Raw genomic sequence first — 461,373 nt, 5'->3', positions numbered from 1 at the left:
CCTACTGCTCCGTATTGTCATCCCCGCCGGCTATATGCCGGCGCCGAGCAATGCGGGGCGCACGGTCTCGATCACGTTCTGTAGCGGCAACGGCACCCTGCTGCTGCTGAAGTCTGTTTCCGCGCAGACCAGCCGCTCAGACTCACACGAAGCCGCGTCCGACGTCTGCTCGTTCGCACTCTATGCGGCGCCGGCACTGATCGGGCATTTTCAGCCGGGACAGCCAAGCGCTTCGACAGCCTACGCCACACTGCGATTCCACGAATCAGCAGTCCCGCGTCCTCTGGATCCACGCGGCCCCCCGCTAGGCGCCAGAGCGCCTCCCTTCGCCTGACAAATCCCCTTCCGATTCTCGTCGGCGCCCCGATCGCGCATGAACAGCCCTGCACTGCACCCGCAGTAGCGGGTGCCATCGCGTCCCCAAACCTGCTTGCCGCCACATGTGAACCACGACCTCGCGCGCGGCCAGCAGCCGGAGACATGGCTGCCGAATCGTCTCACCCCGTCTCAAAGAATTCCCACCATGCCTTGCCCTCATTACGCCATGCGGCTTAGCGCTTCCGTGCTGACGGCCACGCTCGCGGCAGCCAGTTTGCCCGCGCAGTCACAAGAAGCCGCGCCTACCGTGACGCTTAGTCCGGTACAAGTCACTGCTCGGTCAGCCAGTCTGTCGGCTTCCAACGCGTTGTCTGCGACCAAGACCGATACGCCACTGATGGAAATTCCACAGTCCGTGCAGATCATTACCAGCACCTTGATCGAGGAACAGCAAGCCCGGACTCTGAGCGATGTGCTGGTCAATGTGTCCGGCGTGCGGGCCACCAAGCCGGAAGAACTGCTGTTTGCCCAACCCATCGTGCGCGGCTTTCCCGCGGAGATTTACCTGAATGGCATGCCCGCATTCGGTGGCACGGCCGCCTCTTTCGATCCCAACAGCCTGGTAAGCGTGGATCGTATTGAAGTGATCAAAGGGCCCACCTCCACGCTGTACGGCGGTGGCCTGGGCGCGCCGCTGGGCGGGTTGATCAACGTCGTGTCCAAGCGCCCGGAATTCGAGTTTGGCGGCACGCTTGGAATGCGTGTGGGCAGTGACTCGACGTCCAACCCGTATGCCGACCTGAACGTTCCGCTAAGTGATCGCGTCGCCGCGCGCATCGCTGCCGAATACCAGGAGAACGGTAGCTGGATCGAGCACGTCGAGGGCCGTCGTTGGTCGGTTCAGCCTAGCCTGCTGTTCAAGATTTCTCCGCAGAGCGAGCTGCTGTTGCGAGGCCAGTACGACAAGCGCAGTCTGCGCGAGTATTCCGGCCTGCCGGCGGAACCCGCCTTGGCGGGCGTCCTGGACAGGAACGCCTATCCGGGCGCAACCATCGGGCAACCCCGAACGACCATCGAGAATCAGATAACGGGGCTCGAGTTCACGCATCGCTTTGCTGGGGGCACGAAGTTGAACGTCAGCGGCCAGTATGTGGACAGCCGCGTCCGGGACTACGGCAGCTTTATCTATCCCGAACTCTCGCCGTCCGATCCCGCGTCGCCCACCGTCTACCCCATTTTCAAACTGTATATCCCCACTCGGGTCAGGGAAACCACGTTCGACACGAACGTCTCGAATACGTACCAAGCGTTTGGCGGACGTCACACGCTCATGGCTGGGTTCAGCTATGACCTGACCCGGTTCTACTCCGCGATGTCCAACGCCGAGCCCATTGGCGAGCTGGACCTGGCCAATCCGGCGTACGGTCTGGACTACGGGGCCGTGCCGGATATCACGTTCAGCCAAACCAACCGTTACGAGACCACGGCCGTCTTCCTGCAGGATCAGGCCACCTATGGGCGATTCCATTTTCTAGGCTCGCTCAGGCTTAACCAGCTCAACCTGCGCCAGCAAGAGCAGAACGTGCGCGAAACCTATCACCGCGCCACCACCCGGCTGGGCCTGACGTACGACCTCACGGACAGCGTGTCGGTCTATGCCGCCTACGCGACGGGCTTTCGCGGCGCCTTCAACTTCACGGGCCTGGAGCCCCCCAAGCCGGAAACGTCGCGCAACTACGAAGCAGGGTTAAAGCTCGCCCTACGCGATCTTGGCCTGTCAGGCACCGTTGCCCTTTTCGAGCAGACCCGTCACAACGTCACGACAGCTGATCCCGACCCCGCCAACTTCGGGATGTCGATCCAGACGGGCGAGCAACGCGCCCGCGGACTGGAAGCCGACCTGGTCTGGGAGCTGACGCCGGCCTTCTCCTTGCTTGCCAATTATGCCTACACCCAGGCGGAAGTGACGCGCGATACGTCTATCGACGTCGGGTCGCGGTTGCCGCGGGTGCCGCGTCACAGCGGCCGCCTTGCCGGTCGCTACCGGGTGTTGGATGGCGTGGCGAAAGGATTGTCGTTTGGGCTGGGCGTCACAGCCGTCAGTGCGCGCGAGCTGACGCTACCCAATACCGTGTCCGTGCCGGGGTATGCACTTCTGGACGCGCAGGCTGCTTATGAGTTCGGCCCGTACACGGTGGCGCTGTCCGCGTTCAACCTCACGAACCGCAAGGTGTTCGATACCTACCAGTACTTGAGCTCTCCCGTCGTGATGCCTGTGCAACCCCGATCCGCATACCTGTCGCTGACCGCCCGATTCTAGGAGAAACGCCATGATCGACATTGAACGCCGCAACCTCACCCTTTCCGCGCTGATCGCGCCGCTCCTCGCGGCAATGCCTGCCCGCGCGGCCGCCCCATCGTCCGGCACAACGCACGGGGAGCAGACGTGGGGCATGGACGACGTGCCATGGCTGGGCGACGAGCAGATCGCCATGCTGGTTTATCCCGGCATGACCGTGATGGACCTTGTCGGCCCCCATTGCATGTTCGGCGCCCTGATGGGCGCAACCCTCCACATCGTGTCCAAAACCCTGGAACCTGTCACCAGCGATGCTGGCCTGACCATCGTGCCAACGGCGACGTTTGATACCTGCCCGCGCGACGTGACCGTCCTGTTCGCGCCGGGCGGCACAGACGGCACCTTGGCGGCCGCCACGGATCGGCAGACGCTCGCGTTTATGGCAGACCGCGGCGCGCGGGCAAAGTACATCACCAGCGTGTGCTCGGGGTCCCTCGTGCTGGGCGCTGCCGGTTTGCTGGACGGGTACAAGGCCACCTCCCACTGGTCGTGCCGCGACGCGCTCGCCGGGTTTGGGGCGATCCCGACGGACGCCCGGGTCGTGCGCGACCGCAACCGGATCACCGGCGCGGGCGTAACGGCGGGCCTGGACTTCGGGCTGGCCATGGTCGCAGAACTGCGGAACCGAACCTACGCGGAATGCACGCAATTGATGAGCGAATACGACCCGGACCCGCCCTTCAATGCGGGCTCCATGAAGACCGCGCCACCCGCCGTCAAAGCTGCGATGCTCGATATGGCGTCGGATTTCTCCAAGCGGGCCGAGGCGCTTGCCAATGCGGCCAAGCGTGCCCCAGCGAAGCCTTGATCGTTGAAAGGTGACGCTCGACGGAACTGTGGTGCCTATTCAGATTGCAAGCGACATGCTTTAGAATGCCGCCATGGCTGCAAACGCCCCGTCGGGCTCAACCTTCGCGCTGACTTTCAGGCACGCCCGTGGCGTGCTTTGGGTGTTGTTGCTGGCGCTCATGCTCCGCGGCTTTGTACCGGCCGGCTATATGCCCGACGCCAACGCCTTGGAAAAGGGGCGAGTCGAGCTGACGTTCTGTACGGCAGCTGGTACCGTCTCCACGGTTTTTCTATCGCTCACAGACGATCAAACCAATACGTCGCACCAAGGCGAAAAAGCCGATTCAGGCTTGGATTGCCCATACGGCCTTCTCACGCATGTCGCATCGGCCCCGCCAGCGACTGACTTGTCTGCCTCTCTGACGGTTCCATCCGTGCGGGCGATCTTCTTTGAAGTTTCGCGCGCGCTTCCGCCATTGCCTGCTCAGGGCCCGCCCCTGGGGTCCAGAGCACCGCCCTCCCTACTCGGCTGATCGCTGCCCGTGTGACGCGTCTGATTCGACGCGCTTGCCCTGAGGCATGTCGACACCGAGGTCTTTCCTGCCACGCATTGCCCGTCCCCGCTCGGATCACGCTGCGCTGATCCGGGACGTTGCCTAGCTGGCACGCGCCCTCCTCTTTCGACTTCCGCAAACCTTGCGATCGCTTTGCCCATCCGGGCAGGCGTGTCGCGAGTGTCTGCGCGCCGCTGGCATTTCGCACCGCTGAACGCTTGTCTATCCGTATTCGGTGATGTCGCCGAATCCGCAAGCCGTTCCACGCCGCGCATCGTCGCCACCCCCGTTCGTACCGTTTCAACATAACAACAACCGCCTACGTCCCGATTGGCGGATAACAAGCTGCACCCAGGAGAAGCCGTGAACCGCATTATTGCCGCCCCGCCACCCTGCCTCAATGCACATGGAACAAGACTCAAGACAGGCCTCGCCGCTGTGATTGCCGCGCTGGCGCCGATTTACGCTGGCGCGCAGACTCAGTCCTCCACGCTGCCCAGCATTCAAGTCGAAGGCGAGCGTTCCCCCAGTCTTACCGTGCCCAATACCGCCCAGGCGCAGGAGAAAATCCAACAGATTCCGGGTGGTGTCGAGGTGGTGGGCGATAAGGAATGGCGCGACACCCAGGCCTCCACCATCAAAGACATTCTGGACTACACGCCCGGCGTGTTCGCGCAGCCCAAGTGGGGCGCTGACACCCGCTTGTCGATTCGCGGGTCAGGCCTGTCCCGCTACTACCACTTGCGCGGGATCAATCTCTATCAAGACGGCGTACCGCTGACCAATGCCGACGGCAGCAGCGATTTCCAGTGGATCGACCCCACGGCCTACCGGTACACCGAGGTCTACAAGGGCGCCAACGCGCTTCGCTTCGGATCGAGCACCCTGGGCGGCGCCATCAACTTTGTTTCCCCAACTGGCCGTGACTCAAGTGCGTTTCAGGGACGTGTCGATACGGGCAGCTTTGGCTGGTGGCGGGCGCAGGCGGCCACGGGCTTCGCTGACGATCACCTTGACGGGTACATCACCGGCTCCTGGCAACGCCAGGACGGCTACCGTGAACAGAGCAGTGGCGATGCTCAACACGTCAGCGGCAACTTGGGATGGCGTCTTTCGGACACTGCCGAAACGCGGTTCTTCGTGTCCGCCATGCGTGTACGTCAAGAAATTCCGGGATCTGTGACGCGCGATCAGGCGCTGAACGACCCCCGCAAAGCGGCCGCCTCCAACGTCGAGAACGACTGGCAGCGCAATGTGGACGGCGCCCGTCTGACCAACCGAACCGTTGTCGTGCGCGGCGACAATCAGTACGAGTTCGGCGCGTGGTACTCGCAGACCCACCTGAAGCATCCGATCTACCAGTATCTGGACAATGTCTACGACGACTACGGCGCTTACACCCGCGTCACCAACACCTCCCAGCTTGCCGGACACGACAACCGCTTCACCGTAGGGGTGACCTGGTCTGCCGGCACCGTGGACGCGGACAACTACGTCAACACCGGCGGCCACAAGGGCGACAAATTGTCCGCCACGAGAGACCGCTCGGACAACCTGGCAATCTATGGCGAAAACGCATTCGACATCGTACCCGGCATTTCCTTGATCGCCGGCGCCCAGTATCTGTACGCCAACCGTGACCGGCGCGACCGGTACAACGGTGGCGGCCCCACGATCCGCACGGGCGAGAAAAGCTATGACTTCTTCAATCCCAAGCTGGGGGTGTTGTGGCAAGTGGACCCCCAATCCCAGGTGTACGCCAACGTATCGCGCAGCGCTGAAGCGCCGACCTTTGGCGACATGAACTTCTCAACCGCCAATGATCTGGCGCGGCTAAAACCCCAACGCGCCACCACGCTGGAAATCGGTACCCGTGGACAACAGCGCGACATCGGCTGGGATGTCTCGCTGTATCGCGCGTGGGTCAAGGATGAGTTCCAGTGCGTCAGCACGATGTGGGACATCTGCGGCCAAACCACCAACCTGGACAAGACGATTCACCAAGGCCTGGAGGCTGGCCTGAATTGGACGTTCCTGCGCGGCTTGCTGGCAAGCGGTGCGCAGACTGACAGCCTGATCCTGAATGCCGCCTACACCTTCAGCGACTTCAGGTTTGATAGCGACAAGGACTGGGGCAACAACCATATTCCTGGGGTGCCGCGCCATTATCTCCGTGCGGAAGTGCTCTACAAGCATCCCTCTGGCTTCTATATCGGCCCGAATGTCGAGTGGGTGCCGCAGGCGTACTTCGTAGACAACGCCAACACGCTGAAGACGGCGTCCTACGCCTTGCTGGGCGCACGTCTGGGCTGGGAAAACAGCCGCTACAGCTTCTATCTGGAGGGCCGTAATCTGACCAATCGCAAATACATCGCCAGCGCAAGCACCACCGATCGCGCCACCGCCGACTCTGCGCTGTTCGAACCTGGCACAGGCCGCGGCGTCTACGCTGGCGTCCAGATGCACTATTAAGTGGACCCGACGCAACCGTGAACGACTCCGAGACAATCACCGGTCCCGCCGACGACATCCCTCGGTCCGACTGGCGTTCGCCGCTGATGCTGGGCGCGGTGCTTGCCAACTTGCCCAGGCAGCTGTTGGTCGCAATGTTAAGTGACAGCGTCACAACGCAGCCTTCAACGGAGCCGGCTCCCAATATTCCCACAACGCAAACCGAGATAGAAAAATGAAACCTGTGAGCAAGAAAAACTGCATGCTGTTGGCAACGCTCGCCCTCTGCACTGGTATGGCAAACGCGGAGCCTGCCGTAGCTATTGACGATGCGTGGGTTCGCGCAACGGTTCCCGCACAGCAGGCAACCGGCGCATTCATGCGCCTGACCTCGCCTGCGAATGCCAAGCTGGTTGGCGCCAAGTCACCCGCCGCCAAGGTGGTCGAAGTCCACGAGATGGCGATGCAGAATGACGTCATGAAGATGCGCCAGATTCCGGCGCTCGACCTCCCCGCAGGCACCCCGGTTGAGTTGAAGCCTGGCGGCTATCACATCATGTTGATGGGGCTGACGCACCAGCTCAATGCAGGCGACAAAGTGCCCGTCACCTTGATGTTCGAAGATGCGGCAAAGAAGCAAAGTGATGTCACGGTTCAGGCTGAAGTGCGGGCATTGAACACGCCAGCGGCCCCCGCCGGAGGTCACGGCGGCATGAAGCACCAGCACTAAGCCTGTTCCAGGGCTTGCCTGTCACCATGATGGCCACCAATTCCGGGCACAGAATCTATTGCCAAGGGTTTTCCACGGCGCGCGCCTTTGCGTTGCTGTGGTTCACCCTTGCGGCGGTTTTGTTCGGATCGCTGGCGCCGTCATGGGCGCAGGTCATTGTCCGCGCAAGCGCGGGAACGTCACTTTCCTACATTGAAGTCTGTACTTCCTCGGGGCTTCGACGTATTGCCGTTGATGGCGGCGGGCAGGAAACCGACCAACCGACGCCCGCACCCGCCGATGCCATCGACGCGGTGCATTGCGCCTTCTGCCTGACGCAACATCAGTTGCCCAGCCTAGTCCCCCAAATCCATCGTTTTGATGGCATTCGGGCCGGCCTCGCAATGGCTCCAACAGCTGACAGAGGGCCGACGCCGACCACCGCCCCTCGCTGGCGGCCCCCTCCCCGCGCACCGCCTGCCTACGCCTGAACCCGCTTCGCTCATAGATCGCATGTTGTCCGCCGCGACGCCACCTTGTTGGCGACTGCGTCTGGCATTCGGCAGTTGAACGACTCAATTCAGGAATTCGCATGGCCGGTCTCAATACCCTTATGAAGGTGCTTACGCACCTGAACTTCGGCGCTTTGATTGCCTTGGCGCTTTGGCTCGTCGCGTTGCATGCGGGGGGAACTCTATGAAGCACTTCTATTCTCCGCGCGGCGCCAAGCGTGGCCTGATGCTGGCTACGGCCGGCGCGCTCCTGTGGGCGGTATGGGCTGCATCGTATTTGCACGCCTCGAGTCCCTTGCCGCAGATGGCGCCGTCCGCCGTACATGCCGCACACGAGTGCGAGTGCGGACGCACAGACAGCATCTGAGCCGCCAAGCGTAGCCAACCCGAATGTGCGCGCCATCCGAACGGATCGCGCGGCTGCTCACGTGAATAAGAAATGTCTTTTGGAGATTTGTATGGACATGCTCGGCATGTACCCCACGTTTTACGTGCCCCAGATCGGATCGGCCTGGGTCATGGGAATTATCGGCGTCATCCATGTCGTGGCTTCACACACCTCGGTAGGCGCCGCATTTCTTTTTGCATTGCTCGAAACGAAGTCCTATCGCGAGAACAAACCCGAGCTGATGGATTTCATTAAGCGCTACGGCATGTTCCTGCTGGTGTTCTCCTACATCATCGGGTCGGTGACAGGCGTTGGCATCTGGTACGCCATCACCATTGCCAGTCCGCGTGGAACCGCCGGCCTCATCCACAACTTCGTGTGGGTCTGGGCAACTGAGTGGATCTACTTCACGGTGGAGGTCATCGGTGTCTATGCGTTGGTCTACCTGATCGGCAAAGTCGACCGTCTCACACATCTGAAATTGACCTGGGCGTTTGCGTTGGCATCCTGGGCAACGATGCTGCTGATTGTGGGCATTCTGTCGTTCATGATGTGGCCCGGCAGCGATGCCTGGTATCAGTCAGGCTCAACCAACGACGCCTTCTATAACATCAATTTCTTCGCGCACCTGGGCGTGCGCACGGGCTCCATGCTGGTCATGGCGACCATCGTCGGTCTGATGGTCACCAGCGGAATGAAGGACAAGGATGCCGCCACACGCAAGGACGTGGTGCGCACGCTGACCCCGGTGGGTCTGATTGGCGGCGCATTCGCCGTCATCATGTTTTTCTACTACTTGCAGACCCTGCCTTACAACGCCCGCGTCATGCTCGACACGCATCTGCTGCCGCGTTATGCCATGGGCATGATCGTCGTCGTCGCCACAACGGTGGCGTATCTGGCGTTTGCCTGGGTGAGGCCTCTGAAGGTGACGGCACTGGTCTCCATCCCCTTGTTCCTGTTTATCTCCATCGTGGGTGTTTGGCCGGAAGAGCGAATGCGCGAAAGCATGCGCAAGCCATATGTAGCGGGGCAGTACATCTACGGAAATCAGGTCATCGCGCGCGACGTGCCAGGTAAAGGCATCCGCGCCGAGGTCGATCACATTGGCGAACGTGGCCTTTTGCAGGTGCACCCCTTCATTCCAGATCGCCTTAGGACCATCACGGACGAGAACCGGCTGGAAGTCGGCAAGCTGCTGGCCACGATCTCATGTGCCAACTGCCATGCGCTGGAGCCCGGGGCGCCGCTGCGCAACATCCCCGACAAATTCCACGGCGCCACCGACAAAGACCTCATCGCGGCATTTATCAACGGTCCGTTGAAACAGGGAGCGATTCCCTACATGCCCCGCATCTCGCTTCCCGCGCAGGAAGCAGACGCCTTGGCAGCTTATCTGGCGGACGCCAACCGGCGCCACAGCGAAGCCAACAGCCAAGCCTTGATCAAGGAGTAAGCCCATCATGGATATGGGAACCATCATGAATACGATGCGGGACCCGGCCGGCATTCCGTCGCATCCCGTTCTGTTTCAGGTGCTGATGATATTCACCTGGATTCTGCACATCGCTTTTGTGCACCTGACGCTGGGCGCGGCCGCCCTGGCTATCTACGGATTCTATCGGCGCGGACGCAATCCGTACTGGGAACGGCTCTCAATGGCCATGACCAAGACTGCCAAGGTCGGCGTATCGCTGCTGATCGTGCTGGGTGTGGCGCCGCTGCTGTTTACCCAGGTCATCTATGACCCTCAGTGGTATACGGCAAGCGTGCTGTCCGCGCGCTGGCTGATTGCGTTCATATTTACACTGATCATCGGCTACAGCTCGTGGTTCGTCTTCTATTACGGCAACCATGAAGGAGCGCGCCAACGTTTAGGCCTGTTCGCGCTGGTGGGGCTGGCGCTGTTCTTGCTCGACGGACTGATCATGCACGTGCTGGCCTACCAATCGCTGCTTCCCGAGCAGTGGATGAGCTGGTACGCACCCGGCGGCGTGGTCGATACCCGTGGCGCCGGACTGCACGCCATTCAATGGCCGCGCTATCTGTTCATCATCAGTTTGTCTCTGCCGGCAGTGGGCCTGTATCTGCTGGCCTATGCGGATTACTTTGTCGGCCGGGCAGATCGTGACGCCGACTATCTGTCATTCACACGACAACTCGGCAAGCGACTCGCCCTGTACGGGCTTGGGATATCAATCCTGATCTTCCTGGTATGGCAATCCGTGCTGCCCAGCACCACCGGGTTGCGCCTGCATCCGGTGGGCTGGCTGATGGCCCTATCGCTGGTGGCGATTGCCTGGCTGGTGAAACGTTATGCGCAACGTGGCTACGGCTACGCGCTACTAGGCGCGGGGCTGCTTCCCATATGCGTCCTGGCGATCTGGCGCGAAGTCATCCGAATGCAATACCTGCGGCCGTTCGGATACGACATCACGAACTACCCGACCCACTACGACTGGCCCTCCACCACTTTGTTCTTCCTCACGCTGCTTGGGGTCGGCGGCCTCGTCGGCGGCTTTTTCATCACGCTCATCTATCGCGCTGGCCGGGTGCAGGGGATGTATACCGCCACTCCTGCTGTCGCCCGCTTGGGCACCGCCGCAGTCGTGGTACTGGGCGTTTGGCTTGCCGTCTTCTTCGCCTATGGCATCGCCATCTGGATGCGCCATGCCTTCGCAATCTGAACAGGAGAGAACCATGACACCTTTCTTCAAACACCTGCAATGGCTGGGCTGCGCCGCCGGCTTGCTGCTGCTGCCCGCCCTGACATCGGCAGCCGATATCGCCGCGGGCAAGCGGCGGGCAGAGGTCTGCTTTGCCTGCCATAGCATCAACGGCGTATCCAAAATCCCTGGCACCCCTCACCTGGCGGGACAGCAACGGGATTATCTGGAGAAAGCGTTGCGAGCCTATCGCGACGGCACTACGCGCCAGGACCCCACCATGACGGCCATGGCCAAGCCATTGACCGATGCAGACATCGTCAACATCGCGGCCTATTTCAATCTGGCGATTGAGAATGCCCGCGGAGAAATGCTGTCAGAGGTCATGGCGGTGAACGAGCGGATCAAACCCGTCGCTACCGTGGAAATTGCGCCTGCAGCGAAGGCAGAACCTCGCGCGCCACGGACAGGGGACGCCGTCTACACCGCCAGCTGCAGCGCTTGCCATGGCACCGGTGCCGCCGGTGCGCCCAAACTCGGCGATAAAGCTGCATGGCAACTGCGGCTGTCTCAAGGGCAAGCCACGCTCTATGAACACGCCATCCGAGGCCTGCGAGCAATGCCCGCGCGAGGCGCGTGTACGGATTGCTCCGACGACGAGTTGAAAGCTGCGGTGGATTACCTCGTGGACAAGAGCAAGTAACGCGGATCAAAGCGTGTACGGCGGCGCAGCCACTGCGCGCCGCCATTTCAAAATCTCTAGCGAACCCAGCCCATCATGACGATGACCTTCTTCTCCCCCATCGAACCCGCCGCTTCTCTACCCTATCGGCCCAATTCGGGCTGCTCCAACTGCCGGCTTCGGGGCGCTTGCTTGCCCCGTCGGCTAAGCGACCCCGAAGTCGTGAGCCTGAACGGTTGCATCGACACACGCGTCCGGCTCGAAAAACATGAGGTGCTGTTCACTCAGCATGACACTCACGACGCCATCTTCGCCGTGCGTTCTGGCTCACTGAAAACACAATGGGCGGCCCCCAACCGGGCGGCTCAAGTCACGGGCATTCACATCCCCGGTGACCTGCTCGGCTTCTCCGGCCTGTTCGAAAGCCGCCATGGCATGACGGCTACGGCACTGGAATCCACCGAGGTATGCGTGATACGCCTGAATGCCCTCGACGCCTTGACGTCTCAATTTCCGCAGATTCAGTCGCACCTCCGCGGATTCATGAGTAGCGAAATGGTACGGCTTCAGAAGCTGCTGGCGCAGACCAGACTGCGTTCCGAGCAGCGGATTGCCATATTTTTCCTGGACATGGCCAAACGTTATGCCGCGCTTGGCTACTCGGCAGAGCGATTCGCCTTGCGTATGACCTTCAGCGATATCGCGAGCTTGCTCGGCATGACGCTGGCTACCGTCAGTCGGCTGATCACGGCGCTCAGGCGCGATGACGTGATCGCCATTGAAGCCAAGCAAATCGAGATCCTGGACAACGCTGCGCTAGAAGCGATTGCGAGCGGAATGGACGAACCCGCCTGCTTGGTCAGCTAGGGTTTTCCTCCTTGAGTTTGCTTCCCGATGCGCCGAACGGCTGTTTTCTGGTTTCGCGCGTCCGCGCCACCCACTGCGTCAATTGGTCATCCGCTCCCCTTAGGGCGCGGATGTATGCTGAGAATGATTGCTATTTTTTTATTGGTCATGGTTATGTCCACCTTGCGCTTATCCGATCTTGCGCTGCACGATCGCGCCCTTGTTGACCACGTAGTCCAACAATTTCCGTCTGACCCGATCGCAGACCGTTTGCGTTCCTTGGGCTTCGTGAATGGAGAGCCTGTGCGTTTGACGGCTCGCGGACCATTAGGCGGGTCGCCCTTGCTCGTGGCCATCGGCTCGACCCGTTTCGCGCTTCGGATACAAGAAGCCGACCGCGTGATCGTCAAACGCGAGGTGGTGAATGGCTGATTCAGCACTGCGCCTGGCTTTGGTCGGCAACCCGAACTCCGGAAAAACCGCCCTGTTCAATCGGCTGACCGGGGGCCGCCAAAAGGTCGCCAACTACGCAGGCGTTACCGTCGACCGTAAAGAGGGGCAGTTCACCACGGCATCCGGCCGACGTGCACGCATTCTGGATTTGCCCGGTACCTATAGCCTGAACTCCGCCAGTGCCGACGAAAAGATCACGTTGGACGTGCTGAACGGCCGCTATCCGCGCGAAGTTCCGCCCGACGTCGTAGTGCTGGTCATGGATGCCACAAATCTGCGCTTGCACTTGCGGCTGCTGCTGGAGCTGCGCCGTATGAACCTGCCGATGATCGTGGCGTTGAATATGGCCGATGAAGCCCGCAGACGGGGCATTGTCATCGACACGCAAACGCTAGCCGAGCGGCTGGGGGTGCCAGTCGTGGAAACCGTTGCCGTGCAGCGGCACGGCGCGCAAACATTGCTGGATCAACTGGACCAGCCGATTGCCAAACAGCAGCCCCTGCCCCGCGCCGCCGACTCGCAAGCCGAGCTGCGGGAGATCCTGGCAGACACCGTGTGCATGCCGGACACCACCACCGCGTTGGATGACCGGCTGGACCGCTGGGCGCTGCATCCGCTGTTCGGACCTCTGATTCTTACCCTCGTCATGTTCCTGGCTTTCCAGGCCGTCTATGCCATCGGCAAGCCGTTAACCGACGTCATTGTGGACGGCATCGGTGCATTGGGAGGCTGGCTCACCACTGGCTTGAGCGACGGTCCGTTCAAAGGCTTGCTGCTGGAAGGTCTGTTTGGAGGCTTGGGCACCGTCCTGGGATTTTTACCGCAAATCCTCGTACTTTTCCTGTTCATTTTGATATTGGAAGAATCCGGATACTTGCCACGCGCGGCATTTCTGCTGGATCGCAGCATGGTGGCGGTGGGCCTGACGGGGCGCGCCTTCATCCCCCTGTTGTCCAGCTTCGCCTGCGCCATCCCCAGCATCATTGGCACTCGCAGCATTCCCAATCGGCGCGATCGCCTGATCACAATCCTGGTGGCACCGCTCATGACCTGTTCGGCGCGCCTGCCCGTGTACGCGCTGCTGATCGGCGCCTTCGTGCCAGACCAACCGGTGTTCGGCATCTTCAACCTGCAAGGCGCGGTGCTATTCGCGCTATACGCAGGCGGCATTCTCGCTGCGCTGGGCGTCGCCTACCTTGCCAAGCGCTTGCGCCCCGACAGCAAGGAAGCCTCCTTGCTGATGGAGCTCCCCGCCTACCGCCTGCCGAAGTGGCGCGACATCAGTATCGGGCTGTGGGAGCGCGCGTGGATATTCCTGAAGAAACTGACCGGCGTCATGCTCGCCTTGACGGTGCTGATGTGGTTTATCGCTAGCTACCCGGGGGTCCCGGCCGGCGCGACCGGTCCCGCTATCGAATACAGTTTTGCCAGCATGTTGGGCCAGTGGATGCAGCCGATCTTCGCGCCGCTGGGCTTCAACTGGCAGATCACGCTGGCGTTGATCCCCGCCTTTGCGGCAAGAGAATCGGCAGTGGCGACGCTGGCAACGATCTACAGCGTGGCCGAAGGCCAGGACGCGGTTTTGGGCAGCATGCTGGCCGGTAACTTTCCGGTTGCCAGCGCATTGGCGTTAATGGTGTGGTTTGCGTTCGCCCCGCAGTGTATGTCGACGCTAGCCGTCATCAAACGTGAAACCGGTTCATGGCGGCATGTCGCCCTGTCTTTCAGCTACATGTTCGTGCTTGCGTACGCCGCGTCGTTCGTGACCTACCGCATTGCGGAGAGGCTGCTGTGATGCCCACAGACGCGACGGCTCCTGCCTGGCAGTATGCCGCCATGATCATCGTTGTGGCTTGCAGCGCGATCGCGCTGCTTTGCCACTTGTTGCCATCGGTGGCATCCCGGCTACGGACTGCGGGCGGCAATGCCTTGCTGCATCAGCGGCTACCCGCGTCGATCAGGAAGATTGGCAAGCGGCTCAAGGCGACGGCGCAGTCCGCGTCATGCAATCAGGGCTGCGGGCCTTGTGCAGGATGTGGAACACCTCCGCTTCCATCTGGTATTACGGCGGCGACAACAAGCCCAGAAAACCGACCAGCAACAATACGGCGCCTCCCACCCATAGTTCAAGAACCGTATTGCGGCGAATCCGGCAAAGCGCGAGTTCGCGCCGGCCCCGAAGGCAGTGAATCCATCGATAGCGATTGATGACCGCCAATGCCACCATGGCCAGCGCAAGGGCCACCTTGATCATCAGCAATTGCAAATAGGTGGATTTGATATCCAGCCCTGCGGGCGAGAGAATCATCCAGGCATTGAGCGCTCCGCTCAACAGCAAGACGGCGACGGCCATATGCCCAGCCGTTGAGAATCGCATCAGCGCGCGTGTGGCCTCTTTCCTGCGAGCAGGTTCTTGCCAGAGTCTCAGAAACCCGAGAAAAACAGGCAACGACCCCAACCAGAATCCTGCGGCAAGACCATGCAGCACGTCGTTTGCCGCATGGGCAACCTCGATCCAGCCGCTTTGCATCGCGGCATGCCCGGTAAGCCCCAGCGGCACCAGCGCGATACCGGTCACAACAGCGCGCAAGCGCGCATTGTCAGACCGGCCAGGCAGAAATACGATCAGCACCAACAACACCGCCAGCGCGCGCAGGCACCATGCTTGCCCGTATCGCGTTTGGGACGCCACGGTGGACAGCATGCCCGCGTCCACCATGGCACGCCAGTCGTCCGCAATGCTGGCGGATTGCAGTGGCAACAGGCAAAACACAGCCAACGCCCCAACGATTGCTACGCAGCGCAGAAGCCTGCGCAGGGCCGACTCCACAGACAAGCTCAAACTGTGCGATCCGCTCAGCGCCAACATTGCGCTGACGCCAAAGAGCAGAACGGACGTCAAGTAGCCCAGAAACCGGCAAAGCGCGAAGGCTGTGAGCATTCTGACTTACGGCTTGATGGTGAAGGACCAGGTCCCCTGCGTCTTGTGCCCATCCTGGGACAGGGCCTGCCACTTCACCGTGTAGGCGCCAGCGGGCAGATCTTTGCCAATGGGCAAGACCAACGTTTTATTGTCGTTGGGCGCCAGCGCCGATTTTCCAGTTGGCACGACCTTGCCGGCAGCATCGACAAGCGTCATAGAAGAAAATGCGCCTTCCAGACCTTCCGTCAACGTGAGCGTGACGCTTGCCGGCGCCGATCTGACGACAGCGTCCTTGGCCGGCGTGGACGTCCCGCCATGGGCATGCGCCCACACCATTTGCGGCGCCACTGCGAGCACAACGGCGGCAATCATCGATTTCTTGAACATCGTTCTCTCCCTAGTCATTAATCAGTGCGCCCCGTGGGCGGCATCCACCACGATGTTCTGGCCAAATAGCGCAAACTTGGCCCGATGCGCAGTTGGCAACTTTGCCTCCGCGTCGGAGGCCGCAGCAGCAAGCTTGCCTGCCGCCTCGGGACTCATGCCGGCCATGGCGAGGGCGTCGGCGTCTTTAAGTCCGTCACCGCCACACACATGGACTCGCCATTGCCCATGCACTTTGCGCAGCAGCGCGCGGCCGCCCCGCTCCTGTTGCACCCATCCGGCCAGAGCATAGTCTCCCTCAATGACAACCGGCTCAACCAGAAGGGGCGCTTCCGGCTTGTCCCAGATGTCGCGCATCGCCCGGGCGGCCTGATCGGCATCGGTGGAAGCCGCCGAAGCCGTCACGCAAGCCAATGCCGCGAACAATGAAATAAACCAAGCCAATAGGGTTTTACGATCTGCGTACACCACGTACTCCTTCAAATGACATGGCGGCGCCCGGTGAGCGCCGCCTTCACACATCGATCAATATTTGAAGCTGACCCGGGCCCAGACGGTGCGGCCTGGTTCGTTGACAGCCGTATTGGCGGAATATCCAAAGCCCGCGTCGCCCGCCAGGTTTAGGTGTTCGCTGTAGGTCTTGTTGAACAGGTTATCCACGCCTACCGACAGTTGAACCTGCTTGTTGACCGCATAGCCGCCGTTAATGGAAAAGACACCAAAGCCCGCGCTCGGCCCGAAGTCCTTGCCCACAACGTTGCCTTCATTCAAGGCATAGCGCTTTTGCGCCGCGACGACGCGCCACAACGCACCGCCGGACCACGTGCCGTCGTCGTAGGCCGCACTGAGCTTGACTTCCAGCGGCGGAATCTGCGGCATCGCCCGGCCATCGCTGCGGTTCTGGCCCCACGCATACGCCAGGGTGGCGCCCAGCTTCCAACTGGGCGCCACCTTGTACGATGCGCCCAACTCGCCGCCGGCGATTCTGGCATTGACGTTGGTGGCCTGCGAGGTTGAGCCCATCATCCCGCCAGACGTGTAGTTAAACAGGATGTAGTCATTGACGTAACCGGCATAGCCCGAGAACCAGGCATCCAAGGTCTCTGTCTTGTACTGCGCGCCAAAGTCCAACTGTGTGGTCTTCTCGGGTTTGACGCCCTTGAATGCGTTGACCGAACCCGTGGGGCCGCTTCCCGGCGAGAAGAGCTCCCAGTAATCCGGGAAGCGCTCCACATGGCCCAGGCCGATGTAGACCGTGGCGGGTACGGAAGCCAGATCTTTTTCGAAGCGCAGAAAGCCGCTGGGCAGCGTGTCATTGCGGCGCTCATTGTCGGTGGGGTTGGGCATGGGCATCATCATCGCGCCATCGTCCAGCCGGAAGTCCTTGGCCGAGGCCCAATCCACGCGCGCGCCACCGATGACGCGGCTGTCTTGCGCGGCGCGCCAGGTCAGCTCGCCAAACAGCCCGGTATTGGAGAAGTCGGCATCCTTGACCCAGGTCTGGCTGCGATAAGACACAGTATCCGTGCCACTGCGAGACCGGTGGCGGCTTTGCTGGAAGTCCAGGCCAGTCACCAAGCTGACGTCAGGCGACAGATCCCACGTGCTGGCGAAACGGCCGCCCCAGGTGGCGCGGTCAACGTCGGCTGCCATGGCCATGGGCATTGAACTCATCGGGTCCGGCGAGCGCAGCTTGAAGTTGTCCATGACGTGGTCGGCGTAGTTGTAGTAAAGCTGCGCTTCGACCTTGTTCAACACTGTGCCGATGTTTCGCTTTTCAAAGCGCAGGCCAAAGCTCTCGCGCTTGAATTGCGAACCATCCATGCTGCGGCCGGCGTAGCGGGCCTCGCCGTCGCCCGTACCCGCCGTCAGCTCGTACAGCGTATCGGCGTCCGGCGTGAAACCTAACGTCACGTCCGCATTCCATTTATCCCAACGCGAAGGCACCGTGTTGCCGTCGCCGTCTTTGTAGTCCTGAGAGTGGGAATGATTGGCCGTGATGCGCGTGTAGACCTTCTCATTGCCCACGGTCAGGTCCGCGTTCTGGTCGTTGCGGCCAAACGATCCGCCCACCAGACTGCCGTCGAATCGAACCCCTGGCTCCGTGAATCGGGGCGTGTCGCGGTCGAACTTGACGGTGCCTGCCGACGCTCCGGGTCCCCAAAGCACGGTCTGCGGGCCTTTGACGACGGTCAACTCATCGAAGTTCTCTGGCGAAATGTAGGAACTGGGCGCATCCATCCGCGCAGGGCAAGCGCCAGGCATGGAGGTGCCGTTGGTCAAAATGTTCAATCGCGAGCCGAACATGCCGCGCAAGACGGGGTCTCCGTTGGTGCCTCCATTGCGAATCGCCGAAAAGCCGGGAATGGTCTTCAGGTAGTCCGTACCATCGCTCGCTGGCAAAGGCTGCCGTGGAATCTTGGGGTCAGTTGTAAAGGTCAACGGCGCGCTGGGCGCGACACCGGTGATCACCACCGAATCAGTCATTGCAATACCGCTTGCGTCGGTGGCTTGCGACCAGGCTGGAAACGACGCAGCCATCGCGGCCGCCAAGCAGGTCAACTGCAGAAACTTATCTTTCTTGTACATGTCGGGGTTCAATCTTTAATTGGATGCATGCGTACGCAACCCAGGCCGCTCCAGCCTGTGAGAGGCGAGCGTTCCCGAAGTTACCCGCGTAGGAATACGTGTGATTGCCAACACCCCAACGCGCGACGTCGCCAAAAAGGCGCGGCGCGCAACACTAAATATCGGTACATGCGGTATAGACGGAGCGAACCGACTGATACACGTTTACGGGCAACACCCGTGCGTATCGATAGTGCTCGAGGGAAGTATCAGGCGGCCAGAGGCGGTGCGCGCGTTCGCTGCTGCGATCGAGCAAGCGCGCTGGAGAAAGGCGTGTCAACTACCGGAGGCGGTGCAACATATGTTGCCGCGGGAACGAACCACGCCAAGAAAAATAGCTCGGGAAGGACCAGACCGCTCAAGAATGCGCAGCCAGCAGTACAACAGTGTGGCAAAGCACCACTATGCTGTTGGTGGCGGCCTTGCGCTTTGCTTTCAGCTCCCACGGTCACAACGCGTGGACCGCTAGCGGTGCAAATGATTGTCGTCGTCGTGCCCGCGCCGGAAGCCAGGCCTGCCGCCGCCACAGCGGTGGATGCGATCAACGCCTGAAAGACGAATAGAGTCATCGCGACTAGCGCGACCCACCGTCTGCTGGCGTTAGCACATACGTACATTTGTGTCCTCTTAACGCCGCAAATACTATCACGTCGAACGGATCAGGTTTCTTCATCGACCTCGCCATTAATCTAACGACGATAGCCGATCATCAAAGATGGCGCCGGCCTACTCGCCGCAGCGAATGGATATCTGACCATGTGCGCCAACACGCTGATCTCGACGCTGTCCAACTTTGTGGTGATTGCCGTGTACTACCTGATCCGCATGGTCTGGTAGAACGCGTTTGCGAACACCTCGCTAAGCCACTGTGTAAAGACGCGCACCCGTACAGGCACCTGCCGGTTCTGCGGGTAGAGCACCGACACCGGCATGGGGGCGGGCGACATGGCGGGCAACACGACGCGCAGATGCCCGACCATCAGTTCCGGCTCGACGCTGTAGCGTGGCACCTGCACCAGGCCCAGGCCAGCCAGCGCAGCACTGGTAGAGAGTTCGGCACCTGTAACGCTGACGATGGCCGCAGGCCGAGCCGTGACGTTGCGCCCGTCCACCATGAAGTCCAGCGCCATCGCGCGACCTGTGGTCCTGGATATATGGTCCACAGCCCGGTGTCCAGCCAGATCGTCCAGACTGGCCGGCTCGCCAAAGCGTGCGAGCCATGCGGGGCTGGCCACGGTCACCTGCGGCATTAGGGCAATCCGCCGACAGGCCAATGATGAATCGTGCAAAGCGCCAGCGCGTAGCACGCAGTCCACCCCTTCTCGGACCAAATCGACCAGCCGATCGTCTTCGCCCAGGTGCACGACGATGTCGCGTTAGCTTTTCAGAAAGCCGGGCAGGCCGGGCATCACGAGAACCTTGGCCAGCGTGCCGTGCCCATTCACCCGCAGCAGACCCTTGGGAGCGGAATTCAGGAACGCCCCTTCGGCCTCTTCTAAGTCCGCCAAGAGACGGACACAACGCTGTAAGTAGACCTGGCCATCAGGCGTGAGACGCACTCGCCGCGTCGTGCGTTCCAGCAACCGCGCGCCCAGCCGCGTTTCCATACGCTTGATCAGGTTCGTGACCGTGGTTGGCGGCATGAGCAGGTCTCTGGCCGCCTGCGAAAAATTGCACAGATCGGCAACACGGACAAAGGCCTGCATTTCCTGAAAGCGGTCCATTCGGTGTTCGACAGCATTAATAAAAGTGAAGGACCGCAAAACCGAATGACGCCACCCGGCATCATTCAATCTATGAATTTCGATTCAAATATTGACCGAACTTTAATCAACTTTCTGGTTGTTGGATCAGTATTTTCCGTACGGCAGCATTCGAAGCAGAATGCCATCTCGACGGATGGCGTGATGGTAAATCGCCGCAAAGATGTGGAGAGCCACTACAGACCAGCCCACCCATTTCCCTAAAAAATGGTGCACAAGATCTAATGGAGCTTCGAATTCCTTCCAATCCACACCCCAGGTCCGACTGATGAACTCGAAGCCAGAGCTACTGTTGAACCCCGGGATGGAAAACAATCCGAAATCAGTGTCAGCCCCCGTACCGAGATAACCGGTCAACGGCATAGCGATCAAAAGTCCGTAAAGGAGAATATGTGCCACCTGAGCAAGGCGATGCTCCCAAATAGCGCCAGGCGGGTCGACTGGTGTGACATTGAAGCATCTCCAAAGCAATCTAGGCATAACCAACGCGCCCACTATAATCCCAAGTGCCCAGTGGGCATTCAGGAACGGAAGAGACTCAGGCTTTGAGTCGTCCATAAACCAGATAACATAGTAGACAAGAACATAAGCGCCGATAAACGCAGCCGCTGTAGTCCAGTGCATTAATTTCGAAACCGCACCATAGGCGTTCGGGGTATTGGTTAATCTCATTTATTAGATTATCAGTTAATTAAATATAGCTCCGAAAATCACCGACGAGATGCAGCACGGTCCATTCGGCCGTCACATCATTGCAGAATTTCGCCCTATTTAAAATTTCAGCTAAGAACCGTCTGCACATTTGATCCAGCCAAGGCATCAGCTATAAAATCTTGCGAAGCCAACCGCAAGAAAAATAGCAATCAATTCAGCCATGCGCGTTCTTTATAGCTAGCAAGCGCTAACTCTTGGCATTTCGCGAAATACGGCCTGCCCAAGTTCATAACCTCTTCGGTCAAATCTTCGCCGGCCAGAGTTGCAGAACCCACACCAAATACAGGCTTCGGATGATACTCAACGTTCAGCTCCATCAACTTCGCCAGATGGACGCCGCGCAGTCTAGATAGCAGTGTCAGACTTGCTTCAAAACCGCCGGTTGCGGGGCCGGCAGTTAACAACCGACCGTCCTCGACAACCGTACCGCCTCTAACTGCGTCACAACCGAATTCGGACAGACGGTCAATACACTGCAGATTGGTCGTCGCGCGCTTCCCCACCAGCAGACCTGCGGCACCGAAAAGCAGCACACCGGCACATATGCCTATTAAATAGGGATCGTTCGATGCTTGTTGGCGAACAAACTGAAGAGTTTCAGGATTAGAGTAGACCTCCAGGCCCATGGCACCTGCAGCCAAAACGTCGAGGGGCGGACAATCTGCGTAGCTGGTAGTGGCAGCCACCGGCATCCCGCCCCACGCTGTCACAACCTCTCGCGACTTACCCACATGTATCAAATTGACGTTCTCGCAAAAGCCAAATATTGATTGAACTCCCACAATGTCCATCAGCACGACACCCGGCTCAACATGTATACCGACATTGATAACTCGATTAGACTTCTGCATGGCTTTCAGTAGTTTCTATGAACACCGAGAAAGGCTATCACTTCGATCGGAACCGGGTGTGCCAATTTTTTGATCAAAACTGCCATATTCAATGCGCAAAATCTCCAGCAGGACTCACTCGTATGAAAATCAAAAAGTTGATTCATCTCCTGGCCTACGACAAGATGAGCATGCTGGATTTTTCCGGCCCACTCGACGTATTTTTGACTGCAAACAACCTTAGCGGCAAAGAGGCTGAGCCGTACGACGTCGAGGTGCTATCGGTCAGCGGTAAAGTCAACGTGACACCAGGCTTTATGCTGGAAACTCGATTGTTAGGGCGTACAACAACTGGACCTCACACGATCATCATTCCAGGCGGCCCCGATACCAACATTCTCACAAGTCAGCCTGAACTCATTGAACTTATCAAACTGCAAGGCAACAAGGCATGCAGGATGGCCGCGATTTGCAGCGGGGCGTTCGCTCTCGCCGCTGCCGGCTTTCTTGAGGGCCGGCGGGCGACAACCCATTGGTCTTTTCTAGACGAAATGCAAGTTCGCTTCCCAAACGTGAAATTGCAACGCGGACCTATATTTGTTCGAGATGAGACCGTTTGGACGTCGGCGGGCTTAACTGCCGGGATTGACTTGGCGCTGGCCCTGGTGGAACAAGACTTGGGCGAAACCGTAGCCTTGAAAATTGCTCGCAACCTCGTCTTATCTGTCAAGAGGCCTGCCAATCAGTATCAAACCAGCGAGATGTTAAGCCTGCAGTCCCGAAGCGGAAAATTTTCAGACTTGCATGCTTGGATAATCGAGAACTTATCTGAAGATTTGTCAGTAAATGCTCTTTCATCACGAATGAATATGAGCACCAGGACGTTCATACGCCACTACGCTGCGGAACTACATTTAACTCCTGCGAAGGGGGTAGAATTGTTGAGACTATCTTCTGCACGTCACTACCTGGAACATAGCTCCTTTTCCGTATCTAGAATTTCACGCATCTGCGGCTACTCTAGCGAAGCCATATTCATTCGACGGTTCTCAATCGCCTTCGGCATGTCTCCGGGACGATGGCGATCCGGCACAAAAAAAAGCAACTAACCCCCTAAAAATCCATCCATTTTCCATAATTTTTAAATAATTAAAAAACAACACTACGACCGCATTAACACTGGCACCAAAGGGTTTGACTGCCAAATCCAACGCTTTCAATCGGGTCCTAATTTGGTTTCGATGCTATCTAGAAAAATTCTGAGAACTTGACGTGGAACAGCTTTCGACCACGCTAATTAATAGTCGCCGTGATACGCTGCCGACGCCTCGAGAGATAGCCGAATCGATTCCAACATGTGAAGGAATCCACTTGATTTGAGCTTGCGGTCGTTGTCATGTCTGATTTATACCCGCAATATTCAACGCTCTTCCAATGCCGGTATGACGAATCTCGTCTTGGACCCAATCTACCCTTCCATTACTCCGTCTTTCGAGCCATTGACTCGCGCAGTGTCGAGCAAATACCGACGGAGGATCTTCGCATCCACTCACACATCAGGGCGACTAGGCTGATCCCCTTGAGCCTCCGTCCTCCCTGCAACAACGACCGCGCCCGCCCCTAGGAACCAAGCGCTAGTGTCCTGAATTAGAAGTTCATTGCACTAATTGAATTCCGTGCTATCAGTCATGTACTGTTCAAACACGACGAGGTGGCGATGAGAGGCAGACCCAAAAGCGAACTGGTGCTCAGCAATGCGGAGCGCGAACAACTCACAGCACTGACCCTACGGCGCAAGACCGCACAGGCCCTGGCGTTGCGAGCACGCATCGTGCTGGGCTGCGCCGATGGGATGGAGAACAAGGCGGTTGCCGCCCGCCTGCGCGTCACCCCCCAAACGGGGTCCAAGTGGCGGGCGCGCTTCGTCCAACTGTGCTTGGATGGCTTGCTCGATGCACCCCGCCCGGGCGCCCCGCGCAGCACCGATGATGCGCGTGCCGATGCGGTGATCGCGCGCACGCTGGAGTCGATCCCCGAAGGGGCCACCCACTGGAGCACGCGGCTCATGGCGCGTGAGACGGACTTGTCGCAAACGGCCGTCACGCGCATCTGGCAAGCCTTTGGGTTGCAGCCACATCGCCAGGAGACGTTCAAGCTCTCCAGCGATCCGTTGTTTGTGGAGAAGGTGCGCGACATCGTGGGCCTGTACCTGAATCTACCGCTCAAGGCCATGGAGGCCAACCTGCCCAGCGGGCTGGATGTCCATCTGGTGATGGACAACTATGGCACCCACAAGGCGGCCACGATCAGGGACTGGCTTGCGCGTCATCCACGGTTCCACGCGCACTTCACGCCCACCCCGGCGTCCTGGCTCAATCAGGTGGAGCGCTGGTTCGCCACCCTGACTACACAGTACATCCGTCGCGGCACCCACCGAGCGACCCGCCAGCTCGAACAGGCCATCAAGCACTACCTGAACATCGACAACGCCAATCCCAAGCTCTTCCACTGGGCCAAGCCTGCGGACGACATCCTGGCCAGTATCGAGAGATTTTGCTTGCGAACTTCTAACTCAGGACACAAGATCCTGCTGAACGCTAGCCTCAGCCACACCGTTTCCTAAGGAAGGCACCGTGGACGTCAAACACTTGCAGTACTTCCTGGCAGTGGCCCAGTTCGGCACCCTGGGGCGTGCCGCGAAGCAATTGAGCGTCAGTCAACCCGCCATCTCCAAAAGCATTGGGCGACTGGAAACAACGCTGCAGGCGCGCCTGTTCGATCGCACGCCGAAGGGGATGGTGCTGACGGAGTTCGGACTGGCCCTTGTCGAACGCGCACAATTCATTTCCAACGAATCGCGTCTGATCCGCGAGAGCTTCGATACGCTCAGGGGTTCCGGCAAAGGCACACTAAGCGTCGGTTGCGGCAGCAGCCATGGCTCGACCATCGTCCCCGCCGCGGTGCTGGCGCTGCGAGCCAGCCGGCCGAACGCCACCTTCTCCATCACCGTGGGGTCATCCGAAACCTTGTTGAACGCGCTCAAGCAAGGAACCGTCGACGTCTTGGTCGGCGCATTGTTTGCCAACGCATGGGACCGCGAGCTTGCCTCCGAGTTGATTGCCTACGACCGCGTCGTTGTCGTTGCGCGGCCGGCCCATCTGCTGTTGGCCAATCGTCCTCTCGCCCTGGAGTCCATTGCGCGGGCCAGTTGGGTTCTCGGCAATACGGGCGACAGCCTGCGCGATCAACTCAACAACCTGTTCTTAAAAGCGGGCGTGATGCCACCCGAGCCTGTCTATCTGACCACGTCGGTGCCGACCATCAAGTCGCTGCTGATGTCTACGGACCTGCTCGCCTTCTTGCCCGAGACCCTTGTGACACAGGAACTGGCCAACGGGTCCTTGAAAAAGCTCGAGCACGATGACTTGGTCTGGCGTCGACCGGTGCAGGTGCTGTATCCGCTTCGCCGCCCGCTTTCAAGATTGGGGTCAGCGCTGGTGCAGCAACTGCGCCTTGCCGTGCAGAACAGTCCCGGATACGCGCCGGTCTGAAGCCCTGCTGGCGTCAATCGACACGGATATTTGCGGCCTTGACCAGTTGCCCCCACCGCACATGCTCCGCCGCCACGTGCTTTGCGAACGCATCGGGTGGCAGATAGGCCGATCGAGCCCCCAAAGCGTTCAATCGATCTTCAAATTCCTGACTGACCACAATCTCGCGGACCGCATTTGCAACAGCGTCGACAATGGGCCTTGGGGTATTGCTCGGCGCGAAGATACCAAACCAGGCCTCGATCGAAAAGTCTGAGAATCCTGCTTCTGCCATGGTCGGCGTGTCAGGCAACGCCGCGATTCGTTGAGTACCCGTCACCGCCAGTGGCCGGGCGCGACCGCCCTTGATCTGACCCAAAACGCCCATGGATGTACCAAACATAAACTTCACTTGGTTGGCCACGAATCCATGCTGGGACGCGCCGCCGCCCTGATACGGAATCGAGATGAAGGGCAACTGCGACTGAAGTGCGAACATCGACAGCGACAAATGGGGGGTCGTGCCGATGCCGGGGTGTCCTGCCGGGGTCGAGGGGTGTGTCTTGAGCCACGACAAAAAATCCGCGACGCTCGTCACCCCGTCGGCAGGCTGCACCAGCAGGATGTCGGGCGAGGTTGCAATCATCGTCACCGGAATGAGTGCGCGGGCGTCCAACCGTACTTTCGCCACCAGATGCGGATTCACGGTATTGGCAATGCTTCCAAGCAATAGGGTGTACCCATCGGGTTCCGCTCGCGCGACGAATTCGGATCCTATGTCGCCCCCCGCGCCTGGGCGATTGACCACGAACACCGTGCTTTTCCAGGCCTGGGAAAGTCGAAGCGCGACGTAGCGGGCCAGTACGTCTGGAGCGCTGCCCGGCGTTGAAGGGGCCACCAACGTAATCGCCCTGGACGGAAAACTCGGCGCCTGCGCAGCATGCGAAGTCGAACACCAGGCAATGGAAAGTAATGCAGTAATCATTCGGCGCCGAATCATGACTTGGTCTCCTTGCGTGTCGTTCAGATTGGCCCGCGGGTCATCGCTGTCAAAGCGTCGTTGACATCAAAAATGATGGCGCGCAGGTCCTGCACACCAAAATCGGCCAGACGCTTGCTGTGCTTCAGCAGATACTTTTCGGCAAATGCATGACTTTCGAAAAGATAGAGTCCACCAGCGACCCTCTGGTCTTGGCATTCGGTCCAGATCTTCCACCGCAACCCGGGTTCTGACGCAATGTCCGCCGCAAGGTCGTGCGATATTCCCTCGAGTCCTTGGCCCCACGGCCCAGAAAAAGGGAAATCGACTTGCAGAAGGGCGAATGTCATGAGTTATCTCCAGTGGGTTAAAAAGGGTTTTCAAGAGGGGCGAGAAAGATCAAGCAGGGAATGCTCGGCGCTCCAACCCGCCGGCGCGGTATTGGCCGCTCGCTGGAAACTGGCGCGCAACCATGTCGATTTCTGAATGGCCTTGAACAGTCCCGAGCGCAGTGCTGGCGGCCACCGGGTTACAGCGGAATACCGCAGTGCCCAATTTTGCGTATGCTCGGTCAAGGGCCGCTCGGCGCTCTCCCAGGTCTGTAGTCCCTCATCGAGATCGCGTGCTTCCGATACGTGCTTGGCCAAGGCCAATGCGTTCATCATCGCAATGCCTCCACCCTGTCCAAGGTTGGGCGGCATCGCATGTGCGGCATCGCCCACCAAGGCAATCTTTCCGGCATGCCAAGTGTGCAGCCGGATCACTTCAAACGGCACGAAACGAATCTTGGGCCAATCAGCAGTTCGATCCAGATGTTCGAACAACGATCCGAGATAAGGAAACGCTGCCGACCAGCTTGCTATGTCGACAGGCGACGACCGCCCTGTGACGTCGGAAGTCAGACACGTCAGCGCGGTGTAAAGCAAGCCACCATTACAACGTCCACAGAGCACTCTGCGCGAGCCGGACCAGTATTCACTGGACGCATTGTTCGGCGTCTGGATTGCTTCCGTAGTAGCGAGCAGATCGGGCCCGAGGATACGCATTGCGCCATCCGGCAGTTGCCGGCGTTCCTTGACGAGGCGCAACCCGTCGCGGATATTCGAGTTGTAGCCGTCGGCAGCCACGACGAGGTTTCCTTTCGTTGTTGCACCGTTTGCAAAGTGGCAGTGGCCATCAGGACTTGCGGACACCACGTCGGATCCATAGTCGATGTCTACACCAAGGGCTCTGGCGCGCGCTTCCATGATGGAAATCAACGACTGCCTGGGAACGCGGTAGGTTGCCCTGAGCGGGAAGATACCCGCCGGTATCCCTTGGGAACCATAACGACGCTGCTCGAGCACTCTCGTCGAGCAGGCGATGACCTCCGACGAGATTCCCAAGGCGTCGAGAACCCGCAGTCCATTCAAGTGCACCGATATGGCAAAACCTTCGGTTCGCAAGGACTGGTGCCGCTCATGCACTCGCACCGACCACCCGCGGGACGCCAGCGCGATGGCGGCCGTCAATCCGCCAAAGCCGCCGCCCGCGATTTCCGCATGTCCCTTCGTCATGACAAATGCCTCCCGTTAAAGCCTTAAGTGCGACTCGACATCGACGAGCCACATCGCTGGACGCAGTCTAGGCAGGCCGTCACGCGCGTTGCAAGGTTTGGGGGATGCCATCTGGTTAGGGGTAGAAAGACGAAACACCAGTGAAAGGGACGCGCCCTCCGGCCAGGACTGCAACGACGCCCCCTAACGAATGGTTATGGGTCCGTTCTCGGACGCCCTGCCAGTGCGATGGTCCGTCGAAAAACTCATCATTCTTAGCCGCCAGAACTGGACGAAACCGCGCCACCTTTGGATAGACGGTCAAGCGCCTTGTGCCCAGACTACGTCGATACATTCCAGGAGCCATGATGGCGAACACGACACTAGTTCTAAATACCGAGCAAGCCATGGGCCTCGTGTCCATGGCGGAAGCCGTCGATCTGATCAAGGGCGCTTTCGCCAATCTGGGCGCCGGCGCCGCCCAAGTCATGCCGCGTCGACGTCTGCATACACCGCTGGATGGCCCGGGCGAACAAATCTGGTCGTGGCTCAACGTCATCACCGGGGTATTGCCCTGCAATGAGACGGTTGCGGTGCGACTGGACGTTGCGCACATTGCCAAACCTGAAATCGACGGGCAACGTCGCATGGAATTTCGCGGCGATTACTCAGGCTTCGTGCTTGTCTGGGACATGATCAGCCGCGAACTGATCGGAATCGTGCATGACCACGCCGTGTCGGCGTTGCGCGTCGGTGCAACGACCGGCGTGGCAGCAAAGTTTCTCGCCAGGGATGACGCTCATACCATCGGTATCCTCGGTTCCGGTAATCAGGCTGCGGCGCAGATCGAAGCCATCTGTGCAGTGCGACCCAGTATCCGTTCGTTGCGGGTGTATTCGCCCACGCCTGCCAATCGCGAAGCGTTCGCTCAGAAAATGAGCAAGAAGCATGGCATTGAAGCACGCGCGGTCGACACCGCAGAGGAGGCGATCCGTGGCGCATGCGTCGCGATTGCCGCTTCGAACGCTGACGGCCCGATTCTTTTCGGTGATTGGCTGAGCCCGGGGTGTCACGTGGTCGGCATGCTCTCGCCAGAGCGCAAGGACCCACGCCGCGAACTCGACGATGAATGCGCCCGAATCGCCGACATCATCGTGGTCAACTCCAAAGAACAGGTCAATCTCGATGATCAGACTGAACTGACCGAACCCTTGCGCAAGCGCTGGATCACCGAGTCTCACATCCAGGAACTCGGAGGCCTATGCGCGGGCCGCATTCCGGCGCGCACCTCGCCCCGGCAGATTACGTATCACAACAACAATTGCGGGATGGGAATCCAGTTCGCAGCGATCTGCCGTCGCGTGATTGAGATTGGAAGAGAGCGGGGATTGGGGACCGAATTGCCGGTCGACCTATTCATGACCCGCCGTGGAGACGACGCATCTGCGCCATGAAGTAAAAGCGCATGCCTGGGGTCGCCCGCCTTCCCCACGGCACGCGCTGATTGTTTGCACGCCTCCACCCACTCGCGACTCGTCGCCCCTTGCCAAGGAACCAATCATGCAGCCGATTCGTTATCTTGCTCTTGCCGTAGCCGCCACCTTTGCAACTCTGTCCTCGACCGGGGCGCAGGCCCAGAGCTATCCGAACAGGACCGTAACGCTGGTCGCACCGTCAACGCCCGGCAGCACGCCAGACGTACTTGCCCGACTGGTTGCTCAGCGCCTGACTCAGACGTGGGGCCAGTCGGTGGTCGTCATCAACAAGTCAGGCGCGGGGGGGGACATCGGCTCAGATAGCGTCGTACGGGCCGAGTCCGATGGATACACCGTTCTTTTGGGCACCATCGCGCTGACGGTCAATCCGCACTTCCAGAAAAAGCGCCAATTCGAACTGTCGCAACTTACGCCGGTTTCGCTTATTGCGAGTGCGCCAGATTTTCTGGTTGTTCATCCCAGTTTCAAAGTCAAGACCGTCAAAGATCTGGTGGCTTATTTAAGAGACGTTCCGAGTACCCCAGCGGCCCATGCCGGCCTCGGAACCACCCCGCAACTGTCGCTTGCCATGTTCGCGCTGGACACGAAAGCGCAGTTCGTGACGGTTCCTTATCAAGGCGGGGGCGCCGCGCAATTGGGCATTCTGTCCAACCAGATTCCGTTCATGTTCAGCACATCCGTAGGCGTGTTGCCACATGTCCGCAGCGGCAAACTGAACGCCATCGCAGTCACCAGCAAGCAACGATTGGCCGCCGCCCCGGATGTGCCCACCATGGCGGAATCGGGAGTCCCGGGCTTTGACTTATCTGCCTGGTTCGGCCTGTTCGTGCCTGCAAAGACACCTCAGCCTATCGTCGACAAGATCGCGCAAACGGCAAAGTCAATCGTAGAGTCGGCGGAGTTCTCTGAAAAGCTGAAGGAAATGGGTGCGGAGCCATCTTACATGTCGCCTCCGCAGTTCAAGGAATATGTCGCGGCAGAAAACACGAAGTGGGGCCGGCTGGTCGAAGCGGCTCAACTGCGGACCGACTGAGCCGCGTGCTGGTTTCGCACACCGGCTCGTGCGTCCCCGGTCTGGTCTGTAATAGACCAGGCCGTGACACCACCGTCGACGAGCTGATCACCGAGCACTTCGTGCTCGTGCACATGCCGTTGTCAGGAACTGCACGCCTGAAACACCCTAAGGGCGAACGAACACTCGGAGCGGAACTTGCTGGCATCACCTCCCCAGGCTCGCCCTTCCGCGTCGTATGGAATGACGACTGCGAGCAACTGATCGTGCGGGTCGCCCGCGACCGCGTTGAACACGTAGGGCGTGGCATCGTCGGTGCGTCGTATCACGTGCCGATTGTCTTCAATCCTGAATGGACCTTCGAACGCCCGGCGGTCAGGCATGGCGGCACCTGGTCGACTACGCAAAGGGGGACATTGCAACGCGCCCCGCTGTAAAGACTCAGCTCGGAAAACACACGCTCGAGGACCTCTTGATCGCTCACCTTCTGATGCATCAACGTCACAACTACACCGATGCACTGATGAGCGCATTAGCGTCAGAAAACACCACGCCCCAGCCGAAAGTGTTGTAAGGCTTGTTTCGCTCGACGAAGACGACTTCGTTGCGAACATCCTGGAGCTTCATCAATAAGCCGAAGTACAGCCCAGCGGGTCCACCACCTATGCATACGATTTTCATGACTGTTCCCTTAGGATTCCGCGCAGGAATCATGTTGTTGTGCTGGGCACTGCGAATGGCGTCATCGCCGCGATTGCAGCGTTAAGGTCTTCAGGGATCTGCACGGCCTGGTGCGTTTCGAGCGGGGTGGTGACGATGGTTTACTTGACCGTCATTCGAAGGACAACGTCATGCCCAACACACCGGAGTTCAAGATTTAACGAGCGATTGCCGAGGTGTTCGACGACGAGTTCCAGATCGACGTCATCGCCGAAACAGCTGATCGCAGTGAAAGAGACGCCCAGACGCACCGTTGGCATGCCAATCCGTCGGCCGGAGATCAGACCGTGATATCCCTCGGGCAACAATGAGTCGACCCAGCGTTCAGTCAAGTCGTTGAAAAGGACGAAGTACTGCGGATAAAAAACAATGCTGGCCGGATCACATTCCGAGAAATGAATTTTGTGCGGGCGTGTGAAGATGGGCTTGCTCATGGCGAGCTGCCCTCAGGAAGTCGTGAAATCAGGATGACCGGAATTACGCAAGCGCGTGCCTTGCCAGCGCCTTGTCCAGCGCCTTGCCGTGCTCGTCTGCAAGCGCCGCGTCACGTAGTTCACGCAAGGTAGCCGGCGCCATGCGCGCGCCTTCGGCCTTGACGGCATTGATCACCCTGCGATAGTTGGCCAAGCCGCGTGCATGGGTGTCGCTGTACCCCTTGACAAGGCGCTGGCACTGCGCCAACTCGAGCGCCAGCAGCGGGTTGTGGGTTGCCGCGTTCTGAATTTCGGCAAGCCACTCATTGATGCGCTCGTCTTCCAGCTTGAAGCGTAAGGTGCTGCGGCGCATGCCGCGCATCCGGGATACCGACCAGAGCAGAAGAAAGCCGCGCAGTGAGCTGGTGGTAATGACCCGCCCGGACATCGTGAACCGGCGGATCAGACGATGCACGGCATGCGGCTTCATCAGCCACCTGCCGATCGGTGCAGGTAAGGTTTCGCAGATTTCTTCGATCCGGGGATGCATGAATTCCTTGATCGCCAGTTGCTGCTTGTCCGTGGCACGCACCTCGTCGCGGACGCGCTCGAAGCGACTCCTCCGGGTCTTGAGATCGGCGACCCGGATGCTGTCCTCGTAGGACATCCATAGCGCCAGGTATCGGGCGGTTTCGCGGAGCAAGGCCAACTCGGTATTGCCCACGCGATCGGTAAGTGCCTGCAGTCTGTCCAGGTAGAGATGCGCATAATTGACGTCCTGGTAATCGATCATGCGGCGAACGCCTTCGATGACCATGCCCTGAACGTCACCCGGATGCTCCCGCCGCACGCGCTCGAGCAGATGCTTGAGCTTCGGCTCCTGTACGGCCCATCGCACTGGTCGCGTATCCGGCGTCGTCTCCGCGGCCTCGTCTGACGCCTGCGTCGTTGCGTACGAAGCTCCAAAGGCGCGCAGACTCGGTTTCACACCAACGCCGCCACGCTCGATCGTCGCTTCGAACGCTGCGCGCCCGAAAGGCAACACACCCGTGCCCGCCAACGCACCGAACAGCACTGCGCTGGTCACACTTCCATTCGCTTCGGCGGCGAGCGCCATGTCGAACTTCACGTACCGTTTCGCCGCCTTTCCCGCATGGGCGATGAGTTCACTGCTGTCCACTCGCCCGTCTCCCATGGCCGATTTTTCAGCTATCGAATAGACACGATGGGTCGATGAGATGAGCGTGGTGCGTTCAGGTGTCACAAAGCCGCGTTGCACTGCACGGCCCGCTTCCATGAGTTCGGACGCAAGCACGATGTCAACGTCGCCGGGCGTAGGCATCAAGGCCAGGACGGGTCTTTTGGCCGCCTGCGTAGCAAACGCTTCCGGAAAGAGTTCAACGTAGTAGATCGTGGCCCCGGTGCGCTGTGCCACGCCCGGCACCGACGTCGTCTGAGCGATGTAGCCATTATGTTCGCCCAGGCCGACGATCCAGTCCGCCAGCACGCCGCCGCCTTCGCCGCCCATGGCGAGGATGGCGATCTTTATCGTCCGCGAAGGACCTGCGTTAGAGAAACTCAAGGTCTCACCTTTTCCAGTTCAGGGTTCAGAACGCCAGGCGGTCACGACGCGCTGCGTCGCGGCGCTGCAAGAAGCCGATGACTGAACGCCGCAATTCCTGACGAATTCTGTCGAGTCGGTTGGGGTTCGAGGTGATGTCGGCGCGATAGAAGGACGGGCACAGGACGGCTGCATGGGAGACCTCGCCGCACAGGCCGCAACCGACGCAACTGTCGAGCACGGCCGCGACGGGATCGAGGCGCAGCGGGTCCGGATTGGGTTTGATGGTGAGGGAGGGGCAACCCGACAGCCGGATGCAGGAGTGGTCGCCGGTGCAGGTGTCGGAATCGATCCCGAACCGCTCACGCACCACACGCTTCCCATCCGAAAGCGCTTTCCTCACCTTCTGTTTTTCGCGACGCTGCTTGTTCAGCATGCACTCGCTTTGTGCAATCAGCACCTTGGGGCCCTTGGTACCGGTCGTCAGGGCCTCCTTAAGCGCGTTCTTCATCGCTTTCAGGTCGTAGGTATGCTTGATTGTCCGCACCCACTTGACGCCGACCCCCCGCACCGCATCCTCGATCGCATGCCCCGTACTCCGCATGTCGTTGAGTGCCGTCGACGAAAGGATGTCCTGGCCGCCAGTCGCAGACGTATAGCTGTTGTCGACCACGATGGTCAGGTTGTCGCTCTTGTTGAATACGCCATTGGCGATGCCGCTCGTCAAACCGTTGTGCCAGAAGCCGCCATCCCCCATGACGGAAATGGCGCGCTTGCCAGTGGGCGAGTTCAAGGCTGATGCACTGGCTCCGCCCAGGCCGTAGCCCATGGTCGTATTTCCGAGATTGAAGGGAGGCAGGATCGAAAACAAATGACAGCCGATGTCTGCACTGACGTGGTGCTCGCCGATTTCTCGCTCGACCAACTTCATCGCTGTAAAGATGGGCCGCTCCGGGCAGCCCGTGCAGAAGCCGGGGGGCCGCGCATGGACACTATCGTCGATCACGGTTTCCACGACAGCGGATGGCGCGGGTCGCTGCAGCTCGTTGACCTGCATCAGCGGGATGACCTTCCGCACCGCGGGGGCGACCGGCTCGGCTGCGATCTTGTCGTACCGTTCGAGGAAACTACGAAGGCCTTTCAGCAAGGTGACAGTGTTGTATTCGCCAGCCAGAGGCAGCATGTCCTTGCCATGCAGCGACGCTGACGTGCCAGCTTGGCGAAGAATGTTCGCGGCATTCTGCTCGACGAAGTTGGGCTGACCTTCTTCCAATATCAGTACCGCTCGCTTGTCAGAACAGAAACGTTTCCATTCGGAATCAATTAGCGGATATGCCACGTTCATAACGTACAGCGGGATGCGGGACTCGCCGAACACGTCTGCCAGACCCAGCAATTCAAGTGCACGGATGAGGGTGTTATATCCGCCGCCCTGCACCACAAGTCCGATGTCCTGCATGTCGCCGTCGAAGAACTCATTGAGCTCGCGTTTCTCGATGAATTCGACCGCCGCGGGCCAACGCCGCGCGATCTTTTCGTGTTCGTGCAAGAAATTGGCGGGTGGCAATACGATCCGCTCAACGTCGCGCACCGGTTTGTTCAACGCGTCTTCAATGGACATTGCGCTGCGGCGGTTGCGAGACGTGACGAACTGGCCGTGCACGTGGCATGACCGGATCCGGAGTTGCAGCATGACCGGTGTGTTGGACGCTTCGGACAAGTCGAACCCGTCCTTGACCGCCTGGACGATACACGGCAGATTGGGCCGAGGATCCAGCATCCACATCTGCGACTTCATCGCGAAGGCGTGGCTGCGTTCCTGCATGATCGAAGAGCCCTCGCCATAGTCCTCACCGACGATGATCAGTGCGCCGCCGGTTACTCCGCCAGACGCAAGGTTTGCCAACGCATCCGATGCAACGTTGGTGCCGACGGTCGCCTTGAAGGTCACCGCACCACGTAGCGGGTAGTTGACGGAAGCGGCCAAAGATGCAGCCGCCGTCGCTTCGCTGGCACTGTTTTCGAACCGGATACCGTGATCCGTCAGGATGTCTTTTGCGTCGGCCAGCACATCCATCAGATGAGAGATCGGAGCGCCTTGATAACCCGCAATGTAGGCAACGCCTGATTCGAGCAACGCCTTGGTGACGGCAAGGATGCCTTCGCCGCTGAAGACTTTCCCTTCACCCAGACGCAACTTTTCGACTTCTTCTACAAATGAACGCTCGGCCATGACCACCCTCTTCGAGATCGGAGAACGCATGCAAACGTGCGTCTCCTGGTTCACAAATATTAGTTTTGACCTAAATATATCCAAAGTAATATTTATAAATCTCGAGACGAATGGCAATTTACGGATAAATGGCAGGGCGGCAGCCAAAACGCTCAAGGTCACTGACGAAACGATTGGCCCTCCTACCTATCGTTGTCCCGTATGGACTATCGGCCCAGCCCAGGTATTGTTTCATTGGCAGCGGTCATGAGTAACAGTCAGCCCATAAAAATAATTTAGACATGAACTTATGACTTTGGATACAGCTAATCAAACCGAGTCGGCAGAGCAAGGCTGACGCGACACGCGAACTGGGGTTGATACATCATGGCAGCGACGAGTCTGGATCTCTCGAAAGTCTATCGTTCACCCGTCTTCCGGACCCGGTCCGCACGAGAAGCGCAGTACGAATTGAGCCGCCAGTTGATCGATCACGAACTGCGCTGGCGCCCAGGGGAAATTTCGGCTTCGCTCCATCGCCGCGAACTGAACAAAGTAAGCGTCATGGTGCTGCAATACGGTGCCGAGGTAGAGGTCACGCCGCTGCAGTTCGACGACTTCGCGTTGGTGCAGATCCCGTTGAAAGGCGCCGCCGAAATCGAGTGCGAAGGTGTCAATCTAAAGGTGTCTCCTTGGGAAATCGCGGTTATTCCGCCCCGGCGCACCGTGCGCCTCAATTGGGAGCCGGGTTGCGAGCAGCTGATACTGCGGCTTCCGGACAGCCTCCTGAACGTTGGCCAGGAACCGTCGGCGCATTCCTGTAAGACATCGCTTAGCGGCGCGCAGGAATGGCGCGGTTCAGCCTTCAAGATTCGGCCTGACATCTCGTCCCAGTGCATGGCGCTGCTTCAGCATACAATTGCGCTTATTCCGGCCGGAGACAGCAATTGTCTTCACCCTGCATGGCTTGACCAGTTCGAGCGGACGCTCGCTGGCTTTTTCTACGCACATCAGCCGTCCATGGACGTGCGTTCGATGTCCGAGGCGGAGTGCCACATACCCAAGCCGGGGCATAGCCCCGAACTCGACCGGCTAGAAGAATATGTCCGCACCCACCTCTTCGCCCCGCTCATGTTGGAAGATCTGGCGAAGGCGGCAGGTGTGCCCACACGGACATTGAATGCGCTTTGCCATCGCCATCGCGGCGTAACACCCATGACCCTTGTCAGAAACCTGCGGCTGGATGCCGTGCATCAGCGGCTGCTATCGGGCCTTCCAGTCAGCGTCACGGAAATCGCGACCTACTACGGATTCGGTCACCTGGGCCGTTTCTCCCTGTATTACCGCGAAAGGTTTGGTGAGCTTCCTCGGAATACCAGCCGGGGGCTGAAAGAGGCCAAAGCGCACAACTGACGACGAGCAAAATGCGGATGGTTCTTGGCGTTTATGGGATAGCGGCACAGTCAGGGAGCGCGCGATGATCTGATCATGAACAGATCATCCAATCAAAAGTTCGATGCCATCGTCGTGGGCAGCGGTATCAATTCGCTGGTGTGCGCAGCGATGCTTTCCCGTAGCGGGCGTCGCGTCAAGGTGCTGGAACGCGAATCGCGGTTAGGCGGATGCATACGCACCGACGAGCTGACACTTCCAGGCTTCCATCACGATACGCTGTCGACCGCCCACCCCCTGTTCGTCGTCGGTCCGGCGTACGCCGCCCTGGGAAAGGCGCTTCATGCGGCAGGGCTGGAGTACTGCAATACGGACCTTCCGACGGGCGTTGTACTTCCTGATGGGCGGCACCTTGCATTGAGGACTTCCCGATCCGACAACGTGACGGCGTTCAATGCGCTTCACGAAGGCGACGGGATGGCATATGCCGCGGGGTTGGAGCGTCTGGCGGCGCAATCACCGCTCGTGTTTGGCCTGCTCGGCAGCGAACTCTGGAAGCTGTCCACGCTTCGTACGGTGGCCAAAAGTGCGTGGCAGCTTGGCCCGAGCGCTTTCACGAGCTTTGTCGGCACATCGTTGACTCCCGCCCGTGCGTGGCTGGGAGATACGTTCGGGTCCGACCTGACTGCGGCGCTGCTGGCACCGTGGGTGCTGCATTGCGGCCTTGGTCCCGACGCTCCACTGTCAGGACTGATGCTTGAAGTCATCGCCATGACGCTCGAAGGAGTGGGTATTCCCATGGTGAAGGGTGGCAACGCCAACACCGTCAAAGCGTTCGAACGCATCATTGCGGAAGCTGGTGGCAGCCTGGAGACCTCGGCAGACGTCGTACGAGTCCTGGTGCAAGGCAGCACGGCGTGCGGTGTAGCTCTCGCGGACGGCCGCACCCTCTATGCCGAGCATGTCATCTGCAACGTCACGCCAACCCAGCTGTACGGCCGGCTGACAGCGGACACACCTTTGCCGAGGGTCGTCAAAGATCAAGCTGCGGCATGGCGCTATGGCAAAGGCAATATGCAGATCCACCTGGCGCTGTCAGAGGCGCCGCAGTGGCATGCGCCGGAAATGAGCAAGGTTGGCTACGTACATCTGACAGGCGGCGTCGACGCCCTGTCACGGGCGATCAATGAAGCCGAACGCGGCTTGCTGCCCGCGGAGCCGACCATCTGCATCGCGCAGCCGACCGTACTCGATCCGACCCGCGCGCCGGAAGGCCGCCAGATTCTCTGGATCCAGCTGCCGGAGTGCCCGCGACATCCGACCGGCGATGCTGCTGGAACCCTGCAGGTGTCGGCGTCGGATGGGTGGACGCCCGCCCTCCGCGAGGCCTATGCCGATCGCATCGTGGAGATGATAGGTAAGCACATCCCCAACCTTCAGGCCAGCATTCTCGGCCGGGCGGTGCTGGCACCACCGGATCTCGAAAAATTGAACATGAATTTGGTGGGGGGCGATCCGTATGGCGGCGATTGCAGCCTGGACCAGTCCTTCCTGTGGCGCCCGATGCGCGCCACGCGCAACCACACCACACCCATCAAACATCTTTGGCACATCGGTGCCTCGACGCACCCAGGTCCAGGACTCGGAGGAACTTCTGGGTTCCACGTTGCCACGGCACTGGGAGCGACATGACTTCGATATCGGGCGAGGAGGCCTAGTCACATGAGCGAAACTCTTGGACAGCTGATTCGCGAACTGAGCAGCGGGAACGTAAAGATCGTCGATCTGACGCATACTTTGTCGCCCGAATTCCCGACATTGCAACTGCCGGCGCAGTTCGGGCAAGTGGGGGCATTCAAGATCGAACAGGTATCCCAATACGATGACGCCGGACCTGCCTGGTACTGGAACAACTTCAGCTGCGGCGAGCACACTGGCACGCACCTTGATGCGCCTGCGCATTGGGTAAGCGGAAAAGATCACCCCCGCAACACCGTCGACACGATCGACGTGGGCCGCTTCATTGGCGCTGCCGTGGTAATCGATGCAAGCAAGGAAGTCGCCGGTAATGCGGATTGGAACCTGACTGTCGACTTCCTGCTGGGGTGGGAAGCCGATTACGGCACGATCACGGCGGACTCATGGGTGCTGTTTCGCACCGATTGGCACAAACGCCTTCCTGATGCCGCCGCGTTCATGAACATGCAGGAGGACGGCGCTCACACGCCGGGCCCGACTCAGGACGCCGTCGAGTGGCTGATCAAAGAGCGCAACGTGCGTGGCTTTGGCGTCGAAACCATCAACACCGATGCAGGGCAGGCCTATGGGTGGCCGCTTCCCTATCCTTGCCACACGCTGATGCATGGCGCCAATAAGCTTGGCCTGCAGTGCCTCACCAACCTCGGCGCATTGCCACCCACCGGCGCGATTATCATTGCTGCGCCATTGAAGATCCAGCGCGGATCGGGATCCCCCCTGCGTGTGCTGGCTCTCGTTCCATGACGTCCTTGCCGCCTGCATGCATCAGTAACATGGACGCGGGTTTTCATTCCTCCATGACAGATCGATAGAGAGTTTCCCCATGACGAACACTTCCATTGACACCATCTGGTACACCCGCTGCCCGGTACCGACGGCGTCGGCCATCGCCATCAGTAACGGTTGGCTGGACGAAGAATTCGCGACCGATTCGATCGCAGTGAGATCGCTCAGAGCCTCGGCTGACCGTTCGGTGCGTGAGTCGCACTTCAATCACAAGCAGGCAAATTCCTTCCGTCACGGGGGCAATGCCCCTCCGATCTGGTCACGCTCGCAGGGACAGGACGTCGTTGTGGTCGGACTCACCTGGCTGCCACAGTATCAGTCGATTTTGAGCCTTCCGAGTACGGGCGTCCGCTCGCTTGCCGACCTGAAGGGGAAACGTCTGGCGCTTCCCAGGCGCGTCAACGAAAAGATGGATTTCTGGCGGGTGTCGGCCCTCCAGGGCTTTCTTCAGGCCTTGGCGACGGTCGGTCTGTCCGAAAACGACGTCGAGCTGGTCGACCTTCCAATCGAAGAACCATACATCGGTGAATTGACCACATCCGATACCGGCGCCCTGTTCGATGCCAGGCAGTACGCAAGCTCTGCCAGAGCGGAAACCTTTGCACTGATTCGCGGTGAAGTCGATGCACTCTACAACTATGGATCGGCAGGCCCTGCCTTGCAGGCGTTCCTGGATGCAACCGTGGTGGCGGACTTGAACCACCACCCCGACCGCCGTGTTGCGATCAACAACGGCACGCCGAATGTCTTGACGGTCAGCGGTGAACTCGTGCGCGAACGCCCGGATCTCGTCGCTCGGTACCTGGCCCAACTGCTGCGTGCTGCTGATTGGGCACGCGAACACAAGCACGAAGCTCAGGCCATCATCGCCCGCGAAGTATCGGTGGCCGATGAATGGGTGCCTTACGCCTTCGGCGACGACGTCCATGCCTGCCTGGCACCCACGCTTGACCCAGAGCTGGTGCAAGCCCTGGAAGTGCGCAAGGACTTCATGTTGCGACATGGCTTCATCCAGAGAGATTTCTCGATCGACGATTGGATCAAGCCCGAGCCGCTGGCGGAAGCAAAACGGATGGTAGAACAGTCGCAGCGTTCGCAAGCGACTACCTAGCAGGACCCGCGCGCACGTTCGCACGATCAACACACAAGGGACACGGATGGTTGATTTCTCGGTGAATGGTCAGAAGGTTTCGGTGCAGGCTCCCGCCGACAAGCCTTTGCTATGGGTGCTCAGAGACGAACTGAAACTGACCGGCACGAAGTTCGGATGCGGGGTCGCGCAGTGCGGTGCATGCACGGTGCACATAAATGGGCAACCGACGCGGTCCTGTGTATTGCCGGTATCGACCGTGGCCGGTGCCGACATCATGACCATCGAAGGCCTGGTCAGGACGGATATCGGCAAGCGTCTGTACGAGGCCTGGATCGACCATCAAGTTCCGCAGTGCGGTTATTGCCAGTCCGGTCAGCTGATGACCGCCGCGAACGTGATCGCGGCGGCCACTGTGCCGCTGGTGCGCGCCCACGTACTCGAGAAGATGCAAGGCAACCTGTGCCGCTGCGCAACTTACAACCAGATCGCTTCGGCCGTGATAAGTGCGGGCAAGACGACGGATTCCGGAGCGATGAATGCCAAATAGCAGAATTACCCGCCGCATGTTCATCGCCGGATCTGGCGTCGCAGCCGTTGGTGTCGCATTCGGCGCGTGGAAATGGCGGGATGCCGAACAGGCGCCCGAACCGGCAAGCGCACTTGCCCCCGAGGCGGCCTCGGTGTTCAGCCCGGTCGCGTGGGTCAGCATTGCCTCGGACAACACGGTCACCATCTATTCGCCTGCTGCCGAAATGGGCCAGGGCACGATGACGTCGTTGCCCACGGTGTTGGCCGAAGAGATGGAAGTCGATTGGAGCACTGTAAGGGTTGAACAATCTCCCGTGAATCCAGGGACATTCGGCAACCCGGGTTTTGGCGGCGCGATGGTCACGGGCTCATCTCGCACGGTTCGCGGCTACTACCTGCCGCTTCGACTTGCGGGACTTCAGGCGCGAAGGGTCATGGAGCAGGCCGCCGCCGACATCTGGGGCGTGCCCCCAACGGAAGTCCGCGCCGAAAAGAGCACGCTGATCCACGAGTCCAGCAATCGCCGCATGACGTACGGCGAACTTGCAAAAGTCGCAAAGGCGCCAACGACTCTGCCCGTCGTCGACAAGAGCATGCTCAAGCCGATGTCGGCCTTCACACTCATCGGCAAGGATGTTCCACGAATCGATGTCCCGTCCAAATCCGACGGAAGTGCTATCTTCGGTATCGACGTTCGGCTGCCAGGCATGGGGTGGGCGGCCGTCAAGTACGCCGAGGTTCAGGGTGAAAAACCGTTATCGGTCGATAGTACGGAGGCTGAGGCGGTCAGTGGCGTCAAGAAAGTCATCACATTGCCGTATGGGGTGGCGGTCGTAGCCGACTCATTCGTGACGGCAAAGAAAGCGCGAGATCTGCTGGTTGTAACTTGGAGCCACGACGCACCCGGTCGTTCCTACGATAGCGACGAGGTCATGACCGAATACGTCGCGCGTGCGAAGCAAATGACAGAGGCCGGAACGACGTGGAACAAGCGCGGCGATGCGCAGGCTGCCATCAATGGCGCGGCTCGCACGTTCACCGCGACCTACCGGTCGACGCACATGGCGCAGATGACTCTCGAACCCATGAATTGCACCGCCTGGGTCCAAGGCGACAAGATCGAGATCTGGGCGCCTTCCCAGATCCCGAGTGGCGTGCTCGGGGTCGCCATCCAGTCAGGCTTCAAACCCGAGAACGTGAAGGTCAACATCACGTTGCTGGGCGGGGGGTACGGGCGTCGGGCCGAAGTGGATTTTGCCATTGATGCGGTGCTCATCGCCAAGCAGATGCCCGACACACCCATACAGGTGATCTGGACGCGCGAAGACGATTTTCAGCGCTCCAAGCCGCGGCCCATGACTGCCCAACACCTGAGCGCCGGCCTGGATGCAGACGGACGCATTGTCGGATGGAGGCATCGTGTCACGAGCGAAGGCGCAACCATCCGACTTGCACCGGCGCTGTATGACGCCACCGGAGGCAAGGATCCGACCGTCATGAAAGGCAGCGAGAATGTCTACGACATCCCGAATCAGCTGGCAGAACACCTGCCGGAAAAGCGTGGGATCGATGTTGGCTATTGGCGTGGGGTGGGCCCGAGCTATACGAAGTTCGCAGCGGAAACCCTGCTCGACGAGATCGCGGCGCATCTGAAGAAAGACCCCTTGCAATACCGACTCGACATGTTGCGCGCCTCGCCGCGCGCGCAAGCCGTTCTGCGCAGAACGGCAGAGATGGCGAACTACCCTGCCAGTCGAGGAGCGGGCCACGCACTGGGCCTCGCGTTTTCGGATGCCTATGAGAGTTTCATTGCCATGGTCGTCGACGTGTCGATTGCCGAAGGCAGGATCGTGGTACACGAGGTGTGGGCAGCAGTCGACTGTGGACACGCGATCAGTCCTGCCAACATCAAGACCCAGATCGAGGGGTCGGCGTTGTATGGACTGTCGGCTGCGCTGGGGGAAAAGCTCGACTACAAGGGCGGCCAGGCCCAGCAGCAAAATCTGCACAGCTATCCGATACTCAGAGCCAACGGCACACCTCTGGTTCATGTCGAAGTCATACCTACCGACAATCCGCCGGAGGGCATTGGTGAGGTTGGACTTCCGCCATTGGCGCCCGCGGTCGCAAACGCGCTCGCCCAATTGACCGGCCGTCGCCTCTACACGCTCCCCTTCCCTGCAACCGTATAAGTCTGGAAAAACAGGGGCGTCACGCCCCTGTAACCACAGTGAGCCGACCCTTGACAACGGACTACGTTGGCGAGTGCGCAAGCTTGTCGAACCAGCGCGGGGCTGACATTCCCTGATCGGGGCCCAGGCAGGAAAAACCGCCATCTACTGCAATGTCGGTGCCGGTAATCCACGATGCTTCAGGGCTGACCGCAAAGACCACCGCCTTTGCTATCTCTTCGCCACGGCCGACTCGACCAAGCGGATGGAGAGCCGCGCCCACGCGGTCGGCTACTTCGATAGATCCCCCGCTCACCTTGGCCAGCATGGGCGACCATGTCCACGCCGGCGACACCGACACGACCCGGATGCCCGCTGGGGCCAATTCGACTGCGAAGTTCTTGGTGATCTGAAGCAAGGCCGCCTTGGAAGCCGGATACACGGCACGCCCTGCGGCGCCGAACTTGCCGCCAGTACTCGACAGATTGACCACGGTGCTGCCTGGCGGCATGTGGGGCGCCACCTTGCCGGTCAATACTGCGGCTGACACGAGATTGACATCCAGGGTGCTGTGCCATTGGGCACGTGATGATGCCAAGCCCGCGTCTTCGTAGATCGCAGCACAATTGATCAGGATGTCGATCCGACCGCATTGCGCCACGATACGCTCGACGCATCGGTCCAGGGCATCGTCGTCGGTAATGTCCAATACCATTAAATACGCCGACGGCCCGATGGCATCGACGACGGCCTGTCCGGCCACGCTAACCCGACCGGCCACGAATACCGCAGCGGCGCCCGCGGCGGCTATTTCCCGGGCGATCTCCAAGCCGAGTCCACTCGTCGCGCCCGTAACCAGCGCGACCTTGCCGGCTAGCTTGTTGACCGTGTCTTTCATGCAAGACCTTCTTGAGTTGGGTGAGTCAAAACGCGCCATGCGCCAGACCCGAATGTCGTGACGTCGGCCATCAGCACCATGGAAGCAAGCGCGGCATCGTGTGCCGTTCGAGATGCTGCCGTGCAGGCATCGGCCATGACGGTGACGTGATAGCCGTGTTCTGCGGCGTCGCGCACCGTGCCTTCGACGACAGAGTGCGTTGCCACACCTGCCGCGACCACCTGGCCAATGCGGCACTGACGCAGCAGAATGTCCAGGTGAGTGCCACGAAATGCGCTGATGCTCTTGTGGGTAACAACGAACTCCTTGCCATTGAACAGGGGCACCAGGACATCAAAAAACTCCGCCCCCCAACGAACCATCCTGCACCGCGCCGATCTCGGCAACACGAGCAAAAATGGGCATGTTCCGCGGAAGATCCGCGTAATCGGGTCGGAAGGCAACCCGCACGTGCACAATCAACCAGCCGAGTTTCCTGGCGTCAGCCAGCAAACGACGTGCGTTGTCGATCAAGTCGGCGCGACGGCTGTCATCGTCGATGCCGACGCGGATTTTGCCGTCGGCGTGCAGCACATCGTTCTGAAAATGCAGCGCAAGAAGCGCAACCCCGACGTCACTCAAATGAACACCTCAAGGTTGGCGAACGTGGCATCGCAGTTGGTGAGATCGACGCGCTTCATGTAGATGCGCCACCCGCCTGACTCGGTTGGAACGAGTTTGTGATGCACGGTGGCAGCCAGCATCCGTTGCTCGAGCCGCCATTCCGTGAAGTTCAGGCTCGACCGCACGATCAGTCGGCCCGCGGCATCCAAACCCAGGGCGCTGACGCCGCCCACCAGATGATTGGTGCGGGTGGGCGGTTGTTGCGACCAGTTGCGGGGATTGGAGATGCGGCGCACCCGTAACTCACGAAGCATCTTGTCTTCCCAGAACAGGGAAACCTGTTCGAACGGGTCGACCTGCTTGTGAAAGCGCGGTACCCAATACCTGCCGTCTTCGTCCCACAAGTGCAACCACGACTCAAAAGCACCGTCATCCAGAAACTGGGCTTCGTCGAAAATGAATTGCGAAAGCACGTCCAGTGGTTCACCGACAAGCGATACCTTGGCATGCGGCACTATCGATACGTCGAAACTGCGATCAAGCAACACCACGATTCTTCTCCTGTTTGCCGGTGCGTCAGACGTTTACGTCGCCGACCATGAATTCGCGCCACGCGCGGAACTGATTTCGCATGGGCAGCTCGCTCGTGCCGTTTGTCGAGACCATGCCATCAGCAAGCTGTTTGTCGGTGCCAACATAGCGATGATGGCTGATCCAATCGCCACCGTTGGTGTTATTGCCTTCCTGACACCGTCGGTAGACCTCGACGTCGTCGGGCATGACATTCGATGAAGGCGAATTGATCAGATTCGCATAGGTCAGTGCCCGATCGAAGACCGACGTCGGTGCGCCCTTGAGCCTAAACGTCTGGATCTCAACCATGGTCCGATCCACTGCCATGGGTCGGATCACGCGGAACTGCTGGAACACGTTGTGAGGTGCGCCGCTGCCGTAGATCACGGTGTTGTGGCGATTCATGCAAAAAATCTCTTTCGCGCGCTCTTCGCCATAGGCGGTGACGAGCGTCTGGAAATGTTCGCGCGTGACGGGGTCCCGGGTGGCCGCTTTGGGGTCGAAGATGCCTTCCATGTATCCATGGCCGTTCTCGAATGCGCGCAGTTCCAGCTTCTCCCAGAAGTCGTAGGGCTCGCCGTTGCCATCCATGATCAACAGCTCGAAAGGCATTTCGCCGATTTCGGCTGCCTGCTCGCGTGCAGCAACAAACGACGATTCATGGGTGACGCGAGCGTGCATCGTGTCGTGCAGGTTTTCGTAGAAGACTTTCCAGTTGGAGAACTGGAGTACACGAAACACGCCCCCTGCCACTTCGACCTCGCCTACCGGCGAACGGTCGCACAGGTTGTCGATCGAGGACGCGACGCCGCCCAGAAACGTCTTGAGGTCCGGGCCCGTTTCGGATTGATTTGCAAACACGAAGCCGCGGTAGGTGTCGACACGGGCGAGCTTCTTCATCGAGAAGTCAGGGTTTTCCGGGTCGTAATTGGTGCCTTCGAGACCATTGCGCAACGGAAGCGAAAAATGGCTGCCATCCAGCTTGAACGTCCATGCATGGTAGGGACATCGGAAGAACTTTCCGGTGTTGCCACATCCTTCGCCAACCAGCTTCGCACCCTTGTGCGGACAGCGGTTGTAGACCACATTGATTGCGCCGCTCTGTGAACGAACCATGACTACATCCTGGTCCCCGATACGGGTGGCCAGATAATCACCTGCTGTGGCCACCTGACTTTCGTGACCGACGTAGACCCAGGCTTTGCCGTAGATCCGCTGCATCTCCAGCGCAAAGATGTCGGGGTCCGTGTACACACTCTTGTGCACGCTATCTTCTCTTACGAGTCCAGCCAGCGCTTCGTTGGTAAGCCTCATTGAGTTCTCCCTGAGTTAGAGGTCCAGCACCAGTTTTTCCGACATCGATCGCGAGACGCAGATACAGATACTGCCCGCCTCGCGCTCCCTGCTGCTCAGGCAGGAATCCCGATGCTCGGCCTGCCCTTCTATGACTTGAGCGGTACAGATGCCGCAGTCGCCACGACGACAATCGAACATCGTGTCGATTCCGGCAGCCTCCATGGCTTCCATGATGGATTGCCCTGCGACAACGTCGACAGTCATCCCGGTTTGCCTGAGCTCCACTACAAACGGGCGGTCGCCACCTACAGGCAAGCTTCCGGTAAATAGTTCGCAGTGCAGATGATCTTCAGACCATCCAAGCTCGCGGCCTGCGTCCAGAGTTGCAGCGATGAAGCCTTTAGGCCCGCACACATGCAGATGCCGCCCGGATTGCGAGGCGCCAATTGCCTTGCGTAAAGGAATGCCTTTGGATGGATCGCCGCCGTCGAACCAGCAATGTGCGTTCGGTAGCGCCCTCACCTCGTCGGCGTACGCGGCATCGCTTGGCTCTCGGGCGACGTAATGCAGATCGAATTGTTTTCCCTGGCGCTGCAGGTCGAGGGCCATGCACAGGATCGGTGTGATGCCTATTCCTGCCGCGATCAACAGCGGCCGGGAGTCCATTCCCCGCATGGGAAAGTCGTTTCTTGGCGAAGACGCGGCAACCGTCTGGCCGACCGACAATTCATGCACCCACCGGGATCCGCCCGTGCCCTGACCTTCGAGCTGAACCGCGATCTCGTAGGCGTTTCCAGGGGTATGAGGTCGCACCAGCGAATAGGCACGGTGCATCAGCGGACGGCTTCCCGACGCGGGTACATGAAGCTCGATATGCGAGCCAGGCGCAAACGATTCGAGCTGCGCACCATCGGTTGCGACCAGCACCAGCCGACGCACTCTTGACGTGATCGCCTCTGCCCGCTCTATGCGCAAAACGATCGTGCTCCCCACATTGCCTCCGCGTTTCATGTGACGCCAGCAGCGCTGAGCGCCAGACGGTGGTGAATTATCCCGCCGCCCTTCATCGCGCAATATCCAGTGATCGCCGGCATTTGTCCTTGCATGGCCGCCGATTGCGCCGGACAGCAAGTGACGGATAAGTTGCCGCCGACGTCTGCAAGATCTGGATAGCACTGCAGCAGTGCCTTCGCCAGAATGGGCCGTCCGTCAAATAGGTCGCAGGGATCAACTCGCATCTTCGGAACACTGACATGACAACAACGCCTTTCTGCCGCTTGACTCGTTTGCCGGCTGCCCTCCTTACTGCGGGCGTCCTGTGCGGCACATCGTTCGCAGCAACTGCCGCCACACTGAAGATCGGTTTCCTGACCACGCTGTCCGGTCCGGGCAGCGTGATCGGAAACGAAATCCGTGACGGCTTCAATCTGGGTCTGAAGCATTCCGGCGGCAAGCTGGGCGGCATGGATGTCGACATGACCATCGTCGACGATCATCAGGATCCGCGGGCGGCTCGCAAAACGGTGGATCGCCTGATCAAGCGAGACAAGGTGGACCTGATCACTGGCATGGCTTTTTCCAACGTGCTGTTGCCTGTTCTTCCGCAGATCCTGCAGAGCCGCACAATTTATATTTCGCCCAATACCGGACCCCAGGATTACGCCGGCGAAAAATGCGATCCGCATTTCTTTGCCGTCGCCTGGCAGGCCGAAGATCTGCCTGCCGCGATGGGAAAATTTGCAAGTGAAAAGGGCTACAAGACGGTTGCTGTCGTAGCGCCTGCGTATCCAGGCGGCCGCGAGTCGATCAACGGATTCAAGCGTCTGTACAACGGGAAGATCGCAGACGAGATCTACACCAAGCTCGACCAGCTCGATTACTCGGCAGAACTGGCAAGATTGCGGTCACTCAAGCCCGACGCGGTGTTCTACTTCCTGCCGGGCGGCCTGGGCATCAACTTCATCAAACAGTTCAATGCGGCGGGTCTGGAGAAACAGATGGCCATATTGACCACCGGATTCTCAGCTGACGAAGACGTCATCAAATCGGTAGGAGCACCGCTGACCGGATTGTTCAATGCGTCGCAATGGGCATTCGACCTCGATAACGAGGCCAACAAGCGATTTGTGAAGGACTTCAACATGACGTACGGCCGCATGCCGACGCTGTATGCCTCGCAATCCTACGATGTGGCCCGCCTGATTGATAGCGCGGTACGAAAGACCGGTGGCAATGTTACGGACAAGGAGGCATTTCGCGCCGCACTGAAAAGTGCCGACTTTGCCTCGGTACGCGGTCAGTTCGCATTCAACACCAACCAATTTCCAATCCAGAACATCTACATGCGCCAGGTCCAGGCCCTCCCAGGCGGCACGCTCGGCAATCGGCTGATCGGCACCGTGCTCGCCAATCACAAGGATGCGTTCGCAGCCGAATGCAAGATGAAATGAACATGATCGTTCTTGAGCAGACGCTCAACGGCATCCAGTTCGGGTTGATGCTTTTCCTGCTTGCCGCCGGTCTCACGTTGGTCTTCGGCATCATGGATCTCGTCAACCTGTCGCATGGGTCGCTGTACATGATCGGGGCGTATCTGATAGCGACATTGGCACAGGCGCTGGATTCCTTCTGGCTGGGCATGCTGCTGGGAATCGGCCTGACAGCATGTGTGGGCGTACTGCTGGAAATGACCATATTGCGGCAGCTGTACAAGCGGGATCATCTGTCCCAAGTGCTCGGTACGTTCGCCATCATTCTGATCGCGAACGAGTCGGTGCGAATTCTCTGGGGGCCGCAGCCCATTACCTTCAACCCACCTGCATCGCTCGCGGGCCCGGTCGAACTCTTTCCGGGCTTCGAATACCCCGCCTACCGTCTGGCAATCATGGCGGTGGGCGCCGTTGTTGCCGCCGCACTATACGTGCTCATTGCCAAGACGCGAATCGGCATGAAAGTCCGGGCAGGCGCGGCGGACCGGGAAATGGCCGTGGCCATGGGCGCGAAGGTGTCCTGGATGTTCAGTGGCTTGTTCGCCTGTGGTGCTGCGCTGTGTGCCCTTGCTGGCGGCATGCTCGGCCCCTTGCTCGCCGTGCAGGTCGGCATGGGCGAGAGCATTCTTATTCTGGCATTCGTGGTCGTTGTCATCGGCGGCATTGGCTCGGTGCGCGGCGCGTTCGTCGGATCGTTGCTGGTCGGCATGATCGACACCTTGGGCCGCGCGATCATTCCTTCATTATTCAGCGGTTTTGGTCCGGAGGTGGCTTCCAGCGTTGCACCTGCTCTGGCAGCCATTCTTATCTATTTGCTGATGGCAGCGATCCTGTTCTGGAAACCGAAGGGACTGTTCCCCGTTGGCGCCTAGATGTTGTGACATTACCGAGAACACCACCATGCAAGCAGCTTCAATACCAGCCGCGACACCAACGGCAACGCCCTTGCTTTCCGTGTCGGGTGCCACGTCACACTCATTGAGTGCTGCCGTTACCGCTCCCCTCCTCCTGGGTCTTCTTCTACTTCCCATCGCCGCGCATTTTTATGGGCAGGAGTATTTCCTTTCGCCGATCACGCGCGTGCTCATCTATGCCATGGCGGCATCCAGTCTGAACCTCATCCTGGGCTTTGGCGGCATGGTCAGTTTCGGTCATGCCGCATTCATGGGCGTGGGTGCATATGCCGCAGCAGCCATGATGATGAACAACGTCAGTTCGCTCTGGGTTGCGCTCCCTGTTGCAATGGGTCTGGGCGCCGCGGTGTCGTCAGTCATCGGAGTCATCAGCTTGCGGGCGCAAGGTGTCTATTTCATCATGATCACGTTGGCCTTCGCACAAATGTTGTACTACGTGGCGATCTCGCTCAAGTTCCTAGGTGGAGAGGACGGATTGCCATTAAGCTCGCGCGGGTCGATGTGGCCTGTCATGGAGCCCCTGGACGACACAGCGCTGTACTACGTTGCCGTGCTGATGCTCGCCGCAGTCGTGATCTTCGTTCAGCGGCTGGTTAACGCGAATTTTGGGCACATTCTTGAAGCAATACGCATCAATGAAACGCGCGTGGCATCCCTGGGCGTCAGCACGTTCAGGCACAAACTCATTGCGTTCGTGATCGCTGGCGCCCTGGCGGGTTTGAGCGGCGCCCTGCTTGCCCATCAGTCCGGCTTCGTCAGCCCCTCGCTCATGCACTGGACTCAGTCGGGCGTCCTGATGGTCATGGTGATCCTCGGCGGCGCAGGGCATCTTTACGGTGGCATCATCGGTGCCGTCATCTATGGTGTCCTGGAAGAAGGTCTTTCGGGATACACCGAGCACTGGCAGCTGGCAATGGGCGTTGTTCTGCTCGTGGCAGTGCTGGTGGCACCGCAGGGAATCTCCCGACGGGTTCTGAAGAGGGCGTCCAAATGAGCACGGTCCTGCGTGTCGACAATCTGGTCAAGCGCTTCGGTGGCGTGTTGGCGACCGACAAGGCCTGCCTGGACGTATTGGAAGGGGATATTCACGCGCTGATCGGCCCGAATGGTGCGGGCAAGACGACGTTGATCCACCAGTTGTCCGGCGCCCTGGTACCGACCAGTGGCAGTATTTTCTTCCGGGGCGAGGATGTGACGGGCTCGTCCATCGATCAACGGGCACGGCAGGGCTTGGTCCGGTCGTATCAGATCACCAGTATTTTCAAGCCTTTCTCTGTTCATCAGAACCTGACGATCGCGATCCAGGGTCGTACCCGCGAGACGCTTGGAATGTGGCGACGGGCATCGTCCGTCCAGGCTAGGCTCGAAGAGGCGGAACAATTGGGCATTCGGGTCGGGCTTGGCAACAAGCTGGGGCAATCCGCCGCCGTGCTCTCCCATGGGGAACAGCGGCAGCTCGAGATTGGGCTCGCACTGGCTATGCGCCCGAAAGTGATGCTGCTCGACGAGCCGATGGCGGGCATGGGTCACGAAGAATCCGGGCAACTCGTCGAACTGTTCATGGGACTCAAACGCTCCGTCACGATCCTGTTGGTCGAACACGATATGGACGCCGTCTTCAAGGTCGCGGACCGCATCTCGACGCTGGTGTTCGGTCGGGTCATTGCCACGGGCACCCCGGACGAGATACGGCGCCATCCCGAAGTGCGCAAGGCGTATCTAGGTGACGAATCCAAACAGGTGATGGCATGAGTGCTTTGCTGGAGGTGACCGGCGTCCATACGTCGTATGGACGCAGTCGAATTCTCGCCGACATCGGCCTGACCATTGCGGGGGGCCAGGTCGCAACCTTGCTCGGACGTAACGGAATGGGCAAGACCACCACGATCCGGTCGGTGCTTGGGCTGACCAAGTCGCAGGCTGGGTCGATCCGATTCCGAGGTCATGCGATCGAGCGGCTGTCGGCGGACAAGATCGCCCGCATGGGTATAGCCGTAGTGCCCGAGGGGAGACGCATCTTTGCCAATCTGTCTGTGGAAGAGAACTTGGTGGCGTTCAGTGCCAACCGGAACAGCACACGCCAGCCGTGGACACTCGACGGCATCTACGACCTGTTTCCACGATTGAAAGAGCGACGGCGGAACATGGGCAATCAGCTGTCGGGCGGTGAGCAACAGATGGTCGCGATCGGTCGTGCATTGATGACCAACCCGTATCTCTTGATTCTAGATGAGGCAACGGAAGGACTGGCGCCGCTCATCAGGGAAGAGATCTGGACCTGTCTTCGCACGCTGCGAGCAGAGGGTCAGACAATTCTCGTCGTCGACAAGTATGTGGACCGGCTCGTGACCGTCGCCGATCGCCACACCATCATCGAACGCGGAAGAGTCGTTTGGGAAGGTCCAAGTCAGGCGCTGGCCGATGACCGTACGCTATGGGAGCGTTATATCGGCGTCTGAGGTGTCCGATGCAGCTTGATCAACAGGCGCAGCGTTGCGCGAAGTTCGTCCGATTTTTCCTTTCCGAGCGGCGCAAGGACAATGTCTTCATGCGCCTTGGCTTCGGTGATGAGGCTGGCCGTCATCCGCTTTCCTCGTGGGGTCGCGGTAATCAGGGTAATGCGGCGATCCGACGCATGCGGGAGACGTTTCACGTACCCCTGCGATTCCAGACGGTCCAGCAGTCGCGTCACGGTCGACTGTTTCGTGACCGAAATCTGCGCCAGTTCGCCGATGCTCATCGGTTTTCCGCTCGACAGCGTCGACAGCACCCGCCAGTCGGAAATCGTGAACCCATTGTTCTGTACGATCACATGAAATTCGGCGGAAATCAGCTGGCTTGCCTGAGCAAGCAGCGCAGGGGTGTAGGTCTCAGCAAAATAGCACTTGTCGTCGGAATCTGAACGCTCGGTCATGACTGCCTTGTGCATGGCATCTTGCGTGCCACGATGGGAAAGCCGCTAGCTTACACGCTGGCGCGCGCTGTCTTGTTCGACTGCCGAACGCTTCATCTTGGCTACTGAATGGAATACGATCTTTTCCCAATTACAGCGCTCATTGGCGCACCGCTTCCTCCGCGAGGCCCACCTTGTGTTTGAGTCCTGCCTCACTCCTCACGCAGCCGTATGTGAATGCCGTAGTTCATTCACATACGCCTGGTCATCGATTCAGTACATCCGGCATCTGATTCGAGAACTCGATCCGTCGGGGCCGTGTCCCGTGCCGAAAAATAAGCGTATGCAAGTGGGCTATACATCAGCCGCAGTGCGTGCGCGACCCAACGATGTGGGAACTTTTCGCCCACATGTCAACTACGCTACGTCGAGGCTTGCCACCGCATTTGTCGCAGCACTTGCTGCGTTCGATGCTTACGCACAGACAACATCTTCCGCCTCCGACAACGAATCTGCCATTCAACTCCCCGATATTTCTGTGGAGACTGATATCAGCCCCCGGTCTGCAGCCCGTGAACGTGAAGCACGCACGAGAGTGTCTTTAGGCTTGCGAGCCGGCGGAACGTCACTGCTGGAACGAACGGAGTTTGCCGAGGGACGAACGTCGACATTGAGCAACGTCATGGCCTTTGCACCTGCTGTGTTTGCTCCGACCCGCCACGAGGACGAGGCACGTCTTTCCATCCGAGGATCCGGCATACAGCGCGGCTTCCTATTGCGCGGCCTTGCTCTGTATCAGGACGGGATTCCGCTCAATCATGCCGACGGGAGCGGCGACTTCCAGTCAATCGCCCCCCTCGCTGCGCAGTACGTCGACGTCTGGCGAAGTGCCAATGCGCTCGAATACGGCGCGAATACGCCGGGTGGAACGGTGAATTTCGTATCGCCAACGGGCCGTACCGCGCCGCTCATATCGACTTGCGCCGAGGCGTGATCGTTTGGCCATCGCCTTGGACACGTATCGCTTGCGGGTGCGAATGATCGCGCCATCAGGTGGAGCGCTGGCTCGCCACCCTCACTACGCAGTACATCCGTCGCGGCACCCACCGAGCGACCCGTCGCCATCAAGCACTACCTGGACATCAACAACGCCAATCCCAAGCCCTTCCACTGGGCCAAGTCTGCGGACGACATCCTTGCCAGTGTCGAGAGATTTTGCTTGCGAACTTCTAACTCAGGACACAAGTGAAAAACCTGACCCGAGCTACTCCTTCAGCAAGTCAATTAGTGCATGGCTAAGCGCACTGGGGCTCCGCTCGTAACTCACTATCCTCATTCCCGTAAGCTCCGGCCAACCGGCAGGGCCCTGTGGCAAGGCAATGAGTCCGTCTTTCAATGCTGATTCACATAGCACTGAGATACCGAGCCCCTCTTTGATGCAGGACTGGATGCCGACGACGCTGCTCAGTGTTAGCGCTTCACGCCATTGAATGGCGTTCACGTTGAGTGCAGAAGTTGCAGCAGTTCGGAACGCACAAGGAGCTGGTAGCAAGCACAAATGCACCACAGGCGGGGGGTGCGCATAATGCTGATCGGCAACCCAGAGCAGCTTCTCTTCGCGAAACAGACGCGGCGAGCCTCGCCCCTCTTGTTCCTTTACCACTACTACGTCCAGTTCACCGGCGTCGAAAGCCTCGAGTATTGCATCACTGAGTCCCACCTTGACGCTCAGTTCCACCTTGGGAAGTAGTCGGCGAACTCGAGCCAACGACTCAGGAAGTCGGTGGGGAACGAGGTACTCAACTATACCCAGCCGTAGGTACCCGGCCAAGTTGCTACGACCAAGCATGGCAAACGCTTCGTCGTTAAGACGCAATAGCCCCATGGCATAGTTGAGAAACTGCTCCCCGGCCGCTGTAAGCGTAACTTGGCGGCTGTTGCGCGAGAATAGCTCGGTGCCTAGCAGTCTTTCTAGCCGTTGCACACGCGTACTCACAGCAGATTGTGATCGGCATAAGCGCTTCGCAGCTCCGGTAAAACTCCTAGCATCTGAAACTGCCACAAAGCAGCGGATAAGGTCGATATCCAGGTCTCGCACATCAATCTTCCAATCGAATAGGTCCGATGCGAATTATGCGCTTTTCGGATTGATATGCCGAGCGTACGATTTTAGTTCGCCCCACAATGGAGAAAGCTATGCAAGCTGTCTGGTATGAGCGCACGGGTTCTGCACGAGAGGTCCTGCTACATGGGGAGCAGCCGACGCCCACGCCCGGCTGGGGCGAAGTCCTTGTGCACCTGCATGCTTCGGGCGTCAACCCTTCGGATGTCAAGGCCAGAGCGGGTGCACGTGGAGGCAAGAGCGAGCTGGCCTTTCCTCTTGTTATTCCCCATAGCGATGGAGCAGGAGTCGTGGTCGAGTGCGGTCCCGGGTGCAGCGGGGTAAGCCGAGACAGTCGCGTTTGGGTTAGCAACGGTCAATGGCGAAGACCTGGTGGCACGGCGGCGCAGTACATTGCGATTGACGAGAGTCTGGTTTTTCCCTTGCCAGATAAAACGCCCTACACAGTCGGAGCAGCGCTTGGCATTCCGGCGCTCACCGCATGCCATGTCACAACAGGCTTTGGTGATCTCGCAGGACGGACTGTCCTCATCAGCGGGGGCGCTGGAATGGTCGGACGACTCGCCGTACAGTTTGCCAAACATGCAGGCGCCTTTGTAGTGGCATCCGGGCACGGCCCAGCCGCAGAGCAAGTTATCGTTCGCGCCGGGGCGGATGCATTTGTTGACTATGCAAGTTCGACCTTCGTCCAAGATGTTCTTGATGCGTCCCGAGGCCGCAAGATCGACCATGCGGTCGAAGTCGAGTTCGGCGCCAATGTGGAGAACCTGGTCGAATTGCTCTCAGATCGAGCAACTGTCGCTGCCTATGGCTCTGCGCGAACGCCGCGACCAGAACTGCCTTTTTACAAGTTCCTTTTCAAGGGCATCGATCTTCACTTTGTATTGGTCTACCTACTGACTTCGAAGGAGAGGGCCGAGGCTGCGGAGCTCGTCAATCGGCTCATAGAGCAGGGAAAGCTCGACGTACCCGTCCATGCGGTCTATGCACTTCAAGAGTGCGCACGCGCTCACGAAATAGTAGAGAGTGGGCAACGCTCCGGGGCGGTGATCTTGGACGTCTCCAGCACCGCTTGATGCCCATCACACAGCTTTGTCGGCGTGGGGAAGTTCGGCACGGCTTCAGCCAACCCATAGTCGTCAAGAGCCATAGGAGCTATCTCCAGGGCGGCGGCATTGTGATTGCTTCGGATTGGGCCGATTGCTGCCTGTCCTCATGGCGGCTGAAGGAAGTCCGGACAATCGCGTGACCACGACGTCGCACGACGGGAACATTTATCACAACAGAGGCACTTGAGAATGCACAATCACAATGACGACGTAAAGTACATGGCGCAACTTCAGGGAGCAGCGCCCGAAATGGTGGCGGCCTTTTTCAACTTCGACAAGGCTGTCTTCAACAAGAATATCGGCAGTCTGGGCTTGGCTACCCGAGAGCTGATTGCGGTAGGCGTAGCAGTCACGACACAATGTTCATATTGCATTGCTGACCATGCACGCCGAGCGGTGGAAGCCGGCGCTTCGAAACAAGAGGTGGCTGAAGCAATCATGGTTGCTACAGCGCTTCGCGCCGGAGGGGGCATTACCCACGGCTGGCAGGCAATGAAAGGCATCGCTGAGACCTCGTGAAAAGGCACTAAGTGCAGTCACGGGTTTCCTAGTGTGAAGACCAACCCGCTAAGGCAGCATGTCGGTGACACAGCGGCCAGGGTCCCGTCAGCACAGAGCTTCAGACAAGGCCCCGCCCGTGACGCTGGGCCTTTCCGTGGGTTTCTCGGGGCGAGAGTGCCCGCAGGCTGCGGGCCGTCACTCCGTATTAGAGGATTGGTCGGTCTAGAGTACGCAGATCCCGGGCCAATCGTGACAGTAGTGATGCCGACCGTCGGCCATGAGTGGGCCGTTACTGGCGCGAGTACTGGCCAGAGAAAACAAACGTGTGGTGGGCGAGGCGCCTTGCTCGTGGCCATGCAACGCACGTATTTCTCCTTCACCCTTGCCCAAAGCAACATAGGATAAGCCGTCCGCACCGCTAATGCCCGCTATGGGTCCGGAGTGGCCGTTGTCCAATCAAGGCTCCCCGTCAACGTAGTCAATGGATATGAGCGAGGGCTTGCGGCCGCGTGCAGTCGGTGGGAACGGCCGCGAAGATGCGCGCCCGTTCACCTGCAGATGAACGCATCATGGCAGGGGCTGAGGAGATTCTTGCGGTCTCCAAGGGAATGCTCAATGGAGCTTCCGAGCCTCCGCAAGTGGTATTCAGACTCGCCGCCACCGAGCTTACCGCGATGTCTTGGCTACCATCCCTCGTGCGCCGCATTCGCATTGCCCACCTGAATCTGCGAGTGCAAATCGCAGTCAACAAAGGTGGGATATTATTAGACAGGCTCAATCGGGGGCAGTATGACTTAGCTCTATTGCCTGGACCAATGCGGGGACGGCTGTATGAAGCGCTCCCCATGAAGACGGTCGAGCGGGCCTGGATGGCAAGCCCCATGATGCCCCCGGGTAGGCCGCGCGGAGTGATCGCGCGACTGGAGGTCCGGCAAAGCGGCACTAGCGTTGCTGCAGTGCTTGGAGCCCGATGTCACTCAGGATTTTGTCGCGACACTGCAGAAGGCAATCCCGAAACAACGACCGAGTGGGGCTGAATCGCGCGGTAGGAACCGGAATCGACACCGCCAACGGCCGGAGCACAGTGTCAAACGCGGTGGCGATCGTGGAAGTGCCCTCCATCAGTTCGCCTTCGCCAGACGCCCAGCCGGTGTCGCGAATGCCCTTCAATACGGTTGGAAGCATGCCCAAGCTGGCTCGTGCAGCCATTGGGGTGATGCGCGCATCCGCGACGATGGCCCGTCTCGCTTCACTGCTTTGCAGTGGCAGCAGCGCCGTTCCCGCTGTGGCACCAATCAGCGGGACACTGATGCCTGGTCGCTGGATGACCTGCAACTCGCGTTCGGCCAGGTGGCGGTCAATTACCAGCAGGTCGCGCCCGGACGGACGCAACCTCTGAGTTTCACTTCAGATACACCATATGCAAAGGATCCAACGCTACAACATATCGGTTTTGAAGCAGTTCGTGCGTGCGTTGCCGAAAGCGCTCGGTGAGTTCACTCATGTAGCCAACCCTGATGGATCAATTCCTTCACCACACACCCAATTTGATGCCGCACCCACTGGTGCGTGGGTGCGCCATCCAGCCTGCGAGGCCACGCCATGCGGAACGTCAAGGGACGCAACGGGGCGGGCATGGGCTTAGACACCACGTCGAAATACCGCTCGTGCAGTTTCGCGGCAAATGATGGCATGGTGGTCGCATACCGGTCGCCTGTCAGTAAATACGGGCTAATCCCGAATCCCGACAGATACGCGCGAAACGGAATCCGCTGGCGGTAGCCCTTTAACGCCCGGTCCAAGTTCGTACGATGACTGTGCATTTGCGAAAACGCGAACCAGTCGCCTTCGGTCAGATCCTCCATTCGGATACGGCGCCGATTTGCCAGCGGATGGCCGCGGCCCATTACAATGCGGCGCTCGTCGCCAAACAGTCGCGTGGTAGCGAACCGTTGCGGGATGTCTTCGAACAATCCAATCGATACGTCCTGCACTTCGCGATCCAGATCCGCTGGATCGAAATCCCCATGTACCGAATGAAACCTCAGAATCAAACCCGGCGCCGTCTTGGACACGATATCGATCAACGCTGGTGCTAGCAACAACTCGAAATGGGCACCCACGCCGATATTGACCACATCGTTGATGCGCGCCGGTTCGAACGTCTGCGTACCGCTTAACGCGTGATCTAGCTGCTGCAGCGCCACGCGCACGGTCGCATGCAAGTCCAGCGCGCGTTCCGTGGGTTCCAGGCGGCCCTTGACCGGTACGAAAAGCGGATCGCCCAGCGCATGGCGCAGCTTGGCCAGGTCACGGCTGACGCCAGGCTGGGTCTTATGCAGCGCCCGGGCAGTGGCAGTGGCGCTGCGCGTGGTCATCAGACTGTCCAGGATCAACAGCAAGTTCAGGTCCAGGCGGCGCAAGGCCTGATGGTGGTCGGTGCGGGTCATAAGAATGCATGGCTAGCCATGTTCATACCAAGTTGGGTATGGCCATATTATCAAGGAATTATTTCCCCAGGGCGGGCCGCCTGCCTATATTGCCCCCAACATAAACAGATAACAGGAGACAGTCTCCCATGACTCTATGGCGAAAACTGGTATACACACTGGCGCCTTGCACCGCGTTGGCCCTGGCCCTGCAGGCTCCCGTGGCACAGGCCCAGGACAATTACCCAGACCGCCCCATCAGCCTGGTGGTTCCGTTCCCCGCAGGCGGCACGCCCGACATCCTGGCGCGTATCCTAGCCGAGGAAATGGGCGCCGATCTGGGCCAAACCGTGATCGTGGAAAACAAGGCTGGCGCTGGCGGCAACCTGGGTGCGCAATACGTAGGCCGATCCAAAGCCGACGCGCATACCTTGTTGGTGTGCGCATTCAGTTGCACCGTCGCGCAATCGCTGTACAAGCCTGCCCCGTACGACATTGTCAAGGATTTCGCCCCCGTGTCCATGCTGGCCACCGTGCCCAGCGTGCTGGTGGTCAATCCCAAGGTCCCAGCCAAGACGTTGAAGGAATTCATCGACCTGGCCAAGGCTCGCCCGGGTGAACTCAACGCTGCGTCGTCGGGCGTTGGCGGCTCGGCGCATTTGGCGCTGGAACTGCTAAAGAAAGAAGCCGGCGTGGATATTGCCCACATCCCCTATCGGGGAGCGGGCCAGGTCGCGGCGGACCTGTTGGGTGGGCAAGTCGATATGTACTTCGACAATCTGCCGGCGTCGGGGCCTCATATTCAAAGTGGTAAGCTGCGCGCGCTGGCCGTGGCCAGCACGGAACGCAGCCCGGTCATTCCCGACGTGCCTACGTTTGCCGAAAGCGGTTATCCCGACTTCATCATCACGCCGTGGTTTGGCATGCTGGCCCCGGCAGGAACGCCGCCCGACCGCGTCGCGCGCCTGAACGCCTCGATCCAGGCAGCGCTGCAAAAGCCGGAAACTGTGGCTCGCCTGCGTGAAATGGGCCTGGATCCTGCTGCCGGCAAACCCGAACAGTTCTCGCAGTTTCTACAGGAATCGGTCACACGCTGGGGCACGCTGATTCGTGAAAAAGGAATCAGCGCGGAATGACCGTGACGACGAACACGCCCGCAAAGGCGCCGCTGACTCTGCGGGGCATGGGCTCGCTGCATGTGGGCGGTGACCTGATCGCGCTGGACGGACTGCCGCTGCAGCAGCACACCCTGGCGGCAGGCGGCACGCCGGTCACGTTGGACCCCAACGGCCAATACGCTATCGGGCAAATGTACGCGCAGTATTTCCTGGCAGCCCAGCCCTGCAGCGACATTCCGGTGCTGTTTTGGCATGGAGGGGGTCTGACGGGCGCGTGCTGGGAAACGACTCCCGACCGTCGTGAAGGTTGGTCTAGCCAGTTCTTACGTCAAGGATGGGACGTATACGTCTGTGACGCTGCGGAGCGCGGCCGCGCAGGGTATGCTCCCGTGCCGCAAGTCTGGCCCGCACCGATTTCGCAAACCGCCAGCGTTGTCTTCAACCGCTTTCGTTTCGGAGCCGCGCCTTCAGCCGCGCAGATCGACGAGTTGGCGCAGTTTGCGTATCCGGGCCAACGATTTCCGATCGAGGCGTTTGCTACGTTCGTACGTCAACTAGTGCCGCGCTGGACACATACCGATGATGTGATCGCCAACGCTTATGCGGCGTTGCTGTCGCGCGTAGGGCCGTCAGCCATCGTCTGTCATTCACAAGGCGGCGTGTTCGGCTTGAGGGCCGCCATCACAAATCCCGATCGAGTAAAAGCCATCGTGGCGCTGGAACCCGCCGCCGTGCCCATGGACGCTATCCAGGTCCACGGACTTCAAGTGCCCACGCTGATCGTGCTGGGCGACCACATGAACCGCGATGCACGCTGGCCACTTATGCGCAAGGCAATCAATGCGTTCGCCGCGCAAAGCCCGCTTGTCCAGATATTGGATTTGCCCGCGATCGGAATTACCGGAAATTCCCACATGCTGATGATGGATACGAACAGCGAAATCGTAGCGCGGCATGTGCTGGACTGGTTAGCACGAAAACTGATCGCGTAACGTGGTCAGTCGCTGGCTTTTATTTGACTTCCAGAGCATCAACAACAATAACCGAGACTACGACCATGCATACCAAAGCCCCAACAAGAGAATCCCGCCGAGATTGGATCAAGCAGGCCGTTGCAACGGGTGCTGGCCTGGCGCTGCTATCCACTAGCCAGCCGGCAAGCAGCACAAGCAAAGACACCACCAACTCGACCACGCCGCCGAACTTCGAAGTGCCCGTCGGGGCCTGTGATTGCCACGTGCACGTGTTCCCCGATGAAACGCGATTCCCGTTCTACAGCAGCCGCACCTATACACCACCGCATGCATCCATAGGCCAATTACTGGATCTGCAAGACAGCCTACGCCTAGATCGGGTCGTAATCGTGACGCCTAGCGTGTATGGCAATGACAACACGGCTACGTTATATGCGATACGCATGCTGGGCAAGCAACGCGCACGGGGCGTGGGCGTCGTGGCCGATGAAGCCAACGCCGAAGAGCTGGCAGAACTGAAGCAAGCCGGCATTAGCGGCCTGCGTATCAATCTGGAAGCGGGCGGCGTCACGGATCCCGTCGTCGCCGCCAAGCGGTTGAAGCAGGCAGTCAGCCTGGTCGCCGATCAAGGCATGCATTTGCAGATCTACGCCAGCCTGTCACTGATCGCGGCCCTGGAAAAAGAGTTGGGCGCGCTACCGGTTCCCGCCGTGTTCGACCATTTTGCGGGAGCACAAGCCGAAAAAGGCGTGTCGCAGCCAGGTTTCGATGCGGTGCTGTCATTGGTACGCGCAGGAAAAGCGTATGTGAAGTTGTCGGCCGCGTATCGCAGTTCGACCCGAGCGCCTGACTATGAAGACGTCGCGCCGTTGGCAGCCGCACTGATCAAGGCGAATCCCGAACGCATGCTATGGGGAACGGACTGGCCGCATCCGGGCAAACCAGGTGTCGTGGCGGCCACCGACATTACCAAACCGTACGCGGTGGATAACGGCCGTATGTTGAACCTGCTGGGCAAGTGGGCGCCGTCGCAGGAATTACGCAAGAAGATCTTAGTGGACAACCCGAAGGAAGTGTATGGATTCGCTTGAAACGACCCTATTGGGCCCAACGTTCGCGCTGAACCTCAAGCGCCCGTGCCGTGCTGTGGTTGCCGCTCATGCTCCGCAGCATTGTCCTGGCGCCAGACCCTAGCACCTCGGAAAAAGGCCGAATCGAACTGACGTTTTGTACGACAGCCGGTACGGTCTCCACGGATTTTCTATCACTCACCAACTACCAATCCACACTCCGCACCAAGGCGAAAAATCCGCCCCAATATTGGCCTGCGCCTGCGCGTTGTTGTAGTTCGTGCTTGCAATGGTACCGTTCGGATCACGGGCACCGTCATGGGCAGATCATTGACCTCACAGGCGCTGGAACGTCAATTTCCTTCGTCGAAGTCAGTGCCTCCTCAGGGCTTCGACGTATCGCCGTCGATGGCCGCGCGCACGAAGCCGGCAAACCGCCGCCCGGACCCGCGGATGCCATCGACGTGGTGCATTGCGCCTTCTGCCTGACGCAACATCAGTTGCCCGGCCTACCCAACCCGTGCAACGAACGATAGGTCAGACCTCTTCAACGCCAAAGCGGCCGTTCTCGCACCCGAGGGCCCGAACCGCATCGGCCGCCAAAAGACGTGGCCAGGTTCTGAGGCGCACCATTGACAATGACCTGCCCAGTTACCAGCTGTCGGGCAAAGGCTGCAGCTTGTGCCGATCCGTTGGACCAGACGGCGCCAGACAAACCATACCTCGTCGAGTTGGCTAACTCCAGTGCCTGCTCGACCGTGTCATAAGGCATCTGGCCAGGACTGGCCCGATCACCTCTTCCTGAGAAACTTGCATGGCCGGTAGGACATCCGACAGCACAATACCAATCCCGGTCAAAACCAGCAGCGTGGCCGAGACCTCCTGCGCCCCCATACGGCCTATAGTCTATTGCCTTGCAGGACGGGGCAAGAACGCTGAGAACGGGAAACTCAGGTTCAGCGTTCACCCAAGATCAGCTCAATGGGCAACGGTACCCCCAGGAGGACACGGACAGTAACCGGGCAGCCGGCGAGATCTCGCCAACGGGCTCGTTAGGGCCCGATGCAGGGATTCACCGGTGACGGAATATGCCGTGTTATCGATTTCGAACGTACCCATCGCGAGTCTGAGGCAGCTTCATCCCGAGAATGGATGACGCCACTTGCGTACGCAGAATTTGCGCTGTCCCGCCTGCGATCGTGAACATTCGCGCATCTCGCACGTGTCTTTCCATCGGTAAATCGCGGCCGTAGCCAGAAGAGCCATGTAGTTGTAGGGCATCATTCGTGACGCGCTGGGCCGTCTCGGCCGCAAGGATTTTTGCCTGGGCCGCCATCGAGATATTGGGGAATCCAAATGTCTCCGGCGTCCCGCTCAACGCAGCAAAGTGCAGCATGTGCCGCGCACTGTTAAGCTGAATCGCCATATCGGCAATCATCCACTGCAAGCCTTGGAACTCCGCAATCGGACGGCCGAACTGGCTGCGCTGTTTCACGTAAGCGACCGCTTCTTCGAAAGCGCCCTGCGCGATGCCGAGCGCCACCGTTCCCGCACCGACGCGCTGCGCGTTATAGGCCTGCATTAAGGCTGCAAAACCACGTTTCAGCCCTTCCGGCGGCACAACCAGCATCGACTTGTGTACTCTTAAATCGGCGAACTTGATGTACGTTTCGGGTATTCCTCTGACGCCCATCGCATAGGATCGCTTGGCCACCTCAAGGCCGTCTTGGACCTTCGCGTCATCCTTAACATGGATAAAGGCGCCAACCCCTTGGTCGACTCCATCCTCAATGACGCGGGCGAAGATAAGATGCAAACGCGACACCCCGCCGCCCGTGATCCAGTATTTTTCGCCGTTGAGCAAATACTCATCGCCTCTGCGCACGGCATGTGTGGTCATTTCACTAGCCGCGCTTCCGGCATTCGGCTCCGAAATACAAATCGCCGGTTTGTCACCGGACAGAACGCAGCCGGCAGCCAGAGTCTTCTGCTCGTGCGACCCATATTGCATGATCGCGCCGATTGCCCCCATATTGGCTTCAACTGAGATTCTTCCCATCGTCGCACACGCCTTCGCCATTTCCTCCACGACGATGATTGTGTCTTGATGGCTGCGACCCTGGCCGCCGTATTCCTTGGGAACCGTCATTCCCATAAATCCGTGCTCGCGCAATTGGCGCACATTATCCCAAGGGTATTGCTCGGTTCGATCTGTCTCTTCGGCTGTGGGCTTGAAGACACGCTGAGCAAGATCTCGAGCCCGAGCCTGCAGATCAACCTGTTCCTTTGACAGCATTACCATCACCACTCCTTGCTACGTAAATTGACTTTTGGGAAGTCCGCCAAGCGCCTCGGCGCGCTCACCCGACCTTGATATCAGCGCTTTTCGCAATTGCGGCCCAACGCTCGACTTCGTTCCGCGTGAGCGTATCGAGTTCCGCCGGCGTACCACCGCCGACATCCGCTCCCAACTCCACCCAACGTTTGGCGAACTCCGGATTCTGAAACGCGGAATTGATCGCCTTGTTCAGCGCGTTGACCGCGTCGCGTGGCGTATTCGGGGGGGCATAGATACCGTACCAACTGGTTGCGTCGTAGTTCTCCGCGCCGCTCTCCGAGACGGTCGGGACATCAGGAAGGTTCGTCGACCGCTGCTTCGACGTAACAGCCAGCGCGCGAACGCTTCCCGCCCTCACATGCTGGATTGCAGAAGGCATTGTTTCAAACATCATGTGTACATTTCCGGCGATGATGTCGACGATCGCCGGCGCTGATCCCCTGTAAGGTACGTGCATCATCTGGGTCTTCGTCACGCTTTTGAAGTACTCGGCCATCAAATGCTGCATGGTCCCCGCTCCCGGGGTTGCATAGCTGTACTTTTGGGGGTTCTCTTTAAGCAATATCACCAGCTCCGCAACGTCTTTCGCCGGCAAGTCCTTGTTTACGATGAGCACATGGTTAACACGCCCCAGGAATCCGACCGCAGTCATTTCTCTGATGTCGTACGTAAGCTTCGGGTAAACCGATTGCGCAATGGCATGGTGCACGGCGCCAAAAAGAACGGTGTAGCCGTCCGCTCTTGATTTCGAGACGGCGTCAGCGCCGAGCGTTCCACCGGCTCCTCCCCGGTTCTCAACTATTACCGATTGCCCCAGCCCGGAACGCATAGGTTCGGCGAGCTGCCGCGATAGGATATCTACCGTGCCCCCCGGCGCATAGGGCGCAATCAGACGAATCGTCTGAGCCGGGTATTCGTTGGCTGCGAAGGCACGTCCAAATGGTGCGACTGCGGTAAGCAACAACAACTGTCTCCTGTCCATGGTCGTCTCCTAGTGGACTCGCCCTCAAAGCGGGGCGTAGTTAGTGCAGCTATTGAAAAATTCGTCCGACTGATCGCTACGGAGTCCGAGCGTTCCAGTCGGTCAGGATCTCGTCTTCGTGCTCGTTCAGGCGCGGAGGCGGGCGTCGATACGAAACCGGCGATCCCGATAATCTCAAAGGGTTTGACAGCAGATTCAGTTCGCCGCCCTGCGCCCAGTCGCATGGCATTTTCAAATGCGCACCTCGCGCCCGCACATGAGGATCGTCAAATACGTCCTTCAGGTTATTAACTGGCCCGCAAGGAACATTGACTGCCTGCAGCAAGCGCAGCCATTCCTCTCTAGACCTAGTCCCCAAGATGCTCTGCACCAGGCCGCAAATCTCGTCGCGGTTCTCTATTCGGGCAACGTTCGTGATGAACCGCGGGTCATCTGCAAGCCGCGCTTCTCCAGCCACTTCGCAGAACTTTCGAAACTGCGAGTCATTTCCCACAGCAAGAATCATTGGCGCGTCGGAGGCATCAAAGACCTGATACGGGACGATGTTTGGATGACCGTTCGCCAGCCGGCGGGGCAAGTTTCCGCTGGTCAAATAATTGGTACCTGCATTGACGAGCCATGCGATCTGACTATCTAGCAACGAAATGTCGATATGCTGCCCTTGCCCGGTCGCATCTCGATGGCGCAGGGCGGCAAGTATTCCGACCGCCGCATACATCCCGGTCATTACGTCGGCGATGCCTACCCCAACCTTCATTGGCGTACCGTTTGCCTCACCAGTAAGACTCATGATTCCGCCCATACCTTGAATCAAAAAGTCATAACCCGCCCGCGTGGCGTACGGTCCGGTCTGTCCAAATCCGGTTACTGAGCAATAGACGAGACGAGGGAACTGCTTTTGCAGTGTCTGGTAGTCCAGGCCATATTTCTTCAACCCGCCAACTTTGTAGTTCTCGACCAACACGTCTGCATTCTCAAGCAGGCGTAGCAGCAGTTCCCGGCCTTCCCCGGTAGCGATGTCGATAGCTATCGAACGCTTGTTCCTGTTTGCGCTGAGATAGTACGCGCTCTCATCCGTGTCACTCCCGTTATGGCCAACGACATAAGGGGGACCCCATTTTCGAGTGTCGTCGCCCTCATTGGGCTTTTCAACCTTGACGACATCCGCCCCCAGATCTCCAAGGAGTTGAGTCGCGCTGGGCCCCGCCAGAATGCGCGAGAGATCGAGAATGCGTACGCCATGCAGCGCACCGTAGTCCTTCGACTGCATGCCTGTCTCCATATGGTTTGAAGCAGTCTAGGATTCGTATGCCTCATCTTCAATTGAGATTTTTTTCAACATGCATCGGCATGAAATGACATTGCCAACAAGCGTGGCAAGCATTACGCTTCGGTCGTCCTGTTTCCTTACGACATAAAAAGCTGACCATGAAGAACGCCCTATTCGCCACTCACCTCCGCCTGGTTGGAATGGCTGCGCTATGGGGCGCTTCGTGGCCTTGGGGTCGGGTCGTGGCGTTATCGATGCCCCCTATCGCCGGAGCAGGCCTGAGGTTCGTGTTTGCGAGCGTTGTTCTATTGCTATGGACGCACCAGACGTCCAGCCTGCGCCAACTCCGAAAAATCAGTCAGGGCCAATGGCTCGGGCTTGCCGTCGCCGCATTGGCAGGAGTATTTGGTTATTCGCTATTCTTTATGTTTAGCCTACAACTCGTAGCTGCCGGCAAAGCAGCGATCGTCGTCACTTTGAACCCAGGAGCCACACTGCTCCTCGCAGCGATTCTGTTCAAAGAAAAACTTAACCCCACCATATTCGCCGGAATGCTCCTCTCCGCGATCGGCGCATTCATCGCAATCGGGGGGAACAATACGGGGTCAGCAGCGGCCACGCTCGGAAAAGGCGAACTGCTTCTGGGGGGTTGTGTCGCGAGCTGGGTTGCCTATACGCTGATTGGCAGGGTGGTGCTTAAAGGCATGGACTCCCTGACGACGACAACCGCAACAACAGCCATTGGCGCTGCGCTTCTGCTGCTGACAAGTTACTGCCTTGAAGGTACCGCGTCATGGAGCTCTTTGGGCGAGGCTTCCGCTAAATCATGGGTAAGCCTTTTCGCATTAGCTATTGGGGCGACTGCCATCGCCTACGCCTGGTACTTCGATGGCGTAAAAACGCTGGGCGCAGGAGCTGCTGCCGGTTACATCACCTTAGTCCCGGTTTTTGGCGTGGTGTTTTCTAGCCTCTGGCTTGGGGAACCGATAGACAAGTCGTTGTTTTTCGGCGCGGCGCTGGCCATTTCCGGTATGGCGATCATGCAGGCTGGCCGCCGGCGGCCTTCGTCGCAGGGATGACCGGCGGCAAATGACGTCACTGCAGCAGTCGTTGAATCACGGACTCGCAGACCGCGAGTTGCTCAATGGCAATGAATTCGTCGGCGGTGTGTGCCTGAGCTATGTCGCCTGGACCACATATTACGGTTGGGATTCCGGCCGACTGGTATAGCCCTCCCTCCGTCGTGAATGCCACATGCGCACCCAATTCTGCTCCAGCCCTAAAGAGTCTCTCGACGAGCTGGTCTTCGTTTTTCCTTGGCAGCAACGCCGGCACTGCGGTGCGACGGGCCAACGTGATACGGGAAGAATCAACCTTGCTTCGCATCCGTTGTTCCAGTTCGTTCGCTTTCAAATACAGCGGCGTGAGAATGTCCTCGGGCTTGGCCGACGGAAGAAATCTCAAGTCGAAATCGAACTCGGCCTTTTCGGGTATGACATTTGTGGCAGTTCCCGAGTGGACTCGACACACGGCCATGGTCGAAAACGGAACGTAGAAGTCCTCGTCTGTGGTGGACATCGCAAGCGCTGAAGCCTGCGCAGAAATCTCGGCAACAAGTTCACAAGCCACCTCGGCCGCATTTACGCCGAGTCCGCTGAGCGAGGAATGCTCCGCTCGCCCTTGCACAGTGCACCGCAAGGCATGCCTCCCTTTGTGGGCGCGAACAACTCTCATGCCCGTCGGTTCGCCGACGATACAAGCGTCGGGCTTGATGCCGAAGGTAGACAGATCTTCCAAAAGGCTTCGTACACCGATGCATCCGATTTCTTCATCAAAGGTGAACGCCACATGGATCGGACGCCCCACTGACTGGAGATCGGTACCCTCAAGCACCGCCAGGACGCATGCCAGAAATCCTTTCATGTCGCACACGCCCCGACCGTAGACCTTGTCTCGCTCGCGAGACAGTTCAAACGGGGGCCGCGACCAGTCTTGCCCGCTAACCGGCACAACGTCCGTGTGCCCCGAGAGCAAGATTCCGCCCACTTCTCCTCCAAAGCTGGCGAATAGATTCGCCCGTTCACGATCATCGCTATAGGTGTATCGAAGGGCGAATCCGAGATTCCGGAGCGCATTGTCGACCAAGGCGAGAAGTTTTAGATTAGACGCCGTCCCAGATACAGTCTCGCATGCAATCAGGCGCGCAAGCCAAGAAAGTGTGGCGAGGGAACACTCGCGGTTTGTCGAATCCATCACGCCTCCAATGAGATATTGGCAGCCTTGGCCACACCACGCCATTTGTTCAATTCTGATTCTATCTGCGTGGAAAACTGGCTCGGGGTGTTGCTCGACGGAACGGCGCCGAGTTCGCGAATCTTGGCCACGATATCCGGCCGCTTCATCGCTGCCGACACCGATGTCTGGAGGCGTTGCACAACGTCCGGGCTCATGCCAGCCGGCCCCACGAGCCCAAACCACGCCGGATCGTTCAGCGCAGATATGCCGATCTCTGAAAACGTAGGGATTTCCGGAAGCTGATCGATCCGGTTCGGCCAGGCGATTGCTAGCGCGCGAAGTCGGCCACCTTGTACATGGGGCAAGGACGCTGGCAGATTGTCACATAGCACATTGACGTGGCCGGCGATCGTATCCTGCAAGGCTGGTCCGGCGCCACGGTACGGCACATGCCGCAACCGGGTTCCTGTGGACTGAACAAACAGTTCACCCATCATGTGTCCAAGCGATCCAATTCCCGGCGAGCCGTATGTGAGGTCCTGATCCGCTTGTTTGGCCAGCTTTACGAACGCTTCAATGTTAGAGGCTGGAACTTTTGGATTGATCGAAATGATATTCGGAACTTTTGCGAGGTTCGAGATGGACGAAAAGTCGCCCAACGGGCTGTAGCTCGGCTTGGCCATGACGGCGGGTTGAATGGCATGCGTGCTTACCGTGGCCACCCCCAGTGTCAACCCATCAGAAGCAGCTCGCGAAACATAGAGCGAACCTACCACGCCTCCTGCACCAGCCTTATTCTCCACGATTACGGTATCCCCCAGAACCTCGGACATGGCTTGCGCGATAAGTCGCGGAATCAGGTCCCCGGTCCCTCCGGGAGCGAACGGTACGATGATACGGATGACTCTATTCTGAGCCTTAACCATCGGCACTCCAACCAGCGAAACTGCACAAGCACTAAGAAAACTCCGGCGCTTCATAGCTATTCCCCTTTCTGGTTTGACAGGCCGCCTTGTCTCAGGGGCCTTGCGTGTGGCGATTGGTCAGATCCGGCCGTCGTATGCCTTCCTGGAAATCTTGCAGGAAATAAGCGAGAAGACGGGCGATGCGAGCGACTCCCGAATTGCGGATGCAAGTTGCGCTCGGCTTTCCACCTCAAAGCCGAGCCCACCCATCGCTCGCGCGACCTCTGCGAAGTTGGTGCCTGGAAAGTCCACCCCGAGGTTTGGCTGCCCAGTTCCCCGCTGCTTGATTTCAATCAGTGAGAGTGACTCGTCAGCGAACACAAACACAATCACCGGCGTCTTGGCATCTCGTGCCGTGGCCAGTTCCCCTAACGTCATTTCCAGGCACGCGTCTCCAGTAAAGACCGCGACCGGACGTTCTGGCTCTGCAAGCTTGGCGCCGATACCAAGGGGTAACGAACAACCCATAGTGCATAACGCCGACGACTGCATAAGCGTCCTGGGCTCATAGCAATTCCAGACTTGCGACAGCAGGATACGGTGGGCACCACTATCGACCGACGCTACGGTTTTCTCTGGCATTTCTGCGCGGGCGACATCAATGATCGCCGCCGGCCCCCATTCCTCGTCCGCGCGATAGATGGAGGCAATGGACTTTTTAATGGCCGATACGGCTTCGCCAGACCATTCCGATCCTCCGGACAGACCTTCACGCAAGGCTGCAAGGCTATGCGTGATATTTCCGACGAAGCTGATCGCTGACTGATGCATGTAGTGCGTGTTCTGCGTGGCGGACAGTTCGATCACGCGAGCGTCGTCGGCCCAGATGTTGCGCCATCCGACTCGCATCTCGATAGGGTCATATCCGGCCAACAGGATGACGTCTGCATTCTGAATGAGCGGAAGCACAATCTTGTCAGCTTGTGGCGAAAGTCCCATTCCACCTATGACCAGGTCATTGCGCTCGTCCACGATCCCCTTCCCCTTGTAGGTCGTGACAAGAGGAATCTTCATTTCTGCCACAAGGGCTTGGATCTCGAACTCCGCGCGATGATGGAGCGCTTCGACGCCCGCGATTATCAGAGGCCGCTTAGCCTCGGCGAGCCAGGATCTTGCTTCCTTGAATTGTTCGGTGTTCGCTGGCGCCGTCGGAGCTGATGTCGCTCTGCGGGTACCCTTCGCGTGCTCGACGACTTGGACGGCTACAGAAATTGGCACGTCGATATGAACAGGGCCTGGCGGGTCATCCATTGCGATCGCCAGTGCCTTGTCAATGATCGCCTCCGCCGCGCCTGCAGATATACGCAGCGACGCCTTCGTAATCGGGCGCATCAGGGCTGAATGATCGAAGACCTGGTGCGTATACGTCGCCGCTTCGTCTTCATCAACGCATCCTGTGATGAACAACATCGGCACCCTGTCTTGCAAGGCATTTGCGACAACGTTGACTGCGTTGGCAACGCCTGGGCCGAGCGTAGCGACAAGCACGCCCGGAGCTCCGCTTCGATGGAACGCGCCCTCAGCCATGAAGCCACCGGAGTTTTCGTGCTTGACCAGCGTGAACTTCACCCCAGCATCGTCAAGACCGCGCATTACGGAAAGTACTTCCCCTCCGGGAATACCAAACGCGTGACGGCAGCCCGCCTCGTAGAGACGACGGCCAATTATTTGGGAAACGGTAGACATGACTATTCCATAGAGAACTGCATTGATCGCGGGCCACCTGGGATGGGTGGTCTTGTGCTTCTTCGGTCGCGTAGCCGCACCTAGCTCGCGAGCACTAATTCAGGTTGTTAAGCGCGTGTGTCATGCGCTGCACCGCAATGTGGAGGTTTTCGTCGGAGGTCGCGTACGACAGTCGCAAGAACCCAGGCATGCCAAAACCCGAGCCGGGAACAGCTGCAACCCCCGAATCCAGCAGATACGAAGCAAGCGCCATGTCGTCGGCAATGATCTCGCCCGACGGTTTGCGCCGACCGACAAACACCCTTACGTCCGGGAAAAGGTAGAAAGCCCCTTCCGGCTTTGGCGTGGAAAGCCCATCAATTCGCGAGAACTCGTTCAACAGGAAATCCCGTCGCCGCTCAAATACCGCGCAACGTCGTCCGACCTCGTCTTGCGGGCCAGTCAATGCGGCAACCGCAGCAGCCTGCGTGATCGAAGACGTGTGTGAATTGATCTGCATCTGAACTTTCGTCATAGCCTCAATCAACGGACGCGGACCGCATGCGTAGCCAAGACGCCAGCCGGTCATGGAGTACGCCTTAGAAACGCCGTTGACGGTCAAAATCCGGTTCGCAAGATCGGGGGCCACCTGCGCCAGGGTGCAAAAACGACGGCCGTCATACAAAATGTGCTCATAAATGTCATCGACGAGGATCAAGAATTCCTTGTTCTCATTTCGACGAATGACCTCAGCAAACTCGGCGAGTTGGTTCCAGTCGTAAGCGGTACCACTCGGATTGCTGGGCGAATTCAGTACGAACCATTTCGTCTTCGCTGTGATCGCCGCCTCCAGATCCGCTGCCTGCAATGCGTAGCCCTTGTCAGGCGATGTCATGATCGGCCGGAAGGTGCCGCCATTCATGCTCACGATGTCGCTGTAGGAGGCCCAGTACGGAACGGCCATCGCGACCTCGTCTCCGGCGCTCAACGTGGCAAGGAATGCCTGATAGATGACCTGCTTTCCACCACAGCCAACGCTGATATCGGCGATCGTGCTTTGGATGTCGTTGTCGCGGTTGAACTTGTCGACGATGGCTTCGCGGAGTTTGACGGTTCCGTTGATAGGGGTGTACCTGGTTTCTCCTTCCCGGATGGCTCGTATAGCAGCTTCCGCGACGTGCTCGGGGGTCGGGAAATCAGGTTCCCCGAGTGTCATATCGATAACACTATCCCCTTTTTTCACGGCTTGACGGGTCCGCTCTGCCATGACTTGAATGGGGGACAGACGAAGGCTTGAAATGATTCGCGCAAACATAGGTAAAGTCCAAAGTTGATGGAATTAGTCTAAAATTCACATCACTCAATTACAATTGAATTTGAATTCAACATGAAAACCGCGTTCGGCTCCGACGTACCGACCCTCCGCCAATTGGAACTCCTTCTTTCCCTGTCGGCCGCGGACGGTATCGCAAGCGCCGGGGCTAAGATCGGAATGACCCCCTCCGCTACTAGTCATGCGCTCAGATCGCTTGAATCAACACTCGGCGTGATGCTCATCGATCGCAATGCATCCAAACTGGAGCTGACTGATGCAGGAGATCAGATCCTTCCCCACGTTCGAGACCTTTTCGCCGCGCTGCAGCTAATTCAAGCGACGGCGAGCGCCAGCGTGGGTTTAAAGCGCGGCACGCTGAAGATCGGATCTTTCGGACTCAGCTCTTCGCTGAGATTGCTTCCTCCGCTATTGCAGCAATTCAGAAAGCTCTACCCCGGCATCGACCTCCGTGTGTTCGAAAAGCCCGATTCCGAGATCGAGCAGGACTTGATCGAGCGGAGGTTGGAGATTGGGGTGGTGACGCTGCCAAAGCCGGAGTTCGACACCGTGTCGATCGCAAACGACGAACTCGTCGCGGTCATCCCGGCGGACCACGAGCTAGCAGCGCTGGAAGCAATTGACGTCAAGAGACTCGCTCAATCTGCATTTATCCTCACCCATGCAGGGTCTCAGGGGCTGGTGGCAAAAATGTTCGCCAAAGCGGAGGTTCCATTGAAGGTAACGCACGAGCTGTCCCAGATGCTATCCATCCTGGATTTCGTCGCTCGCGGCGAGGGAGTTTCAGTAGTCGCGTCCTTAGCCTTGCCTGCACGCTATGAGGGGGTCTTGTACAAGGCAATCACGCCAGTGACGTCGCGCCGCGTCGGCCTTGCGTGTCTCAACGAGGGAAGACTTTCACCTGCCGCATCAGCGTTCTGGAAGCTGGCCAAGTCCCTCGCGAAAAAGAAACTCGGCTGACGCGCTCGCTGAACGACTTGACATGTCAATACGGTCTTTAAGAATTCTAGAGGCAACCGCACGCCTGGGCTCATTTAGTCGTGCAGCGAGGGAAATGCAGCTTACGCAGCCAGCGGTGAGCCAGCAGATGCTTCAACTCGAGCGGGAGTTTCGCACCACGTTGTTCGATAGATCGAACCGGAGTATCTCTCTGACCCCCGCTGGTCGAACCCTGGTGGAGGGTGCGCAACAGATACTTGCGATCTACGACAATATTCATTCCCAACTTTCGGATTCTTGCCCCTTGTCGGGGCACATCAGATTGGGTTCCATTTCAACTGTCTTTGATGGCGTACTACCAAGTGTTCTGGAGCATTTCGACAAGCACCACCCCAAGCTTCGCATTTCCTTGTTTTCCGGAGCACCAGAAGCTCTGGCCTCGCAGGTGGAGAGCGGCAATCTAGATGCCGCGATCACCACGTCGATGAGCGCAACAAGCGTGCGCCTCGTCGAACATCCTCTTTTCGACGAAATGCTGTGGATGGTTGACTGCGTGCGGGGTCAAATCGGTAAGCCTGAAGGGTCACGCCGGCACGTGATTCGCCGCACCGAACAACGGGCGCTCGCGAAAGCCATAGACAAAGAGCTTAAGCGTTTGAACATTGACTGTTCAAACATATGGGAGCTGGAACAAGAGGACACGGCCATCAGGCTGGTACAGCAAGGACTCGGAATCGCAGTGCTGCCGCTCGTGGATACTGCCCGCCTTGCCGCGACGGGCTTGAGCTGCACCGCATTTGGCAAGCCACAGCTCAAGCGTCAGATCGTTTTCATTGAACGGGCGGAGCGTAGCCCGTCACGGATTTCCTCCCTGTTGGTCAAGGAGATAAAGAGAGCACATCAACAGACGTAGCCCACCGCCATTCCCTTCGCAGCTCAAGTTCCGTTCATACGCCCATCATTGAAATTGCGCCCATGCATCACCATTAGTACCGCGTTGGTCATGGCCCCGTAGCGTTACGTACGGGCTTGCTGTAGGGAGCGCTCATGCGGGAATTACTTGACCGGGAGTTTCAGTAAAGGAACGGCGTCCCTTACCATCACCCAGAACGCGTGCGCCGCTGGCGATAGTTTCCGTTCGTTGAGACAGGCCAGACCGATCCTCCTCTTCACCGGCGGGCTGATTTTCCTATACACCAAACCCTTATAGCTTTCTGGAAGCACGAGGGAAGCGAGAACTGATATTCCTTGCCCCCTGCGCACAAACTCAAGGATCGACATAATCTGAGATAGGTCGTGTGCAATCTTCGGAATGATCCCCGATCGCTCAAACATTCGGGTAATGACCGGCTGGGACCCGGCTCTGGTCATGATCAATGGATAGTCGGCCAAGTCCTCTACGCTAATGACTTGGCAGTGATCCAATGGATGCCCTTCCGGGAGAACGACCATCAGCTCATCGACCACCAGCGGAAGGGTGTCGAGCTCCGGCTTCGGTAGCGCCACTACCCCTATTTCGATTCTGCGTTCTACCAGTGCCCGTTCCATTTCGGAATCCGGCTTCTCAGTGACGAAAACACCGACCCCGGGGTAACGCTCCTTGAACATCTCAAGCAGTGGCGGAAGGATGTTAAGGGAAGAGCTTGCCCCGAGCGATCCCAGCGTGAGCATACCGGCCCGCAGGCCCGCACTTGCACTTGCCGTAGCCCTCAGGACCTGCAAAGAAGCAAAAATATCCCGGACATGTGGGAGCACCTGCTGTCCAGCGTAAGTCATTTGAACCCCGGTCGCATTTCGGTCAACGAGCGGAGCACCAAGCGTCAACTCCAAAATTCGAAGCGCATGGCTCGTTGCCGAAGGTGTCATGCCCAGGCGAGCGCCTGCACTAGAGATACTGTCAGACGAAGCCAATGCAATGAACAACTCCAACTGCTTCAGCGACAACGATTTAGCAGCCTTGTCAGTCATCTGTCTTTCTCCTACCGCCATTGATAAAAAACTCATTTGATCGTGAATTTGTTGAAATTTAGACTGAATATGCGACTGGCATTGATCTTAACGGAGGCACACCAGACTGAAACTAAAACCCGATCTAGGCCCGCTGCCTGATTGATTCTTTAGTGGAAGAAGTGATACCTGGACCCGTTCTCAAGCAAACAACAACAGCAACGTCAGCGCCAAACTCAGAAAATCTGTCGCCTTATCAGGCGTTGTCGCCGGAAACACGGCCTTATGCACCGTAGGCCGCACCGGCAACGGCCTGCACTACCGCGGCTACGACGTCCTGGACATCGCGCATACCAGCGAGTTCGAGGAAATCGCCCACCTGCTGGTCCACGACAAGCTGCCCAACAAGGCCGAGCTGACCGCCTACAAGCAAAAGCTGAAGAGCCTGCGGGGGCTGCCCGCCCAATTGCAGGTGGCGCTGGCAGCGCTGCCGGCCTCCAGCCACCCGATGGACGTGATGCGCACCGCCGTGTCGGTGCTGGGCTGCGTGCTGCCTGAAAAAGACGACCACAACACCCCCGGCGCGCGCGACATCGCCGACCGCCTGATGGCCAACCTGGGTTCGGCCCTGCTGTACTGGTATCACTACAGCCACAACGGCCACATGATCGACGTGCAAACCGACGACGACAGCATCGGCGGCCACTTCCTGCACCTGCTGCACGGCGAAAAGCCCAGCGACGAATGGGTCAAGGCGATGCACATCTCCTTGAACCTGTACGCCGAGCACGAGTTAAACGCATCGACCTTCACCGCGCGCGTCATCGCCGGCACGGGCTCGGACATGTTCTCGTCGATTGCCGGCGCCATCGGCCCGCTGCGCGGCCCCAAGCATGGCGGCGCCAACGAAGTGGCGTTCGACGTGCAGCGCTATGACTCGCCGGACGAAGCCGAAGCCGACATCGCCGCCGCGTCGAGGCCAAGGAAGTCATCATTGGCTTTGGCCACCCGGTCTACACCGTGTCCGACCCGCGCAACAAGGTCATCAAGGACGTGGCCAAGAAACTGTCCAAAAAGGCCGGCAGCACCAAGATGTTCGACATCGCCGAACGCCTGGAAACGGTCATGTGGGACATCAAGAAGATGTTCCCCAACCTGGACTGGTTCTCGGCCGTCAGCTATCACATGATGGGCGTGCCCACCGCCATGTTCACCCCGCTGTTCGTCATCGCGCGCACGGCGGGCTGGTCGGCCCACATCATCGAACAGCGCATCGACAACAAGATCATCCGCCCCACCGCCAACTACGTGGGCCCGGGAGACCAGAAGTTCGTGCCCAACGACGGGCGGGAATGAGCCATCGGGAAGAATTGGGCAGGGGCAGTCTTCAACGCCCTCTGCTTTAACGAGGCTTTGACACGCTGTGTCGTCGCAATCCATTGAACCTACCGCGACACGGCAGTCGTCTGTGCTGCCTGACCTCTCTCTAAGCCGGCCGAAATAACTACAAAAAAAATCAATCAAAAAGATATGAAATCCTGCAAATTCGGCTGTACTCGCACGTGGCTACAACGCCGCGCTCGCCGTTGGCGATTTGATTGAGCGCCATCGCGGGTAAAAAAAGTCTCAACTGTACTTGAGATCGCGAAATTGCAAGGGTATGGATGGGCCCACATCCGTGCCTGAAAACCCAGAGGGTATGCGCATAATGTGAGGACTTCCATGCCGCTAGAAATCGAAGGTCGCAATCGCGCCCCTTTGCAACGCAGAGGCGGCGACATACACTCGAACGCCCCTTAGCACATCGTCGACCATGCCAGATCTTTACGTTCTCCTCGTTACCGTTCCGACGTTCATCGTGGCCTATGCCGTATTCGCAATGGTCGGATTCGGTACGACGCTGATCTCAGCGCCTATCGTCGCGCAGGTTGTCCCGCTGCCAACGCTTATTCCAGTTCAATCTGTCCTTGATCTTATCGCATCCAGCGGCATGGGCCTGAAGCTACGGAGGCAAGCAGCGAGATCAGAAGTGCTACATATCTTGCCGGCAATGACTTTGGGGCTAGTTGTTGGGACATACCTGCTCATCGTCGTGCCACTGGCAGCGCTGATGGCGCTTCTAGGGGCTTTTGTCGTCCTTTACGCGCTGCGAGGCATACTGTCGCGCCCCCGGGCAAGAACTACAGGCCCTCGCTGGGCTTGGTGGTACGGCTTCGCCGGGGGGACGCTCAGTGCAATGTTCGGTGCTGGAGCCTGGCTATACGCGGTTTATCTTACGCGGCGACTGGAAGATCCCGCAGCCATACGAGCGACCCAATCGTTCCTGATAGCGGTCGGCGCGTTGATCCGCGTCGTGCTATTTGCGACTACAGGCAAATATTCGAACCCCCAGGTGATCTGGCTAACGGCGTTACTGCTGCCAGCGATGGCTTTGGGCGTTTTCTTGGGCAATAGGATTGCGCACAAATTGAACAGAACCCGATTCCTTCGTGTTTTGTATCTCGTTTTGCTCGCCACCGGCACTTCACTCTTGATGCGTGCGACGACTTTGGACGCGCATTAGACAAGTGCGGCGCTCGAGCATCGTTATACGGCTGACCCATCTTTGGATGGCCCTGATAACGTACGCTGCCCAAGTCAGCGCAACGCAAAAGATAATGCACGGTCAATCGTCGACCGACCATTCCATCTCGCTTGATGCACCCTTAGCTCGCCGCAGCCCCGCCTGATCCGGGCTCGAGTACTCGGCCGAGGCTGGCCGAGTTCATAACCTGACAGAGCGTGAAGCCAAGTGCGACGTTACGAGGGTCGCCCTATGCTCATCCTAAAAGCGTCGCCACCTGACCGGAGGCCTCGATCCGGACTCCCGCGGCTTTCAGAAGATTGCCGATCATGCAAGATTTGTCCGCCGCCTCGATCAGCGACTCCACCGCGTCCAATTGCTCCTGAGTCGCGTTGGACGGCAGCTCGATTTGAACCTGGTGAGTTATTTGCATACCTTGGTTTGATGCGTCCGATAGCTCAGAGACCACGGTGAGTCCTGCCTGCTCAATTTTGCGGGCCGCAAGCATCCCTGCGATCGTCATGGCGTAGCAGGCCGCCGCTGAAGCCATAAGGAGCTCTTTCGGATGCGAGCCCGCACCGGTGCCACCATACGACTGTGGAATGGCGAGAGGCAAGTCAATCGTCGCTGAGCCGACCCGCCCCTCTCCTTGCAATAGGCCCGTCCAGGTGGTCGTTAATTTCGTTCTCGTTTCAGCCATCGCTACTCCTGATTTTGCTTTGCAAAGGATCCGTGAGTGGCTGGCGAGGTCGTGAGGATAACGCTTCCGCCGGCTCATTCACACGCCTAGTTTGCCGACCGAATGGTAAATTGACGAGCGGCGAAAGCGACAAAATTGAAGGCAGCGCCGACACATGCGACAAGTAAATCGATTAGAGGTAGGAATTGTCATTTATCCCGGCGCCCAACTGGCGTCGGTGTTGGGACTGACAGACCTATTCTGTGTTGCTAACACCGTCGCAGCTTCCTACGAAGACCAACCGAGCCTCCCACTGAGGGTCACCCACTGGAAGCAAACCGCGCGAGGAGTTGCCCCAGTACGCGTCTTTGACAATGGGGCTAGCACTATGTCGCGGTTATCGGCATTGATACTGCCGCCCTCCTTGGCCGAGCCGACGGAGGGCACATCGGATCCGTCGCTCACCGATTGGCTATGCCAACAACATGGCGCAGGCGTCGTAGTCGGCTCGGTATGTGCAGGCGCCTTTCTGTTGGCCGAGACCGGATTGATGAATGGCCGGCCCATGACCACTCATTGGACGTATGCAGATCACCTCAGAAGCCGCTTTCCTGACGTCCACGTTGATGTTGACCGACTCATTATTGATGACGGCGACGTCATAACAGCCGGCGGTCTGATGTCTTGGACTGATCTGGGGCTGCGATTGGTGGATAGGCTGCTCGGCCCAACGGTGATGCTTGCCACGGCGCGAATGATGCTAGTAGACCCCCCCGGTCGAGAACAGCGTTACTACAGTGTGTTCTCGCCAAAACTTTCCCACGGCGATGCGGCCGTGCTGAAAGTGCAGCATTGGCTGCAAGCCACTCAGGGCAAGGAAACGAGACTGCAGGTACTCGCCGCGCAGGCCAATCTTGAAGAGCGCACTTTGCTTCGACGCTTTCAAAAGGCCACCGGCATGACGACAACCGAGTATTGCCAACATTTACGGGTTGGACGGGCGAGAGAACTGCTTCAATTCGGCTCTGTCTCCATTGATCGGGTGGCCTGGGAAGTCGGATACAACGACCCTGGCGCGTTTAGGAAAGTCTTCGCGCGTATCGTCGGGCTGTCCCCGAGCGACTATCGCCGCAGATTCAGTGCCGGGAACGTACCGTGAACGGGCTGCGCATCCGGGGAGTCGCGACAGACCTTACTTGAACTTCGCTAGCGCTTTGCAGAGAAATGTCGGTATCACCACGTAAGTTGTCGGTACTGCCACTTCTCTGAAATACGCGCTTCCGGCGAATATGTTGACTCACTCTAGACCTTCAGGAGAAGTCCATGAAAAAGCGCGGTTTGATCGTCGTCGACCTTCAGAACGAATATCTCCCCACAGGGAAACTACCCCTGTCCGGCATTGAAGCGGCGTCGACCAATGCGGCACGTGTGATCGCTCACGCACGGTCACGTGGCGAGCCGATCTTTCACGTCCGACACGAATTCGCCAACAATGAAGCGCCAGTTTTTGTGCCGGGTAGCGAGGGCGTGGAAATCCAGCCTGCCGTCGCCCCGCGCGACGGCGAGCCCGTCATCGTAAAGAACTTTGTCAACTCATTCCGTCAAACCGACCTCAAGCAACAACTCGACAACAAAGGAGTCGAAGAAGTGGTCGTCGTCGGCGCTATGAGCCACATGTGCGTGGACGCGGTCGTTCGCGCTGCGGTCGATATGGGTTACCCCGTCACCGTGCTCCACGATGCCTGCGCCACGCTAGATCTGGAATTCAATGACGTGAAGGTTCCCGCAGCCCAAGTACACGCCGCAATGATGGCCGCATTCGCATTCGGCTATGGCACAGTCAAGTCGACGGACGAATACTTGGCGAATTGACGAAGCATCCGAAGAAGTGTTCCGCGCGCCTCGCTTGCTGGACGGCAGTTGGCGACGCCCGGGCCCGCTGTTGGGTCACGATGGCATGAACTTGCACGGTCCCTAGTCTCGGGAACCGTGTGACGCCAGATGATATGCGCCAATCAAGGACTCAACATGCAAATTGTCTGATATAAGAACCAACGTGGCCGTCCGAGCCTGACCGGGTAGACGGGAGGTTGTGGGCAGTCCAAAGTTAATTCCCACCAGAAGCTAGTGGGAACTAAATTGGAGTCGATACTAAAACAGCCCGGCCGAGAGCCTGGCAGCCGCAATTATCCGTTGGAGTTCAAGCGCCGGATGGCGCAGACGGTGTGTGGGCCGGAGGTGTCGGTGTCGAAGTTGGCGTCAGCCAATGGTCTGAACGCGAATCAGGTATTTCGTGGGCGCCGGCCATATCGTGAAGGTCACTTCGGTCCGGTGCAGGATAAATCTGTGGTTGCTGCGCCGGAAGCGGCCGAACAATTCCATGTCGTGGCGTTGGCGAAGCAGGAACTGCAGGCCAGTGACCGGTCCAGCATCGCCAGGAGATCCCCGAGCCTGGTGTGATGCGGTTGAGGTTGCCGCGAGGGGAGCCGACGATAGAAGGTACTCCGGATCACGAGACTCCCGCAACAGCCATGGCCGGGTCAGAGCCGTGCTGGCCGGCGGTGATGCTCAGGCGCGCGCCGTTGAACACGGTGTTCTTGCCCAGCACACGCACGTTCGTGAAGCCATCCTTGCGAACGCTCTGCGCGTCGGCTCGTTCTGCGCAAAAAGCGGCAAGTTCTTCGGCAGGCTTTGTTTGGCCGCGCCGTCCCAATGGTCCAGGTGGGTGTGGGTGACGATGATGGCATTGGCCAGCATCGGGTCGATCAGGAACGTGGTGCCTGCGTAGTCCACCTTGATGGTGGCGTTGCGGATCTGCTGGAACTTGACGGTTTGTGCCGTCGGGGCCATCACGCGGGATTCGGGCGTACCACAGGCCCCAAGGGCAAGCAGGCAGCTCAACGCGGCGGTGCCGTGCAATAGGTTCAAGACATTCATGGGGTTCCTTGGTTGAGTCAGTGGAATAGATTCGCACCGGATTGCTCGACCCCCGTTTACCTGGAGATTTCATGCCGCCCGTTCGTGTTGCCGTGCTGGCTTTCCCCAAACCGACTTCCTTCCCGATGTGCTGTATGTTGATGATGGCCATGTCATCACGTCGGCCGGCACGGTGGCTGCCATCGACTGCTGCCTGCACATCGTGCGCATGCGCCACGGTGCCGACATGGCCAATCGCGTGGCGCGCATGCTGGTGACGCCGCCCCATCGCCAAGGCGGGCAGGTGCAATACATCGAACAACCCGTGCCCGCCCTGCCCAGCGAGAACCGTTTGCCCGGCGTGCTCGAGTGGGCACGCGCGCATCTCTCCGAGCCGTTGTCGCTGGACACGCTAACCGACGTGGCGCGCATGAGCCGGCGCACCTTCACCCGGCGCTTCCGTGACGCCACGGGCACCACCGTGAACAATTGGCTGGCGGCGGAGCGCATCGGCAACGCGCAGCAACTGTTGGAGACCACCGACATGCCGATCGAGCGGCTTGCAGCGGAAGTTGGCTTTGGTACATCGCTTACATTTCGGCAGCGCTTTGCATCGCAGGTGCACACATCACCGTCGTCCTATCGGCGCCCCTTTCGCGAACACCGACGCACCGGCGGTGCCCCATCCATAGCGACAGCGCAGGACACGGCAGGACGACCTCTGCCCGATTGAACTGCCTGGTTTGAGCGGGTGGATATGCCCTCTTTGCAGGCACGGCAAGCCGATGGCGCTTAGTCAGGCGGCTATCTCAGCCAGCCACTGCTCCAACGTGCGGGGTGTCAGACCAAGCAGGCGTTGTGCACTTGTTTCCGGGGCAATTGCGTTCGCAGAAGCTTGGGCTTGCAACTGGTAACCGGCTGCGACCCCGGCAGCACCATCGGCACCGATAAACGGGGCGATCATATCGCCGAATGCTGCGGGCTCCTGGCTGCGGAACGCTACCGGGCGGCCCAGGTAACGCGTGAAGCCTTCCGCAATATCCACCCCGGTGATTGCGGGCGACTGCCCAACGCCGACCACACCGGTCACGGACGCGTCAAACAGCAGGCGCTCGACAACCTCGGCAACATCCATGTGAGAAACCCACGACACCGGGAAATCTGCCCGCAGGGGATACTGCAGAACGCCTTCAGCCTTCACCGACCCGAATATGAGCGGATTGAGCAGATTCTCAAAAAACAGGCGCGGAGCCACCACCGCCAATGAAACCCCTGCTTGCTGGACTTCGCGTACCAAGGTCGAGATTGCACTTTCTGGCGGGTTCTGCAGCGGCGAGCTCGGCTCGTCCATTACCCATCCACTGGTGGAGATCACCACGCGCTGCGGCTTTGCGCGGGCAATGGCCTGGGCGATATTGCAGGCGTAGTGGAGGCGCTCCGCTTCAGCCACTACCGGCAGATGGATGAAGACACCCTCCGCACCTTGGTAAGCCGCCACCAACGAATCCACCGAGGCATTGTCAACCGCAACGGCAGGCATGTCCTTGACGGCTGAGGTGTCACGGACAGCGGCAACAGCACGCTTGCCCGATTGAATCAGACGCGCCAGCACGGGGCCACCTTGGGCGCCAGTAGCGCCGTGAATCACAAAAGTCATGGGAGTTTCTCTCTAGGGTGTAGTGGATAGACGATCAATAGTCTATTATTTGAACTAGTTACGTCAAATGCACTAATGGAAAAATTCAGCCATGGACCAAAAAAAAATACCTTGCTGCGGAGTCGCACGGTTCCTTGCGCTTCTCGACGGTCCGTGGGCCACACTGATCGTGCGCGAGTTGCTGCACGGGCCCCACCGGTTCACGCAGCTCAAGGAGGCATTGCCCGGGATCAGCGCCCACACATTGACGCACAGGCTGAAGGGCTTCGAGCGCCATGGGTTGGTCACGCGCACCGCGTATGCCGAAACCCCGCCACGGGTTGTCTACGCACTGACACCCCTCGGCGAGGGCTTGCGCGTGGTTCTGGAAGCGATGGGACGGTGGGGAGACGCGGTGCCGAACGAAACGACTACGGTCGAAGCCAGCCAAGTGAATGCACATATTGCTGGACTTGAGCCACCTTGACCCTGCCTCGATTTCACGTAGAGCAAGAAGTTGATAACCTCAGAGGTACGGAGAATCGAGATGAGAGAAGGCAAGCTGCCCAAGAGGCAGTAGGCACAAGAGTTCAAGACTGAGGCCGTCAGGCTAGCCACGTCGGAGGGCGGACACGAGGCCGCACGTCACCTCGGCGTGCCGGTGGCGACGTTGGGCAACTAGTCCAGGCGTGGCATTGAATCGGCCGGCGCCAGCGGCGCGACAGTGCCCAGTGAGGCGCCAACGCGGCGCCCGGTGAGTGAACTGGAGGCGGAAAACAGCCGCTTGCGAAGGGAGCTGGCCGACGCGAAGCTGGATGTGGAAGTCCTTCGAAAAGCGACGGCGTACTTCGCCAAGAGGGCGCGATGAAGTACGCTTGGATCGACGAGCATCGCGACCAGTACACCCTCAGCCGGCTGTGCCGCGTGCTACGTACGTGCCCACCGGTGAGGGCTGGCTATACCTGGCGACCGTGATGGACCTGGCCGGTCGGCGCATCGTCGGCTGGTTGATGTCCGAGACCATCGACGCCACGCTGGTGTGCACCGCCTTGAAGTCGGCATGGTGGCTGCGCAAGCCGGCCAAAGGGCTGCTGGTCCACACCGACCGCGGGTCGCAGTACGCCGGAGGGCGCTACCGGGCTCTGGCCGTCGAGCTGGGCATCACGATGTCCATGAGCAGGAAGGCCAACGCCTGCGCAACGCGCCGATGGAGAGCTTCTTCAAGGCGCGGAAGGTCGAGCGCATCCATCAGCTACGCTACCGACACGCGGAGGCAGGCCAGGCTGGACATCGCCAATTGGATCGAAGGCTGGTACAACCGCCAGCGCCTGCACTCGGCCAACGGCTTCCTGCCCCCAGTGACCAGCGAGAACTCCCGCTTGGCTGCATGACTTGATGTATGTGGAAACGAGGCACGGCCACACCTGCAAGCTCAACAGCATCAACCCCGAGGCGTACCTGCGCCACGTGCTGGCCCGCATCGCCGACCATCCGGTCAACCAGATCGACAGACTGTTGCCCTGGGCCGTCGCTGAGCAACTGCGCACCGCGTAACGTCTTTACCTGAGCGCAAAGAAGCCGTCTACACGGTAAGAACCGGACGTTTACGGTGTATGGATCGCGGGCTGCGGAACGGGTGCGCTGGTCATGATAATGGTCGTGCCGGCGCTGTTCTCACAGATGTTCGGCGGCGCGCCCTCTCCCTCGATGACTGCCCGGAAGATCTCTTTGGGCGGCTTAGCGGCTGTACCGGTCTCCGTATTCTGGGGGCTGGGACTGCTGGCGATGGCCTCAGGGACGTTTGAACTTCTCGCGCTGATCTTGTCCGTGCCATTGTTCGTTGGCCTGATGGTCATGTCCAATCGCGCGTTGGTGCCTTATGGGCTGGGTTTCTGCGTGAGCTTTATCGTCCAGGTCCAGCCAAGCAACGCGATGACATTCTCCGTGGAGACAGCCATCAACACGGCGCTGGGAATCACGATAGGCTTGGCCATTATGGCAGCGGGGTTTGCTTTGCGGGCCCCCCCTCCGCTCTCGTTGTGCAAGGCCGAGTCATTGCCGCGGTCGTGAAAGATCTGCGCCGTATCAACCAATCGCCACACCCTGAGGTTGATTTCAATCGCCGCATGGGAGGCAAGCTGCTCTACCTGAGCAATTGTGCCACTCATACGGCGCAATCCCGACGGCTATTGCGCCTGAGCCTGAAAGGCCTTGACGCCGGACACGTGTACATGCGCTTGGCTCGAATGATGAGCACGACTAAGACTGCTCCATTGGCAGGAAAACTGCACGCGTGGCTTGAGGCCTGCATCCAAACGCCAGTTTATGAAGCCAGGGGCATTGCAAGTGGCCGCCTACAAGCGGCGTCCACGGAATTAATCGACGCGTTGCAAGGCGCGCATCCCAGCCAACCAGGGGCCCTGTACGCGCGCGCCCAGCTTGAGAGGATCCAGAATGAGTTTTGGCTTGAATCATAAAAGGGTGGACTGCGCGACTGGGAGAATTTCTGCCGCCTCGCGCATCTTGGCAGCTTCACCGCCGCCAGCCAGAGCGCGTCCATACCAGCGGCAACGTTCAGCCGCTCGATCTCGCGCCTTGAAGAACGATTAGGCATCAGGCTGATCGAACGAACCACGCGCCGCATTCGCCTGACGGAAGCCGGCCAGCAACTATACCCACGCGCAGCATCGCTATTTGAGGGACTGAATGACCTGAAAACCGCGGCACTGTCGGCCACAGAAGAGGTCCGTGGTCTGCTGCGCATCAGCACATTTTACGAAGCCGGCTGGCTGCATCTGTCACCCGTGCTCAACAAGCTCCTAAAATCTCATCCCGGCTTGCGCGCCGAAATCGACGATCTGCGGCGCATGCCTGATCTGCTGGCGGACGGCTATGACGTCGCTCTGATCAAAACGTCCACACAGCTTCCGGACGGTTCCGCAATCGGAAAACGCATTGTGTCTGCCACACGTACATTTTTTGCCGCAGCCGAGCTGGCGACACGTCTTGGACCGCTAGACTCGCCCGAGCAGATCCGCAACTGGCCCGTCATCGCGGACGGCGACGAACCGCATTGGGATTTATTCAGCAAGGCAAAGAGGTTTCTCGGATTCCCATCACACCTACAATCCGAACTGCGCACGCGGAGATGTGCATGCGCGCCGCTGCGGACGGCCTAGGCATCGTCCGCCTTTTCCCGAACTTCTTCAGCGAAGAGATTCATCGCCTGGGCTTGCAGCACGTCTTGCCAAGCTATCAGTCATCGCCCATTACCGTATATGCCATTACTCCTGGAGGCAGGTTGACTCCACCCAAAGTGCGTGTGTTGCTGGACGCCATCGGCACCACGCTTTAGGGTCTCGGCAACTCTGGAGGGAATTTCCTGCTGCGATATATCCACAACTCCCGTGGATTCTTTACGTGAGGCGTTGCTATCGCTATCACTTACTTCCCAGATGATGCGTTTTACCTGCAGTTTGCTCAACTGCGCCATTTCCTTTTAGGCACCCTAGTCTCACCCGCCAAAAATACTCCTCCGTGAAATCTTCTGCGACCGAGAAGGTCAAGCTGGCGCGGTCGCTATTGACGCTAACCGCGATTATGTTGGCGGTGGCAGTGTGGCTTCCGAGGTCGCTCCTGGAAATGCCAGGCGGCGTTGGCCTAGAAGAATGGGCTTTCCACGGAAACTCGTCATAGCGTGTTCCGGGACTCCGGCTAGCATCGTTCGTGTCGCTCATCGACGGGCCTGCGCCGCATGCGTTACGGCGCCAGTTTGAGCCCGCGCTCTTTCACCAATGCTTCGATGGATTGCCGCTGATCCGCGATGAAAGAAGCGAACGCCGGCCCATACTGCGTGTCCAGCCCGATCCCCAGCGCCTGAAATTGTTTCTGCACTTCGGGGGCCTGCGCCGCGCGATGAAATTCCTGCGCCAGCTTTTCCACAACAGGCTGCGGCGTGCCCTTTGGCGCGAAGACTCCATGCCATGACACGAAGCGATATCCCGATACGCCAGATTCGGACAACGTGGGCGTATCGGGGAAAGCCGGAGAGCGATCCGCCGTTACGGCGAGCAGATCCAATTTCCCGGCTTTCACCAGCGGCGTGGCCGCACCGTCGATCATCACGTCCACTTGCCCCGCCACCACATCCGTCAACGCGGGCGCACTGCCCTTGTATGGGATCTGCAGCATTTCCAAGCCCGCAATGCCGCTCAACATTTCCATCGCCAGTTGACTCGGTGTGCCGTAGCCGCCCGTAGCGTATGTCATCTTGCCGGGATGGGCCTTGGCATAGGCGATGAAATCCCTCGCCGACTTGAACTGATATTTCGAATTGGCGACTAGCAGGAGCGAAATGCTGGTCAGGCGCGACACGGGCGTGAAATCGGCTTGCGCATCATAGGCAAGGTTGGGCATCGACAGACGGTTGATGGCATGCGTGGCGATGTCGCCCAAAAGCAAAGTGTAGCCGTCGGGCTCGGCCTTCGCGGCAAACGCCGCGCCGATGGATCCGCCCGCGCCAGGCCGGTTTTCGACGACAACGGACTGGTGCAGGGCATCGCCAAGCTTGCGTGCAAAGACCCGCCCAATTACATCGGAGTTGCCGCCTGCGGGATACGGCACGATCAGACGTATTGGCTTGTCCGCCGGCCAATCTGCGGCGCGGGCGGGACTAGTTGCCATGACCAGGGTTGAACAGAGCGCTAGCGCGCCTACGGCGGTCGCCTTCAGCTTATTCATAATGCTTGTCTCCTTTGTTATTTTGCCTCTCGCGGCTGGCAAAGCCGGAACGTTTCTCGTCAGGATTTTCTTGCGTGCCACTTGCGGCGAGACCGTCTATATGAAGCACTGATCGCGCTGCGCACCCAGCACCTTTCCTCATCCCGGCGAGCCCACCGTCTGCGTCGGGTCACTAAGCGGCGGCTGCGGATAATGCAGGCCGCGCTGACCGCCGAATGCACGGTCGGCACCGCGTTCCACCGGGCCTGCCATGGTGCCCACTAGGCGTCCGTCCTGAATCCATGCCGCGTCCACGCCCCATGCGTTCTGCACGAGCACCATTTCAAGTCGCCGCCGCACATCGTCGTAGGCGGGAATGGCTGCCACGTCGCGACATTCCCGTGGATCTTCATGCAGGTCGAACAGTTGCACCACGTTGCCCGCCGGATACCAGATCAGCTTATGGCGCCCGTCGTGCGCCATGCGGGTCGCCAGCACGTTTTCCTTACATTCGCCGTACAAGAAGTCACGCCGCTGCGCGCCAACCATCGGCAGCCCCTCGACCGTCTCCGGTATGGGTAAGCCCGCGAGCGACAGTAGCGTAGGCATCACGTCTTGCAGCCCAACCAAGCGGTCATCGACGTGTCCCGCCGCCACGCGCGCGTCGCGGACGGTATCCACCAGAATCATCGGGACTTGCGCTGAACCTTCGTAGAACAGGCGTTTGGCCCACAGTCCGAATGTACCTAGCATGTCTCCATGGTCGCCGGTGACCATGATGATGGTGTCGTCCAACAGGTTCTCTTCGCGCAGCGTGCCAATCAGCACCCGAAGTTGGTGATCGATATGCGTACAGAGCGCATAGAAGGCGCGCCGTATGGCTTGCAGGTCTGCGTCGGATGCGCGGATAGGCCAGTGTTCACGAATGCTCTGAAGCGCGGGCGGCAACGCGCCCTTGTCCCATTCCGCCTGGGGTGGCAGGTCGACACGGTCGCGCTCGTACAGTTCCAGGTAGGCGGCCAGCGGCACCAGCGGTGGATGCGGATGCGTGTACGACACGTGCCAGAAACCCGGCAGGCGCGGGTTGCGCCGCTTGATCATCTTCGCAGCCTCGCGCGTGGTCCAGTTGGTGACATGCAACTTTTCGGCGAGATGCCAGGACCGATGCATGTAGTCGTTGTTGTTCATGCCGTGCAGGTATTGTTCGCCCGCCACGCCCTGCTCGGCCAGGAACAGGTCGTAGTCGTCTACGGTGCCAAGCTGCGCTCGCCCTTCCTCGGCCAGCAGGATGTCGTCGAAGCCGATGCGGTCACGCTGAGGGTACAGATGCATCTTGCCCACCGCATAGGCTTGGTAACCGCCGTTGCGAAACGACTGTGCCAGCGTGGGCATCGCGGGCATTTCCTGAGCGGGTGAGAAATTGCGGTCGCCGTGCTTGCGGGGCGAGGTGCCAGTCATGACCGTACGGCGCGCAGGGATGCAGATGGGACATTCCGAATACGCGCGCGAATATCGAGTCCCCAGGCGGGCCAGTTGGTCGAGCGTAGGCGTCTGGACAACGGGATGGCCCGCGCTGCCCAGCAAAGCGCCGGGCCATTGGTCCACCATGACGAAGAGCACGTTGGGATGAGGCATATGATTCCTGAATGCGGCAGGCTGCCGCGAATTCGGCCGGGAGGGCCGCCAGTTCCTGCGCGACGAAGCAGTGGCCTAGTCTAGGTGGCGTGACACCTGCCCGCTAGGGGTATAGCAGGAAGATCAGATATGATTTTTCAGTTATATCTTCCAGGATCCGGCGTGGCTTCTCTCTCTCTCGACCAATGGCGCCTGTTTATCCAGATCGCGGACCAAGGCAGCCTGACAAAAGTCGCCGCCCTCCGCGACAGCGCGCAGTCGGCGGTCAGCCGACAGCTATCCGCCATGGAAAAGCAATGTGGGGGCCGCCTGTTTCACCGCACCGGCCGCGGCGTGGAACTGACGGAATCCGGTCGGCAGCTGTACCCGCGTGTGCTGGCCTGGCTCGAGGAGGCCGATGCCCTCGGCCGCGACGTCGCTCGCGCGGTGGACCAGCCCGCCGGCCTGGTTCGGGTAGGCGTGCTCTCGTCCATTGAACCCGCATTCCTATCGCGCGTTTATGACCATGTCCGTCGCCTACACCCCCACATACAACTGCGCATTCGCGACGGCTTGGGCGCCGCCATCAACGAGTGGCTGGAGATCGGCGAAGTCGACATCGCCATCCTGATGCGCGGGGGCCGCGACGACCGCCGTCGTGAAAGCACTCTGTTCACCGTTCGACATTTGCTGGTGGGCCCGCCGGGCGATCTGACGACCCGCAACGCAACGGTGCCATTCGCCGGACTGCAAGGATTGCCTCTGGTATTGGCCGGCGCGCCCAGCGCGTTTCGGCGACAGTTGGATCTACTGGCCCGCCGCATGGGCGTCACGTTGAATGTAGCCCTGGAATGCGATTCGCTGCACATTCAGAAGCACATGGTGCTGCGCAGCGGGCTATACGCAGTGCTTGCCGAGCATGCGGTTACACGCGAGTGCTTAACCGGCGAATTGCAGGCCGCGCTAATCGTGAAACCTTCGCTCACTCGCAGCATTACTCTTGCCATGTCGGACGTCCGTCCAATAACTCTTGCGTGCCGCGAAGTCGCGCATATCCTTCGAGCGGGCCTGGAAGAGGTGGGCCAAACGATCCGGGTGGACCCGTTCCCAGCATCAGATATCGATCGATCCTGACTGCACCACCAGACTCTATGCGGCGGCGCTGCTGCTGTGGCCAGAGCGACATTGGGTATACCATCCACACCGCTAACGCTCGCTATGTATCGAGACAGCCTCCCTTAGCATGAAGAGCTGAGAGGGTAGACAGCTAGAGCAAGAACACTCCAGATGCCCGGGGAAAAGGCTTACGTTTCACCCGAGTCCGTCGCGACTCAATCCAAGCTGAAGCTCCGGTGGTTGACACGGCTCCGACGGCGTCGAGATCCCAGGAGCAACGGCACGGCCCCTGGGGGCGACCCCGTAATTCTCGGCAAACACAGCCGCTACCCTCTTGGGTTGCTGCATTGTTATTGCTCCGTAGTGCGCCAAACCCTACTTGTTGTCGAAGTAACTGAGCGAGGTCTCGACCATCGCGCGGACGCCGACCAGCATCGCTGATTCATCTATCACGAAGTGCGGAGAATGATTGGGCGCCCCAGCCTTGTCGACATAAGGCGAAGCATTCAAAAACCAAAAGAAGGCGGGAATCTTCTCGCCATAGGCCCCGAAATCCTCGGAACCCATTTTGGCGGGAATTCCCTTTACCTTACCGTCCGCAGCCTTCTTCAGCGCGCCGACTGCTCGGGAAGTCAATGTCGGGTTGTTGTAGGTCACAGGATACAGACGCGTGTACTGGATATCCGCCTCGACACCGTGGGAATGCGCGGTGCCCTGGACGATGCGCTCAAACGACTTTTGCAAGGTGTCCCGATTCTCTGCGTTCAAGGTCCGCACCGTCCCCGAGAAACTGGCCTCTGCGGGGATGACGTTGCGGCGCGCTCCGCCGCTCATCAGGCCGACCGTCATGGATGACCCACCCAGGGACATATTTACGTCGCGAGCAATGGCAGATTGCAGACTAACGATCATGTCAGCCGTTGCGATGATCGGGTCGCGCGCAGCCCATGGGGACGAACCATGCCCCCCCTCACCCTTGACCAGCACTGAAAACGTATCGGCGCTGGCCATCGTACCTCCCGCGCGGTACTCGAGGGATCCGGATGGATAGCCTGCCGAAATATGCTGCCCGAATATCGCCTCGACCTTGGGATTGTCCAGCACACCGCCTTCAATCATCTTGAATGCGCCACCTCCGCCCTCTTCGGCAGGTTGAAAGATGAAGACTACGGTGCCATTAAGCTGATCGCGCATACCCGACAGAATCTGCGCTGCCCCCAGGAGCATTGCGACATGCGTGTCGTGACCGCAGGCATGCATGACAGCAACTTGCTTGCCGTCCAGCGTAGAGACTACCTCCGACCGGAAGAAAATCCCCGTCTGCACCTCCATTCCAGGCATATTGCGAAGCTGTTCGGCAACATAAGCCGCCGTCTTCACTTCCTGATAGCCCAGTTCCGGATGTTGATGAATGTGCCTGCGCCACTCGACCACCCGCGGATGCACCTGCTGCGCCAGTTGCGATACGTCAGCAGCAGACACTACAGCCGGACTTCCAAGCACCGCCGCACACAGACCGAAAACCAGCCTCTTCTTCATCGGTTCACCTCGCCATCTCATGGATTTTTATGTCGCAAGACCGAGAGCTCGCGGCCCGTTAAAAGCAGTATCCCGTTGTGAATGCCGTGGCCAGCCAAGACGCCGAAATTCAATCTACGCCGTGCAACGAGCGATAGGTCAGACACTCTTCGACGCCAAAGCGGCCGTTCTCGCGCCCCAGGCCCGAATCGCGCCGGCCGCCAAAAGGCGTGGCCAGATTCTGGGGAGCACCATTGACAATGACCTGCCCAGTTACCATCTGTCGGGCAAAGGTCGCAGCTTGTTCCGCGTCCTTTGACCAGATGGCGCCAGAGAGCCCATACCGCGTCGAGTTGGCAAACTCCAGCGCCTGCTCCACCGTGTCATACGGCATCAAGGCCAGCACTGGCCCGAACACCTCTTCCTGAGCGACTTGCATGGCCGGCAGGACATCCGATAACAGGGTCACGGGGCAATACCAGCCCCGGTCAAACCCAGCAGCGCGGCCAGCTCCCCCTGCGACCCTTCGTGCGCCTTGCTGCAAGGCATGGTCGACCATGGCATTGACGCGGGAAAACTGACGCTGATTGGCGACCGGACCCAACCGGGTCGCCGGGTCCACCGGGTCGCCCAAGGGCCAGTCGTCAAGTTGCGCACTCAGGCGCTCTTCCACTTCGGCAAGACGAGTACGCGGGACAATTAGGCGGGACTGGCTGACGCACGCCTGCCCAGAGTTCGCTAGCGCCATGCGCAATGAAGTGCTTACGGCCGCCTCCAAGTCGGCATCGGGCAGCAGCACCGATGCAGATTTTCCGCCCAGTTCCAATGTGACCCGCTTGAGGTGCTGGGCTGCGTCAGCCATAACCGCCCGTCCGACGGCAGTGCTGCCGGTGAAGCTGACTTGGTCGACCCCTGGATGCGTCGTCAACGCCCGACCCACCTCGGCCCCGCCCCAGATTAGATTCACCAGACCATCTGGCAACGCTGCATCCTGGCATGCCTCGATGAACTGCCAGGCTGCGCCCGGGGCAAATTCGCTGGGCTTCAGGACGATTGCACACCCGGCAGCAATGGCTCCGGCGACCTTCGCCACGATCTGATGCAGCGGGAAATTCCACGGCGTAATGGCTGCAATGACGCCAACCGGAACGCGCTCGACCAAGCCATTGCCGATCCGCTCTTCCCACACGATGTCATCGAGCGCAGCGCGGGCAAACGCCAGGCCTTTTAAAGCCATGGGAACCTGCATGGCAGCCCCCAGCCAAACCGGGCACCCGATCTCAACCGCCAGGCCTTCTACAATGGCCTGCGAACGCGTCTGGACCGCGGCGGTCAGGCGGTCCAGAACCTCACGCCTGTCTTGCAGGCTGGACTGCGCCCACAGCGCCTGCGCTTGAACCGCGCTGCGTACGGCAGCGTTCAGATTTTCGATCGAACACTCCCGCACGCAGCCTTGCAGTGCTTCTGTTGCGGGATTCTGCACATGGGCAAAGACCGCGCCATCGCAGGGCAGAACATTTCCGCCTGAAAAGTACGATTCATAGTGCATCAAATCACCCCGTTCAACGGATTCGCCGGTGCGGCGGGCCCCGTCATCCCTTTCATAGGCTGTAGACGCAGCAAATGCCAGGGACTGGGCACAACGTCGATCTTCACTTCAATCATTACCGGCCCCCGGGTGTTAATCGACTGTTTCACCAGCGCGCCCAAAGCATCGGGCGTTTCCACCTGCTCGAACGGCACACTGAATGCCTGAGCGAGCAGGCGAAAATCCGGATTGCTCAGTTCGACCGCCACCTCTGCGCCGAACTCGCGGCGCTGAATGGCCCGCACATTGCCATAATGGCCATCGTTGAAGACGATCAACGTCACCGGCAATTCATAACGCTTTGCCGTCGCCAACTCCTGCAGATTCCATCCAAATCCGCCGTCGCCGGTAACGGACACAACTCGGCGACCGCCACCACCGACAGCGGCCCCCAGCGCCACCGGAAAGCCATAGCCCAACGTACCTTGATACCCAGGGCCGATGTAAGTATGGGGTTCATAGACTGGGAAGGCTATACGCGCCAAATAGCCGATCTGCGTCAGTTCATTAACGAAAATGGCATCGTCAGGCATGGCCTTGCGCAGGGCATTGACGTAATCTGCCTGAGGGGAAATCGAATCGATTTGAGCTTGCGCCCAGCGCTTTACAGCCAGGGCATCGGACTCCTTCAACACTGTGCGCTTGTCCAACAGCTCAGCAAGCCGTGGTAGTTCCTGGGCGGCATCGCCCACCAGCGCCACATCGGGCATGCGCGGAGGCGTCACATCGGCAGGGTCTATATTTAGATAGACAAAGCGTACGCCCGGTGCATGCGGCCAGGAAGCGGTAGGCGTCATGGCGTCTATAAAGCGGCTGCCCACCACGACAATGACATCAGCGTGCTGAAATACGGCGCGCCCGGCCAGCGAATTCATGGACAAGGGATGGCGATCCGTCAGCGCGCCGCGGCCATTGTCACTGGCAACAACCGCTGCGCCGATCTTCTCGGCCAGCAAGCGCAGACCTGCGGCGCCGGCTGAATTGTTCACACCGCCGCCCGCATAAATGACGGGAAATCTGGCGCTATTTATCAGCGCTGCAGCAGCCTGGATCAGCTTCTCGTCGACCAGAGGCACGGGTGCCGGCTCGGGACTGCGCTCGTTATCCTGCTCAACTGACGCCTGCAGATAATCATGCGGGACTTCAACACCAACCGGCCGCGGGCGGCCCACGTTCAGCTGCGCAAACGCCGCATCCATGGTTGATGCAATTCGGTCGGCGGACTCGACCATTGCGTTCCATTTCGTCAGGCCCGCGACAAAGCCGGTCTGGTCCTTGATTTCGTGCAGCAGGCCATAGCCCTTGCCCACTCCTTTGGAGTGGATCTGCGGTGTGACGAACAGAACCTTGGAGTTCGATGCGTATGCGGTAGCTAGCCCAGCCCCTGTATTCAGGGCGCCCGGCCCAGGGACCACCATTGCCGCCCCGATCTGGCCTGACGCCCGAAAATAGCCGTCGGCCATGTAGGTGGTAGTCTGCTCATGGCGCGGTACGAACAGATTGATCTCGCTGCTACGCTGACGCAAGGCATCAACCGCCCAATCCAGTTGGATTCCAGGAATGAGAAATAGGTCTTTGATACCGTGCTGGATCAAATTTTCTACCAGTGCGTGTCCGCCGGTGTTGATGGTCATTGCGGGTACTCCTCGCTTTCGTGTTCTAGAGGTCGAAGATGCGACCAGGATTGAGAATGTTCTTGGGATCAAGCGCTTGCTTGATCGCTTTCATGACTGCCAGATCTGCTGGGCTGCGCGCCCGAGCCAGCATGGCCTTTTTCTTACGGCCGACGCCGTGCTCTGCCGTCACCGTGCTGCGGTAATCGGGCAACAGGCTATACAGGGCGGCTTCAACCTGCAGTCTCACTTCGTCGGAGTGACAGGGGCCAATGCAGGCATGCATGTTGCCGTCGCCTGCGTGACCGAAAAAGTAGGCGTTTACGGGAAGGCCCTCCGCCGCCAGATTGGCGCGAGCCGTTCTCACAAAGGCGTCATAGTCACTTACCGGCATGCCCAGATCAAACCCGGCGTATGGCCGAATCCGAGCCTGTATTTCGCCCACGGACTCGCGTATTGCCCACAAGGATTTCGCATCCTTAACGGAGCTGGATAGCACCACTTCGTGCACCATCCCTTCTTCCCAGGCCTGTGACAACACGCTTTCCAGCAATGCGGTTAAAGCCAACTCGTCATCGCCTTCCAACTCGACCAGAACCGCGCGGGCCACGGAAAAACTCTCCGGCAAAGTTCGGCTGGCTGTATTCACCGCGATGGCGGCGGCGACGTATTCGGGCCACATCACCTCAAATGCGGAGAGCTTGTCACCGAAGCCTACTCGGCAATAGCGCAAGACATCAGCAATAGCCACTTCGGACGACAACGCCAGCAGCGCCGTCATGCGTACGGCCGGCGCGGGAACGAGCCGCAGCGCCAGCTTGCTGATCACCCCCAACGTACCTTCGCTGCCTAGAAGCAACTGCGTCAGGGAATAGCCGGCATTGTTCTTGACCAGCGTGTTTGCCGGACCAAGCACTGAACCGTCGGCCATGACCGCCTCCAGCCCCAGAACCAGATTGCGCGTATTGCCATACTTGATCACCCGGCATCCGCCCGCATTGGTCGCCGCGTTGCCACCCAGCTGGCATGAACCACGTGAACCCAGATCCAGCGGAAACGACCAGCCTTCGGCTTCGACTATGGCCTGAAGCTCGGCCAGGATCATCCCAGCCTCCACAACGATGACACCCGCCTTGCGGTCGAAGGTCACAACTTGATTAAAGTCCTCCATTGAAAGCACATGTTCACCGTCGCCGGGCGCAGCACCGCCGGATACGCCGGTCCGCCCCCCCTGCACCGCAACCGCGGCGCTGGTCGCATGATGCCCACGTAGCCATGCCGACACGTCATCCACCTTGCGAGGCCGGAAGACCGATGCGGGAGTGCCGTATCGTGTTCCCGTCCAGTCGTGCAGATACCGCTCTTCAATGCTCACCGGACTTCCTCTTGCAAGGCCTTCAGCAGTCGGGTGTTATTCTGCTCAGAGCCGATGGACACGCGCAACCAGGCCGGCAGTCCGTAGCCGCCGACCGGCCGGACAATGAGACCGTGCTGCTCCAACCGCTTAGCCAAAGCGCCGCCGTCGCCCACCTCGACAAGTACAAAATTTGCGTACGAAGGCAGATACCGCAGGCCCAACGCATCAAAGCCGACATAGAGTTGCTCGCGCCCTTGCGCATTAACCGCCACTGTCCGATCAAGAAAGTCCTGATCGGCCAACGCGGCGATGGCTGCGGCCTGCGCAACGGCCGTAACCGAAAAAGGCGCGCGCAGGCGTCGCAGCATGGCTGCCACCTCGGCCTGAGCCACGCCGTAGCCCACACGCAAGCCCGCAAGGCCATAGGCCTTTGAAAAAGTCCGGGTCAACACGACATTCGGATACCGGCTCACAAACTCGAGCGAGTTCGGTCCATCCTGTTCCGGCAGATACTCGACATAAGCTTCATCGAGTACCACCAGGATGTGTGACGGCACCCTTTCGAGCAACTCGGCCAATGCACGCTGAGACACGCGAGTACCAGTGGGATTGCCCGGATTGGCCACATAGATGACCGCTGTATCGGGACGAATTGCGGCCAGCAACTGTTCCGGGTGCACCGTGAAATCGGGCGAAGGCACTTCGATCCCTACAGCGCCGGCCCGGTGCACGGCATTGACGAATGCCTGAAACGAGTATTGGGTGTAAACCGCTGAGCGACCCGGGCTCAGAAATGCCGCGGCGACCATGGTGAGCAGACTTTCGGAGCCTGCACCGACAACCACTTGCTGAGCGGCCACTTCAAGCATCTGGCTCAAGGCGTCGACCAAAGCCGACGCGTCGTTATCGGGATAGAGCGACAGGTCCATCGTGACGTTGCGAGCCGCCGCCAGCGCAAACGAACTGGCGCCCAGCGGGTTTTCATTAGACGCCAGCTTGGCGATGCGCTCGACCGGCATGTCAAGGCGGCGAGCGAGGTCTTCGATCGGCAAGCCGGGGATATAAGCCTTTAGGCTGGAAATATGCGACGGGACGTTGGGAGAGTAAGTCATTGTTTGCCTATTGCTATTCAGGAGTGAAACCAGATTCCTTGATGACGGGCCCCCACATCGCCAATTCGGCATCCAGGCTGTCGCGTAAGGCCTCATGCGACATGTAAGCGGGTTGCAGCACCAATTCGTTCAAGCGCTTGATCACCTCGGGACTGCTTAGTACTTTCCGGAATGCGTCGTCATAACGGGCCACGACCTCGGGCGGAGTGCGCGCTGGCACAAAGGCGCCGAACCAGCCCATCACATCCATCCCTTTGATGCCCTGTTCTTCCAGGGTCGGAATGTCGGGGGTTAAGGAGTACCGCTCCGGACTGAAGATGCCGAGGATCCGCAGCTTGCCGGTGCGCGCTTGCTCGTAGTGGTCGACTAGAGTATCCACGCCTGCGACGACATGCCCGCCCAGCAAATTCGTGATCAGCGGCGCACCGCCGGCAAACGGAACATGGGTCCACGTAATTCCGGCGTTCTTGGCATAGAGCAGGCCTGAGAAGTGAGCGAGGCCACCAGCCCCCGACGAACCGTAATTCGCCTGTGCCGGATGGGTCTTCAACCAGGTGGCGAGCTCTGCGGGCGATGCAATTCCCGAATTGGCGGCTACGGACAAGGCAAAGGGATATGACACCAGTCGCGCCACGGGCGCGAAATCCTTGCGTATGTCAAAGTTGAGCTTTCCGGCATACACCAGCGTGGCGACGGTGGTGACCGAATTGGGAGCGATCATGAGGTAGCTGCCGTCCGCCTTGGCCGCCTTGGTATAGCCCGCAGCAATACGGCCCCCTGCGCCCGCCCGGTTGTCGACTACCACCGTGGCGCCGAGTTCTTTGGACAAGGGTTGGGCGAGCAGCCGCGCCACGGTGTCAACGCTGCCGCCCGGCGGGTAGCCGACCACGAGATTGATGGTGAATGGCAGATCGGCGGCAATGGCCGAGGCTTGTCCGACGAAAAAACTGAACGAAAAGCACAAGCCGGCTCTCAGTAGTTTGAGCATGTAAATCCCCTTGGATATTTTGTTGGTCGTGTCAGGCTATCTTGTCGATGCACCCTGTTGGTGGTCAACGCTCAACGCCACATCGCGATTACCTCCAGCAATCGGAGGGCGGTCGGAACCGGCATCACGCGGGCAGCACCGTGTCATATCTCCTAGGGATAACCCCGAAGTGCCGCTTATGCACGTTTCAGAGGCCGGACGAGGAGCTGCCGCCGCCGTATCATTGCGATACGCCATTTCGTCTGGGCAACAAAAAAAAAAGGTTCTCCATTTTGGCCATGACACTGCAACAGCTACGGGATTTCCTTGCCGTGATTGAATACGGTGGATTTCGCGCGGCCGCTCGCGCCCTCGAGGTATCTCAGGGCGGGCTTACCAAGAGCATTGCCAAGTTGGAAGACGATTACTCTGCCGTCCTAGTCCGCCGAGACGCGAAAGGCCTGCAATTGACACCCGAAGGCGAAGCATTTGCCCCAATGGCTCGGACTGTCATCGTCGAAGCGGATCGAGCGTCCAAATGGCTACGCCAAAGCAGTGAAAAACAACGCCCGGCTATCAGTGTCGGCGTGTCCATCGATCCCGCGCTACGCCTCGCCCCAACCGTCTTCGGTGATTTCCGCCGCAGCAATCCGAATGTCGCCTTGCATCTCACGCATTCGGTGACAAGCGATCTGCTGATGCACCTGCGGGATAACCGCATCGAACTGGCGCTCGTGCGGCTGTCAGGAACACCGGATCCCGCCCTGTCCGAGGACTTGCACATCGAGCCTCTTTATGAGGGCGAGCCGGTGGTGCTGGCACGTTCCGGCCATCCGTTGAACGACGTGGCCAGCGTTGCTGTTCTCAACACCTATGACTGGATCGTCGTTGGCGGCGTGCCTGACGAGAAGTCAGGCGACGCCAGCCTGGTGGAGATCTTTGACCGCTATAGCGTCGGCCGCCCGCGGGTGGCCGCCTATTCGTCATCGCTGTTCGATGCGGTATCGCTACTGTTGCACTCCGACTACCTGGCCCGCCTCCCTCTCGTGGTGCTGCACCATCCGCTGGTCAAGGGAAAGCTCAAGGCCATCAAGGTCAGCGAAGACGTTCGCCCTTACACCATCGCCCTGGTCTATAAGTCCGGCCGAAAGCTGAGCCGTGAAGCACAGCTTCTCTGCGCCATGATCTCTTCCTATGTGCGCATCGATAACGCGCGCAACGGCCTGCCGAATCCGGGTGCGTCCGTGAGTTGATTCTTCCGCTCAGCGATTGCCAACCGCAATCGCGATGCATGTCCTGCAATTGACCCTATTCGGCGTGCGGAACACCATTCCCTCGATTCGTAAATGAGTGCGAACGCGACGGCATTGTCCGTCGCGCAGGCTAGAACGATGGACTAATCCTCGCAGCCTCTCGCGTGCGGCCTTTTTGCGGGGCCTCACGACCTCAAAGAACCAAGGGAATCCGCGCCGGCTGTCCGACGACAGACGCCGGTGCATTTGCCGATTCCTGAACCAAGGGACTCTCAGAATGCATACATCCGGACAACCGGTCCATTCGTCGCAGAAGCCATGGAAGGTCATACTCTCCGCCACCATTGGCAATGCCCTCGAATGGTACGACTTCATCATCTATGGCTTTCTGGCCGCAACCCTGAGCCGCAAGTTTTTCCCACACGATGATCCCAACGCCGCGTTGCTGCTGGCAACCTTGAGCATAGGCATCGGCTTTGTTGCCCGTCCGCTCGGCGCCGTTTTGCTAGGAATGTATGCAGATCGAGCCGGCCGAAAGCCCGCCATGATGGCCGTAATCGGCCTGATGTTCATCTCTACCGCCATGATCGCAGTAGCACCAACGTACGATCAAATTGGGCTGTGGGCCACCGTGTTAATTGCACTGGCGCGCCTGATCCAGGGATTCTCGGCTGGCGGTGAGTTCGGCACCGCAACTTCCTACCTGATCGAATCAGCACCCAGCCACCAGAAAGGCCTCTACGGCAGTTGGCAGATGTTCGCACAGGCCTCTGGCGCGTTGCTGTCGACCATCGTTGGCGCCATGCTATTCGAGTTCTATAGTCAGGCTGAGGTAGATGCGTGGGCTTGGCGCTTGCCCTTTCTTCTGGGCCTGGTTATCGGACCGGTCGGCTTGTATATCCGTCGCAACCTTCACGAAGCCGAAGACTTCGTGGTGAGCAAGAAGCAACCCGTTCCTTTCAGCGTGTTGTGGAAGCAGTATCTGCCCGAACTCTTTGGCGCTACGGCCTTGAGCGCGGCCATCAACGTGATGTCGTACGTCATCATTACCTACTTGCCCTTGTATGCCCAGCAAACCCTGGGCATGTCGCAACGCGACGCCTTTCTCGCTCTCATCTTCGCGGTTGCCGTGCGCATGGCCCTTATTCCGGTCTTCGGCATGCTGTGTGACCGATGGAGCAGGCGCGGGGTGATGGCCTGGTCGCTGACGCTGTTCATTGCCACCATTTATCCTGCGTACAACACCATCCTGCAACATCCGCACTTCATGCCGCTGTTATTGGTTGAACTGTGGTTCGCGGTATTGATCGCGGCTGCCTATGCGCCCAGCCCGACCTATCTGTCGGAGATGTTTCCTGTTCAGGTCCGCGCCACCGGCCTATCCATCTCCTATAACCTGGCTGCCACCATCTTTGGCGGCTTCTCACTGTTCTTTGTCACCTACATCCAGCAACTGACCGGCAGCCGGCTGGCGCCGGCGCATTACTGCGTGGTTTTCTTCGTGCTGGGCCTCGCCGTGCTGCTGCGACCACCAGGCAGTCACAGAGCTGCCGAAACTCAGGCAGCATAGCGGCAAAAAAAGGGCGCCCCATTGAGGGCGCCTTTTATCTCACACACCTGCGATATCAGCGCTGTATGGTTCCCACCTGTTTGACCACGGCGCCCCACTTGGTCGTCTCAAGGTCGATAAATGTGGAAAAATCCGCCGCATTCAAATATGCAGGTTCAACGGCCAAGGTGCCAAACTCGCTGACCACCTTAGGACTGGCCAGAATGCTCTTTACACGCGCGGACAAAGACTCGACGATGGCAGGCGGCGTGCCCGCTGGCGCGAACAATCCCAACCATCCTCCCGCCGCGTAGCCAGCATGCCCTGATTCCGCAATGGTGGGCACATCAGGTGCGGCGGTGGCGCGTTTGGCGCTAGTCACAGCAAGCGGCGTCACTTTGCCCCCCTTGATCGCGCCAATCGCGGACGTCAGATCCACGATCGCCAGCGGAATCTGACCCGCCATTACATCGGTCAGCGCGGGTGCGCTGCCGCGGTAGGGCACCGCCACCATCGTGGCATTGATCAACGAGCCGTACAAGACACCAGCCAGATGATGCGACGTGAACTGGCCGGATGTTCCATAGTTGATGCCTTTTTCTTTCACCGAGGCGGGGCCGACATCGCCCAGCGTCTTCAACCCGGACTTCTGGCTAGCCACCAATACCAACGGGATATCCGCCAATTTTGCAATCGGGACCAATTGCTTCTTCGGATCCAGCGGTGCGGCGTCGGGGAGGTGCTGATTCACGGAGATGGCGCCTGTCGCACCAATAGCCAAGGTATAGCCGTCTGGTGCTGCATGCGCCAGCGCAATCAAGCCTGTCGTTCCTCCTGCACCAGCGCGGTTCTCGACCACCACCGGCTTACCCACCGCCTGAGAAAGTTCGCGCGCGACTACGCGGGCCACGCCATCGGCTGACGCACCCGGCGCAAAGGGTGCAATCAGGGTAATCGGTTTATCGGGGTAGGTTTGCGCGAAGGCTCCTGCTGCTGCCGCCAGACACGCGGTGCCCAGAATGATGTTGACGCAGATATTTTTTTTCACCGTGTTGTCTCCTGGTTTTTGTATGAGTTTTCACCGCACAGGTGCTGCGCAGCGAAGCTCGTATTCTTGAACCACCATCGGCATGCCGCTACCGGTCGGGAGCAATCGCGATTGAAGAATGGAATCGCGATTGATCAAGCCGGCCGGATTAAGGAGGCATTCAGCTCAGCAAGGTTGCCAACACCCAAAAGCGTCATCGTTCGACGCATCTCATCTTCAATGATGGACAGCACGTGCGCAGCGCCTTGCGGGCCTCTGGCTGCCATCCCGTACAGCGTGGCCCGACCCAGCCAAATGCTGTGGGCTCCATAGGCCAGCGCCTTGACGACATCGCTGCCGCGCCGGAAGCCGCTATCGGCCATCACCGTGAGTTTCTGCCCCACGGTCTGAGTGATCATGCCCAGCACCTGCATCGGGCTTTGCGCGCCGTCGAGCTGCCGGCCGCCGTGATTGGACACCACGATGGCGTCCAGGCCGTGTTCCAACGCCAACTGTGCGTCTTGCACGCACTGCACCCCTTTCAGGATCAAGGGGCCAGACCAGGCCTGCCGCAGCCAGCGCACATCCTTCCAATCGATGCGACGCTTCAGGTGCGTCTCCATCAAGAACGGCTCTTCACGCGAATAGGAGAAATTGGCGAGCCTGGGCTGGCCATGCCGCAGCATCTGCCAAGCCCATCCAGGATGCTGGGCAAAGTCCAGCAATTTCTCAGCGTCCAGCCGCAACGGCAGACGCGCCCCATGTCGGATGCTTGCCTCACGCTTTCCGGCGCATGGGGTATCCACGGTCAGCACCAAGGCCGAGTAGGCAGCGTCTCGCGCACGCTCCACAATGGCTGCCGTAACGTCCCTGTCGTTTAGCAGATAGAGCTGAAACCAGCGTGTTGCACCGCCATCCGTCTGGCGTGCGACCTCTTCGATTGACGTCGTTGACGCCGTAGACATGATGTAAGGAATTCCTGCCTGCGCGGCGCAACGCGCAAGACCGACATCAGCCTGCGGCCAGAACAAGCTAGCGAAACCGGTCGGCGCAATGGCCAATGGAAGCCGATAAACGGCGCCGAAGGTGTTTACCCTCAAGTCAACATCGGCCGTAGCCACCCCTTGAAGCACGCGTGGTTCAAAATAAATATCCTGCAACCGCTGTCGGTTCAGCTGGCAGGTAATCCCATCCTCGGCTCCGGGGTCCAGATAGTCGAAGGCGATCCTCGGCAAACGACGACGCGCCGCCTGCCGATAGTCCTCAACGTTGACGAATTTCTTCATGAGGGATCCTAAAGCAAAAGGCGCGTGTCCTTCAGTGGGTCAATCAAGCGTGATTCCGCTCTCACTGATCAAGGCGATCCAGCGCACTGTTCAATTTGGGGTTTGCTCGTTCAAGACTTGGTTAAAGCTGTTTTGCACAATGGCCACGGACCTCTCAAACAAACCGGAAGTTCAGCTTACCCAACGAGCCATAATCTGCCTCGAATTCGTCGCCTCGGCGCGCCGCCACGGGGCGCGTAAAGGATCCCGCCAATACGATCTGACCCGGTTGAAGGCTCTCTCCCCACGGCGATAGTTTGTTGACCAACCAAGCCACGCCGACGGCCGGATGCCCTTGTACTCCGGCCGCCAGGCCAGTTTCTTCGACAACTCCGTTCTGTCGCAGCACCGCCCCGCACCAGGGCAGATCCACGGCATCCGGATGCACCCGTTCACCGCCGATGACCACACCGGCATTGGCTGCGTTATCGCTGATAGTGTCGAAGACCTTGCGCATCACCTTCGTGTGCCGGTCAAGCTGCTCGATGCGGGCATCGATGATCTCGATGGCAGGCGTGACGTACTCGGTGCTTTCCAACACCTCCTGGACTGACACGTCTGGCCCCACCAGGGCACGTTTGAGCACAAATGCCAGTTCGACCTCGACTCGCGGCGCGATAAAGCGTTCCGTGGGTAGGTCCAGCACGCTACCCGGCTCACAGGTGTAAAGCATGTTGTCGAGCAGGGTGCCGTAGTCGGGCTCGTCGATCTGACTAGACAACTGCATGGCGCGAGAGGTAAGCCCGATCTTGTGGCCAATGACCTGTCGGCCTTGCGCGCGCTGCATGGCCACCCAGGCACGGCTGATGCGGTAGCCGTCTTCCAGGGTGATTTCGGGATAGCGTTTCGAGAAATGCTCGATCTGCTTACGGGTCTTCTCGGATTGGTCGAGTTCCGCCGCCAGAGTCTGAATCAAGGTATCGCACAGCATTACTTTTCTCCTTGCTGAAACAGCGCATGCAGATTTCCGAATTTCACGTCATATGCCTCCCGGCCGATGTCGACTTGGAAGGTCATGCCGACCCGCCTGGCTTCCAGCAATGAGCCCAACTGCGAGCGGGCCACGGCAGTAATGGCATCGCCCGCTGCCTGAATCACCGCAGCGCTGCGGCCGCCGCCTATGCGCAGGTTCAGGTACACAAACCCGTAATCGCCGGACTCGCCGCCCTCAAGGCCTGCCGCGCCATCGTCGGCAACCGCATGATGCGCCGCCGGATAGGCCAGCACACGGATGCCCCCTATCGGAAAGACGGCCTTGCCGTCTTCGTCCTTGACCTTCCGCATGGCATCGGCCAACGCTCGGCAGACCGCCGTCATGTCCACGGCCGGCTCGAGATTGCCTGAATAGAGAATCACCAGATGCGGCATCTCATTCTCCGAGCGGCGTAACGGGGAAGATGGCGTTAATCTGGCCAGTCCCCGAGCTGCCGAAATAAGGCGTAACCACCTCAACCGGCGCTTCGTATTCGGTCCAGCCCAGCGCGCCAAGCAGCATGGCGGTGTCGTGCATGCCGCCTTCACCCCAGCATTTCTCGTTGTACATGGCCAGCATTGGGCAAAAGGTCTTCCAATCCCCCTTCTCCCAGAGCTCGACCACGCGCCGGTCCACCTGCTCCAGGAACGGGTCCCAAACCTTGTGCATGTACTGAGGGGCGGTACCGTTCTCGGCAAAGTGATGGCTAAGGGAGCCGCTGGCAAGAATGGCGACAGTACCCTCGTAACGCTCTTCGATGGCCTCGCGCACCGCTCGGCCAAAGCGCACACTTGTATCCAGGTCGTGCCAGACGCACCAGCCCGAGATGCTGACGACCTTGAAATGCTGGTCGCCGTTCATATAGCGCATTGGCACCAGCGTGCCGTACTCGAGTTCGAGCGTGGTGTCGCTATGCGCGCGAGTCGCCACGCCCCTTTCATTGGCGACGTTGGCAATCAGATCGCCCAGCGCCGGATTACCGGGATACTCGTAGGGCAGATTCTTGATGAAATGCGGCAGTTCATTGCTGGTGTAGCAGCCGCTAAACTTCGGTCCGCAATTGATGTGATATTCACTATTCACCAGCCAGTGCACATCGAACACCACGATGGTGTCCACGCCCAGTTCGCGGCAACGTCGTCCGATCTCGTGGTGCCCGTCTATGGCCGCCTGACGGCAACCCTTGTTCGGGCCGTCCTGTTCGCTCAGATACATCGACGGGACATGGGTGATCTTGGCGGCAAGCGCGAGCTTTCCCATGATTAGCCTCCCCAGTGCGGAATGTGATGACTACCCATCGAAACTGCCACGTTCTTGGGTTCGCAGAAGACTTCGTAACTCCACGCGCCGCCTTCGCGGCCCGTACCCGACGCTTTGGTGCCGCCGAAAGGCTGCCGCAGGTCACGCACGTTCTGGCTGTTCACGAAGCACATGCCGGCTTCGACGGCAGCGGCAACACGATGGGCGCGCCCAACGTTCTCGGTCCAGACATAGCTGGACAGGCCGTACTGGATGTCATTAGCCAGTTCGATGGCATGCGCCTCATCCCGGAAGGGAATGACGCAGGCCACCGGCCCGAAGATCTCGTCCTGCGCAATCTTCATCCGGTTGTCCACGTCGGCAAAGACCGTCGGCCAGACAAAGTTTCCGTCGCGCACGCGCGCCGGCAAATCCGGCGCGTACGAGGGGCGGTCCAGACCGCCGCACAGCAGTGTGGCGCCTTCTTTGGAGCCCAGTTCGATGTAGCCGCGGACCTTGGCCATGTGGGCTTTGCTGATCAAGGGACCGACAATCGTCTTCTCATCGAGCGGGTCGCCAACCGTAATCCGCTTGGCGCGCTCGGTGAACTTCTGTACGAAATCGGCATATACACCTTGTTGCACAAGGATCCGGCTGCCGGCAGTGCAACGCTGGCCGTTGTTCGAAAAGATCATGAACACCGCGGCATCCAGTGCGCGATCCATGTCCGCATCGTCGAAGATCACGAAGGGACTCTTGCCGCCTAGCTCCATGCTGAACTTCTTCAAACCGGCCGCCTGCACAATACGGTTTCCGGTCGCCGTCGACCCCGTGAACGACACGGCACGGACATCCGGGTGCCCTACCAGCGGTTCACCAGCGTCTCGGCCATAGCCATGAACCAAGTTCAGCACTCCGGCGGGAATGCCTGCCTCCAAAGCCAGTTCGCCCAGACGCGCCGCCGTCAACGGCGAGAGCTCGCTCATTTTCAGCACGGCCGTATTGCCGAAGGCCAGGCAAGGCGCGGTCTTCCAGGTGGCCGTCATGAATGGGACGTTCCAAGGGCTGATCAAGGCGCAGACACCCACCGGATGGAACAAGGTGTAGTTCAGATGGGTCGGCGTCGGATAAGTATGCCCATCGACCCGAGTGCACATCTCGGCAAAGTAGCTGAAGTTGTCCGCGGCCCGCGGCACCAGTTGCTTGCCGGTCTGACCAATGGTTTGACCGCAGTCGTTAGTTTCCGTTTGTGCAAGCTCCGGGACATTTGCCGTGATCAGCTCTCCCAGCCTTCTAACCAGACGCGCGCGCTCGGTAGTAGGCGTAGCCGCCCATTTCGGAAAGGCGGCCTTGGCCGCCGCCACGGCAGCGTGCACTTCCGCCTCGCCGCCTGATGCGACCTCGGCCAGCACTTCCTGCGTCGCGGGGTTAATAGTCTCGAAGTACTGCTTGCTCTCGACGGACTTTCCGTCGATCAAATGTTGAATACGCATCATCTTTCCTTATCGCCCAAACACTGAATCACCAACAATGGTGTTGGAGAGGGAACCGATCCCCTCGATCTCGCAGACCACCACGTCGCCTTCGTTGACATTCACCACGCCATCCGGAGTGCCGGTCAGAATCACATCGCCCGGATTGAGCGTCATGAAACTGCTGAGGTACTCGATCAGCGTGGGAATGTCGTTAACCATGTTGGCTGTGCTGCCCCGCTGGGTAACCTCGCCATTGACGCGCGTGCTGAGCGCCAAGGCATGCGGATCCGCGACTTCGTCGGCGTCGACCAGCCAGGGGCCAAGCACCGTGCAAGTGTCGCGATTCTTGACACGCAGGTTCGGCCTGTACCAGTTTTCAAGGTAGTCGCGGACGGCGTAGTCATTGGCGACCGTGTAACCCGCAACATGCGCCATGGCATCGGCAGCGTGCACGTTTCTCGCCGACTTGCCGATAACGACCGCGAGCTCGCACTCGTAGTGCATATAGGTGGCGTCCGCTGGGCGGCGCGTCTGGGCCAGATGTCCGACCACAGCGCCAGGCCCCTTGAAAAACGCAAGCGGCTCGTCCTTGCTGGTGACGGTCAGTTCTTTCGCCAGCTCCTTGACGTGGTCGGCGTAGTTCAGCCCCAGCACGATCACGGTGCCGACATCGAATGGCGGTAACCAGACAACGGAGTCTTCGGCCACGACCCGGCCATCGGTCAGTAGCAGCCCACCTGCATGCGGGGTTGCCGTGTGGACGGCACCGGCATAGGCAACGCGCGCGGTTCTCATTGGGTTGTTCCCTCCAGGGTTTGCATACCGTCTGCCGCAAGAGAAAACACCTGCCCGCGGCGCACCAGCGGACCGTCGATGCGGGCCCCCATCAGGAGCACATCTCCCACCGACAAGGTCATGAAGTCCGTCACATCGGCCAGCAAACGGGCGGCCGGACGAACCAGACCTTGCATGGACACCTGCTGGGCGAGTTTGCCCTCGACCCCGACGTCGATCGTCAATGCGTCCGGATCCAGGTCGGTCGCGATCTTTCCGCCCAGCAGGCAGGAGCGGTCACGCGCAACAAACCGCACCGACGGGCGATAAAAAGTGTCGTGGGGGACAATCAGATCCGCCACCAGTAGCAGGCCGCTTACGTAATCCAAGGCCTGTCCGGCGGCTACCCGGCAGGCGGCCCGCCCAATGACCAGCCCGATGGAGGCGCCCACGCGCATTGCCTCCTCGCTCTCCGGAATCAACACGGCTTGACCATCGGGCACAAGCGTGTTGCGCGGCTTCATGTACAGCACCGGTCCTTTCGGTGGCGCTTTGTGGGGGGGCTCGTGCGCTGCGGCCCCGATCTGCTCGAGAGCGGACGGTTGATTCAGCAGCGCACCGTAAACGACGCCGGACAGCCGATATGGCTTCTCGTCGTAGACGGGGAAGAGCGGCATGGAAGCCTCCTGCAAAAGTTGAAAATCTGGACGAAATCAGTCGACCTTGGCACCCGAGGCGCTCACGACTTTCGCCCAACGCTCGCTTTCCGATTCCATATAGCTGGCAAGCTCCTGCGGAGTGCTGGTACGGACCGACATGCCGTCACCCTCGAAGCGTTTGACCACAGCCGGATCGGCAAGCACTTTTACAAGCGCGGCGTTATAGGCCTGGGTAATTTGAACGGGCGTGCCGGGCGCCGCGACCACGCTTTGCCAGGCCACCGCCTCGTAATCCGCAGTGCCCAAAACTGCGGTCTCGCGCACCGTCGGGACATCAGGCAGAGATGCGAGCCGGCGCGTTGACGTAACCGCCAGCACTCGAAGCTTTCCGGCCTTTATCTGCGGCAGCACAGGCGCCAGGTCCGCGAACATCATCGATACCTGACCGCTCAGGAGGTCGTTGAGCGCAGCAGCCGACCCCTTGTACGGCACATGAGTAAGCGATATGCCCGCCGAAGTCTTGAACAACTCACCCGCCAAGTGTTGCGGGCTACCATTGCCAGCCGATCCAAAACTCAATCCGCCCGGGTCCCGCTTAGCCAGCGCCACCAACTCCTGCAAGGTGTTCGCCTGAACTGACGGGCCGACCACTATGGCCAGCGGCACCTCAGCGACCAGCCCCACAGGCGCGAAGTCGCCGGGTCTGTAGGGAAGCGATTTATAAAGACTGCGATTGATGGCAAGCGTAGTGCTAGTTGCCATCAACAAGGTGTTGCCATCGGGTTGCGCGCGCGCAACCGTCTGGGCGCCGATGATGGTGCCTCCGCCCGCACGATTCTCGACCACGATGGATCGGTCCAGTTCTTGGGAAAGACGCTGCGCCACAATGCGCGCCAAAATGTCGGTGGCTCCTCCTGGCGCATAGGGGACGACCAGGGAAATTGGCGGCTGCGCCGCCGCCAGACCGCTTGAGGCGGTCAAGACCCCGGCCCACAACATCCGGGTCAATCTCAACAGAATGCTCATTGTTGTCTCCTTGTTTTTTCTTATGATTAAAAGGTGGGCCAGCCTAGGTGGCTGGCCCGGACTAGCTCAGTCAGGCGGCGCCACCTCGCAACTGGTCTAGCAACGTCCCGCAGTCAGCAGGCAACGTGTCCGCGCGCCAAGCCACGTGCTGGTCAGGACGGGAGATCAGCAACGCATGACGATAGGCCTGCGGCGCCACCCCGGCCGGAATATCCAGCAATGTCAGCGGCAAACCCCGCTCCGCCGCCGCATCTAGCAATGGCCGGACATCGGCGTCTGCATCCAAACGCAGCAAGCAGTAGTCTGGCCCCATGGCGTCATACAACGAGCGTCCGTCCGGCAGAACAAAGTGCGGCGTACGGCAACCCGGCACGGTCGACGGCGTGAAGCTGCCCATCGAATAGCCAGGATGCGATTCGTCGTCGTAAACGATAAGAGGCGATTTATCGTAGAAATAGCCAAAGTTCAGGCCGGCGCAGCAGTACTGCTGGACGTTCAGCTCATAAGCCCTGCGTCCGACTTCCTCGCGGACGGCGCGGCCAGCATCGTCGTGCGCTTCGATGTTCTGCGGAACGATGCGACGCTCGGTCGCCATGGCGTGAGCGTGATCCATCACAAAATGCGAAACCTGGGAAGTGATGGGATGACGCTCAGCCACATGGGCCTCGAGGATTTCCGGGGCGCCCCATCCATTAACCACGGCCGCCAGTTGCCATGCAAGATTGGCGGCATCGGCAATTCCGGCATTCATGCCATAGCCAGCGTAAGGGACCCAGAGATGCGCGGCGTCACCGCAGATGAAGATACGGCGGTCACGGAACCGGTCGGCCACCAGACGGCGCCCAAACCAGTCTTCCTTGTTGATGACTTCGTACTCGAAACTGTCATCCACGCCCAGAATCTGACGAATGCTCCGGTCTCGATTCACAGACTCGAAATCAGGTTCGTCGTCCTTCAGATAGTTGTGGATCAGCCAGAACTCTTTACCATCGATGGCGTACATGTTGCCGCTGCGAATCGGACTGAGCGTGAACGTAGCCCACGCCGGCTCGTGCTTGAACATAGACAGCAGTTTCGGGGCACGAATATACGTGGACTGCACGCGCTGAATAACGGCATCGCCCACCAGGGTCGCGCCGATAGCCGTGCGGATCTGAGAACGGCCGCCATCACAGCCCACGAGATAGTCAGCCTCGAATGTCAGCTCATCGCCCGTAACCAGGTCGCGCGCCTGAACCTGAACGCCTGAGGCATCCTGGCAGACTCCGCTGACCTCCACTCGGTTACGGATGCTCAGGCCTTGCATGGCCTCGGCATGCGCGAACAGAATGGGTTCCAAATAGATCTGGTTTATCCGATGAGGAGGCTCCATCGTCGGCCAATCAGTATCCGGCCCCGGGGCATGCCGGAGGCGGCCGGCCCGGCTCGGAATTGGAATCCTCGTAAGCTCGATGCCGGTGGCGCTGGTGCGATAGGCAACGTCATGCGGATACTCATCGGGAAGCCCTCCCGCACGCACGGCGTCGGCTACGCCTAGACGCCGGAATACCTCCATGGACCGCGCCGACACATGATTGCACTTGACGCTCGGCGCTTCACCGCGCGGACGCTTTTCAATAACCAGTACATCCACCCCGCGTGATGCCAGGTCCATGGCCACCGTCAAACCGACGGGGCCCGACCCCACAACAATCACGTCATGTTTTTGCCTGCCGCCCATAATGATTAATCCATGTGTTTTCGAACGAAGTCAGTTTATGGATGCGTGGCTAGGCATAACAAACGAGACTTTCTTATGTGTTTATAAAAAAATTTAATAAATTTGATGTGCCGGCACCAACCAAGCATTGCAGAACCGCCCCCGTCTTTAACGACGGGAGCGTGCCAAGGCTATTCAGCCAGTCCGACGACCTCTTCGCAATGCAGCAATTCTTCGTCGTCAGGGCAGTCATCAAAACGGACCTGAACCCAGATTCCGTCTCCGATGTTGCCGACAACTTCGGCCTCGCGGCCATCTTTGAGCGCCAGTCGTTGGCCAACGTTCAAGTTGATGAAATTGATCATGAGTAATTTCCAGATTCAGACGAGGCTCAAAAGAACATCGTGAGGTTCTTAGCTAGCAGTACGTTCTGCGGCAAATGAATCTCGCGGCGGACAAGCTTCCAGCCCCCATTCGCTTGGCGAAAGCGATCGTATCGGCGTCCGGTGAAGAGATACTCTTCGTACTCACATCGATTCTGGTACATGAGAAATCGGCTTCGGACATCGATCTCCAGGCCGCTTTTTTGCGTATCGTCTATAGCGGTCAGTTGCACATTGCTGACCATGCGGGACAGACGCGACAAAGGCTCCTCCGCCCAGTGAACCCCCGTCATGATCTGTTCGGCCCGCTTGCTCAGCGTCCACTTTCCTTCGTTGAACCAGCTCATGTGCTCGTCAAGGCGCGTCATCTCATTGCGTTCGTGCATTCCGAACTTGACGTTGAAGTTCATAGGCATGAAATAGACGAGATCGTCGGCCAGCGTCTCGAGCCAATCAGCGAACCGACGAGAATCGAGAAGCTCGCATTCGTCATAAAGGTGCTCTTCAATTTCTGCCTTCAAGGCGTAGTAGCGCGCATCGCGTTCAATCGTGACCGCCTTAAGCTTCTCTGCATCAACCAATTGTTCGTTCATCTCAATGTCCTCTGTTCTACGGCCGGTGTGGAACCGGTCCTCCTTGATGGGAAAAGCATCCAACATCGACGACAGTGCCCGAGATGGCCGCAGCGTCCTCGGAGAGCAGGAAGGCCACCGCTCCCGCCAGGTCCTCACCGGTCGCAGGTCGGCCGGCTACTGTTCCTGGCGCCGGACGACGCTTGAATACGGATTCATCTCCACCAAAGCGGCCTACGCTCATGCCAGACACAATCCCGCCACCGCCTGGGATGGCGACATTGACGCGGATGCGCTCATGGAAATGGTCGTAAGCCATCGCGGACGAAAGCGCCAGCAAGGCACCTTTACTGGCTGCATAGGCAGCCATATTGGGTTTTCCGTAGCCGGCACCCGAGCCGATATTCACAATGGAGCCGCCCCCTTGCTCGCGCATGGTCGGAATGACCTGACGGCTCATCAAGTAGATGCCCCCGATGTTGACCTTCTGAATCCGTTCAAACACCTCAGGTGAGGTATCCATGACGGTTCCCAACGGGCCGATTGCCGCATTGTTGACGAGACCGTCGATGCGCCCGAACCGGTCCAAAGCGCGTCGCGCCACTGCGATGGTGTCCCCTTCGCGCGAAACATCGGCCTCCATGAGTTCGACCTGGCCAGACAGGTTCTCCTCGCTCAGCGCCTGCTCCAATTCACTAAAGCCGACCGCTGTACTCGAGACCTGGGCTTGGCGCAATCCGAAGGCGAGCACCCGATGCCCACGGCGCGCCAGCGACACCGTGATGGACAGGCCGAGCCCGAACGTGCCTCCGGTAACTATGGTGACGGGGCCGCTCATACTGCGAAACTCGCTGGGCCGTTATCATGTTTGCCCAACAGCACATCCCACTCCGCACCGTTCATGTAGTCGCGCCAACGCCGGTAGAACTGCCGCGGGTTTTCCTCACTGACTTGCAGGCTGACGTTGCCCGGAACGGGGCCCTGTGTCGTCACTTTGCCCAGCGATTGTTGATAGTTATAGGGATAACGTTTGGCGATAACGCCTCGGCTTCCGGCAGTCGCGTAATTCCAGTTCTCCATATCGTCCTGCTCGGTCATCCCGGCCGGACCGGAGTAACGCATGTAATAGGTGCGAAGGAAATCTTTGACCTCTTGTGGAGCGTTCGCATCCACTAAAAAGAAGCGCCAAGCTTCGGTCGATTCCGGGCCATGCGGGTGCCAGACACAAAGGCTGCGTGGCTGCTTTCCGTGAAACGAAAGATTGGGGTATATCGTTCCGACGAACGGCACCAAACGGTTGCGCTCTTCACCGAGGCGGCGCTTGCGCTCTTCGTGGCAATGACGGAAATACTCGGCAACCACACGGTTGTTCTGAAAGGTGTCAACAAATGGTGAGTTCTCTGGAAGGATGGCACTGTGCACACCATGACCGGCGGGAAAATTGACCCACAGGTGCTGCGCATACTCCAGCTCGTTGTCGCGCCGTCCTTTCACCCCGACTTCAGCGCTCGGGCCGATACCGATGAGATCGACCGAGCGATGACTGACGTTGTGATAGGTATCGCCCAGAAAATTCTCAGCTGCAAATTTCCAATTGCAGGGGATGATCCATTTGTGGACCCCGACCAGCACTTCGGAGCCACCTTCACTACCATCGCGGTGATCCAGCGCCAAGTCAAGGTGGGTCTTGGCGTCACCGAGATACGTCAGAAAATCGGGTGCATCCTTGTCCCAAGAGGCCCACACCGTGCCTTTGTAGAGCGCCAGCTTTGGAACCTCGATCAATGACCAGTTTTCTTTCTCGAGGCAGTCTGCGTAGATCGCCTTGTACTGCGGCACGCCAAAGAGCTTGCCTTCTGTGGTGTAGCTCCAACTGTGATATGGGCAAGTGAAGAGCTGCGTATTGCCATGGTCGTACTGGCAGACCTTCATGCCTCGATGGCGGCATGAATTCAAGAAGACATGCACCTGCTTCTTCTTGTCTCGCGTAAGGATGACGGATTCGGCCCCCATGCGCGAGGTGTAGTAGTCACCCGGATTAGGAATCTGGCTTTCATGGCCAACAAAGAGCCAGGCCCGCGTAAACACCCTTTCCAGTTCTTCCTGGAAGACATCTTTGTCGGAAAAAATCTCGCGGCTGATGACGCCGCTCTTCGGGTCAACCATGCGGTTGTAGACGGAACTATTCACGTTGCTTTCCTGTTTGCTTGAAAAACGGGGATTTAGTTGAAGCGTTCACACAACATGTCGCGGCGCGACAGGCCGGCGGCTTGCGCCGCCTGGCGGCCGGCTTCAACCATGGCTGGCGGTCCACACAGGTAGACGCGAGTACGCGGATCGGCGTCCAAGGCAGCTATCAGATCCGTCGCATAGCCTTCATGGCAGTCGGAGGTCGGCTCCGCTTCCGCAGCAAGCCGGACTTCCAACTCTGGCCACGCCTCGCGCAAGGCCTCAAGTTCATCGGAGGCAAAGAGGTGGGCGCCGCTGCGCGCACCGATCAAGAGCATGGTCGGAATCGCGCGGGCAGCTTCGTTGTTGGCAAGCGCTGCAAGCATGGCCAAGAATGGCGCGAGGCCGGTTCCTCCCGCCACGAACAAACGCGGCCGGTCTTCGTCTCGCAGAAAGAAACTGCCGTGCGGTTCAGAAATTTCGACGGTGAATCCTGGCGCAGCGGTCTGCTGCAGCCAGGTCGAAAACCATCCACCGTCAACCAGGCGGATGTAAAAGCGCAGATTTTTCTCGCCCGACAGACCAGCCATTGAATAGGAGCGCCATTGCTCCTCACCTTCAGGACGGATTCGTACATATTGACCGGGCTGGAATTCAACGCCCTGCTCAAGCTCGATTTCCAGCATTACGGTTTCCCGCGCAACCTGCTCCAAGGCCTTTACCTTGCCAATCATCGGCGGCGCTTCCTCTGCCATGGCCTCGGCTGCGTCATAGCCAAATTCGACGACACAAGGTCCCGTCACGCGGCTGACGCAACAAAGGATGGCGCCTTCGGCACGGTCGCTGTCCGGCAAGACGGCGCGGTCGTACTTGCCGAGTTCCACCCGTCCCGAAACCAGGCTGGCGACACAGGTTCCGCACTGTCCATTGCTGCAGTCTGTCAATAAACCCAGGCCAGCTTCGGCAGCTGCGTCTACGACTGTCTGCCCAGTTTGCGCCAGGATGCGTCGCGAGGCGCCGTCGGAGAACAACAAAGTAAGGGGCACATTGCTCATGATTTCACTGTCCATCAATCCACTTTGATATTTGCCGCCTTGGCTACATCGGTCCATTTGGCAATGTCGTCAGCGATGCGCCGCTGGAGCGCGGTTCCATCGACATTGCCCACATCCATGCCCAACGGGCGGTACTTTTCGGCGGTATCAGGATCGGCCAGGATGTCTTTCAATGCGGCCTGCAGCGTGCTTACCACCTCATCGGGCGTATTGCGCGGAACGACCAAGCCGGTCCAGACCGGCACGTCGTAGCCGGGCACGCCCGACTCTGCGATGGTCGGCACGTCTGGCAATACCGATGACCGCTGCATTGTCGTCACGGCCAGCGGCTTGAGCTTTCCCGCATTTATCTGCGAGATCGCACCGGCCACATCGACAAAGCCGATATCCACCTCATTGCCGAGCAAAGCAGCAACGAGGGGGCCGGTGCCGCGATAACTGACCTGCACCAGAGACACGCCCGCCTGTCGGGCGTAGTACTCGGCGGCCAACTGGAAGGTGGAAGAGCCCACGCCATGGGTGAGCGCACCATCGGAATTGCGGGTCGCCGCCTTTTTCAGATCGGCAAGCTTCTCGCCCTTGAAGGATGCATTGCCCACGACGACCAGCGGAAACGAACCAAGCAATGCCACCGGTTTGAAGTCTTTTTGCGGGTCGTAGCTCAGCTTGGAATATGTCGCAGGATTGATCGTCAGTGCGCCGCTGGACGCAACGAAGACGGTGTAGCCGTCGGGCGCGGCTCGTGCGACGTAGTCGGCAGCGATGATGGAATTGGCGCCCGCGCGGTTTTCAACGACGAAGCTCTGCTTCAAGCGGGTTTGTAGCTTGGCGGCAATCAGCCTGGCCAAGATGTCGTTCGTGCCGCCGGGAGCGAACCCGACGACAACGCTGACTGGCCGGTTCGGATATTGAGCGGCCGCTTGCGACATCAAAGCCACAGCCAGGGCGCATGCCACCACCACCCTGTTCATACAGAAAATCCTCATTTCTATGTCTCCATTGGGCTTGTTTTGGTTTTGCGAACCTTGTCCGTCTAGCGGACTATAGTCTCATTATACGTACAGAGTTCAATTCGGCAATACCCCTTTCGACGTGGTCTACGCATCGGCTCGCGCCTGTCATGCTCGAGCAGCGGGGTAGACTTGCCACCTGGAAACCGGGAGAACGCATTGAAGGCCGACGAAAGCAGCAGCATCGAAAATGAAGATAAGGGCGAGAAAGGGTCAGATAGTGTCCGTGCCGTCAATCGAGCGCTGGACATCCTTATCGCCTTCAGCCGCCAGGATTCCGAACTAACGGCTACCGAGCTGTTGCAACGGGTAAAGCTCAGCCGTCCGACGCTGTACCGCTTGCTTTACACCCTGGAGACCAGAGGATTCATTACGTCATCAGGGGATCCGCAACGCTTCCGTCTGGGGCCTGCCATCGCACGGCTGTCGCATGTGTGGACCGAGTCCCTGGACATCACAGCCATTGCCGAGCCCATCATGCGGGCACTCTGGCAGGAGACTCAGGAAACCGTTGCCGTGTTTGTCGAGCGCGCGGACATGCGCTTATGCCTAGCCGAACTACCCAGCCCGCAACCGCTCAACTTCAAACGCGGAGTGGGCTATCAGGAGCGGATCGCGGTGGGCGCAACCGGCCGCGCCATCCTGGCTTTCAAAGCCGATGCTCAAGAGAGGTTGGATGATTACCTGCGCGGGCTGGACGTGGATCGCCAAGCCTTTGTGCAAAGCCTGGCGGAGACACGCAAGCAGGGATATGCCGTCAGCCGCAATGAGTTGATTGTCGGGGCGGTCGCAGTGGCTGCGCCCTTCTTTGACCGCAAAGGTGTCGCCGGTTCAATAGGCCTGTTCGGCCCCGCGACGCGATTGGACGAAAGCGCGGTCAAGGCCCTTGGCAAGCGCGTCATGCAAAGCGCCGGCGCGCTTTCCCGCGAACTCGGACTGGGCGACTCGCACTAGCCCAGTCAACCCAGCGCGCTGCGCGCCAGCATGTCCGCAAACGCCTGGGCCGACGGGGACATGAGGCGACTCTCTTTACGCACCACGGCCAACACGCGAGGCACGACAGGACGTATCAACCGGCGAGCAACGAGATCGGCGTAGTGCGTGGAATGCACAATGGAGTAGGGTACCACCGCCACGCCCAGCCCATTGGCGGCCATGGCCAATGCAGTCGTCAGCAAGGAGACCTCATAAGCAATGTTGAGCTGCACGTCCGCCGCCACAACAGCGCGATCAATCGCGCTCCGCACGCCGTAACCTGGCTGCACGACAATCAAAGGCATGCCCGACAATTGCTTCCAACTCATAGGCCGGTGCGTCGGAAAGAACAGGCCAGTTGCTACAGCACACAAGGTGTCGTCGAGGATTACCTGCTGCTCGAGACCTGGCACAGAGCCTTCGAGTGACCCGATACCGAAGTCAACATGCTCGCTCAAGACGCGGTCCGTGAATTCAGCCGGAGCGCAATCATTGATAGACACGATCACCTGCGGATGTGAATTCAAGAATTGCCGGATCGCACTGGGCAGGAGAGTTTGCGCAATGGTGGACGTGGCGGCAATGCGCACACGGCCGCGCCGCGCCTGCGCCAGATCCTGCATGCAATCGCCCAATGCCGCCAGCTCGGCAAGCGCTCGTTGGGCATACGCGATCGCCTCGACGGCTGCCGCAGTGCGACGCAACGAGCGCGTGGTTCGATCAAACAGGCGCACACCCAGCTTTTCTTCCAGATCTTTCAACAGTAGCGACACGGCCGGCTGCGTCAGGCCAAGCGCTTCGCCAGCGGCAGAAAGGCTGCCGGTTTGATACACAGCCATGAACGCCCGAAGCTGGCGAATCGAAGGCGTTTCCCGAAGCGAAATGTTGGCTTGATAAGGCATGGAAGTACTCAGATTGAACAAGACCATTTTATCGAGGACTGACCGCTCCCGAGTAACAAACGGCCGGCAGCGCCGCCGTTATCGAATACCGCCCCCGTCGTTCAGAGCACATGAGACCGAACCACGCGGCGACGAATGCCGCCGCGTATGCCTATTGCTTGCCTAACCCAGCATCCTTGATGATGCCTGCATTCCTGTCCGAATCCTCTTGGATGCTGGCCGCGAACTCGCTGGGAGACCCTCCGGTAGCCACCTAGCCCATCTCGGCCAGGCGCGCCTGGAACAGGGGATCAGCGATAACCTCGTTGACCGATTTGGACAAGGCGTCGACCGTCTCCTGGGGAACCTTTGCAGGCAGAAATAGTCCGAACGCAGAGATCAAGTCCGCGCTCGGGTAGCCCTGCTCGGCGAGCGTCGGCACACCTGCCAGACTGGGCAAGCGTCCGGGTCCTGAAACCGCCAGGGCTGTCAGCTTGCCCTCGTTGATGCTCTGCACCACGGTCGCGTTAATGTTCATGACCAGCAGCTCAAACTGCCCGCCTATTGCATCCGTCAACAGTTGGCCGCCGCCTTTATACGGCACGACGGTGATATCGATGCCGGCAGACTTGTGGAGCTCGTGAAAGATCAGTGTTCCCAGCGAGACCGAGCCCGAGTTGCCTGCACGAACCATGCCCGCCTTGGCTTTGGCCGCCGCGACCATCTCCTGAATGTTCTTTACCCTCAGCGCAGGCGTGGTCACCAGTACGGCCGGCGAATACATCACGACCATCAGAGGCGTGATGGCGTCCAGCGCAAACGGCAGCCTTTGCACATGAGGCGTGATCGAAAACGGGCTGACGGCTGCGAAGCCAATCGTGTTGCCATCGGGCTGCGCACGCGCCAGCGTCTGCATTGCAATGATGCCTTCGGCGCCGGCCCGGTTCTCCACGACGACGGACCGGCCCAGCTCTCGGCCGTATTCGCCGTACAACACGATCATCGACACAGCCGCGACCTTCAGTGCATTCAGCAGTTGGGAATCCGTGGCGGCATTCACTTTCACAACTCGAACCTGTCCACCAAGATCTGCAGCAGCCCTTTCGACTGCGGGCCTCACGTTGTGCAGAGCGAGCACCAGGGCGCTCCGATGCAAAGCAGAATCGGAACGGTGCTGGAGCGTGCCAAGCGATTAAATTCCGTGGCATCCAGCTCCTCTACTTTCCCGACCCAAGATGGCACGGTCATGTTCATCGCCTCACCTTTTCAACAGGCAGCTGGCCTCGCTGAGGCCGGCGCCTGGCTATGTGACTAACGCGTCTTATACGAATGCAGCGAGTTCCGCACGCAACGCCTGCTTGGGCATCGCCCCAAGGAGTTCTTTGGCGACATTCCCGTCCACGAATACCTTTAATGACGGGATGGACCGTACGCCATATCGCCGCGCCAGTTCGGGATGCTCGTCGATGTCGACCTTGACCACCTGCAGCTTGCCAGCGAGTTCGTCGGAAATCTCTTCCAATGAAGGGGCGATTGCTCGGCAAGGCGGGCACCAGGGCGCCCAGAAATCGACCAAGACTGGCGTCTTGCTCTGAATGACATCAACTTCGAAATCACTAGTGGTTGTGTTACGGGTAGCCATGTGGAACCTCCATAAAACGCGATTGCTTAATGCACTGATTAGTTGACTGCAGCGCGACTTCCGCTGGACTCGAACGTCGGGTAATCCGTGTAGCCCTTGGCTCCGATCACGCCGTAGAAGGTGGACCGGTCAGGCTCTGCGAGCGGCCAGCCGTTCTTCATACGCTCCACCAGATCGGGGTTAGCGATGTACGCCGTGCCGAAAGCGATCAGATCAAGCTCGCCTTTCGCAAGCTCTGCGTCGGCCAGATCCTTGGTGAAGCCGCCGGCGCCGATCAGCGTTCCCCGGTAGGCCTTGCGGAAGGCAGCACCAAAGCCGGCGGGCGTACCCGCGGCCGAAATAGTCGTCTGATAGTTCAAGTGGACGAATGCCAAAGTCCTTTCATTGAATGCCCCAGCCATGCTCGCCCACGCTTCTTCCTCGCCTTCAAAGGCCTCCATGTCATAGATTCGGCCGAACGGCGAAACGCGCACACCCACCTTCTTGCCGCCGATCGCATCCGCCAGTGCATCAAGCGTCTCCAGCAAGAAGCGTTGGCGATTGGCGATCGAGCCGCCGTATTTGTCGGTGCGGGTGTTCATTGCGCTACTCAGAAACTGATCAAACAAGAAGGCGTTGGCCGCCATCACTTCGACCCCGTCGAAACCTGCCTCCATGGCGCGGCGCGCCGAGGCAACAAAGTCCTGGATGACACGACCGACCTCAGCTGTGGAAAGCGCACGCGGCTTGCTTGGCAAGACTGGACCTTCTTTGCCCGGCTCGACCCATGCATACACCATGGTCGACGTCGCCGGCTCCTCGCCTGAAGACACCGGCGCGCCATTTCCCGGCTGAGTCGAATAGTGGGAGAGACGGCCGACGTGCCAAAGCTGGGCGAAGATCTTGCCGCCCTTCTCATGCACGGCGTCAGTCACCTTGCGCCACCCTTGCATCTGCTCGTCGGTATACAGGCTGGGCGTATACAGATAGCCGCGGCCTTCCTCTGAGACTGGCAGTCCTTCCGTGATGATCAGGCCTGCCGACGCTCGCTGCGCGTAATAGAGGGCAGTAAGGTCGTTAGGGATGTTCTCCGGCGTCCGGGTCCGTGTCATAGGAGCCATGACGACACGGTTGGCCAGTTGCAGACCCGATAGGTCGTAGGGGGTAAAAAGCTTGCTCATAATGCGTTTCTCGATTGGGATGCGCCACCGTTCGGAGCTGCGGATTGCAATGCAATGTGTAAGGCCGTCTGGCCTTATCCTTCCAGGACTTCCAATGCGGAGACCACCCGAATGGCCTTGGAAAAGTTGGCACGGTTTACCGAGGTTTTAGTCACCACCTCGTGAAGTTCCTCCAGACGCTCGCGCGTGGCGTCGGCGTGCAAGCGAACGACGTAGCTCACTTCGTCGTAGCCGGGGTTCACGTTTTCATCCAATCCAAGAAACCCACGTAGATCCAACTCGCCGTCGGTCTCAATTTCCAGGCTGTGCACAGTGATGCCCATCGCCGCGGCGTTGACCACGTAACCCACAGTCAAGCAGGCATTAAGCGCTGCCATTAGCAGCTCCTGCGGATTCGGCGCGGAGTTCTGGCCGAGCAACTCGTTCGGTTCATCAGCTGCAATTTCAAAGTTTCGTTCGTACTTCACGCCGCTGAGCGAATAGTGGTTGACCGTTGCGACTGAACGAGTCTGGCCGGCCCATTTCGTCTTGACGTTGAAGCGGGCATTGCGCTTGGAAGCATCCTCGGCTACGCCTTTTGCGAACTGCTGCAGCGCGGCGACGTCGATACCATTGGGCTTGTTGGTCATATCAGGATTCCTTTTGTGATTACGCGTGTATGCGCGCGGGGTCTCGCGGTGCCGCAAGGCTGCCGCTGGATTCGGTGGTTTGATGAAATAAAAGAAATAGGGGTTACTCAGTGGGAACAGCTATCGATGCAGCAGCTTTCACCATCTCCGGCAGCCGCCATTGCTTCGGGCGCCTCGCGTGCGACATCCAAAATCGCCCGCTCGAGTACGCCAACTTCTTGGGCGCCAGACACAAAGACGCTGCTGTTGAACAAAAACAAGGGAACACCGTTGGCAATACGGCTCGCCCCACTCTCGTCGCGTTGAATCTCGGCGGCGATACGAGCCGACGCCAGGTCAAATGTCATGTCGACAACGCCAACTTCTTTGGCCATGGAAAGCAGCACATCCCGGTCAAAGATATCGAGTCCATCCGTGGTGACAGCCTTGTACAGACGCTCCATCATTCGCTGAGCGACCAATGGCTCGTCGATGCGCTTGATCAGCGCGTGCGCTGCCGTCGTGTCTCCAAAACGCATGGTGTCGAAGTTGTAGACGAGCCCTTCCCCAAGCCCGTTAGCGCGAACGGCCGCCATCATCCGGTCCGCGGCCGCGGCACCGCCAAGCTTCTGGTGCAGGGCACTCTTGTAGTCCATCGGAAGCACGCCCCTGCCAAGACGATATGCTCGGTTGGTCACCACGACCTGGACCTGGTCGGCCAGCAACGTGACGGCCTTTTCAAAGCGCTTCTTTGCGATCCAGCACCACGGACATACAAAGTCGGACCACACTTCCACGTTCACTGTTTTCATCGATATCTCCGTCAAACCGAATAAGCACACTACCATGTAGTAGGTAGGTTTTCAGGTTAAAAAAATGTGCTGCCGCTCCCCTTTCGGAGAGCATCGCAGCGCCTCAAGCGTGTTGGGCAATTACCTGAATGACACTCGGACTCAGCGGGGCGTCTTCCCTGGTGGCCCAGTTGATGAAACAGGAACCCTCCAGAAGGCTCAAAAGTAAAAACGCCTTTGCCTTGGCTCCGCTGCCCTCGGGAATATCTTCAAGCTTGATGCCCTCGTTCAATATCCGGGTCAGCCAAGTCAACTGCATGTCAAAAAATTGATGCGTTAGCCGCTGCAGATTGGGCGGTAATGCAGACATCTCTGCCGCAAGCGCTCCACAAAGCGGTAGAAGGCCACCTTCTACACTAGACCTGAAAATCATAAAGAAGCTCTCCAGACGGCCGATGACATGACGGTGCTGCGCCTCGATCCGATCGAGTTCGATCCGCACACGGGCAATGTAAGTCTGCACAATCACTTCCCCTAAGTCTTCCTTGGTCGGGAAATGATGGTGGATGCTTGCCTTGCGGATGCCTACCGCTTCAGCAAGATCAGCGTAGCTGAACGCGGTATAGCCTCGGGTACGCATCAGGTTTTCGGCGGTTTGAAGCAGAGCCTCACGTGTGCCGGCAGCCATGTCTTTTCCTTGTTCAATGATTGCATTTATCTAATACTACCTACTAGTTGGTAGACTGTCAACACATGGTGGACGAAAAACCACGCTCCGTCCCAACGCCTGACGTGACCCGCAAATAATTCATGGCACTCAAGCACCGTAACCGCTCAAGACTAAGGGCGGGTACTCACGGCGGCCAAGATGGACTCGAAGGTGTCGTTCGTTTGGCGTATGGAAGATGCTGACGTCGGGTCGATCCACAGATAGCTGTAGTAGTACATACCTAACAACGCCTTGAGTCGAAAACGGGAATATGGAACGAAGACACCATTCTTCCCGCCCTCAATTAGGGTTTCCTTCCAAATCCCCTCGTAGCCGGCATGTAGAGCAAGAACCCCTTGGCGCCTGTCCTCAGCCAGGGAAATCGTCTCGCGAAAGCACACGGCAAGTTCGTCTCGATGCGCACCGATCACCGAGATAAGCTCGCTGCCCAATCTACGCAACCGCATAGCGGGATCAGGCTCCTCTGCTTTGGAGAGCTTCGCCAGGTGCAGCAGCTTCGTCATGTACTGGCGACAGATCTCTTCCAGCAGATCGTCTTTGCTAGTGAAGTAGTGATAGAAGGCACCCCGGCTCAGTTCAAGGGCGGCGCATAGCTCATTCATTCCGACCGCGTGAAATCCCCGTCTTGCGTACAGGGCGGCAGCGCCCTTGAGGATGCGGTCGCGATTAGCAGGATGTTCCTCAGTTTTTTTGCTGGCCACTGCCTATTCCACCCGTGTTCAACGTGATAAAGATCGGACAATTGTATCTTCCGCGGTACTAGGCTCCGTTTCCGATTCCCTGTATGCTCGTCACGAAACAGACCGACCGATCGGTCGGCCCCACCAAGCAACCATGACGGCTGAACGAAGGCACCAATGGGGAGGAAGCATGGACAGTTCTGAAGAAGAGCAAAAGGACGCACTTAATCCATTTGTTGGCGGGGTGGGTGGCCGACGGCAGTTCCTGACCCGAGGCACCGCCATAGCAACATCCTTGGCAACACTAGGGTTAGCAGACTCGGCTTTGGCACAAACGGCACCATCAATTACGGCAGCACCCGCCAACGATAACCTTCCACCCAATGTGCCGAAATGGTCCAAGTCGCTGGGCGCACCGACTGCAACGCCTTACGGCGTACCTTCAAAATTCGAGGCCAAGGCAATAAGAAACTTGTACCCAGGACTGAAAGAGCCGATGTCCGCCTACAGCACCACGCCTTTGCAGGAGCTGGACGGCATCATCACCCCTAACGGTCTGTTCTATGAGCGACATCACGCGGGCGTGCCGGAGATCGACCCGCAACAGCACCGTTTGATGATTCACGGTCTGGTTAAGAACCCCATGATCTTTGATATGGCGGAACTGCGGCAGTTTCCCAGCGAAAGCCACATCTACTTTCTGGAATGCTCCGGCAATCCCAGTTTTCTTCCGCCGTACGGAAAAACCGCGGCTGAAGTCACTGGTTTGGTCAGCTGTGCGCAATGGACGGGCGTGCGCCTGAAAACGCTACTGGATCACGCTGGGCTTGCTTCAAAGGCGAAGTGGGTTGTGGCCGAAGGCGCAGACGGGGCGGGCATGACGCGAAGCATCCCCATAGAGAAGTGCTTGGATGATGTGCTCGTGGCCTTTAGTCAAAACGGCGAACGGTTGCGGCCCGAACAGGGCTACCCGATAAGACTATTCGTGCCAGGCTTTGAGGGAAACATGAGCATCAAATGGCTCAGGCGTCTGCATGTCACTGATCAGCCAGGGCACACCAGGGAAGAAACCGCCAAGTACACGGACCTGATGGCTGATGGGCGAGCGCGAGAGTTCTCCTTCGTGATGGAGTGCAAATCCATCATCACATTCCCCTCCGGCTCGCAACGATTGACGCGCAAAGGAACGCACGAGATGCGCGGCATCGCCTGGAGCGGCCGGGGCAAGATCACGGGTGTCGATGTCTCAATCGACGGGGGCAATAACTGGTCCACTGCAATCTTGCAAGAGCCAGTCCTATCCAAGGCACTTACTTCGTTTCGGGCGCCGTTCGACTGGGATGGAAAGGAACTGATGCTGATGAGCAGGGCAATCGACGAGACTGGCTACGTCCAGCCAACGTTAACTCAACTCATCGCGGTACGAGGAAAGTTCTCCTTCTATCACAACAATGCAATACAACCCTGGCGCATTTCCGCAAGTGGGGAGGTCACAAATGGCCGCGCATAATGCAATCACAAGCACCGTCGCCTTTTGTGTGGGCGCGCTGATCGCTCCCGCTTTTGGACAGGGCAGTTTAGAGGGCCTGGGTCGACATCTCACCAAAGAAGAACTTGCAGGATGGAACATCGACATCCTGCCCGACGGCACGGGTTTGCCCCCGGGCCAAGGAACGGTTCTGCAAGGCCAAGCCGTATACCAGGCGCAATGCCTGGCGTGCCATGGAGCAAATCTGGAAGGAGGCCTTGGGCCGGCTTTAGCCGGCGGCGTCGGCAGTTTGACGACCGACAAGCCGCTTAAGACGATCGGCAGCTATTGGCCATACTCCACCACCCTGTTCGACTACATCCGCCGCGCGATGCCGTTCCAGGCGCCTCAATCGCTTTCAAATGAAGACGTATACAGCGTCACAGCATATCTATTGCACAAGAACGATATCCTGCCTGCGGCGGCAACCCTGGGCGCCGACAACCTGGCCGGGATCAAGATGCCTAACCGCGGCAATTTCTATGTCGATGACCGCCCAGACGTCAAAGTGGACAGATGCATGAAAGACTGCCTTTCCGAGTAGCACCACCACCATTACTTCACACGACGCATCATTTGCACACGACACCCCAAGTCAAGAGGATTGCCACAGTGAGTATCAACGCCGCCATGTCCGCAAGGGAATTTCAGAACGTAGTTGAGGAATACGATTTTGATGAGATCGTCGACCGCAAGAGCAGCAACTCGATGAAGTGGGGAGGGATGCAGCAGTTCTTGTCTGACGATGAAGCCAAGGCCGAGCCATTACCCATGTGGGTTGCCGATTCAGACTTCAAAGCGCCGAGGCCGGTGCTGGACGCCCTGCACCAGGCGGTTGAACATGGCGTGTTCGGCTACCCCAACGGCGCCCCAAGGTCATATCTGGAGTCAGTCATCAACTGGCAGGGCAAGCGATTTGGTTGGAATGTGGACGCGGAATGGATCGTACAGACGCCGGGCATCATCACGTCGATAAAGATCGCCATCCAGGCTTTCTCTGCGCCTGGCGATTCAGTACTTATCCAGCCGCCGGTCTACGCCCATTTTCATGACGATGTATTGCTTAACGGGCGTCTGCTCGCATATGCCCCGTTGACTCGGACAGACTCAGGATATGTGTTCGACGAGAAAGTGTTTGAAGCCGCCATCCAGGACAACACGAAAATATTCATCCTGAGCAATCCGCACAATCCCACGGGGAACGTGTGGAACGAAGCTGATCTCCGTACGATGGGAGAAATATGTTTGCGGCGCGGAGTGCTGGTGATCGCCGACGAAATTCACCAGGACTTGATCATGAATCCCACGATGTCACACACGCCGTTTGCGTCCCTGTCCCCGGACTTTGCAGAACGGAGCATTACCTGCACCGCGCCAAGCAAAACGTTCAACCTTCCTGGCCTGCAAAGCGCAAACCTGTTCATACCGAATGCCAAGCTGCGTGATGAGTTCATCAGGCAATACGATCGCAATATGTTCCCGCTGGTCAACACGCTTGGCATGGTTGCCGCGGAAGCGGCCTACACGCACGGCGAACCGTGGCTTGAACGGATGCTCGCGTACGTCCGCTGCAACCAGCAGCACTTTGCGCACCGCGTCAATAGTTCAACCGCGAAGGTCAAAGTGCTTCCCGCAGATTCGCTTTATCTTGCATGGATGGACTGCCGATCCTTGGGAATGAACGCCGAAGAACTCAAAAAGTTCATGCTGATCAAGGCCCGCCTGTGGTTAGACAAAGGCCAAAAGTTTGGTGCTGAAGGCCATGGGTACATGCGTGTCAACCTCGGATGTCCGCGTTCGACTGTGGATGAGGCGTTCAATCGTCTTGCCACCGCGTTAGACAGCCTATGAAGACTGACTACTAGCCGGCCGCGTACTTCGACGTCCTTACGATAGGGGCTGTTCGTCAAAGCGTCTGCACGAAGGTGTGAATGCACATTCGAACGTCGCAGGTCGGTCCTCGCCTAGGGGATCGTCCGCCTAGGGGCCGAACTCGGATTTTCCTCCAGCGTCTGTTTTCGGCCAGGAGCCGTCGACGACCACTGATTTCTAATTGACAGCCTCAGGCTGATTGCTGTCGGTCGGGCTTGACAAACGAATGTGCGTAGTTCGATCGCTCAAGGGGCCGCTATACCAAGGAGACCGGTCGCTCGGCCAGCATCGGCAGCCGATGCGCTACGAGCAACCGCTCAGCACAGGACATCTCGAGAGCTCTGCACTCTGCGCGGCCGGGTTGCTCCGCGATCTGATTGAAAGCTTTTCCGCGACGATATTGCAGTCCCCGAATCGACCTAAAGGCGCGCAAGGTGCGCTGCTTGTAGATGATTCGAAAAGCCGTTTTCGGCTTCGCACCGCCAGGTCGCCCACAGCTTGCAGTCGTACCCATCCGTGCCCATGTCGAGTCCAGCGCCAGCCTGTTCGGAGCAGGCATGACGTACCTGTTGTGCCCGGGAAAAAGCATCATCTCTACGACATGCTGGAAGTCGATCGCCAGAAAAGCGAACTGCACCTTCTGGACCTCGTCCGCCACGTAGATACCGAACAAGTCGCTGACCACGATGGCGTCCGGGAAGCCTAGCATGGCCCTGGCCTGAGTTTCTGTTGCCCCCCGGTGGCAGGCGATCAGGTGCAAGGGGCCTTGCGCCTTTTTGAGCAAATCGGTGCGTTCGAGGTCTCGCAAGAACGGTCGCCCGACCATCTCGCGGGCCGAGGTGACCGTGAATGCAGCCGGGATGGCGTGCACGATCACGCCGATATCCGACCTGCGGTTCCGGCAGATCGTCCTTGGTTTGCTGACCGCGTCGGGTTTGATGCTGACATCGGGCCTGTTGGCGTTCGCAAAAGCATGATCCCTCGCATGGCCCAAAGCCTTGTAAAGCCGTAATCGCTCAGAACTTCAGAACTTCACCATCTTCCGGAATCCGCACACGATCCTGGATGCCATGCTGCTCCACATGGTCCTTCAGTTGCTTGCGGCTTAGCGTCATATGGTTGATCGCGTCCATATGCGTTGCCACGATAATCGCCTTCGGCATGGCTCGATAAGCGTGCAGCACATCGTCCTTGCCCATGATGATGGAGCCCGTGTAGCCAACCACACGAGCATCGCCCGTGTTCATCACAATTACATCGGGCTTGAACTTCGCCAGGGCCTGGTCGACACCATTACGCCAGACCGTATCCCCCACGACATAAACCGTTTTCTCACCGGGTGCCTGGAAGACGATGCCCATTGCTTCGCCCAGCATCGTAGCCAATGGCTTGACAGCGTACATTTCATCCGTTCCATGCTGGCCGCCGACCTTGGTCAGTTGCACGCCCTTGAACGCGGTTCCAGCCCCCAGAATCCGGACATTGGTATAGCCCTGGCCGCGAATCAGTTTGGCGTCGGCTTCATCCTGCACGAACAAGGGAATATATTTCGGAATGAACGAATGGGCGCCGCCGTCCCAATGGTCAAGGTGGGTATGGCTCACGATCACCGCGTCCACCCCCTTCAAGACGTCTTCCGCCGACATGGGTAATTCAACGAGCGGGTTGCGCAATTCGCTGTGGAAGGTTCCTTCAAACCCGGGATACTCGCCCTTCTTTGCCAGAAAAGGATCCACCAGGAAGGTCTTTCCCGCATAGTTGATCTTTGCGGTAGCGTTGCGGATCTGTTGTATCTGCACAGTTGACTTGTCGATAGTTGTATCGGCATTTTCGGCCGCATGGGCTGTGACGTTTGCCGCGCCCAGGGCGAAAGAAAGGGCTAGCCCGATGGTCTTGAGTCGTTGCATGTGTTGCTCCGTAGCGATATGAGTCGGTAGCAACAGTGTGACTGGCGAGCTCCTTTTGCAATATTGACCCAAATGCCAATTAGCGATAATTTCGGGCCAAACCCGGGATTTATTCAGCCATGCACACAAAACTGCCAGTCGTCGCCCTGGTCGCCTATCCAAGCTTCAGCCCGTTCCACTTCTCCGTGCCGTACATGGTTTTTGGCTCGGAACTGCCTGAGGGTCGCTTGTTCGACCTGAAGATCGTGTCATCCGACGCGCAACCGCTGGCAGCCGAACGTGCGCTGAGCGTGCAGCCCGACGGTGGCCTGGATTTGATGGAAACGGCGGACATCGTGGTCGTGCCCGGCTGGCACGACCTGGACGCGCGTCCCGACAAGGCCTTGATGCACGCGCTTGTCCGCGCGCATGCACGAGGGGCGCATATCGTCGGACTTTGCTACGGGGCTTACGTGCTCGCCTATGCGGGCCTACTCGACGGCAAGGGCGCCTCGACACACTGGATGGCCGAAAAAGACTTCTGTGTGCGTTTCCCGCGCGTAAGGCTCGACATGAACGCCCTGTATGTCGACGAGGACCGATTGATCACCTCGGCCGGCACGGGCGCCGGGCTGGACTGTTGCCTGTATATCGTGCGCGCCTACTACGGGCCGAAGATCGCCAACAAGGTTGCGCGAACCATGGTCATACCGCCACATCGCGAGGGCGGGCAGGCCCAGTTCATCGAACACCCAATGGCGGAATCCACGCAGGATTCTCAAGTCAATCGGCTGCTTGATTACCTGCGGGAAAATCTGGGAGAGCAGCACAGCATCGATGAACTGGCGGCAAGAGCAGCGACGAGTCGCCGGACGTTCACCCGTCGTTTTCATAAAGCGACGGGCATGACTGTCGGTGACTGGCTCATCAACGAGCGCTTGCAACGAACGCGCGAGCTTTTGGAAACGACGTCTATGCCGATCGAGAAAGTTTCGGAATTGGCGGGTTTTCAAACTCCGTTGTCATTGCGTCAGCACTTCAAAAAGCGCTTCCAGGTAAGCCCTAGAGATTGGCGAAAGTCCTTTGGACAGAGCACGTCGATCGAATCCGGCTAACTGAGTCGCTACGCCTTCACGATCGCCTCGCTGACTGCGGTGAAAACCTCATTGATCTCACTCCCAGTCACTCAGAGACATTTCGTGGAGAAATGCCCACTCGGTCACAGGCTGAGAGGCTTGACCGTGACGAGCACAGCAATAGTCGCCAGGCCCGTGGCAACAAGAATCGGGCTGGCTTCGTGCCATGCCGAGCTAGATACAGCATCTCCGTCAGTCCGCGCCCTGATCGCAGCCCGCAATACGCCATGCAGGCCGGACAGCGCTACGACAATCGAGATCTTTCCGAGCAGCCAGCCGTGGCCCATCCGCCCGGCCATTAGGGCCAGGGACAGTCCGAGTCCCCAGCTTACAAACATGGCGGGTACGGTCACGTAGCGATCCCATCGAAGAACGGCGCGGCCGATGCTCTTCTCGTGAGGAAGAACGACACCCCCCACTCTCACCCAGCCCGATATCACGACTGCGAGGACCATGAGCCCGCCAGCGAACAATAAGACGGCGATCAGATGAAGGCTCTTGAGCGATAGATACATCATCGAAGCGACCACCAGCTGTAGATGCCACCAAACGGCAGGCAAGCCGCAAGCATGAGCTTGCCGCCCGTCCGCCAGTGGATGGTTCCCTCGCCGATCGACTGAGCCACGCTCCATCCAAAAGCGAGAAAAACGAATCCATGGATGGGGCCGAGAACAGAGACACCAAACGGATAACCTGCCAGATGTTTCAACGGCACTGCAACGAATAACAGGGCCAGGAGAGTCGCAGTCTCCGCCAGACAGAAAAGACGGAGCTGCGTAATACGGGAGCGAGAGGTAGCCCGCTGAGCATCTTGGGTACGTGAGTTCATGGTTAGATTTTTTCAAAAACTCACATTGCTGAAAATCGGCAGTAATGACAATATTCGACTGTTTCTCGCCAATTCCTATTTGATTCGTCTTCGATGAAAGCTCCCCGAACCCGCTCAGCTCCGCCCCATCGTCTAGTCTGCCTGGCGTTGCCGGGGGTGGTAGCGTTCGATCTGGCGATGGCCTGCGAGGCTTTCCGCTTTGCGAGGCAAGAAGATGGGCAACCCTGCTATCAAGTCGAAGTTTGCGCAGAACAGGATGAGCTGGACGCCGGCCCGTTTTTTTTGCGCATACATCATGATCTGACGATCTTGAAAGCTGCGGATACGATCATCGTGCCGGGCATCCATCAGCCGCAACTGCCGTTGACGTCTCGTGTAGTTCAGCTGCTTCGCAGCTCAGCCGAGAAGGGAGTGCGGATTGCGTCCATTTGCTCAGGGGCATTTGTTCTTGCCGAAGCGGGGCTGCTGGACGGTTTGCGCGCAACGACCCACTGGTTAGCGGCTACGGAACTGCAAAAAAGGTATCCCACTGTCCGGGTTGACGCCAAAGTGCTATTCGTCGACAACGGCTCGATACTGACATCTGCTGGTGCTGCCGCCGGTCTCGATCTATGCCTGCACATGATTCGCCGCGACTTCGGTGCCGCCGTCGCTTCACATGCGGCCCGACTATCCGTTGTGCCGCTTCAGCGTGAAGGCGGGCAAGCGCAGTTTATTCCTCCGACGCACCAGGCAAATGAAAGAAGCCTTCAACCTTTGCTCACATGGGCTATGTCCTGCCTGCACCGGCCGCTCTCGTTGTCTGCGCTCGCGCAACAAGCGCACACCAGCCCCCGAACGCTGCACCGCCGATTCCGCGAAGAATATGGAGAATCGCCCGCGCAATGGTTGATCCGAGCGCGCGTGCAACGCGCGCAAGAGTTATTGGAAAGAAGCAAGCTTTCAGTGGAGCAGATTGTGAGTGAAGTCGGCCTGGGGTCTGCTGCCAATTTTCGATCACAGTTCCAGCGCATCGTAGGAGTCAACCCCAGCCAGTACAGAAAGAACTTTGGAAGCGGTTAACCTAAATCTGGCTGCGCCTGGCAGAAAAAAGTCACTGGACATCATTACGGATTTGGTTTGCCGAGGGCGCTCTCGATGAGTAGCGCGTCCCGCCAAGCGGAAACTGCTTGTTATTTTCGCGACGTTTACGAGGACTGCGCGCGGCTCCACGTGCTTTGCCTGCCTCTCATGTCCAGCGGTGGGCGGGAGCTTTTAGCCGGTGGTTTTCTGAATCTTATTAATCACACGCCTGTGTACTCCACCCCTGACGTTGCAACACAACGATTCACCAATCCGATGCAAACGATCTGCTGCCTAAAGCAGTGTTGCTCCCCAACACCCTGTTTTAGCGGATCGTTGAGCAACTCGAGCATCCGTATCGTTCCGATCAAGGAAAAACGGTAGAGCCCGCAGCCGGAAGACCAGATTTGGTCCTGTTCCGCCATTCCTCGAGTCGTGCCGTTCACAGAGGTCCGACGAGCGCAGGAGGTGCCCCTGTTGTAAAATTGTAAAGCTACCCTAGATAATAGAAGGTTATCTGGGGTAAGTCGGTGTTTGCGTAACGCACACTACAGCATACATATGATTCCGTACGAGCTTTTGACCGCGCACCCAGACGCGTCCGCAAATTCGCAGGGTCGCGAATCCATGCCCGAAGTGTCAATCGCCGGGCTCGCGCCGCCCTCGAGCGCAGGCGCCTCGCGTTCGGCCTCGGTGCAAGCGCTGTTGCGCGAAGGGAGTTCTGACAACACGCTGGCATCGTACCGTTCCGCCCTGAACTACTGGGCAACCTGGTTCGAACTTCGATTTGGCAGATCGATTACGCTGCCGCTTGAGGTGGATTCAGTCATCTGCTTCATCACGGATCACGTGGAGCACGTCACCGATAATGGGTTGCGGTTCGATCTTCCCCCGGACGTCGATGCCGCCCTCGTCAGAAGTGGGGTCAAGCGCAGGCTGGGGCCATTTAAGCTCAGCACCGTGCAGCACCGCATCGCCGTCCTATCGGAGGCGCACGAGTCACAGCGTATGGCCAACCCCTGCCGCACGCGCGAAGTTCAAACGCTTTTGTCCCGAACGCGGGCTGCCTATGCCCGCCGTGGTTCCAGACCTACGCGAAAGGATGCACTGACGCGGGAGCCGTTTGAGGCGCTACTGAGCACCTGCGATGAATCACTAATAGGACTTCGAGATCGCGCCATGCTGCTCTTTGCATGGTCAAGCGGCGGACGTCGGCGATCTGAAGTGGTCGCAGCCACGGTCGAGAACACCCGTCGCACCCCGGACGGCTACGTCTACACCCTCTCCCACTCAAAGACAAACCGTGAGGGCAGCGACCACCCTGACATGTTCAAGCCGATCGTCGGGCGCGCAGCACTGGCGCTTGACGCATGGCTGATGGCGGCAGGCATCGCCGAAGGCGCTTTGTTTCGAAGAGTCCGGCGCGGCGGTGTGGTCGCAGGGCCATTGCGCGCGGACTCTCTGCGTCAGATCGTGCACGATCGGGCGCTCATCGCCCGCTTAGAGGGCGATTTCGCCGCCCACAGCCTACGGTCTGGCTTTGTGACGGAAGCCGCTCGCCAGGGGGTACCTATTCCTGAGGTGATGACCATGACCGGCCACGCCAGCTTGAGAACCGTCACCCTGTACCATCGGGTCGGTCAGGTGACTTCGCGGCGGTCAGCCCGCTTGCTGGATGAGCCGATGCCAGGTGATTCCCCGTAGTCATCTCTGCCCCTGTGCGCCCCGTCCGCTGCGCTCTTTCCAACCCGGGCTCCGGCGGCGGCTGCGGAGGCCAAGCCGCCGGCCCCCCGGGCGTCCGATCCGTGGGCGAGGCGTGAACGCCCGCCAATGTGCCTCGCGCCGCTGGGCTAGGCCCCCGCCCCGCCTTGACCGCCTTCCAAGCGCCGCCGCCAGGAAAGCCCGCCCGCCACGACACAAGCGCTGGGCATGGCGGCCGCACTGAGCGTTGACGCTCACGAGGGCGCGGCCGCCGATGCCGCTGACCTGGTGCCGCTACCCCAAGAGCTTGACGACGGCGCCGCCAGCATAGCCGCAGTGGCGACGATGCACGCCAGATTCAGTCTTTCGACTTAGCCGGAAGTCACCGTTGTACCTAAGCCAAGCTAGGTCTTCCCGAGGATTTACTCCCCATAGGCCTGAATATCATGGAGATCGGCGGCAATGTAACTTCTCATTCCTGAGCAATTCCTAGAGTGGCGCCCTTCGCAAGGCGGAGTACTCCTGCGGGCCAACTCAATAAGGACTCTAGGAAAGACATGACTGATTTTCAGCGCCTTGCTGCGGCCGGGATGCTCGCCTAGGCCGCACAAGGACGTAATGGTGCGGCTGGTGGCGCAGCACACTTGAAGGTGCCTAGCCCACATCACGCGGGTCATAGTGATCAACAAGCCCAAAGCATGTCAGTGCTGATGGACCTTAAAGCTCGGCTTGTCGGAGTCTGTGGATGCGCATCAGCATGGGAGTTCAAACTCCACAGTGATCCTACAACATAGGTTTGCCCGCAAAGTGCAGAAAACGAGCACGTCAACGGCATCGTTGCCACTCGCTTGAGACCATGCAGACCCGGACACCACTTGCAACTCCCCTTTCGCGAGTACAGCTGTCGAAGTTCATCCAACTTGAGATTCGGTTCACTGAAGTTGGCGTTTAACCTCGGCGGAGAGTGGCTCGCGCCGGCCGGCCGCTTCCGACCGAGGCCGTGTGGAAACGCTTTTCGTCCTGACAGCCACAGCGCAATCGCCTGGTCCGCATCACCTTGGGCGGTCTTCACTTCGATTTTTCGAAGCGGGGCTCACTCAAGACCGTTTGGGCGGCCCGGATAGGGCCTGAGGTGCGTTATGGGTCACCTGAAGGGCTCAGCCGCCCAGCGCCAGTATCGCTTTAATCGTTTGCTGGAAGCCTAGGATGCGCATGACCCGCTTGAGGTTATAGGCCAGTACATTCAGGCTCATTTCCGTGCCCACATTGCCCAAGCGACGAGTTAGGAAGTGTGTATAGCCCATCCAATGCTTGAACGTGCCGAACACATGTTCCACCGTGCGCCGCCGCACCTTCATCGCTTCTGGCATTCGGTCTAGACGGCGCTGCGCCGCCTCAAGCACGGCCTCATGTTCCCATCGACTGATGCGCCGATACGCGCTAGGAGTGCATCGCTCCTTCATAGCGCATTGTGGGCAGGCACTACTCCAGTAGCGCCGCAATTGAAGACCATTCTCCTCCCGTGTAAACCGGTGGATGGCGCGCTGGCCCGCAGGGCACTGGTACTCATCGTCCTTCGCGATGTATATGAAGTCCGAACGGTCGAAGCGGCCTTCGGCCTTGGCATTGGAAGTCGTCGGCTTGGGCAAGATCGCATCAATACCTGTCTCTGCACATGCCTTGATCTGAGGCGCGCTGTAGTAGCCGCGATCGGCAATCGCGCGCAGTCGCTTCTTGCCCATCGCCTCCCTCGCGGCTTGTGTCATCGATGCCAAGGAGTCCCTGTCATGTCCTCGGTTCGTCACTTCGTGCGCGACGATCAGATGGTGCTTGGCTTCGACAACGATCTGCACGTTGTAGCCGACCATCCCCGAGCCCCGGCCACTGGTAGCCATCGAGCGGGCGTCCGGGTCAGTCACCGAAAGTTGACCGTCTGGACTATCTTTGAGCCTTTCCTTGACGTCATCCAGCGCGCGCATTTGCTTGCGCAGGCGCTCGATCTTGTCGTTGAGCCGATTGGTCCTAGCCTCGATCTCGACAGGTTGCGTTCGGTCCGCAGTGTCGAGTGCCGCCAGATAGCGGCGGATGCTCTCCTCAATCTGCTGCTGACGTTTTTCTATCTTGGCGGCTGTGAAGTTCTTGTCGCGCGTGTTGACTGCCTTGAATTTGCTTCCATCAACGGCAATCAGGGCTTGGGTGAATAGTTTGAGATCTCGGCATACGGCCACAAACCGCCGGCACACATTGCGAATGCCCGTGCCATTGTCACGGCGGAAATCGGCGATGGTCTTGAAGTCTGGCGCCAGACGGCCGACGAGCCACATCAGTTCGACATTGCGTTGGCACTCTCGCTCGAGTCGACGACTGGACTGGACCCGATTTAAGTAGCCGTAGATGTAGATCTTCAGCAGCACGGCCGGGTGATACGACGGGCGGCCGGTAGCTGCTGGCGCTGCCCTCTCAAATCCCAGCGATTCCAGGTTGAGCTCGTCTGACCTGCCCCCAGACTTAGTACGGCACCGACATAGAGTCCAGGGTTAAAAACCGTTGTTGCCGATGCGCCTGAGCAAACTGCTCCGGCGTTAAGTATCCCAGCGCGCTATGCGGGCGTTCGGTGTTGTACTCGACGCGCCAGTCTTCGATCAAGGATTTGGCTTGGCGCAGCGACAGGAACCAATGCTCATTCAGGCATTCATCGCGGAATTTTCCGTTGAAGCTCTCGATGTATGCATTCTCCACGGGCTTGCCTGGTCTGATGAACGACAGCTTCACGCCGACCTGATAGGCCCAAGCGTCCAAGGCCTTGCCAGCAAACTCCGGGCCGTTGTCCACGGTGATGGATGTGGGCAGCCCACGCAGTTCCGCAAGCCGTTGCAGCACCTGCGCCACCCGCAATCCCGGCAGTGATGTATCGACCTCGATGGCAAGACACTCTCGCGTGTAATCATCGACGATGTTCAAGCACCGGAACCTGCGGCCATAGGCCAGACCGTCGGACACGAAGTCCATCGACCAGCTCTGATTCGGCGCCGTCGCAACGGGACGAACGACCCGTTCTGCGGGAGCGATGCGCTTGCGGCGACGCTTACGAACGCTCAAGCCGGCTTGGCTGTAAAGCCGCCAGACCCGCTTGTGATTCGTCTGCCAGCCTTCACGGCGCAACAGAATATGAATGCGCCGATAACCGTAGCGTCGCTTGAGCGCTGCCATCTCCTTCATGCGCTCGATCAATGCCACATCGCCCGTACGCTTACTTTCATAAGCGAATAGCGACCGGGAAATGCCTACCAGCCCGCAGGCCCGGGTAATACCCATGCCGCGCTCGGTCATCAACGTTCTGGCCGCTTCGCGTTTGGCCTGCGGGCTTGCTACTTTCGGCTCAAAAGGTCCTGAAGCGCAGCCTTGTCTAGCATCGATTCAGCCAACAGCTTCTTGAGCTTGTTGTTCTCTTGCTCCAGCTCCTTCAGTCGCTGGGCGTCCGAGACGGTCATGCCGCCGAACTTCGCCTTCCAGTTGTAGTAGTAGGTAGCCTCCGAGATCCCGTGCTTGCGGCACAGTTCGGCCACCTTGGCCCCTGCCTCCGCCTCCTTCAGCACCCCGATGATCTGTTCTTCCGTAAATCGTTTCTTCATTGCCGTTCCTTTGTGAACGGACTCTACATCGATTTCGTACTAATCACGGGGAGCAGGTCACGTCGACGAATGCGTCGACTATGCGCACCGGATTGTCGTCGGCGATGAAGTCATCCAGGCATTCCGGGATCAACGCTACCTGTTGCCGGTCCTGACCTTCGATGAAGCGGGGCATGTCGACTCCCGGGATCGAGATACCAAACTCTATCTACATCACCGTAGCGGCGTCAAAGAGTTTTCACACAGCCTCGACCCTTAGCGGAGGTTCAGTGAGGCCATACAGGTTCTGGAAAGAAGCGACTGCCATCCGATAGCTCTTGTTCTGCTGTCGACGTTCATTCAACTTGAGATTTGGTTCACTGAAGACATCAAGTTCGTATCCCTAGCGTCTGGCTGCTCGAAGAAGTCGCGTAGCGAAATGTTCAGAAGTGGAATTTCCTCTACCGTTGCGGCTGAGCGCCGAGGCAGTTCTTCAACCCACCGTACCGCTTGTGTCAACAGCGATTGCAAAAGGTCTGGTCGACGTTCTCCGTCTGCGAGTAGTTGAGAGTTAATCTCAAATTGGATGACTTCACCCGAACCGCACCCCTCGCAAAGGTTGATGGCATGGTACTCGCCTCGGAATCCCGAGACGTGATAACTAAACGCGGACCATAGGGCTTGGGAGTCCATCGCCTGGCGCCACCTGCCCCTTACCCTAAAGATAATTTTGCCGTCAATGACGTCCCACTGGTACTGGATCTTGTGCTGCCATCGAATTAAGAGTGCTACCAAGCGATGGAGATACCGAAGCTTGCGCAGCGTGCTGTCCAACGAGCCCAATGCAAGACGTCCTTGTTTGGCAAATCGCTTGTAGGTTCGCAGGTTGCGCGTCATGTTCTGCTCAGGCATTGCAACCACGCGCGGGATACCTTTGGTCAGTTCGTAGTTCCCAGGCTTTTTGCTGCTTATATAAAGCTCAAGGTGCCGGAGCGCAATAGGAAGAGCCTCCACGCGAAAAAGTTCGGTGCGTCCGTCGCCAGCGTTTTCAGCGGCGTCGAACTCGTCTAGGAAGCAGTGCAGCGCGCGCTCCAGCCGAAAGACTAACGACTCCTCTGCTTTTACGCAGTAGGACGCGTCGTAGTCTGGCTCCCCCCACCATCGTTTGAGCGTGGCCAGGCGGGTTAGGATGTCGATGGCTTTGCCTACTTTAACGACGTTTTTTGCTGGGAAAACGAGAAGGTAGAGGTAAGCAACTTGGGCGGGCAAGGTCGTACTCCGTGTACGGATTGAGTCAATATTGCACGACCTACATAGGCATGCATAGATAGTTGGAAATGTCGGTAGCAATCCAAATGTTAGGCGTTGGAGTGCCTGCAGCCGACCCTTTGCTGTCTTTAGGATCTCGACAGTAAACGTCTGCATTTATCCGAATATCAGACAAACCAGGCCATACTCGCTACGCGCGCATCGGTTCTGCGTGCCGCGAGGAATAACTTCGCACAGCCAAATTCTCTTGAGGTTTTCCCTTGGTAGTTAGCGAAGACGTCAGTCCCGCCAAGCCTACTTCGCCTATTATGCCGACCTTATATCGGAGATGGCCGTCTCAACTGCGTCGCGGCACTCCGCTTGCAGATGATCGAGGTCACTCAAAACCCGGCTGAGATACGCATCTCCACGGAGGCTTTTTGAGACACGTTTAAATATCTTCTGGACGTCTCCGCAGCGGCACGACGTAAGCGCAAGATCCCCAGGAGCCCAGACGGGTGACTCAAGAAACGCGGATACGAGCTCGTGACGAGCGGACCTGCATCTGTCCCAACCCATGAACGGCACGAATATCAGAAGGTCAGGAATGCCGTTGGCCTTCGCGCACTCCCGGTATACCGGTGGGAACGCCACAGCAACGAGCGCCGACACAGGGGCCTGCTGCGATCGCATGAGGAGCGGCAAGAGCCGTCCGGATGCAGCTAATGCCGCAGGCCACGCGTAATCGTTAGCATCTGCGAGCAGGTTTGCGGCCGCATCGATAGCAAAATTGTCCACGTCAATCACGTAACGCCCATACAATGCGTGCGCCAGATCGTCCACGGCAGCCACGATCCGTCCTCGCGGAACCGCCGGAGCCAAGTTAAGCGCGACGAGATTGCGGCTCGCTACGGTTGCCGGAACGCCATTCTCAAGTCCGCGACGAATCGCCCATCCGGCATCAAGACCATCGCCCATTGCTCCGAGCAGACGGGAGATCGTCTGCGTCTCGTCCCGCCCGAAATGCGTCGGAAGGCACCGCCAAAGAGCGTCACCGGACAAATCTCTCACCTCACTTGGATCAAGCACAGGAAGTAGGTCGAGAAGCAGATTCAGATAGGCGTCTAGAGACAAACCGCCATGGGAGAGCATGCGGCGTCTCACGCCGATTGCGTTTGCCGGCAGCGCGGCGATCACGCGGCCACGCAGGTCGACATCGGCGAAAATCGCAGCGAATTCCTCCGGCGAGGCCGACGTCAGCACCGAAACCAGCCACACACGAACGAGACCATCGGGAACTCGGCTCTCGCCAAGGAGCCACGACACATCCGCGGGCGACGCTGTCAGCGTCGCGAAGAGTGTTCGATCCCGGCCATCGTGCGGCGACAGCCCTAGCAACAACCCGCGCAACAGCCCGATGCCGTTCAGCTCATGTGCCCGACTGACGATCAGATCGACTAACCCCGGTATGGCTAAACCTGTCGCTACGTCCAGATGACGGACCTCGGCCATAAGATCGTCAGTGTCGAGCGTCCTGATCAAGGAGGCTGCGAGCGGGAGCTGTCGCTCCTTGATCAGCAGCGGCAGAAGCCGCTCCCGAACCTCGGAGAGCAGATGCGGTTGGAGATCCGGTACGATTGCCTGCGCGCGATCCAGCAGACGCGGATCTTCAGCCGTCCGCCGCGCCACATCGTCGCTCACAGCCAATATGCGGCCGAGCACATCCGGGGACGCCAACAGCAATGCGCTTGAAATCGCTTCGTCTGTCGCGCGCGCCATGCCGCTCGCAATGGCTGGAATGAGATTCGACCGGATTTCCTCAGCGACGGGCTGCGAGAGAAACGCGATGGCGCCCTGTGGCGAAGAAATTGAAAGACGCTCCGCGGCGTCATGAAGTGCCAGTTGTCCATCGTGAAGGTCGAGCCCGCGTATCTTGCGGGCTATCGCCGTGACGAATTCCCATGCCTGGTCTGGAGAAATGCCCGCGATCGCCGTCCGTAACGCTATCGCGATCGCGTCGTCAAGCACCTCCAGCGTGTCCGAATTCGAGACCCCGCGGGAATTGGCGATGTCGATCAGTCCGAGGACGGCCGCAGGCGTCGTACGGACTTTGCCAATCAGTTCGTGCCACAGGAGCGAAATTCGCAGCAAAGAGGGGTTCTTCGCGTCGCGGGATTCAGCCGACTTCGCTTCGCTATCAGACAGCAGACGAGGCAGAGGTGCCACGAAGACGCGTTCTACAATGTCACTGGTCCACCGATGCCGTGCAACGTTGTCAGCGGTTCCATCGATCCGACGCCCTGACCAGTCGGCGAACTTCGAACGGGCGTCCTTCGGCGCAAACACGAGGTCAAACTGTCGCCCCTCAATGCTGCGCGGAGAGCGGGCAAATGTCGAGAAAGCGAACTCCCGCCGGAAGGCGGCCCACACTGCCGTTATAAGCCTCGTTGCGACAAGGTCGGGCTCGGGCGCGCCAAAAACTACGACTGGTTTTGACTCCTCCAGGAAGAGCGCCTCGAGTAACTCGCCACCTCGAAATTCCGGAACCGCCGCGATCGGCCGGACCTTCTCCGAGAACGACAATCTGCAGGAAGCGGCCTCCCTGGCTTGCGGGAAACTAAACGGGTCAAGCAAATCCAGGAACGGAGTAAGACTGATCGCCGTAGCCCAGTCTGAGGTGGGAATGACGAGGCTAAGCGTCCGCACGCAGCCAGCGCGTGCTACCGTCAGATCCTGCCACGTTCGGGCGAGGATGTAGCGATCGCCGCTCGGTAGCGGGTAACCTGATAGATATGGCTTGAACCTTTCATTGGGGCGCAGTGGGCCGGCGACATCCGACAGCCTGTCAATCAGCGACTGGTCCCCCTTGGGGAGGTCGACCGAAGAAGACAGGAGCTGATGGCCCCGCAGGTAGCCATGTATTTGAGTGTCGACGACGATCACGTTATCAAAGCCCGATCGCCCAGGCGACCGGCTTCGTTAAGTCGGGATCTTTCGTCCACGTCCCAGTCTCGGTCGCGCGGATCGCTACCCATCCATGTCCGTCGATGCCCTTCTCTAAAAAGTTCTTCTTGAAACTCGGCTCGTCCAGATTACCTCCCACCACGCTGAGACCGAAGACTTGCACGTCGAGTGTCGACACATCGTCGAGTCGGCCGGCGAGCATCGGGTACTCCTCTTCGAGATAGCACATCGGCCCTCTCTCGAACACATCGGCACCGACAAGATCCCATGCAGAAACCACGACCGCCAGGCGCGGCTTTGCGCCGTCCGGGCGCCGCGCGAGTGTTAACTCGAGGAACCGGATCAACTCGCATAGCATCACCTGAGTCGGAGCGCCCTTGTCATCGGCTACCTTCAACTTGGACAGATACTTCTTGGCTGTGATCCAATCGAGGGGCTGGACGTTCTGATCCGAGCCCTCGCGCAGAAAGAGCAGCGCGCCGGACCCTGCACGCATGTCTTCAATCAGATCGGGGGATACATCAAGGTCGGTGACGGCGCGCCACCATAATTCACCCGATACGTCAGGGACCACAATCTTCGCCTGTTTCCCGTTTGAGCGGGATCCAACGGTCACCTCGAAGTCTCGCCGGTCCTCTGTTTGCTCGGACCGATGGATGAACTGCCCTTGGAAGAGGTGTTCGGCGGCCTCTAGAACGAAATCAATGTCGGTCGGCTGAACCGCCTCGACCAGTTCGCCCTTCTTCTCTCGCAGAGCAGTCCACAAACGCGCGATATAGTTCGATTTCCCGGAATCCGGGCCGCCCAAAACGACAACCGAAGCGCTCATCGATCTCTCCGATAGCCAAGATACGCCCGCGCTCCTGCCATAGGCGTAGTCGACGTCCAGAACTCGACTTTCGCAGGCGCGACGCCGATGGAAGCGTCAAGGAGCGCTTCAATCCCAAATCCCGACTTGCAGGTCTCGTCGTCATCCGCCACTGGAGCGACTTCCACGATCTCGGCCGAAAGGGCGCGCTTCCCGATCTCCGCCTCCAGGCGGTCGCGGATGCTCCGATCCAAAAGGCCCTTGTCTCCGTAAGTGACGACGACAAGCACTTTTGGCGGACACTCTTTGGTCATTTCCTCGAGCCGTCCGAGTAGCTCGCCGAGCCTTGTGATTGCGCCTTGCCTGGTTGTCAGCTCGCGGAGAGCCTTGCCATCGACGACAAGCCACATCGCCTCTGCTGACTTCATGAACTCCAGCCGGTCGCTCCGCGAAGACTTGATCAACGCCTCGGTCCATTCGCCCGGAAGATCTGGCAAGGTGATGTCGACTCGCTTGCCATCTGACTTCCGCTTTAACCGCAGATGCAGCAAGCCGGGCTGGCGATCGTCGGCCATTTCAGTGTGCAAGGTGATCTGATCGGGAGGCTGGCCGTCGTTCCAGACACGCGCCGCGCGTGCGATATCCTCGAACCCCGTTAGGCTGGCGCTATCGGCAAAGGTCCACCCTTTCAGGAGACCATTTGAAACAAGCAGGTACAGACTTACAAGGCACGCGGTCTTGCCCGAGTTTGACTCGCCCAGGATGCCGATGCCAGTCACATAGCGCGACCGCATCAGGCGGTTAACCACGTCGAGACCGAGGGTCGTGCTGGAGGGAAATGCAGGGGCGTGTTCCGTCGACTCAAGGACGGGGGCACCGATATTCTGGTTCTGCTCCTCGTCCTCATCAGCGCCGCCGACCTTCGACGCGTCCCCAAAAGAGCTAGGTGACGCGCCCACCGAAGAACCAACATTTACCCTGTTCTCGCAGGTGGCTGGGTCCCTTTCCATTGCGCACTTGCCGGTTTCATCGACTGTGCAGCCTTCGATTTTGCACGTTCCGGTCACAGTTTTGCGGCTCCCGCGCCAAAGTACCTAACCATTCCCGCCTCAAGCAGCGCGCGGGCTCCCCACTCCGAGGCTCGACGCTTGACCGCGTGTTCCGGACCGTCGGACCGCCCAGTCACCAGCGCATTCAGCAAGGGGAAAATTGTTGGCCATTCCGTCGCCAATCCATCGACGTATTGGGCGCTGATTTTCTCGCGCTCTGCTCCGATCGTGGTCAGCAACTTCTTCAAATCCAGTTCTGGATCCTTGTCGAGAGTTTTGAGCACGATGTCGCGATGTACCTCGCACGGAAGTCGGCGCAGATGGGACGCACCTTCGATCCCCGCCGCTACCAAGCGGACAGGCTCCGCCAGCGACGCCAGCTGCTTGCCTAGTAGACGACTGTGGTTGAGCTGCGCCCACCATAGAAAGTCCAACTCCTCGCGGTCGAGCGCGGCATTGCGCCTAAGGGCCGTGATCGTCGCGAGGGTGGCCTTCGCGAAATTCGACGACGCTGTGGCCATTGCCTCGGAGTCAACTTCGGTCTCGCCCTCTTCCTTCTCTGGAGCGGCGAGCGTGATCACAAGTGCTGCAAAATCATCCACCTGCGAACGGGCGCGGCTAGCATCGGCCGCAAGGGCGACATACTCTCCCGCCGCCTTGAGCACCTCCGACCGAAGCATCTCCCGCTTCGTTTCGGCGAGCGGTTGCTGATACGACAGAGCGGACCAGACCGCCGCGCACAGTATTTCGGCCGTCATCCATTCGTTCGTCGCACGTGGTTTCTCTTTCGCAATCCCGAGGAACGCCATCCCACCCACGATGCCGACTTCGAATGGCGATTCCTCATAGAGGAACGCGGAGGCGTGCGCCTGCACCGCCATCTGTACCTCTGCACCGAACGTGGCAGACGGCACCTCGCCGTGCAGAGCCTGCGCAATGCCGGCGGCGGTGGCAAGCGATTGCCCGATTTTCTTACCCTTCCTCCACTCCCCGGAAATATCTTTGATGGCCAACCGGCGAGTGTCGACATCGTCGTTCGACACCGGCGTGCCGGTGATCCGCATGTGAGCCGCCAGATTCTCCATCAAGTCTCCTTTTTCGTCCGTTCTTCCATATACTCATTCATCAACCGCTCAACGTCAGAGAGCTTTCCCTCTCTCGCCAGCCATTCCAACAGCTTTCGCTGTAGGCCGCGATTCATCCTCTCGTCGGAGTCATGCGGAACGGCGTCCAGCGTGATCAGGATGCGCAAGCGCTCGCCCTCCAGCAGATCCCTGAAGAAGCGCAGCTCGATCGGTCCGTAACCTTCTACCGTGGGTGGCATCTCGGCGACCTCCCCTTCATCGACCTCTGCAGGGACCAACTCTACCAAAGGCGGTGACGCAATGCCGGTCGCCGCACCTCCCGCTGCCGCCTTGGCCTCTTCCTCAACAACCGGTGGCCGAGGAGCGAGCTTGAAATTCGGACAGCGAACTTTGTACTGCGGCTGTGCGCCGCCGAGACGCTTGTTGTCTGCCACGAAACATGTTCCCTTCGGATCCCAAGCCCGCGGATGCATCGTGACGATTAAATCGTCGTCGTCAGGGTCCCACTCGAACTCGATCACATTGTAAGTGAAAGTGTAGACCTCGTTCGACTTGAAGGGCACGGTCGCACCTGCCGCCAGCATCATCAGGTCGGCGTCCTCGCCGACCTGCTTCACGGTGACGTTGGGATGGTGCTCGTGCCCTGTAATGAGCACCCGCGCTCGGCTGTCCATATACGTCTTTACATCGCCGCTGTCCTTATACCAGTTCAACGGATGGTGGATCAGCACGATGTTCTCGACCCCGTCGTCACGATCGATGATGAACTGTCGCTCGCCGAGTACAAGCTCGGGCTCGTCGTCTCTCTCTTTTCCGGTACAGAGAAGCGAGGAATTCATACGGATGAAGCGAATCGACCGTCCCGGCGCCAACGTGATCTGCAGATTCGTCGCGGCCTTTGCCTCGCCATTCAGCTCGCACCGATAGCCCCAGCAAAAACGCTCATAATCCTCAAACCGAGCAAACAATGCTGCGCGGTCCGTGGAATTGTTCATCACCTCCTCGTAATCCGCTGGGCCGCCGGCCCGGATCAGGTCGAGCAAGTGTTGCGCGCTTCGAGATGTCTTGTTGCGATCGAGATCGTGATTGCCAGGCACCATCTGCACCTGGTTTTGCGGGCAGCCGACTGCCGCCGCCAGCGCGTCGAGCCATTCACCCGCCACTTTGAATTGCTCTTCCACTCCCGAATATGCGATGTCGCCCGTGACCAGGATCGCTGCTGCGTTGGCCTTCAGGTGGTCCTTCACGACGCGCTTCGCGTCTACGATCAACTGCTTCTTCACATCGTTGTGGATGTGGACTCGTTGGTCCTTTTCCTGACCAAAGTGGATGTCAGAAATGTGAACGAAAATCGCTGACATGGACCCGGCGCTCACGATGATCGCAGCCTAGGAAAACAGATTGTGTTTAGCGGAATCATAGTTGTCACCTCGCGCGAAATTGAAACCGAAGATTACTGTATTTACGTATGAGAATTCCAGGCCATGTCCGATTTACGGTTTCAGGCGGTCATTCGGAATGTAATCATGAGCGCCCGCTACTGGTCGACGGCGGTCGTTCGTCAACCGTGTCTAGCTCACCGCCGTTGTCGTGTGGGCGAGGAGGACCGGGATTGAAGGCCTCGCGATGTGATGGAATCACTCAGCATCCAAGTTCAATGAACTTTCTGGGGAAGAATGCCATGTTCAATGAACCATTGTGCCCAAAGTGAACGAACAAAATTTCACTGAGTCTCTGATCGAAAAGGCGTCGAGTTTCCACCTTCAATGAACTTCGACAACAGCTACAGACGTAGCCGCGGGGGAACGCGCATTCTTATCCGGTTCGTCGCTCCGAAGCCGCATTGTGGCAAACAGACGCCGACAGGACGCCCCACCTAGCCGCTCGGGCAGTGGCTACAAGAATACAAATATAAGTCCACTTCTAGTACTCGAGACGCGCCCGCTGCACCCTCGGGGGCGAATGACAAGCCTGGCTAAATCGTGTCCTGCTGCGCTCTTTGATCGAGCCTCGTGCGTTTTTGCAACGCCTGAACTCCGCAACGGCCCCCCTTGCAAGGTGCCGCTCATAGGGGCGAACTCCGCAGCGGTAGCACAGGGAAAAACCCTAATTCTCAACCTCGTCGACAAAGCGCAATTTTCCGAACTGTACAGACGTAATCGCATGCATTGGCACCACAGTTCGGCATCCAGACCCGACTCGGAGGGCAACAATGGGAACAGGCGAACAGAGTCGTCCCGGCACTAGCCGCCGCGTCAATCTGGCGCGGGCGCACAACAAGTCTGGCAATCCTGCGGCCACACTGTGGTACGTGTACAGCGGTCACTCCGCTTCGGATTGGGTTCTCGAAGGCCAGCTCGAATGGGCAAACTATCTGTGGCTCGAGGCCACGCCTCGAGTTAGCGCGGTGAACTATGCACCGGCGCACAGCGTACCGCGATCAGTGTCAAAGCTTGTTGTGAGCACAGCACTATTCGCAGATGGAATGACCGAATGGCATGCCGTTTTCGACGATACAGCAACGGCCCACTTTACCGAAGCCGCCGAACACGACATTAGGCTCGCCTCTTTAAAGCTCGCCGCCAAAGCAGCCACTGCGGCGGGCGCGCGACTCGTTTGCAGGACGAAATCCGACATACAAGCTAGATCGCTACTACTTGGGAACTGGGCCCGCGCAATAAGTTGGATCGCGGCCTGCCGTGACCATCCCCTGGACCCTTCGATGGTTGAAGTGGCTTCAGTCATGCGCGCCTGCCGCACCGCCACACTGGAAACGCTGACCAACGAATTAGGTCATTTAGAGATTCCTAAACTCTACGCGGCCATATTCCGGCTCATTCAAATAGGCCGACTAGAGGCAGATCTAGATTTAGAGCCCTTGTCTAGACGTACCTTGCTACGTGAAAGGCAATCAGATGCCCCGCCGCACTCTCTTAACACCTAGCACCGTAGCTCAACATTTGCTGGACTTTCGTCTATGGTGCGGCGTGGACGCTGACGCCCTCCCCCCTGAATCTCGACGCCTTTACCTACTTCGAAAGGCGGGTATTGAGACATATTGCCGGACCAACAGCATCAAGCTTGCAGCGAAGGCCGCCAACACGACGCCGACGGAGATTCATCGACTCTTCGAACGCTGCTTAAGTACCTATGTAGATGGGCGTTTAGCGGGATGGAGAGCACTGATCCCTCATCTTCGCTTACGTCAATATGTTCGGAAGAACACTAAGCTCCGCTCGGACTCTGAACGGGTCGGATTCGCAGGCCTATTCAGCCTGCTGATGAGCAGCTATCCATCATTGCGAGCAAGAATCGACGACGAAATACTGCACATCCCAAACGAACACAAGCAACGGTTCCAGACCAAAATTACGATAAAAGCGCTGACAAAAATTCTAGTAGAGGAATGCAGAAAACTCGGAATTCCTGAGACGGAATACCCCTTAAATACACTGTCTTGCGGTAGAAAGGCTCTCGCAAAATATGTCAAGACGCTCATCCAGTCCAATCCCGCACGGGGAATACGCGCTCGGTATGGAGTGGCAGCCGCAAATCGTTTGAAACTTGGTACGGGCGTGGAGTCCCTCTGGGTCACCACATCAACCCAGCCATTCGACTTTGTTTCTCTCGATGCTCATCGAATCGACTGCATTGGGTGCGTACAAATTGAATCCCCGACTGGGCCCTTATATATAGCGGTGAGCAGAATATGGATCGTAGTGGTGTTCGAACAGTTTCTCCGAGCCGCCCTTGGCTACGCAGTCAGTTTTGAAGACGAAGTATCTGCGCGGACCGTGGAAAGGGCACTCAAGATGAGCGTGTCAAAATGGGAACCAGTGCGCTTGCCGGAACGAGTGCCGCCCCACACGATAGATAGTGGATTTCCGTCCGCCATATTCCCCCAACTGGTAGATACGTTTGGCTCGGTGCTATCCGTCGACAACGCTTTGGCGCACCTAAGCAAGCGAATCGCAGAAAAGGCGCGTCGCCGTCTGGGATGCCATCTCGTCTGGGCGCCTTCCGGCGGTTGGTACCAAAATGCAGAACTAGAACGCTTCTTTGGAACACTTGAGCAATTCGGATTTCAGGTCCTCCCGAGCACGACCGGCTCAAATCCTTCAGACATCAGAAAAACAGATCCCGTCCATAACGCCATTAGGGACCGAATCACGGTGGACGAACTAGAGGCCCTAACCGATGTATTCATTGCTCACTACAACATCCTGAAGCACGATGCTCTGGGTGGTCGCTCACCCCTTGATGCCCTTAAAGACTATATAGAGTCTACCGACGCGCCACTGTTCATTCGACCTCTCCCATTGCCGACCGGGCAGAGTCCGAATCTAGGAGTAAACATTGAGCCTGGGACGATACGGGGAAATATAGCGCGTGGGGTACGTCCATATGTGCAACTGGGTGGAGAAAGGTACACGAGTCCAGAGCTTGCGAACAACTTTAAAGCGATTGGAACCGATGTCCGCATTCATTACGCTGACGATGAGGATTTTCGCAACATTCAGATATTTACTTTATCCGGCCTGCCAATGGGGACACTAACGGTGCAAGGACATTGGCGAAGATTGAAGCACACTAAACGTGCGCGGGATCTAATGAATAAAGGCAAAGAAATTGGTAGAACCCAAAATTTAAGACTACAAAACCCGGCCGAACTTTTCACGCGAAATCTTGAGAGAAAAGCGTTGTTGGATGCCCGATATCGGCCAGAACAGATTTCGGAAGCAGCCACCGCATTTCATAGACTGCAGCGAGAAATTGGAGACACGGTACGTGACCTTCCCCCCGAGTCTAAACCGAATTTACTGGTGACTCAAAGTATCCATCCACAAGTTGTAGACAGATCCGGTCCAGACCTCATAAGTTCATTGCCTGACGAGCTTCGAAGGATAATACCCCGACCAAAATGGAACACAAATGGAAGAAAATGACCGTGATCGCTTTCTGAATCCAGGGCCAGACAGGGACAAGGCCTTGCTTGGTCATCCTATCCTTACAGGCAATGGACAAATCCCAACCGCGCCAATCCGAGCGGCGTATGAAGACGTAGTTGATGCCCTGGTTCAAAGAAAACCTGGCATGTGCTACCACGGCGATTTTAGAGTGGGCAAATCTTGCGCTATATCACTCTTAACCAAGATCCTTCCGCAGTCTTTTCCCAAACTGCCTATTCGAACCATAGTCGCAAAAAATCACGAAAAATCGACCGAAAAGGCTCTTTTCAGCGACCTTCTTTTCGATCTAATGCATGCTGTTCACGAGAAAGGCACGGCGCCCGAAAAGAGAATAAGACTCTTGAATCATCTCGGGGCTCTGTCCCAAGACGCTGGATCAGGACAACTCCTTCTATTTATTGATGAGGCCCAAAACTATTGGATGTCTGACCTGACCAGATTGCGTGACATAGTAAATGATATGGAGCGGAGAGACATTTACTTAACGATAGTCTTCTTCGGCGACCAACACCTCTGCAACATGAAATCAGCACTTTTAAGCGCCGGACGTCGCGACATAGTTGGCAGATTTTTTCTTCAGACAAAAGAATTCAGCGCCCTGTGTACCGCCGACGAAGCTGAAGATGTGCTGAGCGCGTACGATGATCACTCTATCGCTTCCTTTCCGATGTCCACAGACATCAGTTACTCTGAGTTTTTCCAAGCAAAAGCGTTTTCCGGGGGGTGGCGCCTAAGGGAAGAAGCTCGATACTGCTGGAACTCATTTGCAGATATCGCCCGCTGCAGGCCAGATGAGCTGAAGGTTGGCATGCAATGGCTGACCGCAGCTATCCGACATTTTCTTTTCAGATGGAACCCCAAGGAAATAACAAATGCTGCCGGACACGAGGAGCTATGGCGAGTAGCGGTCATGCACTCAGGCTTCGATGATGCATTTGGTTTGGGCAGATAGGGCTATCTTTGCCTCAAAACGAAATGGACGCTACGGCAAAACAAGTACTTTCATGGGCGCAGGGATGGCATCGTCCGTTTGAAAGTCATGTAAGCCTAGCATGGCGCTTACGAATGGAAAACGTGCTGAGCCCGGCGGAACTGAAGAATATGCTTCCTAAGGCGAAGAAGAAAAAATTTCCGACTTACGAAGGGTTCCTATTCGAGATACGTTCCATTGAGGGACTACTCGGAATCCGAGGGAAAATATATAGCCCAGTATCGGAGGGCGACATATTTCAGCGTGACAATGACGCATTCTTATGTCAAAAGCACCTTAGAGTCTGCCCAATGTGCATGGAACGAGGTTATCACTCCGTGTTGCATCAGATCATGTGTATACGGTCTTGTCCTATCCACAACCAACCTTTGACCCGATACTGCCCCTCTTGCATCAAGCCATTTACCGCTTTCGGCCTCCTCTCCACTACACTGGGAAGCCCCTGGAGTTGTAGATACTGTAAATGGCCTCATGCGGGCAACTACCCACGACCCGTGCGCCGAGATCCCAACTTTGAAGAACTACAAAGAGCGGGATCTTCAGTTGCTGAGTGGATAAGTTCTATCTCTAGAGTCATAAATGACGCAGGCTGGCATAACGACTATGGCTTGATGGAGTCATCGATTGATCGCGGACGCGCCGTCGAGCTAGCATCAATATTCGAAAAGCCGCCAGATGCGATAAAGAAACATGTTTATCACAATACAGGATTGCACATTCGGCCGATATTCGCTGCCCCCAGCGATGAAAATACGGAGGGAAAAAATACCTCGGAAGATATCAGGGCTGCGTATGAAATGGCGCACCGCCGGATCACCGCCGAGACACCAGCGTTGTGTATTAAAGGGACTAGGGCCGAGCGCAGCGAGTGGGAATGGGACATATGTAATCGTTGTTTTGCGCCAATACACTATACGTTTGCTCCGGAACGCTTGGCCTACCGATGGTGGGTCACCGCTTTTGAAGGGCCGCAATCCGATCACCTGCATGCGGCGCCGGGGACACGTGAGAATATCCAATATGTCGTGCATCCACGCGCAGAGATCGTGAAGTTATTTGCGACGTCGCGCTCTAATCTCGCGGAATATTTCTATTTTTCTTTTTACGCCTATCTGAACATCTCGATCGCTCTTCAGACTTATTTTTATATTTCCACATTCAAAGGTAAAAAAAAGAAAGGAGTGGCATTGCAGGAGATATGGCATGCGTTCGCACCCATCAGTCATATCAAACCTTCGTCCTCGACGTTCCCGTTGCAGTGCATGAGGTGCCCGGCTACGGATTCGACAGATCACCCGATCGCAATTCTTTTTTGGTTGGATATTATCCCCCGACGTGCGCTCATTGACTCGCGCAACGTGAAATCTTGAGATCATCGCCTCAATGGTGCACAAGTGACAGACGAAATAAATTCCTCATCTCTCTGTCAGGTTACGGAGATTGAAGACGCTGTACGCACTTGTGATGCTCAATTAAGGGCTCGCGATCCGAACTTTTCTGTTCCTGCACGGTTCGCCTCTGCGATGCGCTATTGGGCTGCATGGCAGTACGTTCGATTTGGAACTACTCTTCGCTCCCCCCCAACAACAGAAGTAATCCTCCAATTTATCGAGGACCACCACTCGCTTCCCTTGTCCTTGGGCTCTTTAGAAGGGACTCTGCCACCCTGGATAAATTGCCTTTTGGTTAATAATGGATTTAAAAAGCGCTCCCGACCGTTCCAGACCAGGCAAATTTCTAACTCACTATTAGCATTAAGAACTTATCTGAAATTGATGGGATGGCCAGAGATAGACCAGATCAAATTAGTTCAGTGTTTTGATGCAATAAGCGAGCGCACAACCCGCTTGAAAAGGCGCGATCGCTTGGGCTTGTCAGTGGATCCGGACGAACGACGCATACTCCTGTCATCGTGTGACGCCAGTCCAACCGGACTTCGGGACAGAGCCCTGATTCTCCTTGTAGCGGTGGAGCGAAGCTACGAAGACCAGCGAGCCTTACTAGCCACACATACGTCCGGTTTGGTTAAGGCTGATGGAACGTATTTTTGGTCATACCAAAGGAACAAAACAATGAGAGGAAGGCTGCACTATAAGCCCCCAATGCAGATCACGGGAGATGTTGCCAATGCGCTAAATGCTTGGCTGAAATGCGTAAATCTGAAAACCGGTCACGTATTTTGTCAAATTGCAGGTCATAAGATCCTACCCAAACCGCTGTCACTCCCTTCCTTTGACGAGATGTTGAGACGTAGACGTGAATTGTGCGGCCTCCCCTCGTTTCGGTGGCCGTGATACGGGGAGAATGGGTCCACATGGTCCCGTTTAGCCTGCGACGTCCTAACAGCACGCCGTTGGCCTGGACTCCAATAGAGCTTCCCTCAAATCCCCGGGCTTGGACGTACAGGGCTTTCCGACCAGACGGCGCCGAAGCAGCTCCGCAAGAACAATTTATTTTCAAATTTTGGGGACATGCTTTTTTTTTGGAAACTTTCCGTCCAGCCATTTCTTTTTCGCAGGCTTTGTGTCCTCAAGGCGGTCATAAAGTCTTCCTATTGCCCCGGCGTTTGCAGCCGATGCCTCGTCGTACCGTTGAAATTCACGTCCACTGACTAGCGAATCGCCCGGTGCTCGCCGGCCGTTTTTCAAGTACACAAGGCGATCCGCCGGCGGGAAATCTTGGGCTGGCAATCGGCGCACCGACTCAGGCGCAACAGACCTTAAATAGCACCACGCCCACCCTGCCCACCATCCAGCCCTGGCGCCGTCGCAATGCCATCACGGCTCCGGAATGTTTTCCCGGAAGATGACCTGAAGCCGCGGCAGGTAGCTGGGTTCGGGCGCGCCCTTCACGGCCGCCACCAGCAGCTTGACGATCTCGCGCGCTTCGACGCGCGGGTTCTGGTCGATCACGGCGTCCATGGTGCGATCGAGCAACAGGCGGCGCGTGGCTTCGGTGAGGTCGTGGCCCACGAAGACAATGCGATGGGCGGAGGCTGCCTTACCTGCGCGACCCTCGTTTGGCCACGCCTCGGCGGGCCGCGCCTCAGCCGGCCGCGCCTCTTTCAGCGCCCGCGCGATGCCTTGATTGCCGGCGCCGATGTTGTAAATCGCGTGCGGCGGCTCTTTGCGCAGCAGATCCTGCGTGACGGCAAAGGCGCGGTCGCGGTCGTCGCCGATCTCCAGAATGTGTGCGATGCGCAGGTGCGGAAACTCTTCGCTCAGCAGCGAGCGAAAGCCCATCTCCCGCTCTTCGTGGCCGCGATACGCCAGTGACCCCACGAACACCGCGACCTTCCGCTCTGTGTGCTGTGGCAGAAACCGGCCTATCAACAGCGCGGCCAGGCGGCCTGCGGCGCGGTTGTCGATGCCCACGTAACCCAGGCGCGCCGAGATCGGAATGTCCGACACCAGGGTGCTCACATGCACGCCGCTGTCGCGCAGCGCCATGATGGCGTCGCGCACTTGGGGATGATCCAGCCCGACCAGGCCAACGGCTTGCGTCTGGTCGCGCAGCTCGTAGAGCTTTTGCGCGAGCTTATTGGCGTCGAATCCCTCGATCAGATGCAGGCGGGCCCGCACATCGGGCCGGGTGGCGGCTTCTTCAAGCAGGTGCTGGCCTAACGCAGTCATGAAGCTGTTGGTGCCGGCGGGTAAAACGAAATCGACCCGCACATCCTGGCTGGCGGCATCGGCGCCCTGGACGAAGTAGCCAAGGCGATTGGCGATTGCCAGCACGCGGTCGCGCGTCTTGCCGCGCACTCCGTCGCGGTCGTTCAGCACCCGGTCCACGGTGGCGGTGGACATGCCGGCTTCACGGGCAATGAGGGAAATGGTGGGACGCATGCGGGGCCAGGCTCTCAAAACACCATCAGGACGATGGTGGCGAGGCCATCATAACCCATCATTTGCAATCATTCGGGATCAGAAAAGTAACGTTTACGCCCTTGGAGCGTCATCTAGCTTTACCCCTGATTGTTTTGATGTGATTATCGCGGCTCAATAACATCAAACACCGCACGGCAGGATGCCTGGCAGTCGACAGCGCATACCAAGCCGGCAGGAGGAGCACATGTCGCACCCTACCCTGGTGCCCGACCCGCCCGTTCGGGAACGGCGTTTTCGCATCGGCTGCATTGGCGCCGGCATGATCATGGCCGAATGCCATCTGGCGGCCTACCAGCAGGCCGGCTTCACGGTGGCGGCGATCGCGTCGCGTACCCAAAGCAAAGCGGCCGAGATCGCCGAACGCTACGGCATCCCGCGTGTGCATGAGAATCCCCTGGCCCTGATCGCCGATCCGCAGATCGAGATCGTGGACATCGCGTATCCGCCCGACCTGCAGCCCGCGCTGATTCGCGCCGCATTGCGCGCCCCGCACGTGCGCGGCGTGCTGGCACAGAAGCCGCTTGCCCTTTCGCTGGACGAAGCCCGCGCCTTGCGCGACGAGGCCCGGGCCGCCGGCAAGATCCTGTCGGTAAACCAGAACATGCGCTACGACCAATCAATGCGCACGCTCAAGCAGCTGCTCGACCAGGGCGTGCTGGGCACGCCGGTGTTCGCGCAGATCGACATGCACGCGATCCCGCATTGGCAGGATTTTTTGCGCGGCTATGACCGGCTGACGCTCTCGAACATGAGCGTGCATCACCTTGATGCCTTGCGTTATCTGTTTGGCGAGCCCACCGAGATCACCAGCATCACCCGCCCCGATCCGCGCACCGAGTTCGCGCATCAGGATGGGCTGGTGAGCACCACGCTGCGCTTTGGCAACGGCCTGCTCGCGCTGTCGCTTGAAGATGTGTGGTCGGGCCCGCGGGCCGAGGGATACCCCGACGACCAGCACATCCGCTGGCGCGTGGAAGGCACCGAGGGCGTCGCGCGCGGCACTATCGGCTGGCCCACCGGCGAGCCGTCGACCCTGAGCTACGCCTCGCGCGCGGCCAAGGGCCATACCGACGGGCGTTGGGTCACTCCCACGTGGGACACGATGTGGTTTCCGCATGCCTTCATCGGCGTGATGGAGCAGTTGCAGTACTCGCTGGCCAGCGGCACCGAGCCTGCGTTGAGCGTGACCGACAACGTACGCACGATGGCGCTGGTCGAGGCCGCGTACACGTCCATCGCCGAAGGCCGCACAGTACGGCTGCCGGCTGTTGAATAACCAGACAGAAAAAACAGACGGAGACAAACCATCATGATCCAGACCGGAATCTTCTCGGGCTACTTTCCCTATGAGCTGGAGCGCACCGCCAAGGTGATCCGCTCGCACGGCTTCAACACCGTGCAGCTGGACCTGCATTTCAAGGACATGGAGCTCGGCCCGGGGCAGCTGACCGCGCAGAAATGCGCACAGATCCGCGACACCTTCCGCCACTACAACCTGCCGGTGTCCTGCATCTCGGCCTATACCAATATCGTTCATCCCGATCCCGCCGAACGCCAGCGCCGCAACGGCTATCTCAAAGAGATCCTCACGCACGCGCGCCAGTTGGGTTCGCCTTACGTGATCTCGGAAACCGGCACGTTCGCCACCGACAGCGACTGGGTGCATCACCCCAAGAACAAGACCGAGGAAGGCTGGGACCAGTGCCGCGCGATGATCGCGGAGCTGTCGCAACATGCCTATGACCATGGCGCGGTCTTCCTGCTTGAGACCTACGTGAACAACGTGGTGGGTTCCGTCGAGGAAACGCTGCGCATGTTCGCCGAGGTGGATCACCCTGGCCTTGGCCTCTTGATGGACCCGACGAACTACTTCGAAGCGCACAACATCGACCAGATGGACCGCACGCTCAATCAGGTGTTCGACGCCCTCTCCGACAAAATCTGCATCGCGCATGCCAAGGACGTGAAGCGTTCGGGCGATGACAAGTCGGAAAAGCACAGCGACATTGGTGACGACGGCGCGGCCGAAAGCCATACCTTCCGTGGGGTGGGCGAGATCGAGCTGCCGGCGCCGGGCCTGGGCGCGCTCAATTACGACCTCTACCTGCAGCGCCTGGCGAAAAAGCACCCCAACATTCCCATCATCATCGAGCACTTGACCGAAGACGACGTGCCGCGCGCCAAGAACTTCCTGGACGAGCGGCTGCGCGCGAACGGCCTGTAGGCCGCCTGCCGCAACAGAGGCGCACCGCGAACCACCCTTCCCTAAGGCCCGCGGCGCGCCTGCGAACACGATTCTGAACACCGACACCGGCAAACGCGCACCCGCGCCTTTGCCAGGGAGAACTCATGCCTGACATTTACGGAACCTGGATGACGCGCCGCGACGTGGAGGCGCGCACCGGACAGCTTGCGCAGTTTGCCGGCGTACGCCTGATGACGCTGGACGACGGGCTGGAGCGCGGTATCCGCATGCTGGAGTTCCGCAGCGGCACGGGCCTGCGTTTTACGGTGCTGGTGGATCGCGCGATGGACATCGCCGATTGCGAATACCGCGGCTTCGCCATGGGATGGCAGTCGCCGTCGGGCTATCGCCATCCTGGCCTGCATGACTATGAAGGCGAAGGCGGACTGGGCTGGATGCGCTCGTTCTCGGGCCTCATGATCACCTGCGGACTGGACCACATTCTGTTCATGTACGACGCACCGGCCGACAACTATGTGTACGGCCCGCGCAAGACCGCCAAGCAGTCCATCCACGGCCGCGTGGGCACCATACCGGCGCGCCTGACCGGCTACGGCGAACGCTGGGACGGCGATCGCTGCGTGCTATGGGCGGAGGGAGTCGTAAGCCAGGGCACCGTGTTCGGCGAGCACCTGGAGCTGCACCGCCGCATCGAGATCGAGGTGGGCACCAACGACATCAAACTGTCGGATCGCGTGGTGAATCGCGGCTTCTACCGCACGCCGCACATGCTCTGCTATCACATCAACCTGGGCTATCCGGTGCTGGACGCCGACTCGCGCTATCTGGCGCCGATCCGCGATGTGGTGTGGGCCGCACACGAGCAAACCTACCGCGAACAGGGCGTGGGCTACCGCCGCATGCCGGCGCCGCAATTGGGCTTTCATGAGCAGGTGTGGCAGCACGAGATGGCCGCCGCCGCCGACGGCAGCGTCCCGGTGGCCCTGGTGAACGATAAGCTGGCCCTGGGCATGCAGGTCAGCACCTTCAAGCATCAATTCCCGTGCCAGTATCAATGGCAGAACCTGCAATCGGGCCAATATGCGATGGGCATCGAGCCCTCGACCAACCATGTGCTGGGCCAGGGCGCGGCGCGTGAGCGCAACGAGCTCATCTGGCTCGAGCATGGGGAAGAACGCCGCTACGACACCACGTTCAGCGTGCTGGGCACGTCCGCCGAAATCGCGGCATGCGAAGCACGCATCCGCGCGATCGCGGTGCAGCCCGAGGCCGATTATCCGCCGTTGTCGGGGCGTTTCGCGCCCATCGCGGGGCGCACATGAGCGCGCGCTTCTCATTGCAAGGCCGTCGCGTGCTGTTCACGGGCGCGGCGGGCGGTTTCGGGGTGGACACCACGCTGGCGCTGCTGGAAGCAGGCGCCCGCGTGATCGCGCTGGACAACCACGCCGGGCATATCGATCGCTTGCGCAGCACCGTGCCGGCGCGGTTTTCCGACCAGCTTCACATTCTGCAGGCCGATCTTGCCGACGCCAGCGCGTTGCAGTCGCACCTTCAGCAGCTGACCGCCCAGGGCCCGATTGATGTGGTCATCAACAACGCGGCGATTTACCCCTCGCGTCCGTTCGAGGAATACAGCGACGAAGAGCTGGCGCGCGTGCACCGCGTAAACGTGGAGGCGGCGATTCAGATCGTCCGCGCGGCCCTGCCCGGCATGCGCGAACAGCAATGGGGCCGCGTGATCAACATCTCGTCGATCACGCTGTCCGGCGGCTGGGAAAACCTGCTGCCCTACGTGCAATCCAAGGGTGCGATGGTGGGCGCCACGCGCGCATTTGCCCGCGAGTTCGGCAAGTGGGGGATCACGGTCAACGCCATCTCGCCGGGCGCGTTTCCCACCGACGCCGAGAAGATCCATCCCGATCCCGACGGCTACAACCGCATGGTGCTTGAACGCCAGTCGGTGAAGCGCCGCGGGCACGCAGGCGACATCGCCGCGGCCATCATTTTCCTTGCCTCGGACGAGGCGGGTTTCATTTCCGGACAGACGCTGGCAGTTGACGGCGGCTGGGTCATGCATTGAGGCGCATTGGCGCACGCAGAGGGTAGAAGCATGAGTATTCTTTCTGGCTACAAGGTTCTGGACTGCTCCATCGCCATGGCGGGGCCTTTCGCGGCGCAGCGCCTGGGCGACCTGGGCGCTGACGTGATCAAGATCGAGCCGCCCACCGGCGAATGGCAGCGGCACGCGCCCGCCGGCGGCATCACGGGCAACAAGATCAACGTGTCCTTTCTTTCGCTGAACCGCAACAAGCGCTCGCTCGCGATCGATCTGAAGAGCGCCGGCGGCAAGGAGATCATCCAGAAGCTCGCGGCGCAGGCCGATGTGTTCATCCAGAACTACCGTCCGGGTGTCGCCGGCCGTCTGGGGGTTGACTACGAGACCCTGTCGGCGCTGAACCCGCGCCTGATCTATGTATCAATGTCGGGCTTCGGCGAAGACGGCCCCTATGCCACGCGCCCCGGTCAGGACCTGCTGTTGCAGGCGATGTCGGGCGCAATGCTGTCGTCGGGCCGTGCGGGCGAAGCGCCACGCGCGGCAGGCCAGTATGTGGTCGACGCCGTCACCGCGTATTGCGCCTTCGAAGGCGTGCTGGCCGCGCTGCTGCACCGCGAGCGCACCGGTGAAGGCCAGAAGGTCGAGGTCAACATGCTGGATGCGATCACCACGATCCAGATGCAGGAGCTTTCGGTCTACACCGTGGGGCACAAGCCGCAGGTGCGCAGTGCCGAGCCACATGCCCACGTGTACATCCGCGCGCCCTACGGCACCTTCGCGACCAGCGACGGCTATCTGGCGCTTGCCATGCCCGACATGAACGTGCTGGCGCGCGTGACCGAAGAGCCGCGCCTGGCCGAGTACACCGGCGAGCGCGACGGTTGGGAAAAGCGCGACGAGATCTATGGGCTCGTGCGCGACACCCTTGCAAAGGCCTCGACGGCCGACTGGTTCGCCAAGCTCGATGCCGCCGGCATCTGGTGCAGCCCCGTCTATGGATACGCCGATCTGGTCGACGATCCGCAGATCGCGCACAACGGCACCTTCGTCGAGTATGAGCATCCGACCGAAGGCCTGATTAAGACACCGGGTTTTCCGATCCGCTTTTCCAAGACGCCGAGCCAGGTGGTGCGCGGCGCACCGCTCACCGGCCAACACACCGACGAAGTGCTGCGCGATTTTGGCTTCAGCGCCGACGAGATCGCCGCGCATGCGGCCTCGGGCGCGGTGCTGCGTGGAGCCTCGGAATGAGCGAGCGCGCCCTGCCCTACCGCGGCCTTACCTGGGACCATCCGCGCGGCTTCAATGCCCTGCACGCCGCCACCGCTCTCACGCCGCTGGTGCACTGGGACAAGCAGTCGCTCGAAGGCTTTGAATCGGCGCCCATCGCCGAACTCTGCGCCCGCTACGACCTGGTGGTGCTGGATCATCCCCATCTGGGCGAGGCCCTGGCGCACGATTGCCTGCAAGCGCTGGACACCGTGTTCGCGCCCGACGAGCTGGCGCGCATCGCGGGGGATAGCATCGGGCTGTCGTACGACAGCTATCGCATGGCCGACCGCCAATGGGCGCTGCCGCTGGACGCCGCCACGCAGGTCATGGCCACGCGGGCCGACCGGCTCGACGGCCCCGTGCCGCGCACCTGGCGCGAGGTGCTGACGCTGTCGCAACGCAGCGGCGCGGTCGCGCTCAGTTGGGGCGGCCCGCACCCGTTCCTGTCGCTGCTGTCGATCGCGGCCGCCATCGCGCCCGATACCGACCTGCGCCCGCACGGCGCTTGGCACGACGAGGCGACGCTCGCCGACGCGTGCGATGTGCTCAGCGAATTGGCGCGGCTCACGCCCGCGCAGGCCCTGGCTTACAACCCGATCGCGCTGCTCGGCCACATGAGCTCGCGCGATGACATCGCGCTCTGCCCGCTCGTCTATGGCTATGTGAACTACGCCACCTCTGCGGTCGCGAAACCGCTCACGTTCCGCGACGCGCCCGAGGCCGAAGCGGGCAGGCCCGGCTCGATTCTCGGTGGCACCGGCATTGCGATATCACGGCGCTGCATCGTGGGGCCGGAGCTGCGCGCGCATCTACTGTGGTTGCTGGCGGCCGATACCCAAAGCGGCTTCATCCCGCAGCACGAAGGGCAGCCAAGCCATCGCGGCAGCTGGGCCGATGCAAACGTGAATGCGGCGAGCGGCAACTTCTATGCCAACACGGCCCCCACGCTCGAAGCCGCCTCGATCCGGCCGCGGCACGATGGCTACATCGCCTTCCAGACCGAGGCCTCGCAGTTCCTGCGTGACGGCGTCGCCGCCCGCGCATCCTCCCACGCATTGGCGCGCGGCCTGACTCAGCGCTTCCAGGCCAGTCTGGCCGGCGCCCGCAAGCACACCGCAACATAAGGATTTCGACGTGAGCGCACTCGTTAATCTCAGTATCGATGGCCATGTCGCCATCATCGAACTTAATCGTCCCGAGAAGCTGAACGCGATGACGCCCGAGATGGCTGACCTGCTGATCGCGGCGGTGGAGCAATGCAACACCGATTCGCAGGTGCGCGCGGTGATCCTGACCGGCGCGGGCCCCAAAGCCTTCTGCGCCGGCTCGGACATTACCGAGCTTGACCGCTACGCCACGCCCTGGGATTTCCGCAATCGGCTCGACTACTGCGACTGCGTGCGCATGTTGAAGAAGCCCACGGTGGCAGCGATCAACGGCTATACCTTCGGCGGCGGTCTGGAGATGGCGCTGGCCTGCGATATCCGCATCGCCTCGGACAACGCGCGCCTGGGCGCGCCCGAGATCAAGCTGGGCTGGATCGGCGGCGGCGGCATGACGGCGCAGCTTGTCCATGCGGTCGGCCCGAGCAACGCCGCACTGATGGTGCTGACCGGCGACCCCATCCGCGCCGAGCAGGCGCTGGCCTGGGGCCTGGTGAGCGAGGTGGTTCCGCAAGAGCAGTTGCGCGACCGCGCACAAGCACTTGCCGCCACCATCGCCTCGCGCGCGCCTATCGCGGCCGAGACGGCGCGCGTCAATCTGCGCGCCGCGTTGTCGATGCCGCTTGATAAGGCCGTGGAATACGAGCGCGATCTGCAAGCAATCTGCTTCGCCACCGCCGACGCCAAGGAAGGACGGAAGGCATTTGAAGAAAAGCGCGCACCGAAGTTCGAGCGGCGCTGACGGGTGCGGTGTGGCCCGTGAAGAGGAAAGCGAGCATTCGCGTCACCGCACCGACATCCGAGGGTGGCCGCTTAGGGTCCCGCAGCGGCCATAACCCTCCCCTCCCATATCAGCTCTAAATATCGGCTACATCGCGCAGCCGTACGCCGGAGAAGTTGGCCGCAATCAATGCATCAAACATCGCGCGGTCGCAGATGGGAGGTGCTCCCATGCGATCTTGGCGGAAGATATGGGCATCTCCCACAACATCCTGTTTGAACACCAAGCTGGCTCCGCCAACGAGGCTATAAAGCTTCTCGTCCTCGCCGGTCTGATAATTGTGGTCCAGCTTGATCCTCACGCGAGAAGCGGCTTCATCCAGGGCATCGAGCGTGCGCAGCACATTGCCTAGGAAGTATTTAGGGGCGGGGCTGCCGTCAGCAAGGCTGAAGTCGCATGCCACAAATGCAAACGCCTCGGCGTCCAATTGCTCAAACAGTTGCTTCAACGGCTCCGACACAATCCATATGCCAGCGAGCTCTTCCAGATCGCGTGGCATTCCGCCCTTCTCCGGTACATGAACCAGGTGCGGACGCTGCGAATACTGATCTGGCATTCCATTAGGACGCGAGACGACATTCATCCCCGGATCGATCAGCTTCTGTTCGTTGGCGATTTCTATGCCGGGAACCCTGCCGTTTTCCAAGAAGCTGGCGTCGAGCAGGAAAAATTTGCCCTTATGAGAGGCGGCTTCGCCTGAAACTTCAATGGCGGTGGGTTCGGTCACGGTGGCTTCCATCATGGATGTGGGCGCAGAACGGGAATGCAGGTGAGCCGATGCTAACGGGGCTTTAGCGCAGCCACAAGTTCCGTCGAAATGGTGCCTGTACTGGATTCACTTGGCCGCTTCCGGCCAAGAGCAGCCGTTGGACACCTCGCCAGGCATTGTTGAAGCTCTAGATATTTGCCGTACTCGTTTGTCTATCCCAAACGAGATTTCTGATGGACCACACCGACTGGTGAAGGAGCAACTCCATTTGGCGCTTCGTCATATCCAACGCCGTCAGATCATCGATGGCACCAGTGCGAAAGTATGGTGTTTTTCCGCCACTTTCAAAGAGGACAGCAGCCTCATTCAATGAAGGCTTAGTCAGGTTGACTTCCACGGAGTGGAACTTTGCCTTAGTGCTCGGGAGTATCGTAATGTCCGAGCCACGAGATGGTCCTAGCACCGACGTGCCCATCTCGCCTCCATTTTTCTTAGCCAACATGAGGGTAACGGCACCAACAGTAATTGGCACCTGCCCGTGTTGGTTATGGCCGGAGTCCACTTGCAGAGCGAAGGATAGGCAACTTGGATCGGGGCCAATCGTCATATCTTTGTGCGCGCCCGCCACATATTTATAGCGGGAAGTTCTGGAACGGCGCTCCCAGTGCCAGCGAATCGCTGTAGTTAAACACAATCCAATCACGCCCAAAAATAGCGTGATTGTCCACTTCCCAAGCGTCTCGACTTCTGGAATCACCCAGGTCTCCGTGCCTTATTCTCGTGCCGGGATCAACTTGACATATAAGCATACTATTACTTACCTTAACTCACGGTGCCGGCGTAGGGCGAATCAGACCTGCAAAAAAATGGTGACGAAAGAGGAGCAAGGTTCGTGTTTTTGAAGAAAATTACCACGATCAAAAATGTCGGTCGTTTTAAGGCGGCGCGTATCAGCGGGGGTGAGTATGGTCGCTTTACGCTGATCTATGGTGGCAACGGGCGTGGCAAGACGACTCTGTGCGGAATCCTTCGCTCGCTCCAGAGTAACGAACCCAAACTCATCAAACGCCGAAAAACATTCTTGGCTACCTCGGAACCTGAGGTCGGGCTTCTCTTCGACGGTGGGCCGGCTCGATTTTCAGGCGGTGCCTGGACAGCCGCGCAGCCCGATATCCACATTTTCGATCAGCAGTTCGTCACCGACAATGTCCACGGAGGCGATCAGATCGATATCGAGCATCGTCGTAATTTCTATCGTATTGTAGTTGGCCCTACAGGCGTTGCCTTGGCCGAGGAGGTGGATCGGCTCGATGCCGACGCGACCGTAAAACAGTTGGAGATCACATCTGAAAAGAAGGTTCTGGAGCAACATGTCCCCCCAGGCATGAAGCTGGAAGCATTCCTGAAGCTCGCTGCGGATGCTGACATCGATGACAAAATCGATAGAGCGGAGAAAGTACTCAGGGCGATCAGCGATGGTGCAGCGATTGCGTCGCGCAAACTGTTGAGCGTCCCGTCGCTGCCTGCCTTGCCGGAGGGATTTATCGACCTACTGGTCAAAGATGTCGGCGGGATCGCCGCCGACGCGGCAACACGGGTTCAGCGACAGCTCGCGCATCATGATTTTCGCGATGGTGGTGAGGTCTGGTTATCGCAGGGTTTGCCACATATCGTCGATGAGCGTTGTCCCTTCTGCGCGATGCCGCTCAATGGCAACAATCTGATCGAAGCCTATCGCGGCTATTTCAGCGAGGCCTATGTGGCACATAAAGCCGCCATCGCCGAGATGAGCACCACGCTTAACCAGGCGCTATCCTCGACGACCGCGCTCAGGGTCCAGCAGAGCTTTGCACAGGTCTCGAGCGACGCCGAGTTTTGGAAGGCTTATGCCGATCATGGCTACAAGCCATCGGGCGCCGCTGATCGCATCAGCGACGAGGTCGAGGCCCTATTCGACGCAGCCAAGGCGATGCTGACGGCGAAGGCTGCCGCTCCATTGGAACGGGTGCAATCATCCACGACCTTCATTGAGGCACAAGCTACTTGGTTGGCGACTAGCGTCGAATTGGATGCTGAAGCGGCGATGTTCGCTGAAGCGAACCGCCGCATCCAAACAGTGAAGGATGCTAATGCTGCCGCGGACAAGGCCAGCGCCGAGAAGGCGCTTGCTACTCTTCAAGCGGTGAAGAAGAGGCACTCCGCGCCAGTGCATGGTTTGGCCTCTAACTACAGCTCGTTGCTCAATGACAAGAAAGCGCTCGTTGCAGCGAAGGATGCGAAGAAGGACGAGCTCGACACCTATGACGAGACAATTCTGAGCGCTTATGAGACCGATATAAATCGGTTTCTGGTCTCGTTCGGCGCCAGCTTTCGCCTCGCGCAATGCAGGAAGAATTATGTCGGGAGGGCGCCGCAGTCGATATATTGCCTGCGCTTTGACACCAGTGATATCGATGTGACGAAATCCAATGCCGATGATCCTGGCTTCGACACCACGATGAGCGCCGGTGACAAGAATACCTTTGCACTTGCTTTCTTCCTGTCTCAGCTTAAGCGTGATCCTGATATTGCGAACAAGATCGTCGTATTCGATGATCCATTCACTAGTCTAGACGACTTTCGCAGGGCGATGACCGCGAAGGAAATTGCACGAACAGCCGAGCCAGGCAAGGCTGCGCAGGTCATTCTGCTCAGTCATGACAAGTTTTTCCTCGACGCTGTGCGCGGCATGATTCACGGCGCGACATGCACACCGCTTCAGATCTCGGCGAGCGCGAGCGGCTCGTCGATCGAAGCGTGGGACATCGAGCGTGAGGTCAAGGAAGGCTATCTGCAAGATCACATGAGGTTGCAGGATTTCGCCGAGGGGCGCAGCGGTGATGCGCGCGATATACGGATGATGATGCGGCCATTGCTCGAAAAATATATTCGCTATCGTTTTCCAAACCAGATTCTTGAAGGGAAATGGTTGGGCGATATGCTGGCGAGCATCCGGGGTGACACGGCCCATCCGTTGGCACCACAATATAGCGAGCTAGACGATATCAACGGTTATACCGCGCCATTTCATCACGATCCCAACACTCCTTTCGTCGAGGACGAGGTGCGGACCTATGCCCGGCGGACGATTGCGATTGTGGGAGGCAGTTAAACGGCGAGAATCTCAGAAGTCGCCTGTAGAGTGATGAATCGACATAACTGAGAATGATGGCATCATCGACCTGGGGAACCTCGAGACGTTCGACGATGAATTGCACGGTGAGTTCGAGGCTCACCACGACGTCATTCACGACAACATGTGCTCATCTCGTCGAGAATGGCTCGAGCGCGACGCCTCTGACCGGATAACACCCTATTCGGAGAACCTTTATACAGAGGAGTTCATACTGATGAAGGAGTGCATTCGGCCACTCATGGAAGCGCGCACGATCCTCGCCTGGCACTACACGCGCAGGATCGATAGGGAGACTCATACTCTCCGGCAAGACGGTACGTACCCAGCGACTCTCGATAACATTCTGTCGCGCTAAAAAAACATGAACGAGCTTCTCGAGTTCTTAAACAAAAATTCCGGCGCATTGACGGTACTATTCACAGCCGTTGTTACCGTCGCTACCGCACTTTACGCAGCCTTGACTTGGATTCTCGTTAAAGAGACCAGAATGATGAGGGAAGTTCAAACTGAGCCGAAATTACAGGTCACAGTCAGCTCATTGGACGTCGCAATCCACATTGTCCGCCTACACGTTCGTAACGTCGGCCTTGGCCCTGCCTTGAATGTCACCTTCCAGCCTAAAGTTCTCGCCGGAGGTCAGTCTGCTGAGAAACTTCTTGCTGAATTTACAGATGTGAATTTTTTCAGCGTTGGGCTTAAGCATTTCGGCCCCGGACAAGAAAGAGTGTCCGCTTATACACAACTGACAGAAGATCACGACGGAAAAATGGCTTCAGTGCTAGCGATAGACGTGACATACCATAGCGCTACCGGCAAGCGCTACAGTGACTCGCTTGTGGTAGATATGTCGGAGTTGAAAGGTGGTTACCAGCTAGGCAAACCCCATGTATATGCAATTGCTCAGAGCTTGGAGAAGATGCAGAAGGATATTCACCATCTCACCACCGGATTTCATCGCATAAAGGCAAATATTTACACGAGCGAGGATCGTGCAGAGGAGCGCACGGAAGTTCAGGCGAAGCGAGAACAGTTGCAAAGGGAACGCCAGGCCCAACAAGGTGCACTTCCTTCAACCAGGCGGTAACCTTCGTGCTTCAATAAAAAATCACTGTCGGGTGATCTACGCATAGGATTTCCATGATTGACAATCATTTCATCAATATCTTCAATGCAAGATTTGACTACCTATGGAGCTTATTTAACGCCACATCACCAATCAGTCATCGTGGCGAAAAAGGGAACCTAAGAGAGACCTTCGTTCGACAGATCATTGAATCTATTTTGCCCAACCACTTCGGATTGGGCAGCGGAGTAGTCACGGACTTCAATGGGCGAGAGAGCTCGCAGGCGGACATCATCGTCTACGACAGGAGACTAATGCTCCCTATATTCCAAGACTTGGGACGAGGAATCTATCCAATCGACTCAGTAATTCGAGTATTGGAGATAAAAAGCGTTCTTGACAATGCAGCGCTGAAGGACGCAAGAGCAGCTGCTTGGAAGCTTTCCCCGCAAAATCCAAATGGTCTTAAACTGGCTCGCTCCGGGAAACTGCCAAACAGCCAAGCAAACTACCCATTATTTGGAATATTTGCATACGAAAGCAAAGTTGCAGACATAACAAAACTAATAGAAAGTTTTCAAGACAATAAACATCAACCTATGATGGCCGTTTTGGGCAGAGGTCTAGTTCTCAAAGGAACTTCCAAATTAATAAAATTAGGCAATAACGCCGAAACCGTTCGTTGTTTCATGGCCTGCTATTTACACTACATCGAAGAGGAAGCTACTTCCCGAGGTGATTTCGGATTGCTTGAATGGCTTGGAAAAAATTTCCGCTCTTAAGTCTTCTGAAAATTGAGGTGGCCGTGGGTATGTCTATCAGACCGACAGGCTGCTTTGGGTCGGGATCTGCCGGTTGCATTAAACAGCAGTCGGACAGACGCGGTCCTCACAAGGAGCTCTGCGCCTACACCGCACCTGGAGGTGGAAGACCCCTGTAGACGAAAAAGTAACAATAGGCTACTGTCTTCGATCAAATGCAGAGGCTTTCCAGGGCGTCAGATTCGTATCCAGTGACCACTGATCGAAACTGACATGTAAAGTCTTGCACCTCAGATCAGTGTTCAGCGCGGGAAGGATATGCATGATTTACCAATGCAACGGATGCAACAGAACGACTTTTGAGACGGCCTGCCTTTGGTGCAACAGCTCCGACACATCACCGTCTGCTGCAGTGTCAACTCAGCAGTTGACCCCGCTTGACCCCTCTTTCTATCCTGACTTTCAGTATCAGTCCAAAGGATTCATCAAAGATTTTCTGGGCAAGAAGAAAGAGCAGGCACAGCTGAACGATTTGCTCAATAATGTACTGAGAAAATACGCGCAGCTTAAGCAGCCCTATTTCACAAATTTCATCCATACCACCCGGGAAACCGCGTCTACGTCTAACGACGTCGGAATGCCGGGGCCTAGGCCCGAAGGCATCTACACTGAACGTGAGCTCTTCCGAGAGGTGCTTATTCGTAAGGGGTTTGATGAACTTGAAGGCTTGCCCTCACTGCTGGACAAGCTGCTTCTGACGACTTCATTTAACTCGACTTACCTTGGCTTCTCCAGGGAGCTCAGCCGCCACATAAAAGCCGACCTGACCGAGACTCTTCGATCATGGATCGACGAGGCTGGAACGACGTTCAGATCCGATCTTGCTCTGTTTTATTACTACCTCTGGGAGAATGATATTTCCTACCCGGATATTCAATTCAACGCTCAAGCGAACGCAACGGTCGATATTCCTTTGATTTCCTTGTCCGCCTTCCGATCAGGGCTGAACCATTGTGAGCGTGTCTACTTCGACATTCTCGTCGAGCGGCTGGGGAGTCAGCTTGAACACTTCAATCCGAACCGGTTCATTACGATGTATCTGGTGGATGCAATGGACGGGTTCCAGTTCGAGGCCTTCTTGGTGGAAATTTTCCAAACCATTGGTTTCGACGTGAAAGAAACGAAGAAGACCGCTGACCAGGGGGCCGATTTGTTTGTAAGTCGGTTCGGCAAGAATATGGTGATCCAAGCAAAAAATTACACTGGCTCCGTTGGCAATGCTGCCGTTCAACAAGCGATTTCGGCCAAAGCGTTCTACGGTTGCGATGAAGCCATGGTCGTGACCAATTCCTATTACACGAAATCGGCCAAGGAGCTTGCTTCCACGGCTGGTGTTCGCCTCATCGATCGTGAAGGCTTGCAGACCTATCTCGATGATTACAATCAAAAGCTGATTGAGATCTTCCAGGCTGAATCGGAAGAGGAGGATGAAGAAATGATGACGTAGTAGGCCGTAGGTGCTCAGACCGTCAGCGTGGGGGTAACTGGAAACCTGCTAGCCACAGCTATGAGTAACTATTACGGTCTGCCAACTGATTGTTGTTAAAGCACATCGTGCCGCTTCTCCGTGAACACCCCGTGAGGTCACCCCCACAGAGGCCATCCATTGCAGTGTGAAAATTAAATGATCAAAGACTGCTTTGGGTCGGAAGCCGGCAACGGAGAAGCCTGCCTGCCATCCCCGCAATTGCCTTCCGGCGAATTCCAGACGACAGCCTCCGCCCTTTTCGGGACGACACACAACAAGCGCAACTACGACGCCTGATGTGTCCGTGCAACACCTCCGACCTGGAAATGGAGGCGTTTGGCGTCGCTGCTCGGCCCAACGTTGAAAACGCGTCCCCGCGCCAGGTACCGACGTTATCAAGCATGCGCATTACGCCCAGGATCAACCCGGACCATCACTCGACGCAGCAAGTAGCGGCACCAGCACGTCGCTGATCGGCGTGGGAATCCCGTGAGCCTGCCCGCGACGTGCAATGACGCCGTTGCGGATGTCCCATTCGAGGGGCCGGCCCGCTACGCGATCCGTCAGGATGGATGTTCCCATGTCGGCGGGCGCCGCTTGAAACTTGTGCAGAATTTCCTGCGGTACGTTGTCGCCCAGTTCGGCGCCCTCGGCGCGCGCCACGGCCAGGCACTCTTGCAGATACGCCAGGGCGAGCTTGGCAATGTCGGGCCGGGCGAACATCCCTGAACGCCGATGCGTCAGCGCCATGAGCCCTGCCACCGCGTTCTGCATCAGCTTGCGCCAGGCCTCGGATTTGAAGGTTGCGGTGATGTCGACGACGCACCGGGTGTCGCGCAGCGAGTTGGCCACCACGCGGGATGCCGGTGTGTCCGGCAACGTCAGCCGCACATCGCCGCGCAAGCGTACCGAGCCATCGGGCTGCGCCTGGGCAGGAAACCACACCACAGCGGGAACGATCTTCGCGCGCGGGGCATGCGCGGCGATTTGCTCCAACTGCTCCACCCCGTTTTGCAGGACGCACACGACGGTCTCCGGCCCGCACAATGCCGCAAGCCATTCCGACGCGGATTCAACTTGTGTCGCCTTTACCGCGAGGAACACTAGCTCGACTGTGCGACGGATGTTGGCGGGATCTGTCTGCACCGGACCGGGAACGATGATGCGGCGATCGCCATCCAGAAGGGTCAGGCTATCGCGCGGCGAGCGTCCGCATAGCAATGGCGTACGGCCGGCCTCGTGCAGTGCGGCCGCAACCGTCGTTCCGATGGCGCCCGGGCCGATGATGGCGACGGTGGATTGTGTGATGGTTTCCATCCTGGTTGGCTCTTTGCGGAGCAAGCCGCAGCAAAAGTCGGTTGTTCAATTCCAGCCCAAGCCGTTTGCGGCGTTGAAGGGCGAGAGCATGTGACAACGTATTCTATTGGGCCTGCGTAAGTTGGAGCCGTTCACCCCTCAGGACTTTGATGCCAACGCCTGCGCCAACGCCGCTTTTGCGCGTTCCGCCGCCTGCGCATCGCCCTGTTCCGCCAGCACCTGCGTCAGCTGACGCACCTGGCCGGCGCTTAATCCCACGCGCATGCTGGCCCGCACATGTGCCAGCAATTGCGGCTCCGCGCCGGGCGTCGCCGCCAGCGCGCCGACGGTCGCCAGCTCCCGGCTTTGCCAATCCAGGTTGTCGCGTTCGAAGATGTCGCCGAACAGATGCGCTTGCAGGAACTGGTTGATGACGGGCGCAAAGTCGAACAACGGGCCTTGTACCGGCGCGCCGGAGATCTTCGTCTGATTGGCCTTGCCGGCCGCCAACAATGCATCGCCGGTGGCGACGGCGCGGCTGGGTTCTAAGCCGATCGGGTCTTGCATGCCGCGCTGCTTGCGGGCGTCCACGACTTTCATTAGTTCAGACAGCGCATTCAGGCTGCGCGGAAAGCCCGTGTACGCGTAAAGCTGAACCAGAATTTCCTTGGATTCGTTTATGGTCAGGCCGGCGTCAAGCCCGGCGTTCAAGGCGGCGTTAAGCCGGGGCATGTCGCTGGTGGCCATGAATGCGGCAATAGGCGGAATCGCCTGTTGCCGTGCGTTCAAGGTGTCGGAGGTGTCGGCCGTTGCATTCGTCGACGCGGCGGCACCGGCGGCCGATGCCGCGGCGGCCGATGCCGCGGCGGCCGATGCCGCGGCGGCCGACGTACCAGCCGCCGCATCCCCCGATTTCGCGAGGGATTCGGCCGGCATCATGCCCGACATCAAGAACGACGCGCACAGCGCACTGAGGGATTTCTTCATTTCGGGCTTCGCTCCGGCTTGGCGTGACTGAAGCTGAAATGGTACGGGCCTAGAGCTGTTGGATTAAGCCCCCTATTCCGCATTCACTCGTGAAATCGATTCATCAATGTCCGCCCCGCTCTGCCTGCGCCCCACGCTGCCCTAACGCCGCACCCGCAACGCTTCAATCACCAACGCCATGGCAGGCGCCATCTGGCGGCGGCTGGCGTAGTAAAGGTGATATCCCGGCAGCCGCGGCCACCAGTCCTGCAGAATCGGAATTAGGCGGCCATTTTCAAGATGCGGCGCGGCCAGATCTTCGGGCACATACGCCAGCCCCTGCCCATCCAACGCCGCTTGCAGCATCAGGAACGTGTTGTTGAAAATCGCCTGCCCTTGCACGCGAACGGCCAGCGACTTCTTGCCCTTTTCGAAGTCCCAGGCGTACAGGCCGCCATGCGTCGGCAAGCGCAGATTGATGCACGGATAGCGGGTCAGGTCGTTGGGCGTTGTGGGCAGCGGCTGCGAACCCAGGCAATCGGGTGACGCCACCACCGCCATGCGCAGATCCGGCCCGATGCGCACGGCGATCATGTCCTTGTCTACGATATCGCCCACGCGCACGCCGGCGTCGAAATTCTGTTCGACGATATTGGTCAACGCGTAATCCACGTTCAACTCCACACGCACGTCCGGGTACGCGCGCAGCAGTTCGCGCAACTTGGGCCACAGCACCGTGGCGATGGCGTGGTCGTTGGCGGTGATGCGCACGGTGCCAGCGGGTTTGTCTTGCGCCGAGCGCAACGCGGCCAGCTCGGCGTCCAGCTCGCTGAACATCGGTGACAAGGTGCTCAACAGGCGCGCGCCGGCTTCGGTTAGAGACACACTGCGAGTCGTGCGCGTCAGCAGACGCACGCCCAGACGGGCTTCCAGCGTGGTCATGGTGTGGCTCAGCGCCGACCGCGACACATTCAGCTGAGCGGCCGCGCGCGTAAAGCTGCGCGCCTGCGCCACGGCGACAAACGCGCGCAAGTCGTTGAGGTTTTCCGTGGCCATTGGTGAATTCCATGCATAGGTGTATGCGGATTTTGCCATCTTATCGCCCAATGGATGGCTCCCTATACTCATTTCAACGACGGACCTGCCCGCATAAAAGCTGCGGCCCCGGTCCCTTCCCCACCGCCTTCGATTGGACGCCCACCCATCATGAAACCCCTAGCCGCTGCCGCCGTTTCCCTATCGCTTGCCGTCTCGGCGGCGTCCGCCAAGGAAGATGGCGCTTTGATTACCGTCACCCCCATTGGCACGCAGCCGTCCGCGCAGGGCTCGGCGGACTACTTCACCGGTTCTGTCCGTGTCGATTCGTTGTTCAACCGGCCTGCGCCTGCCCGAGTCGGTGGCGGCACCGTCACGTTTGAACCCGGAGCACGTACCGCGTGGCATACGCATCCGCTGGGTCAAACCTTGATCGTGACTGCGGGCGCTGGATTAGTGCAGGAATGGGACGGCCCGGTACGCGAGATCCGCCCGGGTGATGTGGTCTGGATTCCGCCGCAGGTCAAACATTGGCATGGCGCGGCGCCGGCTACGGGCATGACGCATATCGCGATTGCCGAAGCGTTGGATGGCAAGGCGGTCGACTGGATGGAAAAAGTCAGCGACGCGCAGTACGCGGTGCGCTAAACGGAATAGCGGCGGCGCAGAGCCGCCACCCTGAATGCGCCATCCCCTATCCCCTATCCCCTATCCCCTATCCCCTATCCCCTATCCCCTATCCCCTATCCCCTAAATCCCAACTGCCGCGACAGCTCCGCCGCGCACGCCAGCAACGCGCGCGGCACGTCGCCATCCCAGTCCGGCGGCAGGCGCGCCGCTTCGCAGGTGGTGGATAGCGCCAGCACCATGTCGCCATTGGCGTCGAACACCGGCGCCGAAAACGCATTGACCGTGACCTTGTGCCGCGGCGATGGCGCGCTGCCGACCACGCGCGCCAAGCCGTGAACGCGGGCCTCTTCCACGCGTTGCGCGAAATTGCCGGTGTCGGGGTGGCCTTCTGCCGCGCGGGCATCCAGCTCGTGCGCGATCACGGATTGCACGACTTCTGGCGGCATGAACGCCGCGAACACCGCGCCGGTCGCCGATTGCGTCAGGCTGACGACGACGCCTGTCTGCAAGTACGGGCTGACGGGCGTGGGCGACGGTTCCCATCGGATGATGGTGGCGCCCTGGTTGCCCCACACCGCCAGGCCAACGGTACGTTGGCCGATCCGCTGGCAAATCTCGGGCAATGCCGCCGTGGCGTATCGCACCGCGCGCAAGGCGGATAGCCCGGAGCCCGGCTCCGCTGCGGTGCCAGACGCTTCGCCCAAGTCATGCGCAAAGGTCAGCCGATAGGCCCCATCGCCAAACGCCAATGGCCGCTGGCCAGCGCGATGCAGGTTGTGAACCTGGCCCAGGTAGATGACATGGTCGCCACCCGGGTACGCCGCAATTTTTTCGCATTCCAGATAAGCGGCGCAGTCGTCAAGAATGGGGACGCCGCCTTCGCCTGCGCGATAGCCCACGCCTTCGAATTTGTCGCCGCCGGATTTGGCGAAGCGGTTTGATACCGGCACCTGATGGTCGGCCAGAATGTTGACGACAAAGCGTGGCGCGTCACGAAACGCGGGATAGCTGCTGGATTTCAGCGACTGGCTCCACAGGATCAGCGGCGGGTCCAGCGATACCGAGCTGAAGGAGTTGGCGGTGACGCCAAAGGGGCGGCCCTCGGCGTCCAGCGTGGTCACCACCGTGACGCCGGTGGTAAAGGCGCCCAGCGTGCGGCGCAATTCGCGGGAATCAAACGTGTTCATGCCCTGCCCTCCTTGCTTTTCCGATAGTCGATCAATTGCGCGACCGAAATGATGCATAGCGCGTGATGCAGTGCGAAGCGGACGAGGTCGTCGCGCCGCGCCATACCGCCGTCGTCGCGGACAATTTCACACAGCACGCCGCAGCGGTTTCTGCCTGCCAGTTGCGCCAGGTCTACGGCGGCTTCGGTGTGGCCCGGGCGTTCCAGCACCCCGCCGCGGCGTGCGCGCAGCGGAAAGATGTGGCCGGGGCGCACGAAGTCTTCGGCGCGGGATGCCGGGTCGGCCAGCGCGCGCAAGGTGGCTGCGCGGTCGGCGGCGGAGATGCCCGTGGATATGCCGTGGCGCAAGTCCACGCTGACGGTAAATGCAGTCTGAAAGGATTCAGCGTTGTCCTGCACCATCAGCGGCAGCGCCAGGCGGTCGAGCGCGGCACCCGGCATCGCCACGCAGATCAAGCCACTGGTGTGACGCCGCATGAAAGCCAGCGCCTGCGGCGTCATGGCGTCGGCGGCCATGATCAGGTCGCCCTCGTTTTCCCGGCCCTCGTCGTCCACGACGATGACGAATTCACCGCGCGCAATGGCGGCGATGGCGCCTTCTACCGAATCCAATGCGCGCTCTGGCCGGTCGGCCGTGACGTTGCGCAGATCTGCCCGCAGAACCTCCATGGTCCCTCTCCTTCTGACTGAACAAGCGCAGTCTAGGAGCGGCTACCGGCGGCCACAATTTGCGGAAGTGAATTGTCTTATAACGATCGCGAATAAATCGCTAGCCCAGCGCTTCCAGGCGTTCGCGGAAATGCTGGCGCAGGTAGGCGCGAAAATTCTGCGCCGCCGCGCTGAGCTCGGCCTTGCTGCGCACGACGCTGCCGTAACGGCGCGAGGCGTCCAGGTCTTGCACCTGCACGGTAGTGCGCGTGCGGCGCGCGTTGTTCTGCGCCATGGAACGCGGCAGGAAGGTGATGCCGTTGCCGGCGTCGATCATGCCCAGCAGCACCGGCAGCGTCGAGATAATTTCCGGGTTGAAGGCCAGGTTGCGCCGCCCGAACTCGTCGGCCAGGGGCTTGCGCAGCGCCGCGTACCGGTCCAGGAACATCAGGGGATGGTGGCGCACCATGTCCAGCGTGACGACGCCCGCGTCGGCCAGCGGATGGTTGGCGGGTACGACCAGCAGCATGTCTTCTTCGGCCAGCAACTGAAAGCGCAGCCCGCGCGGCGTGCCGTCCAGCGCGGCCACGCCCATATCGGCCTTGCCGTCGACCACGCTGCGCACCACTTGTTCGTAAGGCAGATCGCGCAGCACGACGCGCACGTCGGGATAGCGTTCCTGATAGGCGTGGATGATCGCGGGCATGACGGTGGCGGAAATCATCGGGGTGACGGCCACCGTGACGCGGTTGCGTTCGCTTTCGGCAGCGCTTTGGAAACGCGAGAGCGCCGCGCGCAACCCGGACACCGCCTGCTCAGCCGCATCACGCAGGAACAGGCCGTCTTCGGTGGGCTCCACATGGCGGGTCGTGCGCAGCAGCAGTTTTACGCGCAGCTTGTCTTCCAGGCGCTTGACGCGGTTGGTCACCGCCGGCTGAGACAGGTGCAGCTTGCGCGCGGCGACGCTGAAACTGCCCTCTTGCACCACCCATAGAAACGTTTCGAGCTCGTCGAGTTCGATCCGGGTCAGCGAGGGGCGGTCCGACGATTTATTCATGGTGGTTATAAAAGTATCACGCTAGGGAAATTGTGTGGGTGGCGGCGCGACGTCAATACTTCCTGACAGTTTTCGAACCCTGCCGATGGATCAAACATGACACCCAAGACGCCCCGCCAGATGACTCTTGTCGCCTTCCTGCAAGCCCAAAACTGCTCGAACTATGTGGGCTCGTGGCGACATCCGTCAAGCATGAACGACTACCTGTCGCCGGAATACTACCAACGCATCGCCCGCACGCTGGAAGACGGAAAATTCGATATGGCGTTCTTCGACGACCGCCTGGCGATGCCCGATATCTACGGCGCCAGCCACCGCGAAACCGTGGCCCATGGCGTGCGCGCCATCAAGCTGGAACCCACGTCGGTGCTGATGGCGATGGCCATGGTGACGTCGCGCCTGGGTCTGGGCGCCACTTACTCCACCACCTATTACGAACCGTTCCATGTGGCGCGCCTGTTCGCCACGCTGGACCTGATGACCAAGGGCCGCGTGGCCTGGAACGTGGTCACGTCCATGAATGATTCGGAAGCGGCGAACTTCGGCCATTCCGAACACCTGGAACACGATCTGCGCTATGACCGCGCCGACGAATTCATGGAAGTGGTGATGGGCCACTGGGACACCTGGGCCGAAGGCGCCATCGTGGCCGACAAGGAAGCTGACCATTTCGCCGACCCTGACATGGTGCGCCGACTGGACCACGCAGGCCGCTTCTTTCAATCTCGCGGGCCGCTGACCGTGCCGCGTTCCGCGCAAGGGCATCCGGTGGTGCTGCAAGCCGGCCAAAGCGGACGCGGGCTGGCGTTTGCCGCCCGCTGGGCCGAAGTGGTGTTCGCCAAGTACCCCACGCTGGACAACGGCAAGAAGCAATACAAGGCCTTGAAGGATGGCGTGGAAAGCGCGGGCCGTGACCCCGGCAGCGTGAAGATCTGCCCCGAGCTGAAGATCATCGTGGCCGATACGCAGGCGCAGGCTGAAGAACAGCGGGATCTGGTGGCCAGCCTGTCGCGCCCCATCGATGGCCTGACCATGATCGGGGAAACCCTGAACATCGATTTTTCCGGCCGCCCCTACGAACAGCCGTTCACAGACGAAGAGCTGGCGGCGGTGTCGTGGCAAAGCCTGCGCGACAAGGTCGTGCAAGTCAGCGGCAAGCGCAACCCATCCGTGAAGGACTTTGTTGAAGCCTCGGGGCGCGGCACGCTGAACGATGGGCCGGTGTTCTGCGGCACCGGCAAACAAGTCGCCGACCAGATGGAGGAATGGTTCAACACCGCCTGCGACGGCTTCGTGCTGTCGGCCACATCCGTGCCCGGCACCTATGAAGACATCGTGCGCCTGGTGGTGCCCGAGCTGCAAAAGCGGGGTCTCTTCCGCAAGGAATACGGCGACGCCACGCTGCGCGGCACGCTGGGCCTGACCGTTCCCCGCGCCGGCGATTGGCGCGCTGCCCGTTGAGCGCCCGGCCATGACGACACCCCCCGTACGCATGATGTCGGCAAGCGGCATCCTGGGTTATGGCTTTCCTGAAGCCTCGCTGGCCGCGGCATTGCGGCTGAAACCTCACATGATCGGCGTGGACGGCGGCAGCAGCGACCCCGGCCCGCATTACCTGGGTTCTGGCAAGACGCTGAATTCCCGGATGGCCACGAAGCGCGACCTGTCGCTGCTACTGCGTGGCGCCATCGCCAACGGCATTCCGCTGATGGTGGGCACCTGCGGCGGCGCAGGCGGCGCACCCCATCTGGAAGCCTGCGCCGACATCATCCGCGACATTGCCGCCGAACACGGGCTGCATTTCAAGATGGCGCTAATCCATGCCGAGCAGGACAAGGGCTGGCTCATCGAGCAACTGCGCGCCGGCCGCGTCGAGCCCTTGGACAACGCCCCGGCGCTGACTGCGGGCGCCATCGACAACGCCGTGCGCATCGTGGGCATGATGGGCCCGGAGCCGTATCTGCAAGCCTTGAAGGCGGGTGCGCAGGTGATTCTGGGCGGACGCGGCACCGACCCCGCGCCCTGGGCCGCGCTTGCCATGCATCACGGCCTGCCGCCCGCGCCCGCGTGGTACGCCGGCAAGATGCTGGAGTGCGCGTGCAACGCCGCCATACCGAAGAAGCACGATTGCCTGATGGTGACGGTGGGTGAAGACTATGTTGAAGCCGAACCGCTGAACCCCGAGCTGCGTTGCACGCCGCTGTCGGTTGCGGTGCAGGCGCTGCACGAAACCGCCAGCCCCGTGTTGCGCCACGAACCCGGCGGCGTGGCGGACGCCAGCGCGTGCCGCCTGGATGCAATAAGCGACCGCCGCGTGCGTATCACCGGCATGCAATGGCATCCGGCGCCCTACACGGTGAAGCTGGAAGGCGCACGGCTGGCGGGCTATAGCGCCATCGCGTTTGCCGCCACGCGCGACCCCGGCCTGATCGGGCAGATCGACAGCTTTCTGGCGTTCGTTCGCGAATCCACCGCCACCAAGGTGCAGGCGCTGGGCATCGACCCGGCGGGCTATCAGCTGGTGCTGCGCCATTACGGGCGCGATGGCGTGATGGGGCAATGGGAGCCCGACGCCGGCACCACGCCGCAGGAGGTCGCCATCATCGCCGAGGTGGTGGCGCCCACGCAGGAAGTGGCCAACGCTGCCCTGTCACTCGCACGCGTGACGCTGCTGCATTCGGACTTTCCGGGCCGCATGTGCCGCGAGGGCAACATGGCGTTCCCGTTTTCGCCGTCGGATATCGAACGCGGTGCGATCTACGAATTCATGTTGCAGCACGTCGTCCGCGTGGACGATCCGCTGGCCATGTTCCCCATCGAATACGAAGAGGTCTAGCGCCATGATCAAGCTGAAACACATCGCTCGCGCCTGCAAGAGCAAGAACGCCGGGCCCTTCCACATCACGCTGGACATCATGTTCGACAAGCCCGCGCTGTTCGAAGCCGTGCGCGCAACCGGCGTCATCAATGCCGAACTGATCGCCGAGCTGTATCACGTGCGCCCTGAAGACGTGCTGTTCACCGAGTACGCCCCGGCGCTGGCCTGGAAAGCCACTTTGCGCCGCCGTATCCCGTCGGGTGCGGTGGGCGACACGGACGTGTATGGCGCGCAGCAACATGCGCCGTTGCTGGATATTGAAGTGCCTTTGGACATCGCAGCATAGCGAGGCCGGCCGGGGCGAGCGCGCCCCGGTTTCAACGAAGAACCAAGCAATGCCGTCAGGCAATGCCGTCAGGCAATGCACCAATAAGTGCCCCCAAGGAGACAACCATGAAAAAAAGCCTGTTGCTGTCCGCCCTGCTGCTTGCGCCCGGCCTTGTGCCTGGCGTATCGCAGGCCCAGGAAACCCTGAAAGTTGGTGCGCTGGTCACGCTGTCTGGCGCTGGCGCCGCGTGGGGCCAGGCCATGCTGTACGCGGCCGAGCTGGCCGCCGATGACGTCAACGCCAAAGGCGGGCTGGAGGTCGGGGGCAAGCGCTACAAGGTGCAGATCATTCCGTATGACGACAAGTACCAGTCCAACGACGCCGTCACGGCCGCCAACCGGCTGATCTCGGACGACAAGGTCAAGTACATCATCGGCCCCACCGGTTCCGCGCCCGCACTGGCCGTGGCGCCGCTGACCGAACGCGAGAAGGTCATCACGATGACGCTGGGCTTCACCGCCAAAGCCTTGAGCCCGGAAAAGCCGTTTTCGTTCCGCCCCAACCTGACGACCGAGGAAACGTCCTACCCGTCGATCGAATGGATGGTCAAGGAATACAAGCTGAAGAAGGTGGGCGCGCTGTTCCCCAACGATGAATCGGGCCAGCAGATTTCGCGCGACTTGGAAAAGGCCTACGAGAAAGCCGGCTCGCAGATGTCGTCCAAGGAATTCTTCGAACGCCAGCGGGTGGACATGGTGCCGCTCTTGACGCGCATGCTGGCGTCCGGCATTGACGCGATCGAGCTGGATGGCAATTCCCCAGCGACTGCCGGCCTGATCGTGCGCCAGGCGCGCGAACTGGGCTTCAAGGGCCGCATCGTGCGTAACGGCGGCCCGGCCACGCCGGAGATCGTCGCGGTAGCCGGCAAGCCGGCCACCGAAGGCATGCTGGTGGGTTCCCTGACCGATCCGGACAGCAAGGCGGTGTCGGACTACGCGCAGCGCTATCAGGACAAGTACAAGAAAAAGATGAACGGCTTCAGCCCCGCTTTCTACGACGCCACGCACATGCTGTTCGCTGCGATGCAGTCGGCAGGCACGGTGGCCGATTCGGACAAGGTGCGCACGGCGCTTGAACAGTTGAAAGACTACCCCGGCATCCAGGGCAAGTTGAACTGGGGCGGCAAGGCGCGCTACGGCATCGACCACCAGGTGGAAGCGCCCTTCTTCATCTCCGAGGTCAAGGACGGGCAGGAAGTGATCCGCGCGCGTTGCTCGGTCAAGGTTTGCGAAACCATCAACCGGTAGGCGGCCATGAGCGTATCCACCCTACTTGCCCAGGCGCTGGTCAACGGCGTCATCATCGGCCTGCTGTATCTATTGATGGCGGTGGGCTTCACGCTGGTGTTTGGCGTCATGCGCATCGTGAACTTCGCCCATGGCGAGTTCTACATGCTGGGCGCCTTCTCCGCTTATCTGCTGGTATCGCACTATCAGATGCCCTTCATCGCCGCCGTCGGCCTGGCCTTTGTCATCGCCCTGGTGCTGGGTTGGGTGATCGAAGAACTGGTGCTGAAACCGTTCCGGCACGACGAGCTGAACGGCATGATCGCCACCATTGGTCTGGCCATGATCTTGCAGGCTGGCGCCTTGATGCTGTACGGCCCCGACCCGCAATTCATGCCTTCGGTTGCCGACGGCATCCTGACGATTGGCGGCGTGGTGCTGCCCATGTCGCGGCTGTATGTGGTGGCCTTCTCGGTGGCGGTGCTGGTGGCGCTGTACGTATTCCTGGGCCATAGCCGCAACGGCCGGGCGCTGCGCGCCGTGGTGCAGGACATGGAAATCGCCACCGCCCAGGGCATCCGGGCGCGGCTGATCTATCCGCTGGGCTTCGGCATCGGGGTGGGGTTGGCCGCGATTGCCGGCGCGCTGATGGCGCCGCTGTTCTCGGTGTCGCCGTTCATCGGGGCGACGCCGCTGCTCAAGGCGTTTGTCGTCGTCATCCTGGGCGGGCTGGGCAGCATTCCTGGCGCGGCGTTGGCCAGCCTGCTGCTTGGCGTGACCGAGAGCGTGGCCAGCACCTTCATGAACAACAGCATTGCCGAGATCCTGATCCTGGTGCTGGTGATGCTTGTCCTGGTCTTGCGCCCGTCGGGGTTGCTGGGCCGGGCGGAGGCCTGACATGAACCATACCAAAGCACTGCGTTCTCTAGCGGTGACGCCGCCGCGCCGCGCGTTGCGGCCCAGCAGCATCGCCGGATTGATGGCGCTGGTCGCCCTGGCCGTCTTGCCGCTGGCCTTGAACGACGCGTTCTACCTGCATCTGGCCATCTTCATCTGCCTGAACGCCATCCAGGTCAGCGGCTTGTCGCTGCTGGCGCGCACAGGACAGGTCTCGCTGTGCCACGGCGCGTTTGCGGGCATCGGCGCGTACGCGTCGGTGGCCGTGGTGATGGGCGCGGGCCTGCCGTTTGCCGCTGGCTTGCTGGTCGCGGTGGTGGCCAGCGCGGCGTTCGCCTGGCTGCTGGGCGCGATCGTGCTGCGCCTGCGCGGCGTGTACTTCGTGCTGGTGACCTTTGCGTTCGGCGAACTGGTGCGGCTATGCCTGCTGGAAGGCGACACGGTCACGGGCGGCGCAAACGGCATCACAGGCATTCCGCCTGCGGCGTTGTTCGGCTACGTGTTTTCAACCAAGGCGTCGTTCTATTGCCTGGCCGTCGTCATCACTGCCGCCGTGTTCTTCCTGCTGCATCGGCTCTACCGCTCACCTGCCGGCCATGCCGTTGATGCGGTTGGTGAAAACGCGAACCTGGCGGAAGCCAGTGGCCTGGGTGTGCGCGGCACGCAGACGTTTGCGTTCACGCTGGGCAGCGCGCTGGCCGGGTTGGGTGGCGCGTTGACGGCGCATTACCTGGGCTATGTGTCGCCCGAGTCGTTCAACATGCACTTGTCGGTGGCGCTGATCATCATGATGGTCGTAGGCGGGCGCGCCTATCTGTTCGGCCCGCTTGTGGGCGCCCTGGTCATGACGCCGCTGCCCGAGCTGTTCCGGGGCGCGGTGGAAACGCAGAACATTTTCTATGGCGCGGCGCTGATCCTGATGTTGCGCTTTCTGCCTCAAGGCTTAAGCAGCCTGGGACGCCGCGTGGGAGACAAGCGATGAACGCGCTATTGCAGGTGGACGGGTTGTCGAAGCAATTCGGCGGATTGAAGGCGGTGTCGGGTTTGAGCTTTTCGGTGGCGCGTGACGAAGTGGTCGGCCTGATCGGCCCCAACGGCGCGGGCAAAAGCACCGCCTTCAACCTGATCACGGGCACCATCCGGCCCAGCGCGGGCAAGGTGCGGCTGGATGGCCGCGACATCACGGGCATGTCGCCCAGCCGCGTGGTGCGGCATGGGCTGGCGCGCACGTTTCAATCCGCGTCGGTCTATCCGGGCGCAACGGTGGCCGAGAACATTCATCGCGGCGCCTTGGCCACCCTGCCCGGCTCAATCTGGACGCACGGCATCAACACGGCGGCGCAACGCGAGGGTCTTGCGCGCATCCACCGTGAAGTGGACGACGTGCTGGAGCTGACCGGGCTAGGCCCTTTCCGCGATGTACAGGCGGGCGGGCTGGCCTATGGGCACCAGAAGAAACTGGGCGTGGCCATCGGCATCGCGACGCGTCCCAGCGTCTTGCTGCTGGACGAACCCGCGGCCGGCCTGAACGGCGAGGAATGCGCCGAGTTCGGCCGCTTGCTCAAACGCCTGCAACACGAACGCCACTTGTCCCTGCTGCTGGTGGAACACCATATGGCGCTGGTCATGGAGCTGTGCCAGCGCATCGTTGTGCTGGTGCAAGGTGAAAAGGTGGCCGAAGGCACGCCGGACGCCATCCGCCAAGACCCCGCCGTCATCGAAGCCTATTTGGGAGCCCCCGACTATGCCCACTCTTGAAGCGCGGCAATTGGCCGTCAGCTACGGCCCGCTGACGGCCGTGCACGACGTGTCGTTCACCGTGGAAAACGGCCAGATCCTGGCCTTGGTCGGCTCCAACGGCGCAGGAAAAAGCTCCACGCTGAAAGCGCTGATGGGCTTGAAGCCGCTGACGCGCGGCACGTTGCATTGGGACGGCCAGGCCATCACCACCCTGCCCGCCGCCGCCCGCGTGCGTAATGGCATCGCGTTGTCACCGGAAGGCCGGCGGCTGTTTCCCCGGATGTCGGTGCTGGAAAACCTGCAAGTCGGCGCCCATACCGTGGGCAGCGCCACCACGCGCCGCCGCACGATGGACCAGGTGTACACGCTGTTTCCGCGCGTGGCCGAACGGCGCGCGCAGATGGCGGGGTCGCTGTCGGGCGGCGAACAGCAGATGGTGGCGATCAGCCGCGCGCTGATGGCGCAGCCGCGCTTGCTGATGCTGGACGAACCCACGCTGGGGCTGGCGCCGAAGATCATCGCGGAAATTGCGCAGGCCATTCTGACGCTGAACCGCGAGGGCGGGCTGTCGATCATTCTGGTTGAGCAGAACGCCCGGCTGGCCCTGCGTTTGTCGCATCACGCCTGCGTGCTGGAGCAAGGCAAGGTGGTGCGCACCGGCACGGGCGAGGCCCTGCTGCAAGACGACTTCATTCAGAAATCTTACCTAGGCGCCGAGACCCGACATGACTGAACACGCCCTTCCCGAATACGAGGTGTACGCGTTGCGCTTTGCCAGCATGACGCGGCGGCAGACCGAGAACTTCATCTTTCGCGACGAGCACGATGGCGTCGTCGAGATGGACTTCTTTGTCTGGCTGATCCGCCACGGCAAGACGGCCATTCTGGTGGACACCGGCTTCGGTGAACGCAGCGCCACGGCGCGCAAGCGGCCGCTGGAATGCTGCCCCATCGACGCGCTGCGCCATCTGGACGTAGACCCGAGCGCGATCCGCGACGTGGTGCTGACGCATCTGCACTGGGACCACGCGGGCAATCTGGACAAGCTGCCCAACGCCACCTTTCACGTGCAAGACGCCGAGATGTCGTTTGCCACGGGCCGCTGCATGTGCGAGCCGGTGCTGCGCCGCGCCTTTGCCGTGGAAGATGTGTGCGACGTGGTGCGGCGCGTGTATGAAGAACGCGTGTGCTTTCATGACGGCGACGAGGCGCTTGCGCCCGGCGTGGAGCTGCTGCACGTGGGCGGCCACACCAAGGGCTTGCAAGCGGTGCGCGTGCATACGGCGCGCGGCTGGGTGGTGCTGGCCTCCGACGCCGCACACTACTACGCCAACATGACGCGCCGCATCCCCTTCCCCGTGGTGATAGACGTGGAGCAGATGCTGGCGGGCCACGCCCGCTTGCTCAAATGCGCCACCACGCCCGACCACTTCGTGCCGGGGCATGACCCGCTGGTGCTGGCGCGCTATCCTCACGTCGAAGGCGTGCCCGTGCCCATCGCCTGCCTGCACCGCGAACCGGCTCCCTTGCGTTGAACTTCCGATTCAGGAACCTCACGACCATGCACCACGCTTCTACTTTGACGCCGCCGTCGGCCAACCCTGCCCAGGCGCTGGCCCGGTTTGCGCACGCACTCACCCCCGCTGCCTTGCCCCAAGCCGTACGCGACAAGTCCACCCAACACATTCTGGACGCCATCGGCCTGGCGTTCGCGTCCAACACGTTTCCCTTTGCAGGCCCCGCGCTGGCGGGCATCCGTGCGGCTGGCGCGCCGGGAGAGGCAACGGTCGTGGGCGCCAACATGGCGTTAGCCCCGCGCGACGCTGCGCTGGCCAACGGGTACTTGATGCACGGCCTTGATTTTGACGATACGCACCCCGCCGCCATCGTCCATCCCACCGTCGCCTGCCTGCCCGCCGCATTGGCCATCGGCCAGGCTACCGACGCGCGCTGGGGCGATGTGCTGGCCGCCTACGCCGCCGGCATGGAAACCGCCATCCGGCTGGGCCGCGCGGTCAAGGGCGGCTTTCACCACGTGGGGTTTCACGCGACGGGCGTGGTGTCGCACTTCAGCTCGGCGGTGGTCGCCGGAAAGTTGCTGGGCCTGACCGTGCCGCAATTGGTGGCCGCCCAAGGCATTACCGCCAGCACCGCGTCCGGCGTGCAGGTGTTTCTGGAAACCGGCGCGTGGACGAAACGCATGCACCCGGGCTGGGGCGCCATGGCCGGCATCACCGCCGCGCACATGGCGGGCGCGGGCTTTCACGGCCCTGACCGGCCCTTTGAAGGCAAGTTCGGTTTCTTCGACGCGTACCTGCAAGCGCGCGCGGCCGAGGTCGATGCCGACTCCATCGCGCAAGATCTGGGCGAACACTGGACGTTGCTGGAGACTGCGATCAAGCCGTATCCCGTATGCCACTTCATTCACGGCGCCGCCGAAGCCGCGCTGGCGTTGCGCGCCGATGTGGGAGACGTGGGCCAGATCACACGCATTGAATGCGAATTGCCCGCGCAAACCTTGCCCATCGTGGCCGAACCCCACGCGTCAAAAATCTTGCCGCGTTCCGACTACGAAGCCAAGTTCAGCGCGCAATTCGTCGTCGCCGCCTGCCTGCTGCGGGGCCGCTTCACGCTGGCGGAACTGGACGACGCCAGCCTGGCCGACCCCGCCATTCTTGCGCTGGCGGCCAAGGTGCAATGCGCGGTGCAGGCCGACACCGCGTTCCCCAAGTATTTCTCGGGCGCGCTGCGCGTGCATCTGAAGAACGGTTCGGTGTTGCACCGCAATGTGCCCATGAATCTGGGCAGCGGCGAACGCGCGCTCAGCCTGGACGACATTGCGGCCAAGTTTCGCGCTAACGCCGCATTGCGGCTGCCGGCCGACCGCGTTGAGACCATTCTGCAAGCGCTGCTGGCGGCCGATGACGATACGCCGGTACGTGAGCTGGCCGGTCTGCTGGGCTGACGGGCGGATGGGCGGATGGGCGGATAGGGGCTATGCTGCGCCACATCCCACCGGGATGGGCTATGGCCCGTCTCGCCCCGAACCACGAGGCAAGCCGTCATGGACATGAAGCAGTTGCGTTACTTCGTCATGGTCGCCGAGGAGCTGAGTTTCAGCCGCGCCGCCGAAAAGCTCAATATGTCGCAGCCCCCGCTGTCCCTGCACATCAAGCTGCTAGAGGAAGAGCTGGGCGTGCAATTGCTGAACCGCACGCGCCGCGAGGTCAAGCTGACCGACGCCGGCGCCGTGTTCCTGCGCGAAAGCCGCTTGCTGCTGGGGCAGATGCGCACGGCGGTGGGCGCTGCGGTAAGGGCTGCGCAAAGCGATGCGGGCGTGTTGCGGCTGGGGGTGGCCACGTCTGCGCTCTTCAATGTGCTGCCGCGTTTTCTGGCGATGATCAAGGCCGCCTACCCCGGCGTGGAGGTGTCCGTTGCGGATATGCAATCGCATGATCAGGTGTCGGCCGTGACGCATGGGCAAATGGATATCGGCATCGTGCACGTGCGCCCCGACCGCAGCAAACTGATGCGCGTGCCGATTCTGCGCGAGCCGCTGGCCGTGGTGCTGCCCTTGGGACACCGCCTGGCCACGGGCGATTTCGCGTTGTCGGAACTGGCGGAAGAACCGATGGTTTCCTTGGCGCGCGAGAGCGGCCCGGCGGTGTTCGACGCCATCGTCGCATCTTGCTACGAGGCCGGCTTCAGCCCGTCGTTCAAGCACACCGCCCGCAATCCGCTGACCATTTTTCAGATGGTTCGGCTGGGGTTCGGCGTGGCGCTAGTGCCGCGCGCGTACGCGTCCAGCGCCTATCCCGGCGTGTGCTTTCGCGAACTGGCGGGCACCGCCGGCCAGGTGCGCATGGAAGCCATCTGGAGCGACAAGCATGCGTCTGACCTGACGCGGCGCATCGCTACGCAACTGCTGCCGCGTCTGGCCGAGCCCGATTAGCCGCGCCCGTCGATCAGCTTGACCGTCACCGGGTGGTAGTTCTGCGCATAACCCGCATCGCGCGCCCGGCACATCAGGTCGTGCGCGTACTGGGCGATGTGCGGTTTGAAGTCGGCGCTATCGGCCAACGCCAGCGCCAGGCTCGCGTCCTTGATGGCGTAGGTCAGCGGAAAGGTCTTCTCGGGAAACTCATCCTTGGCCATCGACTTCATGCCGTGGTTGCGCAGCACGAAGCTGTCGGCCGACCCTTGCGACAAAAGTTCGAACAGCTTTTCGCCATCCATGCCGCTGCGCCGCCCGATCGTCAGCACTTCGGCCAGCGCGTTCACCGTCATGAACACCATCATGTTGTTCAGGATTTTCAGAATCTGGCCGCTGCCCGTGTCCCCACAATGCAGCACGTCCGAGCCCATGCATTCCAGCATGGGGCGCAAACGGGCAACGTCCGCTTCGCTTCCGCCCACGCTGATCATCAAGGTGCCGGCTACCGCGGCCTGCTTCGTGCGTGCCACCGGCGCGTCCACGAAGCCGATGCCGGCCTCGCGCAGCCGCGCCGCCAAGGCGCGGGTGCGCGCCACGTCGCTCGTGCTCATGTCCACGATCATGCCCGGCCGTTTGGGCGACGCCAGAATCTCGTCCACCACCGACTCCACCTGGTCGATCGACGGCAGAGACAAGAACACAATGTCGGAGTGACCGGCCACGTCAGCCACCGACGCCGCCGCCTGCCCGCCTTGCGCAACCACGCGCGCCACGGCATCGGCCGCGCGGTCATACACGTGCACGGGCTGGCCCGACTTGCGCGCCAGATTGATGCTCATGGGTTCGCCCATCACGCCCAGGCCAATAAAGCCCAAGTTCAGTTGTTCTTTCATCACTGCTCCTGTTTCGAATTGGGTAACGCGCCGCGCAGGATCAATCTGCCTTGATGCGGGCGGCGCTGATCAAGGTTTTGTATTTGCTGAATTCGCTAGAGGCGTACTGGCCGAACTCGTCGGGCGATGAGCCCACGGGCTGGAACGAAATCGACGCCAGCTTTTCGGCAACAACGGGGTCGCGCAACGCCAGGCGAACTTCTTTCTGCACCCGGTTGACGACGCTTTGCGGCGTGCCGGCGGGCGCCCACAAGCCGTACCAGCTGGGCATGTCGAAACCGGGGAAACCGCTTTCGGCAACGGTAGGCAGGTCGGGCAGCGAGGCCAGGCGCTGGTCGCTGGTGACCGCCAACGCGCGCAGCCGGCCGCTTTGCACATGCGGGTAGGCGGACGCCATGGGTTCGATCATGGCGGATACGTGCCCGCCCATCAGATCCACCAGCGCGGGGCCGCCGCCCTTGTACGGAATCACCGGCATGTCGACTTTGGCTTCGACGTTGACCAATTCACACGCCAGATGACCCGCCGCGCCAAACGCGGCGATGGCCCACTGCACTTCGCGCGGCCGCTTGCGGGCGTCGGCGATCAGGTCGGCCACCGTGCGGTACGGGCTGTCGGCCTTCACCACCAGCAATTGCGGCAACGCGCCGATTTCGGTGATGGGCACAAAATCATTGATGGCGTCGTAAGTGGCGGTGGTCAGCAACGAGGGGTTGGCCATCTGCAACGACGCGTTCAGCAACAGCGTGTAGCCATCGGGCTTGGCTTGCTTGACGTGCTGCGCGCCGATCACGCTGCTGGCGCCGGGCCGGTTTTCGATGACGACCGGTTGGCCCAGCTGCTTTTCCAATTGCGGCGCCAGCGTGCGCGCCACGGTGTCCACCGAGCCGCCAGGCGGAAACGGCACCACCAGCCGGATGGGGCCGGCCGGGTAGCCGCCCTGCCCCGTGTTGGCCAAAGCCGGCCCCATCAGCGCCAGCGCACACACCGCCGACAACAGCGAACGGCGTGACAGCCCGACGCGAAGACCGCGCGGGTCGCGTTGTTCTTTGTTCATGTCTCGTCCTTGGTTGCGGTGCGATCAGGTCCGGATGGCGAACGGGTCGCGCACATCGTTGGAATAATCGATCATCACGTTGCGCGTGGTCAGGTATTCCTTTAAACCTGCCTCGCCGCGCTCGCGTCCAATGCCAGATTCCTTAAAGCCGCCAAATGGCGCCTGCGCGCCCAACGCGCGGTACGTGTTGACCCAGACCGTGCCGCTTTGCATGGCGCGCGACACGCGCAACGCCCGGTTCAGGTCGCGTGTCCATAGACCCGAGGCCAGGCCGTAGCGGCTGTCGTTGGCCATGCGGATGGCGTCGTCTTCGGTGTCAAACGGAATGATGGCCAGCACCGGGCCGAAGATTTCTTCCTGCGCCAGGTGGCTGGCGTTGTCGACGTCGGCAAAGATGGTCGGTTCGATGAAGTAGCCGCTTTCCAGACCGGGGCCGCGTGCGCGTCCGCCACCGCACACCAGGCGTGCGCCTGCGCTTCTTGCCGTTTCGATGGCGTCCAGGATGCGGCGGAATTGCGGCTCGTTGGCCACCGTACCCATTTCGGTTTCCGGGTTGGCCGGGTCGCCCAGCCGGATGCGGCCGGCGCGTTCGGTCAGGCGTGCAACCACTTCGTCATACACGCCGCGCTGCACCAGCAAGCGCGAACCGGCCACGCAGGTTTGGCCCGTCGCGCCGAAGATGCCGGCCAAGGCGCCGACGACGGCACGTTCCAGGTCGGCGTCGTCAAAGATGATGTTGGGGGATTTGCCGCCCAGTTCCAGCTTCACGGGAACCAGCCGGCGCCCGGCCATGGCGGCGATTTCGCGGCCCACTTGCGGGCTGCCGGTGAAGCTGACGAGCGCCACGCCCGGGTCTTCGACAAGAGCCCGGCCGGTACGTGCGCCGCCAGTCACCACATTGAAAACGCCCGGGGGAAAGCCCGCTTCCTCGACCAGCGCCGCAAATTCCAGGGTGGATGCCGATGCATGCTCAGACGGTTTGACGACCACGCAATTGCCCGCAGCCAATGCCGGCGCGAGCTTATTGGCCAGCAACGCCAACGGCGAATTCCACGCGGTGATCAAGGCCACCACGCCGTAGGGTTCCAGCGAGACATAGTCCAGCGTGTTGGGCTGGTCCAGCGGCACATGCTGGCCGAACAGCTTGTCGGCATAGCCTGCGAAGTAGCGCAGCTGGCGCCCTACCCACAGCATCTGCGGCCGGGTTTCGCGAACGATTTTGCCGTTGTCGCGGCTTTCGATCGCCGACATGCGGTCGGCCGACGCTTCGATCAGCCCCGCCAGCTTGTGCATCAATGCGGCGCGTTTCACGCCCGGCGTATCGCGCCAGACGGTCTGAAAGCAGCGGTTGGCGGCGGCCACCGCCTGGGCGACGTCTTCCGGACCGGCATCCGGAATTTCGGCCCAGACTTCGCCCGTATAGGGGTTGGTGCTTTGCAGCATCCGCCCGTCGGCGGCAGGCACGCGACGGCCGTCCACGACCAACTGATAACGCTGTATCACGCTTGTCTCCTTGATGTTTTACGTCGGCGTCTGGTGCGCCGCGTCCCCGGCTAAGGGGGCAAAAGGAGTATGGAAGGCGTGCGTGCTTCTCGTCTAATACTGTTTTAAGACTTCTGTTATTTCGAACTGGCGATTACGGCGGCGGCTCGGAGGGTGAGCGCCGCCGCGTAGGCGATAGGGCCGTTGGCGGCGGCCCGCTTTTGCTCAGTCAATACGGCCAATCGACGCGCCCGCTGCCACCGCCTGCCCCGGCGCGGCTTCGTGCTTGAGCACGCCGTCGCGATGGGCCAGCACCTGCATTTCCATCTTCATGGCTTCCATCGTGGCGATCAGCTCGCCTTGCTTGACGGTGGCGCCGTCGCCGGCTTTCCAGGCCTGGATGGTGCCGGCAATGGGGGCCGCCACGCTTTGCGCGCTGGCCGTGGCCGCCGCATTGCCAACCGCACTGTCGCCCGCTGCCGCTGCGCCTGCGGATTGCAGGCCGCGCAGCAACTCGGCCGGAAGCCCGAGCGACACGCGCTTGCCGTCAATCTCCACCGCCGTGCGGTGCAGGTTCACCGCGCCCAACGGCGCCGGACGCACGGCGGCTTCCAGGTCATTGGCAAAATCGGTTTCGATCCAGCGCGTATGCACCTTGAAACTGGCGCCGTCGCCCAGGAAGTCGTCATGCGCCAACACCGCGCGATGAAACGGCAGCACCGAGGCCACGCCGTCGATACGGAATTCCGCCAGGGCGCGGCGGGCGCGGGCAATGGCTTGTTCGCGCGTGGCGCCCGTGACGATCAGCTTGGCCATCAGCGAATCGAACGTGCCCGGAATGGTCGAGCCCGATTCCACGCCGCTGTCCACACGCACGCCCGGCCCCGACGGCGCGGCGAAGGTCGTGATACGGCCCGGCGACGGCAGGAAACCCCGGCCCACATCTTCGGCATTGATGCGGAATTCAATGGCGTGGCAACGCGGCGCGGGCTCGGCGTCGATTTGCAGCGGCAGGCCATCGGCAATGCGCAGCTGCTCCACCACCAGGTCCAGCCCGCAGGTTTCTTCGGTGACGGGGTGTTCCACTTGCAGGCGCGTGTTGACCTCCAGGAACGAAATGGCCCCCGACGCGCTCAGCAAAAATTCCACGGTGCCTGCGCCCACATACCCGGCGTGCGCGCAGATGTCGCGCGCCGATGCATGGATGCGCTGGCGTTGGTCGTCAGACAGGAACGGCGCGGGCGCTTCTTCCACCAACTTCTGGTTGCGGCGTTGCAGCGAGCAATCACGCGTGCCCAACACCACGACCTTGCCGTGCTGGTCAGCCAGCACCTGGGCTTCGACGTGGCGCGGGTGGTCCAGGAATTGTTCGACGTAGCATTCGCCACGGCCAAAGGCGGTGACGGCTTCGCGCACGGCCGACTCATAGAGTTCGGCCACGTCTTCCATGCGCCATACCACCTTCAGGCCGCGGCCACCGCCGCCAAACGCCGCCTTGATGGCAATCGGCAAGCCGTGTTCTTGCGCAAACGCCAGCACGTCTTCGGCGCCAGTGACGGGGTCGGCCGTGCCAGCCACCAGCGGCGCGCCGACTTCCAATGCGATCTTGCGGGCCTGGACTTTGTCGCCCAGGCGTTCGATGGTGTCGGGCGACGGGCCAATCCACGTCAGGCCAGCGCCGATGACGGCGCGCGCAAACACCGCGCTTTCCGACAGGAAGCCATAGCCCGGGTGCACCGCATCTGCGCCGCTGCGGCGCGCCGCGGCAAGCAGCTTGTCGATGTTGAGATACGTGTCGGCCGGACGGTCGCCGTCCAGGCCGTAAGCCTCGTCGGCCATGCGCGCATGCAGGGCGTCGAAATCGGCATCCGCGTAGACGGCGACGGACTTCACGCCGTAGTCGGCGCAGGCGCGGATGATGCGGACGGCGATCTCGCCACGGTTGGCAATCAGGACTTTCTTCATGGCTGGCATGGGTCTGGTTAATTCGTTGTGACCGGCGCGGCGGGGACATCAACCGGGACGAAGTCGGAAACGGGGTTGAAGCGCACACGCGCGCCAATGGGAATCTGCGCCGCGCGGTCCAGGTGCCAGGGGGCAACGGAACCGATCACCGGGTAGCCGCCCGTGAGCGGATGGTCGGCCAGAAACAGCACGGGTTGGCCGCTGGCCGGCACCTGGATCGAGCCTTTGCGCGTGCCCTCGCTGGGCAGTTCGGCGTGGTTGGCGCGTTGCAGCGGCGTATCGCCATTCAAGCGGATGCCGACGCGGTTGGATTGCGGGGTGACGGTCCAGGCTTGGCGCGACAGCAACGCCACGGCATCGGCATCGCACCAATCGGTGCGCGGCCCCAACACCACGTCCAGCACCACCTCGGTGTTCTGAACAGGCAAGTCTGCCGCGGGCAATTCCGGCGCGCCCACGATAGCGCCCTGCCCGGCCGGCAGAATGCCAATGCGGTCGCCAGCGGCCAAGGGCTCGGGGCCGACGCGGGCCAAGGTATCGGTAGACCGGCTGCCCAGCACGGGCTCGATATCAAAGCCGCCGCGCACCGCCAGGTAATAGCGGATGCCGGCGTCGGGCTGGCCCAGCGACAGCGTGTCGCCGTCGTTCAAGGCAATGGCTTGATGGCCTGGCACGGACCAGCTGGCGCCAGACGTGTCACGCAACGTCAGTTCGCCACGCGCACCCGTCACGGCGACCACGCACGCGCCATGCGCACGCATCTGAAAACCCCCGTAGACGATTTCAATGCAGGCATCGCCGGGCGCATTGCCCACAAGCCGGTTGGCGGCGCGCAACGCGCCGCGATCCATCGCACCCGATGCGGCCACGCCCTGGCGCGCCTGGCCGGGGCGGCCCAAGTCTTGGAACACGGCTTGCAGGCCGGATGCCACCACGTCGATTGCCGGCGATCCGCCAGCCATGCGCGGGGCGCTGGCGGACGCGGTTGCGGCCGGGGTATCGGACGCGGCGGGCAACGGGCCGGCGTCGATGAACCGGACGCGGTAACCGGGTTGCAGCAAGGCGGGCGTGTCGCGCGACAAGTCCCACATGGGGGTCGGCGTTACGCCAAGAATCTGCCAGCCGCCGGGGCTGGCTTGCGGGTACACGCCGCTGAAGGTGCCTGCCAGCGCCACGGCGCCAGCGGGAATACGGGTGCGCGGCGTCTTGCGGCGCGGCACATCCAGCGTGGGGTCGCCACCGCTTAAGTACGCGAAACCCGGCGCAAAGCCGGTGAACGCCACGCTGTAGGTGCCGCCCGTGTGCCGGCGCACGACCTCGTCGCGCGTGATGCCGAGCAGGCCGGCCACGTCGTCCAGGTCTTCGCCGTTGTAGTGCACGGGAATTTCAACGAGCTTGCCGTCGCGTGCGACGTGGCCGCTGGTGTCGCGGCTGCCGATGTCGGCAATGAGCGCGTCGCGGGTCACGGCTTCCGGGCGGAAGATGACCAGCACGGTGCGCGCAGCCGGCACCAGCTCGGTCACGCCAGGAATCGGCTGCGTCTGTAGCGCGGCGAACAGGGCCAGCGTCTGCTCAAGATCGTCAAGCTCAACGAGCAGCGCATCGGTGTTTACGGGCAAAAAGCGCACGCAGTCTCCTAGACGGAAATTTCCGGGGCAACGTCAGTGGTCAGTGGGAAATGGCGGCAGATAAGCGTTCAGGCCGCGTCAGCAAACGATTTGATCGCCACGCCAGCTTGCTCCAGGCGGCGGCGCACTTCACGCGCCATGTCCACCGCGCCGGGGCTGTCGCCGTGTACGCAGATGGAATCCGCTTGAACGCGCGTCAGGCTGCCGTCGATTGCTTCAACAACGCCCTCTTCCACCAGACGCAGCATACGCTGCGCAACCGCTTCCGGATCATGCAGCACGGCGCCCTTTTCACGGCGCGACACCAACGTGCCTTGCGGCGTATAGGCGCGGTCGGCGAAGGCTTCGGCCACCACACGCAAGCCGCGTTCGCGCGCCAGCGGGATCAGCGGCGAACCGGCCAGCGCGACCAGAATCAGCGACGGATCAATCTCCAGCATGGCCGTGATGACGTCGTTGCCCTGGCGCGCGTCGTGCGCAATGGTGTTGTACAGCGCGCCATGCGGCTTCACATAGCGCACCGGAACGCCAGCGGCGGCGGCCAGGCCTTTCAGGGCGCCGATCTGATAGATGACATCGGCGATGAGGTCGGCGCTGGCCACATCCATATTGCGGCGGCCAAAACCGGTCAGGTCCGGATAGGACACGTGCGCGCCCACGGTCACGCCATTGGCGGCGGCCGCTTTCAGTGTGGTCAGGATGCCGGCCGGGTCGCCCGCATGAAAACCGCAGGCCACGTTGGCGCTGGAAACCACCCGAAGCATTGCGGCGTCGTCGCCCATGCTCCAGGCGCCCAGGCTTTCGCCCAAGTCGCTGTTCAAATCAATCCGTGCCATGTCACTATTCTCAATTCACCGGCGGGTAGACAGCTGTAGAACCGTAGTTACAGATGTGTTCTACAAAACGGATTGAATGGTAGATCAGAATAGACACGACTGCCTATCAGTATTTGCCCCAGCACAGTACGAAAAAGGCAATATTGAGGGACAAAATGGCGGGGCTGTCGGATACACTCCGGTTTTTCCCCCGCCCATTCGTGCCCATGATTGATCCGAACGCGCACCAGACCCTGACCGATAAAGTCACCGAACAGATCCGACGCCGTTTGATCAATGGCGAGTTCGCGCCCGGACAACGCTTGTCCGAAGCGACGCTGACGCAGAGTCTGGACGTATCGCGCAATACCTTGCGTGAAGCGTTCCGCAATCTGACCAAGGAAGGCTTGCTGACGCATTCGCCTAACCGGGGCGTGGCGGTGGCGGTACCCAGCATGGCGTCCATCATCGACATCTACCGCGTGCGGCGCATGATTGAATGCCAGGCGCTGGCGCAGGCTTACCCGCACCACCCGGCGCGCCAGCGCATGCGGCAAGCCGTGGACAACGCCCTGGCCTGCCGTGAACAACAAGACTGGACGGGCCTGGGCACCGCCAACATGGCCTTTCATATGGCTATCGTGGAACTGGCCGACAGCGACCGCCTGAACGCCATGTTCTCGTTGCTGCTGGCCGAGCTGCGGCTGGTCTTCGGCTTGTTGCAAGACCCGGAATTCCTGCACGCGCCCTACGCCGAAATGAATGCGCGAATCTTGCGCTGGGTGGAAGCCGGTGAGTTCGGCGTGGCCGCCGATGCGCTCAAGGACTACCTGGCGCAGTCCGAGCGCATCGTGCTGGCCAGCTATGCGCGGCGCGTGGGCGGCGACGGCGGCTGAACGCGCCACGACCGCAGCGCATCCACCACCACAAACGCCAGCAGGCTCACGCCCATCACCGGCAGGCACCATCCCAAGGCCGCCGCCAACGCCGCCGCCGTAATGCGGCCCGGCCACGACAGGCCCGCCCAGGCTTGCGTCAGCGTTTGCGCCGTTGCACCCGCCGCCGGCCGGCGCAGCCACCACATGCGATAGCCCAGCACAATCATCACGGTCAGCGCGATGCCAATGGCGCCCATCAGCAGCTGATTCGGCCAGCCGAACAGAATGCCCATGTGCATGTCGACGCCCCAGCGGATCAGTTTGGCGATCAGCGGAAAGGTGGCGAAGTCGGCGCGGCTGGTGATGGTGTAGGTGGCCGGATCAATCGCGATGGTGTCGACCTGCGTGGGCCAGGAACGGTCAACTTCACGTACCGTCCACGCCTGATCCGCCGTGCGCGGCGGCCGGATTTCCAGCTGATTGCTGTCAATGCCGCCTTGGCGGGCCGTCTGCAAGATGCGGTCGATATCGCCCGCCGCGGCCGGCGTCGGCATGGACATCGAAGCCATTCCCGCCATGCCGCCGTGATGATGCGCGTGTTCGCCGCCCGCCTCCGCAGGCGCTGCCTGGCCCGCCGAATCCCCCGCCACCGGCAGTTTCAACGACACCGACGGCGTGATCCAGCCCAGCTGTGCGCGCAGTTGATCCACGCGTCCGCCCGCCCAGTTCGACCACGTCAAGCCAGTGGCCGACAAGAACATCAGGCCCACCGCCAGCCACAAACCCAGCAGCGTATGCCAGCGCCGCGTGCGCAAGCGCGGGCTGCGTGCCGTGTTGGCGGCAGCCGCTCGGCGGCGGCCGGCCAGCCACAGCACCAGCCCGCCCAAGGTGGCCAGCCACATCCAGGACGCGGCCAGTTCGCTGTAATTGCGGCCCAGTTCGCCCAGCATCAGGTTGCGATGCAGATAGTCCAGCGTGGTGCGAAACGGCAACGTGCCGCTGGTGCCGTAGACGATCATGTCGCCCTTGATGTCCAGCGTGGCCGGGTCGACGAACAGCGCCCGGCTTTCAGAATCGCCCAGCCCCGGCTGCGTGAACATGACCCGGGTGGTGTCGCCCGGCCCCGGCGCGGGGCGCACGGCGAACAGACGTGGCCCCTCGCCGATGCGGGCGCGCGCGGCCTCGACCTGTTTGGCCAGCGGCTGGGCCGGGCCGGTGGACGACGTGCGGAGCTGGTCTGCATAGAGCAGGCTTTCGATCTGGGGCGTCAGCACGAACAGCGTGCCAGTCACGGCGGCCACCAGGATGAAGGGGCCGACGAACAGCCCAATGTAAAAATGCAGGCGCGTGATCAGCGCCAGCACGGCGCTGCGTCCCGCCGTTTGCGCGCGCGCAGGCGCGGCGGCGGGGGAATCCAGGGTTTGGGTGGACATGGAAGCCTCGAATACAGATGTCGAATACGGATGCCGAATAGGAATTCGATCCGGGTTTCAAATACGACGGCGCAGCCCTGCCCGGGCGGCCGTCACGTGCGCGATGCGCGCACAACAGAAACGGTTATTCGAAAATCGAGGGAGGCGCCCGCTGCCCCAGCGGCGGACCTGCGGCGGGCATGGGCGGACGCGGGCTGTCCGCCAGAAACGGTTTCTGCGCCAGCCAGCGCAACAGCATGGGCGCCAGCGCCACAACCGGCGGGACGTCCAATACCTGATGGGCACTTAAGCCGAACGGGCACTCTTGCCCCGCCCCGCTCGTGTCGCCATGGCCCGCGCCAGGGTCATGGTGGCCATGATGCGGGTCCAGCTGCGGGTCTTGGTGCGGGTCTTGATGCAGGCCTAGCTGTGGGTCTTGATGTGGGACTTGATGATGGTCTTGCTGCACGGATAGCGCCTGAAGCGCCGCCAGCGTCCCGCCACCCGCCGAGCAGAATCCCAGCGCCAGCCGCCCTTGCCGCAACGCGTCCGCATCCGGCATATAACCCACCGGCACCCAGGCGCGCGCCACCAGCAACAGCAACAACAACAGCCGCCCGACATCGGCGGCTGTGGCAAAGCGGGGGTATCGACAGGAAAAACCGGGTCGCATGCGTCCTATCCGTGGCGCCAGAAATTGCCAGCGCCAAGGCGGCATTTTACTCAGGCTGTCTGGGCGCGCCACCTGTTGCATTCTGCTTGCGGTTGCCCTCTTTCGAGCATAAATTGATCGAACCCGTTTTTTTCAATGGACACATTGCGTGCCCGGGAAGAACTCGGCGTCGAAAGGTTGTTTTTTATCTTTTAAGCCCGCGAGGAGCGTTGCGATGAAAGTGAAACACCTGCTAGCCCCGACAGCCGTTGCGCTGTCCCTGCTGTTCACCACGCCTGGCGTGGCCCAACCCGCCGATCCGGCGCCCCTGATTACGGGGAAGCAATGGACGGAATCAGACGCCAGCCACAAGAAAGCCTTTCTGCTGGGCGTTGCCAACCTGCTGCAAGTCGAACGCGCGTATCAGGACAAGCGCAAGTTGAACGACACTCAGACCCTGGTTCCCCGGTTCTCGACCGGGCTGCAAAACCAGACACTGGACTCGGTGCGCGAGAGTCTGGACAGATGGTATGCCGCGAATCCCGCGAAGCTTGACCGCCCCGTGATGGAGACGCTGTGGTTTGAGGTCGTCGCACCTGGCGCGAAGCGCAAGCCTTGAAGGAGCCCATCATGAAAATGATTCGAACACTAGCCATCGGCATTGCAATTGGCACGCTTGCCGCCTGCACGAACATGACGCCCAAGCAGCAAGGGACGGTGTCGGGCACGGCCATCGGCGCGGCGGCGGGCGCGGGCATTGCCGCCATTGCGGGCGGCAGCGCCTGGACCGGCGCCGCCATCGGCGGTATTGCGGGTGGCGTCGCGGGCAATATCCGCGGGGGCAATTCGGGGTACTAACGCCACCGGTTATGGATGCCACCCCTCGCCCGGCGTTCGGATCGTTCGTGATCCGCGCCGGGCGATTTAGTTGGGCTTGACGCGCCGCCTTGCTGCGTGGGCGGTTTGCTGTCCCTGCGTATTTCTACCCTCGCCTATTTCTGCTGTTCCCGCCACGCCTGGTACTTGGCCTGGTTTTCCTGATTGGGCGGATACAGCCCCGGCAGTTTTTCTCCTGCTTCGACCTGCTGCATGATCCAGCCTTCCAGCCGTTCCTGCTCGATGGCGATTTCCACCACTTCGTCCAGCAGCGCCGCCGGAATCAGCACCCCGCCGTCGCGGTCCAGCACGATGACGTCATTGGGAAACACGGCCACGCCGCCGCAACCCACGGGTTCCTGCCACCCCACGAACGTCAAGCCGGCTACCGACGGCGGCGCCGCCGCGCCGCTGCACCAGACGGGCAGCCCGGTGCCTTCCACCCCTTCCAGATCCCGCACCACGCCGTCCGTCACCAGCGCCGCCACCCCGCGTTTTTGCATGCGGGCGCAAAGGATGTCGCCAAAAATACCCGCGTCCGTCACGCCCATGGCGTCGACCACGGCAATGCACCCTTCTGGCATGTCTTCGATGGCCGCCCGCGTGGAAATGGGCGATGCCCATGACGCGGGCGTGGCCAGGTCTTCACGGGCCGGCACGAAGCGCAGCGTGAACGCACGCCCCACTATCCGCTTGGCGCCAGGCGCCAACGGCTGCGCGCCACGCAACCACACGTTGCGCAAGCCTTTCTTGAGCAGCACGGTGGTCAGCGTGGCGGTGGTGATGCCCGACAGGGCCTGGACGACACGGGCGTCCAAGGGCTGGGGTGCAATCGTCATGATGCGAATTCTCCGAAGGTTGCCTTGAATGGTTGTTGATTGTGGCGCCAGACAAACCTCGGCACAACGTTGAATTTGCAGATTCAGAAAACGCTTTTTCTATCATTGCGGAGGGGTTCGCTCGCGGCATCGCGCCCGGCAATATTGATTAACCGGTATGCGTCTTTTTTGGGGACGCATGAGAATCACAGGAGTAGGCATAAACAATCGCCTTTCTTGTGACTTTGAACGGCCCCCAGCTCCGTAATATCGCACGACCTTAATCGCTGTTTTATTCAAATTGATAAATGCACGATTGCTTGGCCCGATTCGCGGCAACCCGGTTTCTGCACGATGAAGAATAAATAACCGGTCCGTGAAGTTATCGCTTGATTTTTTGCTTCAGATTTTTTTGCTTCAGATTCCACGGCGCGGCTCCGATCCTGATGCCAGGACGCATGCAACGTGCCGTCTTGCTCGATTTATTTCCCTTGGTCTGCGCCATGGCTTTCAACGTTGCACGCCGTGATTGCTGCCGCCCCTATAAATTGTTGAAAAGCGAAAATGCCTCCTTATCCCCTGAAACGACAGTCGACAATCCTCGCCTTGCGTGCGATCGGCCTGACTGGTGCGTATGCGCTTAGTTTGTTATCGGCATCACCAGCGATGGCCCAGTTGACCACCTGGAACGGATCGCAAAGCAGCCAATGGCAAGACGCGCTGAACTGGACGCCGAATACGCTGCCGACCCTTTCGAGCTTTCTCTATATCAATAGCGTGACACCCAATGCTCCTGTCATTGATAACGTCAGCGCACAGGCCGGCACCGTGTTTTTGGGCGCCGTTGGCGGGCCTTCGCTCACCGTGCAAAACGGCGGACAGTTAACCAGCGACTCAGCCATTATTGGCAATTCCAATAATGGTCTGGTTCCCGGCATGGAGCTGGAAAGCGGCACGGCCACGATCACCGGCATCGGTTCGAAATGGACGGCCACGTCGTTCAGCGTAGGCTTTATCGGCACCGGTACGATGACGGTGTCGTCGGGCGCGCAAGCCATTTCGTCACAAACCGCCATGCTGGGCGGCCATCTTGGCGCAGACGGCACGCTTAACATCTCGGGCGCGGGCACCAATTGGCAGTCCGGGCAGATCACGGTGGGCGCTGACGGCAAAGGCACCTTGACTATTTCCGATCAGGCAACGGCCCAAAGCGCCAGCCTGCTGGTGGGGGCAAACACCGGTTCTACCGGCACGGCGCTACTCACCGGCGCCAGTACGACGCTACAGACAACCCAGGACGTCTCGGTTGGCGCGGGCGGCAACGGTACGCTTGAAATCCGGGACGGCGCCACGGTCACCGCCGGCACCCGCACCAGCATTGGCATCAGGAATGGCGGCGTGGGAACGGTGTTGATCTCTGGCGCCGGCAGCCGCTTGTCATCGTTGAATAATTATGTCGCCGTAGGCGGCCAAGACGGGTCCAAGGGCACGCTCGCCGCCAGCAGCGGCGCGGTCGTTGACGCGTACCAAGTCATCGTCGGCTACGAAGCAGGAAGCCAAGGCACCGTGACCGCCGACGGAGCAAATACCAAGCTGAAGACATCGGGCGCGTTCCTGGTGGGCTTTCTGGGCGACGGCACCACCACCCTGACGAACGGCGCCACCATCGAGACCGCCAACCGGGTACGCATCGCCGATTCGGCAGGGTCGACCGGCATCTTGAACATCGGCGCCGCCGCGGGCGATGCCGCCACCGCGCCGGGCAACGTGCAGGCCGCGCTGGGCGTGCGCTTTGGCAATGGGGATGGCACGCTGGTGTTCAACCATACCGGCACCGACTACCAGTTCAACAGCTCCATCAATTCCATCAGTCCGGGAATGGGCGCCATAAATGTGCTGGCGGGCAAGACCACCCTGACGGGCGATTCAAGCGGCTTCAGCGGTCAGACTCACGTGCTGGGCGGCACCCTGGCCGTCAATGGCGTCTTGGGCGGTGGGCTTACCGTGGCCAGCGGCGCAACGCTGCAAGGCGGTGGCCAGGTCGGTACGACCCTGCTGCAAAGCGGCGCCATCCTTGCGCCGGGCCAAGCGGGCACCACCTTGAAAGTGGCCGGTGACCTAACGTTCTCGCCCGGCACGATTTATCAGGTGACGGCGGATTCGCAATCGTCCGCAAGCTCGCGCGTGGCCGTCACCGGCACGGCGAATCTGGCCGGGTCGGTGGTGCATGTTGGCCCGGACAGCGGCTTTCAGACGCAACGGCAATACACCATCCTGACGGCAGGCGCCGTCAACGGGCAGTTCGGCGCGGTGACCTCGGGTTACGCCTACCTGGACCCGGCCTTGCAATACGACGCCCAGAACGTGGTGCTGCAACTGGGCCGCAAGCAAGTGCCGGTGGACCCGGGGTCGCCCCAAACCCCGGACACGCCCACGCGTCCCATCGCATTCGCCGACGGTGCGCAAACGGGCAACCAACGCGCCGTCGCCAACGCGCTGGACAGCTTGCCGGCCAGCGACGCCCTGCACAATTACATCCTGACGTTGCCGGAAGGCGCGACGGCCGCGGCGTTCAACAGCCTGTCGGGTGAAGCCCACGCGAGCGTCACCTCGACGCTTACCAGTTTGAACACCACCGTGCGCACCGTGCCGTTGTCGCACCTGCGCGCCAACCTGGGCGCGGGCATGGTGCCGGGCGCCCCCACGGCGCAAGCCGGCGGCACGTTGTCGGCATCGGCACTGCCCTCTTCCGCTGCGCAGCCCGCCTGGGCCGAAGTCATTGGCAACTGGCAGACCCTGAAAGGCAACAGCGATGCCGGACAGGTACGCCAGAACACGGGCGGCGTCTTTGCAGGCGTTGACCATGCCTTGGGCGGTGGCTGGCGCCTGGGCGGCGCATTGGGATTCACCGACGGCAATGTGCGCGTGGACGACCGCTCGTCCAAGGCGGACGTTGCCGGCTATACCGCGGCGCTGTTCGGCGGCAAGGTGTTTGAAGCTGGCCCCGGCAAGCTGAACCTGATGGCGGGCGCGTCATACACCTGGCACGACATTTCTACAGAACGCTACGCCAGCGTGGCCGGCGCATCGCAAAAGTTGACGGCCGATTATGGCGCCAGCACCACGCAGCTGTTTGGCGAACTGGGATACGCGCTGCCCGTGTCTGACCGGATCAGTCTTGAGCCCTTTGCCGGCCTGGCATGGAGCGACACGCGCACCCGTGGCTTCTCGGAGTCGGGCGGGTCAGCCGCCCTGCGTGGCCAAAGCAATAGCGACACGCAGACCACCAGCACGCTGGGCTTGCGTGCGCTGACGAACTTTACCGTCGGCCGCACCGAGAGCCGTTTGCAAGCCACGCTGGGCTGGCGCCATGCCTTTGGCGATGTGCTGCCGCAAACCACCATGGCGTTCGATGGCGGCCAAGCCTTCACCGTGGCCGGCGCCCCCATCGCCCGCGATGCCGCCTTGGCGGAGCTGGGGGTGGAAGCGGCCCTTACCAAGAACGCCACCATCGGCCTGACCTACAGCGGTCAATTCGGCGGCGGCAACCGGGAAAATGCGGGTTCCCTGCATATGACCTGGAAGTATTGAGGGCGGACTCGTCGTAAAGGCGGCCCCGCTCGTCGTAAAGGCGGCCCCGCGCGGGCAGGCCTGCAAGCGGCATCACCCTCCGCGCGCCTGGGGCATATTTGCGCCCCAGGCACGCGACTTGCGGACGAGCTGAATTTTCCACGCCCGGAGAGTTCATGCCCGCCCCCACCGACGATTCCCCACGGACGTTGACGGTGCTTACCGTCAACACCCATAAAGGATTCACCAGCTTCAACCGGCGCTTCATGCTGCACGACCTGCGTGAAGCCTTGCGCACCGCAGCGCCGGATGTGGTGTTCCTGCAAGAGGTGCTGGGCGAGCACCAGACGCACGCCGAACGGCACCCCCACGCATGGCCAGCCTTGTCGCAGTACGAGTTCCTGGCGGACACCCTGTGGACGGACTTTGCCTACGGCCGCAATGCCGTGTATCCGGCCGGGCACCATGGCAACGCGATCCTGTCGCGCTACCCCATCGAGCGCTACGAAAACCATGACGTGAGCGTCGACGGCCACGAAGGCCGGGGCTTGCTGCATTGCGTCCTGCGCATACCGGAGTTCGCCACACCCGTACACGCCATCTGCGTGCATTTGGGCTTGCTGGAACGCCATCGCGGGCAGCAATTGAACGATTTGTGCGAACTGGTTGCGCGCGAAGTGCCTGACGGCGAGCCGCTATTGATTGCGGGCGACTTCAACGACTGGCGCCTGAACGCCGACCGCCTGATGCGCGGCTGCGGCACGCAGGAAGTCTTTACGACGCGGCTGGGCCGCCCCGCCCGCACCTTTCCCGCCCGCTGGCCGCTCTTGCGGCTTGACCGCATCTACGTGCGCAACGTGCGCGACTGGCGGCCGGTGCCGCTGGCCTCGCGCGTGTGGTCGCGCTTATCGGACCATGTGCCGATCTCGGCGGAGATTGCGCTATGAACGCGGTGAACCTTGGATGGCGGGAAGGCAACCGCTACACGCTGCTGGAAAACGGCGAGGCGTATTTTCCTGCCGTCAACCGCGCCATTGATGGCGCGCAGAAAGAAGTGCTGGTTGAAACCTTCATTCTGTTCGACGACAAAGTCGGCCAGGCATTGCAGCAGACGCTGATTGCGGCCGCCCAGCGCGGAGTCAGCGTAGACCTGCTGGTGGACGGCTACGGCTCGGACGAGCTGACCCCTGAATTCATCGGCGCCATGACGGACAGCGGCGTGCGCGTACACATATTTGATCCGCGCCCCCGGCTCTTGGGCGTGCGCACCAACGTGTTCCGCCGCATGCACCGCAAGATCGTGGCCGTGGATGGGGTGTGCGCCTTCGTGGGCGGCATCAACTATTCGGCGGACCACCTGCCCGACTTCGGGCCGGAGGCCAAGCAGGACTACGCCATACGAATAGAGGGGCCGCTTGCCGTTGATATTGGGGACTACGCGCGAGCTGCACTAGACCGCCCCCGCCCGCGCCGGTGGCGGCGCACCCCGAAAGACACCATGCCTGAAGGCGACGGCGGCGGCCGGCTGGTGGTGCGCGACAACATCGAGCACACCACCGACATTGAACGCTACTACCGCGCCGGCCTGCGTTCGGCCAAGCAGGATGTGCTGATCGCCAACGCCTATTTCTTTCCCGGATACCGCCTGCTGCGAGAACTGGCCAAGACCGCGCGGCGCGGCGTGCGCGTGCGGCTCTTGCTTCAGGGCGAGCCGGACATGCCGGTGGCCCGCCTGGCCGGCACCATGCTGTACGACTACCTGATGAGCGCGGGCGTGGAGATCCATGAATATTGCAAGCGCCCATTGCATGGCAAGGTCGCCGTGGTGGATGACGACTGGTCCACCGTGGGTTCCAGCAACCTGGACCCCTTGAGCCTGGCCCTGAACCTGGAAGCGAATGTGGTCGCCCGGGACGCATCGTTAAACCAGGCGCTGCGAGCCAGCCTGGAACACCTGATTGCACACGACTGCAAGCCCGTCCCCGTCAGCCCGCAACCCAAGTGGGCGCTGCGCCGCTTCTGGATCGGGGTGGTGGTGTTCCACTTTCTGCGGCGCTTTCCAGCGTGGGCGGGTTCTTTGCCGGCCCACAAGCCCCGCTTGCGCACCATCGCGCCCGGTACGCCGGGTGAAGGCGAGGCCGCATGAGGGTATTCCGCACAAACTTCATGCGATCGCTGCGCCACCGCTGGCCGCGCATCAAGAAGGTGCTGCCCTGGCTGATTCTGGCCGTGGTGGCAGGCCTGCTGTTCTACTTCGGCCGGTCGGTCGATTGGCCGCAGGTGTGGCAAGCCATGCGCCGCATTCCGGGCGACGCCATCCTGATGGCCGGGGGCTTTGTAGTGTTGGGCTACCTGAGCTATGGCGCGCTGGATCTGCTGGCCCGCCGCTACACGAAACACAAGCTGCCCTGGCCGACGGTGCTGGGGGTGGCCGTCGTCAGCTATGCACTGAACCAAAGTCTGGGCGTGCTGCTGGGCGGCCTGGGCGCACGCCTGCGCCTGTATGCCCGGCTGGGTTGCCGCAAGGCGTTGGCGACACGGGTGGCGGTGTTCTCGGCGGCATCCAACTGGATCGGCTACGCCTGGGTAGCGGGCGCGGTGTTTGTCAGCGGCGCGCTGCCTGTGCCCCAAGGGTGGGAGGTTGGCACGGGCGTGCTGCGGCTGATTGGCGCGGGGATGCTCGCGGCCGGTATCGCCTATGTGTGGACGTGTGCGCGCGCAACCACGCGATCGGCCACGTTGATGGGCCAGCACATCTCGTTGCCCGGTGGCCGCATGGCCGTCATGCAATGCGTCACGGCGGGCCTGTCGTGGCTGTTCATGGGCGCGGTGGCGTATGTGTTGCTGCAAGGCAAGGTGCCCTACCCGGTAGTGCTGGGCATTTTGCTGTGTTCGAGCTTTGCCGCGGTGCTGACTCGCGTGCCCGGTGGGCTGGGCACGACCGAAGCCATCTTCGTAGCCGTGCTGGCACCCAAGATCCCGTATTCGGAAGCCCTGGGCGCGGCGCTGGCCTACCGTGCCTGCTACGCGCTGGCCCCGCTGTGTCTGGCCTTGATTGCCTTTCCGCTGATCGAAGCCGGTATCGCGTGGCGTAAGCGGCGCCAGGCACGCCCCTTGCTGACCCCGTCCCCATGAAACCCAAACCGCCCTCCTCCGTTTCCGATCTTGTCGTCGCCTACCCGCGCCGCGCTACCGCGTCGGAGCATGAGATTGCGTCGCAAGAAGCGCTGGCCTCACGGCTGGCCGCCTTGCTGGGCCGCCGCTTCGACCCCCACTTCCGGCCCAGCCGCCACCGGGGCGAGCCCCCGCCCTACTACGTGCCTGACCGCACCATCATTGGGGTGGCGCGCGCCGGCCGGCTGGGCATTACCCGGGCGGCGGACCTGTACGGCGGCGTGGCCCCGCATTCCTTCGTGGCGGGCAAGGCCATTACCCATGGGCTGATCGGGCCGCAGGCCAAAGCGCCCAAAGCCTGGGTCGCCAGCCTGGCCGATGCGCTGCGCGACGTGGTGCTGGCGGGTTACACCGCCTTCACCCCGCAGGATGCCGAAGCCGCCGGGATGGCGCTGCTTAAGCACGGGCCGCTACGGATCAAGCCCGTTGACGCCAACGCCGGACGCGGCCAGATTGTGGCGCGTAACGCCGACGAGTTACGGGCCGGGTTGGCGGAACAATCCGCCGCCGTCATGCGCCGGTTGGGGCTGGTGCTGGAAGAAGACTTGAAAGACGTCGTCACCTACAGCGTCGGCTGGGCGCGGGTGGGGAAAATGGAAATTGCCTATGTCGGCACGCAGTCGCTGACGCCTGACAACCAGGGCGTGTCGGTCTATGGCGGGTCGGAACTGCGCTTGGCGCGTGGCGGGTTCGATGCGTTGCGGGCGTTGGACTTAAGCGAACACGAACGCCAGGCCGTCGCCATGGCCTGTCAGTACGACACGGCGGTATCCACCGCCTACCCGCAACTGTTCGCATCACGCCGCAATTACGACGTGGCGTTTGGCGTGGGCGCCGCAGGCGAGCCGCGTGCGGGGGTGCTGGAACAATCGTGGCGGGCTGGTGGCGCCAGCCTGGCCGAACTGGCCGCCATGCAGGCGTTTGCCTTGTCGCCGTCCATGGCGTCGGTACGCGCCGCCACCCGGGAACGCTATGGCGAAGACGCGCCTCGTCCCATCCCGCAGCATCTGGTCTTTCATGGTGTGGATTCCGCCGTGGGCCATATCAGCAAGTCGGGTGGCGTACTGGAGGATGCCGATGGCGGCGCATAGTGACCCCATCGCGCTGACGGTTGACGGCCAGACCCTGGACGGCACCTTTCTGACACCCGAAGACAAAGTCCCCGGAGTGCTGTTCATCCACGGTTGGGGGGGCAGCCAGGAATTTGATTTATCCCGCGCCAAGGGGATTGCCGCGTTGGGCTGCGTGTGCCTGACCTTCGACCTGCGCGGCCACGCCGCCACCCGCGAACAGCAGATGCAAGTCACCCGCGAAGACAACTTGCGCGATGTGGTGGCGGCGTATGACCGCCTGGCGTCGCATCCGTCGTTGGATTCGGGCTCCGTGGCGGTAGTGGGCAGCAGCTATGGCGGCTATCTGGCCGCGTTGCTCAGCAATGTGAGGCGGGTGCGATGGCTGGCGCTGCACGTGCCGGCGCTATATCTGGATGATGAATGGCTGCTGCCCAAGAACCAGCTGAACCGCGATACGTTGCGCGCCTACCGCAATAGCTATGTGCCGCCGGAGTCCAACCGCGCCTTGAAGGCGTGCGCAGATTTTGGCGGGGATGTGCTGATTGTCGAGGCGGAACACGACACCTTCATCCCGCACTCCACCATCATGAGCTACCGCTCGGCCTTCCGCCGTTCGCATTCGCTCACGCATCGCATTCTGGACGGCGCCGACCATGCGCTGACGGAAAAATCCGCCCAACGCGCGTACACGTCCATTCTGGTGAACTGGGTAACTGAAATGGTGACCGGCGCGCGGATGGGGAACCCGCGCCCGGTGCCTTGATGCGATGCCCGGACCTGGGTCCGGGCGTCTGGTCTTACCAATAGATGTCTTGCTTGTAGTACGTATGCAGGTCTCGCGCCCACGTCTCGTCTGCCATGCTTGGCCAATTGTCCTTGTCAAAGCCCGGCGCGTTCTTCAACGTTTCCTTATCGACGTTCAACACGAAGCACTTGCGGTCCGTGTCCAGCGTCAGCGCGGCCCAGGGAATGGCGAACAGCTTGTCGCCAATGCCCAGCACGCCGCCGCGCGATAGCACCGCATAGGCCACACGGCCGCGCGGCACGTCGATCATGATGTCCTTGATTGAGCCCAACTCTTCACCCGCCGAGTTGTAGACGTCATTGCCTTCCAGCGTATCCGCCGCCATGACCTGCGGGCCAGGGCCGCCAGGATTGCTCTTGGGGCCGCCCACGATATTGGTCTGGTTTTCCATGGTCTATCTCCTTTGCCGGGCATCCGCCCTGCGTTGTGGTGGTAGGAATCGTCTTATCCGCAAGCGCCGTGCCACACCGCGCACGGCATCTGCGTCGGCTTAACTGGCCCACCATTGCTTGATCGTGGCGCGTAGCGCGGCCGCCCCGGTGGCGGCGTCTTCCTTGCGCAGCGCGGTCATGTAGGCAGCGAACTGCTTAAGCGAAATATGCGGCGGCATGGGCGGCACCTCGGGGTCGGTGACCACTTCCAGCACGACGGGCCGGCCGGCCGTCAGCGCGCGGTCCCATGCGGGGCCTACCTCATCCGGCTCGGTGACGCGGATGCCCTCCAGGCCCAGCATGCGGCCGTAGTCCGCATAGGAAAATTCCGGCAGCCATTGCGAATCCCCGAAGCGCGGGTCGGCGCCCATGACGCGCTGTTCCCACGTCACCAGGTTCAAGTCGCCATTGTTCAGCACCAGCACCACCAGGGTCGGGTTGGCCCAATCCTTCCAGCGGTGCGCAATGGTGATCAGTTCATTGATGCCCAGCATCTGCATGGCGCCATCGCCCACCAGCGCCACCACCGGCCGCCCCGGGTGTGCAAGCTTGGCCGCCAACGCGTAAGGCACGCCGCACCCCATGCTGGCCAGCCCGCCCGACACCGAACCCATCATGCCTTGGCGCAGATGCACGTCGCGTGCATACCAATTGGCGGCGGAACCGGAATCGCAGGTGACGATGCACTGCGGCGGCAAGCGGCGCGACAATTCCAGAAACGGCCGCTGCGGGTTCACGCCCTTGGCGTCGACCATGGCGCGCGACACCACGGTTTCACGCCATCGGGCGACCTTTTTTTCGATGCCTTTTAGCCACCGGTCGGAGGGCTTGGCGTCTAGTTTCGGCAACAAGGCTTGCAAGGTCAGGCGCGCATCGCCGACCAGCCCGGCTTCTACCGGATAACGCAAGCTAAGCCTGCGGCCATCAACATCGATCTGCACCGCTCTCGCCTGGCCTTCCTTAGGTAAAAATTCCGCGTAAGGGAAAGACGTACCCACCATCAGCAAGGTGTCGCACTCGTTCATCATTTCCCAACTGGGCTGCGTGCCCAGCAGGCCGATGGCGCCCGTCACATACGGCAGCTCGTCGGGCAGCACGGCTTTGCCCAGCAAGGCCTTGGCCACGCCCGCGCCCAGCCGCTCGGCTACGGCGCGTACTTCGTCGCTGGCTTCCAATGCGCCGGCCCCCACCAGCATCGCCACGCGTTCGCCGCGGTTCAGAATCGACGCCGCGTTGTCCAGCGCCGCTTCGGGCGGCACGGCGGCATGCGAGGTCAGGCCAATACCGGTGTGCACCGTGCCATGTTCGCGCGGGGGCACTTCCACGGCATCCAGGTCTTGCACATCGTTGGGGAAAATCAGGCAGGTCACGCCCCGGCGTTCCATGGCGATGCGCATGGCGCGGTCAACCATGTGACGCGCCTGCACGGGTGAGGTCACCATGTGGACGAAGTCATGCGCCACGTCCTTGAACAGGCTGACCAGGTCCACCTCTTGCTGATAATCGCCGCCCAAGGCGCTGCGCGCCTGCTGGCCGACGATGGCCACAACGGGCTGGTGGTCAAGCTTGGCGTCGTACAGGCCATTGAGCAGATGGATGGCGCCGGGGCCGGACGTCGCCAGGCACACGCCAACCTGGCCGGTGAACTTGGCATGCGCGCAGGCCATGAACGCCGCGCCCTCTTCGTGACGCGCCTGGACAAACTCCAGCTCCTTGTTCTTGCCAAACGCGCCAATCAGCCCATTGATCCCGTCGCCGGGATAGCCGAACACGCGTTGCACGCCCCATTCGCCCAAGCGGGCCAGGACAAAGTCGGAAACGGTTTTCAAGTTGGGGCTCCTTGGGTGGTTGCGAGTGGTCCCGCACGAGATCTGGCGCGCCGCAATCCCCATGCCTGCGCGTCGCAACGCCTGCCCCCCAACGCCCAATGCTGCGCTGCTCCCAAATTTACAAACACCAGCAACAACGACGCGTAACCCGACCGGACGCCCCGCAGGGTTTCACCTGATCGGCTCAGGCACGTCACTTGCGCATAAGAAGGCTTACGGAATCGGGCCCCCTTTTTCAGCGGCCCTCCGACTTTCCCCCGGAGCAAGAAGCATGGCGACGACGATACTTATAGTGGCAGCCGAAGCGTTCCCCTTGGCGAAAACGGGCGGTCTGGGCGACGCCATCACCGGCATGGCGCGCGCCTTGATCCAACGCGGCGTACCCGCAACCATCTTGCTGCCCGCCTACCGCGGCGTGGCCAAGCAGTTGGACAGCGCGCATGAAGTCGCGCGGCTGGAAGATTTGCCTGGCGGCGATGCGCGCTTGCTGGCCGGCGTATGCCCGACTTCCGAGCTGCCTTTCCTGCTGCTGGAAAACGACGCGCTCTATGACCGCGCCGGTCTCTATGTGGATGAAGATGGCCAGGAACACCCCGACAACGGCCTGCGCTATGCCGCCCTGTCGCACGCCGCCATGCGCATCGCGCGCGGCTTGCCGGGCCTGCCGCGCCCCGATGTGGTGCACGCGCACGATTGGCATGCGGCCTTGGCGCCCATGTTGATCCGTGAGGCCGGCATTGACGACGTCAAAAGCGTGCTGACCATCCACAACCTGGCCTTCCAAGGGCAATTCCCGCTGGAAGACGCCGCCGCGTTTGGCATCCCGCCCGCGTGCCGGGGCGAACACGCCACCGTCGCCTGGAACAAGCTGAACTTCATGAAGGCGGGGATCGGGTACGCCGACCGGGTCACCACCGTCAGCCACACCTACGCCCGCGAAATCCTGACGCCCGACTTCGGCTGCGGTCTGGACGGTTTGCTGCGCGAACGCGCGCCTGACCTGATGGGCATACCGAACGGTATCGACACCGTGCTGTGGGACCCGTCGCGCGATCGGCACCTGGGGTCGCTGCAATACCACTCGGGCGACCTGGCGAACAAACGCCTGTGCAAGACGGTGCTGCAACGCGAATTTGGCTTGCTGCAAGACCCGAACGCGACGCTTGTTGTGATGGGCAGCCGGCTGACCGAACAGAAAATGGCGGACGTGGCCGCCGAGGCCTTGCCGCGTGTGCTGGAAGCGTATCCGGACATGCAGGTCGCCATTCTTGGCCAGGGCGACCGCCGGCTGGAAGGCGCGCTGAAGGCGCTGGCGGTTCAGTACCCGCAGCGCTGCGCGACCCGCATTGGCTACAACGAGGCGGGCGCGCATCGCCTGCATGCGGGCGGCGACATTCTGCTGCACGGCAGCCGCTTTGAGCCCTTTGGCCTGACGCCGCTTTACGCCATGCGCTACGGCACCGTGCCGATCGGCTCGCGCGTGGGCGGCATGGCCGACACCATCGAAGACCCGGGCGCCGACACCCCGCTGACCGCCATGGCGTTTGCCAACGGCTTGCTGTTTGACGGCGACCACGTCGACGCCATGGCCAACGCGCTGTCGCGCGCCATGCACCTGCGCAAGCATCCGATGCTGTGGCGGGCGATGCAGCGCAATGCCATGAGCACCGATTTCAGTTGGCAGCGCGCCGTGGGGGCTTACGAGGAACTGCTGGCGTCACTGGTTTCCCGCGAAGACGCCGCCCAAGAGCAAGGCGAAGCACTCAGCCAACGACACGGCCAGGCACGCGCTCAAGCGCAAGGTAAAGCAATCGATGCCGCCACGCCGGCCGCTGAACCCGCTCGCAACCGGCGAACGCGTCAGGCGCGCGGCTCAATGATGCCGGTTTAAGACAAACCCAAAGGCGAACCCAAAAGGCAAACCCCGCATGGCTACCCGCCCCACCCTTCCCACGCCCGCCCTGCTGCGCATCTGCCATGCGCAGCAGGGTTTTGCGCGCTTACCTGTTGCCGCCGCCGGCTTGGATGGCGGCGCAGGCAGCAGCACCACGCAGGAAGCCCGGCTGGCGCGCATCCAGCAGGCGGGGTTCAACGCCGTGCTGATTCCTCCCCCGTGGTTGCGAGCGGCCGATGCGCAAACGCTGGCGCCGGTTGATGCCGACTTGAGCGCAACGCAAACCCGCACGGAACCTATCGTCGCCACCTACGAGCGGCTGGCGCAGGCGGCTTCCGCCCACGGGCTGGCGCTATTCGTGCGGGTGGCGTTTGACCGGGTGTCGGTAGACGCCACCGCCTCGACCGCGCCATCTGGCTGGTATCAGGCGCGCGACGACGACCCGGCGCGTGACCCCCGCTTGCCCAGCCGCGAGTGGGGCGTGAAGACGCTGCGCACACCGCCCCCGGATGGCTTTGCAGATGCGTGGTCGCGTCGCCTGAACGCCTGGGCCGACGCGGGCGTGTCGGGCTTTTTGTTCGAAGCGCCGCACTGCCTGCCCGCCGCCACCTGGCAAGCGATGCTGACGCCGCTGCGCGAACGGGCCACGCCTGCACGCTGCCTGGCGTGGACGCCGGGCTTGACCGTCGAGCAGCTGGCCGCTTTGTACGGCGCAGGGTTTGACGCGGGCTTTTCCTCGCTGGCGTGGTGGGACTACAAGGCCGACTGGCTGGCGAACGAGGCGCGCCGGCTGAGCCAGCTTGGGCCCTTTCTGGCCAGCGCGTCGCCGTTGGAAGCCGATCATTCCGCGCCCGCCGACCGCCGCCGCGCCTGGGCCGCCGCCTTTACCGCCACAGGCTGGATGGCGAACGAGTCTGACATGGATGCGCTGGCCGACACGCCGGACGTCAACCGCTGGTTGGATGAATCCGACCCGCTCACGTCATTGCCCCGCCTGCTGGGCGGGCGCGACGGCCGCGCAACGCTGATCTTGCGCAATGCCCAGAACGGCGCAACAGACACCACCGATGCAACCGGTATTCTGGCGCTGAACCCGTCCGCCACCGCGCCCGCCCATATCGATTGGGACGCCGCCGCGCCCAGCTTGCCGCCCGGCGACATCCTGCCGCAGCGGGTGACGGACGCGCCCGCGCTCGCCAGCGCCACCTTGCCCCCGGCCGATTGCGCGCTGCTGGCGATAAGCCCCATGCCGCCTGTGCGCGAGGCATCGCGCCACCCCGGCCCCCGTACCGAGGGCGGCGCCGGCCTGCGCATCGCGATTGAGAGCGTGTCGCCCGCCGTGAATGACGGCGCGCTGCCCATCAAGTGCGTGGTGCATGAACGCATCGTCGTGCAGGCAGACCTGCTGATGGACGGCCACGACCGGATCGCAGGCGAACTGCGTTGGCGCGCGGCTGACGAATCAGGCTGGAGCCGGGTGCCGCTTGCGCTTGTCACCAATGACCGCTGGCAAGCCAGCTTTCGCCCGCGCCGCATTGGCCCGCACGAGTTCCAGGTGGCGGCATGGTTCGACGTCTGGGAAACCTATCGCCATGACATCGAAGTCAAACATCACGCCGGCGTGGACGTGCGCCTGGAGGTCGTTGAAGGCGTGTTGCTGCTGCGCGAGGCCGAGAAGCGCGCGGGCAAGGGTTCCGATGCGGGAGGCAGCGTGGCGGTCATCAAGCGTGCGTTGGCCGCGCTGCCCAAGGCCAAGCCCAATGCCAAAACCGGCGTCACGTTGGGAGACTCCCCGCCCACCGACGACCAGATCGCCCACTTGCTTAGCCCCGAACTGGCCCGCGCCATGCGCGAGCTGGACGCGCACGCCTTTGAATCCGTCACGCCCGAGCCGTTCCCCGTGTGGGTGGACCGCCCCGAAGCCTGCCACAGCGCCTGGTACGAGCTGTTTCCGCGTTCGCAAGCGCGCGAGCCCGGCCGCCACGGCACCTTTGATGACGTCATTGAACGCCTGCCCGACATCCGGGAAATGGGTTTTGACGTGTTGTACCTGCCGCCCATCCATCCCATCGGCCTGCGCAACCGCAAGGGGCCGAACAATAGTTTGATTGCAGGCCCCGACGATGTGGGCAGCCCTTATGCCATCGGTTCGGCCGATGGCGGGCACGACGCCATCGAGCCCAAGCTGGGCAGCTTGCAGGACTTTCTGCGTCTGGTGCGCGCGGCCGACGACCACGGTATGGAGATGGCGCTGGACTTTGCCATCCAGTGTTCGCCTGACCACCCCTGGCTGGCCGAGCACCCCGACTGGTTCTCGTGGCGGCCCGATGGCTCGTTGCGCTATGCCGAGAACCCGCCGAAGAAGTATCAGGACATCGTGAATGTTTCGTTCTACGGTTCGCCGCCCCGCCGCGCCCGCAAGCTTGCGCTATGGCGCGCGCTGCGCGACGTGGTGCTGTTCTGGGTGGACCAGGGCGTCCGCATTTTCCGGGTAGACAACCCGCACACCAAGCCGCTGCCCTTCTGGCAATGGCTGATCGCCGAAGTGCATGGGCAGCACCCGGATGTGCTGTTCCTGTCCGAAGCCTTCACCCGGCCCAAGATGATGTACCGGCTGGCCAAGGTGGGGTTCACGCAGTCGTACACGTACTTCACCTGGCGTAATGAGCGCGCCGAGCTGCAAGCGTATCTGGAAGAAATTTCGCAGCCGCCGCCGGCCGACTTCTTCCGTCCGCATTTCTTCGTGAACACGCCTGACATCAACCCCGTGTTCCTGCAAACGTCGGGCCGGCCGGGCTTTTTGATTCGTGCGGCGTTGGCAGCGACAGGGTCGGGGCTGTGGGGCTTATACAGCGGTTTCGAGCTCTGCGAAGCCGCGCCGGTGCCAGGCAAAGAGGAATACCTGGATTCCGAAAAGTACGAACTGCGTCCGCGCGACTGGCATCAGCCCGGCAATATCCGCGCCGAAATCACGCGCCTGAATCACATCCGCCATGCCAACCCGGCGCTGCAAACCCACCGCGGGCTGACCGCCATCGGCAGTGGCAACGACCGCGTGCTGGCCTTTGTGAAAGCCACGCCGGGGCTGGGCAATGTGGTGCTGACAGTGATCAGCCTGGACCCCTTCCACCCGCAGACCGCGCACGTGGACGCGCCCTTCTGGCTGTTTGGCGAAGGCCCCGGCGCAGCATTCGACGAAACCCGCGAAACCCACCAAACCCGCGAACCCCGCCCCGATCACCTGGAAGCCGAAGACCTGCTGACGGACACCCGCGACACCTGGCGCGATGCGACGCGCGCGGTGGCCTTGTCCCCCGATCAACCCTATCGCATCTGGCGGCTGTCGCTGCATGGCTGATGCCGCCCGGAGCCCAACCCCATGATTAGTGAAACCCAACCCCAGAAGGATGACAGCCTTTGGTACAAGGACGCCGTCATCTACCAGCTGCATGTGAAGTCGTTCTTCGACTCCAATGATGATGGCGTGGGCGACGTGCCCGGCCTGATCATGAAGCTGGACTACATCGCCAGCCTGGGCGTGAACACGATCTGGCTGCTGCCCTTCTACCCATCGCCGCGCCGCGACGATGGCTACGACATCGCGGACTATCGCGGCGTGCACCCCGACTACGGCACCGTTGCCGACGTGCGCAAGCTGATCCGCGAGGCCCATGCGCGCGGCTTGCGCGTCATTACCGAACTGGTGGTGAACCACACGTCGGACCAGCACCGCTGGTTTCAGCGGGCGCGCACCTCGCGCCCGGGGTCGGCCGCGCGTAATTTCTACGTGTGGTCCGACAACGACAAGGCCTATGCCGGCACCCGCGTCATCTTCTGCGACACGGAAAAATCCAACTGGACGTGGGACCCCGTCGCCAACGCCTATTTCTGGCATCGCTTCTATTCCCATCAGCCAGACCTGAATTACGACAACCCGCAGGTGCTGAAGGAAGTGCTGTCGGTCATGCGCCACTGGCTGGACATGGGCGTGGACGGGCTGCGGCTGGACGCCGTGCCGTATCTGGTGGAACGCGAAGGCACCAACAACGAGAACCTGCCGGAAACGCATCAAGTGTTGAAGCAGATTCGCGCGGTGATCGATGACGAATACCCCGGCCGCCTGCTGCTGGCCGAAGCCAACCAATGGCCCGAAGACGCGCAGGAGTATTTCGGGGCGGGCGACGAATGCCATATGTCGTTCCACTTTCCGCTGATGCCGCGCATGTACATGGCGATTGCGCAGGAAGACCGCTTCCCGATTACCGACATCATCCGGCAGACGCCCGACATTCCCGCCACCTGCCAATGGGCCATCTTTTTGCGCAACCACGACGAGCTGACGCTTGAAATGGTGACGAGCCGCGAACGCGATTACCTGTGGAGCGTGTACGCGGCTGACCCGCGCGCCCGCATCAACCTGGGCATCCGCCGCCGCCTGGCGCCCTTACTGGAGCGCGACCGCCGCCGCGTCGAACTGATGAACAGCCTGTTGCTGTCCATGCCCGGCACGCCGGTGCTGTACTACGGCGACGAGCTCGGCATGGGCGACAACGTGCATCTGGGCGACCGAGATGGCGTGCGCACGCCGATGCAATGGTCGCCCGACCGCAACGGCGGCTTCTCGCGCGCCGACCCCGAACGCCTGCCGCTGCCTGTGCTGATGGGGCCGCTGTATGGCTACGAGGCCGTCAACGTGGAAGCGCAGCAGCGCGACCCGCATTCGCTCTTGAACTGGACGCGCCGCATGCTGGCGCAGCGCCGCCAGACGCACGCCTTCGGGCGCGGCACTTTGCGCTTCATCCTGGCCGGCAACCGCAAGATTCTGGCGTACCTGCGCCAATGGAACGACACCACGATTCTGTGCGTGGCCAATCTGTCGAACGCCGCGCAGCCGGTTGAGCTGCAATTGCAGGCCTTCAACGGCCGCGTACCGGTGGAAATGCTGGGCGGCACGCCGTTTCCGGCCATTGGCGAATTGCCGTATCTGCTGACGCTGCCGCCGTATGGCTTTTACTGGATGGACCTGAGCGTGGACGCCGCGCCGCCGAATTGGCATGCCAGCGGCCCCGCCCAGATGCCCGAGCTGACGACGCTGGTGCTGAAGTCGCGCGGCGGCGCGTCGCTGACGGATGCGTCGCGCGCGGTGCTGGAAAACGAAGTGCTGCCCGAATACCTGGCGCGCCAGCGCTGGTTCCCGGGCAAGCATGCGCCCGCCCGCGCCCGGCTGGCGTATGCCACGCCCTTTCACACCGCCAGCGGCGAAGCCTATTGGGCCGAGATCGAACCCGAAGATGGCGTGGCCGGCCTGCGCGCCCAAGCGCCGTTCGTTCTGGTGTGGGATGAAACCGCCCAGGTGCAATACCCGATTGCGCGGGTGCGGCGCGGGCCAGAGGTCGGCATTCTGGCCGACGCCTTCCTGCAACCCGGCTTCGTGCTGGGCGTGGTCGCCGCCTTGCGCGCGGGCGGCGAGCTGGATGGCCGCGAAGGCGGCAAGCCGGGCGACAAACCCGGCGTCATCCGCTATCTGCCCGAACCGGGGCTGGCTGAACTGGATCTGGGCGACGACCCCGCTCTGCAATGGATCAGCGGCGAACAGTCCAATAGTTCCGTCATCGTCGGCGGACAAGCCATTCTGAAACTGCTGCGCAATGTGCGGCCGGGGGTGTCACCGGAAGTCGAGATGACGCGCTACCTGACCCGTGCGGGCTACGCCAACATTCCGGCGTTGCTGGGCGAAGTGCTGCGGGTGGATTCGGAAGGCGTGCCGCACACGCTGGCCGTGCTGCACGCCTTTGTGACGAACGAAGGCGACGCCTGGACGTGGACGCTGGATTACCTGAAGCGCACGCTGGGCGCGGCCTTGCTGGGTAACGCTACGCCAGACGAATTCGAAGCCAGCCTGGAAGGCTATACGGTGGTGGCGGCCACCATCGGCCGCCGTCTGGCCGAGCTGCACAACGCGCTGGCGCAACCCAGCGACGACGAGACCTTTGCCGTGCACACCGCCACGACGGAAGACGCGGACGAGCACGCCACCCGCATCGTCGCCCAGCTTGACCGCGCGGCGGATGATCTGCGCGCCGTGCTGGATACGCTGGAAGCGCCGTCGCATGCGTGCGCCGAATGGTTCTTTGACCATCGTGCGCGGCTGATCAAGCAAGTCACTGCGATGGCGCAATCGCTCGCCGGCGCGCCGCTGATCCGCGTGCATGGCGACTTCCATCTGGGCCAGGTGCTGGTGGCGCAGACGGACGCGTATCTGATTGATTTTGAAGGCGAACCGATCCAGACCATGGAATCGCGCCGGCTGCGCTTCACGCCCTACAAGGACGTGGCCGGCATGCTGCGCTCGTTTGACTATGCGGCCGCCTCCATCGCGCGTGCCGATCCGCTGGGCGGCGCACCGACCGACGCGAACGCGGGGGCAGCGGATTCGGCCGCATCACCCGGCGTGCCACTGGAATTGCGCGACGCGCTGCTGGCGCGCTTCGGACACCGGGCGGCCGAGGCCTTTTTGCAGGGCTATCAAGAAGCTGCCACCACGGCAATTGCGCTGCCGGCGGATCAGGAAAGCGCGCTGCTTAAGCTGGCGCAGCTGGAAAAGGCCGCCTACGAGGTCAGCTATGAAGCCGCCCACCGGCCGGACTGGATTTCCATTCCGCTGTGCGCCCTGACGGGGCTTGCGCGCGAGCTCATCATGCAAAACGCGGCCATCCACGACGAGGAACAATCACGATGAACCGCCAACGCACCGCCTCGCCGCCCAAGGCGCCGCCGAACGTGTCACCCAAGGCGCCGCTAATAGCACCGCCACAGGACCGCCCGGCCGGCTCTGACGGCCAGGTCGACCCGGCCACGCTGGCCGCGCTGGCCGCGGGCCTGCACGCCGATCCGTTTTCGGTACTGGGTCCGCACGATGGCGCCGTTCGCGTGCTGGCCCCGGGCGCATCCGCCGTGTCTGTCGTGTGGCCCGATGGCGCGCGTACCGCCTTGCACGAGCAAGCCCATGGTTTGTACACGGGTGCAGCACCCGGCGCGCGGCCGGGCGACCCCGCGTCGTACCAGTTGGCCATTTCATGGCCGGGCGCGGAACAGTTGACGCCCGACCCCTACGCCTTTGGCCCGTTACTGTCCGACGGCACGCTGCAAGGCTTGGCTGGCGGCGACTGGAACGCCGCACTCGATGCCTTGGGCGCGCGGCTGGGCGAGCTGAATGGCGTGCCCGGCTTGCGCTGCGCCGTGTGGGCGCCCAACGCGCGCCGTGTTGCGGTAGTGGGCGACTTCAACAGCTGGGATGGCCGCCGCCACGCCATGCGGCTGCGCCACGCGGCGGGCGTGTGGGAATTGTTCATCCCGGGCGTCACCGCGGGCGATTGCTACAAGTTCGCCATCACCGACCCCACCGGCGCGATCTTGCTCAAGGCCGACCCGATGGCGCGCCGCGCGCAGCCCGCGCCCGCCACGGCCTCAATCGTTGACGACCCTTCCCCCTATTCCTGGACGGACGATGCATGGATGCTTTCTCGCGGTGCGCGCCAAGCGCCCCAATCTCCCATTTCCATCTACGAGGTGCACGCCGGTTCGTGGATCGCGGCCGACGGCGCTCGCTGCGTCTGGGACCAACTGGCCGACAAGCTGCCCGCCTACGCGCACGCCATGGGGTTCTCGCATGTCGAATTGATGCCGATCATGGAGTATCCGTTCGGTGGTTCCTGGGGCTACCAGCCGCTTGGTCTGTTCGCACCGTCCGCCCGCTTTGGGCCGCCGGCCGCCTTCGCCCGTTTCGTGGACCGCTGCCACGCCGTGGGCGTCGGCGTCATCCTGGACTGGGTTCCCGCGCACTTCCCCGATGACGCCCACGGGCTGGCGCGCTTTGATGGCACGCCGCTGTATGAATACGCCGACCCGCGCGAAGGCTATCACCCCGACTGGCACACCATGGTCTACAACCTGGGGCGCACCGAAGTCAAAGCCTTCATGATTGCCAGCGCCATGCATTGGCTGCGCCGTTATCACATCGACGGGCTGCGCGTGGACGCGGTGGCCTCGATGCTATACCGCGACTACAGCCGCCAGCCCGGGGAATGGATACCCAACCAGCACGGCGGCCGTGAAAACCTGGAAGCGGTGGCTTTTCTGCAAGAACTGAACGCCACCGTCCGCAAGCAGGTGCCAGACGCCATCGTTGTGGCCGAAGAGTCTACCGCCTGGCCGGGCGTGACTGCGCCCGTTGAAGATGGCGGGTTGGGGTTCCACTACAAATGGAACATGGGCTGGATGCACGACACGCTGCGCTACATGCACGAAGACCCGGTGCACCGCAAGTATCACCACCACGACATCACGTTCGGCATGGCCTACGCCTATTCCGAACGCTTCATCCTGCCGCTGTCGCATGACGAAGTGGTGCACGGCAAGGGTTCGCTTGTGAACAAGATGCCGGGGGACCACGGCACGAAGCTCGCGAACCTGCGCGCGTATCTGGGCTTCATGTGGGCGCACCCCGGCAAGAAGCTGCTGTTCATGGGGGGCGAACTGGCCCAGCCCGCCGAATGGAATCACGACGCCACGCTGAATTGGAACCTGCTGGACGACCCCGGCCACCACGGCGTGCAACGCCTGGTCGCTGACCTGAACCGGCTGTACCGCGACACCCCCGCACTGCACGCGCTTGACGCCGACCCCGAGGGCTTTGCCTGGGTCGTGATGGACGATGCCGACAACAGCGTGGCCGCGTTCCTGCGGCGCAGTGGTGCGCAGATGGTGTTGGCGGTGTCGAACTTCACGCCGGTCGCCCGCCACGGCTACCGCGTCGGCGTGCCGCTGGCCGGCCGCTGGGCCGAATCCCTGAACACCGATGCCGGCTGGTATGGCGGCTCGGGCCAAGGCAACCAGGGCGCGGCCGTCTCCGCGTCCGAGTCCGCCCACGGCCACGCGCAGTCCCTGTCATTGACGCTCCCTCCGCTTGCCACCCTCTATTTCACGCATGAAGGCTGAACATGGACCCCACTCAATTGACCCGCTTGACCACCGGCCAGCCGTACCCGCTGGGCGCGGTCAGCGATGGCCTGGGCGTGAACTTCGCCGTTTTTTCGGCCAACGCTACCCGCATCGAACTGTGCGTATTCGATGCCCGCGCCCGCAAGGAACTGCGGCGCTTTGACCTGCCTGAATGTACCGACGAAATCTGGCACGGTTACCTGCCGGATGCGCAGCCCGGGCTGGTCTACGGCTACCGCGCCCACGGCCCGTACGACCCGCGCAACGGCCACCGCTTCAACCCCCACAAGCTGCTGCTGGACCCCTATGCGCGCCACCTGACCGGCCCGGTCGTCTGGAGCGACGCGCTGTTTGGCTATCGGCTGAACCATGCCCGCACCGACTTGTCGATGGACCGCCGCGATAGCGCGCCCGCCATGCCCAAGGCCATCGTGACGGAAGATGTGCCGTTCAATTGGGGCAACAGCAAGGCGCCGAATACGCCGTGGTCGGACACAACGATCTACGAAGTGCACCTGCGCGGCGCGTCGATGCAACGCGAAGACCTGCGCCAGCCGATACGCGGCACCTGCGCCGCCCTGGCCGACCCGCGCTTCATCGAACACCTGCTGCGGCTGGGCGTCACCGCGGTGGAACTGCTGCCCGTGCACGCCTTTCTGCAAGACCGCTTCCTGATCGAACGGGGCTTGCGCAACTACTGGGGCTACAACACGCTGTCGTTCTTTGCGCCCGAGCCGTCTTACCTGCAACGCGGGCCGAATGATCTGCGTCAGGCGGTGCGCCGCCTGCACGCTGCCGGCCTGGAAGTGATTCTGGACGTGGTCTACAACCACACCTGCGAAGGCAGCGAGCTGGGGCCCACGCTGTCCTGGCGCGGGCTGGACAACGCCAGCTACTACCGGCTGATGCCCGGCGAAGAACGCTATTACATCAACGACACCGGCTGCGGCAACACGGTCAACCTGTCGCACCCGCGCGTCTTGCAGATGGTGATGGATTCCTTGCGGTACTGGACGACGTCTTACGGCGTGGACGGGTTCCGCTTTGACCTGGGGGTGACGCTGGGCCGAGAAGGCACGGGCTTTGACCCGGGCTCGGGCTTCTTTGACGCCATGCTGCAAGACCCGACCCTGGCGGGCGTGAAGCTCATCTCGGAACCGTGGGACATCGGCCCCGACGGCTACCAGCTGGGCAACCATCCCCCTTCGCTTGCCGAATGGAATGACCGCTACCGCGACACCGTGCGCCGCTACTGGCGCGGCGACGAAGGCATGCGCGGCGACATGGCGGCGCGCCTGTGCGGCTCGCGCGATGTGTTCGACCGCCGCCATCGCCGGCCCTGGGCCAGCGTGAACTTCGTGGCGTCGCACGACGGCTTCACCACACAAGACGTGGTCAGTTACGACGGCAGCCATAACGAAGCCAATGGCGAAGACGGCAACGACGGCCACTCTGAAAACTACAGCCACAACTGGGGCGTGGAAGGCCCCACCGACGACCCCGCCATTCTGGAACGCCGTGGCCAGGTGCAGCGCGCGCTGCTCGGCACGCTGTTCCTGTCCGACGGCACGCCGATGATGTTGGCGGGCGACGAGTTCGGCAACAGCCAGGACGGCAACAACAACGCCTACTGCCAGGACGGCCCCTTGTCGTGGCTGGACTGGACGCAGGCGCAGAGCGACGCAGGCCGCGCACTAAGCCAGTTCGTGGCGCGCGCCGTGTCATTGCGGCGCGACCACCCGAGCTTGCGCGCGGCGCGTTTTGGCGACGCCGCGCAAGAAATCTGCCCGGGCGTCAGCGCGATTGCCTGGTTCGACACCGATGGCGGCCCCATCGACCAAGCCGCTTGGGACGACCCGCAAGGCCGCACCATGGCCTTGCGCCGCGCGGCGTTGCGTGAAGATGGCAGTGCCGACATCACGCTGCTGTTACTGAACCCGGGCGCGGAGCCCGCCACGTTCACGCTGCCGGAACCGGCGCTACCCTGGTTGCGCGAACTGGACTCGGCCACGCCCGTGCCATCGGCCCCGGTCTCCGAATCGGAAATCATCGTGCAGGCGCACAGCCTGGTGCTGCTGTCGGCCGCCTGCATGCCAGGCGTCGTTCCCGGGGCGGCATCATGACAGTCCCGCCTGAACCCTACACCCACGGCGCGCTGCCGCTGCCCGACGGACGCACGCGCTTTCGGCTCTGGGCGCCGTCGGCGGCGCCAGGCTTGGCGTTGCTGATCGACGGCCAGCCGCCCATTGCTTTGCATCCTGACAGCGATGGCTATGCCGAAGCCGATGTGGCTTGCCCGCCCGGCACGCGTTACCGGTATCGGCTGGGCGACGGGCAACTGGTGCCCGACCCGGCCTCGCGCCAGCAAGACGGCGATGTGCACGGCGCCAGCATCGTCGCCGGGCCGGACGATTATGCGTGGCAACACCCCGCCTGGTCCGGCCGCCCGTGGCGCGAATCCGTCATCTACGAAGCGCACGTGGGCTTGAGCGGCGGCTTTGACGGCCTGACCGCCCGGCTGCCGGGGCTGGCCGCGCTGGGTATTACGGTGATTGAACTGATGCCGATCGCGGATTTTCCCGGGCCGCGCAACTGGGGCTACGACGGCGTGTTGCCCTACGCGCCCGACACGGCCTATGGCCCGCCGCAAGCGCTCAAGCACCTGATCGACACGGCCCACGGGCTGGGCTTGAGCGTAATGCTGGACGTGGTCTACAACCACTTCGGCCCCGAGGGCAACTACCTGCCCCAATACGCCGCGCCTTTTTTCCGGGAGGACGTCCCCACCCCCTGGGGGCCCGCCATCGACTTCCGGCAACCTGCTGTGCGGCGCTACTTCGAAGAGAACGCGCTGTACTGGCTGATGGAATACCGCTTTGACGGGTTGCGCCTGGATGCCGTGCATGCCATTGAAGACCCCGACTGGCTGGTGGAGCTTGCGCAATTTCTACGCGGCCAGGTGCCTGCGCATCGCCATGTGCATCTGGTGCTGGAAAATGACGACAACCGCGCCAGCCTGCTGACGCAGGGGTACGACGCGCAATGGAATGACGACGCGCACCACGTGCTGCACCATTTGCTGACGGGCGAATCGCGCGGCTATTACGCCGACTACGCAGAGCGGCCCGCGCAGGCCCTGGCGCGTTGCCTGGCGGAAGGCTGGCTGTATCAAGGCCAGCCCTCGCCGTACCGGCAAGGCGCCACGCGCGGTGAACCCAGCGGACACCTGCCGCCGACGTCGTTCGTGTTATTCCTGCAAAACCATGACCAAACCGGCAACCGCGCACGCGGCGAACGGCTGACGGAACTGGCCGAAAATGCCGAACGCCTGCGCGCCGCCGTTGCGCTGCAATTGCTGTCGCCGCAGATTCCGCTGATTTTCATGGGAGAGGAGTTCGGCAGCCGCGCGCCCTTCCTGTATTTCACCAGTCACACGGACCCGGCGCTGGTGCAAGCCGTGCGCGAAGGACGCCAGCGCGAATTCGCGGCATTTCCTGAATTCAGCGGTGACGATGCGCTGAAGGTGCCAGACCCCAACTCCGAATACACCTGGGCGCAAAGCGTGCCCTGGCGCGACGGCGAGCGGCCGGACGCCCAGCCATGGCGCACCCTGTACGAAGCGCTGCTGCATCTGCGCCAGCACGCCATCGCCCCCCGCTTGACGGGCGCGCGCAGCGTGTTCGCCCGCGCGGTCGGCCGGCATGGCGTACACGCGCAATGGCGGCTGGGCGACGGCGCATTGCTCACGGTGTACGTCAACCTGGGTCCGGTGCGCGAACAGCTTGCGCAACGCGCGCTTGCCGCCGCGCACTCGCCATCGTCACTGCTGTTTGAATCCCGCGCGGGCGCGTTCGCGGCATTGGCATCGGGCAGCCTGTGTTCCGAAAGCACCGTGTGGCTGCTGGAGGAAGCATCATGAGCCCCCTGTCCGCCCTGGCCGCCGAGGCCGGTATCGCCGAAGACTGGACCGGCGCCGACCAACGCCCACGTCGTGTGTCGCCCGACACGCTGCGCGCCCTGCTCAGCGCGATGGACCTGCCAGCGGCGTCCGACGCTGACATCCGCGATAGCCGGCAGCGCCTGGCTGCCACCTTATCCCGCACGCATCTGCCCGCGATGCTGATCGCCCTGCCCGGCGAGCTTGTCTCGCTGCCGCCGGATTGCGCCGGGGCTTATCAATTGCAAGCGGCGGCGTCGGCCGCCATCGCCGGCCGCACCGCACACGGCCCGGACTTGAAGCCCACGCTGCGCGCGCCCGCCACGCCCGGGTACTACGCCTTAAGCACGCAAGGCGGCGAATGCACGCTGGCGGTTGCGCCGCCGCGCGCGCCCTCTCTGGACGACATCTGCCGCACGAAGCACCCGCGCGCCTGGGGGCTGACGGCGCAGGTCTATAGCCTGCGCCGCCCGTCCGCTGACGTGACGCAGTCCACACACGGCTTCGGCGACTTCGGCGCATTGCGCGAGCTGGCCATGGCGGCCGGGCAGGCGGGCGCCGACGCGCTGGCCATCAGCCCCGTGCATGCGATGTTCGCGGCGGACCCCGCGCAATGCAGCCCGTATTCGCCCTCCAGCCGCTTGTTTGTGAACACGCTCTTTGCGGACCCCGCGGGCGTTCTCGGCGAGGAGGCGGTGCGCGCCGCATTGGCGGGCATGGACCTCGCGCAATTGCGCATGCTGGATGCGCAACCGCTGATCAACTGGCCCGCCGCGGCCCGGCTGCGCCACGAGCTGTTGCGACGCCTGCACGCAGGCTTCGTCACCGGCGCCACCACCGGTCAACGGCAGGCTTACGAGGCATTCTGCAACGCGGCCGGGCCAGACCTGCACGACCACGCTCTGTTCGAAGCGCTGCACGGCAACCACGCGCAGGGACAAGACGCCCCGTTGGCGTGGACCCATTGGCCGGCCGACCTGCGCGACCCGCGCTCGTCCGCCGCGCAACGCTATGCCACCGACCATGCCGAGGCCGTCGACGTGCATCGGTTCAGCCAATGGCTGGCCTCCGCCAGTTTGTCGCGCGCCCAGCAAGCGGCGCGCGACGCAGGCATGCGCGTTGGTCTGGTGGCTGATCTGGCCGTGGGCGGCAGCCCCCAGGGCAGCCATGCCTGGAGCCGGCAAGCCGACCTGATGAAATGCACCAGCGTCGGCGCGCCGCCCGATCTGTACAACCCACTGGGGCAAGGCTGGGGTTTGACGGCGTTGTCACCCGCTGCCCTGCACGAATCCGGGTATGCGGCGTTTCTGGCAATGCTGCGCGCCAACCTGGCGCACGCAGGCGGGCTGCGCATCGATCACATACTGGGTTTGGCGCGCTTGTGGCTGATCCCGGATGGCGCCTCGCCCGAAGACGGCGGCTATCTGCGTTACCCCATGCCGCAATTGCTGCGGCTGATCGCGTTGGAGGCTTGGTTGCATCACGCGCTGATCATTGGTGAAAACCTGGGCACGGTTCCGGAAGGATTCGACGCGCAACTTGAAGCGCACGGCGTGCTGGGCATGGATGTGCTGTGGTTCATGCGGGCGGCTGACGGGGCAAAGGCGGCGGAGCCGGCGAAGGCGGCTGATGGCGATGACGGAAATGAGTGGGCCGACGGGCCTGATACGGCTGACGGGGATGATGCGACCTGCGGCGATCAGGGCACCCAACGTGCTTACGGGGCTGTCGGTGCAGATGGAGCTAATGGCGCTAATGGGGCTGAGCGGCCACATCTAACGGCAGAAGAGCCTGCCGCGTCGCCGCCTGCCGCCTTCCTGGCGCCCGGCGACTGGCCCGCCAACGCCGTCGCCATGACGACCACCCACGATCTGCCCACGCTGGAAGGCTGGTGGCACGCGCAGGACATTCTGTGGCGGTCGCGGCTGAGCCTGCTTGGCCCTGATCAAGAAGAAGCCGCGTTGCGCGCTGCCCGCCTGGAAGACCGCGCGACCTTGTGGCGGTCTGTGCAGTCCAGTTCACCCGCCGCTTCCACCTTGCCGCTGCCCCGCCGGGCGCCTAGCGCCGAACTGCTGGGCTTTGTCGCCGCCACGCCCTGCCCGCTGATGCTGGTGCCACTGGAAGATCTGGCAGGCCAGCTCGACCAGCCCAACTTGCCCGGCACCGTCGCGCACCATCCCAACTGGCGGCAACGCACGCCGCTGTCGGTGGCCGAGTGCCTGAACGCGCCCGCCAGCCAGGCGCGCCTGCAACCCGTGCGCGCGGTGCGGGGGCGGACATGAGCGCCCCGCGCGCCACCGCGCGCCTGCAACTGCATGCCGGCTATACGTTGGACGACGCCTGCGCGCAGGTGCCCTACTACGCGGCGCTGGGCGTCAGCCATCTTTACCTGTCGCCCATCACACAGGCCCGGATGGGTTCAACGCATGGCTACGACGTCATTGACCATCAATGCATCAATCCGGAACTGGGCGGCCAGGCCGCGCTGCGCAGGCTGACCGACGCGGCGCGACGGCACGGCTTGGGGCTGATTGCCGACATCGTGCCCAACCACATGGCCGCCCACGCCTCGAACGCGTGGTGGGCCGATGTGTTGCGGCATGGCACGCAAAGCCGCCACGCCGGCACGTTCGACATCGACTGGCAACCGGCTGACACAGCGCTGCACGGCAAAGTGCTGCTGCCGGTGCTGGGCGAGCCGTATGGCGAGGCGCTGGCCGCCGGCCACATCCGATTGATTCACGACGCCGCGGCCGCTGATGGCTATGCCATCGAAGCGGGCGGACAGCATCTGCCCCTGGCCCCCGGCACGGCTCCGGCTGGGGATGACCCCGCTTCCGTCTGCGCGGCGTTTGATCCCGGCACAGCGGACGGCGCAGCGGACGGCGCAGCGAATCGCGCGGCGAACTGCGCGGCGCGTCTGCATGATCTGCTGGAACGCCAGCATTACCGGCTCGCGTGGTGGCGCACCGCGCCCGAGCAGATCAACTGGCGGCGCTTCTTCGAAATCAGCGAACTGGTGGGCGTGCGTGTGGAAGACGACGAAGTCTTCGACGCCGTGCATGCGCTGCCGTTGCAGCTGGTTCGGGAAGGCGTGTTGGACGGGCTGCGCATCGACCACGTCGATGGCTTGGCCCGCCCGGGCGCGTACTTGCGGCGCTTGCGTGAGCAGCTTGACGACGCCCGCGCGCAGCACGCCGGGAATGCCACGGCCTATCTCGTCGTGGAAAAAATCCTGGCTGATGGAGAAGTGCTGGATGCACGCTGGCCGGTAGACGGCACCACCGGCTACGACTTCATGGACCAGACCGGCGCGCTGTTGCATGCGCCCCAGGCGCAGGCGCCGATGGAGCAATTCTGGAACACCCTTAGCGGCGACGCGCGCAGCGCGTCTGCCCAATTACTGGACGCGCGCCATCGCATGCTGGCGCGCCACTTCCCCGTGGAACGCCAGGCGTTGGTACGCGCGCTGACTCGCATCGCACGGCAAGACCTGCGCACGCGTGACTGGACGTCCACCGCCATCGACCGGGTGCTGACCGCCTTGCTGGCGGCCTTTCCCGTGTACCGCAGCTATGCCGAAGACGGCGGCCGCAGCGCCGAGGACGCACGCTGGTGCCGCATCGCGCGGGACCACGCGCGCGCGGCGCTGGTTGGATCGGAAGCCGACGCGCAGCTGCTTGATCAGATCGACGCGTGGCTGGCAGGGCCGCAGCAGGCTGATGCTGGTGCTGGGGCTGGTGCGGGTCCTGGCGCTGAAGTCGATGCTGACGCCGGTGCCGGTGCCAACGCTGGCGCTGATGCTGATGCTCGTGCTGATGCTGGTGCTGATGCTGATGCTGGTCCTGGTGCTGATGCTGGTCCTGATGCTGGTGCTGGTCCTGATGCTGGGGCTGATGCTGGTGCTGATGCTGGTTCCCGCGCCGACAATGAAGCCGGCGCGCTTCGCCGCTTCCAGCAGTTAACACCGCCGCTTGCCGCGAAGGCGCTGGAAGACACCTTGTTCTACCGGCGCGGCCCGCTGCTGTCACGCAACGAAGTCGGCTCCAGTCCCACGCAATTCGCCCTGCCGCTTGACGCCTTCCATACCCTGACTCAAGCCCGCGCCCGCACGCATCCACACGCGATGCTCGCCACCGCCACGCACGACCACAAGCGCGGCGAAGACACGCGTGCGCGCCTGGCCGTGCTGAGCGAAACGCCCGAACGCTGGCAGCGCGTGGCCGAGAACTGGATTCCGCGTCTGGGACCAAATGGATCGAAAAGGGAATCGCAAAGGGATTCAGAAACGGGATCGCCGATAGGTTCTCCCACCGCTTCACCAACGCCCGCCGACCGTTATCTATTGCTGCAAAGCCTGGTCGGCGCGTGGCCGTTGTCCTTGTCCGCGGATAACCGCGCAGACGTTGCTGCGTTTCTGGAACGCATTCTCCAGTGGCAGGAAAAGGCCTTGCGCGAGGCCAAGCTGCATACCAGCTGGACCGACCCGAACACCCGCTACGAAGCCGCAGCCCGCCACTGCGTAACCGCATTGCAAGAGACCGGCGAAGGGCAAGCGCTGCTGCGCGACATCGCCGCGTGGACGGCAGGCATCGCCCCGGCCGGGCTTGTCAACAGCATGACCCAGACCCTGTTGCGCAACACCTTGCCCGGTGTACCGGATCTATACCAAGGCACGGACTTGTGGGACTTCAGCTTGGTGGACCCCGACAATCGCCGCGCTGTCGACTACGCCGAACGCGCCGCGCTGCTGGCGGCGGCCGGTGCTCCCATCGCCACCGATGCGGCGGCGTGGCGCAGCGGCGCCATCAAGCAGCAACTGATCCAACGCTGCCTGACGCTACGCGCTGCGGACCCGGGCCTGTTCGATCACGGCGAATACGTGCCGTTGACCGCACAAGGCCCGCGCGCGGCGCATGTCATCGCCTATCTGCGTCGGCACAACGGACGCAGCGTGCTGGCCGTCGCGCCCCTTCATTGCGCGCTGGCCTTGGCGCCTTACGCGCAAGATCAGGCCGCCCAGGCTGCGCGCTTCTGGGATGGCACCCACGTGCAGTTGCCGGACGGCGTCGGCCCCCTGCGCAATGTGCTCTCCGGCCGGCCCGTCAACGTGGAAGGCGAAGGCAGAATTCCCCTGGCCGACCTCTTGCGCGACTGTCCGGTGGCTCTCTGCACCCAGACCTGACGCGCGCTTGATCGTCCAGTTGCCCTTTGCACCACGACCTGACGCGCGCTTGATCGCCCAGGTGCCCTTTGCACCACGACCTGACGCGCGCTTGATCGCCCAGGTGCCCTTTGCACCACGACCTGACGCGTGCTCGGCGGGCGGCCGGGCAAGCGTCAGTACTGGTAGCGCATCGTCAGGATGGTGCTGGTGCCCGCGCCCCATGCGCCTTGGCTGTAGAAGCCAACCTGGCTGTAGTACTTGCGGTCAAACAGGTTGTTCACGTTCAACTGCGCCGACAGGTTGCGGTTGAACTGGTAGCGCGCCATCAGGTTGGTGATGGCGTAGCTGCCTTGGCCCACGCGCTCGTCGCCGTTGGGGCCGCTGGCGATGGTGTAGACGCCGCTCTGCCAATTGACGCCGCCGCCCACCGTCAGACGATTCCAGTCGCCCGGCAGGCGGTAAGTCGTGAACAAGCGCACCAGCGACCGCGGTTGATCCGTCTGGATGGCGTTGCCTTCGCCGTCGCGCGCGGTCCAATGCGACCAGCCCGCCGCCAGATTCCAACCCGGCGTCACTTCGCCCGACACCTCAAGATCGAAGCCGCGGCTGCGCGTCCCTTGGGCGGCCCGGTATGCCTGGTTGATCGAACCCGGCACCAAGTAACCCGGGTCGGTTTGCGCGACGTTGTCCTGTTCCACCTGGAACACGGCCGCGCTGGCGTTCAAGCGCCCTTCCAGGAATTCCCCCTTCACGCCGGCTTCATAGGACTTGCCTTCCAGCGGGTCCAGCCATCCGCCATTGCGGTCCTGGTAGCTTTGCGGATTGAAGATGCCCGTGTAGCTGACGTAGGCCGTGTAGGTCTCGTTGATGTCGTACAACAGGCCGGCGTACGGCGTGAATGCGTTCTTGTCGAAGGCTTCGCGGCTGCCGCCACCAAAGCCGACAGAGTCCGTCTTCCACGTGCTGTAGCGTCCGCCCACGATCAGCTTGAGCGGATCGGCCAGGTTCATGCGCAGCGCGCCGTACCAGCCGGTTTGTTTGGTGGTGTAGCGGCTGGCGGTGACGGCGGTGTCGCTCCAGTCGGGTTCGGGATAGGAGCCGTCCCAGTTCAGGAAGTTGCCGACCGGGGCGGCGGATATCGCCGAACGGTAGTCGAAGTCGGCGTATTGGCGGGTGAAGCTCGCGCCCACCACCACTTCATGGCGGCGGCCAAACGCGGTGAAGGGGCCGGTGGCCTTGACGTCCAGGCTGTTCTGCTTGCGGTCGCCCAGATACCAGGCGGGCGATCCGCTCACGCCCAGGCCGGTCTCGCGGTCGGGCCAGCCGTACAGATACAGCAGTTTTCCGTCCATTTCGTGCTTGGAATGGGACGCCACGGCCTGCACGCGCCAGTCGTTGTCAAAGCGATGTTCCAGGCTGGCGAAGCCGCCGGATGTGGTGCTGCCCCACGAACTCCAGTCGGCGCCCGTGTTCAGTGACCGCTTCCAGTCGGTGCGCCCGCCGTCCGCGTACCACAGCGGGAAGCCGCCCCAGCTGCTGCGTTGCGGGTCGTTGTCTTGATAGTTGAAGCCCGCGCTGAAGGTCGTGCGCGACGTCAGGTCGGCATCCACGACGCCGTAGAAGATTTTTTTCGTGCTTTGGTAGCCGTCCAGATAGGAATGGTTGTCTTGGTAGGCCGACACAATGCGGCCGCGCACGCTGCCGTCCTTGCTGAGCGGCGTCGACAAGTCCAGCGTGCCGCGATAGGTGTCCCAGTTGCCCGCGCTGACGCTGACATCGGCCTTGAATTCGCGGCTGGTGGCGTGCTTGCGCACCAGGTTGATCGACGCCGACGGGTTGCCCGCGCCCGTCAACAGGCCGGTCGCGCCGCGCACGACTTCAACGCGGTCGTAGATGATGGGGTCGATGGACGACTCGCCCGCTGCGTAGCCCACATCAAAACCGGTGGGCACGCCGTCATACATATAGTTGCTGACGCTGAACCCACGCGAGCTGAACGAATAGCGCTCGCTGTCGTAGTTCTGCACCGAGATGCCCGGCGTGCTGGCCATTACATCGGCCAACGACCGCATGTCTTCGTCGTCCATGCGCTGGCGGGTCATGACCGTTACCGACTGCGGCGTCTCGCGCAGCGTCAGCGGCAAGCCGGTGCTGGCGGCGGTGGCGCGGGGGGTGTAGGAACCCGTTCCTTCGGTGGTGGTGGGGTCGGAATCCCCCACGACTTGCACGCTGGGCAGCGTGGACACGGCCGCTTCCTGCGCGGCGGCGCTGGCTGAAGCCAGCGCTAAAAGCACCAAGGCCGAGGTGCGGCTCACTTTGAAACGGGGCTTGCTGCCTGATAGAAAATGGGGCTTGCTGCCTGGTAGAAATTGGGGCTTGCTGCCTTGTGGCCTGTGGTCTTGCATGCTGGCTTCCTCTCCCACAACGGGTTGCTTTGTGGGAAAGAAGTGTAATGCGACTGCTTCTCATAACTATCTGTTGTTGCGAATTTACGACGTCAACCGCCCCGCCAATTTGTCCCTACGCGCAGCGGGTTTACCCGGCCGCGTCACAAGCCGCCCGGCATAATGTCGCTGGCTCCGGCCCCGCTGTTCTCTTCATAGCCGCTCTCCGTAGGAATCTCCGCGTGTTCCATGTCTTCACGGGACTGATCAGTCTCTACGTCATTTGGCGTTTCGTTCTGCCCCTGTCCTTATCCAGAACCAGCAAGCTCTTGCTGTCTGTCTTGCTGATGGCCGCCGCCGAGCACCACTTGGTGACGCGCAACCTGTTCGGCTCCATGGCCTCGCCCGAGATTCCCGGCACGCTGTTGATGGTGCTGGGCTGGCTGTTCGGCAGCCTGCTGCTGTTGGCGATGCTGCTGCTGGCGCGCGATGTGGCGGGCTCGGTGGTGTACCTGTTCTCACGTGTGCGCGGCAAGCGGCTGTGGGCTGCGCGCGGTTGGGGCGTCGGCGCGGCGGTCGCCTCGGTCGTGCTGTCGGCCATTGGCGTCTGGCAAGCCGTGCGCGTGCCTGATGTGAAGACGCTGGAAATTGCGTTGCCCAAGCTGCCGCCCGAACTCGACGGCTTCCGTCTGGTGCAACTGACCGACCTGCACGCCAGCCGCTTGCTGGAAGCGCCGTGGATGGAAGCCGTCGTCACGAAGACGAATGGCTTGAACCCGGATCTGATCGTGATCACGGGCGATCTGGTCGACGGCACCACCGATGCACGCGCCGCCGATGTGCTGCCGCTGCAAGCGCTGCGCGCCCGCTACGGCGTCTATGCCATTCCGGGCAACCACGAGTACTACGCCGAGTACCAGCGTTGGCTGCCCGCTTTCGAAAAGCTGGGCCTGCGCCTGCTGCTGAACGAACACGTAACGCTCACCCCCAACGGCCAGCGGCTGGTGCTGGCCGGCATCACCGACAAGATGGCGGCGGCCTATGGGCAGCTGGAACCTGATGTGGCGCGCGCGATGGACGGCGTGCCGGCCACCGACCCGGTCATCCTGCTGAGCCATCGCCCTATCGGCGCGGTGCGTAATGCGCAGGCCGGGGCCGGCCTGCAACTATCTGGCCATACGCATGGCGGCCAGATCCTGGGGCCGCACCTGCTGACGCAGCTGGCTAACGAAGGCTATGTGTCGGGCGAGTATCAGGTCGACGGCATGCGTTTGTATGTCAGCAATGGCACGGGCTTGTGGCCGGGTTTCCCGGTGCGCCTGGGCCGCCCCTCGGAAATTACGCAGATCGTGCTGCGCTCGCCGGCGAAGACCGCCGCCCAATAAGTTCCACCCCCGCGCCCGCCATGATGAGCTACCTGCTGTGGTCCCTGCCCGCCCTGACGGTGATTGCCGCCATTGCCAGCGGGCGCGTGAACACCACGATAGCCGCCGTGCTGGGCCTGTGCGCCGCCGTGCCCATTGCGCTTTTCGCCGCGCCCGCGCCATTCAGCGGCGCGCAATTGGCGGTGACGCTCGAACGCGGGCTGTGGATCGGCTGGATCATTACCCCGTACATCCTGGGCGGCTTGCTGTTCTGGCAGATGGCGTCCCACGGCCACGCGCCGGAACATTCGTCCACGCAGGCCACCGCCGGCCACGCAGAACTGAACGACCCGCTCGCCCGCCGCCGCCGCTTGTTCTTCGCCTGTTTTCTGATCGGCCCCTTTGCGGAATCCGCCACGGGGTTTGGCGTGGGCATGCTGGGCACGGTGCTGCTGATTCGTCCGCTGGGCTTGAAGCCGCGCGACATCATGGTGTTCGCCTTGCTGAGTCAGACGCTGATCCCTTGGGGTGCGATGGGCAGCGGCACCTTGCTGGCGTCCGCCTATGCGCGCGTGCCGGCTGCCCAGCTGGCGCTCTACAGCATGGTGGCCGTGGCCTTGCTGATGGTGGTGTGGATGCTGCTGTACTGGCGCACGGCGCGCCATGCGGGCTTGCGTGCGGACGCGGCCGAGCACCGGCGCGAAGCCGTGTGGATGGCGGCCAGCCTGGGCCTGCTCAGCGCCGCCACCGCCGTGCTTGGCCCCGAGACCGCGCTGCTGGCCGCCTACGGCCCCTTGATCGTGCTGCGTTTCGTGATGGACCGCCGGCCCGATCGCAATCAGTTGCTGGCCGCGGCCCGCCGTGCGCTGCCTTATATCCTGGTGATTGCCTGCCTGGTCGCTACGCGCCTCGTCCCGGCGCTGAACCACGCGCTGGGCGCGTTGGCTGACATCCGGCCCTTTGCCGACCTGCCCGCCTGGATGCCTTTCCTGCACGCGGGCAGCTGGCTGATTGCGGGCGCGCTCGCCATGGCAGTCTGGCGCCGCCAGCCGCGCGCCTTGGCGGCCCAGGCACGCGCCTCGTGGAAAACCGGCCGCCACGCCGTCATGTCCGTCTTCCTGTTTGCGATGATGGCCGAAGTGCTGGCGGGCGCCGGTATTTCACAAGCCTATGCCGATGGTCTTTTTGCAACACTGCAAGACTGGACCATCCTCATCACGCCCCTCTTGGCCGGCGCGTTTGGTATTCTGGCCAACAGCGGCAACGCGCCCAACAGCCTGTTCATGCCTTCCCAGCTATCATTAGCGCTTCACGCGGGCTTGAACGTACCGGCAGCGGCTGCGCTGTTACACGTTTCCGGTACGGCCATGGGCATTTTTTCACCTGTCAGAATGTCGATTGCGGCCGGTTTGGCCCACGGCCAAGGGCAGGAACGCAGCGTGTATGTTCTACTACTGCCGTTTGCCCTGGCCGCGTTCGGCATTCTTTTGTCCCTGGCACTGCTTGTCGTGCTGTCGGGATAGCCGCCGGAGCGCTGATGCTCACGGCCTCAACCTTTTTTTTGTGTAGCACATGGGACTAGAACAGTTAGCCGCGATCCGGGCATTGATTACCAAGCAGGCGCCCGAAGAGCCTACCCCCAAGAAAGAATCGCGTCCGCAAGGCGGCGGTAAAGGACCTCGCTCGGCAAATGCCGGCAAGGGCCCGCGCCCGCAAGGCGAGAAAGGCGCCCGTCCGCAAGGCGGCGACAAGGACCGTGGCCAGCGTCCGCAGCGTGCTGAGCGCCGCGACACGCCCGTCGACCCCGTCGTCGTCGCAATCTCGCGCCTGCAACGCCAGTTTCCCAAAGCCTTCCCCAAGAATCCCGCGCCGAAGCTTCCGCTGAAGCTGGGCGTGCTGGCAGACCTGGTGCAACATGCCCAAGCCCTGCAACTGGACGAAGCGCAGATCAAGGAAGCGGTCAAGACCTGGTGTGATGGCCGCCGCTACTGGGCTTGTATGGTCGAAGACGCGCCGCGCGTGGACCTGAACGGCGAACCCTCGGGCGCCGTCACCGCCAACGAAGCCAAGCATGCCAAGCGCATGGCGTCGCGCAGCGCGTCGAAAAACGCCGCCGCCCGCAACAAGGCCAAGAAGGCGGAAGCCGCCGCGGCAGCTGGCGCCGCTGCGCCGGCTGCGGGTGCTGACGTTGCTGTGGCTGCTGCGGCTGACGTTGCCGCACCTGCCGTGAATGCCGATGCACCCGTGGCGGCTCAAGCGCCGGTAGCGGACATGCCGGTAGCGGACGTGACGGTAGCGGACGTGCCGGTGGCCGACGTGCCGGCGGCTGATGCACCGGCTTCGGATGCCTCCGAGCAAAAGAAGGCGCAAGGCGCGGATCAAGCTTCGGCTGAAACCCCGGCTGAATCTTCCTCGGACACGCCCACCTGATTCTGCTGCGGCGCCGCGTTTCACGGCACTGTGTGGAACAACAAAAACCCGGCCTGCGAGGCTTCGCAGGCCGGGTTTTTGCTCGTGCGTTCAAGGCCGCAAGGCTTGCTCTATATAGGCCATCCCGATCGGGGAATACGGCAGCGTCAGCGCCCACTTGTGGCCCGCCGCGTCCATCTTCAGCAATGACTTTTTCAAGATATCAACGATCTTCTCCGCGTGCGCGGGATGAAAGGCCTCGTACTGATATTGCAAGAACACCAGGCACAGCGCGTTCTCCATCGTCTGCACATCCGCGTCCTGCTTGATGCCCTGCTTCATCACGATCGTTCTGACGCGGTCGATCACGTCGTCCGCGTACCCCGTGTCGCGCATGATGCCTTCGGCAATGCCCGCGTGGTGCCGGGCCAGCGCCTTACGCCACGTCAGATAAGCGACACGCCCTTCGGGATAGCTGTTGCGGGCAATTTCCCATCGTCCGATATGCTGGCACCGGGATGCCAGCACCAGCGGTTCGGACGCATCCGGCGCCAGTTTCAGCACCCACTCATGCAGCTTCTGCGCCAGAAATAATTCCTGCGGACAGGTCTCGCCCTGCCACGTAAACAGGTTCGGGTCCGCGCCGTTGTAATGGTCAAAGCGCAGCAGCGTCTGGTGCAGACGGTCATTCATGCCAGGGGTATCCAAGAGGGGTTCGGTTGGGCGGGAATCGAAACGATGATAGCGCCAAGATGGCCGCGCGTTGCACCTGCGCATCGCATTCCAACTATCCAAATGCGAAAACCATCGTTCAACCGCGCGCGGTGACTGCTTAGGATTTGGGGTTCTCCCTGACACTGGAAACCCCTATGACTCCCCGCGCTTGGATGCGGCACGCCCTGGCCGCGGCCGCCCTCTTCATCGGCTTTGCCGCGCAAGGCGCGCAGGCCGCCTTTCCTGACAAGCCCGTCCGGCTGGTGTTGCCCTTGTCACCCGGCGGCGCAATGGACGCGTTGGGCCGCGGCTTGGCGGAACAGCTGGGCGCGCAATGGAACGTGCCCGTCATCGTGGAAAACCGCGCGGGCGCCGGCGGCAACATCGCGTCCGAAATGGTGGCGCGCGCCGAGCCCGATGGCTACACGTTGCTGCTCACCGGCGACATGCTCGTGGCCAACCAGACGCTATTCAAGAACAACGTGAACTACGACGCCGTGCGCAGCTTTGCGCCGGTTGGCATCGTGGCGGTGACGCCGCCCGTGATCGTCGTGCGCGCCGATTCGCCCATCCACGACATCGCCGGCTTGCGCAAATTGGGCGCCCAGCGGCTGGTCAACGTGGGCACGCCCGGCTACGGCAACAGCAATCATCTGGCGTTGGCGCGCTTGCAAGGCCTGTATCCCGACACGCTGCTGCATGTGCCGTACAAAGGCGCAGGCCCCGCCGTCGTGGCGTTGCTGGCGGGCGAGACCGATGCCGCCATCGTCGCCGTGCCTGCCGCCGCCAACCTGATCCGCACCGGCAAGCTGCGCGGCCTGGCCGTGCTGCAAGCCGAACGCAGCCCCATCATTGGCGACGTGCCCACCGCCCGCGAAGCCGGCCTGGACCTGGACAGCGGCTCGGGCTGGTTCGGCATGCTGGCGCCCGCTGGCACCGCGCCTGACGTCGTGCAACGCATCGGCGTGTCGGTCAGTACCGCGCTGAACGAGCCGGCCTTTCGGGAGCGCTTGCGCGCACAAGGCTTCGAAGCCATCGGGGGATCGTCCGCCGACTTCGCGCACCGCATCGCCAGCGACGCCCTGAAATTTCCCGCCCTGCTCCAGCAGGCCGGTGTCTCTGTCAACTAAACCCCTGCCCTGTCATGCCTATTGCTCACGTGGCCGACGCCCGCCTTTATTACGAAACCCATGGCCACGGCCATCCGCTGCTGATGCTGGCGCCCGGCGGCCTGCTGTCGCATGTGGAACTCTGGCGCGTCACGCGCGATGGCAAGCCGCGCGACTACCCGGACCCCATCGCCGCGTTCTCGTCAAACTTCCGCTGCATCGCCATGGACCAACGCAACGCCGGCCGTTCGACCGCACCGTTGCGCGCGACTGATGGCTGGCAGACCTACGCCGAAGATCACTTGGCGCTGCTCGACCACCTGGGTATCGAACGCTTCCATGTGCTGGGTTCGTGCATCGGCGCATCCTTCGCATTGAAGCTCTGCGAACTGGCGCCTGACCGCGTCACCGCGGCCATTCTTCAACAACCCATCGGGCTATCGGCCGCCAACGCCGCCAACCGCGCCGAGTCCTTCGACAGTTGGGCCGACGGCCTGCGCCAGCGTGAGGGCGGCGTGGACGAAGCGGCGCTGGAGGCGCTGCGCGCCAACCTCTTCGATGGCGACTTCGTCTACAGCGTCACCCGCGAAGCCGTGGCCGCCACGCGCACGCCTTTATTGATTCTGGCGGGCAACGACATCCTGCATCCTGTTGAGATCGCTCGGGAAATTGCCCGGCTGGCCCCGCACGCCACGCTGGTTGAAGACTGGAAAGGCAAAGACCGCGCCGACGTCTACACCGGGTCGATCCGGCGCTTTCTGGCCGGGTTGGATGCATATGCCTAACGCGTATTTCGCCGCGTAGCGCAAACCGCGTCATACTGGCGGGTTCCGAGCACTACCCCAAGCACTACCCCAAGCACTGGAACCCCCATGAGTGACGCACCCCACACCCCCACCCTGGCGCCCGACGTGCTGGCCGCCCAAGCGCTGGCCAAGCAGCACGGCGTGGGCACGCCCAACGTGCTGACCACCCCCATTGCCGAGACCCGCGAAAAAAGCCGCGCGTATCAAGCATGGCTCAGCCAGCCCGCCCCGCCCGTCGGGCGCGTGGTGGAACACCGGCTGGATCATCTTCCCGTACCCGCCACGCTGCGCCTGTACTACCCCGATGGCGCAACGGACGCGCCGCTGCCGCTGTACCTGCATCTGCACGGCGGCGGTTTCGCCCATGGTGATCTGGACACGCTGGACCGCTGGAAACGCGAGATCGCGGCCGAAGCCGGCATCGTCACGGCGGGCCTGTCTTACGCCCTGTCGCCCGAAGCCCGCTACCCCGTTGCGCTGGAACAAGTGCTGGGCGCGCTGCGCTGGCTGCGTGACCAGGCGCCGTCGCTGGGCTTGGACGCATCCCGCCTGGCCGTGGGTGGCGAGTCCGCCGGTGGCAACCTGACGCTGGCCGCCCTGCAACGCCTGCGCGACGAAGGCGACGTCTTCATCAAGACCGGCGTGGTGATCTACGGCATGCTGTCCGCCCGCCGCGACACGCCTTCGCACGAATCCTTTGGCGACGGCCGCTTTGGCCTGTCCACGGAAAAACTCGATTGGTTCTGGCAGCAGTACGTGACGGACGCCGCGCAACTGACCGACCCCGGCGTCGCCCCGTTGCACGCCGATGTGGCCGGCCTGCCGCCCCTCATCCTGCAAGCCGCCGCGCTGGACCCGCTGCTGGATGACACGCTAGACCTGGCCAACAAACTGTTCGCAACCGGCGCTGCGCCCAACTTCATCGTGTACTCCGGCGTGCCGCACAGCTTCATCGGCATGACGCGCCTGCTGCCCCAAGCGCAAGAGGCTAGGACGGACCTGGTGCAAGCGCTGAAGCGCAATTTGGCTGCATAGGAAAGCGCTCCGTAGTTTCGTAGTCGTCTAATGGACGCCGCCTTCGTCCGTTGTGCAAGATGCCCGGTTGGATCTTGCACAACGAGAAGAGGAGCGTCAGGTGTCCCGACCTTGCGGCTACCGTTTCAGCTTCACGCCCGTCAACGGTGCGGCGTTTGATGTCATCGAGTTCACGCTGGATGAGGCGCTGTCTGAGACCTATCGGCTAAGCGTCGAGCTGTCCAGCTTCGATCCGGCGGTGGATTTTGGTTTGCTGTTGGATCAAGCCGCGTTATTCACGATCTGGCGCGGTGACGTGGCCGTGCGCCATGTGCACGGCCACGTCACCGAGTTCGAACAAGCCGGCACCGGGTTCCGCCGCACCCGCTATCGGGCGGTGCTTGAACCTTCTCTGGCCCGCGCCGCGCTTTGTTCCGACTGGCGCATCTACCAGCAGCTGTCCGTGCCGGAGATCATGGCGGATGTCATCAAACGCCAGGGCATCACGGACTATGAACAGGTCACGACGCATGAACACTTGCCGCGCGAATACTGCGTGCAGGCGGGTGATACCGATCTGGCGTTCTTGGATAGGCTTGCCGCCGAAGAAGGCTATTTCTACCGCTACGAACATACCGAGAGAAGCCATCGCCTGATTCACGGCGACCGCATCTACATCCATGGCGAGATCGCGGGCGGCCCGGTTCTCTACAACCCGATGCCGGGCGGCGATCAGCCCGAGCCCGCGCTGCATCGCTTCACCTACGCCGAACGCGTGCGCACTGCGGTGCAAACCCAGCGCGACTACACGTACACGCATCCGCGCTACAGCCAAGAACATTCGCCTGTCGCCGCGGACTTGGCGCACCAAGACCGCCGCTACGAACGCTACGACTATCCCGGCCGCTACAAGCGCGACGAAGCCGGCAAACCGTTCACCCAAACGCGTTTGCTGGGCCACCGCCGCGACGCGCGTATCGCCATCGTCGAAGGCGACGACGCGCGCCTGATCCCCGGCGTGGCCTTCGACCTGACTGGCCACCCGCGAGAAGACTGGAACCAAGGCTGGCGCCCCGTCCGCATGCAGCACCATGGTGTGCAACATGCGAGCCAGGAGGAGGATGGCTTCGGTTCGGAGCAAGGCACGCAGTATGGCTACACCGCCGAACTCGTCCCCGACAAAGTCGACTGGAAGCCCGAGCCCTGCCCTAAACCCCGCATTGACGGCCCGCAAATGGCCACCGTCGTCGGCCCGCCAAACGAAGAGATCTTTTGCGACGAGTGGGGCCGGGTCAAGGTGCAATTCCCCTGGGATCGGCGGGGTGAGAACGATGAACACAGCTCTTGCTGGATACGGGTGTCGCAGAACTGGGCGGGCGCGCAGTGGGGGCATATGGCGATTCCGCGAATCGGCCAAGAAGTGGTCGTGCAATTCCTGAATGGCGACCCCGACCAGCCGCTGATCACTTCGCGGGCATACCGTGCCACCAATCTTCCGCCGTATGAACTGCCCCGCCACAACATCCTGCACACCATCAAAAGCAAGGAACACAAGGGCAACCGCGCGAACGAACTGCGGCTGGATGACACGTCGGCGCAGATCAGCGCGGCGTTGATGAGTGAACACGGGGCGTCTGAACTGCATCTGGGATATCTGACGCACCCAAGGCCAGCGGGCGGTGAGCCTCGCGGTGAGGGGTTTGAGTTGCGCACAGATGCACATGGCGCGTTGCGTGCGGCGCAAGGGTTGCTGCTGACGACCGAGGCGCAGCTGCGTTCCAAGGGCGGTCAGCTGGATCGTTCAGAGATCGTCGGGGTACTGGAAGCCGCGCTGGAACTGGCTCGGAACTTGGGCGACTACGCAGGCAAACATGAAGGCGTGGCACACGACGTTCAGCCCCAACAGTCGCTAACCAACGCCGTGCGCGATCTAGGCCACGGCGCAAATGATCAGTCAGCCGGCGCAGGCCAAGGCGACCACGCCGCGATGGCGCTCAGCGCCCCTGGCGGCATCGCCGCCGCCACACCCGCCAGCCTGACCTTAAGCGCAGGCGAACACCTCGACAGCATCGCCCAGCGCAATCAGCAAATCAGCGCAGGCGAAAAAGTCGTCATCAACGCAGGCGGCGACATGGGGCTGTTCTCTCAAGGCGGCGCCCTGCGCCACATCGCCCACCAAGGCGAAATGCTGCTGCAAGCGCAGCACAACACCATCCGCATTCAGGCAGACCAAAGCGCAGAGCTCACGTCCAGCAAACAACACGTGCTGATCGCCGCCGACAAGCACATCACGCTGCTTTGCGGCGGGGCGTATATCAAGATGGCCGATGGGAACATTGAATTGGGCATGCCGGGCACCTTTACGGTCAAGGCGGCACAGCACAACTTTTCGGGGCCAAACAGCGCGTCGATCGAGTTCAACACATGGGATGCGATGCCGTTTGATGACCGCTTCCGAGCCACCCTGTCGGACGGCTCCCCGGCACGCGACCTGGAATACACCCTCATCCGCCGCGATGGCGGACGCGTTACCGGAAAGACCGATAGCGAGGGCTTTCTATCCCTGCAACAAGACATGCGGATGGACGGCGTCCTGATTGAATGGAGGCACGACAACACATGACCAACACCACAAGCCCACCACGCGTCGCCCCGACTCACTACGACGCCCGAGGCCAGCAGTGCTTCACCTGGACGTTGACCGACTGCAAAATCACCGACCCCGTGCAGCTTCGCATCGGCCCCGATCTGGTTCTGCCCGTGATTTTCATACCGGGGGTGATGGGAAGTAATTTGAAGTCGGTTCCGGAAAATGATGGTGAATCGTCAGAATCTGTCTGGCGCCTGGACTACGGCGTTGTGGGCCTCCCCACACAGCTGCTATCCCGCTGGGTGAATCAAAGCGCTGGGCAAAGGCAAGCTGTCCTGCATCCCGACCGCGTTGAAGTCGACAATCAGGGCGCCGTACCGCAAGTCGCCTCCGGCATGGTCCAGGAAAACCGGCAGCTCCTTCCCGCCGAACGCAAAGCCGCGCTGATGCAACGCTATCGGGAACGCGGCTGGGGCGAGGTCGGCCAAACCAGCTACGAGCGCTTTCTGCTGTGGCTGGAGCACGTGCTCAACTCCCCTACTGTGCCGCGCCATGCGAACTACACATTCGAACTTGGAGCAGATCACTGGCTGGACCCTGAGGCGACGTACCCCCGGCTGAAGCCCGGTATGGAAGTCTTCATGCCGGGATTGAACGGCCTGGACCGAGAAGGTCACGAGACGGGCGTCAAACCCTTGATGAGCGATGACTTGATCGCAGGGGCAAGATTCAATATGCCTGTGCATGCGTTTGGGTATAACTGGCTGGCGTCGAACACGGATTCCGCGAAGAAGCTCAGGAACAGGATCAATACCATCCTTGATCAGTATGGAGACCGCTGCAAACAAGTCATATTGCTTACTCACTCCATGGGCGGCTTGATCGCCAGAATGTGCGCCACGCTACCAGGCATGGAAGCCGCGATATGCGGAATCATCCACGGGGTGATGCCGACCAACGGAGCTCCTGTCGCTTACCGGCGTTGCAAAGTTGGGATGGGCGATGAAAGTTTCGGAGCATCACTTGTCATTGGTAGTCGTGGGCAGGACGTGACAGCCGTATTTGCCCAGTCGCCAGGGGCCCTTCAATTACTGCCGACTCGCAGCTATACACCAAACTGGCTCAAGTTGACGCGAACGGATGGCGGCAGCGAAATTCCTGCCGTGTCGCAATGGCCGTCGGCCACGCAATGCCCTTACGAAACGATCTACTTGGAAAGAAAGCGATGGTGGGGGCTAGTGCGCGAATCATGGCTCGCTCCCAAAGCGGGTATTGCCATCGACTGGAAGGACTTTGAGCACAACGTTGGACGCGCAAGGCGCTTCCACGACGCGCTGAATCACTACTACCATCCGAACACGTACGCGTTCTATGGCTCGGATATGAAATACCCGAGCTTTGAATCTATCCGGTGGACGATACGACCCGGACTGCAATCACCAGGGTCAACGGTCGCCGGCCGTTCGATGGAAACCCTTGCGGACATGCACGCAGAAGGCGTTCGATACGACGGCCGCACTCCAGCCTATGTCGGCGGGAAAGCCGCCATTGGCTACGATCCGCGAAATCCCTTCGCTGCTACCGCAAGACCTGTGGAAATTGAGTACAGCGATTGGGAACTCCATTGCGAAATGCAGGATGGGTCCGGCGACGGCACGGTACCCACCAGCTCAGGCCGGGCGCCGATTGCACAGGCCAGAAATGGCCAAGTCCGCGAACAACTGCAAATGCGCGGTTTCGATCACGAAGGTCCCTTCCGCGATTCATTGGTTCAACTGATCACACTGCAATGGATTCTGAAGGTCGCGGCTCAAGCAGAAAAGCCGGCATGAGGTCGATCACCATCGCCGCAGCGCTCGTCTTCTTCCTTATTTCGGGAAGCAGCAGCTCCAATTTTCAAAACAAGGAAATGACCGTGAACGAACCGAACACCATTGCCCGTACCTGGATGTTCGGCCGCCACCTGATTGACCTGCCTTCCGATTGGGTTTTCAACACCGGCAGCACCGTCACGCTGTACTACGGCCTGGACTCCGATTTCAACACCGTCGACGTCAGGGTGCTTGGCATAGAAGTTACGCCTCAACGATTTGCTGAGGCGCTGAAGGACAGGGCGTTGCAGATTCAGCAGGTCGATCATGACGCGGGTGGATCTATGTTGCTGGCCAATATTGCACTGAGTAAGACCCAGGTCCTATTGCGCTACTTCCGGACGCCGGAACAGAAGAACTATCACACTCACGAACTTCACCTGCTCGTCGACGACGTCTACGTCCTGATCAAAGCCCACTCCTATAAGAACGTCATGGCGCCGGTGGAAGCTCGAATGAAGTCGTTGGCAGAGACCATCACAACCGTCTCCGACCCCTCTCAGGCCGGCCCCGGCTTCGGCCTGGGACCCATCATCATCCGGGACTGGCATGATCAGGAATTCGGCATCGTGAAGTTCTACCCGCCCGCCTCAAACATCGCGCTTGAGGTCTGGATCAGCGCCCTTCAGCCGCAGGAAGACCTGAACATGGCCGAGCAAGAGAAGCGGTTCTTGCGCCGCTTTCATTACGCAGTCCTGCGTTCAAAGCCGTTGACGCTTGCTGGCATGCGGTCCGAGCAACGGGGCATCAGCTATCGCAACGGCGATCATCACGCTTTTCTATTTATCGCGCAGAGCTATCGCGACACGCCCAGCTTTGTGCAACCGTCGATCCATCTCCGCTTACGAGGCGGTGGCGCGGTACGGCGACCGCTTGAGCCAGGCCAGTTGCCCGACCTTGTCCGCTGGTCCCTTCCCCGCTTCGTGCCCAACAAGTACGCGGTGCCACTCTGGCAGCAGCCTCCCGCGCCGCCTCGCATAGACGCCACCCTGACCGACACCGAAGCCGGCGCCGTGTGGGATGCGATGCTGGCCTCGATCCGCCTCCGTCATAACGCCGTGGCGCCCAAACCGCCTTCGGCGCTTGACCGCCCTGGCAATCCCGAAAAGGCGGCGGCGGACAAGCGGGCGTTGGACGAATTTCTCAGCACCGACGACCAAGGCATGCCTTGGTCGCCGCCGGCTGACGACAACTGACGGGAAGGTTCAGCCCCTTCAACTACGCGCCGGCTTGTTCCCATGCGACACGCTCGGGGTATCGCGGAACAAGGACATATGCGTGTGCGTCGCCACCCACGGCTCACCCACGGCTTCGCGTGCGAACGATACCGTGGCGCGGCCGACGCGGTCGAAGGGTTTGCCGTCTGGGTGATAGCCGGTGGAATCCCACACGGCCAGGCCTACGGCGAACAGGCGGTCGGGCGAGACGAAGCTTTGCACGTCGTCCAGGCGCCAGATGAAGTCGTCGATGGTGAACCAGACGTTGCGCCACTGCGTCTTCTCGGCGTGTTCGCGGCCGCTGACGAAGTTGGTGTAGGTGCCAAACGCCACGAAGTCGTCGGCGAACAGGTGGCGGGCGGCGGCGTAGTCCACGGCCTGCACGTGGTCGGACAGTTCCTTGAACCAGGCGCGCACGGCGGCGGCGTCGGCGGCGTCAACGGGGGCTAAGGCTTGCACGGACATGACGGGTTTCTCCAAAAAGGGATGAGTTAGGGTGTAGCAGGAATGGGGTCGGCAAACCAGCACGCCACGGCATGGCCGGACGCGCGGGTTTCCAGCGGCGGCGCGGCCAGACGGCAGCGCTCGGCGGCCAAGGGGCAGCGCGGGTGGTAGCGGCAGCCGGATGGCGGCGACATCGGGCTGGGCGGCTCACCCGACGCCACGGTGTACGCGGGCCGGTTATGGCCGCGTTCGGGTTCGGGGACGGCGGCGAGCAGCCCGCGTGTGTAGGGATGCAGCGGACGCTCGTAGATGTCGTCGCGTGCGCCGGTCTCAACCACCTGCCCCGCATACATGATGGCGATGCGGTGCGACACGTGCCGCACCACCGCCAGATCATGCGCAATCAGCAGGAAGGACAGGCCCAGCTCTTGCTGCAAGTCCTGAAACAGGTTGATGATCTGCGCGCGCACCGAGACGTCCAGCGCCGACACCGGCTCGTCCGCCACGATCAGATCGGGCCGGATGGCCAAGGCGCGGGCGATGCCCACGCGTTGGCGCTGGCCGCCCGAGAACGCATGCGGATAGCGTTCCGCCGAATCCGCTGGCAGGCCGACCTGGGCGATCAGTTCACCGACGCGGCGGCGCAAGGCGTCGCGGCCGTCGCTCCAGCCATGCACAATCAACGGTTCGGCGATGGCGTCAAAGACGGTGTGCCGGGGGTTCAGGCTGGTGGACGGGTCCTGAAACACCAGCTGCATGTGGCGGCGCAAGTCACGCAGCTGCGCGCGGCCGGCATGGGTGATGTCTTCGCCTTTGAAATGCAGCGAGCCGCCGGTGAGCGGCGTGCGCCGCAAGACGGCGCGGCCCAGCGTGGTTTTACCGGAACCGGATTCGCCGACGAGGCCGAGCGTCTCGCCACGCGCCAGTTCCAGCGATACGCCATCCACGGCGCGCGCCAGCACCGGCTTGCCAAACCAGCCGGCCGAGCGCACGGGGTAATGCACGCGCAGATCGCGCGCCTGCAACAACGGAGTCGCGTCGCTCATGACACTTGGGTCCAAACCGGAGTAAAGGGGCGCACGCAGGCCGCCACCCTGCCCTGGCCGACGTCTCGCAAGGCCGGGCGCTCGGCGCAGGCGGCGTCGGCGCCGGGGCAACGCGGGGCAAAGTCGCAATGGCGGGTGCGGTGGCGCAGGTCGGGCGGGACGCCGTCGATGGCGATCATGCGGCGGCGCGTGTCGGTCAACCGGGGCGTCGCGCGCAGCAGCCCTGCGGTGTAGGGATGCGCGGGTGCGGCGTACAAGGCGTCGGCGTCCGACAGTTCCACCAGCCGGCCGGCATACATGACCGCGACGCGATCGGCCACCTTGGCGACGACGCCCAGGTCGTGCGTGACCAGCAGCATCGCCAGCCCCAGCCGCTGTTTCAGCTGGGCGAGCAGCTCCAGAATCTGCGCCTGGATGGTGACGTCCAGCGCCGTCGTGGGTTCGTCGGCGATCAGAATTTGCGGATCACAGGCCAGCGCCATGGCGATCAGAATGCGTTGACGCTGGCCGCCCGAAAACTCATGGGGCAGACGGTCCAGCCGTTCGGCGGGTTTGGGAATGCCGACCTGCGCGAGAAGTTCGATTATGCGGGCGCGTCGCTGCGTGGCGGTCAACGGCGTGTGGCGCACCAGCACCTCGTCGATCTGCGTGCCGATGGTCAACAGCGGGTTCAGCGCGCTCATCGGGTCTTGAAACACCATGGCGATGCGGTTGCCGCGCAAGTCTTCCAACACGCGCGGCGGCGCGGCCAGCAGGTCTTGCCCATCGAACCGCACCTGGCCGCCCGCCACGCGGCCGGGCAAGGTGGTCAGCCCCATCAAGGCGAGCGCACAGGCGCTTTTGCCGGAACCGCTTTCACCGACGAGCGCCAGCGTTTCACCGGCATAGAGGTCAAACGACACCCCGTCGACTGCTTTGACGGTGCCGTGACGGGTCAGAAATTCGACGCTCAGGTCGCGCACGCTCAGCAAGGGAGTCGAGCTCATCGGCGCACCTTCGCAATCAGGCGGCGGGCGAAGTCTTTCTCGCGTTCGCGCGGGTCCAGCGCCAGCCGCAGGCGGCTGGCCGCTACGTTCACGATCAACACCGTCAACGCAATGGACAGCCCCGGAAACGTGGCCAGCCACCAGGCGCTGGTCAGATAGTTACGGCCATTGGCCACGTCCAGCCCCCACGACACGGCGGGCGGTTGCACGCCCACGCCCAGAAATGACAGCGCGGCCTCCGCCAACACCACCCGCGCAAACTCCAGCACCATCAAGGTGATAAGCGGTGCGGCCAGGTTGGGCAGGATGTGGCGAAACAGGATGCGCCCGGCGCGCGCGCCCGCCATCTCGGCGCTTTCTATATAGGGAAGCTGGCGCACGGACAGCACCACGCTGCGTATCTGGCGCGCATAAACCATCCAGCCGTTCAGGGCCAGCGCCAGGATCACGGTGCCGGGTCCCGGCCCAAGAATCACCAGGATGACCAGCGACAGCAACAAGCCGGGAAACGCCACGTGCACGTCTACCCAGCGCATCAGCACCGCGTCGACCCGGCCGCCAGTAAAACCCGCTATCAGACCAACCAGCACGCCAAACGATGCCGACGCCGCCACCACGGCCGCGCCGATCAGGATGGACAGGCGCGCCCCGTGCAGGATGCGGCTGAAGACGTCGCGGCCCAGGTTGTCGGTGCCCAGCAGATTGGCCCATGAGCCGCGCGCCTCCCAAACAGGTGGGCGCAAGCGCGCCGACAGCTTGATGGCGGCGGGGTCGTAAGGCGCCAGCCAAGGCAGCACAATCGCAACGGCTGCCAGCAAGGCCAGCAGTGCCGCGGCCAGAACCCAGCCACGCTGCCGGTCCGACAGCGCGTGCCAGCCGCGCGGCGCAACGGTTGCGGGCGCAGCGTCGGCCGCACCCATCCATGCCGGAACGGTGCTCATACCGCGATCCTCCGGTCCAGCAGGCGGTACAGAATGTCCAGACAGAAATTGATGATCACGATCAGGAACGCAATGAAGAAGACAACGGCCTGCAACAGCACCAGGTCTTGGCGCTCGATGGCCTGGACGGCGGTCTGGCCCAGGCCGGGCCAGGCGAATACGGTTTCCACGACGACGGTATGACCGGCCAGCATGCCGGCGAACTCCCAGCCCAGCAGCGCCACCGTGGGCACGGCGGCATTGCGCAAGGCGTGCACGAGCACGATGCGGCTCGGGCGCAGGCCCTTGGCGCGCGCGGTGCGCACGTATAGCGAATTCAGTTCATCGATCAAGGCGGATCGCAACATCATCGCAATGCGGCCCAGCGCAGGCAGCGCCAAGGTCAACATGGGCAACACGCTGCTGCCTGGCGCCTCTGAGCCCGACGACGGCAACCAATTCAACGTCACCGCGAACAACAGGATCAGCAGCAGGCCCAGCCAGAACTGCGGCAACGACAAGCCGCCCAGGCTCAACAGCACCGACAAGCGATCCGCCCATTGCCCTGGCCGCAACGCCGCGATGATGCCCAGCGGCACGCCCGCCACGATGGCCACGCCCAATGCGCCCACGCACAGCGTCAGCGTGCCGGGCAGGCGTTCCAGCACGATGTCCATGGCGGGACGCTGCTGCCAGATGGAGTTGCCGAAGTCGAACAAAGCGATGTCGCGCAGATAGTGCAGGTATTGCGACCAGATCGGGCCGTCCATGCCGAGTGCCTGCGCCAGCACGGCGCGGTCGGCGGCGGAGGCGTCGACCGGCAGCATGGCTTGCACCGGGTCGCCCACCAGCCGCGTCACGATGAACACGATGGTGGTCACACCCAGCACAACCAGCAGCCCCTGCATCAAGCGGCCCAGCAAGAAGCGCGGCAAGCCGCGCCCGGCATGATTATTCGACGACACGAATGTCCTTCACCGGAATCAGGCCATCGACGCGCGGCGCGAAGTCGATCCGCTTGGACAGGCCGAAGATCTCTCCGCCTTCCAGCAGGAACACCAGATAGGCTTCGTCGCGGCCAATCTTCAGCGCCTTGGAGTACAGGGCCTGGCGCTTGGCCGGGTCCGCTTCCTGGCGCGCCTGATCGATCAGGCCCTTGAGTTCGGCGTTGTCATTGGCCGCGGCCACGCCGCCATCGGCGTAGTAGGCGCTAAGCGTGCGGTCGGCGTCCAGCAGCTGGTTGGAATGGCTGCTGCTGATCTGCGCTTCGGTTGGCACGCGGTTCTTGTTGATGGCGTCCAGGTATTCCGCCCAGGCCAGCACGCGGAAATTCACTTTCAGGCCGGCGGCTTCCCAATAGGCGGCAATGGTCTCGGCCAATTCCTTGTCTTTCAGCCAGCGGCCGGACGGCGCAACCAAGTCAATGGACTTGCCATACGCGCCCGCGGCCTTCAGCAGCTCGGTGGCGCGCGCCGGGTCATACGGATACGGCTGGATGCTCGCGTCATAGCCGAACCAGCCCGGGGCCAGCAACTGGCCGTGCGACACGGCCGCGTAGCCGCCGTACAAGTCCTTGGCCAAGGCTTCCTTGTCCACCGCGTAGTTCAGCGCCTGGCGCACGCGCACGTCTTTGGTCAGGCCCTTCAAGGCGTTCAGCGACACAAAGGGCAAGTCGGTGCCTTGCAGCGTCACGGCCTTGGCGACCCGCTTGGTGTCTTCGGGCAACACATTGGTGATGAAGTCGAAGTCGCCCGCCCGCAGGCCCGACAAACGCGTGCCCGGCTCCGCCACGAAGCGGTAGGTGGCGCGGTCCACGTTGCCCACGGACGACGGGTTCCAGTAATGGGGGTTTTTCGACAGGACGATACGTTGGCCCTTGGCCCATTCCGTCAACACATAGGGGCCGCTGCCCACGGGCTTCTGGCCCAGGCTGCCGTCGGCGGCCGCGGTGGGCGACACGATGGTCAGCCACGACAGCCGCGCGGGCAAGGCGGGGTCAGCACCATTGGTCAGCACGCGCACTGTCACGGCGTCGACCGCTTCGGCGCGCTTGATGCCCAGGAAGAACGGGCGCTGGCGCGAGGCGGTCTTGGGGTCGACGATGCGGTTGATGCTGGCGGCCACGGCGGCGGCGTCCAGCGCCTGGCCGTCACTGAATTTCAGGTTGGGGCGCAGCGTCACTTCCCAGCTGTCGGCGCCCGTCTGGCGCGGCAGCGCGGTGGCCAGTTGCGGCACCAGCTCACCCTTGGGCGTGCGCGTGATCAGCGTTTCGAAGATGTTGCGCGACACGGCGCGCTCGGAACCGTCTTGCGCCGTTTGCGGGTCGAGCGTGGACGGCTCGGTGCCCAGCGCCAGCGTGATATCGGCCGCGTGGGCGGCGGTGAAAACAGACGCGGACAGAGCCAGGCTCAAGCCCAGGTAGCGTGTACGGTTCATGCGCACTCCGGATCAAAGGACATGCGCAGCGGGGCACGATGTCGCAGTCGGTAAATAAGGAATCCGGAGTTTGCCGCGAGAAATCAGAACGTGCCGTTCTATTCATATGCCTGGGAAATGCTTGACGCGGTAACCGACTACCGCATCAAGTCATAAGGCGAAGCACGCGACGCGCCCGCCCTTCCCTAGCTATGCCACGGCCTGGGTGGGCATCTGTGTTGGTATCTGCCTGCTGCCCGCTTTGCCAACTACGATGCCGCCTGCACCGCCGGGCTTTCCCACGCGCGATGCGGCGTGACCGGCCCCGCGTAAGGCTCCACCTGCACCAGCGCCGTCTGCGCGCTGGGCCCTTGCGCCAGACGCGACGTGCCGATGTCCGCCGTCAAGGTATTGGGGTTGCCATGGCGGTCCAGGTCGCCTTCCGGGTCGGACCACGCGCCGGTGGACATCACCACCACGCCCGGCATCAAGCTCGCGTCCAGCTTCACGCCCGCCAGGCACGCCCCGCGCGCATTGAATACCCGGACCACGCCGCCGTCTTGAATGCCGCGCGCGGCGGCATCGTCCGGATGCATGGCGATGGGTTCGCAGCCCTGAATCTTGGCCGAGCGCGACAAGGCGGCCGGGTCCAGCTGGCTGTGCAGCCGATGCCGCGGCTGGTTCGTCAGCAAGTGCAGCGGCCATTGCCCGGCTGCTTCCGCGCCCAGCCATTCCGACGGCGCCAGCCATACGGGATGCCCCGGGCAATCGGCATAGCCAAAGCCCGCCACCACGTCCGAGGTGAGTTCGATCTTGCCCGAGGGCGTGCGCAGCCGATGCGCGTCGGGGTCGCGGCGGAAGGCTTCGAACAGCACGTACTGCGAGTCGGGCGGCGGGATTTCAGCGTGGCCGCGCGCCCAGAATTCGTCGAACGGCGGCAACACCACGCCCCGTTCGGCGCAGCCGCCCCGCATGCCTTCGTAGACGTGCCGGCACCAGCCCATTTCATCGCGCCCGGCCGTGTACGTGTCATGAAAGCCCGCGCGCCGGGCGAGCTCGGCGAAGATATCGAAGTCGTTGCGCGCTTCGCCTTGCGGCGGCACGGCCCGGTGCATGGCGAACACATAAGGGTCGCGCGCGGAACCGCCCACGTCGCAACGCTCAAGCGAGGTCGTGGCCGGCAGCACGATATCGGCGCGGCGGGCCAGCGGCGTCCACCAGGATTCGTGCACGATCACCGTTTCCGGTTTGCGCCACGCGTCGCGCAAGCGGTTTTGGTCCTGATGATGATGAAACGGGTTTCCACCCGCCCAATAGATCAGCTTGATGTCGGGATACGTGTGGCGCGCGCCATTGAATTCATATTCGGCGCCCGGCGCCAGCAGCATGTCGCTAATGCGCGCCACCGGAATGGCCAGTTGCGCGGGGTTCTTTGGCACAGGCACTTCGGGGCCAGGCACTTGCCTGCGCGGCTGGCCAATGCTGTTCAGCGACGCGTGGCCAAACGCAAAGCCGCCGCCAGGCAAGCCGATCTGACCGGCCAACGCCGCCAGACCGATCAACGCCCAATACGGCTGTTCGCCATGCTGCGCGCGCTGCAACGACCACGCCGCCGTCAACAGGCTGCGCTGCGTGGCGATGCTGCGGGCCAAGGCGACGATGGTATCCGCCGGCACGCCGCAAATCCCTGACGCCCACGCGGCGTCCTTGGCTTGCCCGTCCGCCGCGCCCGTCAGATAGCCGGCCCAGGTATCCACGCCCACGCAGTAGCGCGCCAGGAATGCGGTGTCGTGCAGCCCTTCTGCCAACAGCGTGTGCGCCATGGCCAGCATCAACGCGGTGTCGGTGTTGGGCCGGATGGGAATCCAATCGGCCGCGATGCCGTCGGGAATGTCGGCGCGCGTGGGGCTGATGACGGTGAGCCGGATGCCCACCGCCTGCGCCCGCGCCAGCCAGCCGGGCAAGTTGTGCAGGCCCGCACCGCCAGAAGTGACCTGGCTGTTCTTGATTGGCATGCCGCCAAACGCCACGATGTGGCGCGTGTGGGCCAGCACGCTTTCCCAGTCGGTCACGTCGCCGCTGACGGGGCTGGTCGTGCCAATCACGTGCGGCAGCAGGAATTGCGCCGCGCCCCAGCTGTAGTTGCCCACCTGGTCCACGCAGCCGCCGCCCTGGAACAGGAAGCGGCGGATCAGGCTGCGCGCATGGTGCACGCGCCCGGCCGATGACCAGCCGTAAGACCCGCCAAAGATGCCCGCCGGCCCGTGTTGCGCGCGCACGCGCGCCAGTTCGCCCGCGACCAGATCCAGCGCATGGTCCCAAGACACTTCAACGTATTCATCGCCTTCGCGGTCGCGGTTGCCGTCAAGCCAGCCCTTGCGCACCGACGGCCGCTGAATACGTAAAGGGGAATGCAGCATCTCGGCAATCGACCCCAGCATGGGGGATGGAGACGGGTCCGGACCAAAGGGCTCGCAGCCCACGACGCGTTGGTTTTCAACAAGCGCGGTGAAGGCGCCCCAGTGCGCCAGGGACGGGTGACGGGTGCGGCTCATGGCGCGCTCCGTTCAGAGCGTGCCGCGGTCCTGGACCAGCCTGATCCAGAACGCCGCGCCATGGCTGATGGCTTGATCATTGAAATCGTAGTTGGGCGTGTGCAAGCCGAACGACGGGCCGTTGCCGAAGAAGACGAACGCGCCGGGCTTTTCCTGGAGCATAAACGAGAAATCCTCGCCGCCCATCACCGGTTTCATATTGTCGACCACGCGGTCAACGCCAACCAAGTCACGGGCAATGCGCACCGCATGCGCCGTCTGATCCGCATGGTTCAACGTCACCGGGTAGTCGCGCAGATACGTGAGCTTGGCCGTGGCGCCGAAGGTGCCGGCGATGCCTGCGATCACTTCCTTCATGCGCGTTTGCACCGTGTCCTGAATGACCGGGTTGAAGGTGCGCACGGTACCGCGCAACTGCGCCTTCTGCGGAATCACGTTGTCGGTTTCGCCGGCATGGAACATGGTGATCGACACCACCGCGCTTTCGTGCGGATGCACATTGCGCGACACAATCGTCTGCAACGCATTCACGATCTGCGTGCCGACGATGACGGTGTCCACGCCTTCCTGCGGGCGCGACGCATGGCTGCCCCGGCCTTCGATGTCGATGGTGAAGCGGTCAGAGGCGGATGTCACCGGGCCGACGGTCGTCGAAAATTTGCCCAGCGCCAGGTTCGGCATGTTGTGCAGGCCATACACCTCGTCGACGTCAAAGCGCGTGAAGAGGCCATCGTCGATCATGGCCTTGCCGCCCGCCCCGCCCTCTTCAGCCGGTTGGAAGATGAAGACGGCGGTGCCTGCGAAGTCGCGGTCTGCCGACAAGTAGCGCGCTGCGGCCAGCAAGGTGGCGCTATGGCCGTCGTGGCCGCAGGCGTGCATGATGCCGGCGTGGCGCGACTTGTGCGCCACGTCGTTGGCTTCATGGATGGGCAAGGCGTCCATGTCCGCACGCAGGCCAATGTTGCGTCCCGGGCCCGCGCGCCGCCCGCGCAGCACCCCCACCACGCCCGTCTTGCCGATGCCCGTTTCAACGCGGTCAAAGCCGAATGCGTGCAGCTTGTCGGCGATGAAGGCGGCGGTGCCGTGCTCTTCATAACGCAGCTCGGGCGCGGCGTGGAATCGGCGGCGCCACTCGCCGGCTTCGGCGACGACCTCGTTCAAGGTGTCTTCTGCTACTGCGTTCATGCGGGTTCCTTCAAGGGCTGCGTGCGCCGTGCCGACGCTCGGCCACGGGCGAAAACAAAGACGCGGATTATGGCAAGAAAGGCCCCCGCGCCGGGCGATCGATTCGACATATCGACATAGCAAATACGGCTAAGCGCTGCGTGTTCGCTCCTGTAGCATCGCTCGTCCTGTAAAACCTCAAGCGGTTGGTCTCATGTTCTCGTTTGGCAAGTCGGCAGTTCGTGGTGCGCTCGCAGCGGCGTTCATCCTGGGTCATCCTGCGTATGCAGGCCCGCAAGACAACACCGCTGTCGTGGCGCTGACGGAAGAAATGCCGAGCTTCGACGCGTACCTGAGCACGGCGCGCGAAGGCATCGTGGCCTCGCGCCAGCTGTACGACACACTGATCGAACGCAATCTGGCAACCGGTGAGTACGAGCCGTCGCTGGCCACCGCGTGGCGCCGCATTGACGACAAGACGTGGGAATTCGACTTGCGCCAAGGCGTCACCTTCCACAACGGCGACGCCTTCACGGCGGACGACGTGGTCTTCACCTTGCAGTACTACGCCCGCCCCGAATCGGGCGCGCGGTCGGCCAACTGGCTGGACTGGATTGCCAGCGTGGAAAAGGTGGATGACCACAAGGTGCGCATTACGTCCAAGGCGCCTTTCCCCGCAGCATTGGAATTCGTGTCCGGGTCGCTGGCGATTTTCCCCAAGGCCTATTTCGAAAAGGTCGGGCAGCAGGCGTTTGGCAAGCAGCCGGTAGGCACCGGCCCCTTCAAGCTGGCCGCCGCACGCGGCAACGAATACGTGTTGGAGAAGAACAAGGCCTATTTTGGCGGCGCCAAGGGCGTGGCGAAACTGGACCGCGTGACCGTGCGCGTCATCCCCGATGAAGCCACGCGCATCGCCGAAGTGATCGGCGGCAGCGTGGACTGGACGTGGAACCTGTCCGCCGACCAGATTCCGGCGTTGCAGGCCGTGCCGACGATCCAGGCGCAATTCGGTTCCACGCTGACCATCGCCACCATCCTGCTGGATGCGCGCGGCCGCGCCAGCGGCGAGAACAGCCCGTTGAAAGACGTGCGTGTGCGCCAGGCCATCAACCACGCCATCGACCGCAAGAAAATAGTGGAAACGCTGCTGGGCGGCGAAGGCAAGCAGTTGGCCACACTGTGCCATCCGCTGCAATTCGGTTGCGACGAAGCGGCTGCCGTGGTCTATGACTACAACCCGGCCCGCGCCCGCGAACTGCTGGCGCAGGCCGGCTACCCCAAAGGCTTCAAGGTCAGTCTGTCGTCATTCCGTGACCGTCCGCGCGCCGAAGCCGTGAAGGCGTATCTGGCCGCCGTCGGCATCGACGCGAATCTGGAAATGCTGCAATCGCGCGCCAGCTTCAGCAAGTGGCGGGAAGGCAAGCTGGACCTTTGGTATGGCGACTGGGGCTCGTCGTCGATGTTCGATACGTCGGCATCGCTGTCGGCCTTTTTCAACTTCAGCCCGCAAGACGGCTTCCACGACGCCGAACTGCGCGACATTCTGCAGCGCGCCGACAACGCCATCGACGAAAAAACGCGCCGCGCGGAATATTCGCACGCCATCAAGCTGGCCGCCGAACGCGCCTACTTCGTGCCGATGCACACCATTGTGGTGGGCTACGCCACCGACAAGCGTCTGGCCTATCAGCCGTCGCCCGATGGCATCCCGCGCTTCTATCAGCTGGGCTGGGCCGCCAAGTAAACCGCCATGCTCTCTTTGCTTTTGCGGCGCGCCGGCTTAGGCCTGATGGTGGCGCTGACGGTTTCCTTGTTGTGTTTCGTGTTGTCGAACGTGGCGGTGGACCCCGCGCTGGCGCTGGCAGGCGACAGCGCCACCGAGGCCGACCTGCAAGCGCTGCGCGTGCGCTATGCGTTAGACCGGCCGCTGCCTGAACGCTACGCCGCGTATCTGGGGCGGCTGCTGGCGGGCGACCTGGGCACGTCGCAACTGACGGGCGAACCCGTGTCGCGCATGTTGGCGGATCGCGTGGGCGTCACCGCCCTGCTGGCGCTGACAGCCATTCTGGTGGCGCTGGCGGTGGCGGTGCCTGCTGGCGTGATGGCGGCCGCCAATCGCGGCGGCTGGACCGACCGCGTCGTGTCGTTCGTGACCGCCGTCGTGCAGGCCATGCCCAGTTTCTGGGCGGCGCTGCTGCTGATCATCTTCTTCGGCGTGAAGCTGCGCTGGCTGCCGATTTCGGGCAGCGGCACGCTGGCGCATTACGTCATGCCCACGGTCGCGCTCAGCCTGTACGCGCTGCCGGCGCTGACCCGCCTGACCCGCAGCGGCATGGTGCAGGCGCTGGAATCCGACTACATCCGCACCGCGCGCGCCATGGGCCTGCCCACGCGCGTCATCCTGTTCAAGAGCGCGCTGCGCAACGCGCTGTTGCCCGTCGTGTCGCTGGGCGCGGTGCAGTTCGGTTTCATGCTGGGCGGCTCCATCGTGATTGAGTCCATCTTCGCCATCCACGGCATTGGTTATCTGGCGTGGCAGTCGATGATCCGCGCCGACATGCCCGTCATCCAGGCCGTCGTCCTGATGATTTCACTGACTTATATTGTGTTGACCTTTCTGTCTGATGTACTGAACACCCTGCTAGACCCCCGGCTGAAGCGGGCGGCCTCGTGATGCCGCGCCGACTGGGGTTTTATTGCGGCGTGGCGATCATCGCCGCGCTGGCGCTGATTGCCGTGTTCGGGCCGATGCTGCTGCCAAATGATCCGTTCACGCAGTCATTGGGCCAGCGCTTGGCGCAACCGTTCTGGCACGACAAGACCTTGCCCGCGCACTGGCTGGGCACGGATCAGCTGGGCCGTGATTATCTGGCGCGGCTGGTCTATGGCGCCCGGATCTCGCTGGCGATCGGTTTTGCGGTGGTGCTGGTGTCGGGCTTCATCGGCATTACCTTGGGGCTGATTGCGGGCTATGCGGGCGGCGTGGCGGATGCCGTCATCAGCTTCATCATCAACACGCGTATCAGCATGCCCATCGTGCTGGCGGCGCTGGCCATTGTGTCGGTGACGGGCAATTCGCTCACCACCGTGATTCTGGTGCTGGGCCTGTTGCTGTGGGATCACTTTGCGGTGGTGGCGCGCAGTGCCGCCATGCAGTTACGCAACGCCGACTACGTGACGGCCGCGCGCGCCATGGGGTGCTCGCACTGGCACATTCTGGTGCGCGAAATTCTGCCGAACATCCGCGGGCCGCTGCTGGTGATCGCCACCGTTGAAATGGCGCACGCCATTCTGGTTGAGGCCGCGCTGTCCTTTCTGGGGCTGGGCGTGCCGGCCCCCTATCCGTCTTGGGGGCTGATGCTGTCCGAAGCCAAGTCATTCATGTTCTTCAGCCCCTGGCTGATCGCGCTGCCCGGCGCGGCGCTGTTACTGCTGGTGCTGGGCATCAACCTGACGGGCGACGGCCTGCGCACGCGGCGGGAATCATGATGACGGCTTCCCACACTGCGCCCGTGCTGGATGTGCGGGACCTGCGCATTTCCCTTCCCACCCGCGCGGGGCTGCTGCAAGCGGTACGCGGCATTGACCTGCGCATTGAACGCGGGGCAACGCTGGGGCTGGTTGGCGAAAGTGGCTGCGGCAAATCGCTGACGGCGTTGAGCCTATTGCAGCTGCTGCCGCGCGGCGCGCGCGTCGACGCCCAACGCATGACGTTTGATGGCGTGGACCTGCTCACCGCCCGCGACCGCCAGATGAATGCGTTGCGCGGCGACCGCATCGCCATGGTGTTCCAGGAGCCCATGACGGCGTTGAACCCCACGTTCACCATCGGCCAACAGCTGATGACCGTGTACCGCAGCCATCGCGCGGATGGCGCGGCGGCTGCGCGTACACGTGCGCTGCATCTGCTGGACCGCGTCGGCATTTCCAATGGCCCCGCGCGCCTGGACCAGTACCCGCATGAGCTGTCTGGCGGCATGCGCCAGCGTGTGCTGATCGCGATGGCCTTGATGTGCGAGCCGGAATTGATCATCGCCGACGAACCCACGACCGCGCTGGACGTCACCATTCAGAAGCAGATCCTGGAATTGCTGAAGACGCTGCAACAGGAAATGGGCCTGGCCGTCTTGCTGATTACGCACGACTTGGGCGTGGTGTCGCACTACACGGACGATGTGTCGGTGATGTACGCCGGCCAGATCGTGGAATCCGGCCCCACGGCGCAGGTGCTGTCGGCCCCTGCGCATCCGTACACGCAAGGTTTGCTGGACAGCATTCCGCAAGTGACGCGGCGGGTCTCGTCCGAACGCCTGGCCATCATTCCCGGCGTGGTGCCGGCGCTGACGCAAACGCCGGACGCCTGCGTGTTCGCGCCCCGCTGCCGTCACGCAGCTGACCTCTGCGCCGGGCCGCCGCCCATGCTGACCGCTTACGACAGCCAGCGCCTGCGCCGCTGCCATGCTCCCTTCGAGGCGCGCCCATGACCACGACCGCCCTGGTTCGGGCTGACGCCCTGACCCGCCGCTACACCCGCCGCACCGCCTTCTGGAAACCGGCCGACGTCCACACCGCGCTGGACGCCGTGTCGGTCCACATCAACGCGGGCGAAGCGGTGGGCATTGTGGGGGAATCGGGTTCTGGAAAAAGCACGCTGGCGAAACTCCTGCTGGGTCTGGACGCGCCCAGCGCGGGCGCTGTCCAGCTCGGTGGCGAACCGATTGCCGGCTTGTCGCGCCAGCAAATCGCCCGCATCGTGCAGCCAGTGTTTCAAGACCCGTACGGGTCACTGAACCCGAGCTACACAGTCGAACGCCTGCTCGCCCTGCCGCTGCGGCTGCGTGCGGGCCGGGGCGAATCCGTGAACATTGCCACCGAAACCACCCGGCTGCTGGATCAAGTGGGCCTGCCTGCCCGCACGCGCGGCGCGTATCCGCATGCACTGTCGGGCGGCCAGCGACAACGCGTGGCCATCGCCCGCGCACTGGCGTTGCGGCCGCCGCTGCTGATTTGCGATGAACCGACCTCGGCGCTGGACGTGTCGGTGCAGGCGCAGATTCTGAACCTGCTGCAAGACTTGCGGAGGGACTTGGGTTTGGCCTTGCTGTTGATCAGCCACAACCTGGGCGTCGTCGGCCATATGGTTGACCGCCTGTACGTGCTGCAACAAGGCAAAGTGGTGGAAGCCGGCACGACGGCGCAAGTCTTCGATGCGCCGCAACACCCATATACGCAGCGGCTGTTTGCATCCGTGCTTGAGGTGAAGCTACCGGGGCAACGCCGCGCAGTGTAAGTGCAGCGCGTAGCTCAGCAGGTCTGCCGCATAGCAGTCGCACGCGGCGACTTCCAGGCCCACGCGGTCCAGGATGGCGATATGCCCACGGTGGTACGCAATCAGCTTGCGTTGCTGCAAGGCCGAGGCGGCCACGGTGACGCCCACCCGGCGCACGCCCAGCATGTGCGCCAGATACTCGTGCGTCAGGTGGAAGTGGTCGGCGTGCGCGCGGTCTTGCGTCATCAGCAGCCAACGCGCCAGCCGGCCTTCGACCAGATGGGAATGCATGCACGCCGCGGCCTGGGCCAGCTGCTGCAACGTCACCCCGGTGTAGCGGTTGATCAATTCACGCAACGCGTTGCTGACCGCCATTTCGTGGCGGAAGCGGTCGGACGGCATCCGCAGCGCCACGCCGCTGCCCTGCACCACCGCGCGCAGTTGCGAGACATTGATTCCCAAGGCCACGTCGACGCTCCACATGCCCTCGTTGCCGATCAGGCCGACTTCCAGCGCCACCCCGCGCTTGGACGGCAGAATCAGCGAGATATAGCTGCCCGCCGGGAAATAGACATCCGCCATCTGCCCGCCGGGCTGCAACAGGCATTGGCCAAATTCCAGCTCAACGCGGTCGAACCGATCCAGCAAGGGCGTCCGTTCGGCCTCTGGCAATGCGTCCAGCAGCCGATTGGACACGCCTTCAGGCATGGGTGGGAGGTGCGGCACATTCTGCTCCAGGTTCCGGATTCCAGGTCAGGGGCGCATCACGTCAGCGCTTGGCCAAGCAGGCGTTCGTATTCTTGGCGGACGACGGTATAGCACTCGCACACGCGAGCCTCCAGGCCGGGCCGGTCGGTGACGGCGATGTGGCCTCGCCGGTATCGGATCAGGCCGGCTTCCTGCAAATGCCCGGCCGCTTCCGTCACGCCTTCCCGGCGCACACCCAACATGTTGGCGATGAGTTCCTGCGTCATGATGATTTCGTTTGAACGCAGCCGGTCCAGGCTCAGCAGCAACCACCGGCAAAGCTGCTGGTCCAGCGAGTGATGCCGGTTGCAGACGGCGGTCTGCGCCATTTGCGTCAACAGCGCCTGCGTGTAGCGCAACAGCAGATGCTGCATGGGGCCGCCGCGATAGAACTCGTCTTTCAGCACCTGGCCCTTCAGTTGGTAGGCCGACCCGGCGCTTTGCACGATGGCGCGGCTGGGCGTGGTTTCGCCGCCCATGAACAACGAGATACCGACAATGCCCTCGTTGCCGACCACGGCGATTTCGGTGGATGCGCCGTCTTCCATCACGCACAACAGCGACACGATGCAGTCGATGGGAAAGCAAACATGGCGCATGCGTCCGCCGGGTTCGTACAACGCCTTGCCCAGCGGCATGGCGACCCGTTCAAGCTGCGGGAACAGGCGATCCATTTCATCAGGCGGCAACGCCGCCAGCAGATGATTCTGGGTGGGATGGTGGGTGTCAGGCATGATGGCTCCCTGCAACAAGCCTCATTGCAGCGCCCCGATGCTCGGGACGCCATCCGAAGGGGCTCCGATAGGCCTTACCCGCTCGGCAGGGGTAATCGGCAAGCGCTATGTGCGCTACCGAACGGAGTCATCCCAGGGTAGCGCACTCTTGGCGCGCCATCCCTCCCCCCCTCCTCCTCATCCCTTTAGCCAAGCCGGGCATCCAGGGTTTTCTGCATCAGCGTGCGGGTGGAGCTGTCGTGGTTTTGCATGCCGGTGGTGCCCGCTTCAAGCTCCTGGACAATACGCAAGGCCAGCGTCTTGCCCAATTCCACGCCCCATTGATCGAACGAATCGATGTTCCAGATGACGCCTTGGGTAAAGGCGCTGTGCTCATACAGCGCAACCAGCGCGCCCAGCGTGCGCGGCGTCAGCCGCTTGGCCAACAGGGTGTTGCTGGGACGGTTGCCGGCCACGTGGCGGTGCCGCGCCGCCGGGGCCGCTTCACCGCCGTCGGCCACGGGTTGGCCAAACGCCAGCGCCTCGGCCTGCGCAAACATATTGGCCAGCAGCGCGTCATGCTGCCGGGGTGAGGCCGCAAGCGGCGTCAGAAATCCGATGAAGTCGCACGGCACGCACTGGCTGCCCTGATGCAGCAGCTGGTGAAATGAATGCTGGCCGTTCGTTCCGCTCGCGCCCCAATACACCGGGCTGGTGTGGCCCGCGACATCCGCCCCGTCCTGCGTGACGGATTTACCGTTGCTCTCCATCATCAATTGCTGCACGTACGACGGAAAACGACGCAGATAGTGGTCGTAAGGCAGGATGGCGACGGTTCGGGCGTCCAGGAAATTGTTGTTCCACACGCTCAGCAGCGCGTGCATGACGGGCAGGTTCCGCGCAAGCGGCGCATCGTGAAAGTGCATATCCATCTGATGACAGCCGGCCAGCATGTCATCAAAACCCTCGGGCCCGATCGCGGCCATCAGCGTAAAGCCCATGGCCGAGCACAGCGAGAAACGTCCGTTGACCCAGTCCCAGATGTCGAACACCCGAAAAGGCGCGATTCCCTCTTGAATGGCCGCGCCCGGGTTGCCGGTGACGGCCAGGAAGTGGGCCGCCACAGCGGATTCGTCGTGCATGCTTTCCCGGCACCAGGTGCGCGCGGCGGCCGCGTTGTAGCGGGTTTCGGCGGTGTGCCATGACTTTGAACACAGGACGAACAGGGTTTCGCGCGCATCCAGATCGTGCGTCGCCTGCTGGAAGTCCGCCCCGTCCATGTTGGATACGAAGCGGATATTCAGGCCGGGTTGCGCGTAGTGCTGCAACGCGGCGCAAGCCATCTCCACACCGATGGCCGACCCGCCAATCCCCACGTTGACGATGTTGCGGATGGGTTTACCCGTGCCGCCCAGGCAGGTTCCAGCGCGCACGGCGTTGGCCCACTCGGCCATCCGGTTGCGCACCCGCTGCACGGCGGGCGCAACTTCCCGGCCATCGATCTGCATGCTGGCGCCCGCGGGCAGCCGCAGCGCGGTGTGCAGTGCGGACCGGTGTTCACTGACATTGATGGCCTCGCCGTTGAACATGGCGTCAATGCGCGCCCGCACGCCGCGTTCGGTGGCCAGCTCTACCAGCCATTGCAGGGTCGCGGGGGTGACGCGTTGTTTGGAGTAATCCAGATACCATCCGGCCGCTTCCAGCGTCAGCCGCTCTCCCCGGTTGGCGTCCTCAAGGAACAAGGCGCGTAGATGCATGGCGCGCATCGCATCCGCCTCGCCCGACAGCGCCGCCCAAGGGGGACCCGCAGGGGTCGCCGGGCTCGTTGCGGCGTCGCCCTGACCCGCTGATGCTTGTCTGTCCATGGCCTGCGCACCTCCATTCCGGCCTGCCTGCGTCGCGACGTTGCGCCCGCGCCTAGCCGGGGTTTGGGTCGGTTATGTCACAAGCGGCGCACGCCGTCCGTGCGGTAGCGCACAGAGCTCGCGCGCGCGCATGGTCACTCTATGGTGGGGACGCCGCCCGCCCGGGCGGCGCGCTGCCCCGACGGAATCCCCATGGCCACGTATCGATGAAACCCATAGATTGGCCCTCGCTAGAGGCCGCCCCCGAGTGGATAGACCTGTTCGCCCGCAGCAAGCCGACGCTTAGCGCCGCCAAGAGCGAACCTCCCTTGCGCGCCGAACTGTTCAACGCCGCGCAAATGGAAGCGCACGGCCAGGCGCTGGCGCACGAGCACGTGGTAGGCGCCTTCAGCGGGCAAGACAAGTTGCTGCCTCGCCTGACCGAAAACCAGACCTTGCTGGGCGAAGCCTGCGCGCTGCTGATGGAATCCATGCAGCAAAGCCGCCAGATCACGCCCGCCGATGAATGGCTGCTGGACAACTTCTACCTGATCGAAGAGCAGATCCGGCTGGCCAAGCGCCATCTGCCCAAGGGCTACAGCCGCAGCCTGCCCAAGCTGTCAGCGGGGCCGTCACAGGGCTTGCCGCGCGCCTACGACATTGCGTTGGAAATGATTTCGCATAGCGATGCGCGGATCGATGCCGCGGGCATCAACGCATTCGTCAGCGCCTATCAGACGGTGGCGCCGCTGCAATTGGGCGAACTGTGGGCCATCCCCATCATGATGCGGCTGGCCCTGATCGAGAATCTGCGCCGCGTGGCCATCCGCCTGGCCTACGCCAATATGAACCGCGGGCTGGCCGACACCTGGGCCGACGCCATGCGCAAAGCGGCCGAAGAAGACCCTACCAGCCTGATCCTGGTCATCGCCAACATGGCGCGCTCGAATCCGCCCATCGACGGCGCCTTCGTGGCGGAACTGTCCCGGCGGCTGCAAGGGCACGGCCCCGCGCTGGCGCTGCCCTTGACGTGGTTCGAGCAGCGCCTGGCGCAGTCGAACCTGACCATCGAGTACATGGTGGTGGCCGAAAACCAGCAACAGGCGGCGGACCAGGTATCCATCAGCAACAGCATTGGCAGCCTGCGCGCGCTATCGACGACAAACTGGAACGAATTTGTTGAAGACGTGAGCCTGGTGGAACGCACGCTGCGCCAGGACCCCGCCGGCGTCTATGCCGACATGGACTTTTCCACGCGGGATCGCTACCGGCACCGCGTGGAGCGCCTGTCCCAGGCTTCCCCCCATACCGAGATCGACATCGCCGAGCTGGCCATTGCGCTGGCGTCAGCGGCGGCCAGTGACCCCAGCCCCGACGCCGATCCTCGCCGCGCGCACGTTGGCTTCTACCTGACGGATCAGGGGCAGCGCGAGCTCGTGCAACAGGCGGCCGTGAGACAGAGCCTGCGTGCGCAATTGGCGCGCCTGTCTCCCGCTTGCGCGCTGGCCGGCTACGCGGGCGCCATCGTCCTGCTCACGGCCGCCGCCAGCGCAATATTGGTGGGTATCGCACACGCGGCGGGCGTCGGCCCGTGGGCATTGGCGGCGCTTGCGGTGTTGTCGGTGGTGGCGACCAGCCATCTGGCCGTGGCCATCGTCAACTGGGCGCTGACCTGGCTCGTGCGGCCGCTGCGGCTGCCGCGCATGGACTACGCCAAACGCATTCCGGACGACGCGCGTTGCCTGGTCGCGGTGCCGTCCATGCTGATCGAACCCGATGACGGCGAACAACTGAGCGAAGCCCTGGAGATCCGCTTTCTGGCCAACCCCGGAGACAATCTCAGCTTTTGCCTGCTGACGGATTTCGCCGACGCGCAGACCGAACATCAGCCCGCCGATGCCTTGCTGCTGGAACGCGCCAAAGCGCATATCCAGGCGCTGAACCACAAGTACCGGCAGTTGGGCCGTAGCCCGTTCTTTCTGTTGCATCGGCCGCGCCGCTGGAACGAGCGGGAACAGGTCTGGATGGGCCGCGAACGCAAACGCGGCAAGCTTGCCGACCTGAACGGGCTGCTGCGCGGTCAGGGCGAGGGTGCGTTTTCCTGCCTGGTGGGCGATCTGGGTTGGCTGCCCAGCGTGAAGTACGTCATTACGCTGGACACCGATACCGATCTGCCCCGCGAGAGCGCGTGGAAGCTGGTGGGCACGATGGCGCATCCGCTGAATCAGCCCCGGTTCGATGCGGCCCGGCAACGGGTCACGCGCGGCTACGGCATCCTGCAACCGCGCGTGGCAGTCCGCCTGGCCGACCTGAGCGGCTCCGCCTATGCACGCCTGCATGGCGGGGACGCCGGCATTGATCCCTACACAAACACCGTGTCCGACGTCTATCAGGACATCTTCAAGGAAGGCTCCTTTATCGGTAAGGGCATCTATGAAGTGGACGCGTTCGAAGCGGCGCTGAAAGACCGCTTCCCCGACAACCGGGTGCTCAGCCACGACCTGCTTGAAGGTTGCTACGCGCGCTCGGGTTTGCTCAGTGATGTGCAACTGTTTGAAGGCCACCCTGCGCGCTACGCGTCAGACGTCAGCCGCCGCCACCGCTGGATACGCGGCGACTGGCAACTGCTGGGCTGGCTGTTCGGCCGCCCGCCTGCGACACCCGGCGCGCCTGCCAGCCAGCCGCTGCCGTGGCTGGCCCGCTGCAAGATCCTGGACAATCTGCGGCGCAGTCTGGTCGCCCCTTGCCTGGTGCTGCTGATGGCGCTGGGCTGGACGCTGCTGCCCTATCCGTGGTTGTGGACCACCGCCAGCCTGATGGTGCTGTTTCTGCCGGGCTTGTTCGCGTCGGCGATGGGCGCCGTGCGTAAAGAAGAAGACGTGGTGCTGGCGCAGCATCTGGCCGGCTGGGTGCCCTCGATCTTGCAGCAGCTTGCGCGCACCGCCTTTGCGCTTGCCTGCCTGGCGCACGAAGCGCTGTACAGCCTGGACGCCATCTTGCGCACCCTGTACCGGCTCACGGTATCGGGCCGGCGCCTGCTGGAATGGAAGCCGTCCAGCGTCACCAACCGCGAAGGCACCACGCGGGCCGGGCCCCTGCTGTTGTCCATCTGGGGCTCGCCGCTGCTTGCGCTGGCGATCGGCGCCTGCGTCATGCGGTGGAATCCGTCCGCCTGGCCTGCCGCGTTGCCGGTGCTGGCGCTGTGGGCGTTGATGCCGCTGATCGCCCGGCGCCTGAGCCGGCCTCCTGCCGTGGCGAAAGCGGTGTTGGCGCCCGCGCAGGAACAATTCCTGCGGCTGCTGGCGCGCAAGACCTGGTCCTTTTTCGACGGCCACGGCGGCGCCGAAGACAACTGGCTGATCCCGGACAACGTCCAGGACCGCCCGGCGCCCACCACAGCACACCGCACGTCCCCCACCAACCTGGGCCTGGCCCTGCTGGCCAACCTGGCCGCCTACGACTTCGGCTACCTGCAAGCCAGCCGGCTGCTTGAACGCACGCAGGCAACGCTGCGCACCATGGCGACGCTGGACCGCTACCTGGGCCACTTCTATAACTGGTACGACACCCTGACGCTCAAACCGCTGAACCCGCTTTACATCTCTACGGTAGACAGCGGCAATCTGGCGGGTCACCTGCTGACGCTGCGGCCGGGACTGCTGGCGCTGGCCCAGGCGCCGATTCTGCATCCGCGCACCTTTGATGGCCTGGCCGACGCGCTGGGCGTGCTGCGCGAACATGTCGCCGCCGACCGCCATACGCCGTTGGACCGGATGGATCAGGCCTTGAAGGCCCTGCACGGTTCAAAAACCTTGGCCCAGGCCAAACAAGGCATCGACCGCGTGCGCGAACTGGCCTACGGGCTGCTCGACAGCTACGCCGGCCCCGCCCAGGCCGAAGCCCTGTGGCACTGCCAAGCCCTGCTGCGCCAATGCGAAGAAGCGCGCGACGAGCTGGCCCTGTTCACGCCATGGCGGGACGCGCCCGCGGGCGTCTCGTGGGACGGCCTGCCCGCCTTGCAGGCCATCCCCACGTTGCAGCAAGTGGCCGGCCTGCGCGCCACGCTGCTACCGGCGCTGCGAGCGCGCCTGGCCGCAGAAGACACGTCCGATGGCGAGCGCCTTTGGCTGCTGGAAACCGAACAGGCCGTGGCCATGGCGGGCGAACGCGCCGCCGAACGGTGCGCGGTGCTTGAGCGGCTGGCCGCCACCGCGGCCGAGATGGCCGTGGCGGAATATGGTTTTCTGTACGACAAGGGCAGCCGCCTGCTGGCCATCGGCTACAACCTGACGGAACGCCGGCGCGACGAAGGCCTGTACGACCTGCTCGCCTCCGAGGCGCGGCTATGCAGCTTTGTCGCCATCGCCCAAGGCCAGTTGCCCCAGGAAACCTGGTTCGCGCTGGGCCGGCAGCTGAACAACTCCCCGGGCGGCCCTGTGCTGCTGTCCTGGAGCGGGTCGATGTTCGAATACCTGATGCCCCGGCTTGTCATGCCGTCCTACCCGCACACGCTGCTGGACCAGACCTGCCAGTCCGCCGTGCGCGCGCAGATCGAATACGGCGACAAGCTGGGCATTCCGTGGGGCATGTCCGAAAGCGCCTACCACCTGTTCGACGCCGCCATGAACTACCAGTACCGCGCGTTCGGCGTGCCCGGCCTGGGGCTCAAGCGCGGCTTGGCCGATGATGTTGTCGTCGCCCCCTATGCGTCGATGCTGGCGCTGATGGTGGCGCCGGATGCCGCCTGCCGCAACCTGCAACGCCTGGCCAAAGACAAAGTGCTTGGCCGCTATGGCCTGTACGAAGCCGTCGACTACACCGCGCGCCGCCAGCCGCCCGGCAAAAGCAGCACCATCATCTATGCCTACATGGCCCATCACCAGGGCATGGGCTTTCTGTCTATGGCAAGCGTGTTGCTGGGGCGCACGATGCAGGCGCGCTTCGAAGCGGACCCCTCGTTTCAGGCCACGATGCTGCTGCTGCAAGAGCGCGTGCCCCGGGCGGCGGCCGCCCACTCCAAGGGAGCGGAACTTGCCGTCATCCGCAGCACGCCCGCAGGGCAAAACGAAGTGTCCGTGCGCGTGCTGGATACCGCCGACACGCCCATCCCCGAAGTGCAGTTGCTGTCCAACGGCCGGTATCACGTCATGGTCACCAACAGCGGCGCGGGCTCCAGCCGCTGGAAAGATCTGGCCGTCACACGGTGGCGCGAAGACAGCACCTGCGACAACTGGGGCACCTTTTGCTATCTGCGCGACACCATCAGCGGCAAGCTCTGGTCCACGGCTTTCCAACCGACCCTGACACGGCCCGATCACTACGAAGTCATCTTTTCGGAAGGCCGCGCGGAATTCAAGCGCACCGACCACGAGATCGACACGCACACCGAAATCGTCGTTTCCCCGGAAGACGATATTGAATTGCGGCGCGTCCACCTGACCAACCGCAGCCGAGAAACGCGCACGCTGGAAGTCACTTGCTATACCGAAATTGTCATCGCGCCCGCCATGGCCGACGAACTGCACCCCGCCTTCAGCAACCTGTTCGTGCAAACTGAAATTCTGCCGGCCGAGCGCGCCATTCTGAGCACCCGGCGCGCCCGCAATCCCGCCGATAGCCCCCCGTGGATGTTCCAGTTGCTGGCGATCCATGGCGGCAAGCCCGGTGACGCGTCCTATGAAACGGACCGCGCGGTGTTCCTGGGCCGCGGCCGCTCCACCGCCAACCCGCGGGCCATGGACGCAAGCGGCCCGCTGTCGGGCAGCGAAGGGTCGGTGCTGGAGCCGGTATCCGCCATCCGCTGCGCCATCACGCTGCAGCCTGAACAAACCGTCGTGGTTGATCTGGTGCAAGGCGTGGGCGACAGCCGCAGCGCATGCACCCACTTGATCAGCAAGTATCAAGACCGCCACCTGGCCGACCGTGCGCTGGAACTGGCATGGACGCACGCCCAGGTCATCGTGCGGCAGTTGAACGCAACCGAGGCGGATGCGCAGTTGTACGCCCGCCTGGCCAACGCCATCGTCTATCAGAACCCCGCGCTGCGCGCCGACGCCGCCACGCTGCTGAAGAACCGCCGCGGGCAATCAGGGCTGTGGGGCTACGCGATCTCGGGCGATTTGCCCATTGTGCTGTTGCGCATCAAGGACCCGGCCAACTTTGAGCTGGTCCGTCAATTGGTCCAGGCGCACGCTTACTGGCGGCAAAAAGGCGTGGCGGTGGACCTGGTGATCTGGAACGAAGACACGGGCAGCTACCGTCAAGCCCTGCAAGACCGCATGATGGGCTTGATATCCGCCGGGGTGGAGTCGCACATCATCGACCGTCCGGGCGGTATTTTTGTGCGGCCGGGAGATCAGATTTCGGAAGAAGACCGGACGCTGCTGCTGGCCGTCTCGCGGGTGTCGCTCAGCGATGCGTTGGGGTCCTTGTCGAACCAGGTGAACCGCCTGGCATTGCCTGAAAGCCGTGTCGCGCCCCTGGTTACGTCGACACCGCCCTTGCCGCCCAGCGCCTATGTTCCGCCTGCTGCGGCCCCCGCGGATCTGCTGCACGGCAACGGGCTGGGAGGCTTCACGCCCGACGGCGAGGAATACGTCATCACCACGTCGGACGATCAGCGCACGCCCGCCCCCTGGGTCAACGTCATCGCCAATGCCCAGTTCGGCACCGTGGTGTCCGAAAGCGGACAAGCCTACAGCTGGAGCGGCAACGCGCATGAATTCCGGCTGACCCCCTGGCGCAACGACGCCGTCACTGACGTCTGCGGCGAAGCCTTCTACCTGCGCGACGAAATCAGCGGCCACGTCTGGTCGGCCGCGCCTTATCCCGCAGGCGGCGCGTCGGCCTATGTCACCCGCCATGGCTTTGGCTACACGGTATTCGAGCATGTGGAAGACGGTATCGAATCCCGGCTGTGCGTGCATGTGGCCCTGGAAGCGCCCGTGAAGTTTTATTCCCTGACCGTGCGCAACCGCTCAGGGCGACGCCGCCGCTTGTCGGTCACGGGGTATGTGGAATGGGTGCTGGGCGACCTGCGCTCCAAGTCGGCCATGCACGTCACGACCGAAGTCGATGCGCAGACCGGCGCACTGTTTGCCCGCAATAGCTTCAACACCGACTTCGCGCGGCACGTAGCGTTCTTCGACACCAGCAGCGCTGCGCGCAGCGTCACCGGCGACCGCAAGGAATTCATCGGCCGCAACGGCACGCTGCGGCACCCGCAAGCGCTGCGCCGCAGCGTCTTGTCCGGACGCACCAGCGCCGCGCTGGACCCGTGCGCCGCCATCCAGGTCCCCGTCACGCTGGATGAGGGCGAAGAAGAACAGGTGGTTTTCCATTTGGGCGCGTCGCCGCAAGGCAAGGAACACGCAAGCGAACTCGTGCGCCGCTACCGCGAGGCCGGCGCGGCGGCCAACGAACTGGAAGCCGTGCGGCAGTATTGGCGCGACACGCTGGGCGTCGTGCGCATCCAAACACCCGACGCCGCCTTGAACACGCTGGCCAACGGCTGGCTGCTCTACCAAACCCTGGCATGCCGCATGTGGGCGCGCAGCGGACACTATCAGTCGGGCGGCGCGTATGGCTTCCGAGACCAGTTGCAAGACGTGATGGCGCTGACCACGGCACGCCCGGAACTGACGCGCGAACACCTGTTGCGCAGCGCGGCCCGCCAATTCGTCCAGGGCGACGTGCTGCATTGGTGGCATCCGCCCTCCAATCGCGGCGTGCGCACGCGCTGCTCTGACGATTACCTGTGGCTGCCATTCGCCGTCAGCCACTATGTCGAACTCACGGGCGATATGGGCGTGCTGACGGAAGACGTGGGCTTTATCGAAGGCCGCGCGCTCAATCCGGGCGAATCGTCCAACTACGATCACCCCAAGCCGTCGCGCGAGTCCGCCACGCTTTACGCCCATTGCACACGCGCCCTGAACCACGCTTTGAGCCAATTTGGCATGCATGGTTTGCCCCTGATCGGGTCTTGCGACTGGAACGACGGCATGGACAAAGTCGGCGATGCGGGCCGCGGTGTCAGCGTCTGGCTGGGATTCTTCCTGCATGACACCCTGAACCGCTTTGCCCGGGTAGCACGCGCGCACGCCGACCTGCCGTTCGCCGCCTATTGCGAATCCGTGGCGCGCCAACTGGCGCTGGACCTGGAGCAAGCCGGCTGGGACGGCCAGTGGTATCGCCGGGCGTATTTCGACGACGGCACGCCGCTAGGCTCGGCGCAGAACCTGGAATGCCAGATCGATTCCATTTCGCAAAGCTGGGCGGTGCTGTCCGGCGTGGCCCCGCCGGAGCGCGCGCAGTCCGCCATGCAGGCGGTGGCCAACCGGCTGGTCGATGACAAGCTTGGCCTCATCCGGCTGCTGACGCCCTCGTTTGACGCCGCCCCGATGAACCCGGGCTACATCCGGGGCTATGTGCCGGGCGTGCGCGAAAACGGCGGCCAGTACACCCATGCCGCCATCTGGACCGCCATGGCCTTCTGCACCTTGCGCGACGAGGCCCGCGTTGGGTCGCTTCTGCACATGCTGAACCCCATCCACCATGCAGACTCGCCAGCGGCCGCCGCGCGCTACAAGGTCGAACCCTACGTCATGGCCGCCGACATCTACACCACGCCCGGACAGTTGGGCCGAGGGGGCTGGACCTGGTACACGGGCTCTTCCGGGCTGATGTACCGGCTGATCCTTGAGTCTGTGCTGGGGATGCGGCTGCGCGCCGGCACGCTCAGCTTCTTGCCCTGCCTGCCCAGCGACTGGAACACGTTCACGCTCAGCTACCGGCACGGCCGCTCCACCTATACGGTGACCGCGCAACGGGCCGATGGCGAAGGCGATGGCGCCGCGCGCGTCACGCTAGATGGGGTGATCCAGGAAGACGGCATCATCACGCTGGAAGACGATGGCCAACATCGGCAAGTCCATATCGAGCTTCCGCGCGTGCAGACTCGGCTGCTGGCTGAACATGGCTAGTGGTTTTCCCTGAAAACCGTCGAAAACACCTACTTCCTGATTCCCAAGCCCCACGCCGTCCGGTACATTTCGTCCAGTGGCCTGACCACTGGACCATCAGGCAGCCAAACAGAAATCAGGGCCTTGCCCCGTCGCAGAAGACATCCCCGCCCCAGACCTATTACCCTCTAGCCCCCGAACCCTTCAACGCATCCCACGATGACTTCCCTTCAGGCCGTAGCCTCGACCCGCCTTTACCGCATGATTGCCGACCAGATCGCCGCGCGCATCAAGGCTGGCGACTTTCCCGCGGGGGGCCGTTTGCCCGCCGAGCGCGAGCTGGCCGAGCAACTGCAAGTGAGCCGGGCGTCGGTGCGCGAGGCCCTGATTGCGCTGGAAATCGAAGGCTATGTGGATGTGCGCGTGGGCACCGGCGTCTTTGTCTGCCCGCCGCGCGAAGACGGCAAGTACCAGGAAGCCGCCCAGCCCGCAGCGGCCGACAGTGTCGAAGCCACCGACATCGGCCCCTTTGACTTGCTGGAAACGCGGCTGCTGATCGAACCCGAATGCGCCGCGCTGGCCGCGCAAAAGGCGTCGCCCGCACAAATTGCCGCCATCCGCGCCGCGCACGACGGCATGTCGCTGACCGAATCGCCCAGCGTGCACGACCGCGCGTTCCATAGCGCCATTGGCGCGGCTTGCGGCAACGCCGCGCTGGCCGCCGCCATTTCGCACATCTGGCACTTGAGCACATTGAGCCCGGTGTTTCACCGGCTGGAAGAACACTTCGTGACCACCAAGGTGTGGAGCGAAGCGCAGAAAGAACACGAACGCATCCTCGCGGCCATCGTCGACCGCGATCCCATCCGCGCCCGCCACGCCATGCACGACCATCTGGTCGGCATCCTGGCGCGCTTGCGTGAAGACTTCGGCAACGTTGGGATTCGATGATTTGATGACCCGCTAACGTCAACGGCCTGACGCCCGGGCCGCCCCCTTACCGACCGTGTGCATGCACCGCCGGCGCGAAAAGCGCTGCTTGCGGCAAGGGGATCGGCTTGTCTGTTGAAACGCGAATTTGCAAGACCGTGCAAGACCCGCAAGACCAGTAAATCCAGCAAGACCCGTACTACCCGTAGTCCAAATACTTAAAACATATCAAGGTGAAAACATGCAGCTGACCCGTACCGTGAAGCTAGTGAGCGCGGCGCTATTGGCGCTAGGCGCCCATGCCGCCCAGGCCAACAAGGCTGACAACTCCCTCAACATCGCCTTCGACGCGGCGCCCGCCACGCTGGACGCGTACAAGGAATCGGACCGTCCCGGCCTGGCGCTGGCGCGCATGGTCTTCTCGGGGCTGCTGCAAAAGAATCAGGACACGGGCGAGTTCGGCCCGGCCATCGCCACGGGCTACAAGTTCGTGGACGACACCACCATTGAACTGCCCATCCGCCGCGATGTGAAGTTTCACGACGGCTCGCTGCTGACCATCGACGACGTGCTGTACACGTTGAACCTGGTGTCGTCCGACGCCTTCAAGGCGCGCTTCCAGAACCAGGTGGCGTGGATTGCCAAGGCGGAAAAAGTCGGCGACGACACCGTGCGCATCAAGATGAAGACGCCCTACCCGCTGGCGCTGGAAATGCTGTCGGAAAACCTGCCGATCTACCCGCGCAAGTACTACGAAGCCAATCAGTCCGACATGGGCGCCAAGCCCATCGGCACCGGCCCCTACCGCCTGACCGACAGCCAGCCCGGCAGCCGCTACGTGTACGAACGCTTTGACGGCTACTTCGGCGCCAAGCCCGCCGTGCAAAAGCTGGTGGTGCGCGTGCTGCCCGACGCCAATACCCAATACGCCGAGCTGCTGTCCGGCGGCCTGGACTGGATCTGGCGCGTGCCGCCGGACGTGGCCAAGCGCATGGAGAAGACGCCGTCTGTCACGGTGAAAAGCAGCAGCATCATGCGCATCAGCTATATCTCGCTGAACCCGCGCATGGACGACGGCAAGTCGCCGCTGGCCAAGCAGGAAGTGCGCCAGGCCATCAACTACGCCATCGACCGCGAAGCCATCCGCCGCGCGCTCGTTGGCGGCGCGTCCAAGGTCATCAACGCGGCCTGCAACCCGGCCCAATTCGGTTGCTCGGCCGATGTGCAAACCTACAAGTTCGACCCCGCCCGCGCCAAGCAATTACTGGCGTCTGCCGGCTACCCCAACGGCATCACGCTGGATCTGGTGATCTCGGCGCCGCCGCGCAGCATTCTGGATGCGGCCGCCGCGCAAATGGCGCAAGCCGGCATCAAGGTGAACCTGGTTAAGCAGCAATACGGCACCGCCATGACCAACTGGCGCGACGGCAAGATCGCCATGCTGTCGTCCAACTGGGGCTCGTACGGTATTGCCGATGCGGCGCTGTCCACCAGCAACTTCTTCCGCGGCGGCCCGGACGATCAGGCCCGCAACCCGGAAGTCATCAAGTTGCTGGAAGCGGCCGATACGTCGGTCGACCGCGACCTGCGTGCGAAGAACTACGCCGCCGCGCAGAAGATCGTGGCCGAGCAGGCGTACTGGGTGCCGCTGTGGAACCACTCGCTGAACGCCGTGCAGGCCAAGGACCTGAATTTCTCGGTGGACGGCGACGAATTCCCGCGCTTCTACAAGGCCACCTGGAACTGATCCGGGCGGCAAACGCACCAGCCGCTGTGCCAGTCTGGTCCGGGCGCCGAACGCGCCCGGGCGGGACGGCGCGCGCCGGTGCCCGCCGACAAAGGTTGACCCATGATGACATTCCTGTTTCGCCGATTGCTGGTCGCCGCCTTGCTGGTGGTGTTCGTGTCGCTGATCAGCTTTTCGCTGGTGTTCGCTTCCGGCAACCCGGCCGCGCGCCTGGCCGGTGAAGGCAGCGCGGCAGACGCCGCCCGGCTGTCGCAGCAGCACGGCTTTGACGACCCGATCCTGGTGCAGTACGGCCGCTGGCTGACGGGCGTGGTCCGTGGCGACTTTGGCGACAGCCTGTACTTCAGCCGCCCGGTGGCCGAATTGCTGGGCCAGCATTTCCCCGCCACCGCCAAGCTGGGTCTGGCGGCCATGGCCTTTGCGTTGCTGCTGGCCATTCCGCTGGGCGTGCTGGCGGGCTTGCGCAAAGGCTCGCTGATTGATCGCGCCACCATGCTGTTATCCGCTTGCGCACAAGCCATGCCGCCGTTCTGTCTGGCGTTTCTCTTGATCATCGTGTTCAGCGTGAACCACCAGTGGCTGCCCGCCTCGGGCTTTGACACCTGGAAGCACTACGTGATGCCGGTCGTCGCCTTAGGGCTGTTCGCCATGCCGGCGATGCTGCGCCTGATGAAATCCGAAATGGAAACCGTGCTGGCCACCGACTACATCCGCACCGCCCGCGCCATGGGCCTGGGCGGCGCCAGCGTGGTGCTGAAGTACGCGCTGCGCAACGCCTTGCGGCCGCTGGTGTCGCTGGCGGCGGCGCAGATGGGCACCTTGCTGGCCGGCTCCGTCGTCATCGAAACCGTGTTCGCCATCAATGGCGCCGGGCTGCTGGCCTGGACGTCCATCCTGCGCGGCGACTTCCCCACGATGCAGGCGCTGATCCTGATCTTTGCGCTGATCTACATCGTCCTCACCCTGGTTGCCGACCTGATCAACGGTTGGCTGGACCCCCGTGTGCGAGCCGCCTCATGAGCACCGCTATCGCTTCTTCCCCCTCTTCTGCCGCTCCGCGCGGCGACCGCCTGGCGCGCGCCGGCCGCCGCTTGGGGTTCATCGTGCTGGCCCTGCTGGTGCTGGCCGGCCTGATCGGCCCTTACCTGATTGCGCACGACCCGTACTCGCAAGACCTGCTCGCGCGATTGCAGGAACCCGTATGGGCCGAAGGCGGCGACTGGAACCACATTCTTGGCACGGACCAGCTGGGCCGCGACGTGCTGGCGCGCGCGCTGTACGGCGTGCGTGTGTCGGCGCTGATCGGCCTGTCGGTCGCGCTGATGGGCGGATTGATTGGCACCACGTTGGGCGTCATCGCCGGCTACTTCGGCGGCGCGGTCGACCGCGTCGTGTCGTTCTTGATTACCGCGCGTCTGGCGCTGCCGATCATCCTGGTGGCGCTGGCCGTGGTGTCGGTGGTGGGCGCATCGCTGACCGTGGTCGTGCTGGTGCTGGGCCTGCTGCTGTGGGAACGCTACGCGCTGGTTGCGCGCACCATGGCGGCCAGCCTGCGCAACGCCGAATTCGTCACGGCGTCGCGGCTGCAAGGCTGCACGCATTTGCAAATCATCTGGCGCGACATCCTGCCGAATCTGGTGGGCAACCTGCTCATCATCGGCACGGTGGATGCCGCCATGGCCATCACGCTGGAAGCCTCGCTGTCATTCCTGGGCCTGGGCGTGCCGGCGCCGATGCCATCGCTGGGCCTGATGATTGCCGAGGGCAAGGAAAACATGCTGTTCCAGCCGTCGCTGGTCGTCATCCCCAGCATCGTGTTGTTCGTGCTGGTGCTGTGCGTGAACCGGGCGGGCGAAACGCTGCGCGCCATCCAGATGAAAAAGGGTTGACGCCATGACCGCCACCACCACCGCCATCACCCACCCCCTGTTGCGCGTTGAAAACCTGCACATCGACATCCACACCCCCACGCACACCAAGCATGTGGTGCGCGCGGTGGACTTCAGCCTGGAACGCGGCAAGACGCTGTGCATCGTGGGCGAATCGGGCTGCGGGAAGTCGCTGACGGCGCTGGCGCTGCTTGATCTGCTGCCCGCCGCCGCGCGCCGCCGCATGACGCGGCTGGAGTTCGCCGGGCAGGATCTGGCCGCGCTGACCCCGCGCCAACTGGCCGAGCTGCGCGGCGCGCGTATCGCGATGATCTTCCAGGACCCGATGACGTCCTTGAACCCCGTGTTTCAGATTGGCACGCAGCTGATCGACGTGATGCGCCGCCACAAGCGTGTGAGCCGTCGTGCCGCCGCCGAGCGCGCCGAATACCTGCTGCGCCGCGTTGGCATCACGAACCCTGCCGAACGCATGCGCCAGTATCCGTTCGAATTGTCGGGCGGCCTGCGCCAGCGCGTAATGATCGCCATGGCGCTGATGTGCGGGCCCGAACTGCTGATTGCCGACGAACCCACTACCGCACTGGACGTCACCGTGCAGGCCGAACTGCTGGACCTGCTGCGCGACATCCAGGCGGAGTTCGGGCTGGGCATGGTGTTCATCTCGCACGACATGGGGCTGGTGGCGCGCATTGCCGACCACGTCATCGTCATGTACGCGGGCGACATCGTCGAAGGCGGCAGCGTGGCCGAGGTGCTGGCGCATCCCCGCCACCCTTACACCGCCATGCTGCTGAACTGCATTCCCCAACCCGGCCGCACTGCGCCGCGCACCGACCTGCCCACCATCGCCGGGGCCGTGCCGTCGCTGGACACCGCCATCCGCGGCTGCGCGTTCCGCGAACGCTGCCCGGTGGCCGAAGCCCGCTGCGCGCAGCCGTTCCCGGCGCGCGTGCAGGGCGAACACCGCTGCCTGTGCGTGAAACCCGGCGCGCTGCGCCTTGGAGCCCCGGCATGAACGCCCCCACCTTGTCCGCCAGCATCCGGCTGAACGCGCTGTCCTTTCAATACGGCCGCGCCAGCTTGTTCTCGCGCCGCCCTGCCCCGCGCATCCTGCACGATATCGACCTGCATGTGCCTGCGGGCCAGACCATCGGGCTGGTCGGCGAATCCGGCAGCGGCAAATCCACCATCGCCAAGCTGATGCTCGGGCTGCTGGCGCCCACGCAGGGCGAAGCGTTGCTGGACGGCCAGCCGCTTGCGGCCATGCCTGCGCGCGCCCGCGCCCGCCGCATCCAGATGGTGTTCCAGGACCCGTACTCGTCGCTGAACCCGCGCCGCACCATCAACGAAATCCTGACCGCGCCGCTGCGCGTGCATGGCATGGGCAACGCCGCGTCGCAAGCCGCGGCCGTGCGCCGCATGATGGACGCCGTGGGTCTGGTGCCTGCCTTCGCCACCCGCTATCCGCGCGAACTGTCCGGCGGGCAACGCCAGCGCGTGGCGATTGCGCGCGCGCTGATGCTGGAACCACAACTGCTGATCTGCGACGAACCGACCTCTGCGCTGGACGTGTCCGTGCAGGCGCAGATCCTGAACCTGCTGATGGAACTGCAACGCGATCGCGGCCTGGGCTATCTGTTCATCAGCCACAACCTGGCCGTGGTGCAGCACATTGCCGATGACATCGTGGTGCTGCAAGGCGGCCGCATCGTCGAGCGCGGCACGGCGGATCAGGTCTATTTTTCGCCTGTCCATCCGTATACGCGGCAACTGATCGGCGCCACGCTGGCCGTGCCGCAAGCGCAGGAGCTGGCTGCATGACGACCGTCACGACAAAGACAGCCGCGCCGCACTTCCTGCTGGTTGGCAACGACGAAAAAGTCACCTGGGACGACGGCCGCATCCGCTTTCTGCCGCCCGGCCACGACACGCTTAGCCTGTTCGACGCCGCCGCCAACCCGGCCGCACCCGACTTGGTCGCGACGATCCCCCTGCCCAACTCGCTGTTCGGCCCGCCCGTGAATCTGGCGGTGACGCCGGACCAGCGTCTGGCGCTCGTCGCCGATTCCATGGCGTGGCCCGCGCTCGCTGACGGCACAGGCTGGCAGCCCACGCCCGGCCGTGACCTGTACGTGGTGGACCTGACCGCGACGCCGCCCGCCATTGTGCAGACGCTGCAAGTGGGCTTGCAGCCGTCGGGCCTGTCGATCAACCGCGCAGGCACGCTGGCGCTGGTGGCAAACAAGGCGGGCAAGTCGCTGTCAGTGTTGACGATCCACCATGGCCGCGTTGAGGTCTGCGGTGACGTTGACTTGGGCACGGCGGTGGTCGCCGTGTCATTCGCGGCCGATGGCCGCCGCGCCTTTGCCGTCAAGACGGATACGCATCGGCTCGCCGTGCTGCACATCGATGAAAGCGGCCCCACGCCGCGCGTCACGCACGACCCCGCCGAAGACCTGACGACCGGCCTGGTGCCCTTCAACCTGGTGGTGTCGCCCGACGGCGCCCTGGCGCTGGTGGTGGACATGGGCAGCCCCACGGCGTCCGACGGCCACGCGGATTCGATCAGCGTGGTGGATCTTCTGGCGACGCCGCCGCGCGTGATCGACCGCGTGATGGTGGAAGACGGCCCCGAGGGCATCGCCATCAGCCCCGACGGCCGCCACGCCGCGGTCGCCATCGTGCAGGGCTCGAACAACCCGTCCTCCGAATGGTTCCATCACCCCCATGGCCAGATCGTGCTGCTGCGCATCGACGGCAAGCGCGTGACGCGCGCGGGCGCCATCGGCGTCGGCGCCTTGCCCGAAGGCATCGCGTTCAGCCCCGACAGCCGCTATCTGTACGTGGGCAATTTCCTGGACGCCACCCTGCAGGTGCTGGCCGTGGGAGACAACGGCCTGACCGATACCGGCACGCGCATCCCGCTACCCGGCCACCCCGCATCCATGCGGGCGCAATCCTACTGAGCGGGGCCGCACCCCGCCAATGACCGCTATTCCACCTTCCCCTTTTTGCATCTGGAGTTACCTCATGACCCACGCCCCCAAAACCTTCCGCGCCCTGATCGGCGGCGCGTTTGTTGCCATGGCCGGCCTTGCGCCGCTGTCGGCCCATGCCCTGGACATCAAGCTGGGCCACGTGCTGGCGCCCAGCCATAGCTGGAACAAGGCCGCCGAAGGCTTCGCCGCCGAAGTCAAAGAGAAAACCGCCGGCCGCGTCAACTTCGTGCTGTTCCCCAGCGGCCAGCTGGGCAATGAAAAAACCATGCTGGAAGGCTTGCAGATTGGCAGCCAGGGCGCGGCCATCATCGGCTCGGGCTCGTTGCAGCCCATCGAACCCAAGTTCGGCGTGGTGGAACTGCCGTACACGTGGTCCTCGTCCGCACAGGCCTACAAGGCCTATGACGGCGAGCTGGGCGACGCGCTGGCCAAACTGGCCGACAAAAAGAACCTGACCATCATTTCGTGGTGGGAAAACGGCTTCCGCCATGTGACCAACAACCGTGGTGCGGTTGCCAAGCCCGCCGACCTGACCGGACTGAAGACCCGCGTCACGCCGGACAAGATGCGCCTGGACACCTTCACCGCGCTGGGCGCCAACCCGGCCCCGCTGGCTTTTGGCGAGCTGTACTCGGCGCTGCAACAGAAGGTGTTCGACGCGCAAGAGAACCCGCTGTCGATCATCTACACGTCGTCGTTCTTTGAAGTGCAGAAGTATCTGTCGCTTACCGGCCACGTCTGGGGCCCGGCCAACCTGATCATCTCCAAGCCGGTCTGGAACCGCATTTCGGCCGATGACAAGAAGGTGGTGCAAGCCGCCGCCGACAAGTGGCGCGACGCCCAGCGCAAGATGATCACCGATGGCGACCAGCAATTCGTGGCCCAGCTGAAAGAGAAAGGCATGCAGGTCAACGAGGTCGACAAGACCGCCTTCGCCGCCGCCGTGCAGCCGGTGTGGAAGACCTATTCGGTCACCTACGGCCCCGAGCTGATGGCGATTGTGCAGAAGTACCGCGAGGCCCAGTAATGCTCAACCGACTGTCCGCCATTCTGTCGGGCATCAGCAAGGCCTTCGCCGCCGTGGCGGTGGCCTTGCTGGCGATCCTGATTTCTTACGTGGTGTTCGCCCGCTTCGTCACGCACACCACGCCGCATTGGGCCGAGGAATTGCCGCGGCTGGTGCTGGTGTGGTCGGCTTTCATTGGCGGCGTGGCGTGCAGCCATGACCGATCTCACCTCATGGCCGGCCTCTTGCCCTTCTTCGTACGCAGCCCGCGCGTGCTGAACGCGGTGGAACGCGTGAACCAGGCGTTGATCATCATCGGCCTGGCGGCCTTGGGTTATGCCGGCTGGCAACTGGCCGACCTGACCATGGACCAGACGCTGCCCGCGCTGGACGTGTCTGCCGGCACGGTCTATCTGGCGCTGCCGTTTGCGTGCGCGATCACCATCGTCGTGCATGTGGCGCAGCTGTTCTCACCCGCCCCCGCCGTGGCAAAGGATTAACAAGATGTCTTCGGGTGCTCTCTTTCTGATGGGCGTGTTCACGATCACGGTGCTGATCGACATGCCTATCGCCTTTGGCCTGGTGCTGTCGTGCCTGGCGTATCTGGCGGTCTATGACTCCGCGCCAATGATGGTGGCGGCGCAGCAGTACGTGGTGGGGCTGGACAGCTTCACGCTGCTGGCGATTCCGCTGTTCATCCTGGCCGCGCAATTGATGAACGGCGCGGGCCTGACCCAGCGCATCGTGCGCCTGTGCGCCGCCATCGTGGGCGACATCAAGGGCGGCCTGGCCGTGGTGGCCGTGCTGGCCTGCCTGATGTTCGGCGCGCTGTCGGGGTCGGGCGTGGCGGATGTGGTCGCCATCGGCAGCCTGCTGCTGCCCGCCATGGCGCGCAGCGGTTACGACAAGGGCTTTTCGTGCGCGCTGGTGGGCAGCGCGGGCGCCACGTCCACCATCATTCCGCCCAGCATCGTGCTGATCGTGTACGGCACCATCACCGATACGTCGGTGGGCAAGCTGTTCGTGGCCGGCATCATCCCCGGGATTTTGCTGGGCCTGTCGCTGATTGGCGTGGCCATCTGGCAATCGCGCAAGCACAACTGGGCCGGCGGCCAGCCGTTCTCGTGGGGCGAACTGCGCGCCGCCGCCATCGACGCGCTGCCCGCGCTGATGGTGCCCGTGCTGATCATCGGCGGCATCCGCTTTGGCATCTTCACCGCGACTGAAGCCGCCTCCAGCGCCATCGTCTACGCCTTGCTGATCGGCTTCTTCTGGTATCGCACGCTAAGCCTGAAATCACTGTGGGACAACCTGAAGTCCACCGGCGAAAGCAGCGCGTCCATCCTGCTGATCATCGGCGCATCGGGCCTGTTCGCCTGGGTGCTGGTGGCCGAACAGGTGCCGCAGGCGCTGTCCACCTTGCTCGTCGAGTGGACCGACAGCAAAACGGCCGTGCTGCTCGTGCTGACCGTGGTGTTGCTGCTGCTCGGCACGTTCATGGAAGCCATTCCCGTCATCATCATCGTGGCGCCCGTCGTGATGCCGGTGCTGGCACACTACAACATCGACCCGGTGCATTTCGGCATTCTGCTATCCATCAACATGGCCATTGGCGCCAATACGCCGCCGGTCGGGGTGGACTTGATGGCCGCTTGCAAGATTGGCGGCATCAACATGATGCAGACGCTGCGCCCGCTGTCGTGGATGATGCTGGCCATGACCGCCGTGATGTTGCTGCTGACCTTTGTTCCTGAACTGGTGCTGTTCCTGCCGAGGCATGTGCAATGACCCACACTTCAACGTTTCGCCGTCCCCCCGCGCTGCGGCGCAGCTGGATGTTCGTGCCGGGCATGGACGCGGCTGCGCAGGCCGCGGGCCTGGCCAGCGGCACGGACGCGCTGGTGGCCGACCTGGAAGAGTTCACCGCGCCCGTCGAACGGCCGGCCGCCCGCCCGCGCATCGCCGCGCTGTTCGCCACCTGCCGTGCGCAGGGCGTGGTGGCGGCTGTGCGCATCAACAAGCTGGAAGACGATGGCCTGGCTGACCTGCGCGGCGTGATGCCCGGCGCGCCGGATGCGGTATTTCTGCCGCACGCCGAAAGCGCCGCGCAGATCGTGGCGCTGGACGCGGCCATCAGCGCGCTCGAATCCGAACTCGGGTTGCCCGCCGGCAGCACCGAAATCGTGCCCACGCTGGAATCGGCGCTGGGGCTGGTGCGCGCCTATGACATCCTGACCGCCAGCCCGCGCGTGTCCGCCTGCCTGCTGGCCGCCGAAGACCTGACGGCCAGCCTGGGCGCCGAGCGCGGCAAGGACGGCATTGAACTGCACGCCGTGCGCGCCCGCTTCCTGGTGGACTGCACCGCCGCCGGCTGCGTGCCGATCGACTGCCCGTTCAACTACCGCGACCTGCCCGCGCTGGAAACCGACCTGCGCTGGGCGCGCCGCCTGGGCCTGAAGTCCAAATGCGCCACGGTGGCCGAGCAGGTGCCGCTGATTCACGCGGTGTTCACGCCGTCCGCCGACGACGTGGACGCGGCACGCGACCGCGTGGCCCGCTTTGAAGCCCAGCGCGCCGGCCGCCACGATGCCGAACGCATCGATCCCCCCACTTACAACACCGCGCGCCGCTTGCTGGCGCGCCACGACCAATTCGAACGATGGGCCGCCGAGCGCCGCGCGCAGGCCGTCCCGCAACAAGGAGACTCCGCATGACGTCAGCCGCAATTCCCGAACGCAATGGCGGTCAGATCCTGATGCAGCAATTGCGCATCCATGGCGCGCGCCGCGTGTTCATGATTCCCGGTGAAAGCTATCTGCCCTGCATCGATGCGTTAAACGAGCACACCGACGCCATCGAGCCCATCGTTTGCCGTCAGGAAAGCGGCGCGGCCTATATGGCCGAGGCCTATGGCAAGCTGACGGGCGAACCCGGCATCTGCTTCGTCACGCGTGGCCCCGGCGCCACCAACGCCAGCATCGGCGTGCACACCGCGTACCAGGACTCCACGCCGATGATCCTGTTCGTGGGCCAGGTCGGCAACGACTTCATGGAGCGCGAAGCCTTCCAGGAAATCGATTACCGCCGCATGTTCGGCCAGATGGCCAAGTGGGTGGCGCAGATCGACCGCACCGACCGCATCCCCGAATTCATTTCGCGCGCCTTTGCTGTCGCCACCAGCGGCCGGCCCGGCCCGGTGGTGCTGGCGCTGCCGGAAGACACGCTGTGGGGCACCGCCCGCGTGGCGGACCTGCCGCGTTACCCGCGCGTGCACAGCCACCCCGGCGCGGCCGACCTTGCGCGCATGACGCAGTTGCTGAACGCCGCCGAACGCCCCTTCCTGCTGCTGGGCGGCAATGGCTGGCATCAAACCGCCATCGACCAGATCGCCGGCTTCGCCGAACGCTTCGAGCTGCCGGTCGGCACCGCCTGGCGCCGGCTGGAATGTTTCGACCAGCGCCATCCCAACGCCGCGGGCCACGTCGGCTGGGCCATGACGCCCGCCTTGCGCCAGCGCCTGCACGACGCCGACCTCGTCCTGGCCGTGGGCACGCGCCTGGGCGAAGCCACGACCGAAGGCTATACCGTCATTGAAAGCCCGCTACCGCGCCAAAAGCTGATTCACGTCTATCCGGACGCCGCCGAACTGGGCCGCGTGTTCTCGCCCACGCAGGCCATCGTGGCCGACGTGGCCAGCTTCGCCGCCAGCGTGGCTGACCTGGCGCCCGGCCACGCCACGCCCCGTGCCGAAGCCGTACGCGCCGCCCATCAGGAACTGGCCGACAGCCTGACGCCGCTGCCCTCGCCCGGCCCCATGAGCCTGGACGCGGCCGCCGCCTATGTCGACGCGCACGTGCCTGCGGACGCCTGCATCACCGTGGGCGCGGGCAACTACGCGCTGTACCCGCACCGCTACCGCCGCTACACCGGCCCCGGCACAAGCCTGACGCCCACGGTGGGTTCGATGGGCTACGGCCTGCCCGCCGCCATTTCCGCCAAGCTGGAAGACCGCGCGCGCACGGTGGTCTGCTACGCGGGCGACGGCTGCTTCCAGATGAACATGCAGGAACTCGGCGTGGCGTTGCAGTACAAGCTGGGTGTCGTGGTGCTGGTGTTCAACAACGGCATCTGGGGCACGATCCGCGCGCACCAGGAACGCGAATTCCCCGCACGCACCATCGCGTTGGGTTTTGAGAACCCCGACTTCACGCAGATCATTCGCGGCTACGGCGGCTATGGCGAAGCCGTGGAAAGCACCGACGCGTTCGGCCCCGCCTTTGAACGCGCGCTGGCGTATGCCAATGAAAACAGCCTGCCCGCGCTGCTGGAAATCCGCTACGACGCCAACGGCATCGCGCCGGGCGAAACCCTGATGGGCATCCGCGAAGCCGCGCAGGCGCGCATCGCCCGCAATGACAAACCCGGCCACTGACAGGACCCCACGCCATGACAACGACGATTTCAATCAACGGACAGCGGCTGTGGCAGTCGCTGATGAATCTGGCGCAAATCGGCGCCACCCCCAAGGGCGGCAACTGCCGGCTGGCGCTGACCGCGCTGGACGGCCAGGGCCGCGATCTGGTCACCGGCTGGATGCGCGATGCCGGCATGACGCTGCGGGTGGATCAGGTGGGCAACATCTTCGCCCGCCGCGCCGGCCGCAACAATGACCTGCCGCCCGTCATGACCGGCAGCCATATCGACACCCAGCCCACCGGCGGCAAGTTCGACGGCTGCTACGGCGTGCTGGCGGGCCTGGAAGTCATGCGCAGCCTGAACGACCACGGCGTCGTCACCGAGGCGCCGCTGGAAGTGGCCATCTGGACGAACGAGGAAGGCTCGCGCTTTCTGCCCGTGATGATGGGCTCCGGCGTGTTCGCCGGCAAATTCCCGCTGGAAGTGGCGCTGAACGCGCGCGACCACGACGGCAAATCGGTGGCCGACGAGCTGGCCGCCATCGGCTATGCCGGCGCCGACCCGGTCGGCGGCCGCCCGGTAGGCGCGTACTTCGAAGCCCACATCGAGCAAGGCCCCATTCTTGAGCACGAAGAAAAAGTGGTCGGCGTGGTGACGGGTTCCTTGGGGGTGCGCTGGTACGACGTGGTGGTCACCGGCATGGAAATGCATGCCGGCCCCACGCCGATGCCCATCCGCCGCGACGCGCTGTACGCCACCACCTTCCTGCTGCAATCGGTGATTGGCATCGCCAACGACAACCAGCCGCACGGCCGCGGCACGGTGGGCGAAATTCATGCCCACCCCGGCTCGCGCAACGTTATCCCGGGCCAAGTGCGTTTTACCGTGGACCTGCGCCACGAAGACGAAGCCACGCTGACGCAGATGGACGCGCGCTGGCTGGCGGCCTGCACGGAAGTCGCCGAACGCCACGGCGTCACCGTGGACGTAAAGCAGATGCAGTACTTCCCGCCCACGCCGTTTGACACGGACCTGGTCGGCAAAGTGCGCGACGGCGCCACCCGCCGGGGTCTGGCCGCGATGGACATCGTGACGGGCGCCGGCCACGACGCCGTCTACATGGCCAGCGTCACGCCCACCGCCATGATCTTCGTGCCGTGCAAAGACGGCGTGAGCCACAACGAAATCGAAGACGCCAAACCGGCGGACCTGGAAGCTGGCTGCAACGTGCTGCTGGACGCCATGGTCGCGCGCGCCAACCACTTGGGAGCCCCCGCATGAGCCAACATGATTCCGCCTATTGGCACGCCCGTGCCGCCGCCCTGGCCTTCAACGGCCAGGCCTATATCGACGGTGCCTATTGCGACGCGGCCGATGGCGCCACCTTTCCCGCGTCCAGCCCCATCGACGGCCGCAAGCTCGCCGACGTGGCGGCTTGCGGTCAGGCCGATGTGAACCGCGCCGTGGCCGCCGCCCGCCGCGCGTTTGAAGCCGGCGTCTGGAGCCAGCTGGCCCCGCGCGAACGCAAGGCGCGGCTGCTGCGTCTGGCCGCCCTGATCGACCAGCACACCGAGGAATTGGCGCTGCTGGAAACGCTGGACATGGGCAAGCCCATCCGCGACGCGCTGGCCTTTGACGTGCCAGAAACCGCCCGCTGCTACGCCTGGTACGCCGAAGCCATCGACAAGATCTACGACGAGATCGCGCCGACCGGCCCCGACGCGCTGGCCACGATCACCCGCGAACCGTTGGGCGTGGTGGCCGCCGTGGTGCCGTGGAACTACCCGCTAATGATGGCGGCGTGGAAAGTCGCGCCTGCGCTGGCCGCGGGCAACAGCGTCATCTTGAAACCCGCCGAACAGGCGTCGCTGTCCGCCATCCGTCTGGCCGCGCTGGCCACCGAAGCGGGCATTCCCGCCGGTGTCTTCAACGTGGTGCCGGGCTTGGGCGCGGTGGCCGGCCAGGCGCTGGGCCTGCATCCGGACGTGGACTGCGTGGCCTTCACCGGGTCCACCGCCACGGGCAAGCGCTTCATGACGTATTCCGGCGAATCGAATCTGAAGCGCGTCTGGCTGGAATGCGGCGGCAAGTCGCCGCACATTGTGTTCGACGATTGCCCCGACCTGGACCGCGCCGCCCAAGCCGCAGCGCTTGCCATCTTCTCGAACCAGGGCGAAGTGTGCATCGCCGGCTCGCGCCTGTACGTGCAGGACGGCATCTACGACGCGTTCATGGACAAGGTCGCGACCTTTGCCGCCACGCTGCAACCCGGCGACCCGCTGGACCCGGCCACCGCCATGGGCGCGATGGTTGACGAACGCCAGATGCAAGGCGTGCTGGCTCGCATCGCGGCGGGCCAGGCCGACGGCGCCACATTGCGCCTGGGCGGCAAGCAGGCCCGCAGCGCCACGGGCGGCTATTACATCGAGCCCACCATCTTCGACTGCGCCAGCCAAGACTCCGCGCTGGTGCGCGAAGAAATTTTCGGCCCGGTCCTGGCGGCGCAACGCTTCACTACCGAAGACGAAGCCATCGAACTGGCCAATGATTCGGTGTACGGCCTGGGCGCAGGCCTGTGGACGGCCAACCTGTCGCGCGCGCATCGCTTGTCGCGCCGGCTGCGCGCGGGGCTGGTCTGGGTCAATTGCTATGCCGATGGCGACATCACCGTGCCGTTTGGCGGCGTGAAGCAGTCGGGCTCCGGCCGCGACAAGTCGCTGCATGCGCTGGACAAGTACTCGGACTTGAAGACGACCTGGATCAGTCTGACAGTCTGACGGTGTGATGCGATGCCACAAGGCGGACCTTGAACGTTCAAGGTCCGCCTTGCCATTTCGCGTGATCTGCTTGGCCGTTCAGGCCATTGAAGCCCGCCCGCCCTTGTGCCACCGTAAGCGGCATCGGGGCGGTTAGCAGCACTACGAGCACCACCAAGAGAGAACCACTAAAAGGAGCCCGCCCCGATGCGGGCCGGCGCCAGCGCTGTCCCGCCATCAGAACAATGATTGGAGACAACACGATGCGCAATTCCTTACTGGCGCTGCTGCTGGCCGCGCCGCTTGCGACCGGCTTGGCGAGCGCTGTGCAAGCGCAAACCGCAGCCCCAGCTCAACCGCAGGCCCAGGACTTGGCCTACCCCACCAAGCCCGTCACCATCCTGGTGGGCTTTCCGCCCGGCACCGCAACCGACACCGTCGCCCGCATGCTGGCCGAACGCTTGGCCCAACGCATGGGCCAACAGTTCATCGTTGAAAACAAGCCCGGCGCAGGCGGGTCCATCGCGGCGGGCCTGGGCGCGCGCGCCAAGCCCGACGGCTACACGCTGATGATCGGCGCGTCCGCCCCACAAGCCATCAACCCCCACGTCTACCGCAACCTGAACTACGACGCGCGTACAGACTTCGCGCCCATCGGCCTGATCACGTGGCTGCCGTACCTGTTTGTCGTCAACCCCGACAACCCCGCCCACAACCTGAAGCAATTCCTGGCGGCCGCCAAGGCCAAGCCCGATCAGCTGACCTACGCCACCACGGGCATCGGCACCACCAGCCATCTGGTGACGTCGGTGTTGCTGTCCAAGGCGGGCGCCACGATGGTGCACGTGCCGTACAAGGGCAGCAGCCAGGCGCAGACTGACATTGTCGGCGGCCGCACCACCGCCACCTTCGATACGATGGTGTCGTCGCTGGCGATGGTGAAGTCGGGGCGCCTGAAGGCGCTGGCCGTTAGCACGCCGGAGCGCGTCGCCATGCTGCCCGACGTGCCGACCGTGGCCGAACAGGGCTACCCAGGCTTTGATATGGGCGCCTGGCTGGGCTTGATTGCCCCGGCCGGCATCCCGCCCGCCATCCAGACCCGGCTGTCGCGCGAGATGAATACCGTGCTGGCCGACGCCGCGGTCCGCGACAAGCTTGCCGACCTGGGTGCGCAAGTGCGCACCACGGCCACGCCCGCCGACTTCGGCGTCATGATGAAAAACGAATATGAATCGTGGGGCAATGTGGTCCGCGAATTCAATGTCAAAGCCACCGACTGAACAGGAAACGGCAACGATGCATGCATCCTCCGACATGAGCCCGCAAGAATGGGACACCCGCGTCCAATTGGCCGCCTGCTACCGATTGGTGTCGCACTTTGGCATGAGCGACCTGATCTACAACCACATCACCGCCCGCATCCCCGATACGGATGATCACCTGCTGATCAATCCCTACGGCATGATGTACGACGAAATCACGGCCTCCAATCTGGTCAAGATCGACCTTGCGGGAAACCTATTGGGTGAGTCGCCCACTGGCTACGGCATCAACGCGGCGGGCTATGTGATTCATAGCGCGGTGCATGGCGCGCGCCACGACGTGGGCTGCGTCATCCACACACATACGCGCGCGGGCATGGCCGTGTCGGCGCTTAAGTGCGGCCTGCTGCCGCTGACGCAAACCGCCATGCGCTTCGCCAAGATTCCGTATCACGACTACGAAAGTGTGGCCATCGACCTGGACGAACGCAGCCGCCTGGTGGCGGACCTGGGCGCGTCCGAAGCGATGATCCTGCGCAACCACGGCCTGCTGGCCGTGGGGCCGACCATTGCGCAGGCGTTCAACACGCTGTACTGGCTGGAGATGGCGTGCAAGGCGCAAGTCGATGCACTAAGCGCCAACCGCGAACTGTGCCTGCCGCCGCCGGAAGTGATTGAAAAGACGTGGCATCTATACCAGCCCACCACACGCCGCCCGTTCGGTGAACTGGAGTGGCCGGCGATGCTGCGGCTGATGGATCGCAAGGACCCGGGGTACAAGCTGTGATGCGCTTGGGCGGTAAAGCGTGCCGCGGACTTACACCAGGCCCGTGCGCGGCGCCAAGTCCACGCCCGCGTCATGGCTCACGCCCTTGGGCAGAATCGCCGCCAAGCTGGTCCGCACTTCCACAAAGTACGGGCCGGCAGCCGCCAACCCGCGCGCGATGGCCGCGCTGACTTGATCGCTCTGCGTCACGGTTTCGCTTGCCATGCCAAACGCGCGCGCCATCATGGCGAAGTCCGGGCTGGACAGGTTCGTGCCCACATAGCGGCCCGGGTACGTGCGCGCCTGGTGCAGCCGGATCGACCCATAGCAATTGTTGTTCGACACGATGAACAAAATGGGCAGCCCACGCTCGGCGGCGGCCGCCATCTCGTTACCGGTCATCATGAAGCCCCCATCGCCCACCAGGCACACCACCTTGCGATCGGGGTGCCGCAGCTGCGTGGCGATGGCGGCGGGCGTGCCGTAGCCCATCGCCCCCGACTGCGACGCCATGAGCCGTTGCGGATACACGAACGGAAAATGCCGGTACACCGGCGCGGCAAAGGTGCCGGCATCCAGGCAGATCGCCACGTCATTGGGCGCCTGCTCCGTCAACGCGCGCACCACCTGCACAAACGGCACGCCGTCTTCCACCTGCGGGTTCGGCCACGCGGCCGTGCGCTGCTGAATGCTGCGCAACGATGCCGCCCAATCGTCACGGGCGTGGCCGTGTTCGTGCGCCGTCGCGGGCAACTGCGCCAGCGCGTGCGCCGTGGCCACCGGGTCCGCCACCACCCCCACATCGGCGGCAAATTGCTGGTTCACGATGTGCGGATCGTCGTAACAATGCACCAACGCCTGCGACGGTTTCGGATAGCCGGGAAACGCATATCCCTGCGTTGTGATGTCGCCCAGCCGCGTGCCCAACGCCAAAATCAGGTCGCTGGAATTGAAGGCATCGATTTGCGCGGTGGACGTAGCCAGGTCCAGATCCCCCGCGTACAAGGCGTGCGTATTCGGAAAGACGTCATGCTGGCGAAACGACACCACCACCGGAATCGTGTGCCGTTCGGCCAGCCGGCGCAGCGCATCGCGCCCGTCCGGGCGATTGAACGCGCCGCCCGCAATGATCAGCGGCCGCCGCGCTTGCGCCAGCAGCGCCTGCACGCGCGCCAAGGTCACGGGCGCCGGTTGGGCGGGGCTGTCAGGCGCGGCCACCCAGCCCGGCTGCGGCACCGCTGCCTGCTGCACGTCTTCCGGCACCACCATCACCACCGGCCCCGGCGTGCCAGACGTGGCCACGCGTATCGCCTTGAACGCCGCCGCCGCCAGTTCCTCTGGCGTGGAAACCTCCACCACCCACTTGGCCATCGACCCAAACATCTTCTGGTAGTCGATCTCCTGGAAGGCCTCTTTGCGCACGTCCTTCTTTGGCACCTGGCCGATCAACAGAATCATCGGCACTGCATCCTGCTGCGCGGCATGCACGCCAATGGACGCATTCGTTGCCCCCGGCCCGCGCGACACCATGACCACGCCGGGCCGCCCCGTCAGCCGCGCATCGGCACCCGCCATGAACGCGGCGCCACTTTCATGGCGGCACGTCACCACATCCATCTGCGGAAAGTCGTACAACGCATCCAGCACGCCCAGATAGCTTTCACCTGGCACCAGGAAAACGCGGTCGACGCCGTTGGCGGAAAACACCTTCAGCAAGGCGTGGGCGGACGTGTTCGATTCGGCGGAAACAGTCATGGAGGGATCAGAAAATAAGGGTTGGCTCCCGGAAATTCTAGATTGGCAACCCGGGGCCAACTAGGCATACTCTGGCAATCAGATATACAAGAAACGCACACGAGAGACAGCGGCGCCCTCGCCCGCCACGGACCCGGGATGGACTTACGCAAGATCGAAAACCTGATCCACGTTGCTGATCAGGGCAGCTTTTCCAAGGCGGCCTCGGTGCTGGGCATTGCCCAATCGGCGCTGGGCCGGCAAGTCAGAAAGCTCGAAGACGAATGCGGCTGCGCGCTGCTCTACCGCAATGGGCGCGGCGTGTCGCTCACGCCCGATGGCGAAAAACTGCTTGAGCGTTTGCGCCCCCTGCTGCGGCAGATGGACCACGTTGTCACCGAATTCCACAACGACCAGAAGTCGCCATCAGGCCAGGTCACGCTGGGCCTCACGCCCACGTTGTCGCACATGGTCGGCGCGCGGCTGGTGGCGGAAGTGTGGAAGCAGCACCCGCGTATCCAGCTCAACATCATCACGGGCTACAGCGGCTACGTGCTTGAATGGCTGACCAATGCCCGCGTCGACATCGCCGTGCTGCACGACGCGCGGCGCTCGCAACACATCGCGGTCGACCCGCTGGCCGAGCTGGACCTGGCGCTGGTGTCACCCCCGCAAAACCTGTCGCCCGCCGCGCGCGCGATGCGCTCCATCCGTTTCGATCAACTGCGTGACCTGCCGCTGGTGCTGCCCACCCGCAACCACGGCCTGCGCCGCACACTGGAACACGCGGCCACGCAAGCAGACATGCCGCTGAACATCGCATTTGAAATGGACGCGCTTGAGCTGATGAAAGACCTCGTCGCAACCGGCATGGCCCACACCGTGCTGGGCCTGCCCGCCGTCGCCCGCGAAGTCGCAGCCGGCACGCTCGTCATCCGCCGAATCACCCACCCCGGCCTGTCCACCCGCCTGATGCTCGCCACGGCGGCCAGCCGGCCGACGACGCAGGCGGTGAAGATCGTGCAGGGTATGTTGCGGGACGTGCTGGGGGAAATGACAGCGGCGGAGCCGTATTGCGGGGGGATGCGGATGGTGGGCAAGTAAGTCCACCAACCGCGCTCCGCACGGTAAGAATCGGACGTTTGAGATCTATCTCACACACTTATCCGACTGTTCTTATTTACCAGCTCTGGCAGTTGCTTTTAAAAGTGGTCATCGCCACTTTCCGCCAGGGACGACCGCCAAGGTCCGTCCTCCCCAGAAGCACGCCATGTCTTCACTATCTGACGTCCTGTCCCTCACCATCCAGCGGATACTCGACGCTGCGTTCAACGCTCCAAGCCATACGATAGCGGCATGATGGACACCGCGTCCGATCAACCCAACTGGTCGCGTCAAGTGGTGAATGCACTGCCCGACATGTCCTGGGCCGCGCTGCCACAAGGTGCACGCCCTTGGCTTTGGCTAAGCGGAGCACACAGCGAAACGCTTGAACAAGACCTGCTGAAGATAACCAAGCGTTTTGACTATCGTTGGGTGTGGCGCGACACCCCCTGGGAATACGGTTCTCCAGACTATCGTGAGGGACCGTTGTTGGTGCCCCTTGAAGAACCGCTCTTCACCGTCGCGCTCGATCACTGGCTTCACCAGCACGCGGGATTAATCCTGCTAGGCCCCGATCATGAAGCCAGCCTCATCGCTCATCTTCAGCACTTGCACCAGCTGACGGGAGCTGATGGCTTTCCGGTCGGTTTCAGCCTCAGTGCCGCGCGCCCCCTCGAAGAACTCTGTGAAGGGTTGCCAGCGGATCAACTATCAAAGCTGTTCGGCCCCATTCAGCGCTTTATCTGGTACGCAGGTGAGACGCCGTCGGGCGAGTGGCTGTTTGCCGATGCACCGGTATCCGCTCTGACTTCGTGGATAACGGAAGGCCCCATCGCGTTGACCGCGAACGATGAGGCTGCGCTTGGCCAAGCCAGCCTCGCGTGGTTCATGCGCGACTGTGCACGCGACTTTCGTCAACGCTTCCCGGCGTACGGCCGTCCGGAAAATGAATCCGTGCTCTGGCGGCATCTACACCTGTTCGCCCGTGAGGCTACCGATCAACTGGGGCTAGCCACAGAACGCGACGTTCGCCACTACATGGAACTGCGCTTTCGATATTCACAGGAGAGCTTTACCAAGGATGGGGCGTTGCGCGACATCTTGGTCAACCGACGGGTAAAGGGGAAACAGCGGTTGACTGACGCCGAAGCGCGGCTGGCGGCTCTAGCCCCCAACATGCCTTAAGGGAAGATGCATGACCACGACTTACAAAATCGCACTAGGCCCGGATCGTCCCAATGAGAAACAACTGGGTAAAGCTATCTCGCCACCACCGTGTCAGACGTGCATTCCTGTCTACCCATTGCGCTACGGCGTCGCGGATAAGGCCCTGGATAAAGGCGTATTCCCCACACTGGGTACTGAGGGCTATCCCGCGCTCACCTCAGGCAAGGCCTACGGCCTGCGTGTGCTGCGTCCAGGCACCTACGTCTACCTCTGCTATTTCGAGAATGACCGCATGTGGACGCAGCACTATCAAGTTACCGAGGACGTACGATTTGCTCGTATCTGGTGGAGCCGTCCCGATGAAACCGACGCGACCCCGGGCCGGCAGGCTCGCCCCGACACCGTGGGCGCCCAGTCCTTCCTGCTAGCCCCAGACAGCAAGACCGCGGAAAGCATCTACCTGATGGTAAGTGATACGTTGCTTACGCATCGCGCGCTTTGGGATATCGAAACGAACAAGGACGGGCTGCGGGATACGCTGGCCGTCAAGATCAAGCCTGCGGGGGGTGCTGAGCAGAAGCACGCCTTCAATGCCGCGTTGCTTGGCAATGCCACCCCTGAGCTGGTTCCGCCCGCGGTGTACGGCACTCCCATGCACTATGGCTGGAGCGAGATTCGGTTCTCAGCGGTAATTCCAAACCACAACAATATCCTGGGCAATATGTACATCGAACTACGCCCACGTTTGGATATCACGCCTTTGGCGGTTGCGCTGCAAGATCCCATCGGAATGGCAAGTGAACTGCACTATCTCGTCACAGAGGCGGTAGCAAGGAAGACCAAGTATGCCGGGCAAAATGCGCACAAGTTGCAGAGCGGGATGCTCATTACCAACTATTTTGAGGCCATGAAGAAGCAGGCTGCCAGCTCCCCCGATTTGGCCAAGGCCCTGGCCAAGCAAAGAAATCTTGTGAACTATGCCGGCGCGACGTTGTTTCCCGATACCTACTCCAAGAAGATCAAGGAGTTTGAGAAAACCATTGCCACGGCGGTGAACGATTCCATCGCCTGGGTGCGGCTCATCGGCCCAGAGAAGCTGTTGGGCAAGGCACTGAGTTGCTTTGATCTTGGCGTGATCCACAACGCACGCGACTATGAGAATGCCGTCTTCCAGTGCGTTGGCGGCTTGGTTCATACGAAGGACGGGGCGCAAGTCCTAGGCGACTTGATCGCCAAGCCCGCAGACAAGAGCCCCTATTGGCTCGCACTTGCCAATGGCAGCGAAATCCTGTTGGCCCGGTTGAAGTCCAATGCCGGTTACATCGCCAAGAACCTGTTCGATGTCATGGACAAGTTTTTGGAAGAGCATGTCATCACTCCCGCCACCAATGCGCTGATTGGATTGCTGCAGGTGTTACCGCAGGCAAAGCAAGCGGACGTACTGGTACGGCGTCTGCGACACGTGATGGAGATCCGAGCCAACGCAACCATCGTTGTATACGACATAAGTTTGGTGGATTTGCAGCGCGCCGCCTATGAATTCCAAGGCTATCAAACGCTAGGTTCCGAGCGCTCGCAGGGCTGGAAAATTCCGTCTCCGAAAGTCAATCAGACTGACGTGCTTACTCGTGTTTTGGTGTACGACTGGGTCAAGGTCGGTGAGACCACATACCGAGAACTTGATGAGGTGCCGGCTGATCGGGCTGCGTTGCCTGCGCCTCGGGCTATACAGATGGAAGGGAATCCTTTCATCAATATGCTGAACCGGCTGCGAGGGCCTGGCGGGCATCTCTTCACTGGACTGGGGGGCTTTCTGGCGTTGACGGGGCTGAGCAATGCCTGGACGGATTTCAAGCAACTTAAAACATCTGCTGCCAATGCTGGCAGCTTAGGTGGGGCTATCAGTGCCGTAGTCGGGGCTGGTATAGAAATTGGCTCAACCGCTATTGCAATTGGCGCAGGGGGGCGCGGGAATACGGCCTTGGCGACAAGCATGAGAATCCATGCTTCAAAATGGGGGGTTGCCGTCTTCGGAGCAGGAGGGGCTGGACTCGCAGCCATTGCAGACTCAATAAGAGCAATCAGTGCATTTAGTGACAACAATCCGCAACAAGGAGGAATGCTGCTTGGCGCCGCCCTCGCTGGCGGCGCGCTGGCGGTCGCGACCTGGGCTGGCGGTTCGGCCGTAGCAGCAACTATTTCTGGGGGAGGGGCAGCCGTTGCGGTGCTTGGGCTCACTCCGTTGGGCTGGGCAGTTGTTGCAGGTGTCGCCGTCGTACTTGTCATTGGGTTTGCGTTCGGCGCGGATATGGCCAAACACGGTCCCGTGGAAATATGGCTCAAACATAGCGCTTGGGGAGTGGACAGTCGTCACTACACCAATCGCGAGGAGTTGGATGCCGTTCATAGTTTGTACTATCGCCCCAGGCTGACTCCTGAATGGGATCAATCCTTTGGGTATTCGGTGGGAACCCTTCGCATCAGTTGCCAGTTGCCCGGCATCAACGACATGCCTGGGGATAGATTTCAAACCAAGCTGGCCTTAACCCTCCGGGGCAACAAGCTTACGCAAGTCCACGGGCCTATTGCGTATGCCACGGGCACCAGCCCCATCGACTATCGACTTGAATACTTGGTCACTCCGTTAGGCGGTACCGGCAGAGAATGTGGCTGGGCGATTCAAATGCATGAGGACACCCAAGTGGCATTGGAGTATCTGTACTTTCCTGACCCTGAACAACAACCTGGGTTGGCATTGCTTCAACCCCACGCGCCGACGCCATTGGTGTTCACATCAAGTGGCTGGTTCACGAAGCCGATTGATTCAGCCAAGCTAGAACCCGTTGGAGCACCAAATAATGTCCGCGACTAAACGTCTACCAAACAGCCTGCGCTTTGGTGGAACGCCTCTGTATCGAAATCGGCTCACGGGAGAACCCCCTCAACCCGATGGGGTGCGACGGGTTAACGACCGATGTGTCGAACTTGAAACTTATGCAAACTTTACGCAAAGCGGAACAGCAAGTTTTATCGGCATGTCCATCATTGTGAGCATCGCTACATTTCTAGCTAGCTTGTTCGCTGTTGGACTAGCAAACGTTGATGTTGAGGTCATAGTAATTTTGGTCGCCTGGTCTCCAGCCTTGCCATGTATGGCCTTCATCTTTTACCTAGCCAGCGGTGCTCATCGGAGTCGTGGCGCCTTTATTCGCATTCACCGAGGCACCCGCAAACTCTACTTCATCTATCCGCGCCAGAAGCGTCTGCACATACTTGAGTGGGATCAACTGGAAGCCCTGGCAGGGTACGTTCCCATTGTGTCTGCAAGTGGCTATGCCAGCCGACACCCGCTGTACCTTTTTGGCGTGGACTACAACATGGACCCGCCGACCGAGATCTGTGCGGCATGCGGCAATCTCGGTCTATTTGACGGCGACCGTTCGGCCAAGGCCCTCTGGTCCTATTTGCAAGTCTTCATGGAACGAGGCCCAGAGGGCCTGCCCAAGCCCGCGCCGCTGCCACCACGACAAAGCCGCTGGCAAGAGACCCAACAACCCTACCGGGACTGGTATGCAGGCCTGCGCCGCCAACTGGCGAAGCCCTATGGAATGTTCATAGCCCCCCTCATCATTCCGCTCTGGCTGGGCTGGCTGCTCATCAACGCATTTCCGAACAGCGTCGAGGCCTTCATCCAGTACAACGTGCCGTACGCACAGTTCCCAAAGGAAATCGACAAGTTGTGCGGCTTTGACGAGAAGCGCAGACCGGTGATCCGCGTGAACGGGGAGCGCATTGAGCCATGAAGTACCGCCGTGGATAGGACAGACAATGTGATCAAGCGTCTACCAAACAGCTTGCGCTTTGGTGGAACGCCTCTGTATCGAGATCGGCCCAAGGGAGAACCCCCTCAACCCGATGGGGTGCGACGGGTTAACGACCGATGTGTCGAGCTTGAAACCTATGCAAATTACACGCATAGCGGAGCCGTTGGGTACATTGGCATGTCCATCCTCATTTTCGTCATTGTCTTTGTATTGGGCGTATTAGCCATCGGCCCCGCAACCATTGAGGCTGATACAGTCTTTGGTATGCTCACAGGGCTGCCAGTATCGACGGGTATGGCCTTCATTTTTTACATAGCCAGCGGTGCTCATCGGAGCCGTGGCGCCTTTATTCGTATCCACCGAGGCACCCGCAAACTCTACTTCATCTATCCGCGCCAGAAGCGTCTGCACATACTTGACTGGGATCAACTGGAAGCCCTGGCAGGGTACGTTCCCATTGTGTCTGCAAGTGGCTATGCGAGCCGGCATCCGCTGTATCTCATCGGGGTGGACTACAGCATGGAACCGCCGACAGAAATCTGTGCGGCATGCGGCAATCTCGGTCTATTTGATGGAGACCGTTCGGCCAAGACCCTCTGGTCCTATTTGCAAGTCTTCATGGAACGAGGCCCAGAGGGCCTGCCCAAGCCCGCGCCGCTGCCACCACGACAGAGCCGCTGGCGAGAGACCCAACAACCCTACCGAGACTGGTATGCAGGTCTGCGTCGTACGCTGGCGAAGCCCTACGGCATGTTCAAGGCACCCCTCACCATTCCGCTCTGGTTTGGTTGGCTGCTCATTAATGCATTTCCAGACAGCGTTGAGGCCTTTATCCAGTACAACGTGCCGTACACGCAGTTCCCCAAGGAAATCGATAAGTTGTGCGGCTTTGACGAGAAGCGCAGACCGGTGATCCGCGTGAACGGGGAGCGCATTGATTCGTGAGCACAGGGTCACTGTTCGATGAACGACTGCGAACTCCGCCGCAGCGTGGACGACGCATGGCGGTCAGCTCGTTCCGCCGCTCGTTCAATAGGTCTTTGCCTAACGGGGCGCCCTCGGTAAGTTGATAGCGGAACGCTGAAGGGGAAGAAATTGATGGGGCGAGTCGTACACGTCTTTCCGATTTACTTGCCGGTTCGTTTGCCGGTTCGTTTGCCGGTTTAATCCAGCCTCAGACGCCCACCGACGCCCTCTTCACCACGCGATGCACGAACTGCAATTTCCCCACCACTTCCGCCGGCAGCACAAACGGGTAAAAGTCCCGCTGGCCCATGCTGCGTGACAGCTCGTTCAACACCCCCGTCAGCGCCACCCATGCGTTGACCAGGTCCAGGAAGTCCTGCCCTTCGGGGTCTTGCGGGTCGTAGAGCGCGGCGGTGGTGAAGGGTTCGTAGGCTTGTTCTACTGCTGTGCGGGTGACGCCGAAGCTGATGGCGGTGTCCAGGGTGTCCATCATGTGCAGGTAGTGCGCCCAGGTTTCGGCCCAGTCTTCCCAGGGGTGGCACGACGCGTAGGTGCTGATGAAGTGCAGCGCCCAGTCGGCGGGCGGGCCTTGTTCGTAGTTGCGTTGCAGGGCTTGGGCGTAGTCGGCTTGTTCGTCGCCGAAGACCTGGCGGAAGGGTTCCAGCCAGGGGCCGCCCGCGATGAGCTGGTCCCAGTAGTAGTGGCCGATCTCGTGGCGGAAATGGCCGACCAGCGTGCGGTAGGGTTCGCGCATGTCTTCGCGCACTTTGACCCGGTAGGCGTCGTCGGCTTCAAGAATGTTGATGGTGATGAGACCCTGCGCATGGCCGGTCAATAGCGGCGCGCCGTCGGCGGTGGGCGCCAGCAGGTCGAAGGCCAGGCCGCCGTCGTCCGGTTCGACGGAACGCCGGATCGGCAGGCCCAGCGTCATCAGCTGCGCAACCATCTGGCGCTTGGCCACTTCCACCTTGAACCACAGCGGGCCATTCTCTGGCACGGACAGGTCTGGGATGGTGCGGTTCAGGTTGCACGCCATGCATAGCGCATCGGGCGAGTTTGCGGGCAGCAGCCAGTTGCACAAGGCGGGTGAGCTGAAGTTGCCGCAGCGTTTGTAAGTTTTGCCGCGCGCCCTGCCCGATTCGCGCCACGTGCCCGCCGTGGTGCCTTCGTCCAGCGCCAGCACGTGGCCGCGCTTGGGGTCAAAACCCAGTTGCCGATGGCAATTCAGGCATTCGGTATTGCTGAAAAAAATAGGTTGCCCGCAGACGCATTGAAAGGCCTTCGCGCGCGCATGCCGCACGCGCTGGCGTTTCGGGGCGCGCAGTTGGCGGTTGATCGCGTCGAAGAAATAGCTCATGCATCGTTCCCTGTCGGAAATTCGTCGATGGGCGCGACGGTCACGCGCACATCCAGTTCATGGCCGCCGCCGCGGATCACGCCGCGCAAGGGGGTGACGTCGCCGTAGTCGCGGCCATAGGCCAGGATGACATGCGCCGTGCCTGGCACCACGTTGTTGGTGGGGTCCAGATCGACCCAGCCGCCATTGACCTCGACGCCTGCGCAGTGCACCGACACCCACGCGTGCGACGCGTCCGCCCCAATCAAGCGCGGCTTGCCGGGCGGCGGCTGCGACATCAGATACCCGCTGACGTAGCGCGCCGGCAAGCCAATGGCGCGCAGGCAGCCGATCATCACATGCGCGAAATCCTGGCACACGCCAACCTTTTCCTGGAAGGCTTGCAGGATGGGCGTGGACACTTGCGTGTGCGCGGGCTGATAGGTGAAGTCGGTGTGAATGCGGTGCATCAGGTCGATCGCGGCCGCCGCCACCGGCCGCCCCGGCGTGAAGGACAGCAAGGCGTATGCCCGAAGCTCGGCGTGCAGCGGCACATAGGTCGACGGGAACGTGAACTCCACTTCCGGTGCGAATGGCAGGGCCGGGTCGTAACGCAAACGTTGCACTGCCGCTTCCCACGTCAGGCCGGTTGCCGGGTCCAAGGCGATAAAGCGCGGGTGGACGGTGACGCGGCTGGTGGCGCGCACGGTCAAGGCCTCGTGCGGGGCATAGAGGGCGAAGGTGCAGCGCGTGTTGCCGAAGCCGTCGATGGATTCAGCGATGTCTGCGGGCGCGGGCGTGACGGTCAGCGCGTAGGCCTCCACCCGCTGGCAGGCGTCGTTCAACGGACGCAGATAGCCCAGATGGTGCGCCAGCTCCACGGGCGCGTCGTAGCGGTAGGCGGTAACGTGGTCCACGCCCAGCGTCAGCCCGGATGCACACTGCAAAGCGGTTGTGGAAAGAGAAGTCAGGTTCATGACGATGATCGTGTCCCGCCTAGGCCGACAGCGTCTGGTCGTAACCCGCCGCGTGGCTGAAATAGCGGCGGCTGATTTCATTGGACAGGTTGCTGGCCGCGCCATCCAGTTGTTCCGACAGCGCCAGCACGCCCGCGTACAAGCCCTGAGTCTGTTCACACAGCGTGGCCAGCGTCACGCCAGCGCCGTGCGCCGGCAACAAGGCCAACAAGTCGGACGCAGGCCCCGCCACCGTGTCGGGCAAGCGCGCCACTTCCTTCTTCAACACGTTCAACACACACGCCAGCGAGCGCGGGTTGGCGGGTTCCTGCACCAGCAGGTTCAGCAGTGCCGGCACTTCCTGGCGGCCGGGATAGTAGGCGCGATACGTGATCTTGCTGTCGAACAGATCCAGCAGAATGTTGAAACCGCTGTCGCCCAGCACCGCGTTACGGCGAAACAGTTCGCCCAAGAGGCTGGCCATGGCGGACAGGCGTTCAATCTGGCGGCCGATGGTCAACAGCCGCCAGCCGTCGTCGCGCGTCATGCGGTCGGTTTGCGAACCGGTGATGGCCGACAACTGCATGCCCAGGTTCTTCAGGGCGCGCAGCACGTCCGGTGCGGACGCCGGCGCGTCTGACACCGTATCGTCGTCGCGGCCCTTGGCCTGGTTGGTGGCCATGCGCAAAAACCATTCATGGGCGGTTACCACCAGCCGCCAGTGGTCGGGCGACAAGCGGTCACGAATCTGGCCGGCGGCAAACGCCAGTGCGCCCAGGTTGCGGGCGACCCCGCCCTGCGCTTCGGCGCCCGCCAGCTCGGCGACCAGCGTGGATTCGAACATGCGCACCGACAAGCTCTGCGCGGGCGGCACGAGGCCGCTGCGCTGGCACAGGGCGGCAACCGCAGCGAAGAGTTCGCCCGCGTTGTCTTCGTCGCTGTTCAACCACGTCAACGCCACCGTCGCCAGGCGCACATCGTTCTCGGCGCGTTCGGTGTAGCGTCCCATCCAGAACAGATTTTCAGCGGCGCGGCTGGACACCGGGCGGTGGGCCGGCACGATGTCTTCCGGGCGCAACTGTGCGGGCAGCATCGAAAACGTATCGACGGCCCCGCGCGTGGTGACCCAGGTATCCATGCTGCTGCCGCCGCGCTGCATGGACACAATCTGCTGTTCACGGCTGGCGATGCGGGTCAGCCCGCCGGGCAAGACGGTCCACCCGCCCTCGCCGTCTGCGATGACGAATACGCGCAGCATGGCGGCGCGCGGCACGATGTGGCCGGCCGCCCAACTGGGCGCCTGCGACAGCGGCAGGTATTCCTGGATCGTGTAAGCGTCGGGGTTGTCGGCAATGCGCGCGAGCAGCGCGTCGCGCTCGGACGGCGGCACCGCGCCCCCGATCACCGGCTCGAATCCGCCGCGCGTATTGCTGGGGTACGTGGACTTGACCACCGCGCCCGCCAGATTCGCCAGCGCCTGATCGCGCGCCGCGGCCTCGCCGCACCACCACGACGGCAGCGACGGCAGCAACAGGTCTTCATCCAGCAAGCGGCGGCTGATGGCGGGCAGGAAACCGTTGATGGCGGGCGACTCCAGAAAGCTCGTGCCCAGCGAATTCGCCACCAGCACGTTGCCCGCCCGCATCACTTGCAGCAAGCCCGGCACGCCCAGCGTGGAGTCCGAGCGCAGTTCCAGCGGATCACAGAAATCGTCGTCCAGCCGGCGCAGCACCGCATGCACGCGTTCCAGTCCGTGCAGCGTTTTCAGGTAAAGCACCTTGTCGCGCACGACCAGGTCGCCGCCTTCGACCAGCGTCACGCCCAGATAGCGCGCCAGGTAGGTCTGTTCGAAATAGGTTTCGTTGTAGGGCCCGGGCGTCAGCAGCACGATGCGCGGCGGCGTCTGCGCCGAGCGTCCGCCCGGGCTGAGCTTGTACAGCATGTCCATCAGCCGGCGATAGCTGGTGGCCAGATGCTGCACCCGCAATTCCTTGAACGCCTCGGGGAACATGCCCGAAATCGTCAGCCGGTTTTCCAGCAGATAGCCCAGGCCAGACGGCGCTTGCGTGCGCTGCGACACCACCCACCAGCCGCCATCGCTGGCGCGCGCCAGGTCAAAGGCCGCAATGTGCAGAAAGGTGTCGCCCGGTGGCGCGTAACCCCGCAGCGGCCGCAGGTAGCCGGGGTGGCCCAGCACCAGCGCGGGCGGAATCAGCTTGTCGGCCAGCAGCGTTTGCGGGCCGTAAACGTCGCCCAGCAGGCGATTCAAAAGGCTGGCGCGCTGGCACAGCCCCGCTTCAATGGCGGCCCAGTCCGTGTCGTTGATGACAAACGGCAGCAGGTCCAGCGACCAGGGCCGCGCCGAGCCACTGGCGTCGGCGTAGATGTTGTAGGTGATGCCGTTTTCGCGGATCTGCCGCGCCACAACGTCGACGCGCCGGTCCAGGTCGGCGAAGCCGCTGGTGCCCAGCAATTCAAAAAAACGGGGCCAGGGGTCGCGCAGGCGCGTGGCCCCGGACGCGTCGGCCGTGTCGCGCAGCTCGTCATAGTGCCCGGCGCGTGCGGGCAACGCCGCATGAACCGCCAGGGATGCGACATCCTGCGACGGGTCCGTCTGAAAAAGAAATTGCGGCATAGCAGCTTTATCGGCGGCGGGACCGCCGGGGTTCAACATCTGGTAGGGCTCAATCGTGCCTTAAATCCAGCGAGAACGGAAATTCCCGGCTGACCTCGGCGGGCGCAACATCCATGCGCCCCGGCGTATGCCCGATCTTTTCAAAGCGGGCCAGGCGACGGCTCTCGGCCTCGTAGGAATTGACCGGGAACGACTCCGGGTTCAGCCCGCCCGGGTGCGCGACGTGATATTTGCAGCCTCCTAAAGAACGGCGGTTCCAGGTATCCACAATGTCTACCGTCAGCGGCACATGCACGCCGATAGAGGGATGCAGCGCCGACGGCGGCGACCAGGCCTTGTAACGCACGCCCGCCACGTACTCACCGACGCGTCCGGTAGGCTGCAAAGGCAGCGCCCGGCCGTTGACCGTCACAACATAGCGGTTGTCGTTCAAACCGGATACCCGGATTTCCACCCGCTCAAGCGACGAATCCACATACCGCACCGTGCCCGCGGACGAGCCCTCTTCGCCCATCACATGCCACGGCTCCAGCGCGCCGCGTAGCTCCAGATGAATGCCGCGCGCGGCCACATCGCCAAACAAGGGGAAGCGGAACTCGAAATGCGGCGCGAACCAGGCGGCGTCAAAGCCGTAGCCGGCCTCGTTCAAGTCCGCCAGCACGTCCTCGAAATCCATCTTTACAAAGGTCGGCAACAGGAAGCGGTCGTGCAGTTCCGTCCCCCAGCGCGTCAGCCTTGCGGTGTAAGGGGTCTTCCAGAAATGCGCAATCAGCCCACGCAGCAGCAGCTGCTGCGCCAGACTCATGCGCGCATGCGGCGGCATTTCAAACGCGCGCAGTTCCAAGAGGCCCAGCCGCCCCGTGGCGCTGTCGGGCGAATAGAGTTTGTCGATGCAGAATTCCGAACGATGCGTGTTGCCGGTAACGTCGACCAGAATATTGCGCAGCGCCCGGTCGATCATCCAGGGCGGCACGTCAGCGCCTTGTTCGGCGCAACGGCGGTGTATTTCCTGAAACGCCAGCTCCAGCTCGTAGACCTGATCGTTGCGGGCTTCGTCGATACGCGGCGCCTGGCTGGTCGGCCCGATGAACAGCCCCGAGAACAGATACGACAAAGACGGATGGTTGACCCAGTACGCCAGCAGGCTGGCCAGCACGTCGGGGCGGCGCAGGAACGGGCTGTCGGCCGTTGTGGCCCCGCCCAGCACAAAGTGGTTGCCGCCGCCCGTGCCGGTGTGGCGGCCGTCGGCCATGAATTTCTCGGTGGACAGCCGGGTTTCAAAAGCGGCTTCGTAAAGGAATTCGGTATGGTCGACGAGTTCGGCCCAGTTGCTGGCCGGGTGGATGTTGACCTCGATGACGCCCGGGTCGGGCGTCACCTGCAACACCTTCAGGCGCGGGTCGCGCGGCGGCGGATAGCCTTCCATGACGATGCGGGTGTTCAAGTCGCGCGCCGTGGCCTCAACCTGCGCCACCAGCGCCAGATAATCCTCCAGGCGCGGCAAGGGCGGCATGAAGACGTACAGCACGCCCTTGCGCGCTTCCACGCACATGGCCGTGCGCGTCAGGCCGGCGGCGGATTCGAATCGCGCGGGTGCGGCAGCGTCTGACGGGCCTGCTGCCGCCGTTGCGCCAGCGGCCCCAGGTATTCCCCCGGCCCCCACTCCCCCCGCCCCTTTGCCATTCACATCCCGACGCCCCGACGCCCGCGCATGCTGCGTCAGCAGCTGCGCCGGCCCGGGCAAGGATCGGCGCGCATCATAGGGGTCGCGGTCCACGGCCACGGGGGCATCGGCCTCATCCACCCAGGGCAACGAATCCAGCGGCAGCCGGTATCCCATGGGCGAATCGCCGGGGAACAGATACATGCGTTCGTCGCGCAGGAACCAGGGGCCGGACACCCACGGCCCGCCCTCGCCCGCCTGGATCGGCAAGGCGTAGCCCACCACGCTGTCCAGCTTCTGCTCGAACACGCGGCGCAGCCGGGCGCGTTCCATCTCGTCGTCCAGACGCGCGTCGAAGGGGTCCACATTGACGGGCAGCCGGCGCTCGCGCCACAAGTAGTAGAAGACGTCTTCATAGCCCGGCACAACGTAGCGATCTTCCACGCCCAGCCGCTCGCACAGCTTCGTCATGAAACGCCGCGCATCGGCGACGGTATAGGCGCTGCGTTGGCGCTCGTCGGCGAACAGCGCCGGGTCAGCCCAGCAAGCCTGGCCGTCTGCCCGCCAGTAGATCGACAGCGCCCAGCGCGGCAATTGTTCGCCCGGATACCACTTGCCCTGCCCGAAATGCAGAAACCCGTTGCCGCCGTAGCGCGTGCGCAGCCGGTTCAACAGTTCCACGGCATAGCCACGTTTGGTGGGCCCCAGCGCCGCGGTGTTCCACTCGGCGCCTTCGCGGTCGGACACCGACACGAAGGTCGGTTCACCGCCCATCGTCAGGCGCACATCCATGTGGTCCAGATGGTCGTCGATCTTGTCGCCCAGGTCGCGGATGGCGTGCCATTGCTCGTCGGTGTAGGGCTTAGTGACGCGCGGCGATTCGAACACGCGCGTGACTGACATGGTGTGCGTGAATTCGACCTCGGCTTCGTCCACCGCGCCCGTCACGGGTGCGGCGCTGCCGGGTTCGGGGGTGGCCGCCAGCGGAATATGGCCTTCGCCCGCCAACAGGCCGGACGTCGGGTCCAGCCCGATCCATCCAGCGCCCGGCAGATAGACCTCGCACCACGCATGCAGGTCGGTGAAGTCAGTCTGGGCGCCGCTGGGGCCGTCCAGCGCCCGCACATCCGGCTTCAACTGAATCAGGTAGCCGGACACAAAGCGCGCCGCCAAGCCCAGATGCCGCAACGCCTGCACCAGCAACCATCCCGAATCCCGGCACGATCCGGCGTTGCGCGTGAGCGTTTCCTCGGGCGTCTGCACGCCCGGCTCCATACGGATCAAGTAATTGATTTCTTTATGGATCTGCTGGTTCAAGCCCACCAGAAAATCCACCGTGCGCTGCGGACGCACATCCACGCGCGACAGGAATTCCGTAAAGCGCGGCGTGGCCTTGTCGCACACGCGATACGGCGCCAGCTCGCGCGCCAGGCCTTCATCGTAGGTAAACGGAAATTCCTCGGCGTCCGGCTCCAGGAAGAAGTCGAACGGGTTGTACACGGCCATTTCGGCGACGAGGTCTACCGTGATCTTGAATTCACGTGTCTTGGTCGGGAAATTCAGCCGTGCCAGATAGTTGGCGAACGGGTCCTGCTGCCAGTTGATGAAATGGTCGGCCGGCTCCACCGTCAGCGAGTACGACAGGATCGGAGTGCGGCTATGCGGGGCGGGTCTCAGCCGAAGCACCTGCGCCGACAGGCTGACCAAACGGTCGTATTTGTATTGCGTGACGTGCTTGAGTGCTACGTGGATGGTCACTGCCTTCTCCGGGTCAACTGGGCGAGTCAGTGGCTGGTTTGTACCTGCACCGACACATTCATGGACAGCGCGGCCGCCGCCCCATGCAACCAGCGCACGGGCGAAGCCGATTCATAGTCGCGCGCCACGGCCAGGCGGCAATGGCCGTCCGACGCGAAGCAGGAATGGCTGACATCCACGCTGACCCAGCCGTGACGGGCCAGCCAGACGTCGGCCCAGCCATGGCTGGCGGCGTCATCGCCCGCCATGTGCCAATAGCCGCTGACAAAACGGGCCGGTGTGCCGAAGGCGCGCACGCAGGCCAGTAAAAGATGGGCATGGTCCTGGCTGCCGCCGCGGCCCGCCGCCAGCACCTGCGCCGCCGACAGCGGCACATCGTTCACGCCCGGCGTGTAGGCCACGCGTTCGCGGATGGCGGCGCTCAAGCGCAGCACGTCTTCGGGCGTATGCACCCCGCGCGGCACCACGTGGCGGCAAAATTCGCGGATGCTGTCGTCACATTGGGTCAGCCCGGTGGGCACGCCATAGATGTAGACCGGCAAGCGTTCGTCTTCGTCGCCCACATGGCCTTGGGCCAGCGGGTGGATGTCGACTTGCCCAACGGCATGGATTTCAATTTCGCTATGGGTGCGGTGCAACGTCAGCGTGTGCGTCACGTTGCCATAGGCGTCGACCTGCGCCTGGATCTCGCCCGGCGTCTGAATCTGCCAGCGCAGGGCGTGTTGATGGTCGTCGCGGCGCGGCGTCAGGCGCAGCGTCTGGATGCTGTAGTTCACCGGGGCGGCATAGCGGTAGCGAGTCACGTGCTTGATGAGATGCTTCATGAAAGTCTCCACACTGCAAGGTCACGCTGACAACGTCGGGCCCGTCCGCCCCCTGACCCGGCAGGCACGACGATCGATAGTAGCAATAGCTCGTTAAAAAAATAAGCAACTTGCATGCCAAGTTTTCCGGCCCCCGCGTTATCGACAATTCAAGGGGAAACCCGAGGGGCGCCAACCCCTTCCCGCCCCTCGACGCACCCTGCTGCGGCGCGCTGCGCACCAAGGCGGTGCGGGGGGTTGCCCGCTTTCGGACGCAACCCGGACGCAACCCCGGCGTGAATCGGGACGCGCGCCGCCCGCACAAAGAAAAAGCGCCCTTGCGGGCGCTTTGGAAGTCCGGGGCCGTCAGCCCCAAGTGGAGTTTTTACAGCCGATTGCAAAATTGTTCCGCACGCGACTGGCCGTTTCCCATCACGGGGCCAGCTTGGCCAGCTTGCCGGCGCGGGCTTCCTCGACCGCGGCGGCCGCATCCTGCGGCAACAACAACCGGGCTTGCACCAGGTCGTCGCTGGCCCGGCGCACGGCGTCCACATAGGCCGCATCCGTCGGATAGCGTTCCTCGATGGACAGGCGCGGGTCGTTGCGGGCCACGCGATCGGCACGGCTCAGCGCGAACGGCACGGCGCTGCCCATCTGCGTGCACAGGCCCTCGGCGTTGTTGCTCTTGGGGTTCCAGCCCACGTACGTGCCACGCGGGGCGGCAATCTGCGGCAGGCGCACGCCGTCCACGGCATTGCCGTCGGCGTCCACCTTCGGCAGGTACAGCGGGTATTCGCCTTCCACCAGCGGCAGGCGCGAGCCGTCCACGATCAGGCGGGATGCCACATAGGCGGCGTGGTACGGCAGGCCCGGAATGGCCGGGTACAGGCCCTTGGCGTCCACCAGCGTGTGGCGGGCGCGCGTGGGGTAACGGCTGGCGGGCGGCGGCGTGCCTTGGCCCACCCACGCGTCCAGCGCATTGAGCAACGCGCGCGTGACGGGCTGCGGGTCAATCGGGCTGGTGGGCAGCGCGCACGTGGCCATGGCTTTGGACACGGGGCTGGGGAAATGCTGCGAGCCCACCACCATGTACGCCCGCACTTCAGGCGGCAAGGGCAGATCGCGACCCCGCGCGTCCGTCACCAGCTGGCTCGCGTGCGAGGCCCAGAATTCGTACTCGGAATCCAGCTGCATGATGCGCGGGCACGTGTTCGTGGCGCGGCATTGCTGCAAGAGGCCGTCGCGCTTGCCCGTCAGCGGGTCGGTGCTGGTGGCGTACGCAAACGGGAATTGGTCCACGGGGTACAGATCATCCGCATGCGGGCCGGGGTTGCGTGACAGCTGCGCAAAGCGCGTGTTGGCGAACGTGCGCCGCGCGCCCGGAATCTGCGCCAGCATGCCGTCAAACACGCGCTTGCCTTGCAGATCCTGGTTGAAGCCCTGGTACAGATAGTCGCGCAGGAAACGGCCCGACTGCGAAATGCCCATGCCCAGCACCTGCTTGACCTGGCCGCCATGCTGCGCGGCCAGCGGGTTGCTGGCCACGTCGGCGCGCGCCAGGAAGGCGGTCACGTCGCGCATGGCGGCAAAGCCCATGCCCATCACGCCGGGGTCGCGCGCGGTGTAGGTGAATTCGTAGATGGCGTCGGCCGGCATGTCGGCCGGACGCGAGATCTCGATGCTGTTGTCGTCAATGAAGCGATACGACAAGCCCGCCGGATACTGGCGCGCATCCAGGCGCTGCGCACGCACTGACAGGCGCGCGCCCGTTTGCTTGGCCGCAGGGTAGCTCAGCGCGACGCGTTCGGCCGCGCCCGCCTTTTTGAAGACCCATTCGTCGCGCACCGGCCCGGTCACGTTCGGCACGACAGGCACGTCCAGGCGCATGCCCTCGCCCACCGGCACGTCGCCCTGCCAGCCCACCCACGCCAGCGTGTAGCCTTGCGACAGCAGGAAGCCGTTACCCGCGTCTTCGGCCTTTTCCAGGCGGCTGCTGTTGGGAATGCCGCCGCCATCAACAACGGTGCCGATCAGCTTGCGGCCACGATTGGGCGCTTCGACAATCAGCGTGCCGTTCGGTTTGGCGGGGCGCAAGATCACGACATCGGCGCGCGCCGTGACGCGGCCTTGCGCATCGCGCGGCGCCAGCGCCAGGTCGGTGATGCCCGCATTGCGCGGGTCGGCGGGGTCCAGGCTGATGGTGGCCACGCCCGTCAGCTTTTCAGCCACACCGCGCTCACCGAACACGCGGCCTTCCAGTGCGGGGGCTTGGCGCGCCTGCACGTCAAACGCGGTGACTTCGGCCTGGGCGCACGTGGCGCCCAGCAAGAAGACCGGGCTCAACACACGAGCAAGGGCTAGGGTTTGACGCGGCACGCGACGGCTCTGACGATTTGCCATGCAACTTCCTGTTTTCAATTCAAAGACAAACACTTAGGCGCTCAGCGCGAGACGGCGCGCGGCCGGTTGCGCGAACGACGGCTCGCGGTCGGCGCGCCCAGCGGAATCCCCGCCCAGCTTGAACGCCGAGACCGACGCATACAAGCCGCCGACCTGGCTTTCCATGGACGCGGCCACCGCCGCCACCTGCTCGACCAGCGCCGCGTTCTGTTGCGTCATCTGGTCCATCTGCGCCACCGCCACGCTGACCTGTTCGATGCCCGAGGTCTGCTCGCGCGAGGCCACGGTAATCTCGCCCACGATGTGCGTCACGCGCTGCACCGCCTGCACGATTTCGGCCATGGTCTGGCCGGCCTGGTTCACCAGGTTGGCGCCCGTGCTGACCTTGTCGACGGAATCGTCGATCAGGTCCTTGATCTCTTTGGCGGCCTGCGCGCTGCGCTGCGCCAGGTTGCGCACTTCGGTCGCCACCACGGCAAAGCCCTTGCCGTGCTCGCCGGCACGCGCCGCTTCCACGGCCGCGTTCAGCGCCAGGATGTTGGTCTGGAACGCAATGCTGTCGATCAGCCCGATGATTTCCGCGATGCGGCGCGAGCTATCGGTAATGCCGTCCATCGTGGTCACGACCTTGCCCACCACTTCGCCGCCGCGCGCGGCGATGCCAGACGCCGCCTGCGCCAATTGCACGGCCTGCTCGGCGCTGCCGGCGTTCTGGCGCACGGTGGCGGTCAGCTCTTCCATGCTGGCTGCGGTTTCTTCCAGTGACGCCGCCTGCTCTTCAGTGCGCGAAGACAAATCCAGATTGCCCGCAGACATTTCGCGTGCCGCGCCGTTCAGGCTTTCCGCGCCCGCACGGATGCCGCCGATGACTTGCGCCAGGTTCTCCTGCATCTTGGCCATGGCGCTGATCATGCTGCGCGTGTCGTTGTGGTCCACATCCACCGCGTGGCTCAAGTCGCCCGACGCGATACGGCCGGCGATGCCCGCCGCGTAGGTCGGGTCACCGCCCAGGCTGCGCGATACGCTGCGCGTGATCATGAACATCACGCCCGTCACCACCGCGCCGATCAGGCCCAGAATGGCCAGCGCCTTGAGCAGGTTGTTGTAGAACGCGGTCTGGATATCGTCCACCAGCACGCCGGACACCACCACCCAATCCCACGGCTGGTAGTACGAAATGAAGCTGATTTTGGGCGCGCGGTCATCTGCGTTGCCCGCCTTGGAGGCCTCGTATTCGACGAAGCCCTTGCCCTTGGCGCGCGCCAGGTCCGCCATCGTCTTGTAATACGCATGGCCTTGGGTGTCCTTGCGGTCGCCCACGTTCTGGCCGACGATCGATGCGCCAAACGGATGCATCAGCAGCACCGGCTGCGTGTCCACCACGAACACGAAGTTGTTGTTGTCAAAGCGCAGTTGCCGCAATTGGTCCAGCGCCTGGCGCTTGCCGTCTGCTGCGCTCAGCTTGCCTTCGGACACCGTCTTGGCATAAGACGCCACCACGCTCTGCGCCACTTCGACAATGCGCTCGAGCCCGTCGCGGCGCTCTTTCATCATGATGTCCCGCGCATTCAAGGCCGACCACCCGCCCAGCGCCAACAAACCGATCCACATCAACAACATGGCCAACCGCAGCTTGGCCTTCAAACTCAACGCATTCATGGTGCACCCTTGCAAGAATGCAGGCCCGTTCCCGACACAGGCCCGCCAGCGGACAAGTATGGTTCGCTCACGCCCTTTCCTATTGCCCGGAAACGGGGCCATGTTCACGTGTAATTACAAGTAATTCGCACTTCAGAATGGACGAACGCTGCCGTAGCGCGGGCGCGCGAAGCGTGAAAGAAAAATGAAAGACGCGAAATAAATGTTTCGCAGGCGTTCGCAGTCACAATCTTCAAAGAGGCGGACAAATGTTCAATACGCCGCCGGGCCGCGCGGGCACATTGCCGGTGTTTCCTCACCCCGGCACCACAGGAGTTACTGATGCCCATCACCGCCACCGCCACGCCCGGCGCCAAGCTGCTTTCGCCCAAAGACCACACGCTCATCATGATCGACTTCCAGTCGCAGATGGCGTTCGCCACCCACTCCATCGACGCCGTCACGCTGCGCAACAACGCCGCGCTGGTCGCCTCGGCCGCTGCCGGTTTTGGCGCGTCCACCATCCTGACGACCGTTGCTGAAAAGAGCTTCTCGGGCCCGATGTTCGACGAAGTCGTCGCGCCCTTCCCCGGCCAGGCGCTGCTGGACCGCACGTCCATGAACACCTGGGAAGACGCCGCCGTCATCAAGCAGGTCAATGAAATCGGCAAGAAGCGCATTGTGCTGGCCGGCCTGTGGACCAGCGTCTGCATCGTGGGCCCGGCCTTGTCGGCGCTGGACCAGGGTTTCGAGGTCTATGTCATTACCGACGCCTGCGGCGACGTGTCGGCCGAAGCGCACAACCGCGCCATCGAGCGTATCGTGCAAGCAGGCGGCCAGCCGATCACGGCATTGCAATACCTGCTGGAAATGCAGCGTGACTGGGCGCGTACCGATACTTATGACATGACGACCGGCATCGCCAAGAAGTTCGGCGGCGCTTATGGCCTGGGCATCCTCTACGCCAAGTCCATGTTCAACGCCCACGAAGGCTGATCGGAGCACGCTGATGAAGGTCTACCTGGTTTCACTGGGGCTCGGCCTGCTGGTCGGGGTCATTTACGCGCTGTTCAACGTGCGCTCACCCGCGCCTCCGGTGATTGCCTTGGTAGGCCTGCTTGGCATCCTGGCGGGGGAACAGATTCCCCCGCTGGTCAAACGCCTGCTGTCCGACGAGCCCACGCGCACGTCGTGGATACACCAGCAGGTCAAGCCGCACATGTTCGGCGAACTGCCCAGCTGCCCCAAAACACCCGCCCCGCCCCCCTCCAACATCTGTGAAGACAAGCGCAATGGCTGACACTCTGGACCCCGCGCGCCACGGCGCCCCCGACCTGATCCTGCATCAAGGCCGCTTCACGACCCTGGACCCCGCCCGCCCCACCGCGGACGCCGTCGCCATCAAAGATGGCCGCTTCACACGTGTAGGCGCCTCCGCCGACGTGCTGCCGCTGGCCGGCCCCGCCACGAAAGTGATCAGCCTGAACGGGCGCGGCGTGCTGCCGGGCCTGATCGACAACCACCTGCACATCATCCGCGGCGGCCTGAACTACAACATGGAACTGCGCTGGGACGGCGTGACGAGCCTGGCCGACGCCATGGCCATGCTGCGCCGCCAGGTCGCCATTACCCCCGCCCCGCAGTGGGTGCGCGTGGTGGGCGGCTTCACCGAACACCAGTTCGCTGAAAAGCGCCTGCCCACCATCGAAGAGCTGAACGCCGTGGCGCCGGATACGCCCGTGTTCATCCTGCACCTGTATGACCGCGCACTGCTGAACGCCGCCGCGCTGCGCGCCGTGGGCTACGACAAGACCACGCCCGCCCCGCCGGGTGGCGAAATCGTGCGCGACAACGCCGGCAACCCCACCGGGCTGCTGCTGGCCAAACCCAACGCGTCCATTCTGTACGCCACGCTGGCCAAAGGCCCCAAGCTGCCGTTTGACTACCAGGTGAATTCCACGCGCCATTTCATGCGCGACCTGAACCGGCTGGGCGTCACCGGCGCCATCGACGCGGGCGGCGGCTTTCAGAATTACCCCGAGGACTATCAGGTGATCCAGCAGCTGGCCGACGCCGGTCAGCTGACGATCCGCCTGGCCTACAACCTGTTCACGCAAAAGCCCAAGCAGGAAAAGGAAGACTTCCTGAACTGGACGGCCACGTCACAGTACAAGCAAGGCACCGACTACTTCCGCCACAACGGCGCGGGCGAAATGCTGGTGTTCTCGGCGGCCGACTTTGAAGACTTCCGCCAGCCGCGCCCCGAAATGGGCCCCGAAATGGAAGGCGAGCTGGAAGAAGTCGTGCGCATCCTGGCGCAAAACCGCTGGCCCTGGCGCCTGCACGCCACCTATGACGAGACCATCTCGCGCGCGCTCGACGTCTTCGAACGCGTCAATAAAGACGTGCCGCTGGAAGGGCTGAACTGGTTCTTCGACCACGCCGAAACGATTTCGGAACGCTCGATTGACCGCATCGCCGCGTTGGGCGGCGGCGTGGCCGTGCAGCATCGCATGGCGTATCAAGGCGAGTACTTCGTTGAACGCTATGGCGCGGGCGCGGCCGAAGCCACGCCGCCTGTCAAACGCATGCTGGAAAAAGGCGTGAACGTATCCGCCGGCACCGATGCCACGCGCGTGGCGTCGTACAACCCGTGGGTGTCCTTGTCGTGGCTGATCACCGGCAAGACCGTCGGCGGCCTGCGCCTGACGCCGCAACGCAACTGCCTGGACCGCGACGCGGCGCTGCGCATGTGGACCGAAAACGTCACCTGGTTCTCAAACGAGCAAGGCAAGAAGGGCCGCATCGCCGAAGGCCAATTGGCGGACCTGGTGGTGCCCGACCGCGACTTCTTCGCCTGCCCGGAATCCGACATCGCCGATACCTCCAGCCTGTTGACGATGGTGGGCGGCAAGGTGGTGTGGGGCGCTGGCGAATTCGCCGGGCATGACGAAGCCGCCCCGCCCCCCGCCATGCCGGACTGGTCGCCGACGCGTCTGTTCGGCGGCTACGGCGCCTGGGGCGACAGCGAAGGCAAGCCGCTGCAAGCCACCTTGCGCGAAGCGGCCGCCGCTTGCGCCTGCGCCAACGACTGCAACGTCCACGGCCACCAGCACGCGGGCGCCTGGGCCAGCAAGCTGCCCGTCTCTGACCTGAAAGGGTTCTGGGGCGCGCTGGGCTGCGCCTGCTGGGCGGTATGACGATGCGCGCAGTGATGACATCGCCCGCCGTGCGCTGGCTGGCCCTGCTGGCGCTTTGCGGCGCGTACTTGCAGGGCGGGCTCGTCAAGCTGCTGGATTTCGACGGCGCGCAAGCCGAGATGGCGCATTTCGGTTTGCACCCTGCCCATCTGGCGGCCGCCGCCGTTATTCTGCTGGAACTCGGTGCAAGCGTTCTGGTGTTGTCTGGCCGGCTGCGCTGGCTGGGCGCGCTGGCGCTGGCGGTGTTCACCGCCGCGGCCGCCCTGATGGCGAACCGCTACTGGGAATCTCCCGCCGACACGCGATTCATGAATATGAACGCCTTTTACGAGCACATCGGGCTGGCTGGGGCGTGGGTCCTGGTCGCCTGGCATGATTTTACGGAGCGTCCGCATGGCCGGAGCCAACCCAAGTAACCCCCCGCCCGCCGCCGTAGGCGGCATGGCCCCGCTCAAGCACACGCTGTTCGCCGTGCTCTGGGGCGCCACCATCCTGGGCAACATCGGCAGTTTCATGCGCGACGTGGCCAGCGCCTGGCTCGTCACCGACCTGTCCAACAACCCCGCGGCGGTGGCCATGATGCAGACGGCGGCCACGCTGCCCGTCTTCCTGCTGGCCATTCCCGCGGGCGTCTTGTCCGACATCCTGGACCGCCGCCGCTTCCTGATCATCATCCAGGTGCTGTTGGCCTGCGTCAGCTTCACGCTGCTGATGATGGCCAAGACCAATACGCTGACCGTGGAATATTTGATCGCGCTGACCTTCCTGGGCGGCGTGGGCACGGCGTTGATGGGGCCGACGTGGCAGGCCATCGTGCCCGAGCTTGTGCCCAAGGCCGAACTCAAGACCGCCGTGGGCTTGAACTCGTTGGGCATCAACATCGCCCGCGCGTTGGGCCCGGCCGTGGGCGGCCTGTTGCTGGCCGCCTTTGGCGCGGCAGCTGCGTATGGCGCCGACGTGATGAGCTATGTGTTCGTGATTGGCGCGCTGCTCTGGTGGAAACGCCCCAAGAAGGTGGACGACGGCCTGTCCGAACAGTTCTTTGGCGCCTTCCGCGCCGGCGTGCGCTATGCCCGCGCCAGCCGCGAACTGCACATCGTACTGCTGCGCGCGGCGGTGTTCTTCATCTTCGCCAGCTCAGTCTGGGCGTTGCTGCCGCTGGTGGCGCGCAAGATGCTGGGCGGCACCGCCGGGTTCTACGGCATCCTGCTGGGCGCCGTGGGCGTGGGCGCGATTCTGGGCGCGGTGGTGCTGCCCAAGCTGCGCCAACGCTTGAACACGGATGGCCTGGTGCTGGCGGCGGCCGCCATTACGGCCGTGGTCATGGCGGCGCTGTCCTTTGCCCCGCCGCAATGGGCGGCGGTGTTGCTGTTGCTGCTGTTGGGCTTGGGCTGGATCGTTGCGCTGACCACCTTCAACGGTGTCGCGCAAGCCATCTTGCCAAACTGGGTGCGCGGCCGTGGGCTGGCGATCTACCTGATGGTGTTCAACGGCGCGATGGCCGCAGGCAGCTTGGGCTGGGGCTTGTTGGCGCAGGAAATCGGCGTGCCCGCCACCTTGCTGGCAGGCGCGGCCGGGCTGCTGGTGGCCGGGGTGCTGCTGCACCGCTTGCGTCTGCCGCAAGGCGAAGCCAATCTGGACCCGTCCAACCATTGGCCGGAACCCTTGCTGGATGCGCCGGTTGAGCATGATCGTGGCCCGGTGATGGTGCAGATCGAATACCGCATCCGCGTGCAAGATCGTCCGGCGTTCCTGCAAGCGCTGAAAGCGGTGGCGGAAGAACGCCGGCGCGACGGCGCTTACGCCTGGGGCATTGCCGAACACACCAGCGACCCCGAACGGGTGCAGGAATGGTTCCTGGTGGAGTCATGGGCGGAGCATATGCGGCAGCACCAGCGCGTGTCGCAAGCCGATGCCGACCTGCAAGGCGAAGCGCAACGCTTTCATATCGGGCCAGAGAAACCCGTGGTGCACCATTTCCTGGCGCTGGACACGCGTCAGGCCAAGCCGGGGCCGGCTGCCTGACGGCACCCTGCCCGGCCCGGCGCGTTCAGTGGGCCGAGGCGTCCAGGAAGCGGTGCACGACACGCACCGCGGCCGCGCCCTCGGCGATGCTGGCCAACACGTGCTTGTCCGACCCCGCCCGCACTGCCCCTACCGCAAACACACCAGGCTGCGAGCTTTCATAGGCGCGCGCCTGCATGGAGCCTGCCGCCGCGCGGCCAGTGTGAATGTAGCCGCGGTCGTCGGTGTCCAGGCAGCCATCCAGCCACGCCGTGTTGGCGTCCCCGGCCGTCTGGGGCGTTTCCCCTTTCTGCATGCCTGTCGCCACGATGAGGCTGCGGGTTTCGATCATCTGGCCGTCGTCCAGCCACACGCGGTACGGATAGCAGGCCTCGTCGAACGCGGTGGCGGTGCGCCCGGGCAACACGTGCGAACCGAAACGCCGGCTTTGCACTTCCGCGCGGCGCAGCAGCCCGCCCCCACACAAACCCGTGATCGTGCCGGGAAACCCGCGCAGCACGTCCTCGCGCAACGCGTCCGGCCCGCATAGCGAACCGCCCACCAGCAAGGTCTGCAAGCCTTCGGACGCGGCATAGCTTGCTGCGGCCAGGCCGGCGGGGCCGCCACCAATCACCGTCAGGTCCAACACGGAATCTTCTTCACCGGGCGGCATGGCCGACCGCAGGATCGCGCCGCCATACGGCCGTTGGCGCAGATACCCGATGCGCCGCAGCATGAATGCGCGCAGCACAACGTCGGCCAACTCGCGTTCGGTCAGCAACAGTTGGGCCAACGCCGCCCGGCTGATGCGCAACAAACGGCTGGGGGAATCGGCGCGCACGGTCACGGCATTGGGGCGGTCGGTAAACAAGTCCAGGCTGCCCGTGAACTCGCCGTCGCGATGCATCAGCAGGCTGTGCATGGCGCCGCCGGGTTCGCATTCCAGGACTTCGGCGTAGCCTTCCAGCACGATATAGAACGCGGCTTCGCATTCGCCGCTTTTCAGCAGCACGGTGCCGGCTGGCACCGAGATAATCTCGCCATGGGACGCCGCCCGATCAATCAGGGCGGGCGTCAGCATCGGGAACGCCTGGGCGTGCAAGGCCGGCAGATCGGCCGGTTGGCAGGCCGAATCAGTGGCAAGACGGTTCATGGATTCAATCCGAAACAGCCGGGGAAAGCGGCAAGATACCCCAAACGGTAGCTTGCTGCTGCCGGCTGCGTCTTGCGCAGTTGGGTCCTGGTTTGTATGAAAGCGCTATTGCCGCGGATAGGGCCGCTACTGGATAGGGGCGCCGCGATGGCTGCCTCGATGGCTGCCTCGATGGCTGCCTCGATGGCCGACGCGATGGCCGACGCGATGGCCAACTCGACGGCCGACGCTACGGCCGCTTCATCACGCCTAGGTCACGTTGGCCCGGCGCCACGCCCCCGGCGACACGCCGACCAGGCTGGTGAACACGCGCGTCATGTGCGCCTGGTCAGCAAAACCGCACAGCAGCGCGGTGTCGGTAATTGAGCGGCCGGGCAAGAGCAACAGCTCCTTGGCCTTTTGCACGCGTTGCTCCAGCAGCCAGCGATGCGGCGTGGTGCCTACCGTTTGCCGGAACGCCTTGATGAAATAACTGCGCGACAAGCCGCAGGCTTCGGCGATGTCGGCGATGGAGCTGTCGTCGCGCAACGTTGCCAGCAGCATGTCTTTCGCGCGCGCCTCCAGCTTGCGCGACAGCACCCGGCTGCCCGAGTCCGACCAGCCGGTGGTGGCGCCGGCCCCGTAGTGCTCAAGCAAATGCGTGCCGATGGCCAGGCCCAGATGCTCGACAAACAAGGGGCTGCTTTGCGCGGGTTGCTCCAGCACGCCGCCCAGCACCTGCGACAGATGCGCCAGCACCGGGTCGCCCGTTCCCGCGCGCGGCACCAGGCTGCTGATGCGCGGGCCGCCCTTTTCGTCGTTCACGCGTTCGATGAACGCGCGCGATAGTTCGATCAGCACAAAATCAAACCCGCCTTGCAGGTCGGCGCGGTAGTCGTCGTGGAAATCGCGGATGTAGATCGACCCGGTATCGAAGTCGTGCGTCGATGCGTGGTTGCCTTGCAGGATGCGGCGGCGGTGCCCGCCTTGCATCGCCACACCCACCAGAAAGCCACGGTCCGATGCCGGCGTTTCAACGTTGCCGAATTGCGCGTTGTCGGTGCTCTTGCGATAGAAGGTCAGGCCGCCGCCCTCGAAGTGCTGGTTCAAAAGCAGCTTGCTGGCCGCGCAGCCCAGCCCGTCGGTAGACGGCGGCGGCGCAGGCGTGGGGTCGAGGGAAAGGCGTTGACGGGCAGGCATGAATTGGGGGTTTCAGAGTGCGACGAACGCGCTACGGGGCAGAAGATAGCAGGCTACGTTGTCAGACAACAAGCGCGGTCATGAAGTTTTTCAACGATGCACCAACGATGTGCACAAACTTGGCACATCCGCGTCAGGCAGCAAGCGTGTCAGCGCGCAATGGCTACCGCGGAATTGCCGGCCCTGGCGTCAACGGCCCCACAGGTTGCCCCGAACGCGACGGCATTGGCGGCAGCTTCGGCTGGGCCGGGCCGCCGCTCCACGGCGCAGGCGTGGTGCTGGTGCCGGGCTTCGCGCCGGGTGCGGTACCGGGAGCGGAATACCCCGACTCCGGACACGACATGCCCAAGCACGGCGTATTTCGTTTCGGGTCCACGGTCTTTGGGCACGACGTTCCCAAACACGCATCAGGCAAGGTGCGCGCCGATGGCGGCGCTTGCGGCACGCCAGGCACGCCGTCCCGCGCAAAAGCGGGCGCGGCGGCCAGCGCCATCCATGCGGCAAGAATCAGGGCTTTCATGGCAGCTCCGTGACAAGACGGCAGGGTTTCACGCCTGCGTCTTGCGAGTTTGCGCCCATCGCCATCGTGCCGCAAGGCGCGCGCCCTGCCCCCGATCAATCCAGACGGATGTCCGCGCTTTGCACCACCTTGGCCCAGCGCGCGCGTTCACTGTTGAAGAATTTCGTCAGCTCGGCGGGATTCCGCGTGACGATTTCCGCGCCCTGCTCGTTCAGTTGCGCCTTCACATCCGGCTGATTCACGATTTCCGCCATCAGCATCGCCAGGCGTTCGGCGACCGGGTCCGTTGTGGTCACCGGCGCCATCACGCCTTGCCACGTGCCAGACTCAAAGCCCTTCACGCCTTGCTCGGAAATGGTCGGGATGTCGGGCACAAGCTGCATGCGCTCGCCCTTCGAAATCGCAATCGGACGCAGCTTGCCGGCCTTGATGTGCGGCAAGGTCGCCAGCAAGCCATTCATGATGATCTGCGTTTGCCCGCCAATGGTGTCGGTAACCGCCTGCGAACCGCCCTTGTACGGCACGTATTCCCACTGCGCGCCGGTTGCCTGCTGCACGGCCACCGCCGCCAGGTGCGGTGCGCTGCCAATTGCCGTAACCGCAAAATTCAGCCGCTGCTTTTTCGACAGCGCCACCAATTCCTCAACCGTCTTGGCCGGCACATCGGGGTGCACGGCCAACACGTGCGGCGAATAGGCCAGCATGCTGACGGCGCGCAAATCCTTGGAGGGATCGAACGACAGCTTGGTATACACCGATGGGCTGATCGCCAGCGCGCCCACATCGCACAGCAGCACGGTATGGCCTTCCGCTGCCGACTGCACCACGATGCCCGCACCCAGGTTGCCATTGGCGCCGGGCTTGTTCTCGACGACAACGGTCTGCTTCAGCGCATCAGACAAACGCGGCGCCAGAATGCGCGCGATGATGTCCGACGATCCGCCGGGCGGGTACGGCACGATGATGCGCACGGGGCGCGTCGGCCAATTGGCGGCGTTGCCGCCGGCGGACGACGCGGCCTGCTGCGCCCATGCCGGTACCAACGGCGACAGGCATAGCGCCGCGGCGCCGCCCAGGAACTGCCTCTTGCTTACGTTCATTGTCTCCACTCCGTCTGATGTGTTTTTTGATGAATCAAGCCGCCCCGCGCGTCTCCACGTACAGGGCGTAAAGCGAATGGCTGCTGGCCATGAAAAGCCGGTTGAGTTTGGCGCCGCCAAAGCACAGGTTGGCGCAGCGTTCCGGCAGCCGGATGTGCCCAATGGGCTTGCCGGCGGGGTTGAACACCATCACGCCGTCCAGTTCATCGGGCCGGGCGTTCGGGGCGCCGTTGCTGCCCCAGCCGCACCACAGGTTGCCGTCTTCATCGCATTTGATGCCGTCGATGGCGCCGGGGCCTTGCGCGTCCACATGCACGCGCTTGCCGGACAGCGCGCCGTCAGCGCCCACGTCATAGGCCCAGATCACGCGGTTCGGCTGATGGCGTGATTCCACGACATACAAGATTTTTTCGTCAGGCGAAAAGCACAGCCCGTTGGGGCCAGCCAGGTCTTCCAGCACGCGCGTCACGCGGCCGTCCGACGGCGCGATGCGGTACACGCCATGCGGCAGTTCGGGCGTTGCCTTGTCGCCTTCCCAATGGCCGCCGATGCCAAACGGCGGGTCGGTGAACCAGATGGCGCCGTTGCGTTGGCAGATGATGTCGTTCGGCGAATTGAAGCGCTTGCCGTCGTAGCGGTCGGCCAGCACGGTGATGGAGCCGTCGTACTCGGTGCGCGTGACGCGCCGCGTCAGGTGTTCGCAGGCCAGCAGGCGGCCCTGGCGGTCGCGCGCCAAGCCGTTGCTGAAGTTGGCGGGATGGCGGAAGACGCTGACCGCGCCCGTGGTTTCGTCCCAGCGCAGGATGCGGTCATTGGGAATGTCTGACACCAGCAGATAGCGCCCGTCGCCCACCCAGACCGGGCCTTCCAGCCAGCGAAAGCCGCTTGCCAGTTGCTCGACGCTGCTGCTGTAGATGCGGTACTTGGAAAACTCCGGGTCCAGGATGCGGATGGACGGGTCCGGGTAGCGCTGTTGCGGCGTGAAATTGAATGATGGGCCGGGGCCAGCGGGTTGCGCTTGCGCCAGGGCAACGGGCCCAAGCGCCAGCGCGGCGCCCAGCAGCCGGCGGCGGCCGGGTTGGGCCAGGGGGGCATGCTCCATCGGTGTCTCCTCTTATCGGTGTAATGCGATGGCAATGCGGCGATGGCAATGCGGCGATGGCACTGCGGTCTTGCTAGGGGATGGGGCGCAGGCCCCCGGCGTCAGGTCACCGGCCCCGGGTTGAACAGCGCCAGCGCGTTATGCAGCTTGAGTTTTTCCGCACAGGTCTGCTGGCGGCCGCTGGCCACATCCAGCATCAGGCGGAACAGCTCCCAACCCACGTCTTCAATCGACGCCTGCCCGGTCGCAATGCGCCCGGCGTTCACGTCCATCAGGTCATGCCAGCGGCGCGCAAGACTGTCGCGGGTGGCCACCTTGATCACCGGCACTTGCGCCAGGCCATACGGCGTGCCGCGTCCCGTGGTGAAGATGTGCAGGTTCATGCCCGCGGCCAACTGCAAGGTGCCGCAGATGAAATCGCTGGCGGGCGTCGCCGCGAAGATCAGGCCCTTTTGCGTCAGCCGGTTGCCGGGCGACAGCACGCCGTGAATGGGCGACGAGCCCGACTTCACGATGGACCCCATCGCCTTTTCAACAATGTTCGACAAGCCGCCCTTCTTGTTGCCCGGGCTGGTGTTGGCGCTGCGGTCGGCCATGCCGCGTTGCAGGTATTCGTCATACCAGGCCATCTCGCGCACCAGCGCGTCCGCCACTTCCGGCGTGGCCGCGCGCGCGGTCAGTTGGTCGATGCCGTCACGCACTTCGGTGTTCTCGGAAAACATCACGGTCCCGCCCGCGCGCACCAGCAGGTCGGTGGCAAAGCCCACGGCGGGGTTGGCCGTCACGCCTGAGAACGCGTCGCTGCCGCCGCACTGCACGCCCACGGTCAGGTCCGACACGGGGCAGGTTTCGCGGCGGCGCGCATTCAGTTTTTCAAGATGGCGTTCGGCCGTGCGCATGATCAGGTCAATCATGGATTGGAAGCCGACGTTCTCTTCGTCTTGCAGGACGATGGTGTCCACGCCGTTGCCCTCGGCGCCCATGCCCTCGCCCGCACGGATCGGGATGGCGCCCGGCGCCAACAGGCGTTCGGGTTGCAGCTTTTCGCAGCCCAGGCTCACCACCATCGACGTGCCGCCAAAGTTGGGATTGCGCGCGATGTTGTGCAGGGTACGAATCGGAATCGCCGCGCCCGGCGCGTCAATAGCGACACCACAGCCATAGGTGTGTTCGATGCCCACCACGTCATCCACGTTCGGATAGCGCGGCAGCATTTCCTGGCGGATGCGCGCCACCGCGTGTTCGACCACGCCTTGCACGCATTGCACGGTGGTGCTGATGGCCAGAATGTTGCGCGTGCCGACGGTGCCGTCGGCATTGCGGTAGCCCTCGAACGTGTAGCCTTCCAGCGGCGGCAGCGGCGTGATGCGCGTGCCCACCGGCAAGTCTTCCAACGTGCGTGCGGCGGGCATGGTGGTGACGCGTTCGTTGATCCAGCTGCCGCGCGGCAGCGCTTTCGCCGCGAACCCGACCACCACGTTGTAGCGGACAACGGCGTCGCCCTCGGCCAGATCGGCCAGCGCCACCTTGTGCCCTTGCGGCACGGTGTCTACCAGTTGCAAGCCATCGGGCAGCACGGTGCCGGCAGGCAGCCCCCCTTCGTTGGCCACGATTGCCACGTTGTCCTGCGGATGAATCTTGATAAGCACGGGCGCTTGGTCTGCCGCAACCTGCATGAAAAATCCTTTTGCCTGAAGGATGCGCGAAGGTCCGGCATCCGATACGTTATCGTACAACCAGAAGAATATCCTTGAACCAGTGCAAAAATAAATTTCGGGTTTCCCCTTGTAAACAAGTGCCGTCATAGGGAAGCAGCCCTTGAAACCGCCAAAATCATGTTGTACGATGACTTACCTTTTCAACACCGCATCCCGTTCACGGCCCAGGTAAGTGGCCCGCGACGGCTACTTCGGATGAACGCACTATGACTACCCCGCAGGAACTCAAGGAAATTGTCTCGGAAGGTTTGCTCTCCTTCCCCGTGACGGACTTCGACCAGAACGGCGACTTCAACGCCAAGACCTATGCGGCCCGCCTGGAATGGCTGGCCCCCTACGGCGCCACCGCGCTGTTCGCCGCTGGCGGCACGGGTGAGTTCTTCTCCTTGGCCCCGCAGGAATATTCGGATGTCATCCGCACCGCCGTGCAAACCTGCGCGGGCAAGGTGCCAATCCTGGCGGGCGCCGGCGGCCCCACCCGCACCGCCATTGCCTATGCGCAAGAAGCCGAGCGCCAAGGCGCCAAGGGCATTCTGCTGCTGCCGCATTACCTGACCGAAGCCTCGCAAGACGGCATCGCCGCGCACGTGGAACAGGTCTGCAAGTCGGTCAAGATCGGCGTCATCGTCTACAACCGTGCGCAGTCGCGCTTGTCGGCTGACAGCCTGGCTCGCCTGGCCGAACGCTGCCCCAACCTGGTCGGCTTCAAGGACGGCGTTGGCGACATCGAAGCCATGGTTCGCATCCGCCGCAAGATGGGCGACCGTTTCTCGTACCTGGGCGGCCTGCCCACCGCTGAAGTCTATGCCGCCGCTTACCGCGCGCTGGGCGTGCCGGTCTATTCGTCGGCCGTCTTCAACTTCGTGCCGAAGACCGCCATGGACTTCTACCGCGCCATTGCCGCGGGCGACTCCGACACCACCAACCGTTTGCTGGACGATTTCTTCCTGCCGTACCTGGAGATCCGCAATCGCAAGGCCGGTTACGCCGTCAGCATCGTGAAGGCGGGCGCCAAGCTCGTCGGCCATGACGCCGGCCCCGTCCGCGCCCCGCTCACTGACCTGACTGGCGAAGAAATGGAAATGCTTAACGCCCTGATCAAGAAGCTCGGCCCCCAATAAGCCGCGCCACTGAACTGCAAGCCAGCCCCCGATTCGGGGGCGTTTTTTTCGGAGAATTCATCATGACTTTGACCGGCCAAATGCTGATCGGCTCGACCGCCGTTCTGGGCGCCGGCGCTGCCCAGCACGCCATCAACCCCGCCACGGGCGAACGCCTGGAGCCGGGCTTTCCCGCCGGTTCGGCGGACGACGTTGCGCGCGCCGCCGAACTGGCACGCGCCGCCTTCGACCCTTATCGCGCCGCCCCGCTGGAAACCCGCGCGCAGTTCCTGGAGAGCATCGCTGAAGGCATCCTGGCGCTGGGCGATGCCCTGATCGAACGCACCCACCTGGAAACCGGCCTGCCGGTGGCGCGCCTGCAAGGCGAACGCGGCCGCACCGTCGGCCAGCTGCGCCTGTTTGCCCGCGTGGTGCGCGACGGCTACTTCCTGGACGCCACCATCGACCCGGCCCAACCCGAGCGCACGCCGCTGCCGCGCGCCGATCTGCGCCTGGCCAATGTGCCGCTGGGTCCGGTTGCCGTGTTCGGCGCCAGCAACTTCCCGCTGGCCTTCTCGGTGGCCGGCGGTGACACCGCCTCGGCGCTGGCCGCAGGCTGCCCCGTCATCGTCAAAGCGCATAACGCACACCCCGGCGCTTCCGAAATGGTCGGCCGCGTCATCCAGGCCGCCGTCGCCAAACACGGCCTGCCCGAAGGCACGTTCTCGCTGCTGTTCGGCGCGGGCAGCGATATCGGCACGGCGCTAGTCACGCACCCGGCCATCACGGCCGTCGGCTTCACGGGTTCGCGCCGTGGCGGGTTGGCGCTGGTTGCGGCCGCCAACGCCCGCCCGGTGCCGATTCCCGTCTACGCCGAAATGTCCAGCATCAACCCGGTGTTCCTGATGCCGGCCGCGCTGGAAGCCCGCGCCGAGGCCATCGCCCGCGGTTTCGTGGATTCGCTGGCCATGGGCGTGGGCCAGTTCTGCACCAACCCAGGTCTGGTCATTGGCGTGGAAGGCCCCGCGCTGGAACGCTTCCGCCAAGCCGCTGCCCAAGCCGTCGAAGCCAAGGGCGCCGCCACCATGCTGACCCCGGGCATCTTCTCGGCCTACCAAGAAGGCGCAGACGCCTTGGCCAAGCACGCCAGCGTGGCCACGCTGGGCCGTGGCGAAGCGTCCAAGCCCGCAGCCAACGCCGCAGGCGCCGTTGTCTTCGGCACGCAAGCCGACCGCTTCCTGGCTTCGCATGAACTGGAAGCCGAAGTATTCGGCCCGGCCTCGCTGGTGGTGGCATGCCAGGACGTCGCCCAGATGACGGCCGTGGCCGAGCACCTGGAAGGCCAGCTCACGGCGACGCTGTTCGTCGACGACGCGGATGTGGCGGACGCGCAAGCGCTGCTGCCCGTGCTGGAACGCAAGGCCGGCCGCATCCTGGCCAACGGCTACCCGACGGGCGTGGAAGTCAGCCACGCCATGGTGCACGGCGGCCCCTTCCCGGCGACGTCGAACGCCGCGTCGACATCGGTCGGCGCCACGGCCATCCGCCGTTTCCTGCGTCCGGTCTGCTACCAGGATCTGCCCGATGCGCTGCTGCCGGAAGGCATCAAGCGCGCCAATCCGCTGTCGCTGACACGCATGGTGGATGGGGTGATGACGAAGGCCTAAGGGCCGACGACGTGATGCTGACGACGTGATGCCGACGATGTAATACCGACGACGGCTCACGTTAAAAACGCCGCGTGGTGGTGCCTTTATTTAATTTAAGGCTCACTGCGCGGCGTTTTCTTTTAGGGCGTCACTAACGGGCAAACCCAATCAGGGCCGCCCGCGCTGCCTTTAGGTTTACTGCGCCCGCAAATTCCCATCCGCAATAATCTTTGCCCACTTGGCTTGCTCACCCGTCTGGAACGCAGTGAACTCCGCCGGCGTATTCGGCGTGTAAGCCAGGCCCAGGCCCTTCATCTTCGCGTTGACGTCCGGCTTGGCGATGATCGCGGCAATGGCCTTGTTCAAGCGGTCGACCACGGCGGGCGGCGTGTTGGCCGGCGCATAGATGGCTTGCCAGCTGCTGACGTCGAACCCGGCAATGCCCGCTTCCTGCATGGTCGGCACATCGGGCATGACGTCCGTGCGCTTGGCCGACGTGACCGCCAGCGCGCGCACCTTGCCACTTTGCACATGGGGCAATGCGACCAAGGCGGTTTCAAACGAGCTGGGAATCTGCCCGCCGATCAAATCCTGGATGGCAGGCGCGCTACCCCGGTACGGCACATGGGTCAGATGCGCGCCCGTCAATTGCTTGAACACTTCACCCGACAGATGTTGCGACGTGCCCTGCCCGGCCGAACCAAAGGCGACCGTATCGGGATTCGCCTTGGCCGCCGCCACCACATCTTGCACCGATTTAAACGGCTGGTTCGCGCCCACCAGCAGCACATTGGAAATGCTGCCCAACAGAATGACCGGCGCAAAGTCCTTTGCGGCGTTGTAGTTGATGCCTGGCAACAGCGAGGGGTTGATCGCATGGGTGGCGATCGTGCCCAGCAGCAGCGTGTAGCCGTCGGGCTTGGCGCGCGCGACCGCATCCGCACCCAGCACGCCGCCCGCCCCGCCCTTGTTTTCCACCAGCACGGTCTGGCTCAGGCTGGCGCCCAATTCCTGCGCAATCATGCGGCCCAGCACATCAGACGTGCCGCCTGCCGCGAACGGCACCACCAGCGTGATCGGTTTGGCTTTGGGCCAGTCGTCGGCGGCGTGGGCGGCGGTGGCGCCCAGGGTCGCCAAGGCGGTCAGCGCCAGAACGGTGAAGGTGCGGCGGGATACGGGGAATGCCTGCTTCAAGCTTGTCTCCTGAATGGGTAAGAGTGATTCTTACGTTGTCGTCTTATCTTGTACGTTGTCGTATGACTTTTCAGGGAAAGAGAATACGTCTCCGGGCATCGTCTTTCAATCTAGGGTAATTCCGAATTTCTAAGGATTTACCCGCTATTGTTGTATGACAACCATGCGGATCGCATCGACCCCATTGCCGCACCAACTTGTATGTTGTACGATGACATACATCTACTGATCAACGACAGGGCCGACACCTTACCGGCCTTCTTTTTCTGCTTTTTTTCCCTTCTTTTTCCCCTTTTTTTGGATGACAGGCATGACGACTCCTCAGGAACTCAAGGAAATTGTCTCGGAAGGTTTGCTCTCCTTCCCCGTGACGGACTTCGACCAGAATGGCGACTTCAACGCCAAGACCTATGCGGCCCGCCTGGAATGGCTGGCTCCCTACGGCGCCACCGCGCTGTTCGCCGCTGGCGGCACGGGCGAGTTCTTCTCCTTGGCCCCGCAGGAATATTCGGATGTCATCCGCACCGCCGTGCAAACCTGCGCGGGCAAGGTGCCGATCCTGGCTGGCGCAGGTGGCCCCACCCGCACCGCCATTGCCTATGCGCAAGAAGCCGAGCGCCAAGGCGCCAAGGGCATTCTGCTGCTGCCGCATTACCTGACCGAAGCCTCGCAAGACGGCATCGCCGCGCACGTGGAACAGGTCTGCAAGTCGGTCAAGATCGGCGTCATCGTCTACAACCGCGCCCAATCGCGCTTGTCGGCTGACAGCCTGGCCCGCCTGGCCGAGCGTTGCCCGAACTTGGTCGGTTTCAAGGACGGCATTGGCGATATCGAATCCATGGTCAGCATCCGCCGCAAGATGGGCGATCGCTTTTCCTACCTGGGCGGCCTGCCCACTGCTGAAGTCTATGCCGCCGCGTACCGCGCGCTCGGCGTGCCGGTGTATTCGTCGGCCGTCTTCAACTTCGTGCCCAAGACCGCCATGGATTTCTACCGCGCCATTGCCGCGGGCGACTCCGACACCACCAACCGTTTGCTGGACGATTTCTTCCTGCCGTATCTGGAAATCCGCAACCGCAAGGCCGGCTACGCCGTCAGCATCGTGAAGGCGGGCGCCAAGCTCGTCGGCCATGACGCCGGCCCCGTCCGCGCCCCGCTGACGGACCTGACTGGCGAAGAGATGGAAATGCTGAACGCGCTGATCAAGAAGCTCGGCGCGCAATAAGCAGCATCGAGCAGCGGCGCTGAAAAGCGGCGCGAGAAGCGGTGCTGAAAAGCGGCGCGACAAGCAGTGCTGAAAAGCGGCGCGAGAAGCGGTGCCAGACTCGGCGAGAGTAGCCGCACCGCTACGCCTCGCCCCGCAATGAAGCAAGCCCTCCCCTCATCGGGAGGGCTTTTTCATATGCGCGCCCCAACCCATCACAAGATCAAACAATAGTTGGCGAACAGGCCGCTGTATGTTGTCATACGAGTATCAAAATTTCTGCCCGATTCCCTGCCAGACTAGCCGCCGTCAACGGGCCGGACACCCGGACACGGCACGCGAAAAGCGTACACTTGCTCGGCTGCGGGCTACGGGCCTGCACCCCCGCCATACCCCACCTATAAGAGAGACGATGCAAACTCCCGCCCGGCCCCGCCCGCGTTCGCGCCTGACCGACGTGGTGATCGAGGAACTGAACAAGCGGCTGGACGCGCGCCTGTACCGCGCCGGCGACAAGCTGCCTTCCGAACACGCACTCTGCGATGAGTTCGACGTCAGCCGCACCGTTATTCGCGAAGCTGTCGCATCGATGCGCCTGAGCGGCCGCCTGGTCAGCAAGCCCGGCATCGGCGTATTCGTCACGGAAGACCGCGAAAAGCCCATCGACTTCGTCATCGAACCCGCCGCCGACCCGCGCTGGGCCTTGCACATCATGGAGTTGCGCGCAGGCCTTGAAGTGGAAGCCTGTGGGCTGGCGGCAGAGCGCCGCACCGCCACCGACCTGAGCGAGATCGTCGAAGCCTTTGACGCCTTCAACCGCGCAACCCGCGACATGGAAGCCGCCGTCAAGGCCGACTACGAATTCCACCTGTCGATCGCCAAGGCGTCGAACAACCCGCACTTTCCCGCGCTGCTGAAGGCTGCGGTGCGCGACGTGATGCTGGACCTGAACATCAAGCACGGCGGCAAGACGCCTGAAGAACTGGAAACCTACGAAACGCGCAACGTGCGCGAGCACGAAGCCATCCTGACCGCCATCATGCGACGCGACCCCGGCGCCGCACGCGCCGCCATGGCGCGTCACCTGGGTGACAGCATCGCGCGGTATCGCAAGCTGTTGTCGCAAGCGCCGGCGCAATAAGACCGCGCTCGAAAGCTCCCAGCGCAAACTGGCATTCGCCACGGCCAGCCGGCAGGTCCAACCCCCTGCCGGCAAAGCAAATTACGGGATTCCCCTTACTTGCTAGCTTGTATGACAGCTGCCATCATACGTCTCATGACTTAGCGGTGCGATGTGACGCCAGATTCTGGCAGCCGCGCCTCGCTATCCGTATGACCCACGTTGTACAAGTGCCGCTGATGAGCCCGATTCTTTCCCTCCGCACGACGTTCCACCGCTACGCCACGCGTATTCATCGGCACATCACCTGACCGGGTTCCCGGTCATCCGCGGCGCTCTCCGCGCCCCCTTCCCTACCCCTGCATGCCCGTGTCACCGCCCGCTCAGGCCAACGCCCGAGCCGCGACGGCGCGTGCGCGCCGGGTTCCGCTTTCCCCTTCGATCCTTTCCCGCTTATCCAAGCGCTTTCCGACCTCCCCAGGAGCATTCTCCATGCGTAAGTTTTTGACCACCGCCGTTGCGGCGACTTTGCTGTGCGTCGCCTCTGGCGCGCAAGCCGGCGTGACGTTCGACGCCGTCAAGAAAAAAGGCTTCTTGCAGTGCGGCTTTGCCGGCATTCCCGGCTTCTCGGTGTTGGACAGCAAGGGCGAATGGACCGGGCTGGACGTGGACATGTGCCGCGCCGTCGCCGCCGCCATGTTTGGCGACGCGTCCAAGGTCAAGGGCAACGTGCTGACCGCGCAAGCCAAGTTCACCGCGCTGCAATCGGGTGAAATCGACATGCTGTCGCGCAACACCACGCAGACGCTGACCCGCGACACCACGCTGGGCTTGATCGGCGTGGGCGTGAACTTCTATGACGCGCAAGGCCTGATCGTCAAGAAGTCGATGAACGTGAAGAGCGTGAAGGAACTGGACGGCGCCACCATCTGCGTGCAGCCGGGCACCACCACCGAACTGAACCTGGCCGACTACTTCCGCAGCCGTGGCCTGACGTTCAAGCCGGTGCTGGTTGAAAACTACGACGAGAACTTCCGCCTGCTGGAATCGGGCCGCTGCGACGCCTACACCAACGACAAGTCCAACACCGCCGCCAACATGCGCACGCGCCTGGCCAAGCCGGAAGACTGGGAAATCCTGACGGAAAACCTGTCCAAGGAACCCTTGGGCCCGATGGTCCGCCAAGGCGACGAGCAGTGGTTCAACGTGGTGCGCTGGTCGCTGAACGCCATGCTGGAAGCCGAGGAATACGGCATCACGTCAAAGAACGTGGATGAAATGCTGAAGAGCACCAACCCCAACGTGCAGCGCATTCTGGGCGTGACGCCGGGCATGGGCAAGAACCTGGGCCTGCACGACAAGTGGGCCTACAACATCATCAAGCAGGTTGGTAACTACGGCGAAAGCTATGACCGCGCCATGGGCAAGGACAGCCCGCTGAAGCTGGAACGCGGCCTGAACAAGCAATGGACCCAAGGCGGCCTGATGTACGGCTGGCCCGTCCGCTAAGTGTTAATGCGCGGCTTCGTCTTTCAGGCGAAGCCGCTTTTCTCTTTACCCGCATTTCCGGCCGCAACGCGCGGCCTGTCTTTGCCTCTTTACGTTGTAACCATGAACAGCATCGTCAACGCCCGCCTGAAACAGATCAAACCTTCGCCCAGCATGGCCGCCAAGATCGTCGTCGACGAACTGCGCCGCCAGGGCCGCGAAATCGCCGACTTCACGCTTGGTGAACCGGACATGGCCACGCCCGCCCACATTGCGCGCGCCGGCCAGGAAGCCATCGCCAGCGGCGACATCCGCTACACCAGCCCAAACGGCACGGTGGGCTTGCGCCGCGCCATCGCCAACAGCCTGGAGCTGGGCCTGGGCGTGTCTTACGGCATGGACCAGATCACCGTGGGCGCGGGCGCCAAGCAGATCATCGGCGCGGCGCTGACCGCCAGCCTGGAACCGGGCGACGAAGTCATCGTCTGCGCGCCGTACTGGGTGTCGTACCCCGACATGGTGCTGTTGAACGACGCCAAGCCTGTTGTGGTGACCGGCCCCGAGTCGCAAGGCTTCAAGCTGAACGCCGCCACGCTGGAAGCCGCGATCACGCCGCGCACCCGCTGGCTGATTCTGAATTCCCCCAGCAACCCCAGCGGCGCCGTCTACAGCGCGGCCGAGCTGCGCGCGCTGACCGATGTGCTGCTGCGCCATCCGCAAGTCTGGATTCTTAGCGACGAAATCTACGCGCCCTTCTGCTACAGCGGCCAGGCGCATGCCTCGCCCGTGCAAGTGGAACCGCAGCTGATTCCGCGCACGCTGATTGTCAATGGCATGTCGAAGTCGTACGCCATGACCGGCTGGCGCGTGGGCTACGGCGCGGGTCCGGCGGACTTGATCAAGGCGATGAGCACGGTCATGTCGCAAAGCACGTCTTGCCCCAGTGCGATTTCGCAAGTGGCCGCGCAGGCCGCCCTGGAAGGCGACCAGTCCAGCGTGACGAAGATGGTCGACATCTTCAAGGCCCGCCGCGACCTGATCGTGCGCCGCTTGAACGCCATTCCCGGTATCTCGTGCGCGATGCCCGACGGCGCGTTCTACGTGTACGCCAACGTGCAAGGCCTGATCGGACGCACCGGCCCGGCAGGCGAGCTGAAGACCGACCTGGACGTCAGCCTGTTCTTCCTGCGTGAAGCCGGCGTGGCGGTGATCGACGGCGGTTCTTATGGCTTGTCGCCCTATGTGCGCTTCTCGTTCGCGACGTCCACCGAAGTCATCGAACAAGGCATGGACCGCCTGGAAGCGGCCGTCAAAGTCTTGATGGCGGACTAAGCCGTGGCCAAGCACACCGCGCAATCCCCGGTGGCAAGGCCACCGCACCGGGTGTCCTGGAATGACCCGGCCACGCGTGCGCTGGTCTACCAGGTGCTGGCCCTGACCCTCGTCGGGGCGGGCGTCTGGTTCCTGGTGCACAACACGCTGCACAACCTGTCGATGCGCAACATCGCCACGGGCTTCGGCTTTCTGAACCGCGAAGCGGGCTTCGCCATTGGTGAGTCCGTCATCGCCTATGGCCCGGCCGACACCTATGGCCGCGCCATCTTCGTGGGCGTGCTGAACACGCTGCGCGTGGGCCTGCTTGCGCTGGTCGCCGCCACTATTCTGGGCGTCTTCATTGGCGTCGGACGGCTGTCGAAGAATTGGCTCGTGAAGAAGATCACCTCGGTGTATGTCGAAGTGATGCGCAACGTGCCGCTCTTGCTGCAACTGTTCTTCTGGTATGCGCTGATCACCGAAAACATGCCGGGGCCGCGCCAGGCGCACAACCCGCTGCCGGGCGTGTTCATTTCCAACCGGGGCCTGAAAGTGCCTGGGCTGGAAGGTGCATCGCTGGACTGGGTGCTGGGCGGACTGGCGCTGGCCATTGTCGCCATCCTGTTCCTGGGCCATTGGGGCGCGAAGCGCCAGGAAGCCACGGGCCGTGTGTTCCCGCTGGGCCGCGCAGCCATCGGCTTGCTGCTGGCGTTGCCCGTGCTGGGCTGGCTGGCCAGCGGCGCATCGCTGACGCTGGACATGCCGGCGCTCAAGGGCTTCAACTTCGTTGGCGGCCTGACGCTGACGCCGGAGTTCGTCGCCCTGTTCCTGGGCTTGACCGTCTACACCTCGGCGTTCATCGCCGAAGTGGTGCGATCCGGCATCCAGGCGGTGAACAACGGCCAATGGGAAGCCGCCGGCTCGCTGGGCCTGCCGCGCGCCAAAGTGTTGCGTCTGGTCGTGCTGCCGCAAGCCTTGCGCGTGATCATCCCGCCGATGACCAGCCAATACCTGAACCTGTTGAAGAACAGTTCGCTGGCCGTCGCCATTGGCTATCCGGACATCGTCTCGGTGGTGAACACCACGCTAAACCAGACCGGCCAGGCCATCGAGGGCATCCTCATCATCATGGGCGCGTACCTGACGGTCAGCCTGTCGATCTCGATCTTCATGAATTGGTACAACAAGCGCATCGCGCTGGTGGAGCGTTGATATGAGCAGCACTACGCACTCCTTCGCCGACCCCCTGCCCCCGCCCAGCACCCAGGTCGGCGCCTGGGCCTGGATACGGTCCCGTCTGTTTTCGTCGCCGCTGAACATCCTGATCACGGTGCTGCTGGCGTGGTTCCTGCTGATGTCGTTGCCGGCGCTGGTGGAATGGGCCTTCCTGAAGGCCAACTTCACCGCCACCAACGCCATGGAATGCCGGGCCTCCGTTGGCGGCGCCTGCTGGGCGTTCATCGTCGAGAAACATCGGCTGATTCTGTTCGGCACTTATCCGTTTGATGAACAGTGGCGTCCGCTGATCGCCACGCTGATCCTCGTCGCCGTCATCGCGTGCAGCGGCATGCGGCGCTTCTGGAATGGCAAGCTGGCGCTCATCTGGACGGGCGGCCTGACGGCTGTTGCGCTCTTGATGTGGGGCGGCGTGTTCGGCCTGACGTATGTCGAGAACTCGCGCTGGGGCGGCCTGCCGTTGACGCTGATTCTGGCCACGTTCGGCATCGCCTTTGCGTTCCCGATCGGCGTGATGCTGGCGCTGGGCCGGCGTTCGAAGATGCCGGCCATCAAGGCGCTGTGCGTCGTGTACATCGAGCTGATTCGTGGCGTGCCGCTGATCAGCCTGCTGTTCATGTCGTCGGTGATGCTGCCGCTGTTCTTGCCCGAAGGTTTCACCATCGACAAGCTGCTGCGCGCGCAGATCGCCATCATCCTGTTCGCCGCGGCCTATATCGCGGAAACGGTACGCGGCGGCCTGCAGGCCATTCCGAAAGGCCAGTACGAAGGCGCCGATTCGCTCGGGCTGAACTACTGGCAGCAGATGCGCAAGATCATCCTGCCGCAAGCGCTGAAGATCGTGATTCCGCCGCTGGTGGGTATTTTCATCAGCCTGTTCAAGGACACGTCGCTGGTGGTGATCATCGGTATTTTCGACCTGACGCTGGCAGCCAAGGCGGCCTTGTCCGACGCGGCATGGCGGGGTTTCGGGGTGGAGGCCTATCTCTTCATCTCGCTGATCTACTTCGTCTTTTGCTATTCCATGTCCAAATACAGCCAAGCGCTTGAAAAGCGTCTGGCCACCGGGCACGCGCGCTGATTGCGCGGCGATCCCCCCCGGTAAACCTTACGGAGACCAAGCATGTCGGATTCCATTATTCGATTGCAGGGCGTGAACAAGTGGTACGGCCAGTTCCACGTGTTGCGCAACATCAACCTGGACGTGGCGCCTGGCGAACGCATCGTGGTGTGCGGCCCATCGGGCTCAGGCAAGTCCACGATGATTCGCTGCATCAACCGTCTTGAAGAGCACCAGCAAGGCCAGATCATCGTTGACGGCACCGAGCTGACGAACGATCTCAAACACATTGAGACCATCCGCCGCGAAGTGGGCATGGTGTTCCAGCACTTCAACCTGTTCCCGCACCTGACCGTGCTGGAAAACCTGACGCTGGGCCCCATGTGGGTGCTGAAGCAGCCGCGCGCACAGGCCGAAGCCACGGCAATGAAGTACCTGGAACGCGTGCGCATTCCCGATCAGGCCAAGAAATTCCCCGGCCAGTTGTCGGGCGGCCAGCAACAACGCGTGGCGATTGCGCGGTCGTTGTGCATGAACCCGAAGGTCATGTTGTTTGATGAACCCACATCTGCGCTAGACCCGGAAATGGTCAAGGAAGTGCTGGACGTGATGGTGACGCTGGCTCAGGAAAGCGGCATGACGATGATCTGCGTGACCCACGAAATGGGCTTTGCGCGCAAGGTCGCCAACCGTGTGATCTTCATGGACCGCGGCGAAATCATCGAACAGAACAACCCGGACGCGTTCTTTGATAACCCGCAGAACGAACGGACGAAACTGTTCCTGAGCCAGATCCTGCATTGATGTTGATGGCGTAAACCATAAACGGCTATCCATGCCGCCCCCATCATGTCGCCCCCTTCATGCCGCCCGCGTTGGGCGGCATTTTTCATGGGCGCACGCAATAGAACCCAAACCATGAACGGCGCCTGGCATCCCCCCTGAAACCGGCATGAGTCATTACGTTATTCCGCCAGCGCCGCCGTGATCCGCCATCACAAAACAGATATCGACATGCGGATTCAATCGTTCAAGCGCGCCGCCGCTTCCTCCAGACTGCACTTTTCCCAAAGCGCAATCTGGAGTTCCGATGTCCCTACCCTCAGTCACCGGCCTTGACCACTACATCATCCGGGTCAACGACCTGCAGGCCGCGACCGACCGCTATGTGAAGCTGGGCTTCAGTCTGGCGCCGCAAGGCCGGCACCATCGCGGCACGCGCAACCAGACCATCATCCTGGATGCGAACTACCTGGAACTGCTGTTTTTCCCGGAAGAACTGAAGGCCGATTCGCGCTTTGGCGGCTATGACGACGCCTACGAAGGCCCCGTCTCCACGGCCCTGCAAACCACCGACAGCACCGCCGTGCACGCGGAACTGGCGCGGCTGGGCATCGACGCAGAACCGCCTTTGCGCGGCGGCCGCCCGGTGCATTTGCCCGACGGCAGCGAAGACGCCGCCTGGAACAACACGAACTTTCCCAATGGCCTCTTGGGCGTGCCCGACTTCTTCACCTGCGGCCACCTGACGCGCCACCTGGTCTACCGCCCGGAATGGCAAGACCACGCCAACGGCGCGCGCCGCATCGAAGCGCTAGTCGCCGTGCACCCCGACCCCGCATCGCTGCGCGCCGGCTACGCGCGCGTGTTCGGTCCCATCGCCATCAGCGACCTGCCTGACGGCGGCCTGCAAGTTCGCCGGGGCAGCCTGCGCATCAACTTCCTGCGCCCCGCCGCCTTCGAACAACGCTACCCGCGCGTCCGCGTGCCAGCCGGCTTGCCAGCGGCGTCCCAGGGCGGCTGGTTTGCCGGTTCTGTGATTGGCGTGCGTGACCTGGCCAAGACCCGCGCGCTGTTTGACGCCAACCAGGTGAACTACCGCGCCAATGAACAGGGTGAACTGGTCGTGGCGCCGCAAGACGCTGCGGGCGCGTTGCAAGTCTTCGTGCAAGAGGCATGAGATGAGCCAGACCCTGCCCGATTATTGGGACTGTTTTTCCACCGATTACGCGGCGGCGCGCGCCGCGTTTGTAGCCGCTGCCACCGAGCGCGGCGCAGCCTTGTCGCGCCATGAACACCCGTCGTTGAAGGACCCGCACGGTCAACCGTTGAGCGTAGACGTCGCCGTGCTGGGGCGGCCTGACGCGCCGCGCACCCACCTTGCCATCAGCGGCACGCACGGGCTGGAAGGCGCAGCGGGCTCCGCGGTTCAGATCGGCTGGCTGCGCGCCGATGGTGGCACCCCCCTGCCGGACGACGTGAACGTGGTCTTCGTACACGCGCTGAATCCGTATGGCTATGCCTACGACACGCGCACCACCGAAAACAACGTCGACCTGAACCGCAACTTCATCGACCACACCCGCGCCAAGCCCGCCAACCCCCACTACGCCACGCTGCACCCGCACCTGATCCCGGCCGAGTGGACGGAGGCCAGCCTGGAAGCCGGCGCACGCGCCGTCGAACAATTCCGCGACACGCATGGCGCTGACACCTTGTTCAACGTCACTGCCAGCGGCCAATACACCCACCCCGATGGCCTGGTGTACGGCGGCGATGGCCCCGAGTGGTCGAACCGCACGCTGCGCCGCATCGTGGACCAGCATCTGGCCGCCAGTGAACGCGTGGCCTTCATCGACTGGCATACCGGCATCGGCGAATACGGCGAACCGTTCTTCCTGTGCTTTAACGACGAAGGCAGCGCCGAACAAACGCAAGCCGCCGCATGGTGGGGCGCAGACCGCGTGCGTGACCAGCGTCCGCATGGCCTGGCCCGCCCCGATTACCAGGGGCTGGTGTTCCGTGGCGTGCAGCAAGCCTTGGGCGACCGCGCACTCGCAGGCGCCGTCGTGGAGTTCGGCACGCGTGGCCTGCAAATGCGGCCCGCGCTCAGGCTCGACCAATGGCTGCGTTTCAAGGCCCCGCTGTCCCCTGACGCCGCGCGCGACGCCCAACTGCGCGCCGATCTGGTCGACGCCTTTGTTCCGGTCTCGAGCGTCTGGCGCCGTAGCGCCCTGGCGCATGGCCTGGCCATCACCCGGCAGGCAATCGCCGGCGTCGCCGCCTGGTAACGCCCCCTTCCCACATCCCCAACTATCTATTGGCAGTCATGAAAGCAATCGTTTTGCGTGAACACGGCGGCAGCGACAAGCTCCGCTTCGAACCCGAATTCCCCAACCCCGTCGCCGGCCCGGACGACGTTGTCATCCGCGTGCGCGCGTCGTCGTTGAACTATCACGACGTGTTCACTCGCCGTGGCATGCCCGGCATCAACCTGCCCTTTCCCGTGATCATCGGCCTGGACGTGGCCGGTGAAATCCTGGAAACCGGCGCCAACGTCAGCGAGTGGAAAGTGGGCGACCGCGTGCTGGTCGACCCCATTGACCGGGTGAACGGCGGGCTGGTCGGTGAAACCATCCACGGCGGCCTGGCCGAGCGCTGCCGCGTGCCGGCGCATCAACTGCTGCGCCTGCCCGATGCAGTCAGCTTCGAACAGGCCGCCGCGCTGCCCGTGGCCTACGGCACGGCGTTGCGCATGATGAACCGCATCGGCCAGATCCAGGCCGGTGAAAAAGTGCTGATCCTGGGCGCAAGCGGCGGCGTGGGCGTGTGCGCGGTGCAGCTGGCCAAGCTGGCCGGCGCGGAAGTCATCGCCTGCGCCGGCACTGCTGAAAAGGGCGAAGCGCTGCGCGCGCTGGGCGCCGACCACATCATCCTGTACACGCAGGAAGACTTCCTGAAAGCCGTGCAGGAACGCTTCGGCAAACCCGCGCGCCGCCGCGGCGGCAAGTCGGGCGGCGTGGACGTGGTGGTGAACTTCACGGGTGGCGACACCTGGGTGAAGTCGCTGCGCTGCCTGCGTCTGGGCGGCCGTCTACTCACCTGCGGCGCCACCGCGGGCTTCGACCCCAAGGAAGACCTGCGCTACATCTGGACCTTCGAATTGCAGATTCGCGGCTCCAACGGCTGGGACCGCGACGACCTCTACGAGCTGCTGGAACTGGTGCGCGACGGCCGCCTGCATGTGCCGATTGACCGCAGCTGGCCGCTGGAACAAGGCGCAGAGGCGCTGGCCTCGCTGGAAGATCGCAAGATCGTCGGCAAAGTGCTGGTGACGTCATGAGCGCAGTGCAAAACCCAATCCAAAGCCCCGCGCAAAATTCGACGCTTAGCGCTGAAGCCATCCAGGCCAAGTTCGACGGTTCCCCCTTCATCGCCTGGCTGGGCTTGAGCGTCACCGCCGTCGATCACGACCGTGGCGAACTCACCGTGCTGGCCCCCATGCGCGCCGAGTTCGAACGCGGCGCGGCCAGCGGCCAATGGCATGGCGGCCCGCTGGCCGCCGTGATCGATACCGTGGGCGATTTTGCCGTGGGCATGCTGCTGGGCCGAGGGCTGCCGACCATCAACTTCCGCGTCGACTATCTGCGCCCTGCCGTGAACACCAGCCTGACGGCCGTGGCGCGCGTGCGGCGCAACGGCCGCAGCGTCGGCGTGGCCGACGTAGACCTCTACAACGACCAGGGTGCGCTGGTGGCCATCGGCCGCGCCACCTACGCCACGCTCAGCCAAGGCTGAGCCCGCCCCGACCCCTAAGGATTCATCATGACCCAGACTCCGCGCCCCGGACGGCGCGCCTTCCTCACCCGTTCCGCCGCAGGCGGCCTGGCCGCCACTGGCTTCGGGCTTGCGCCCCGCGCGCTGATCGCCGCCACGGACACACCCGGCTCAGACCCCGGCCCGGCCCGCAAGGGCGGCACGCTCGTCGCCAGCTGGGGCGGCCTGGAGCCGCAAGCGCTGTTTGTGCCGGGCGGCGGCGGCTCCAGCCCGTTCCAGACGTCCACCAAGATTCTTGAACGCCTGCTGCGCCTGGACGCCGACCTGAAGTTCCAGCCCGCGCTGGCGCTAAGCCTGACGCCCGCCGCCGACTTCCGCAGCTACACCATCAAGCTGCGCGAAGGCGTCACCTGGCATGACGGCGCACCGTTCACGTCCGCCGACGTCGTCTACAACGCGCTGCAACACTGGAAGCCCATCTCGGCCGGCATCGCGCTGAAGTCGTTGACGGACGCCACCGCCACCGACCCGCACACCGTCGTGCTGACCTTCAACGCCCCGGTGCCGGAATTCTTCTTGAAGTCCACGCTGGCCGGCCAGTTCCAATTGCTGCTGCCCAAGCATCTGTACGACGGCAAAGACATCATTACCAACCCGTTGAACAACACGCCGGTCGGGACCGGCCCGTGGAAGTACGGCAAGTGGGTGCGCGGCAGCCACGTGGAATACCTGCGCAACGACGCGTACTGGAATGCCGGCATGCCCTACCTGGACAAGCTCGTCATCCGCTGGTGGGGCGACCCGGCTTCGCGCGGGGCCGCGCTGGAAACGGGGGAATTGGGCTTGGCGTATTCCAGTCCGGTGCCAGCGCGCGACATCGACCGTCTGGTGAAAACCGGCAAGGTCGTCGTGGATACGCGCGGCTATCAGAACACCGCCTGGACCGTCACCGTGGAATTCAATCAGCGCCGCGAGATCGTCAAGCGCCGTGAAGTGCGACAGGCCATCCTGCACGCCATCGACCGCCAATTCATCGTCGACACCATCTATTACGGCCGGGGCAAACCGGCGATTGCGCCCATCTTCAGCAGCAACCCGTTGTTCTTCACCGAAGACGTGCCGCGCTACCCGTTCGACCCCAAGAAGGCCGCCGCGCTGCTGGACGCAGCCGGCCTGCCCGTCAAAGACGGCAAGCGCTTCACCGTCAACCTGCTGGCCGCCGCCTGGTTCGAAGAAAACGCCAAGCTGGGCCAGTACCTGAAGCAGGCGCTGGAAGACGTGGGCATTGCGGTGAAGCTGGATTCCGTTGACCGCGCCACCGCGCTCAAGCGCATCTATGGCGATTACGACTACGACATCGCCGTGTCCAACTTCACGTCGCCATTGGAACTGGTGCCGACCGTGACGCAATTTTTCACGACCGACGGCATCGTAAAAGGCGCGGCGTTCCGCAACGCCACGGGCTATTCCAGCCCCGAGATGGACGGCATCGTCGCCAAGCTTGCGGTGGAAACGGCGCCCGAGGCCCGCCGCGCGCTGGCCGCGGAATTCGCGAAGCTGGCGTCCACCGACGTGCCCCTGGTGCCGCTGGTGGAGATCCAGGCGTTCACATTGGCCGGCAAGAAGGTGCGCAACTTCACGACCAGCGCCAACGTGCAGGGCGAGACCCTGGCCGACGTCTGGCTGCAACCTTAAGCGACCCGCCATGCCGATCCGACTGATCACCCGCCGCTTGCTTCAGGCCATTCCGCTGCTGTTGGGCGTGGTGGTGCTGAACTTTGCCCTGATCCAATCCGTGCCAGGCACCTTCCTGGACGTCATGACGGCCGAACAGCAGGTTACCGACCCCGCGCTGATCGAACGCCTGCGCGTGACCTACGGCCTGGACCAGACCCCTACCGTGCAGCTGCTGAAGTACATCGGATCGGTCGCGCGCCTGGATTTCGGCTATTCGTACCGGCACAACCTGCCGGTGCTGGACGTGATTCTGGCGCACCTGCCCGCCACGCTGGTGCTGATGCTGGCCAGCATCGCCATCGCTGTGCTGGTAGGCATGGCGGCGGGCATCGTGTCAGCCGTGAAGGTCAACACGTGGTGGGATAGCGCGGTGTCGGCCTTTGCCGTGCTGTGCTTTGCCGCGCCAAGCTTCTGGCTGGGCATCATGCTGATCATTCTGTTTTCCGTGAAGCTGGGCTGGTTTCCGGTGGGCGGCATGGTCACCATCGGCTTGGACGGCGGGCTCTGGCGCCAGGCGCTGGACGTGCTGCACCATCTGGCGCTGCCCGCCCTTGCGCTGGGCCTGTTCTATTCGGCGGCGTATGCGCGCGTGATGCGGGCGTCGATGCTGGAAGTCAGCCGCATGGACTACGTGCGCACGGCATACGCCAAGGGCCTGACGCGCGCCACCGTCGTGCTGCGCCACATCCTGCGCAACGCGGTGCTGCCCATCGTGACCTTGCTGGGCCTGCAACTGGGCGCCGTGCTGGGCGGCAGCATTGTTGTTGAAGCGGTGTTCAGCTGGCCCGGCATTGGCGGCGTGCTGTTTGACAGCGTCATGACCCGCAACTACCCCGTCGTGCTGGGCATTCTGGTGCTGAGTTCTTTCGTCGTGATCGTCGCCAACATCGTCGTCGATCTGCTCTACACGCGGTTGGACCCGCGCATCAAGGCTGCCTGACATGTCTGCATCGTCTTCTGTTTCGCCTGCTGCTTCTGGTGCTGGCAACACCACAGCCGCTTCCCCCGCCGCATCCGCCCCCCATCGCCCGGCCTCATTCCTGTCCCGCTACGCCCGCAACCGTGGCGCGGTGGCGGGCGCCATCGTCCTGCTGCTGGTGGTGCTGCTGGCCGCCAGCGCCGGCTGGCTGTATCCCACCAACCCCTTGCGCATCGTTGGCGCGCCCGAGATCTGGCCGTTCGAGTCCTGGCGTTACCCGCTAGGCACCGACTCCATGGGCCGCGACATTGCCGCGCTGATCGCGCACGGCGCGCGCGCCACCTTGCTGATTGGCCTGGTGGCCGCCGCCACCGCCACGCTGATCGGCGTGAGCGTGGGCGCCGCGGCCGCGTGGTCGGGCGGCTGGATCGACGAAGCGCTGATGCGCGTCACCGAACTGTTCCAGATCATTCCCAACGTGGTCTTCGTGCTGACCATCGTGTCGGTCCTGGGGCCGCACATTGAAACCATCACGCTGGCCGTCGGGCTGGTGTCGTGGCCGCCCATCGCGCGGCTGACGCGGGCGGAGTTCCTGTCGTTCAAGGAACGCGAATTCGTGCAGGCGTGCCGCGCCGTCGGCATGAGCCCGCTGCGCATCGTCGCCGGCGAGATCCTGCCTAACGCGCTGCCGCCCGTCATCGTGATGTCGTCGCTGGTGGTGGCCGGCGCCATCCTGTACGAATCGGTGGTGTCGTTTCTGGGGCTGGGCGACCCCAACATCGCCAGCTGGGGCCGGCTGGTGGGCGAAGGCCGCAGCCTGATCCGCTCGTCCTGGTACATCTGCGCCGTTCCCGGCGTGGCCATCATGCTTGCCGTGCTGTCGCTGAACCTGGTTGGCGACGGCCTGAACGACGCGCTCAACCCCAAGCTGCAAAAGCGTTGAACCGCAACTGCAAACCCGGAATATCCCATGACGCATACGCTGAATAATCTTGGCGACCTGGCCGACCCGCGCCGCGCCACCGCCCTGCCCGCCATCATTGACCTGCGCCAGCCCGGCGCGCCCGCGCACTACGACCACGACCAGGTTCGCCAACTGGCGGGCGGCGTGGCCGCCTGGCTGACGGCGCGCGGCCTGCCGCCGGGCGCGCGCGTGGCGATTGCCGCGCTGAACCGCGCCGAATACCTGATTACGTACTTCGGCATCATGCGCGCCGGCTTCGTCGCCGTGCCCATCAACATCAAGCAGTCGCAAGAGAATATCGACTACGTGATCCGCGACGCCGATATCGCGCTGGCGTTCGTGGATGCCCCGCGCCGCGCTGCGTTCGAAGCCACGGTGCCCGTGCTCGACTTTGACGACGACGGCCCCGAAGGCTTCGCTGCGCAGATTACGCCCACGGAGTTCAACACCGTCACGCCCGCGAACGACGACGTCGCGCAGATGCTGTACACGTCCGGCTCCACGGGCAAGCCCAAAGGCGTGCCGCTGACGCATACCGGCCAGCTCTGGGCGCTGACGACCACCTCGGCCCCGGTGGCGGCCAACGCCGCGCAGGAACACTATCTGCTGGCCCAACCGCTGTTCCATATGAACGGCCTGTTCATGGCCAAGCGCGCATTCGCCAGCAACAGCCTGCTGGTCATCCAGCCCAGCTTTGATGTCGCGGCTTACGCCGATGCGCTGGAGCGTTACCGCATCACCATCCTGACCGCCGTGCCGACGATGTTCGCCCGCCTGGTCAAAGACCCGGCGCTGCTGCACGGCCGCGATCTATCCGCGCTGGCGCGCGTGATGCTGGGCTCGGCCCCGATGACGGTAGCGCTGTATGAACGCATCCAGCAAGCGCTGCCGCATGTGCGCATCACGCATGGGTACGGCACCACCGAGGCCGGCCCCGCCGTGTTTGGCCCCCATCCGCATGGCCTGCCCACGCCGCCGCTGGCGGTGGGCCATCCGCTGGACCCCTCTCACGTGCGGCTGGCGGATGGCCCGAACGCTGACGAAGGCGTGCTGCTGATGAAGAACCCGGCCGTGTTGTCTGGCTATCACAACCTGCCCGAGAAAAGCGCGCAGGTGCTGCAAGACGGCTGGTATTACAGCGGCGACGTCATGCGCCGCGACGCCGACGGCTTCTACTATTTCGTAGGCCGCGCCGACGACATGTTCGTATGCGGCGGCGAGAACATCTATCCCGTTGAAGTGGAAAAACTGCTGGAGTCTCATCCCGACGTGCGCCAAAGCTGCGTCGTGCCGCTGGCCGACGAAGAGCGCGGGCACATCCCCGTTGCCTTCGTCGTGCGCCGCGACGGCAGCGGGCTGGATGCTGACGCGCTTAAGCGCCATGCACTGGCGAACGGCCCCGCGTATCAGCACCCGCGCCGCATCCGCTTCGTGGATGAACTGCCATGGGCCGGCACCAACAAGGTCGATCGCAACGCCCTGCTGTTGCAGGCCCGTGCGCTGGAAGCGCAACAAGCCTGGACCCTGACCGCCACGGAGGCCGCATGAGCCACACCCCGGATTCGCTGGCCGGCAAGACGGCGCTGGTCACCGGCGGCAGCCGCGGCATCGGCCGCGCCATTGCGCTGGCGCTGGGCCGGCGCGGCGCGCACGTCGCCGTGCATTACAACGCCGCCCGCGACGCCGCCGATGAAGTCGTAGCGCTGATCCGCGACGCTGGCGGCCGCGCCTGGACCTTGCAAGCCGACCTGGCGTCGTCCGACGCGGCGGCGATACTCGCCGAAGCGCTGCGCCATACGGTGCAGCAACACACGGGCGCCGACGGCCTGGATATTCTGGTCAACAACGCGGGCGTGGGCCTGCGTGCGCGGCTGGCCGACGTCAAACCCGACGATTTCGACCGCGTGCTGCAAGTCAATTTGAAGACGCCGTTCTTTTTGATTCAGCACTGCCTGCCCTTCTTGCGCGACGGCGGGCGTATCGTCAATATCTCGTCGATGGGCACCCGCGCCGCCTATCCCGAAATGAGCGTCTACGCACCGGCTAAAGCGGGGCTGGAGGCGCTGACGCTGCTGCTGGCTAGCGACCTGGGCGCGCGCGGCATTACGGTGAACGCCGTGCTGCCCGGCGCCACCGCCACCGACATGAACACCCGCGCCCGCGACCCCGACATCAGCCGCGCCATTGCCCAGACGATTGCGCTGGGGCGCGTCGGCCAGCCAGAAGACATTGCGGATATCGTCGCGTTCCTGGCCTCGCACGAAGGACGCTGGGTCACCGGGCAGAGTATTGATGCAACGGGGGGCCAGCGCTTGTAGAGCATGGGCGACAGGCGCGTCAGACAAACACGGGGGGCTGCTTTTCTGAATCGTCCTATGGCTAATTTTGAATGGCTCCCTAACATTGAGGCCAACCTCATTGAGGCCAGTCTCATTGAAGCCAATCTGATTGCCCCCAATCTGATCGCAGCCATTCCGATTTCAGCCACTCTGATCAAAGGAGCCCCCATGATCCCCGTCGCCCTTGTTGGCCATGCTCACGCCTGCCCGCTCCATGGCCCCGGCAGCATCGTCAGCGGCGCGTCCACCGCGGCCATCAACGGCCGGCCGATCGCCCGCGTGGGCGACCGCATCAGCTGCGGCGCCGTCATCGTCAGCGGTTCCGCATCCGCCACCATCGAAGGGCAACCGGTGGCGCGCCAGGGCGACACCACCAGCCACGGCGGCACGCTGATCGAGGGCGATGCTAATTGGCTGTCGGCATAAGCGCCGTGCGTCCCCATAACCATATGTGATATCGGTATTTTTCAGGCGGGCATGCATCTTTTAGGATGACAGCGTCATTTTCTTATTCCGCTGGAATCGCCTTGCCCCGCCTGAATCCCCTGAATCCCGCCACGCTGGATTCCAACACCGCCACCCTCTTCAATCAACTGCTTCAAGACTACGGCCCATACGCCAACATGCTGAGCGCGTTCGCGCCCCGGCCGCCCGCGTTGAAGCATTTTTTCTCTTACCTGGTGCAATCGCGTGAAGACGGCTTGATCTCGCCGCGCCATCTGGAAATTGCGCTGCTGACGGCATCCAAGGCGCACGCCTGCCACTACTGCGTCACGCTGCACACGCCCAAGCTGGCGGCGCACGGCATTTCGCAAGACGCCATCGACCGCCTGCTGGAACCCAGCGTGCCCGGGCTGGACGAGCAAGACCTGGTGGTTCGCGACTACGCGGTGCTGGTGACCTTGACGCCGTCGCAAGTCAGCGACGCGTTCTACAGCAAGCTGCAATCGTTCTTCAGCGAAGAACAGATTGTGGAACTGACGATTCGCATTGCGCTGTGCAGCTTCTTCAAGCGCTTTAACGAGGCGCTGGAAGTGCCGCATGAAGACGTCGTGGCGTTGGAACTTGCGCATGGCGCGGCCTGAGGCGGCCTGAGATTGCACCGCCATGACACTAGCCCCTGCTTTAAAACTGGAAATCCGCAATCTGTCCAAGCGGTTCCAGACCGACACCGGCCCCGTCCAGGTGCTGGACAACATCAGCCTGAACGCCGCCAGCGGTGAATTCGTCAGCATCATCGGCCCCTCGGGCTGCGGCAAGTCCACCTTGTTCAACATCCTGACCGGCCTGCTTGAACACGATGCCGGCACCATCGCGCTGGATGGCAAGCCCCTGCCCAACCTGCGCGGACGCGTCGGCTACATGCTGCAACGCGACCTGCTCATGCCGTGGCGCACCGTGCTGGACAACGTGCTGGTCGGCCTGGAAATACGCGGCACGCCCCGCGCGGAATCCGTCGAATTGGCACGCGACTATCTGAACACCTTTGGCCTGCTGCCGTTTCAAGACAGCTACCCCAAGGCGCTGTCGGGCGGCATGCGGCAACGCGTGGCGCTGGCGCGCACCTTGCTGCCGGACCCGGATGTGCTGCTGCTGGACGAACCGTTCTCGGCGCTGGATTACCAAACCCGCTTGTTCCTGGAGTCCATGCTGGCCGACACCGTCAGCCAAAAGGGCAAGACAGTGGTGCTGGTGACGCACGACATCGACGAAGCCATTGCTCTGTCTGAACGCATCTTCGTCTTGAGCGCCCGCCCCGGCCGATTGAAAAGCGAACACAAGATCGAACTCGGCACACGCTCACCCCTGGCCGCGCGCCACGACAGCCGCTTTCCGGCGTACTTCGACCTGCTCTGCCAGGAACTCGACATTCAGACCGGCCGCAAAACCGGAACCCACGCATGAGCCAGACCACCGTTACCCCTGCCGCCAGCGCCGCCTTGGGCGATAGCCGGCAACACACCTTGGCCGCCAATACCCGCGTCGAACGCACCGACCGCGCCCAACGCACTCGCCGCGCTCCTCGCGCCGCCCGTTTCCGCCTGCCCGTGCTGGTCACCCAGCTGCTGATACTTGCCGTGCTGTTCGGCGCGTGGGAAGCCGGCGTCCGGTCGGGCGCCGTGTCGGGCTTTCTGTTCGGTTCGCCCGCTGGCGTGCTGCAAGCCGCCTGGAAAATGATCCAGTCCGGCGAGCTTTGGGAGCACGCCAACTACACGCTGTGGGCATCCGCCGTGGGCTTTGTAGCCGGCACCGTGCTGGGCACCGCGCCTGGCTTGGCGCTGTGGTATTCGCCCTATGGCGCGCGGGTCGTCGAACCCTTTCTGGTCGCCATCAACAGCGTGCCAAAGATTGCGTTCGCGCCGCTTGTGATCCTGTGGTTTGGCACTGGCGTCATTTCAAAAGTGGCGCTGTCCGTATCGCTGACGTCCATCGTCGCCTTGCTGGCCGCATTTCAGGCCGCCAAGGACACAGACCCCGACATCCAGAAGATGATGGTTTCTCTGGGCGCCAGCCGCCGCCAGATCTTTCGCAAGGTGGTCGTGCCATCAGCGCTGCCCGCCATCATCAGCACGTTCCGCATCAACATCGGCTTTGCGCTGGTGGGCACCGTGGTGGGCGAATTCATTTCGTCCAAGTACGGGCTGGGGCACGTGATCTTCGTGGCCTCGTCGCTGTATGACCTGAACACCGTCTGGGTCGGCATCTTCTCGCTGATGCTGCTGGGCTTTGTTCTGTATGCCGGCGTGGACGTCGCCGAAAAGCGCTTGCTGCGCTGGAAAGACCAAACCTACGCCACCCAATTCAAGCTCTGAACCGCGTACCCAAAACCCACGCATTCAGACTGCAATTTCCAACCCTGATTTCCAAGCCTGCCATTCCCTATGAATCCGACTCTTTCCCTGCGCTTGGCCACGGCCGCCGTTGCGTCGCTGCTGTCCGTCTCCGCTTTCGCCGCCAACGACAAGGCGGTGGTATCCGCCGCCTTCAAGTCCGTGTTCTACCTGCCGGTGTACTTCGCCGAAGAACACGGGTACTTCAAGGATGAAGGGCTGGACGTGCGCATCGACGTGGCCTCGTCGTCCACCAACGCGCTGGCTGCCGTGATTTCCCGCAGCGCCGACTTCTCGCTGCACGGCCCGGAATGGACGGCTATCTCCTTTGGCCGCGGCGCGCCCGTGAAAGTCGTGGGCGGCACTTTGAACCGCCTGGGCGTGTGGCTGACGTGCAAACAAGACTTCAAGTTCGACGGCTTCAAAAGCCTGAAAGGCGCCACCATCGCCACGGGCGCCATGCCCACAACCAGCTCATCCGCCTTCCTGAAGCTCGTGAAAAACGCCGGGCTGGACCCAAAGCGCGATCTGGATTTGCTGGAAGTGCCGCTGGGTAATGAGATTGGCCCCTTGAGCTCGGGCAAGGCCGACTGCGCCGTGCTCTACGAACCGGGCGCGTCCCAGGCACAGGCCCAGGGCTACAAGGTGGTGTCGGCCTTCTCGCGCGAGATCGGCCCGTACACGTTCTCGGCCATCTCCACCCGCCAGGACATCTCCCCGCAGGTGCAGCAGAAATTTGTGTCGGGCATCGACCGCGCCTTGAAGGCCATCCACAAAGACCCGGCCGCCGCGGTGGCTAGCGGATTGAAGCTGTTCCCGAACCTGGACCCCGCCGTGGTGCGCGCGTCCGTGCAACGCCTGATCGACGACGGCGTGTTCGCCGATTCCGTCGCCGTGCCGGAACAAGCGTTGAAGGACGCACTGCAAACGCAGATCGACCTGGGCAACCTGGACCGCATTCCCCAAGACACCAAATGGCTTGACCTTCAAACCGCCCAGCAGATTTCCAGCAAGACGTACTAAAACCGGTGGCGCATGCCTACCGCGTATTGGGATTGATGCCACGACGAATCTGACCAGGCGCCCCGCATATAGCCGTAAATGGCATAGAGGTTGGTGCGCTTGGACAGGTCGTACCCATAACCCGCCGAATAGACCTGCTGCGTGTGCGTGGCGCCATCGCGCGCCAACGCGCCGCCGCTAGGCATGCTGCCCTGCCACGACGCCATGACCGTGTTGGCCCCCAACCGCCACGCGGCCCCGGCCATCACCGCATGCACCGTGCTGCCCGGAAAGTATGCGCGCTGCCCCGGCGACGGCACCGCCGGAATCGTCGACCCGTTGCGCATGATGGACCCGGCCGCATACAGCGTGAACGCGTCGACGGTGGCGCGGCCTGCCAGCGTATAGGCATCCGGCTGGCGTGCGCCGCCTGCCTGCCTCATCGCGGCGGACTGCACCGTTCCGTCTGCCCAACGCGCGCCTTCATAGGTTGCCGTGACGGCGTAGCCGGGTTGTTCATAGATCAACGCGGCGCTGTAGAGCTTGTTCGTCGCCGACGTTTCAAACCCGCCGCCCCCGTCGTAATCCAGGCTGACGTCCGCCCCTGCGCGCCACCCGCTCACCGACGGCGTCCAAAGCGCCACGGTGTTATCCGCCCGATTCGCGTTGTAAGGCAGCAGCGCGGTCTGCGCGCCCGTGATCAAGTACGACGCCAGAAACGCGTCATAGTCCGCCAGCGTTGCCGACGACACCGACGTCTGGCGGCCCAGGCGCAGATCGCCCCAGCCGCCCGACAAGCCCACCCAAGCCGCGCGCCCGAATAGACGCCCGCCCTGCGCCGACTTGCCGTTGTTGGCCACGACGCCGCTTTCCAGTTGGAAGTTGGCGCGCATGCCATTGCCCAAGTCTTCACTGCCGCGCAAGCCCCACCGCGACCCCGACTGCACACCCGACTGCATGTTCACGGCCGTGCCGCGCTCCTGCGTCGAAAAACCCGCCAGGCTCAGATCGACCACCCCATACAAGGTGACCGGGCTTTGCTGCGCGTCAGCCAGGCACGGCGTCATCAACGTGGCCACGCACGCGGACCACTTCCCCCATCGACGCACCACCATCACAAATACTTGAGCCAGAAGATGTCACGGCGCGCTGCCTTCAACCGGCCAAACCACCGCACGGGCCAGTACAGGGCCACCGCCAACAGCACGGAAATCAGCCAGATGCTGGCCATGCTGTCCACACCAAAGAACTTGCCCTGGTTCAGCCCCCAGACGCCCTCGCCCGCCAGATACAGCGCCTTCAGCACATACAGATGCAGCAGATAGAAGAACATCGGCGCGGCGCCAAACACGCACAGCACCCCCACCCAGGCAGCGGTTTGCGCGCGTTCAATCAGCACCAGCAAACACAGGCCCAGCCCGAGTGTCAGCAGCAAAAACATCAAGGACGGCGGGTACTTGGTGATGTTCACGAAGCTCATCACGGTATGCAGCGCATCGTCCTGCACGGCCCACGGTTGCGCCTGCCCATACCCATTCAGCATGCGCAGCACGACGAAGCCGGCCAGCGCCGCGATGCCTGCCGCCCACAAGCGGCGTTGCCGCACAGCCGCCGGCACGCGCGCCTGAAACCACGGCCCCACCGCATAGCCCAGCGCAATCACGCCAATCCACGGCAGCAAGGGGTACGACGTGCGCAGCCGCAAGGCGTCGCCCACCTGAATCCAGCCACGGTCATGCAACACCGCCCACGGCACATGCATGAATTCGCCCGCGGCAACGTGCACACCGTCCAGCGCGTTATGCCCCGCCACCAGCAACACGCCGATCACCACCAAGGCGGCACGCGGCAGCCACAGCAAGGCGGCCAGCGCCAGCATGCTCAAACCAATCACCCAAATCACTTGCAGGTAGATAACCGACGGCGGGAACTGGAACGTCCACGCAAAATTCACCACCACAATTTCCAGCAGGATCAGGAACGCCCCGCGCTTGGCCAGGAACGCGGCCGCCGCGCCACGGCTGCCGGCTTTAGCGCCGTAGAGCCAGGCGGATACGCCGGTCAAGAAGACGAAGACAGGTGCGCAAAGATGCGCGAGCAAACGGGAAAAGAACAGTGCGGGATCGGTGGCCGAGACGTCCATCGGGTCGCTGACCTGATGGTGCAAAAAGAAAGTCTCGCGAACGTGGTCAAGCAACATGATGACAATGACCAGGCCGCGCAAGGCGTCGATGGAACGCAGGCGTGCCGTAGAAGAAGCAGGAATCAAGGGAGACATGAAGGGAAGCGGATGATGACGGAGTCCCCAGCCGGGGGACGATGCAGCGAAAATTCGAGCAAGAATTGTAATGTAATAACATTACTAATCCAAGTCAGTTGACGACGTTCTGAATGGGCGTAGGCGCAGCGCCTGTGAGGATCAGGTGCTGCTCTTGCAGCAAAGACCCAATCAATCCCCAACTCGCACTTGCATTGATCGGGCGGCCGGCGTCATATTCGATCTTCGCTTAACAGGAGCCAGTCCGATGACCACCTTTGTCGATCGTCCCAACACTGCACTCGTCGTCATCGACCTTCAAACCGGTGTCATCGCGAACGCCCTCCGACGCGAAGAGGTGCTGCACGTCGTCAACACGCTGATTGCGCGCGCGCGAATCGCGGGCGTACCAGTGATCTGGGTTCAGCACACCGGCAGTGATCTCGAAAAAGGAAGCGAAGCCTGGCAACTCGCGCCTGAACTGTCTCCGGCGCCCGGTGAGAATATCGTCGAAAAGCATTATCGCGACGCGTTTGAAGACACCGATCTTGAACAGGCGCTATCCCGGCTGCGCGTGGGCAAGCTCGTTGTGACGGGCGCGCAAACAGACATGTGCGTGCGCTCGACCCTGCACGGTGCATTGGCTCGCGGCTACGATGCGGTGCTGGTTGGGGATGCCCATACGACGGTAGACATGACGGACAACGGCGCCCCGCCGCCGGCTGCGGTAATCAGCCATACGAATATGTACTGGAAAAACCAAAACGCGCCGGGTCGCGTGGGCGGGGTTGTTGAGAGTGGGGATGTGGATTTCGTGTGAGGGCCTTTGAAGTTGAGAGGCGGCGGAACGTGCGCGATACCGGGTGCGTTCGCCGCTTTGGCTCCTTGAACTACGAGAAATCGTCCGATTTGGAAAGCTCATCCGGATAAGTAATCAGGTCGGCTGCGTCGGAAACCCAGCCATCCTTGTCGTTCCGATAGAAACTAAGCCGTTGGCGCATCTCGTCCGTCCATCCACTTCGGGCCGACATTTCGCGTAGCAAGCCCAGGCCGATGCGCCGCATGCCGGCATTACCCTCTGCCCCCAACCGGGCTTCCACATGGGTCAGTTGATCCGCGCCCGCACCCGCCACCGTATCCGCAAGCGAATCAAGGACATCCCCAACGGCGCCCGGATGCAGCAATGTCGAGGAATCGAATTGCTGCGCAATCGCCAGCACGGCCTCGGGACTCAATATCGAGAACGCGAGCCGTAGCGCCAGTCCCGGATGCCAGCGCCTGGCCAGCAACGCTTCAACCAGCATGCCCGCCGACGCGGCCAGTTCCGGCTGGCCACGGTGCAACCGCCCCCGGTACGCAGCGACCACTGCAGCCAATGAACGCGCTTGCGTTATGCCTGCGAAACTGCTTGCCAGCTCCCGCGGCAAGTTTCTTGCATATATGCCCAGCAGCGCGCTGGCCGCGAGTTCAACGAGCGAGACATCCACGTCATCCAGCTGCGCGGCCAGCGCGTTGTACAGCGCAGGCTCGCCTTCTCCTGGCGGCATCGCTATCAGTCGTAGCAGTGTTTCCTTGCGGATTTGCGCATCGGAATGCCCGAGCAGCAATGCAAGGTGCTTGCTCAACGCGCGCTGGCTGTCCGGGGAAAGGCCAATCGGCGGAATACGGATGGTGGCGCGCGCCAGCGCTGGCTGCTCGCTGCAAGCGGCGGCGTGCAATCGCTGCCAGACTTCAGGGCGATCAAGGAAGTTCCAGTACGCCCGCATCAAGGCAATCGCCACATCCTGATGCAGCTTGGGTTCATCTTCGATTCGGGCCAGGAATGCAAAAGCACCCTCTGTCCTTAGATCGCCAGCGAGCCGGATGATCTCCTTCGCCACGGTGATCTTGCCGCGCGGTACGCGGCCAAGCAGATCCAGCACCTGCGCGGGGCGCAGGTTCATCAAGGATCGACGCAAGGCATAGATGGCGACGCGGGCCCGGCCGTCATCCAATGCTTGCATCAGCTCTGCCACGCCGCGTCCGGCATCGGCACGCCCGAGCGCTTCCAGCGTCTTGTCGCGCAGCCCCTGATCAGGCGCGTCCAGGCGCGCAAGATGGACAAGCGGCGCCAGGTCGATGGACGGCATAGCCGCGTATCGCTGGACTGAACCGTAGAGTTCCCACGCATTGCGTTGCGTGCTGGTCAGGACTTTAAGCAGTTCGCCGGCATAGCATTGCTGCTGGGCGGCCGTCCACCGAAAGAACCCGCTGTCATAGCCAGGAAGGAACGCCGCCTTTCCGCTTGGAAACCGCCCCTTGTAGACGCGGGCGGTCAGAAATGGCGTCAGCAGGTCCTGCCTGTGCAGATGCAAATGCCCGGAAACCGCGGGAACCTGAATCCAGCTCGGATCTTGCTGTACCAGACTAGGAACCAATTCGGCCACCCTCTTCCGGAGCCCGAGCCGCACCAACGCCTCCAGTCCCGAACGTGCCACATTGCCGCGCTTGTCCCGGGCCAGGTTGGCGAACATTTCGACGAACAGGTCCACGGCTTTCGCACGGCATCCAAAACCGAAGATAAGCTGCAGCGCAACCTGGGCGCGATCTCGCCGTATCCATGTCTCAAGCAGCCCCATCAGATGCGGGGCGATCTTGAGCAATTCGCCATCGCTCATGCGGGATTCCCAATGCCCATAGCGAAGATTGCCCATGCTGCCCATGCGCTCGACAAGGCGGGGCAGCGACTCGACAACAAAGGCAGGTTGAGTAGTGATGATGGCCATCAACCATTGCGTGGCCGCCAGCATGGTCTGGTGCGAGCAGTCCCGGGCGCGCAACGCGGCATCGATCAGCGCGGCAAACCCGCTTAGATGCTCAGCTTCCCAACGCGAAGGCGGTAGCGCCGCCAGGGCCGTAAACATCGCAAGCCGCACGGGGTCCTGTTCGTTTTCACGCGCTCGGCAAAAGTCCAGAATGGCGGGCAGGCTCGATGCCTCGTACCGCCCTGCCCCGACTACCGCCGCCACGGCTTGCGCGCGCAATTCGCCATCAGGCTGCGACAGAAATGGCTGAGCCAGGGCCAGCGCTTCCTGAAACGGCAGGCAGGACAGGTAAGGCAGGCGGACCATCGGCTCGGCGGCAAGGAGACGCAACGAGAACGCATGACGCGCTTCGGCCTGCCGGACAGCGCTGGATAGCCCGCGCACGAACTCAAACGGCAAAGCCCCGCTATCTGTGCGCCAGGCTTCGCCGCCATGGTGGTAAAGGGCGTCCCGCTGGCTGGCATGCAGATGTTGGAAAACCGCCCGCAGGTTGGGGAGCGCGTCGGCCGACAACAGTTTGCAAAGCATCGGCGCGTCCAGGCGCCGCAGGGTTTGCGCAGAGAGCGGCACGCGCTGCCTGCCTCCCAGGTCCACAATAATGGCCGCGATTTCCTCTGGGAAGAAGGATGCATAACGCGCCAAGGGCAAATCACTCACCGGGATTCGGGTGCTAGCCACGCGCAACAGACTCAACCCGCCCGCCGGGTCGCTGCGCAACAAGCGATAGAGCGAGGCTCTGATGGCAACGCGTAATACGTAGGACGGGTTACCGGACTGCTCCAGCTCTTGCACCAGCCTATCGCGCACGAATCCAGGCAACCGTTGCGCTAACGTTGCCCACTGCGGCGCCTCAAGCGCGGCAATCTGCGCCGCGTCCAGATGGCTGGCGATGAATGCATCTGTCGTCCACTGCAACAGATGCCGGCGCGCCGCGCCTTCCAGTTTCGGATAGACGGCATCGTTCACCTGTCCGCGTCCAGATCGCCAGAGCTGGCAGGCAAGATCCCGGCGGCACGGCTTCGTCATGTCCGGCATCAGTTGCACCAGCGTCTCATCGGGCACGACACGCGCCGCCAGCCGGGCCGCACGCATTGCCAGCATTGGCGATGGGTCGGCAAGCATCGTGACGATCAGATCCGCCGCATGGGAGCCGCTGGCCGACATCAGCGCCAACAAGCGCTCGTAGTGGATCTCCGACTGCGCAAGTGAGCTCAGATCTTCGGCAAGATGTGCATCCGTGATGGATTGACGACCGAGTTCCACCATCCGCTGGTAGCGTTGATCATGGCTGAGCGAGGCAACATCTGCGAGGATGCGCCGCACAGACCGGCGCTGTTCTTTGTGTGAGGTCGTCATGGTCATCTGTCAGAAGGGGACGGTAGATTCTATCGTCCGGACGACAACTCCTGGCTGGGAGCGGTTATTCATATACGCCCGCCTCCACCCCAAGGCGGGCCTGTCGCATCTCTCCATGGCGATTTCTACGTTGATCAGCGAAGAAATCGCTGGATCACAGCCATTGCAGCGCGGCACCATGTGGATCTGTCCAGGCCAAGGCATGGCCATCAATGCATAACAGGAACATTCCGGGCGGTTGCTGCACGTCTGCACGCTATGGCACAAATAGCCATAAAGGTGGACGTTATTTCGTGCATTAATGCGGTTCAGGGATTCGTAGAATTGACTGATGGATCAGTCTGACTCAACAGTCGGACTGCTTTTTCAGTGATTGGAAATATTTAACAGAGGGAGGTTCGTTTTATGGACGTTTCCAAAGGCATACCTTTAACGGTAAAGTCGCGCAGCATTGCGGACCTGAATCTTCCGCTGGTCAAACCGACCGCTAACTTTGCTCATAATTTAGAGGCTTCGGCTGAAGCGCTGCGCAAAGCGGAAGCAGTGGAACGAGGCATGGCTCGCATTGAAGCCGACAACTCGCCCCAAAATGCAGTTAAGGCTGTTATGAAGGGCGATCAGCGTGTTGCGACAATTTATAAGTCTGGCGTCATAGAGATTACCGATCACTATGCCGAACAACTGAAAGGCCTGGATCTTCCGAGTGATGCCTCTAGCAATTTGGGATCGATTCGTGCCGCAATAATAGCGAAGGCTGTGGGCGGGGAGATTTTGGATTTAAAAGCATCTTCCTCTTCCGCTTCGCAATCTCGGTTTTCAATAACGGCATAGATTAGAACCCGTTGAATTGATTTTTATTGTGTAACCCATCTCACATGGGTTAACACCAACGGGACGGCATCGGCAGCAAGCTTCGGCCTCGACATCCAATGAACTTCGTTGGATTGGAGCCTTCTTGAGACGGCCAGCAAGGGCCACAACTCGAGACTTGAGGTATGCAAGTTGAACAACTGCTTGTGGCCGTGAGCCGACGGTCATAGCCGTCCGCTTCCGCGCGTAACGGCCACCCGCCTCTCCCCACAGCAGCCAATCATCCGACGCCGGGGCCGGGGCCGGGGCCGGGGCCGGGGCCGCAAAAATTTCAACTTCAGGAGTCCAGGCGCTCAAGCATATTGCTCGACAGCATTGCCGAGGGACCAGTTCCCTTTGTCGACCTCCACCAGATCACGAGAACATCCTCTGGTCGAATACCGAAGCGACTGTAGATGCGCACCCGCCGCAAGCCTTACAGTCAAACGACGGCAGGAGGCCAGGCGTCCGGCAAAAAATTACGGCCTAGGCGAGCTCAAACGTTGAAGCTCGCCCATTGTTGGCATTGTCTTTAATTCGTTCTGCGATGCGCTGTTGCACAAGTCGCGCCACTTCTTCTTTTTCTGCTGGGCTCATCGCGGCGTACTCTTCCTTCGAGATGCCAAGCGACCGCAGGGTCAGGTCAAAAAAGCGCTCTTCGGGGCTCATGGCCACGAAGTCTTGGAGTTCCTGTTCAGCGTCAGACAAGACTGGAGGGGACTTCTTGATCTGGAGTCGGTCAACGCCGCGCTGCGCGTCTTGAAGCGCATCAGCGAAAGAGGCATTGGTCTGGCTGGTTTGGCCCTGTTTCACGAACGAACGGCCCATGGTCATCGTCGGGACTTCAACCTTGTACATAGCTCCACCTATTACTTTGATTGACGAACCAATCATTGGACGATATCCGGCCCAGGACCAAAGCTCGGAACTCGGCAATATTTTCCGCTCAAATGTTCACGTCAGTCTGAACTATTCCCACGGCCGATAAGCCTGCTTCAGGCCTGTAGTCGATGCAGCAGGCTAATACAGGTCATTGCGTATAGATTTGTAGTAACCCTCGTCCACCTGCTGCGTCATATCGGCTCCAGCGCCCGTCATCGCGGCAACAATCTGGCCTGGCGTGGGGACTTGGTCTCGTTCTATTCGTGATGATTCCGCCCAAAGCTGCGCCCGGTTAATCGCCTTTCCGCAATGAAAGAGCACTTCGTCAATCCTGACGACAATTGCGCATTTTGGTCTCTTGTCTTTTTCCTTTAACGATTCAAGCAAGGCTTCGTCCGTGTTGATGGCCGCATGGCCGTTGATGCGCATAAACACCTCTAGCCCTGGGAAAAGAAAGAGCATGCCAATGCGGTCATCCTCAACAAGATTTGTCAGGGACGCTATGCGGTTATTTCCGGGCCAATCAGCAAACGCAATGTGCTTGTCATCGAGCACATGTACGAAGCCGGGAGGTCCCCCGCGCGGCGATGCATCCAGACCGTCGGCATTACCGGTAGCCACACAGAAAAAGGTTGCCACACCAAGGTACTGACGATGGAATGGCATCAAATGCGGCAGCACTCCTTTAGTAATCCTCTCCGAGGGCGGGTCATACATCTGCGCCAGCTGGGCGATATTGGTCAGTTGTTGGGACATCTCTGTGCTCACGTTTAAGAATCTCAGATGAAGCATATGGCCAATAACGGTGGTGGTGATAGACTACTTCTGCCATTGAATAGCTCAAATACGCCAATCCGTGTCATCAATCACTTTTATCGATAAGTTGGACCAGGCACGCTTTGTAGACGGAAGCAATCCGCCATTGATTTCCGTTGTCGGCAGTGAAAGCACATTCCGAGAATCTGGCCCACATCACCACCCCAGCGGGCAACTGTTCGGTTTGTTGTCTGGTCTGCTGAGCGTGCGTACGCACATGGGGACGTGGGTTGTGCCATGTTCCCGTGGTGTATGGATTCCACCATCGGTGATGCATGAAGGTCGCTCGCATGGCGCATTCAATGGGTGGAGTGTCTATGTATCCCCCCAATCCAGTATTGGCCTTCCCAAGGAGCCGCGCGTCATCGAAGTGAGCCCTCTGCTACGAGAGGCGGTACTCCGCGCGGGCGCCTGGGAAACGGGCGTATTAAGACCGAGCCAACTGCGTTTGGCTCAAGTCATACTGGATGAAATTGGAGAATCCACAGCGGACACGTTCTGGCTTCCCATGCCTGCGGATAGCCGATTGCAACGTATCGCCATTGCGCTTACCGAACAGCCTGCTGATGAACGCTCGTTAGAAGAGTGGGCGCTTTGGGGGCATATCACATCACGCACGCTGAGCCGTAAGTTCGTGGATGAAACCGGACTTACCTTCACCGCGTGGAGACAGCGGGCACGCTTACTGCGTGCATTGGAGTTATTGGCTGCCGGAAAAACGGTGACAACAATCGCTCTTGAACTGGGCTACGACAATGTCAGTGCCTTTATTGCGCTATTCAAAAGAACATTTGGTGTCACACCCGGACGCTATCTGGCAGAGAACATCTAGCGTTCATGGCTGCTTTTGGCTGTGCAGCCGAAAACGGACCCCGTTACCGACGGCGGCTTGCGACCCACTAAATCTGGGGGCAGGTCATAGGGCCTCGCAAGCATCGAAGCGGTTAATGACTTCACTTCGGAGGTCCGATACGAAACACTTTAGCGTCCGCCAGCTACCGGTATGGCCGCCATTACAATCACCGAGATTACGAGGAGAACCCGTTTGCCTCTGCCCGCCTCACCCAATGTGCCCCTAAAAAAACGCATTGGATAATTTTGCGGGTCCATCAGCGAAATTTCATTAGGAATTTAACGCTCTCCTTTCCATAATCTCGGAGAGCTAGTGGCTGCACATAGGGCGCGCGTCCAGAGTTTGGCTAGATGAGTACGTTGCCTGCGTCCTCCCGAATCCATCATTCGTCTAGGTAGGTCATGTCCGACATTGTGGTCTTCCTCAGGAGCCGTCGGAAGTTCGGCGACCAGATCGTAGCGTATCCAGCGCTTAGCCTGCTGAAGCAGTTTTGGGGCGATAAGCGGGTTCGCGTGGTGTCTCGTTACGCCGTAGGGCATTTCTACAATCACCTTCCATGGGTCGACGAGTTCGTACAGGCTGACACGTTCCCGGCGCAGGTACGCGCGTTACCTCCCGGCGCCCACGCGTCGTTGAGCCTGCACCATTCTAGCGAGCGCTACTCGCTGATCAGCTTGATTCGGAGGCCCGCGCTGCGCATCGGGTTCGATAATGACCGTTTGTGCGATCGAGTGTGGACCCATTCTCATCGCAAAGACATCAACGAGTACATCGGCCTTGCAAATCTTCGTTTACTCGCAACGTATCAGGATCATGAGCCTGAACGAACGGCGCGTAACGCCTTTCTGGAGATCGCCAGCCCGCATGTAGCGAGGGTGAAGCCGGCGGACGTAATCCTGATGCCGGGAGGCGGATCTGGGGCTTTCAAGCGGTGGAGCCTGGAGCGCTATCTTGTGCTCGCGGATCTTCTTAAAAAGCAGTTCGGCGGGTCCGCCAGCTTTACCTTTGTCCTTGGGCCTGACGAAGGAGCGATGCGCCAGCGTTTAGACCGCCTGGGTCGAAACGACTTCAATGTCGAGTTTTGTCGGCCAGCGGCGGAGCTCGCCGCGCTGATGCACAACGCCCGCTTGGTCGTGTCGAACGATTGCGGCCCATCGCACATCGCTCAGGGCTTATGCGTTCCCTATGTGGGCGTCTTCAATGAACCAAATCCAGAGTGGTTCTGGGCGCGAAGGTACACGCGTGATGTAGTCCCGGACAACGGAACGGCAGACATCAACTCCATCGAGCCAGCGCGTGTCTTCCATGCGTGCCTGGACGTCCTCGCCGAGCCCAGATTCTCGTGAAGAAAACTCACCCGTTGCGGGGTTGGCAGCGCAGCTTTTCGCGAAGGCGAGCAGTGACCGCTTGAATGCACAGCCGAAAGCCGACTATCGCCCACGTCCGCTCCCGACCCATTCCATCCACTCGAGATTAATACCCAAACACCCACAATTCAGTGGTATCGGAATACCTTCCCCCCCTTCCCGCAACAGACCCATGGCCTCTAACTAATCAAACGCCCAGCCCTCCACATACGCCGGTCTAAAACGTCATTCTGAAACCCGCAGTCGCCGTAACGATGGAGCTGCCGGAGAAATCTGCGTCGGCGTCGACCTGGCCGTAGATCGCATAGCGATCACCCCATCCGTAATTTGCGCCCACCCCAACGCTGCCCCAGGTGCGCGCCATGCGGCTGACGGCGGGCACGCCGGCCACGCGCACACGGGTTCCGTCGAGGAGTTCATGTTTCACATTGACGACGCCGTAGACGCTCGATTCCCGATTCACGCCACCCGTTTGCCAATTGCTTGTGTAGTCCAGCGCGATACCGACGCGGGCCAGCAGGCTGTCGCCCTTGTCGCTTTCAACATGCGCGCCGAATTTGTCGTTGAAACTGTCGAAGCGGGTTGATACGTAGGTCAGCTGCGCCTGCGGGATCAGGACCAGTCGCTCGCTCAATCCGAACGCCTTGCCCGCTTCGATACCGAGCCCGTAACTGTTGGCGTGGTTGCCGCCCTTCAACTTGCCGGCCAGCCGGGAATTCAGGTCGCTGTCGAACCAGGTTGCTTGGGCCTGGGTGTCGATATAGAGGCCATTCTTGCCATACCAGGTCAGCGTCGGTGTCAGGCCATAGGCCGTGGTGTCGATCGTGCCGTTGCCATACGCCGAATACACGTGTGTGTCGGCCTTGCCGTAGTGAAAGGCGATGCCGCCCACCAGGCGGGACCCTTCTTCTTGACCGGCCAGGATACGGTCGACACCAAATTGCGCCTTCCAGCTGTCGATGTCCTGGCGTGCGCCAGTGGTCGACGTGGAAGGCTCAAGCCGGCTCGTCGTGCCCTCCACGCGGCTCCATACGCCGTTGCGGCCAACATCCGCCGAATCATAGAGGCGATTGCCGACCCGCTGGCGCAGGGTGGGCAGCCGGCTCAGGTTAAGCAGTGTGTTGGCGTAGGCTTCATAGACAGGCACACCGGGCTGATACAGCAAGGGCGGTTCGGCGCCCGGCGAAACGCCACCGGTGGGCGGCCTGCCAGGACCGGTGGCGGGTGTGCCGGGACCGGTTGGCGGTGTGCCGGGATCGGTCAGGGATGATCGCAGATACCAGCCGCCGTCGGATGAGTCCTGTTGCAGGACATAGCCGTAGGCGCCGGCCACCAGGGCCGGACGCCCCTGGATGACATAGTCGCCGTTAGCCAGGTTGAACTGCCCCGCCGAGACCCCGTTGACCTGCACGATCTGTATGCCCCGTTGAGTCAACCCGCCAGCGCCTCCCATGTTCTGGACGTTGACCGGTGTCGCGCCTGCGGTGTCGCCCGTGACTACCAATTTATCGGTTGGCGAGTTGTCGCCGCCAAGCTGGGTGCGGATCTCCAGGTTGCCGCCCTGAGCCGTGTAGTTGCCGGCGATGGTCAGGGTGCCGAAGCCGCTGCGCGGCCCCGGAGCGATGGTGCCCTGGTTGACCGTCGCGCCGACGCGCCCAATGCCGGTCAGCCGTGCTCCCGTCAGGACGTTCACCGGCCCGCCCAGGACGCCATCGACCTGCAATGTGCCGGCCTGGATATCGGTGTTTCCCGTGAAGGCGGCGCTGTTGCCCGACAAGGTCAGCCTGCCGGCACCCAGCTTGTTGAGGTTGGAGGTTCCCGAGAACGCGGTCATCACGCCCACCTCGTACCCGTTGGTGTCGAACGAGGCCCCCTCGCTTCCGATCGCCTGCGTCAGGAAACCATTGAGGAAATTGGCCTTGTCACGCAGAGCGCGCAGCACGCCGCCATCCAGGATGAAGGTGGCATTGCCGGGGCCCTTGATGACCGAGCCGGTCTCCAGCACGCCGCGGCCGCTCGCACCACCAGTGAGGTTCAGCGTGCCTGTAGCGGTGCTGCTGACGGTGAGCCGCGTATCGCTGGTGGCAACCACCAGCCCGCCCTTGGCGATGTTCAACGTCCCGGTGCCTGCCGAGCCGATATCGATGCGATCGCTGGCAGTAAGCGTCGAGACATCGGCGGTCGTGCTCGATACGGTCACCGTGCCAACGCTGCCAGCCCGGAAGCCGACGTAGATCGTTGCGGCGGCGCCTGGCGCGGACGATCCGACGGTGCGCACGGAGGCGCCTTCCCGGACTTGCAGGTCGCCAAGGCCCTCGAAACCTACGTAGGTATTGTTGAACGGGTTCCAGCTGGATGCAGGTCCCGACACCGTTACGCTGCCCTGGCTACCGGGGCCGCCGCCGATCAGCGCCTGGCCGCTCTGGACGGCGCCGCCGTTGTCGATTTGCAGCGTACCGTTACCGTTCGCGCCGATTTCGAACGCGTAGAGCGTGTCAAGTTCCCAAGTTGATCCCGGCCCGGATACGACAACGCTGCCGACGCTGCCGTTCTGGCTCGCAATGCTGCCCGATGCGCTTCGCGCCAAGCCGCCGTCCAGAATGCGGAGTTCGCCATTACTGCCAGACTCGTTGCCGATATACACCTGGGCCAGGCTGGTCCACGTGGACGGTGTGCCAAGGCCGTCACGGCCTGACACCGTTAGGGAACCCACGCCACCATTGAGGTTGCCAATGAAGGCCCAATCATTGACGACGGAACCGCCACCGCTGATGGTCAACGTCCCGCTAACGGAATCGCCAACGACCAGATCGCCTCCCACCAGCCAATTCGGCGTTTGGGCCGGCCCGGGGAGCACTTCGCCGGTACTGGAAACCGTTTGAGCGTTCGCCGGGTTCGCGAAGTTGGCCGCAGATGCGGCTAGGATTATCCATTTTGACCACCCCACGCGACCACATTTCTCGCTGACCACAGAAATTCCTTCGCAAAATAAACAGGAACAACACCTTGTAGCTACGGCATGCAGCGCGCGATCTTGATAGGGGGTTACCCTCAGCGAATAACGCGTCGCATGACGTGTTTATGCATCGTGTTTGCAGTGCATCGTCCACATTCAACCGTCAAAGATTGTCAATAAAAAGACCGGAGATAATCTCGCGCGATATTGTCTGGCTGGATAGCTCTTGCCCCTACGAGCCAAGATGCGTAGGCTGCAAAACGTCGATGCGCGTTCACCCGACCCGTCGATGCCTACACTCCACGCAGGAGCAAGATGGCCACGAACGTTAAAGCGAGTTGTTTTGAACGATTAGCTCGTAAGGGGAACGACGTGTCGCTGCAACGAGGCAGGCAAGAACAACCGCTGCGGCCCACAGTGCGCCGGGTGACACTCAGTTTGGCCATCGCCTGGTTGGCGCTGGTGGCCGGCCTGGGGTGGTGGATTTCGCAGAGGATCGTGACAGCCCAGTTAGCGAGCCTGGCGGCCAGCGCCGAATACGAAGCTAAAACGACCGTGCGCGTGATGGACCGCTTATTCACCGAGATGGTGAGCGTGGCCAATATGGTGGCGCGGCAAAGCCTGGTGATTGAACTCGCCATTCGTTATCGCACGGACGCGCCAGGCGCCGCCGCGCTGACCCGGCAGGAGCGCGCTGCGCAGTTCACGCGCGACCCATTGGTGCGCAGGGTCGGCGACGTCATGAACGCGCTGGCCAATGATCTGCGCTACGCGCGCATTTACATGAACAACATGTCGGACGACACCGTGACGGCCAGCAATTGGGCCGAGCCCGACAGCATCGTGGGCATGATCTACTCGGGCCGGCCCTACCTCATTGACGCGTTGCGCACCGGCAATGGCCATTCGTTCGGTATCGCTCGTCTGAACAAATCCCCCTCCTATTTCGTGGCTAGTCGTATCGAGGACTCGAACGATGTGCCGTTGGGCTCAGTCACGGTCAAGTTTGACGCACCGGAGGTGGCGCTTTATCTGACCGGGCGCCATGTTGCGCTGCTTGTAAACCGCCAAGGGCGCGTGATCACGGCGTCGTCAGAGCCGTTCATGCTGCGCAACGTCGCAACGCTTCTTCCGCCTGGCACGGTACTTCCACCGGACGGCGAGGAAGAGCCAGGCGAACTCATGGATGTGCGCCCCACAGGCGGTTCAGACCGTGCCGACCAGTGGCTTATCGACGGCAAGCCCTATCTGCTGCGGCAACAGCCGCTGTCGGGTACGCAATATCAGTTGCTCACATTGGCGTCGTTGGAGCACCTGGCTCCCATGCAAAAACAGCATTTTTGGATGGCAGCGCTGGTCGCGGTAGTGGGCTTGATCTTGATCCTGCTATCCGGTCATGTGGCCAGCCAAATCTTGATGCGCCGACAGGATGAACGGTATGCGGCCAACTATGACGCGCTGACCGGCCTGCCGAATCGACGCGCGGTGTTGGCTGAGCTGGATCGGTTGTTCGTTCTGGCCAAGCGGACGCAACAATGGGTTTTGGTGGCGTTTATCGATCTGGATGGGTTCAAGCCGATCAACGACACCTACGGACACGAGGCCGGCGACAGATTTTTGATCGAGGTGGGCCGGCGCATGTCGGCTGGGCTACGGGCGAGCGATATGCTGGGCCGATGGGGTGGCGACGAGTTCGTGGTGATTGGGCTAGTGGCTCCGTCCACGTCCGACGACCCGCAAAGGGTCGTCGCCGAGATGCGCAGCCGGTTGGCCCTTCCGCTGATCGGTACCTATACCTTGGGCGAATGTCGTCTCGACTATCGCGGTGCAAGCTTTGGCATTGTCAGCGTGGACCCTGCTGTCAGTTCGCTACAAGCTGCACTCAAGGAAGCCGACCAGCTTATGTACGCAGACAAACAGGCACGGCGGGCGCGTCAAACGTCTCAGGAATATGCAAACCCGATGGTCCAAGCATCCTAGCCTCCACCCGCCCTGCCGTACTCCACAATCGCGATGTCGCGAAAGGCCTTGATCAGCGCCAGCCGCGATGACCCGCGCGGCCAGATCAGTCCGAAGCGGCGCGGCTCGCAGGGCGCTGGTAGCGGCGACACCGCAAGACCCAGCCGCCCGATTGCGCCGTTGGTCGCCAGCGGCAGGATTGCCACGCCAAGGTCGCGGCTGACCATCACCGCAATGGCTTCGATGGCGTTGAGTTCGAAGCGGTCGCGCGGCGTGATGCCCACTCGCTTCAAGTAGTCGTCGACGTGGCGGCCGCCCCAGTCATTGCGCTGGTAACGGATGAAGGGCTCGCTGGCCAGCAGGGAATGCGGATCGCGCCCAGCCAGCCGCGGCGACGTCGCCAGCACGTAGGGCTCTTCGCGCAGCAGTTGCCAGCCCAGGCTCTTGGCCAGCGGATACGGGGCTTCTAGCGCGATGGCCGCGTCCAGTTCGCCCGCCTCAACTGCGGGGTAGAAACGCGCCGAATGGCCCGGCGTAAGCGCCACGTTCACCAGCGGATGTCGCGCCACCAGGCATTCCAAGATGGCCGGCACCATGGAGTTGAGCGCGGTGTTGCCCGCGCCCAGCCGCAGCTCGCCCATCACTTCACCGGAACGCGCCAGGTAGCGGATCTGTTCCAGGCTCGCCAAAACCTCTTGCACCGGCGCCAGCAATTCGGCCGCTTTGGCGGTGAGGTGCACGGTGCGGCCGGCGCGCGCCACCAGCGGCGCGCCCAGCTCCTGCTCTAGCGCGCGTATCTGCTGCGCGACCGCGCCATGCGTAAGACCTAGCCGGCGCGCGGCCTCGGCCATGGAGCCGTGGCGCGCCACGGCGACCAGCGTTTGGAGAAAGTCGGTGTTCATAGTGATAGATATTCTATCGTTTGATCGTAACCAAGCTCGCCCCACCGTGCTTGTACCCGGGCCACAATGCGGCCCAGGAGACAACCATGAAAAGCAAGCTGTTCGTTCCGGCATCACGTCCGGAACTGTTCGATAAGGCCATGGCCAGCGCCGCCGACGCGATTTCCTTCGACCTGGAAGACGCCGTCGCGCCGGAACGCAAGGCTGAAGCACGCACCATACTCGCCGACTGGCTCGGCAAGCAGGCAGGCGCCGCGCATGCCAAGAAAATTATCGTCCGCATCAATGCCTCCGACACCCCCTATTACGCCGACGACCTGGCCGTGCTGGGCCGCGTGCCGTTCGACATCCTGAACGTGCCGAAGACCCAGGACGCCGCCTCGGTGCTGGACGCGGTATCGCGCGCCAGCGCCGCCGGGTTCAAGGGCAGCTTTCTTGTCAATATCGAAACGCCGCAGGCGCTGGCCCGCGCCGCCGAGTTGGCAGCTGCGCACGAGCGCGTTTGCGGCCTGCAACTGGGCCTGGCCGACCTGTTCGAGCCGCTTGGCATCGCGCGGTATGCGCCCGAAACGCTGCGCCCGATCTTGCTGGCGGTGCGCCTGGCGGCCGGCGCGTCCGGCAAGTTCGCACTGGACGCCGCCTATGCCCGCGTGAAAGACATCGAGGGCTTTCGCGCCGAGGCGCGCCTGGCGCGTTCGCTGGGCTTTCTGGGCAAGTCGTGCATCCACCCCAGCCAGATCGCCGTCGCCAACGAGGAATTCGGTTTCTCGCCTGACGAGATCGAACAGGCTCGCCGCGTGGTCGAAGCCAGCCGCGCCCACGCGGGCATCGGCGCGTTCCTGCTCGATGGCCGCATGATCGACGCGCCTTTCGTGCGCCGCGCCGAAGACGTGCTGCTGGCCGCCGGCCACGCTTAAGCCCCTTCCTAATCCGCAAGACAGAGTGACTCGCACGATGCAACACCCACCCGTATCTGCCCTGCCCCTTTCCGGCGTCAAAGTGCTGGACCTAAGCGCCTACATCGCCGGCCCCTATGGCTGCGCGCTGCTGGGCGACATGGGCGCCGAAGTGATCAAGATAGAACCGCCCGAAGGCGACAACCTGCGCAAGTATCCGTCGACGCTGGCCAGCGAAAGCCGCGCCTTCCTTGGCATCAACCGGAACAAGCGCGGGCTGTGCCTGAATCTGAAGGACGAGGCCGGCTACGAAGTGCTGACGCGACTGGTGCGCGAGGCCGACGTGCTGGTCCACAACTTCCGTCCGGGCGTGCCCGAGCGCCTGCGTATCGACTTCGCCACGCTGGCGGCGATCAATCCGCGCCTGGTGTATTGCGCCATGACGGGCTACGGCGCAGCCGGCCCGATGGCGGGCCACGCCGGCTACGACCAGGTACTGCAATCCATGACGGGCATGTGCGCCTCACAAGGCAAGGCCGATGGCCCGCCCGAGATCCTTTACGGTTCGGTGGTCGACTACTACGGCGCCGCCCTGATTTCCAACAGCGTGGCTGCCGCGCTGTATCAACGCGAGAAGACCGGCCGCGGCCAGGCCATTGAGGTGTCGCTGCTGGGCAGCGCGCTGGCGATGCAGTCGGCGCGTCTGGTGTGGGCCGAGAACGAACCGCGCCGCATCGAACGCGACATGCGCTCGGGCGGCATCACCGGCATTCACCCCACGCGTGAAGGCCATCTGTACATCTCGGCGAACACACCGCACTTCTGGCGTTCGCTGTGCGGCCATTTGGGGCTGGCCGAATTGGCGGAGCACCCTGACTACGATACCGTTAAGAGACGCGCGGCCCACGCTGCGGTGCTGATCCCGCAAGTGCGCGAAGCGCTGGCGCGGCGCAGCGCTGCCGAGTGGGCCGAGCTGTTCGGTCAAAGCGTGCCCTGCGCCGTGGTCAACCGCGTCGAAGACATGTTCGACCATCCGCAGGTGCAGGCCATGGGGTTCATGCAGTCCCTGTCCAACCCCGCGGCCGGCAACTATGTCGGGCTGGCCCAGTGGGCGCACTTCGCGCCTGACGGCACGGTGCACGATACCGCTGCTCCCGCCCGCATCGGCGCACCGACGCTAGGCGAACACAGCCGGGAAATCCTGGCCGGCCTGGGCTACGGGGAGCAGGACATCGACGCCTTGATGGGCCGGGAGGCGGTGCGCTGAACGCACCGTCGCGATAAGAAAAAACGCCAGCGGCCCAGCCGCCGGCCTGAAGAACAAAGCGCGCCATATAAAACGCGGCGCGAGGAGACAGGGCGATGAGCCAACAGCGATACCACCAGCGGCCCGCCGGGTCGAACTGGGGTGATTTTGGCGACGACGACCAGCTCGGCACGCTCAACTATCTGGATGCGCAGACGCGTCTTGCCGCAATTGCCGAGGTGCGTGAAGGCATTTCGTTTTCGCTCAGCCTGCCGCTGACGGTGCCGCGCGCGCCCGTGCTGAACCCGCGCCGCAAAGGCCCGGTGATTCGCCCTGCCGACAAGAACGGCGTGCCCGTCTACCGTTATCCACTGGCCACCGACGTGCCTGGCGCGACTGACGTCATCAGCGACGACAGCGTCACGATCTCGCCGCAATACTCGACGCAGTGGGATGCGCTTGGCCACGTGGGCTCGCTCTACGATGCCCAGGGCAACGGCGATGCGCAGCCCACCGGCTACAACGGCTTCACCGTGAGCGAACCCGCCACCGAAGGCTTCACCGGCACGCGCGACCTGTCGATCGCGCCGATGGCGCGTCACGGCATCCAGGGCCGCGGCGTCATGGTGGACCTGCGCGCACACTTTGGCGACGAACAGCGCAAGATCGGCCTGGCCGACCTGCAACGCGTGATGCAGGCCGACGGCGTAACCGTGCGGCCCGGCGACGTGCTGTGCCTGCACACCGGTCTGGCCGACCTTGCCCTGACCCTGTCCGACGACGAACAGCATCGGCTCAAGACCAGTTGCTGCGTGCTGGACGGCGATGACGCCGAGCTGCTGGCCTGGATCAAGAACAGCCGCATCGCCGCCATCGCGGCCGACAATCACGCGGTCGAATTGCGCAACCACAGCCTGACCGCCGAACGCGGCCCGTTGCTTCCTCTGCACGAACAGTGCCTATTCAAGCTGGGCTTGCCGCTGGGCGAGCTCTGGCACCTGACCCCGCTGGCGCATTGGCTGCGACAGCGGAGCCGGCACGCCTTCTTCCTGACCGCGGCACCGATGTATGTGCCTGGTCTGGTCGGCGCGCCGGTCAACCCCATCGCGACCGTCTGATTGCTGCCGGCCTATCGGGCCGGACACGCAGCGGTCGCGCCATGCACCATTATTCCAATCCGTTTGTACCCCCCTGCACGGGAGAAGTGAGAAGACATGAAAAACAAAACAACCCTGATCCGGGCCGCGCTCGTCGCCGGCTTTGGCCTGAGCTTCGCAGGCGCCGCCATCGCGGCCGACTATCCGTCGCAACCCATCACCGTGGTCGTGCCCTACTCGGCCGGCGGCGGCGCGGACAACGCCGCGCGCATCATCGCGCAAGGCATGGGTGAAGTGCTGGGCCAAAGCGTGGTCATCGAAAACAAGGGTGGCGCAAGCGGCTCGATCGGCGCCGCCTTCGTGGCCCGTGCCAAGGCCGACGGCTACACGGTGCTCTACGACGCCTCGGCGTTCTCGATCAACCCGGTGCTGCGCAAGCTGCCCTATGACGCGAAGAAGGATTTCATCCCCGTGTCGCAGGCCGTGAGCGTGCCCAACATCCTGGTGGCCGCGCCCGCCTCGGCCTTCAACACGCTGCCCGACTTCATCAAGGCCGCGCAGGGCAGCCCCAACCGCTACACCTACGCGTCCTACGGTCCGGGCAGCCTGGCGCAGATGGCGGGTGAACTGCTGAAGAAAGACGCGAAGATCGAAGCGGTGCACGTGCCTTACAAGGGCGGCGCCCCGGCCATCGTGGACGTGATGGGCGGTCAGGTCGACGTCTACTTCGCCAACGCGGCGTCCAGCCTGAACTACGTCACCACCGGCAAGCTCAAGGCGCTGGCCGTGTCGTCGGCCAAGCGCATGCCCGAACTGCCCAACGTGCCTACCGTGGCTGAAGCCGGCTTCAAGGACTTCGATGTGGTCGAATGGAACGGCTTTTTCCTGCCGGCCGGCACCCCGCCCGACGTCGTTGCCAAGCTGCAAGACGTGATTCAGAAGACGCTGCAGCGTCCGGAAACGCGCGAGAAGCTGGGCAAGCTCGGCCTCACGCCCGTGGGCAGCAGCTCAGCCGACTTCACCAAGTTTGTCGGCGATGAGCAAACGCGTTGGGATGCTCTGGTCAAGGCCAACAACATCAACGTGAACTGATCGCGGCGCAACGGATGCCCGCAACGCCGGCGCGCAAAACATGCGCGCCGGCGTTTCTCGTTTAAGCTCCCCCCGAATCACTACAGCAGGAGACACCATGAGCCGTAAAGACGATTTCGAAAAGGGCCTGGCCAACCGCCGCGCCGTGTTGGGCGACGCCTGGGTGGAACGCTCGCTGTCGCGCGCCACCAGCTTTACCGCCGAATACCAGAACATGATCACGCGCTACGCCTGGCACGACATCTGGAGCCGCGACGGCCTGGCGCGCAAGTCGCGCCGCATGATGGTGCTGGCCGTCACGTTGTCGCTGGCGCGCTGGGAGGAATTCGAGCTGCACGTACGCGCCGCGCTCACGGCCCCCGACGACTCGCGCCTGACGCCAGACGAGCTGAAAGAGGTACTGCTGCAGAACGCAATCTACGCCGGCGTGCCCGCGGCGAATACCGCGTTCAACCTGGCGCAGGCGATTTTGCGAGAAGTGGCTCCAGAGATCGGATACGACCTGACTTCGGCAGACCCGCGCCAGGCCGACCTGTTCGGCGACGAGCCTGCTTGAGCGCCGGCGCAGCGCCCTGAGCAAAACCAAGCCCAACAACACGCTGCCCGCCACGCCGAACCTTCCCAGCCCCGCGCTGATGGTCGAGGATGAAATCGCTATCCCGGAACGCTTGATCAAGATCATGCTCGATCTGGGCTATGCGGCGGACGTCATCAGTGTCGCGGGCAATGCCTTAACAGGCGGCCAATTCGATTCGATTGCGCCCCGCCGCCTTGCCTCTGTAGAGGGCGGAGTCGGCCTGCCGAAGTGCATCTTCAAGGCCATGCGCGCCCTGAAATGGCGGTGAAATTCCAATGGTGACCGTGCAACGCAGACCCTTATCCGAACCGGCCACTTTGATTGCCTGGCTTTCCACGCTGGCGCGCAGGCGCTCCGCCAGGTAGCTCACACGATCGTCGTCAGTTTCCAAGAAGATCGCCACAAACTCTTCTCCGCCGATACGGCCCGTCAAATCGCCACTGCGAACTGCCGAGCGAAGTAAATCCGCAACTTGGCATATGACCTCATCCCCAGCTTGATGGCCATAGGTGTCATTGATGCGCTTGAAATGGTCGACATCCAACAGCAGCAGGCGCGCTGGCTCGGCATTTCTGGAATTGAAATACTGGGTGAGCGCATCCAGAAGGCCTCTGCGATTAAGCAGGTCTGTCATGGGATCACGCGCCGCCATGTTGCGAAGACTATCCGTCAGCCGTCGCAGGACGAGCCAGACTATGGAAGGCGGCACGATGGTCGCCAGGGTTGACATGTAGATGTAGAAGATCATTTGAAAGCGGCTGTCCATCTGCAGCGCATCCAAGCCGTCATCTACAATTTTCAAGAATTTCAATGCGTTGAGAACACAGATTCCGCTTATCAGCAGCGCAAAGAAAATCATCTCTCCGTACAAGTCTTTTGCAAAAGTGCGCACGCCGTAGATCACGGTGATGGTCATTGCAAAGAAAACCACCGTCGCCGTCGCCGCAAGCATCGCGTAACGCGCGGTGGGTCCAGCGTTCCATTGCACCAGCCATTGCGCAATCGCATAACCCACGGAAAAGAGAAGCAGTGAACGCCACAATCGAACTTGGCGCCCAAAAAAACGCATGGCGCCAAGCCAGTAGGCGATCGGGGCGGCCAGCGTGAGGGTATGGTTGACGACGCTCATCACGCTCCATGCGGGCCGCCCTTCAACCAGTTGCAGGATATAGGCCAAGGCCAGCAGTAGATTGCCCACCGCGAAAAAATCCATCCCCATCCTGTTGCCGGGCAAGCGGCGACTGATAAGCAAGAACATGCCTGAAAAGCACAAGAGGTGTGCGCACAGCATGGCGACGAGAGTGGTTGCAACCATAGGAGGGACGTGGAAAGGGGAAGAGAAATTTCTGCGCCCGTGCTGCTCGGCCGTGGGCAGCGACATTAACCGGGGAATGTCGAGCCAGGTCAAGGGAAGAATAGGAGTCAGACTGCAATTGAACGGAAATTGCAAACTGGGAAATTGCAGTCTGACTGCCTTATTGAACGGAAATTGCAGTCAAGGAAATTGCAGTCTGACTGCCTTGGATATTGCAGTCTGACTGCTTTATTGAGGCCGACTTGCTCGGCAACCAGCCTGCTTGATCGTTGCGTCAGTTGAAGCGTTATTTGCCAGGTTGGGCGTCAACGGCTAGAAACCCGCCTATCAACCCGACCGTCGCACCGGTGCTCTCTTCCATCAGCCAGTGCCCTGCCCCCGGCACCACTTCTCCGCGCACATTCGTCGCGGCGTTACGCATGACGATTGCCATGTTGTCGCCGAAGGACTTCTCTCCGCCGATGGCGAGCACGGGCATGGCGAGCTTGGTTTTTGAAAACGCGATGTTGTCGGCGACGTCGTTCTTGGCGATGGTGTTGAACTGCGCGAAGGCGGCGCGCATTGCGCCCGGCTGGGCATAAAGCTTGGTGTAGTGGCGTCGCGTGGCCTCATCGATCTTTGAAGGCGTGCCCGCAAACTCGTTCCAGAAGCGGTCCAGATAGATGCGTTCGCGGCCGGCGACCAGCCGCTCAAAGTCTGGGCCGCCCGCGTTGAAGTGCCATAGCGCGGGCCACAGGATGATCTGGTCCCAAGGCGGGATGCCCGGCACGGGTGCGTCCATCAAGACGAGTTTGTCGACTTTATCGGGGTAGCTGGCCGCATACGCATAGGCAACCATCGTGCCAATGTCATGGCCGACAACGGCGGTCTTGTCCTGCTTGAACGCCGTCACCACCGTGCGTATGTCGACAGCCTGCGATTTTTTGTCGTAGCCGCTGGCGGGCTTGGACGATTTCCCCATGCCACGCAAGTCCGGCACGATCACCAAGTGCGTTTTCGCGAGCTCTTTCGCCAGGGGCGCCCACATGTCGCCCGTGTCGCCGAACCCATGAATGAGCACCACGGCGGGGCCGGCGCCACCGGAGCGGACGAAAATCTTCGCGCCGTCCGCCATAGTGATGGTCTGGCTCTTTAAGCTGCCTGGAAATGCCGGCTGTGCCGCGGCATGGGTGACGCACAGCACACCGGCCAACAGCGCTACCGCCAACGCAAAGCGACTTTTCATCTCGGAACTCCTGTTTATAGGACCAGATACGCCCGAGATTCTGTGAGGCTTTGCTGCGGCGGGCGCGGGTAGATCCGCGGCGACGGGAATGTCGCGTTGGTATCAGGGAACCAACATCAACTTGCAAAGCGGACGTTATCGACGATGCAGTCCGATAGATGCGCTTGCACACTCTCACCAATAAAACGGCTGCCCGCAACGGAGCCGCTTAACTTCTTGACGCCATCGAACACGCACTGATCGAAGGTGCAGCTGATAAAGTGCACGCCGGACAGCGTGGCCCCCGTGAATATGCACCGTTCAAATCTGACATCGGTTGCGAATGCCTTGGATAGCGTGGCGCCTTCGAACGTGCAATCACTGAATACACCGCCTAATCGCGCGCCGCCCAGCTTGGCGCCTAGAAAACTACAGCGCGCAAAGCGCCGTCTTACGAATACATTCCGCATATCAATGCGATCCAGCCTGCAATCAGTGAGTTCAGACTCATTGATGCTGGCTCCTTCCTGGAATACCAGGTCGGAGAAGTCGACGTTGGACACCCGGAGATATCTGACCGCCTCACGCAAAACGGCCCCTCTGAAATCAACCTTCCCGTCGTCGGTCAAACCAAAATCAGATTCAGGCATGGGTCCGAGATTGGCTTTGCGAGCCGCATCGGCAAGGATTTTTTCTAGCGCCGCTAATTGACCTGCCGTCCATCTTTTAGAAAACTTGGAAGCCATCAGACTCACCCTCTTCAATCGGGACTCAGGCTTCCCACTGCACGTGCTCAATGCGGTCCCGCCCGTTATTCTTGGCCGCATATAGCTGCTGATCGACGGCTTTGATGAAACTTGCGCGGTCAGCCTGCTTGCCTGGCACCCACGTACCCGCTCCGATGCTGACCGTGACGCGCCGGCCATGCGGCGACAGCGCATGCACAATGGACTTCTTCTCGAGCAAGCGCTGGCAGCGTTCCGCGACTTTGCGGGCGACCTCGGCATCGGCGCCGGGCAGCAGCACCACAAACTCTTCGCCGCCGTAGCGCGCCACCAGATCACGCGATCCATCCAAGGCCAAACTGAGCGTCTGCGCGATCTCCACCAAGCATTTGTCACCCTGCGTGTGACCATACAAATCGTTGTATTGCTTGAAGAAATCGACGTCTAGCAGCAATACGGACAAGGGCTGGCGCTCGGTGCGCGCACGCTCCCATTCCAATTCAAAACTGCTGTCAAAGCGACGCCGGTTGGCAATGTTCGTCAGGCCATCCTTGAACGACAGCACCTCCAGCTCTTTCTGCAAGCTCAGCAGCTTTTCTTCGGTCTTCTTGCGTTCGGTGATGTCGAACATGAAGCCGATCAGCGAATCGACTTCACCTTGGTCATTGCGCACCACGTGCACCACATCACGAATCCAGACATAGCCGTTGTCTTTGGTAAGCGCCCGGTAGTCGGCCTCGTGGTCGACGCCGGCCTGGGATTGCGTGACGCAGAAATTCACCACGTACTCGCGATCTTCCGGGTGCATGCGCATGGCCCAGTCTTCCACGCTCACCCAACTGTCGGCGCTCCAGCCCAGCAACGCCTCGATCTGGGGGCCGATGTAGGCGAATTTCATCGTGGCCCAATCGATCTTCCAAGGAATCGCTTTGGTCGATTCCAGCAAAGTCCGGTACACCGCGTTGTCATCTGAAAGCGGGCTTACGTCGCGCATACCCCATCCCTTCTCGGTCCAAGTCAACGAGCGACTGTAGCCTGAGCCGTCTGCCATGGGAAGCTGCCGGCCGGGCTTGGCCGGCAGCCAAAGCGCCGTTCCCCTACTTTCTTGCCGAAATGATGTGCGCCTGAATCTTGCCCGTGACGGGACCCGCGCCAAAGCGTTCTTGGATCGCGGCGGTAGCGATGTCCGTTGCCTCGCCCAGAATTGAGGCGTCGCGCGCTTCGAGTTCGTTGCGCAGCGGCGTGCCTTGGCAATAGGCGACGGCGACCGTTCGTGGCGACTCGCCCCGGCTTTGCGTCGCGACGGTGTCAAACGCGATGGCGCCCGCGAACCCGCCTTGCGCCAGCGCGTTGCCGATCACCGCTTGGTCGTAGTAGCCATGCGGCAGCCTCACCATGAATCGAGGCGGGTCATCCGGGAACAGGTTCGCCATCGCCTGCGTAACGCAATCCGCGAATTCGTTTTCCTCTATGCGATCCCAGACGTTGAACAAGAACGTCCCGCCTGGCCGCAGCACCCGGTGCGCTTCGGCAAAGGCTGCCGCCTTGTCCGGGAAGAACATGGCGCCGAACTGGCACACCACCGCATCGAAGGCGCCATCGGGAAACGGAAGGTTCATTGCATCGGCCTGCCGCCACGTCACGGCGCGGCTTGTGCCAAGGCTGATGGCGTGATCGAGCATTTCCTGACTCAGGTCGGTCGACACGATGGAGACGGCAGCGGGCAACTGCGTCGCCAGATGGCGCGTGACCGCGCCCGTCCCCGCAGCGATCTCCAGGACGGCCATCGGCGCAATAGACGCGACTCGCCGGGTCATATCTTTCGCGTACGGGTCGAAGATCATGGGAACCAGGTACTGCTCGTACAACTGAGGAATGGGCCCGGCAAAGGCGCGGCCGCCACTGGAGGTGTTCATGATGACACTCCAAAAACCATCGATGTGGCCGCCCAACGGGGGCTCGGCTTGCCCGGTTGTCGGCCTGGGTGGCGAGATCATGCGGCCGGTCTCGAAGCATGCCTTTGAATAGAGCATGCCAAGTACGCGCAAAGACGCCTGCCAAAAATAATACGCCTGAATGCTTGCGACGCCGAGCCACTTTTGTCAGCCCGCCGAGCAGTGACGGATTCATGCGCGCTGCGCTGCGCCATAGCGGCTGGCCGCTACGGATCGGAAGCCCGCCGCGTGGTGGCGGGGCGTTACACTGTGCGCTCCCTGGCCCAGAGCGACAGGTGTCAGACTCTGAGGTTTCCCCACGAATTTCCAGCGAAATTCATTGTGAATCAACGGCCTGCGCGGCGAGGCAGGGTCAAACGGTTCGGCTGACGTTGATTGGGGCGTGCATGGCACCAGTCTTATACCCTTCATCAGGCGACCAAACCGTTTGAAGGAATACCAGGCCATGCACGCAGTCGGAGTATTGCAGAAACTGCTCCAGGATTCGATCCCTGGCCTACATTTGAGCCGACTCAAGGCCTTGATGTGCATGGTGCGAAGTGCGATGGCAACGCGACGGTTGACACTCAGCGGACTGGCGCGCGGACTGCCCACTGGGCAAAAGCGATACGGCATCGGATCAAGCGCGTAGACCGGCTGCTTGGCAACCGTCATCTGCATAGCGAGCGCTCCATGTTCTATCGACTGCTGTGCCGCCAGTTCATGGCCGGGATCAAGCGCCCCGTTATCTTGGTGGACTGGTCTGATTTGAAGGCGGATCGAAGTTGGCTGGTGTTGCGAGCAGCACTATGGACACGCGGCGCTGCCATGCCTATCTACGAGAGCGTTCATCCCTTGCGCGATCAGAACTCGCCGGGTGTTGAGCGGACATTTCTGAGCAAGCTCAAGTCCTTGCTGCCCGAAGGGCTACGGCCGATTATCGTGACCGACGCGGGGTTCCGGGGACCATGGTTTGCCTATCTGAATCAACTGGGCTGGCACTGGGTGGGGCGCGTCCGCGGGCGCACGTTTCTGCGCTCGGGCGACGAACCGTGGCGGCGTTGCACGGCGGATTATGCAACCGCCAGGTCGCGCCCTCAGGACCTGGGCGAACAACAAATGATCCGCTCCTGCCCCGTGCAAACCCGGCTTGTGCTGTATCGAAAGCCGCCGCAGCAGCGTCAAGCACTGACTCAGTTCAAGCAGCGCAAGCGCAGCAGCCACAGCGAGGTCTGCGCCAGGCGAGAAAGCGAACCTTGGCTGCTGTGTGCATCGCCGTCGCTGGCCGATACGAATGCGCGTGAAATTGTTGAGGTCTACCGCAAGCGCATGAGTATCGAATGCACCTTCCGAAGCTTGAAATCCCATCAGTTCGGGTTCGCGTTAGAGGATAGTCAAAGCGCAGGTGCCGCGCGTCTGCAGATCTTGTTGCTGATCCACGCGTTAGCGACGTTCTTGTTGTGGCTAGTCGGAAAATTGGCCGAGAGCCGAAAGCTGAGACCGGCCTATGAATCCAACAACCGGAAAGACCGGCCGACCATCTCGCTGCTCACGCTTGGGGCCATGATCTATGCCGAACGGACGCTGGCCTTGACCGAAACGTCAGTACTTGGGCTCTTGCGAACACCAGTGAGCACCGCCGAACTGATTGAAGGGTCGCGATAAATTCGTGGGGAAACCTCAGAGTCTGACTGCCTTATGTGATGTCGGAGCCATAGGTGCAGTCTGACCGCGATATGCCCTACGTCAGATTCAATCCGCCATCAGACAGCAGAATTTCGCCCGTCAAATAGTTGGATTCAACAAGCATTGAAACCGCTTGGGCAATATCTTCGGGGCTCGCGGCCCGGCGCATTGGCGCACGCTCCCGCCATAACTGTTGAGCCTGCGTCCAGTTTGCGGTCAACGGCGTATCCACCAGCCCAGGCGCGACGGCATTCACGCGGATGTCCGGGGCCAGTGACACCGCCAGCAAGCGCGTGACATGGTTCAGCGCGGCCTTCGTCGCGGCATAGGGGATGGACGCCCCTTTCGGACGCACGCCTGCATGCGAACTCACATTGATCACGCAAGCCGGCACGCCGGAAGCCGCAGCCGAGGCGCGCAGTGCGGCCTCGGCTTCTGCGACGATACGAAACGGCGCGATGACATTGACCTCATGCAGCTCGCGCCATACGTCGGGCGTTGCAGCCGCCATATCGGCATGGGGAATCACGTGGCTGATTCCCGCATTGTTCACGACAACGTCCAGGCGCCCCCAATGCGCAACCGCTTCTTGCACCAGCCGTATCCGGTCTGCATCTTCAGCCAGGTCCGCTTGCACATACGCCGCCAAGCCCAGCTCACGCGCCATGGCGATGCCTGCATCCACAGAACTGCGCGAATGCAAAACCACCGCATAGCCATCCCGAGACAGCCGGCGTGCTATTGCCGCTCCGATACCTGAGGTGGACCCGGTAATAAGCGCAACACGTTGTGGTTGAGGCATAGCGAAGTCAAATGAAAGTGAAGCGTAGAGTTTACCTACCCTGCGTCATGCCACATGCGCGGCAAGCTCCACCCGGAACACGCTGCCGCGCCCCGGCGCTGACTGCAACGACACCTGCCAACCCTGGTGTGCGCAGATACGCTGCACCAACGACAGGCCCAGCCCCAGGTTGCCGGCATCCGCCTGTTCGCCACGCACGAAGGGGCTGAAGATCGCCTCTTGGCGTTCGGCCGGAATGCCCGGCCCGTTGTCGGCCACCTGCATGAAATCCGCCCCCGCCGTGATGACGACCTGCGCCTGCGGCCCCGCGTATTGAAGCGAGTTGCGGATCAGGTTGGACAACACCGCACGCAATAGCGGCGCGGGGAATTGCAGGGGTAGCGTGTCGGCGCCGGCCTCCTCCAGCGTCAGGTCCATGCCCCGGCGTTGCGCGACGGCGGCCCAGGCCGCGAGTTGTCCGCGTGCCGTGCTCACCGCGCTTTCGCGGGCGAAGCGTTCGGCGGCATCCCCCCCGCGAGCCAGCATCAGGTAGGTGTCGAGCCGGTCGCTCATGTCGGACGCGGCGGCTTCGATGCGCGCCAGCCGCGCTTGCCCGTCTGCATCCAGGGTCTGTTCTTCACGCAACAGCTCGCACGAACTGGAGATCACCATCAGCGGCGTCCGCAATTCATGGCCGACATCGGCGGTGAAGAGCTGTTCGCGCCGCAGCGCCTGCTCAAGCTGGTTGTACGTGGCATCGAACGCCGCGGCCAACTGGCCGATTTCGTCTGGCGGATAGTCTTCGGCCAGCCGTGTCTGCGGGGGCTGCTCGCCGCGCGTGTTGACTTGCGCGGCCAATCGCGACAAGGGCCGCAACAGCCGCCGCGTGGCCAGAATGCCCAGCACAAACGCCAGCGCCAAACTGCCCGCCAGCCCACTCACCGCGGCCCAGTGCGACGCCACCTGGCTCTGTTCATAGTCGGTGTAGTCACGCAGCAGCATGTAGCGCTGGCCGTTCTGGTCGTCCACCATCACATGCCAGATGCGGCCCGCACGTTCAATCTTGTGAAAGCCCGGCGATAGCCGTCGCAACCAATCCGGAAACGCGTCGCTGCCCGGCGCGCCGTGAAAGAACCGGTTGGGCCGCCCCGGGTCTATGCCCGCCAGGAAATCGCCCCGAACCCGCTCCACCGCCATGCCCATGTCGATGCGTTGCAGGTGCGCTTCCAGCTTGCCCACGCTCCAGACCGACAGCCACGTAAGCAAGCCTGCCACCAGCAAGGCCAGCGCCACATAGGTCAGCACCAGATGCCGCGCCAGCCCGCGCCGCGCCGCGTGCTTACGTCCCATCCGCGGCCCGCAGCTGGTAGCCAATGCCGTGCACGGTGTGCAACAGCGGCGTGTCATACGGCTTGTCGACCACCTGGCGGATCTGGTGGATGTGCGTGCGCAGGCTGTCGCTGTCGGGCGGCGAGTCGCGCCACAGCGCTTCTTCCAGCCGGCCCCGATGCACCACTGCCGGGCTTGCGCGCATCAGCAAAGTCAGCAGTTGCAGCGGAGATGGCGGCAGGCGCAAAGCTTGGCCCGCGCGCGCCAGCGCCAAGGTACGGGTGTCCAGCGTTAGATCGCCCACGCGCAACACGCGCGCCGCGCTCGCCCCGCTTGCGCGATGCAGCAGCGCCTTGACCCGTGCGGCCAGCTCGGCTAACGCAAAGGGCTTGACCAGGTAATCGTCCGCGCCGGCGTCAAAGCCGGTCAGGCGGTTATCCAGGGTGTCGCGCGCGGTAACCATGATCACGGGCGTGTCGCACGCCGCTTCGGTGCGCAGGCGGCGGCAAAGCTCGTAGCCGTCCAGCCGCGGCAGCATCAGGTCCAGCACGATCAGGTCGAACCCGCCTTCGGCCGCCATCGCGTAGCCCCGCTGCCCGTCTTCCGCGCAGTCCACGATATAGCCGCGCCGCGTCAGGTGATGGGTGATGTTGGCCAGAATGTCGGGGTCGTCTTCGATGACTAGAACGCGCATGGAGCAAGGCGGGGAATGGAAATCAATCGCATATTGTAGGGGCCTTTATCGGTCGCCTTGACCGATGGATGGCCTTTCTCTTTCTGTATGCGCCTGCGCCCGGCCCCGCCAGCCGCCTCAGTTGGGCTTCAAGTCAATGTCGCGAACCACTTGCCCCAGCAGCGTGTAGTCGGCTCGCGCGCGTTCCAAGGCCTGCTCGGGGGTATTGCCCACGATCACCCAGCCCAGTTCCTTGAGTTTGCGTTGGATGTCGGGTTCCTTCAGCGACGCCGTCAACGCGGTCTGCACCTTGTCGATGGCGGCGGGCGGCGTGCCCTTGGGTGCGGCCAGGCCGAACCATCCGGCGGGCACCAGCCCCGTGATGCCCAGCTCTTTGGCCGTGGGCACCTTGGGGTAGCCGTCGAAGCGGTAGTCGCTGGTGACGAACAGCGCCGTCGTCTTGCCCGACGTGACATACGGAATCTGCGACGCGGCGTTGTCCATCATCGAGTCCACATGCCCGCCCAGAATGTCGTTGACGGCGGGCGCCGCGCCCTTATAGCCAATGATGTTCAGGTTGACGCCGGCCAATCTCGCGAAGGCGGCCTGCGTCAAATGGGCCTGCGTGCCCAGCCCCGCGTTAGCAGACGTCAGGCCGCCTGATTTCTGCTTGCTAAGCGCCTTGAACGACGCGTAGTCTTGCGCCGGGAAATCCTTGCTGACGACAAACACGAACGGCACTTCCACTGCGATGGAAATCTGCGCCAGGTCTTCTACAGGGTTGTAGCGCAGCTTATAGATATGCGGATTGACGGCGATGGTGCCGCTTGCGCTGAGCAACAAGGTATAGCCGTCGGGCGCGGCTCGAACGACGTGTTCGGTAGCGATTGACCCGCCCGCCCCCGACTTGCTTTCCACGATGACGGGCTGGCCCAGCTTTTTGGACATGGCATCGGCCAGCAGCCGCGTCATGGTGTCCGACGCCGAGCCCGGCGCATACGGATAGACGATCGTGATGGGTTTGGTGGGATACGCATCCGCCGCGTAGGCCGGCGCCAGCCCCAACGACATCAACAATGCAGCGATTCCTGCGCTAAGACGTTTCATGGTTTTCCCCCTGGAGTTCAGGTTGTGTGGTTAATTTTTTGTATGACCGGAATGGCCAGCGCCGAATACCAGGCCAGTTCGGGCAGCATGTCTTGCCGGTACCAGCCCGCTTCATGCAGCAGGTTCAACGACGCAATGGTTTGCCCGTTCCAACGCACCGGCACGTTGACCGCGCTTTCGCAGCCCAGCGAGAAAATCAGATCGTGATCCGGAAACGCCTGTTGGCAGTCGTGGCGGTCGTTGCAGATCCGCGGCGTTCCATCTTGGACCACGCGGGCGTAGAAGTCGCTGTCTTCGCGGATGGGTTTGGCGCCATCCGTCGGGTAGGCCACGGGCTGGCTCGAAAAGTACCGCCGGCTTAAGCCTGCCTGCCGGTCCAGCACCAGGACAGTGAAGAGCCGATATCCGATGCGGTCTGACAGCGCAGCAGCCAGCGCCTGCAAGCCGCGTTCTGGCTGCGAATCTTGCGTCAACGCCTGCGCCACACAGCCCAACGCCAGCGCTTGCGGCGTGAAATCGTTTGAACTCGTCACGGGTCTGCCTCATGAAAGGGATGAAGCATTTTGGGGTTCAACACCCATATCCGGCCAATGAATAAAGCTGAGATATCCATTACCATTTCCGTATGGATGCCACCCCGACCGAACTCTCCTGGACTCGCCGCCTGAAGCTGCGTCACCTGCAAGTGCTGGCCGCGCTGGAAAGCGCCGGCACCGTGACGGCCGCCGCCAAGGCGATGCACATGACGCAGCCCGCGCTGTCCCATTGGCTAAGCGATATGGAAGACCTGGTCGGCACGCCATTATTTGTGCGCGGCCGCACGCTGGCGCTGACCGAGGCCGGGCGCGCGCTGTGGCGTTACGCCTGCCGCGTTCTGGGCGACACCGCGCGCACCGGCGAAGAGATCGAAGCGGTCAAAGGCGGCGTGGCCGGGCATCTGCATATCGGCACGATCCTGTCCGCCGCCCCCGTCTTGCTGCCGCGCGCCATTGCCGCGCTGCATCAGCGTTCACCCAAGGTGCAGATCGAACTGGTTGAGGGATTGCTTGAGCCCTTGGTGGAACGCGTGGAGCGACGTGAAATTGATCTGATCATCGGCCCGCTGGATGTGCGCGCCAGCCGCTCCGGCCTGTGCACCGAATGGCTGATGACCGATACGTTCAGCGTGGTGGCGCGGCGCGGCCACCCCTTGGCGGAATTGGCTGCCCCGCGCTGGGAAGACACGGACGGCTATCCGTGGATTTTGCCGCCGCCCGGCACGTTGTCGCGGGTGCGGCTGGACCAGGCCGTGTCGGATGCGGGCATGCCGCCGCCCCGCCCGGCCGTGGAAACGAGTTCGCTGGTGGCGCTGTTGTCCATGCTGCAAGACCGCGACTACATCGCCACGCTGGCCAGTTCCGTTGCGCAGATGTACGAGCGCTGGAACCTGATCAGCATCGTGCGCATGCCGTCGCGCCTGGAGTTCGGCCCCATTGGCATGCTGTGGGCAGCGAACTCGCCCAGCATCGTGCTGCCGGACCTGTGCGAGACGCTGCGTGAAGAAGCCAAGCGCCTGCTCGAAGGCGGCGGCGCTGGCCCTGCTGCGGCTACTTGACCGTCGCGTATTCCAGGCTCTTGGGCGTGTTCGTCAACACGCGCGGCGTGTCGCCCACGACCACGGTGTCATCCAGCCGGAAGCCGCCAATGCCATAGGCGTAGATGCCGGGTTCGGCCGAATAGACCTCGTTGTCCAGCAAGGGGCGCTGGCAAAACGCCATGTCTTCCGGGTATTCATGGTGGATGATGCCTACCGCATGCCCGGTTCGATGGCGGATAAAGTTCGCGTAGCCGGCCTTTTCGATCTCGGCCTGTGCCGCCGCATCCATCATGCAGACCGGGTTGCCCGTGCGCGCGGCGGCAATGGCGGCTTCATTGGCGGCTCGGGCGGCGGACCAGAGCCGGGTCTGTTCGGCCGAGGGTGCGCCGCAGAACCAGGTGCGTTCGTTTTCAATCGTCAGGCCGTTCAGGCGCGGGATGACGATGTTGACCAGCACATCGCCCTTGTTGATGCGCGCGCCGCAAGACGCGCCATCGCCATGAGGCGACGCAGACGCTGGGCCGCTCAAAGTCCAGCACCGGATCACTTCGAAATGCTCGCCAGGAAACCGCCTGGCGGCTTCCTGGACGAATAGCGACGCCATCGCAAAGTCCAGCTCTTGCACCAAGCGGCCGGGCTGGATGTTTTCGCGGTAGCGATCCTGAATCCAATCCGAAATGGAGGCCGCGGCGGCCATCACCGCCAGTTCCTCTTCATGCTTTTGCCAGCGCAGTGACCGGCATTCCGGCGTGGCGGGACGCAGCACCATTTCGGGCAGGATGCGGCCCACGTGCGCCAGCACTGGGCTGCCGCCTTCAACTGCGATGCGCGACCGCGCCAACCCCGCCGCCGCAAGCCTTGCCGCCAAGACTTCAGGCAACTGCGTAATCAAGGGCAACCGGTTCGACACGCGCGGATGTTCCGCGTAGTAGGTGATGTCCGTGATCCAGACTTTTCCCTGCTCCTGGGAAAACTGCATATGGTGCGTGGACAGCTCATTCATCACCAGGAACGGCGTGCCGTTACGCGGCACAACGGCAAAGATCGGGCGTTCCCAGGGCAAGACGTCGGTGTGGAAGTTGGTCGCAAACTGGAAGAAGTCGGCTGACGTAAAGATGATGGCGTCAACCGCCAGATCGTCCATCAGGGCGGTCATCTTGTCGCGCCGGTAATGCCAGACGGCGTGGGTGAGTTTAGGCATGGCGTTTCCTTATGGGTGAGGTGTCTCGCGTAGGCCTGTTGGATTATGGGCAGGCGACGCATTAGCGCCCAATGAATAAACCTGAGGGTTCCATAAGCGTTATTGCATGCCGGTGCGGTGCCCACCGCACCGCCGCCACGTCTTAACGATTTCTTGAGACGGCTTGGCGGACACTGCGTGTCGATAAGAATGGTTCGCGTTACCCGCAAGCCCGCGGCCAACGGCGCAACCCTGGATGTCTCGATGCGTACGCTCTCTTTGCTTCGCGCGGCCTTGGCCGCCACCACCCTGCTCGGCGCAGGATTTGGCGCCGTGTTTGGCGTCGCGCCCGCCGCCCACGCGCGTCAGGTCACCGACCTGGCCGGCCGTACCGTCACCGTGCCTGACCACCCCAAACGCGTGCTGCTCGGTGAAGGCCGCTTTGTCTTCGCAATGGCGCTGCTGGACCAGAAGGACCCGGTTGCCCGCGTGGTGGGCTGGCAAGGCGAGCTGAAACAGCAAGACCCGTATTCCTGGAACCAGCTCGTCACGCGCTATCCGAAAGCAGCCCATGTGCCGCTGATCGGCAAGACGTCCGAAGCCAGCGTCAGCCCCGAGAAGATCGTGTCGCTGGCGCCCGATGTGGCGGTGTTCAGCCTGAGCGGCCACGGGCCGGGGCGCAACAACCCGATGATCACGGCGCTGCAAGATGCCGGCATTCCGATTGTGTTCATCGATTTCCGCCAGCACCCCGTGCAGAACACCGTGCCCAGCATGCGGATTCTGGGGCAGGCGCTGGACCGCCAGGCCGAAGCCGACGCCTATATCGCTTTCTATGAAGAACGGCTGGCGCGCGTGCGCAAGATTGTGGAGCCCGTGCCGCAGGCGCAGCGCCCGCGCGTGTTCGTGGAAATGTTGGCGGGCGTGTGGCCGGCGTGCTGCCACACCACCGGTAATGGCAGCTTTGGAGACTTGCTGGAGGCGGCGGGCGGCGTCAATGTGGCGGCCCCCGTCTTGCCCGGCGCGATCGGCGACGTCAGTCTGGAATTCCTGCTGGACGCCAAACCCGATGTCTACATTGCCACCGGCAGCCGTTCGGAACCCGGCCGCCCGGGCCTGCTGGTTGGCCCGGGCGCCGCCGCACAAGTGTCGGCCGACAGCCTCACCACGCTGCTGGCGCGCGATGGCATCCGCGACCTGAGCGCCGTGACGCAGCACCGCGCCTACGGTATCTGGCATGCCTTCTACAACTCGCCCTACAACGTGGCGGCCATCGAAGCCATGGCCAAGTGGTTCTACCCCGAACGCGCTGCGTCGTTGAACCCGCAGGAAACGTTGGACACGCTGTACCGCCAGTTTCTGAACGTGGACAACGCGGGAACGTACTGGACGGCGCCTGCTGGATCTTCCGGCGCTTCTTCCACTTCCGCCGCTTCTTCCACTTCCCCCGCTGCCGCAACTTCCGGCGCTGCTGCCACTTCCGCCGCTGCCGGCACTTCCGCCGCTGCCGCCCCATCCATCCGCTAATCGCACCATGATCAGCCCGACCACGGCGGCCGCGCCGACCTTTGCGGCAAGCGCAGACGATGCCATCGCCGCGTACCGCCGCACGGTGCGCAAGCGTTTGTTCCTGACGGCGGTGTTGGCGCTGGCCATCCTCGCCAGCCTGCTCGCCGACATCGCCAGCGGCCCGGCGGCGCTGCCGCTGGCCGACCTGCTGCACACGCTGCTGCATCCGGACGCGGCCAGCGCTGGCACGCGCGTCATCGTCTGGCAGTTCCGGCTGCCTTACGCGCTGATGGCGTTGTTGGTCGGCGTGGCGCTGGGGCTGGGCGGGGCCGAGATGCAGACGATGCTCGACAACCCGCTGGCCAGCCCCTACACGCTGGGCGTGTCGGCGGCGGCGGCCTTTGGCGCGTCGCTGGCGATCACGCTGGATTGGCATGTGCCGGCATTGCCGCCCGGCATGGTGGTATCGGTCTCGGCCTTTGCCTGCACGCTGGTGTCGGTGCTGATTCTGGAACGCGTCGCGCGCTGGCGCGGCGGTTCGACGTTGGGCGTGGTGTTGTTCGGCATTGCGCTGGTCTATTCCTTTCAGGCGCTGGTGATGCTGCTGCAATTCGTGGCCAGCGAAGAGGCCTTGCAGGGCATTGTGTTCTGGACGATGGGCAGCCTGGCGCGCGCCAACTGGACGACGGTGTCCGTCATGGCGGCGGCCGTCGCGCTGGCCCTGCCCTTTTCGATGCGCGACGCCTGGAAGCTGACCGCCGTGCGGCTGGGTGAAGAGCGCGCCGCCAGCTTCGGCATTGACGTCAAACGGCTGCGCCTGGTCAGCCTGTTGCGCGTCAGCGCGCTGGCGGCGCTGGCGGTGTCGTTCGTCGGCACGATTGGTTTTGTTGGCCTGGTCGCCCCGCACATCGCGCGCCTGCTGCTGGGCGAAGACCACCGCTATTACCTGCCCGGCAGTGCGCTGGCGGGAGCGCTGATCCTGTCGCTGGCGTCGGTCGCGTCAAAGACGGTGTTGCCCGGCGCGCTGATTCCCGTGGGCATTGTGACGTCGCTGGTTGGCATTCCGTTTTTTCTCACCATCGTCGTGCGTGCGTTAAAGCGCGCCTGACGTCCCCCTAAGCCTGCATCCCATAAGGAGACTCCCCTGATGCATTCCCGCCTGACCCTGGCGTTGGCCAGCTTGCTGTTCGCTGGCGCCGCGCAAGCCGCCCCCGCTGGATTGGCCTCCCATAGCGACGCCAACGCATCCGCCAACGCGTCCACCCATGCATCCGCCAATACGCCCGCCGCAATCCCCGCAGTGGCCCCCGCTGCTTGCGCCATCGACGTCGAAGGCCGCCCCGGAAAACAGTTCGGCCCCGACCATATCGTCGTGCCGTCCACGTGCACCGAGTTCACCGTGCGCCTGATTCACACCGGAAAGAACAGCAAGGAAAAGGCCGGCCACAACTGGGTGCTGACGAAGACGGAAGACATTGACGCCGTGATGGTCGACGGCATCAAAGCCGGCGTGCAGCATGAGTTCCTGGCGCCCGGCGACGCGCGCATCCTGGCCAAGACCCCGATGCTGGGCGGCGGCGAAACCGCCACCGTGACCTTCCCGGTAAGCCGCCTGCGCGCCGGGCAGTCGTACACCTACTACTGCTCGTTCCCCGCGCACGCCCAACACATGCGCGGCACGCTGGTGCTGCAACCCTGACGATGACAGCGCTGCACATTCGCGGGCTGGACGCTGGCTACGGCGGCAGGCCGGTGCTACAGAACCTTAGCGCCGGGCCGCTGGCCGAAGGCACGGTCACTGCGCTGCTTGGGCCGAACGGCAGCGGCAAATCCACGCTGCTGAAAACGCTGGCCGGGCTGAACCCCGTGATGCGCGGCGCGATCCTGTTGGACGACGAAGACCTGGCGCGCGCCTCCCCCGCGCGCCGGGCCGAGCGCGCCATGTACATGCCGCAAGCCTTGCCCAAAGGCGTACACATGACGGTCTTCGAATCCGTGCTGGTCGCTGCGCGCTCGGGGCGTGCGGCGGGCAATGGCACGGCCCGCAAAGGCGCGACGGGTCAGGCGCTGATGCAGGACGCGTTGGCCGTCATCAACGACTTGGGTATCTCCGCCTTGGCCAGCCGCTATCTGGACGAATTGTCGGGCGGCCAGAAGCAACTGGCTTCGCTGGCGCAGGCGCTGGTGCGCCGCCCTCGCCTGCTGTTGCTGGACGAACCACTGTCCGCGCTGGACCTGAACTATCAATTTCATGTGATGGACGTGCTGCGCCGTCAGACGCGCCAGCACCGGTTGATCACCTTGGTGGTGCTGCATGACTTGAACATCGCGCTGCGCCACGCCGACCACGCGCTGCTGCTGCATCGCGGCGCGATTCAGGCCCAGGGCCTGCCCGCCGATGTCGTCACGCCGCACTCGTTGCGCGAGGTTTATCGCGTGCAAGCCCGCGTGGAACGCTGCCCACAGGGGCAGGCGCAGGTGCACGTGGATGGGCTGGCCGGGATCTGAAGCCACAGGACGGCGGCGGCACATCATGGCGGCGGTATATATTTACCGGTCCAGCCATCCCAGGGAGTCCGCGGAAATGACGAGAAGCCGCATCATGGCGTTTTTTCTCAGCCTGCTTGCCGCGCCCGCAGGCGCATCAATCATCTACGACAACCACGGCCTCGTTGTCGAGATCACCACCGGCGGGCGTCAGGACTGGAACACCGGCCAGCGTCAAAACACCCGCAGCACCACCATTACGTTCCAGGGCAACAAGCTCTGCGGCCGGGACGTCGGCAAGCAGCTCTACCCCGACGGCCGCGACATGGCCTCAAACGCGTTTTTTTGCGCCGCCAACGCAAAGGCGCTTGAAACCGATGCCGTGCTGGCCTACTTCACCAGTTCGACCACCGATCCGGTCCTGGCCCACTTGCAGGTCGCCAACGGCGCGTTGCGCGTGAACCGGCTGGCGCTATCGAACCAGCGCGACCGCGACAAACCCAGCGGCACCCGCTTCGAAGACGCCCGCCTGCCTGGCTGGACGCGCGTGGAAACCGCCTGGCAAGAAACGGTGCTGATCCGCCACGCGCCGCTCAAAGCCATGAATCTGGGCCAGGGAAAACTGCTGGATGTGGACGGCGATGTAGCGTATCTGGCCATTCCGCCCGTCCGCGATGTGGTGGTGGTGCAGCCCGCCACGCGCATCAAGGACGCGCAGGGCGACATGCGCATCGTGCCGGAAGTCACGAAGTTCGTGGACGCGCCGCTGGCGTTTCGCGCGGTGCGCGTCAGCGACGGGCGTGAACTGGCGCGGCTGAACTTCAAAGACACATGCCTGGCGCTTCCCGCCATCGAATTCAACCGGCCCGATCCGCTGTACCCGTCGTCATCCCGGCCGGAAGTCTTATTTGACGATGTGCCCGCCTGGCGCGCGGCCACGCTGCAATTGGAGCAAACGCAGGGCCGCGCCACGTTGCAGCTCAAACCGGGCGTCGCCTTGCCCACCGCGAAGTCAGCCGCCAAGGCGAACTGCAAACCGGGCTGACCCGGAACGGGTTCAGTCCAGACCCGACCAGATCAGGTCTGGTCCCGTCGGGACGGGTCGGGTCAGATCAGAAACTGGCGGTAGGCCTCGTTGTGGGTCTCTTCAAAATGCGCATAACCCAGTTGCTGCAAGAAGGCGTCCAGCGCTGCGCTATCGGCCAGCGGCGCCTGGATGCCGACCAACGCCGAACTGAAATCCGCGCCCTGGTTGCGGTAGTGGAACAGGCTGATGTTCCAGTTGGGCGCCATCTCTGACAGGAACTTCATCAGCGCGCCGGGACGCTCGGGGAATTCAAAGCGGAACAGCCGTTCACCGCCCGCCAGTGGCGAACGCCCGCCCACCATGTAGCGGATGTGCTGCTTCGAGACCTCGTTGTTCGTCAGGTCGCTGGCGGAAAAGCCCTGTTCCTGCAACGCCGCCATGATGTCGGCCGCGTCGCCCCGGCGCGCAATCTGCATGCTGACGAAGATGTGCGCGGTGTGCGCGTCGGCAATGCGGTAGTTGAATTCGGTCACGCTGCGCTGGCCGATCACGCGGCAGAACCGGCGGAAGCTGCCGCGTTCTTCGGGCACGGTGACTGCGAAGACGGCCTCGCGCGCCTCGCCCACTTCGGCGCGGTCCGCCACGAAACGCATGCGGTCAAAATTCATGTTGGCGCCCGACGTGATGGCCACCATCGACAAGCCTTGGGCGTTTTCCCGTTCAACGTATTTCTTCAAGCCCGCCACCGCCAGCGCGCCCGCCGGTTCCAGCACGCTGCGCGTATCCAGGAACACGTCCTTGATTGCTGCGCACACGGCGTCGGTGTCCACCAGGATCACCTCATCCAGGTATTCGCGGCACAGGCGGAAGGTTTCCTCGCCCACCAGCTTCACGGCGGTGCCATCCGAAAACAGCCCCACTTCCGCCAGGTTCACGCGTTCGCCCGCCTTCAGCGATTGCGCCATCGCGCAGGAATCTTCGGTTTGCACGCCGATCACTTTCACCGACGGGTCCACCGATTTCACATAGGCCGACACGCCAGCGGCCAGGCTGCCGCCGCCGATGGGCACGAAGATCGCGTGCAGCGGGCCGGCGTGCTGGCGCAGGATTTCCATGCCGACGGTGCCTTGGCCGGCGATGACATAGGGGTCGTCAAAGGCGGGCACGAAGGTCATCTCATGCTGCTGCGCCAGCGTTTGCGCGTGGGCGTAGGCGTCGCTATAGGAATCGCCCGCCTGCACCACCGTGACGGTCGGGCCGCCGTGGGCGCGCACCGCGTCCACCTTCACCTGCGGCGCGGTCTGCGGCACCACGATGATGGCGCGCGCGCCCAGCTTGGCGGCGGAAATGGCCACGCCTTGGGCGTGGTTGCCAGCGGACGCGGTGATCACGCCCCGGTCCAGCGCCGCCTGCGGCGTGTTGCGCATCTTGTTGTAGGCGCCGCGCACCTTGAAGGAAAACACCGGCTGATTGTCTTCGCGCTTCAAAAACACCGTGTTGTTCAGCCGGACTGACAGGCCGCGCGCCGGGTCCAGCTCGGTTTCGCGGGCGATGTCGTAGACGCGCGCGGTCAGAATCTGCCGCAGGTATTCCATGGGCGAGGCGTTGCCGTACTGGAAAGCGGTGTCGGTCGGGGAGGCTTGCATGCGGTTCTCTGCTTTAGGAAACGTGCCCGGCAGAGGCGGCCACAAAAAACCCGCCTCGTGGGGCGGGTGGCTTGTGACTATTGCGGTCGCGCGCTAACCCACCATTCTTGGAATGATGGTAATAATCAGCGAAATGCGGACGGCGCGGAAATTCATGGCGCAAAGAATGCGCTTGGCGCCGGATTTTGTCAAATCACACCAGGCGGAAACGGCGCCAAGCGTGAATCCGCGAACGCCATCCGCCATATCCCACGCATATAGCCGCGATATCCTGCTCATAAGACGGCATTTTGCAGCTATTTCCATGCGCGGCGCCCTTGTCACGGGTTTACAATGTCGCCTTCGTGGCAGTCGTACTTCCCAGATTGGCCGAGTTATCGAGCCAACAAATAAAGGGCAGGCGCCTGCCGGATTGAGCAAATCCGGGGTCCGCCCCGCCTCTGCCCATACGAACCCACTCTCGACAACATCTACCGGCGTACGCCGCTTAGCATGTTCGGGTTTGCGCCGAAAGCGCTATGCGCCGAACAGATTCAAGGATCATGTCTCTTACTCCGAAGATTATCTATACCCTCACCGATGAAGCGCCGGCGCTTGCAACCCGTTCGCTGCTGCCCATCGTCCAGGCATTCGCCAAGCCCGCAGGCATTACGGTTGAGACGCGCGACATCTCTCTGGCCGGCCGCATCATCGCGCTGTTCCCGGATTACCTGGAAGACAGCCAGAAGCTGTCCGACGCCCTGGCCGAGCTGGGCGCGCTGGCCGTCAAGCCCGAAGCCAACATCATCAAGCTGCCGAACATCAGCGCCTCGATGCCCCAACTGAAGGCGGCCATCAAGGAACTGCAAGAACAAGGCTACAAGCTGCCCGACTATCCGGACGCCCCCGCCAACGACACCGAACGCGACGTCAAGGCGCGCTACGACAAGGTCAAGGGCAGCGCCGTGAACCCGGTTCTGCGTGAAGGCAACTCCGACCGCCGCGCGCCGCTGTCGGTGAAGAATTACGCCCGCAAGCACCCGCACAAGATGGGCGCCTGGTCGGCGGATTCGAAGTCGCACGTGGCGCATATGTCCGAAGGCGATTTCTACGGCACCGAAAAGTCGGCCCTGATCGCCGATGCCGGCGACGTCAAGATCGAACTGACCGCCGCTGACGGCACGAAGACGGTCCTGAAGGAAAAGACCCCGGTCAAGGCCGGCGAGATCATCGACGCCGCCGTGCTGTCGACCGCCAAGCTGAAGTCCTTCCTGCAAGCCCAGATCGACGACGCCAAGACCACCGGCGTGCTGTTCTCGGTGCACTTGAAGGCCACGATGATGAAGGTCTCTGACCCGGTCATCTTCGGCCACGTCGTGTCCGTGTTCTACAAAGACGTGCTGACCAAGCATGCCGCCGTGCTCAAGCAAGCCGGTTTCGACCCCAACAACGGCATTGGCGACCTGTACGCCAAAATCCAATCGCTGCCGGCTGACCAGCAAGCCGCGATCACCGCCGACATCGACGCCGCCTACAAGACCCTGCCGCAACTGGCGATGGTGAATTCCGACAAGGGCATCACCAACCTGCACGTGCCCAGCGACGTCATCGTCGACGCGTCCATGCCCGCCATGATCCGCGACTCCGGCAAGATGTGGAACGCCGAAGGCCAGCTGCAAGACACCAAGGCCGTCATTCCCGACCGCAGCTACGCCGGCGTCTACCAAGCCGTCATCGACGACTGCAAGAAGCATGGCGCCTTCAATCCGGTCACGATGGGCAGCGTGCCCAACGTGGGCCTGATGGCGCAAGCTGCCGAAGAATACGGTTCGCACAACAAGACCTTCGTCGTCCCGGCATCGGGCACCGTGCGCGTCACCGACGCCTCGGGCAAGGTTCTGCTGGAACAAGCCGTGGAAGCCGGCGACCTCTGGCGCATGTGCCAGACCAAGGACGCCGCGATCCAGGACTGGGTCAAGCTGGCCGTCAACCGCGCCCGCGCCAGCAAGACGCCCGCCGTCTTCTGGCTGGACGAAAAGCGCGCTCACGACGCCCAGATCATCGCCAAGGTCAAGCAGTACCTGAACGACCACGATACCAGCGGTCTGGACCTGCGCATTCTGGACCCGGTTGAAGCCACCAAGTTCTCGGTCAAGCGCATCCGCGAAGGCCTGGACACGATTTCGGTCACCGGCAACGTGCTGCGCGACTACCTGACCGACCTGTTCCCCATCATGGAGCTGGGCACCAGCGCCAAGATGCTGTCGATCGTTCCGCTGGTTGCCGGTGGCGGCCTGTTCGAAACGGGCGCGGGTGGTTCGGCGCCGAAGCACGTGCAACAGTTCCTGGAAGAAGGCTTTCTGCGCTGGGATTCGCTGGGCGAATTCATGGCGCTGGCTGAATCCCTGGATCACCTGGGCCGCACGTACAAGAACCCGACCGCTCAGATCCTGGCCAAGACGCTGGATCAGGCAACCGCCAAGTTCCTGGACGAAAACAAGTCGCCGGACCGCAAGGTCGGCGGCCTGGACAACCGTGGCAGCCACTTCTACCTGGCCATGTACTGGGCCCAGGCCGTGGCCGCACAAACCGACGACCGCGCCCTGGCTGCGCAGTTCGCCGGCGCTGCGGGCGCGTTCGCTGAAAACGAAACCAAGATCGTGGAAGAACTGAAGGCGGCCCAAGGCAAGCCGGTTGACATCGGCGGCTACTACCAGCCGAACGAAGACAAGGCCAGCCAAGCCATGCGCCCCAGCGCCACGCTGAACCAGGTGCTGGCCTCCATCGGCTAAGCGTCACCGTCTGGCGGCGTTTGCCGCCAGCACAAAAAAGCCGGCAGCCTTTCAAAGGGCTGCCGGCTTTTTTATTGGGCTTGCGATCTGGCCTGCAATCTGGCCTGCAATCTGGCCTTCGATCCGGCTTGCGATCCAGCCTGCAATCTGGCTTGCACGCTTACTGCGCCGGTGTTTGGCCCCCGCACATCCGTTGGCGGAACGCGTTGTCGATATCCAGCCGCCACACCGCACGCTTGTCGCCCGGCAAACGCGGCGCCACGCCGTTGATGGCGGGATAACGCCCGGCGTCATCGTCCCGGCCCCAGATCCAAAACCGTGCGCCGTCGGCGGACGCGCAAAGCCGCGCGGTCAAATCTCCGTTTTGCACCAGCACGCGCTTGCCGACGACGGGGTCGAACTCGGCCGCGTCATACAGTTCCTTGCGCCAGTTGTCGCGGGTGGGAATGGCGGGGTCCAGCCAGTCATCCACAATCCAGGCAGGTTCAGACGCCTGCGTGTAGAACCCCAGATCAAACGGCAACGCATGCAGGGCGACCTGCGTATCTTGCGGCCGGATTTCACCACGCAGTTCCTTCATGGTCGGCCCGGCGCTGCCGCGCGGGTTGGATGCCGCCGCCACAATCGCCCCCAGACAGACAGCCACCGCCACGCCGATTGCAATGCTTAAGGCCCGCCGCTTGCCCGCCGCCCAGACGGGCGCGATACGTTCACTGAGCAGGAACGCCAGCGGCGGAAACACCGGCAGCACGTAGCCAATCAACTTCGATTGCGGGATGGAAAAGAACACCACCACCACCGTGATCCAGATCGCCATCAGCCGGCGCAAGCCGTGCGGATCGGCGTCACGCCAGAAGCCGCGCGTGAAAATTGCCGCCCCCCAGATCGACCACGGCAAGGCCAGGCCCACCACAATCGGCACATAGAACCAGAACGGCTGCGCGTTGTTGAAGCCACTTTGCGCAAAGCGCTCGAAGTGCTGGTAGACGAAAAAGTAATGGTAGAAGCCCGGAAACTTCATCTGCATCAACGCGAACCACGGCACGGCCACCACGGCGAACGCCAGCAATGCCGGCACCCACAGCAAGGCGCGCATGCCGCGCCAGTCGCGCCGCAGCAGCAGCCAGGCCAGCACGATGGCGCCGGGCAACGCCAGGCCAATCAGGCCCTTGGCCAGCACGGCCAAGGCCGCCAGCACACCGGTTGCCAACGACATCGCACGAAACGGGCGCCCTTCCCCGCGCCGCAAGGCGGTGTCTGCGGCGGCCAGCACGCATAGCGTGATCATGCTGGCGACCAGCATGTCCATATTCGCGAACTGCGCCGCACCGAAGAACAAGGGAGTAAGGCCCAGGATGACGACGGCCCAGCGCGCCTGCGCCACATTGCGGTAGCGCGACACGAACGCATACAGCCCCGCGCCCGCGCCCCACGCGCCCAGCAGCGACGGCACGCGCGCACTGAATTCATGCACGCCAAACAAGGCGTAGCTGATTTGCGCCAGCCAGTAATACAAGGGCGGCTTGTGAAAATACGGCATCCCGTCCAGCAGCGGCACCATGGGCGACTGGCTGCGCAACATCTCCCAAGCCACGCCGGCATAGCGGCCTTCGTCGGGCAGGGTCAGCCAGCGCGCCCACGCCAACGCGGCCAGCCAGACGGCCAGCGCCAGCAGGACCTGCCAGCCGGGAATGGACGTCTGAACCGCAATGCTACGAGAGGCCTGCGCAGTGGGGCTTAGCACGGCGCTCATGCAAGGCGCTCCTGCATCAGCGGGGCGTTGGGCGGGCGCATGAGGCCGGGCACTGGAGGCAAGCAAGACACAAAAGGCATGAAAGTCCGAGGGAAGAAACGTTCAAAAAGACACAACGTGGCACCCATTATGGAAAGGGCCGCGTTGAGTTCTCATGAAATTTCTTACAACGGTCTTAGATTTATTAAGGCGCCGGAGCGGTGCTGGCTCCCCTATTTCGGCGCCGACAAGCGGTCCAGACGCAAGCGCCCACGCTCGTCCGTCAGCCTGCGCATGGCGCCATAGGCCGCCGCCATGGCCGCCATGCCGCTTGCGCCGCACAGCAGAAACATCAGCAAAATCTGGTACTTGGCGGCGTCGATAGGGTCCATGCCGGCGATGATCTGACCCGTCATGATGCCGGGCAAGGTGATGATGCCCGCCGCCGACATCTGGTTGACGCTGGGCACGATGCCGCGCCGGACGGATTCGCGCAGCAGGGTGGAAAACGCCTGATGCGGGGTGGCGCCTAGAGCCAACCGCGCTTCGATCGCCAGTTTTTCGCGGCGCACGCCCGACAGCACGCCGTCCAGCGCCAGACTGGCGGCGTTCAACACGCTGCCCAGCACGATGCCCACCAGCGCAATGGCGTAGCGCGGGTCGAACCAGGGGTCGGGGCGCAGCGCGGTGTTCAGAATGAACATGGCCGTGATCAAGGTGGTGGCCGCGACTGCCAGCGTGCCGACCCAGCCATTGCCATGCCCGGCCAGCCGCGCCTTGGGGCGGGCCGCCACTTCGCGCGCGGCCAGCGCCATCATCACCGCCACCACCAGCGCCGTCAGCCAGGGCGTGGCATGCGCAAACACCACGCGCAGAATATGGCCGACCAGCAGCAATTGCACGACGGTGCGGATCGCCGCCCACAACACCTGGCGCTGCAAATTCAGCCGCAGCGCAAACGAGATCGCCGCGCACAGCAACACCAGCAGCGAGGCGATGACAAGGTCCAGCGCTTGCAGCTTGATCACGTCCATAGCGGCTCCAGTTGGCCGTGCGCCATGCGCCAGGTCCGGCGCGCGAGCCGGTTCGCCTGCTCCGGGTTGTGCGTCACCATCAGGATGGCCGCGCCGCCATCCAGGAAATGCTGCAACGCGGTTTCGACGCGGGCGGTGGCCGCCTGATCCAGCGCCGCCGTGGGCTCATCCAGCACCAGCACGCGTGGCTGTTGCGCCAACGCGCGCGCGAGTCCCAGACGCTGGCGCTCGCCGGTGGATAGCTCGTGCACCAGGGCATCCAGCTTTTCAGGGGACACGCCCAGCGTTTGCATCAGGGCTTCTGCCTGCGTGCGGTCAGGGAAATGGGGTGCGACGTGATCGTCCCACCACCCTGCTTCCGCCTGGCAATACACCACCTGGCGCCGCCATTCGTAGCCCCGCATGCCGGAACGTGGCTTGCCATCAAGCTCGACCTCGCCATGGCCGGGGTCCAGGTCCGCCACTTGGCGCAGCAGCAATGACTTGCCCGACCCGGACGGGCCGACAATCGCGCCGCACTCGCCGGCGGATAGATCCAGGCTGACGGGGGCAAGGCGCTGACTGTACACGCCGCGCAGCCGCAGGACGGGAATCTTGTCAGGGTGCATGCCCACCTCCGGAGAGGGTGCGAGGGGCTGGCCCGCACCCGGCTTGGCTTGGCTTGGCCTGGCTTGGCTTGGCTTGGCTTGGCCTGGCCTGGCCTGGCCTGGCTAACTTGGCCTGGCTTGGCCTAAAGCATATGCGCCAGGAATTCCCGGCTGCGCGCGTGTTGCGGCGCGCTGAAGAATGTAGCGGATGGGGCTTCTTCCACAATGCGGCCGTCGTCCATGAAGATGACGCGGTGCGCCACTTCGCGGGCAAAGCCCATTTCGTGGGTGACGACCAGCATGGTCATGCGTTCGTCCGCCAACTGCTTCATGGTGCGCAGCACTTCGCCCGTCAGTTCGGGGTCAAGCGCCGAGGTGGGCTCGTCGAACAGCATGATGTCGGGTTCCATCGCCAGTGCGCGCGCAATCGCCACGCGCTGCTTCTGGCCGCCAGACAGGCGCGTCGGATAGTTGTCGCGCTTGTTCAGCAGGCCGACCTTGCGCAGCAGTTCTTCCGCCTTGGGGATGATCTGCGCCTTCGTCATGCCCTTCACCGTGATCGGCGCTTCGATGATGTTCTGCAACACCGTCATGTGCGGGAACAGGTTGAACGACTGAAACACCATGCCCATCTTGCGGCAGATGCGGCGCACTTCGGCGTCGCTGGCGTACTGGCTGCGCCCGCCCGGAACCGCGCGCGCCATCGATTCGCCTTCGACGTCGATGCTGCCTTCGTCGATGGTCTCAAGGTGATTCAGGCAGCGCAGGAACGTGCTTTTGCCCGAGCCCGACGGGCCAATCACCGCCACCACTTCGCCCTGCCCCAGGGTCAGCGACACCTGGTCCAGCACGCGATTGGCGCCGAACGATTTGATGATGCCGCTGGCCTGGATCATGACGGGGCGGTCCATACCAGGGCGATCCGTACCGGGGCGGTCCATACCGGGTCGGTCCATACCGGGGCGATCCATACCGGGTCGCTCAGAAGCCATGTCGGCGCTTGCCTGCGGGTTACTGGTCATATTTGGCATAGCGCTTTTCCATGTGCTGGAAGAACCACGTCAGAACCAGCGTCATCAGGAGATAGAAGGCGGCGGCGACCAGGAAAGGCGTGGTCGTGAAATCACGCTGCACGATGCCGCGCGCCGTCCGCAGGATGTCGTTCAGCGCCAGTACGTAGATCAGCGACGTGTCCTTCACCAGCGTGATGGTTTCGTTGCTCATCGGCGGCAGCACGCGCTGCACCATCTGGGGCAGCACGATGCGGCGCAGCGTTTGCAGATAGGTCATGCCCAGCACCTTGCTGCCTTCGTACTGGCCACGATCCACCGACTGAATACCCGCCCGGAAGATCTCGGCGAAATACGCCGCGTAGTTCAGCGCGAACGCCACCACGGCCGCCGGAAAATCCGGCAGCCGCACGCCAATGACCGGCACAAACGGCAGCGCAAAATAGATGAACAACATCTGGAGCATGAGCGGCGTGCCGCGCATGAGCCAGATATAGCCGTTCACCAGACTGCTCAGCAGCGGCCACTTCGAAATGCGCGCCAGGGCCAGCACCAACCCTAAAGGCACCGCCAGGGCCAGGGTGATGAAAAACAGCGTCAAGGTCACTTTCGCGCCTTCCGCCATGGGCCCCAGCAAAGAGAGTACGTAGTCCATTCAGTGGGTTCGCGCGCCGCTTACTTGATGATGTTCGCGCCAAACCACTGGGTGGCGATGCGGCCGGCGGTGCCGTCCTGCTTCATCGAATCCAGCGTCTTGTCCAGCTTGCCCAGCAGTTCGGCGTCGTCCTTGCGCACGCCGACGCCGTAGTCTTCGGTGCCGAAGTTCTCGTCCAGCACGCGGTATTCGCCCGCGCGCTTGCTGATCAGGTAACGGCCCACCACTTCGTCCACGACGATGGCGTCCAGACGGCCAGCGGCCAGATCCATCAGCGCGGTGACGTTGTCGCCGAACTTCTTCACTTCCTTGATCTGGGCGGCGACCGGGTCCTTGGCGATGGCGTCGGTGGCGCTGCTGCCATCCTGCGCGCCGACCACCTTGCCCGCCAGGTCGTTCTTGACCTTCACGGGCGACTGCGTGCCGACGATGATGATCTGGTGGTTGGCCATGTACGGCGCGGTGAAGCTGATGTTCTTCTTGCGCTCTTCGGTGATGGTCAGGCCGTTCCAGAGCACGTCGACGCGCTTGCCGTTGAGTTCGGCTTCCTTGGCGCTCCAGTCGATCGGCTTGAATTCCACTTCCATGCCCAGGCGCTTGCTGGCTTCCTTGGCCATGTCGACGTCAAAACCGACGATCTGGTTGCTCGCGTCACGGAAACCCATGGGCGGGAAGTTGTCATCCAGGCCCACGACGACCTTCTTCGGAGCTGCCGCGCCGGCGGTGGTCGCGTTGTCGCTCGGGCCGCAAGCGGTCAGTAGCGTAGTAGCGGACACGAGGAGAACAGCGGTCAGTTTTTTCATAGTTATGGGTGCGCCAGGCGCAAGAATAAGAATGCCGGAAAGGCTGGACAGGCAGCCGCGAGCCGCCATTTTAGCGTTACTGCCGGACCATGCCGGTTGCGACGGCGTGGCGGGGCGCTGCGGGGCGCGCTGCATGCTAGGCTAGTCCGCTTCATTCGGGAGCCGAGCATGGAATTCAACATCAAGGACGGCGGGGGCAAGCGCATTGGCGTGGCGCAGGTGCGCACGTCTGGCAGCGTGCTGATGGAAGGGAGTTTTTCCCCGTCCCCGCATTTTGAGACCTACGCGGCGCTATTTCAGGCGCACGAAGCTGCCAGACTGGCCAACGAACCAGCGGCCGAATCGGCGGACGAATTGGCAGACGAATTGGCAGACGAATTGGCAGACGAATTGGCAGACGACCCGGCGAAGGATGCCTCATCAAGGCACGATAGCCGCACGTTGCAGGACGATATCGACGGGCACGGCTTCACCGCTGAAGGCCCCCTGCCCCTGCCCGGCAGCGCGCGTATCCACGACCTGCGCATTTCGGGCTCGGGGACGAACCTGCAAATCCGCTTCCGCTTTCCGCCGCCCACGACGGCCAACGCCCCGGCGGACGCATGACGCCCGCCATTCGGCTCGGCCCCCTGGTATTGCCTACGGAACTTGCGCTGTTGATCGCCGCCGGGGTGGTCGGCCTGCTGGCGGCCAAGCTGTTCAATCGCGACCGCGATCGCACCGCGCACTTGAGCACCGTCTTGTGGCGGGCGCTGATCATCGGCCTGCTGGTCGCCCGCCTGAGTTTTGTCTGGCGCTACCGCGACCACTACCTGCCCGATCCGATCAAGATGCTGGACTTGCGCGACGGCGGCTGGATTGGCTTGGCGGGGCTCGCGGCCGCGTGGGCGTATGCCGCCATCGCCGTTCTGCGGCGCCATGCACCGCGCGTGGCCTTGTTGGGTGCGTTGGCGTTGGCCAGCGCCGCGTGGCTGGGCGGCGGGCGCTGGCTGGCCCCGACGCCCCAGGCGCAACCTGAACTGGCCGCGCTGGCGGTCAACAACATGGATGGGGCGCCCGCCACGATGTCGGCCTTTCACGGCAAACCCACCGTGATCAATTTGTGGGCCAGTTGGTGCCCGCCGTGCCGGCGGGAAATGCCGGCCTTCGCGGCGGCACAGGCGGCCAATCCGGACGTCAACTTCGTGTTTCTGAATCAGGCGGAAGCCGCGCAAGACGTGGCACAGTTTCTGGACAAGCACGCGCCCGCGTTACGCAACGTGCTGATCGACCCGGCCGGCGAGGCGTCGCGCAAGTTCAGCAATCGGGGCTTGCCGGCCACTTTGTTCCTCGATGCTGAGGGCCGGTTGGTGGATTTGCGGGTGGGTGAATTGTCCACGGCGTCGCTCGCGCAGCGGCTTGAATCGATAAGGGCGGCGGATAGCGGCGACTAGGGGGGCTTCACCCTAGCGGTCTTCGCGCAAGCGGCCGCCACCCGCAGCGGCACTCACCCTGACGACACTCACCTGACGGCATTTACCCAGGCAGCGTCCATGCCCACGGCAACACCCGCCCCTGCGTCTTGCGTCCGAACAGCCGCAGACGCTGGCCGATATGCGTGGGCACATCCTCCAGCCGCGCTACCAGCACGGGGCCATCGGGCAAGGCGCGCACGGTGGCGATGACGACGAGGTCGAGGGTGTCGTCCGGGTCGCCGACTTTTGACTCGTTGTTTCCTGACTTGTCGCTTCCTGACTCGTCCCTTTTTGACTCGTCCTTTTTAGCCGGCATGACGGTCCACGCCAGCAGCTCGGCATAGTCTGCCGCCACCGGCTGCACCTGGTCATGGCCGCAAGCCGGGCACCATAGCCGCGAGGGATAGAACCGGTGCGCGCAAGCGCGGCATTGATCAATGAGCAGGCTCATGCGCCCTCCCGCGTCAGCACCGCCGCGTTCGCGCACATGCCGTAACGCACCTGGACCATGCCGTAACCGGTGACGACGCCATGGCGCACGCCGCGCAACTGGCGGTCGCCCGCCAGCCCCAACAACTGCCGGGTCACCTCGACCAGCCCGTGCATGCCGCCCGCCGTTCCCGCCTGGCCTGCTGACAACTGGCCGCCCGCAGTATTCACGGGCAGGTCGCGGGTGGCGATACGCCGGGCGATGAAGCCGGGCAAGTCGCCCGCGCTGGCGAAGCCCAGGTCGCATAGCTGCGCCAGCGCCATCGCCGGGTAATCGTCGTACACGCTGACCACATCCATCTCGTCTGGCCCCATGCCTGCCGCCCGCCATAGCGCGGGCGCGAAGGCGGCAATGCCGGTTTCCAGGCCGTCGCCTTCCTGCTGATCGTGGTTGTAGCGGGCCTCGCTTGCCACCAGCCGCACGTGCACGCCTTGCGGGCGGGCGCGCAGCACCAGGGCGCTGGCGCCACTGACCACCGGCACGCAGTCCAGCCGGCTCAAGGGCGGCGCGACGATGGGCGCGTCCAGGTATTGCGCCAGCGTCAGCGGCTGGCGATAGGCCGCGTTGGGGTTGCCGGCCGCCCACTGACGTTGCGCCACGCATAGCGCGCCGTAATCTTCGCGGCGCAGCCCCGTTGCGGCCATCTGCCGCTGCGTCAGCATGGCGAACATGGGGTTCGGCCCTTCGCAGCCCAGCGGGCTCAGGTAGTCTTGCGCGGTACGGTTGTAGCCGCGGACCAGCCCGGCGAAATCCGCACCGGTGAAGTGGTCGCCTGACACCAGCACAATGGTCTCCGCCTGCCCGGCCGCAAGCGCCAGCCACGCCTGACGCAGCAGGTTGATGGCGCTGGCGCCCCCCATCTCGTCCTGCATGCACCAGTTCAGGCGCAGCCCCAGCTGCCACGCCAGGTCAATGGCGCGGTCGGGCCGCAACGTGAACGACGCCACACCCAGGCCGTCCACATGCGCGGTGCTGAGCCCGGCGCTGCGCAGGGCCTGGCCCACCGCCTGCGCCATCAAGCCGGCCGTGGAGCACGACGCATCCGGGTGGCGCAACGCGGGGGTTTCACCGACGCTGACGATGCCGGGGCCGGGGCTGGGGCTGACCGTCACCGTCATTCCGTGTCCTGCCGGGGCGGCTCGCGCGTCAGCAGCAAAGTGATGACGGTGATGGCCGCCATGCCCACCAGGAACCACGCAACCGGCGTGGCCGATTCATATTCACGCAGCAGCGCCATGGCGATCAGCGGCGACAAGCCCCCTGCGAATACCGACGCCAGCTCATGCCCCAGCGCCAGCCCCGTGTAGCGGACTTCGGCGGGGAACAACTCTGCAAAGTAGGCAGGTTGCGTGCCGATCATGGCGGCGTGGCACACGGTGTTGCCCAGGAAGAAGGCCAGGAAAATCCACAGGGGCTCCTTCGTCTGCACCATCCAGAAGAACGGAAACGCCACCAGCACCAAGCCCACCGAGCCAATCAGATACACGGCGCGCCGCCCGATGCGGTCAGACAAATGGCCGAACCACACCAACGTGCCCAGCTCGATGAACATCGACGCCAGCACCCCGCCCAGCATGACGTCGTTGGGAATCCCCAGGAACTTGCCATAGGCCAGCGCAAAGGCTAGAAAAATATACGAGCCGCCGTTCTCGGCCACGCGCAGCCCCATCGCCGTCAGCACCTGACGCGGATAGCGCCGGAACACTTCCACCGCCGGCATGCCGCGCTTGGCCGTCTTCTTGGCTTGCACGAACTCATCGCTTTCGGGGATGTGCTTGCGGATATACAGGCCTACGCCAAAGATCAGCACGCTCAGCAGGAACGGCAGGCGCCAGCCCCAGCTCATGAAGGAATCTTGCGGCAATTGCTGCGCCAGCATGAAGACGCCGGACGACAGCACGAAGCCGCCCGCCACGCCCAACTGGCTGAACGACGAGAAGTAGCCGCGCCGCTTGCCGCCCACGGCTTCACTGATCAGCAGCACGCCGCCGCCCCACTCCCCGCCCGCAGCCGCGCCTTGCACAATGCGCAGCACCACCATCGCCACCGGCGCCCAGAACCCAATCTGCTCGTAAGTGGGCAGCAGGCCGATCAGGAAGGTCGCCACGCCCATCAGCCCCAGCGTCCATTCCAATGCCAGCTTGCGTCCATAGCGGTCGCCGATGTGACCGAAGATCACGCCGCCCAAGGGCCGCGCCAAAAAGCCCACGGCAAAGCCGGCAAAGGCGCCCATCGTGCCCAGCAAGGGGTCGGTGCCTTTGGGAAAGAACAGCTCGCCAAACACCAGCGCCGCCGCCGTGCCGTAGATGAAGAAGTCGTACCACTCCATCGCGTTGCCCGCGACGGAGGCCGTCACCACGCGCCGCGTGCGCTTTCTTTTTGCTTCGTCGGCGGCGGATAACGCCGCCCCCTTGTATGCCATCGTCATTGCCGCCCCTTGGATTTTTGAATGGATCAATGGCGCGTTAGCGCGCCACGCGATAGCCGGCGGCGTCCCGGTCCCAGGTGTCGCCGGTGATACCTTCTTCGCGCAAGCGAAACTTGCGAACCTTGCCGTTCTCGGTGCGCGGCAGATCGTCCAGCACGCGCAGATAGCGCGGCACGGCGAAATACGGCATGCGGGGCTGGCAGAAATCAAGCAGGGCCGCGGGCGTCAAGGTTTGCCCGGGCTTGTAGACCAGCGCGGCCATGACTTCGTCTTCGGCCAATTCAGAGCGCACGGCGTAGACCGCCACCACGGCCACCGCCGGATGCGCCAGCAGCACCTGTTCCACCTCGTACGACGAAATGTTCTCGCCGCGCCGGCGGATGGCGTCTTTCATGCGGTCCAGGAAACGGAAGTAGCCGTCGGCGTCGCGCACCACGCGGTCGCCCGTGTGGAACCACAGGTTGCGCCAGGCCTCGACCGTCTTGTCATCCATGCCGAAGTAGCCGGTGGCAACCGCAAACGGCGGCGTAGCGCGCAGCAGCAATTCACCCGGCTCGCCATCCGGCACGGGCGCGTCGTGTTCGTCAGCCACGATGGCGTCGAACTCCGGCGCCACGCGGCCCATCGTGCCGGGCCGCTGCTGGGCCAAGGTGCCGCCCAGCGCGAAGTTGGTTTCGGTGGAGCCGTAGCCTTCCAGCAGCGCGATGCCCGTGCGCTCGGTGAAGGCCGCGTGAAAGCGCTCGGGCACGCCGGGCGCCAAGGCGATGCGGGTGCGATGCCGGCGTTCGGACGCGGCGGGTTCATGCGCCAACAGCATCGGCACCATCGCGCCCAGCAGATAGGTGACGGTGGCGCCTGTGGCTTCCAGCCGGTCGAAATAACGGCTTGCGGAAAAGCGTTCGTCGCAGATGATGGACGCCCCCGTCACCAGCGCCTGAAAGCACGCGTTCAAGGCATTGGTGTGGAACAGCGGCAAGCTCGTGTAGAGCACGTCGGCGTCGGTGATTTCAAGATTGCGCGCGGCGATCTTGCCCCACCAATAGAACTGCGCGTGCGGACAGCACACGCCTTTGGACAAGCCCGATGTGCCTGAGGTGTACAAGATGGCCAGCATGTCGCCGGGGCCGATGTCAGCCGCAGCAGGCAACGGGGCGGCGGCGGCATGCTGCGCGGGTGGCGCGGGTGGCGCGCTCGCGGGCGCGGGCAATCCCGCCACGTCGGCCACCTCGTCCAGCAGCCAGATCTGGCGCAGCGCCAACGCGTCGTGTTGCGTTGCGTGTTTGTCGTCATTGCCATCCTGCATGGCTGGCATGGACGCAAGCGCCGCCAACGCGGGACAGGACGCCGCGTCCGCCACCAGCAGCACGCAGCCGCTATTGGCCAGGATGTGCCGCAGCTGCATGCCGCGCGACGCGGTGTTGATGGGCACCACCACCGCGCCCAGCCAGCCGCAACCCAACACGATGGACAGGAATTCGTGCCGGTTGCCGGCCATGAGGCCCACGCGGTCGCCCCGTGCAACACCTGCCGCCGCCAAACGCGCGGCCCAGCTTGCGGCGTGGGCCGGCGCGTCGCCGAAACGCAGCGCGCCACCGGGCGCTTGAACCCACAGACGATCGCCCAAGCGGGCGCCCTGCTCCACCAATAACGACGGCAATGTCAACGCATGCATGACAACGCTTCCCCAGAGGTTCGGCCGCTGCGTGGCATCGCGCGACTCTGTGGAATTAGTCTAGGAATCAACTATTTATGTGTCAAATTTATGGGTATTATTTATCTTATAAATCAGACTGATACCAAGGGCGTGCGTGGACTTTGATCTGAATCTCATGCGGGTTTTCCTGACGGTGCTGCATGAACGCAGCGTGACGCGCGCGGCGCAGCGGCTGAACCTGACCCAGCCTGCCGTCAGCTACGCGTTAGGCCGGTTGCGCGAACAATTCAACGATCCGCTTTTTGTGCGCACGGCCACCGGCATGCAGCCCACGCCCGTCGCGTTTGCGTTGGCCGACCCTATCGAACGCGGCATGAACAGCTTTGCCGAAGCCGTCAGCCTGCGCCAGCAATTCGACCCGGCCACCAGCACGCGGCGCTTCCGGCTATCGATGTCGGACATTGGTGAAATGGTGTTCCTGCCCCCGCTGATGGAACGCGTGCATGCCCTGGCCCCGCGCTTGCAGATTGAAGTGCTGGAGGTGGCGCTGGAGCATCTGCCGCACGCGTTGAAAGATGGTGAAGTGGACCTGGCCATCGGCAACCTGGCCGGCTTGGGCCGCCACACGTGTCACGCCGATCTCTTCAGCGAGCGCTATGCGTGCATGGGCCGGCGCGGGCACCCGGTGCTGTCGGCCGGCCTGACGCGCAGCCAGTTCAAACGCCTGGACCATATTCTGGTGGCCTCGCGCGCCAGCGCGCACCGCCTGCTGGACGACGTGCTGGGCGAAGCCGGCCTGCATCGTCAGCCCTATCTGACGCTGCCGCACTTTTCGGCCGCCGCCGAAATCGTGCGCCGCACCGATCTGACCGTGACGCTGCCCTACCGCGCCGCCATCTGGTTCAACCGCGACAACGCGTTCGACATCCGCCCGCTGCCCATCACATTGCCGCCCTTGTGCGTCACCGTGCATTGGCATGCGCGCTTTGAGAGCGACCCGGGCACGATGTGGCTGCGCCGCTTGGTTGAAGCCACTTTGGCGGACCGCAGCGCAACCTGAATAGTGATAAAGTGCGCGCGTGGCTATGGGAGTCCTTCCTTCTACCCCTGAAAACCTAGGGTTCCCGCTTTCCGCACCGCGCCTGCCCCTGGCAGGCGTTTTCCATTCGGGCTGCATCATGAACCCCATCTATCTGCGGCGGCGCTGCTGCCTGCTTCTGGACAAAATCCCGCGCGCAAGCGCTGACCTCGAAGACGCTACTGGCGCAGACGGCCAAGTCACCGCTGTCGAGCTGGCCGCCATTCAGGCGCAAGCCGAAGAGTTGGGCTACGTGATGTCAGACGCCGTGATCCAGCGCCTGGCCACATGGCCGCTGCCAGCCGTCACGCAAACGGGGCGCCTGCTGTTGAAGACGCTGCGCCAGATGACCGGTGCGCACCGGCCGCACCGCCCGCTGTACCCGGACTTTCCGAAGCAGGTGCAAGACCTGGACGACGCCACGCGGTATCTGGACGCCGTTCACCATTACCTGACGCTGCGCCGCATGCCGGGCGACGGCTCCGAGCGTGCGCCGCTGTTCCATGGCCGCACGCCCCGCATCATTGAACTGGGCAGCACCGAAGAATGCGAGGCCATCTTCACGCAGCTGGCGGCGTCAGCCACGTCGTTGTCGGAAGAAGACCGCACGGACCTGGCCTGGTATGTGAAGCAATACCGCGCGAACATTTTCCGGCTGATCCCCGAGGCCATTCCGTTCAAGGAAAACCTGGCGCATCTGGCCGCGAACCTGCTGGTACATGTGCCGGGCGCAGCCACAGACGCCTTCTTGCAACAGCGGCTGGACACCGCCACCGACGTGCTGCGGCTGGCGGTGGCGATAGCAGGCGGCGACGCATCACTGGCCCTGCCCACGCGCTTCGCGTCCATGCCGCGCGCCCGCCGCAAGCAGCTGCTGGGCTTGATCGAACGCCATCCGAACGCGGCCGAAGACATGCAGCGCTGGCCCGAACGCTGGAAGCGCCTGGGCGAATATCTGCACCCCGGCGAATTCGCCAGCCGCTATCCGCGCACGGCCGCCGCCTTCGCCTTGCTGCGCAGCGGCAAGCCCGCCCCCACCTTCAACAGCGCCATCGAAGCGATGCTGGAATCCGGCCAAAGCGCCAGCGCCGCGCATCGCCTGGAAAGCCGGCCGGGTGAATTCGCCCGCCGGCTGGATCACTTGCTGCGTTCTGCCGCCGACCCCGCGCCCGTGTTGGCCGGCTTTGCGCGCGTCGTAGACCAAGTGGCAACGCCCGTGCTGTTGCAGCTGTACACGCATGCGCAACACCGCGATGCGCCGGCCGCACTGCGCGTCTTCTATCCCAAGGGCGATGTGGCCAAGCTGTTTGCGGCGGGCGACACGCGCGCGCCGTTGCCCGCGGGCGTCGCCGATGCAGTGGCTCGTCTTTGCAAGACCGCCTTACTGACGCGCTTTGCCGCGCTGCCGCCGCTGGGCGACTGCTATGTTGACCCCGCGTTGCGCGACCACACGGCGCCGTTTTCCCAGCGCTCGGCATCGCGCAGCCTGCGCACGCTGGGGCGCGGCAGCAGCCTGCCGCTGCCGGACGCCGCCGTCGTGCGCCTGTTTCTATGGTGGATGAACGGTAGCGGCCGCGCCGACGTGGATTTATCCGCCGCGCTGTTCGATGCCGACTGCAACTTCGTCGACGCGCTGACCTATTACCGGCTGCAAAGCTATGGCGCGTATCACAGCGGCGACATCGTGGATGCGCCCCAAGGCGCAGCGGAATTCATCGACCTGGATCTCGCCCGTTTGCGCGAACGCGGCGTGCGCTTTGTGGTGATGATTCTGAACAGCTACACGCTGCAACCCTATTGCGATCTGCCGGAATGCTTTGCCGGATGGATGGCGCGTGAAGACGCAAATTCCGGCGAACCGTTCGAGCCGCGCACGGTGATGGACCGCGTAGACCTGGCCTCCAACACGCTGATCTGCCTGCCTTTGGCGCTGGATTTGCAAGACCAGCGCATGCGCTGGATGGACGTGGCGCTGCGTGCGCAACCCCGTCTGAATAATGTGGCGAACAACCTGTCGGGCGTGTCGCTGATGCTGCGCGCGCTGCTGTCGCGCGTGCAGCCGGATCTGCACACGCTGTTTACGCTGCATGCCGAAGCACGAGGGCGGCAGGTCGACAACGCCGATGCCGCGCAGACGGTGTTTGGCGTGCGCGACGGCATCACGCCGTTTGATACCGACCGGATACGCGCCGAGTTTCTGTAGCGGCGCGCGTGCCAACCGCCTGTGCTTGAACGGAGCCTGCCGCGATGCATGACGCATCGCGGCGTTGCGGCTCGATCTACCCCATCGCGGCCAGCATCAAATCCAGATTCTGAACGGCCGCACCCGACGCGCCCTTGCCCAGGTTGTCGAACACGGCCGTCAGCAACACCTGGCCGTGCTGCTCATTGCCATACACCGCCAGCCGCAAATCGTTGGTGCCGTTCAGCGCCTGCGGGTCCAGGTGCGACTGCTCGGCGGCTTCCTGCCGGCCCACCACCTGCACATGCGTCGTGCCTGCATAGTGCTGTTGCAGGCAATCGTGCAATTGCTGGCTGGTGACGCCCGACGGCAGCAAACGCAGGTGCAGCGGAATCGTCAGCACAATGCCCTGCCGGAACGCGCCGTAGGCCGGCACGAACACGGGGCGTTGCGTCAGCCCGGCCTGCGCTTCGATTTCCGGCGTGTGCTTGTGCGCAAGGCCCAAGCCATACAGCTGAAACGCCGGACCTTGCACGCCGCCCGCGCCTTCGTAGGCGTCCACGCTGGCGCGGCCGCCGCCCGAATAGCCCGACACCGCGTGCACCACCGCCGGATAATCCGCCGGCACCAGACCCGCCTGAATCAAGGGACGCAGCAAGGCGATGGCGCCCGTCGGGTAGCAGCCGGGGTTGCTGACGCGCTTGGCGTGGGCGATGCGCTCGGCCTGCCCCGCGCTCATTTCCGGAAAGCCGTACACCCAGCCCGGCGTGGTGCGATGCGCCGAGCTGGCGTCGATGACGCGCACCGCCGGGTTCACCACCGATGCCGCCGCCTGGCGTGCGGGTTCGTCGGGCAAACACAGAATGGCCACGTCGCAGGCGTTGATCGCCTGGGCGCGGCGCTGCGGGTCTTTGCGCTCGGCATCGGGCAGCGTCAGCAGCTGCAAATCGGGCCGGCCGTGCAGCCGCTCGTGAATTTGCAGGCCGGTCGTGCCTTGGTCGCCGTCGATAAAAACCAGGGGGTGCGTCATGACGTGCTCCGTCGCGTAAGGGATGGGGTAAAGGAAAAAGGAAAGGGAAAAAGGAAAGGAAATCAGAGAAGCCAGCCGGTATCATCGGCCTGCGCTCAACATAAGAAAAGTCGAATATCATGACCGTCAACTTCATCTTTTATGAACGACACCACCATGCGTGAAATCAGCCTTGATCGCCTGCGCACGCTGGTCGCCATTGCCGACCTGGGTTCGTTCGCGGACGCCGCGCGCGCCTTGCATCTGGCGCCGCCCACCGTCAGCCTGCATGTGGCCGACCTGGAAGCGCGCATCGGCGCACCGCTGCTGACGCGCAAGCGCGGCCAGGTCCGGCCCACCACCATTGGCGACACGCTGCTGGAGCGCGCGCGCCGGCTCCTGGCTGAAGCCGATCAGGCGTTGGACGACGTGCAGCGGCAGGTGCAGGGCTTGTCCGGACGCGTGCGCTTGGGCGCATCCACCGGCGCCATTGCCCATCTGCTGCCGCAGGCGCTGGAAACGTTGGGCCAGCGCCATGCGGGTATTGACGTGCAGGTGGCGGTGCTGACGTCCCAGGAAACGTTGCAGCGCTTAAACGACGGCACGCTGGACGTGGGGCTGGTGGCCCTGCCGCAACCGCCCATTGATGGCTTGCTGATCAAACCCTGGCGGCGTGACCCGGTCATGGCCTTTCTGCCCGCTGGCTGGCCCGCGCCCGCACGCGTCACGCCCGCCTGGCTCGCGGCGCGCCCGCTCATCCTGAACGACGCCACCACCCGCCTGTCGCGCCAAACCGGCGAATGGTTCGCCAGCGCCGGGCTGAACCCGCGTGCCCGCATCCAGCTGAACTACAACGACGCCATCAAAAGCTTGGTGGCGGCGGGTTACGGCGCGACCCTGCTGCCACACGAAACCACCGCGCCGCAGGCCGACCCGCGCATCATCATGCGCCCCCTGCGGCCGGCGTTGTGGCGTCCGTTGGGCATCGCGCACCGTGCCGAAAAGGTCGAACGCGCCACGCAGCATGTGCTGGATGTGTTGTGGGACCTGCGCGCGGCAAGCGGCGCGGCGGCGGCGTCTTAGGCCAAAACCTGGCAACCCGCCAACAAGAAGTAGGACAAACGGACAGGCCACGCCGCGCCGATGATCTATTAGAATCGCCGGGTGAACAATGATCCGTCCCCCACCACTTTGTCGCCTGCGGACTACGAACTGCTGGCCGACTTCCGATACGCACTGCGCACCTTCGCCGCCTTCAGCGAGGGCGCGGCGGCCGAGTTCGATCTAACGCCCCAACAGCATCAGACCCTGCTGGCGATCAAAGGCACACGCAAGCATCCGCCTGGCCGGCGCGGCCTGTATGTGGGCGAAATTGCCGAACGCCTGCTGATCCGTCCCCACACCGCGGCCGAGCTGGTCGGCCGGCTGGCCCGCCTTGAACTCGTCAGCCGCGAGGACGACGCCGAAGACGGCCGCCGCGTTGAGGTCGTGCTGACCCCAAAAGCCGAACGCGTGCTGGAAGGCCTGTCGGCCTCGCATCTGGAAGAATTGCGCGCCATGCGCCCGCTGCTGGGCCGCTTGCTGGCCCGCATTGACGGCGACGCAGCCTGACGCCTGGGCCCGTCCGCCGATAGCTGGCCGTCAGCTGCCGCGTGATAAATTGTCGTCCCGCGACATATTTCAAGCACGCGAGGAGACCGTTTTGGGTGTGGCAATGAAGCGCTGGCTGAGCTCGTTCGCGCCAGCGCCGGTAGGCGTCAATGGGCGCGAAAAGCTCTTTGGCGTATTGGGTGCGCTGGTCGGATTGTTCTGCACGGAATGGGTCGGCCGCCATGCGCTGGGCGGCGCAAACCCCTGGTTTATCGCGCCGATGGGCGCGTCTGCCGTGCTGCTGTTCGCCGCCCCCGCCAGCCCCTTGGCCCAGCCCTGGTCCATCATGGCGGGCAATCTGGTGTCAGCGCTGGTTGGCGTGTTCTGCGCACAGATGATTCCCGAACCGGGTGTGGCGGCTGCTGCGGCGGCGGCCCTGGCCATCGGCGCCATGTTCAGCCTGCGCTGCCTGCATCCGCCCGGCGGGGCGGTGGCGTTGACGGCGGTGCTAGGCGGCCCGTCCGTGGCCAGCCTGGGTTACGGTTTCGCGCTGTGGCCCGTGGGGCTGAACTCCCTGATCCTGCTGTGCATTGCCGTGGCATTCAACGGCGCGCTGCGCCGCAACTATCCGCGCCGCCACGCCGACCCCGCGCCCGGCCACCACACGCGCGACGCCGCCCCCAGCGCCCGCCTGGGCTTCAGCCGCGCCGATCTGGACGAGGCCCTGGCCCAACGCGGCGAACTATTGGACATCAGCAAGGAAGACCTGGAAGACATCGTGCTGGCCGCCGAACTGCGCGCCAGCCTGCGGCGTTTTGGTGACGTGACCTGTGCGGACGTCATGTCGCGCGATGTGGTCACCGTACACGAACAAGACCCGCTGGATTACGCCATCCGCCTGTTCGACAAGCACCGCCTGCAAGCGCTGCCCGTGCTGGATGCCGCGGGCCGGTATGCCGGCATGGTGGCCCAGGGCGATGTGCTGGCGCGCAAAGGCCGGCTGGCGGCCAAGACGTTGGATGGCGCCCCCGCGCCCGACCTGCTGGTGGCCGACTGCATGCGCAGCGAAGTCCCCTTCGCCACGCCGGGCCTGCCCGTGATCGAGCTGGCGCGGCCCATGTCGGACAGCTTGCATTGTGTGCCAGTGCTGGACGCGGCACGCGGCTTGCACGGCCTGGTCACGCAGTCGGATCTGGTGGCGGCGCTTTACCAGATGGCGGTGTCGGCAAGTTCGCAGTCCGGCGCCGACACGGACGCCAACAAAGAAGCCAACCCACGCTCCAAGCCGCACCCTACCCGGCGTGCCGCCTGATTCCTCCGTAGCCCTACGGATTCCGGTCCGCGGCGGCCGCAAGGCATAATTTCACGCGTGAATCCCTTATCGCGCCCCCGCGCCCTCCTCTGTTGGCTGGCCCTGTTCTGCCTGGGCGCCGTCTGGATCGCCCGTCAGGAATACGTCGACCAGTACGACCGTTTCTTCCAGAGCACCAGCGTGGCCCAACGCATGCTGAGCCAGAAGACCGTGCAGCATGAAGCCGTGCTGGCCACGCTGGCGGCGCTGTCGCACCCGCCCACCCCCGAACGCCTGTACCCCAGCTTGCATCCCGCGATGCCGCAGTTGCAGGGGCTGGGCTATCTGGCCGATGGCGCGTGGGCAGGCAGCCTGGCCCAGCCGCCGGGCCTGTCCGCCGCGCTGGACCGAGCCCGCCAACTGGGCCGGCCGGTGACGCTGCCCGTGGACGCCGCGCACTACTGGCTGATCGCGCCGTCCAGCTGGAGCCTGCTGGTGGACGCCCGCCAACTGGTCCCCGCCGCCGACTTTCCGCCGGGGCTGGCCAACCTGACGCTGACCGTGGATCAAACCCCGTTGACGCTATTGGACAAGCAGCCTGCCGACGCTTTTGGCCTGACGATGACGCTGCAAAAGCCGCTGGGTGCGGCCAGCCAGCCCTTCCCGATGCGCAGCACGCGCACGCTGACGCCTGGCTTCTGGCCATGGACCGCGTGGCTGCTGTGGGCCGTGGCCAGCGCCTTGCTGGTGGCGGGCGCCGCCGCCTGGCAGCGGTCGCACGCCGACGCGCGCCGGCAACAGGAACAGGTGCGCCTGGCCGCCATGGCGCGCCTGAGCACGCTGGGCGAAATGGCGGCCGGCATCGCACATGAATTGAACCAGCCGCTGACCGCCATCTTGGCGCATACGCGCGCCGCCGAACGCCTGCTGGACGACGAGGAAGAACGCCCCGCCGTGCGCCATGCGCTCTTGGCCAGCGCCGAACAGGCCAAGCGCGCGGCCGACATCATCAGCCGCATGCGCGCACTCGTCCAACCCAGCTCGCCGGCCCGCCGGGAAGCGCTGGACCCGGATGCGCTGGTGGCATCGCTGCGCTTTCTGCGCGAACCGGAACTGGCCCGTCAGGGCATCCGCCTGAGCTGGCACAACACCAGCCCCGGCGCGCGTCCGCTGGGCGACCGTGTGGCGCTGGAGCAGATTTTGCACAACCTGGTGCAGAACGCGGCGGATGCGGTGGCGGCCAGCGACGGCCCGCGTCACATCCGGCTGGAAGGCCACGCGCAAGGCGGCGACTATCTGTTCACCGTCACCGACACCGGCCCCGGCATCCCGCCCGACGCCCTGCCCAAGCTATTCGCGCCGTTCTACACCACGCGCCCGCACGGCATGGGCCTGGGGCTGGCGCTGTGCGAGACGCTGGCCGGCTCCATGGACGGCCGCATCGCCGTCCGCAATATCAGCCCATCGGGCGCCTGCTTTACCGTGAGCCTGCCGCGCTCGGGAGCCCCCGCATGACCGCTCAAGATCTCCGCACGCTGGAACATTCGCCCCTGGTCTATCTGGTGGATGACGACGACGCCGTGCGCGACGGCCTTGCCCTGCTGCTGCGTAGCGTGGGGTTGCGCAGCGCGGGCTTTGGCGACCCGCTGGCCTTTCTGGCGCAGTTGACGCCCAGCGCCATCGGCTGTGTCGTGCTCGACATCCGCATGCCCGGCATCAGCGGGCTGGACGTGCTGACCCGTCTGGCCGATCAGTCCGACCTGCCTGTCGTCATGCTGACCGGCCATGCCAACGTGGACCTGTGCCGCCGCGCCTTCAAGGGCGGCGCCATGGAATTCCTGCAAAAGCCGGTGGACGACGATGTGTTCCTGGACGCCGTGCAAGCGGCCGTGCGCACCCACATCGCCAGCCGCGAACGGCTGGCCGTGACGCAGGCCGCCACCGAGCGGCTGGCGCGTTTATCCGGCCGTGAACACGAGGTGTTGGAACGCATCGTGCAAGGCATGAGCAACAAGGAAATCGCGCGCGAATTTGATTTATCGCCGCGCACGGTGGAAACGTATCGGGCGAATGTCTTTGCGAAGCTGGAAGCGGATTCCCTGGCGCAATTGATCCGCCAGTACGCGACGTTGCTGGATTAGATCGCCTCCGTATCCCTACGGAGGTTTGGGCGTAATCGGGCGTATACCGCCCGCGGCGCGTTTTGGCCACACTGACTGCTCCTACCGAACCCCTTCAAAAACTAGGATGCAGACCATGAACCGGATCACGCTCGCCACCCTGATGTCTACGCTGGCGTTTGCCGGCGCCGCCAACGCCGCCGTGCTGAACGAAAGCAATCTGTCGATGGCTGACGCGCAAAAGCTCGCCACCGCCACCGTCGCCGCCTGCCAGGCCAAGGGCTACAACGTCAGCGCGTCCGTCGTTGACCGCGCCGGTCTGCTCAAGGCCTTTGCCCGCGCCGACAACGCCGGCCCGCACACCATCGAAGCCAGCCGCGCCAAGGCCTTCACCGCCGTGTCCGCCAAGACCCCGACGCTTGCCATGATGGAAAACGCGCAAAAGAATCCGGGCGCGGCCAACCTGACCGACATCCCGGGCTTCCTGCTGCTGGGCGGCGGCGTGCCGGTCAAGGCCGGCGCCAATGTCATCGGCGCGATCGGCGTGGCCGGCGCCCCGGGCGGCAACCTGGACGCCCAGTGCGCCGACACGGTGCTGGAAGAGAACGCCGCCCTGTTCAAGTAAGACGCGGTTGGGGGCTGGCAGCGGCGGGGGCTCTCACCACCCGCAGCGCCGCCCAGATCCCCGCAAAGCAGGCGGCGCCAAACACCCAGCCCGACAACGCGCCGGCCATCACGCCGGACAGCAGCGTGCCCACGGTGCACCCTAGCGCCGTCATGCCCCCCCAGCCCATCAAGACGCCGCCCGCGAAGTTACGCAGCACGTCTTTCAGCGAGGGCAGCCGCGGCCGGAATGCGCCCGCCGCCAAGGCCGCCGCCCACGCGCCCGCTACCAACGCCAGCACGAACGCACCGTTGTTCGACAGCAGCACGTGCTTGACCGCCGTGGCGCACCCCGCAAACGTATCCAGGCCTTCGAGCCGATCGGGCAATCCGCCCGCACGCTGAGCCAGCGTGCGCGCCACGCTGCCAAGTTCCGCTGTCACGCCCAGCGGCGCAATCCGCAAGTACGCCATCACCCCGATTGCCCCGACCAGAATGCCCCCCACCGCAGGCGGCCAGCGCTCGTGCAAGACCGCATGCCAAGGCGATACCGCCCGCTGTGGCAACGCCGTCTGCGCGCCGCCACGACGAACCACCGCCCACGCCAGCGCCAGCAGCACCGCGCCCTGCAACAGCACCGTGCCGCCATACCCCAATTGCTGCGGCAGCCAGACGACAGGCGCCTGCTGAATCACCGCCAGGTACAGCGCGTTCCAGGTTGCAAAGCCCAGCACAAAACCCACGCCCGCGCCCAACAGCGCAAAGGGCGAGGCCAGCGCCCCTTCGCCCAGCCGGTAGAAATGCGCGCTGATGCACGAGCCCGACACCCGCATGCCAATCCCGAAGACGAACGCGCCCGCCACCAGCGCCACGCTGACCGGCCCAATGTGCGCGCCGGGCGGCAGGCGGTCTGCCGACGGAATCGGCAGAAACGCGCCGAACACCGCGTGATACCCCAGCATGCCCACGCCCAGCGCCAGCAACACGGCGAACATGCCGGCGGTTTCCTTCTTGTCGATGAAGTCGCGGGCAATGCAGTAGAAACAGAAACGCGAGCGTTGCAGCACAATGCCAAACGCCGCCCCCAGCAGCACGGACAAGGCCAGGCTGCGCCCGCCATCAGGCAGGGGCGCCAGCAGCCACGCTGCCGCAACAACGGCCGCCAGCACGGCGGCGGTCGACCCATAGCGCAACGTCGTCACGTCAGGTCTTGCCCCACACAGTGCCGGCGGGGTTCGTGATGGGCGAGCCGACGCTGTTGCCGTATTCCGTCCACGAGCCGTCGTAGTTGCGCACGTCATAGCCCAGCAGTTTCTTCAGCGCAAACCACGAATGGCTCGACCGTTCGCCAATGCGGCAATACGTGATGATGGGCTGGCTGCCGTCCACGCCGGCCGCCTGGTAGATGGCCTTGAGTTCGTCTGCCGGCTTGAAGGTGCCGTCATCCGCCACCAGCTTGCTCCACGTGACGTTGACCGCGCCCGGCACGTGGCCCGCGCGTACGGCCAGTTCCGGCACACCATTGGGCGCGAAGATCTTGCCGTTGTATTCATCCGCCGACCGGATATCGACCAGCACGCCCTGCTTTTCCTTGCGCGCCACAGCCAGCACGTCTTGCAGATGCGCGCGCAGTGCCGCGTTAGGCGTCTTGATCTGCGCCGTGCCAGCCGGCTGAATCTTCGCGCTATTGGCCAGCGGCCGCCCTTCGGCTTCCCACTTCTTGCGGCCGCCATCCAGAATCTTCACGTTGTCGATGCCGTAGATATCAAAAATCCACGCGCCCCAGGCAGCGAACCAATTGTTGTTGTCGCCGTACAGCACGGTGGTGGTGTCGGCATTGATGCCGGAGCGCGCCAGCAGCGCCTGGAATTGCTTGGGCGGCGCGATGTCGCGGTTCACGGTATCGACCAGATCGGTATGCCAGTTCACATTGGCCGCGCCCGGGATGTGGCCGCGTTCGAACAGGCCCGGGTTCACGCTGACCTCTACGACGCGCACCTTGGGATCGTTCAAGTTCTTTTCCAGCCACTCTGTCGTGACCAGAAATTTGGCGTGTTGCGCCGCCGCCGGCACGGCGGCAAAGGTGGCCAGCATGGCGACCGCGCCGGCGAGCATCTTGCGTAGGGACATCGGATTCTCCTGTTTGCGGCGGCTGATGCGCCGTTCAAACCGGACAATATCGGCTTGCCTGCCTGGCACGAACGACATTGTTTTCATATTCTGATTACTCGTTCAGAGTGTTGTCAGCAATGAAAACGCTGCATGTTTTCGCGCGGCACGCTAGGCTTACGCCGCTCACGTCCTATTCTGTCCCCCACCCACATGCCCCTGCCTCCGCGCCCCGCTCTGCTGGATGAAACGTTGCGCATCGTCGCGCGCCGCTATCGCGTGCCGCCCACACCCGCCGTCACCCCGGATGCGCAGAACGGGCATAGCGCCACCGCACTGGCGTTGGCGATCGACCAGGCGCGGCAAGCGCTGGCCCACGGCGACACGCCCCGCCCTGAAATTGAACGCGCCTTCATTGACGCCTTGGCGCAACTGATCCGCGGCGCCATGCGTGAAGGCCAGGGCGACCCTGCCATCCAGGCCATGGAACTGCGCCATCGCGTGGCGACCGTGCGCGAGTACGCATCGCTTAGCGCAGGCGCCGACGCGGACCGCCGCGAAATCCTGGCCGCCGCCAATGCCATCGCACACCCCGCCAAACTCGCGCGCATGCCACGCGGCTTGCAGGCGGACGCCTTGGCCGACGTGCAGGCGGCCGCATCCTCCGGGTCATGGACGGTGTTGGCGGATGCCGTGCAACAGCTGCGCGACATGCCCGAAACGATGGGCGACGATCCGCTCGCCCGGGGCTGCGCCCGCCTGCTGGATAGCGCTGCCCTGACCCGCCTGCAACGGCTGGACGCGCTGGCGGCGGACGCGCGGGTGCGCCATTACCAATCACTGTGGGATCGCAACGGCCCGCGGCCGGGCAGCGCGACAGCGTTACGGCAGGGTACCGACGCCCAACAACGCGGCGCGGCCGTCGAGGCGTTGGCGGCGCAAGCGCTGGAAGTCTTGGCGCAGCGCCTGAATGCAAGCGAGACCCGCACCACGAAGGCACGCGCTATCGACGAGGGTGCCATTGATGAGCGTGCCCCTGATGAGCATGCCAGTGATGAGCATGCCACTGATGAGCGCGCCGCCGACGACCGCGCCGCCAACGTCACCGCGCCCTATCGCGTGGTGACGTCGATGCGCGTGCCGCCTTCGCTACCCGCCAGCGCCGATCGCGCGAAAAGCGAATGGGACGCCGCATTGTTGCGCCAGTCCGACGCGATCGATGCCGCGACTGCCACGCCCGCTTGGGATCTCTGCCTGCTGGTCGAAGCCAAAGCCTCCGTTGACGCCGCCAGCACGGACTTGCCCCGATTGTTGCGCGGCCTGCAACTGCTGGCGCATGCGGACAGCAACACCACGTACCCGTTCAAGACGCAGCAAGGCATCGTGCCGCTACGCGGCGAGTCCTTGCGCGCGTTGCCGGCAGACGGGCCTGGCTTGGCGGACACGGTCCTGTACTGCTGCGACGCGCCGGCCGACCCCTCGCCCCGCCTGCTCAATGCCGCCAGCCGCATGCAATTGTTGTCTGCCCCTGCCAGCATCGCGTTCGCCAGCCAGCTCGCCCAAGGGCTGCCCGCGGACATCGAAACGCTGCACCCCGTCTGGCATTCGTTACTGACCTCTCCGCAATGGGCAGGCGTGCTCAATCAGTACCCGCAGCTGCACCAGGTCCGTGCATTAATGGTGCACACCGACGACCTGTTGGACGCCGCGCACACCGCACACCTGTAACACGCCGCTGTCAAGTTTTCCACGTAAAATCCCGCAGCCGACGCCTGTATCGGCGCACTGCCTATACCCGCCGGGATGCACGTCGATCTCTTCACCCTTTATCTCCTTGTCATCGGTACGCTGCTTGCCAGCGCTGGGATGACCTACTGGGAACACCGGACCCACTCCACACGCAGCAAGGCGTTAGGGATGTTCGCCGCAGGCTTCGCCACGCTTGCCGCCGGTTGTACCGTCGTGCTGCTGCGCGGCTACCTGCCCGCGTCGATCGGGCCGGGTCTTAGCAACCTCATCATCCTTAGCGGTTATCTGCTCGTGCTGCACGGCGTGGCGTCGTTCAATGGGCGGCAGTACCGCGCGGCGTCCATCGGATTGCTGATCGTGATGGCCGTCCTGTGGGCGGTTGCCGGCGCGCAGTGGCGAGGCGTGATGTGGGCCTATGTCAGCGCGGCGCCCATTGCCGCCATCGCGGCGATGACCGCGTGGGAAATGTGGCGATGCGCGCCAATGAAGGCGTTGTCGTCGCGCTACTTCGTCATCGTCGTCACCGTCATCCACGCGCTGTTCTACGCCTTTCGCGCGTTCATCCTGCCTTGGCTGGTTGCCACGTACGGCCCGGACGCACAGGTAATGGCCAGCAACATCACCATGTACGAAGGCGTGCTGTATTCGGTGCTGCTGCCCATGGCGCTGCTCAAGCTTGTTCGTGAAGAAGCGCATGGGCAGTTGCTGCAAGAATCGCAAACGGATTACCTGACACGCTTGGGCAACCGCCGCTGGTTTTTCGAGGAAGGCGCGCGCCTCATCCGCGACAGCGCCGGCCGCGCGCCCATCGCCGTGCTGGCCTTTGACCTGGACCACTTCAAATCCATCAACGACCGTCACGGCCACGAGACGGGCGACAAAGTTCTGAGGGCCTTCGCTGACATCGCCCAACGTGTCGTGGGCCCCGGCGTCATGCTGGCCCGGCTGGGCGGCGAAGAGTTCGCCGCGCTGCTGACGGGCGACCCCGCACGCCGCGCGCAAGCGTTGGGCGAAACGATGGCGGCACACTTTGCCGCCACCCTTGCCGAACACATCCAACGTGGCGACGTGCAGGCCACGGTCAGTATCGGTCTGGCAAGATTCGAACAAGACGCGCCGCCATTAAGCGAAGCGCTGGCCGCTGCCGACCGCGCCTTGTATCGCGCCAAGTCCCTGGGCGGAAACCGGCTGGAACTCGCGTAGCGGGCACACTTAACCGCCACGCTTAACCGCCTCACTTAACCGCCACACGTAGCGGGCACACTGAGCGGGCACACTCAGGCGGCAAACTCAGGCGGCACACTCAGCCGGCATCAGCCGGCCCACAGCTGACTGATGCCGGCTGAGTGTGCCAGGATGCAGTCACTCCGCTTCGTTGATGATGTTGTCCAGCGCGCGCACCTCATCCTCAGGCAGCACCAGATCCCCCGCCGTCAGGTTTTCGCGCAGATGCGCAACCGATGAAGTTCCCGGAATGACCAGGATGTTCGGCGACCGCTGAAGCAGCCATGCAATCGCCACCTGCATCGGCGTGGCGTTCACGCGCTGCGCTACCACGGTCAGCGTGGCCGATTGCAGCGGGCTGAAGCCACCCAACGGAAAGTACGGCACATAGGCGATGCCGTCCTGCGCCAGCGCGTCGATCAGTGCATCATCGTCGCGGTGCGCCAGGTTGTACTGGTTCTGCACGCAAACGATGTCGCAGATGCCTCGGCCTTCCTGCACCTGGGCGGCCGTCACATTGCTCAACCCGATGTGGCGCACCAAGCCGCGCTGCTGCAACGCCCGCAACGCCGACAGCGGTTCGGCAATCGAGCCTTCTTCCGGCCCGTGCACGCCGAACATGATGCGCAGGTTCACGACATCCAGCACGTCCAGCCCCAGATTGCGCAAGTTGTCTTCCACCGCGCGCGTCAGTTCGTCGGCCTTGTCGGCACGAATCCATGACGCATCCTCGCCGCGCCGCGCCCCAATCTTCGTCACCAGCACCAGGTCATCGGGATACGGCGACAACGCTTCGCGGATCAGCTGGTTCGTGATGTGCGGGCCGTAGAAATCGCTGGTGTCGATATGGTTCACACCACTGGCCACGGCCTCACGCAGTACCGTCAGCGCCGCATCGCGGTTGCGCGGCGGGCCGAACACGCCGGGGCCGGCCAACTGCATCGCGCCGTAACCCAGGCGTTTGACCCGCTTGGTACCCAGGGCATAGGTGGCTTCGTTCGATGTGGGCTGCATGTCGGATCTCCTGAAGGAAACGGAAAGCGTAAACCTTTTCGTCGCCTTGGATAATCAGGCAGATTTCGTTGCCCCGGGGCAACGGCGCCCAGCCTTCCTACGGCTGATGCCGAGGCCCCGGGGCGCGCAGGCCCAGCCGCCCTACTTCGCCGGAATCAAGCTGATGTCATGGCTGCCATCACGTTCCAATTGCGCCACCAGCCCCAGCTCCCAGTCCAGGTATTCCCGAAAGCCGTCATCGCGCGCCGCCAGATCATCAAACAGATACGGGCTGATGCTCTGATCGTCGTCACCCGTCAAGACCCCCGCTGCGCCCGTGGCCAGCGGCAGGCCCTCTGCCTTCCAGGCGCGCGTGCCGCCCAGCAGATATTGCACCGGCCGCTTGCTGCGCCAAGCCAGTTCGGCCGCCACCACGCTGGCCAATACGCCATCGGACGACGTCAGCACAATCACGCGCGGATCATCCGGCGACAGGAATTCCGCCAGCCGATCCGGCGCCGCAAAACGCGTGCCGGGCACATGCCCGCATTCATACGCCACGCGCGATTCCACATCAAACACAATGGCCTCGTCCGCGTTCAACGCCGCATGCAGCGCCTGCGCACGCACGCCGGCCGCCTCCGGACGATGACGCAATACGCGGCGCGGCTCCACGCCGCTTTGCAACGGCGCCAACGCGGGGGGCTGATACAGATAGACCTCGACCGCGCCCAACTGCGCGAGCCATGCGCCCGTCGTCAACGCGCGCACGCCATCCCAATCCGCCAGCACCACGCGCGCGCGGCGCGTGGCCAGATACTCGTCAGTGGCTTGCACCAACTGCCCGCCCGGCGCCCAACGCCATCCTTCCAGATGACCGGTCTCGTACTCTTCACGCGTACGCACGTCGAACTTGAACAAGGTGCGCGTCGCGTGCTCGGCTTCAAAGGCGTGCAGCGTCGCGGTGTCGATATACCCAATGCCTGCCCGCTGCGCCACATCGCGCGCTTGTTCCCGCGCGGCCGCCAATGCCGGCGCGCCCGGTTCCGGCAGCGCGGCGCGCCGGCCATAGGCAAGCTCCCGGCCCGACAGCAGCCATTCCATCGTGCCGTTGCGCAAGGACGCCACGCGGTTCGGAATGCCCGCATCAATCAGCGTCTGCGCGCCCACAATGCTGCGCGTACGGCCGGCGCAGTTCACCACCACAAACGTCTTCGGGTCAGGCGCCAGTTCGCGGATGCGATAAACCAGCTCCGCGCCCGGCAGGCTATGCGAGAACGGCAACGTGAAATTGTGGAATTCCTCCGGCGTGCGGCTGTCCACCACCACGATGTCGTCGCCGCGCGCCACGCGTTCGTGCAGTTCCTCCACATCAATCCACGGCGTGTGCTTCTCGTGCTCGATCACTTCCCCAAACGCCTTGCTTGGCACGTTGGTGCCCGAGAACAGTTCCAGCCCCGCACGCTCCCAGCCATCCGTGCCCCCTTCCAGCACGGACACGTCCGTCCACCCCAACCGCGTCAGCTTGGCCGCAGCCTGATGGGACTGCGATTCGTCGTCGTCCACCAGCACGATGCGCGTGTCGCGTCTTGGCACCAACCGGTCGGCCAGTACTTCCAGACGCCACAGCGGCGCAGGCACCGCCACCAGCAAATGGCGGCGCGCATACCGGCCCGCCTCGCGCACGTCCAGCACGGCGATTTCGGCGTCGCCCCGCAGTTCCTCTTGCAAGGCCTGGGCAGACACGCGCGCATGGTAGATGGCGGCAGGCGGCGAGAACGTGCGATACGTGCCGCCCTCGGTGCTTTCGAACACCACGCGGCCATGCAGCCGGTCCAGCGCCAAGCCGTAGAAATGCAGATGCGCGCCGGGTTCGTCGCCCACCAATTCAATGGTGTGCACGTCGTCCGGCCCCAACACGATGGAGTTGCCCGGCCCCACGTCCACGCGGCGCACGGGCGTCAAGGCATCGCGCAATGGGTCTGCGGTGCCCGCACGCGCATACACCTCGTTGCGCTCGTTGCCACGCACGCCCGCAATGATGGCCCAGGTCGTGTGGTCATGCGGCGGCTGCGCCTTGCCCGGTTCACCGAGCGACAAGTAGAGCGCGTAGCCGCCGTCGACATCTTCGGCCAACCGATAAATAGAGGTGGGGCGGCCCGGCACCACGGCAAACGCGTCTGCGGGAAAGAGGTCGCGCCGCTGGCCCAAGGCCTCCAACAGCGCCGCCACCCGCGCCAGCTGTTCCGGCGTAGCGTGCGCAGATTCTGGAACAAGTCCGCGCACCTGCGCGATGAACGCGCGAACCGCTTCTGCGCATGCGGTATGCGTGCTGTGGGCCGGCGCGGCCGCGGGGGAAGAAGTGCTCATGAGATGACCTGAACGTCCGGGTTGAAGAGACCTTCAGGCTACGTGCGCGCTGGGCGGCGGACAACGTAGAAATGCGTCTATGGATATGCGCGCAATGGCGGATTTGGGGTGCAGAGCGGCGGATTCTGTCAGGGCGGCCGCAATATCAGACTCCTTCTATAGACGGCGCTGTCGACGATTGCCGAAGATCGTCGCTCAAATGGACATAGTCGGGGGGCCGCCGGTGTATCCGCAAGCGAAGCGCTATCGTTTCACGTTCACGCCCGTCAACGGTGCGGCGTTTGATGTCATCGAGTTCACGCTGGATGAGGCGCTGTCTGAGACCTATCGGCTAAGCGTCGACCTTTCCAGCTTCGATTCGGCGGTGGACTTTGGTTTGCTGTTGGATCAAGCCGCGTTATTCACGATCTGGCGCGGTGACGTGGCCCTGCGCCATGTGCATGGCATCGTCACCGAGCTCGAACAGGCAGGCACCGGTTTTCGGCGCACGCGCTATCGGGCAGTGCTTGAACCCTCTCTTTCTAGGGCAGCGCTTTGTTCCGACTGGCGCATCTACCAGCAGCTGTCCGTGCCAGAGATCATGGCGGATGTCGTCAAACGCCAGCGCATTACGGACTACGAACAGGTCACCACGAACGAGCATCTGCCGCGCGAATACTGCGTGCAGGCGGGTGATACCGATCTGGAGTTTCTGAACCGGCTTGCCGCCGAAGAAGGCTATTTCTACCGCTACGAACATACCGAGAAAAGCCATCGCTTGATTCATGGCGACCGCATCTACATTCACGGCGAGATTGCGGGCGGCCCGGTGGTTTACAACCCGATGCCGGGTGGCGATCAGCCTGAACCTGCCTTGCATCGCTTCACCTACGCCGAACGCGTGCGCACCGCGGTGCAAACCCAGCGCGACTACACCTACAGGCATCCGCGCTACAGCCAGGAACATTCTCCGGTCGCCACGGACTTGGCGCATCAAGACCGCCGCTACGAACGCTATGACTATCCTGGCCGCTATAAACGGGATGAAGCGGGCAAACCCTTCACTGAGTCTCGCCTGCTTGGCCGCCGCCGCGATGCGCGCATCGCCATCGTCGAAGGCGACGACGCGCGGCTGATTCCCGGTGTGGCCTTCGACCTGACCGGCCACCCGCGAGAAGACTGGAACCAAGGCTGGCGCCCCGTCCGCATGCGGCACCACGGCGTGCAGCACGCGAGCCAGGAAGAAGATGGTTTTGGTGCGGAGCAAGGCACGCAGTATGGCTACACCGCCGAACTCGTCCCCGACAAAGTCGACTGGAAGCCCGCACCCTGCCCCAAACCCCGCATTGATGGCCCGCAAATGGCCACCGTCGTCGGCCCGCCAAACGAAGAGATCTTTTGCGACGAGTGGGGCCGGGTCAAGGTGCAGTTTCCGTGGGACCGGCTGGGCGACAACGACGAACACAGCTCCTGCTGGATACGGGCGTCGCAAAACTGGGCGGGCGCGCTGTGGGGGCATATGGCGATTCCACGGATCGGCCAAGAAGTCGTCGTGCAATTCCTGAATGGCGATCCAGACCAGCCGCTGATCACCTCGCGGGCATACCGCGCGACGAATCTTCCGCCGTATGAACTGCCCCGTCACAACATCCTGCACACCATCAAGAGCAAGGAACACAAGGGCAACCGGGCGAATGAACTGCGCTTGGACGACACGTCAGCGCAGATCAGCGCGGCGTTGATGAGTGAGCACGGGGCGTCTGAACTGCATCTGGGCTATCTGACGCACCCAAGGCCAGCGGGCGGTGAACCTCGCGGCGAAGGGTTTGAGTTGCGGACGGATGATTACGGCGCGTTGCGCGCGGCGAAGGGGTTGCTGCTGACGACCGAGGCGCAACTGCGTGCCAAGGGTGGTCAGCTGGATCGTTCGGAGATTGTTGGGGTGCTGAATGCGGCGCTGGAACTGGCGCGCGAACTGGGAGCGTACGCGGGCCGTCACGAAGGCGTCGCACACGATGCCTTGGCGCAGCAGTCGCTGACCGAAGCGGTGAGAAATCTTGGTCACGGCGCTAACGATCAATCAGACGGCGCAGGCCAAGGCGATGCCGCCGCGCTGGCGCTCAGCGCCCCTGGCGGCATCGCAGCCGCCACGCCCGCCAGCCTGACGCTCAGCGCAGGCGAACACCTCGACAGCATCGCCCAGCACAATCAGCAAATCAGCGCAGGCGAGAAAGTCGTTGTCAACGCAGGCGGCGACATCAGCCTGTTCTCTCAAGGCGGCTCAATGCGCCACATCGCCCACCAAGGCGAAATGATCCTGCAAGCGCAGCACAACGCCATCCGCATTCAGGCAGACCAAAGCGCAGAGCTCACGTCCAGCAAACAACACGTGCTGATCGCCGCCGACAAGCACATCACGCTGCTTTGCGGCGGGGCGTATATCAAGATGGCCGATGGGAATGTTGAATTGGGCATGCCGGGCACTTTTTCGGTCAAGGCGGCACAGCACAACTTTTCGGGGCCGACCGGGCGCAGCGCCGAACTGCCTGCCTTCACCTCACCCGACGTCGCATCCGGCGACTATACCGGCCGGTTCCACATGCGCAAGACAGACGAACGCGCGTTCGAGCGCTACCGATATCGGATCATGGCGGGCGCCACGCTCCTGCAAGAGGGCATGACCGACCACAACGGAGAAACCGAAATCATCGATACCCCTCGCGCACGCAGTGTGCACACGTACAAGACCATCATGCGAGAGGATCAACGGCTATCCGAAGACCCCGAGCATCTGGTGGGCGAACTGGATGGCTCACGCGAGCACTTTCCTGAACACGGCCCCAGAGAAGAAGCCTTCCTGGATTTGCATAGCGAAGGAGACACCTGATGGCCGCCCCTGTCGTCGCAGCCCTCGTCTGGGGATACCGCGCCTATCGCGCATACGCCGCCTATGAAACCGCGCAAACCGCCATTGAAACGGCCGAAACCCTGGCACAGATCAGCCAGCGCAAAAAGGAAGTGCAAACCATCCTGAAAGACGTCATCAAAGGCATGAAAGAAGAGATCGACATCAAGAGCTCTACGTTCGTGCGCACGGGCGGCAACACGACGGTGTCGCGCGGGCGCAGCGAAAACGTGACCTTCAAACAGTACATCGAACGCAAGATACCGTTCCGGCCCGTGATCAGCACGGTCTGCCAGTGGGCGTTGAAGTCGCCATTGACAGTACCAAGAAGAATCCGCAAGAAGATCCCAGGAGACGTCATTGAAACCACGATTGATATCGCGTTAAAGCAAACCACCGCGTCACTGGTGTTTGAAGCCGTGGACGATTTGCTGGGCTGGCAAAGTCCGCTGAAGGCGGAGCCGAATTATAACGGCCGGTCTCGGGCAGCGATGCTGGGTCAGCCTGCGACTCGCCCGATGCGGATCAGCGAATACTTCCCGTTCTGGCCTCGCCCAAAGGGCAGCTTGGCGCCCGATCTGGTGATTGTGGAGTATCGCCAGCAACCGTTTGAAGTCGAAAACGTGTTCGCAGCGGTCGAGATCAAGTTTCCGAACGATTGGGTCAAACCTGATCAGATGAAGGACTACGTGCACCTCATGAACAACCAGACGCAAAAAGTCGCGCTATTACGCGTGCCGGAAGACTGCACAGGATATCGACCCTCTACCGCCAGCAACGACGTAAGAGCCGACGGGCGAAGCAGGAGAACGAAATGAGCACGAGCAGCCCATTGATTGACGATGACGAGTTGTTCGGCATGATCGAAGACCTGAAGAAATGGCCAAATACCGCCGTTGACAATGGTTCATTCGAACTATCCACGACGCCGTTCCTAACTTTCTATTTCTGCTACGACCCCGTCCATGCCATAGAGACCGCGCTGGCCATGATTGACGTCCATGAGGCCTTCGAAAAGCTCCTGGGCTATCCCTATACCGTCGCCACACATCCGGACTCCTCACGGCCGCATCCCTATGGCTCGAAACGCCTTGGGGACATACGGGAGTGGGCCAGGAAGATCCCGGTCAATAGAGCATTCACGGTCAACTTTACGGACGAAAAGAACCATCAAACCTCGCCTACGCATTCTGCCTATCTCTGGCGGACATCCGATTGGGGTGATGAAGAACAAGGCTATTCCTCCATCCAATTCTGCTACCGCTGGCAATGGTGGCTGGACAACCAAGACAAATGGCGCGAGTTCGTGCTCGCCGCCATCAGGCGACTGAAACCAGCACAGGTTTATAGCGGCTTTGCGATTGCCAACCCTTTGGCATTCGGCATGCGTTCCGAAGTGGCCGTCTGGGACAGAGCATTGGCGCCTCACTTTTACGGCCTGGACACCGACGACACCTTCGGCATGACCTTCCTGCCCGAACTTCCGTCGGGCATTCGGCCCCCAACATGGGGCTTCTTCCTATCCGACATCTGGCGAGAAAAACTCTCAGTGTCTCGTGAAGACGTCGTCGCTCACCTAAACGACCCGCGGATCCGCATCGAAACACTCAGTAGCGGGCAGTGGATAGAACTTGGCTCGCAACCGGATCTGTATCCCGTGGAACTGGGCGTGCCCGAACTTCCGGCTCTGCTCAATCGTCTGCTCAGACGCATCCGCCACCCGCAGCTCGACCTCGTCGGATTCGGCGAATGGGACGGAGATCCAAACGAACGCTTCAACCGCCTCGACACGCAGCGCTGGCTGGCACGTTTTGATGACGATAGTGATTGGCCAACGCCGGAGATTCGCGGCCTGACCCCGGGCAGTCCACCCCTCGAACCCACTGCTACCCACGTCGTGGTGGGTGAGCCGATTCCTTCGGAAGGCTGGTGGTACACGCTCGCCAAGACACATTCCCGCCGCCACTTCAAAGCTGGAGAGTTCGCACCGCCGGTCTCGCAAAACGCCGCTCGAGGCCGCGTCATCTGGCAGCGCGACATTGATCAACGCGCACCCGAACCGGAACCGGCGCGGCAGGCAAAGACCGGCCAACCCGCTCCACGCGCCGGCCGATGGCGCGCCGACGAGAAAGGATCGATCTTGTGCACCGTCACTAAACATGAACCGCTGCCGGCTTATCAAGGCCAGCCGGTGACGTGGCATTGGATGCAAGACGATACGACCACCGAACCGACCACCCCCGTGCGCGTACGCTCAGGCCAACCCTGCCCCTACCCCGGCACCTGGACCTGCGAAGAATTCCCGACCGGCCCGCAAACCTTCATGCATCAAGTCAGCATGCCTCAAATGAATCAACAGGACGTGACCTGGGTAATGGTCAAGTTCCTGCGCTAGGGAGACACCTGATGGCCGCCCCTGTCGCCGCTGCCCTCATCTGGGGCTACCGCGCCTATCGCGCCTACGCCGCCTATGAAACCGCGCAAACCGCCATTGAATCGGCCGAAACTCTGGCGCAGATCAGCCAGCGAAAAAAGGAAGTCGAGACCATCCTGAAAGACGTCATCAAAGGCATGAAAGAGGAGATCGACATCAAGAGCTCTACGTTCGTGCGCACGGGCGGCAATACGACGGTGTCGCGCGGGCGCAGCGAAAACGTGACCTTCAAACAGTACATCGAACGCAAGATCCCGTTCCGGCCCGTGATCAGCACGGTCTGCCAGTGGGCGTTGAAGTCGCCATTGACAGTACCAAGAAGAATCCGCAAGAAGATCCCCGGCGACGTCATTGAAACCACGATTGATATCGCGTTAAAGCAGACCACCGCGTCATTGGTGTTTGAAGCCGTGGACGATTTGCTGGCCTGGCAAAGTCCGCTGAAGGCGGAGCCGAATTACAACGGCACGTCGTTTGCCGCCATGCTGGGTGAGCCATCCACGCGGCCAAAACGGATCAGCAAATATTTTCCTTTTTGGCCCCGCCCGAAAGGAAGCCTGGCGCCGGATCTGGTGATTGTGGAGTATCGCCAGCAGCCGTTTGAAGTTGAAAACGTATTTGCAGCGGTCGAGATCAAGTTTCCGAACGATTGGGTCAAGAAAAAGCAGATAGAAGACTACGTACTGTTGATGAGCCGCGACAGCCAAAAGGTGGCGCTTTTGCGGGTGCCGGAAGACTGCACGGGCTATCACCCATCTTCAACAGAAAATGACAAGCAAGGCGGACGACATGGCAGGAGAGGAAGATGAGCGCGAGCAACCCGTTGATTGATGACGATGATCTTGCTGGCATGATCGAAGACCTGAAGAAATGGCCGAATACCGCCAGTCACAACGGTTCCTTCGAATTGGCGGTCACGCCTTTCCTGACGTTCTACTTCAACTACCCGCCTGATCATGTCCTGCAGACCACGCTGGAGATGATCGATATCCACGAGGACTTTGAAAAGTGCTTGGGCTATCCCTACACCATCGCTACGCACCCGGATTCGGAACGCCCTCACCCTTATGGTTCAGCGCGACTAGGTGATGTGCGGAATTGGGCTCGAAAAACGCCAGTTAACAGGTCCTTTACCGTCGAGTTCACTGACGAAAAGAACCATCAAAGCTCTCCCACCCACGCCGCCTATCTATGGCGAAAGTCCGACAGGGGCAACGAAGAGCAGGACTACTCAAGCATCCAGTTCTACTACCGTTGGCAATGGTGGTTGGATAACAAGGATGCTTGGCGGCGATTTGTCCTGCACACCATTGGCCGGCTGAAACCCGCCCAGGTTTATAGCGGGTTCGCCATGGGTAACCCGCTGGAATTTGGAATGCGTTCCGAAACGGCAGTCTGGGATCGCGCGCTTGCGCCGCATTTCTACGGATTGGACACAGATTATCCATTTGGAATGGCCTTTACGCCCGGACTGCCCGCAGGCATCCGCCCCCCCACCTGGGGCTTCTTCCTGTCCGACATCTGGCGCGAAAAACTTTCGGTCTCCCGCGAAGACGTTATCGCTCATCTCAACGACCCACGCATCCGCATCGACACGCTCAGCTGCGGGCAGTGGATTGAACTGGGTCCGCAACCTGAGCTGTATCCCGTTGAACGCGGCGTGCCTGAACTTCCCGTTCTGCTCAACCGTCTGCTCAGGCGCATCCGGCATCCGCAACTGGAACTGACTGGCTTTGGTGAATGGGATGGCGACCCGAACGAATATTTCGACCGCATCGACACCCAGCGCTGGCTGGCGCGCTTCGATGGCGATAGTGATTGGCCAACGCCCGAGATTCGCGGCCTGACCCCGGGCGACCCACCCGTCGAGCCTACGGCCACCCACGTCGTCGTGGGGGAGCCGATTCCTTCGGACGGCTGGTGGTACACGCTCGCCAAGACACATTCCCGCCGTTACTTCAAGGCCGGAGAGTTCGCACCGCCGGTCTCGCAAAACGCCTCTCGAGGCCGCGTTATCTGGCAGCGCGACATTGATCAACGCGCACCCGAACCGGAACCGGCGCGGCAGGCAAAGACCGGTCAACCCGCTCCACGCGCCGGCCGATGGCGCGCCGACGAGAAAGGATCGATCTTGTGCACCGTCGCTAAGGATGAACCGCTGCCGGCTTATCAAGGCCAGCCGGTGACGTGGCATTGGATGCAAGACGATACGACCACCGAACCGACCCCAGCCGTGCGGGTGCGCTCAGGCCAACCCTGCCCCTACCCCGGCACCTGGACCTGCGAAGAATTCCCGACCGGCCCGCAAACCTTCATGCATCAAACCCTCATGCCCCGCATCAACGGGCAGGACGTGACGTGGGTGATGGTGAGGTTTCTACGTTGACACTCCTTCCCCCTTCAACTCCCTATCCACCACCTCCCGCGTCAGCGTAGGCACGAACATTTCAATGAAATGAAACGCATACCCGCGCAGCCACGCGCCGCGGCGGATTGCCAGGCGGGTCAGGTTGATCTCGAATAGATGGCGGGCGTCGATGGCGCACAGGCGGGTGTCGCGTTCGGCGTCCCAGGCTACCGCGGCCACGATACCCACGCCCAACTCCAGTTCGACGTAGGTCTTGATGACGTCCGCGTCCATGGCGGTCATGACGATATCCGGCGTGATGCCGGCGCGCGCGAAAGCTTCGTCGATGTGGGCGCGGCCGGTGTAGCCGCGGCCGTAGGTGATGATCGGGTAGCGCGACAGCTGCGACAGGCTGATGCCGTCGTGCTGGTGTTCCAGCGGATGGCCGCGCGGCACGATGATGCTGTGGCTCCAGCGGTAGCACGGCAGGTTCACCAGGCCGGGATAGTCGGCCACGGCTTCGGTTGCCACGCCGATGTCGGCCTCGCCTTCCAGCAGCATTTCCGAGACTTGCTTGGGCGAGCCCTGGTGCAGATGCAGCACCACATCGGGGTAACGCTGGCGGAATTCCTTGATGACGGGGGGCAAGGCGTAGCGCGCTTGCGAGTGCGTGGCCGCAATCGACAGCACGCCCTTGCGGCTGTCGGCGTACTCCGCGCCCGCGTGACGGATGTTGTCCGCGCATTGCAGAATCTGCTCGACCAGCGGCAGAATCAGTTCGCCGGGCGGGGTCAGGCCGATCAGGCGTTTGCCTGAGCGCACGAAGATGTCTACGCCCACCTCTTCTTCCAGCTCACGGATCTGCCGGCTGACGCCGGGTTGAGACGTGTGCAGGCTTTCCGAGACGTCGGTCAGGTTGAAGTCCTGGCGCACGGCTTCGCGCACCGAACGCAGTTGCTGGAAGTTCATCGCGCGCCTTCAGCCCAGAAAGGCCAGTTGATTGCCGGACGGATCTTTCACATACATGACGCGCGGCAGCGCGTCGGGCAGCGAACAGACCGGGTAGTGGCCCGCCTGGCGCAGGCGCGCCAGGATCTCGTCGTAGGCTTGGGTCTTGATGGCGAGGTAATCGGGTTTGACGCTGCGGCTGACCTCGTCAACCGGAGACAGCGACAAGGTGGCGTCGCCCAGCGCAAAGAGCAGGCGCTGGTCACCAGCGCTTGCCATTTCGTCCAGGCCGATGACGCGATGATAGAAATCCCGCACGGCTTGCTCCCGATGCGACAAGAACGGAAGCTGTACGGATTCGATCGAAATAGAAGGTGTCATGCCCTGCTGCCAGCCATGGAACAGGGCAAATTCTAGTACCCGAAGGTACAACCGGACAAAGAGGTTGTAATTGCTTCTACATAGCCAGAAACCCTAAAGCGCGAGGCTTATTTGCATATGCGTTATGCGCTACGGCGCAAGGCGTCACGGGTGACGCTGAAGGCGCGTTCCAGGTCGCCGATCAGGTCCTGCGGGTGCTCCAGTCCGATGTGCAGGCGCACGACGGATGGCTTGCCCGCCCCTTGTTGCCAGACGCTGTGTTCGGCCAGCCGTTCGGGCGCAGCTTCAAGCGCCAGGCTTTCGTAGCCGCCCCAGGAAGCGCCGATCGAGAAGTAGCGCAGCGCGTCGATGAAGCGAGAGGCCGCCGCTGGGTCTGCGTTGCCGAACGCAAACGACACCAAGCCGCTTGCGCCGCTGAAGTCGCGCCGCCACAAGGCATGGCCGGGGTCTTGCGGCAACGCCGGGTAGAAGACTTGGGCCACGTCCCCATGACCCGCCAGATACTCCGCCACGGCCAGCGCATTGGTCTGATGCCGCGCCAGGCGCACATCCAGCGTGCGCAGGCCGCGCAAGGTCAGATAGGCGTCGTCGGCGCCCACCGACAGGCCCAATGCGTCGTAGGTAACGCCGATCTTGCGCGCGAGTTCGGCGCTGTCGACGGTGACCACGCCCATCATCACGTCCGAATGCCCGGCCAGGTATTTGGTGGCGGCCTGAATGGAGAGGTTCGCGCCCAGCGCCAGCGGCTGGTAGTACAGCCCGCCGCTCCAGGTGTTGTCAGCGGCCACCAGCACGCCATGCCGGCGCGCGGTGGCGGCAAGCGCGGGCAGGTCCAGCACTTCGAACAACAGCGAGCTGGGGGATTCCAGATACAGCAGACGCGTGTTCGGGCGTATCAGGGACTCCAGCGTGTCTTGCGAGGGCGAAAAGTATTCCACTTGGACGCCGTAGCGTTGCAGCAGCGATTTATCCACCTTGCGCACTGGCGAATACACGCTGTCGGCCACCAGCGCATGGTCGCCGGGCGCAAGCGTGGCCAGCAACACCAACGTAATCGCCGACAGGCCCGACGGCGCCAGCACCGTGCGATGCCCGCCTTCCAGCGAGGCCACGGCTTCCTCCAGCGCCTGATGCGTGTCCAGGCCATGGCGGCCATAGGTGGCCACGCGATCGCCGGCGGCACGCAGCTTGTTCAAGGCGGCCTGCGCGGCGGTGTCGGCAAAACGTACCGTGCTGGTGCGCACGACGGGCACGTTGACCGGCCCAGCGCCGTTCTTCAATTCAGGCGAGCCGGCATGCACGAGCCGCGTCTGGACGTGGGCTTGGGGTTGATCGTGCGCTTTGCCATGGGCTTGGGCTTGGCCGTGCGCCTGGCCGTGCGCTTGGCCTTGGGCTTGGGTTTGCTCTTGGCTCATACACGCACCTCTTGACCCGGTTTCATCTGGGTGGCGTTGTAGTTCAGGATCTGGCCGGTAGCCAGGTCGATACCAATCCGGCCTGACAGGGTCTCTAAAGGCTGGCCGTACAGATGGAAATGCAGCGTAGGCGATTCGCCCGTGACGTGGATGCTGTGAATGTCATCAGGCAGAAACGACAATGACTGCCCTGGCTGCACCACCACTTCGCGCACCTGTTCCAACGTCGCCCGGCCCGCCTGCGAACCGTCGTCGCTGCGGCGGTAGACGCGGTTCAGCTCTTGCCCGGACAAGGCCACGATCACCGCCCAGGTCGTGTGGTTATGCGGCAAGGTGGTCTTGCCCGGGTTGATGGAATTCAGATACAGCGCCGGCACGCCCGGCGCGTCGTCGGGGTTCAGCCGGTAGCGCGTGGACGCGCCCACGCCCTGCCCGGCTGCGGGCGGCGGGAAGTCAGACGCGGGAAACAGCTCGCGATGTTGCGCCAGTTGCTCCAGGCGCGTGGTAACCGCTGCCAGTTGTTCGCGGGTCACGATGTCGGACTTCAGCAGTTGGCGGATGTCAGACAGCGCCGTTTGCACCTGCTGGCGGCGGCGCGAGGAAATTGCGGATTCGGTGGTCATGATGAAGATCGCTCCAAAGGGGTCATACCGCCAGACGCAGCGGGTCGAACGTCAGATAGTTGGCGATGGGGTCCGGCGCCGGTTTGCGCGCGGCAGCCGCGCCGGATGAACGTTGCAGGAACGCGCGGGTGCGCTCGCTTTGTGGCGCGCCAAAGATGCGCGACGGCGGGCCGTGCTCGACGATGCGGCCGGCTTCGGTGAAGTACACGGTGTCGCTGACCTCTTCGGCAAAGCGCATTTCGTGGGTGACGAGCATGCAGGTCAGGCCGTCTTGCACCAAGTCGCGAATCACGGTCAGCACTTCGCCGACCATTTCAGGGTCCAGCGCGGACGTCACCTCGTCGAACAGGATCAGTTCAGGTTGCATCGTCAGCGCGCGCGCAATCGCCACGCGCTGTTGCTGGCCGCCCGAGAGTTCACCGGGATAGGCGCGTTCCTTGTGTTCCATCCTGACTTTGGCCAATAGCTCGCGCGCCCGCGCCTCGGCCTGCGCACGCGGCTGGCCGCCGACTTTGATGGGCGAGATCACCAGGTTTTCAAGCACGCTCAGGTGCGGAAACAGGTTGTACTGCTGGAACACAAAGCCCACGCGTTTGCGCAGCGCGATGAAGTCGGATTCTGTTTTCAGGGCATCGACGTGCACGCCTCCCACTTGGATGGCGCCGCGCTGCGGACGCAGCAGTCCCGTGATGCAACGCAGGATGGTGGATTTGCCCGAGCCCGACGGGCCGATGATCGACACCGCCTGGCCTTGCTTGACCTCGACGTCGATGCCTTTCAAGACTTCGGTGTCGCCAAAGGCCAGATGCACATCGCGCAGGCTGACCAGCGGATTAAGTTCAATGATGTTCATGGCGTCGTTCCAGATACCGCGTCCAACGCGCGATGGGATAGCAATAGGCGAAGAAAAGCGCCAATAGCGTGAAATAGACCAGGATGGTGAAGTCGCTGCGCGCGACGGTGTTGCTGGCCACGGTGGCCGTGTCGACCAGATCGTGCACGCCCACCAGCGAGGCCAGCGACGTGCTCATCGTGATGCTGGCCATCAGGTTCATCCACGACGGCAGCATGCGCCGCACGCATTGGGGCAACACGATCATGCGAAAGATCTGCGTCCGGCGAAACGCCAGCGACTGCGCGGCTTCCCACTGCGCGCTGGGAATCGACTGAATCGCCCCGCGAAAGATCTCGGCCACGTTGGCGCTGGCGGGCAAGCCCAGCCCGATCACCACCTTGATCCAATCCGGAAACGGCAGATACCAGCCCGCCAGGTTCACTTCAAACGGGAACACATACGTTGTGAAATAGACCAGCACCAGAATGGGCGCATTGCGAAACAGCAGCACATAGGCTCGCGTCAGTCGGCGCAGCACGGCGGACGGTGATAGCGACAACGCGCCCACCACCAGCCCCGCCACCGTGCCCAACGCCATCGCCAACATGCTGATCTGGATGTTCATGCCCAGCCCGCGCAACAAGGCGGGCGACCAATGCCACAGCGCCTGCACGGCGGCGGGCGTGGTGCCGGTGGCGGCCCACGTCAGGCCCAGCGCGGCAAACGCCAGCAACAGCACGAACCAGGGGTCGCGCACCAAGGCGGGCAGGAATCCGCCAGACGTGCGGCCACGGTTGGCGTTCAAGGCAAGTTCATTGGCCATAGCCGGGCATCCTCAAACGGTCTTCCAGCCACCGGCCCGCCACGCTGACCAGCCACGTCAGCAAGCCGAAATACAGCAGGATCAGCAGCAGAAGCTCAAGCACGTTGTCGCGGTGCGACCAGATCATGATGGATTCATACGTGACGTCGCCCACCGCAATGGCCGAGGCAATGGCCGTCATCTTCACCAGGTCCACCAGGTTGTTCACCAGCGCGGGCAAGGCGAAGCGCACCGCCAGTGGCAGCTGCACCTGCGTCAGGATCTGGCGGCGCGAAAACGCCAGCGAACGCGCCGCTTCCATCGTTACCGACGGCACGGCTTCGATGCCGGCGCGCAGCGCTTCGGCGTGGAACACGCCTTTGTGCAGCGCCACCACGATCACCACCCAGGCAAACGGGGTGATGGGATTGCCGCCGCCCAGCTTCTGCGTGATCAGCATGTTCAGCACCAGAAACGCGCAATACAGCTGCACCAGCGTCGGCGTGTTGCGCGTGACTTCCACAAACGCCTGCAAGGGCCGCGCCAGCCACGGGCGGCCGCTAGTCAAGGCGGCTGCGATCAACACGCCGAACAACAGGCTGACCGGGATGGTCCATGCGCACAGTTGCAGCGTCACCCACAGCCCATGGCCGAACGCGGACAATTCAGCCGGGTCCTGCACGAAGCTGTAGTTAAGGCCCAGCGGCTTGAAGAAGCCCACCCAGGCCTGCAAGACCGATTCGATCATGCGGCGGCCTCCAGCACGTCAGGCGGCGCCAAGGCCGCCACCGCGCGTCCAATGCGTGTGATGGCGGCATCGATGTTCGCGTCCGATGCGGCGAACGACAGTCGCAAATACGGCGACAAGCCATAAGCCGCACCCCGCACCACCGCCACGCCTTCGGCTTCCAGCAACCAATCGACGACATCCCCATCATGTTCGATGCGTTGTCCATCGGGGCGCGCGGCGCCGATCAGGCCCGCCACCCCGATCCAGGCAAAGAACGAGCCCTGCGGCGCATGCACCTGCAAGCCCGGCACGCTGCTTAAGCCTTGAACTACCCGCTGCGCGCGCCGCTCGTAAGCCTGTCTTGCGGTATCAACGAAGTCATCCGCCACGCCTTGCAACGCCGCCAGCGCCGCGGCCTGGCCCAGTGAACTTGGGCCGGACGACACCTGCGACTGCACCGCCTCCAGCGCATGAATCAAGGCTAGCGGGCCCGTGCCCCAGCCGATGCGCCAACCCGTCATCGCGTACGCCTTGGATACCCCGTTGACGACCAGCGTGCGGCCCGCCAGATCGGGCGCCACGCGCAGCAGCTGCGCGGGCGGCTGGCCAAACCAGATTTCTTCGTACATCTCGTCCCACAACACCAGCACATGCGGCGCGGCGCGCAGCACGCCGGACAGGGCTTGCAGCTCGGCCGCCGAATACACCGCGCCAGACGGATTGCCCGGCGAGTTCAGGATCAGCCACTTGGTGCGCGGCGTGATGGCATCGCGCAGGGCCTGCGGCGTCAGCTTGAAGCCGTCTTCGGCCAAGGTATTCACCACCACCGGCACGCCGCCATTGATGCGGACGGCATCCGGAAACGTGGGCCAGTATGGGGCGGGCACGATGACTTCGTCTCCATCGTCCAGCGTGGCGTTGAGCGCCAGGTAGATCACCTGCTTGCCGCCGTTGGAGATGATGACGTTGGACGCGTTGACGTCCAGCCCGTGCCGGTTGCGATAGCCGTCCGCCACGGCGCGGCGCAGCGCCGCCGTGCCCGCCGTGGGCGTGTACTTGGTCTGGCCTTGTTCCAGCGCTGCGCGCGCGGCGTCCTTGATGGGCGCCGGTGTGTCAAAGTCGGGCTCGCCAGACGTCAACACGATGATGGATCGGCCTTCGGCGGCCAGCCGCGCCGCGCGGGCGCCGGCGGCGGCAATGGGAGACAGCTCGGCGCTGCGGGCGCGGCGCGATAAGGCGCCGGGAAACAGGGTTGCGGTCATGTCAGCACCTTTCCGGGATTCATCAGGTTCAAAGGGTCCAGCGCCTGCTTGATACGGCGCATCAGCGCCAGTTCCAGCGGGCTCTTGTAAAGCGGCAGCGCATCACGCTTGACCTGGCCGATGCCATGCTCGGCGCTGATCGACCCGCCTTGCGCATGCGCCTGGGCATGCACCACGTCATGGATGCGGTCTTCAAGGTCGAACAGATGGCGCACGGGGCGCGCCAGGTTGTGCGACACGTTGTAGTGCAGGTTGCCGTCGCCAAGATGGCCAAACGCCATAGGGCGCAGGCCGGCGTCCAGCGTGTGCAGCGCATCGGCCGTGGCCCGCAGAAAGGCCGGCACGCGAGAGATTGGCACCGAGATATCGTGCTTGACGTTGCCGCCGTCGCGCGCCTGCGCGACACCAATGGCTTCGTCACGCAAGCGCCAGAAGGCGGCCGATTGCTGCAAGTTGTGCGCGATCACCGCGTCGGCCAGCAGGCCGGCTTCCAGCGCTTCCTGCCCCAGCCGCAGCAATGCCGCGCCCGCGCCTTCCGGGCTTTCCGACGCGGCTTCCAGCAAGGCATACCAGGGCTGGCCCAAGCCGGGCAAGGGCTGCGGCTGCTCCGGCACGTGCAGCGCCACCAGGTCCAGCACCGGCTGGCTGATCAGTTCGAACCCCGTCAACGACGCGCCCAGCCGCTGCCGCGCCAGCGATAGAAACGACAGCGCCGCGTCGATGGACGGAAAGGCCACGAACGCGCTGCCCTGCCCGGCCGGCAAGGGATACAGCTTGAGCGTGGCTGCTGTGATGACACCCAGCGTGCCTTCACTGCCGATGTATAAGTCCCGAAGCGAATAGCCGGTGTTGTCCTTGCGCAGCCCGCGCAAGCCGTTCCAGATGTCGCCTTCGGCCGTCACCACTTCCAGGCCCAGCGTCAGTTCGCGTGTGTTGCCGTAGCGCAGCACCTGTGTGCCGCCGGCGTTCGTCGACAAGTTGCCGCCAATGGTGCAACTGCCCTCTGAGCCCAGGCTCAAGGGAAACAGCCGGTTCGCCTGGCGCGCCGCATCTTGAACGGCGGCCAGCACACAGCCGGCCTGCACGGTGATGGTGTCGTTGTCCGTGTCCAGCGCCAGCACGCGGTTCAAGCGGCCCAACGACAACAGCACCGCCTGCCCGCCCGCATCGGGCGTGGCGCCGCCCATCAAGCCCGTGTTGCCACCCTGCGGCACGACGGGCACGCCGGCCGCGCGGCACAGCCGCAACACGGCGGCCACTTCTTCGGCGTCTGCCGGACGCGCCACCGCCAGCGCCTGTCCGTGCAGGCGGCCGCGCTGGTCGGTCAGGTACGGCGCGGCGTCCGCGCCTGTCCAGACCCAGTAGTGGCCCAGGCGGGCGCGCAACGCCGCCAAGAGGGAATCGGCAACGGCCGCCGTCATGGCTTGGCCTGCGCCTCGGGCGGCGCACTGTCGAACTTGCCCGTCTGCGCCTGGGCGGTGGCTTGTTTCAGGTAGTCGGCCGGCACGCCGTAGCGGTCGGCTTCCTTTACCAGCAGGCCCGTCTTCAGCCAGTCGCGAATGACGCCGTCAACAAAGGCGCGCGTGTCGGCTTCGTTGCGCCGCGTCCAGATCACCGTTGGCGACGGAATCAGCTGGTCGGATGTCGCCAGTTCAAAGTCCTTCCATTCCCCGCCATTGGGGCCGTGCAGCGTTTCATACAGCGCGGGCTGGATGTGTACCGACGCGTCGCAACTGCCGCCCTTCAGCGCCAGCAACGACTCGGGAATATTGCGCAAGCCCTTGACCACCGCGCCGTACGTGTCCTGCAAGGGCTTGGCGAAGTTGCTGCCTTGCGACACGCACGCGACCTTGCCCTTCAGGTCTTCCCAACGCTTGATGCCGCTTTGCTTGGACACCATCGCCGCGCCGCCCACCAGGTTGTAGGGCGTGGGCGCGTAGCTCAGGATTTCGCTGCGTTCCTGCGTCCACTGAATGTTGGCGATCAGCAGATCCACCTTGCCCGCCTGCAGGAACTGCACGCGCGTGGACGCGGTGACGGGCACGGTTTCCAGGCTGACGCCCAGGCGCTTGGCGATGTCCGCGCCCAGGTCCGTCTGAAAGCCGCCCACCTTGCCGGTGGCCGGGTCCAGAATGCCAAACGGCGGGCTGGCGCCGTCCACGCCGATCACGATCTTGCCGCGCTGCTTGATCTTGTCCAGGGTCGCGTCAGCATGCGCGGCGCCGGACACGGCCAACGCGGCCATACCCGCCAACGCCAACACGGCGCCCATCTTGTTGCCAAGGTGCTTCATCTTGTTCTTCCGTTCTGGTCGGGCAAGCGCTTAGCTGCCCTGCTTGAATTTCGCGTTCAGTTCTTGCAGCAGCGGTTGCGCCGGTTCGAGCCCCAAGCGCTTTTCCGTGGCGATCAGCCAGCCGCTGCGGTGCCAGTCCTGCACCACGCGATCGACAGCGGCGATGGTGTCGGCTTCACCCTTGCGGGTCCAGACCACCGAGTTCGCGGGCAGCACTTCGGTCTTGATGGGCGCGTGGTAGTCCGCCCATTCCGGGTTGTTGCGCAGCAAGGGGTGGATGAGCGTGGAGTCGTGCACAGCGGCCACGCACTGGCCGCCCCGCAGCGCCAACAACGAATCCGACGAGCTCTTGTAGCCCTTGACCACCGCGCCGTAGTCCGTCGACAAAGGCTTGGCGAAGCTGCTGCCTTGCGACACGCACACGGGCTTGCCGCGCAGGTCTTCCCACGTTGTGATGCCGCTGGTCTTCAAGGTGGCGGCCGCGCCACCCACCCGGAAGAACGGCGTGGGCGCGTAGCCCAGAATGTCGGCACGGTCGGGGTTCAGTTCCATGGACGCGATCAGCAAGTCCACCTTGCCCGAGATCAGAAACTGCGTGCGCGTGGCCGTCTGCACTTGCACGAGTTCCGCCTTCACGCCCAATCCCTTGGCCAGCTCCCGCGCCAGTTCCGGGTTCCAGCCCACCAGCTGCTGCGTGGCGGGGTCCAGCGATCCGAACACACCGCCGTTGGCTAGCACGCCGATGGTGACGGTGCCACGCTGCTTGATCTTGTCGAGCGTGGCGTCGGCGTGGGCCGCGCCTGCCGCGAACGTCAGCGCCAGCGCCAGGGCGTGTGCGGCGCGGGGCCTGCCCGCTGTCTTCTTATGAGTAGCCATGAGGGTTCTTGTCATTTGCATTGAACGGATGTCCATGCTGCTTGCGCCGTCCCGGCAAGACAAAGAAGACTTTCAGATATCAATATGCGGGGGCCGCCGCGCGCGCCTGCATGCGCCCGACTTCATGCGCGGACTGCGTGCGCCTGCGGTGTGCGGCCGCTGCGCGCGCCTACTTCAACTTCACGTCTGCCGACGCGATGACGCGCTGATAGGTCGCGATGTCATCACGCACGGTCTGGTCCACCGCGTCGGGCGATGTGGCGGCAATCGTGAAACCCAGGTTTTCCAGCAATGCGGCCGTTTCGGGTTCGCGTAGCACGGCCACCACATCGCGGTTGATGCGGTCCACCACGGCGCGCGGCGTGGAGGCCGGCACCGAGAATCCTTGCCAGCTCTCCACCACGTAGTCCGCCAGCCCGGCCTCCTGGATGGTTGGCACATCGGGCAGTGCCTTCGACCGGTACGGTGTGGTCACCGCCAGCGCCACCAGCTTGCCGTTGCGCACGTTTTCCGTGGCGGCGGCCAGGGTGATCAGCATGGCGTCGACGTGGCCGCCCAGCACGTCCAGCGTGGCCGGCCCCCCGCCCGGATACGGAATCTGATTGGTCTTGGCGCCCATGCGCTCGTTCAGCAGTTCAACCGCCAAGTGCTGCAAGCTGCCTGTGCCGCCTGGCAGCGCCAGCGAAATTTCGCCTGGCTTCTGCTTCACCAACGCCACGAATTCCTGGAAGGTCTTCACCCCCAGGCCAGGGCGCACCACCAGCAATTGCGGGTTCACAACGGCCTTCGTCACGCCCTGCAAGTCCTTGACCGGGTCATACGGAAGCTTGCCCGGTTGCAAGGCGTTCAAGGACAAGGCGTCGCCCGCCAGCAGCAAGGTGTAGCCGTCACCCCGCGCATGCGCGACCGCAGCGTTACCGATGGCGCTGCTGGCGCCCGGCTGGTTTTCTACGACGACGCTCTGATGCCATTTCTCGCCCAGCTTCTGGGCGACGGTGCGCGCCAGCTTGTCGGCGCTGCCGCCTGCCGACACCGGCACCACGATCTTGACCGGCCGGTTCGGATAGCGGTTGGCGTCTTCGCCCGGAACGGGTGCGGAGCCCGCAAAATTACTGAGCAGCCCGGCGCCTAACACCACGCCGCCCAACAACCCCAAGCCGGCACGCCATGCGGATTTGCGTTTGATGCTCATGCCACCGCTCCCGTGTCCACGCCGAACGCGCTGAACGGTTTGCCCAGCACGGCGTTGGAATGGCGGCCATCCACGCCCACCGGCACGTCGCCCTCAAGCGTGATGCGGTACAGCACCCGCTCCACGTCCAGGTAGGCGAAGTCGCCCGGCCCTTGATGCGCGGTGGCGCGGTTGTCCCAGAAAGCGATGCTGCCGGGTTGCCAGCGGAAGCGCACGGTGTATTCCGGCCGCGTGATTTCCTCGAAGAACAGGTTCAACAGATGGCGGCTTTCTTCTTCGTTCACGTCCTTGATGCGGCGGGTGAAGCCCGGGTTCACGAAGAGTGCGCGCTCGCCTGTTTCAGGCAGCACGCGCACCACCGGATGCTCAGACACCAAGGGGCTGGCCTGCACCCGTTGCGCGTAGACGGTTTGGTTATCGAAGTCGCCGTTGAATCCGCCAAATTGATGGCGCGCCCACAAGCCGTCAGCCAAGGCGCGCAGCGCGGGCGACAAGTGTTCATACGCGGCCACCAGATTCGTGAACAAGGTGTCGCCGCCAAAGGCCGGCACTTGCCGCCCGGCGCGCAGGATGGAGCCCGCGGGCGGGTTCACCACACCGGTCACATCGGTGTGCCAGCGTTCGCCACGACGCCCCGTGGTGGACGCGGAAGAAATGGTGCGGATCTGCGGATAGCCTTCCGGCGGGTTGGCGTCGTAAGGATGCGCCGATGTCGGCCGCCCGAAACGCCGCGCAAAGGCCAGATGCTGCGCGTGGTCGATATGCTGATCGCGAAAGAAGATGACCTTCCAGCGCAGCAGCGCCGCCTTGATCCCGTCGACCTCGTCCTGCGTCAACGGCTGCGTCAGATCCACGCCGTGAATCTCGGCGCCGGTAAAAACGGAAAGCGGCCGGACGTCCAGCCGCGTGTGTACCAGTGTGCTCATGTGCCGCCCCTATCTGTTCGGTAAAAACAGCATAGGGGCCGCGTACTCGCTCAACAAATACCGATACGCAATGTGAAAATACTGTGTTTTTCGCGTATATCGTTAGCGCTTTTCTGACAGAAAGGCCAGCATGCGCCGAGCCAATTCGCGCGGCTGTTCCTCTGGCAAATAGTGGCCGCACGCCTCCAGCACCCCGCCTTGCAGGTGCAGCGCCAGCGGCTTCAAGGCGTCGTGCAGATCGGGCGCGCTGCCTTGCGCGCCACCCAGCGCCAGCACCGGCACGGTCAAGGGCGAATCGCGCAAGACGCGGTTTTGCGCGGCGCTTTCCTGCGCGGCCCGGTAGTAGCCCAACATGCCACGCAAACCGCCCAAGGTTTGATACACGCGTTCGTACTCGTCGATATCCGCGCGGCTGAATACGCCCGGCTTGTTCGCCGTCTTGCGCGAGAAAAACCATTCGATCAGGATGCGCTCGCGCCCCGCCAGCAAGGCTTCGGGCAGATCCGGCACGCTGTTGAACAGGAAGTGCCAGCTTTTCCAGTTGTCAGGCCCCAATTCAATGGCGGGTTTGAGCGTCACGCCGGGAATGTTCGCGTCCAGCAACACCACGCGTTCCACTTCGTCGGCGTAGCGCGCGGCGTAGGGATACGCGATCCACGCGCCGATGTCGTGGCCGGCCAGCGCATAACGCGTCTGCCCCATCGTGTGAAACAGGGCGCGCAGGCGCTCACCGGCCTTGCGCGTGTCGTAGCCATCCAGCGGCTTGTCGGAATCCCCCTGCCCAGGCAGGTCGATGGCGAACACGCGATAGTGCGGCGCCAGCAACGGCATCACGCGCCGCCACGCGTACCAGCTTTGCGGAAAGCCGGCCAACAGAATCAGCGCGGGGCCTGCGCCGCCCGCTACGACGTGATACCCCAGGCCGTCCACCATTACCCTGCGATGCTGAAACGCCACGCCATCAAGGGCGAACGCGTCAGCGGTGTTCAATGTCGTGTTCATCGTTATGCCCCGATCAATGCAGCGCGCCCGCGCCCAGTTTGATGTCTTGGTTCACGGCAAGCGCCGTCGCCACCATGGTCTTCACGCCGCGCACCAGCACGTCCAGCGCCAGACTGGGCGCGCCAGGATGGCGGGTGGCCATCTCGGGCAGATACGGCACGTGGACGAAGCCGCCGCGCAATCTTGGGCGCTCCGTTGCGATCAGATGCGCCAGGCCGTAGAAGATGGTGTTGCAGTTATAGGTGCCGGCCGTGGACGATACGGACGCCGGCACGCCCGCCGCACGCAAGTCGCGCACGATGGCTTTGATGGGCAGTGTCGAAAAGTACGCAGCCGGCCCTCCTTCCACGATGGGTTCGTCAATGGGCTGATGGCCTTCGTTATCTGGGATGCGCGCATCCACCACATTGATCGCCACGCGTTCCACCGACACATCGCTGCGCCCGCCCGCCTGCCCCAGGCAGATCACCAGGTCCGGTTCCACCTCGTTGATGGCGTGGCGCAACACGCCCACCACTTTGCCAATCACACAAGGCAACTGGCGCGCCACCACGCGGGCCCCAGCGATGATGCTGCCGTCCAGCTGGCGGGCGGCTTCCCAGGACGGGTTCAGCGTTTCGCCATCAAAGGGTTCGATTCCAGTAATCAGTACGGTAGGCACGGCCACTTCCTTGTTGGTATCCATGCGGGTCATGGTAGAAGCGGCAAGCATGATTCTTGAAATCGATAATGACTATTCGTACTATTGTCCATATGAATCTATCTGCCGTAGACCTGAACCTGCTGGTCGCCTTCGAAGCGCTGTTCGAAACGCGCAATGTGACGCTGGCCGGCCAACGCATTCATCGCGCCCAACCTTCCGTGAGCAGCGCGCTGAACCGTTTGCGGCGCGTGTTCAATGATGAATTGTTCGTGCGCACCTCCGATGGCATGCAGCCCACCGAACACGCCGTCGCGTTGATGCCCGCCATCAGCAGCGCACTGGACCAGATTCGAGGCGCCTTGGCGCAAGGCACGGTATTCGACCCGGGCGCGGCGCAGGGGCGGCGCTTTACGCTGGCCGCCAGCGACTACGCCGACATTGTGCTGGTGCCGCACATCGTGGCCCGGCTGCGCCGCGAAGCGCCCGGCGCCGACCTGCGCGTCGCCCGCCTGGACCGCGCCACCCTTTACGAACAGTTGGACAACGGCATGGTTGACGTCGCCATCGGCGGGCATCTGACGCCCCCCAAACGCATGCGCGTGACGCCTTTGTACGACGAGACCTTTGTTTGTATCGCTGACAAGCAGCACCCGGGTTTGCGTGGACGCAAGCTAACGCTGGACCGCTATGTGGCGCTGCCGCACGCCTTGTTCGTGCCTAGCGACGACGGCTCGGCGCGCGGGGTGGTTGATGTCAGCTTGGCGCGTCTGGGGCGCAAGCGCCGCGTGGCCTGCACGTTTGCGCACATCGTCGCCCTGCCCCATGCCGTGGCGGGCACGGACCTGATCGCCACGCTGGCGCGCCGTGCGGCGCTGCGCTTGGCGGGGCCTGAATTGAGCCTGCGCGCCTTGCCGGCGGAGGTGGACCCGGGGCCATTCGCCGTCGACATGATCAGCAGCCGCCGAACATCGGGCGATGCGGCGCAGACGTGGCTACAGGGGCTGATCGAGCAGGCCGTGAAAGACATGGCGCGCTGAGTGCGACGCCAAGACGACGTCAATTCGGCGTCGATTCGGCGTCAATGCGGCGCCAATACGGCGTCGATGCCGCGCTATTTCGCCAGCACCGACGCCACATCCGCACCGAACGCGCAGTATCCCGGGTACCCCGGCCGTGCGTCGCACGCCTTCAGGCACCCTGGCTTGCCGCCCGGAAAGCTTGCCGCGACCGACATGCCAAACCCGTAGGTCGGCGTAGTGACGTCGAAGGCGCTGTCGCAGACCAGCTTGTCGCTGTAGGCAAACGTCATGCCCTCGCGGCGGCCGTTGACGGCGAACGACACCTGGAAACTCTGGTAGCTGTTCCAGCCCTGTCTGGGCAGCACGACGAAGCGGTAATGCGTGGCGTCCTGGCGTACCCCAAAGATCTGCAAATGCGCCGACGTGGTTCGCGCGGCGGGCGATGGGTACGGCAAGGCGAGCAATGCCCGCGGATCGCCCACCACGCCCAGGTCGAACCCGATTCCTTTTTGATAAAACGGCACATCAATGCTGGGGTAGCCGGAATACTCCACGCGCTCAGGCGTGGCCTGCCGGGACGAACCCGGCTTGGCCGGGCCGCCGTACACATTCGTCTTGGGGTCGTAGTCAGGCGCCTGCGCAAAGGCGACATCCAGCGTCAGCACCACATCGGCGGGGTTCGCGTCTTCGGTGCGGACGTGCCGTTCATAGACATCGGCGCTGCCGGCGCATCCGGCCAGCAGCAATATGCCGGCAAACACGGTGGCGCGCTGGGCGAAAAGGAGTGTAGAAGTCGGCATCACGTCATGGCTCCTGGCGGGATGGCGTAGAGGAAGCTGCGGATACCGCCAGCGGCGTAGACGTCAAGCCCCGCCCTTGCAGCCGCCATCCGTCTTTGCCTTCTTGCCAACTGAAATTCCGGTTGATCCAGGCCGCTGTCAGATTGGCATACAGGCGGCGCTGGTCAATGCGTTGGCCGGCGTCCAGCGCCTTCTTGGCGGCCTGCGAACTCTCGTCCCACAAGGATTTGAAAGCGTCGCTCTGCATTGGCTTCGTAAACGGCACCGTCGCGTACGGGCCTGCGCCCGCCCGGCTAAGCCGGATCTCGTTGTCCAGCAGCAGCGCGCCGGTTCGGTTGTCGGGTGACACGGACACCAGCAAAGGGGTGCCATGCACATATTCTTTCGGCCGCGCATGTTCGAACCACAACACCTGCCCGGTCGATGTGACCAGCGCCCGCGACCCGGCGGTGAACAGCAGCAAGTCCTGGCGGCCCGGCTGCGCCAGCCCCATGTCCGGGTCTCGGATATCCACCGTCGGACTCAACACGCGGGCAAGCGGCGTGCCGTTTTGCACGGCGATCAGGATGGTGCCGACGCCCATGAAATCGTTGGACACCGCCATCAAGATCGGCTGCCCGTCTTGCTTGGGGCCAAGCGCCTTCACCTGAACAAACTCGTACGCATTCAGGGGCCGATAAAGTTTTTCGCGGAAGAGGATCTGGCGCAGCTGCGACGCCGGATAACCCCACAGCGCGAAGTCGCCGCCGATGGGTTCGGTGACCTTCAGGTAATCCTTGGCCGGTTCGGCCGGCTGCGCATGCGCCACTGCGGGCATCCACAGCGCCAACGCCAGCGCGGCGCATCGCCAGATCAGGCGGAGGGAAAAACGAGGGGCGTTCGAAGAATGAGGCAAGGTGATTTCAGCGGACGGCGTCCCGTGCGTAAGGTGCCCGCATTCTATGACAGTCTTAGTGGGCGAGTCCTAGTCGGCACGTCTTAGACTTCCACGCCATCCTCTCGCCTGTCACCCACCCGTTGCACGCAGTCCCCGTTGACGCCGTTCAAGTCCACCACGCCCAGCAAGCCCATATTGCGGCGCACCTCTTCGACGATCAGGCTGATGGCATGCGCCACGCCGCGTTGCCCCGCCACCGTTGCCGCGTAGTTGAACGGCCGGCCCACGAAGACGCAGCGCGCGCCCAAGGCCAGGGCTTTCAGCACGTCCGTGCCGCGCCGCACGCCGCTGTCCAGCATCACGTCCATGCCGCCGGCCGCGTCTACCACGGCAGGCAGCGCCTGCAACGGCGACACGCTGCCATCCAGTTGCCGGCCGCCGTGGTTGGACACGATCACGCCATCCATGCCTTGCGCGCGCGCCGTGCGCGCATCGTCGGGATGCAGGATGCCCTTGATCACCATCTGCCCTTTCCAGCGGCGGCGAATGGCCGCCACGTGCTGCCAATTCAAATGGCCCCGATCTGAAAAATCCCGCAGCACGTTGGCCGACAGGATCGGCGCGCCGCGCGTGGCGTAGTTGTTCTCGAAGTGCGGCATGCCATGACGCCACAACGTGCGCAGAAAGGTGCCGAACAACCAGCGCGGATGTGTGATCCCTTGCCATGCCAGGCCGGCGCTGGGCCGCAGCGGGGTGGAAAAGCCCGCGCGCACATTGTTCTCGCGATTGGCGGCAACGGGCGTGTCCACCGTCAGCACCAGCGTGGTCACGCCAGCCGCCGCCACGCGGTCAATCAAGGCGGCGATCTGCGCATCGTCCCCCGGCAGATACGCCTGGAACCAGGTGCCGGGCGCCTCCTGCATCACCGTTTCCAGCCGGATCAGCGACGACCCGCTCATGATGCACGGCACGTTCGCCTCGGCCGCCGCGCGCGCCAGCACGATGTCGCCGCGGTAGCTGGACAACGCCGAAATGCCCATGGGCGCCACGCCAACCGGCGCGGCGTAGTCGCGGCCCAACACGGTTGCGCGTGTGCTGCGGCGGGACACATCAACCAGCACCTTGGGCCGAAAGCCGTACTCGGCAAACGCCTGCCGGTTGCCGCGTTCCGACTGCCCGTCTTCCACCGCGCCCGACACATAGGCATAGATGGGTTTAGGCAAGCGCTTCTTCGCGGCCGCCTCGAAATCGTGCAGGCTGAGCAGGTGGCGCAGGGGGTCAAACATCCGGGGCTCCTCGCCGCGGTCGGCCCGCACTGGGGGCCGCCGCGCTGTTGTCATGGGGGTATGGGGTAATGGCGGATGACTATAGGCGGGCAGCCACTTTGAATAAAGTGACTTTATCGATATTGGTTATTACACTTTTATTCGCCCTCGCCCTTTGCACTCGCCAACCCCAACGCCATGACGCTCAAACAACTCGAAGCCTTTTACTGGGCCGCAACCTGCAAGAATTTCGCCATCGCCGCCGGCCGGCTGAATATCTCGGTGTCGTCGCTATCCAAACGCATCGGCGAATTGGAAGCGTCCATTGGCGCCGACCTGTTCAGCCGCAGCGCGCGCAGCGCCACGCTGACGGCATTGGGCGAACAGTTGGTGCCGCACGCGAAAGACCTGTTGCGCAACGCCGACCAGTTCATGCAGCAGGCCAGCAACAACCTGACCTACTCCGGCCGCTGCCGCTTCGGCGCGGGCGAGTTGACGTCGATAACGTGGATGCCACGGCTGATCGAAGAAATTCAGCGCGCGCACCCCAACCTGTTGGTGGAACCCTATGTGGGCGTGGGGGAATTGGTGGAGCGCGGGCTAGAGGAAGGCGATCTGGACTTTGCCGTTATCGCAGGCCCGTCGTCGCGCGCGTCGATCGCGTCGCACCTGATCGGCAGCGCGGCGTTCGAATGGGTGGCTTCGCCGCGCGCCGTACCCAACCCCGCCACGCTGACACCCGCCGACCTGCCCGGCCTGACGCTGATCACGCAACCGCAAAGCTCCGGCGTCATCCGCATGCTGGACGACTGGCTGACCGAGCAACGCATTTCACCGGGCCGCATGCAGTGCTGCAACAGCTGGGGCGCCATTGCCGGCATGCTGCGCCAGGGGCTGGGCCTGGGTTTCCTGCCCACCGCGTGGGCGCAAATTCTGATTCAACGCGGCGACTTGCACGCCTTGCCCGGCCTGCCTGCCTTGCGCCCCCTGCCCTACACCTTCCAGTGGCGGCGCGACGACACCCGGCCCATGCTGGAAAGCTTGCGCGTGCTGGCGCAAGACACGCTGGACTTCGACGCGCCCTCCGGCATGGTGTGACCGGCTGATAGTTTCTAAAAAGTCGCGCTTAGCTCAGAAAATTATTCGCTTTATCTCCGGTTTCGGCACGGGTAGAGTCGCCTCAAAAGCAGACCATCCCAGATACGGAGACAACGCAACATGCCGGATGCCGGTTACCCCCAACACGATTTTCCCAAGCGCCTGTGCCGCCTGGACCTGTGGCTGAACCCGGCGTTCGACCAGATCATCGGCAAAGAGGCGGATATTGCCTTGTCGGTGCTGCCGGCGCGTGGGGATGATGCCCGCACCTTGGCTGGCTTGAAGACGGCCCACGCCTACCACGTGTCCGCCGCGAAAGACGAGCTGCCGCGCCCCTGGTTCGTCAGCGCCGAGCTGATCGCGCAATGCCCGGATCTGGTTTGCGTGTCGTCTGGCGGCGCGGGGTATGACACGGTGGATGTGGCCGCCTGCACGGCGGCCGGCATCGCGGTCGTCAACCAGGCGGGCGGCAACGCCGCGTCGGTGGCCGAGCACACGTTCGCGTTGCTGCTGGCCGTGCAGCGCCGCGTCGTCGAATCGCACAACCGCCTGCGCCACGACACGGGTTTCACGCGTGAAGACCTGATGGGCCATGAAATCCACGGCACCACGATTGGCCTGGTTGGTATCGGCCAGATCGGTTCGCGCGTGGCCCGCATTGCGCAGGGCTTTGGCATGCGCGTCATTGCGCATGACCCGCTGCTGGACGCCGACACCATCCGCCGCCGTGGCGCCGAACCGGTCCCGTTACCCGACTTGCTGGCCCAGGCTGATGTGGTGTCGCTGCACTGCCCGCTGGATGCATCCACCCGTGGCCTGATTGACGCGCGGGCCTTTGCGGCGATGAAGCCGGACGCGGTGTTCGTATCGACGGCGCGTGGCGGCATTCATGACGAAGCGGCGTTGCATGACGCGCTGCGTGGCGGCCATCTGCGTGGCGCCGGGTTAGACGTCTGGCAACAAGAACCGCCCCCGCGCGACGCGCCGCTGCTGGCGCTGCCCAATGTGATCGCTACCTTTCACACGGCGGGTGTCACGCACGAAGCCCGCCGCAACGTGGCGCAGTCGTCCGCCAATCAATTGGTGATGATGCTGCGCGGCGAACGGCCGCCGCAGTTGGTCAACCCTGAAGTCTGGCCTGTCGCCGCCGCGCGCATCGCCAAATTGAAGTAAGGGGCTGGAAGCCGGGACGTGAAGCAACGGAATTGAAGCCCTGAACCTGAAGCAATACCCCGGTGCCCGCACCGGCACACACAGTGCGGCATGAAGCCGCCGACATCCCCACGAGGAGACAACATGCAACATCCCAACAAGCGCCGCACGCTGCGCGCGCTGGCCGCGTCCGTGGCCCTGCTGTCTGGCGCTGCCGCGTTCGCAAGCGGCGCGCAGGCTGCCGGTTACCCCGAACACCCGATCAACCTGATCGTGTCCTACGGCCCGGGTGGCGGCACCGATCTGGTGGCGCGCATGATGGCGCCGTTCCTGCAAAAGTACTTGGGCAACGACGCCCGCATCGTGGTGCTGAACCGCCCTGGCGCGGGCGGCGCCATCGGCTTCACGGAGCTGGCGCGCGCGCAGCCCGACGGCTACACGATCGGCTTCATCAACACGCCCAACCTGCTGACCATTCCCATCGAACGCAAATCCAACTTCACTTGGAAAAGCTACGACCTGCTGGGCAACCTGATCGATGATCCGGGCGCGTTCACGGTGCGTAACGACAATGAATTGAAGACGCTGGCCGACCTGTCGGCCTATGCCAAGAAGAATCCGGGCAAGGTCACGGTGGGCACCACTGGCACGGGGTCCGACGACCATCTGGCCATGTTGCGCTTTGAGCGCACGTCAAACACCAAGCTCAGCCACATCCCGTACAAGGGCGCGGGCGAAGTGCGCGGCGCGCTGGCGGGCGGTGAAATCGCCATCGGCGCGATCAATGTGGGTGAAGCATTGCAGTACCAGAAAGGCGGAACGCCGCTGCGCTTTTTGGGGCAGATGGGCAAGACGCGTTCGGCGGCGTTGCCGGACGTGCCCACGTTCAAGGAACAGGGTTACGACTTTGAATTGGCGTCGCTGCGCGGGCTGGCCGCGCCCAAAGGCTTGCCGGACGCGGTGCGCGAGAAACTGGTGGATGCCGTGAAGCGCACGGTAGACGACCCGGAATTCCAGGCCAAGGCCCGCGACATGTACGCCCCGCTGCGCTATCTGCCGCCCACCGCTTACGCGAAGGAGCTGGAGGCAGGCGAAGCGGAATTCCAGCAGTTGTGGAAAGACGCGCCCTGGCTGGATAAGTGACACGCGCTTCCGGGCGTGCGCCGGGGTGGGTATTGCTTCCGGGCGTGCGCGGGGTGGGTATTGCTTCCGGGCGTGCGCGGGGTGGGTATTGGATAGGCCCGCCCGCCTGGGAAGGCCTGCCCGAATTACTTCGGTTTGACGTCTTCGCCCGCGTAACCGTCGATGTAGGCGCGGCCCGAGCAGCGCACCATGGCCACGCACGACGGCGCGCCGGTCTTGGCGGTGCACGTCGCGCGCGATTCCTCGCGTGCTGACACCGGGTCGGGGTTCAGCGCCGTAAAGCGCGTGCCCCGGCCTTCGCTGCCCTTCACCCATGCCATCCCGGCGCAGGTTTCCTGATAGGTCAGGACCTTGCGGCAGTCCTTGCAGTCTTCCCATTTGCTCAGCGCGCCGACTGCGTCGTCTTCCTTCGGGTAGCCGTCAGCGTAGATCAGGCCGCCGTCAGCGTTCTCCATCACCGCGCCCCAATAGGCGCGGTCATTCATCTTGGCGGACAGCGCTTCCACGTCGGCCGGACGGGCGCGCTTGGCGGCCTGCATGTCTTCGGCGCTATAACCGGGGCCCGCGCACTGCGGCATCGTCATCAAGCGGCACTTGCCGTCCGGGCTGCCCGCCGTGCAGCGGCGCATGGCCTTCTTGGCGGCCAGTTCGGGCGACACGCTGTTGCCCGGGAACAGATCGTGGTTGGTGTTGCGCGCATAGGCCATGCAACTGTCCGAGAACCAGGACAGCTTCTTGCAGTCCTTGCCGCCCTGGCGGCGGCACTCGGCCAAGGCGGCGGCTTCCGCGTCCTTTTGCGACGTCTCGGGCAAAGCCCAGTAAGTCTTGTCGTGCTTGCCATCGGTGGCAATGCCGCCGTACATCACGTCGGCTTGCGCGGCGGGAGACGCCAGGCCAGCCATCAAAGCAAGAGCGGCGAATGCGGCGCGGATCAGGGGTAGAAAGCGGGCAGGCATCATCGTCGTCGGTAGAAGGTGGAGTGGAGAGCGGGACCGATCTTAGCAAGAAGCCCAGCCGGTTCCGTCCCCCTGCGAAAGCCCGCGCGGGCATATTACGTAACAAATTTCACATCTCGCGAAAGGGATGCTGCCCCCGTTTTCCGGTAAAAATGTCGAACTTTTCTTAAGCGCGCCGTCAGCCTGCGGGGTATGCCCCTTCAGCCGAGACATCTTGCATCGCACGGCGCCTGTCACGAAGAGAAACAAAACGCGTTACGCCACGCCCATGTCTTGCCCTGCGGCAAGGCCAACGCGAAGGCCAGACCCGCCACGGAGCATCGACCGCAAGCCATGAAGTCGCCATCGCACACCTTGAATCGCCGGCCCCTGTTGCTGTCGGCCAGCTTGATTGCCGCTGCGGCAACGCTTGCCGGCTGCGCCCCGATGCCCACCGGCGGAAGCTCGACCCTGCCGTCGCTGGGCAATGTCTTCAAGTCAGGCCTGTCATTCTCGCCAAGCGTGAACGTGGCCAAGAACATGGAAGGCCGCTCCATCAACGACGCGATTGCCGCGTTGGGCGAGCCGTCGAAAAAACGCGCCGTCGGCAACACGATGGAATTGGAGTGGTCTGACTATCAGACGGCCCCCTACACGGAGTGGGTAACGACGGGTTCCAGCCAGCAGGTCGTGGGCATGATCCCCGCCACCAACACCACAGCCGCGACACCGGTGTTCCAGACGAACACCACCGGCCACTACCAGAACCGTTCGCGCGTGTACGAATGCACGGTGCTGATGCGCATGCAAAACAGCGTCATCACCAACGCCAGCGTCGACGGCAACGTGTGCCCAGAGTTCATTGCAGCGCTGCGTAAGTGGGCCGGGGAAAACGAGGCGAATAACTACGTGGTGAAGTAGGGATACGCGTACGCAGTCGCCAGCGAATGCGGGCATGAGCAAAGGCAGGCATGAGCGAAAGCACGACCTAAGGCTGGGCGTTGCGCAGGTCTTTCAGGTAGACGTCGCACGTCGGGAAATTGAACGAGCTCGGCTTTGCACGCAGGGCCTTGATCGCGGCTTGAACTCCTTCCGGGAACTTCGCTTCTTCGACGTTATCAGCCATAAGGAATGATTGCGCCACGACCTCCATCGTCAGGTCGTGTTCCCGGTCTTGCGCGGTGTTGCGACGCCGCTGAAAAAAGTCCATGTAGGTCAACGCGATCGTGGTGTAGTAGTAGGCCTTCGGGTTGCGCTCCGAGGCCACCACCCGATGCAGCCTGACATAGGGGTCTTGCTCCCTGCCCGCTTCAACACGGCGTATGACCATCTCGCGCGCCTGCCGGAAATCCGCGCCGGCAATGTTCGCCCTGAGAAAATCGCGAACGAAGCCGTCGCTGGCGTTGTCGGTGGTGTCATCGTCAATGCGCGAAAACAGCAGACGACCCGAAAAATTGGCGTTCTTCAAGTTGGCGCAGATGAAGGTCGGCGCACGCGTGATGAACTCATCCAGCACCCGGGGCAACTGAGGTCCAGACAGGTAGCGAATCGCGTTCGCTGCGATGTACTCCTCCCGGTGCGTGTTGGTTTCGTCGGCACTCAAATCCGCGCCCTCCAGCATGGCCCCCGTGAAGTCGGCGCCGGTGAGAACCGCGTCCTTGAAACTGCTGCGGGCAAGGCGAACCAGGTTCCACTGCGTGCCGGGCAAGATGGCGTTCTGAAAACTCACCTCGGAGAAGTCGACCTTCAACACGTCGAAGGCGCAATCGGGGCAATAGATATGGTCCATCTGCCGCGTGCGCCCGCCCGCCTTCAGCAGCGCCACCAACGCCGCACGCAAGCTTTCCAGTCGCACAAACGTCTCGTCGATGGTTTGCTGGTCGGCCTCAGTCGCGTTGGAAAGATCCGGAATGAAATAAATGCCCCGGCCATCCTTCAACGCCGACGACAACTCAAACGGCGTCATTCCTGCCGATTGCACCATCACCCGCTGCAAGTCCACGATGTTCTTCAACGTGGCATTCAAGGTTGCCGCGTCCGTCGTGTGATCCAGATTCGACAACACATTCAATATCGCACTTCGAACGGCCGGGTTCGGGTCCAGCGCAAGCTGATTCGCAAGCGCCGTCAAAATATCCCTGTCGCGCTCGCCCCCCGCCGCATGCAACAGGGCCGAAGCCTGCGCCACACCCGTGACCCGTTCGCTGGGCACGCTGCTGCCCAGCTTGGCGAATGCGCGTTCAAATCGCGCACTTTCCGCGTCCTTACGTTGCGCCTCTTGCTGGTTCAGCCCGACAACCACCGTCCACACCAGGCTCAAGATCGCCAGGATCGGCACCACGCCCTGCAAGATTTCGGTCAGCCTTCCCAGCCGTGATTGCTTGAACGTCAGCGCCTTGATCTCGAGTTCAAGCTTGCGCAGTTCAAGCGCGGCTTTGCGCGGATCGGCGGGTGGCGTTCCGGGGGGCTTTTTTCGGGTGGCGTCGCTGTCGCTCATGCATCCCTCTCAGGCACTGTGCGAATCCGGCTGGCCCGAAAATAGTACTGCCCGCCAGCACGGGATTCGTGCGCGCCGCGTCACCCAAAAGCATGAGTCTGGGTGTAATCCTGTCCTCATCCGTTCGAATGACCCCTTGCCATCCGGGACCTAAAGCGGATCGCGGCCCCTCAGAAAGCTCGGGTTAATCTTGCGCCTTCATTGAATGATCACGCCGTATCCATGAACCGCTTCATCGCCCTGTTCTGCGCAGTGTTTCCCGCGCTAAGCAGCGCAGCATATTCCCCTACCCCGACTGAAACCGCCGTGTTCGAGGCCGTCTTGCGCGATGAGTTCAACGCCTTTCTTGAAGGTGGCGAGACGGTCATCGGAAGCCGCCAGGGGCTGGCCCGAGCGCCGGCCGTAGCGGTTGCGATGGCCTACGCCCGCGGCGCCAGCGCCCCCCACCCGGCCTCAATGGACAACGCCCTGCTGGTCTCTGGCGCCGTCGCGTCCATCGAGCGCGATGCACGCGGCAAGCATATGGCCGCCTTCGCAACCCCGCAGCCGGTAACGGTGCGCGCCGAACTTCCCCCTGGGATGTCGCCGGCAGCAAGCCTGACGCTCGTGTGCGGCAAGATGCGCGTAGTGGATAGCTCCCCCACCTTCTCGGATTGCCAGGACGCCGCCGTCGTCGGGCGCCAGGCGGTGGCTGCGCTGAAAGCCGATGTGGCCAACTTCTATGAAGGCAAGCCGACCGAGGCCAGCGTGTCGCGGATGGCCATCAATGTTGCGTTCTACGCAAGTCAGCTGCCCGCTGACCACGGTTGCCCCGATGAAATGGCGCAATGCCGGCAGCACATAGAAGCGGCCACCGCGTCCGCCTCACGCTCGCAAGCGCTGCGTGCGGTGGTGCGGCGGTTTCAGGATGCCGGGGTGGACTTGAGTCCGTATGAGGGTGGCGCGCCTTCCGCGGATTAAACCGCCCCGCGATGGGGCGCATGGCGGGTTGGGTGCAACGCTACGCAGACGCGCGCGTTACGCGGCAGATGGTTCGCAGCACTTCCGCCGGATCAGCCGGCTTGGACAGATACGCCGCGTAGCCTTCACAGGCTGCATCAATTTCATGCTCGGGACGGCCGCTTAATACCAGCACTGGCGTGTCGCTCAGATAAGCGTTTTCGCGCATGGCGGTCAGCAACGCGGCGCCGTTCATGCCGGGCATGGAAAAGTCGGTGATCACGAGGTCGGGGCGCAGATCCAGCATCTGCTGCAACGCCGTCAACCCATCGGTATGCGTCGTGACGTTGTAGCCTTCACTGCGCAGGAACTCGCTCAACATGTCGATCAGCATCGGCTGATCATCGACCAAAAGAATTTTCATCATACTTATTCAGTCCGCGTGAGGCGGCAGTAGTGTTCTGGTTCTGGCCGGCCTGAAGAACCCGCGATGGTAGGGCAAGCAAGCCGTATAGGTGTAAAGCATTTGTATCGGCACGAAACCGCTATTTTGCATGACTGCCAAGTGCGCGCGCCGGATTGCCCGCCACGGTTGCGCCCCTTGGCACGTCGCGCGTGACGACGCTGCCCGCCCCAATGATTGCGCCATCACCCACTGTGATGCCGGGCAAGATTATCGCCCCTGCCCCGATCCAGACACTTTTGCCGATCTGAATGGGCCGGCCATATTCCAAGCCCGCGTCGCGCGTTGCGGCATCGCGGGGGTGGTCTGCCGCCAGAATCTGCACGCCAGGGCCGATTTGCGTGCGGTCGCCAATAACAATCGGCATCACGTCCAGAATGACGCAATTGAAGTTCAGAAAAACGTCGGCGCCCAAACTGATATTGAAACCGTAGTCGCAATGGAACGGCGGCCGGATCACCGCGCCCTGGCCCACCGCGCCCAGCCGCTCACACAGAAGCTCACGGCGCTGCGGCAAGGGTTGCGACAGGCTCGCGTTATAGCGGGCAAGCCACGACAACGTGGCCGCCTGCGCTTGCTGAATCTCGGCGGCCGAGGGGTCATAGAGTTCGCCTGCGAGCATTTTCTTCAGCTCACCAGTGAGCGCGGGAATAGACACCGGATTCCTTTATTTATCGGCGGGCGCCAAGCTCTTGGAGGCAACAACGGGTGCTACGACGCCGGCTTGTCGCGCGCGTCCGGAGGAGTCGGCCGGCCAAACGCGTCCTTGCCTTCTTGCGCTTGGGAGCCGCCCGCCGGATAGCCGGAATTGGTATTGGGATCGGTATTGACGTCGCCCTGCGGCGGGCCATCGGCTACGGGCTGGCCCGTCCCGCCCGTGTCGCTGCGATCAACATGGGGTGATGGCGGCGGATTGGGCGCGGGTGCGGGTTTGGATTCGGTCATGGTTGTCTCCTGGGGTATGCGTATCTCGGCTGGCGGGTCGCGGCTTGCCTATTGCGGCCTGCGTATCGCGTATCGCGTATCGCGGGTTGCGGGTTGCGGGTTGCGGCTTGCGGCTTGCGGCTTCCGTGATGCCACGCGGCCGACGCACGCAGCAACTTTCGTTCCTGACACCCCGCCGCCCGCAAAAAAGCCCCCTCCGTATTCAGCGCTACAATCCCGCCGGCTTCCCCCCTCCCCGCCTCATT

Annotated in this window: 391 protein-coding genes and 7 pseudogenes; 211 read left to right on the top strand and 187 right to left on the bottom strand. The window is 62.5% G+C overall.

Annotation, left to right across the window (positions count from 1 at the left end; translation table 11 throughout):
- The first annotated feature begins 523 nt into the window (after nucleotides 1–523).
- From HV765_RS04010 to HV765_RS32165, 13 genes and pseudogenes are all read left to right on the top strand, one after another.
- Complete coding sequence (locus HV765_RS04010) at nucleotides 524–2,638, top strand: TonB-dependent siderophore receptor (RefSeq protein ID WP_175168880.1); 2,115 nt, start codon at nucleotides 524–526, stop codon at nucleotides 2,636–2,638.
- A 10-nt stretch (nucleotides 2,639–2,648) separates the two neighbouring features.
- Nucleotides 2,649–3,485 (top strand): DJ-1/PfpI family protein, encoded by an 837-nt coding sequence (locus tag HV765_RS04005; RefSeq protein ID WP_175168879.1) that lies wholly within the window; start codon nucleotides 2,649–2,651, stop codon nucleotides 3,483–3,485.
- A gap of 160 nt (nucleotides 3,486–3,645) precedes the next feature.
- Nucleotides 3,646–3,999: a DUF2946 family protein gene (locus tag HV765_RS04000; RefSeq protein ID WP_338077792.1), complete on the top strand. Its 354-nt coding sequence runs from the start codon at nucleotides 3,646–3,648 to the stop codon at nucleotides 3,997–3,999.
- Nucleotides 4,000–4,383: 384 nt separating this feature from the next.
- On the top strand, nucleotides 4,384–6,492 hold the full coding sequence (locus HV765_RS03995) for a TonB-dependent receptor family protein (protein WP_217483335.1): 2,109 nt from the start codon (nucleotides 4,384–4,386) through the stop codon (nucleotides 6,490–6,492).
- Between the two features lie 214 nt (nucleotides 6,493–6,706).
- On the top strand, nucleotides 6,707–7,201 hold the full coding sequence (locus HV765_RS03990) for a copper chaperone PCu(A)C (RefSeq protein ID WP_175168877.1): 495 nt from the start codon (nucleotides 6,707–6,709) through the stop codon (nucleotides 7,199–7,201).
- Between the two features lie 26 nt (nucleotides 7,202–7,227).
- Nucleotides 7,228–7,671 carry a DUF2946 family protein gene (locus HV765_RS03985; RefSeq protein ID WP_175168876.1) on the top strand — a complete coding sequence of 148 codons (444 nt, stop codon included), beginning with the start codon at nucleotides 7,228–7,230 and terminating at the stop codon, nucleotides 7,669–7,671.
- A 479-nt stretch (nucleotides 7,672–8,150) separates the two neighbouring features.
- Nucleotides 8,151–9,536 carry a cytochrome ubiquinol oxidase subunit I gene (locus HV765_RS03980; RefSeq protein ID WP_175168875.1) on the top strand — a complete coding sequence of 462 codons (1,386 nt, stop codon included), beginning with the start codon at nucleotides 8,151–8,153 and terminating at the stop codon, nucleotides 9,534–9,536.
- A gap of 7 nt (nucleotides 9,537–9,543) precedes the next feature.
- Nucleotides 9,544–10,767 carry a hypothetical protein gene (locus HV765_RS03975; RefSeq protein WP_175168874.1) on the top strand — a complete coding sequence of 408 codons (1,224 nt, stop codon included), beginning with the start codon at nucleotides 9,544–9,546 and terminating at the stop codon, nucleotides 10,765–10,767.
- A 13-nt stretch (nucleotides 10,768–10,780) separates the two neighbouring features.
- Nucleotides 10,781–11,449, top strand: a complete 669-nt coding sequence (locus tag HV765_RS31800) for a c-type cytochrome (protein ID WP_175168873.1) — start codon at nucleotides 10,781–10,783, stop codon at nucleotides 11,447–11,449.
- Between the two features lie 75 nt (nucleotides 11,450–11,524).
- The gene (locus HV765_RS03965) at nucleotides 11,525–12,295 is read left to right on the top strand and encodes a helix-turn-helix domain-containing protein (protein WP_175168872.1); all 771 of its coding nucleotides are present in this window, start codon (nucleotides 11,525–11,527) and stop codon (nucleotides 12,293–12,295) included.
- Between the two features lie 114 nt (nucleotides 12,296–12,409).
- Nucleotides 12,410–12,706: a FeoA family protein gene (locus HV765_RS03960; protein ID WP_254600438.1), complete on the top strand. Its 297-nt coding sequence runs from the start codon at nucleotides 12,410–12,412 to the stop codon at nucleotides 12,704–12,706.
- A complete protein-coding gene (gene feoB, locus HV765_RS03955; protein ID WP_175168871.1) occupies nucleotides 12,699–14,522 on the top strand; it encodes a ferrous iron transporter B in 1,824 nt (607 codons plus the stop codon). The genes HV765_RS03960 and feoB overlap by 8 nt, the downstream gene beginning before the upstream one ends.
- Nucleotides 14,429–14,761, top strand: a pseudogene (locus HV765_RS32165) (DUF6587 family protein); the annotation flags it as partial. The gene feoB and the pseudogene HV765_RS32165, both read left to right, overlap by 94 nt.
- A 28-nt stretch (nucleotides 14,762–14,789) precedes the next feature.
- Here the strand turns inward: HV765_RS32165 and copD are convergent.
- The 8 genes and pseudogenes from copD to HV765_RS03915 all read right to left on the bottom strand — a co-directional run bounded on the left by copD (nucleotide 14,790) and on the right by HV765_RS03915 (nucleotide 21,990).
- Entirely contained in the window at nucleotides 14,790–15,668 is an 879-nt protein-coding gene (copD, locus tag HV765_RS03950; protein WP_175168870.1) for a copper homeostasis membrane protein CopD, read from the bottom strand.
- Nucleotides 15,669–15,674: 6 nt separating this feature from the next.
- Entirely contained in the window at nucleotides 15,675–16,037 is a 363-nt protein-coding gene (gene copC / locus HV765_RS03945) for a copper homeostasis periplasmic binding protein CopC (protein ID WP_175168869.1), read from the bottom strand.
- 21 nt (nucleotides 16,038–16,058) lie between these two features.
- On the bottom strand, nucleotides 16,059–16,502 hold the full coding sequence (locus tag HV765_RS03940; RefSeq protein WP_175168868.1) for a copper uptake system-associated protein: 444 nt from the start codon (nucleotides 16,500–16,502) through the stop codon (nucleotides 16,059–16,061).
- Nucleotides 16,503–16,559: 57 nt separating this feature from the next.
- A complete protein-coding gene (locus HV765_RS03935) occupies nucleotides 16,560–18,623 on the bottom strand; it encodes a TonB-dependent copper receptor (RefSeq protein ID WP_175168867.1) in 2,064 nt (687 codons plus the stop codon).
- Nucleotides 18,624–18,871: 248 nt separating this feature from the next.
- Entirely contained in the window at nucleotides 18,872–19,279 is a 408-nt protein-coding gene (locus tag HV765_RS03930) for a DUF2946 family protein (protein ID WP_175168866.1), read from the bottom strand.
- A 195-nt stretch (nucleotides 19,280–19,474) separates the two neighbouring features.
- Nucleotides 19,475–20,386 (bottom strand): annotated as a pseudogene (locus HV765_RS03925) (LysR family transcriptional regulator).
- 126 nt (nucleotides 20,387–20,512) lie between these two features.
- Nucleotides 20,513–21,097: a cytochrome b gene (locus tag HV765_RS03920; RefSeq protein ID WP_175168865.1), complete on the bottom strand. Its 585-nt coding sequence runs from the start codon at nucleotides 21,095–21,097 to the stop codon at nucleotides 20,513–20,515.
- A 191-nt stretch (nucleotides 21,098–21,288) separates the two neighbouring features.
- Nucleotides 21,289–21,990: a DJ-1/PfpI family protein gene (locus HV765_RS03915; protein WP_254600436.1), complete on the bottom strand. Its 702-nt coding sequence runs from the start codon at nucleotides 21,988–21,990 to the stop codon at nucleotides 21,289–21,291.
- Between the two features lie 17 nt (nucleotides 21,991–22,007).
- On the opposite strand from HV765_RS03915, the gene HV765_RS03910 reads away from it, so the two are divergent.
- The 3 genes from HV765_RS03910 (at nucleotide 22,008) to HV765_RS03900 (ending at nucleotide 25,520) form a co-directional block, all read left to right on the top strand.
- A complete protein-coding gene (locus HV765_RS03910) occupies nucleotides 22,008–23,078 on the top strand; it encodes a GlxA family transcriptional regulator (protein ID WP_217483334.1) in 1,071 nt (356 codons plus the stop codon).
- A 608-nt stretch (nucleotides 23,079–23,686) separates the two neighbouring features.
- A complete protein-coding gene (locus HV765_RS03905) occupies nucleotides 23,687–24,592 on the top strand; it encodes a transposase (protein WP_175168864.1) in 906 nt (301 codons plus the stop codon).
- A 10-nt stretch (nucleotides 24,593–24,602) separates the two neighbouring features.
- Nucleotides 24,603–25,520 carry a LysR family transcriptional regulator gene (locus HV765_RS03900; protein WP_175168863.1) on the top strand — a complete coding sequence of 306 codons (918 nt, stop codon included), beginning with the start codon at nucleotides 24,603–24,605 and terminating at the stop codon, nucleotides 25,518–25,520.
- 13 nt (nucleotides 25,521–25,533) lie between these two features.
- On the opposite strand, the gene HV765_RS03895 is transcribed toward HV765_RS03900, so the two are convergent.
- The 3 genes from HV765_RS03895 to HV765_RS03885 are packed head-to-tail and all read right to left on the bottom strand — an operon-like array spanning nucleotide 25,534 to nucleotide 28,034.
- Entirely contained in the window at nucleotides 25,534–26,499 is a 966-nt protein-coding gene (locus HV765_RS03895) for a Bug family tripartite tricarboxylate transporter substrate binding protein (protein WP_175168862.1), read from the bottom strand.
- 23 nt (nucleotides 26,500–26,522) lie between these two features.
- Complete coding sequence (locus HV765_RS03890) at nucleotides 26,523–26,828, bottom strand: monooxygenase (protein ID WP_175168861.1); 306 nt, start codon at nucleotides 26,826–26,828, stop codon at nucleotides 26,523–26,525.
- A gap of 30 nt (nucleotides 26,829–26,858) precedes the next feature.
- Nucleotides 26,859–28,034, bottom strand: coding sequence for an FAD-dependent oxidoreductase (locus tag HV765_RS03885; RefSeq protein WP_175168860.1), 1,176 nt, complete (start codon nucleotides 28,032–28,034; stop codon nucleotides 26,859–26,861).
- 344 nt (nucleotides 28,035–28,378) lie between these two features.
- On the opposite strand from HV765_RS03885, the gene HV765_RS03880 reads away from it, so the two are divergent.
- From HV765_RS03880 to HV765_RS03870, 3 genes are all read left to right on the top strand, one after another.
- A complete protein-coding gene (locus tag HV765_RS03880) occupies nucleotides 28,379–29,467 on the top strand; it encodes an ornithine cyclodeaminase family protein (protein ID WP_175168859.1) in 1,089 nt (362 codons plus the stop codon).
- Nucleotides 29,468–29,573: 106 nt separating this feature from the next.
- A complete protein-coding gene (locus tag HV765_RS03875) occupies nucleotides 29,574–30,542 on the top strand; it encodes a Bug family tripartite tricarboxylate transporter substrate binding protein (RefSeq protein ID WP_175168858.1) in 969 nt (322 codons plus the stop codon).
- Nucleotides 30,543–30,547: 5 nt separating this feature from the next.
- Nucleotides 30,548–30,958 carry an AraC-like ligand-binding domain-containing protein gene (locus HV765_RS03870; RefSeq protein WP_175168857.1) on the top strand — a complete coding sequence of 137 codons (411 nt, stop codon included), beginning with the start codon at nucleotides 30,548–30,550 and terminating at the stop codon, nucleotides 30,956–30,958.
- Between the two features lie 70 nt (nucleotides 30,959–31,028).
- On the opposite strand, the gene HV765_RS03865 is transcribed toward HV765_RS03870, so the two are convergent.
- From HV765_RS03865 to HV765_RS03850, 4 genes are all read right to left on the bottom strand, one after another.
- Complete coding sequence (locus tag HV765_RS03865; protein WP_175168385.1) at nucleotides 31,029–31,202, bottom strand: hypothetical protein; 174 nt, start codon at nucleotides 31,200–31,202, stop codon at nucleotides 31,029–31,031.
- A gap of 140 nt (nucleotides 31,203–31,342) precedes the next feature.
- The gene (locus HV765_RS03860; protein WP_338077785.1) at nucleotides 31,343–31,675 is read right to left on the bottom strand and encodes an acyl-CoA thioesterase; all 333 of its coding nucleotides are present in this window, start codon (nucleotides 31,673–31,675) and stop codon (nucleotides 31,343–31,345) included.
- Nucleotides 31,676–31,718: 43 nt separating this feature from the next.
- The gene (locus HV765_RS03855; protein WP_175169497.1) at nucleotides 31,719–33,182 is read right to left on the bottom strand and encodes an indolepyruvate oxidoreductase subunit beta family protein; all 1,464 of its coding nucleotides are present in this window, start codon (nucleotides 33,180–33,182) and stop codon (nucleotides 31,719–31,721) included.
- 79 nt (nucleotides 33,183–33,261) lie between these two features.
- Nucleotides 33,262–35,448: a thiamine pyrophosphate-dependent enzyme gene (locus HV765_RS03850; RefSeq protein WP_175169496.1), complete on the bottom strand. Its 2,187-nt coding sequence runs from the start codon at nucleotides 35,446–35,448 to the stop codon at nucleotides 33,262–33,264.
- Nucleotides 35,449–35,814: 366 nt separating this feature from the next.
- Between HV765_RS03850 and HV765_RS03845 the strand changes: the two genes are divergently transcribed.
- The 6 genes from HV765_RS03845 to HV765_RS03820 all read left to right on the top strand — a co-directional run bounded on the left by HV765_RS03845 (nucleotide 35,815) and on the right by HV765_RS03820 (nucleotide 43,176).
- Entirely contained in the window at nucleotides 35,815–36,840 is a 1,026-nt protein-coding gene (locus tag HV765_RS03845) for an AraC family transcriptional regulator (protein WP_217483333.1), read from the top strand.
- 75 nt (nucleotides 36,841–36,915) lie between these two features.
- Nucleotides 36,916–38,511, top strand: a complete 1,596-nt coding sequence (locus HV765_RS03840; protein ID WP_175168856.1) for a phytoene desaturase family protein — start codon at nucleotides 36,916–36,918, stop codon at nucleotides 38,509–38,511.
- Nucleotides 38,512–38,541: 30 nt separating this feature from the next.
- Nucleotides 38,542–39,321: a cyclase family protein gene (locus tag HV765_RS03835; RefSeq protein WP_175168855.1), complete on the top strand. Its 780-nt coding sequence runs from the start codon at nucleotides 38,542–38,544 to the stop codon at nucleotides 39,319–39,321.
- Nucleotides 39,322–39,400: 79 nt separating this feature from the next.
- Nucleotides 39,401–40,474 carry an ABC transporter substrate-binding protein gene (locus HV765_RS03830; protein ID WP_175168854.1) on the top strand — a complete coding sequence of 358 codons (1,074 nt, stop codon included), beginning with the start codon at nucleotides 39,401–39,403 and terminating at the stop codon, nucleotides 40,472–40,474.
- A gap of 46 nt (nucleotides 40,475–40,520) precedes the next feature.
- Nucleotides 40,521–41,003, top strand: a complete 483-nt coding sequence (locus tag HV765_RS03825) for a (2Fe-2S)-binding protein (protein ID WP_175168853.1) — start codon at nucleotides 40,521–40,523, stop codon at nucleotides 41,001–41,003.
- Entirely contained in the window at nucleotides 40,993–43,176 is a 2,184-nt protein-coding gene (locus HV765_RS03820) for a xanthine dehydrogenase family protein molybdopterin-binding subunit (protein ID WP_217483332.1), read from the top strand. The genes HV765_RS03825 and HV765_RS03820 overlap by 11 nt, the downstream gene beginning before the upstream one ends.
- 61 nt (nucleotides 43,177–43,237) lie before the next feature.
- Here the strand turns inward: HV765_RS03820 and HV765_RS03815 are convergent, their stop codons facing one another.
- Genes HV765_RS03815 through HV765_RS03795 form a run of 6 tightly spaced genes read right to left on the bottom strand, consistent with a single transcriptional unit; the run spans nucleotide 43,238 to nucleotide 47,536 of the window.
- Nucleotides 43,238–44,053: an SDR family oxidoreductase gene (locus HV765_RS03815; protein ID WP_254600435.1), complete on the bottom strand. Its 816-nt coding sequence runs from the start codon at nucleotides 44,051–44,053 to the stop codon at nucleotides 43,238–43,240.
- Nucleotides 44,050–44,379, bottom strand: coding sequence for an isochorismatase family protein (locus HV765_RS32105; RefSeq protein WP_338077784.1), 330 nt, complete (start codon nucleotides 44,377–44,379; stop codon nucleotides 44,050–44,052). Before HV765_RS32105 ends, HV765_RS03815 begins: the two co-directional genes overlap by 4 nt.
- Nucleotides 44,380–44,386: 7 nt before the next feature.
- On the bottom strand, nucleotides 44,387–44,674 hold the full coding sequence (locus HV765_RS32100) for an isochorismatase family protein (RefSeq protein WP_338077783.1): 288 nt from the start codon (nucleotides 44,672–44,674) through the stop codon (nucleotides 44,387–44,389).
- A complete protein-coding gene (locus HV765_RS03805) occupies nucleotides 44,671–45,207 on the bottom strand; it encodes an aromatic-ring-hydroxylating dioxygenase subunit beta (protein ID WP_175168850.1) in 537 nt (178 codons plus the stop codon). The genes HV765_RS32100 and HV765_RS03805 overlap by 4 nt, the downstream gene beginning before the upstream one ends.
- A 25-nt stretch (nucleotides 45,208–45,232) precedes the next feature.
- Nucleotides 45,233–46,543, bottom strand: coding sequence for an aromatic ring-hydroxylating dioxygenase subunit alpha (locus HV765_RS03800; RefSeq protein WP_175168849.1), 1,311 nt, complete (start codon nucleotides 46,541–46,543; stop codon nucleotides 45,233–45,235).
- Between the two features lie 15 nt (nucleotides 46,544–46,558).
- A complete protein-coding gene (locus HV765_RS03795) occupies nucleotides 46,559–47,536 on the bottom strand; it encodes a PDR/VanB family oxidoreductase (protein ID WP_175168848.1) in 978 nt (325 codons plus the stop codon).
- Nucleotides 47,537–47,778: 242 nt separating this feature from the next.
- Between HV765_RS03795 and HV765_RS03790 the strand changes: the two genes are divergently transcribed.
- Genes HV765_RS03790 through HV765_RS03770 form a run of 5 tightly spaced genes read left to right on the top strand, consistent with a single transcriptional unit; the run spans nucleotide 47,779 to nucleotide 52,387 of the window.
- Entirely contained in the window at nucleotides 47,779–48,975 is a 1,197-nt protein-coding gene (locus HV765_RS03790; RefSeq protein WP_175168847.1) for an ABC transporter substrate-binding protein, read from the top strand.
- Nucleotides 48,972–49,886, top strand: coding sequence for a branched-chain amino acid ABC transporter permease (locus HV765_RS03785; protein ID WP_175168846.1), 915 nt, complete (start codon nucleotides 48,972–48,974; stop codon nucleotides 49,884–49,886). The genes HV765_RS03790 and HV765_RS03785 overlap by 4 nt, the downstream gene beginning before the upstream one ends.
- Before the next feature lie 28 nt (nucleotides 49,887–49,914).
- A complete protein-coding gene (locus HV765_RS03780) occupies nucleotides 49,915–50,922 on the top strand; it encodes a branched-chain amino acid ABC transporter permease (protein ID WP_175168845.1) in 1,008 nt (335 codons plus the stop codon).
- Nucleotides 50,919–51,680, top strand: coding sequence for an ABC transporter ATP-binding protein (locus tag HV765_RS03775; RefSeq protein ID WP_175168844.1), 762 nt, complete (start codon nucleotides 50,919–50,921; stop codon nucleotides 51,678–51,680). Before HV765_RS03780 ends, HV765_RS03775 begins: the two co-directional genes overlap by 4 nt.
- A complete protein-coding gene (locus HV765_RS03770; RefSeq protein ID WP_175168843.1) occupies nucleotides 51,677–52,387 on the top strand; it encodes an ABC transporter ATP-binding protein in 711 nt (236 codons plus the stop codon). The genes HV765_RS03775 and HV765_RS03770 overlap by 4 nt, the downstream gene beginning before the upstream one ends.
- Here HV765_RS03770 and HV765_RS03765 read toward each other — a convergent pair.
- Entirely contained in the window at nucleotides 52,372–52,857 is a 486-nt protein-coding gene (locus HV765_RS03765) for a MarR family winged helix-turn-helix transcriptional regulator (protein ID WP_254600434.1), read from the bottom strand. The two genes, HV765_RS03770 and HV765_RS03765, sit on opposite strands and share 16 nt — an antisense overlap.
- Before the next feature lie 307 nt (nucleotides 52,858–53,164).
- Between HV765_RS03765 and HV765_RS03760 the strand changes: the two genes are divergently transcribed.
- Nucleotides 53,165–53,815, top strand: a complete 651-nt coding sequence (locus HV765_RS03760) for a TonB-dependent receptor plug domain-containing protein (protein WP_175168842.1) — start codon at nucleotides 53,165–53,167, stop codon at nucleotides 53,813–53,815.
- A 270-nt stretch (nucleotides 53,816–54,085) separates the two neighbouring features.
- Here the strand turns inward: HV765_RS03760 and HV765_RS32160 are convergent, their stop codons facing one another.
- Entirely contained in the window at nucleotides 54,086–54,919 is an 834-nt protein-coding gene (locus tag HV765_RS32160) for a LysR substrate-binding domain-containing protein (RefSeq protein ID WP_175168841.1), read from the bottom strand.
- Between the two features lie 98 nt (nucleotides 54,920–55,017).
- On the opposite strand from HV765_RS32160, the gene HV765_RS03750 reads away from it, so the two are divergent.
- From HV765_RS03750 to HV765_RS32155, 3 genes are all read left to right on the top strand, one after another.
- Nucleotides 55,018–56,019, top strand: a complete 1,002-nt coding sequence (locus HV765_RS03750; protein WP_175168840.1) for an NADPH:quinone reductase — start codon at nucleotides 55,018–55,020, stop codon at nucleotides 56,017–56,019.
- 222 nt (nucleotides 56,020–56,241) lie between these two features.
- Entirely contained in the window at nucleotides 56,242–56,571 is a 330-nt protein-coding gene (locus tag HV765_RS03745; RefSeq protein ID WP_175168839.1) for a carboxymuconolactone decarboxylase family protein, read from the top strand.
- 518 nt (nucleotides 56,572–57,089) lie between these two features.
- Entirely contained in the window at nucleotides 57,090–57,590 is a 501-nt protein-coding gene (locus HV765_RS32155; protein WP_175168838.1) for a LysR substrate-binding domain-containing protein, read from the top strand.
- Here the strand turns inward: HV765_RS32155 and HV765_RS03735 are convergent.
- A complete protein-coding gene (locus HV765_RS03735; RefSeq protein WP_175168837.1) occupies nucleotides 57,496–57,945 on the bottom strand; it encodes an IclR family transcriptional regulator domain-containing protein in 450 nt (149 codons plus the stop codon). The two genes, HV765_RS32155 and HV765_RS03735, sit on opposite strands and share 95 nt — an antisense overlap.
- A 104-nt stretch (nucleotides 57,946–58,049) precedes the next feature.
- Nucleotides 58,050–59,003: a LysR family transcriptional regulator gene (locus HV765_RS03730; RefSeq protein ID WP_175168836.1), complete on the bottom strand. Its 954-nt coding sequence runs from the start codon at nucleotides 59,001–59,003 to the stop codon at nucleotides 58,050–58,052.
- A gap of 128 nt (nucleotides 59,004–59,131) precedes the next feature.
- Here HV765_RS03730 and HV765_RS03725 point away from each other — a divergent pair, with 128 nt between their 5' ends.
- The 3 genes from HV765_RS03725 to HV765_RS03715 are packed head-to-tail and all read left to right on the top strand — an operon-like array spanning nucleotide 59,132 to nucleotide 62,165.
- Entirely contained in the window at nucleotides 59,132–60,118 is a 987-nt protein-coding gene (locus tag HV765_RS03725) for a Bug family tripartite tricarboxylate transporter substrate binding protein (RefSeq protein ID WP_175168835.1), read from the top strand.
- Nucleotides 60,115–61,092: an alpha/beta fold hydrolase gene (locus HV765_RS03720; RefSeq protein WP_175168834.1), complete on the top strand. Its 978-nt coding sequence runs from the start codon at nucleotides 60,115–60,117 to the stop codon at nucleotides 61,090–61,092. The genes HV765_RS03725 and HV765_RS03720 overlap by 4 nt, the downstream gene beginning before the upstream one ends.
- 23 nt (nucleotides 61,093–61,115) lie before the next feature.
- The gene (locus tag HV765_RS03715; protein WP_217483331.1) at nucleotides 61,116–62,165 is read left to right on the top strand and encodes an amidohydrolase family protein; all 1,050 of its coding nucleotides are present in this window, start codon (nucleotides 61,116–61,118) and stop codon (nucleotides 62,163–62,165) included.
- Between the two features lie 526 nt (nucleotides 62,166–62,691).
- Here HV765_RS03715 and HV765_RS31790 read toward each other — a convergent pair.
- The 4 genes from HV765_RS31790 to HV765_RS03695 all read right to left on the bottom strand — a co-directional run bounded on the left by HV765_RS31790 (nucleotide 62,692) and on the right by HV765_RS03695 (nucleotide 66,734).
- Entirely contained in the window at nucleotides 62,692–62,916 is a 225-nt protein-coding gene (locus HV765_RS31790) for an aldehyde dehydrogenase family protein (RefSeq protein WP_276529711.1), read from the bottom strand.
- A gap of 324 nt (nucleotides 62,917–63,240) precedes the next feature.
- Nucleotides 63,241–64,446 (bottom strand): 3-sulfinopropanoyl-CoA desulfinase, encoded by a 1,206-nt coding sequence (gene acdA, locus HV765_RS03705; protein WP_175168833.1) that lies wholly within the window; start codon nucleotides 64,444–64,446, stop codon nucleotides 63,241–63,243.
- 58 nt (nucleotides 64,447–64,504) lie between these two features.
- On the bottom strand, nucleotides 64,505–65,464 hold the full coding sequence (locus HV765_RS03700) for a Bug family tripartite tricarboxylate transporter substrate binding protein (RefSeq protein ID WP_175168832.1): 960 nt from the start codon (nucleotides 65,462–65,464) through the stop codon (nucleotides 64,505–64,507).
- 76 nt (nucleotides 65,465–65,540) lie between these two features.
- Nucleotides 65,541–66,734, bottom strand: a complete 1,194-nt coding sequence (locus HV765_RS03695; protein WP_175168831.1) for a CaiB/BaiF CoA transferase family protein — start codon at nucleotides 66,732–66,734, stop codon at nucleotides 65,541–65,543.
- A 158-nt stretch (nucleotides 66,735–66,892) separates the two neighbouring features.
- Here HV765_RS03695 and HV765_RS03690 point away from each other — a divergent pair, with 158 nt between their 5' ends.
- Nucleotides 66,893–67,813: a DMT family transporter gene (locus HV765_RS03690; protein WP_254600433.1), complete on the top strand. Its 921-nt coding sequence runs from the start codon at nucleotides 66,893–66,895 to the stop codon at nucleotides 67,811–67,813.
- A gap of 16 nt (nucleotides 67,814–67,829) precedes the next feature.
- Here HV765_RS03690 and argE read toward each other — a convergent pair whose 3' ends face one another.
- The 4 genes from argE to HV765_RS03670 all read right to left on the bottom strand — a co-directional run bounded on the left by argE (nucleotide 67,830) and on the right by HV765_RS03670 (nucleotide 72,914).
- Nucleotides 67,830–68,987 carry an acetylornithine deacetylase gene (argE, locus tag HV765_RS03685; protein WP_175168830.1) on the bottom strand — a complete coding sequence of 386 codons (1,158 nt, stop codon included), beginning with the start codon at nucleotides 68,985–68,987 and terminating at the stop codon, nucleotides 67,830–67,832.
- Nucleotides 68,987–69,895: a Bug family tripartite tricarboxylate transporter substrate binding protein gene (locus tag HV765_RS03680; protein ID WP_276529710.1), complete on the bottom strand. Its 909-nt coding sequence runs from the start codon at nucleotides 69,893–69,895 to the stop codon at nucleotides 68,987–68,989. Before HV765_RS03680 ends, argE begins: the two co-directional genes overlap by 1 nt.
- Nucleotides 69,896–70,012: 117 nt before the next feature.
- On the bottom strand, nucleotides 70,013–71,620 hold the full coding sequence (locus HV765_RS03675; RefSeq protein ID WP_175168828.1) for a thiamine pyrophosphate-binding protein: 1,608 nt from the start codon (nucleotides 71,618–71,620) through the stop codon (nucleotides 70,013–70,015).
- A 94-nt stretch (nucleotides 71,621–71,714) separates the two neighbouring features.
- Nucleotides 71,715–72,914: a pyridoxal phosphate-dependent aminotransferase gene (locus tag HV765_RS03670; RefSeq protein WP_175168827.1), complete on the bottom strand. Its 1,200-nt coding sequence runs from the start codon at nucleotides 72,912–72,914 to the stop codon at nucleotides 71,715–71,717.
- Between the two features lie 72 nt (nucleotides 72,915–72,986).
- Here HV765_RS03670 and HV765_RS03665 point away from each other — a divergent pair, with 72 nt between their 5' ends.
- Nucleotides 72,987–73,892 carry a LysR family transcriptional regulator gene (locus tag HV765_RS03665; RefSeq protein WP_175168826.1) on the top strand — a complete coding sequence of 302 codons (906 nt, stop codon included), beginning with the start codon at nucleotides 72,987–72,989 and terminating at the stop codon, nucleotides 73,890–73,892.
- Nucleotides 73,893–73,914: 22 nt separating this feature from the next.
- Nucleotides 73,915–74,784 (top strand): LysR family transcriptional regulator, encoded by an 870-nt coding sequence (locus HV765_RS03660; RefSeq protein ID WP_175168825.1) that lies wholly within the window; start codon nucleotides 73,915–73,917, stop codon nucleotides 74,782–74,784.
- Between the two features lie 143 nt (nucleotides 74,785–74,927).
- Here the strand turns inward: HV765_RS03660 and HV765_RS03655 are convergent, their stop codons facing one another.
- Nucleotides 74,928–75,839, bottom strand: a complete 912-nt coding sequence (locus HV765_RS03655) for a LysR family transcriptional regulator (RefSeq protein ID WP_175168824.1) — start codon at nucleotides 75,837–75,839, stop codon at nucleotides 74,928–74,930.
- A 211-nt stretch (nucleotides 75,840–76,050) separates the two neighbouring features.
- On the opposite strand from HV765_RS03655, the pseudogene prpC reads away from it, so the two are divergent.
- Both prpC and HV765_RS03645 read left to right on the top strand, forming a co-directional pair.
- Nucleotides 76,051–77,174: pseudogene (prpC, locus tag HV765_RS03650) on the top strand (bifunctional 2-methylcitrate synthase/citrate synthase); the annotation flags it as partial.
- A gap of 457 nt (nucleotides 77,175–77,631) precedes the next feature.
- A complete protein-coding gene (locus HV765_RS03645) occupies nucleotides 77,632–78,381 on the top strand; it encodes a sulfite exporter TauE/SafE family protein (protein ID WP_175168823.1) in 750 nt (249 codons plus the stop codon).
- 256 nt (nucleotides 78,382–78,637) lie between these two features.
- On the opposite strand, the gene HV765_RS03640 is transcribed toward HV765_RS03645, so the two are convergent.
- Nucleotides 78,638–79,081, bottom strand: coding sequence for an OsmC family protein (locus HV765_RS03640; RefSeq protein WP_175168822.1), 444 nt, complete (start codon nucleotides 79,079–79,081; stop codon nucleotides 78,638–78,640).
- A 154-nt stretch (nucleotides 79,082–79,235) separates the two neighbouring features.
- On the opposite strand from HV765_RS03640, the gene HV765_RS03635 reads away from it, so the two are divergent.
- The 3 genes from HV765_RS03635 to HV765_RS03625 all read left to right on the top strand — a co-directional run bounded on the left by HV765_RS03635 (nucleotide 79,236) and on the right by HV765_RS03625 (nucleotide 81,520).
- Nucleotides 79,236–80,219, top strand: coding sequence for a GlxA family transcriptional regulator (locus HV765_RS03635; protein ID WP_175168821.1), 984 nt, complete (start codon nucleotides 79,236–79,238; stop codon nucleotides 80,217–80,219).
- A gap of 164 nt (nucleotides 80,220–80,383) precedes the next feature.
- On the top strand, nucleotides 80,384–80,932 hold the full coding sequence (locus tag HV765_RS03630; protein ID WP_175168820.1) for a cysteine hydrolase family protein: 549 nt from the start codon (nucleotides 80,384–80,386) through the stop codon (nucleotides 80,930–80,932).
- Nucleotides 80,933–81,199: 267 nt separating this feature from the next.
- Nucleotides 81,200–81,520 carry a transposase gene (locus HV765_RS03625; RefSeq protein WP_175168819.1) on the top strand — a complete coding sequence of 107 codons (321 nt, stop codon included), beginning with the start codon at nucleotides 81,200–81,202 and terminating at the stop codon, nucleotides 81,518–81,520.
- Nucleotides 81,521–81,628: 108 nt separating this feature from the next.
- Here the strand turns inward: HV765_RS03625 and HV765_RS03620 are convergent, their stop codons facing one another.
- Nucleotides 81,629–81,997, bottom strand: a complete 369-nt coding sequence (locus HV765_RS03620; RefSeq protein ID WP_175168818.1) for an MBL fold metallo-hydrolase — start codon at nucleotides 81,995–81,997, stop codon at nucleotides 81,629–81,631.
- A gap of 127 nt (nucleotides 81,998–82,124) precedes the next feature.
- Between HV765_RS03620 and HV765_RS03615 the strand changes: the two genes are divergently transcribed.
- The gene (locus HV765_RS03615; RefSeq protein ID WP_420840099.1) at nucleotides 82,125–82,709 is read left to right on the top strand and encodes a helix-turn-helix domain-containing protein; all 585 of its coding nucleotides are present in this window, start codon (nucleotides 82,125–82,127) and stop codon (nucleotides 82,707–82,709) included.
- 63 nt (nucleotides 82,710–82,772) lie between these two features.
- Here HV765_RS03615 and HV765_RS03610 read toward each other — a convergent pair whose 3' ends face one another.
- Nucleotides 82,773–83,633: an SDR family oxidoreductase gene (locus tag HV765_RS03610; RefSeq protein ID WP_175168817.1), complete on the bottom strand. Its 861-nt coding sequence runs from the start codon at nucleotides 83,631–83,633 to the stop codon at nucleotides 82,773–82,775.
- A gap of 91 nt (nucleotides 83,634–83,724) precedes the next feature.
- Between HV765_RS03610 and HV765_RS03605 the strand changes: the two genes are divergently transcribed.
- The 6 genes and pseudogenes from HV765_RS03605 to HV765_RS03575 all read left to right on the top strand — a co-directional run bounded on the left by HV765_RS03605 (nucleotide 83,725) and on the right by HV765_RS03575 (nucleotide 86,967).
- Complete coding sequence (locus HV765_RS03605) at nucleotides 83,725–84,099, top strand: winged helix-turn-helix transcriptional regulator (protein ID WP_175168816.1); 375 nt, start codon at nucleotides 83,725–83,727, stop codon at nucleotides 84,097–84,099.
- A 60-nt stretch (nucleotides 84,100–84,159) separates the two neighbouring features.
- A pseudogene (locus HV765_RS03600) lies at nucleotides 84,160–85,003 on the top strand (IS3 family transposase).
- Nucleotides 85,004–85,034: 31 nt separating this feature from the next.
- Nucleotides 85,035–85,166: pseudogene (locus HV765_RS03595) on the top strand (transposase domain-containing protein); the annotation flags it as partial.
- A gap of 93 nt (nucleotides 85,167–85,259) precedes the next feature.
- The gene (locus HV765_RS03590; RefSeq protein WP_420840098.1) at nucleotides 85,260–85,682 is read left to right on the top strand and encodes an FUSC family protein; all 423 of its coding nucleotides are present in this window, start codon (nucleotides 85,260–85,262) and stop codon (nucleotides 85,680–85,682) included.
- Entirely contained in the window at nucleotides 85,679–86,089 is a 411-nt protein-coding gene (locus tag HV765_RS03585) for an FUSC family protein (protein WP_254600430.1), read from the top strand. Before HV765_RS03590 ends, HV765_RS03585 begins: the two co-directional genes overlap by 4 nt.
- A gap of 9 nt (nucleotides 86,090–86,098) precedes the next feature.
- Nucleotides 86,099–86,967: pseudogene (locus tag HV765_RS03575) on the top strand (LysR family transcriptional regulator).
- Nucleotides 86,968–87,371: 404 nt separating this feature from the next.
- Here the strand turns inward: HV765_RS03575 and HV765_RS03565 are convergent.
- Entirely contained in the window at nucleotides 87,372–88,352 is a 981-nt protein-coding gene (locus HV765_RS03565; RefSeq protein ID WP_175168812.1) for a Bug family tripartite tricarboxylate transporter substrate binding protein, read from the bottom strand.
- Nucleotides 88,353–88,490: 138 nt separating this feature from the next.
- Nucleotides 88,491–89,966 (bottom strand): sulfatase-like hydrolase/transferase, encoded by a 1,476-nt coding sequence (locus HV765_RS03560; RefSeq protein ID WP_175168811.1) that lies wholly within the window; start codon nucleotides 89,964–89,966, stop codon nucleotides 88,491–88,493.
- A 162-nt stretch (nucleotides 89,967–90,128) separates the two neighbouring features.
- Between HV765_RS03560 and HV765_RS03555 the strand changes: the two genes are divergently transcribed.
- A complete protein-coding gene (locus HV765_RS03555; RefSeq protein ID WP_175168810.1) occupies nucleotides 90,129–91,079 on the top strand; it encodes a LysR family transcriptional regulator in 951 nt (316 codons plus the stop codon).
- 357 nt (nucleotides 91,080–91,436) lie between these two features.
- Here HV765_RS03555 and HV765_RS03550 read toward each other — a convergent pair whose 3' ends face one another.
- The 6 genes from HV765_RS03550 to HV765_RS03525 form a co-directional block, all read right to left on the bottom strand.
- Complete coding sequence (locus HV765_RS03550; protein ID WP_175168809.1) at nucleotides 91,437–92,600, bottom strand: M20 metallopeptidase family protein; 1,164 nt, start codon at nucleotides 92,598–92,600, stop codon at nucleotides 91,437–91,439.
- Between the two features lie 109 nt (nucleotides 92,601–92,709).
- Nucleotides 92,710–94,128, bottom strand: a complete 1,419-nt coding sequence (locus HV765_RS03545; RefSeq protein ID WP_254600429.1) for an aldehyde dehydrogenase family protein — start codon at nucleotides 94,126–94,128, stop codon at nucleotides 92,710–92,712.
- Entirely contained in the window at nucleotides 94,128–95,801 is a 1,674-nt protein-coding gene (locus HV765_RS03540) for a thiamine pyrophosphate-dependent enzyme (protein ID WP_175168807.1), read from the bottom strand. The genes HV765_RS03545 and HV765_RS03540 overlap by 1 nt, the downstream gene beginning before the upstream one ends.
- Before the next feature lie 25 nt (nucleotides 95,802–95,826).
- Nucleotides 95,827–97,155, bottom strand: a complete 1,329-nt coding sequence (locus tag HV765_RS03535; protein WP_175168806.1) for an FAD-binding oxidoreductase — start codon at nucleotides 97,153–97,155, stop codon at nucleotides 95,827–95,829.
- Nucleotides 97,152–98,249: a histidinol-phosphate transaminase gene (hisC, locus tag HV765_RS03530; RefSeq protein WP_175168805.1), complete on the bottom strand. Its 1,098-nt coding sequence runs from the start codon at nucleotides 98,247–98,249 to the stop codon at nucleotides 97,152–97,154. The genes HV765_RS03535 and hisC overlap by 4 nt, the downstream gene beginning before the upstream one ends.
- A 13-nt stretch (nucleotides 98,250–98,262) precedes the next feature.
- Complete coding sequence (locus HV765_RS03525) at nucleotides 98,263–99,237, bottom strand: Bug family tripartite tricarboxylate transporter substrate binding protein (RefSeq protein WP_175168804.1); 975 nt, start codon at nucleotides 99,235–99,237, stop codon at nucleotides 98,263–98,265.
- A gap of 278 nt (nucleotides 99,238–99,515) precedes the next feature.
- On the opposite strand from HV765_RS03525, the gene HV765_RS03520 reads away from it, so the two are divergent.
- A complete protein-coding gene (locus HV765_RS03520) occupies nucleotides 99,516–100,469 on the top strand; it encodes a LysR family transcriptional regulator (protein WP_175168803.1) in 954 nt (317 codons plus the stop codon).
- A gap of 277 nt (nucleotides 100,470–100,746) precedes the next feature.
- A complete protein-coding gene (locus HV765_RS03515) occupies nucleotides 100,747–102,039 on the top strand; it encodes an MFS transporter (protein WP_175168802.1) in 1,293 nt (430 codons plus the stop codon).
- 55 nt (nucleotides 102,040–102,094) lie between these two features.
- Here the strand turns inward: HV765_RS03515 and HV765_RS03510 are convergent, their stop codons facing one another.
- From HV765_RS03510 to HV765_RS03435, 16 genes are all read right to left on the bottom strand, one after another.
- Nucleotides 102,095–103,066 (bottom strand): Bug family tripartite tricarboxylate transporter substrate binding protein, encoded by a 972-nt coding sequence (locus HV765_RS03510; protein ID WP_254600428.1) that lies wholly within the window; start codon nucleotides 103,064–103,066, stop codon nucleotides 102,095–102,097.
- Nucleotides 103,067–103,200: 134 nt separating this feature from the next.
- Nucleotides 103,201–104,331, bottom strand: coding sequence for an alpha-hydroxy acid oxidase (locus HV765_RS03505; protein ID WP_175168801.1), 1,131 nt, complete (start codon nucleotides 104,329–104,331; stop codon nucleotides 103,201–103,203).
- Nucleotides 104,332–104,485: 154 nt separating this feature from the next.
- On the bottom strand, nucleotides 104,486–105,301 hold the full coding sequence (gene hpaH, locus HV765_RS03500; RefSeq protein WP_175168800.1) for a 2-oxo-hept-4-ene-1,7-dioate hydratase: 816 nt from the start codon (nucleotides 105,299–105,301) through the stop codon (nucleotides 104,486–104,488).
- On the bottom strand, nucleotides 105,301–105,738 hold the full coding sequence (locus HV765_RS03495; protein WP_175168799.1) for a 5-carboxymethyl-2-hydroxymuconate isomerase: 438 nt from the start codon (nucleotides 105,736–105,738) through the stop codon (nucleotides 105,301–105,303). Before HV765_RS03495 ends, hpaH begins: the two co-directional genes overlap by 1 nt.
- A gap of 1 nt (nucleotide 105,739) precedes the next feature.
- A complete protein-coding gene (gene hpaD, locus HV765_RS03490; protein WP_175168798.1) occupies nucleotides 105,740–106,603 on the bottom strand; it encodes a 3,4-dihydroxyphenylacetate 2,3-dioxygenase in 864 nt (287 codons plus the stop codon).
- 2 nt (nucleotides 106,604–106,605) lie between these two features.
- Nucleotides 106,606–108,075 carry a 5-carboxymethyl-2-hydroxymuconate semialdehyde dehydrogenase gene (gene hpaE, locus HV765_RS03485; RefSeq protein WP_175169489.1) on the bottom strand — a complete coding sequence of 490 codons (1,470 nt, stop codon included), beginning with the start codon at nucleotides 108,073–108,075 and terminating at the stop codon, nucleotides 106,606–106,608.
- A 9-nt stretch (nucleotides 108,076–108,084) separates the two neighbouring features.
- Entirely contained in the window at nucleotides 108,085–108,852 is a 768-nt protein-coding gene (locus HV765_RS03480; protein ID WP_175168797.1) for a fumarylacetoacetate hydrolase family protein, read from the bottom strand.
- The gene (locus tag HV765_RS03475) at nucleotides 108,849–109,508 is read right to left on the bottom strand and encodes a fumarylacetoacetate hydrolase family protein (protein WP_175168796.1); all 660 of its coding nucleotides are present in this window, start codon (nucleotides 109,506–109,508) and stop codon (nucleotides 108,849–108,851) included. Before HV765_RS03475 ends, HV765_RS03480 begins: the two co-directional genes overlap by 4 nt.
- Nucleotides 109,509–109,544: 36 nt before the next feature.
- Complete coding sequence (locus HV765_RS03470; protein ID WP_175168795.1) at nucleotides 109,545–110,516, bottom strand: Bug family tripartite tricarboxylate transporter substrate binding protein; 972 nt, start codon at nucleotides 110,514–110,516, stop codon at nucleotides 109,545–109,547.
- A 70-nt stretch (nucleotides 110,517–110,586) separates the two neighbouring features.
- The gene (locus HV765_RS03465; protein ID WP_175168794.1) at nucleotides 110,587–112,236 is read right to left on the bottom strand and encodes an FAD-dependent oxidoreductase; all 1,650 of its coding nucleotides are present in this window, start codon (nucleotides 112,234–112,236) and stop codon (nucleotides 110,587–110,589) included.
- Between the two features lie 170 nt (nucleotides 112,237–112,406).
- Nucleotides 112,407–112,580 (bottom strand): hypothetical protein, encoded by a 174-nt coding sequence (locus tag HV765_RS03460; RefSeq protein ID WP_175168793.1) that lies wholly within the window; start codon nucleotides 112,578–112,580, stop codon nucleotides 112,407–112,409.
- Between the two features lie 26 nt (nucleotides 112,581–112,606).
- Nucleotides 112,607–113,191 (bottom strand): 3-phenylpropionate/cinnamic acid dioxygenase subunit beta, encoded by a 585-nt coding sequence (locus tag HV765_RS03455; protein WP_175168792.1) that lies wholly within the window; start codon nucleotides 113,189–113,191, stop codon nucleotides 112,607–112,609.
- Between the two features lie 16 nt (nucleotides 113,192–113,207).
- Entirely contained in the window at nucleotides 113,208–114,008 is an 801-nt protein-coding gene (locus tag HV765_RS03450; protein WP_175168791.1) for an SDR family NAD(P)-dependent oxidoreductase, read from the bottom strand.
- Nucleotides 114,005–115,360 carry an aromatic ring-hydroxylating oxygenase subunit alpha gene (locus tag HV765_RS03445; RefSeq protein ID WP_254600427.1) on the bottom strand — a complete coding sequence of 452 codons (1,356 nt, stop codon included), beginning with the start codon at nucleotides 115,358–115,360 and terminating at the stop codon, nucleotides 114,005–114,007. Before HV765_RS03445 ends, HV765_RS03450 begins: the two co-directional genes overlap by 4 nt.
- 32 nt (nucleotides 115,361–115,392) lie before the next feature.
- Entirely contained in the window at nucleotides 115,393–116,394 is a 1,002-nt protein-coding gene (locus HV765_RS03440; RefSeq protein WP_175168790.1) for a 2Fe-2S iron-sulfur cluster-binding protein, read from the bottom strand.
- Between the two features lie 14 nt (nucleotides 116,395–116,408).
- Nucleotides 116,409–117,365 (bottom strand): Bug family tripartite tricarboxylate transporter substrate binding protein, encoded by a 957-nt coding sequence (locus HV765_RS03435; RefSeq protein WP_254600426.1) that lies wholly within the window; start codon nucleotides 117,363–117,365, stop codon nucleotides 116,409–116,411.
- 198 nt (nucleotides 117,366–117,563) lie between these two features.
- On the opposite strand from HV765_RS03435, the gene HV765_RS03430 reads away from it, so the two are divergent.
- Nucleotides 117,564–118,358, top strand: a complete 795-nt coding sequence (locus HV765_RS03430) for an IclR family transcriptional regulator (RefSeq protein ID WP_175168788.1) — start codon at nucleotides 117,564–117,566, stop codon at nucleotides 118,356–118,358.
- 5 nt (nucleotides 118,359–118,363) lie between these two features.
- Here HV765_RS03430 and HV765_RS03425 read toward each other — a convergent pair whose 3' ends face one another.
- From HV765_RS03425 to HV765_RS03390, 8 genes are all read right to left on the bottom strand, one after another.
- Entirely contained in the window at nucleotides 118,364–119,281 is a 918-nt protein-coding gene (locus HV765_RS03425) for a LysR family transcriptional regulator (RefSeq protein ID WP_254600425.1), read from the bottom strand.
- A 253-nt stretch (nucleotides 119,282–119,534) separates the two neighbouring features.
- Nucleotides 119,535–120,398 (bottom strand): tripartite tricarboxylate transporter substrate binding protein, encoded by an 864-nt coding sequence (locus tag HV765_RS03420; RefSeq protein WP_175168786.1) that lies wholly within the window; start codon nucleotides 120,396–120,398, stop codon nucleotides 119,535–119,537.
- 183 nt (nucleotides 120,399–120,581) lie between these two features.
- A complete protein-coding gene (trxA, locus tag HV765_RS03415; RefSeq protein ID WP_175168785.1) occupies nucleotides 120,582–120,902 on the bottom strand; it encodes a thioredoxin in 321 nt (106 codons plus the stop codon).
- A 38-nt stretch (nucleotides 120,903–120,940) separates the two neighbouring features.
- Nucleotides 120,941–122,062, bottom strand: a complete 1,122-nt coding sequence (locus tag HV765_RS03410) for an alkene reductase (RefSeq protein WP_175168784.1) — start codon at nucleotides 122,060–122,062, stop codon at nucleotides 120,941–120,943.
- A gap of 74 nt (nucleotides 122,063–122,136) precedes the next feature.
- Complete coding sequence (locus tag HV765_RS03405; RefSeq protein WP_175168783.1) at nucleotides 122,137–122,691, bottom strand: OsmC family protein; 555 nt, start codon at nucleotides 122,689–122,691, stop codon at nucleotides 122,137–122,139.
- Nucleotides 122,692–122,798: 107 nt separating this feature from the next.
- On the bottom strand, nucleotides 122,799–123,482 hold the full coding sequence (locus tag HV765_RS03400) for a DsbA family oxidoreductase (RefSeq protein WP_175168782.1): 684 nt from the start codon (nucleotides 123,480–123,482) through the stop codon (nucleotides 122,799–122,801).
- A gap of 103 nt (nucleotides 123,483–123,585) precedes the next feature.
- Nucleotides 123,586–124,149 carry a TetR/AcrR family transcriptional regulator gene (locus HV765_RS03395; RefSeq protein WP_175168781.1) on the bottom strand — a complete coding sequence of 188 codons (564 nt, stop codon included), beginning with the start codon at nucleotides 124,147–124,149 and terminating at the stop codon, nucleotides 123,586–123,588.
- Nucleotides 124,150–124,301: 152 nt separating this feature from the next.
- A complete protein-coding gene (locus HV765_RS03390) occupies nucleotides 124,302–124,892 on the bottom strand; it encodes a TetR/AcrR family transcriptional regulator (protein WP_254600424.1) in 591 nt (196 codons plus the stop codon).
- A gap of 169 nt (nucleotides 124,893–125,061) precedes the next feature.
- Between HV765_RS03390 and soxC the strand changes: the two genes are divergently transcribed.
- The 3 genes from soxC (at nucleotide 125,062) to HV765_RS03375 (ending at nucleotide 128,250) form a co-directional block, all read left to right on the top strand.
- Entirely contained in the window at nucleotides 125,062–126,381 is a 1,320-nt protein-coding gene (soxC, locus tag HV765_RS03385; RefSeq protein ID WP_175168780.1) for a sulfite dehydrogenase, read from the top strand.
- Nucleotides 126,368–126,943 (top strand): c-type cytochrome, encoded by a 576-nt coding sequence (locus HV765_RS03380; RefSeq protein WP_175168779.1) that lies wholly within the window; start codon nucleotides 126,368–126,370, stop codon nucleotides 126,941–126,943. Before soxC ends, HV765_RS03380 begins: the two co-directional genes overlap by 14 nt.
- A gap of 86 nt (nucleotides 126,944–127,029) precedes the next feature.
- Nucleotides 127,030–128,250 carry a MalY/PatB family protein gene (locus tag HV765_RS03375; RefSeq protein WP_175169487.1) on the top strand — a complete coding sequence of 407 codons (1,221 nt, stop codon included), beginning with the start codon at nucleotides 127,030–127,032 and terminating at the stop codon, nucleotides 128,248–128,250.
- A gap of 277 nt (nucleotides 128,251–128,527) precedes the next feature.
- Here the strand turns inward: HV765_RS03375 and HV765_RS31690 are convergent, their stop codons facing one another.
- Both HV765_RS31690 and HV765_RS03365 read right to left on the bottom strand, forming a co-directional pair.
- Nucleotides 128,528–129,148, bottom strand: a complete 621-nt coding sequence (locus tag HV765_RS31690) for a hypothetical protein (protein WP_217483365.1) — start codon at nucleotides 129,146–129,148, stop codon at nucleotides 128,528–128,530.
- A 139-nt stretch (nucleotides 129,149–129,287) separates the two neighbouring features.
- Complete coding sequence (locus HV765_RS03365; protein ID WP_175168778.1) at nucleotides 129,288–130,178, bottom strand: MBL fold metallo-hydrolase; 891 nt, start codon at nucleotides 130,176–130,178, stop codon at nucleotides 129,288–129,290.
- A 119-nt stretch (nucleotides 130,179–130,297) separates the two neighbouring features.
- On the opposite strand from HV765_RS03365, the gene HV765_RS03360 reads away from it, so the two are divergent.
- Nucleotides 130,298–131,272, top strand: a complete 975-nt coding sequence (locus HV765_RS03360) for a GlxA family transcriptional regulator (RefSeq protein ID WP_175168777.1) — start codon at nucleotides 130,298–130,300, stop codon at nucleotides 131,270–131,272.
- Between the two features lie 104 nt (nucleotides 131,273–131,376).
- Here the strand turns inward: HV765_RS03360 and HV765_RS03355 are convergent, their stop codons facing one another.
- On the bottom strand, nucleotides 131,377–131,811 hold the full coding sequence (locus tag HV765_RS03355) for a CopD family protein (RefSeq protein ID WP_175168776.1): 435 nt from the start codon (nucleotides 131,809–131,811) through the stop codon (nucleotides 131,377–131,379).
- Nucleotides 131,808–132,122, bottom strand: a complete 315-nt coding sequence (locus HV765_RS03350; RefSeq protein WP_175168775.1) for a DUF3817 domain-containing protein — start codon at nucleotides 132,120–132,122, stop codon at nucleotides 131,808–131,810. The genes HV765_RS03355 and HV765_RS03350 overlap by 4 nt, the downstream gene beginning before the upstream one ends.
- Before the next feature lie 93 nt (nucleotides 132,123–132,215).
- Between HV765_RS03350 and HV765_RS03345 the strand changes: the two genes are divergently transcribed.
- Both HV765_RS03345 and HV765_RS03340 read left to right on the top strand, forming a co-directional pair.
- Nucleotides 132,216–133,184, top strand: coding sequence for a GlxA family transcriptional regulator (locus HV765_RS03345; protein ID WP_175168774.1), 969 nt, complete (start codon nucleotides 132,216–132,218; stop codon nucleotides 133,182–133,184).
- Nucleotides 133,185–133,811: 627 nt separating this feature from the next.
- A complete protein-coding gene (locus HV765_RS03340; RefSeq protein ID WP_254600423.1) occupies nucleotides 133,812–134,888 on the top strand; it encodes a site-specific integrase in 1,077 nt (358 codons plus the stop codon).
- Nucleotides 134,889–136,042: 1,154 nt separating this feature from the next.
- Here the strand turns inward: HV765_RS03340 and HV765_RS03335 are convergent.
- From HV765_RS03335 to HV765_RS03300, 9 genes and pseudogenes are all read right to left on the bottom strand, one after another.
- Nucleotides 136,043–137,377 (bottom strand): annotated as a pseudogene (locus HV765_RS03335) (IS1182 family transposase); the annotation flags it as partial.
- Between the two features lie 16 nt (nucleotides 137,378–137,393).
- A protein-coding gene (locus HV765_RS03330; RefSeq protein WP_175168773.1) for an IS3 family transposase occupies nucleotides 137,394–138,517 on the bottom strand; the annotation gives its coding sequence in 2 pieces (ribosomal slippage) (nucleotides 137,394–138,256 and nucleotides 138,256–138,517; 1,125 coding nt in all).
- A 43-nt stretch (nucleotides 138,518–138,560) separates the two neighbouring features.
- Nucleotides 138,561–138,692, bottom strand: coding sequence for a hypothetical protein (locus HV765_RS32040; RefSeq protein WP_276529724.1), 132 nt, complete (start codon nucleotides 138,690–138,692; stop codon nucleotides 138,561–138,563).
- 164 nt (nucleotides 138,693–138,856) lie between these two features.
- The gene (locus HV765_RS03325) at nucleotides 138,857–139,765 is read right to left on the bottom strand and encodes a GIY-YIG nuclease family protein (protein WP_175168772.1); all 909 of its coding nucleotides are present in this window, start codon (nucleotides 139,763–139,765) and stop codon (nucleotides 138,857–138,859) included.
- Nucleotides 139,766–140,071: 306 nt separating this feature from the next.
- Nucleotides 140,072–142,687, bottom strand: a complete 2,616-nt coding sequence (locus HV765_RS03320) for a GAP1-N1 domain-containing protein (RefSeq protein ID WP_175168771.1) — start codon at nucleotides 142,685–142,687, stop codon at nucleotides 140,072–140,074.
- Between the two features lie 4 nt (nucleotides 142,688–142,691).
- Nucleotides 142,692–143,537, bottom strand: a complete 846-nt coding sequence (locus HV765_RS03315; protein WP_175168770.1) for a TRAFAC clade GTPase domain-containing protein — start codon at nucleotides 143,535–143,537, stop codon at nucleotides 142,692–142,694.
- Entirely contained in the window at nucleotides 143,534–144,526 is a 993-nt protein-coding gene (locus HV765_RS03310; RefSeq protein ID WP_217483330.1) for a TRAFAC clade GTPase domain-containing protein, read from the bottom strand. Before HV765_RS03310 ends, HV765_RS03315 begins: the two co-directional genes overlap by 4 nt.
- Before the next feature lie 53 nt (nucleotides 144,527–144,579).
- Nucleotides 144,580–145,650 (bottom strand): GTPase-associated system all-helical protein GASH, encoded by a 1,071-nt coding sequence (locus HV765_RS03305; protein ID WP_175168768.1) that lies wholly within the window; start codon nucleotides 145,648–145,650, stop codon nucleotides 144,580–144,582.
- A complete protein-coding gene (locus HV765_RS03300; protein WP_175168767.1) occupies nucleotides 145,650–147,011 on the bottom strand; it encodes a metallophosphoesterase in 1,362 nt (453 codons plus the stop codon). Before HV765_RS03300 ends, HV765_RS03305 begins: the two co-directional genes overlap by 1 nt.
- Nucleotides 147,012–148,931: 1,920 nt before the next feature.
- Between HV765_RS03300 and HV765_RS03295 the strand changes: the two genes are divergently transcribed.
- From HV765_RS03295 to HV765_RS03285, 3 genes are all read left to right on the top strand, one after another.
- Nucleotides 148,932–150,596, top strand: coding sequence for a hypothetical protein (locus tag HV765_RS03295; RefSeq protein WP_175168766.1), 1,665 nt, complete (start codon nucleotides 148,932–148,934; stop codon nucleotides 150,594–150,596).
- On the top strand, nucleotides 150,583–151,572 hold the full coding sequence (locus HV765_RS03290; RefSeq protein WP_175168765.1) for an ATP-binding protein: 990 nt from the start codon (nucleotides 150,583–150,585) through the stop codon (nucleotides 151,570–151,572). Before HV765_RS03295 ends, HV765_RS03290 begins: the two co-directional genes overlap by 14 nt.
- 650 nt (nucleotides 151,573–152,222) lie before the next feature.
- Nucleotides 152,223–152,981 (top strand): hypothetical protein, encoded by a 759-nt coding sequence (locus HV765_RS03285; RefSeq protein WP_175168764.1) that lies wholly within the window; start codon nucleotides 152,223–152,225, stop codon nucleotides 152,979–152,981.
- 1,407 nt (nucleotides 152,982–154,388) lie between these two features.
- On the opposite strand, the gene HV765_RS03280 is transcribed toward HV765_RS03285, so the two are convergent.
- The gene (locus tag HV765_RS03280; RefSeq protein WP_175168763.1) at nucleotides 154,389–155,456 is read right to left on the bottom strand and encodes a LacI family DNA-binding transcriptional regulator; all 1,068 of its coding nucleotides are present in this window, start codon (nucleotides 155,454–155,456) and stop codon (nucleotides 154,389–154,391) included.
- A 226-nt stretch (nucleotides 155,457–155,682) separates the two neighbouring features.
- On the opposite strand from HV765_RS03280, the gene HV765_RS03275 reads away from it, so the two are divergent.
- From HV765_RS03275 to HV765_RS03245, 7 genes are all read left to right on the top strand, one after another.
- Nucleotides 155,683–156,774, top strand: a complete 1,092-nt coding sequence (locus HV765_RS03275; RefSeq protein WP_175168762.1) for a Gfo/Idh/MocA family protein — start codon at nucleotides 155,683–155,685, stop codon at nucleotides 156,772–156,774.
- Between the two features lie 33 nt (nucleotides 156,775–156,807).
- The gene (locus HV765_RS03270) at nucleotides 156,808–157,722 is read left to right on the top strand and encodes a sugar phosphate isomerase/epimerase family protein (protein ID WP_175168761.1); all 915 of its coding nucleotides are present in this window, start codon (nucleotides 156,808–156,810) and stop codon (nucleotides 157,720–157,722) included.
- A gap of 125 nt (nucleotides 157,723–157,847) precedes the next feature.
- Nucleotides 157,848–159,026: an aldose 1-epimerase family protein gene (locus tag HV765_RS03265; protein WP_175168760.1), complete on the top strand. Its 1,179-nt coding sequence runs from the start codon at nucleotides 157,848–157,850 to the stop codon at nucleotides 159,024–159,026.
- Entirely contained in the window at nucleotides 159,023–159,784 is a 762-nt protein-coding gene (locus tag HV765_RS03260) for an SDR family NAD(P)-dependent oxidoreductase (RefSeq protein ID WP_054422212.1), read from the top strand. The genes HV765_RS03265 and HV765_RS03260 overlap by 4 nt, the downstream gene beginning before the upstream one ends.
- 30 nt (nucleotides 159,785–159,814) lie before the next feature.
- Complete coding sequence (locus tag HV765_RS03255) at nucleotides 159,815–161,011, top strand: CaiB/BaiF CoA transferase family protein (RefSeq protein ID WP_054422213.1); 1,197 nt, start codon at nucleotides 159,815–159,817, stop codon at nucleotides 161,009–161,011.
- Entirely contained in the window at nucleotides 161,008–162,156 is a 1,149-nt protein-coding gene (locus HV765_RS03250) for a type 2 periplasmic-binding domain-containing protein (RefSeq protein WP_175168759.1), read from the top strand. The genes HV765_RS03255 and HV765_RS03250 overlap by 4 nt, the downstream gene beginning before the upstream one ends.
- A gap of 10 nt (nucleotides 162,157–162,166) precedes the next feature.
- Complete coding sequence (locus HV765_RS03245) at nucleotides 162,167–162,937, top strand: enoyl-CoA hydratase/isomerase family protein (RefSeq protein WP_175168758.1); 771 nt, start codon at nucleotides 162,167–162,169, stop codon at nucleotides 162,935–162,937.
- A gap of 115 nt (nucleotides 162,938–163,052) precedes the next feature.
- Here HV765_RS03245 and HV765_RS03240 read toward each other — a convergent pair whose 3' ends face one another.
- Nucleotides 163,053–163,718: an imm11 family protein gene (locus HV765_RS03240; RefSeq protein ID WP_175168757.1), complete on the bottom strand. Its 666-nt coding sequence runs from the start codon at nucleotides 163,716–163,718 to the stop codon at nucleotides 163,053–163,055.
- Nucleotides 163,719–163,872: 154 nt separating this feature from the next.
- Nucleotides 163,873–164,442 (bottom strand): hypothetical protein, encoded by a 570-nt coding sequence (locus HV765_RS03235; RefSeq protein ID WP_175168756.1) that lies wholly within the window; start codon nucleotides 164,440–164,442, stop codon nucleotides 163,873–163,875.
- Nucleotides 164,443–164,577: 135 nt separating this feature from the next.
- Between HV765_RS03235 and HV765_RS03230 the strand changes: the two genes are divergently transcribed.
- The 4 genes from HV765_RS03230 to HV765_RS31780 all read left to right on the top strand — a co-directional run bounded on the left by HV765_RS03230 (nucleotide 164,578) and on the right by HV765_RS31780 (nucleotide 170,191).
- On the top strand, nucleotides 164,578–166,836 hold the full coding sequence (locus tag HV765_RS03230) for an AAA family ATPase (RefSeq protein ID WP_175168755.1): 2,259 nt from the start codon (nucleotides 164,578–164,580) through the stop codon (nucleotides 166,834–166,836).
- A gap of 385 nt (nucleotides 166,837–167,221) precedes the next feature.
- The gene (locus HV765_RS03225) at nucleotides 167,222–167,944 is read left to right on the top strand and encodes a hypothetical protein (RefSeq protein WP_175168754.1); all 723 of its coding nucleotides are present in this window, start codon (nucleotides 167,222–167,224) and stop codon (nucleotides 167,942–167,944) included.
- Between the two features lie 53 nt (nucleotides 167,945–167,997).
- A complete protein-coding gene (locus HV765_RS03220) occupies nucleotides 167,998–168,705 on the top strand; it encodes a DUF6602 domain-containing protein (RefSeq protein ID WP_175168753.1) in 708 nt (235 codons plus the stop codon).
- Between the two features lie 301 nt (nucleotides 168,706–169,006).
- On the top strand, nucleotides 169,007–170,191 hold the full coding sequence (locus HV765_RS31780; RefSeq protein ID WP_175168752.1) for a restriction endonuclease: 1,185 nt from the start codon (nucleotides 169,007–169,009) through the stop codon (nucleotides 170,189–170,191).
- Nucleotides 170,192–170,632: 441 nt separating this feature from the next.
- Here HV765_RS31780 and HV765_RS03210 read toward each other — a convergent pair whose 3' ends face one another.
- From HV765_RS03210 to HV765_RS03200, 3 genes are all read right to left on the bottom strand, one after another.
- Nucleotides 170,633–171,529: an oxidoreductase gene (locus HV765_RS03210; RefSeq protein ID WP_175168751.1), complete on the bottom strand. Its 897-nt coding sequence runs from the start codon at nucleotides 171,527–171,529 to the stop codon at nucleotides 170,633–170,635.
- Nucleotides 171,530–171,667: 138 nt separating this feature from the next.
- Nucleotides 171,668–172,495, bottom strand: a complete 828-nt coding sequence (locus tag HV765_RS03205; RefSeq protein ID WP_254600422.1) for a carboxymuconolactone decarboxylase family protein — start codon at nucleotides 172,493–172,495, stop codon at nucleotides 171,668–171,670.
- Between the two features lie 141 nt (nucleotides 172,496–172,636).
- Nucleotides 172,637–173,530 carry a LysR family transcriptional regulator gene (locus HV765_RS03200; RefSeq protein WP_175168750.1) on the bottom strand — a complete coding sequence of 298 codons (894 nt, stop codon included), beginning with the start codon at nucleotides 173,528–173,530 and terminating at the stop codon, nucleotides 172,637–172,639.
- Nucleotides 173,531–173,680: 150 nt separating this feature from the next.
- Here HV765_RS03200 and HV765_RS03195 point away from each other — a divergent pair, with 150 nt between their 5' ends.
- The gene (locus HV765_RS03195; protein WP_054426758.1) at nucleotides 173,681–174,157 is read left to right on the top strand and encodes a (R)-mandelonitrile lyase; all 477 of its coding nucleotides are present in this window, start codon (nucleotides 173,681–173,683) and stop codon (nucleotides 174,155–174,157) included.
- A gap of 95 nt (nucleotides 174,158–174,252) precedes the next feature.
- On the opposite strand, the gene HV765_RS03190 is transcribed toward HV765_RS03195, so the two are convergent.
- From HV765_RS03190 to HV765_RS03180, 3 genes are all read right to left on the bottom strand, one after another.
- Complete coding sequence (locus HV765_RS03190; RefSeq protein WP_175168749.1) at nucleotides 174,253–175,326, bottom strand: flavin reductase; 1,074 nt, start codon at nucleotides 175,324–175,326, stop codon at nucleotides 174,253–174,255.
- On the bottom strand, nucleotides 175,323–175,994 hold the full coding sequence (gene ribB, locus HV765_RS03185) for a 3,4-dihydroxy-2-butanone-4-phosphate synthase (RefSeq protein ID WP_175168748.1): 672 nt from the start codon (nucleotides 175,992–175,994) through the stop codon (nucleotides 175,323–175,325). Before ribB ends, HV765_RS03190 begins: the two co-directional genes overlap by 4 nt.
- A 100-nt stretch (nucleotides 175,995–176,094) precedes the next feature.
- Entirely contained in the window at nucleotides 176,095–177,030 is a 936-nt protein-coding gene (locus tag HV765_RS03180) for a LysR family transcriptional regulator (RefSeq protein ID WP_175168747.1), read from the bottom strand.
- Between the two features lie 96 nt (nucleotides 177,031–177,126).
- Between HV765_RS03180 and HV765_RS03175 the strand changes: the two genes are divergently transcribed.
- The 11 genes from HV765_RS03175 (at nucleotide 177,127) to HV765_RS03125 (ending at nucleotide 188,051) form a co-directional block, all read left to right on the top strand.
- Nucleotides 177,127–178,491 carry an LLM class flavin-dependent oxidoreductase gene (locus HV765_RS03175; protein WP_082387213.1) on the top strand — a complete coding sequence of 455 codons (1,365 nt, stop codon included), beginning with the start codon at nucleotides 177,127–177,129 and terminating at the stop codon, nucleotides 178,489–178,491.
- 10 nt (nucleotides 178,492–178,501) lie between these two features.
- Nucleotides 178,502–179,866 (top strand): acyclic terpene utilization AtuA family protein, encoded by a 1,365-nt coding sequence (locus HV765_RS03170; protein WP_254600421.1) that lies wholly within the window; start codon nucleotides 178,502–178,504, stop codon nucleotides 179,864–179,866.
- Nucleotides 179,867–179,870: 4 nt separating this feature from the next.
- A complete protein-coding gene (locus HV765_RS03165) occupies nucleotides 179,871–180,194 on the top strand; it encodes a DUF4387 domain-containing protein (protein ID WP_054426762.1) in 324 nt (107 codons plus the stop codon).
- A 107-nt stretch (nucleotides 180,195–180,301) separates the two neighbouring features.
- Nucleotides 180,302–181,483 carry an ABC transporter substrate-binding protein gene (locus HV765_RS03160; protein ID WP_054426763.1) on the top strand — a complete coding sequence of 394 codons (1,182 nt, stop codon included), beginning with the start codon at nucleotides 180,302–180,304 and terminating at the stop codon, nucleotides 181,481–181,483.
- Nucleotides 181,484–181,489: 6 nt separating this feature from the next.
- Nucleotides 181,490–182,359, top strand: a complete 870-nt coding sequence (locus tag HV765_RS03155; RefSeq protein WP_054426764.1) for a branched-chain amino acid ABC transporter permease — start codon at nucleotides 181,490–181,492, stop codon at nucleotides 182,357–182,359.
- Between the two features lies 1 nt (nucleotide 182,360).
- Nucleotides 182,361–183,341: a branched-chain amino acid ABC transporter permease gene (locus HV765_RS03150; RefSeq protein ID WP_054426765.1), complete on the top strand. Its 981-nt coding sequence runs from the start codon at nucleotides 182,361–182,363 to the stop codon at nucleotides 183,339–183,341.
- The gene (locus tag HV765_RS03145; RefSeq protein ID WP_054426766.1) at nucleotides 183,338–184,117 is read left to right on the top strand and encodes an ABC transporter ATP-binding protein; all 780 of its coding nucleotides are present in this window, start codon (nucleotides 183,338–183,340) and stop codon (nucleotides 184,115–184,117) included. The genes HV765_RS03150 and HV765_RS03145 overlap by 4 nt, the downstream gene beginning before the upstream one ends.
- On the top strand, nucleotides 184,104–184,832 hold the full coding sequence (locus HV765_RS03140) for an ABC transporter ATP-binding protein (RefSeq protein ID WP_054426767.1): 729 nt from the start codon (nucleotides 184,104–184,106) through the stop codon (nucleotides 184,830–184,832). Before HV765_RS03145 ends, HV765_RS03140 begins: the two co-directional genes overlap by 14 nt.
- Nucleotides 184,825–185,634, top strand: a complete 810-nt coding sequence (locus HV765_RS03135; protein ID WP_175168746.1) for an N-acyl homoserine lactonase family protein — start codon at nucleotides 184,825–184,827, stop codon at nucleotides 185,632–185,634. The genes HV765_RS03140 and HV765_RS03135 overlap by 8 nt, the downstream gene beginning before the upstream one ends.
- Before the next feature lie 26 nt (nucleotides 185,635–185,660).
- Entirely contained in the window at nucleotides 185,661–187,064 is a 1,404-nt protein-coding gene (locus HV765_RS03130) for an MmgE/PrpD family protein (protein WP_175168745.1), read from the top strand.
- A gap of 99 nt (nucleotides 187,065–187,163) precedes the next feature.
- Nucleotides 187,164–188,051, top strand: a complete 888-nt coding sequence (locus HV765_RS03125; protein WP_054426770.1) for a LysR substrate-binding domain-containing protein — start codon at nucleotides 187,164–187,166, stop codon at nucleotides 188,049–188,051.
- On the opposite strand, the gene HV765_RS03120 is transcribed toward HV765_RS03125, so the two are convergent.
- The 6 genes from HV765_RS03120 to HV765_RS03095 form a co-directional block, all read right to left on the bottom strand.
- A complete protein-coding gene (locus tag HV765_RS03120; protein ID WP_175168744.1) occupies nucleotides 188,048–188,926 on the bottom strand; it encodes an NAD(P)-dependent oxidoreductase in 879 nt (292 codons plus the stop codon). The genes HV765_RS03125 and HV765_RS03120 overlap by 4 nt on opposite strands.
- A 40-nt stretch (nucleotides 188,927–188,966) precedes the next feature.
- Nucleotides 188,967–189,983, bottom strand: a complete 1,017-nt coding sequence (locus HV765_RS03115; RefSeq protein WP_054426772.1) for a Bug family tripartite tricarboxylate transporter substrate binding protein — start codon at nucleotides 189,981–189,983, stop codon at nucleotides 188,967–188,969.
- 24 nt (nucleotides 189,984–190,007) lie between these two features.
- Nucleotides 190,008–191,486, bottom strand: coding sequence for an aldehyde dehydrogenase (locus HV765_RS03110; RefSeq protein WP_338060081.1), 1,479 nt, complete (start codon nucleotides 191,484–191,486; stop codon nucleotides 190,008–190,010).
- Nucleotides 191,487–191,690: 204 nt separating this feature from the next.
- On the bottom strand, nucleotides 191,691–193,430 hold the full coding sequence (locus HV765_RS03105) for an acetyl/propionyl/methylcrotonyl-CoA carboxylase subunit alpha (protein WP_175168743.1): 1,740 nt from the start codon (nucleotides 193,428–193,430) through the stop codon (nucleotides 191,691–191,693).
- Between the two features lie 17 nt (nucleotides 193,431–193,447).
- Complete coding sequence (locus tag HV765_RS03100; RefSeq protein WP_175168742.1) at nucleotides 193,448–195,058, bottom strand: 5-oxoprolinase subunit B/C family protein; 1,611 nt, start codon at nucleotides 195,056–195,058, stop codon at nucleotides 193,448–193,450.
- A gap of 68 nt (nucleotides 195,059–195,126) precedes the next feature.
- Complete coding sequence (locus HV765_RS03095; RefSeq protein WP_175168741.1) at nucleotides 195,127–195,894, bottom strand: LamB/YcsF family protein; 768 nt, start codon at nucleotides 195,892–195,894, stop codon at nucleotides 195,127–195,129.
- 206 nt (nucleotides 195,895–196,100) lie between these two features.
- On the opposite strand from HV765_RS03095, the gene HV765_RS03090 reads away from it, so the two are divergent.
- Nucleotides 196,101–196,769 (top strand): GntR family transcriptional regulator, encoded by a 669-nt coding sequence (locus tag HV765_RS03090; RefSeq protein ID WP_054426776.1) that lies wholly within the window; start codon nucleotides 196,101–196,103, stop codon nucleotides 196,767–196,769.
- Here HV765_RS03090 and HV765_RS03085 read toward each other — a convergent pair.
- Nucleotides 196,736–198,184, bottom strand: coding sequence for a PepSY-associated TM helix domain-containing protein (locus tag HV765_RS03085; RefSeq protein ID WP_175168740.1), 1,449 nt, complete (start codon nucleotides 198,182–198,184; stop codon nucleotides 196,736–196,738). The genes HV765_RS03090 and HV765_RS03085 overlap by 34 nt on opposite strands.
- 124 nt (nucleotides 198,185–198,308) lie before the next feature.
- The gene (locus tag HV765_RS03080) at nucleotides 198,309–198,836 is read right to left on the bottom strand and encodes a hypothetical protein (protein ID WP_254600420.1); all 528 of its coding nucleotides are present in this window, start codon (nucleotides 198,834–198,836) and stop codon (nucleotides 198,309–198,311) included.
- 214 nt (nucleotides 198,837–199,050) lie between these two features.
- On the opposite strand from HV765_RS03080, the gene HV765_RS03075 reads away from it, so the two are divergent.
- Entirely contained in the window at nucleotides 199,051–199,434 is a 384-nt protein-coding gene (locus HV765_RS03075) for a hypothetical protein (protein WP_082387214.1), read from the top strand.
- Between the two features lie 11 nt (nucleotides 199,435–199,445).
- Nucleotides 199,446–199,673: a hypothetical protein gene (locus HV765_RS03070; protein WP_054426779.1), complete on the top strand. Its 228-nt coding sequence runs from the start codon at nucleotides 199,446–199,448 to the stop codon at nucleotides 199,671–199,673.
- A 134-nt stretch (nucleotides 199,674–199,807) separates the two neighbouring features.
- On the opposite strand, the gene HV765_RS03065 is transcribed toward HV765_RS03070, so the two are convergent.
- Nucleotides 199,808–200,530: a ribonuclease activity regulator RraA gene (locus HV765_RS03065; protein WP_175168738.1), complete on the bottom strand. Its 723-nt coding sequence runs from the start codon at nucleotides 200,528–200,530 to the stop codon at nucleotides 199,808–199,810.
- A gap of 645 nt (nucleotides 200,531–201,175) precedes the next feature.
- Here HV765_RS03065 and HV765_RS03060 point away from each other — a divergent pair.
- The 6 genes from HV765_RS03060 (at nucleotide 201,176) to HV765_RS03035 (ending at nucleotide 209,089) form a co-directional block, all read left to right on the top strand.
- Nucleotides 201,176–204,100 carry an autotransporter family protein gene (locus HV765_RS03060; RefSeq protein ID WP_175168737.1) on the top strand — a complete coding sequence of 975 codons (2,925 nt, stop codon included), beginning with the start codon at nucleotides 201,176–201,178 and terminating at the stop codon, nucleotides 204,098–204,100.
- A gap of 155 nt (nucleotides 204,101–204,255) precedes the next feature.
- Nucleotides 204,256–205,026 (top strand): endonuclease/exonuclease/phosphatase family protein, encoded by a 771-nt coding sequence (locus HV765_RS03055; protein WP_054426782.1) that lies wholly within the window; start codon nucleotides 204,256–204,258, stop codon nucleotides 205,024–205,026.
- A complete protein-coding gene (gene clsB / locus HV765_RS03050) occupies nucleotides 205,023–206,225 on the top strand; it encodes a cardiolipin synthase ClsB (protein ID WP_175168736.1) in 1,203 nt (400 codons plus the stop codon). The genes HV765_RS03055 and clsB overlap by 4 nt, the downstream gene beginning before the upstream one ends.
- Nucleotides 206,226–206,245: 20 nt before the next feature.
- Complete coding sequence (locus tag HV765_RS03045; protein WP_338077782.1) at nucleotides 206,246–207,214, top strand: lysylphosphatidylglycerol synthase domain-containing protein; 969 nt, start codon at nucleotides 206,246–206,248, stop codon at nucleotides 207,212–207,214.
- On the top strand, nucleotides 207,211–208,344 hold the full coding sequence (locus HV765_RS03040) for a DUF3182 family protein (RefSeq protein WP_175168734.1): 1,134 nt from the start codon (nucleotides 207,211–207,213) through the stop codon (nucleotides 208,342–208,344). The genes HV765_RS03045 and HV765_RS03040 overlap by 4 nt, the downstream gene beginning before the upstream one ends.
- Nucleotides 208,331–209,089, top strand: coding sequence for an alpha/beta hydrolase family protein (locus HV765_RS03035; RefSeq protein ID WP_175168733.1), 759 nt, complete (start codon nucleotides 208,331–208,333; stop codon nucleotides 209,087–209,089). The genes HV765_RS03040 and HV765_RS03035 overlap by 14 nt, the downstream gene beginning before the upstream one ends.
- Nucleotides 209,090–209,123: 34 nt before the next feature.
- Here HV765_RS03035 and HV765_RS03030 read toward each other — a convergent pair whose 3' ends face one another.
- Both HV765_RS03030 and HV765_RS03025 read right to left on the bottom strand, forming a co-directional pair.
- Nucleotides 209,124–209,522: a PRC-barrel domain-containing protein gene (locus tag HV765_RS03030; protein WP_054426786.1), complete on the bottom strand. Its 399-nt coding sequence runs from the start codon at nucleotides 209,520–209,522 to the stop codon at nucleotides 209,124–209,126.
- 99 nt (nucleotides 209,523–209,621) lie between these two features.
- Nucleotides 209,622–211,391 (bottom strand): thiamine pyrophosphate-requiring protein, encoded by a 1,770-nt coding sequence (locus HV765_RS03025; protein WP_175168732.1) that lies wholly within the window; start codon nucleotides 211,389–211,391, stop codon nucleotides 209,622–209,624.
- 271 nt (nucleotides 211,392–211,662) lie between these two features.
- On the opposite strand from HV765_RS03025, the gene glgA reads away from it, so the two are divergent.
- Genes glgA through treY form a run of 8 tightly spaced genes read left to right on the top strand, consistent with a single transcriptional unit; the run spans nucleotide 211,663 to nucleotide 231,407 of the window.
- Entirely contained in the window at nucleotides 211,663–213,282 is a 1,620-nt protein-coding gene (gene glgA, locus HV765_RS03020) for a glycogen synthase GlgA (RefSeq protein ID WP_175168731.1), read from the top strand.
- A gap of 37 nt (nucleotides 213,283–213,319) precedes the next feature.
- Complete coding sequence (locus HV765_RS03015; protein ID WP_175168730.1) at nucleotides 213,320–216,643, top strand: alpha-1,4-glucan--maltose-1-phosphate maltosyltransferase; 3,324 nt, start codon at nucleotides 213,320–213,322, stop codon at nucleotides 216,641–216,643.
- Nucleotides 216,644–216,664: 21 nt separating this feature from the next.
- Nucleotides 216,665–220,024 carry a maltose alpha-D-glucosyltransferase gene (treS, locus tag HV765_RS03010; protein ID WP_175168729.1) on the top strand — a complete coding sequence of 1,120 codons (3,360 nt, stop codon included), beginning with the start codon at nucleotides 216,665–216,667 and terminating at the stop codon, nucleotides 220,022–220,024.
- Nucleotides 220,021–222,282, top strand: a complete 2,262-nt coding sequence (gene glgB, locus HV765_RS03005) for a 1,4-alpha-glucan branching protein GlgB (protein ID WP_175168728.1) — start codon at nucleotides 220,021–220,023, stop codon at nucleotides 222,280–222,282. The genes treS and glgB overlap by 4 nt, the downstream gene beginning before the upstream one ends.
- 2 nt (nucleotides 222,283–222,284) lie before the next feature.
- The gene (gene glgX / locus HV765_RS03000) at nucleotides 222,285–224,408 is read left to right on the top strand and encodes a glycogen debranching protein GlgX (RefSeq protein WP_175168727.1); all 2,124 of its coding nucleotides are present in this window, start codon (nucleotides 222,285–222,287) and stop codon (nucleotides 224,406–224,408) included.
- Nucleotides 224,405–226,204, top strand: a complete 1,800-nt coding sequence (gene treZ, locus HV765_RS02995) for a malto-oligosyltrehalose trehalohydrolase (RefSeq protein WP_175168726.1) — start codon at nucleotides 224,405–224,407, stop codon at nucleotides 226,202–226,204. Before glgX ends, treZ begins: the two co-directional genes overlap by 4 nt.
- Nucleotides 226,201–228,504 carry a 4-alpha-glucanotransferase gene (gene malQ, locus HV765_RS02990; RefSeq protein WP_254600419.1) on the top strand — a complete coding sequence of 768 codons (2,304 nt, stop codon included), beginning with the start codon at nucleotides 226,201–226,203 and terminating at the stop codon, nucleotides 228,502–228,504. The genes treZ and malQ overlap by 4 nt, the downstream gene beginning before the upstream one ends.
- Nucleotides 228,501–231,407, top strand: a complete 2,907-nt coding sequence (gene treY / locus HV765_RS02980) for a malto-oligosyltrehalose synthase (RefSeq protein ID WP_175168725.1) — start codon at nucleotides 228,501–228,503, stop codon at nucleotides 231,405–231,407. Before malQ ends, treY begins: the two co-directional genes overlap by 4 nt.
- 155 nt (nucleotides 231,408–231,562) lie before the next feature.
- Here the strand turns inward: treY and fhuE are convergent, their stop codons facing one another.
- Complete coding sequence (gene fhuE, locus HV765_RS02975) at nucleotides 231,563–233,794, bottom strand: ferric-rhodotorulic acid/ferric-coprogen receptor FhuE (RefSeq protein ID WP_420840097.1); 2,232 nt, start codon at nucleotides 233,792–233,794, stop codon at nucleotides 231,563–231,565.
- Between the two features lie 221 nt (nucleotides 233,795–234,015).
- On the opposite strand from fhuE, the gene HV765_RS02970 reads away from it, so the two are divergent.
- From HV765_RS02970 to HV765_RS02960, 3 genes are read left to right on the top strand one after another with little or no spacing between them, the layout of a single operon-like run.
- Nucleotides 234,016–235,158 carry a metallophosphoesterase gene (locus HV765_RS02970; RefSeq protein WP_175168723.1) on the top strand — a complete coding sequence of 381 codons (1,143 nt, stop codon included), beginning with the start codon at nucleotides 234,016–234,018 and terminating at the stop codon, nucleotides 235,156–235,158.
- Between the two features lie 20 nt (nucleotides 235,159–235,178).
- Nucleotides 235,179–236,660 carry a lactate permease LctP family transporter gene (locus HV765_RS02965; protein WP_254600417.1) on the top strand — a complete coding sequence of 494 codons (1,482 nt, stop codon included), beginning with the start codon at nucleotides 235,179–235,181 and terminating at the stop codon, nucleotides 236,658–236,660.
- A 49-nt stretch (nucleotides 236,661–236,709) separates the two neighbouring features.
- Nucleotides 236,710–237,567: a ProQ/FinO family protein gene (locus HV765_RS02960; protein WP_254600416.1), complete on the top strand. Its 858-nt coding sequence runs from the start codon at nucleotides 236,710–236,712 to the stop codon at nucleotides 237,565–237,567.
- Nucleotides 237,568–237,657: 90 nt separating this feature from the next.
- Here the strand turns inward: HV765_RS02960 and HV765_RS02955 are convergent, their stop codons facing one another.
- A complete protein-coding gene (locus HV765_RS02955; protein ID WP_054426795.1) occupies nucleotides 237,658–238,239 on the bottom strand; it encodes a DUF4202 domain-containing protein in 582 nt (193 codons plus the stop codon).
- Nucleotides 238,240–238,415: 176 nt separating this feature from the next.
- On the opposite strand from HV765_RS02955, the gene HV765_RS02950 reads away from it, so the two are divergent.
- The 6 genes from HV765_RS02950 (at nucleotide 238,416) to HV765_RS02925 (ending at nucleotide 246,846) form a co-directional block, all read left to right on the top strand.
- Nucleotides 238,416–239,390: a tripartite tricarboxylate transporter substrate binding protein gene (locus HV765_RS02950; protein ID WP_175168722.1), complete on the top strand. Its 975-nt coding sequence runs from the start codon at nucleotides 238,416–238,418 to the stop codon at nucleotides 239,388–239,390.
- 14 nt (nucleotides 239,391–239,404) lie between these two features.
- Nucleotides 239,405–240,154 carry an alpha/beta fold hydrolase gene (locus HV765_RS02945; RefSeq protein ID WP_175168721.1) on the top strand — a complete coding sequence of 250 codons (750 nt, stop codon included), beginning with the start codon at nucleotides 239,405–239,407 and terminating at the stop codon, nucleotides 240,152–240,154.
- A gap of 87 nt (nucleotides 240,155–240,241) precedes the next feature.
- Entirely contained in the window at nucleotides 240,242–241,210 is a 969-nt protein-coding gene (locus HV765_RS02940) for an alpha/beta hydrolase (RefSeq protein WP_175168720.1), read from the top strand.
- 100 nt (nucleotides 241,211–241,310) lie between these two features.
- Nucleotides 241,311–243,812: a type VI secretion system Vgr family protein gene (locus tag HV765_RS02935; protein WP_175168719.1), complete on the top strand. Its 2,502-nt coding sequence runs from the start codon at nucleotides 241,311–241,313 to the stop codon at nucleotides 243,810–243,812.
- A complete protein-coding gene (locus HV765_RS02930; RefSeq protein ID WP_175168718.1) occupies nucleotides 243,809–245,611 on the top strand; it encodes an alpha/beta hydrolase in 1,803 nt (600 codons plus the stop codon). Before HV765_RS02935 ends, HV765_RS02930 begins: the two co-directional genes overlap by 4 nt.
- Nucleotides 245,608–246,846 (top strand): T6SS immunity protein Tli4 family protein, encoded by a 1,239-nt coding sequence (locus HV765_RS02925; RefSeq protein WP_175168717.1) that lies wholly within the window; start codon nucleotides 245,608–245,610, stop codon nucleotides 246,844–246,846. Before HV765_RS02930 ends, HV765_RS02925 begins: the two co-directional genes overlap by 4 nt.
- A gap of 18 nt (nucleotides 246,847–246,864) precedes the next feature.
- Here HV765_RS02925 and HV765_RS02920 read toward each other — a convergent pair whose 3' ends face one another.
- The 8 genes from HV765_RS02920 to HV765_RS02885 all read right to left on the bottom strand — a co-directional run bounded on the left by HV765_RS02920 (nucleotide 246,865) and on the right by HV765_RS02885 (nucleotide 256,418).
- Entirely contained in the window at nucleotides 246,865–247,332 is a 468-nt protein-coding gene (locus HV765_RS02920; RefSeq protein WP_006225881.1) for a YybH family protein, read from the bottom strand.
- Nucleotides 247,333–247,358: 26 nt separating this feature from the next.
- Nucleotides 247,359–248,357 carry an ABC transporter ATP-binding protein gene (locus HV765_RS02915; RefSeq protein WP_254600415.1) on the bottom strand — a complete coding sequence of 333 codons (999 nt, stop codon included), beginning with the start codon at nucleotides 248,355–248,357 and terminating at the stop codon, nucleotides 247,359–247,361.
- Nucleotides 248,354–249,343, bottom strand: a complete 990-nt coding sequence (locus tag HV765_RS02910; protein ID WP_175168716.1) for an ABC transporter ATP-binding protein — start codon at nucleotides 249,341–249,343, stop codon at nucleotides 248,354–248,356. The genes HV765_RS02915 and HV765_RS02910 overlap by 4 nt, the downstream gene beginning before the upstream one ends.
- Nucleotides 249,340–250,284 (bottom strand): ABC transporter permease, encoded by a 945-nt coding sequence (locus HV765_RS02905; RefSeq protein WP_254600414.1) that lies wholly within the window; start codon nucleotides 250,282–250,284, stop codon nucleotides 249,340–249,342. Before HV765_RS02905 ends, HV765_RS02910 begins: the two co-directional genes overlap by 4 nt.
- Nucleotides 250,281–251,228, bottom strand: coding sequence for an ABC transporter permease (locus HV765_RS02900; RefSeq protein ID WP_245636445.1), 948 nt, complete (start codon nucleotides 251,226–251,228; stop codon nucleotides 250,281–250,283). The genes HV765_RS02905 and HV765_RS02900 overlap by 4 nt, the downstream gene beginning before the upstream one ends.
- Complete coding sequence (locus tag HV765_RS02895) at nucleotides 251,215–252,699, bottom strand: ABC transporter substrate-binding protein (protein ID WP_175168715.1); 1,485 nt, start codon at nucleotides 252,697–252,699, stop codon at nucleotides 251,215–251,217. The genes HV765_RS02900 and HV765_RS02895 overlap by 14 nt, the downstream gene beginning before the upstream one ends.
- 248 nt (nucleotides 252,700–252,947) lie before the next feature.
- On the bottom strand, nucleotides 252,948–255,233 hold the full coding sequence (locus tag HV765_RS02890; protein ID WP_175168714.1) for a molybdopterin-dependent oxidoreductase: 2,286 nt from the start codon (nucleotides 255,231–255,233) through the stop codon (nucleotides 252,948–252,950).
- 12 nt (nucleotides 255,234–255,245) lie between these two features.
- The gene (locus HV765_RS02885) at nucleotides 255,246–256,418 is read right to left on the bottom strand and encodes a M20 aminoacylase family protein (protein ID WP_175168713.1); all 1,173 of its coding nucleotides are present in this window, start codon (nucleotides 256,416–256,418) and stop codon (nucleotides 255,246–255,248) included.
- Nucleotides 256,419–256,611: 193 nt separating this feature from the next.
- Between HV765_RS02885 and HV765_RS02880 the strand changes: the two genes are divergently transcribed.
- The 5 genes from HV765_RS02880 to HV765_RS02860 are packed head-to-tail and all read left to right on the top strand — an operon-like array spanning nucleotide 256,612 to nucleotide 261,687.
- Nucleotides 256,612–258,141 (top strand): ABC transporter substrate-binding protein, encoded by a 1,530-nt coding sequence (locus HV765_RS02880; protein ID WP_175168712.1) that lies wholly within the window; start codon nucleotides 256,612–256,614, stop codon nucleotides 258,139–258,141.
- 6 nt (nucleotides 258,142–258,147) lie between these two features.
- Complete coding sequence (locus tag HV765_RS02875; RefSeq protein WP_175168711.1) at nucleotides 258,148–259,071, top strand: ABC transporter permease; 924 nt, start codon at nucleotides 258,148–258,150, stop codon at nucleotides 259,069–259,071.
- Nucleotides 259,071–259,886 carry an ABC transporter permease gene (locus HV765_RS02870; RefSeq protein ID WP_175168710.1) on the top strand — a complete coding sequence of 272 codons (816 nt, stop codon included), beginning with the start codon at nucleotides 259,071–259,073 and terminating at the stop codon, nucleotides 259,884–259,886. The genes HV765_RS02875 and HV765_RS02870 overlap by 1 nt, the downstream gene beginning before the upstream one ends.
- Nucleotides 259,886–260,881 carry an ABC transporter ATP-binding protein gene (locus tag HV765_RS02865; protein ID WP_175169479.1) on the top strand — a complete coding sequence of 332 codons (996 nt, stop codon included), beginning with the start codon at nucleotides 259,886–259,888 and terminating at the stop codon, nucleotides 260,879–260,881. Before HV765_RS02870 ends, HV765_RS02865 begins: the two co-directional genes overlap by 1 nt.
- Complete coding sequence (locus tag HV765_RS02860) at nucleotides 260,878–261,687, top strand: ABC transporter ATP-binding protein (RefSeq protein ID WP_054426812.1); 810 nt, start codon at nucleotides 260,878–260,880, stop codon at nucleotides 261,685–261,687. The genes HV765_RS02865 and HV765_RS02860 overlap by 4 nt, the downstream gene beginning before the upstream one ends.
- Here HV765_RS02860 and HV765_RS02855 read toward each other — a convergent pair.
- From HV765_RS02855 to pgi, 3 genes are all read right to left on the bottom strand, one after another.
- Nucleotides 261,661–262,392, bottom strand: a complete 732-nt coding sequence (locus HV765_RS02855; protein ID WP_254600412.1) for a Crp/Fnr family transcriptional regulator — start codon at nucleotides 262,390–262,392, stop codon at nucleotides 261,661–261,663. The genes HV765_RS02860 and HV765_RS02855 overlap by 27 nt on opposite strands.
- A 38-nt stretch (nucleotides 262,393–262,430) precedes the next feature.
- Nucleotides 262,431–263,147 carry a Crp/Fnr family transcriptional regulator gene (locus tag HV765_RS02850; RefSeq protein ID WP_175168709.1) on the bottom strand — a complete coding sequence of 239 codons (717 nt, stop codon included), beginning with the start codon at nucleotides 263,145–263,147 and terminating at the stop codon, nucleotides 262,431–262,433.
- 185 nt (nucleotides 263,148–263,332) lie between these two features.
- The gene (gene pgi, locus HV765_RS02845) at nucleotides 263,333–264,991 is read right to left on the bottom strand and encodes a glucose-6-phosphate isomerase (RefSeq protein ID WP_175168708.1); all 1,659 of its coding nucleotides are present in this window, start codon (nucleotides 264,989–264,991) and stop codon (nucleotides 263,333–263,335) included.
- Between the two features lie 206 nt (nucleotides 264,992–265,197).
- Here pgi and HV765_RS02840 point away from each other — a divergent pair, with 206 nt between their 5' ends.
- From HV765_RS02840 to HV765_RS02760, 17 genes are all read left to right on the top strand, one after another.
- Nucleotides 265,198–273,954, top strand: coding sequence for a glycoside hydrolase family 94 protein (locus HV765_RS02840; protein ID WP_175168707.1), 8,757 nt, complete (start codon nucleotides 265,198–265,200; stop codon nucleotides 273,952–273,954).
- A 198-nt stretch (nucleotides 273,955–274,152) separates the two neighbouring features.
- Complete coding sequence (locus HV765_RS02835; protein ID WP_175168706.1) at nucleotides 274,153–274,884, top strand: FadR/GntR family transcriptional regulator; 732 nt, start codon at nucleotides 274,153–274,155, stop codon at nucleotides 274,882–274,884.
- 220 nt (nucleotides 274,885–275,104) lie between these two features.
- Entirely contained in the window at nucleotides 275,105–276,610 is a 1,506-nt protein-coding gene (locus HV765_RS02830; RefSeq protein ID WP_175168705.1) for an ABC transporter substrate-binding protein, read from the top strand.
- Between the two features lie 102 nt (nucleotides 276,611–276,712).
- Nucleotides 276,713–277,630 (top strand): ABC transporter permease, encoded by a 918-nt coding sequence (locus HV765_RS02825; protein WP_054426818.1) that lies wholly within the window; start codon nucleotides 276,713–276,715, stop codon nucleotides 277,628–277,630.
- Nucleotides 277,627–278,499: an ABC transporter permease gene (locus HV765_RS02820; protein ID WP_175168704.1), complete on the top strand. Its 873-nt coding sequence runs from the start codon at nucleotides 277,627–277,629 to the stop codon at nucleotides 278,497–278,499. The genes HV765_RS02825 and HV765_RS02820 overlap by 4 nt, the downstream gene beginning before the upstream one ends.
- Nucleotides 278,500–278,503: 4 nt before the next feature.
- A complete protein-coding gene (locus tag HV765_RS02815; protein ID WP_054426820.1) occupies nucleotides 278,504–279,514 on the top strand; it encodes an ABC transporter ATP-binding protein in 1,011 nt (336 codons plus the stop codon).
- Nucleotides 279,511–280,320 (top strand): ATP-binding cassette domain-containing protein, encoded by an 810-nt coding sequence (locus HV765_RS02810; protein ID WP_054426821.1) that lies wholly within the window; start codon nucleotides 279,511–279,513, stop codon nucleotides 280,318–280,320. Before HV765_RS02815 ends, HV765_RS02810 begins: the two co-directional genes overlap by 4 nt.
- Nucleotides 280,317–281,465, top strand: coding sequence for a YncE family protein (locus HV765_RS02805; protein WP_175168703.1), 1,149 nt, complete (start codon nucleotides 280,317–280,319; stop codon nucleotides 281,463–281,465). The genes HV765_RS02810 and HV765_RS02805 overlap by 4 nt, the downstream gene beginning before the upstream one ends.
- Nucleotides 281,466–281,583: 118 nt before the next feature.
- Complete coding sequence (locus tag HV765_RS02800) at nucleotides 281,584–282,525, top strand: TRAP transporter substrate-binding protein (RefSeq protein ID WP_420840106.1); 942 nt, start codon at nucleotides 281,584–281,586, stop codon at nucleotides 282,523–282,525.
- Nucleotides 282,525–283,004 (top strand): TRAP transporter small permease, encoded by a 480-nt coding sequence (locus tag HV765_RS02795; protein ID WP_175168701.1) that lies wholly within the window; start codon nucleotides 282,525–282,527, stop codon nucleotides 283,002–283,004. Before HV765_RS02800 ends, HV765_RS02795 begins: the two co-directional genes overlap by 1 nt.
- Before the next feature lie 4 nt (nucleotides 283,005–283,008).
- Complete coding sequence (locus HV765_RS02790) at nucleotides 283,009–284,292, top strand: TRAP transporter large permease (RefSeq protein WP_054426825.1); 1,284 nt, start codon at nucleotides 283,009–283,011, stop codon at nucleotides 284,290–284,292.
- Nucleotides 284,289–285,218: an HpcH/HpaI aldolase/citrate lyase family protein gene (locus tag HV765_RS02785; protein ID WP_175168700.1), complete on the top strand. Its 930-nt coding sequence runs from the start codon at nucleotides 284,289–284,291 to the stop codon at nucleotides 285,216–285,218. Before HV765_RS02790 ends, HV765_RS02785 begins: the two co-directional genes overlap by 4 nt.
- Nucleotides 285,215–286,936, top strand: coding sequence for a thiamine pyrophosphate-binding protein (locus HV765_RS02780; RefSeq protein WP_175168699.1), 1,722 nt, complete (start codon nucleotides 285,215–285,217; stop codon nucleotides 286,934–286,936). Before HV765_RS02785 ends, HV765_RS02780 begins: the two co-directional genes overlap by 4 nt.
- Before the next feature lie 14 nt (nucleotides 286,937–286,950).
- Nucleotides 286,951–288,201, top strand: a complete 1,251-nt coding sequence (locus tag HV765_RS02775; protein ID WP_175168698.1) for a Zn-dependent hydrolase — start codon at nucleotides 286,951–286,953, stop codon at nucleotides 288,199–288,201.
- Nucleotides 288,198–289,697 carry an aldehyde dehydrogenase gene (locus tag HV765_RS02770; RefSeq protein ID WP_175168697.1) on the top strand — a complete coding sequence of 500 codons (1,500 nt, stop codon included), beginning with the start codon at nucleotides 288,198–288,200 and terminating at the stop codon, nucleotides 289,695–289,697. Before HV765_RS02775 ends, HV765_RS02770 begins: the two co-directional genes overlap by 4 nt.
- Before the next feature lie 242 nt (nucleotides 289,698–289,939).
- The gene (locus HV765_RS02765) at nucleotides 289,940–290,956 is read left to right on the top strand and encodes a Bug family tripartite tricarboxylate transporter substrate binding protein (RefSeq protein ID WP_175168696.1); all 1,017 of its coding nucleotides are present in this window, start codon (nucleotides 289,940–289,942) and stop codon (nucleotides 290,954–290,956) included.
- Between the two features lie 16 nt (nucleotides 290,957–290,972).
- Complete coding sequence (locus HV765_RS02760; RefSeq protein ID WP_054426831.1) at nucleotides 290,973–291,725, top strand: class II aldolase/adducin family protein; 753 nt, start codon at nucleotides 290,973–290,975, stop codon at nucleotides 291,723–291,725.
- Nucleotides 291,726–291,755: 30 nt separating this feature from the next.
- Here HV765_RS02760 and HV765_RS02755 read toward each other — a convergent pair whose 3' ends face one another.
- A complete protein-coding gene (locus HV765_RS02755; RefSeq protein ID WP_175168695.1) occupies nucleotides 291,756–293,459 on the bottom strand; it encodes a thiamine pyrophosphate-dependent enzyme in 1,704 nt (567 codons plus the stop codon).
- Nucleotides 293,460–293,597: 138 nt separating this feature from the next.
- Between HV765_RS02755 and HV765_RS02750 the strand changes: the two genes are divergently transcribed.
- The 5 genes from HV765_RS02750 to HV765_RS02730 all read left to right on the top strand — a co-directional run bounded on the left by HV765_RS02750 (nucleotide 293,598) and on the right by HV765_RS02730 (nucleotide 300,478).
- The gene (locus HV765_RS02750) at nucleotides 293,598–294,542 is read left to right on the top strand and encodes a LysR family transcriptional regulator (RefSeq protein WP_054426833.1); all 945 of its coding nucleotides are present in this window, start codon (nucleotides 293,598–293,600) and stop codon (nucleotides 294,540–294,542) included.
- 252 nt (nucleotides 294,543–294,794) lie between these two features.
- Nucleotides 294,795–295,727: a hypothetical protein gene (locus tag HV765_RS02745; protein ID WP_175168694.1), complete on the top strand. Its 933-nt coding sequence runs from the start codon at nucleotides 294,795–294,797 to the stop codon at nucleotides 295,725–295,727.
- Between the two features lie 10 nt (nucleotides 295,728–295,737).
- Nucleotides 295,738–298,581 carry a toxin VasX gene (locus HV765_RS02740; RefSeq protein ID WP_175168693.1) on the top strand — a complete coding sequence of 948 codons (2,844 nt, stop codon included), beginning with the start codon at nucleotides 295,738–295,740 and terminating at the stop codon, nucleotides 298,579–298,581.
- Entirely contained in the window at nucleotides 298,568–299,512 is a 945-nt protein-coding gene (locus HV765_RS02735; RefSeq protein WP_175168692.1) for a DUF6708 domain-containing protein, read from the top strand. The genes HV765_RS02740 and HV765_RS02735 overlap by 14 nt, the downstream gene beginning before the upstream one ends.
- A 198-nt stretch (nucleotides 299,513–299,710) precedes the next feature.
- On the top strand, nucleotides 299,711–300,478 hold the full coding sequence (locus tag HV765_RS02730) for a DUF6708 domain-containing protein (protein ID WP_175168691.1): 768 nt from the start codon (nucleotides 299,711–299,713) through the stop codon (nucleotides 300,476–300,478).
- Nucleotides 300,479–300,707: 229 nt separating this feature from the next.
- Here HV765_RS02730 and HV765_RS02725 read toward each other — a convergent pair whose 3' ends face one another.
- The 7 genes from HV765_RS02725 to HV765_RS02695 form a co-directional block, all read right to left on the bottom strand.
- Entirely contained in the window at nucleotides 300,708–301,856 is a 1,149-nt protein-coding gene (locus HV765_RS02725) for a zinc-binding metallopeptidase family protein (protein ID WP_054426837.1), read from the bottom strand.
- Nucleotides 301,853–302,812 (bottom strand): transglutaminase family protein, encoded by a 960-nt coding sequence (locus tag HV765_RS02720; RefSeq protein WP_175168690.1) that lies wholly within the window; start codon nucleotides 302,810–302,812, stop codon nucleotides 301,853–301,855. The genes HV765_RS02725 and HV765_RS02720 overlap by 4 nt, the downstream gene beginning before the upstream one ends.
- Nucleotides 302,813–302,831: 19 nt before the next feature.
- On the bottom strand, nucleotides 302,832–305,426 hold the full coding sequence (locus HV765_RS02715) for a circularly permuted type 2 ATP-grasp protein (RefSeq protein WP_175168689.1): 2,595 nt from the start codon (nucleotides 305,424–305,426) through the stop codon (nucleotides 302,832–302,834).
- A gap of 49 nt (nucleotides 305,427–305,475) precedes the next feature.
- Nucleotides 305,476–308,847, bottom strand: coding sequence for a transglutaminase family protein (locus HV765_RS02710; protein ID WP_175168688.1), 3,372 nt, complete (start codon nucleotides 308,845–308,847; stop codon nucleotides 305,476–305,478).
- A 26-nt stretch (nucleotides 308,848–308,873) separates the two neighbouring features.
- On the bottom strand, nucleotides 308,874–309,671 hold the full coding sequence (locus tag HV765_RS02705) for a transglutaminase family protein (RefSeq protein WP_054426839.1): 798 nt from the start codon (nucleotides 309,669–309,671) through the stop codon (nucleotides 308,874–308,876).
- Nucleotides 309,672–310,082: 411 nt separating this feature from the next.
- Nucleotides 310,083–312,050, bottom strand: coding sequence for an alpha/beta hydrolase domain-containing protein (locus HV765_RS02700; protein WP_217483329.1), 1,968 nt, complete (start codon nucleotides 312,048–312,050; stop codon nucleotides 310,083–310,085).
- Nucleotides 312,051–312,083: 33 nt separating this feature from the next.
- The gene (locus HV765_RS02695; RefSeq protein ID WP_054426840.1) at nucleotides 312,084–313,709 is read right to left on the bottom strand and encodes a methyl-accepting chemotaxis protein; all 1,626 of its coding nucleotides are present in this window, start codon (nucleotides 313,707–313,709) and stop codon (nucleotides 312,084–312,086) included.
- Between the two features lie 321 nt (nucleotides 313,710–314,030).
- Between HV765_RS02695 and HV765_RS02690 the strand changes: the two genes are divergently transcribed.
- The 5 genes from HV765_RS02690 to HV765_RS02670 are packed head-to-tail and all read left to right on the top strand — an operon-like array spanning nucleotide 314,031 to nucleotide 318,913.
- A complete protein-coding gene (locus HV765_RS02690; RefSeq protein ID WP_054426841.1) occupies nucleotides 314,031–314,684 on the top strand; it encodes an isochorismatase family protein in 654 nt (217 codons plus the stop codon).
- A gap of 13 nt (nucleotides 314,685–314,697) precedes the next feature.
- Nucleotides 314,698–314,988 (top strand): XapX domain-containing protein, encoded by a 291-nt coding sequence (locus HV765_RS02685; RefSeq protein ID WP_054426842.1) that lies wholly within the window; start codon nucleotides 314,698–314,700, stop codon nucleotides 314,986–314,988.
- On the top strand, nucleotides 314,981–316,888 hold the full coding sequence (locus tag HV765_RS02680; RefSeq protein ID WP_175168687.1) for an amidohydrolase: 1,908 nt from the start codon (nucleotides 314,981–314,983) through the stop codon (nucleotides 316,886–316,888). Before HV765_RS02685 ends, HV765_RS02680 begins: the two co-directional genes overlap by 8 nt.
- A gap of 14 nt (nucleotides 316,889–316,902) precedes the next feature.
- Complete coding sequence (locus tag HV765_RS02675; protein WP_254600411.1) at nucleotides 316,903–317,304, top strand: DoxX family protein; 402 nt, start codon at nucleotides 316,903–316,905, stop codon at nucleotides 317,302–317,304.
- A complete protein-coding gene (locus HV765_RS02670) occupies nucleotides 317,282–318,913 on the top strand; it encodes an MFS transporter (protein WP_175168685.1) in 1,632 nt (543 codons plus the stop codon). Before HV765_RS02675 ends, HV765_RS02670 begins: the two co-directional genes overlap by 23 nt.
- Nucleotides 318,914–318,938: 25 nt before the next feature.
- On the opposite strand, the gene HV765_RS02665 is transcribed toward HV765_RS02670, so the two are convergent.
- Entirely contained in the window at nucleotides 318,939–320,045 is a 1,107-nt protein-coding gene (locus HV765_RS02665; protein ID WP_175168684.1) for a Crp/Fnr family transcriptional regulator, read from the bottom strand.
- A gap of 249 nt (nucleotides 320,046–320,294) precedes the next feature.
- Nucleotides 320,295–321,224 (bottom strand): helix-turn-helix domain-containing protein, encoded by a 930-nt coding sequence (locus tag HV765_RS02655; RefSeq protein WP_054426846.1) that lies wholly within the window; start codon nucleotides 321,222–321,224, stop codon nucleotides 320,295–320,297.
- 146 nt (nucleotides 321,225–321,370) lie between these two features.
- On the opposite strand from HV765_RS02655, the gene HV765_RS02650 reads away from it, so the two are divergent.
- A complete protein-coding gene (locus tag HV765_RS02650) occupies nucleotides 321,371–321,757 on the top strand; it encodes a hypothetical protein (protein ID WP_175168683.1) in 387 nt (128 codons plus the stop codon).
- 82 nt (nucleotides 321,758–321,839) lie between these two features.
- Here the strand turns inward: HV765_RS02650 and HV765_RS02645 are convergent, their stop codons facing one another.
- The 3 genes from HV765_RS02645 to garD all read right to left on the bottom strand — a co-directional run bounded on the left by HV765_RS02645 (nucleotide 321,840) and on the right by garD (nucleotide 325,622).
- Nucleotides 321,840–322,844: a Bug family tripartite tricarboxylate transporter substrate binding protein gene (locus HV765_RS02645; protein ID WP_054426848.1), complete on the bottom strand. Its 1,005-nt coding sequence runs from the start codon at nucleotides 322,842–322,844 to the stop codon at nucleotides 321,840–321,842.
- 34 nt (nucleotides 322,845–322,878) lie between these two features.
- The gene (locus HV765_RS02640; protein WP_175168682.1) at nucleotides 322,879–323,946 is read right to left on the bottom strand and encodes an SMP-30/gluconolactonase/LRE family protein; all 1,068 of its coding nucleotides are present in this window, start codon (nucleotides 323,944–323,946) and stop codon (nucleotides 322,879–322,881) included.
- Between the two features lie 101 nt (nucleotides 323,947–324,047).
- On the bottom strand, nucleotides 324,048–325,622 hold the full coding sequence (gene garD, locus HV765_RS02635; protein ID WP_175168681.1) for a galactarate dehydratase: 1,575 nt from the start codon (nucleotides 325,620–325,622) through the stop codon (nucleotides 324,048–324,050).
- 248 nt (nucleotides 325,623–325,870) lie between these two features.
- Between garD and kdgD (HV765_RS02630) the strand changes: the two genes are divergently transcribed.
- Entirely contained in the window at nucleotides 325,871–326,785 is a 915-nt protein-coding gene (gene kdgD, locus HV765_RS02630) for a 5-dehydro-4-deoxyglucarate dehydratase (RefSeq protein WP_175168680.1), read from the top strand.
- A gap of 62 nt (nucleotides 326,786–326,847) precedes the next feature.
- Nucleotides 326,848–328,431: an aldehyde dehydrogenase (NADP(+)) gene (locus HV765_RS02625; RefSeq protein ID WP_175168679.1), complete on the top strand. Its 1,584-nt coding sequence runs from the start codon at nucleotides 326,848–326,850 to the stop codon at nucleotides 328,429–328,431.
- A 177-nt stretch (nucleotides 328,432–328,608) separates the two neighbouring features.
- Here HV765_RS02625 and HV765_RS02620 read toward each other — a convergent pair whose 3' ends face one another.
- Nucleotides 328,609–329,607: a Bug family tripartite tricarboxylate transporter substrate binding protein gene (locus tag HV765_RS02620; protein WP_175168678.1), complete on the bottom strand. Its 999-nt coding sequence runs from the start codon at nucleotides 329,605–329,607 to the stop codon at nucleotides 328,609–328,611.
- A 310-nt stretch (nucleotides 329,608–329,917) separates the two neighbouring features.
- Here HV765_RS02620 and kdgD (HV765_RS02615) point away from each other — a divergent pair, with 310 nt between their 5' ends.
- From kdgD (HV765_RS02615) to HV765_RS02515, 21 genes are all read left to right on the top strand, one after another.
- Nucleotides 329,918–330,832, top strand: a complete 915-nt coding sequence (kdgD, locus tag HV765_RS02615) for a 5-dehydro-4-deoxyglucarate dehydratase (RefSeq protein WP_175168677.1) — start codon at nucleotides 329,918–329,920, stop codon at nucleotides 330,830–330,832.
- Between the two features lie 391 nt (nucleotides 330,833–331,223).
- Nucleotides 331,224–331,952: a FadR/GntR family transcriptional regulator gene (locus HV765_RS02610; protein WP_054426854.1), complete on the top strand. Its 729-nt coding sequence runs from the start codon at nucleotides 331,224–331,226 to the stop codon at nucleotides 331,950–331,952.
- Between the two features lie 471 nt (nucleotides 331,953–332,423).
- A complete protein-coding gene (locus HV765_RS02605) occupies nucleotides 332,424–333,440 on the top strand; it encodes an amino acid ABC transporter substrate-binding protein (protein ID WP_175168676.1) in 1,017 nt (338 codons plus the stop codon).
- Between the two features lie 102 nt (nucleotides 333,441–333,542).
- Complete coding sequence (locus HV765_RS02600; protein ID WP_054426908.1) at nucleotides 333,543–334,751, top strand: aminotransferase class I/II-fold pyridoxal phosphate-dependent enzyme; 1,209 nt, start codon at nucleotides 333,543–333,545, stop codon at nucleotides 334,749–334,751.
- Between the two features lie 30 nt (nucleotides 334,752–334,781).
- The gene (locus HV765_RS02595) at nucleotides 334,782–335,945 is read left to right on the top strand and encodes an amino acid ABC transporter permease (protein WP_175169476.1); all 1,164 of its coding nucleotides are present in this window, start codon (nucleotides 334,782–334,784) and stop codon (nucleotides 335,943–335,945) included.
- A 1-nt stretch (nucleotide 335,946) separates the two neighbouring features.
- Nucleotides 335,947–337,050 carry an amino acid ABC transporter permease gene (locus HV765_RS02590; protein ID WP_054426857.1) on the top strand — a complete coding sequence of 368 codons (1,104 nt, stop codon included), beginning with the start codon at nucleotides 335,947–335,949 and terminating at the stop codon, nucleotides 337,048–337,050.
- A 42-nt stretch (nucleotides 337,051–337,092) separates the two neighbouring features.
- Nucleotides 337,093–337,833 carry an amino acid ABC transporter ATP-binding protein gene (locus HV765_RS02585; protein ID WP_054426858.1) on the top strand — a complete coding sequence of 247 codons (741 nt, stop codon included), beginning with the start codon at nucleotides 337,093–337,095 and terminating at the stop codon, nucleotides 337,831–337,833.
- A 286-nt stretch (nucleotides 337,834–338,119) separates the two neighbouring features.
- On the top strand, nucleotides 338,120–338,989 hold the full coding sequence (locus tag HV765_RS02580) for a VOC family protein (RefSeq protein WP_054426859.1): 870 nt from the start codon (nucleotides 338,120–338,122) through the stop codon (nucleotides 338,987–338,989).
- A gap of 1 nt (nucleotide 338,990) precedes the next feature.
- The gene (locus HV765_RS02575) at nucleotides 338,991–340,100 is read left to right on the top strand and encodes a M14 family metallopeptidase (protein ID WP_175168675.1); all 1,110 of its coding nucleotides are present in this window, start codon (nucleotides 338,991–338,993) and stop codon (nucleotides 340,098–340,100) included.
- A gap of 38 nt (nucleotides 340,101–340,138) precedes the next feature.
- Complete coding sequence (locus tag HV765_RS02570; protein ID WP_175168674.1) at nucleotides 340,139–341,152, top strand: quinone oxidoreductase family protein; 1,014 nt, start codon at nucleotides 340,139–340,141, stop codon at nucleotides 341,150–341,152.
- Entirely contained in the window at nucleotides 341,149–341,607 is a 459-nt protein-coding gene (locus tag HV765_RS02565; RefSeq protein ID WP_175168673.1) for a PaaI family thioesterase, read from the top strand. Before HV765_RS02570 ends, HV765_RS02565 begins: the two co-directional genes overlap by 4 nt.
- Before the next feature lie 27 nt (nucleotides 341,608–341,634).
- Nucleotides 341,635–343,281 carry an ABC transporter substrate-binding protein gene (locus HV765_RS02560; protein ID WP_054426862.1) on the top strand — a complete coding sequence of 549 codons (1,647 nt, stop codon included), beginning with the start codon at nucleotides 341,635–341,637 and terminating at the stop codon, nucleotides 343,279–343,281.
- Nucleotides 343,282–343,291: 10 nt separating this feature from the next.
- A complete protein-coding gene (locus tag HV765_RS02555) occupies nucleotides 343,292–344,263 on the top strand; it encodes an ABC transporter permease (protein WP_175168672.1) in 972 nt (323 codons plus the stop codon).
- Nucleotide 344,264: 1 nt separating this feature from the next.
- Nucleotides 344,265–345,185, top strand: a complete 921-nt coding sequence (locus HV765_RS02550; protein WP_175168671.1) for an ABC transporter permease — start codon at nucleotides 344,265–344,267, stop codon at nucleotides 345,183–345,185.
- A gap of 27 nt (nucleotides 345,186–345,212) precedes the next feature.
- Nucleotides 345,213–346,754, top strand: a complete 1,542-nt coding sequence (locus HV765_RS02545; RefSeq protein WP_175168670.1) for a class I adenylate-forming enzyme family protein — start codon at nucleotides 345,213–345,215, stop codon at nucleotides 346,752–346,754.
- Complete coding sequence (locus HV765_RS02540; RefSeq protein WP_175168669.1) at nucleotides 346,751–347,524, top strand: SDR family oxidoreductase; 774 nt, start codon at nucleotides 346,751–346,753, stop codon at nucleotides 347,522–347,524. Before HV765_RS02545 ends, HV765_RS02540 begins: the two co-directional genes overlap by 4 nt.
- 189 nt (nucleotides 347,525–347,713) lie before the next feature.
- Nucleotides 347,714–347,971 (top strand): PAAR domain-containing protein, encoded by a 258-nt coding sequence (locus HV765_RS02535; RefSeq protein ID WP_175168668.1) that lies wholly within the window; start codon nucleotides 347,714–347,716, stop codon nucleotides 347,969–347,971.
- 101 nt (nucleotides 347,972–348,072) lie between these two features.
- Entirely contained in the window at nucleotides 348,073–348,630 is a 558-nt protein-coding gene (locus HV765_RS02530; protein WP_054426866.1) for a carboxymuconolactone decarboxylase family protein, read from the top strand.
- A gap of 22 nt (nucleotides 348,631–348,652) precedes the next feature.
- Entirely contained in the window at nucleotides 348,653–349,450 is a 798-nt protein-coding gene (locus HV765_RS02525; protein WP_054426867.1) for an ABC transporter ATP-binding protein, read from the top strand.
- Nucleotides 349,447–350,358: an ABC transporter permease gene (locus tag HV765_RS02520; RefSeq protein WP_254600410.1), complete on the top strand. Its 912-nt coding sequence runs from the start codon at nucleotides 349,447–349,449 to the stop codon at nucleotides 350,356–350,358. Before HV765_RS02525 ends, HV765_RS02520 begins: the two co-directional genes overlap by 4 nt.
- 69 nt (nucleotides 350,359–350,427) lie before the next feature.
- Nucleotides 350,428–351,399 carry an ABC transporter substrate-binding protein gene (locus HV765_RS02515; protein ID WP_175168667.1) on the top strand — a complete coding sequence of 324 codons (972 nt, stop codon included), beginning with the start codon at nucleotides 350,428–350,430 and terminating at the stop codon, nucleotides 351,397–351,399.
- Here the strand turns inward: HV765_RS02515 and HV765_RS02510 are convergent.
- Together HV765_RS02510 and HV765_RS02505 are read right to left on the bottom strand one after the other, a co-directional pair.
- Nucleotides 351,396–352,493, bottom strand: coding sequence for a porin (locus tag HV765_RS02510; RefSeq protein WP_276529709.1), 1,098 nt, complete (start codon nucleotides 352,491–352,493; stop codon nucleotides 351,396–351,398). The two genes, HV765_RS02515 and HV765_RS02510, sit on opposite strands and share 4 nt — an antisense overlap.
- Nucleotides 352,493–353,656, bottom strand: coding sequence for an acetyltransferase domain-containing protein (locus HV765_RS02505; protein ID WP_054426870.1), 1,164 nt, complete (start codon nucleotides 353,654–353,656; stop codon nucleotides 352,493–352,495). Before HV765_RS02505 ends, HV765_RS02510 begins: the two co-directional genes overlap by 1 nt.
- Before the next feature lie 247 nt (nucleotides 353,657–353,903).
- Between HV765_RS02505 and HV765_RS02500 the strand changes: the two genes are divergently transcribed.
- A complete protein-coding gene (locus HV765_RS02500; protein WP_175168665.1) occupies nucleotides 353,904–354,455 on the top strand; it encodes a cysteine hydrolase family protein in 552 nt (183 codons plus the stop codon).
- Between the two features lie 70 nt (nucleotides 354,456–354,525).
- On the opposite strand, the gene HV765_RS02495 is transcribed toward HV765_RS02500, so the two are convergent.
- On the bottom strand, nucleotides 354,526–357,795 hold the full coding sequence (locus tag HV765_RS02495; RefSeq protein ID WP_175168664.1) for a hypothetical protein: 3,270 nt from the start codon (nucleotides 357,793–357,795) through the stop codon (nucleotides 354,526–354,528).
- 405 nt (nucleotides 357,796–358,200) lie between these two features.
- On the opposite strand from HV765_RS02495, the gene HV765_RS02490 reads away from it, so the two are divergent.
- Nucleotides 358,201–358,626, top strand: a complete 426-nt coding sequence (locus HV765_RS02490; RefSeq protein ID WP_175168663.1) for a hypothetical protein — start codon at nucleotides 358,201–358,203, stop codon at nucleotides 358,624–358,626.
- Between the two features lie 504 nt (nucleotides 358,627–359,130).
- Here the strand turns inward: HV765_RS02490 and HV765_RS02485 are convergent.
- Both HV765_RS02485 and HV765_RS02480 read right to left on the bottom strand, forming a co-directional pair.
- Entirely contained in the window at nucleotides 359,131–359,502 is a 372-nt protein-coding gene (locus tag HV765_RS02485) for a hypothetical protein (RefSeq protein ID WP_175168662.1), read from the bottom strand.
- A 162-nt stretch (nucleotides 359,503–359,664) separates the two neighbouring features.
- Complete coding sequence (locus HV765_RS02480; RefSeq protein ID WP_175168661.1) at nucleotides 359,665–360,282, bottom strand: MSMEG_1061 family FMN-dependent PPOX-type flavoprotein; 618 nt, start codon at nucleotides 360,280–360,282, stop codon at nucleotides 359,665–359,667.
- 100 nt (nucleotides 360,283–360,382) lie between these two features.
- Here HV765_RS02480 and HV765_RS02475 point away from each other — a divergent pair, with 100 nt between their 5' ends.
- The gene (locus HV765_RS02475) at nucleotides 360,383–361,174 is read left to right on the top strand and encodes an AraC family transcriptional regulator (protein WP_338060085.1); all 792 of its coding nucleotides are present in this window, start codon (nucleotides 360,383–360,385) and stop codon (nucleotides 361,172–361,174) included.
- A 422-nt stretch (nucleotides 361,175–361,596) separates the two neighbouring features.
- The gene (locus tag HV765_RS02470; protein WP_175168660.1) at nucleotides 361,597–362,541 is read left to right on the top strand and encodes a glycosyltransferase family 9 protein; all 945 of its coding nucleotides are present in this window, start codon (nucleotides 361,597–361,599) and stop codon (nucleotides 362,539–362,541) included.
- Between the two features lie 238 nt (nucleotides 362,542–362,779).
- Here HV765_RS02470 and HV765_RS02465 read toward each other — a convergent pair whose 3' ends face one another.
- Nucleotides 362,780–365,533, bottom strand: a complete 2,754-nt coding sequence (locus tag HV765_RS02465) for an autotransporter family protein (RefSeq protein WP_175168659.1) — start codon at nucleotides 365,531–365,533, stop codon at nucleotides 362,780–362,782.
- A 300-nt stretch (nucleotides 365,534–365,833) separates the two neighbouring features.
- Between HV765_RS02465 and HV765_RS02460 the strand changes: the two genes are divergently transcribed.
- Nucleotides 365,834–367,498 (top strand): sensor domain-containing diguanylate cyclase, encoded by a 1,665-nt coding sequence (locus tag HV765_RS02460; protein WP_175168658.1) that lies wholly within the window; start codon nucleotides 365,834–365,836, stop codon nucleotides 367,496–367,498.
- Here the strand turns inward: HV765_RS02460 and HV765_RS02455 are convergent.
- Nucleotides 367,495–368,379, bottom strand: a complete 885-nt coding sequence (locus HV765_RS02455; protein ID WP_175168657.1) for a LysR family transcriptional regulator — start codon at nucleotides 368,377–368,379, stop codon at nucleotides 367,495–367,497. The two genes, HV765_RS02460 and HV765_RS02455, sit on opposite strands and share 4 nt — an antisense overlap.
- 86 nt (nucleotides 368,380–368,465) lie before the next feature.
- Between HV765_RS02455 and HV765_RS02450 the strand changes: the two genes are divergently transcribed.
- The 5 genes from HV765_RS02450 to HV765_RS02430 all read left to right on the top strand — a co-directional run bounded on the left by HV765_RS02450 (nucleotide 368,466) and on the right by HV765_RS02430 (nucleotide 373,266).
- On the top strand, nucleotides 368,466–369,296 hold the full coding sequence (locus HV765_RS02450; protein WP_175168656.1) for an HpcH/HpaI aldolase/citrate lyase family protein: 831 nt from the start codon (nucleotides 368,466–368,468) through the stop codon (nucleotides 369,294–369,296).
- A 37-nt stretch (nucleotides 369,297–369,333) separates the two neighbouring features.
- The gene (locus HV765_RS02445; RefSeq protein WP_175168655.1) at nucleotides 369,334–370,542 is read left to right on the top strand and encodes a CaiB/BaiF CoA transferase family protein; all 1,209 of its coding nucleotides are present in this window, start codon (nucleotides 369,334–369,336) and stop codon (nucleotides 370,540–370,542) included.
- 95 nt (nucleotides 370,543–370,637) lie between these two features.
- On the top strand, nucleotides 370,638–371,639 hold the full coding sequence (locus HV765_RS02440) for a cyclase family protein (RefSeq protein WP_175168654.1): 1,002 nt from the start codon (nucleotides 370,638–370,640) through the stop codon (nucleotides 371,637–371,639).
- Nucleotides 371,640–371,735: 96 nt separating this feature from the next.
- Nucleotides 371,736–372,710, top strand: a complete 975-nt coding sequence (locus HV765_RS02435; RefSeq protein WP_054426882.1) for a tripartite tricarboxylate transporter substrate binding protein — start codon at nucleotides 371,736–371,738, stop codon at nucleotides 372,708–372,710.
- Between the two features lie 97 nt (nucleotides 372,711–372,807).
- Nucleotides 372,808–373,266: a carboxymuconolactone decarboxylase family protein gene (locus tag HV765_RS02430; protein ID WP_054426883.1), complete on the top strand. Its 459-nt coding sequence runs from the start codon at nucleotides 372,808–372,810 to the stop codon at nucleotides 373,264–373,266.
- Between the two features lie 175 nt (nucleotides 373,267–373,441).
- Here the strand turns inward: HV765_RS02430 and HV765_RS02425 are convergent, their stop codons facing one another.
- The 5 genes from HV765_RS02425 to HV765_RS02405 form a co-directional block, all read right to left on the bottom strand.
- Entirely contained in the window at nucleotides 373,442–374,602 is a 1,161-nt protein-coding gene (locus tag HV765_RS02425) for a GGDEF domain-containing protein (protein WP_175168653.1), read from the bottom strand.
- A 286-nt stretch (nucleotides 374,603–374,888) separates the two neighbouring features.
- On the bottom strand, nucleotides 374,889–375,827 hold the full coding sequence (locus HV765_RS02420; protein ID WP_175168652.1) for an alpha/beta fold hydrolase: 939 nt from the start codon (nucleotides 375,825–375,827) through the stop codon (nucleotides 374,889–374,891).
- A gap of 116 nt (nucleotides 375,828–375,943) precedes the next feature.
- On the bottom strand, nucleotides 375,944–376,552 hold the full coding sequence (locus HV765_RS02415) for a pentapeptide repeat-containing protein (protein WP_254600409.1): 609 nt from the start codon (nucleotides 376,550–376,552) through the stop codon (nucleotides 375,944–375,946).
- A gap of 25 nt (nucleotides 376,553–376,577) precedes the next feature.
- Nucleotides 376,578–377,525 (bottom strand): sensor domain-containing diguanylate cyclase, encoded by a 948-nt coding sequence (locus HV765_RS02410; RefSeq protein WP_054426886.1) that lies wholly within the window; start codon nucleotides 377,523–377,525, stop codon nucleotides 376,578–376,580.
- 103 nt (nucleotides 377,526–377,628) lie between these two features.
- Nucleotides 377,629–378,447: a class I SAM-dependent methyltransferase gene (locus HV765_RS02405; RefSeq protein ID WP_175169474.1), complete on the bottom strand. Its 819-nt coding sequence runs from the start codon at nucleotides 378,445–378,447 to the stop codon at nucleotides 377,629–377,631.
- A 564-nt stretch (nucleotides 378,448–379,011) separates the two neighbouring features.
- Between HV765_RS02405 and HV765_RS02400 the strand changes: the two genes are divergently transcribed.
- Nucleotides 379,012–380,130 (top strand): IS4 family transposase, encoded by a 1,119-nt coding sequence (locus tag HV765_RS02400; protein WP_175168650.1) that lies wholly within the window; start codon nucleotides 379,012–379,014, stop codon nucleotides 380,128–380,130.
- Nucleotides 380,131–380,206: 76 nt separating this feature from the next.
- Here HV765_RS02400 and HV765_RS02395 read toward each other — a convergent pair whose 3' ends face one another.
- From HV765_RS02395 to HV765_RS02375, 5 genes are all read right to left on the bottom strand, one after another.
- Nucleotides 380,207–380,953: an SDR family NAD(P)-dependent oxidoreductase gene (locus HV765_RS02395; RefSeq protein ID WP_175168649.1), complete on the bottom strand. Its 747-nt coding sequence runs from the start codon at nucleotides 380,951–380,953 to the stop codon at nucleotides 380,207–380,209.
- A gap of 45 nt (nucleotides 380,954–380,998) precedes the next feature.
- The gene (locus tag HV765_RS02390) at nucleotides 380,999–382,282 is read right to left on the bottom strand and encodes an ATP-binding protein (protein WP_175168648.1); all 1,284 of its coding nucleotides are present in this window, start codon (nucleotides 382,280–382,282) and stop codon (nucleotides 380,999–381,001) included.
- Complete coding sequence (locus tag HV765_RS02385) at nucleotides 382,272–382,955, bottom strand: response regulator transcription factor (protein WP_175168647.1); 684 nt, start codon at nucleotides 382,953–382,955, stop codon at nucleotides 382,272–382,274. The genes HV765_RS02390 and HV765_RS02385 overlap by 11 nt, the downstream gene beginning before the upstream one ends.
- 117 nt (nucleotides 382,956–383,072) lie before the next feature.
- Nucleotides 383,073–384,041, bottom strand: a complete 969-nt coding sequence (locus tag HV765_RS02380) for a Bug family tripartite tricarboxylate transporter substrate binding protein (protein ID WP_054422989.1) — start codon at nucleotides 384,039–384,041, stop codon at nucleotides 383,073–383,075.
- 17 nt (nucleotides 384,042–384,058) lie between these two features.
- A complete protein-coding gene (locus HV765_RS02375) occupies nucleotides 384,059–384,574 on the bottom strand; it encodes a GAF domain-containing protein (RefSeq protein ID WP_254600408.1) in 516 nt (171 codons plus the stop codon).
- A gap of 92 nt (nucleotides 384,575–384,666) precedes the next feature.
- On the opposite strand from HV765_RS02375, the gene HV765_RS02370 reads away from it, so the two are divergent.
- On the top strand, nucleotides 384,667–385,635 hold the full coding sequence (locus HV765_RS02370) for a LysR substrate-binding domain-containing protein (protein WP_175168646.1): 969 nt from the start codon (nucleotides 384,667–384,669) through the stop codon (nucleotides 385,633–385,635).
- On the opposite strand, the gene HV765_RS02365 is transcribed toward HV765_RS02370, so the two are convergent.
- The gene (locus HV765_RS02365; RefSeq protein WP_175168645.1) at nucleotides 385,628–386,818 is read right to left on the bottom strand and encodes a M24 family metallopeptidase; all 1,191 of its coding nucleotides are present in this window, start codon (nucleotides 386,816–386,818) and stop codon (nucleotides 385,628–385,630) included. The genes HV765_RS02370 and HV765_RS02365 overlap by 8 nt on opposite strands.
- 243 nt (nucleotides 386,819–387,061) lie before the next feature.
- Between HV765_RS02365 and HV765_RS02360 the strand changes: the two genes are divergently transcribed.
- The 5 genes from HV765_RS02360 to HV765_RS02340 all read left to right on the top strand — a co-directional run bounded on the left by HV765_RS02360 (nucleotide 387,062) and on the right by HV765_RS02340 (nucleotide 391,838).
- Nucleotides 387,062–388,324 (top strand): ABC transporter substrate-binding protein, encoded by a 1,263-nt coding sequence (locus HV765_RS02360; RefSeq protein WP_175168644.1) that lies wholly within the window; start codon nucleotides 387,062–387,064, stop codon nucleotides 388,322–388,324.
- 7 nt (nucleotides 388,325–388,331) lie between these two features.
- Nucleotides 388,332–389,414, top strand: coding sequence for a FecCD family ABC transporter permease (locus HV765_RS02355; RefSeq protein WP_175168643.1), 1,083 nt, complete (start codon nucleotides 388,332–388,334; stop codon nucleotides 389,412–389,414).
- Nucleotides 389,415–389,453: 39 nt separating this feature from the next.
- The gene (azu, locus tag HV765_RS02350) at nucleotides 389,454–390,005 is read left to right on the top strand and encodes an azurin (protein WP_254600407.1); all 552 of its coding nucleotides are present in this window, start codon (nucleotides 389,454–389,456) and stop codon (nucleotides 390,003–390,005) included.
- Nucleotides 390,006–390,007: 2 nt separating this feature from the next.
- Nucleotides 390,008–390,814, top strand: a complete 807-nt coding sequence (locus tag HV765_RS02345) for an ABC transporter ATP-binding protein (protein WP_175168642.1) — start codon at nucleotides 390,008–390,010, stop codon at nucleotides 390,812–390,814.
- A 76-nt stretch (nucleotides 390,815–390,890) separates the two neighbouring features.
- The gene (locus HV765_RS02340) at nucleotides 390,891–391,838 is read left to right on the top strand and encodes a hypothetical protein (RefSeq protein WP_175168641.1); all 948 of its coding nucleotides are present in this window, start codon (nucleotides 390,891–390,893) and stop codon (nucleotides 391,836–391,838) included.
- A gap of 62 nt (nucleotides 391,839–391,900) precedes the next feature.
- Here the strand turns inward: HV765_RS02340 and ilvA are convergent, their stop codons facing one another.
- Together ilvA and HV765_RS02330 are read right to left on the bottom strand one after the other, a co-directional pair.
- Complete coding sequence (gene ilvA, locus HV765_RS02335) at nucleotides 391,901–393,466, bottom strand: threonine ammonia-lyase, biosynthetic (protein ID WP_175168640.1); 1,566 nt, start codon at nucleotides 393,464–393,466, stop codon at nucleotides 391,901–391,903.
- Nucleotides 393,467–393,559: 93 nt separating this feature from the next.
- Entirely contained in the window at nucleotides 393,560–393,772 is a 213-nt protein-coding gene (locus tag HV765_RS02330; protein WP_175168639.1) for a hypothetical protein, read from the bottom strand.
- A 236-nt stretch (nucleotides 393,773–394,008) separates the two neighbouring features.
- Between HV765_RS02330 and HV765_RS02325 the strand changes: the two genes are divergently transcribed.
- A complete protein-coding gene (locus HV765_RS02325; protein ID WP_175168638.1) occupies nucleotides 394,009–396,237 on the top strand; it encodes an NADP-dependent isocitrate dehydrogenase in 2,229 nt (742 codons plus the stop codon).
- A 160-nt stretch (nucleotides 396,238–396,397) separates the two neighbouring features.
- Here HV765_RS02325 and HV765_RS02320 read toward each other — a convergent pair whose 3' ends face one another.
- From HV765_RS02320 to HV765_RS02295, 6 genes are all read right to left on the bottom strand, one after another.
- On the bottom strand, nucleotides 396,398–397,990 hold the full coding sequence (locus HV765_RS02320; protein ID WP_175168637.1) for an ArnT family glycosyltransferase: 1,593 nt from the start codon (nucleotides 397,988–397,990) through the stop codon (nucleotides 396,398–396,400).
- Nucleotides 397,991–398,202: 212 nt separating this feature from the next.
- Nucleotides 398,203–399,003, bottom strand: coding sequence for an ABC transporter permease (locus tag HV765_RS02315; RefSeq protein ID WP_175168636.1), 801 nt, complete (start codon nucleotides 399,001–399,003; stop codon nucleotides 398,203–398,205).
- Complete coding sequence (locus tag HV765_RS02310) at nucleotides 398,994–399,611, bottom strand: ABC transporter ATP-binding protein (RefSeq protein ID WP_175168635.1); 618 nt, start codon at nucleotides 399,609–399,611, stop codon at nucleotides 398,994–398,996. Before HV765_RS02310 ends, HV765_RS02315 begins: the two co-directional genes overlap by 10 nt.
- A 122-nt stretch (nucleotides 399,612–399,733) precedes the next feature.
- Nucleotides 399,734–400,486 carry an amino acid ABC transporter ATP-binding protein gene (locus HV765_RS02305; protein ID WP_175169471.1) on the bottom strand — a complete coding sequence of 251 codons (753 nt, stop codon included), beginning with the start codon at nucleotides 400,484–400,486 and terminating at the stop codon, nucleotides 399,734–399,736.
- 115 nt (nucleotides 400,487–400,601) lie between these two features.
- Nucleotides 400,602–401,255, bottom strand: coding sequence for an amino acid ABC transporter permease (locus tag HV765_RS02300; protein ID WP_054422969.1), 654 nt, complete (start codon nucleotides 401,253–401,255; stop codon nucleotides 400,602–400,604).
- A gap of 20 nt (nucleotides 401,256–401,275) precedes the next feature.
- Nucleotides 401,276–402,058 (bottom strand): amino acid ABC transporter substrate-binding protein, encoded by a 783-nt coding sequence (locus HV765_RS02295; protein WP_054422967.1) that lies wholly within the window; start codon nucleotides 402,056–402,058, stop codon nucleotides 401,276–401,278.
- Nucleotides 402,059–402,226: 168 nt separating this feature from the next.
- On the opposite strand from HV765_RS02295, the gene HV765_RS02290 reads away from it, so the two are divergent.
- Nucleotides 402,227–402,664, top strand: coding sequence for a hypothetical protein (locus tag HV765_RS02290; protein ID WP_175168634.1), 438 nt, complete (start codon nucleotides 402,227–402,229; stop codon nucleotides 402,662–402,664).
- Nucleotides 402,661–403,491, top strand: coding sequence for a TlpA disulfide reductase family protein (locus HV765_RS02285; protein WP_175168633.1), 831 nt, complete (start codon nucleotides 402,661–402,663; stop codon nucleotides 403,489–403,491). Before HV765_RS02290 ends, HV765_RS02285 begins: the two co-directional genes overlap by 4 nt.
- 82 nt (nucleotides 403,492–403,573) lie before the next feature.
- On the opposite strand, the gene HV765_RS02280 is transcribed toward HV765_RS02285, so the two are convergent.
- Genes HV765_RS02280 through HV765_RS02265 form a run of 4 tightly spaced genes read right to left on the bottom strand, consistent with a single transcriptional unit; the run spans nucleotide 403,574 to nucleotide 408,102 of the window.
- Entirely contained in the window at nucleotides 403,574–403,963 is a 390-nt protein-coding gene (locus tag HV765_RS02280) for a Zn-ribbon domain-containing OB-fold protein (protein WP_175168632.1), read from the bottom strand.
- Nucleotides 403,960–405,120, bottom strand: coding sequence for a thiolase family protein (locus HV765_RS02275; protein WP_175168631.1), 1,161 nt, complete (start codon nucleotides 405,118–405,120; stop codon nucleotides 403,960–403,962). Before HV765_RS02275 ends, HV765_RS02280 begins: the two co-directional genes overlap by 4 nt.
- Nucleotides 405,117–406,430 carry an MFS transporter gene (locus tag HV765_RS02270; protein ID WP_054422957.1) on the bottom strand — a complete coding sequence of 438 codons (1,314 nt, stop codon included), beginning with the start codon at nucleotides 406,428–406,430 and terminating at the stop codon, nucleotides 405,117–405,119. The genes HV765_RS02275 and HV765_RS02270 overlap by 4 nt, the downstream gene beginning before the upstream one ends.
- A gap of 37 nt (nucleotides 406,431–406,467) precedes the next feature.
- Nucleotides 406,468–408,102, bottom strand: coding sequence for an ATP-dependent acyl-CoA ligase (locus HV765_RS02265; RefSeq protein ID WP_175168630.1), 1,635 nt, complete (start codon nucleotides 408,100–408,102; stop codon nucleotides 406,468–406,470).
- Nucleotides 408,103–408,259: 157 nt separating this feature from the next.
- Here HV765_RS02265 and HV765_RS02260 point away from each other — a divergent pair, with 157 nt between their 5' ends.
- Together HV765_RS02260 and HV765_RS02255 are read left to right on the top strand one after the other, a co-directional pair.
- Nucleotides 408,260–409,144: a LysR family transcriptional regulator gene (locus HV765_RS02260; RefSeq protein ID WP_175168629.1), complete on the top strand. Its 885-nt coding sequence runs from the start codon at nucleotides 408,260–408,262 to the stop codon at nucleotides 409,142–409,144.
- A gap of 118 nt (nucleotides 409,145–409,262) precedes the next feature.
- Nucleotides 409,263–411,365, top strand: a complete 2,103-nt coding sequence (locus HV765_RS02255) for a TerD family protein (protein ID WP_175168628.1) — start codon at nucleotides 409,263–409,265, stop codon at nucleotides 411,363–411,365.
- Between the two features lie 76 nt (nucleotides 411,366–411,441).
- Here the strand turns inward: HV765_RS02255 and argC are convergent, their stop codons facing one another.
- On the bottom strand, nucleotides 411,442–412,374 hold the full coding sequence (gene argC, locus HV765_RS02250; protein WP_175168627.1) for an N-acetyl-gamma-glutamyl-phosphate reductase: 933 nt from the start codon (nucleotides 412,372–412,374) through the stop codon (nucleotides 411,442–411,444).
- Between the two features lie 156 nt (nucleotides 412,375–412,530).
- Here argC and HV765_RS02245 point away from each other — a divergent pair, with 156 nt between their 5' ends.
- The 6 genes from HV765_RS02245 (at nucleotide 412,531) to HV765_RS02220 (ending at nucleotide 417,979) form a co-directional block, all read left to right on the top strand.
- Nucleotides 412,531–413,436 carry a LysR family transcriptional regulator gene (locus HV765_RS02245; RefSeq protein WP_054422944.1) on the top strand — a complete coding sequence of 302 codons (906 nt, stop codon included), beginning with the start codon at nucleotides 412,531–412,533 and terminating at the stop codon, nucleotides 413,434–413,436.
- 81 nt (nucleotides 413,437–413,517) lie between these two features.
- Entirely contained in the window at nucleotides 413,518–413,964 is a 447-nt protein-coding gene (locus HV765_RS02240) for a MarR family winged helix-turn-helix transcriptional regulator (protein WP_175168626.1), read from the top strand.
- 103 nt (nucleotides 413,965–414,067) lie between these two features.
- A complete protein-coding gene (locus HV765_RS02235; protein WP_175168625.1) occupies nucleotides 414,068–415,255 on the top strand; it encodes an HPP family protein in 1,188 nt (395 codons plus the stop codon).
- Nucleotides 415,256–415,312: 57 nt separating this feature from the next.
- Complete coding sequence (locus tag HV765_RS02230) at nucleotides 415,313–416,749, top strand: sensor histidine kinase (protein ID WP_175168624.1); 1,437 nt, start codon at nucleotides 415,313–415,315, stop codon at nucleotides 416,747–416,749.
- Nucleotides 416,746–417,375 carry a response regulator transcription factor gene (locus HV765_RS02225; RefSeq protein ID WP_175168623.1) on the top strand — a complete coding sequence of 210 codons (630 nt, stop codon included), beginning with the start codon at nucleotides 416,746–416,748 and terminating at the stop codon, nucleotides 417,373–417,375. Before HV765_RS02230 ends, HV765_RS02225 begins: the two co-directional genes overlap by 4 nt.
- 115 nt (nucleotides 417,376–417,490) lie before the next feature.
- Nucleotides 417,491–417,979: a GlcG/HbpS family heme-binding protein gene (locus HV765_RS02220; protein ID WP_054423339.1), complete on the top strand. Its 489-nt coding sequence runs from the start codon at nucleotides 417,491–417,493 to the stop codon at nucleotides 417,977–417,979.
- Here the strand turns inward: HV765_RS02220 and HV765_RS02215 are convergent.
- Together HV765_RS02215 and HV765_RS02210 are read right to left on the bottom strand one after the other, a co-directional pair.
- Nucleotides 417,972–419,159 carry a YeeE/YedE family protein gene (locus HV765_RS02215; RefSeq protein ID WP_254600406.1) on the bottom strand — a complete coding sequence of 396 codons (1,188 nt, stop codon included), beginning with the start codon at nucleotides 419,157–419,159 and terminating at the stop codon, nucleotides 417,972–417,974. The genes HV765_RS02220 and HV765_RS02215 overlap by 8 nt on opposite strands.
- A gap of 1 nt (nucleotide 419,160) precedes the next feature.
- The gene (locus tag HV765_RS02210) at nucleotides 419,161–420,087 is read right to left on the bottom strand and encodes a sulfurtransferase (protein WP_175168621.1); all 927 of its coding nucleotides are present in this window, start codon (nucleotides 420,085–420,087) and stop codon (nucleotides 419,161–419,163) included.
- 192 nt (nucleotides 420,088–420,279) lie between these two features.
- Here HV765_RS02210 and HV765_RS02205 point away from each other — a divergent pair, with 192 nt between their 5' ends.
- Both HV765_RS02205 and HV765_RS02200 read left to right on the top strand, forming a co-directional pair.
- Complete coding sequence (locus tag HV765_RS02205) at nucleotides 420,280–421,794, top strand: 3-deoxy-D-arabino-heptulosonate 7-phosphate synthase (protein WP_175168620.1); 1,515 nt, start codon at nucleotides 420,280–420,282, stop codon at nucleotides 421,792–421,794.
- 75 nt (nucleotides 421,795–421,869) lie between these two features.
- Nucleotides 421,870–423,018, top strand: coding sequence for a GGDEF domain-containing protein (locus HV765_RS02200; RefSeq protein WP_175168619.1), 1,149 nt, complete (start codon nucleotides 421,870–421,872; stop codon nucleotides 423,016–423,018).
- 159 nt (nucleotides 423,019–423,177) lie between these two features.
- On the opposite strand, the gene HV765_RS02195 is transcribed toward HV765_RS02200, so the two are convergent.
- Entirely contained in the window at nucleotides 423,178–424,053 is an 876-nt protein-coding gene (locus HV765_RS02195) for an aldo/keto reductase family oxidoreductase (protein WP_175168618.1), read from the bottom strand.
- 141 nt (nucleotides 424,054–424,194) lie between these two features.
- On the bottom strand, nucleotides 424,195–426,402 hold the full coding sequence (locus HV765_RS02190) for a rhodanese-like domain-containing protein (protein ID WP_175168617.1): 2,208 nt from the start codon (nucleotides 426,400–426,402) through the stop codon (nucleotides 424,195–424,197).
- Nucleotides 426,403–426,601: 199 nt separating this feature from the next.
- Here HV765_RS02190 and HV765_RS02185 point away from each other — a divergent pair, with 199 nt between their 5' ends.
- The 5 genes from HV765_RS02185 to HV765_RS02165 are packed head-to-tail and all read left to right on the top strand — an operon-like array spanning nucleotide 426,602 to nucleotide 434,106.
- Nucleotides 426,602–429,268, top strand: coding sequence for a type VI secretion system Vgr family protein (locus HV765_RS02185; protein ID WP_175168616.1), 2,667 nt, complete (start codon nucleotides 426,602–426,604; stop codon nucleotides 429,266–429,268).
- Nucleotides 429,268–430,104 carry a VRR-NUC domain-containing protein gene (locus HV765_RS02180; RefSeq protein ID WP_175168615.1) on the top strand — a complete coding sequence of 279 codons (837 nt, stop codon included), beginning with the start codon at nucleotides 429,268–429,270 and terminating at the stop codon, nucleotides 430,102–430,104. Before HV765_RS02185 ends, HV765_RS02180 begins: the two co-directional genes overlap by 1 nt.
- Nucleotides 430,101–431,681: a type VI immunity family protein gene (locus HV765_RS02175; RefSeq protein WP_175168614.1), complete on the top strand. Its 1,581-nt coding sequence runs from the start codon at nucleotides 430,101–430,103 to the stop codon at nucleotides 431,679–431,681. Before HV765_RS02180 ends, HV765_RS02175 begins: the two co-directional genes overlap by 4 nt.
- Nucleotides 431,682–431,692: 11 nt before the next feature.
- Nucleotides 431,693–432,529 carry a VRR-NUC domain-containing protein gene (locus HV765_RS02170; protein WP_175168613.1) on the top strand — a complete coding sequence of 279 codons (837 nt, stop codon included), beginning with the start codon at nucleotides 431,693–431,695 and terminating at the stop codon, nucleotides 432,527–432,529.
- A complete protein-coding gene (locus HV765_RS02165) occupies nucleotides 432,526–434,106 on the top strand; it encodes a type VI immunity family protein (RefSeq protein WP_175168612.1) in 1,581 nt (526 codons plus the stop codon). Before HV765_RS02170 ends, HV765_RS02165 begins: the two co-directional genes overlap by 4 nt.
- Here the strand turns inward: HV765_RS02165 and HV765_RS02160 are convergent.
- The 15 genes from HV765_RS02160 to pcp form a co-directional block, all read right to left on the bottom strand.
- Nucleotides 434,098–435,036 (bottom strand): CysB family HTH-type transcriptional regulator, encoded by a 939-nt coding sequence (locus tag HV765_RS02160; RefSeq protein WP_054427604.1) that lies wholly within the window; start codon nucleotides 435,034–435,036, stop codon nucleotides 434,098–434,100. The two genes, HV765_RS02165 and HV765_RS02160, sit on opposite strands and share 9 nt — an antisense overlap.
- Nucleotides 435,037–435,045: 9 nt before the next feature.
- A complete protein-coding gene (locus HV765_RS02155; protein WP_175168611.1) occupies nucleotides 435,046–435,396 on the bottom strand; it encodes a VOC family protein in 351 nt (116 codons plus the stop codon).
- A gap of 122 nt (nucleotides 435,397–435,518) precedes the next feature.
- Nucleotides 435,519–436,811 (bottom strand): cystathionine beta-lyase, encoded by a 1,293-nt coding sequence (metC, locus tag HV765_RS02150; protein ID WP_254600405.1) that lies wholly within the window; start codon nucleotides 436,809–436,811, stop codon nucleotides 435,519–435,521.
- The gene (locus tag HV765_RS02145; RefSeq protein ID WP_175168610.1) at nucleotides 436,808–437,434 is read right to left on the bottom strand and encodes a cysteine dioxygenase family protein; all 627 of its coding nucleotides are present in this window, start codon (nucleotides 437,432–437,434) and stop codon (nucleotides 436,808–436,810) included. Before HV765_RS02145 ends, metC begins: the two co-directional genes overlap by 4 nt.
- Before the next feature lie 22 nt (nucleotides 437,435–437,456).
- Complete coding sequence (locus tag HV765_RS02140) at nucleotides 437,457–438,287, bottom strand: amino acid ABC transporter ATP-binding protein (protein ID WP_175168609.1); 831 nt, start codon at nucleotides 438,285–438,287, stop codon at nucleotides 437,457–437,459.
- Nucleotides 438,274–439,092, bottom strand: coding sequence for an amino acid ABC transporter permease (locus tag HV765_RS02135; RefSeq protein ID WP_175168608.1), 819 nt, complete (start codon nucleotides 439,090–439,092; stop codon nucleotides 438,274–438,276). The genes HV765_RS02140 and HV765_RS02135 overlap by 14 nt, the downstream gene beginning before the upstream one ends.
- Nucleotides 439,082–439,819 (bottom strand): amino acid ABC transporter permease, encoded by a 738-nt coding sequence (locus HV765_RS02130; protein ID WP_054427610.1) that lies wholly within the window; start codon nucleotides 439,817–439,819, stop codon nucleotides 439,082–439,084. The genes HV765_RS02135 and HV765_RS02130 overlap by 11 nt, the downstream gene beginning before the upstream one ends.
- Nucleotides 439,816–441,063: a pyridoxal phosphate-dependent aminotransferase gene (locus HV765_RS02125; RefSeq protein WP_175168607.1), complete on the bottom strand. Its 1,248-nt coding sequence runs from the start codon at nucleotides 441,061–441,063 to the stop codon at nucleotides 439,816–439,818. The genes HV765_RS02130 and HV765_RS02125 overlap by 4 nt, the downstream gene beginning before the upstream one ends.
- Nucleotides 441,060–442,484 carry an FAD-binding oxidoreductase gene (locus HV765_RS02120; RefSeq protein WP_175168606.1) on the bottom strand — a complete coding sequence of 475 codons (1,425 nt, stop codon included), beginning with the start codon at nucleotides 442,482–442,484 and terminating at the stop codon, nucleotides 441,060–441,062. Before HV765_RS02120 ends, HV765_RS02125 begins: the two co-directional genes overlap by 4 nt.
- Entirely contained in the window at nucleotides 442,481–443,356 is an 876-nt protein-coding gene (locus HV765_RS02115; RefSeq protein ID WP_254600404.1) for a transporter substrate-binding domain-containing protein, read from the bottom strand. The genes HV765_RS02120 and HV765_RS02115 overlap by 4 nt, the downstream gene beginning before the upstream one ends.
- A gap of 30 nt (nucleotides 443,357–443,386) precedes the next feature.
- On the bottom strand, nucleotides 443,387–444,232 hold the full coding sequence (locus HV765_RS02110; protein WP_175168605.1) for a transporter substrate-binding domain-containing protein: 846 nt from the start codon (nucleotides 444,230–444,232) through the stop codon (nucleotides 443,387–443,389).
- Nucleotides 444,233–444,401: 169 nt separating this feature from the next.
- Nucleotides 444,402–445,424: a Bug family tripartite tricarboxylate transporter substrate binding protein gene (locus tag HV765_RS02105; protein ID WP_082387294.1), complete on the bottom strand. Its 1,023-nt coding sequence runs from the start codon at nucleotides 445,422–445,424 to the stop codon at nucleotides 444,402–444,404.
- Complete coding sequence (locus tag HV765_RS02100) at nucleotides 445,421–446,350, bottom strand: TauD/TfdA dioxygenase family protein (protein WP_175168604.1); 930 nt, start codon at nucleotides 446,348–446,350, stop codon at nucleotides 445,421–445,423. Before HV765_RS02100 ends, HV765_RS02105 begins: the two co-directional genes overlap by 4 nt.
- A 102-nt stretch (nucleotides 446,351–446,452) precedes the next feature.
- A complete protein-coding gene (locus tag HV765_RS02095; RefSeq protein WP_175168603.1) occupies nucleotides 446,453–447,352 on the bottom strand; it encodes an alpha/beta fold hydrolase in 900 nt (299 codons plus the stop codon).
- Nucleotides 447,353–447,365: 13 nt separating this feature from the next.
- Nucleotides 447,366–448,013 carry a pyroglutamyl-peptidase I gene (gene pcp / locus HV765_RS02090; RefSeq protein WP_175169468.1) on the bottom strand — a complete coding sequence of 216 codons (648 nt, stop codon included), beginning with the start codon at nucleotides 448,011–448,013 and terminating at the stop codon, nucleotides 447,366–447,368.
- 68 nt (nucleotides 448,014–448,081) lie between these two features.
- Here pcp and HV765_RS02085 point away from each other — a divergent pair, with 68 nt between their 5' ends.
- Nucleotides 448,082–449,032, top strand: coding sequence for a LysR family transcriptional regulator (locus HV765_RS02085; protein WP_254600403.1), 951 nt, complete (start codon nucleotides 448,082–448,084; stop codon nucleotides 449,030–449,032).
- A gap of 74 nt (nucleotides 449,033–449,106) precedes the next feature.
- Here the strand turns inward: HV765_RS02085 and HV765_RS02080 are convergent, their stop codons facing one another.
- The 3 genes from HV765_RS02080 to HV765_RS02070 all read right to left on the bottom strand — a co-directional run bounded on the left by HV765_RS02080 (nucleotide 449,107) and on the right by HV765_RS02070 (nucleotide 451,977).
- Nucleotides 449,107–449,814 carry a hypothetical protein gene (locus HV765_RS02080; protein WP_175169466.1) on the bottom strand — a complete coding sequence of 236 codons (708 nt, stop codon included), beginning with the start codon at nucleotides 449,812–449,814 and terminating at the stop codon, nucleotides 449,107–449,109.
- A gap of 4 nt (nucleotides 449,815–449,818) precedes the next feature.
- Nucleotides 449,819–450,709, bottom strand: a complete 891-nt coding sequence (locus HV765_RS02075; protein WP_254600402.1) for a hypothetical protein — start codon at nucleotides 450,707–450,709, stop codon at nucleotides 449,819–449,821.
- Between the two features lie 83 nt (nucleotides 450,710–450,792).
- Nucleotides 450,793–451,977: an alpha-hydroxy acid oxidase gene (locus HV765_RS02070; RefSeq protein WP_175168602.1), complete on the bottom strand. Its 1,185-nt coding sequence runs from the start codon at nucleotides 451,975–451,977 to the stop codon at nucleotides 450,793–450,795.
- Nucleotides 451,978–452,154: 177 nt separating this feature from the next.
- Here HV765_RS02070 and HV765_RS02065 point away from each other — a divergent pair, with 177 nt between their 5' ends.
- The 3 genes from HV765_RS02065 to HV765_RS02055 all read left to right on the top strand — a co-directional run bounded on the left by HV765_RS02065 (nucleotide 452,155) and on the right by HV765_RS02055 (nucleotide 455,349).
- The gene (locus HV765_RS02065) at nucleotides 452,155–453,054 is read left to right on the top strand and encodes a LysR family transcriptional regulator (protein ID WP_175168601.1); all 900 of its coding nucleotides are present in this window, start codon (nucleotides 452,155–452,157) and stop codon (nucleotides 453,052–453,054) included.
- A 120-nt stretch (nucleotides 453,055–453,174) separates the two neighbouring features.
- Nucleotides 453,175–454,227, top strand: a complete 1,053-nt coding sequence (locus HV765_RS02060; RefSeq protein WP_175168600.1) for a hydroxyacid dehydrogenase — start codon at nucleotides 453,175–453,177, stop codon at nucleotides 454,225–454,227.
- Nucleotides 454,228–454,350: 123 nt separating this feature from the next.
- Nucleotides 454,351–455,349, top strand: coding sequence for a tripartite tricarboxylate transporter substrate binding protein (locus HV765_RS02055; protein ID WP_054427633.1), 999 nt, complete (start codon nucleotides 454,351–454,353; stop codon nucleotides 455,347–455,349).
- Nucleotides 455,350–455,474: 125 nt separating this feature from the next.
- On the opposite strand, the gene HV765_RS02050 is transcribed toward HV765_RS02055, so the two are convergent.
- Nucleotides 455,475–456,308, bottom strand: coding sequence for a DUF4189 domain-containing protein (locus tag HV765_RS02050; protein WP_054427635.1), 834 nt, complete (start codon nucleotides 456,306–456,308; stop codon nucleotides 455,475–455,477).
- A gap of 330 nt (nucleotides 456,309–456,638) precedes the next feature.
- Here HV765_RS02050 and HV765_RS02045 point away from each other — a divergent pair, with 330 nt between their 5' ends.
- Nucleotides 456,639–457,205 (top strand): hypothetical protein, encoded by a 567-nt coding sequence (locus HV765_RS02045; protein ID WP_054427638.1) that lies wholly within the window; start codon nucleotides 456,639–456,641, stop codon nucleotides 457,203–457,205.
- A 67-nt stretch (nucleotides 457,206–457,272) separates the two neighbouring features.
- On the opposite strand, the gene HV765_RS02040 is transcribed toward HV765_RS02045, so the two are convergent.
- Entirely contained in the window at nucleotides 457,273–458,781 is a 1,509-nt protein-coding gene (locus tag HV765_RS02040; protein WP_175168599.1) for a pentapeptide repeat-containing protein, read from the bottom strand.
- A gap of 222 nt (nucleotides 458,782–459,003) precedes the next feature.
- Here HV765_RS02040 and HV765_RS02035 point away from each other — a divergent pair, with 222 nt between their 5' ends.
- Nucleotides 459,004–459,741: a hypothetical protein gene (locus HV765_RS02035; protein WP_175168598.1), complete on the top strand. Its 738-nt coding sequence runs from the start codon at nucleotides 459,004–459,006 to the stop codon at nucleotides 459,739–459,741.
- Nucleotides 459,742–459,781: 40 nt separating this feature from the next.
- Here HV765_RS02035 and HV765_RS02030 read toward each other — a convergent pair whose 3' ends face one another.
- From HV765_RS02030 to HV765_RS02020, 3 genes are all read right to left on the bottom strand, one after another.
- Nucleotides 459,782–460,147, bottom strand: coding sequence for a response regulator (locus tag HV765_RS02030; RefSeq protein ID WP_245636493.1), 366 nt, complete (start codon nucleotides 460,145–460,147; stop codon nucleotides 459,782–459,784).
- Nucleotides 460,148–460,265: 118 nt separating this feature from the next.
- Nucleotides 460,266–460,805 (bottom strand): sugar O-acetyltransferase, encoded by a 540-nt coding sequence (locus HV765_RS02025; protein WP_175169464.1) that lies wholly within the window; start codon nucleotides 460,803–460,805, stop codon nucleotides 460,266–460,268.
- Between the two features lie 89 nt (nucleotides 460,806–460,894).
- The gene (locus HV765_RS02020) at nucleotides 460,895–461,128 is read right to left on the bottom strand and encodes a hypothetical protein (RefSeq protein WP_054427648.1); all 234 of its coding nucleotides are present in this window, start codon (nucleotides 461,126–461,128) and stop codon (nucleotides 460,895–460,897) included.
- Between the last annotated feature and the right edge of the window lie 245 nt (nucleotides 461,129–461,373).

Origin of the sequence: Achromobacter kerstersii (assembly GCF_902859595.1) — a bacterium.
GTDB lineage: Bacteria > Pseudomonadota > Gammaproteobacteria > Burkholderiales > Burkholderiaceae_B > Achromobacter > Achromobacter kerstersii.
This window is presented reverse-complemented; position numbering and strand designations above follow the sequence as displayed.

Coding starts and splice junctions, on each gene's coding strand:
- soxC (WP_175168780.1), top strand. CDS start 125,062: ATGGACAGTTCTGAAGAAGAGCAAAAGGACGCACTTAATCCATTTGTT.
- HV765_RS04000 (WP_338077792.1), top strand. CDS start 3,646: ATGCTCCGCGGCTTTGTACCGGCCGGCTATATGCCCGACGCCAACGCC.
- HV765_RS03470 (WP_175168795.1), bottom strand. CDS start 110,516: ATGAGCATTCTGTTGAGATTGACCCGGATGTTGTGGGCCGGGGTCTTG.
- HV765_RS02670 (WP_175168685.1), top strand. CDS start 317,282: ATGGCCGGAGCCAACCCAAGTAACCCCCCGCCCGCCGCCGTAGGCGGC.
- HV765_RS03295 (WP_175168766.1), top strand. CDS start 148,932: ATGAGCAGCTATCCATCATTGCGAGCAAGAATCGACGACGAAATACTG.
- HV765_RS02395 (WP_175168649.1), bottom strand. CDS start 380,953: ATGCCTCAACCACAACGTGTTGCGCTTATTACCGGGTCCACCTCAGGT.
- HV765_RS03835 (WP_175168855.1), top strand. CDS start 38,542: ATGAGCGAAACTCTTGGACAGCTGATTCGCGAACTGAGCAGCGGGAAC.
- HV765_RS03260 (WP_054422212.1), top strand. CDS start 159,023: ATGAGCGCGCGCTTCTCATTGCAAGGCCGTCGCGTGCTGTTCACGGGC.
- argC (WP_175168627.1), bottom strand. CDS start 412,374: ATGACGCACCCCCTGGTTTTTATCGACGGCGACCAAGGCACGACCGGC.
- HV765_RS02190 (WP_175168617.1), bottom strand. CDS start 426,402: ATGAGCACTTCTTCCCCCGCGGCCGCGCCGGCCCACAGCACGCATACC.
- HV765_RS31800 (WP_175168873.1), top strand. CDS start 10,781: ATGACACCTTTCTTCAAACACCTGCAATGGCTGGGCTGCGCCGCCGGC.
- HV765_RS03785 (WP_175168846.1), top strand. CDS start 48,972: ATGAACATGATCGTTCTTGAGCAGACGCTCAACGGCATCCAGTTCGGG.
- HV765_RS02915 (WP_254600415.1), bottom strand. CDS start 248,357: ATGAGCGACGCGACTCCGTTGTTGCAGGCGCGCGATCTGCGCGTGCAT.
- HV765_RS03340 (WP_254600423.1), top strand. CDS start 133,812: ATGCCCGAAGTGTCAATCGCCGGGCTCGCGCCGCCCTCGAGCGCAGGC.
- HV765_RS02610 (WP_054426854.1), top strand. CDS start 331,224: ATGCAAACTCCCGCCCGGCCCCGCCCGCGTTCGCGCCTGACCGACGTG.
- HV765_RS03540 (WP_175168807.1), bottom strand. CDS start 95,801: ATGACCATCAACACCGGCGGACACGCACTGGTAGAAAATTTGATCCAG.
- HV765_RS02225 (WP_175168623.1), top strand. CDS start 416,746: ATGACCGCTCAAGATCTCCGCACGCTGGAACATTCGCCCCTGGTCTAT.
- HV765_RS02320 (WP_175168637.1), bottom strand. CDS start 397,990: ATGAGCGCCGTGCTAAGCCCCACTGCGCAGGCCTCTCGTAGCATTGCG.
- HV765_RS02440 (WP_175168654.1), top strand. CDS start 370,638: ATGAGCCAACAGCGATACCACCAGCGGCCCGCCGGGTCGAACTGGGGT.
- HV765_RS03160 (WP_054426763.1), top strand. CDS start 180,302: ATGAAAAAAAGCCTGTTGCTGTCCGCCCTGCTGCTTGCGCCCGGCCTT.
- HV765_RS02885 (WP_175168713.1), bottom strand. CDS start 256,418: ATGAACGCAGTAGCAGAAGACACCTTGAACGAGGTCGTCGCCGAAGCC.
- HV765_RS32040 (WP_276529724.1), bottom strand. CDS start 138,692: ATGCCCCGCTTCATCGAAGGTCAGGACCGGCAACAGGTAGCGTTGATC.
- HV765_RS02050 (WP_054427635.1), bottom strand. CDS start 456,308: ATGATGCCTGCCCGCTTTCTACCCCTGATCCGCGCCGCATTCGCCGCT.
- HV765_RS03935 (WP_175168867.1), bottom strand. CDS start 18,623: ATGTACAAGAAAGATAAGTTTCTGCAGTTGACCTGCTTGGCGGCCGCG.
- HV765_RS03660 (WP_175168825.1), top strand. CDS start 73,915: ATGTCAATACGGTCTTTAAGAATTCTAGAGGCAACCGCACGCCTGGGC.
- HV765_RS03695 (WP_175168831.1), bottom strand. CDS start 66,734: ATGCAGTCGAAGGACTACGGTGCGCTGCATGGCGTACGCATTCTCGAT.
- HV765_RS03605 (WP_175168816.1), top strand. CDS start 83,725: ATGGACCAAAAAAAAATACCTTGCTGCGGAGTCGCACGGTTCCTTGCG.
- HV765_RS02870 (WP_175168710.1), top strand. CDS start 259,071: ATGCCGCGCCGACTGGGGTTTTATTGCGGCGTGGCGATCATCGCCGCG.
- HV765_RS02115 (WP_254600404.1), bottom strand. CDS start 443,356: ATGAAGCACCTTGGCAACAAGATGGGCGCCGTGTTGGCGTTGGCGGGT.
- HV765_RS02160 (WP_054427604.1), bottom strand. CDS start 435,036: ATGAACTTCCAGCAACTGCGTTCGGTGCGCGAAGCCGTGCGCCAGGAC.
- HV765_RS02305 (WP_175169471.1), bottom strand. CDS start 400,486: ATGATCCAGGCCAGCGGCATCATCAAATCGTTCGGCGCCAATCGCGTG.
- HV765_RS02705 (WP_054426839.1), bottom strand. CDS start 309,671: ATGAAGCATCTCATCAAGCACGTGACTCGCTACCGCTATGCCGCCCCG.
- HV765_RS02490 (WP_175168663.1), top strand. CDS start 358,201: ATGGACGTTTCCAAAGGCATACCTTTAACGGTAAAGTCGCGCAGCATT.
- HV765_RS03210 (WP_175168751.1), bottom strand. CDS start 171,529: ATGGAAACCATCACACAATCCACCGTCGCCATCATCGGCCCGGGCGCC.
- HV765_RS03800 (WP_175168849.1), bottom strand. CDS start 46,543: ATGAGGCTTACCAACGAAGCGCTGGCTGGACTCGTAAGAGAAGATAGC.
- HV765_RS03200 (WP_175168750.1), bottom strand. CDS start 173,530: ATGGCCACGGAAAACCTCAACGACTTGCGCGCGTTTGTCGCCGTGGCG.
- feoB (WP_175168871.1), top strand. CDS start 12,699: ATGGCTGATTCAGCACTGCGCCTGGCTTTGGTCGGCAACCCGAACTCC.
- HV765_RS03520 (WP_175168803.1), top strand. CDS start 99,516: ATGACACTGCAACAGCTACGGGATTTCCTTGCCGTGATTGAATACGGT.
- HV765_RS02830 (WP_175168705.1), top strand. CDS start 275,105: ATGCAGCTGACCCGTACCGTGAAGCTAGTGAGCGCGGCGCTATTGGCG.
- HV765_RS03525 (WP_175168804.1), bottom strand. CDS start 99,237: ATGCTCAAACTACTGAGAGCCGGCTTGTGCTTTTCGTTCAGTTTTTTC.
- HV765_RS02520 (WP_254600410.1), top strand. CDS start 349,447: ATGAGCCAGACCACCGTTACCCCTGCCGCCAGCGCCGCCTTGGGCGAT.
- HV765_RS03550 (WP_175168809.1), bottom strand. CDS start 92,600: ATGAAGAAGAGGCTGGTTTTCGGTCTGTGTGCGGCGGTGCTTGGAAGT.
- HV765_RS03175 (WP_082387213.1), top strand. CDS start 177,127: ATGACACCCAAGACGCCCCGCCAGATGACTCTTGTCGCCTTCCTGCAA.
- HV765_RS03965 (WP_175168872.1), top strand. CDS start 11,525: ATGACGATGACCTTCTTCTCCCCCATCGAACCCGCCGCTTCTCTACCC.
- metC (WP_254600405.1), bottom strand. CDS start 436,811: ATGAGCCAAGAGCAAACCCAAGCCCAAGGCCAAGCGCACGGCCAGGCG.
- malQ (WP_254600419.1), top strand. CDS start 226,201: ATGAGCCCCCTGTCCGCCCTGGCCGCCGAGGCCGGTATCGCCGAAGAC.
- HV765_RS02180 (WP_175168615.1), top strand. CDS start 429,268: ATGGCCGCCCCTGTCGTCGCAGCCCTCGTCTGGGGATACCGCGCCTAT.
- HV765_RS32155 (WP_175168838.1), top strand. CDS start 57,090: ATGCGCGCCCGTTCACCTGCAGATGAACGCATCATGGCAGGGGCTGAG.
- HV765_RS03640 (WP_175168822.1), bottom strand. CDS start 79,081: ATGGCTGAAACGAGAACGAAATTAACGACCACCTGGACGGGCCTATTG.
- HV765_RS03405 (WP_175168783.1), bottom strand. CDS start 122,691: ATGACCAACAAGCCCAATGGTATCGACGTCGCCGCGCTGCAGCAGTTC.
- HV765_RS02495 (WP_175168664.1), bottom strand. CDS start 357,795: ATGACGACCTCACACAAAGAACAGCGCCGGTCTGTGCGGCGCATCCTC.
- HV765_RS02760 (WP_054426831.1), top strand. CDS start 290,973: ATGCATGCATCCTCCGACATGAGCCCGCAAGAATGGGACACCCGCGTC.
- HV765_RS02600 (WP_054426908.1), top strand. CDS start 333,543: ATGAACAGCATCGTCAACGCCCGCCTGAAACAGATCAAACCTTCGCCC.
- HV765_RS02145 (WP_175168610.1), bottom strand. CDS start 437,434: ATGACCACCGAATCCGCAATTTCCTCGCGCCGCCGCCAGCAGGTGCAA.
- HV765_RS03845 (WP_217483333.1), top strand. CDS start 35,815: ATGGCAGCGACGAGTCTGGATCTCTCGAAAGTCTATCGTTCACCCGTC.
- HV765_RS03680 (WP_276529710.1), bottom strand. CDS start 69,895: ATGGTTAAGGCTCAGAATAGAGTCATCCGTATCATCGTACCGTTCGCT.
- HV765_RS03115 (WP_054426772.1), bottom strand. CDS start 189,983: ATGAACAAAGAACAACGCGACCCGCGCGGTCTTCGCGTCGGGCTGTCA.
- HV765_RS02025 (WP_175169464.1), bottom strand. CDS start 460,805: ATGCTCGCAGGCGAACTCTATGACCCCTCGGCCGCCGAGATTCAGCAA.
- HV765_RS02175 (WP_175168614.1), top strand. CDS start 430,101: ATGAGCACGAGCAGCCCATTGATTGACGATGACGAGTTGTTCGGCATG.
- HV765_RS31780 (WP_175168752.1), top strand. CDS start 169,007: ATGATTTACCAATGCAACGGATGCAACAGAACGACTTTTGAGACGGCC.
- HV765_RS03980 (WP_175168875.1), top strand. CDS start 8,151: ATGGACATGCTCGGCATGTACCCCACGTTTTACGTGCCCCAGATCGGA.
- HV765_RS03440 (WP_175168790.1), bottom strand. CDS start 116,394: ATGAGCAATGTGCCCCTTACTTTGTTGTTCTCCGACGGCGCCTCGCGA.
- HV765_RS03060 (WP_175168737.1), top strand. CDS start 201,176: ATGGCCCAGTTGACCACCTGGAACGGATCGCAAAGCAGCCAATGGCAA.
- HV765_RS02070 (WP_175168602.1), bottom strand. CDS start 451,977: ATGTTTGACCCCCTGCGCCACCTGCTCAGCCTGCACGATTTCGAGGCG.
- HV765_RS02065 (WP_175168601.1), top strand. CDS start 452,155: ATGACGCTCAAACAACTCGAAGCCTTTTACTGGGCCGCAACCTGCAAG.
- HV765_RS03220 (WP_175168753.1), top strand. CDS start 167,998: ATGATTGACAATCATTTCATCAATATCTTCAATGCAAGATTTGACTAC.
- HV765_RS03195 (WP_054426758.1), top strand. CDS start 173,681: ATGAAACCCCTAGCCGCTGCCGCCGTTTCCCTATCGCTTGCCGTCTCG.
- HV765_RS02265 (WP_175168630.1), bottom strand. CDS start 408,102: ATGCATGCGTTGACATTGCCGTCGTTATTGGTGGAGCAGGGCGCCCGC.
- HV765_RS02410 (WP_054426886.1), bottom strand. CDS start 377,525: ATGCGCGACGTAAGCCCGCTTTCAGATGACAACGCGGTGTACCGGACT.
- HV765_RS02700 (WP_217483329.1), bottom strand. CDS start 312,050: ATGGCAAATCGTCAGAGCCGTCGCGTGCCGCGTCAAACCCTAGCCCTT.
- HV765_RS02560 (WP_054426862.1), top strand. CDS start 341,635: ATGACCCAGACTCCGCGCCCCGGACGGCGCGCCTTCCTCACCCGTTCC.
- HV765_RS02895 (WP_175168715.1), bottom strand. CDS start 252,699: ATGAACCGTACACGCTACCTGGGCTTGAGCCTGGCTCTGTCCGCGTCT.
- HV765_RS03475 (WP_175168796.1), bottom strand. CDS start 109,508: ATGCCGCTCTTCCCCGTCTACGACGAGAAGCCATATCGGCTGTCCGGC.
- HV765_RS02245 (WP_054422944.1), top strand. CDS start 412,531: ATGCGTGAAATCAGCCTTGATCGCCTGCGCACGCTGGTCGCCATTGCC.
- HV765_RS02765 (WP_175168696.1), top strand. CDS start 289,940: ATGCGCAATTCCTTACTGGCGCTGCTGCTGGCCGCGCCGCTTGCGACC.
- HV765_RS03250 (WP_175168759.1), top strand. CDS start 161,008: ATGAGCGAGCGCGCCCTGCCCTACCGCGGCCTTACCTGGGACCATCCG.
- HV765_RS02725 (WP_054426837.1), bottom strand. CDS start 301,856: ATGAGCTATTTCTTCGACGCGATCAACCGCCAACTGCGCGCCCCGAAA.
- HV765_RS02310 (WP_175168635.1), bottom strand. CDS start 399,611: ATGCACCCTGACAAGATTCCCGTCCTGCGGCTGCGCGGCGTGTACAGT.
- HV765_RS03725 (WP_175168835.1), top strand. CDS start 59,132: ATGACTCTATGGCGAAAACTGGTATACACACTGGCGCCTTGCACCGCG.
- HV765_RS02905 (WP_254600414.1), bottom strand. CDS start 250,284: ATGAGCACCGTTCCGGCATGGATGGGTGCGGCCGACGCTGCGCCCGCA.
- treY (WP_175168725.1), top strand. CDS start 228,501: ATGAGCGCCCCGCGCGCCACCGCGCGCCTGCAACTGCATGCCGGCTAT.
- ilvA (WP_175168640.1), bottom strand. CDS start 393,466: ATGCAAGCCTCCCCGACCGACACCGCTTTCCAGTACGGCAACGCCTCG.
- HV765_RS03495 (WP_175168799.1), bottom strand. CDS start 105,738: ATGCCGCATCTGGTGATTCTCTATTCAGGCAATCTCGAGCCGGCCGTG.
- HV765_RS03350 (WP_175168775.1), bottom strand. CDS start 132,122: ATGAACTCACGTACCCAAGATGCTCAGCGGGCTACCTCTCGCTCCCGT.
- HV765_RS02345 (WP_175168642.1), top strand. CDS start 390,008: ATGACAGCGCTGCACATTCGCGGGCTGGACGCTGGCTACGGCGGCAGG.
- fhuE (WP_420840097.1), bottom strand. CDS start 233,794: ATGCAAGACCACAGGCCACAAGGCAGCAAGCCCCAATTTCTACCAGGC.
- HV765_RS02645 (WP_054426848.1), bottom strand. CDS start 322,844: ATGAACGTAAGCAAGAGGCAGTTCCTGGGCGGCGCCGCGGCGCTATGC.
- HV765_RS02920 (WP_006225881.1), bottom strand. CDS start 247,332: ATGTCCGTGCAAGCCTTAGCCCCCGTTGACGCCGCCGACGCCGCCGCC.
- HV765_RS03070 (WP_054426779.1), top strand. CDS start 199,446: ATGAAAATGATTCGAACACTAGCCATCGGCATTGCAATTGGCACGCTT.
- HV765_RS03190 (WP_175168749.1), bottom strand. CDS start 175,326: ATGAACACGTTTGATTCCCGCGAATTGCGCCGCACGCTGGGCGCCTTT.
- HV765_RS03985 (WP_175168876.1), top strand. CDS start 7,228: ATGATGGCCACCAATTCCGGGCACAGAATCTATTGCCAAGGGTTTTCC.
- HV765_RS02140 (WP_175168609.1), bottom strand. CDS start 438,287: ATGAACATCATTGAACTTAATCCGCTGGTCAGCCTGCGCGATGTGCAT.
- HV765_RS02940 (WP_175168720.1), top strand. CDS start 240,242: ATGAGTGACGCACCCCACACCCCCACCCTGGCGCCCGACGTGCTGGCC.
- HV765_RS03960 (WP_254600438.1), top strand. CDS start 12,410: ATGCTGAGAATGATTGCTATTTTTTTATTGGTCATGGTTATGTCCACC.
- HV765_RS02545 (WP_175168670.1), top strand. CDS start 345,213: ATGACGCATACGCTGAATAATCTTGGCGACCTGGCCGACCCGCGCCGC.
- HV765_RS02565 (WP_175168673.1), top strand. CDS start 341,149: ATGAGCGCAGTGCAAAACCCAATCCAAAGCCCCGCGCAAAATTCGACG.
- HV765_RS02185 (WP_175168616.1), top strand. CDS start 426,602: ATGGACATAGTCGGGGGGCCGCCGGTGTATCCGCAAGCGAAGCGCTAT.
- HV765_RS03355 (WP_175168776.1), bottom strand. CDS start 131,811: ATGATGTATCTATCGCTCAAGAGCCTTCATCTGATCGCCGTCTTATTG.
- HV765_RS02925 (WP_175168717.1), top strand. CDS start 245,608: ATGAGGTCGATCACCATCGCCGCAGCGCTCGTCTTCTTCCTTATTTCG.
- HV765_RS02570 (WP_175168674.1), top strand. CDS start 340,139: ATGAAAGCAATCGTTTTGCGTGAACACGGCGGCAGCGACAAGCTCCGC.
- HV765_RS03360 (WP_175168777.1), top strand. CDS start 130,298: ATGCACACAAAACTGCCAGTCGTCGCCCTGGTCGCCTATCCAAGCTTC.
- HV765_RS03155 (WP_054426764.1), top strand. CDS start 181,490: ATGAGCGTATCCACCCTACTTGCCCAGGCGCTGGTCAACGGCGTCATC.
- HV765_RS03435 (WP_254600426.1), bottom strand. CDS start 117,365: ATGAACAGGGTGGTGGTGGCATGCGCCCTGGCTGTGGCTTTGATGTCG.
- HV765_RS03135 (WP_175168746.1), top strand. CDS start 184,825: ATGACTGAACACGCCCTTCCCGAATACGAGGTGTACGCGTTGCGCTTT.
- HV765_RS02290 (WP_175168634.1), top strand. CDS start 402,227: ATGGAATTCAACATCAAGGACGGCGGGGGCAAGCGCATTGGCGTGGCG.
- HV765_RS03305 (WP_175168768.1), bottom strand. CDS start 145,650: ATGGAGAATCTGGCGGCTCACATGCGGATCACCGGCACGCCGGTGTCG.
- HV765_RS02945 (WP_175168721.1), top strand. CDS start 239,405: ATGCCTATTGCTCACGTGGCCGACGCCCGCCTTTATTACGAAACCCAT.
- HV765_RS02730 (WP_175168691.1), top strand. CDS start 299,711: ATGTCCATCCTCATTTTCGTCATTGTCTTTGTATTGGGCGTATTAGCC.
- HV765_RS03080 (WP_254600420.1), bottom strand. CDS start 198,836: ATGCGACCCGGTTTTTCCTGTCGATACCCCCGCTTTGCCACAGCCGCC.
- HV765_RS03505 (WP_175168801.1), bottom strand. CDS start 104,331: ATGAAGAAATTCGTCAACGTTGAGGACTATCGGCAGGCGGCGCGTCGT.
- HV765_RS03255 (WP_054422213.1), top strand. CDS start 159,815: ATGAGTATTCTTTCTGGCTACAAGGTTCTGGACTGCTCCATCGCCATG.
- HV765_RS03700 (WP_175168832.1), bottom strand. CDS start 65,464: ATGGACAGGAGACAGTTGTTGTTGCTTACCGCAGTCGCACCATTTGGA.
- HV765_RS03620 (WP_175168818.1), bottom strand. CDS start 81,997: ATGAATGTCTTGAACCTATTGCACGGCACCGCCGCGTTGAGCTGCCTG.
- HV765_RS02135 (WP_175168608.1), bottom strand. CDS start 439,092: ATGGCCAATGAACTTGCCTTGAACGCCAACCGTGGCCGCACGTCTGGC.
- HV765_RS03090 (WP_054426776.1), top strand. CDS start 196,101: ATGATTGATCCGAACGCGCACCAGACCCTGACCGATAAAGTCACCGAA.
- HV765_RS02755 (WP_175168695.1), bottom strand. CDS start 293,459: ATGACTGTTTCCGCCGAATCGAACACGTCCGCCCACGCCTTGCTGAAG.
- HV765_RS03395 (WP_175168781.1), bottom strand. CDS start 124,149: ATGGCTGCCGGCACACGTGAGGCTCTGCTTCAAACCGCCGAAAACCTG.
- HV765_RS02020 (WP_054427648.1), bottom strand. CDS start 461,128: ATGACCGAATCCAAACCCGCACCCGCGCCCAATCCGCCGCCATCACCC.
- azu (WP_254600407.1), top strand. CDS start 389,454: ATGCATTCCCGCCTGACCCTGGCGTTGGCCAGCTTGCTGTTCGCTGGC.
- HV765_RS02640 (WP_175168682.1), bottom strand. CDS start 323,946: ATGGAGCATGCCCCCCTGGCCCAACCCGGCCGCCGCCGGCTGCTGGGC.
- HV765_RS03125 (WP_054426770.1), top strand. CDS start 187,164: ATGGACATGAAGCAGTTGCGTTACTTCGTCATGGTCGCCGAGGAGCTG.
- HV765_RS03690 (WP_254600433.1), top strand. CDS start 66,893: ATGAAGAACGCCCTATTCGCCACTCACCTCCGCCTGGTTGGAATGGCT.
- HV765_RS02280 (WP_175168632.1), bottom strand. CDS start 403,963: ATGAGCCTGCTCATTGATCAATGCCGCGCTTGCGCGCACCGGTTCTAT.
- HV765_RS02425 (WP_175168653.1), bottom strand. CDS start 374,602: ATGGTTGCAACCACTCTCGTCGCCATGCTGTGCGCACACCTCTTGTGC.
- HV765_RS03655 (WP_175168824.1), bottom strand. CDS start 75,839: ATGACTGACAAGGCTGCTAAATCGTTGTCGCTGAAGCAGTTGGAGTTG.
- HV765_RS03265 (WP_175168760.1), top strand. CDS start 157,848: ATGCCTGACATTTACGGAACCTGGATGACGCGCCGCGACGTGGAGGCG.
- HV765_RS02155 (WP_175168611.1), bottom strand. CDS start 435,396: ATGACACCTTCTATTTCGATCGAATCCGTACAGCTTCCGTTCTTGTCG.
- HV765_RS02100 (WP_175168604.1), bottom strand. CDS start 446,350: ATGAGCACACTGGTACACACGCGGCTGGACGTCCGGCCGCTTTCCGTT.
- HV765_RS02040 (WP_175168599.1), bottom strand. CDS start 458,781: ATGAGCGACAGCGACGCCACCCGAAAAAAGCCCCCCGGAACGCCACCC.
- HV765_RS03745 (WP_175168839.1), top strand. CDS start 56,242: ATGCACAATCACAATGACGACGTAAAGTACATGGCGCAACTTCAGGGA.
- HV765_RS03045 (WP_338077782.1), top strand. CDS start 206,246: ATGCGATCGCTGCGCCACCGCTGGCCGCGCATCAAGAAGGTGCTGCCC.
- HV765_RS03315 (WP_175168770.1), bottom strand. CDS start 143,537: ATGAGCGCTTCGGTTGTCGTTTTGGGCGGCCCGGATTCCGGGAAATCG.
- HV765_RS02085 (WP_254600403.1), top strand. CDS start 448,082: ATGACTATTCGTACTATTGTCCATATGAATCTATCTGCCGTAGACCTG.
- HV765_RS02825 (WP_054426818.1), top strand. CDS start 276,713: ATGATGACATTCCTGTTTCGCCGATTGCTGGTCGCCGCCTTGCTGGTG.
- hisC (WP_175168805.1), bottom strand. CDS start 98,249: ATGACTTACTCTCCCAACGTCCCGTCGCATATTTCCAGCCTAAAGGCT.
- HV765_RS02625 (WP_175168679.1), top strand. CDS start 326,848: ATGACTTTGACCGGCCAAATGCTGATCGGCTCGACCGCCGTTCTGGGC.
- HV765_RS02800 (WP_420840106.1), top strand. CDS start 281,584: ATGGCCGGCCTTGCGCCGCTGTCGGCCCATGCCCTGGACATCAAGCTG.
- HV765_RS02655 (WP_054426846.1), bottom strand. CDS start 321,224: ATGCCTGCCCGTCAACGCCTTTCCCTCGACCCCACGCCTGCGCCGCCG.
- HV765_RS03975 (WP_175168874.1), top strand. CDS start 9,544: ATGGATATGGGAACCATCATGAATACGATGCGGGACCCGGCCGGCATT.
- HV765_RS31790 (WP_276529711.1), bottom strand. CDS start 62,916: ATGCCTTATGACACGGTCGAGCAGGCACTGGAGTTAGCCAACTCGACG.
- HV765_RS02795 (WP_175168701.1), top strand. CDS start 282,525: ATGCTCAACCGACTGTCCGCCATTCTGTCGGGCATCAGCAAGGCCTTC.
- HV765_RS03675 (WP_175168828.1), bottom strand. CDS start 71,620: ATGTCTACCGTTTCCCAAATAATTGGCCGTCGTCTCTACGAGGCGGGC.
- HV765_RS02030 (WP_245636493.1), bottom strand. CDS start 460,147: ATGATGAAAATTCTTTTGGTCGATGATCAGCCGATGCTGATCGACATG.
- HV765_RS03760 (WP_175168842.1), top strand. CDS start 53,165: ATGCAAGTGGGCTATACATCAGCCGCAGTGCGTGCGCGACCCAACGAT.
- HV765_RS02120 (WP_175168606.1), bottom strand. CDS start 442,484: ATGACGGCGGCCGTTGCCGATTCCCTCTTGGCGGCGTTGCGCGCCCGC.
- HV765_RS02815 (WP_054426820.1), top strand. CDS start 278,504: ATGACCGCCACCACCACCGCCATCACCCACCCCCTGTTGCGCGTTGAA.
- HV765_RS02835 (WP_175168706.1), top strand. CDS start 274,153: ATGACTTCCCTTCAGGCCGTAGCCTCGACCCGCCTTTACCGCATGATT.
- HV765_RS02285 (WP_175168633.1), top strand. CDS start 402,661: ATGACGCCCGCCATTCGGCTCGGCCCCCTGGTATTGCCTACGGAACTT.
- HV765_RS03015 (WP_175168730.1), top strand. CDS start 213,320: ATGGCTACCCGCCCCACCCTTCCCACGCCCGCCCTGCTGCGCATCTGC.
- copC (WP_175168869.1), bottom strand. CDS start 16,037: ATGTTCAAGAAATCGATGATTGCCGCCGTTGTGCTCGCAGTGGCGCCG.
- HV765_RS02275 (WP_175168631.1), bottom strand. CDS start 405,120: ATGACGGTGACGGTCAGCCCCAGCCCCGGCCCCGGCATCGTCAGCGTC.
- HV765_RS03820 (WP_217483332.1), top strand. CDS start 40,993: ATGCCAAATAGCAGAATTACCCGCCGCATGTTCATCGCCGGATCTGGC.
- hpaH (WP_175168800.1), bottom strand. CDS start 105,301: ATGCTGTGCGATACCTTGATTCAGACTCTGGCGGCGGAACTCGACCAA.
- HV765_RS02205 (WP_175168620.1), top strand. CDS start 420,280: ATGCCCCTGCCTCCGCGCCCCGCTCTGCTGGATGAAACGTTGCGCATC.
- HV765_RS02540 (WP_175168669.1), top strand. CDS start 346,751: ATGAGCCACACCCCGGATTCGCTGGCCGGCAAGACGGCGCTGGTCACC.
- HV765_RS03860 (WP_338077785.1), bottom strand. CDS start 31,675: ATGAGCAAGCCCATCTTCACACGCCCGCACAAAATTCATTTCTCGGAA.
- HV765_RS03795 (WP_175168848.1), bottom strand. CDS start 47,536: ATGAAACGCGGAGGCAATGTGGGGAGCACGATCGTTTTGCGCATAGAG.
- HV765_RS03590 (WP_420840098.1), top strand. CDS start 85,260: ATGATAATGGTCGTGCCGGCGCTGTTCTCACAGATGTTCGGCGGCGCG.
- HV765_RS02685 (WP_054426842.1), top strand. CDS start 314,698: ATGAAGGTCTACCTGGTTTCACTGGGGCTCGGCCTGCTGGTCGGGGTC.
- HV765_RS02695 (WP_054426840.1), bottom strand. CDS start 313,709: ATGAATGCGTTGAGTTTGAAGGCCAAGCTGCGGTTGGCCATGTTGTTG.
- clsB (WP_175168736.1), top strand. CDS start 205,023: ATGAACGCGGTGAACCTTGGATGGCGGGAAGGCAACCGCTACACGCTG.
- HV765_RS02785 (WP_175168700.1), top strand. CDS start 284,289: ATGACCCACACTTCAACGTTTCGCCGTCCCCCCGCGCTGCGGCGCAGC.
- HV765_RS03375 (WP_175169487.1), top strand. CDS start 127,030: ATGTCCGCAAGGGAATTTCAGAACGTAGTTGAGGAATACGATTTTGAT.
- HV765_RS03290 (WP_175168765.1), top strand. CDS start 150,583: ATGGAAGAAAATGACCGTGATCGCTTTCTGAATCCAGGGCCAGACAGG.
- HV765_RS02260 (WP_175168629.1), top strand. CDS start 408,260: ATGCGGGTTTTCCTGACGGTGCTGCATGAACGCAGCGTGACGCGCGCG.
- glgA (WP_175168731.1), top strand. CDS start 211,663: ATGGCGACGACGATACTTATAGTGGCAGCCGAAGCGTTCCCCTTGGCG.
- HV765_RS02450 (WP_175168656.1), top strand. CDS start 368,466: ATGAAAAGCAAGCTGTTCGTTCCGGCATCACGTCCGGAACTGTTCGAT.
- HV765_RS03460 (WP_175168793.1), bottom strand. CDS start 112,580: ATGATCAATTTCATCAACTTGAACGTTGGCCAACGACTGGCGCTCAAA.
- HV765_RS03635 (WP_175168821.1), top strand. CDS start 79,236: ATGCGACAAGTAAATCGATTAGAGGTAGGAATTGTCATTTATCCCGGC.
- HV765_RS02960 (WP_254600416.1), top strand. CDS start 236,710: ATGGGACTAGAACAGTTAGCCGCGATCCGGGCATTGATTACCAAGCAG.
- HV765_RS02385 (WP_175168647.1), bottom strand. CDS start 382,955: ATGCGCGTTCTAGTCATCGAAGACGACCCCGACATTCTGGCCAACATC.
- HV765_RS04005 (WP_175168879.1), top strand. CDS start 2,649: ATGATCGACATTGAACGCCGCAACCTCACCCTTTCCGCGCTGATCGCG.
- HV765_RS02880 (WP_175168712.1), top strand. CDS start 256,612: ATGTTCTCGTTTGGCAAGTCGGCAGTTCGTGGTGCGCTCGCAGCGGCG.
- HV765_RS02790 (WP_054426825.1), top strand. CDS start 283,009: ATGTCTTCGGGTGCTCTCTTTCTGATGGGCGTGTTCACGATCACGGTG.
- HV765_RS03480 (WP_175168797.1), bottom strand. CDS start 108,852: ATGAGAACCGCGCGCGTTGCCTATGCCGGTGCCGTCCACACGGCAACC.
- HV765_RS02105 (WP_082387294.1), bottom strand. CDS start 445,424: ATGAGCATCAAACGCAAATCCGCATGGCGTGCCGGCTTGGGGTTGTTG.
- hpaE (WP_175169489.1), bottom strand. CDS start 108,075: ATGCGTATTCAACATTTGATCGACGGAAAGTCCGTCGAGAGCAAGCAG.
- HV765_RS03280 (WP_175168763.1), bottom strand. CDS start 155,456: ATGCGTCCCACCATTTCCCTCATTGCCCGTGAAGCCGGCATGTCCACC.
- HV765_RS02680 (WP_175168687.1), top strand. CDS start 314,981: ATGGCTGACACTCTGGACCCCGCGCGCCACGGCGCCCCCGACCTGATC.
- trxA (WP_175168785.1), bottom strand. CDS start 120,902: ATGGCTACCCGTAACACAACCACTAGTGATTTCGAAGTTGATGTCATT.
- garD (WP_175168681.1), bottom strand. CDS start 325,622: ATGCAGGTTGCGGCAGACCAAGCGCCCGTGCTTATCAAGATTCATCCG.
- HV765_RS02415 (WP_254600409.1), bottom strand. CDS start 376,552: ATGGCTTCCAAGTTTTCTAAAAGATGGACGGCAGGTCAATTAGCGGCG.
- HV765_RS02200 (WP_175168619.1), top strand. CDS start 421,870: ATGCACGTCGATCTCTTCACCCTTTATCTCCTTGTCATCGGTACGCTG.
- HV765_RS03645 (WP_175168823.1), top strand. CDS start 77,632: ATGCCAGATCTTTACGTTCTCCTCGTTACCGTTCCGACGTTCATCGTG.
- HV765_RS03040 (WP_175168734.1), top strand. CDS start 207,211: ATGAAACCCAAACCGCCCTCCTCCGTTTCCGATCTTGTCGTCGCCTAC.
- HV765_RS03105 (WP_175168743.1), bottom strand. CDS start 193,430: ATGAAGAAAGTCCTGATTGCCAACCGTGGCGAGATCGCCGTCCGCATC.
- HV765_RS02850 (WP_175168709.1), bottom strand. CDS start 263,147: ATGCCTGACACCCACCATCCCACCCAGAATCATCTGCTGGCGGCGTTG.
- HV765_RS03055 (WP_054426782.1), top strand. CDS start 204,256: ATGCCCGCCCCCACCGACGATTCCCCACGGACGTTGACGGTGCTTACC.
- HV765_RS02750 (WP_054426833.1), top strand. CDS start 293,598: ATGGACTTACGCAAGATCGAAAACCTGATCCACGTTGCTGATCAGGGC.
- HV765_RS03610 (WP_175168817.1), bottom strand. CDS start 83,633: ATGACTTTTGTGATTCACGGCGCTACTGGCGCCCAAGGTGGCCCCGTG.
- HV765_RS03880 (WP_175168859.1), top strand. CDS start 28,379: ATGATGGCGAACACGACACTAGTTCTAAATACCGAGCAAGCCATGGGC.
- HV765_RS02515 (WP_175168667.1), top strand. CDS start 350,428: ATGAATCCGACTCTTTCCCTGCGCTTGGCCACGGCCGCCGTTGCGTCG.
- HV765_RS02575 (WP_175168675.1), top strand. CDS start 338,991: ATGAGCCAGACCCTGCCCGATTATTGGGACTGTTTTTCCACCGATTAC.
- HV765_RS03665 (WP_175168826.1), top strand. CDS start 72,987: ATGAAAACCGCGTTCGGCTCCGACGTACCGACCCTCCGCCAATTGGAA.
- HV765_RS02460 (WP_175168658.1), top strand. CDS start 365,834: ATGGCCACGAACGTTAAAGCGAGTTGTTTTGAACGATTAGCTCGTAAG.
- HV765_RS02590 (WP_054426857.1), top strand. CDS start 335,947: ATGAGCAGCACTACGCACTCCTTCGCCGACCCCCTGCCCCCGCCCAGC.
- HV765_RS02715 (WP_175168689.1), bottom strand. CDS start 305,426: ATGCCGCAATTTCTTTTTCAGACGGACCCGTCGCAGGATGTCGCATCC.
- treS (WP_175168729.1), top strand. CDS start 216,665: ATGATTAGTGAAACCCAACCCCAGAAGGATGACAGCCTTTGGTACAAG.
- HV765_RS02455 (WP_175168657.1), bottom strand. CDS start 368,379: ATGAACACCGACTTTCTCCAAACGCTGGTCGCCGTGGCGCGCCACGGC.
- HV765_RS02255 (WP_175168628.1), top strand. CDS start 409,263: ATGAACCCCATCTATCTGCGGCGGCGCTGCTGCCTGCTTCTGGACAAA.
- HV765_RS03920 (WP_175168865.1), bottom strand. CDS start 21,097: ATGAGATTAACCAATACCCCGAACGCCTATGGTGCGGTTTCGAAATTA.
- HV765_RS02965 (WP_254600417.1), top strand. CDS start 235,179: ATGATGAGCTACCTGCTGTGGTCCCTGCCCGCCCTGACGGTGATTGCC.
- HV765_RS02365 (WP_175168645.1), bottom strand. CDS start 386,818: ATGCCTAAACTCACCCACGCCGTCTGGCATTACCGGCGCGACAAGATG.
- glgX (WP_175168727.1), top strand. CDS start 222,285: ATGGACCCCACTCAATTGACCCGCTTGACCACCGGCCAGCCGTACCCG.
- HV765_RS02910 (WP_175168716.1), bottom strand. CDS start 249,343: ATGAGCTCGACTCCCTTGCTGAGCGTGCGCGACCTGAGCGTCGAATTT.
- HV765_RS03345 (WP_175168774.1), top strand. CDS start 132,216: ATGAAAGCTCCCCGAACCCGCTCAGCTCCGCCCCATCGTCTAGTCTGC.
- kdgD (WP_175168680.1), top strand. CDS start 325,871: ATGACTACCCCGCAGGAACTCAAGGAAATTGTCTCGGAAGGTTTGCTC.
- HV765_RS03455 (WP_175168792.1), bottom strand. CDS start 113,191: ATGAACGAACAATTGGTTGATGCAGAGAAGCTTAAGGCGGTCACGATT.
- HV765_RS02130 (WP_054427610.1), bottom strand. CDS start 439,819: ATGATCGAATCGGTCTTGCAGGCCTGGGTGGGCTTCTTCAAGCCGCTG.
- ribB (WP_175168748.1), bottom strand. CDS start 175,994: ATGGAGGTTCTGCGGGCAGATCTGCGCAACGTCACGGCCGACCGGCCA.
- HV765_RS02110 (WP_175168605.1), bottom strand. CDS start 444,232: ATGGCTACTCATAAGAAGACAGCGGGCAGGCCCCGCGCCGCACACGCC.
- HV765_RS02045 (WP_054427638.1), top strand. CDS start 456,639: ATGAAGTCGCCATCGCACACCTTGAATCGCCGGCCCCTGTTGCTGTCG.
- HV765_RS02210 (WP_175168621.1), bottom strand. CDS start 420,087: ATGTCCCTACGCAAGATGCTCGCCGGCGCGGTCGCCATGCTGGCCACC.
- HV765_RS02300 (WP_054422969.1), bottom strand. CDS start 401,255: ATGGACTACGTACTCTCTTTGCTGGGGCCCATGGCGGAAGGCGCGAAA.
- HV765_RS02720 (WP_175168690.1), bottom strand. CDS start 302,812: ATGAACCTGACTTCTCTTTCCACAACCGCTTTGCAGTGTGCATCCGGG.
- HV765_RS02580 (WP_054426859.1), top strand. CDS start 338,120: ATGTCCCTACCCTCAGTCACCGGCCTTGACCACTACATCATCCGGGTC.
- HV765_RS03855 (WP_175169497.1), bottom strand. CDS start 33,182: ATGGGCGGCGAAGGCGGCGGCGTGCTGGCGGACTGGATCGTCGGCCTG.
- HV765_RS03630 (WP_175168820.1), top strand. CDS start 80,384: ATGAAAAAGCGCGGTTTGATCGTCGTCGACCTTCAGAACGAATATCTC.
- HV765_RS02510 (WP_276529709.1), bottom strand. CDS start 352,493: ATGGTGGTGCGTCGATGGGGGAAGTGGTCCGCGTGCGTGGCCACGTTG.
- HV765_RS03465 (WP_175168794.1), bottom strand. CDS start 112,236: ATGGGCGGCAGGCAAAAACATGACGTGATTGTTGTGGGGTCGGGCCCC.
- HV765_RS02675 (WP_254600411.1), top strand. CDS start 316,903: ATGACATCGCCCGCCGTGCGCTGGCTGGCCCTGCTGGCGCTTTGCGGC.
- HV765_RS03720 (WP_175168834.1), top strand. CDS start 60,115: ATGACCGTGACGACGAACACGCCCGCAAAGGCGCCGCTGACTCTGCGG.
- HV765_RS02055 (WP_054427633.1), top strand. CDS start 454,351: ATGCAACATCCCAACAAGCGCCGCACGCTGCGCGCGCTGGCCGCGTCC.
- HV765_RS02095 (WP_175168603.1), bottom strand. CDS start 447,352: ATGAACACGACATTGAACACCGCTGACGCGTTCGCCCTTGATGGCGTG.
- HV765_RS02235 (WP_175168625.1), top strand. CDS start 414,068: ATGAAGCGCTGGCTGAGCTCGTTCGCGCCAGCGCCGGTAGGCGTCAAT.
- HV765_RS03270 (WP_175168761.1), top strand. CDS start 156,808: ATGATCCAGACCGGAATCTTCTCGGGCTACTTTCCCTATGAGCTGGAG.
- HV765_RS02955 (WP_054426795.1), bottom strand. CDS start 238,239: ATGAATGACCGTCTGCACCAGACGCTGCTGCGCTTTGACCATTACAAC.
- HV765_RS03565 (WP_175168812.1), bottom strand. CDS start 88,352: ATGAATAAGCTGAAGGCGACCGCCGTAGGCGCGCTAGCGCTCTGTTCA.
- HV765_RS02555 (WP_175168672.1), top strand. CDS start 343,292: ATGCCGATCCGACTGATCACCCGCCGCTTGCTTCAGGCCATTCCGCTG.
- HV765_RS02665 (WP_175168684.1), bottom strand. CDS start 320,045: ATGAACCGTCTTGCCACTGATTCGGCCTGCCAACCGGCCGATCTGCCG.
- HV765_RS03120 (WP_175168744.1), bottom strand. CDS start 188,926: ATGAAAGAACAACTGAACTTGGGCTTTATTGGCCTGGGCGTGATGGGC.
- HV765_RS02860 (WP_054426812.1), top strand. CDS start 260,878: ATGACCACGACCGCCCTGGTTCGGGCTGACGCCCTGACCCGCCGCTAC.
- HV765_RS02370 (WP_175168646.1), top strand. CDS start 384,667: ATGGATGCCACCCCGACCGAACTCTCCTGGACTCGCCGCCTGAAGCTG.
- HV765_RS03730 (WP_175168836.1), bottom strand. CDS start 59,003: ATGACCCGCACCGACCACCATCAGGCCTTGCGCCGCCTGGACCTGAAC.
- HV765_RS03140 (WP_054426767.1), top strand. CDS start 184,104: ATGCCCACTCTTGAAGCGCGGCAATTGGCCGTCAGCTACGGCCCGCTG.
- HV765_RS02505 (WP_054426870.1), bottom strand. CDS start 353,656: ATGTCTCCCTTGATTCCTGCTTCTTCTACGGCACGCCTGCGTTCCATC.
- HV765_RS03830 (WP_175168854.1), top strand. CDS start 39,401: ATGACGAACACTTCCATTGACACCATCTGGTACACCCGCTGCCCGGTA.
- HV765_RS02270 (WP_054422957.1), bottom strand. CDS start 406,430: ATGACGATGGCATACAAGGGGGCGGCGTTATCCGCCGCCGACGAAGCA.
- HV765_RS02535 (WP_175168668.1), top strand. CDS start 347,714: ATGATCCCCGTCGCCCTTGTTGGCCATGCTCACGCCTGCCCGCTCCAT.
- HV765_RS03825 (WP_175168853.1), top strand. CDS start 40,521: ATGGTTGATTTCTCGGTGAATGGTCAGAAGGTTTCGGTGCAGGCTCCC.
- HV765_RS02080 (WP_175169466.1), bottom strand. CDS start 449,814: ATGCCGACTTCTACACTCCTTTTCGCCCAGCGCGCCACCGTGTTTGCC.
- HV765_RS02875 (WP_175168711.1), top strand. CDS start 258,148: ATGCTCTCTTTGCTTTTGCGGCGCGCCGGCTTAGGCCTGATGGTGGCG.
- kdgD (WP_175168677.1), top strand. CDS start 329,918: ATGACGACTCCTCAGGAACTCAAGGAAATTGTCTCGGAAGGTTTGCTC.
- HV765_RS03875 (WP_175168858.1), top strand. CDS start 29,574: ATGCAGCCGATTCGTTATCTTGCTCTTGCCGTAGCCGCCACCTTTGCA.
- HV765_RS03030 (WP_054426786.1), bottom strand. CDS start 209,522: ATGGAAAACCAGACCAATATCGTGGGCGGCCCCAAGAGCAATCCTGGC.
- HV765_RS02330 (WP_175168639.1), bottom strand. CDS start 393,772: ATGGAAATAGCTGCAAAATGCCGTCTTATGAGCAGGATATCGCGGCTA.
- HV765_RS02550 (WP_175168671.1), top strand. CDS start 344,265: ATGTCTGCATCGTCTTCTGTTTCGCCTGCTGCTTCTGGTGCTGGCAAC.
- HV765_RS02295 (WP_054422967.1), bottom strand. CDS start 402,058: ATGAAAAAACTGACCGCTGTTCTCCTCGTGTCCGCTACTACGCTACTG.
- HV765_RS02220 (WP_054423339.1), top strand. CDS start 417,491: ATGAACCGGATCACGCTCGCCACCCTGATGTCTACGCTGGCGTTTGCC.
- HV765_RS03750 (WP_175168840.1), top strand. CDS start 55,018: ATGCAAGCTGTCTGGTATGAGCGCACGGGTTCTGCACGAGAGGTCCTG.
- HV765_RS03515 (WP_175168802.1), top strand. CDS start 100,747: ATGCATACATCCGGACAACCGGTCCATTCGTCGCAGAAGCCATGGAAG.
- HV765_RS03310 (WP_217483330.1), bottom strand. CDS start 144,526: ATGGAAAGGGACCCAGCCACCTGCGAGAACAGGGTAAATGTTGGTTCT.
- hpaD (WP_175168798.1), bottom strand. CDS start 106,603: ATGGGAAAGCTCGCGCTTGCCGCCAAGATCACCCATGTCCCGTCGATG.
- HV765_RS02500 (WP_175168665.1), top strand. CDS start 353,904: ATGACCACCTTTGTCGATCGTCCCAACACTGCACTCGTCGTCATCGAC.
- HV765_RS03790 (WP_175168847.1), top strand. CDS start 47,779: ATGACAACAACGCCTTTCTGCCGCTTGACTCGTTTGCCGGCTGCCCTC.
- HV765_RS02340 (WP_175168641.1), top strand. CDS start 390,891: ATGACGAGAAGCCGCATCATGGCGTTTTTTCTCAGCCTGCTTGCCGCG.
- HV765_RS02950 (WP_175168722.1), top strand. CDS start 238,416: ATGACTCCCCGCGCTTGGATGCGGCACGCCCTGGCCGCGGCCGCCCTC.
- HV765_RS03410 (WP_175168784.1), bottom strand. CDS start 122,062: ATGAGCAAGCTTTTTACCCCCTACGACCTATCGGGTCTGCAACTGGCC.
- HV765_RS02315 (WP_175168636.1), bottom strand. CDS start 399,003: ATGGACGTGATCAAGCTGCAAGCGCTGGACCTTGTCATCGCCTCGCTG.
- glgB (WP_175168728.1), top strand. CDS start 220,021: ATGAACCGCCAACGCACCGCCTCGCCGCCCAAGGCGCCGCCGAACGTG.
- HV765_RS02740 (WP_175168693.1), top strand. CDS start 295,738: ATGACCACGACTTACAAAATCGCACTAGGCCCGGATCGTCCCAATGAG.
- HV765_RS02405 (WP_175169474.1), bottom strand. CDS start 378,447: ATGAACACCTCCAGTGGCGGCCGCGCCTTTGCCGGGCCCATTCCTCAG.
- HV765_RS03910 (WP_217483334.1), top strand. CDS start 22,008: ATGAACACCGAGAAAGGCTATCACTTCGATCGGAACCGGGTGTGCCAA.
- HV765_RS02525 (WP_054426867.1), top strand. CDS start 348,653: ATGACACTAGCCCCTGCTTTAAAACTGGAAATCCGCAATCTGTCCAAG.
- HV765_RS03915 (WP_254600436.1), bottom strand. CDS start 21,990: ATGCAGAAGTCTAATCGAGTTATCAATGTCGGTATACATGTTGAGCCG.
- HV765_RS04010 (WP_175168880.1), top strand. CDS start 524: ATGCCTTGCCCTCATTACGCCATGCGGCTTAGCGCTTCCGTGCTGACG.
- HV765_RS02445 (WP_175168655.1), top strand. CDS start 369,334: ATGCAACACCCACCCGTATCTGCCCTGCCCCTTTCCGGCGTCAAAGTG.
- HV765_RS03365 (WP_175168778.1), bottom strand. CDS start 130,178: ATGCAACGACTCAAGACCATCGGGCTAGCCCTTTCTTTCGCCCTGGGC.
- HV765_RS03905 (WP_175168864.1), top strand. CDS start 23,687: ATGAGAGGCAGACCCAAAAGCGAACTGGTGCTCAGCAATGCGGAGCGC.
- HV765_RS02840 (WP_175168707.1), top strand. CDS start 265,198: ATGAAACCCATAGATTGGCCCTCGCTAGAGGCCGCCCCCGAGTGGATA.
- HV765_RS03765 (WP_254600434.1), bottom strand. CDS start 52,857: ATGCACAAGGCAGTCATGACCGAGCGTTCAGATTCCGACGACAAGTGC.
- HV765_RS02390 (WP_175168648.1), bottom strand. CDS start 382,282: ATGGGACGTAAGCACGCGGCGCGGCGCGGGCTGGCGCGGCATCTGGTG.
- HV765_RS02890 (WP_175168714.1), bottom strand. CDS start 255,233: ATGAGCCGCACCCGTCACCCGTCCCTGGCGCACTGGGGCGCCTTCACC.
- HV765_RS03300 (WP_175168767.1), bottom strand. CDS start 147,011: ATGTCAGCGATTTTCGTTCACATTTCTGACATCCACTTTGGTCAGGAA.
- HV765_RS03850 (WP_175169496.1), bottom strand. CDS start 35,448: ATGGCCGAGCGTTCATTTGTAGAAGAAGTCGAAAAGTTGCGTCTGGGT.
- HV765_RS02585 (WP_054426858.1), top strand. CDS start 337,093: ATGTCGGATTCCATTATTCGATTGCAGGGCGTGAACAAGTGGTACGGC.
- HV765_RS03130 (WP_175168745.1), top strand. CDS start 185,661: ATGCACCACGCTTCTACTTTGACGCCGCCGTCGGCCAACCCTGCCCAG.
- treZ (WP_175168726.1), top strand. CDS start 224,405: ATGACAGTCCCGCCTGAACCCTACACCCACGGCGCGCTGCCGCTGCCC.
- HV765_RS02380 (WP_054422989.1), bottom strand. CDS start 384,041: ATGAAACGTCTTAGCGCAGGAATCGCTGCATTGTTGATGTCGTTGGGG.
- HV765_RS03930 (WP_175168866.1), bottom strand. CDS start 19,279: ATGTACGTATGTGCTAACGCCAGCAGACGGTGGGTCGCGCTAGTCGCG.
- HV765_RS03840 (WP_175168856.1), top strand. CDS start 36,916: ATGAACAGATCATCCAATCAAAAGTTCGATGCCATCGTCGTGGGCAGC.
- HV765_RS03990 (WP_175168877.1), top strand. CDS start 6,707: ATGAAACCTGTGAGCAAGAAAAACTGCATGCTGTTGGCAACGCTCGCC.
- HV765_RS03560 (WP_175168811.1), bottom strand. CDS start 89,966: ATGCCTCATCCCAACGTGCTCTTCGTCATGGTGGACCAATGGCCCGGC.
- HV765_RS02775 (WP_175168698.1), top strand. CDS start 286,951: ATGACAACGACGATTTCAATCAACGGACAGCGGCTGTGGCAGTCGCTG.
- HV765_RS02690 (WP_054426841.1), top strand. CDS start 314,031: ATGCCCATCACCGCCACCGCCACGCCCGGCGCCAAGCTGCTTTCGCCC.
- HV765_RS03425 (WP_254600425.1), bottom strand. CDS start 119,281: ATGCCTTATCAAGCCAACATTTCGCTTCGGGAAACGCCTTCGATTCGC.
- HV765_RS03205 (WP_254600422.1), bottom strand. CDS start 172,495: ATGAAGAAATCCCTCAGTGCGCTGTGCGCGTCGTTCTTGATGTCGGGC.
- HV765_RS03670 (WP_175168827.1), bottom strand. CDS start 72,914: ATGTTTGCGCGAATCATTTCAAGCCTTCGTCTGTCCCCCATTCAAGTC.
- HV765_RS03815 (WP_254600435.1), bottom strand. CDS start 44,053: ATGAAAGACACGGTCAACAAGCTAGCCGGCAAGGTCGCGCTGGTTACG.
- HV765_RS03075 (WP_082387214.1), top strand. CDS start 199,051: ATGAAAGTGAAACACCTGCTAGCCCCGACAGCCGTTGCGCTGTCCCTG.
- HV765_RS03085 (WP_175168740.1), bottom strand. CDS start 198,184: ATGTCCACCCAAACCCTGGATTCCCCCGCCGCCGCGCCTGCGCGCGCG.
- HV765_RS03145 (WP_054426766.1), top strand. CDS start 183,338: ATGAACGCGCTATTGCAGGTGGACGGGTTGTCGAAGCAATTCGGCGGA.
- HV765_RS02865 (WP_175169479.1), top strand. CDS start 259,886: ATGACGGCTTCCCACACTGCGCCCGTGCTGGATGTGCGGGACCTGCGC.
- HV765_RS03890 (WP_175168861.1), bottom strand. CDS start 26,828: ATGACATTCGCCCTTCTGCAAGTCGATTTCCCTTTTTCTGGGCCGTGG.
- HV765_RS03895 (WP_175168862.1), bottom strand. CDS start 26,499: ATGATTCGGCGCCGAATGATTACTGCATTACTTTCCATTGCCTGGTGT.
- HV765_RS02810 (WP_054426821.1), top strand. CDS start 279,511: ATGAACGCCCCCACCTTGTCCGCCAGCATCCGGCTGAACGCGCTGTCC.
- HV765_RS02420 (WP_175168652.1), bottom strand. CDS start 375,827: ATGAAAAGTCGCTTTGCGTTGGCGGTAGCGCTGTTGGCCGGTGTGCTG.
- HV765_RS02820 (WP_175168704.1), top strand. CDS start 277,627: ATGAGCACCGCTATCGCTTCTTCCCCCTCTTCTGCCGCTCCGCGCGGC.
- HV765_RS03450 (WP_175168791.1), bottom strand. CDS start 114,008: ATGAGCGGCCCCGTCACCATAGTTACCGGAGGCACGTTCGGGCTCGGC.
- HV765_RS02605 (WP_175168676.1), top strand. CDS start 332,424: ATGCGTAAGTTTTTGACCACCGCCGTTGCGGCGACTTTGCTGTGCGTC.
- HV765_RS03065 (WP_175168738.1), bottom strand. CDS start 200,530: ATGACGATTGCACCCCAGCCCTTGGACGCCCGTGTCGTCCAGGCCCTG.
- HV765_RS03380 (WP_175168779.1), top strand. CDS start 126,368: ATGGCCGCGCATAATGCAATCACAAGCACCGTCGCCTTTTGTGTGGGC.
- HV765_RS02060 (WP_175168600.1), top strand. CDS start 453,175: ATGCCGGATGCCGGTTACCCCCAACACGATTTTCCCAAGCGCCTGTGC.
- HV765_RS02485 (WP_175168662.1), bottom strand. CDS start 359,502: ATGTACAAGGTTGAAGTCCCGACGATGACCATGGGCCGTTCGTTCGTG.
- HV765_RS03035 (WP_175168733.1), top strand. CDS start 208,331: ATGGCGGCGCATAGTGACCCCATCGCGCTGACGGTTGACGGCCAGACC.
- HV765_RS02930 (WP_175168718.1), top strand. CDS start 243,809: ATGACCAACACCACAAGCCCACCACGCGTCGCCCCGACTCACTACGAC.
- HV765_RS03865 (WP_175168385.1), bottom strand. CDS start 31,202: ATGAAAATCGTATGCATAGGTGGTGGACCCGCTGGGCTGTACTTCGGC.
- HV765_RS02165 (WP_175168612.1), top strand. CDS start 432,526: ATGAGCGCGAGCAACCCGTTGATTGATGACGATGATCTTGCTGGCATG.
- HV765_RS02125 (WP_175168607.1), bottom strand. CDS start 441,063: ATGACCGCAACCCTGTTTCCCGGCGCCTTATCGCGCCGCGCCCGCAGC.
- HV765_RS03770 (WP_175168843.1), top strand. CDS start 51,677: ATGAGTGCTTTGCTGGAGGTGACCGGCGTCCATACGTCGTATGGACGC.
- HV765_RS02360 (WP_175168644.1), top strand. CDS start 387,062: ATGCGTACGCTCTCTTTGCTTCGCGCGGCCTTGGCCGCCACCACCCTG.
- HV765_RS02430 (WP_054426883.1), top strand. CDS start 372,808: ATGAGCCGTAAAGACGATTTCGAAAAGGGCCTGGCCAACCGCCGCGCC.
- acdA (WP_175168833.1), bottom strand. CDS start 64,446: ATGGTAATGCTGTCAAAGGAACAGGTTGATCTGCAGGCTCGGGCTCGA.
- HV765_RS02325 (WP_175168638.1), top strand. CDS start 394,009: ATGTCTCTTACTCCGAAGATTATCTATACCCTCACCGATGAAGCGCCG.
- pgi (WP_175168708.1), bottom strand. CDS start 264,991: ATGGACAGACAAGCATCAGCGGGTCAGGGCGACGCCGCAACGAGCCCG.
- argE (WP_175168830.1), bottom strand. CDS start 68,987: ATGGATTCGACAAACCGCGAGTGTTCCCTCGCCACACTTTCTTGGCTT.
- HV765_RS02770 (WP_175168697.1), top strand. CDS start 288,198: ATGAGCCAACATGATTCCGCCTATTGGCACGCCCGTGCCGCCGCCCTG.
- HV765_RS03400 (WP_175168782.1), bottom strand. CDS start 123,482: ATGAAAACAGTGAACGTGGAAGTGTGGTCCGACTTTGTATGTCCGTGG.
- HV765_RS03225 (WP_175168754.1), top strand. CDS start 167,222: ATGAACGAGCTTCTCGAGTTCTTAAACAAAAATTCCGGCGCATTGACG.
- HV765_RS03095 (WP_175168741.1), bottom strand. CDS start 195,894: ATGGCACGGATTGATTTGAACAGCGACTTGGGCGAAAGCCTGGGCGCC.
- HV765_RS02355 (WP_175168643.1), top strand. CDS start 388,332: ATGATCAGCCCGACCACGGCGGCCGCGCCGACCTTTGCGGCAAGCGCA.
- HV765_RS02470 (WP_175168660.1), top strand. CDS start 361,597: ATGTCCGACATTGTGGTCTTCCTCAGGAGCCGTCGGAAGTTCGGCGAC.
- HV765_RS02805 (WP_175168703.1), top strand. CDS start 280,317: ATGACGACCGTCACGACAAAGACAGCCGCGCCGCACTTCCTGCTGGTT.
- HV765_RS03180 (WP_175168747.1), bottom strand. CDS start 177,030: ATGAATAAATCGTCGGACCGCCCCTCGCTGACCCGGATCGAACTCGAC.
- HV765_RS02735 (WP_175168692.1), top strand. CDS start 298,568: ATGTCCGCGACTAAACGTCTACCAAACAGCCTGCGCTTTGGTGGAACG.
- copD (WP_175168870.1), bottom strand. CDS start 15,668: ATGCTCACAGCCTTCGCGCTTTGCCGGTTTCTGGGCTACTTGACGTCC.
- HV765_RS03150 (WP_054426765.1), top strand. CDS start 182,361: ATGAACCATACCAAAGCACTGCGTTCTCTAGCGGTGACGCCGCCGCGC.
- HV765_RS02435 (WP_054426882.1), top strand. CDS start 371,736: ATGAAAAACAAAACAACCCTGATCCGGGCCGCGCTCGTCGCCGGCTTT.
- HV765_RS03780 (WP_175168845.1), top strand. CDS start 49,915: ATGCAAGCAGCTTCAATACCAGCCGCGACACCAACGGCAACGCCCTTG.
- HV765_RS03275 (WP_175168762.1), top strand. CDS start 155,683: ATGTCGCACCCTACCCTGGTGCCCGACCCGCCCGTTCGGGAACGGCGT.
- HV765_RS03885 (WP_175168860.1), bottom strand. CDS start 28,034: ATGACGAAGGGACATGCGGAAATCGCGGGCGGCGGCTTTGGCGGATTG.
- HV765_RS03165 (WP_054426762.1), top strand. CDS start 179,871: ATGATCAAGCTGAAACACATCGCTCGCGCCTGCAAGAGCAAGAACGCC.
- HV765_RS02480 (WP_175168661.1), bottom strand. CDS start 360,282: ATGTCCCAACAACTGACCAATATCGCCCAGCTGGCGCAGATGTATGAC.
- HV765_RS02780 (WP_175168699.1), top strand. CDS start 285,215: ATGACGTCAGCCGCAATTCCCGAACGCAATGGCGGTCAGATCCTGATG.
- HV765_RS02745 (WP_175168694.1), top strand. CDS start 294,795: ATGATGGACACCGCGTCCGATCAACCCAACTGGTCGCGTCAAGTGGTG.
- HV765_RS03285 (WP_175168764.1), top strand. CDS start 152,223: ATGGAGTCATCGATTGATCGCGGACGCGCCGTCGAGCTAGCATCAATA.
- HV765_RS03240 (WP_175168757.1), bottom strand. CDS start 163,718: ATGATGGAAGCCACCGTGACCGAACCCACCGCCATTGAAGTTTCAGGC.
- HV765_RS03170 (WP_254600421.1), top strand. CDS start 178,502: ATGACGACACCCCCCGTACGCATGATGTCGGCAAGCGGCATCCTGGGT.
- HV765_RS03545 (WP_254600429.1), bottom strand. CDS start 94,128: ATGCACTATGAATCGTACTTTTCAGGCGGAAATGTTCTGCCCTGCGAT.
- HV765_RS02195 (WP_175168618.1), bottom strand. CDS start 424,053: ATGCAGCCCACATCGAACGAAGCCACCTATGCCCTGGGTACCAAGCGG.
- HV765_RS02170 (WP_175168613.1), top strand. CDS start 431,693: ATGGCCGCCCCTGTCGCCGCTGCCCTCATCTGGGGCTACCGCGCCTAT.
- HV765_RS02035 (WP_175168598.1), top strand. CDS start 459,004: ATGAACCGCTTCATCGCCCTGTTCTGCGCAGTGTTTCCCGCGCTAAGC.
- HV765_RS03775 (WP_175168844.1), top strand. CDS start 50,919: ATGAGCACGGTCCTGCGTGTCGACAATCTGGTCAAGCGCTTCGGTGGC.